Raw genomic sequence first — 461373 nt, forward strand, 5'->3', positions numbered from 1 at the left:
AAAAACCTAAATTAAAAAAATTTAGGTTTTTTTATGTTTCTTAACTTTTTCTTAAGATTTATTTGTTTTAATACACACATCCAAGCAATGGTGCTTGAAATTAACTTAATTAAAAAGGAAACATTATGAAAAAATTTGCATTAGCAACAATCTTCGCATTAGCAACCACTTCTGCATTCGCGGGTTTTAACGGCGGAAATACTCAAGGCGGTTTTCAACAAGCAACCCCTTCAGCAATTAGTGTAAAACAAGCTTTATCTGCAGCAGATAATTCAATGATTACTTTAGTGGGTAATATCACACAACAAATTGATGACGATGAATTCTGGTTTAGCGATGGCACAGGTCAAATCAAAGTAGAAATTGAACGTCACGTTTGGAATGGATTAAATGTAGATCCAAGCGATAAAGTGAAGGTTTACGGTAAACTAGATAACGAAGCATTCGAGAAAGCAGATCTTGAAGTATTACGTATCGAAAAAGTAAAATAATCATTCTTTGAAAATGGCGAGCATTAGCTCGCTGTTTTTGTTTATAAAGAGCGGTCAATTTTTTATGAGAATTTTATTGATAGAAGACGATAATCTAATCGGCAATGGTTTACAGATTGGTTTAACGAAACTAGGTTTTGCTGTGGATTGGTTTACGGATGGAAAAACAGGAATGGATGCCTTAACCTCTGCGCCTTATGATGCGGTTGTGTTAGATTTAACTTTGCCGAAGCTTGATGGATTAGATGTATTGCAACAATGGCGCTCCAAGCATCAAGATGTCCCAGTATTAATTTTGACTGCCCGTGATACCTTAGATGAACGTGTAAAAGGATTGCAAAGTGGAGCGGATGATTATCTTTGCAAGCCTTTTGCTTTGGCTGAAGTTGCAGCGCGCTTGCAAGCGCTTATTCGTCGTCGTTATGGTCATCATCATTCTGTGATTGAGCATGCTGGCGTTAAACTCGATCCAAATCAGCGTTCTGTTTGGTTGAATAATCAACCCATTTCTTTAACAAGCCGTGAATATAAATTACTTGAATTATTTATGCTGAATAAAGATCGCGTACTGTCTCGCGCATCTATTGAAGAAAAATTATCAAGCTGGGATGAAGAAATTAGCAGCGGAGCGTTAGACGTGCATATTTATAATTTGCGTCAGAAATTAGGTAAGCAATTTATTCGAACAGTACACGGCGTTGGATATGCGTTGGGAGTAACCCAATAAATGAAAAACAAACGTTTAAGTTTTCGTCTTATTTCTGTTCTTTCTTTCACCGCACTTTTTGTGTGGGGCGTATCTACTGCTGTCGCATGGTGGCAGGTGCGTAGTGAAGTGAATGATGTTTTCGATGCCCAACAAATCCTTTTTGCTGAACGCCTTGCCAATTCAGATCTTAGTCATATTCTGTTAGAGCATGTGGAAGATATTAATAAAATCCAGCCACATTCGTTCAAGAAAAACTATGATGATGACGCATTAGCTTTTGCTATTTTTTCTAAGGATGGCAAACGTTTATTAACAGATGGACGTAATGGCGATAATTTTGTGTTTGATAATGAAATTGGATTTGCGAAAGGCTATATGCTGAATGATGACGATGAATGGCGTATTTTCTGGCAGCCTGTAGCAAATGGAAATTTGATTATTGCCGTTGGGCAAGAGCTTGATTATCGAGAAGATCTAATTGAGGAAATGATCTTTGGGCAAATGTGGATTTGGTTTGCAAGTTTGCCTATTTTGATCATCGTTTTAGGATGGTTGATTCATAAAGAACTTCGACCGATTAAACGTTTAAGCCAAGAAGTTCAAACGAGAAAATCTGGTGATGTGTCATTGTTGAATACAGAGGGCTTACCTGTTGAGATTTTACCCTTAGTAAAAAATTTAAATCAATTTTTTGACCGCACTTCGGCTATGCTACAACGTGAACGCCGTTTTACCTCTGATGCCGCCCATGAATTGCGTAGTCCATTGGCGGCATTGCGTATTCAAACTGAAGTTGCTCAACTGGCGGGTGATGATGGGGAATTGCGAGAACAAGCACTTTTGCATTTAACACAAGGGATTGATCGTGCATCGCAGTTAATTGAGCAACTTTTGACGCTTTCAAAACTGGATAATTTACAAGAATTGGAAGAATTACAGCCTATTGATTGGGAAGGCATCATTCAATCGCTGATTGCTGAGCGCTATTTTGTGGCAGAAAAACGTAAAATTACCTTGGCTTTTGAGAAAGAATCTGAACCAAAGCAGAAACAAGGGCAACCAATTTTAGTTTCATTGATGCTTAGAAATTTACTAGATAATGCCATTAAATATTGCCCAGAAGACACAACTGTTTCAGTGAAAATCGCATCTTCTCAGATTATTATTGAAGATAATGGTGGTGGTGTTGACTCTGAAGATTTGAAAAAACTTGGTCAGCGTTTTTATCGCCCAGCTGGGCAAAATGAAAAGGGTAGTGGCTTGGGGCTTTCTATTGTCATGCGAATTGCGGAATTACATGGATTCAAAGTGCGGTTAGAAAATGTTTTAAAAGAAGGGCAGCGAATTGGCTTAAAGGCTCAAATATTTTTATAGACATGTCCTTTAAAAAATAAAACCGAGTAAAGACTCGGTTTTTCTTTTTTAAAATAGGTTGCTGATAAAGATGACTAAAATAATCACTGGCACAACGAATTTCACATAGTTAAACCAGATTTTAGTGAATGTTGAGTTAGGTGTTGGAGAAAGTTCTTTTTTCGCTTCATCTTTTAACACAAAACCAACAAAAATAGCACAACCAAGTGCGGTCAGCATAAAGAGAATATTTCCACTGACATAATCATAGAAATCAAAAATGCTTTTGCCGAAAATGGTGACATCTTTCCATACATTATCCCCTAAAATTGCTGGAATATTACCTAAGACAAAAATACCACCAAGGGTTAAGACAATCGCTTTGCCACGGCGCATTCTGAGCTTTTCTTGTAATGCGGTAATGATTACTTCATAAATTGTGATAGAAGTAGTTAGCGCAGCTATTAATAATAAGCCGAAGAAAATAATTGCAAAGAATTTACCCGCCCATAAGTGAGAGAATACGATAGGTAAACTTTGGAATACTAAAGTTGGGCCTGCATTTGGTTCAATCCCAAAGGTGAAAAGTGATGGGAAGATCATAAAGCCCGCAAGTACGGCAATAATTGTATTGGTAAAACCAGTAATAACTGCAGTTTGTATTAAGTCTTCTTCTTTATTTAAGTAGCTTGAAAGCGTAATTAATACGCCAAAACCAAGGCTTAATGCGAAGAATACTTGACCTAAAACAAAGATAAATAATTGTGGTGTAATTTTGCTGAAATCTGGCTTCAAATAAAATGTAATTCCTTCCATTGCACCTGGTAATGTTACGTTGCGAATAACCATTCCAATGAGGAAGATGAATAGCAATGGCATTAAATATTTTACAGAACGCTCAATCCCACCAATGATCCCTTTAGCTAAAATAATGTAATTCACCACAACAAATAAGAAGGTGTACAGTATAATTTCATAAGGGCTATTGCCGATATGCAGCTCGTAGAAATCTTTGGCGACATCTTTAGTAATAGGTGTTGAGATATCTAAGGTACCGCTGATTAGGCTAATGACATAAGAAATAACCCAGCCACCAAGCACCATATAATACGCCATGATACCGAATGAACCAAGTAAGCCCATGTAGCCAAGGATTTTCCAATATTTGGAAATGCCTTTTCCTTTATCCAGAATTTTATCGCCAAAGGCATCAATGGAATTTACACGTAATCGACGACCGATCACGTTTTCAACGAGAATCATCGGAATACCGATTACGATCATTGCGATACAGAAAAGTAGAACGTAGGCTCCGCCACCATTTTCGCCCACAAGGTAAGGGAAGCGCCAAGTAGCGCCGAAACCGACAGTTGCGCCTGCGACAGTCATGACATAAGTGAGTCGGCTAGACCAAGTTTGTCGCTGTTTATTATTTGTTGTCATTTGTTTTCCTATTTTTAATAAAAAGTGCGGTAAATAATTAGAGTGTTTTATCGCAAAAATTAAAACTCAATTTTTTCTTTATATTCACACAGATCTTCAATAATGCATGAGCCACAACGAGGTTTCCGTGCGATACAAGTGTAGCGCCCGTGTAAAATTAACCAATGGTGAACATCCACTTTAAATTCATCAGGTACGACTTTAAGTAGTTTTTCTTCCACTTTTACAACGTCTTTACCTGGTGCAAAATTAGTTCGATTGCATACACGGAAAATATGGGTATCCACTGCAATAGTTGGGTGACCAAATGCCGTATTTAGTACAACATTGGCTGTTTTTCTACCCACTCCTGCTAATGCCTCTAAGGCTTCGCGATTTTCAGGCACTTCACCGTTGTGCTTTTCAATTAAATCACGGCAGGTTTTGATAATATTTTCCGCTTTGCTATTAAAAAGTCCGATAGTTTTAATATAGCTTTTTAAACCATCTAATCCTAAATCTAAAATTGCTTGTGGCGTGTTTGCAACAGGGAATAGTTTTTCTGTCGCTTTATTCACACCTTTATCGGTTGCTTGTGCCGATAGAATTACCGCAATTAATAATTCGAAAGGCGAATTATACTGTAATTCTGTGGTCGGGTGGGGATTTTGATCTCTTAATCGGGTTAATATTTCGATTCTTTTTAATTTATTCATCTTATTTATCAATTCGATTTTTTATTGCAAGGAGCAAGCCTAATCCTATAAATGCGCCTGGTGGCAGAATGAAAAGTAAAAAGCTACTGTCTGTATGGTAAATATGGAGCGTTAAAAATTGAGCTTGTTCGCCAAATAGATTTTCGATGCCGTCAAAAACCGTACCTTGTCCAATGATTTCACGCAATGCACCAAGTACTGTCAAGCTAAGTGCCATCCCTAATCCCATTGAGAAACCATCCCAAACGGAATGGAGTAAGCTGTTTTTTGAGGCGAACGCTTCTGCTCGACCAATCACAATACAGTTGGTAACGATGAGTGGAATAAAAATCCCAAGTGATTGATAAAGCGTATAGGTATAAGCATTCATTAAAAGTTGAACGACAGTTACTGTTGTCGCAATAATCATCACGTAGATTGGAATGCGGATTTCATTCGGAATATATTTACGGAAAAGCGAAATAACCGTATTTGTGCAAGTGAGAACAAGCATTGTCGCTAAACCTAAACCCAGTGCATTGGTGGCGGTGCTAGACACCGCTAAAAGCGGACAAAGCCCGAGAAGTTGAACAACCGCTGGATTATTTTTCCAAATTCCTTGAGTAAAGATTTCTTTCCACATGGACTTTTGTTGATTCTCAACCGCACTTTCTATTTTTTCTTCTTCAAGTGCGGTATTTTTTTCAGTTAAATCTGTCATATTATTTCACTTGTGTTGAAAGCTGTTGTAACAAGGCTTGGTTATTTAGCATGATTAATGCTGAGCGTTTAGTTTGATTCACCACTGCGCGAGGTGTAATGGTTGCACCAGAAAATTGATCAAATTTCCCACCATCTTTTTTTACCGCCCATTCGCTTAAATTATGCTCATTAATCGATTGATGAGTGAAATTTAGAATCCAGTTGGAAATACGAAGTTCAATTTTATCGCCTAAGCCTGGGGTTTCATGGTGTTCGATTACTCGTACACCTAATATTTCACCTTTCGGATCTAATCCCACAAGCAAGCGAATATCGCCAGAATAGCCATCAGGTGCAGTGGTTTCATAGGCATAGGCAGAAACATTTCCATCTTTTTTCGCAAAATAAATTTTCTGAATGCCCTCCAAATTTTTATCTTGAGGAATAACCGCACTTTCTAGCAAATTATTATTGAAATAATCTTGTGGAATGACCTGTAAAAGTAATTCTCGTTGTTGTGCCGCCATCACCGCGTCAATTTTATCTTTTGTTAGGAAAAAAATACCCGCAGAAATTGCTGTGCAGAGTAGGGCGACAAAGCCTAACAATATTCCGTAACGCGATGTGATTTTTACTGTGCCCATTATTTTTTCCCTTTTGTTGGATAACCAGATACTCGAGGACGCGTGTAATGATCGATAAGTGGAACGCAAATATTACTTAATAAAATTGCGAATGCTACACCATCTGGAAAGTTTCCGTGATAGCGAATGAGATAGACAAATAACCCCACTAATGCGCCAAAAATAATTTTTCCTCGTGGTGTAATGGAGGCTGTGACAGGATCTGTCGCAATAAAAAATGCGCCAAACATCATTGCGCCACTAACGAGTTGGCTAATCGCACTTAAATGCGTGAATCCAGTAAAAGCGGTCGCTGTGGCTAAACAGAAAAAGGTGACAAGCATCGCCACTGGAATTTGCCAATGAATGACACGTTTTAAAATAAGGAAAATTCCGCCCGCTAAGAAAGCCACGTTGACTTGCCACCATCCTTGAGCGAAATCGGTTCCATTACCCATAAAAATAGGCAGTTTAATTAACTCATAAAAATCATTTAATTGAGTGTGACTTTTATAGAAAATTTTTGCGCTATCCAAGGGCGTTGCTTGGGTGATGCCATCAATGTTATGTGTAAGTTGTGAAAGAGTAAATCCATCAGTGGTTAAACCTGAAAATATTAATGAAAACGCATCTGACAAAGTCGGGGGTTCCTGTAATAAATTAATTGGTGGCATCCAAGTTGTCATTTGTAACGGAAATGAAATTAGAAGAATTACATAGCCAATCATTGCTGGATTGAATGGATTTTGTCCTAAGCCACCATAAACCTGTTTACCTAATAAAACTGCACAAAGTGTTCCAATGATGATGATCCAATAAGGTGCATAAGGTGGAATAGCCATCGCCAAAATTAAAGCAGTCAGGGATACGCTGAAATCTGAAAGGTAATTTAACGGCTTTTTACCACGTAATTTTATTGCAATAAACTCAGCGATGATAGCTGTACCAATGGCTAATACAGATTGAAGCACCACGCCAAATCCAAAATAATAAATTTGAGTGAAAAAAGCTGGCATCATTGCCAACGTTACCCAAAGCATAATACGCGCTGTGAGTTTCCCCGAATGAGTATGAGGAGAGCTAACCATTTTAAACATTATTTTATTCCTGATTATTTTCTAATGTTGCTTGTGTTTTCGCCAATTTCTTTGCTTTTGCTCGAGCAATTGCTGCAGCTACCGCTGCTTTTTTCGGATTAAGTACAGTTGAATTTTCTTCTGTCTTTTCTACCGTACTTTCTATGGCTTGAGTGCTTGGAACTGATTCTGTGGTTCCCGCTTGTGCAAGTTTTTTTGCTTTTGCACGAGCAATAGCAGCGGCTACCGCTGCTTTTTTCGGGTCAAGTGTGGTTGAATTTTCTTCTGTTTTTTCTATCGCACTTTCTACGGCTAGAGTGCTTTGAACTGATTCTGTGGTTCCCGCTTGTGCAAGTTTTTTTGCTTTTGCTCGAGCAATCGCAGCGGCTACCGCCACTTTTTTCGGATCAAGTTCGGTTGAATTTTCTTCTGTTTTTTCTACCGCACTTTCTACGGTTTGAGTATTTGAGACTGATTCATCGGTTTCATTTGCTTGTGCAAGTTTTTTCGCTTTTGCTCGGGCAATCGCAGCGACTACCGCCGCTTTTTTCGGATCAAGTGCGGTTGAATTGTCGTCTATTTTTTCTACCGCATTTTCTACGGTTTGAATATTTGAGACTGATTCAGCGGTTTCATTTGCTTGTGCAAGTTTTTTTGCTTTTGCTCGAGCAAGTGCGGCAGCAACTGCTGCTTTTTTCGCATCGGTTGGTTGAGTTTGTTGTTCTTGGTTTTCGACTTGAGATTTCGCTTGCTGACGAGCCAGACGACGAGCTTTACGTTGTGCCATTAAATCAGCGTTATCAGGTAAAACTTCCCCTTTTTCTGAGGTAATCGTTTTAACTTGTACTGATTCTGTTTCATTAGATTTTTTCGCTTTCAAGCGTTCTAGCGCCGCTTTAACAGGATCTTCACCTTTGGTTTGCGCTAATTCTTCTCGACGTGCTTCTGCTGCACGTTGTGAACGTGCTTTACGCTCTTGTTCTTCACGTTCCATTCGCGCTTGTTTCGCTTCAAAGCGAATTTTAGCTTCATCTGATTTTTTCTGTTTTTCTTTTATTTGCCAAATTTTTGCTTTTTCTTGGCGGAAGTACTGAATCAGCGGAATATGGCTTGGGCATACGTAAGCGCAAATCCCGCACTCGATACAATCTTTGAGGGCGTATTCTTCCGATTTTTTGTGATCTTCACTACGAGCAAACCAGTAGAGTTGCTGTGGCATCAAGTTGACTGGGCAGGCATCAGAACAGCTAGAACAGCGAATACAAGCTTGTTCAGGCTCTGGTTCTGCATATTCAAAATAGTCTGGTGCAAGCAAGCAGTTGACAATTTTTGTCACCGGTGCATTGAGGTTGGAAAGTTCCAATCCCATCATCGGGCCACCCGCAAACACTGGATAACGTTCATCAAATCGATAGCCCGCATGCGTCAATACTTGAGAAATTGGTGTACCAAGTCGGACCCAATAATTACCTTTTTCAGGAATTTTATCACCTGTAAGGGTGACGACACGTTCGATTAAAGGTTCGTCATTTATCACCGCTCTTTTAATTGCAAAGGCTGTACCAACATTATGCATCAGTACGCCAATACTAGAAGAACGTGCACCACTAGGTACTTCCATTCCTGTAAGCAGATAAATAAGCTGTTTTGCAGCACCCGAAGGATATTTTGTTGGAATCACTCGAATGCTAATGTCATTTGCTCCCTGTAGCGCTTTGCGGATTGCCTCTATTGCTTCAGGTTTGTTATCTTCAATGGCGATGACTACATTTTCAGGTCGTAGGATATAACGCAAAATACGAATGCCTTCTATGATTTCATCGGCGCGTTCACGCATAAGACGATCATCACAAGTAATATAAGGCTCACATTCAGCACCATTGATAATTAAAAGTTTGACTTTTTTCTCTGCTGATTGAATTTTAGCGGCCGTCGGAAATACTGCACCGCCCAAGCCAGCTATACCAGCTTGATAGATTTTGTTAATGAGTTGTTCTGGCGAGAGTGTTAAAAAATCATCAATAGGATTACGCTCTAGCCATTGATCTAAGCCATCCGCTTGCAAATGAATTGCAGGTTCATCAAGACCAGACGGATGCGCGGCAACATAAGGTTTAATTGATTTAATTGTGCCTGAAGTTGGCGCATGAACGGGTAGCATACGCAAGCCATCGCCTTGCGTTAAAGCTTGACCTTTTAATACGTAATCGCCTTCCTTTACTAAAAGGTGACCTGTTGTTCCTGCGTGCTGTTTAAGAGGAATATAAAAATCTGTGACTAAAGGGTGATGACGTAATGGTTGTGTATTAGATTGTGATTTCATTTCAGGTGGATGAATGCCACCTTTGAAATCCCATAATTTACCGGAATTGAAACGAGATAATACGTCCGCCATTTATTCCCCCACAACCAATTTTTTTTCAGTACCATTTACATTTATTACTGGAATGACTAATTTTGCATCAAACTTCCAATCCCAATTATCGATATTTTTTTTCACGGGAATCATTGATATACAATATGTCGGGCAGGGCGCTACGCAAAGTTCACAACCTGTACAGAGATCTGGAATAATCGTATGCATGAATTTATTTGTACCAATAATGGCATCAACAGGGCAGGCTTGAATGCATTTTGTGCAGCCAATACACATATTTTCATCAATAAAAGCGACTTTCTCGATAGGTTCTTCTACGCCGTCCATAGCTGGCACATCAACACCTAAAATCTCTGCGATTTTTACGATAGTAGGTTGACCTCCAGGAATACATTTTGTGATGTCATCTCCATTGCAAATAGCTTCAGCGTATGGTTTGCATCCAGGATAACCACATTGTCCACATTGGCTTTGTGGCAAAATAGCGTCGATTTTTTCCACAATGGGATCGGCTTCAACTTTGAGTTTAAGTGAAGCAAAGCCTAAAATCGCACCGAAAATTAAAGCGAGTAAAGTGATTATGATGAATAGAAGGGGCATTATTTCTTTCTTTTTCCTGAAAAATACTGAGAGAACCCAATAAATAAAATCAAAATGGTAATAGCCATTAAAAGATAGATCATTTTATTACTTCACTAGTCCTGTGAATCCCATAAAAGCAAGAGACATTAAACCAGCTGTGATAAGTGCGATAGATGAACCTTTAAAAGTTAAAGGGACATCGGCCGCTACAAGACGTTCACGAAGCGCAGCAAAAAGCACTAATACAAGTGCAAACCCAAGAGATGCACCAAAACCATAAACGACAGATTCCGTTAAATTATGAGCAAGATTTACATTTAATAATGCGACACCGAGAACTGCACAGTTTGTGGTTATCAAAGGCAAGAAAATTCCAAGTAAACGATATAGCGTTGGACTAGTTTTATTTATTACCATTTCGGTAAATTGTACCACTACGGCAATAACCAAAATAAATACTAATGTACGCAAAAAAGTAGCATTCAAGGGAACAAGAATATAATGATCAACTAAATATGCGCAAAGGGAGGCGACGGTTAATACAAACATTGTTGCTAGTCCCATACCTACTGCGGTTTCAATTTTCTTTGATACCCCCATAAACGGGCATAGTCCTAAGAACTTTACAAGTACAAAGTTGTTAATTAATGCAGTACCGATAATCAATAAAATATAATTTGTCATTTTTCTTTGCCTTTTATGTAGGGAAGTATTATCGCTATTTATGAATTGAAGAACAATAGGTATTTTTAAATGCGATAACCCTACTATTTATCAGTATTCTTTGTGAAAATAACCATAAAAAGCGGGCAATAATTGTGTGATTAAATTTAGTTGCTGATAAGGCAAGCTAAATGCTGTGCGCTCTTGTTCTGTCATTTCTTGTTTCTCTAACTCCTTTAGGTGGGTTTCAATGTTTTTTTGGAGTTTAGCAAATATATCTGGCGGTATTTTTTCGATATTTTCAAGAGAATAAATAATTTTTTTGGCAACAGGATAGAAACCAGATAAAAATTGTGTAGTTTGTTGTAGAGTATTCATTTTTTCACGATAGGAACCTAGCGCAGAAATATAACTTAATAAGGAATAATTCAGTTTAAGTAAATCAAACCCTTGTTGTAAAAATGCTTTGTATTTTTCAGGTTCATTATTCATGTTTGAAAGCGTTGTACTAAGTGCTGCTGCATATTGATGTGCATTACGACGAGCAATGCGATACTTTAGATCATCACTTTTACCAAATTGTAGTTGACTAATAATATGTAAAAGATAAGTTGCATCACTTTGAACCGCTTTATGGCTAACTTTATCTAATTGTAAATATTTCCAATCAGGCCATAAATAAGAAACAGCAAACCATGAGATAGCCGAACCTAGTAATGTATCAAACAAACGAGGCATGAGTGCAGCTGAAGTATTAAAACCCATAACATCAAAGCTTAACAAGACCTGTAATGTGATAAAAAAGGTAGAGAAGCTGTAATTATTACTGCGAAAGAAGAAAAATAGTGTACTAGTAAGGACTACAAGACCCAGCTTAAGTTCTAAGGTTGGATTAAAATAGGGTAAAAGCGATCCTATTACCACGCCAAGAAAAGTGCCGATAATCCGCTGGCGTAAACGTGTTTTGGTGGCAGAATAGTTTGGTTGGCAGACAAAGACAGCGGTGAGTAAAATCCAATAACCAAGATTAAATTGGAAAAACTCTACGATGACACAGCATAAAAAAACCACTATCGATAAACGTATTGCATGGCGGAAGAGTTGAGATTCAAAGGTAAAGTGGCTAAAAATTGCAGTAGAGATATTTTTTAAGCCTGTAATTTGATCCGTATGAATTCTTGCTAAATGATCAGCATCATCTGTTTCTTGAGTAAGTTGTCGAAGTTGCCAGTTAATACTTTGCAAGTTGTCTAGTAGGGTCTGAATCTCAATAAGCTGATCTTTATCGTGGATGTGTTGTTCTCGATATAGCTGGAATGAGTGCAATGTCCCCGATAGTGCGCGCTCAACTCGTTCATTGAATTGATAGTTTTTATTTTGGCGTAAACTCGTTGTTACTTCTCGGCAAGATTGTGCTTGTAATTCTAGTAAGCGCTGAATACGAAAAATTAAGTCTGTATTTTTTAGTTTTTCAGTAATTTGCTGATAATCAAAATGAGTAGAATTTACACGTTCATGGATATCTTGCGCAGCAAAATAATAGCGGAGCATTCGTTGTGTGCGAGGATGTCGATGTTGACCACGAATACGATAGAATAGTGCTGTACGAACAATATTAAATGCAGAAACTACATTTGCATTTTTCATAGCGAAATTAAGATGTTTTTTTTCTATTTCATTTATTTCATCGGGATCAAAAAAATAAGATTTGGCATCTAAGTAATCACCTAGCGCACAGAAAGCTTTAGCAACACTTTCTTGTACGGGACGATTTGGAAAGAATAAATAGACAATGAGTGTTATTACACTATAAAGTAGCGTACCACATAGAATCATGACAGGGTTGATAAACCATTCATGTATTTCAGGTGTATAGGTTAGTGTAGTATAAAGTGCCACAACTAGTGTACCAAATGCAATGGTACTATAGCGTTGCCCAACAGCACCTATCATAGTAAAAATAAATGTAAGCGCAGTCATCAAGGCAATATATTGTATTGGCTTGCCGATATTTAATTGGACAATAAAGGATGAAATAGAGAAAGCTATCAATGTATAAAAGACATTTTTTAAACGCCCAGTTAAACGATTGTCTAAATCAACTAACCCTCCTGCAATAATACCTAGAATTAAAGGCATAGACTGTTGAGAGATATTAAATGCCCATACGCTAATTGCGGCAATATTTACAGCAATAAAAATAGGAATGGCAGCAATCACTTTAGCATTTAACCAGTTGTTCATTATTCATCCTTATTACAATAGAAAAAGTGAGCAGCAAGGCTCACTTTTATTATCTATATAAGCGTACTCAAACATCAAAGCTTTTTGAACGAGATGATGCGTTAATTGTGGGATTTTGCCCAGTTTAAGAAACGTATTTGAGTTTCCTTATCTGCTTGTTGGAACCAGTATTGAAGTTGCTGTTCTGCAACATTCTCACCTTGAACAACAACTTTCCCTTTGTTTATTTTAGCATTGCTTGCAGAAGCAATTGGCATTGTGGTTGGTATTGCTGCAGTCGAAAATGCTGCAACAGATGCGATTGCACCTGAGGAATTATATGTAGAAAGATCGTTTACCACGTTTGCACTAGGGAATAAACCCTCTTGTTTTAAAACATCCACTTTCGCTGCAATAGTATTACCTGATTTGCTAGTAATATTAATTGTTGGTGTACTATTAAATTTTTCACCTTCGGAGCGGCTACGGATTGAAGGTGCAGAGATAGTAATATCTTCTGGGGAACCTTTGAATGTAACAATGATAGGACTAGATTCAAATAAAGATTGATTAGAACCTGAACCAATAATATCACCTAAACGAACAACCACTTGATGTGTTTCAGTATCATTGATGTTAAACGATTTTGTTTCTTTTAATAATGCTTTTGATGCTTTTTGTCCATCAATGGCTAAAAACTCAAGATTAGATGACGTTGAAACCATTCCAGCAAAGCTCGTTGAGCTAGCACATAATACTGCTAGGCTTAATGCAATAGTGCGTAATTTCATAATTGCTCCTTTTAATAGATGAAAATGATAACAACGTCTATGCTATGCTAAATTCACTAAAATGAAAATAAAAAAGTGTGGTTGGTTTTAAAAAAGTTTTTTTATGCTAGAATTCTCTACCAAATTAACGATAGCGATTTTTTAATAGGAAAAAATATGAAAGTTTTAGAAGGCTCAGTCGCAGCACCTAATGCAAAAGTTGCAGTAGCAATTGCTCGTTTTAACAGTTTTATTAATGAAAGTTTATTAGAAGGCGCAATTGATGCATTAAAACGTATCGGCCAAGTGAAAGATGAAAATATCACTATCGTGCGTGCTCCAGGTGCGTATGAGTTGCCATTAGTTGCTCGTCGTTTAGCTGAAAGTAAAAAATTTGATGCGATTGTGGCATTAGGTACAGTTATCCGTGGTGGTACTGCGCACTTTGAATATGTAGCAGGCGAAGCAAGCAGCGGTTTAGGAAAAGTTGCAATGGATGCTGAAATCCCCGTCGCTTTTGGTGTATTAACCACAGAAAATATTGAACAAGCAATTGAACGTGCTGGTACTAAAGCAGGAAATAAAGGTGCAGAAGCAGCCTTAACCGCACTTGAAATGGTTAATCTTATTCAACAAATTGATGCGGCATAAATCATGACAGAACAAAAACAAGTGAAAAAGCCTTCTGCTCGTCGTCGTGCGCGTGAATGTACTGTTCAAGCCTTGTATTCTTGGGCGGTATCTGGCAATACTGCAGAGCAAGTTGAATTAGCCTTTGAGTTAGATCAAGATATGGATGGGGTCGATAAACCTTACTTCCGTAAATTATTTCGTCAAACAGTAGAAAATATTGAAACCGTTGATTTTTCAATTTCGCCTTATATTGACCGCGCTTTTGATGAGCTTGATCCTATTGAAACTGCAATTTTGCGTTTGGCCGTTTATGAATTACGCTTTGAATTAGATGTGCCATATAAAGTGGTTATCAATGAAGCGATTGAAGTGGCAAAAGTATTCGGTGCAGATGAAAGCCATAAATATATCAATGGCGTACTTGATAAAATCGCACCCGCATTAGGGCGTAAATAATCCTTTTAAACTGAAAATGGCGCGCGTTTCTAACGCGTGCCTTTTCTTTTATAAGATAGGGGAAAAATGGCAATGAGTGAATTTGGTTTAATTAAACGATATTTTCAGCAACAAATATTAGTTGATGATTCCGTTCAATTATCTATTGGCGACGATTGTGCGCTGGTTTCCGTGCCAGAGAATTATCAGCTTGCCATTACGACTGATACAATGGTGGAAAATACACATTTTTTACCAAGTATTTCACCTGAAGATTTAGCTTATAAGACCGTTGCAACAAATTTAAGTGATCTTGCTGCAATGGGGGCACTGCCCAAATGGGTTTCACTGGCATTAACTTTGCCAAATGTAGATGAAAATTGGATTTCAGCATTTAGTCAAAGTTTATTGCACACGTTAAAACAATACAACGTCACATTAATTGGTGGTGATACCACAAAAGGCAACTTATCTATTACGATTACGGCACAAGGTTTTGTCGAAAAAGGTAAAGGGATTTGTCGGCATAAAGCGCAAGTTGGTGATTTAATTTATGTTTCAGGCACATTAGGCGATAGTGCGGCGGGTTTAACGCAAATTTTATCGGGCAAAAGTGCGGTTGATTCTGATGATGTTTTTCTGCAACAACGTCATCTTAGACCCACACCTAGAATAGAGCTTGGACGGGCGTTAATTGATATTGCTCATGCTGCCATTGATCTTTCCGATGGGTTAATCTCTGATTTAGGGCATATTCTTGAACGAAGTCAATGTAGTGCAGAAGTTGAACTTTCTGCTTTGCCTCTTTCATCCGCGATTTTGCATAAATATGATCGAGTTCAAGCGGAACAATTTGCCTTAAGTGGTGGAGAAGATTATGAACTTTGTTTTACCATACTGCCCGAATATAAAAATGAATTAGAATTACGCTTGAAAAAATTGAACGTCGCTTGCACTTGTATTGGTAAAATTAATGAAAAGTGCGGTGACTTTTCTCCCTGTTTTTTACGGGATGGAAAACCTGTGAATATTAGGTTTTCAAGCGGTTTCGATCATTTTAAGGAATCAAAATGACAGAAAATAATCCTCTAAAAAAAATCTCTCTTTTAAATCCTATTCATTTGCTTGCCGTTGGTTTTGGCTCGGGCTTAATTCATCCAGCTCCCGGTACGTGGGGGAGTTTAGCCGGAACAATTTTAGGCGTGATGTTGCTTTCTTTATTAGGCGTAAAAATCTTTTTAATTTTTACCGCACTTTGTTTTCTGCTCGGCTGCTACCTTTGTCAAAAAACTACAGCAGATATGGGCGTACACGATCATGGTTCTATCGTCTGGGATGAATTTGTCGGCGTATTTATTGTATTAGCGGCGATCCCGTCATTATCTTGGCAATGGATTTTGGCTGCTTTTGCGTTATTCCGCTTTTTCGATATTTTAAAACCATTCCCAATTCGTTATTTTGACGAAAAACTCGAAAGTGGTTTTGGCATTATGGTCGATGATGTATTAGCGGCAATTTATGCGGTGATTGTCGTATTTGCTATTCATTATTGGATGTTGTGATGCTGAATTTAATCATTGTGCATTTATTTGGATTAATGACTCCAGGGCCAGATTTCTTCTATGTAAGCCGAATGGCAGCAAGTAATTCTCGTCGTAATACAGTTTGTGGCATTTTAGGTATAACGCTTGGCATCGCTTTTTGGGGGATGCTTTCTATGTTGGGATTGGCGGTGTTGTTCGTTACCATTCCTGCATTACATGGCGTTATTATGTTACTAGGCGGTAGTTACTTAGCATATCTCGGTTTTTTAATGGCTCGTAGTAAAAAATACGCCCAATTTGAACCGCACTCTGATACTGAATTTAATCAGCAAACCACAATCAAAAAAGAAATTGTGAAAGGGCTTTTAGTGAATTTATCCAATGCAAAGGTCGTGGTGTATTTTAGTAGCGTGATGTCACTTGTCTTGGTAAATATCACTGAAATGTGGCAAATTATCTTGGCTTTTATGGTAATTGTGGTAGAAACATTTTGTTATTTTTATGTGATTTCATTGATTTTTTCACGTAATATTGCCAAGCGTTTATACACTCAATACAGTCGTTATATTGATAATATGGCGGGTATCGTATTTTTATTTTTTGGTTGTGTGCTGGTTTATAGCGGCATCAACGAAATAATTCATTAATAAAAAAGGAAGTAACATGACATTAAAAATTGCAATCGCTGGTGCTGGCGGAAGAATGGGGCGCCAATTAATTCAAGCGGTTCATTCTGCGGAAGGCGTAGAACTCGGTGCAGCGTTTGAACGCAAAGGATCATCTTTAGTCGGGACGGATGCGGGAGAATTGGCGGGAATTGGTCAACTTGGTGTAACAGTTTCAGATGATCTTGAAAGCCAAAAAGATAAATTCGATTTATTAATCGATTTTACTCGACCAGAAGGTACCCTTGAACATATTGCATTTTGCGTAGCGAATAATAAAAAAATGGTGATCGGTACAACTGGTTTTGATGACGAAGGTAAAGCTGTAATTAAGGCTGCTTCAGATCAAATTGCTATTGTGTTTGCATCAAATTTCAGTGTTGGCGTGAATTTAGTCTTCAAGCTTTTAGAAAAAGCGGCAAAAGTGATGGGGGATTATTGCGATATTGAAGTGATCGAAGCACATCACCGTCATAAAGTTGATGCACCATCTGGCACCGCACTTTCAATGGGCGAACATATCGCAAAAACCTTAGGCCGCGATTTAAAAACGCACGGTGTATTTTGTCGTGAAGGAATCACTGGCGAACGTAAACGTGATGAAATTGGTTTTTCTACTATTCGTGCTTCGGATGTGGTGGGGGAACATACGGTTTGGTTTGCTGATATTGGCGAGCGTGTAGAAATTTCCCATAAAGCATCAAGCCGTATGACTTTCGCTAATGGCGCAGTGAGAGCTGGTAAATGGTTAGAAAATAAAGCGAATGGCTTATTTGATATGACCGATGTATTAGATTTAAATAATTTATAAATCAATTTCAATGTCACTTTCTACGTGACAACAGCATAATAAAATCTCATCAGGTTGAATAAAGGCAAGGGGGGTATCTTTATAGGATACCTTGCCTTTTTTGATCTTCACACGACAAGAACCACAATAGCCACTACGGCATTGATATTCATGATGAATATTATTTTTCTCGAGATGATCAAGTAAACTTGTTTCATTATTGAATTCTAATGTGGTTTTACTGTAGATTAGATGAATTTTCATAATAACAATGCAGTGAAATTTGCTGGGCATTATATAAGGAAAATCCATATGTTAAAAATACTGTGTTTTATAACCGCACTTTTTATTACGGCTTGTAGTTCTATTAGCAAAGAACCAGTGAAGACAGTGGATGTTTATATCAAACCTTATTATTCTGCTGAAAATGGAAAAGCAGAAAATGTATTTGTTCATAAAGAAATTGATCCTATGCTACGTGAAAATACGATAAAAGGTTATGAAAGTGCGGTGAAATTTGTAGAAGAAAATCCAGCTCGTATTTCACCCATGACGATGTTTACCTTAGCCGCGCGGGCGTACGATTTTGGCTTAAGAGATGAAGCTGTTACTTGGTTTTATCGTGGGCAAAATCGCTTGATCACCGCACTTTATGTGTTGGATTTACCAAAACAAACAGTGCAAGATAATACAGGGTTCAGCCATGTTGTAGGGCAGTTTGTTAATGCTTATGCGTTTTGCAATTTTGATAAACAAAGTCTTGCTGCCGAAAATGCGGTGAAATGGACAATTTCGAACCCTTATGAAGTGATTTTCTTACCAGCATTACCCACAAAATTTGCAGATCGTCAAAAGGCGTTGAAAGAAGCAGAAACAAAATTAGTTCAACGTTTACAGGAACAAGCACGTTTTTTTGCTAATCCAAACAATAAAGAAAAATGGCAAAAAGAGCGGTCAGAAAATTTTGTGAATGAACGATTTTGTTGGTTACAAGAAAAAATGGAATACCGATAACGTTATTCCATTTTTATTTTTGATAAACCAATGATTTTTCGCATTATTCTTTTACTTTTTAAGTACTTGGTATTATCATTACTCGGTTTTTATTTTATAGAGAAAAGAGAAGCAGGGGAAACTATGCAACATCTGAACGAGCTTGTCGAGAAAGCAAAATTAGCGATTGAATCCATTCAGGATAAAAGTTTAACGGTTTTGGATGAAATCCGTGTCGAATATTTTGGTAAGAAAGGGCATTTTACTCAATTAATGCAGGAATTGCGTAATGTGTCAGCTGAAGAACGTCCGGCTATGGGCGCAAAAATTAACGAAGCAAAACAAGCTGCGTTAGAATTTTTAAATGCAAAAAAAGCGGAGTGGGAACAGGCTGAACTTAACGCAAAATTAGAAAAAGAACGTGTAGATGTCAGTTTACCAGGTTGCAAAGTTGAAACAGGTGGCTTACACCCAGTCACTATGACGATTAATCGTGTAACAAAATTTTTCTCAGAACTTGGTTTTTCAGTTGAAAATGGCCCTGAAATTGAAAGTGATTATTACAACTTCGATGCTTTAAATATTCCTAAACATCACCCAGCACGTGCCGATCACGATACTTTTTGGTTTAATCCAGAATTATTACTTCGCACTCAAACTTCTGGCGTGCAAATTCGTACTATGGAAAAAATGCAGCCACCAATTCGCATTATGGCTCCAGGACGTGTATATCGTAATGACTACGATCAAACGCACACGCCAATGTTCCACCAAATTGAATTGCTTTATGTGGATAAAAAAGCAAATTTCACAGAATTGAAAGGTTTATTGCACGATTTCTTACGTGCTTTCTTTGAAGAAGATTTACAAGTGCGTTTCCGTCCATCTTATTTCCCATTTACTGAACCTTCAGCGGAAGTGGATGTGATGGGTAAAAACGGTAAATGGTTAGAGGTGTTGGGCTGCGGTATGGTGCACCCAAATGTGTTGCGTAACGTTGGTATTGATCCAAATGAATATTCTGGTTTTGCAGTGGGGATGGGCGTTGAGCGTTTAACAATGTTACGTTATAACGTAACAGATTTACGTTCGTTCTTTGAAAACGACTTACGTTTTTTAAAACAATTTAAGTAATTTCTCGGATTTGAATTAAAAGGATAACAACAAATGAAATTTAGTGAACAGTGGGTAAGAGAATGGGTGAACCCTGCGGTGTCCACCGAGCAATTATGCGAGCAAATTACCATGCTTGGCTTAGAAGTGGATGGTGTAGAAGCCGTTGCGGGTAAATTTAATGGTGTCGTTGTGGGTGAAGTGGTGGAATGTGCACAACATCCAGATGCGGATAAATTACGTGTAACTAAAGTGAACGTAGGCGGTGATCGTTTATTGGATATCGTGTGTGGCGCACCTAATTGTCGTCAAGGCTTAAAAGTCGCTTGCGCAACAGAAGGTGCGGTATTACCTGGAGATTTCAAAATTAAGAAAACGAAATTACGCGGTCAACCATCAGAAGGAATGCTTTGTTCATTTTCTGAATTAGGTATTGATGTTGAAGCGGATGGTATTATTGAATTGCCACTTGATGCACCAATCGGTACAGATTTACGTGAATATTTAGGTTTAAATGATAATGCCATCGAAATTAGCTTAACGCCAAACCGCGCGGATTGTTTGAGCATTGCGGGTATTGCGCGTGAAATTGGTGTGGTAAATAAACAGCCAGTAAATCAACCGCACTTTGAAGCAGTGCCAGCAACAATTTCTGATAAAGTTCAAATTGATTTACAAGCACCAGAAGCGTGCCCACGTTATTTATTGCGTGTGGTGAAAAACGTTAATGTGAAGGCTGAATCGCCAATGTGGATGCAAGAAAAATTGCGTCGTTGTGGTATTCGTTCTATTGATCCTATTGTTGATATTACTAACTACATTTTGCTTGAGCTTGGTCAACCAATGCACGCGTTTGATGCGGCTAAAGTTGCACAACCAGTTCAAGTTCGATTCGCAAAAGAAGGTGAAGAATTAGTATTATTAGATGGCTCAACGGCAAAACTTCAATCTAATACTTTAGTAATTGCCGACCAAAATGGTCCTTTAGCAATGGCTGGGATCTTTGGTGGTGCTACAAGTGGTGTGAATAGTGAAACAAAAGATGTGATTTTAGAATCCGCATTTTTCGCTCCATTAGCGATTGCAGGGCGAGCAAGACAATATGGTTTACATACTGACGCATCGCACCGTTTTGAACGTGGTGTGGATTTTGAATTAGCCCGTAAAGCTATGGAACGAGCAACCACATTATTACTTGAAATCTGTGGTGGTGAAGCGGGTGAGATTTGTGAAGCAAGCAGTGAAACTCATCTTCCTAAAGTCAATACAGTTCAACTTCGCCGTAGTAAATTAGATGCACTTTTAGGTCATCATATTGAAACAGAAAGCGTAACAGAAATTTTCCATCGTCTTGGTTTCGATGTTACTTATACAAATGATATTTGGACAGTAACTTCTGCAAGCTGGCGTTTTGATATTGAAATCGAAGAAGATTTAATTGAGGAAGTGGCGCGTATTTATGGTTATAACAGCATTCCAAACAATGCGCCATTAGCGCATCTCCGTATGCGTGAGCACAAAGAATCTGATTTAGATTTAGCTCGAATTAAGACAGCACTTGTAGATGCAGATTATCAAGAAGCCATTATTTATAGCTTTGTGGATCCAAAAATTCAAAGTTTATTACATCCACATCAAGAAGCACTTGTATTGCCAAATCCTATTTCTGTGGAAATGTCCGCAATGCGTGTGTCTTTAATGAGTGGTTTATTAGGTGCAGTGCTTTATAACCAAAATCGCCAACAATCTCGTGTTCGTTTATTTGAAACAGGATTACGTTTTGTACCAGATGTCAATGCTGAATTTGGCGTGCGTCAAGAATTTGTTTTAAGTGCGGTAATTACTGGAACGGCAAAATCTGAACATTGGGCAGGTAAAGCAGAGTCTGTAGATTTCTTCGATCTTAAAGGCGATTTAGAATCGGTACTTTCTTTAACAGAAGGTGGTAATAGAGTTCGTTTTGTTGCAAAACAATTTGATGCATTACACCCTGGCCAATCTGCTGCTATTGAATTAGATGGTCAAGAAATTGGTTTTATTGGTGCAATTCATCCATCTATTAGCCAAAAACTTGGCTTAAATGGCAAAACTTTTGTATTTGAAATTCTTTGGAATGCAATTGCGGCACGTAATGTGGTGCAAGCAAAAGAAATTTCTAAATTCCCAGCAAACCGTCGTGATTTAGCTTTAGTCGTAGCAGATAGCATACCAGCAGGGGAATTAATTGCAGCCTGTAAACAAGCAGGCGGCGAAAAATTGGTGCAAGTGAACTTGTTCGATGTATATCAAGGTGTGGGCGTCTCTGAAGGCTATAAAAGTTTAGCTATTAGCTTGACCATCCAAGATAATGAAAAAACACTTGAAGATGAAGAAATTAATGCAGTGATTTCAGCAGTATTAGCGGAGGTAAAACAACGCTTTAATGCTGAATTAAGGGATTAATATGGCTACGATAACTAAAATTGATATTACTGAGAATTTAATTGAGAAATACCAGTTACCTAAAAATGAAGCAAAAAAAGTTGTAGAAAACTTTTTTGAGGAAGTCCGGATATCACTTGAATCTGGTCATGATGTAAAATTATCAGGATTTGGTAACTTTGAATTACGTAATAAAGCTTCACGTCCAGGACGTAATCCTAAAACTGGAGATGTAGTGGCAGTTTCTGCTCGCCGAGTGGTAACATTTAAACCTGGGCAAAAGTTACGTGCTCGTGTAGAAAAAACTAAATAGTAAGCAACAAAAAGTGCGGTGAATTTCTACCGCACTTTTCATATGAAAAGGTATGAAAGTATATAAATCATTTTTAATCGCTACTGCCTCGCTATTTTTATTCGCTTGTTCCAGTTTTCAAAATGATGATTATGCGATGAACTATAAAGGTCAAATCGGCGATCCTATTATGGCCATAGCCATGTTGAGCGAACAACAACATGAATGGGCAGGTACACCTTATGTGCTCGGCGGTGTTTCACGTCGTGGCGTAGATTGTTCTGGTTTTGTGCAGAAAACTTTCTTTGATCGTTTTAATCTTCGTTTGCCAAGAAGTACAACTGAACAAGCTAATTATGGTAAACATGTACGCAAAGAAGATATTCAAACGGGTGATTTAATTTTCTTTAAAACCGGTAGAGGTCCTAATGGCTATCATGTGGGAATTTATGTAAAAGAAGATAAATTCCTTCATGCTTCCACCAGAGGGGGCGTCGTCTATTCTTCAATGAATAACCCTTATTGGTCGAAAGCCTTCTGGCAAGTCAGACGGATTTAAAAAGTATAATGCTGGAATTTTCCAGCATTTTTTATAATGATTTTTTTCAAATTTGGGAGATAAAATGTCCTCAAACTTAACCGCACTTCAAATTCAACTTGAAATTTTACGTCTTATTCCAAAAACACGTTTTATTACCGCAGAAGAAATCTTACAAAAACTTGCTGATATTGGTGTTCAACGTGATATTCGTTCAATTCAACGCCAGCTAGAAAATTTGTCTCAACAGTTTGAAATTGAGCGTGATATGCGTGATAAACCTTATGGCTACCGATGGAAATCAAATGCTAAAGGCTTGGATTTACCAATTTTAAATGAACAGCAATCACTTGTGCTTATGCTTGCTAAACAATATCTCAATGGCATTTTGCCTTCTAGCATTATGAGCTCAATGGAAGCGTTCTTTCAACAGGCCGAATATAATTTAGTTTATGACAGCCATAAAAAATCAGGGGCAGAATGGCTTAATAAAGTTGCTATTGCGCCAACTAGTCAGCCGTTATTACCTGCCAAAATCAATCCAGAAATTTTTTCTCAAATTAGTACCGCACTTTATCAAAATCGATTTTTACAGGTGCATTATCGAAGTATCCACGGTAAAGAACATAAGGCTCAGGTCAAGCCATTGGCTTTGGTACAACAAGGGCCAAGTAGCTATTTAGTCGCACAATATGAGAATGGCGATATTTTACACTTGGCTTTGCATCGTTTGATTAAGGTAACAGTGAGTACAATGATATTTGAACGCCCTGATTTTAATTTGAAATCTTATGTAGGAAGCCAAAAGTTTGGTTTTACCTATGGTCGAAAAATTCGATTAACTTTCTGCATTAATAAAGATATTGGTGGCTTTTTAACAGAAACACCATTATCAACCGATCAAACAGTAAAAGATTTTGGGGATGATTATGAAATTTCAGCAACAGTGATCGAAAGCCAAATGCTGGAGTGGTGGATAGCTCACTTTGGTGAAAATTATCAAGAAATTGAGCGTATATATTTAGAAGAAACAGTATAACGACATAAATTGTCGCTTTGTGCTTTATGATAAATCTATCTGAAGAGAGGACATTCAAATGAAACAGATTGTGTACATTGATATGGATAATGTGATGGTAAATTTTCCATCAGGTATTGCAAAGAGAGATAGACAGGTTGATGAAATCTTGAGAGTTAGAGCATAAATTAATTCAAGGTAAACATATGGGAGATTTTCAGTTAATTAGCCGTGGAGATGGATTTTATATAAATTATGAACGTCCATGCTTTTCTAATATTGGTCAACCAATAACTCAAGTTGCGCCAATTTATCATCATTATATAGATATAGAAGAAGTAAAGACGTTTATTGAATATAAAATGTTTTCAAATTTTTTTGATTATATAAAAAATATTTTATTTGGAAGTAGTTTTCCAAAAAATAAATCTTCTTCTTTAGAAAAAATCTTAGAAGATATTATAGATTATAAAGATGAGGAAGTTATAGGCGATCTAGTTAATGTATTATTTACATTAGTATGTTACGGCGATATTTATATTTTATTTGATTATGAGATATATGCTGAAAAAATTAGCAAAAGTAAAATAGATGTTAGAATAAATGATTTATATGATTTTGTTAGTAATGCAGTTGATCTTATCACCCTAAATAATTATTATGCAACTAATTCAATGAATTACATAATGAATTCTGTTTATAAAGAAACAGAATTAACCCAGAAAACTTTAAACTATTTAGATAAAAAAATAAATAAATTAATAAGAGATACTAATTTTTGTCAATCAGATATTTTTTCTATTGTATTAGTGAAAAAAGAAACTGGTTATACTAAGATTTTTACTAATAGTCATAGCATTGAATTTAATTCTTATTTTAAAAACCTTCCAGTAATAATAAACAAGAAAATAGAAGATGAAAAAACATCAATAAAATTTAATGACAAGATATATTGTTATGAATTTAATTTAAAGCAAGGTGAAGAGGTTTATGTTACTGGTAAATATAAAGATTTATTAGATAAAAATCCTATGTCTATATCTTGTGTAATTTATATTTATTAGTATAATTCTAATCGAAAAAAATCCATTAACCAAACAAATACGGAGAACATAGTATGCATCCTGCATTAAAAATAAAACTTAAAGAAAAGTTACTTCCCTTATATGATGAACTGTACATGGAATTTGGGAATGAGGCATTTAAAGAGCATCTATCACCTTTTTATGTACAAATTGGTAGTGAATGGAAAGAAAATCACGGATTGCTTTTTGTTGGAAAAGCAACAAATGGCTGGGGGATTTCTTCTAGTGCAGAAGAATTATTTGCTGATTTTACTAATGAATCAGAAGATCCCTTAAAATGGGTTGAAGATCAAAAGGGAAATGATAGCGAGTACAACACTTCAAAATCTGCTTTTTGGAGAGTTACTGAAAATATTGCTCACAGTTATTTTCCTCAAAATTGGTATAAATATATAGCATGGTCCAATTTATGTAAAGTAGCGCCAGCAGATAAAGGAAATCCAAATAATGCTGAATTTTATAAACAGAAAGATATTTGTAAAAAAATATTATTAACAGAAATCGATATTTTAAAACCTAAAGTTGTAATCCTTTTTACATCTGATTGGGATATTTTAGATCTACCTAGTGGAAAATATATTTCAGAAGAAAAATGGGGTAATACATCTTCAATTCTGTATGAATTAAATGGTGTTTATTATATTCATAGTGCTCACCCTCAAGGAAAAATAGAAGAAGATCATAAGAATGCAATAGAATCATTAATTAAAAAAATAGATAATAATTAATGTTATATGTGATAATAAATGCGTAGTTTGAAATCCCTTTCATAAAAATGAAAGGGATTTTTTATTACTTATATTTTATAGCGACATAAAATGTCGTATGTTTAATTATTATTCTTGTAAAGAAAAAATAAAAAAAGAGGTTTTACATGAATAAAAAAGAACAAGAATTACGTGATGTTTGGGAAAAATCAGATAAATTTTTGAAAAAGATTTTATATGCAAATATTGTGGGAAACTACGATATTCTTAGTTATAGCCGAACACATCAGGATTTTATTGAGAAATTTGACTACATAGAAAAATTGAAGAATCTGAAATCATTGATAATACAAGATATTGATTTCTATAAATTTAATTCAATTCCTGAAAATTGGTTACCACTTCTAGAGCAAATAGAAGAGTTATATATAGAATCACATAGCTTTAAATTATTTCCTTTTGAACGATTAAAAAATATAAAGAAATTAACTTTAGGTTATTGTAAAATTAGTAATATAAGAGAAATTGAAAGTTTAACTAGATTAGAGGAATTAAATGCTTATGAAATAAATTTCAAAATAGATAAGCTAATTAATTTAAAGAAAATAAAAATAAAATCACCAAAGATTGATGATTTAAAAAATCTGAAATATATTACTAATTTGAAATCTCTATCTATATCTGGCAGTAGAGTAGATCGTAGCTTTAATAAAGTTATTAGTAATTTAAATCAGATAAATGAACTGGATGTCAGTTTCTGTTATAATTTTGATTTTAATTGTTTATATAAATTAAAAAATCTAAAACATCTAAATATAGGACATATCTGGGAGCCAAGTATAAAACCTATTATACCTATTGCATCTAATTTAGAAAGTCTTAATCTTGAAGGTAATATATTTAAAGATCTTCATTTATTAAAGAAATTTAACAATTTAAAAAGTTTAGATGTTAGCCAATGTAATGTTGATGGCTATTTAGATTTTGATTTTCTTAAGTCATTAACTAAATTAGAATTTCTTAGATTTGATGATAATACTAATAAAATAAAAAATTTTTACTCAGTAAGATTTTGTAAAAATTTAAAAAAAATTTCATTTGAATACTCTAATTTAGACAGTATTAAGGGTTTGGAGTATTGTAAGCATTTGGAATGGATTAATGCAACTTGTTGTAATATAAAGTCTTTATCATCTTTAAGAAAATTAAATAGTTTGAAATATGTTTATCTTCAAAATTGTGGAATAACCAATATAGAACCATTAAGAAATCAAGTTAATTTAATTGAACTTGATTTATATGATAATCCAATTGATGATATATCACCATTAATAAATGTTCTAAGAATAGAGTATCTGAGTCTAGGCGGTTATAGAAACTCTAAAACAATTAATGATTTGTCAGTATTAATAGATAAAGTTTATTTAAAAGATTTAGATTTAGTAAATCAAAATATTCAAAATATCTCATTTTTAGAAAAAATGAAAGAATTACAAGCACTAAATTTATCTGGTAATGCACTTGATGAAATTGAAATAAAAAAACTTAAAAAGTTAACAAAATTAAAAGATCTTAATGTTTCAGATTGTAATATCAATAATATAAGTTATATATCTAGATTAACTAATTTGGTCTGTCTCAACTTAGATGGAAATTCAATAAAAAATTATCATCCATTACTTTCATTGAATAATTTAAAATATTTAGAGTTAGGTTTGAATATAGAGGATTATTCAATATTTACTCATAAAAACTTTCCACATGGGTATAATTGGAGATTTTTACAAAAAAATAATGATTAATAAATTAAGTTAGCTACCATAAAAACTTAACTAAGTTTAATAGATAAATGAGCTAAAATAAGTTTAGTTTTACTCCTTGAATTAGGATAGTAAAGACAATTTATATTGTTACGAATTGATAATGGAGAAAATATGACAAAACCAATTTGCGTAGTATTAACCGGTGCTGGCATTAGTGCCGAAAGTGGTATTCCAACTTTTAGAGCAGAAGATGGTTTGTGGGCAGGGCATAAAGTAGAAGAAGTTTGTACGCCCGAAGCCTTAAAGATAAACCGCGCAAAAGTATTAGAGTTTTATAATGAACGACGTCGTAATGCTCAAGCTGCAGAGCCTAATGCAGCACACTTAGCTTTGGTTGAATTGGAAGAATTTTATGAAGTTCATATAATCACTCAAAATGTGGATGATTTACATGAGCGAGCGGGAAGTACTAACGTACTCCATTTACATGGTGAATTGAATAAAGCGCGCAGTAGTTTTAATACTGATTACATTGTTCCATGTTTGGGTGATCAACTGTTAGAGGATAAGGATAATCACGGTCATCCAATGCGTCCACATATAGTCTTTTTTGGGGAAAATGTACCAATGTTTCCTAAAGCAGAAAAGTTAGTGAAAAAGGCAGATATTGTGATTGTTATTGGCACTTCATTACAAGTTTATCCAGCTAATGGATTAGTAAATCTAGCTCCATACGGTTCACTTATCTATTTGATCGATCCTAATCCCAATACAGGATTTGTTCGTAAGAAAGTGATTGCAATAAAAGAAAAAGCGGGTGAGGGCGTTCCTAAAGTGGTCGCCGAGTTATTGGAGAAAATTAAAAAATCATAGAAAACTGACCGCACTTTTTAAACAAATAGCGATTTTTATGTTGTTATTTTTTAACGACACGAATTGTCGCTATGCTGTGCTATTTTATTGTTTATTAATTAACGAGAAATGTATGCACCCCGTAATTGAATTTTATTTAGAGCAAAGAAAAAACCAATATAATTTATCTTTGCAAGATGTTTGGGCGATGCCCAAAAGAATTATTGGCGATGCTTATTTTTATATTCCTTGGCTTTTACCTGTTACTGAAAGTTCCAAATGGAATCGTTCAGTACCGGTTTTTAACGAAGAAGATCTAGCTATTTTTATTGGAGATGAAGTAATTCAAAATAAATATTTACATTCTATTGATATTATTCTGGATTACTTCTGTTTATATCGTGAAGATAATAAAATATTCCCAAAAACAGAATTGAGTGAACGTAAAGTTTGGCTACGTAATATCGGGCATGAAAGTAAGAAGATTTCCCGCATCATTCGTAGTTTAAATTATTGCGGTCATCCTGAGTTGGCTAAAAGTTTACAGCAACTGGCAATAAAATTAGGTCAAGAAAAAGGCGTAATTCAAGAAGAAACAATGGAAATTTGGGCAAATCTACTTCAACAATAAGGATAAAATGATGGTAACAGAAGATTTTAAAAAAGTGGCAGTATCCTTCGCTGGAGGAGATGGCGGAAATCCTAACTCAGATGTTTGGTTTTGTGGGTTAGAATGGGGGATTGGTGATGAAGCTTCTCCTGATGATTTTTATAAGAAATTTAGTTTAATCCCTAAATTAATACCGCACTCTTGGTTAGAGGACGATTTTGATGGTAGTTGGACTACGCAATATAATCAAAAATTATGTTGGTTTTTGTGGTATTACTATAATTTAGATTGGAAAAGTGGTGAAAGCTATGAGTATTTTGTTAGTACTTATAATGTGCTTTATCCACAGGGTATTGGTTTTAAACTAAATATGTTACCAATCAATTTCAAAAATAGAGCATCAATTCAATGGAATGAACAATTCATTAAGATGACAGGATTTGAAACATTCGATGAATATAGAGAATGGTGTGTTGAAAATCGTGGTGCTTTTTATCGTCAACTTATAGATGAATGTAATCCTAAAGTGATTATTTGTACGGGAGTCACTGAAAAAGATAACTTCTTTAAATTTTTTACTGGAGAAGCCGTATATGAAACTAAGGCGTTGAAAGAATTTAATATCTTCTATCGCAAGTACAATGATACTTTAATTTGTGTTTGCCCATTTTTTGGTGGCCCAAATGGCATTAATTCTTACGAAAAAATGGAAGCATTAGTAGAGTCAGTAAAAGAATTATGTAAATAATTTTTTTATTAAGTTTAACGTTGATAGATAAATAGCGACTTCGGTCGCTATTTATCATTATTTATCTTGCTTATGTTTAAGCATATGCATAATAAGTCTAATAAGTGTTTCTTTTTGTTTCGGATCAGATTCTGCCACTAATAAAGTGAGTGCTGCAAGCCCAGTATCATTGATAATTGGGTATCCATTATGCTCCAACAAACGCCCATTTCTATGTAAGAAATCTACAAATAAAAATGCGCCACTACGTTTGTTACCATCTGAAAAAGGATGATTCTTGACGACAAAATAAAGTAAATGCGCTGCTTTTGCTTCAATGCTTGGATAAGCGGGTTCACCAAATACACTTTGATCTAAATTGCCTAGAATCGCAGATAAGCCATTATCTCGTTCACGTCCAAACAGATCACTTGCTTCACCTTTTGCCATCAGCTGTAATTTTAACTCTGCTAGTGCAGAACAAGCCTCAGCATAAGTCGGTAATGTACCGCCTTGCTGTGTTTGTGGTTCGGCAAGTAAACCTTCATCATATTGTTGTAGCCATAAAAACGTATGCGTATAACGGCTGACTATATCCACTAATCCGCGACCACTTTCTAGCGTTAATTCCGATGAATTTGCCGTTTTTTGAATAAGCGCAAGTGCTTGTTCTAATTCGTGAGCATTTTGCTGTAAACGTTTTTGGTTAATGGTATAGCCTTGAGTCAGATATTCTTTTAAACGTGCAGTTGCCCAAATTCTAAAATTTGTTGCAGACTTAGACTTCACTCGATAGCCTACAGAAATAATAGCATCCAGATTATAATGTTTAACCTTACGAGTAACTTGCCTTTTTCCTTCTTGTCGAACTACCGAGAAATCCTCGGTAGTTAAATTTTCATCAAGTTCTGCTTCATTAAAAATATTTTTTAAGTGTAGGCTTATGTTATCTGAGCTAGTATCAAAAATATTTGCCATTTGTGCCTGGGAAAGCCAAACGGTGTCATTTTCAAATCTCACTTCCACTTGCGTTGTGCCATCTTGAGCTTGGTAAATTTCAATCGGGTTTTGGTTATTCATATTATTTTCCTTAATAACTTACATGTATATATAACTAGATAAATATGCATATTGCAATACAGATCATCTTATTTGCAAAAAATCTTCTAAAAATAACCGCTTTCAACATTCGCAAACGACACAAGTTGTCGCTTCCTTTCATATAATTTCTCCATAAAGAGAAATTCTTTACTTCTTACATATTTATAAAGCCTTTAATTAAGAAAAAGGAGCAAATAATGGCAATGAAAGTAATTATGGCAAGAGATCCACTTTTTGAGGATGTAAAAAAATTTGTTCAACAACAAAAAGTTGCATCTTGCTCAATGATTCAACGCAGATTTATGTTAGGTTTTAATCGAGCTGGACAAATTTTAGAACAGTTGGAACAAGCGGGTATTATTTCATCAATGAAAAATGGACAGAGAAAAGTATTATGAAAAATGATTTGAATTATGCAGTGGAGCTTATTCGCAAAGCGGATGGCATTTTAATTACAGCTGGTGCGGGTATGAGCGTGGATTCTGGGCTGCCCAATTTCCGCAGCGTTGGTGGATTTTGGAATGCTTATCCTATGTTTAAAGAACATAATATATCTTTTGAAGAGATCGCGACGCCACTAGCTTATAAGCATAATCAGGAACTTGCCTATTGGTTTTATGGACATCGATTAGTTCAATACCGAAATACTCTTCCTCACGAAGGGTATCAGATTTTAAAACGCTGGGCTGAAGATAAATCTCACGGATATTTCGTTTTTACGAGTAATGTTGATGGGCATTTTCAAAAGGCTGGTTTTGATGATAGCTATGTTTATGAAGTACACGGTACTTTGGAGCGTCTTCAGTGTGTCAATAATTGTCGAGGATTAAGTTGGTCTGCATCAAGTTTTCAACCTGTCGTGGATAATGAAAACTTATGTTTAACCAGTGAAAAACCACATTGTCCTTATTGTGGGGGCTTTGCTCGTCAAAATGTACTAATGTTTAATGATTGGAGTTATGCAAGTCAATATCAGGATTTTAAAAAAGTGCGGTTAGAATCGTGGTTAAAAGAAGTGCAAAATCTCGTCGTTATCGAACTGGGAGCAGGGAAAGCCATTCCAACTGTGCGTCGCTTTTCTGAACGTACGGAGAAAGCAAAAAAGGGTGGGTTTATCCGTATTAACCCACAAGATGCAGGCGTGCCGAAAATGCATTTTTTAAGTCTCGAAATGAAGGCGTTAGATGCCTTAAAAGCGATTGATAGTCTTCTAAATCCTTCTCAACAAGCGGTTGAATAATGGAAAATTTTTGCGAAATTACCTTCTGTCAACAAATTGGAAGTAACAAGCGACACAACCAAGATGCCCTTTTTAATGGCGAGTCGGTGTTTCAATATAAACTCAAAACAGCTGAAAAACGCCTTGAAAACCGACCGCACTTTATTGTGGGCGTGGCAGATGGTATTTCCAATAGCAATCATTCTGAAAAAGTGAGCAAATTGGCAATGCAATTATTAAGCCAAATGAAAAGCATAAACCGTCAAACGATCTATGATTTGCAATCTTGTTTATCAGCAGAATTGGCTGAGGATTATTTTGGCTCAGCAACCACGTTTGTGGCTGCAGAAATTGATCAAATCACTCGTAAAGCCAAAATTCTCAGCGTAGGAGATAGTCGTGCTTACATAATTGATGCACAAGGTAAATGGCAACAAATTACGCAAGATCATTCTATTCTGTCTGAATTATTGGCCGATTTCCCTGATAAAAAAGAAGAAGACTTTGCCACAATTTATGGCGATGTTTCTTCTTGTTTAGTCGCCGATTATTCCGAATTTCAAGATAAAATTTTTTATCAAGAGATTGAAATTCAGCAAGGAGAAAGTTTATTACTTTGTTCCGATGGATTAACAGATGGACTTTCAGAAGAAATGAGAGAAAAGATTTGGAAACAATATGATAATGATAAATCTAGATTGACGGTGTGTCATAAATTAATTGCGAAACAAGGGTTTTATGATGATTTTTCAGCGATTTGTTGCCATTTTATTTTTGACTAAAAACACACTAAAATTATTTTTCTAGATTGAATATGATTCAGTGAAATTTAACTAAAAATAAGGAAAAACTATGTTTGAAAAAATTGAACCTACTAATATTCGTTTTATTAAGCTGGGAAAAAACGGGTGTTGGGAAGAAAAAAGCATAACGAAAGAAAATGTGATTCGTTTAGGTTATGAATTTGAGCCAGGAACTAATATGCATGAAGAATGCCTTAATGATAAATGGGATAAATGTTGAAAATATTGTATGGAACATTGGAGCAAAGATAGTGGTGCGGTTACAAGACATGTTAATCAAATCAGAGATTTCTATACGTTGGATGAAAATACGCTTTGGATTACATTTTATGGTAGAAAGCTTTACTGGGCGTTCTGTGATAGTACTGTGCATTTAGATGAGGATCAAACTAGATGGCGCAAAGTGAAGAGTAATGGGGGAACATGGTCTTGTCTAGACAGAAATGGTGATGAACTAACAATCGATAACCTTGATGGCCGTATAACTCAAGTTGGGGCATTTAGAGGAACGATTTGTGATGTTAAATTCAAAGATTATTTGATCCGTAGAATAAATGGGGAGGTTATTAAGGAGGTCAAAAATGCGGATAAACGTTTTAAGATATTAGAATCCTCTGTTGAAAAATTGATTAAAGGTTTATGGTGGGGAGATTTTGAGCTTTTAGTCGATCTTGTTTTTTCTAGATTAGGGTGGCAACGATATTCTGTTTTAGGTAAAGAACAGAAAGAAATTGATCTTGATTTATATTCGCCTTCGACGGATAAAAGAATTTTTGTACAAATTAAATCAAATACAGACATTAAACAGTTACATGAATATATTTCAAAATTTAAAAATAAATACAATTCTGAATATTCGGAAATGTATTATATTTATCATTCAGGTTTAGAAAATATTAATAAAGAGCAAGTTGAAGCTTATCAAGATGAAGGAATTAAGCTAATAAATTGCCATAAAATGGCTAAACTTGTCATTAGAGCAGGCTTGGTTGAATGGTTGATTAATAAACGCTCTTAAATAATTTCGCCTAACGACACAATCCGTCGCTATCCTTTTTAAACTATGCTCAAACCTATTAGGTTTGAGCATTTTTTATTGGAGTGATGATTATGTCTAAATTCAAACTTAACCCACCATCAGTTTCCCCTTATACCGAAAAATTAATGCTGCAACTTTTATTAGAGCATCGAGGATTTTTAGAGGTTTTTCATGAAAATGTTTGGCACTATGACGATATTGCAGCGGCTTTAGGTTTACCGAGTGAAATGGAGCGTTGCGATGATTTTCGTTCGAAAGTAAAAAAATTATTACAAGCACGAAATAAAACGTTGCCAAAATTGACCGCTCTTTGCGTAAACGAGAATTCAATTATTCAACAAAATATTGATACGCTGACCCAATTATTATCATTGAATACTACTGAGCAGACGCTTTTCCATTTATCGGTTCAGCTACGCTTAGATGAACCATTGAAAAAATTGAGCGAGGCATTACCAAAATCTAATTTGGTAGGGGTAAGTGAGTTATTATCAAATTTATTTGGTTTGCCAAAGTCGGACATTATTTCTGCCTTAAAAGATAAGGGAAAACTATTAGGTTATGGCTTGCTTGAACGAAACTATAATCCAGATAGGTTCCATGACTATTTGGATTGGGGAAAAATGTTAGATTTTGATGAATTCATCTCAGAACCATTAAATGAACAGGTGTTATTAAAAGTTTGTACAAAACCAGCTATTGAGCCTAGTTTGAGTTTAGAAGATTTTGCTTATTTAAACGAGATGAAAACAATGATGCTGGATTATCTTCAGTCCTCATTTGCTACTCATAGAAAGGGGGCGAATATTTTAATTTATGGTGCACCTGGTACAGGAAAAACAGAGTTTGCAACGTTATTAGCAAAAGCAGTGAGTGTTTCGGCGCATAATATTACTTATATGGATGAAAATGAAGAAGTGATCCGAGCGGAGGAGCGTTTGAATAAATGCCGTTTTGCGCAAAAGGTGTTAGAAGGGCAATCTTCGTTATTGATTTTTGATGAAATAGAAGATGTTTTTCGTGCCGGTTTTTTTGAGCGTTCAGTAGCGCAGAAAAATAAAGCTTGGATGAATCAATTATTGGAAAACAATAATGTGCCGATGATTTGGTTATCAAATTCGGTTTTTGGCATAGATCCTGCTTTTTTACGTCGCTTTGATCTTATTTTAGAAATGCCAGATTTGCCATTGAAAAATAAGTCAGCACTGATTACGCAACTGACTGAGGGAAAATTAAGCCCGGCCTATGTGCAGCATTTTGCTAAAGTGCGGTCATTAACGCCTGCGATTTTAAGTCGCACAATTCGGGTGGCAAAGGAACTCAATACGTCAAATTTTGCGGAGACGTTGCTTATGATGTTTAATCAAACGTTAAAATCGCAAAATAAACCGAAAATCGAACCGCTTGTTTTAGGCAAAGCCGACTATAACTTAGATTATGTGGCTTGTAATGACAATATTCATTGTATTAGTGAAGGATTAAAGCAGTCGAAAAAAGGGCGAATTTGTTGCTATGGTCCGCCGGGAACAGGGAAAACTGCTTGGGCAGCGTGGCTTGCGGAACAGTTGGATATGCCTCTATTGTTAAAACAAGGCTCAGATTTACTTAATCCTTATGTGGGAGGGACAGAACAAAATATTGCTCAAGCCTTTGAACAAGCGAAAGCGGATAACGCATTATTAGTGTTAGATGAAGTAGATACCTTCTTATTTTCTCGAGAAGGGGTAAATCGAAGCTGGGAACGTTCTCAAGTGAATGAAATGTTGACTCAAATTGAACGCTTTGAGGGGTTGATGGTGGTATCAACAAATTTAATTGAAGTACTTGATCCGGCAGCCTTACGCCGTTTTGATTTAAAATTGAAGTTTGATTATTTAACGCTCAAACAACGTTTAGATTTTGCTAAACAACAAGCAGAAATTTTAGGGTTGCCGTTGTTATCAGAAGAGAATTTAAATCAGATTGAATCGCTTAATCTGCTGACGCCTGGGGATTTTGCTGCAGTGGCTCGTCGTCACCAATTTTTCCCTTTTCAAAAGGTGCAAGATTGGCTGATGGCACTACAAGGAGAATGTGAAGTAAAACCAGCATTTTCTGCAACGACACGACGGATAGGGTTCTAATCATTTTTTATTATAGCCAGACGAAAGTCTGGCTATAAAAACCATACGCTATGCGTATGGAGCCAAATAGCTTAACCGATGAACAGAAAAAATCCTCACTATATAATGAACAAGGCTGACAACCAAAATTCAACATATAGGAGGATTATCATGGTAAGTAAAACCAATGACGATTCAAGTCTATCACACACAAAATGGAACTGTAAGTATCACATTGTATTTATCCTGAAGTACAGAAGAAAAGCAATTTATAGAAAGTTAAGAGCAGATATAGGTCAAATATTGAGGCAGTTATGTGACTATAAAAATGTGGAGATAATAGATGCCAGCCCCTATCCATATGCTCTTAAAAATCCCACCTAAAATATCAGTATCAGGTTTTATGGGCTATCTGAAGGGGAAGTCAGCACTGATGATTTTTGAAAGACACGCGAACTTAAAATATAGATATGGAAATAGGCATTTCTGGGCGAAAGGATTTTTTGTAAGCACAGTAGGGTTAAATATAAAAGTGGTAGAGGATTATATAAGAAACCAAGAAAAAGAAGATATGGTTCAAGATAATTTATCAACGAAAGAACATGTTGATCCCTTTAAGGGGTAACCAAGGAAATAATTAGACGCGGTTGTGAGTTCTCACAACAAGCCCCTTGAGGGGCTTGTGAAGTATAGGCCCTTATAGGGGAGCCTAAAAACCGCACGTTTTACGTGCGGATTGTTATTTACTAGAATTATTTAGCTGCTTTTAATTCTTGATAATATTGTTCATAGAATTGAATTGCATCGCCAACGTCATCTTGCCAGTGACTATTTTTTAATACATCAGCTGGTGGATAAATCGCTGGATCTTCAGTGATTTCTTTTGGTAATGCTTTTTTCGCTTCTAAGTTAGCTGTTGGATAGCCAATTGCTAAGGTTAATTTTTCTGCAGCTTTAGCACCTAACATATAGTTAATAAGTTTATGTGCGCCATCTGGGTTTTTAGCGGTTTTAGGAATTGCTAGAGTATCAACCCAAAGTACAGGGCCTTCTTTCGGGAATACCATGTCTAAAGGTGCTTTTTCTTTTTTAGCAATACGTACAGAACCATTCCATAATTGACCTACTTCAACTTCACCTGAGATGAAAGAGTTCGCTGGGTTATCGGAATTGAAAGAAAGTACATTTGGACGTAGTTTTAATAATTCTTCATAGGCTTGTTTGATAATGGCTGGATCTTGAGTATTTGGATCTTGACCAATTTTCAACAAAGCGATGTTGAATACTTCGCGTGCATCGTCTAATAACTGAACTTTGTTTGCAAATTCTGGTTTCCACAAGTCAGCCCAAGAAGTGAATTGAGCGCCTTTATAAGTGTTGGTATTGAATGCAATACCTGGTGCACCTAATAATTGTGGAAGAGAGTATTTGTTACCTTTATCATAAGGTTTATCAAGCCAATCAGGGTCTAATTCTTTAATAACAGGTAATTTGCTGTGATCTAGCTCCATTAACATGCCTTCTCTAGCCATCTTAGAAACAAAGTAATTAGATGGTGCAATCACATCATAGCCACCAGCAGCACCTTGAGTTTTGAGTTTTGCATACATTGTTTCGTTTGATTCTAGGCTTGAAACGATAACTTTGATGCCAGTTTCTTTAGTAAACTCATCTAAAAGACCATCTGGTACATATTCAGTCCATGTGTAGAGGTACACGGTGTCATTGGCAGTAGCCGGAGATTTTGCAGCTTCAGCTTTGCTATCTTTATCATTACAAGCAGTTAAAGTTGCAGCTACTAAGCCTGCAGTAATTAAACCTGCGAATTTTTTCATTTTTGTTTGTTCTCCGTAAAGAGTCGTAAAAAACCACCTGCCGAATGACAGGCATAAAAAACGCCTTGATTGTGCGTCAAGGCGTATTCTATTTTAAATTCAAAGGTTTGTGAAACCTTTTGTTTATTAATGGTTATTTTTTCGTGTAATTAGCTGGCTTAAAACGACAAGAGCCAGTGAAAGCACGATCATAATTGTTGCTAAAGCATTAACTTCAGGTGTTACACCGGTTTTCACCAGAGAGAATATTCTCAATGGTAAGATTTCATAACTTACACCACTGACGAATGATGAAACCACAACATCATCTAGTGAAATAGTGAAACTTAATAACCAACCAGATACAACTGCAGGTAATGCTAAAGGAAGGATAATTTTACGTAAAATAGTCACTTCGCTTGCACCTAAGTCTTTCGCTGCTTCTAACATTCTAGAGTCAAAGCCATTTAAGCGAGAGAAGATAGTTACGGTCACATACGGTAAACAGAAGGTCACATGAGCCAATAATAAAGACCAGAAACCTAATGAAATACCCACAACCATAAATAATGCAAGCAAAGATACTGCCATTACAATATCTGGTGACATCATGACGATAAATAACATACCGCTTACCGCTTGTTTACCGCGGAATCGATAGCGATAAAGTGCGATTGCAGTTAATCCACCTACAATAGTCGCTAGTGTAGCCGCAAAAAATGCAATAGTTACCGAATGAATCGCTGCTTGTATTAAGGTGTCGTTATTAAATAAACGCTCGTACCAGTTCCAGCTAAAGCCTTTCCAGCTTAAACCATAACGATCTTCGTTAAAGGAATTAGTGACTAAAATAATAATTGGGATATACAAATAAGCGTATACCACAAACATAAATGCATTACGTAGTAAACGACTCATTATTCTAACTCCACTTTCTTATTCAATAGTTTGTTCGCGCGGTAGTACACGAAAATCAACAATGCCATTAGAACAGTTAAACCAATACTGATTGCAGAACCAAATGGCCAGTTACGAGAAATTAAGAATTCGCTCTTAATTACGTTACCAACTAGCAATACTTTTGCTCCGCCAAGTAAGTCTGCAACGTAGAACATACCCATTGCTGGTAATAACACTAATAAACACCCTGCGATGATGCCTGGCATGGTTAGTGGTAAAATAACACGGAAGAAACGTTGGAATGCATTTGCACCTAAATCTCTTGCTGCCTCTAATAAGCGACCGTCTAATTTCTCAATCGCAGAGTAGAGCGGCAAAATCATAAATGGCAATAGCAAATAAACTAAGCCTATGATTACCGCAATTTCTGTATTCAAAATGCGAATTGGTTCACTCAAAATTCCCATATCCATCAACATGGTATTAAGCACACCTTTCACACCGAGAAACACTTTCATTCCATAAATACGGATCAACGAGTTTGTCCAGAATGGTAAAACCACAAGGAACAATAAGAGCGGTCGATATTTAGGATTAATTTTGCTCATCATGAAAGCAAATGGATAGCCAACTAATAAGCAAATAATGGTAGCTATGCCCGACATATACAATGAATTCCACACAACTTGTGCATAAAGCGGATTAAACAAGTTTGTGTAGTTTTCAATGGTGATTGGGAAAGCGTAAAAGTCGCTACCGTCTCTAGTCAGAAAACTTACGGCGAATACCAATAAGTTTGGAATCAACACAAAGAAGATGAGCCAACTGAAGATAATCGCAACAGTAATTTTCTGGAATTTATTATTGATTATCTTCATCGTTGAGAACAACCTCCCAGCCTTCATGCCATGTGATGCCTACGCGTTGACCTACGCTATGATCCATATGTGGATCGTCTTCGTTAAAGAATTCACTTACAAGTACACGCATGCCATTATGATCAAATTCTACAGTTGATTCTAATGTCATTCCTTTGTAAGTGCGGTCAACAATGTGGCCGATAATCGCTTTAGAATGTTCATTTTCATCTAATTCTTCAATCACAATATCTTCAGGGCGAAGGAGTACTTGAAGTTTTTGATCTTTCTCAACAGGCATGTCTGTGTAAATATCACAAACTCGACCTTCAACATTCGCGAGTACAACTTGTTCTGACTTACGTTCAATCACCGTTGCTTCAAATACGTTAATTTCGCCAATGAAACGAGCAACGAATAAGTTAGCTGGATCTTCATAGATTTCACGTGGAGAACCATCTTGTGCGATTTTACCTTTACGCAACAACACAACACGATCAGACATTGTAATTGCTTCTTCTTGATCGTGGGTGACGAAAATAAAGGTAATGCCAAGCTGACGTTGTAACATTTTGAGTTCATTTTGCATTTGTTTACGCAATTTGTAATCCAATGCAGATAAAGACTCATCAAGTAACAACACTTTTGGTTTATTTACTACGGCGCGAGCGATGGCAATACGTTGTTGTTGTCCGCCAGAAAGTTGGGTTGGCTTACGATCAGCCATTTCTTCTAGCTGTACCATACGCAAGGCTTCTAAAACACGCGGTTTAATTTCGTCGTTTGGTACTTTTTGCATACGCAAACCAAAAGCCACGTTCTCAAAAATTGTCATATGTGGAAATAGCGCATAGCTTTGGAATACCGTATTAATATGACGTTTTTCCGCTGGTACATTGGTGATATCTTCACCATCTAAAATAATGCTACCTGAATCCAATTCTTCTAAGCCTGCAAGTAAGCGTAAAACTGTGGTTTTACCACAGCCTGAAGGGCCGAGAATAGTGACAAATTCACCGTTATTAATTGTAAGATTGAAATCGTTAATAATGGTGTTAGAACCATAGGATTTTTTGATTGAACGAAGCTCAATAATAGGCTTGTTTTGAAGCTGATTTTCCACTAGCTTTGGTTTTCTCCCTAATTTCACCAATGATTTGGTACTGAGTAGAAATAAAACCTGCAAGACTGCAGGGGCGACATATAAAAATAGACGCCTATGATATAGTGAATTGTTAATAATTAAAAGGACTTAATACCTTAGAAAGTAAAAAAACTGCCGTTCATAAAAATAACAAGAAATTTACCCGCACTTTCGATGAATTTTACTTCATTAATTTTATAAATATTGTTATATATCAAGATGTTTTCTATTTTTCTCGTTAAACTAAAAAAGATATTTTTAAAAGGAGCGAGAATATGATTTCTCAAACAGATAAAACAGAACTTTTAGAACGATTTTTACATTATGTGTCTTTTGACACTCAATCAAAACCTAATGCGAAGCATTCCCCCAGCTCTGTCGGGCAAATGAAGTTAGCCATGCAGTTGCAAAAAGAGCTCATCCAACTTGGTTTAGAGAATGTTCAAGTAAGTAAATACGCGGTTGTGACCGCATTTTTACCGGCTAATGATCCTAACTTAACGAAAACCATTGGTTTAATTGCGCATCTTGATACATCTCCGCAATGTAGTGGTAAAAATGTACGCCCTGAAGTGATAGAGCAATATCGTGGCGGAGATATTGCATTAGGTATTGGCGAGGAATTTATTAGTCCTGTTTACTATTCTTTTATGCAAAAATTGGTCGGGCAGACTCTGATTGTTGCCGATGGAACCACTTTGCTTGGGGCGGATAATAAAGCGGGAATTGCAGAAATTATGACCGCACTTTCCATTCTTCAAAAAGAGAATATTCCTCATTGCAATATTCGCGTTGCTTTTACGCCTGATGAAGAAATTGGCTTGGGAATCCATTATTTCCCAATGGAAAAGTTTTACTGTGATTGGGCATATACCATTGATGGGGGAGAAGTAGGGGAATTAGAATACGAAAACTTTAATGCTGCCACGGCAAAAGTGCGGTTTTTCGGGCGGAGTATTCATCCTGGTTACGCAAAAGGAAAAATGGTGAATGCACTGACTTTAGCTTGCGAGTTCCAGCAAGTTTTTCCAGTTGATGAAGTACCAGAAAAAACAGATGGGAAAGCGGGCTTTTATCATTTAGAAGATTTTTCTGGCGATATTGAGCAAGTAGAGCTCACTTATTTAATTCGTGATTTTGATGAGCAGAATTTCGCACAAAGAAAAGCTTTTATTAAAAGTCAGGTGGAAAAATTTAATGCTAAAAAAGGTTTGAAAAAGCCTATTGAGTTAGACATTCAAGATAGCTACCAAAATATGTATGATGTGGTAAAAAATGTTCCTCAATCAATTGAACTTGCTGATCGAGCAATGAAAGCGGTAGGGGTTAAACCAAGTCATAAGCCGATTCGAGGCGGTACAGATGGAGCATTTTTAGCCTCTAAAGGTTTAGCATGTCCCAATATTTTTACGGGCGGCTATAATTTCCATAGTAAACACGAGTTGGTTTCTTTACAAGGCATGGAAAAGACGGTCCAAGTAATTATCGAAATGTTAAAATGTAAAGAACTGTAAAGATTTGTAAAGAAATGTAAGGGTTTCTCTTGCTATTCTTTAGATTAATCAATATAATGACCTTGTTTTATTGAGATTCCTTTGATAAAGCTAAACTTTAGAGATTTTATTCATAAATTCCTTTTTGATGCCCCTAATTATTTAGGGGCTTTTTTTTACCTATTGTAAATGCGTTGTGTCATTTAGTTTTTTAAGGCTAAAGCCTTTTTCACTGTCATAATGCATGATGCTAATAGCAGTATTTAATAAAGATACTGATTTATCTTTATCTCGGTGATTTTGCCAAGTTGCGCCATTGAGTAAAGCAATCAATAGACGCAAGGTATGGCCATGCGATACCACTAAAATATTCCCTTCTTGATGAATCTTAATAATATCTTGTAAAGCTACGATAGCGCGTTTGGCTAGTTGTTCATAGGTTTCTCCACTATTCGATTCAGCTTTATAGTTTGCAGGATCATTAATCATTTGTTGGAATTCGGGCAAAGGTCGGATCAGTTCCACATTTGTTCCTTCCCAACTACCAAAATAATGTTCATTTAATCCACGATGTTGGAATAAGGGAATGTTTCGATCGCCAATAATATAATTGGCCGTGTCAATGGTACGTTGTAAACAGCTCGAATAGGCCGCAATAAAATCGACATTTTGTAAAGCTTGCCCAGTTTTGACCGCACTTTGAATGCCTTCTTCTGTTAATGGAGAATCTCCACTGCCTTGCATTAATCCTTGTTCGTTCCAAACAGTGCGGCCATGACGAATAAAATAAAAAGTAAGTTGTTTTTTCATTTTTAGGAATATTTATTGGTAAGGTTTATACCTTAATGAGGAATGTAATATTAAAAAGGGCGTTTAAAAACGCCCTATGTTTAGTTTTATTAACGAGAGTAATATCCCGCCATTGAGCTATATACCGCATTTTCACTTTGCAACACTTGATATTTTGCATTCAAAATTGCAAGTTGTGATGATTTTTCAGTATTGGCTGCAACTAACCATTCGCGCAATTCGGACACGCCCGCATTATAGCGATTTCGATAATATTGCGTGATACGTTGATTGTAACTATGGGTTTGCTGTAAATTACTTAATGTGCTTTGCGCTTGGGTAAATGCAAAGTAGTTGGTATCCACATTATTGAGAGCGGTGGTAATACGTTGTTCGTAATTTAAACGCGCGGTTTCATAGTCAGCTTCAGAAATTTTAACGTTCCATTTTACGGTGTTCCAATTTAAGAATGGCAAGCTAATTCCGACCGTGCCTGCAGCCACAGGATTGTGTAACGCCGTGCCAACAGTACTTGCTGTTGAAGATAGACTTCCACCTAAATTAACCTCTGGGAACCAGCTTTTTTGAGTTGCTTTCGCATTTTTGAATGCACTACTTAAACGGAATTGTGCTGCTTTTACATCAGGACGATTTGCAATCACAGATACAGGAACATTCAAATTCACCCCAGCTGTTTTCACATTCATAATATGTGGGAAAGTGATATTTAACGCATCGTTTGGTTTTAAGTTTAGCAGATTGCGCAAGGTTTGTTCTGCCGTTTTGCGTTGGGTTTCAAAATTTAATTTGTTATTACGCGCCGTTAATACTGCTTGTTGCGCTTGATCTACGCTGACCGCATCTGCCACACCCTGTGCTAAACGCGTTTGCATAATATTACCAATGTCAGTGTAATATTTGATCGTTTCGTTGGTTGTGCTAATTGCATCATTTAAATAAGCAATTTGATAATAAGTTGTTACTACAGAATTGATTAATGATAAACGAGCAGATTCCATGTCTTCTGCAGTTGCTTTGTGCGACCATTCTGCAGCATCAGCGGCATTGGCTAAACGTTGCCAAAGATCTAATGTATAGCTCACATTTAAAGAACCTTTGTGTGAAATGGCAGAGTTTACACTTGTGTCAACTCGGCGTTTTGCCTCAGATGAAGTTGAACCATTAAATGCAGGCACTAAATTTGCGCCCACTAAATTTGCACTATAAAGTGCACGGTTTACGGCCACAGCTGCTTTAGCTAAATCTTTGTTGTTTATTAACGCTTGTTCTACGACGCGATTTAATTGCGCATCGTTATACAATGACCACCAATTTTCTTTTACATTATATTGCTTGGTAATTTCTTCATATTGCTTGTAATCTTCAAGGCTAGCTTGATAAGAATCGCCAATATTGGCACATCCCACCAATGCACCAGACATCAACAAAGCAAGCGTGATATTTTTCATTTTAGACATTGAGTTTTCCTTCTTACGAAAATGAGTGGAAAGTGCGGATGATTTTAACCGCACTTTTGTGTTTTACAAAATTATTCCCTTGCGAACCCAATTATAAAACAAACCACTGAACGATTGTTCATAAAAGGCGGCATTGTAATGATTTATTCTATTTTTTGCACGAAAAATCTTGCTGTTAAACACAAAATGCTGAAAAAGTCATAAGCTATTAAGTATAAAGTGCGGTTAGTTTGGTGATCAAATTCACAAAGCCTTGCTTTTCGTATAGAATGGCAAAATTATTTTTTCTATTTATGAGAAAGTTATGAGCAATACAGAAATTCTAGAAAGTGCAGAAAATACTCGCACTCACAATTTTATTACCCAAATTATTGATGAAGATTTAGCTTCGGGTAAACATAAAAGTGTGCATACCCGTTTTCCGCCTGAGCCGAACGGCTATTTACATATCGGTCATGCGAAATCGATTTGTTTAAACTTTGGCTTAGCAAAAGAATATCAAGGTTTATGTAACCTACGTTTTGACGATACCAATCCTGTAAAAGAAGACGTGGAATATGTAGATTCCATCAAAGCTGACGTGGAATGGTTAGGTTTTAAATGGGAAGGCGAACCGCGTTATGCATCTGATTATTTTGATGCGCTTTATGGCTATGCGATTGAATTAATCAAAAAAGGCTTAGCCTATGTGGATGAGCTTTCTCCAGAAGAAATGCGTGAATATCGCGGTACCTTAACCGAGCCTGGTAAAAACAGCCCATATCGTGACCGCACTATTGATGAAAACTTAGCTTTATTTGAAAAAATGAAGAACGGTGAGTTTGCAGAGGGTAAAGCAAGTTTACGTGCAAAAATTGATATGGCATCGCCATTTATGGTCATGCGTGATCCAGTAATTTATCGTATTAAATTCGCTAGCCATCACCAAACAGGTGACAAATGGTGCATTTATCCAATGTATGATTTCACCCACTGTATCTCTGATGCCATTGAGCGTATTACACACTCAATCTGTACATTAGAATTCCAAGATAACCGTCGTTTATATGACTGGGTGTTGGAAAATATTAGTATTGAACGTCCATTACCGCATCAATATGAATTCTCTCGTTTAAATTTAGAAGGCACATTAACGTCTAAACGTAAATTATTGAAATTAGTGAATGATGGAATTGTAGATGGTTGGAACGATCCGCGTATGCCAACGATTTCAGGTTTACGCCGTCGCGGTTATACACCTGCTTCGTTACGTGAATTCTGTCGTCGTATCGGGGTAACGAAACAAGATAACGTGGTGGAATATTCTGCACTTGAAGCCTGCATTCGTGAAGATTTAAATGAAAATGCACCACGCGCAATGGCAGTGATTGATCCTGTTCGTGTCGTGATTGAAAACTTTGAAGGCGAAGAAACCTTAACGGCACCAAATCACCCGAATCGTCCTGAATTAGGTGAGCGTCAATTACCGTTTACGAAAGAGCTATATATTGATCGCGCAGACTTCCGTGAGGAAGCGAACAAACAATATAAACGCTTAGTATTAGGTAAAGAAGTACGTTTACGTAATGCTTACGTGATTAAAGCTGAACGTGTCGAAAAAGATGCAAATGGTGAAATTAGCACGATCTTCTGTACTTACGATCCTGAAACTTTAGGTAAAAATCCTGCTGATGGTCGTAAAGTCAAAGGTGTTATTCACTGGGTTTCTGCAGCACGTAATCACCCAGCTGAATTCCGTTTATATGATCGCTTATTTACCGTATCAAATCCAGGTGCTGAAGATGATATTGAAAGCGTGTTAAATCCGCATTCTCTCGTGGTAAAACATGGTTTTGTAGAACAAAGCTTGGCGGCTGCGGAAGCAGAGAAAGGTTATCAATTTGAACGTGAAGGTTATTTCTGTGCGGATAGTAAAGATAGCCGCCCTGAACATTTGGTATTTAACTTAACAGTAAGCTTAAAAGAAGGCTTCTAATTTTAATCAACTAAGTGCGGTCAAAAACAAATGTGATTTTGACCGCACTTTTTATTTGTATCTACCATGCAATCCAGTATGCAACTTGAACCTAATTTTTGGCAAACAAAATCCCTGCTTGAAATGACCGAATCTGAATGGGAATCCTTATGTGATGGCTGCGGCAAATGCTGTTATCGCAAATATATTCAAGGGCGAGGTAAACGCCAAAAACTCTATTACACCCGAATTGCTTGTAACCTTTTAGATGTGGAAACAGGAAAGTGCGGTAATTATTCAGAGCGTTTTAAAATTGAAACCGACTGCACCAAACTCACTAAAAAGAATTTACCTGATTTTCATTGGTTGCCTGATACTTGTGCCTATCGTTTGCTTTATGAAGGAAAAACACTCCCTGAATGGCATCCACTCATTTCTGGTCATGCGGATTCCTTGAAAAATGCTGATGTTTTAATCAAAAATGGGGTGCATGAACGCGATGTGATTGATTGGTTTGAATTTATTATTGACGAAGATCACACTTTTAAATAAAGCCGGTTGTCATCACTTTCAGCTTGGTTATAATCCCTAACAAGAGTTATACAGTTGTCATGTGGTGTCTATGCAAATCTCGGATTCTCTCAAACAAAAAGCAGAAAAATGTGGTATCGCGCTTTCTCACTATGATATTGATGGACATCTTATTTTCGCAGATGAAAAGACGGTTTCAACTTTTGTTGAGCTTTTGCAGCCTCCGCCAAAAGCGAAAGGACAGTTTGATGATGTACTGGCTGCATTTGAAAATGAACCGATTGATTATCAACTCAATCGTCTAGATTTGTCGCCTGCCAGTGAATATCGTTATCAGCTGATTGATGAATCTAATGTCATTCTGTTAGAAAAAACACTTTCAAATTTATCCGCACTTTCCCTGCCTCCACTTCCTTTTGGCTATTATCAATTATCTATTTTTTCCGATACTGAACAGTACCGCGTTCGTTTACTTATTTCTCCTAAAACAGCGTTTCAACCACCCGTATTAAAAAATAAAAAAGTGTGGGGTGTAAATGTGCAACTTTACAGTTTACGCTCAGAACAAAACTGGGGCATTGGCGATTTTGGTGATTTAGCCTGTTTGATTGAACAAAGTGCAAAACAAGGCGCAGATTATGTGGGAATTAATCCATTACATTTGCCATATCCTGCTGTGCCAAACTGGTCTAGCCCTTATAGTTCCTCCTCTCGTCGTTGGTTGAATTTTTTATATTTAGCGATTCCAGTGTTACCAGAATTTAAGCGTTGCCGTTCAGTGCAAAATTGGTTTAAGCGTGAGGATATTCAAGCAAAAATAGGCGCTTTGCGTGAAAGTGATTGCGTCGATTATTCTTCAATATTGGTTTTAAAATTAACCGCACTTGAGTCCCTGTTTGATTTCTTTCAACGTAGTCAATCTGTTGAAATTACGACGCGTCGAAAAATCTTTGCTGATTATTTAAAAAACAAAGGTGAACCTTTGTTGTTACAGGGGCTATTTAATGTATTAGATTTACAAGAACACGCCGATCATCAAGCAGAAGAAAATAGCATCGGTTGGCTTGGCTGGCGTAAGGAATGGCAACATTTAAGTGCGGCAAAAAGAAAAGCCCTATTAAAAACACACCATGAGCAAATCCAATTTTTTGCTTGGTTGCAATGGCTTACGGAAGAACAACTTTCCGCATTACAAAATCTTTGTAAACAGTCTGGTATGAAGTTGGGGATTTATGGTGATTTAGCCGTAAATAGTTCTCGTGGCAGTGCTGATGTATGGAGCGATCCTGATTTATATTGTATAAATGCCTCTATTGGCGCGCCCCCTGATCCGTTAGGCCCAGTCGGGCAAAATTGGAATTTGCCACCTTATAATCCAACCGTGCTAAAAGCACGTGGCTTTTCACCATTTATCGATATGCTACGTGCCAATATGCAATATTTCGGTGTGCTACGCATCGATCATGTTATGGGCTTATTCCGTTTGTGGTGGATTCCAGAAGGAAAAACCGCGGCTGATGGCGCTTATGTTCATTATCCTTTTGATGAATTAATGGCGATTCTTGCCATTGAAAGTGTACGTAATGAATGTTTAATTATCGGTGAAGATCTCGGCACCGTGCCTGATGAAGTGCGGTGGAAATTAAACGAGTTTCAAATTTTCTCTTATTTTGTATTGTATTTTGCCCAACGAAATGGCGAATTTCCTCTTATATCTGATTATCCTCGAAATGCTTATGCCACCATTGGCACGCATGATGTTCCCTCATTACAAAGTTTTTGGCATTGCCGTGATTTAGAATTATTTAATCAACTCGGTATTTTAAATGGGGAAGTGCTCAAGCAAAAATACGATCAACGCGTCATGGATAAACAAGCATTATTAAATAGTTTGCATCGTGATAATTATTTACTGCCGCATTATGAAGGCGATGCGCTTTCTATGGCGATGCACGATCATTTAAACCGAATGATCCATCATTATTTGGCGGAAAGTAATAGCCGATTGATTGGTGTGCAATTAGAAAATTTACTTAGCCAAGAAATCAGTTTTAATTTGCCGGGCACCTCAAATGAATACCCAAACTGGTGTAAGAAACTTTCTCAAACGTTAGCGTTTATTTTTAGCAATGAAGCTTTAAAAACGTTCTTTGTGCAAATTAACCAAGGGCGAAATGTATAAGGAGTAAATATGACAACCGCAGTAACACAAGCAATTATTGATGGTTTTTTTGATGCGAGCAATGGCGATCCTTTTGCTACGCTTGGTATGCACGAAACTGAGCTAGGAATTGAAATCCGTACGTTATTGCCAGATGCCAATCGAGTGGTGGTGATTGAGCGTGAAAGTGGTAAAGAAATAACGGAACTGAATTGTGTCGATGAGCGTGGCTTTTTTGTTGGTGTTATTCCAAATTGTCATCATTTTTTTGCTTATCAATTACAGGTTTTTTGGGGAAATGAATCGCAAATAGTCGAAGATCCTTATCGTTTTCATCCTATGATTGATGATTTAGAACAATGGCTACTTTCTGAAGGTTCTATGCTTCGCCCATATGAAGTCCTTGGTGCGCATTTTATGGAATGTGATGGTGTGAGCGGGGTGAATTTCCGCTTATGGGCACCTAATGCAAGACGAGTTTCTATTGTAGGTGATTTCAACTATTGGGATGGTCGCCGTCATCCTATGCGTTTTCATCTAAAAAGTGGTGTTTGGGAGCTATTTTTACCAAAAGCCAGTTTAGGACAGCTCTATAAGTTTGAATTAATTGATTGCCATGGCAATCTTCGTTTGAAAGCCGATCCATTTGCCTTTAGTTCGCAACTTCGCCCTGATACTGCATCACAAGTCAGTGCATTACCAAATGTTGTCGAAATGACGGAACAACGTCGTCAAGCAAACCAGGCAAATCAACCGATTTCCATTTATGAAGTGCATTTAGGATCTTGGCGTCGTAATTTAGAAAACAATTTTTGGCTAGATTACGATCAAATTGCTGATGAATTAATCCCTTATGTAAAAGAGATGGGCTTTACCCATATAGAATTTTTGCCGCTTTCTGAATTTCCATTTGATGGTTCTTGGGGCTATCAGCCACTTGGACTTTATTCGCCCACCAGTCGCTTTGGTTCACCCGAGGCATTCCGCCGTTTAGTAAAACGCGCACATGATGCGGGAATTAATGTGATTTTAGATTGGGTGCCAGGGCATTTCCCAAGTGATACCCATGGTTTAGTCGCGTTTGATGGCACGGCTTTATATGAGCATGAAGATCCTCGCGAAGGCTATCATCAAGATTGGAATACCTTGATTTATAACTATGGGCGTAATGAGGTCAAAAATTTCTTATCCAGTAATGCACTGTATTGGCTTGAACGTTTTGGTGTAGATGGTATTCGCGTGGATGCCGTGGCTTCGATGATTTACCGCGATTACAGCCGTGCGGAAGGTGAGTGGATTCCAAACCAATATGGCGGACGTGAAAATTTAGAAGCCATCGAGTTTTTAAAACATACCAACTGGAAAATTCACAGTGAAATGGCGGGAGCAATTTCTATTGCGGAAGAATCTACCTCTTTTGCTGGCGTAACCCACCCAAGCGAAAACGGCGGATTAGGTTTCAATTTCAAATGGAATATGGGCTGGATGAACGATACGCTCGCCTATATGCAGCTTGACCCAATTTACCGCCAATATCATCACAATAAAATGACTTTTGGGATGATGTATCAATACAGCGAAAATTTTGTGCTACCGCTTTCCCATGATGAAGTGGTGCATGGCAAATATTCACTTCTCGATAAAATGCCAGGAGACGCATGGCAAAAATTTGCGAACTTACGTGCTTACTACGGCTATATGTGGGGCCATCCGGGTAAAAAATTGCTCTTTATGGGTAATGAATTTGCTCAAGGTCGTGAGTGGAATTACGAAGAAAGTTTGGACTGGTTCTTGCTTGATGAAAATATCGGTGGGGGCTGGCATAAAGGCGTTTTGAAATTAGTAAAAGATTTGAATCATATTTACCGAGAAAACTCACCGCTCTTTGAACTGGATTATTCACCTGAAGGCTTTAATTGGCTTGTCGTTGATGATGCAGCAAATTCTGTATTTGCTTTTGAGCGTCGCAGCTCAAATGGTGAGCGCATTATTGTCATCAGTAACTTCACACCTGTGCCACGCCATAATTACCGTATTGGGGTAAATGTTGCGGGTACTTATGAAGAAATTCTGAATACTGATTCTATGTATTATCAAGGCTCTAATGTGGGCAATTTTGGCTATGTAACAAGTGAAGAAATTGAAAGCCATGGACGAGAAAATTCTATTTCGATATCTATTCCACCGTTGGCGACAGTTTATTTGAAATACAATTTGTAAGATATGTTTACGATTTATAACAATGGCAAACCAGCACCAATGGGCTATTCAATATTCACTGATAATGGCGTGAAGGTGACCAATTTTGCACTGTTCTCTGGTGCGGCGAGTGGGGTTGAACTTTGCCTGTTTGATGGGGATAAGGAAACGCGATTTCCTATGGTTCGCACAAATAATGTATGGAATTTAGCTGTAGCAGGTGTTGAGATTGGGACAGAATATGGATTCCGCATTCATGGTGAACATGCCAATCCGAATAAATTAATGTTCGATCCTTATGCGAAGGCGGTGAATGGTAAACCAGATTTAACTACCGAAAAAAGTCGTTCTTGGTTCTTAATGAATGATCATCGCGATAATGCTCATATTGCGCCAAGAGCGGTGATTATTTCAGAATATTTTGATTGGGAAAATGATACCGCACCCAATACGCCTTGGGCGGAAACCATTGTGTATGAATTGCATATCAAAGGTTTTAGCCAACTTAACGACAAGATTCCCGCTGAATTACGGGGCACCTATGCGGGCTTAAGTCATCCTATTAATTTAGCTTATTTAAAAGAATTAGGTGTGACTGCTGTGGAATTGCTGCCTGTAAATTTCAATATAAATGAACCGCACTTACAGGCACGAGGTTTACAAAATTATTGGGGATACAATCCCTTAGCCATGTTTGCGATGGAACCTAAATATGCGGCAACAAATAATCCATTAGCTGAATTTAAAGCGATGGTAAAGGCGTTTCACAACGCGGGTATTGAAGTGATTTTAGACGTGGTATTTAACCATTCCGCAGAATCAGAGCAAACTTACCCAACATTCTGCCAGCGTGGTATTGATGATCAAACTTACTATTGGCGCAACGATCAAGGGCGTTATATCAATTGGACAGGCTGCGGCAATATGCTCAATTTATCCTCTGATGTTGGGCGAAAGTGGGTCATAGATTGCTTACGTTATTGGGCTGAACACTGTCATGTTGATGGTTTTCGATTTGATTTAGCCTCTGTGCTAGGGCGTGATACACCAGATTTTAATGCACAAGCTCAGCTTTTTACTGACATAAAAAATGAGCCAAGTTTACAAAATATTAAATTGATTGCTGAGCCTTGGGATATTGGACATTACGGTTATCAAGTCGGGAATTTCCCAAGTTACTTTGCGGAATGGAATGATCGTTTTCGTGATGATCTTTGCCGTTTTTGGTTATGGAAAAGTGGTGAAATTGGCGCATTTGCAGAACGCTTTGCAGGTTCTAGCGATTTATTTAAGAAAAATGATCGCTTGCCACACACAACGCTTAATTTTATTACCGCCCATGATGGTTTCGTCATGCAAGATTTGGTGAGTTATAACCAAAAACATAACGAAGCGAATGGCGAAGAAAATCGTGATGGTCGCAATGAAAATTACAGTTATAACCATGGGGTAGAAGGTTCTACTGAATCCCTTTCTGAACCGCAAAAAAGTGCGGTGGAAAATAACCGCACTTTTGCACAAAGTGGATTATTAATGAGTTTATTGCTTGCGAATGGCACACCTATGCTTTTGGCGGGCGATGAGTTCGGCAACACTCAATATGGTAACAATAATGCCTATTGCCAAGATAACGAGATTACTTGGCTTAAATGGGCAAATTTTAACAAGGAATTATTTGAACTTACCAAGCAAACGATTGCAGCGCGTAAGCAAATTGGTAGTTTAAATCGGAATCAATGGTGGTCAGGTGACAATGTGCAATGGCTTAACATTCATGGTAACCAGATGACAGTTGACGATTGGCAAAATCAACAAACCAAAGCATTACAAGTAGTTTTAGATAAGCATTGTCTTTTATTGATTAATGCCAAAGCCGAAGGACAGGTGTTTCACTTACCCGATGGAAAATGGACACCTCAAATAGGCACACATAATTTAACCCTCGATGCACAACAAGCAGAGCTTAGCTCAATGGGCTTTTGTATGCTGAGTGACGAATAACTATAAGACTATGGAGATCCTTATGAAAGCTGGCGACCTTAATAAATATGATTTAGTTAAAAATACTTTGGTGCTTATTCTTGCGGGTGGACGAGGTTCACGCTTGCATGAACTTACGGATAAACGTGCAAAACCCGCCCTTTATTTTGGTGGTAACCGCCGTATTATTGACTTTGCACTTTCTAATTGTATTAACTCTGGTTTGAACCGCATTGGCGTAGTGACTCAATACGCGGCACACTCTTTACTTCGTCATTTGCAAACAGGTTGGTCTTTCTTACCACAAGAAAAAGGGGAGTTTGTTGATATGCTTCCTGCTCGTCAACAAATTGATGATTCAACTTGGTATCGTGGTACGGCGGATGCTGTTTATCAAAATATGGCGATTATTCGTGATCATTATCGCCCTAAATATGTTTTGATCTTGGCGGGTGACCATATTTATAAACAAGACTATAGTGTCATGTTGATGGACCATGTTAACAGCGGTGCAAAATGTACGGTGGGGTGTATTGAAGTACCACGCTCTGAAGCACATGAATTTGGTGTCATGGCGGTAAATGAAAATTTAAAAGTCAAAGCCTTTGTTGAAAAACCAAAAGATCCGCCAGCAATGGTAGGTAAACCTGATGTTTCACTCGCATCGATGGGGATTTATGTGTTTGATGCTGATTATCTTTACAAAATGTTGGAGAGAGAGGTCAATACACCACAAACTAGCCACGATTTCGGTAAAGATGTATTACCAAAATGTTTAGCAGAAGAAACCCTTTACGCGCATCCTTTCAGCCGTTCTTGCATGGGACGTAATACTGAAGGTGAAATTTATTGGCGTGATGTAGGTACATTAGATAGTTTCTGGCAATCTAATATTGATTTAGTATCTGAAAATCCACAGCTTGATATTTATGACCAAAGTTGGCCAATTCGCGGTAATCCAATTCAAGCTTATCCGTCAAAATTCTTCTACAAAAATTCAAACGTTCATCCAGTCGATAATTCTTTAATTGGCGGCGGTTGTGTCATTACTGATGCGTCTATCAGTAATTCTGTGCTATTCGATCGCGTTAAAATTGATGCTTTCTCAAAAGTGGATCATTGCGTGGTATTGCCACAAGTTAAAATCGGTAAGAATTGTATATTGAAAAACTGTATTCTAGACCGTGAATGTATCATTCCAGATGGCATGGAAATTGGTGTGAATATGGAAGAAGATAAAAAACGATTCCGTATCAGTTCAACTGGTAAAGTGATTTTAGTTACCCCGAAAATGCTGAAAAAATTAGAAGGGGAAGAAGTTGTATCTGAAGAGCATTTAGATTAATGATGAAAAGTGCGGTGAATTTTGACCGCACTTTATAATCCCCTCTTTTCTAAAGAGGGCAGTTGATCGAGCGTTATTTATGTTTTATAGGGAAAATAAAAATTAAATGAAAGTTTTACACGTTTGCTCTGAATTTTATCCGCTCCTCAAAACAGGCGGTTTAGCCGATGTTTTAGGGGCATTACCGCAAGCCCAAAATCAAATAGGGCTTGATGCACGTATTTTATTGCCTGCTTATCCAGCGATTTCAGCAGGTATTTCTAATACACAAGTTGTGGCTGAATTTGATAATTTTGCGGGACATGTGGTGTTGCGCTACGGCGAATATAATGGCGTAGGCGTTTATTTAATCGATGCTCCACATTTATATGCGCGTGAGGGGAATCCATATCACGATTGTTACTATAATGACTATGGTGATAATTATAAACGTTTTGCCTTACTTGGTTGGGTTGGCGCTGAATTATCCACTGGTTTAGATAGTTGGTGGCGTGCGGATGTGGTTCATGCTCATGATTGGCATGCAGGCTTATGTGCTGCTTATTTATTTAATAAAGGTCGTCCAGCAAAATCCGTATTTACGATCCATAATTTAGCGTATCAAGGGCAATTTCATTATCAGCATTTATTTGAAATTGGCTTGCCTGCAGGCATGTTTAATGTTGATGGTTTAGAGTTATTTGGACAGATTTCCTATTTAAAAGCAGGCTTATTTTATTCCGATGTCAGCACTGCAGTGAGTCCGACGTATGCCAAAGAGATTACAACACCTGAATTTGCCTATGGCTTGGAGGGTTTACTTTCTGGCTTAAAATCTCAAGGGCGTTTAGTGGGGATTCTTAATGGTGTAGATGAAAATATTTGGCATCCAAATGCCGATCAATATATTCAGCATCATTACAAATTGAAATATATGGCAGGTAAAAAACAGAATAAAGCTGAACTGCAAGCTTATTTTAATTTACCGCAAGATGAAAATGCATTGGCATTTGTGATGGTAACCCGCTTAACCGAGCAAAAAGGCGTGGATTTATTGATTGAAAGTGCGGATGAAATTGTAAAACAAGGCGGTCAGCTGATGATTTTAGGTTCTGGCGCACCGCACTTTGAACAAGGTATTCGTGAGCTTGCTGAACGTTATCCACAAAATGTTGCAGTCAAAATTGGTTACGATGAAACACTGTCACATTTATTAGTGGCAGGTGGTGATGTGATTTTAGTGCCAAGCCGTTTTGAGCCTTGTGGCTTAACACAACTTTATGGTTTGCAATATGGCACCCTGCCTCTTGTTCGTAAAACGGGTGGTTTAGCCGATACGGTGGTGGATAGCACTCCTGAAAATATTAAAGATCGCACGGCAACTGGTTTTGTTTTTGAGCAAGCTACCGCTGAAGATTTACGCAGAAGCATTCAGCAAGCGTTTGATATTTGGCAAAAAACGAGAGTGTGGTCAGCATTACGAGCGAATGCGATGGCGCAAGATTTCAGCTGGCGTAAAGCAGCAGAACAATATCGTGCACTTTATGAACGTTTGTAGTTTTATTTATAAACGTTAAGAGCAATAGTCTGTTTGTAGATTATTGTTGCAAGCTCTGTGATTGTGCTTGTTTTTCGACAAGATAAGCATAAAATTTGAACGAATTTATTAGAGGTATAAAGGTTCTCGGATACAAAGAGCGGTCTATTTCGATTGATTTTTTGAAATGTGCGTGAATTTTTAAATCAACATCTCTTTTATTATAGATAATTTTTTAACATTCAAACCGAGGTTTTACTTATGATAATGGATAATTTTGATTCTCCATTCCTATACAATCGCCCACAAATGACTGTTGAGGCAATCAAAAAATCAATTGTTTATAAGCTTATTTTTTTAATTGGTCGATCACCGCGTGAAGCGAGCCAACGCGATTGGCTTAACGCAACACTCCACGCTGTGCGTGACTTAGTAACAGAGGGTTGGATCACCACTGCGCGTCAAACTCGAGCGGAAGATTCCCGCCGTGTTTACTACCTTTCAATGGAATTCTTAATTGGACGTACCCTTTCTAATGCCATGATTGCAGAAGGTATTTATGGATTAGCACAAGAAGCCTTGTCTGAATTAAATGTGGATTTAGAAGAAGTGTTGGAAAAAGAAGTTGATCCTGGCTTGGGTAATGGCGGTTTAGGTCGTTTGGCTGCTTGCTTTATGGACTCTATCGCCACTTTAGGCTTACCCGGTATGGGCTACGGGATTCGTTATGAATATGGTATGTTCCGCCAAAAAATCGAAAATGGTCAGCAAGTTGAGTGCCCAGATGCATGGCTTGAAAAAGGAGCACCTTGGGAGTTCATTCGTCCATCTAAACGCTTTACCGTAGAATTTGGTGGAAACATTCATTTCGAAGGCAAAAAATGTATTTGGCAAGATACCGAAAAAGTGACTGCGCTTGCTTACGACCAAATGATTCCGGGTTATCAAAACAATTCTGCAGCAACATTACGCTTATGGTCTGCTCATGCAGGTGAAGTATTTAATCTTGCAGACTTCAACCGTGGTGAACACCTAGCAGCATTAGAAGAACACTCCGCAAATAAAAACTTATCTCGCGTACTTTATCCTGATGATTCTACTTGGAATGGTCGCGAATTACGTTTACGTCAAGAGTATTTCTTAGTATCTGCATCACTTCAAGATATTTTACGCCGTCACAAACGCACCCATGATAGCCTTGAAAACTTGGCTGATAAAGTGGCAATTCATTTAAATGACACACATCCAGCTTTAGCAATTCCTGAGTTAATGCGAATTTTAGTGGACGACGAAGGTTTCGAATGGAAAAAAGCTTGGGAGATGACGCGTAATATTTTCTCTTACACCTGCCATACTTTAATGTCAGAAGCATTAGAAACTTGGCCAGTGGAAATGATGGCAAAAATCTTGCCACGTCATTTACAGATGATTTTTGAAATCAATGATCATTTCTTAGAGTATGTTCGTTCTTACGTCACCACGGATAACGATTTTATTCGTCGTGTTTCATTGATTGAAGAAGGTTATCAACGTAAAGTGCGTATGGGATGGCTATCCGTGGTAGGTTCACACAAAATTAACGGAGTTGCCGAAATTCATTCCGATTTAATGGTGACTTCAACCTTTGCAGATTTCGCTCGTATTTTCCCAGAACGCTTTACCAATGTGACAAACGGTATTACCCCTCGTCGTTGGTTAGCCGTTGCGAATCCACAGTTAGCAGACTTATTCGATAAATACATTGGTTCAGAATGGCGTTGTGATTTAAGTCAAATCGAAAAACTTAAACCATTTACGCAAGAAAAAGCATTTAAAGAAGCGATTGCGGATATTAAATTTGCGAATAAAGTGAAATTGGCGGAATACGTGAAATCTGAATTAGGTGTTGAACTTGATCCACATGCGTTATTTGATGTTCAAGTCAAACGTATTCACGAATATAAACGTCAAATGTTGAACGTATTGCATATTATTGCTCGCTATAATGAAATGCTTGCTCATCCTGAAAAAGATTGGCAACCGCGCGTATTTATTTTAGCTGGTAAAGCTGCTTCGGCTTATTATGCAGCGAAACAAACGATCCATTTAATTAATGATGTTGCTAATGTCATCAATAATGATGAGCGTTTGAAAGGCCGTTTAAAAGTAGTGTTTATTCCAAATTACAGTGTGAGCCTTGCCCAGTTAATTATTCCAGCAGCGGATATTTCAGAGCAAATTTCACTTGCAGGCACAGAGGCTTCTGGCACCAGTAATATGAAGTTTGCCTTAAATGGTGCATTGACACTCGGTACACTTGACGGTGCGAACGTGGAGATTTTGGAAAACGTGGGTGAAGATAACATCTTTATTTTCGGTAACACTGTGGAACAAGTTGAGCAACTTCGTCGAGAAGGGTATCGATCATTTGAATACTATCAAAACGATGCTCAATTACGCACAGTCGTGGATCAAATTATTGAGGGTAAATTCTCACCAGAAGATCCTCAACGTTATCATCAACTATTACAAGGCTTGCAATACCACGATTATTATCAAGCTTTTGCTGATTTCCGTAGTTATGTAGAAACTCAAAAAGCCGTAGATGAAAAATACAAACAACGCGACAAATGGATTGAAAGCACCATTCAAAATATCGTGAATATGGGCTTCTTCTCATCTGACCGCACGATTAAAGAGTACGCAGAGAGAATTTGGAAAGTTGAGCCTGTTCAATTAGGTGATTAATTTTATATTAATAGCCTATAAACAAATTATCTGCATCAAGCCCGAGTTTGATGCAGATTTTTTTATATTTAAACTAATGAAAAATAACAGAAATTACCGATATAAACTTTATGGTCTTTTTAAATAGATTTTGATATCTTATCAACCATAATTTATTAATAACTTTATCTTTAGGGTAACAATGAAAAAATCCTCACACTTTTTTATTTCTAGTTTATTATTTATTTCACCTTTTGGTTTTTCAGCGCCAATCTCACCCAATGCCAATTTAGAAAAACAAATCGATGCCAAACAACAGAGGCAACAAGCGGAACAAGATGCAGCGATTTTAGCGCAGCAAACGCAATCCGCAAATGTGCGTTTAGAGGGGGAAAAAGAAGCCTCTCGTAGCTTTCCGCAGAATGAAGCACAATGTTTTCCTATCAATCAATTGGTGCTGACCGATTATCAAGTTGAAGAAGAAAATCCATCAGCCTCTTCCCTTAAATTAATCCAACCAAGCCAATTTTCTTGGGCATTAAAGTCTGCTTATGCTGAGCGTGATTTTGCGCTACCTGCTTGTATTGGCTCTGAGGGGATTAACGTATTACTTCGCCGTATTCAAAATCGTTTAATTGATTTGGGTTATGTCACCACGCGCGTGGTGGTAGAGCCGCAGGATTTACGTTCAGGCATGCTTGTACTCACCGTGATTCCAGGTAAAGTAGGCCGTATTCAATTACAAGACCAAAGTGCAATTCCATTTGCTACTCGTGGTACCTTATGGTTTGCCATGCCAATGGCGCAGGGGGATATATTAAATATTCGTAATATTGAACAAGGTTTAGAAAACTTAAAACGTGTACCGAGTGCTGATGCGAATATGGAGCTGGTACCAACGGATGCAGTAGGCGAAACCGACGTGGTGATTGCTTATAAGCAAAGCTTACCTTTTCATTTAACCTTGGGATTAGATGATTCTGCCTCAAAAGCAACTGGGCGTTTACAAGGTTCAGCCACGTTTTCTTGGGATAATGTATTCACGCTTAATGATATGTTCTATATCAGTGGTACACGTAGCTTTAAACGTGATAGCGATGATGCGGAAGGCAATTATGGCAGTAAAAATATTAGTCTCTATTATTCTATTCCTTGGAAGAACTATCTCTTAACCCTTTCCGGTTCAAAATATTCTTATCACCAAACGGTGGCTGGCGCGTTTGAGTCTTACACCTATTCAGGTGAAAGCCAACAAATGAAAGCGAACTTAAGTCGCTTATTGTCTCGTGGAAGTCTTCATAAAACCTATGTGAATGCTGCGTTATGGACGAAAAAATCCCATAACTACATCAACGACACCGAAATTGAAGTGCAACGTCGTCGAACAGCAGGTTGGGAAGTAGGCTTAAATCACACCCAATACATTGGTGAAACCGTATTACAACTGTTTGCGAACTATAAACGTGGTACGGGTGGGAATAAATCCCTACCAGCTCCGGAAGAAGAGTTTGGTGAAGGCACTTCCCGCATGCAGATTTTTACTGCAGGCGTTGATTTTACCTATCCTTTCACTATCGGCAATCAACCTTTCCGCTTTAACACCAGCTGGAATGGGCAATGGAACGGCACACCTTTAACACAACAAGATAAATTTAGTATTGGTGGCCGTTATACCGTGCGAGGGTTTGATGGCGAGCTATCACTTTCCGGTGAAAAAGGTTGGTTATGGCGAAATGAGCTAGGTTGGAATATCGCCAATAAGGGACATGAGCTTTATTTAGGGATTGACCGAGGTAAAGTGCACTCTAGCCAAGAAGAGCTTCAAATCGGTGACAGCCTAATGGGCGGCGCAATTGGACTTCGTGGCAAACTATGGGGCATTAACTATGATTATTTCGTAGGTGTTCCAATTAAAAAACCGGAAGGATTTAGAACCAGTCATGTGACAACCGGATTTAATGTGAGCTACCGTTTTTAATGCTCACGCTTTTATGATGAATAAATTGATTAAAACCAAACAGAATTTAAAATTTAAAGGAAATTAAAAAATGAATAAACGTCATTATAAAGTGATTTTTAGCCGCGTATTAAATCAGCTTGTCGTGGTATCTGAGCTAGCAAAATCTCAAGGTAAAGCACAAAGTGAAAATATGAGCTCAGAACAAGAAAAAACAGGATTATTTTCAACCGCACTTTCCTTCTCCCTCAACTCCATTCATTTCAGCTTAATGTTAGCATTAGGCTTTGTCTTTTTGGTTCCATCTGTTCATGCAGAAGATATGGCCATTCGTGCAGATAAATCAGCGCCAGGTAATCAACAGCCCACAGTACTTCAAACAGCGAATGGTTTACCGCAAGTAAATATTCAAACACCAAGTGCAGGTGGGGTATCACGTAACCAGTATTCACAATTTGATGTAGCAGAGAAAGGTGCTGTATTAAACAATGCCCGTAAAGCGGTACAAACGCAAATAGCGGGCTGGGTACAAGGTAACCCGAATCTTGCTCGCGGTGAAGCGAAAGTCATTCTTAACGAGGTAAACTCTGCCAACCCAAGCCGTTTAAAAGGTTATGTGGAAGTCGCAGGCAAGAAAGCAGATGTGGTGATTGCCAACCCAATTGGTATTCAATGTGATGGCTGTGGTGTGATTAATGCTGGGCGTACAACGCTGACAACCGGTAAAGCAGAAGTAGAAAATGGCGAGTTGAAAGGTTATCGCGTAAAAGGCGGTAAGGTAACTGTTGGCCCAAAAGGGATGGATAACAGTCTATCTGATTACACCGATATTATCGCTGATAAAGCGGAAATCAAAGGTGGGTTTTGGTCGAAAAAAGGCATTAAAGTCACCACAGGTAAAAACAACGTTGACCGCACCAATGATTCGGTTGTTTACGTGGGCGATAAAAATACCGACAACACTGACCGCACTTCTGATACCCAAGGCGAAAATCAAAGCTACAGTGTGGATGTGAGCCAACTAGGTGGGATGTATGCGGAGAAAATCCATTTAGTGGATAACGGCCAAGGCCTTGGTGTACGCAATGCGGGACATATCGGTGCATCTGCTGGAAGCGTAAAAATCGATAGCCAAGGTAAGGTTGTCAATGAAGGCTTTATTGGTGGTAGCGAAAATGCTCAACTCAATGCGAAAAAGAATATTGAGAACCGTGGCACCGTTTATGCTAAAGCTCAGGCACAACTTAATGCTCAAAACATTGATAACAAACAGGGTGTGATTGCAGGTAAACAAGTTCAGCTTAACGCGAACAACGTGGATAACCGCAAGCAATCTGATAAAGGCTCTTTAATTGTTGCAACAGAGAAGGTGACGATTAAAGCGAAACATGTAGATAACCAAGGGACGAAAGCTGGCAGCAAAACGGAACAAGGTATCCGTGGTGCTCAAGTGGCTATTACCGCTGAAAATCTTTCTAACCAACAAGGGGGTGTCTACAGTGATGAGCATACCCAACTAGATGTTGCTCAAACTATGGATAACAAACAAGGTGAGATTGAAGCGGGTAAATCAATTGAGTTAAAAGCGAAGACGTTAGCCAATGAAGGTGATATCAAAACCAAAGGGGATTTAACGGTTCGTTTACAAGACAGTTTAACGTTAAATAATGCCTTCCAAGTTGGCGGTAATTTAGATTTTAAAACCGAAGGGGATTTTAAAAATAATAGCCAATTACGTGTAGGTAATAAAGCGGATGTTAAAGCCTCTAATGTGGATAACACTCAAGATGCTGAAATTAGCGGTAATGAAACACGCATTAATACAAATACGTTGACTAACCGAGGCTTAATTGATGGTGCATTGACTGTGGCAAAAGCATTAACCATCAATAACTTAGGTGCCGGTCGTATTTATGGTGACCATGTGGCTTTACAGGGGGATAGTTTAAATAACCTTGAGGAAGGGAATAAATCTGCTGTGATTGCGGCGCGTGAGCGTTTAGATGTGGGTGTGGATAAAGTTTTAAACCGCAATGAAAGTACCCTTTTAAGTATGGGTAAGATTTATGTGGGTAAAGCGTTGGATGAGAACAACCAGGCTACAGGTAAGTCAGCGTATGTTCACAACTACAACGGTGTGATTGAAGCATTAAATCTTTACGATAGTGCGAAAAGTAAAGCAATCACTTTTAATACAGGGACAGTAGAAAATAAACACTTTTTCCTTGAAACAGAAAATGTGGATACTTCGTCTACGCCGGTTTTTGAGTATCGAATTGGGAATGATTCGACTATCTACGGTAAAGACTCTGGGGTTTATAAGGTTAAACAAGATGATAAGAGTAGCCTTGGTGGTTTGAAAAAAAAAGTAAAAAATCTTTATCACATTTTTTCACCAGACGGCAAAATCGAAAGTGATAACTGGCATCAATATGATTATACCCGCACAGTGAATGAAACCATGGTACTTAAACCAAAATACCAGGAAGGGAAGATTTTAAGTGGGGGTGGTATTGATTTTAATGATGCACATGTGGATAACCAAGACAGTAAGGTGATTGCTGGTGGCGTAATTGAAATCGCGGATGGACAATTAGATCAGAAAGAGTTGAAAGGTCGTACTATTGTAACGGATGCAGGTCGTGTAACTGCGTTTTATAAAGGGCGAGCGTGTGCTAAAAAAATTAAGTTCGTAGGATGTATAGATCATTACGATACCACTAAAAGTGATACCAGTATTTATTACAAACAAAATGAAAGTGTGAAAGATTTAGGGGTATTTGCTTATAAAGAAAATGTGTCCCCTGAATTTGCTAATAATGGCGTGGCTAATAAAGGTGATGTGGGGGATGTGGTGTTAAATCGTCTGACACAATCGCTAGATAAATCCTCGCTTTATAATGTGAATCCTAATGCACCAAAAGGTTATGTGATTGAAACTGACCCACGTTTTGCGAATAAGCAAAAATGGTTGAGTTCGGATTATATGTTTAATGCTCTACACTATGATCCAAATAATATGCTGAAACGTTTTGGGGATGGTTTTTATGAGTTGCGTTTAGTGAATGAGCAAATCAATCAGTTAACTGGACGTCGTTATCTTGAAGGTTACCAAAATGATTTAGAGCAATACCAAGGTTTGATGAACAATGGTATACGTTATGCTAAACAATTTAATTTAGTGCCGGGTGTTGGCTTAACCAAAGAACAAATGGCAGAGCTGACCACTGATTTAGTGTGGATGGTGAACCAAGAAATTACCTTGCCAAGTGGTAAAAAACTCAATGTATTAACGCCAAAAATTTATTTGGCTACTAATCGTACACAAGTTACCCCTACAGGCTCTGTGATTTCGGGGGACAGCATTGTGGGTTCGGTAACCAATATGACCAATGAAGGGACGGTGCTTGCGTCGAACCTAGTGAACCTACATGGTCAAGATTTAGAGAACAAAGGTCTGGTTTTTGCTAATAATGTCAACCTTAATGCTAAGCAAAAATTAGTGAACCTTGGTGGCAAGATTGTGGCTGCAGATAGCTTGTCACTTTATGGTGGAAAATCTGTAGAGCTTGGTGCCACCACAACAGAAACACAAAGCCAATTAGGACGTACCGAAACCGGCAATAAGTTTGTCGACCGTCAAAGTGAAGTGATAGTGACAGGTAAAGACGGCAAAATAACTATTCAAAGTGATGGCGATATCACTGCGAAGGCTGCGAAAGTAAAATCGACAGGTACGGTTGATGTGAATGCGAAAAGCAAGCTGTTGGTAACCACTGAGAAGCAAAGTAGTAAAGAGCACTATGATTTTAGCAATAACCATCACTATCACTTAGATAAGGAAAGTGAAGTAGGCTCTGTTATTGAAGGTAAGGATGGAGTGCGCTTAGTTGGTCAAAAAGAAACCATACTTCGTCAAGCTGAGGTAACGAGCGCTAATAGCAAAGTAATGGTTGCCTCTAAAGGAGATGTTCGAATTGAGGAAGGGCGTAATATTGAGCATCTAGATACCCGTAATAAGCAAAAATCTAAAGGTTTATTAACCAAAGAGACTGAAGAGCGTCGACATCATCATGATTATGATATTGCAGAAGGCTCAACCTTAGATGCAGATAAAATTTATATTCATTCGAATAATGGTAATGTCACTATTCAGGGCTCAAATGTAGCAGCTGGTAATGGTTTGACGGTGAAGGCCAAAAATATTGATATTCGTGAAGCTGAGAACCGAGTTTATTCTGATGATTATTATAGTAAGAAAAAATCAGGCATGTTGGGAGGTGGTATTGGAGTAACCTTTGGTTCTCAAAAACAAACCACAGAAAGTGATCAGACTAAGCTTTATGCACAAGGTAGCCAAGTAGGTAGCTTGAACGGTAATACTACGATGATTGCAGAAAACACTTATACTCAGACCGCTAGTAAGGTGAGTGCAATCAAAGACGGCGATGTGAATATTCTGGCGAAAAAAGTCGATATTAAAGCTGCAGATGACAAATATGAAACCAATACCAAACAAAAATTTGAGCAAAAAGGGGTAACCCTTGCCGTTACTTCTCCTGTTATTTCTGCTATTCAAGCAGTACAAAGCACAGTGCAATCAACTAGACAAGTAGGTGCTAGTAAGCACGATCGTGTAAACGCCATGGCGGCAGCCAATGCGGGCTTTGATGCTTACAGTGCAGGCGATAGTGTAATGAACGCGGGTAAATCTATTCAAGATTTTATGGATAGTGGCAATATGGATTCTGTCGTAGGTGTTCAAATTACGTATGGACAACAAAAGAACGAATCAAGAACCCATATTGAAGGTAATACCGCAGCAAAATCTCAAGTAAATGCTGGCGGCAAAGTGAATATTATGGCGACAGGTGCAGGAAAGGATTCTAATATTAGCATTGAAGGTTCAGATGTTTCTGGTAAACAAGGCACGACTTTGATGGCAGATAATCAAGTAAACATCAAAGCAGCAGAACAAAACCATCAAGAACGAAGCACTAATAAATCGAGTGGTTTTAATGCAGGGGTAGCCATTAAAGTGAGTAATGGTGAGGCTGCTGGGATTACTTTAGGCGGTAATTACGGAAAAGGCTATGGCAATGGTGATGAAACCACTTATGTTGCAAGCCATGTGGGAGATAGCCAAAGTAAAACCGTGATTAATGCAGGTGGTGATGCCAATATTATTGGTAGTCAAGTAAAAGGCAAACGAGTAGAACTTAATGCTGAAAACTTGAATATTGAGAGTTTGCAAGATAAATCTCGCTACCATGGTAAACAAATGAATGTAAGTGGTAGTGTGACAGTAGGCGACGGTTTTGCTGCGGGTGGTAGTTTCAATAAATCGAAAGTCAATACAGACTATGCGAGTGTAAATGAACAGGCAGGAATTTTTGCAGGTAATGATGGGTATGATATCGATGTAAAAAATAAAGTTTCTTCTGTTGGTGGCGCTATTCTTTCAAGTGCACCAAAAGAGAAAAATCAAATGACAGCCCAAGATTTCGAATATTCAAATATTCAAAATTATTCTAACGCGAAATCATCTGCGATGGGATTGATGGGCGGTTTTTCTGTAGATCGTGATCAAACTTCTGATGAGGATAAAGCTTTAAATAGAACTTATCGTAAGGATAGAACGAATGAAACCTTTGAGCAGGCAAATCCAAATAAAGCAAATCAATCGCCGGTAAAATTTGGTTTAGGTACAAATGATGTTCATAGCACAGATTTATACGCTGCAGCAAAAATTGGTCTAGCTAATTTAGCGAGCAATAGCAGTCAAAGTGAAAATAATCAGAGTACAACTAATGCTGTGATTAGTGATGGTAACTTTAATATTGCGAGTATACAGGGTAAACAGAATATTGAGACAATCAAGAAATCCACTGAGCAAGAAGTAAACAAACTTGAAAAAGTGGATCATGCGGAACTTCAGAAGGAAGTTGAACAGGATTTTGCAACGATTCAAGCGTTTGCGAAGAATGTTGGTGGTGTTACGGATGAGGCTTATCGAACAATGTTTATCGCAGAACATCGGATGTTTACTCATAAAGTGGATGCAAAAGGAGACCCTATAGAGGATCCTGAAATTCTGAAAAAAATAAATGAAGAAGCGGATGCTAAGGGGTTAGATAGAACAAAATACCTTAAGCAGCAACTAGAAAAAGGACGCAATATTTATTTATTACATGAGTTATCAGATCAAGAACGCAATCAATTACAAAAAGTTACTTATACTGATCCAAAAACAGGGAAAACAGAGAGTAAATATGTCGTTGCATTTAATGGCATCTTTAATGATCGTAATTCCGCCGCAAAATTTGCGGTACAAAACTATATTGCGGGCAGGGATGATAAAACAGGCAATATAGATCAAAAGGTATATAAAGATGTTTATTTTGTTCACCATCCTGAAGCGAAAAATGGTTTGTCAGAGCTCTTAGTGGCGGGTTATGAGAAAATGTTTGAAACTTCTTTTGGAAATCTATTAGGTATGGATAATTCAACTTTACAAGCGATGAACATCATGAAGCAATATGGTAAAGATGATTTATACGTTGGTGCTCATAGTCGTGGAACATTAACTGTTAGTAATGCATTAAAAGCGTTAAATACAGAAGATAACCGAGAGAAAAAATTGCTTTCAAACACCTCTGTTAAAATGGTGGGTCCTGCAGCTGATATAACAAGAGCGGATGGCTATTTAAGTCAATTGCAAACGGGTAAGGAAAGAACCACTTCAGATGGTTCAATTCGGATTGAGAATCATGCTAGTGACCCAGTAGGTAGTATGCCGATTTTATTGGGAGGAAACCCTGCAACGACATCTGAAAATAATCTCAATAAAGGTTGGATTGCACGTATTAGCGATATATTTGGTGACAATTCATCAGTACATAATTGCCATGGCTTAGGACAACGACAATGTATTACTGATGGATATCGAACTGAGGGAGATCTTAAAATGGGAAATGAAAGAACTATTTTTGAATTAAATAAAGCGAAGGAGAAATAAAATGAAAGTACTATTTTCTATATTTTTAATATTAATTCTAAGCGGGTGTTCTTTTGGAGGATTTCAACCTCCACCACCACATGATCATTGGCAGCTACATAATGAGACAGCATTATTTCCGAACTCAGATCCTGATGTTTTAACTAAATATCTTGCTAGAAGAAAAAAAGATATGAAGGATTGCGGTATGGATTTTGTTACCGGTGAAAGTGATAATCCGGAGGTCAACCTTTGTTTAGAGAAAAAAGGTTGGTATTTAGAAGGTGGACCAATATGTGAAGAAAAAACAATGTGGAATAGACCTGCATGTATTCAATGGCGAAAAAAACATAGCAAACCTGATGCTAAGCCTTGGCTGTAATTAACAAAGGTGCTTAAAAGTGCGGTCAATTTTCGGTGAATTTTAAAATCTCTTGAATATTGACCGCACTTTTCTAAAGGCAAGATCTGCTGCCACAGGCACAATTATGACTTAGCTGAAGACTCAAGCATTTACACACCAAACAAACCTTTGAGCAAAAAGGGGTAACCCTTGCCGTTACTTCTCCGATACTGTCTGCTTTACAAGACGTGCAAGGGACGATGAAATCCGTTGAGCGCGTCGGTCAAAGCAAAAATGACCGAGTCAACGCCATGGCGGCGACGAACTCGGCGATGGATGCCTATCGAGCCAGACAAGAGGCGATGAAAAATAGAAATATGGATTCCGTAGTAGGGGCACAAATCACTTACGGCCAACAAAAGAGCGAATCACGTACGCATACTGAAGGAAAAACCGCAGCCAAATCTCAAGTTAATGCAGGCGGCAAGGTGAATATTGTGGCAACGGGTGCAGGAAAGAATTCTGACATTAATATTAAAGGTTCGGATATCTCAGGCAAACAAGGCACAACATTGATTGCAGATAACCAAGTCAATATTAAAGCCACAGAACAAAACCACCAAGAACGTAGCACGAATAAATCGAGTGGTTTTAATGCAGGGGTAGCCATTAAAGTGAGTAATGGTGCGGTTGCTGGGGCTACTTTAGGCGGTAATTACGGAAAAGGTTACGGCAATGGTGATGAAACTACTTATGTTGCAAGCCACGTAGGTGATAGTCAAAGTAAAACCGTGATTCATGCAGGTGGTGATGCCAATATTATTGGTAGCCAAGTAAAAGGCAAACGTGTAGAAGTCAATGCCCAAAACCTCAACATCGAAAGCTTACAAGACACCGCCACGTACAAAGGCAAACAAATGAACGTGACTGGTAGTGTGACGGTGGGATATGGCGCATCCGTTGGAGGTAGTTTCAATAAATCGAAAATCAATGCCGACCACGCCAGCATTAATGAACAAGCTGGAATTTATGCTGGAGATGAAGGCTATGATATTAATGTTAATAAGCATACTGATCTTAAAGGTGCATTGATTACCTCTACACAAAAAGTAGAAGCAGATGGCAAAAACCATTTTAGTACCGGCAGCCTTACTCATCCAGATATTGAAAATCGCTCAAATTATAGTGGCAGCAGTTTTGGTGTAAGTGGTAGTGTGTCAGCTAACTTTGAAACACCATTTGGAGAGAATGGTGCAGCTCAAAGTACAAAACAAGCCACGGATAAAGATGGTAATCTGCTTTATACCGATAAAAATGGCAACACAACTGTTAATTCTAAAGGAGTAGATGGAAAAGAGAACACCAAGAAATTAGCTGAAGGCAAGGAATCTCTTCAATTTTCTTATGGCATGGGCTATGGTAAAGATTCCGATAGTCAATCTAGCACAACAAAAAGTGGTATTAATACACAAAATATCATTATTAAAGATGAAGCAGAGCAATTAAAACGTACAGGCAAAACGGTGCAAGAAGAAATTGCTGCGATAAAAACCGATATCACTACAGAGAGTGCACCAAGTCAAAGTGGTAAATTAGAGAATCGTTTTAATAAAGATGATGTTCAAAAAGAACTGGATTTCCAACGTGAGGTAACAGAGAAATTTGGACAGAATGTCGTGGAAGCAGGGAGTTTGCTTGCTAATAAATTTGGCGAAGAAGCGAAAGCGAAACGTCATGAAGCCGCAATTGCGTTAGAAGAAGCAGAAAAAGCCAAGGCAGAAAACAACAACGAAACGAACCAAGCTTTAGTCAAACAAGCACGAGATAATTTTGAGACAGCGAGTCGCGAAGCCAAAGAATGGGAAACGGGTGGAAATCAACGCCTTATCATTGATTCGGCATTAAATGTTATCAGCACCGCTTTAGCCGGCAGACCGGCAGCGGAAGTGGTGGCTTCAGGATTATCACCTGCGGTGAATAATCAAATTAAGAAAGCGACAACAGATGCAAAAGGCAATGTGAATACGGCTCTCAATTTGACTGCTCATGCACTTTGGGGCGCGGTAGAGGCTTATGCTGGCAACCGTAATGTTGCTGCGGGTGCGGCAGGTGCAGCGGGCGGAGAGGTGGCTGCTCATTTCTTAGCGTCAACACTTTATAATAAATCACCTGAAAAGCTGAGCGAAGAAGAAAAACGTACGGTATCTTCTTTAAGTCAAGTAGCAGCAGGTATTGCTGGTGGTAGTTTATCAGATAGCTCTGATGGAGCGATTATTGCGGCTAAGACGGCGAAGAATGCGGTGGAGAATAATAATTTTGCTGCTTTAGCTGCAGAGGGTTTTACACTTGTTTGTTCAAGAACTTGCTTGCAAGCTCTTTCAGGGATAGCGGGTGTCTCAATTGGTATAGGTTTATCACCTAATGAAAAAGAAGTTGCTATTGTGGCTGCTGCGATGAAAGATCCTGAGGCTATGTCCAAATTAACAAAGGAACAGGTTTCTTATATAAATGAGCAAATCTTGACAGATGGTGGATTTGTTAATAATAAAGAGCTTTTCGGGGATAAGGTTTGGGTTCCAAATGCAGATGGCGGATATATGCCAGTCGATCCAAGTTTAGTGACAACAACATATGGTGGTAAACCTATAGTTGATCCAAGAATCTTTGTTAATCATACAGGAGGTATTGAGTATCCAGCAGATTATAATTTGCCAACAAATACAGGCGGAAATCAAATACTAAATAATGATAAAGATAGTCATGTTCTAGTCGGAGGTGAAAGTCAGGTTGGGGATTGGAAAGATGGAGTGCTATTAAATCAAAAATACCATCCAAATCCTAAATTAGTAGATATAACAGGTATTTCAGGATTAAAACCAGCTAAACCTAAGACACCAGTTCAAGGCGGGGGAAAATTAAGAGCAAGATGGAAAGATCCAGATGGGAAAATATATGAATGGGACTCTCTGCATGGAGAATTAGAAAAATATGATAGGAGAGGAAAGCATTTAGGTGCTTTTGATTATAAAACCGGGGAGCAGATTAAACCTGCAGAACCTAAAAGGAAGATAGAACCATAGTATAGAGATAATATGATGCAAAAAGTTAGAAGATATATTGAAATATATAGTAATGTTACTGATGAAATCCTTTTAAGAATAGAAATAAAAATAGGAGCAAATCAGATAAAAGAATTTATATCTATTGATTCAGATGATCCTGATGTATTGGGAGTTTATTCATTAAATGATAATGACTTAAAGAAATTTGGGATCACTAATTATGATGAAACTTCTATAAGTTTTTTCATAACCTCTGAGTTATAGAACATAATGGTAATTTACTAATGGAAGCTTTTCATATGATACTATGATAGTATTGTTATTACATTATTTTTAGATTGACACTTAAATGTACGAATAATATTAGGGCATAAATCTATAACTAGCTAAGAAAAAATGATTATCGGAAATCCAGGGATATATGATAGCAAAGGGAATTTTAATAGCTTTGCTATTCAAATAGATAATATTTTAGATACAGATTATTTTGCAGTTAACTTATGTATTGATATGAACATTTATCCACCCCAATTAGCTTCTAATAAAGCAAGCTATCTTATTGATTACTTTAATCCTGAATTGGAAATTTTTTCCAATATAAATGATCAGTTATTTTATTTGGATGATAGGGATTTAATGATTAATTTAATGTCAAAGGGATTTGGGTATATATATGCTATTGAGGAATTAATAAAAGACAATAAAATTGATTATCAAGAGTTTATAGATAATGAAGATTTTTTTTTAGAAAAATTGAATCTAGTTAAACAGAGCGAAGTGGTAAACCCATATTTATGGGAGATAGACTACATGGAGTATGTAAACAAAGGGTTTTATCCTTTTGTAATAAATAGTTCTAGTGGTTTGTCTAAAATGATAGTTGTTTTTAATAAGAACAGAAGTTATGACTTAGATTATATTGAGGATAGGTTATTGCTTTCTGATATAAAAGCAAGTAAGAGTGTTGGTTTCTTTGATGAACGATTTTGGGGAGTTAAGGTGTCTTGTGTTAAGAGTGATGAGTTAAGACTAATAATTAATAAGGTTTACTCTGTATTGAGTAGTTTTAAATAAAATATAATGTGTTATATAAAAATATTTCATAATATTAGATTTACAAAATAATATTTTTACTAGTAATTTAAATTTATTCAGAGTATAGAAATCTAGATATAAAGTGCGGTCAATTTTCAAAGAGTTTTAAAACCTCTCGAAAACTGACTGCACTTTTTGTATTTTAAATGGTACTTATGTTAAGTAAATCTTATAATTTTACATCCAACTTCGCGTAAGCTCGTTCTACTTTTTCTAATGCAGCCACTAGCACAACGAAGAATGCGAAACGGGTGGAAATCAACGCCTTATCATTGATTCGGCATTAAATGTTATCAGCACCGCTTTAGCCGGCAGACCGGCAGACCGGCAGCGGAAGTGGTGGCTTCAGGATTATCACCTGTGGTGAATAATCAAATTAAGAAAGCGACCACAGATGCAAAAGGCAATGTGAATACCGCGCTCAATTTGACTGCTCATGCACTTTGGGGAGCGGTAGAGGCTTATGCGGGTAACCGTAATGTTGCTCGCGGTGAAGCGAAAGTGATTCTTAACGAGGTAAACTCTGCCAACCCAAGCCGTTTAAAAGGTTATGTAGAGGTTGCGGGTAAAAAAGCGGATGTCGTGATTGCCAACCCAAGTGGTATTCAGTGTGATGGCTGTGGTGTGATTAATGCGGGGCGAACAACCCTGACAACCGGTAAAGCGGAAGTAGAAAATGGCGAATTGAAAGGCTATCGCGTAAAAGGCGGTAAAGTGACGGTTGGTCAAAAAGGGATGGATAACAGCCAATCTGATTACACCGATATTATCGCGGAGAAAGCAGAAATCAAAGGTGGGGTTTGGTCGAAGAAAGGTATTAAAGTTACCACAGGTAAAAATAACGTTGACCGCACCAACGATTCGGTTGTGTACGTGGGTGATAAAAACACCGATAACACTGACCGCACTTTTGATACCCAAGGCGAAAACCAAAGCTATAGTGTGGATGTAAGCCAATTGGGCGGGATGTATGCGGAGAAAATCCATTTAGTGGATAACGGTCAAGGCCTTGGTGTGCGCAATGCGGGGCATATTGGTGCTGCTGCAGGTGAGGTGAAGATTGATAGCCAAGGAAAAGTTATCAATAGTGGCACTATCAGCTCAACGCAACAAGCCGAGATTAACGCCAAAAAATCCATTGAAAATACAGGTAAAATTGAAACTAAGCAAGGTAATGTATCATTACGCTCTCAAGCTAATGTGGCACAACATGGTTCGATTGTTTCGCGTCAGGGTGGGATCTTAGTTCAAGCTAAGGATAATCTCACTCAAACAGGTGAAACTGTAGTGAAGGGTAATGTTACTTACCAAGCGAAGAATATTGAGGCTAGTAAAGGTGCGTTAATTGCTGCAGGTGTAACTGCTCAAGAAACGACACAGGGTGAGACTCGTTCATTAGATAGTCAAAGTGCCCAAGGTGCTAGCATTACGCTCTCAGCTGAAAATTCTGTTTCATCTAAAGCTCAGCATCTAGCGAGTGGTCAAATTAATGCTAAAGCAGGTACCCTTGATTTATCTGAAAGTCAATCAACAGCTGATAGTATTGCTTTCCAATCTACTCAATCACCTTTAAATTTGAATCAAGCAACATTATACAGTGAGGGGCGTACTGCATTAAGCAGTCCTGATATTATTTTAGCGGAGAATGCTAACCTAAATGCAGGGTATTTTGCGATAGATACCGCACAACTTAATAATAAGAAGAGTAGCTGGGTTCAGCGTGGTAAAGAGGCCTTTTCATTGAATTTGAAAAAAGGGTTAGATAATACTGAAGGGAAGATTGCCGCTGAAGGTTTGATCTCTATTCAAAGTCCGTTAATTCAAAACAATCAAGGTGTGATTTGGTCAAACCAAGGTGTGAAACTTAATACGAATGCAGGACATGTTGAATCTCAATCTGGTTATTTATTTGGGAAAAATAGCCTTGATATTAGTACCTCAACATTAAATAACCAGAAAGGTGAAATGTTAGGTGGACAAGTTTTATTGACTGCGCAGCAAGTTAATAATGAAGATGGAAAACTGATTGCTGGAAATCGCGCAGATTTATCAGTTAATCAATTTAATAATCAGCGTGGTATTGTTTATAGCCAAGGTGAACTATCATTAAAAACAGAAAATTTACATAATCAAGATGGCCTTATTTCATCGGTTTCTCGTGCGACATTGCTTGCAAATGATTTAAACAACCTTAAAGGCGTGATTCAGGGCGAGTCTGATTTAACGATTCAAACCCAAAATTTGAACAATACACAAGGTGATATTTCAGCGAAAACAGCAGCGATTTCTTCTGCTGCAATAAATAATGCACAAGGTGTAATTTCATCTCAGGATTTAACATTATCTGGTTCAGATTTAAATAACAAAGGTGGAATTATTCAAAGTGCAAATTCAACATTAAATTTGACCGCACTTGATAACCAGGCTGAAGGTGATAAAGGCTCTTTGGTTAGTGCAACAAATCGTTTAGTGTTGAATGTTACAAATGTAAATAATAAAAATACAAAAGCTAAGCAAGATGCCCCTACTCAAGGTATTCAAACAGCTAATTTAGTAATGAATGCAGATCATATTGAAAACCAATCGGGTGGTATTTATGCTGGAAAATCAGCAAATATTACAGTTAATCAATCTCTTGATAATCAACAAGGTGAGATTTTATCAGCTGGTCGAGTTGATATTATAAATCCAGATTTGACCTTAGTTGTAAATAACGCTCTAGGAAAAGTTGAATCAGTGGTTGGCACAACATTGCAAGCTAAAACATTAGTTGATGAGGGTTCTATTAGTACAAAAGGAGATTTGGGTATTGAGTTAAATGATAGCTTTACCCTAAATAAAGCCTTTGGTGTAAGCAATAATCTTACTTTTAAAACAAAAGGTGATTTTGTTAATAATTCCAACCTTGTGGTAGGTCATTCAGCATCAGTTGAAGGATCTACTATTCAAAATAATGCTAATGCAGAAATTTCTTCAATAAATACACGTATTCAAACTAATAAGTTAAATAACTTTGGCTTAATTGATGGAGATACCACAGTGATTAAAGCCAATGATGTAAATAACATTGGTACGGCTCGTATTTATGGCGGGCACCTTGCCATTCAAGCAAATAAATTAAATAACCTTGAGAATGCTGATGGAACTGCAGCCACTATTGCTGCTCGTGAGAGACTTGATTTAGGTGTGGGGAATCTTATCAATCGCAATCATTCCTTAATTTTAAGCCTTGGTAATCTCTATATCGGTGGAAAACTTGATGAAAATAATCAAGCAACTGGTTACGCAAATAGCATTGATAACGGAAGTGCGACCATTGAAGCTTTAGAAAGTGGTTGGATTAACACACATCATCTTTTAAACCAAGATTTACACTTAAAATTAGGTAAAAAAGTAGAAAAAGAACAGATTAATGAATATTCATTAGGAAGTGATTCACATCGTTATCGAGGTGGTGTTGATGGCTACTATAACCTGAATAATGGTAGTCGTAATCCAAATTCATATTTCCAATTAAACAATGGCACACGTATAGAAGGATTTGGTTGGAAAGAATGGCGTTATACGAGAACAACGACTACTTCAACAATAGAACATCAGGATCCAGCAAAAATATTAATTGGTGGAGAGTTACACCTTTCAGGTGAAGATCTGAATAATAAGCAAAGTCAAATTTTTGTAGGTCAAAAATTATTACTCGACGATAAGATCTTTACTCAATCAACAAATGAACGTTTAAGTGGTGCAATTTCTAAATTAGATAATGATGATATACACGGTACGATTGATATCACTGATGAAGGTCAATTCGTTCAAGAATATAAAGTGAGACGCAAACGCGGTAGAAAGGGGCATCATCACTATCATCATTATAGCGATTTTACTGATGTTCATCCAACACAAGATTTTGGTTTTGGTTTGAAATTATTGACAATTGACGAACCTGTTGAAAAAACAGGGACAACTGTTAATGGTAAATCTGATTTTCAAGGAGTATCTCTTGAACAGAAAACACCTTTAAAAACAGATCTCAATACAAATCGTGTTGATTTCGCAGCGGTTACCTCTGGTGTGGTAAAAAATAAAGATAATATTGGTATAAAAACACACTTACCGGATATTTCATTACCACAGGCAAGTCTTTATAAAATTAACCCAGTAGCATCAGGACAGTTTTTAGTTGAAACAGATCCACGTTTTACACAGAAATCAAAATGGCTAAGTTCTGATTATATGTTTAATCAATTACGCAATGATCCTCAAAATTTGCTTAAACGTTTAGGTGATGGTTTCTATGAGCAACGCTTGGTGAATGAGCAAGTTAATAAGCTAACAGGCAGACGTTTCCTTGATGGGTATTTATCAGATTATGATCAATATAAAGCTCTGATGGATAATGGTGCACAATATGCTAAGCGTTTAAATTTGATTCCAGGTGTAGCATTAACATCAGAACAGATGAAAGAATTAACATCTGATATGGTATGGATGGTTAAACGTGAAGTTACACTCAAAGATGGTAGTAAAGCAGAGGTATTGGTACCACAAGTTTATATTGTTGGGCGTAATACGGATATTGACAGCCGTGGTGCAGTGATCTCTGCAAATGATGTAATTATCAATACGCAAGGCAATATGAAAAATAGTGGTGTGATTGCAGGTCGTAACCTTACCCACTTAAATGCCAATAATGTTGAAAACTTGGGTGGAAAACTGCAAGGCAGAGAACTTTATTTGTTTGCGAAAAATCGCCTAGATAATTTAGGGGGGGAACTTAACGCTACAGAAAATTTGGTTGGTCATGCGAAAAATATCAACATTGCCAGCACACTTTCTGAAACAGCAGATAATGAACACTTTAAGCATAAAACGATTAATCGTGTTGGTGCAATTAATGTAGGAGAGAAAAATAATCCAGGACAGTTGTTATTACAAGCCACGGAAGATATTACCTTCAAAGGTGCACAGATTAATGTGAAAGGGAATGCGGATATTCAAGCTGGCAATACGCTGAATGTTGGTACGGTTGAAACTGAAAATAAACAATCTTTTGTAAAAGACAGTAATAACTATTATAAACTCAACCAGAATAATGAGATTGGGTCAGAATTTAATATTGAAGGCGATGCTCGTTTTGCGGGTAAAAATGCTATTGAAATGCGCGGGGCTTCTGCGGTAAGTAATGGCACAATGAGCGTGCTTTCAGAAGGTGATATTAATATTCATGAAAGTCGTCAGCAAGAACGTTTATCAGAGGCAACAAAATGGACTAAGCATGGTGTATTCCAATCAAAAGGCGAAACTCGTCGCCATAATCACAATTATGATATTGCTCAAGGTTCAATCTTGGATGCCGATAAAATTAATCTTCATTCAAATAATGGAAATATCACTATTCAAGGCTCAAATGTAGCAGCTGGTAATGGTTTGACGGTGAAGGCCAAAAATATTGATATTCGTGAGGCTGAGAACCGAGTCTACTCTGATGATTATTACAGCAAGAAAAAATCAGGCATGTTGGGAGGTGGTATTGGAGTAACCTTTGGTTCTCAAAAACAAACCACGGAAAGTGATCAGACTAAGCTTTATGCACAAGGTAGCCAAGTAGGTAGCTTGAACGGTAATACTACGATGATTGCAGAAAACACTTATACTCAAACTGCGAGTAAGGTGAGTGCAATCAAAGACGGCGATGTGAATATTCTAGCGAAAAAAGTCGATATTAAAGCGGCTGATGATAAATATGAAACCAATACCAAACAAACCTTTGAACAAAAAGGTTTAACGATTGCTATTACCTCTCCTGTTGTTTCTGCTATTCAAGCAGCACAAGGCGTGGTGCAATCAACTCGACAAGTAGGTGAGAGTAAGCATGGTCGTGTGAATGCGATGGTGGCAGCTAATGCTGGTTTTGAGGCTTATCGTGCCTATCAATCTGGAACTAAAGCTGTAACGGATGTCAAAGATTTTATGAATGGTGAAGGGGATGTCGACTCCTTGATCGGTGTTCAAATCACTTATGGCCAACAAAAAAATGAATCTCGCACGCATACTGAAGGAAAAACCGCAGCCAAATCTCAAGTTAATGCGGGTGGCAAGGTTAATGTTGTAGCAACGGGTGCTGGAAAGGATTCTAATATTAATATTGAAGGCTCGGATATTTCTGGTAAACAAGGCACGACTTTGATGGCAGATAATCAAGTAAACATCAAAGCAGCAGAACAAAACCATCAAGAGCGTAGCACCAACAAGTCAAGTGGTTTTAATGCTGGTGTTGCTATTAAAGTCAGCAATGGCGTAGCAGCAGGTATTACTGTAGGCGGTAATTACGGAAAAGGTTACGGTAATGGTGATGAAACCACTTATGTTGCAAGCCATGTGGGAGATAGCCAAAGTAAAACTGTGGTTAAAGCAGGCGGAGATGTAACCCTTGCGGGCAGTCAAGTTAAAGGTAAAAGTGTCGAATTAGATGCAGAAAATCTGAAAATTGAAAGCTTGCAAGATAAATCTAGCTATCGCGGTAAGCAAATGAATGCAAGTGCTAGTGTGACAGTAGGCTACGGTTTTGCTGCGGGTGGTAGTTTCAATAAATCGAAAGTCAATACAGACTATGCGAGTGTAAATGAACAGGCAGGAATTTTTGCAGGTAATGATGGCTATGATATCAATGTAAAAAATAAAGTTTCTTCTATTGGTGGCGCTATCATTTCAAGTGCACCAAAAGAGAAAAATCAAATGACAGCACAAGATTTCGAATATTCGAATATTCAAAATTATTCTAATGCGAAATCATCTGCGATGGGATTGATGGGAGGTTTTTCTGTAGATCGTGATCAAACTTCTGATGAGGATAAAGCTTTAAATAAAATTTATCGTGGTGAGGATAGAAAGGGCGAAACCTTTGAACAGGCGAATCCAAATAAAGCAAATCAATCGCTGGTAAAATTTGGTTTAGGCACAGATGATGTTCATAGTACAGATTTATACGCTGCAGCAAAAATTGGTCTAGCTAATTTAGCGAGCAATAGAAGTCAAAGTGAAAATAATCAGAGTACAACTAATGCTGTGATTAGTGATGGTAACTTTAATATTGCGAGTACGCAGGGTAAACAGAATATTGAGACTATCAAGAAATCTACTGAGCAAGAAGTAAACAAACTTGAAAAAGTAGATCATGCGAAAATGCAAAAAGAGGTTGAGCAGGATGTTGCAACGATTCAAGCGTTTGCGAAGAATGTTGGTGGTGTTACGGATGAAGCTTATCGAACAATGTTTATCGCAGAACATCGGATGTTTACTCATAAAGTGGATGAAAAAGGAGATCTTATAAAGGATCCAGAAATTCTGAAGAAAATAGATGAAGAAGCTGATGCTAAAGGTGTAAATCGAAAAGAATACTATGATCAACAAGTAAGTAAAGGACGCAATATTTATCAATTGCATGAGTTGTCAGATCAAGAGCGTAATCAATTACAAAAAGTTACTTATACTGATCCCAAAACAGGGAAAACAGAGAGTAAATATGTCGTTGCATTTAATGGCATCTTTAATGATCATAATGCAGCAGCAAAATTTGCGGTACAAAACTACATTGCAGGCAGGGATGATAAAACAGGCAATATAGATCAAAAGGTATATAAAGATGTTTATTTTGTTCACCATCCTGAAGCGAAAAATGGTTTGTCAGAGCTCTTAGTGGCGGGTTATGAGAAAATGTTTGAAACTTCTTTTGGAAACTTATTAGGTATGGATAATTCAAGTTTACAAGCGATGAATATTATGAAGCAGTATGGTAAAGATGATTTATACCTTGGTTCTCATAGTCGTGGCACATTAACATTAAGTAATGCATTAAAAGCGCTAAATACGGAAGATAACCGAGCTAAAAAGTTACTTTCGGGTACAACAATTAAAATGGTTGGCCCTGCAGCAGATGTAACAAGAGCGGATGGTTATTTAAGTCAATTGCAAACGGGTAAAGAAAGAACCACTTCAGATGGTTCAATTCGGATTGAGAATCATGCGAGTGACCCAGTAGGTAGTATGCCGATTTTATTGGGAGGAAACCCTGCAACGACATCTGAAAATAATCTGAATAAAAGCTGGTTACAGCGAACAGCAGATATGTTTAGTGATGAACGTTTATCCGTACATAATTGTCACGGGTTAGGACAACAACAATGCGTTATTGATGGATATAGAACTAAAGGAGATCTCAAAATGGGTAATGAAAGAACTATTTTTGAATTAAATAAAGCGAAGGAGAAATAAAATGAAAATAAGATTTTTATTCTTAATACCCTCAATCTTATTGCTTACAAGCTGTAGTGGATGGTTTCAACCTCTACCGCCATACTATCATTGGCGTTTGCATAATGCGGATGCATTATTCCCTGAATCAGATCCTGATGTTTTAACTAAATATGTTGACAGAAGAAAAAAAGATATGACTGATTGCGGTATTATAGATTGGGCGGCAGGAGAAAGTGATAATCCAGAGGTCAATCTTTGTTTAGAGAAAAAAGGCTGGTATTTAGAAGGTGGACCTGTTTGTGAAAATACACTAATGTGGGATAGACCTCCATGTATCCAATGGCGAAAAAAACATAGCAAGCCTGATGCTAAGCCTTGGCAGTAATTAATAAAGGTGCTTAAAAGTGCGGTCAATATTCAGTGAATTTTAAAATCTCTTGAATATTGACCGCACTTTTCTAAAGGCAAGATCTACCGCTAGATAACGCGCGTTTCCTGACGCGTGCTTGAATCTAACTAAAATAGACAAACTGAATAAAGTTGTTAATGAAAATAGTAAAAATTTTAATCAAACAAAACGGATGTTTTGGGCACGCGTTAGGAAACGCGCGCAATCGTAGGGGCGGATGGTTATTTAAGTCAATTGCAAATGGGTAAAGAAAGAACAACTTCAGATGGTTCAATTCGTATTGAGAATCATGCGAGTGACCCAGTAGGTAGTATGCCGATTTTATTGGGAGGAAACCCTGCAACGACATCTGAAAATAATCTGAATAAAAGCTGGTTACAGCGAACAGCAGATATGTTTAGTGATGAACGTTTATCCGTACATAATTGCCATGGCTTAGGGCAACGGCAATGTATTACTGACGGATATAGAACTGGAGGAGATCTTAAAATGGGTAATGAAAGAACTATTTTTGAATTAAATAAAGCGAAGGAGAAATAAAATGAAAATAAGATTTTTATTCTTAATACCCTCAATCTTATTGCTTACAAGCTGTAGTGGATGGTTTCAACCACTTCCACCACATGATCATTGGCAGCTACATAATGAGAAAGCATTATTTCCGAACTCAGATCCTGATGTTTTAACTAAATATCTTGCTAGAAGAAAAAAAGATATGAAGGATTGCGGTATGGATTATGTGGTAGGAGAAAGTGATAATCCGGAGGTAAATCTTTGTTTAGAGAAAAAAGGCTGGTATTTAGAAGGTGGACCAATCTGTGAAGAAAAAACAATGTGGAATAGACCTGCATGTATTCAATGGCGAAAAAAACACAGCAAACCTGATGCTAAGCCTTGGCAGTAATTAACAAAGGTGTTTAAAAGTGCGGTCAATATTCAGTGAATTTTAAAATCTCTTGAATATTGACCGCACTTTTCTAAAGGCAAGATCTGCCACTAGATAGCGCGCGTTTCCTGACGCGTGCTTGAATCTAACTAAAATAGACAAACTGAATAAAGTTGTTAATGAAAATAGTAAAAATTTTAATCAAACAAAACGGATGTTTTGGGCACGCGTTAGGAAACGCGCGCAATCGTAGGGGCGGATGGCTATTTAAGTCAATTGCAAACGAGTAAAGAAAGAACAACTTCAGATGGTCCAATTCGGATTGAGAATCATGCTAGTGACCCAGTAGGTAGTATGCCGATTTTATTGGGGGGAAATCCTGCAACGACATCTGAAAATAATCTGAATAAAAGCTGGTTACAGCGAACAGCAGATATGTTTAGTGATGAACGTTTATCCGTACATAATTGCCATGGCTTAGGGCAACGACAATGCGTTATTGATGGATATCGAACGAAGAGAGATCTTAAAATGGGTAATGAAAGAACTATTTTTGAATTAAATAAAGCGAAGGAGAAATAAAATGAAAATAAGATTTTTATTCTTAATACCCTCAATCTTATTGCTTACAAGCTGTAGTGGATGGTTTCAACCACTTCCACCACATGATCATTGGCGCTTACATAATGCAGATGCATTATTCCCTGAATCAGATCCTAATGTTTTAACTAAATATGTTGATAGAAAAGAAAAAGATATGAAGGATTGCGGTATGGATTATGTGGTAGGAGAAAGTGATAATCCGGAGGTCAATCTTTGTTTAGAGAAAAAAGGTTGGTATCTAGAAGGTGGGCCGATCTGTGAAGAAAAAACAATGTGGGATAGTCCAATATGTATCCAATGGCGAAAAAAACATAGCAAGCCTGATGCTAAGCCTTGGCAGTAATTAACAAAGGTGCTTAAAAGTGCGGTCAATTTTCAAAGAGTTTTAAAACCTCTCAAAAGTAGCTTTAACTAATGCCGTGGCAGCTGGAGGTATTAAAGCAGGTTTCGAGGCTAATGATTATGCTAATGGGAAGTCGTTAACAAGAGATAATTTATTGAAATCTACTAAAGAGGTTGGATATTCATTCTTTTCAGCTGGAGCAACTACAGGTATGCCAATACTTCCTGTTATTGGGCTTGGAGTGACTGTTGATTGGGCTAAAGATAGTGGGAACTATGATATTGTTAAAACAACAGGAAGCAATATCCTAAGCTCAGGGCTTGAAAATAAATTTGGACATTATACGGGCTTTCCTCTTATAAAAGAGGCAATGACAAATTCTTTTGAAAAATATTATGAACAATTGAAGGAGGCAAATAAACATGAGAAATGATTTTTTTCTTGTTTTGAAAATGTCATTGATATCAATTTTATTTATGTATGCATTAGCTTTATACAAGTTTAAGTTTGATTTTAGTAAGGTTAGTTTATTAGTGACATTAAAATGGTTTCCATTAATATTAGTTTTGCTTCTATTCTGTTTTTACTTGAGTAAAAATATGAAAAATAAATAATGATTATTCTTTATAAGTTTACTTTATAAAATTATGTTGTTTAAAACAATTAAACTTTACGATCTTAATTGTTTAATAATTAGCTATATTTTTAATTTTTGATTAAGAAAATTTAAAGTATCTAGATGTAAAGTGCGGTCAACTTTCAAAGAGTTTTAAAACCTCTCAAAAACTGACCGCACTTTTTGTATTTTTAATGATACTTATGTTAAGTAAATCTTATAGTTTTACATCCAACTTCACGTAAGCTCGTTCTACTTTTTTTAATGCTTTTTCTACGGAAATATCACGAGTGAGTAACACACCTAAACGGCGATGGCCATTGACTTCGCCTTTGCCGTACACAAAATATCATAATTAAAGATGACGCGGAGAAATTAAAACGTACAGGCAAAACGGTACAAGAATAGAGATTGCTGCGATTAAAACAGATATCACAACAGAGCTTGCACTAAGTCAAAGTGGTAAATTAGAGTCGTTTTAATGAAGAAGTGTTGGGTAACTATTCCGCTGGAGTGCGGTTAAATTTTTGAGATGTTTTTTATATGAGATTTTTCGTGATCCCTATCACAATATCTTGTAAAACCACTTAAAAACGTTACCTATTTTTATTCAATCAATGATACAGTTGTATCCGTTTGACTTTTTGTCATTTTAACGATGAATAGGCGAAGGTTTGTTCATTAATCTCATCAACCCAATCATCAATCAGAGGGAAACAGTATGTTAATTGGTGTACCTAGAGAGCTGCTTGAGAATGAGAGCCGTGTGGCGGCAACGCCGAAAACGGTTCAGCAAATATTGAAATTGGGCTTTGACGTGATCGTGGAACACGATGCAGGTTTTAAAGCTAGTTTTGAAGATCAAGCATTTTTAGAGGCAGGCGCGAAGATCGGTACGTCGGCTGAAATTTGGCAATCGGATATTATCTTCAAAGTAAATGCACCGACAGATGAAGAAATTGCTCAAATGAAGGAAGGGGCAACGCTTGTTAGCTTTATTTGGCGTATGCAAAATCCTGAGTTAATGAAAAAACTCACCGCGAAGAAAATTAATGTGTTAGCAATGGATGCAGTGCCTCGTATTTCTCGTGCGCAAGCATTGGATGCGCTTTCTTCTATGGCGAATATTTCTGGTTATCGTGCTGTTATTGAAGCTGCGCATGAATTCGGTAGCTTCTTTACCGGGCAAATTACTGCTGCAGGTAAAGTTCCACCAGCAAAAGTGTTGGTGATTGGTGCTGGTGTGGCTGGTTTAGCGGCAATTGGTGCAGCAAATAGCCTTGGGGCGATTGTTCGTGCTTTTGACTCTCGTCCTGAAGTGAAAGAGCAAGTTCAGAGTATGGGTGCAAGCTTCTTAGAAATTGATTTTAAAGAAGAAGGTGGCAGTGGTGATGGTTATGCGAAAGTGATGTCGGAAGAATTTAACCGTCGTGCGATGGAGCTTTACGCAGAACAAGCTAAAGAAGTCGATATTATTATTACTACGGCAGCCATTCCGGGTAAACCAGCGCCTCGTTTAATCACCAAAGAAATGGTGGATTCAATGAAACCAGGTTCGGTGATTGTGGATTTAGCAGCTGCAACTGGTGGTAACTGTGAATATACGCAAGCAGGGAAAGTTGTTACAACTGAAAATCAAGTGAAAGTGATTGGTTATACCGATTTCCCAAGCCGTTTACCAACGCAATCTTCTCAACTTTATGGCACAAACTTAGTCAATTTATTAAAACTTTTGTGCAAAGAGAAAGATGGCAATATCAATATTGATTTTGAAGATGTGGTTCTTCGTGGTGTGACCGTTGTTCGTGATGGGGAAGAAATTCCACCAGCACAAATTCAAGTGTCTGCACAACCAAAACAAGAAACCAAAGTTGCACCAGTGGCAGAGAAAAAAGAATCTAAACCAACAGATCCTCGTGTGAAATACGGTGTGATGGCAGGTGTTGGCGTGTTATTCCTTTGGTTAGCTTCTGTGGCGCCAGCTGCATTTTTATCACATTTCACTGTATTTGTTTTAGCTTGCGTGGTGGGTTATTACGTGGTTTGGAATGTTAGCCATGCACTTCACACACCATTAATGGCAGTAACGAATGCAATTTCAGGCATTATTATTGTAGGCGCGTTATTACAAATTCGTCAGCCAACAGGCAATTTATTTATCGATGCCTTAGCTTTTGTGGCGATTTTGGTGGCAAGTATCAATATTTTTGGTGGTTTCCGTGTCACACAACGTATGTTAGCAATGTTTAGAAAAGGTTAAGGAGCGCACAATGTCTGAAGGTTTAGTACAGGCTGCGTATATTTTAGCAGCATTACTTTTCATTATGAGCTTGGCAGGACTTTCTAAACATGAAACTGCTAAAGCGGGTTGTTGGTTCGGTATTGTTGGTATGACAATTGCCCTTATCGCAACCATTTTTGGACCTCATTCTGAAGGAACATTTTGGATCATTATTGCGATGATCATCGGTGGTGCAATCGGTGTTCAACGTGCATTAAAAGTAGAAATGACTGAAATGCCAGAACTTGTGGCGATTCTTCACAGTTTCGTCGGTTTAGCGGCTGTACTCGTAGGCTTTAATAGCTATGGTTTACACCATGAGGCGTTAATGCCAGAAGGATTAGATGCAGCAGCACAAGCCGCATTTGTAGCAGAGCAAGCTGTATTAACGAATATTCATAATGTCGAAGTATTTTTAGGTATTTTTATCGGTGCGGTAACTTTCACTGGTTCTGTTGTCGCATTTGGTAAATTAAGCGGAAAAATTAATTCAAAAGCATTAATGTTGCCGCATCGCCATAAATTAAATTTAGCTGCACTTGTGGTATCTGTATTATTGATGGTTGCATTCTTAAATAATCCAGAAAGCATTTTCCCTGTGTTATTAATGACAGCGATTGCGCTTGCATTTGGATGGCACTTAGTGGCATCAATCGGTGGGGCAGATATGCCAGTTGTGGTATCAATGCTTAACTCCTATTCAGGCTGGGCAGCGGCTGCAGCGGGTTTTATGTTGAATAATGACTTGCTCATCGTTACAGGTGCGCTTGTTGGTTCTTCTGGTGCAATTCTTTCTTACATCATGTGTAAAGCAATGAACCGTTCATTTGTGAGCGTAATTGCGGGTGGTTTTGGTAACGATGTTCAAGTTTCTTCAAGCGAAGAACAAGGCGAACACCGTGAAACTACGGCAGAAGAAGTGGCTGAATTGTTGAAAAATGCAAGTTCTGTCATTATCACTCCGGGATATGGTATGGCTGTTGCACAAGCACAATATCCAGTCGCTGATATTACGGCAAAATTGCGTGAACGTGGTGTGAACGTTCGTTTTGGTATTCACCCTGTTGCAGGACGTTTACCGGGGCATATGAACGTGCTTTTAGCTGAAGCAAAAGTGCCTTACGATGTCGTACTTGAAATGGATGAAATTAACGACGATTTCGCTGATACTGATGTGGTATTGGTTATCGGTGCGAACGATACGGTAAACCCAGCTGCTATGGAAGATCCAAATAGCCCAATCGCGGGAATGCCTGTGTTAGAAGTATGGAAAGCACAAAATGTGATTGTGTTCAAACGTTCAATGGCTGTGGGTTACGCTGGCGTACAAAACCCATTATTCTTCAAAGAGAATACGCAAATGCTCTTTGGTGATGCAAAAGATCGTGTGGAAGACATCTTAAAAGCATTATAAAAAACACGCATAAAAATAACCGCACTTGGGATTGTCTAAGTGCGGTTTATTTTTAGGTATTTTATTGTCCCATGTTTTTCACTGATTTTAGGAAACCTTGGGCACTATCAAACACAGAAGATTTTCCCTGTGCCAGTAAAATCATATCGGACATTTCACGGAATGCGCCTTTTCCTCCATTAGTGGAAAGTACATGATCAACAGCATTCTTCACATAAATAGGGGCATCAGCCACAGCAAAAGAAGTTCCACACACTGTAAAGGCGGGTAGATCTACGCTATCATCACCAATATAAGCGGTTTGCTCGGCAGTGACGCCTGCTTGTTTCATAAGATCAAAACAAGCCGTTTCTTTTTCAAGTTTGCCAAGAAAGAATAATTTAATACCAAGATCGGCAATACGACGACGTAAAATAGGAGAGTCTCGACCAGAAAGCACTGCTACTTGAATACCTGCATCCATCAGCATTTTTATGCCTAAACCATCTCGCACATGAAAACTTTTAATCGCTTCACCATTAGCATCATAATGGAGTTGTCCATCGGTGAGCACGCCATCCACATCAGTAATAACAAATTTAATATTTTCTAATTTTTGTTGCATTGGGATTCCTTAGCTTGAAAATTCCACTAAACCCACCACGTGATTTTCATCATTAACAACAACTAGCGAGTGAATTTTTTTCGCTTTCATAAAGTCTTCTGCTTTTGCTAGGAATTCATCTTGGTGAATTGTCTTAGGTGAGTTTGTCATAAAATCTTGTGCAGTTTTATTTAAGGTATCAGCGCCATTTGTCGTTAATGCTCGACGAATATCGCCATCCGTAATAATGCCTTTTAATTGATTATTCTCCATGACTAATGCAACGCCCATTCGGCCTTCATTCATTATAGTTAAGCAATCAGTGAAATTGGTTTCCGGTTTGATAATTGGTAAACGAGTTTGCATTTGATCTTTTACTTTACAGAGTAAACGGCGACCAAGACTACCACCTGGATGGAATTTAGCAAAGTCAGCGGGTTGGAAATTGCGTGCCGTAATGAGCGATACAGCGAGTGCATCGCCAAGTGCTAGCGTTACAAGTGCGGATGTTGTTGGCGCGAGATTATTCGGACACACCTCTCGCTCAACAGTAATGTCTAAAACATAATCTGCATGACGTGCGAGCGTGGAATTTTTGTTACTCGTCACGGCAATAATTTTATTACCAAAATTTTTTAAACTTGGAATCAGTTTATTGACATCATCGGTTTCACCGCTATAGGAAATTAACATCACGATATCAATTGGTTTCAACATACCTAAATCGCCGTGAAAGGCTTCTGTCGGATGTAAAAAGAAACTTGGTGTACCCGTAGAGGCAAAGGTAGCCACCATTTTTTTGCCGATTAAACCGGATTTGCCTATCCCGCCGATGACTAATCGTCCTTCGCAAGCAAGGATTAAATCGACAACTTGATTAAAATCTTCACCTAAACGTTGGCTGAGTTGTAAAAGTGCGTTACTTTCCACTGAAAGGGAATCCTGGGCGATTTTTAGATAGTTCATTCTTCTTCCTAAAAGAGCGGTTGAAATTGGCGTTATTTTAGCGGAATCATAAAAAAATACGAATGAAAAATTCGATGCAAGCTAGGCATTATTGTTTATAAGATTGACGCGTAATATCTAAAAATTGGGGATTTTATTGACCTCACTAATGATTGCCCCTATACTACGCGCCGAGTTGGTTAGACAATCGCTGGTTTATTGAAGCCCTTAACCGTATTTATACGACCTAGTGGGACAAGTAAACGAGAGGAAAGTCCGAGCTACACAGGGCAGAGTGCCGGATAACGTCCGGGCGGCGTGAGCCGACGACCAGTGCAACAGAGAGCAGACCGCCGTGTAAACGGTAAGGGTGAAAGGGTGCGGTAAGAGCGCACCGTGCCTCCGGTAACGGTTGGCAGCAGGGTAAACTCCACTCGTAGCAAGACCAAATAGGAATCCAATGAGTGGCCCGCTCAGGATTCGGGTAGGTTGCTTGAGCGGCAGAGTAATTTGTCGCCTAGAGGAATGATTGTCCACGACAGAACTCGGCTTATCGACCAACTCAATTTTTCTAATTATTTATCCAAGCATTCTTATCAAGAATTTTTCCAAAATGACTTTCAACTAAACGACGAGTAATTTCAGTTTGTGGTGCGCTAAATAATGTTCTTGGTGGCCCATATTCAATCATTTTTCCCTCATCCATCACAATAACTTGATCGGCAATATGTTTAATCATGCCAAGATCTTGTCCAACATAAATATAGGAAATACCAAGCCGTTGTTGTAAATCTAATGTTAAGTTGAGTAGTTGTATGCGTACGGAAGCATCAAGATTACCCAGTGCATCATCAATAATGATAATTTCAGGTGATAGAATAAGAGCTCGAGCTAATGCAATTCGTTGTTTCTGGCTTACAGAAAGGTTTTTGATTTTTAAATTGGTGTAATCAGGATAAAGTCCAACAAGTAAAAGTGTATCAAAGATTTTTTGATTACGGTGCGACTCATCCCAATTAGTAGCCAGACGTAAAGGGGTATCAAGTATCTCACCGATATTTAATCGTGGATTGAAAGCTGAATTAGCATCTTGGAAGACCATGCGAATATGCTGGGCTCGGTATTGGATATCATCATGTTGTAATTCATGATGATTAAATATAATACGACCTGAAGAGGGTGGAATTATACCTGCGATCATTTTGACCAATGTGGATTTTCCCGAGCCATTTTTCCCAATAATAGCGATTGTTTGCTGGCGTTCAAGAGAAAAACTTATATTTTCTACTGCATTAAAATAGCTGGTACCAAATAAGCGTTTTCGAGCTTTGAAGGTTTTAGTTAAATCTTCTACTTTTAATAACGGCATTATTCATTTCCTTTACGATGGAGCGTTAATGGTGTAGTAGTGGTTTTTTCTTTAAAATTTTTCTCGCGAAGATTAACGGGGTAATGGCAAGAAAATTCATGTTGCTTAATTTTGGTCTTGTTAGGCTTTTCAATACATTTCTTTTGTGCGAAAGGACAACGTGGTCCAAGGCGACAACCTATAGGCATTTGTTCTAGAATTGGTACTGTTCCTTCTAATGTACCTAATTTAGTTTTAAATCCTAAAGGCTGAGTAAAATCCGGGATCGCATTGATTAATGATTGAGTGTAGGGGTGGTGTGGCGACGCTAATAATATTTCTGTTGGGGCAGATTCAGCATTTTGTCCACAATAAAGAACAGAAATGTGATCACACCATTCACTGATGCTTTTAATATCGTTACTTGCAAGTAAAATAGTCGTACCTTGGTTTTTGTTCATACTAGAAAGTAATCGAAAAACTTGTAGTGCAGTCGTAGATTCTAGAGTATTCGTAGGTTCATCTGCAATGAGTAGACGAGGTTGGTTTGCTACGGCAATAGCAATCATTACTTTCTGACCTTCACCTTCAGTAAGTTCGCTTGGATAGCTGGACATAATATCATGGTGATCTTTAATACCAACACGGTGTAATAATTCAATAGCACGGCGTTTTTTCCATCCGAACCATTGCCACCATTTTCCCTTAAATGTCCAATTAGGAATATTTTGGATAAGCTGCTTACCGACTTTTCGACTTGGTTCAAGGCAAGAAAGAGGATCTTGGAAAATCATAGATATTTCTTTACCAACAAGTTTACGACGTTGATTTGGATTAAGCTTTAGTAATTCTACATCGTCAAATCGGAAACGATCTGCGGTGATAATCCAGTTTTCTTTGACCGCATTACAAATAACTTTAGCGATTAAACTTTTACCAGAACCTGATTCACCCACAAGTCCACCGATTTCTCCTTCATTGAGTGATAAATTAATACCGTCCACAATTTTAATGCGACCGTTTGGTGTTTTTATTTCAATATTTAAGTTGCGAATATCTAATAGTGCCATAAGTTATTCATAATATTGATTAATGGCTTTAATTAAGCCGTTACTAAAAATAATACTGAGTAAAATAGTGAAAATAATAGCAAAACCAGGTAAAAGTACTGTCCATGGCGCAAGATAGAGTAGTTCAAGTGAATCTTTGATCATCGCTCCCCATTCTGGTGTAGGACGTTGAGCGCCAAGAGATATAAAACTTAGTGCGCTGATATCTAGTACTGCAACAATAAAAGCCCGTGAGATTTCTTGAATATACACAACTGTGATATTAGGCAAAATAGTGGTTTTTAATAATGTCCAGTTAGAAATCCCCTCAAGTTTGAGCATGATGACATAATCTTTTTTTAATTCTTCTTGAATTGCGCGATAAATAGCATGAATAAAATAAGGTAAAATTGCGAATAGCGTTGCAAACATAGCATTCCATAAACTAGGCTCCATTAATGTGGAAATGATGATTGCAATAAGTAAAATAGGTAAAGATAAAAAAGCATCGAAAATATGCCCCACAAAACGTGCCTTTATCCCTTTTAACATACCAGCAATAATGCCAAGGGCTCCCCCAATGAGTGCGGTGGCAATGAGTACTAATAAGGAAGAGCCCAGGGTATAGCGAGTACCCATAATTAAGCGACTTAAAATATCTCGTCCTATATCATCTGTGCCAAAGAAAAAAGCTATTTGTCCTTTATCAACCCAAGATGGTGGCATTAATTCTTGCCCAACAAACTGTGTGTTATCAGAATAAGGCGCTATCCAACTGCTAAAAAGTGCGGTCAGAGTTAACAACGCTAATAAATAAAAGCTGAACAACGCAATGGTATTTTTGCGAAATAGTAGCCATATTTGGAATATTGAGGTATTTTCTCGAAATTCTTCAGGTTCTTTATCTTGCATACCAACCTTTCTTTTTAAATGGATCGAGTATAAAAGTGATACTTTTAATTAAGGTATCAATTAAAATAATACATATACCAATAACTATAACGCCTGCTGCAATACTGTTATAGTCTTGTTCAGCTACAGCATTAATAAGCCAACGACCAATACCAGGCCAACCAAGTGCTGTTTCGACTAACATACATTGCGTTAGCACAAGTGTAAATACACGTGGCACTTGGGGTATCAATAATGGAAGGGTATTACGAAAAACATATTGATGTAAAATTTTCCATTTTGACCAACCTCGTGTTGTTGCTACTTTAGCGAAGTTTTGACAAAGAATGTATTCAGCCCGTTGTTGAATAAGACGAATAATTTCCATTGTAGGTAAAATACATAAAACAAGCGTAGGCAATGCTAGATGTTGTAAGACGTTTTGTATAATCTTAGTGCGATATGGCTCATTAACGAACCAAACATCAATAACTGGAAAGCCTGTAATCGGTATGATTTCATAGAGTAAATTATATTGTCCTATAGCGGCAATCTCCCAATGATTGATGGATGCGGTGTAAAGTAAAAGAGGTGCAAGCCAAAATATAGGAATGGATAAACCTAAATAGGATAAGCTTTGTAAACTTTTAGCAAAAATTTGTTGAGAACTGACCGCTCTGATGATACCGAGAGGTAAGCCAAAGATAAAAGCTAATAAGAGTGCTGTAAAGCAAAGCTCTAGAGTAGGAGGTAATACAGTCAAAATTAAATCAATTAAGGATTTTCCTCCGTTATAAGTGATGCCAAAATCACCCTGTAACAATGTTTTTAAATAGATGTAATAAGCGTTATAGATATTTTGTGTGACAAGATCAGCATTGAGTGGATCACGCAATAAGATCATAAAACTGATTAAGGATAATACTAATAATAATATGATTACCCAGATAATATGACGAATAGCAGACCACAACATTAAGGTTTCTCCTTACTTAAATGTAAAGTCGAAAAATTTAGGCTACCAAAAGGTGTCATTTCAACACCTTTTACACGAGTATTGGCAACTAAGATGCGTTTTACATTCGCAATGGGAATAATGGGTAATTCATGTAATACGAGATTTTGAGCATCGTTATAAAAGAGAACACGTTCTGCTAAGTGTGTTGTTGCAATAGCACTATCCATTAAATGATTAAAATCCTGATTACACCAATTAGATAAGTTAGTTACTTCATTTTGTGTATTACAACTTAAAATTGGTCGCATAAAACCATCAGGATCAAGATTCCCCGCTAACCATCCTGTAAGAATTAAATCATAATTTTCTGTTTTATTACGAAGTTGTTCACTTAAAAAAGTACGTGTCACTGCTCGAACGTTAATTTCAACTCCGGTTTGTGCTAAATCCCATTTTATCATTTCAGCCATTTTAAACGGTGCGGGGTTATATACTTGTTCTTCATTAATGACCCATAAATTAAGTGAAAGATGTTTATTTTTTAAGACTTTTTGAGCAATTTTGGGATTATAATCAAACTCAAATTCTGGGCTATTCACATTTGATGCCCAAGAAACCTCAGGAATAATATTATTCGCAACAGTTGCTGTATTATGATAAATATTGTGAATAATACGCGCCCGATTTAAACTTTGCGAGATAGCTTCCCGAATAGTACGATCCTGCATGATCGGCTTATCAAAATTAAATGCTAAATATGCCAAGTTCATTCCATCAGTAGATTGCATATAATAGTGTTTGTCATCGCTTTTTAATAAACCAATTTGGCTAACATCAGGATAAGAAGCAATTTGGCATTCGTTGTTAAAAAATTTAACTAAACGACCATTTCGGTCAGTAGAAAGATCAACAACAATATTTTTGATTTTCGCTTCTTTTTTCCAGTAATTTTCATTACGCACTAAGCGGACATGTTGGTTATATACATAGTCTTTCACTTGATAGGGCCCCGTACCAACAGGGTGGGTATCTAATTGGGCAAGATTATCATCGGCACTCAGTTGATACGCATATTCTTGTGAGAAAATAATTGCATATTGGCTAGCAAGATGTGACAAAATAGATGAGTCTTGTGTAAATAACTCAATTTTGACTTGGTAAGGTGAAAGAGCGGTAACGGATTTAATTTTTTCGTTTAGCTTTATACTTTCAAAGTATGGGAAATGTACCTTCTTAGCTTGTTCATGAAATACACGATACTGTGGATTTTTATACGTAATAAGGTTTTCGCTTAATTGTGGCAAATAAGTTGTATGACCAAGTACCCGATTAATAGAAAATACTACATCTTCTGCATTAAAATCGCGTGTTGGGGTAAACCATGGCGTTTGGTGAAATTTAACACCACGACGCAAATTGATTAATATTTCTTTTCCATCAGGTGAAATAGTATAAGACTGAGCAAGAACAGGCGTAACATTCGCGCTATGGTTTTTTATTTCAAAAAGTTTATTATAAATTTGCTCTGTGACGACATTCATACTCGTGCCTGCATCCGCAGTTTGCGGATTAAAAGAAAATCCAGAGGCATTAGTACAATAAGTTAGTCCGTTTTCTGTTAGGTGTTCTGGTACGCGCGGAGCAGCTTGAAGTCCGGAGTTCAAGCCAATACCAAATAGAAAACAGAAAAACGTAAGATTTTTGCGTAACATAACAAATGCATTGTGGTAAATTATGTGCCAAATTGTAAGGCATATTAGTAAAAATGGCTAGGATATTGAATGTTTAATAGGGTTCAAAACGAAATCAATCAAATCATTAATCGTGGTTTTGACCGCACTTTGCGCTTGGCGGTAACAGGGTTAAGTCGGAGTGGAAAAACGGCGTTTATTACAAGTTTAATCAATCAACTTCTCTCCATTAATCAAAATTCATCACAGCATTTGCCCTTGTTTGAAGCGGCTAGAAATGGTGCGATCTTGGCGGTAAAACGCGTATCCCAGCAAGATCTAAGTGTGCCACGTTTTGATTATGAAAGTAATTTAAATGATTTGTCACAAAATCCGCCTCAATGGTTTCAATCTACTCGTGGCGTGAGTGAAACGCGTTTAGCAATTCGTTTTCAACGTCAATCTGGCTTGCTACGCCATTTGAAAGAACGCGGCACGCTTTATCTAGATATTTTTGATTATCCGGGGGAATGGCTTCTCGATTTGCCGTTATTAAATCTAGATTTTCAACAATGGTCACAAGATCAAATCAAGGTCACCACTGGCATTCGTGAAGAATTGGCGCAGAATTGGCTTTCCATGTTGCAGGATTTAGATTTAAGTGCGGTCGCAAATGAAGATGTTTTAGCTAAGATAGCGAAAAGTTATACGGATTATTTACACCAATGTAAGTCGCAAGGCATGCAATTTATTCAGCCAGGACGATTTGTATTGCCGAGTGATTTAGAGGGGGCGCCCGCATTACAATTTTTTCCATTAATTCATCTTTCGGAAGAACAGTGGAAAACCTTGAAAAAAACAGCCAAATCGAATAGCTATTTTGTCGTACTGACAAAACGTTATGATTATTATCGCAATAAAATTGTGAAAGTTTTTTACGAAAATTATTTTTCTACTTTTGATCGCCAAGTTATTTTGGCGGATTGTTTAACGCCTTTAAATCACAGCCAGCAAGCCTTTTTAGATATGCAAATGGGTTTAAACCAGTTATTTAATAATTTCCATTATGGCAGCAGAAATTTTCTTCATCGTTTGTTTTCTCCGCGAATTGATCGATTAATGTTTGTTGCGACGAAGGCGGATCATATTACTCGTGATCAAATTCCTAATTTAGTGAGTTTAATGCGCCAAATTGTGCAAGAGGGTGGTCGCCATGTGGAATTTGAAGGAATCGATACGGAATATACCGCTATTGCTGCTGTTCGTACCACAAAGCAAGTGATTGTGAATCAGCAAGGAAAAGAAATTAAAGCAATTCAAGGGATTCGTTCTATTGATAAACAACCTATTACGCTTTATCCAGGCACTGTACCGAGCAAATTACCAAGAGCAGAATTTTGGCAAAAACAACCGCACTTTGATTTCGATAGTTTTGAACCTCAGCCTTTAGAACAAGGCGAAACGATTCCTCATTTGAGAATGGATGCGGTTTTACAATTTTTATTAAGTGATCGATTTGAATAAAAAAGTGCGGAAAATTTTCCGCACTTTTTTCATCTTGCTAGCCCGTATTGCGCATTCCAGCCGCGATACCTGTGATGGTAATCATCAATGCTTGTTCTACATCGGGATTTACTTGCTCTGGATTTTCACGGAAACGGTGAAGCAATTCCACTTGCAGTAGATTGAGCGGATCCGTGTAGATATTGCGCAATGCAATTGAATCTGCAATCCAAGGTAAATCAGACATCAATTCACTTTGGTGAGAAAGTGAAAGCACAGTTTGAATATCATCTTCAAGTTGCTTACGTAAATTTTCGCCTAAATACCAAAGTTCTTTTTTCACCAATCGTTGATCATATTGTTGGGAAAGCCAAGTATCCGATTTACTAAATACCATTTCCAACATACCGATTCGCGTTGAAAAGAACGGCCAGTTTTCGCACATTTCATGAATGACATCGCCTTTGCCTTGTTCAATAATCTGACGGATAGATGCTCCAGCGCCCAACCAAGCGGGTAGCATTAAGCGATTTTGCATCCATGCAAAAATCCAAGGAATGGCGCGTAAACTTTCCACGCCGCCATTTGGATTGCGTTTTGCAGGGCGAGAGCCAAGCGGCAATTTGGAGAGCTCCTGTTCTGGCGTCGCACTGCGGAAATAAGGAACAAAATCTTTATCACCACGAACCACGCCGCGATAAATGTCGCAAGAGATAGTGGAAAGCTCATCCATTATAGTGCGCCATTCTGGTTTCGGTTCTGGTGGCGGTAAAAGATTTGCTTCTAAAATGGCACTGGCGTAGAGATCAAAGGTTTCTACCGCTACAGCCGGTAAACCCAGTTTGAAGCGAATCATTTCGCCTTGTTCTGTCACGCGTAAACCATTTTTTAGTGAACGAGGTGGTTGAGAAAGTAATGCCGCATGTGCTGGCGCACCGCCACGACCAATCGTGCCACCACGTCCGTGGAATAAAGTGAGTTCAATGCCAAGTTTTTCTGTTAAATTCACTAAGGCTTCTTGGGCACGATATTGCGCCCAAGAGGCAGCCATCATGCCCGCATCTTTTGCCGAATCTGAATAGCCAATCATCACCATTTGACGATTATTGATCACGCCACGATACCAACCCACATTGAAAAGTTGAGTCATCACTTTTTCAGCTGCATCTAAATCGTCTAAGGTTTCGAATAATGGCACAACAGGAATATGATATGGCACGCCTGCTTCTTTTAAGAGTAAGTGAACAGCTAAAACATCAGATGCACTGCGTGCCATCGAAATAACATAACACGCAATGACACCTTGTTTTTGTTGAGCAATGACTTTGCAAGTATCTAAAATTTCTTTGGTTTCTGGTGATGGCGTCCAGTTTTGCGGAATTAATGGACGGCGTGAGTTTAATTCACGAATTAAGAAAGCCTGTTTATCGTCTTCTGTCCATTGAGCGTAATCACCCAAACCAATATAGCGCGTGATTTCTGCAATTGCCTCGGTGTGACGAGTGCTTTCTTGGCGAATATCCATTTGAGAAAGCGTTACGCCAAAACAACTAATACGGTGCAAAATATTCAACAATGAACCATTCGCAATAATGCGCATACCGCATTGAATTAAAGATTGATAACAATCGTAAAGCGGCTCCCAAAGTTGATTATCTTCCAAAATAATTTCGCTTTCGGATACGCGCGGTGTGCGATCTGATAGGTGATCATCAAAATAAGCTAATGTTGCTGTAAGCTGATTGCGTAAATTTTTCACCACAAAGCGATAGGGCTCTAAATGCTCGCCATATTTAGCACGAAACTCATCGCTACATTTCACCATTGAAAGTTCATCGGCTAATTTGCTGATGTCTTGTAAGAATAAATCCGCCGCTTTCCAACGGGCAAAATAAAGCACTTTTTTGGTGATTTGTGCGGTAACAAACGGATTTCCATCACGGTCACCACCCATCCAAGAGGAAATGCGTACGGGTTTTAATCCTACTGGCAAATCGTAACCTAAAAATTCACGGGCGGTTTCGTTTAGTTGGCGTAAAAACTCTGGCACAGCTTGCCACAAACTGTTTTCCAACATCGCAAAGCCCCATTTAGCCTCATCAAATGGCGTTGGGCGAACAGTACGAATTTCGTTGGTATGCCATGCTTCAGCGATTAAGCGAAGTAATAGGCGCTCAATAATATTGCGTTCTTTTTCAGTTAAATCATGATGTTCTAGCTTGCTTAAACATTTATTGATTTCAATGTGTTTATGAATGAGTGAACGACGTGTTGTTTCTGTTGGATGTGCGGTCAGAACCAGCTCAATTAATAATTTTTCGACTGTTTTATGCACATCTTCCACTGAGGCATTTTGTTCTTTTAAGTGTTTGAAAAGTTCGCTTAAGGATTGAGAAGAACTTTGTGCAAGAGAATGTTCACGCGAAATTGTTTGATATTGTTCAGCTATGTTAGTGAGGTTTAAAAATTGGCTGAAAGCACGCGCGACGGGAATAATATTGTCATTAGAAATACTACCGAGCGTGTCGAGCAATTCTTGTCTTGCTTTATCATCGCCAGCACGAGAATTACGAGAAAGTTTACGAATATTTTCGATTAATTCGAGAATATCGGCACCTTGGGCATCGTTGATGGTTTCTCCGAGAAAACGCCCTAACATACTAATGTTATTGCGTAAAGTGCGGTACTCTTGTGTCATAGGAACTCCTAAAAGTAAAAATAAAAATTCGTAAGTTGTCGATAGATATAGCTAAAAACAGAAGATAGGGCAAATGCTATTCAAGGAAACCTTGAAGATAATCAAGAAAAGCTAAAAAATAGATAAAAAAGAACCGCACTTTTTATAGATTATTTAAAAAGTTCGGTTTATTTTTGATAAGTTTTATAAAATTGATTTAACGGATTTTCGAATAATAAGCTCAGGGCCAATGTCAATACGGCTATATTGCTGAACGCCTTGATCTTTTTGGCTAATACGTTCTAATAAGATATTCACCGCCTGTCTGCCTAATCGTAGCTTCGATTGGTGAATGGTGGTTAATGGTGGCGCATAGAAACGTGAAGCATGAATATCATCATAGCCGATAATGGACATATCATCTGGCACGCGTAACCCTTTTTCTGTCAGTGCAGAAATTGCACCGAGCGCCATCACATCGTTACAACAGAATAGGGCGGTCGGTAATTCCTCTTGAGCCAGTAAGCGATTCATACATTCATAACCGTCTTCAGGCTCAAATGCACCTTCGAAAATCCAAGGTTTATGCACTTCAAGATTCGCATCTGCCATCGCTTTTAAAAAGCCTTCATAACGAGTTTTTGCCGTAGTTTTATTGAGTTCACCGCAGATAATCCCGATTTTTTTATGACCGCACTCAATGAGGTGTTGGGTTGCTAAATAACCGCCATCAAAACTATGATCATCAATCACATCGGTATTCGCATTTGGGCCCCAGTCCATTACAACCATTGGTATACTGGAAAATGACGAAAGCAAATCCAAGGAGTCTTGAGTATATTCAGAACACATCACAAGCAAACCATCTACCCGTTTCTTCGCCAACATTTCCAAATGGTTTTTGACTTTTTCAGGTTCATTTTGTGTATTACATAAGAAAAGGGAATAACCTTGACGATAACAATGTTCTTCGACGGAATGAATGATCTCAGCAAAGTAGGGGGCTTCACTAGTGGTGACAATCATGCCGATCGATTTGGTTGTATTCACTTTTAAACTTCTTGCAACAGCGCTTGGTGAATAATTCAGTTGTTTAATTGCAAGTAATACAGATTCTTCTGTTTCTTTTGCAACAAAACGCGTTTTATTTATTACATGTGATACTGTCGTGGTAGATACGCCAGCCATTTTTGCGACATCTTTAATTGTTGCCATACATTTACCCCTAGAAAATTTTTCCTATTATAAAGGTTTATAGAATATTTCGTTACTTTTATTATAATTTTTTTGTAAAAGAGATGATTTTTTCTAATAAATATTGCTAGAATGTACGCAAATTTTTTATTTAGGAGAAAAAGATGAGTGATTTTGGTTACGCCATGATAATGGTTGTTTTTAGTATGACTATTGTTGTAGGGCTAGCACTATCAATTTTTTAATTGTGTTTATTTTATGAATTACCGCGCTTTGTTAGAAAACAAAGGGCGGTATTTTTTTAGGTTTTTGCTTGAGACGCAAAAGTATGGTAAAAATAACAACGTTTTATTCATTAACTAATAGGAATTATCATGTCAAATTTACAACAAATTATTGAAGCTGCATTTGAGAAACGTGCAGAAATTACACCAAAAACCGTTGATGCAGAAACGCGTGCGGCAATTGAGGAAGTGATCGAAGGATTAGATTCGGGTAAATACCGTGTTGCAGAAAAAATTGATGGCGAATGGGTAACACATCAATGGTTAAAAAAAGCGGTTTTACTTTCATTCCGTATTAATGACAACCAAATCATTGACGGAGCAGAAACAAAATATTACGACAAAGTAGCATTAAAATTTGCGGATTACACCGAAGAACGTTTTGCTGAAGAAGGTTTCCGTGTTGTGCCTTCTGCAACGGTGCGTAAAGGTGCATACATTTCTAAAAACTGCGTATTAATGCCATCCTATGTAAATATTGGTGCTTACGTTGGCGAAGGCAGCATGGTAGATACTTGGGCAACGGTTGGTTCATGTGCACAAATCGGTAAAAACGTTCACTTATCTGGCGGCGTAGGCATCGGCGGTGTATTAGAACCATTGCAAGCTAACCCAACCATTATCGGCGATAACTGCTTTATCGGAGCTCGTTCAGAAGTGGTAGAAGGCGTTATTGTAGAAGATGGCTGTGTTATTTCAATGGGCGTATTCATTGGTCAATCAACCAAAATTTATGATCGTGAAACGGGTGAAATTCACTACGGCCGTGTACCAGCTGGTTCTGTGGTGGTATCTGGTAGCCTTCCATCAAAATGTGGAAAATATAGCTTATATTGCGCAGTGATTGTGAAAAAAGTGGATGCAAAAACTTTAGGTAAAGTTGGTATCAACGAATTATTACGTTCTATTGAAGAATAATAGAACGTAAATAAAATAATGACCGCTCTTTTTTCATAAAGGCGGTCATTTTTTATAAATGAGTGATTATTTCTTTCTCGCTAACATTGTGGCAAATTTCATTTTAATGCGATTGCCGTTTTCATCGGTTTTATGTAATTCGCCCATATTTTCGTTATATTCTAAGAATTCCCAATCTTTGTAATATTCTTTCAATTCGTTTTCAGCGAAGGTGAAGGAGAATGGAAGCGGGCAAGGCACATCATCTGTGGACATGGCGGCAACGATTAAGTTATACCCGCCAACATTGGTGTGTTCTTGCATATTTTTAATGATTGACGGCACTCGCTCACGATTTAAGAACATAAACACCACTGTTGAAACAATAAAATCATAGTTTTCTTGAATATTGGCGGCGTTAATATCATAAAGTGCGGTAGAAATATTAAGATTTTCTTTCTCTTTGGTTTCATTTAAAAAGGCAATGCTGTTTTCATTGTGATCCCAAGAGGTCACATCATAGCCCAATAAACTTAAATAAAGTGAATTACGCCCTTGTCCGCAACCTAAATCTAATACTTTACAAGGCGAGATAATTTTTGCAGCATCCACCACATCGCCGTGAGTGGCAGTCATATTGTATTTTTTACTGAAGTAATCTTCTTTTTTGCAATAGAAACCTAGAGTACATTCTAAGTCATCAGAAAGCGCTTCAACACGATGCCATGCTTGAGGTTCAACAAAAGGAATGTTGCTTTCTGGGGTAAAAATATGCTCGGCAATCACATCGCTATTTTCGGTTAGCTCATAAAATTTGAGCTTACCTTTTAATACGGTTAATTTCCCCCAAGTGCCGACTTTTGTGTTGTGCTTTTCTTGGAACATTTGTGGCAATTTGTCTTTTGTCCACACTGGCATTTGTTTATAGCAAATTAATTCGTTTTTCATAATATTCTCCAAATAGGTAAATAGTTGAGTGTTATAGTAGGTTATAAGCCACCTATTTTCAACAAGAAAATAAAAGGGCAACGTAATGTTGCCCTCATTTAGATTGAATTGATTATTTTACTTGCATGCCCGCAGTGACACCGCTATCGGCAGATAACAAGAATAAATCACTACCGCCTGTTCCTGCGGATAGAATCATTCCCTCAGATACACCGAATTTCATTTTACGTGGTGCAAGGTTTGCCACCATAATCACAAAACGACCTTCTAATTCTTCAGGTTTATTGTAAGCCGCTTTAATGCCAGAGAAGACTTGACGAGTATGATCGCCAAGATCTAATTCAAAACGTAAAAGTTTATTAGATTCTGGCACCGCTTCGCATTTCAACACTTTTGCTACACGCATATCAAGTTTAGCGAAATCATCAATAGTGATGGTTTCAGCAATAGGTTCAACGGCGGAAAGTGCGGTTGGTTTTGCTTCGGTTTTTTCTGCTGCTTTATTGGCTGCAGCAAATAAGGCTTTAGTTTCTTCCACAACGGCATCAATTTGTTTTTTCTCTAAACGAGAGAATAAGGCTTTGAACGGTGCAAGAGTATGGCCAAGTAATGGTTGATGAATATTATCCCAACGTAATTCAGCTTGTAAGAAGGCTTCTGAACGTTCTGCTAGTTTTGGAAGAACTGGTTTTAAGTAAGACATCAACACGCGGAAAAGCTCAATTCCCATTGAACATACGGCTTGCAATTCTGCCTCTTTGCCTTCTTCTTTTGCAATCACCCAAGGGGCTTTTTCATCAATGTATTTATTGGCTTTATCGGTTAATGCCATAATTTCACGAATGGCTTTATTGTATTCACGGCTTTCGTAATAAGCGGCGATTTGCTCGGCTTGAGCGGTAAATTCTGCAAATAATGTTTCATCTTCCAGTTTATCCGCAAGTTTGCCTTCAAAGCGTTTCGTAATAAAGCCTGCATTGCGTGAAGCTAAATTCACTAATTTGTTTACAATATCCGTATTTACACGTTGTACGAAATCTTCAAGGTTAAAGTCTAAATCTTCAATGCGATCATTTAATTTTGCTGCATAGTAATAACGCAAACATTCAGGATCGATATGATTCAAATAAGTGCTGGCTTGAATGAAAGTCCCGCGAGATTTTGACATCTTCGCCCCATCCACCGTGACATAGCCATGAGTGAACACATTAGTCGGTTTACGGTAGCCACTACCTTCAAGCATTGCAGGCCAGAATAGACTGTGGAAATAAACGATGTCTTTACCGATGAAATGATAAAGCTCCGCATCGCTGCCTTCAGCCCAAAATTCATTGAAATCAATGCCTTTATGATCGCATAGATTTTTGAATGAAGCCATATAGCCGATTGGCGCATCTAACCAAACATAGAAGAATTTATCTTTTGCACCTGGAATTTCAAAACCGAAATAAGGCGCATCGCGTGAAATATCCCATTGTTGTAAACCGCTTTCAAACCATTCTTGCATTTTGTTCGCAATTTCAGATTGAAGTGAGCCAGAACGTGTCCATTCTTTTAACATGCCTTCAAATGCAGGTAAGTCAAAGAAAAAGTGTTCAGATTCTTTTACAACAGGAGTTGCGCCAGAAACAGCTGAACGAGGATTAATTAAATCCATTGGGCTATAAGTTGAAGCACAAACTTCGCAGTTATCGCCATATTGATCTTCTGCTTTACATTTTGGGCAAGTGCCTTTCACAAAACGATCAGGCAAGAACATATTTTTTTCAGGGTCGAATAGCTGAGAAATAACTTTACTCTTAATAAAGCCATTGGCTTTGAGTTTATTGTAAATTTCTGCGGTGAGCTGTTTGTTTTCTTCGCTGTGAGTGGAATGGTAGTTATCAAAACTAATATTAAAACCTGCAAAATCACGCACGTGATCGGCTTTTGCTTTAGCAATTAATTCTTCAGGTGTAATGCCAAGTTTATCGGCATTCAGCATAATCGGAGTACCGTGTGCATCGTCTGCACAGACAAAATGGATTTTATTGCCACGCATACGTTGAAAACGCACCCAAATATCCGCCTGGATATGTTCTAACATATGGCCTAAATGAATTGCCCCATTGGCATAAGGCAAAGCGCAAGTGACTAAAATTTTACGGGGTTGAGTTGTCATTTATTATTCTCTTTTTTAGCATATAAAAATTGTGGACATCTTACCCGATACAGGGCTTTTTTTCTAGTTTGAAAAACTTTAACTTAACATACCGCACTTTCCGTGATTAAATATGCCCGACAAATTTACTCTACTAAACAGGAAGTTATTATGGCAACCTACTTTTCTGATAATTTGACTGCCGAGCAGCAAAATAAAGTTCAGCAGATTATCCAACAATTTCAGCATCCAACCCTGCAAAAGGATCTGATTGCGCTTAATACTTTGAAAAAAGTGGAAAAGGGCGGTGATACTTTACGCATTGAATTGAAATTACCTTTTGCGTGGAATTCTGGTGCAGAACAGTTAAAACAAGCGGTTTCAGATGCGTTATTGAAAGCAACAGATTGCAAGGCAATTAAATGGGCGATCTCGTATCAAATCGCTACACTTAAACGTGCGAATAATCAACCCGCTGTAAAAGGTGTGAAAAATATTATTGCTGTGAGTTCTGGTAAAGGCGGTGTAGGGAAATCATCGGTTTCTGTTAATCTAGCTTTAGCATTACAAGCACAAGGCGCACGTGTCGGGATTTTAGATGCGGATATTTATGGCCCTTCTATTCCACATATGTTAGGCGCAGCGGATCAACGCCCGACTTCGCCAGATAATCAACACATCACCCCAATTAAGGCACATGGTTTATCTGCAAATTCCATTGGCTTTTTAATGAATGAAGACAGCGCAACAATTTGGCGTGGCCCGATGGCGAGTAGCGCATTAAGCCAATTATTAAATGAAACTCTATGGGATAGTTTAGATTATCTTGTTATCGATATGCCTCCGGGCACGGGTGATATTCAACTTACTTTATCACAACAAATCCCTGTGACTGGTGCAGTGGTAGTGACAACCCCACAAGATATTGCTTTGCTTGATGCGGTGAAAGGTATTTCAATGTTCGAGCGAGTATCCGTACCGGTATTGGGTATTGTGGAAAATATGTCAATGCATATTTGTAGCGAGTGCGGTCACCACGAAGCAATTTTTGGCACAGGCGGTGCAGAAAAAATGGCTGAAAAATACAATGTGAAAGTATTAGCTCAACTTCCTTTACACATTCGTATCCGTGAAGATTTAGATGCGGGCAATCCAACTGTTGTGCGAGTGCCTGAAAATGAAATTTCACAAGCATTCTTACAACTCGCTGAGAAAGTCTCTACAGAACTTTACTGGCAAGGTTCCGTAATACCAAGTGAGATTTTATTTAAAGAAGTGAAATAATCGAAAAAAAGATAGGGCTGCATTTGCAGCCCGTTTTTTCCTAGGTTGATCTTCTTACTGTTTCTCAATAAAATCTAGCGCAATTTTTTATTTGGTGGATCATTATGATGAAAAATATATCAAAATATGCTTTGATAGACCTCCATCTTCATTTGGATGGTTCGCTTTCTCCTGAATGGATTTTTGAGTGGGCGGAAAAACAAAACATCAACTTACCTGTAAATGACATTGAATCACTTCTTAGATTAATTTCGGCGCCCAAAGATTGTAGTGATTTAAATCAATATTTAAATTGTTTTGCAATTCCCGTTTCTTTATTACAAACACAAGATTCCATTTCTTCTGCAGTTTTTGACTTGGTAAAACGTTTAGATAAACAAGGTGTAGTTTATGCTGAAATTCGTTTTGCACCACAGCTTCATATAAAAAAGGGATTAAATCAATCAGAAGTGGTGGAAGCCGCATTAGTTGGCTTAAAACAAGGACTGAAAGATACCGCACTTTTTAGAGTAAATTTAATTTTATGTTGTTTAAGAGGTATTGGCTCTTTAGAAAATAACTTAGAAACTATTAATATAGCCAAAAAATATCTGACTATAAAAGATGCCGGGGTCGTTGCGGTGGATTTAGCTGGACCAGAGGCAGGTTATCCAACCCAAAATTTTTCCCAAGAATTTCAGCTTGCTAATCAACTTGGTATTCCTTTTACGATTCATGCAGGTGAAGCAGCCGGGGCCGAAAATGTGCAACAGGCAATTAATCTTGGTGCTAGTCGTATTGGGCATGGTATTCGAGCGGTAGAATCTGAGCAAGTTATGTCTGATTTAGCTATAAAAAATATTGCTGTAGAGATGTGTCCTTGTAGTAATTTACAGACAAAAGCAATTGATAATTTAAAAAATTATCCACTTAGAACTTTTTTACAAAAGGGGATTATGGCGACGCTAAACACAGATAATATGACCGTATCACAAACTGAAATTAAACAGGAATTTGAATTATTAGAGTCTGATTATCAATTAACTGAATTTGAAGCAAAAAAATTGCTGAATAATGCTATTAATGCATCATTTCTTAGTATAGAAGATAAAATTGCATTAAAAACATATATTAAAATGAAAGGAATAGATTAATTTATGTTGTGTGCAATTTATAAGAGTAAAAAGAAACCAGGAAGTTATTTATATTTAGCAAAACGCGATGATTTTTCTTCTTTGCCTGAAGCACTGTTAGAGCAATTTGGTAAACCTGAAATCGTGATGATGTTTAATTTATTAGGCTCAAAAAGATTGCATTCTGTAGATAATCAAGAGATTTTGGAAAAAATTAAACAACAGGGATTTTATTTACAAATACCTAAACAGGATGATGGTTTATTTAATAGTTTGAGTGAGATCAAATAATCTGTTTATTTTCAAAGCTAAAAAACAAAAGTTTGCGTTACCTCAATTTCTTTCTTCAAAAATTCTTTTAGAATCGCCCGCAATTTTTTTAAGGAGAACGAAATGAGTAGCTTTTTTGTTGCGGGGACTGATACAAATGTGGGAAAAACCACTGCTTGTCGAGCAATTATACAAGCCTTACAAAATAAGGGTGTTCAAATAGTAGGATATAAACCTATTGCCTGCTGTGGTGAGGAGGGGGTTTATCCTACAGTTCAAGTTGAGAAAAATGATTCAGATTATGACAGTTTCAGCAATTCTGATGTTTTAACATTGATGGCTTCAACAAATCAGGATGTAAAGTATCAAGATATTAATAGCTATACATTTACTCATCGTTTTCCGATGCTTACAGAAGATAGAACGAGAATTAAGTTAGAGAAGATCAATCAGGATCTTATGCGTTTAACTTCCCAGTATCAGTCTGTTGCGGTAGAGGGATCCTTTGGATTAATGACTCCAATGTCAGAAGAAAAAAGTTTTGCAGATTGGATTGTTTCCCATAAAATGCCTTTAGTGCTTGTGGTGGGAATTAAAGACGGTTGTGTTAATCATGCTTTATTGACAGTTCAAGCAATTCAACAGCTAGGCGTACCTTTATTAGGATGGGTAGCCAATCGTGTTAATCCTTTATTAGGTCATTATGCTGAAATAATTAGTCTTTTAGAGAAGCATATTGAGGCACCTCTATTAGGACAAATACCCTACTTACATAAACCAGAAGAACAGGAATTAGGGCATTATTTAACAAATATTGAACGTTTAATGTATATGAAAACAGAATTAGTTAAATAAAATTCTTAATAACGAGTACTACTTGTTATTTAAAAAATTCCTGTATCCAATGTAAGTTTACCTTGTTCAATTAAAATCTTTTTTGCAAATTTTTTTATAAGCACATCACGCATATTGTTTTTATCTAATGTATAAACAGGAATATGTTCTAGTAATTTAGCGACATTTTCATTTAAAAAAGGCATGATTGTTTGCATTTGTTGCATATATTGCTGTGGTTCTCCTGACCAACGTAAAATACGCATTTTCTTTAAATAAACCGCACCTTCTTCGGAGTTATAATAAGGAACTGTATCGAAGGTCAGATTTAATTTTCCTGGCAAATTTTTATTGCCAAATTGAAATAAACCCTCTAAAGTACCGCTCATTTCTACGCGTTTATCATTAGTTTGCCCAATTTTTGTACTTAAATTTCTTACTTCATAATCAAGAAAAAATAATCCTGGTAAGCCAAATTTATCCGCAATAGCTCCTTTTTCCTGTAGATATTGATTGATTTGAGATTCAGTTATTGAAAAAGGTGAGGCCGATATATTAGGGGATACCGCTAAAATAGACGTTAACGTAAGAAATAATAATTTAATTTTTTTCATATTTTAGTTAAAAGCAAAATAAAAATGGTGGACAAATATACCATAAATAGTAATAGAGTGATGTAGTTATGAGTCATGAGTTTAGGCAATATGTTAATCAATTAGTTATAGAGCATCGTGGTGAACGAATTTATCCTTTTCACTATGAAGGCAAAAAATTCTGGTTGAAGCAACCTGAAAAATTGAAGGGGATTTGGCTACTATTGAAACCGTATCCGAAGCAATCTTTTAAAAATGAACTACAAACTTTGTTGAATCTTGCTGAAAAAAAAGCACCTGTTCCAAAAGTCTCTTATCATAATGAGGATTTTTTTGTATTGGAAGATGTGGGAATCACTTTATCACAATGGTTATGTGATAAGAGGGCAAATAATCAGCAAAAATTTTCTATCATTTATGATGCTTGTCTCGCTTTGATTGATTTACATGATAAAAATCTGGTACATGGTCGTCCTGCTATTCGAGATATTACTTGGGATAAAGGAAAAGTTACTTTTCTTGATTTTGAATCTCGTTCAAGTAGTCAAAATCAAAATTGGTTAATCGTTCGAGATATGCTATTTTTCTTTGATAGTTTATGTCGAGAAGAAGATATTTCAGACGATTTTATTCAAAAAGTGGCATTGTATTATCAAGCTCATTGTAGAGTAGAAAATTGGCAGAATATGATCGTATTTTTGCACCGTTTTCGCTGGGTTTATTATCTTTTACTGCCTTTTAAACCTATTGCAAAGACAGACTTAATTGCCGTTTATCGATTATTTGAAATTTTATTAATAAAGGAAAAATGATGAAGAAAACACTTTTTATTATTGTATTATCAAGCATATTAGCGGCTTGTACTGTAGGTGGTGGCGCCAGCGCTGGTGGCGGAAGTAACGGCGTTGGATTAGGACTAGGGATTGGCTCTGGTATTCGATTTTAGTGATGATGGAAAGTGCGGTAAGTTTTGACAAAGTTTTTAATGAACTTAGTAAAACTTCTTGCATTTTAAATTTTTATCACTATAATGCATCCCATATTTCGGACGCGGGGTGGAGCAGCTTGGTAGCTCGTCGGGCTCATAACCCGAAGGCCGTCGGTTCAAATCCGGCCCCCGCAACCAATAATAAGTTCAGTAAAAGAACCCCAGTTTTGGGGTTTTTTTCTATAAGAAATTTAATAAAAACTGGGCTTAGGTTCCTGTGACCTAACCCTTTTTTTATGCCTAAAATTTTTTGTAGAAGTTTTTAGATTAATCAAAAGCAGTTATTTTGACTAAAAACTGACACCACAGTATAGGAGTAGAAATTGGCTACATTAGAACAAAATTTACAAGAAATGCTACAAGGCGCAGTAGAGGATTTAGGTTGTGAACTTTGGGGCATTGAATGTCAACGAGCAGGCCGTTTTATGACTGTGCGTTTATTTATTGATAAAGAAGGTGGCGTGACTGTCGATGATTGTGCTGATGTAAGTCGTCAAGTGAGCGCAATTTTAGACGTGGAAGATCCAATTGCGGATAAATACAATCTAGAAGTGTCTTCACCAGGTTTAGATCGTCCGTTATTTACCTTGCCACAATTTGAACGCTATATTGGGCAAGATATCGCAGTGCATTTGCGAATTCCAGTGATAGAACGCCGTAAATGGCAAGGTAAGTTAGAGCGTATTGAAAAAGATATGGTTACTTTAATCGTTGATGGACAGGAACAAGTTTTAGTCTTTGGTAACATTCAAAAAGCGAATGTTGTTGCAAAATTTTAAAAGGAGTAAAAGAAAAATGAGTAAAGAGATTTTACTGGCGGCAGAAGCCGTATCTAATGAAAAGTTATTACCACGTGAGAAAATCTTTGAAGCGTTAGAAAGTGCTATTGCGCTCTCTACCAAGAAAAAATATGAATACGAAATTGATATCCGAGTGTCAATAAACCCAAAAACAGGTGATTTTGATACTTTCCGTCGTTGGTTAATTGTTGATGAAGTCAAAGTGCCAACGAAAGAAATCACTTTGGAAGCGGCACAATTTGAAGATCCAAATCTTCAAATTGGCGATTATGTAGAAGATCAAATCGAATCTATCGAATTTGATCGTATTGCAATGCAAACAGCACGTCAGGTCATTAGTACTAAAATTCGTGAAGCAGAGCGTGAGAAAGTGGTTGAACAATTCCGTTCAGAAGAAGGTAAAATTGTAACGGGTACGGTGAAAAAAGTTACTCGTGATAATATTATCCTAGATTTAGGAAATAAAGCAGAAGCCATTATTGCCCGTGAAGATATGCTTCCTCGTGAAAATTTCCGTCCGGGTGACCGCGTACGTGGTGTGCTTTATAAAGTGAACCCTGAAGGCAAAAATGCACAATTATTTGTGACGCGTTCTAAACCAGAAATGTTGATCGAATTATTCCGTATTGAAGTGCCTGAAATTGGCGAGGAAATGATTGAAATTCGTGGTGCGGCTCGTGATCCTGGTTCTCGAGCTAAAATTGCAGTGAAATCAAACGATAAACGTATTGACCCAGTTGGTGCTTGTGTGGGTATGCGTGGTGCGCGTGTTCAAGCCATTACTAATGAACTTGGTGGTGAGCGCGTTGATATCGTGCTTTGGGATGATAATCCGGCACAATTCGTGATCAATGCAATGGCTCCGGCTGATGTATCTTCTATCATCGTTGATGAAGATAATCATTCTATGGATATTGCAGTTGAAGCAGCTAACCTTGCGCAAGCAATTGGTCGTAATGGTCAAAATGTGCGTTTAGCAACACAGTTAACAGGTTGGACACTAAACGTAATGACTACTGATGATTTAAATGCAAAACATCAAGCAGAAGATAACAAAGTGTTAAACTTATTTATTAACTCATTAGAACTTGATGAAGAATTTGCACAAATCCTTGTAGAAGAAGGCTTCACAAGTTTAGAAGAAATTGCTTATGTGCCAATGAATGAATTGACTGCAATTGATGGTTTAGAAGATGAGGATCTTGTAGAAGAACTTCAAACTCGTGCTAAAAATGCGATTACAGCCGCAGTAGTAGCTGAAGAAGAAGCATTGAAAAAAGCGAATATTGAAGAGCGCTTATTGAATTTAGATGGCATGAATCGCCATGTGGCATTTAAATTAGCTGAAAAAGAAATTACTACTCTCGAAGAACTCGCCGAACAGGGTGTAGATGATTTAGCAGATATTGAAGAATTAACAGCAGAACAGGCAGCAGATTTAATTATGGCTGCACGTAATATCTGTTGGTTTGGCGAAGAATAAGGAGAGTAGTAATGACTGAAGATGTTAAGGCTGATGCGCCAAAAAAATTAAGCATTCAACGCAGAACAAAAACAACAGTGAGCAGCACCACAACTGGTGGTAAAAGCAAAGAAGTGCAAGTAGAAGTACGTAAAAAACGCACAGTAAAAACTGATATTGCTCAACAAGAAGAAGCAAAATTAAAAGCACAGCAAGAAGCGGAAGCGAAAAAAATTGCTGAACAAAAAGCGGCAGAAGAAAAAGCTCGTTTAGAAGCTGAAAAAGCAGCAGCTAAGAAAGAAGCTGATGAAAAAGCAAAAGCTGAAAAAGCGAAAGCAGAAATAGCTAAGCCAGCAAAAAGTGCGGTAGATTCTAAAGCTAAATCTGTTGATCCTGAAAAAGAGAAACGTAAAGCAGAAGAAGCTGAACTTCGTCGTAAAGCTGAAGAATTAGCTCGTCAAAAAGCTGAAGAACAAGCTCTCCGTGCAGCAGAGGAAGCAAAACGTTATGCTGAAGCAGATGATTCAGACAATGAATCTTCTTCAGAAGACTATTCTGATTACAACTTAAGTTCAAGATATGCACTTGAAGCAGAAGATGAAGAAGATCGTCGTAACGAAAATCGTGGCCGTGGCAAAAATAAAGTAGCGAAAGCGAAAAAAGGCGGTCGCGACGATGAAAATAGCAAAAACTCGAAAAACGAGCGCGAATCTAATCGTAAAAATCAAAAAGACGCTAAGTTTGGTAAAGGTAAAAACGGCAAAAAAGGTGCCGCACTTCAACAAGCCTTTACTAAACCAGTTCAAGCTGTAAAAGCGGATGTTGTCATTGGTGAAACCATTACTGTTGCTGAATTAGCGAACAAGATGGCTGTAAAAGCAACTGAAATCATTAAAACAATGATGAAGATGGGCGAAATGGTTACTATCAACCAAGTTATCGATCAAGAAACCGCTCAATTAGTAGCGGAAGAACTTGGCCATAAAGTGATTCTTCGTAATGAAAATGAGCTTGAAGAAGCGGTATTAGGCGATCGCGATGTAAACGCAGAAAAAGTAACGCGTGCGCCAGTTGTAACCATCATGGGTCACGTTGACCATGGTAAAACTTCTTTACTTGACTATATTCGTAAAGCGAAAGTGGCAGCAGGCGAAGCGGGTGGTATTACCCAACATATCGGTGCGTATCACGTAGAAATGGATGATGGCAAAATGATCACCTTCTTGGATACTCCAGGACACGCTGCATTTACATCTATGCGTGCGCGTGGTGCAAAAGCAACAGATATTGTTGTTCTTGTTGTTGCTGCTGATGATGGTGTGATGCCTCAAACTATTGAAGCGATTCAACACGCAAAAGCAGCGGGCGCGCCTTTAGTGGTTGCAGTAAATAAAATCGATAAACCAGAAGCCAATCCAGACCGTGTTGAGCAAGAATTATTACAACATGATGTAATTTCTGAAAAATTCGGTGGTGATGTGCAATTCGTTCCAGTATCTGCGAAGAAAGGTACAGGAGTTGATGAGTTATTAGATGCAATCCTACTTCAATCTGAAGTACTTGAATTGACCGCTGTAAAAGACGGCATGGCAAGTGGTGTAGTCATTGAATCTTACTTGGATAAAGGTCGTGGCCCTGTGGCAACTATCTTGGTTCAATCAGGTACATTACATAAAGGTGACATCGTACTTTGTGGTTTTGAATACGGCCGTGTGCGCGCAATGCGTGATGAAAACGGAAAAGAAGTTGATGAAGCAGGTCCTTCAATTCCAGTTGAATTATTAGGTCTTTCAGGTGTGCCAGCAGCGGGTGATGAAGCAACCGTTGTACGTGATGAGAAAAAAGCACGTGAAGTGGCGTTATATCGTCAAGGTAAATTCCGTGAAGTGAAATTAGCTCGTCAGCAAAAAGCGAAACTTGAAAATATGTTTAGCAATATGTCTGAAGGCGATGTGGCTGAATTGAACGTCATTGTGAAAGCGGACGTACAAGGCTCTGTAGAGGCGATTGTTCAAGCGTTAAATGAACTTTCTACCAATGAAGTAAAAGTTAAAGTGGTTGGCTCTGGTGTAGGTGGTATTACTGAAACTGATGCAACTTTAGCGGCAGCATCTAATGCCATTATTGTTGGCTTTAACGTTCGTGCTGATGCATCTGCGCGTCGTGTCATTGAAGCTGAAAACATTGATTTACGCTACTACTCAATCATCTATGAATTGTTGAATGAAATTAAAGCAGCAATGAGTGGTATGTTAGAGCCTGAATTTAAACAAGAAATTATTGGTTTAGCTGAAGTTCGTGATGTATTCCGTCATCCGAAATTTGGTGCAATCGCAGGTTGTATGGTGACCGAAGGTATAGTGAAACGTAACAACCCAATCCGTGTATTACGTGACAACGTCGTTATCTTTGAAGGGGAATTAGAGTCTCTTCGCCGTTTCAAAGACGACGTATCTGAAGTTCGTAACGGTATGGAATGTGGTATCGGCGTGAAAAACTACAACGACGTGAAAGTCGGCGACCAAATCGAGGTGTTTGAAGTGGTTGAAGTTAAACGTTCAATCTAATACTAGATAATTTATGTAGGGCATAGTGAGATATGCCCTTTTTATTTGCAGATTATTATCCTTAACCTTAAAATACACTTGATTAAGTATAAAAATCCTCCTTTCTTTATTACAGTAAACTATCCTGAGAGATAAACGCGTATGTATAAATTATTTCGATATGCCATTTTCCAAATGGATGCTGAAAAAGCCCATGATTTTACGCTTCAGTGTTTAAAAATGACTGCTCATCCATTATTTTATCCACTTTTTAAATCACTCATTGATACGCCGAAAGGTTTATCTAAAACAGTAATGGGAATAAATTTTTCTAATCTTATTGGTTTGGCGGCAGGAGCGGATAAAAATGGTGAGGCAATTGATGGTTTCGGCATGCTGGGGCTGGGGTTTATTGAAGTTGGTACGGTAACACCATTTGCTCAGGATGGTAACGCAAAGCCTCGTCAATTTCGTTTAATAGAAGCTGAGGGTATCATTAACCATAATGGATTTAATAATAAAGGTATTGATTATCTGATTGAAAATGTAAAAAGCACCCATTATAAGGGAGTAATAGGCATTAATATTGGCAAAAATAAATGGACCCCATTGGAAAGAGGCAAGGACGATTATATTTTCTGTTTAAATAAAGCTTATAATTATGCAGGTTATATTACAGTGAATATTTCATCACCTAATACGCCAGATTTACGTCAATTACAATATGGTGATTATTTTGATGATTTATTAAAAGAGATTAAATCTCGCCAATCAGTCTTAGCTAAACAATATAATAAGTACGTACCTGTTGTAGTGAAAATTGCACCAGATTTGAGTGATGCTGAACTTGTCCAAATTGCAGATGGGTTAATCCGTCATAAAATCGATGGGGTGATTGCCACAAATACGACCACTTCCCGTGACAATGTCACTGGATTAAAATATTCAGAACAAGAAGGTGGATTAAGCGGAAAACCCTTACAATATAAAAGTACAGCTATTATCAAACGATTACATGAAGAATTACAAGGGCGTATCCCTATTATTGGTTGTGGTGGTATTGATAGCGTATCAGATGCACAAGCTAAAATGAACGTTGGGGCAACATTACTGCAGATTTATTCGGGGCTAATTTATCATGGTCCTAAATTGGTTGCGGAATTAATAAGAAACATAAAATAATGACAAAAATATTTGATTTACATTGCCATAGTACGGCATCTGATGGTGTACTTTCACCTCGTGAAGTAGTTCTACGTGCTCATGAACAAGGCGTAAATGTACTAGCATTATGCGATCATGATACAGTTGATGGTATTGATGAGGCACAATTAGCGGCAAAAGAAATAGGGATCAAGCTAATTACAGGCGTTGAGATTTCAACCAACTGGGAGGGGCGCGGAATTCATATCGTTGGGTTAAATTTTAATAAAATGCATCCAAAAATTACCGCACTTTTGGAAAGTCAAAAAATACTACGTGCTAAAAGGGCAATTGAAATTGGTACAAAATTAGAAAAGGTAGGTATACCGAATGCTTATAACGGTGCAAAATTATTCGCCAATGGAGAGGTCACACGCGCACATTATGCACGCTATTTAGTACATATTGGTAAAGTATCAAATGATGGACAAGCCTTTAAGCGTTATTTAGGACAGGGACAATCTGCTTTTGTTAAATCACAATGGACTGATATTCCCACTGCAATTGAAGCTATTCATGCGGCAGGTGGCATCGCCGTTATTGCCCATCCATTACGCTATAATATGACAGGGAAATGGGTACGTAAGTTAATGGCCGATTTTAAAACCTGGGGTGGTGATGGTATGGAAATGGCAGATTGCGGTACAACAAAGGATCAGCGTCAAATGCTTACACGATTAGCAGGTGAATTTAAATTCGTTGGTTCAGTAGGGTCTGATTTTCATTTTCCTTGCGGATGGATTGAATTAGGAAAAAATTTAACCTTAATGGATGAAGTCACCCCAGTTTGGACGTTATTTTAGTACGTAGGACAAGTAATATTTGCCTACTATATATTTAATTAGATCTCATTACACAAACCTAATCCAGATAAAAATTCAATAAATGCCCGCACTTTTATCGGTAAATGTCTTCTGTTCGGATAGACCACATGAATTTCTAATCTTTGTTGTTTATATTCTGGTAATATTTCAATCAATTCACCTTTTTCGAGAGATTGACCAATAATAAATCTAGGTAAATTCACAATGCCTAGTCCTGCTTTTGCCATTTCTAATAAGGCTAAACCACTATTGCTTACCACTTTGGGTCGGATTTTGAAACGTTGTGTTTGATTTATGCGTGAGCCAACCCAATTCACTTGATTCATTACATTTTTATAAAGTAAGCCATTGTGATGTTCCAAATCATCAGGTGTTTGTGGAATACCATTCGCTTCAAGATAGTTTGGTGATGCCACAAAGTGTAGCGTATTTGTGCTGATTTTTCGTGATACAAGAGAACTGTCCGCCATATGGCCGATATGTAATGCAAGATCATAGCCTTCTGCCACAAGGTCAATTTTTTTGTCATTAAACTCAATTTCAACATGTAGATTAGGATGTTCAGCAATAAATTGCGGTAAGTTCGGTACGATGAAAAGTAAACCAAAATCCCGAGGAACAGAAATGAGTAAATTTCCTTGTAATGAACTGGTAAGGTGGGTGATGCTAGAATCAGCCTCATCTAAATCAAGTAAAATTCCTTGGCAGAGTTGGTAATACATCATTCCCGCTTCAGTAGGCATAATTTTTCTGGTAGTACGTTGTAACAATCGTGTTTTTAAATGTTCTTCTAACTGTGAAACTAATTTGCTTGCCATCGCCACAGAAATATTTTGTTGCTTTGCCGCCAATGTAAAACTTTGGGTTTCAATGACTTTGCAGAAAATAGAAATCGCGTTGAGTTTATCCATTTATAGACCTTTTTTGAAAAAATGCTTGATTTTGCCTACATAACTTTGCACTATACCCCCAATTTTACAAAATTCTAGTGATATTAGGTAATCAAATGAGTAAATCCTTGGTGATTGTGGAGTCGCCGGCAAAAGCAAAGACCATTAATAAATATTTAGGTAGCCAATATGTGGTGAAATCGAGTGTTGGACATATTCGTGATTTGCCGACGGTTGGTTCTAGTACAGGTGAAAAAGCTAAACCAATTTCAACCAAAGGTATGGATGCCGAAGAAAAAGCAAAAATTAAGGCTGAAAAGGAACGTAATGCCTTAGTTAAACGTATGGGAATTGATCCTTATCACGATTGGAAAGCAAATTATCAGATTTTGCCTGGTAAAGAAAAAGTGGTTTCCGAATTAAAATCGCTTGCTAAAAAAGCAGATCATATTTATCTCGCAACCGACTTGGATAGAGAAGGGGAAGCGATTGCATGGCATTTACGCGAGGTGATTGGTGGCGATGATGAGCGCTTTAGCCGAGTAGTGTTTAACGAAATCACTAAAAATGCCATTAAACAGGCTTTTGAAAAGCCTGAACAATTAAATATGGATCGCGTTAATGCACAACAAACTCGTCGCTTTTTAGATAGAGTAGTGGGCTTTATGGTGTCGCCATTACTTTGGAAAAAAGTCGCGCGCGGGCTTTCTGCTGGTCGAGTTCAATCGGTTGCGGTTAAATTATTAGTAGAACGCGAGCGTGAAATTAAAGCCTTCCAGCCTGAAGAATATTGGGAAGTTGCCGTCCTTACGAATAATCAGAATAAACAAGCTATACGCTTAGATGTCACGGATTATAAAGGTAAAAAATTTGATCCAAAAAATCAAAAAGAAGCACAAAGTGCGGTAGATTTTCTTAATGTTTCAGATTACGTTGTCACAGATTTGGAAACTAAGCCGACAAGTTCTCGTCCTCGTGCGCCATTTATTACGTCAACACTTCAACAAACTGCAAGTACTCGCTTGGGATTTGGTGTTAAGAAGACAATGATGTTAGCCCAACGTTTATATGAAGCGGGTTACATTACTTATATGCGTACGGATTCAACCAATTTGAGTCAAGATGCGCTTAATATGGCACGTAGCTATATTGAAAATCATTTTGGTGCACAATATTTACCAGAAAAACCAAATTTCTATTCTAGTAAGGAAAATGCGCAAGAGGCGCATGAGGCTATTCGTCCATCAGACATTCGAGCATTGCCTGAATCTTTAGAGGGAATGGAAAAAGATGCGGTACGCCTTTATGATTTAATTTGGCGTCAATTCTTAGCATGTCAAATGCCGCCAGCACAATATGATAGTAGTACATTGACTGTTTCTGCTGGCGATTATACCTTAAAAGCAAAAGGCAGAATTTTACGTTTTGATGGTTGGACAAAAGTATTACCACAGATAGGCAAAAATCCTGAAGATCAAGAATTACCTTTAGTTACTGTTTCAGAAAAACTTGCTTTAAAAGAAGTCCAACCCACTCAACACTTTACTAAACCACCAGCTCGTTTTACTGAAGCGGCTTTAGTAAAAGAATTGGAAAAACGTGGTATTGGCCGACCTTCTACTTATGCGGCAATTATTTCTACTATCCAAGAACGTGGCTATGTTCGTACTGAAAATCGTCGTTTCTATGCAGAAAAGATGGGCGAAATTGTGACTGATCGCCTCAATGAGTCTTTTGGTGAATTAATGAATTACGATTTCACCGCGAATATGGAAGATACCTTAGATAAAATTGCCTCCGGTTCAGTGAATTGGAAAACTGAATTGAATCAATTCTTTAAGGATTTTTCTAACCAGCTTTCTAAAGCTGAATTGGATGAACTTGAAGGCGGCATGCGCCCCAATAGCCTTGTGGAAACCGATATTAAATGCCCAACCTGTGGTAGAAAAATGGCAATTCGTACGGCAAGTACAGGGGTATTTTTAGGGTGCACGGGTTATGCATTGCCGCCAAAAGAGCGGTGCAAAACGACGATTAATTTAATTCCTGAAGCAGAATTATTGAATGTTTTAGATGAATCTTCAGAAACCAAAGCATTAATGGATCGTAAACGTTGTACAAAATGTGGAACGGCAATGGACAGCTATATAATCGATGCCCATCGTAAGATCCATATTTGTGGTAATAATCCAAATTGTGATGGATATTTGATTGAAGAAGGTTCATTCAAAATTAAAGGCTATGATGGCCCTGTTGTTGAGTGTGATAAATGCGGTGCGGATATGCATTTAAAACTTGGTCGTTTTGGCAAGTATATGGGATGTACAAATTGCGATAACACGCGCAAAATTTTGAAAAATGGCGAAGTCGCCCCACCAAAAGAAGAGCCAGTACATTTCCCTGAGTTAAAATGCGAAAAATCTGATGCATATTTTGTATTGCGTGATGGTGCGAGTGGTGTATTTATGTCAGCGCATAACTTCCCGAAATCACGCGAAACACGCCCAGTTAAAATCGCTGAACTAGTGCAATATCGCGAGCGTTTACCTGAAAAATTAGCTTATTTAGCAGATGCCCCACAAAAAGACCCAGAAGGGAATGAAGCGATTGTTCGTTTTAGTCGTAAAGAGAAGAAACAATATGTGACTTCTGAAAAAGATGGGAAAGCGACGAAATGGATTGTTGATTTCACCAATGGAAAATGGGTTGAACGAAAAAAATAAGAAGAAAAGTGCGGTAAATCACCGCACTTTTTAGTATATAAAGAAGAAAAAATAAAAGCCCGCAATGGCGGGCTTATTCGATAGAACTTTATAAATTAAGCATGACAGGTTTGACAAGCTGCTTGGAACATCCACACTAATTTTTCTTGTTCTTTAATGTAATCACTCATTTGTGAAGCGGTACCTTCATCATCTGCTTCACCTGCTAGAGTAAGAATTTCACGTTGTTGTTCTAGTAGTGTTTTTAGGCCTTGTAATGTACCTGATAAACATTCTTGTGCACCGCTTACAGCGATATCTTCTTTAATGCGTGAAATTTCTAAATACTGGCTATAAGCATTATTCGGTACATAGCCTAATGTAAGAATACGTTCTGCAACTTCATCAACTTTGGTGATTAAATCGGTATAAATTTCTTCAAATTTTGCATGTAATTCGAAGAAATTTACACCTTTAATATTCCAGTGGTAGCCACGTACATTTGTGTAGAAAACTTGATAGGTGGCAAGTAATTCATTTAGTTTATTTGCTAATTCAGCTGATTGAACTTTATCTAAGCCTATTGATGTTTTTGACATAGTATTTTCCTTCTATCAATGTTAATAATTTGAGCTAATGCTCTCCCTTTGTTGAGAGTCATTATACGTCCCTAAAATATACTGTGAAATTGTTCTATTCAATAAAATTGATAGTTATTAGCTATATGTTAATAAAATGTAATAATTTAAATCTATCAAATTAAGTGATCCAGATCACAGTTTTAAGGAATATTTAGTGAGACACTCGCAGTAAGTAATAAATTTTGTTCTAATAAGTAACATGTATTTTCGATGTTTTAAAAAGGATAATTTATGCAAGAACTTATAAAAAATGCATTACCACAAGAAAATATAATGAATCAAGCGATTGTAGAAGCACTTCGTTTACAACATTGGGCAGGCTTTTTAAGCCACTCACAAGTGTTACAACTTTGTCGTGATTTTGAATTAACACCATTAAAACTTGCGATACATTTATTACCAATTGCGGCCTGTTATAGCCATACAGCAGTTTCTCATTTTAATGTTGGTGCAATAGCGATTGGTGAACGAGGAGATTTTTATTTTGGTGCCAATCAAGAATTTGCAGGAAAAGCGATTCAACAAACTATTCATGCGGAGCAAAGTGCGATTAGTCATGCCTGGTTACGTAATGAAAGCCGAATTACGGATATAGTGGTGAATTATACGCCTTGTGGTCATTGCCGCCAATTTATGAATGAATTAGATAGCGCTGATAAACTATCAATTCACTTACCACATAGCCAAAATAATTTATTGCATACTTATTTACCTGATGCATTTGGTCCTAAAGATTTAGATATCGAAACACATCTTTTAGCGAAAGAAGAGCATCATTTAGCAGCAGACTCCCAAGATCCGCTTATAAATCATGCAATTTTAGCCGCTAACCAATCCCATTGTCCTTATTCGCATAGTCCACACGGTATTGCGATTTTATTTAAAGATGGAGATATCGTAACTGGACGCTATGCGGAAAATGCTGCATTTAACCCAAGTTTACCCGCTTTGCAAACTGCGCTTAATTTTGCTTATTTAAATGATAAAAAATTAAGTGAAATTGAAAGGGTTGTGATGGTTGAAAAAGCACTTACACTAAGTCATCGAGTCATGGCAGAATCTTTATTATTGGGGCTGTCAGCAATTAAATTAGAATATATCGCATTATAGAAATTTAAAGAACTATCTTGTCATTATTATAAATATATGAAAAAGCCGCACTTTAAAAGTACGGCTTATTAAGTTCTATCTTTATGGAAGAAATTATTCCACACCAACCATTACAGAAGTTGCTTTGATGATTGCGTACGCTTCTTTACCAACTTCTAAGTTTAATTCTTTAACTGCTGCTAAAGATACAGTAGAAGAAAGTACGTTACCGCCACCGATATCAATGTGAACGATCGCGTTTACTGAACCGTTTTCGATTGAAACAACTTTACCTTTTAATTGGTTTCTTGCACTAATTTTCATAACATTTCCTTGTTAGTTGGGGTTTGAAAGAGCCTATATATTATCTTACAAAAAGCCAGTCGTAAATAAACCTAGAGTTTAAAACTCTCAAAAAATTGACCGCACTTTTATAGGCATTTTGCAGGTTTCGGCAAGCCTGCTAGTTTTGTAGCTTGTTTTGCGGGGCCTTCAGGAAATAAGCGTTGCAAATAACGGCTATTACCTTTATCTGCCCCAAGCTTTTCTGCCATTGCTTTTACCAACATACGGATGGCTGGGGAGGTGTTATATTCTTGATAAAAGTCTCGTACAAAGTAAATCACTTCCCAATGGGCATCTGTTAATTCAATATTTTCTAACTGCGCAATAGAACGAGCGACATCTTCGTTCCATTGTTGGCTATTAAGCAAATAACCATCTTTATCAGTTTTAACTTCTATTCCATTGATATTCAACATATTAATTTACTTCTTTAAAGTTAATCATTTCGTTGTTTGAAAAATCTGTTTGATCTTCATCCTCAAATTGCATTGGCGTGATTCGTTCTTCATCAAATGCGGTATCGCCTTCAATGCCATCAATTAGTTGGCCATGTTTGATTCCTTTGAAATCAAATAATTTTGGATCACACATATGTGACAATGTAATGTTTTGCATTGCGCTGAACATAGTTTCTAAGCGTCCCGGATATTGGCGATCCCAAGTATTAAGCATTTCTTTTACCACTTGGCGTTGAAGATTTGGTTGTGAGCCACATAGGTTACAAGGAATAATCGGAAATTCCTTCGCGATAGCATATTTTTCAATGTCTTTTTCTTTGCAGTAAGCAAGCGGACGAATCACAATTTGTTTGCCATCGTCAGAAATCAATTTAGGTGGCATGGATTTCATTTTGCCGCCATAAAACATATTTAAAAATAGTGTCGCTAACATATCGTCTCGGTGGTGTCCTAAAGCAATTTTGGTTGCACCAAGTTCTGTGGCAGTACGGTATAAAATTCCACGACGTAGGCGAGAGCAGAGTGAACAAGTGGTTTTTCCTTCTGGAATTTTTTCTTTCACAATTCCGTAAGTATTTTCTTGTACGATTTTGTAATCTACGCCAATGCTTTCTAAATATTCAGGCAATACATGTTCTGGAAACCCCGGTTGTTTTTGATCAAGGTTTACCGCAACAATATCAAATTTAATCGGCGCACTTTGCCGTAAATTCAACAAAATATCGAGAAGCGTATAACTGTCTTTTCCTCCGGACAAACACACCATGACTTTATCGCCATCTTCGATCATTCCAAAATCTGCAATAGCATTACCTACGTTGCGGCGAAGACGTTTTTGTAATTTATTGAAATTATAGGTTTGTTTTTTTTCTTGTTGGGCTAACTGGGTTAATTCGCTCATTCTGTTATCTTTAGTTATTCATGAAAGGCGCACATTATACGTGAAAAATCAGATCAAGATCGCATTTTCCTAAAATTTAGGAGTAATATGTTCTTAAACTGTAGAAGATTAGATCTTAGCTGACAATAATGACATTCTATAAACAAGTTAGATTCTCTGTAATCTTCTACATCTATTTGATTACATAACTGAACGATAATTTTATCTGTATAGGTAGCAGATTATTCTAAATGCTCCTTCATTTAGAAATTGGGAGAGTGTTTAGCATAATCTAGAATACCCATAAAAAATTACTTAAAATGACCGCACTTTTACAAGGAATTTTTATGCCCATTCGTCCTAATTTTGCTGAAAAAAGTACCATTATACAACGACATAAATTGAAACTAGATAAATCCTATTTTACGCAACCTACCGTTATTTGGGTTCTGCGCGGTCGGAAAATTTTACGTTGGATAAATGGAGAGAAAATTATCCAAGCTGGTGAAATGGTAATGTTGGCAGGAAATCAACGCTTTGATGTGATTAATGAACCTGATGAACTAGGTGTATATCAAGCGGATTGGTTATCTATTGATAATGCAGTGGTTGAGAGATTTTTTGGGTTGCTTTCGGAGCCAAAACCCTTTGAAAGCCTGTTTCACTTGCCTGCACATCCTTTTATACAGCAAGCTTTTTCGATTGTTTCAAAAGCACTTTCCAGTGATGAAATTCCTGATCGTATTGTGGAAATTCGCTTGTGGGAATTGCTAGCTTGGTTGTCGGAACAGGGTGGTGTATTTAATCCATTTTCTACACCATCCTTAAAGTGTCAAATTAGTAAGAAAATTTCAGAAAATTTTGAGTATCACTGGAAAATTGGAGACATTGCAAAATTGTTAAATATCAGTGAAGCTACATTGCGCCGTCATCTCTCTGCAGAAAAAACATCGTTTCGGGAAGTATTAACAACAGTTCGAATGATGAGAGCGTTGAATTTGTTACAACTCACTCAACGCCCAATTTCACAAATCGCCTATGAAGTTGGCTATGAAAGTCATTCACGTTTTTCCGTGAAATTTAAACAACATTTTGGTTGTTCTCCGTTAGAGGTTCGGCAATCGAGTGCTGTTTAACGACTATGTTCCACAATAATAGAAGCTTCGGCAATGGCATTAGCTTTAGTAAAATAACCGACTACAGCAGGCATTGTATCTGCCGTCACATTTGGCAAGGTTTCTACACTTACTGCTGTGACTTTAATTTCGTAACGATGTTTTTGTCCTGCGGGTGGACAAGCTCCGCCAAAAACTGGCGCGCCAAAATCAGTGCGAGTTTGCAGCGCACCTTGTGGTAAATTAGTACCATCAGCTTTAATGCCTTCAGGAAGAGCGGTCGTTTTTGCAGGAATATTTACAACTATCCAATGCATCCAGCCAATGCCTGTTGGTGCATCTTTATCATAGATCGTTACTACAAAACTTTTCGTCCCTTTCGGAGCATTCGCCCAAGATATTGCTGGTGACAGATTTCCTCCATCGCAACCAAAATCATAATCGGCACTTAACAAGTTTTTAGCGTGAAATCCGTGTTCAGGTAAATCTGGCACATTAATGCTAAAAACTGATGCGTTTGTACAAGATGTACCAGCAATAAGCAAACAAAATACTGTTGAGATCATTTTTTTCATGATTTTTCCTTTTCTGATGATGTACATGAGGTATCAGTATAGGAAATCTTATTAACTAAAACTGTGCAAAAACGCTCAAATATTTTTTATTTCCAATATTTTTTGAAGATTTTCGAAAAATTAACTTCTTTCTTTTATTTTACCAACTACCACTTTTCACAGTAGAAATCTCCTGAAATGAATTATCTAAAGTATTATATTTTTAGAAATCTATAAATATCTTTATTTTTTAATAGGTTACAAAGTATCAGTCTATATGTGTTCGAAAAAATAAAGTATGAAAAGTAAATTCACAATCGTTTCTTATTCCAATGAATTTAGAAATGAGTTATTGATAGATTTAATGAGTGGCCAATAAATAGGTAATATTTGTGTTTCTCCTGTATGAAAAATAGGAAAGTGCGGTCAATTCAAAAGAAGATTTTTAAGATCCGCAAAAAATCCTGTATAATCTTTCCAATTTTTTGTTCAATTTTAACGCTTTGCAATTCAATGATTGAAACATCCCAAACTATTCCTGAACTCGTCTCTTGGGCAAAAGATCGCGAGTTTTCTTTGAATTTACCTACCGAGCGCTTGGTTTTCCTGCTAGCGATTGCAATTTATAACAACGAACGTTTAGACGGCGAAATGTTAGAAGCCGATCTTGTGGATATTTTCCGCCACACGATGAATGCTTTTGAGCAATCTACGGATGCCATTGCAACACGAGCGAATAATGCAATTAATGAATTAGTGAAACAACGTTTGTTAAACCGTTTTAGTAGCGAATTTACTGAAGGCTTGGCGATTTATCGTTTAACGCCATTAGGTGTTGGCGTGTCGGATTATTACATTCGTCAGCGTGAATTTTCCGCATTACGTCTTTCTGTACAACTTTCGATTGTGGCAGATGAAATTCAACGCGCTTCTGATTCTGCAGAAGAAGGCGTGGAGAATAATGAAAGTGAACATTATTGGCGTCGTAATGTGTTTGCGCCATTAAAATATTCCGTTGCGGAGATTTTTGATAGCATCGATCTTTCACAACGCATTATGGATGAAAACCAGCAAAGTATTAAAGATGAAATTGCAGAGCTTCTTACTAAAGATTGGCAAGCGGCGATTTCAAGCTGTGAACGTTTATTAGATGAAACATCTGGGAATTTGCGCGAATTGCAAGATACGCTAAATGCGGCAGGGGATAAACTTCAAGCGCAATTATTGCGTATTCAAGATTGTGTGATCGGGCGTGATGATTTGTATTTTATCGATCAATTAATTACCGATTTACAATCTAAACTTGACCGAATTATTAGCTGGGGGCAACAAGCCATCGATTTATGGATTGGTTATGACCGCCATGTACATAAATTTATTCGTACTGCTATTGATATGGATAAAAATCGCGTGTTCTCACAACGTTTACGTAATTCTATTCATCACTATTTTGATCATCCTTGGTTCTTATGGACCGCGCAAGCTGAGCGTTTAGTTGATCTGCGCGATGAAGAAATGGTGTTGCGTGAAGATGATGCTTTAGGTGAATTGCCAGAAGAATTGCAATACGAATCCCTTTCAGATTTACACGATCAAATTGTAGAGCATATGCAAGGCTTACTGATTGCTTATCGTGAAAATAACCGTCCGATTGATTTGAGTTTAGTGTTAAAAGAACAACTGGAAAATTATCCACTTTCTCGTCATTTTGATGTGGCTCGAATCATTGTTGATCAAGCCGTGCGTCTTGGTATGGCAAATGATGATTTATCGGGTATTTATCCAAATTGGCAAGCAATTAATAAACGTGGCGCAGAAGTGCAAGCGCATGTGATTGATAAGTATTGATTTTAAGATAATTTAAAAGCTAATTTCGACGGAATTACTTCTGTTAAATGTGCCCAAAGCCTTTTTAGCAAAGAGGGGCTAGGGGAGATTTGGCAATAATGATTAACGAAGAAAGTAACTGAATAAAGTTTTAATAGAGAAATAACCTATGACAGACAACCTTCAAGATGTAATTTCCCCAAAACTCGCTGTGGCGATTGCAAATCCAATATTTCCAGCGGTAGATAGTCTATTGCGCTCAGGTCGCCATATCAGCACAGAGCACTTAGATAATCACGCATTTTTAATGGATTTCCAAAATGAATTAGACGGATTTTATCGTCGCTATAACGTGGAACTAATTCGTGCTCCAGAAGGATTTTTCTATCTTCGTCCGAAAGCAACGACATTAATTGCGCGTTCTGTGCTTTCTGAGTTGGAAATGCTTGTTGGTAAAGTGCTTTGTTATCTTTATTTAAGCCCAGAGCGTTTAGCCCAACAGGGTATTTTTAGTACGCAAGAAGTGTATGATGAATTATTAAATCTTGCTGATGAAGGAAAATTATTAAAAGCAGTTAATCAGCGTTCAAGTGGTTCTGACTTAGATAAACAAAAATTGGCAGAAAAAGTGCGGGCTGCAATTGGTCGTTTACGTCGTTTAGGTATGATTCAAACTGTTGGCGAACAAAATAGTGGGAAATTTACGATTTCTGAATCTGTATTTCGTTTTGGTGCAGAAGTGCGTAGCGGAGATGATCCATTAGAGGCTCAAGCTCGACTCATTCGTGATGGGGAAGCTGCAACACCAGAATCCTTAGCGTTGGAAAAACAAGCGCAATTAATGGAAAACGATACGGAAAGTGCGGATGAAATTGACGAAGAATTTGACGGAGAACAAGAATAATGTCTGATGTTTTTGAATTAGAAAATGAAATCGAATTAGAGAGCGATGAAGTCATTATGGAAAATGAAAACGTCGAAGAAATTGTTGAAGCACCAATGCCTTTTAGCATAACTGCAAACAATGGTGTAGAGCGTGGTAAATTCCGTTCTTTAACCTTAATTAACTGGAATGGTTTTTTTGCGCGTACTTTCGATTTAGACGAATTAGTTACCACGCTTTCTGGGGGGAACGGTGCAGGTAAATCAACTACAATGGCTGGGTTTGTGACCGCATTAATTCCTGATTTGACCCTTTTACATTTCCGTAATACAACAGAGGCTGGTTCTACAGGCGGTTCTCGCGATAAAGGTTTACATGGTAAATTGCGTCCGGGTGTTTGTTACGCGGTATTAGATACCATTAATTCTCGCCATCAACGTATTCTTGTTGGTGTGCGTCTGCAACAAATTGCGGGTCGTGATAAAAAAGTTGATTTAAAAACGTTCTCAATTCAAGGTGTCGAATTATCTCAAAATCCAACCGCACTTTTCACTGAAACCGTGGGCGAACGTCAAGCACGCGTACTTAATTTAAACGAACTCAAAGATAAAATTGAAAATATCGGTGCACAATTTAAACAATATCATTCCATCACCGATTATCACGGCATGATGTTCGATTTAGGTATTATTCCGAAACGTTTACGATCAGCATCAGACCGAAGTAAATTCTATAAACTTATCGAAGCGTCTTTATACGGTGGTATTTCCAGTGCAATCACACGTTCTTTACGTGATTATTTATTGCCAGAAAATTTAGGTGTGCGCAAAGCTTTCCAAGATATGGAAAGTGCATTGCGTGAGAACCGTATGACTTTAGAGGCGATTAAGGTCACGCAATCAGATCGCGATTTATTCAAACATTTAATTACTGAAACCACCAACTATGTTGCTTCGGACTATATGCGTAATGCAAATGAACGCCGTGGCAATATTGAGGCTGCATTAGAATCTCGTCGCGAGTGGTATAAAGCAAAGGCAGAGCAGAATTTATCTCAACATCGTTTAGTTGATTTAAGTCGAGAAGCGGCAGAATTGGCAGAAAATGAACGCACTTTAGAAGTTGATCACCAAAGTGCGGTTGATCATCTTAATTTAGTGTTAAATGCTTTGCGTCACCAAGAAAAAATCACGCGTTATCAAGATGATATTGCAGAACTCACCGAGCGTTTAGAAGAACAAAAAATGGTGGTTGAAGATGCGAATGATGCGTTAGAAGAAAGCCAAGCCCAATTTGAACAAACCGAAATTGAAATTGACGCTGTACGAGCTCAATTAGCAGATTATCAACAAGCATTAGATGCCCAACAAACTCGCGCACTTCAATATCAACAAGCCATTGCAGCTCTTGAAAAAGCGAAAACATTATGTGGTTTAGCAGATTTAAGTGTTAAAAATGTAGAAGATTATCACGCAGAGTTTGAAGCCCATGCAGAAAGTTTGACGGAAACCGTACTTGAGCTTGAGCATAAAATGTCTATTTCTGAAGTAGCAAAATCTCAGTTCGATAAAGCGTACCAATTAGTATGCAAAATTGCGGGTGAAATGCCTCGTTCTGCAGCCTGGGAAAGTGCGAAAGAATTATTACGTGAATATCCAAGCCAAAAATTGCAGGCACAACAAACGCCACAACTTCGCACAAAATTACATGAACTTGAGCAACGTTACGCACAACAACAAAGTGCGGTCAAGTTACTTAATGATTTTAATCAACGTGCTAATTTAAGTTTACAAACGGCAGAAGAATTAGAGGATTATCACTCAGAGCAAGAAGCGTTAATCGAAGATATTTCTGCTGAACTTTCAGAACAAGTGGAAAACCGTTCTACGCTTCGTCAAAAACGTGAAAATTTAACCGCACTTTATGATGAAAATGCGCGTAAAGCTCCAGCATGGCTGACAGCTCAAGCTGCATTAGAACGTTTGGAACAACAAAGTGGCGAGACGTTTGAACATAGCCAAGATGTGATGAATTTTATGCAATCACAACTTGTGAAAGAGCGTGAACTCACGATGCAACGTGATCAACTTGAACAAAAACGTTTGCAATTAGATGAACAAATTTCTCGTTTAAGTCAGCCTGATGGTTCAGAAGATCCGCGTTTAAATATGTTGGCAGAACGTTTTGGTGGTGTACTGCTTTCAGAGCTTTACGATGATGTAACCATTGAAGATGCGCCTTATTTCTCCGCACTTTACGGGCCTGCACGTCATGCTATTGTTGTGCGTGATCTCAATGCCGTGCGTGAACAACTTGCGCAATTAGAAGATTGCCCAGACGATTTGTATTTAATTGAAGGCGATCCTACCGCATTTGACGACAGCGTATTATCCGCACAAGAACTTGAGCTAGGTGTTGTCGTGCAAGTTTCAGAGCGTGAATTACGCTATTCAAGATTCCCTGAAATCCCGTTATTGGGGCGTGCAGCACGTGAAAAACGTTTAGAAGAATTACAAATTGAACGTGATGAAGTGGCAGAACAACATGCCCAAATTGCGTTTGATGTACAAAAATGCCAACGTTTACACGAACATTTCAGCCAATTTGTTGGGTTGCATTTGGCGCTTGCGTTCCAGCCAAATCCAGAAGAGCTAATGTCTGAGATTAATCGAGAACGTAGTGAAATTGATCGTGAATTAAACCAATTTAATAGCGGCGAACAACAATTACGCATTCAATTAGATAATGCAAAAGAAAAACTGCAGTTACTCAACAAGTTAATTCCACAACTAAATGTATTAGCTGATGAAGATTTAATTGATCGTATTGAAGAATGTCGTGAGCAATTAGATATTGCAGAGCAAGATGAATATTTTATTCGTCAGCATGGCGTAACGTTGTCACAATTAGAGCCTATAGCCAATAGTTTACAAAGTGATCCAGAAAATTACGAAGGATTAAAAAATGAATTAACTCAAGCGATTGAGCGTCAAAAACAAGTTCAACAACGTGTATTTGCGTTAGCTGATGTTGTACAACGTAAACCGCATTTTGGTTATGAAGATGCAGGGCAGGCTGAAACTTCTGAACTTAACGAAAAACTTCGCCAACGTTTAGAACAAATGCAGGCACAACGAGATACGCAACGTGAGCAAGTTCGTCAAAAACAAAGTCAATTTGCTGAATATAATCGCGTATTGATTCAATTACAAAGTTCTTACGATAGTAAATATCAGCTCTTAAATGAATTGATTGGAGAGATTAGCGATCTTGGTGTAAGAGCTGATGATGGTGCAGAAGAACGTGCACGTATCCGTCGTGATGAATTACATCAACAACTTTCAACAAGCCGTCAGCGTCGTTCTTATGTAGAAAAACAACTGACATTAATTGAAAGCGAAGCGGACAACTTAAATCGTCTTATTCGTAAAACCGAACGTGATTATAAAACTCAACGTGAATTAGTTGTAGCCGCGAAAGTGAGTTGGTGTGTGGTTTTACGTTTATCCCGCAACTCTGATATGGAAAAACGCCTCAATCGCCGAGAGCTCGCTTATTTATCTGCAGATGAGTTACGTTCAATGTCGGATAAAGCATTAGGTGCGTTGCGTACAGCAGTGGCGGATAATGAATATCTACGTGATAGCCTAAGAGTGTCAGAAGATAGTCGCAAACCTGAAAATAAAGTGCGGTTCTTTATTGCGGTGTATCAGCATCTACGTGAACGTATTCGCCAAGACATCATTAAAACGGATGATCCAATTGATGCCATTGAACAAATGGAAATTGAGCTTTCTCGTTTAACGGCTGAATTAACTGGCCGTGAGAAAAAATTGGCAATCAGTTCTGAAAGTGTTGCAAATATTATGCGTAAAACGATTCAGCGTGAACAAAACCGTATTCGTATGCTCAACCAAGGTTTACAAAACATTGCGTTTGGTCAGGTGAAATCTGTTCGTTTAGTAGTGAATATTCGTGATACCCATGCCATGTTGTTGGATGCGCTTTCTGGTCAGCAAGATGAATATCAAGATTTATTCAACGATAACCGCATCACCTTCTCTGAAGCCATGGCGAAGCTCTATCAACGCATCAATCCACATATTGATATGGGGCAACGCACAGCGCAAACAATCGGTGAAGAATTGTTAGATTACCGTAATTATCTTGAACTTGAAGTAGAAGTATTCCGTGGTGCTGATGGTTGGTTACGTGCAGAAAGTGGCGCACTTTCTACTGGTGAAGCTATCGGTACAGGTATGTCAATTCTCTTAATGGTTGTTCAAAGCTGGGAAGAAGAAAGCCGTCGAATTCGAGGTAAAGATATTGTGCCTTGTCGCTTGTTGTTCTTAGATGAAGCAGCGCGTTTAGACGGTAAATCTATTTCTACTTTATTCGAGCTTTGCGAACGTTTAGATATGCAGTTGCTTATTGCGGCGCCAGAAAACATTAGCCCGGAAAAAGGTACAACCTATAAACTCGTGCGTAAAATCGCAGGTAACCAAGAGCACGTACATGTTGTTGGTTTACGCGGATTCGGTGCGACAGAATAAAAAATAGAAGGGAAGTGCGGTTAAAATTTTAAGATTTTTGACCGCACTTTAATTATATAAGGAATTTAAATGCACAATCTTATTCTTGCCATTCTTTGCAGCGTAGCGGTTTCGGTTTTGCTTAAAATAGCCCGTAAAAAAAATATCATTATTGAACAAGCTATCGCATTCAACTACATCACCGCTATTACTTTCAGTTATTTTTTACTCAAACCTGATTTTAAAGGTTTAGAATTTACTGATTACATCGTACAAAGCGAAAATTCACCCATTTTTTTAGCACTGGGTTTATTGTTACCTAGCGTATTTATTATTATGTCAAAAGCGGTAGAGTTTGCTGGAATTGTACGTTCAGATGCAGCACAACGTCTTTCGTTGTTTCTTCCTATTTTATCCGCGTTTTTAATTTTTCATGAAACACTAAGCCAATCTAAAATCACTGGTATTGTATTAGCATTTATAGGTTTATTTTGTTTATTAACTAAGCCAAATCAAGGGCAAAGTGCGGTGAATTTTAAAGGTGTTTTAGGATTAATCGGCGTATGGTTTGGGTATGGCATTATTGATATTCTATTCAAACAAGTGGCGAAAAGCGGCGGTGCATTTCCTGCAACATTGTTTATTTCTTTCTCGCTTGCAGCTTGCGTTATGTTTATCTATTTATTCTTAAAACGCGCCCAATGGACAGCATCAAGTGTCATTAGTGGCATCGTTTTAGGTGTATTGAATTTCTTTAATATTTTATTCTACATAAAAGCGCATCAAAGTTTTTCTGGAAATCCGACGCTTGTTTTTGCAGGGATGAATATTGGCGTGATTTGCTTAGGTACGATAACTGGCGCATTCGCTTTTAAAGAAAAAATCAGTAAGCTAAATTGGCTAGGTATTATTTTTAGTTTATCGGCTATTTTCTGCCTATATTATTTAGATAAAATTATCGCGTAAAAGAGAGTAGTCATGGCAAAAGATTTCAGCTTTTTTATTTACGATTATGAAAGTTTTGGTGTAAATCCAGCAACAGATCGCCCTGCGCAATTCGCAGGTATTCGCACAGATGCTGATTTTAATATCATTGGTGAACCAATAATGTTTTATTGTAAACAAACCAACGATTATTTACCGGCTCCTGAAGCGGTAATGGTGACAGGAATTACACCACAAGAATGTAATGAAAAGGGGCTTTCTGAGCCTGAATTTGCCACAAACATTTTAGCCGAATTTTCCCAACCCAATACTTGTGTCATGGGCTATAACAATATTCGCTACGATGATGAAATGACGCGTTATACATTTTATCGTAATTTTATTGATCCTTATGAATACAGCTGGAAAAACGGGAATTCACGCTGGGATTTGTTAGATTTAGTGCGAGCTTGTTATGCCTTGCGTCCAGAAGGGATTAATTGGGCTTATGACGATGATGGAATGCCAAGTTTCCGCTTAGAAAAACTCACTAAAGCAAATGGTATTGAGCATGAAAATGCACACGATGCAATGGCGGATGTATATGCAACTATTGCTATGGCGAAATTAATTAAAGAAAAACAGCCTAAATTATTTCAATATTTCTTTGAAAAACGAGGTAAAAAAGAAATAGAAAAATTGGTTGATACAGGCGCAATGGCGCCTTTAGTTCATGTTTCTGGAATGTTAGGGAATTATCGTGGAAATTGCACTTGGGTTGCTCCTTTAGCTTGGCATCCAACAAATCAAAATGCACTCATTGTTTGTGATTTAACTGGCGATATCGATAATTTATTAGCCAAAAGTGTGGATGAATTGCGGACAGATTTATATACCAAAAAATCGGAATTAGAAAAAAGGGAAGTTTCATCTGTTCCATTAAAGCTTGTGCATATCAATAAATGTCCTATTTTAGCGCCAGCCAAAACCTTGTTACCAGAAACAGCAAATCGCTTGGGTATTGATCGACAATTATGCTTGAATAATCTTGCAAAATTACGAGCATCTTTTGATATTCGTGAAAAAGTGGCAGATATTTTTAATGAAGAACGTCAATTTGAATCGAATGATAATGTAGAAACTGAACTATACAATGGCTTTTTCAGCAATGCTGATAAAAATAATATGTCTATTTTACGCAGTTTACCTGCAGAAAAATTAGCTGAACATGGTTTAGCTTTTGAAGATAAACGTATCCCTGAATTATTATTCCATTATCGAGCACGTCATTTTTATAAAACACTCACACGCGCAGAACAAATTAAATGGCAGAAATACAGACAGAATAAACTTAAAAAAAGTGCGGTAGATTTTGAATCAAGTTTACAACGTTTAGCTGAGGAACATTCAGATAACCCTGAAAAACTATCTTTGCTCCAACAAGTATATGAATATGGTATAAAACTACTATGTTAACTGATACGTTGTCACATTTTTTAGAAGAGCACGTTTTAATAAAAACGTGCTTTTTTTGTTATTTTTTCTGGGAAGAATTATCCAAAAAATTATCCAGATTTTACGTAGCGTAATCACATAGATTTAGCTTATTTTACCTTTACATTGTCTTTACATTTCAACTTATCCATTCAATAACTCTATAAAATTACGCGTTACAACGTGTTATCTAACCTTATTTTGTCTTGTTTTGCTAGTATCCGTGACTTGTGCATAACTGTGTGATTTATTTAATCCGTAGTTTCCGCTAACCGGATAACTAATTTCGCATAATGATTTTCGGATTATGTTACAATTTGCAGCGCGGTATAATGGCGCAGCACCGCGCAAGAATTTACACATAATCCGCTATTATGCGAAATTTTAAGTTATTAAATTTATGTCAAATATTACCATTCAGCATATCACACCAAGACATTTTTATGAGGCAGTGAAACTTCTCAAACAAACTGAGCATAATATAAGATTTAGCTATGATACGGTTGAAATTCGTTTTGTTTTTGACAGATTGGAAACTGCTGAACAGACTCAAGCAAGATTTGAGAAAATGGAACACTTGGGGGAGTTTTTAAAGGAACTGACAAATTCATCAGTTCCTGTTGATTTAGAAGAGTTTATTAGAAAATATCGCTATCAACCTAAACCAAAATTCTTTAGACGTTAAAGTTCAAATAACTATTTTCCCCAAGATAACATTTTATCAAATACATCACTGCTATAAGTACCGCATTTTAGGTTTACACCTTCTGCTTTGATAACACTACCTTTAGAGTATTCTTTACCTTCATAAACACAAAATTTTGTGTCGTCTAATTTTTTTGTTGGAGATGATTTGAAAACTTTTCTTTCAAAAGATGGTTGTTGACAAGCGGCTACAAACAAAGTCACAAAAGAGATCATTAGTAATTTTTTCATTTTTCCACCTAGGCTTTTTCAAATTTTTTTAAGTTTTTTTGAATTAATGTGTCCATATCAGTATTCTTTGAATATGGGGGTGTTATTTTATCCAATAAATCCCTGTTTTCTTTAGTTTGTCTTAGACCGTGTTTTCTAAGTTGGTAATTTTGTTCGTGTTCTTGGCTTTGGTTATGATGTTTGTGATCTGATTTTGGCATAAGATGTCTCCCGTTTACCATGTAGTGAATAAAGATTTATGCAAAAATGCAAAATTTTGCATAGTCCATTTAGGCTTTCATCCAAGTGGACTCTCTTTAATAGTCCACTCTTGTGTCAAAATGACACAAATCCGTTTATTAATTAATCAATCTTTAAATGATTGCTACAGTCTTGAGTGAATAATTATTTCTTTATTTTTAATAATTATGTACTTTTGGTTTTATCCTTACCTGAATTTTCAGCATTATGAAGTAAATCCTGTTTTGCTTCTTGAAGGTAGTTATCCAATAGATGATTAACTATATCACTCATTTTAGTTAGTTTTCCGCTCTTATGACTGATTTCAATAGCTAACATTTCTAACTTATTCCTTCTCATTTCATTAACTCGAACAGATGTATCTTTTCTCATTATTTCTATCTCAAAATCTGGTTTGTAATTGATGTCCTATTATACTTTTTTTGTCTCAAAGTATGTAAATATGCTTGTATGCGGTATGTAAAAGTTGTATATTTTATTTGATGTATGTACACATGCGGTATAGAGGCATAAGTGATCGACTTCTTGAAGCTATCAATTCCATTCAAAACAGAGCATATCCTCGTTTGCAAAGACGGGGAAACCTCTTTTTTGAAAGAAACCCTGATAGAGATAGCCAAGAGAACAGGTCTTAAACTACGGGCAGGCAATGTCACCTTTGAGATTGACGGTGATCTTGATGTTGCCGAACTGTCCCACCCTTATGAAGCCATTCCTAGTCATTTTGGTTCGTTAGCAATGAAAGTCTTCAACGGCAGCGATAGAATGAAAACCCCGCCTTATATTGAGCTGAAAGCCAGTCCCGCAAAATTACTTCAAGGGCATAATGTCTTTGGTTCAACCAATCTTGATGTTTGTTGTTTTGTGATGCTGAAAACCTTTTGTGAAGCCTTGCCAGAACTCTACGAAATGACTGACACTGAAAATACGATGATAGATTGGATTGATGTCACCTATTCAGCTCATATTCCGTCTGAAATGATGCAAAAGCAGGTGATTAGCTTTTTGCAAAATGTGAGAGCAGGGCAAACCAAGAAAACGCGATATAACCGAGAATATGAGACAACAGCAGAATGGAACAGTGGTTCAGAGCATAGAGTCCTTAAAGTCTATTTAAAAGGGGCAGAGTTGCAAAAACGTTTGTCCGAAATCCAATCCGAATTAAAACGTACGCCAAATAAACAAAATCTTCTTAATGTGCTAAACGTGTTAAGCAATCCAAATTTAATTGAATTTTCCAAGCAATGTGTGCGTTTTGAGGCTCGGCTAAAACAACGTTATTTAGATAAATACCGTATTCCACGCAAATTATGCGATTTAATCCAGTATCAAAGACAGTATGAAAAACAGGGAAAAAGCCTGATTAAAGACCTATGGCAAGATGCCTTTAACGATATTATCCAAGCGGTTGGAGAAAGCAAAATGAATGTATATAACCGAGACAATATTCAGAAATTACTGAAAAAACAGTATTACACAGTAACACCTAAGGGCAATATTAGTTATGCGAAGGCAGATAGATTATTTGGTTTTTATAAAAACTTATTAACTTATGGATATTTAGAAACTCAGTCAGAAATGGATAGAAAAACGTTCTGGCGACACGAAAAAGACTTATTAGCTGTCGGGCTAACGAAAGCCCAGTTGCAAAACCTCAAAGCCCACGAACGCCATAACATCATTCCGTTAATGAAACTTGTTGAAATTGATTTTAGTTGTCAGCGTCCTGATTGGTATGTTGAACCAACATTAGATTTTGTCCAAATGCAGTTAGCTGCGTAATTTAACTAACCGAGAGGTATAAAAATGAGTAATCAAAACATTGAACAGTATTTATTGAAAGTACAAATTTTTTCAACTTCCAGAATTGATGAACGGTCAGGGGTAAGTGAGAAAACGGGAAAAGATTGGTTTATTCGCACGCAGGAAGCCTATATTGAATTAGGTGGTCAGTTTCCTGTTCAAATTAAAGTGCCCTTGAAAAAGGATCAAGTTCCTTATTCTCCTGGTAATTACTATGTTCATCCAACTTCTTTTAAAGTCAGTGGTTATTTTGATTTAAAAGTAAGTGATATTGTTTTAGTTCCCGCTATTGATAAGTGATGAATGAAGAAATAGAAATTACAACTAAGTTTTGCCACCCTTATATGAGTTTTGGCGGTGATGGTTGTAGTGATGTCGTATTGAAAGTGCCACGGACAGAGGCGGTCAAACTTCAATCTGTGGCACATTCAGGGAATGAAAATCAAGGCTTTTCAGTGGGTGATTTTTTTCATCATACCGATAGCTTTGGTTTTTCATTTGGTCTTGTGCTTATTTTTTATTTAATCGCTAAATCTGTGGGAACATTTTTAGCGCTTTTCAAATAAGCACATAATTTTAACTCAATATAAGGAGTTTCTTATGTCAAATTTAAAAAAATACCTTATTGCTGCTGTAGTTTTGGGATCTTCCGTTGGTGCTTTTGCTGGCAGTGAATCGGCACAAAAAGTACAAATTGATGTTTCCGGTATGCTTAATCAAGTTGATTTTTCAACGGTGATTGCCGGAATTATCGCCGCAGGCGGTGTGTTAATTGGCCCGCGTATTGCCAAAATGGGTATCCGCTTTATTTTGGGACTATTTGGAAAATAACAATAACAAGGGGGGATTTGCGTCCCCTTTTTTCTTTGGGGTGCGTATGTTATGGGATTTTGCTTATTTTCTTTTGGGTATGGTATGCGGTTTAGTCGTGGTGCTTGGCTTAAATGGATAGTGATTTTTAGTTTTATTTTTAACGTTGTTTTATCCTATAAAGCTAACGCTAATCCGTTACTTGCCCGCGTGGTATTAGCTGAAGTGTTTGAAGGGATTGTTGCAAGACGGGCTGCGGTTTCTGTGGTTGGGAGAGCTGCCGCAAATGATGCCGCTTATTTAGCGGCAAATGAAGCAGCAATAGGATTACGTGCAGCACAGACTTATCGGGCATTGGGAACGGTTGCGGCAAATGACGCAACATTTGCTGTTGGCGCAACATCAACATTACGCAATGCGAAAGATATTTCATGGGTTGCGTTAGCGTTAACATCAGGTGCAATTACGCTTAAGGATTTGAATGTAGAAAGTAATAGCAAAATCGGGGTTGCTTTTGAGCCTACTGCTGTTCCTTTAGCTGATGGTCGTTATGCGATAAATGTGAATGGTGAAACAAAAGTTGTCAACGCAATGCCGAGTCCGAAAGATCCAATTATTTATCAGTATTCAAAAGAAAAGAAACAGATTTCGGAAAATTCACAGGATATTTATAAATCCGATGTCTTAGATAAACATTATAAATATTTCAATACGTTAAGAACGGGGGAGTACGCGCAATCAAATTCTATTGAAAAATTGGCTGAATATATCGCGCAAGAGGAATGGGAGGAAAAGGAGAAGAAAATTATTCAGAAGTCGATATTGAGGGCAAGAAATACCGTTATCTACGTTCACAAACTACCGTAGAAAATCGTTATTTACGTCATCAAAAAATAGGTAATATGATTTATCCTGAAGTTCGTCAGATATTTACCGAAAAACAATTAAACTATGATTTTGAGCCGATTTTAGAGGGAAATACTGGCTCGCAAATCGTTTATTCTTTTAATCCACCTAAACCTTCGGATTATGAAGTTTCTACACGTGTAAATAATTTAACCTACATTAGATTTGAAGAAAATCAACATTGGGTAGGCGATTTTCCAACAACTTCATCAGATAAGCAGTTAAATTCAGTCGCAGATTTAGATTTAAATCTTTATACCAAACCCTTAACCGCCACACAATTAGCGTTATTGTATAACGCCTTATTGATGTCTGCTGCGTCTCAGCCTGGTTATATTGGAGTTCCGTTTAGTGCATCTGATCCGATTACATCGGCAGAAGTACAAGCACAATTAAATAAATTAGGTAAAACGGCAACCTTTGCCGATTTATTTGCTAAAGCAGGTGTAGGAAATCAATTATCCATAGGCACATCAAACCAACCACAACCTATTCCACAACCCACACCGAATCCCGGTACGCGTCCAGGTGAAGAAAAAGATGATAAAGATATTGATGATGAACCCAAATATCCTGAACTTGAGTCACCCACAGCACGACAAATTTTAGAGCCATTTAATCAGTTTTTTCCGCAGCTCAAGAATTTTCATTTAGCCGATCGTGCTGTGCAGTGTCCAACGTGGGAAGGGCATATTGATTATTTAAATATTGATGTTCGATTAGATAAGCATTGCCAATATGTAGAGCAAAATAAAGCCGTGATTACTTCCTTGATGCTGCTTATTTGGGGAATTGTCGCATTAAGAATTTTATTGAGTGCATAAGGAATAACAATGGGTAGCTTAATTTTACGTTTATTTAGTGGTTTTCTTGGGTTTGCTTTTAAAGGTATTGTTGCAAAATTTTTTGTTTTTTTCGCACTTTTCTTTATTACAACGGAATTTATTCCCGTGGTGATTGAGTTATTTTTGCCAAAAGAGATACCAAATTTAAATGCGTTATTTATTGGTTTACCTGATTCTATTTGGTATTTTCTATCAATATTGCAAATCCCAACAGGAATAACATTAGTTATTTCGGCAATGTTGGCGCGCTTTATTATTCGTCGTTTACCAATTATTGGCTAGGGAGCATTATGGCTATTTCGGCTTATGTGGGGTTACCTGGACACGGAAAATCTTATGAAGTGGTGAAGTCTGTCATCATTCCCGCCATTGCTTCGGGGCGTAGGGTAGTTTCAAATATTTACGGATTAAACAAACAATTAATTGAAGAATATTGCCTATCAAAAGATAAAAAATTGTCGCCTGATAACTTAGGTGAATTGGTTATTGTCGATAATGATTTATGCTTAGGTGTTGATTTTTACCCTTACAAGAACGCAATAGATAATAAAATTGAAACCTTTTGTAAAGCAGGAGATTTAATCATTATTGATGAAGCGTGGCGATTTTTCCCAAAGAAAGAAAAAATCAATGATAACCACTTTTCATTTTTATCAGAACACCGACATTTTACAGATAGTAACGGCATTTCTTGTGATTTTGTCATATTGAATCAGGATTTAACCAATTTACAAAGAGAGCTTGTGGAGCGAATTGAAACGACATTCAAAATGACAAAATTGGTTGCCGCAGGGTTAAAAAGTCGTTATCGGGTTGATGTGTTTTCGGGTAATAAATGTTGGAAAACCGCAAAGACGGCAAGTTATCAAGAAAAGTATGATAAGGCTATTTTTCCGCTTTATAAAAGCTATGAAACCGATAATGGACGGGAATTAGTCACAGATAAACGGCAAAACGCGCTGAATAAATCCAGTATTAAATATTTTGCCGTGTTTGCCGTATTGATTGTCGGGTTTTCGTTATATAAGCTCATTAGCTTTTTTACGCCACCTGAACAGGATACGCCAAAAGTTGAACAGACATTAAGCGAAAATAAGGAAATTGAAGCGATTACATTAAATAATCAGCCACAACTTCAAGTAACTTTACCGTTATCAACGCAATGGCGCATAACAGGGGAGTTACAAAAATCAGGAAAAGCCTTTGTGATTTTGGCTGATAACCAAGGTAATTTACGGTTAGAACCACGTTCTAACTTTAATTTTACGGGGCGAATGTTGGAAGGCATTATTGATAATCAACGGGTTAATTATTATTCTGGAGTAAAACAATGAAATTACAACGTAACATTTTATGTTTTTTTTCCTGTTTTTTGTTTGGTGTGGCGCAGGCAAAAAATGTTGATTTTAAGCTTGAAGCCGTACCGTTACCGAAAGCGGTAGGAATGATCTATGATGAAGTTTTAGAAAAGCCTTATATGCTTGATCCAAAATTAGCAGCAGATACACGGTTAATCAGCTTTCATACCAAGGAAGACCAAGATTTTAATCAGTTTATTACACGCTATTTTGAAAATATGAATATCAAAACCTATGAGAAAAATGGCGTAGTTTACCTTGCGCATATTGAGCCAAAACCGCCAAAAATTATCAAACACAGTTTTGTTTATAATCCTGTTCATCGTGATACAGAATATCTTGCGCAGTTTTTACAAGGAGAGGGGCAAGTCTCGGCAAGTGGTGATAAGCTCGTTTATTATGGAACAGCGGAAGATATTGCAAGAATTAAATCAGTTTTAAAATCGGTTGATACGCCAAGCCGTGAAGTCGTTGTAACGGGTTATGTTTTTGAAGTGCAGGACATTGCCAAAGAAGGAAGCGGAATTAATTTATTGGCAAAATTGCTATCGGGAAAACTGGGTATCAACATTGGTTACAAACAAAACTATGAAAATTTTATTACGGTTAATGCAGGGAATTTGGATGCAATGATTGAGTTATTTCGCACTGATGAACGCTTTCAAGTCGTTAGTAGCCCAACGTTGCGTGTAAAATCAGGTTCAAAGGGAAATTTTTCAGTAGGTTCTGATGTGCCTGTTTTATCAAATGTTACCTATCAGGACGGCAGACCTATTCAATCGATTGAATATCGTTCTTCTGGTGTGATCTTTGATATACAACCAACGATTAAAAGTAATGCGATAGACTTAAAAATCAATCAACAACTTTCTAATTTTGTGAAGACGGATACGGGCGTAAATCAATCGCCAACACTGATTAAACGCGATATTGTTACTGATGTTACGCTTAAAAGTGGTGATATTGTGGTTTTAGGCGGACTGGCTGAAAACAAATTAACGGAGGGTGAAACAGGTTTTTCATTCTTACCGAAAGGCTTCTTGACGGGAAAATCTAAATCAAACACTAAGACAGACATTGTAATTTTATTGCAAGTTAAAATGATCTAATTGAATTTCATAAAGTAAAAACCACAAAGGGTAAAGGCGTTACACGCCTGCGCTTTGTGGTTTTTACCTTGTTACTTCATCATTAAATTTGAATTAGCAATATTATAGGGGGGTGTCGGGGGAAAATGCCACGCATTTTCTCCTGACGTAAGGCGCAGCGGCTGCAGCGCCGGAAACAGAGATATTTATTTGAAAAAATGAATTCATTGCGCTCGGCATTCTTCAAAAAATCACAGCAATTAATGCGCCTTCTGCAGAACCTTTATAGCCACGTCCTTTAAGCTGATTAGATAATGCGAAACGCACCGTGCGTCTTTACATTTCCCTGACATTCCAATTTAACCATTCAATAAAACGATAAAACAACACGTTACAACGTGTTATTCAGCCTTATTTTGTCTTGTTTTACTAGTACCTGTGACTTGTGCATAACTCTGTGATCTTATTAATGCGTAGCTTTCACTAACCTTGTAATTGATTTCGCATAATGTATATTATGTTAAATTAATTACGAAGTGACGCTTATAGGATTAATCTCTACTCTTCTTTCAAAGCTTTTTTCAGGCCGCCCGATGCTATTTTCAATAGAATATAGAAGTCAAAAAATAAGATCGTGCTACGTAAAATCTGAGCACTTTATTGCAGGGATAATTAAGATGTGACGTTGTATTATTAATCAGAACATTAATTCAACATAAATGAGAATAGTTGTTATTGATTTTACTCTTTAAAATTAATAAGTTATAAAAAAAAATCAAAGAAAAAACTTGCAAATTCTCATTTAGATACCTAAAATGAGAATCGCAAATTGAGCTTTATTGCATTTTTATCAATCAAATGGAAAGGAATTAGTTATGCTTAATCAAGCCATCACAAACAAACTCAATGAACAAATCAATTTAGAGTTCTACTCTTCTAATGTTTATCTACAAATGAGCGCATGGTGTTCAAAACACGGTTATGAAGGTGCAGCCGCATTTTTGCTTCGTCACGCTGATGAAGAATTAGAACATATGCAAAAATTGTTCCAATATGTAAGCGAAACCAGTGGTATGCCACTTTTAGGTAAAATTGATGCACCTAAACATGAGTATGCGTCATTAAAAGAAGTATTTGAAATCACTTTAGAGCACGAAAAACTTGTTACTTCAAAAATTAATGAATTAGTTGAAGTGACTTTCGCAAATAAGGACTACTCTACTTTTAATTTCTTACAATGGTACGTAGCAGAACAGCACGAAGAAGAAAAATTATTCAGCAGCATCATTGATAAATTTAATCTTGTAGGTGAAGACGGCAAAGCATTGTTCTTCATCGATCGTGATTTAGCAACTTTAGAATAATATAGGAGAAATAAAATGTTATCAGCAAACGTAATCAAACTGTTAAACGATCAAATGAATTTGGAATTTTATTCTTCTAACCTTTATCTTCAAATGAGCGCATGGTGTGAGCAACAAGGCTTTGAAGGTGCTGCAAAATTCTTATCTGCACACGCGGCAGAAGAAATGCAACATATGCGTAAATTATTCACTTATTTGAATGAAACCGGTGCTCAAGCAATTATTTCTGCCATCGAAGCACCATCACACGAGTATAAATCGTTAAAAGAAGTGATCGAAATCACTTATGAACACGAAAAACTGATTACCAGCAAAATCAATGAATTAGTAGGTAAAACTTTTGAAGAAAAAGACTACTCTGCTTTCAATTTCCTACAATGGTACGTTGCAGAACAACACGAAGAAGAAAAATTATTTAGTAGTATTTTAGATAAACTTAATCTTCTTGGTGATGATGGTAAAGGTTTATTCTTAGTTGATAAAGATTTAGGTAATCTTGCAGCGGCTTAAATTTACTTTTTTGAAATACCTAGCTTTTAGCTAGGTATTTTTTATTCAAAAAAATTATATTGGCTATTTATAAATCAAATAAGATTTTTTATTAAATTTTTTCTTGCTCATAGACTAAATATCCGTATAATTCGAATCATAAATATTGCCTGGGTGGCGAAATTGGTAGACGCAGCGGATTCAAAATCCGCCGGTGAATAACCGTGTCGGTTCGAGTCCGACCCTAGGCACCAAATATAGATCCCTGCTCCTTGAGCAGGGATTTTTATTTTATCTAGACTTTATAAGAATAATATATACTCCCTCATTAGTTATGAGGGAGTATTATGTATCTATTGTAATGATTAAAAATTTAATACTTTATCGGCTTCCATCGTCCAGTCTGCCAGCTCTGCTAACGTACCGATTTCCACACCCTCCGCCAACGCTAATTCAGTGATACCACGAGCATTGGTGCAGGTTTTACAAAGTTTAATTGTTGCGCCCTGTGCCGTTAAAATTTCCAACATTTGTTGTAAATGATACCCTTCTGCTGGATTTTGTTTTGCTAAACCGCCAGTTACCGCATCAGACATTAAAAATACTTTTAAATTAACCGCACTTTTATGCTGCTCTTGCAACTGTAACGCCAAACGTAATGCACTAAAAAAATGTTCGTCACCATAAGGGGATGAATGGATAATAAATAGAATATTTTGCATATTATTCTCCTTGATTTCCTAGGTATTAATAACCTTGCTGATAAATTCCTTCCAACAATTTCACTGAAAGTAAGGCGAGATTAAAGCGTTGTTCATCTGCCACAGACCAGAATTCTACGCCATTTTCTACCGCACTTATTTGACTTAAATGAAGTTTTACTGATTCTTCCCCATTTTCTTGCTCTCCATTAAGTACAGGTGTAATTAATGTTTCTTCTAAAGCGACAAACTCGCTATTTTGAGGCTGATAGTCGAAATCATAGTCTGAAAGAGCGGTGACTTTTTGTGCCAATCCATAAAATATAGGCACTTGTATTGCGTGGAATGTAGCACGATCTAATTGAGGAAAGATTCGTTGTAATTGATTCGATAAACTAGGTGCTTGATGCGGATAAACATCAAACGCTAAGCGAGTTTCTTCTTCATCCAATGGAATACCATTTAATAAACGGGCTGTTTGTCCCGCAAGTTTCGTCACGGTGTCCGCATCTGTATAAGAGGCTGGTAATAAAGAGGTGACAAACACTTGATTTAGATTAGTCTCTTGTAAAATCGGGGCAAGGGTTAAAGCAAGTTGGCTTACTTGTGGATCAGGTAAGCTGACAATATTACGTTGTCTCAGCTCAAATAGTTGTGATTCATTTACCGTTGGAACAACAACGGGCACATCTGAAAGCGCACTACAAACGCCTAACATATCAATGACAATACAGCCCTGCTCTGCTGCTTGCGCAATATGGGAAACTTGCTCAAGTTTTCCTGCAAAAAATACATAATTAAAATTAGCCCACTCAACTTCATTTGGAGAAAGTTGTTCAACGCCTTTATTGCGAAAACGAATATTTTGTTCTTCTTCAAAAGGTATCATTTCCACAATAGAAACTTTACTAATTTCAAGCGCGCTTTGTTCTAAACGCTCTACAATTTTTTCACTTAATTCAAATTCTGCTGCTATCGCAATATTTAAGGTTGCGTCCATTTTTCTCTCCGCTGTAAAATAATCGGCATTATTTTACACCAAAACCAGGAACGAAATAATGACACCAGCAATTGATTTACTTAAAAAACAAAAAATTTCTTTTATCTTGCATACTTATGATCATGATCCGAACAATCAACATTTTGGTGATGAAGCCGCAGAAAAATTAGGCATTGATCCTAAGCGCTCTTTTAAAACCTTACTTGTGGCGGAAAATGGCGATCAGAAAAAACTCGCTTGTTTTGTGCTTGCAACGGCCAATATGCTGAATTTAAAGAAAGCAGCAAAATCTATCGGTGTGAAAAAAGTAGAAATGGCAGATAAAGATGCGGCGCAAAAAAGTACAGGCTATCTTGTAGGGGGAATTAGCCCTCTCGGTCAAAAGAAACGCGTTAAAACGGTGATAAATTCAACCGCACTTGAGTTTGAAACGATTTATGTTTCAGGCGGAAAACGGGGGCTAAGCGTAGAAATTGCGCCACAAGATTTAGCAAAAGTATTAGGTGCAGAATTTACTGATATTGTTGATGAATAATTGATGGATTTATAAATTTAAAGGCGGATTCATTCCGCCTTTTTACTAATTTAAATCTTCCAATAATTTCCCCAATCCGCTTTGGCGTTTTACGGTCTGGCGAATTGCTGTTTTCCATATTTTTTCATCGGCAAATACAGTGAGTTCTTTTTTTGCACGAGTGACACCCGTGAAAACTAATTCTCGAGACAATACTGGATTCACTTCTGTTGGAAGCACCATGACGGTATGTTCAAATTCGGAACCTTGAGATTTATGAATCGTCATCATAAAAGTGGGCTCATGTGCTGGAATTCGGCTTGTCAGCACTTCTCTATTGCCAAACCATACTTTACCATTCGCCAAGCACAGGCCAATATCGCCGTTATAAAGGCGAACATTATGATCGTTTTCAGTAATCATAATTGGCTTGCCGATATACCAATCTTGTTCATTACGGAACCAAAGCAATTTTTCCTCTCGCAACGCTAATGCGATTTCTTTATTGAGATTTTCAACACCTAAATTGTTATTACGAAGTGCGGTTAAAAATCTCACAGAATTAAATTGTGCTTGAATAGCTTCAGCATAGGAAATGCCTTGTTCATTTTTAGCGTTTGGATCTATTTTTTGTTTACGCAAATCGTCCAACATTTTTAAGAAAGTGCGGTAATTTTCCACCGCACTTTTCACCACTCGATTGACCGCATCGCTTTCATCATTTAAGGTATTAAAGTGCAATTCTTGCGGATAATGGTCAAATAATCCAAGGCTATCGTCTGCTTTGCCTTTTTGAATGAATTCAGCCAACTTGCCAATACCTGAATCTTTATCAAAACGGCGACTTTCTGTTAAATGGCATAAGCAATCACGTATTGGATTTGAACAATCAGTACCTTTTACTTCGTATCCTGTCGTCGCTTGCAAATATGCAGCTTGTTCATGACTATAAGGTTGATTAACAAATTGTGCCAATTCCCCCAATACAGCCCCCGCCTCAACAGAGGCTAATTGCGCCTGATCGCCTAATAAAATTAATCGGGTTTCGGGCTTTAACGCATTGATAAGTTTTGCCATCATCGGCAAATCAATCATTGATGTTTCATCAACAACTAATACATCCAACTGCAAAGGGTTATGACTGTTATAGCGCGTGTAATCATTAAAAGCATTCACACCCAGTAAACTATGCAAAGTACTGGCTTTTTGTGGAATAACATTGAAAAGTGAATCGGATAAATTCATTTTTTCTTGCATAAAACCTAACGCATTTTTAATCGACTCTTCCAAACGAGAGGCGGCTTTGCCAGTCGGCGCAACTAATTTAATATGTAATTTACAATCAAATAATTCTTGTAGAACGAGCAATAAACGCGTAACTGTGGTGGTTTTTCCTGTTCCTGGACCGCCTGTAATAATCGAAAATGGACTTTTAATCGCTGTCGCTACCGCGACTTTTTGCCAATCTGTTTTTTCCTGTTTTTCAGGGAAATATTTATCCAATTTTTGACGAATTTCATCATAAGAAAAGGCTAAAGTGCGGTGTTTTTTTAAGGTGTTTTTTATATATTGCGCGATGCGATACTCATCTTGCCAAGCGCGATAGAAATACAACGCGCCAAATTGAAATGCCATTGGCGCAATTTGATTGACGGGATCTTGCGTAAATGCCATATGCCCACGCAACGCATTTTGCCAATCTTCAACGGGTAAATAACCAATCTTTTTATGAATTTCAGCTAAATAATCTTCTTCCGTTGTACGATAAGCCAAGCCAAATAAATTATGTTCTAAATAGCGATCTAATTGGCTGCAAGTATTTCCCTGCGTATAACGCCAGCTACAAAGTGCGGCTAATAATATGGCTAAATTTTTGACTGGTTCCGCATAATCCGTATGGCATTGTTTATCAGCTATCAACTTAGCAAAATAATAATCACCTTGAGAAAGAATGCCCTGCTCTTTCAGTTTTTGTAATACGGATAACATTAAAACACCCCGTCTAATTCTGTGATTAATTCAACGCTTGGACGATCATAAAATACGCCAGATTGTGGCTCACCGTTCATTCCACGTAAGAAAAGATAAAATACCCCGCCGAAATCTCGCGCATAATCGTAATGAGGCACAACGCTTTGCAAATAACGATGTAATGCCAGCGTATAAATTAAATATTGCCAATCATAGTGACTGTGTAACATTTCTTTTTTCAATACCTCTTGATTGTAATCAGTAAGGCTTGAACCTAAGAAATTAGATTTATAATCAACAAGATAATATTTCCCATTATGGCGGAAAACTAAGTCAATTGAACCTCTCACCATGCCCTGAATTTGTTCAAATTGAAGCGGCTCGCTTGGCAAATGATGATGGGCTTTCAACGCACGATTAAACGCTTCAACATCAAAATGTTTCCGAATAGCCAGATAAAATGGCATTTCTTTAATGCAATCTTTATTTGCCAAATCAGCTAATGCTATTCCTATTTCATTAGAAAGTGGTGTATGTGAAATCTGTTGTAGCCAATTTTGTAGCGGTTCTGTAAGGGTTTCATCTAACTGTAAGGATTGTCTTAATGTGTCAATTTCTTCTGTATTTGCTAAATCAGAAAAATAGCAATTTTCAAAATGGCGATGCAATGCCGTCCCGACTTGTTTACCTCGTGGCAAATCTAAAATGTTTGATTCATTTTCGTTTAAAAGTGCGGTCGAAATTTCAATCGAATTTTGGCTGTCATAATCTTTTGTATCATCAAAAACTACGTGTTTTTTCCCCGCACTTTCAGCGAAATAATTTTGTCGGCGATGACCTTGTTCAATTGAAGTAAAACTGGTTATTCGCCAATCTTGCTCAATATTGCCCGCAAATTCTGCAGCTTTAAGCTCATCATTTTTTGTATTGATAGATAAAGCCGGAAAAGCCTCTAGATTTGGCTTAGTGCAGATTTCCACATTATCTTGCATTTTTTCTTTGAAGGTTTGCAACAATGTTTCTGTATCTTTAGGCGCTGATAAGGCTATTTCCTTACCTATTTCACCTTGGCTTAATACATAATGTAAGGCATTCCATTTTTTATCAAATTGCACAGGCAAAGCGAATGCCATTTGATATTTGGCACGGGTTAAAGCCACATAAAGTAAACGTAACTCTTCCGCAAAAGTTTCTTCATAAAGTGCGGTCAAATTACGATTTTCCATATCCCATAAGGTTTCATCTCGTCCTTTAGAATAATAAATATTGATGTCTTTTTTACTTGGATCTTTGCTAGGCACAGCTAAAAATGGTAGCCAAACTAAATCATATTCTAAGCCCTTAGATTTATGGATTGTCACTATTTTTACCAACTGGCGTTCACTTTCTAAACGAATTTGAGCCTCTTGACGACCTTCACCTTGAATTTGTTTTTCAAACCAACTGAGCAACGCTGCTTCACTTTCGTGTAGCGTGGCAGCTTGTTGTAAAATTTCTGCCAAATGTAGGAAATCAGTTAAATCTCGCTCGCCCGTGGCTTGGCTTAATAATCGCTCTGAAATGCCTTGCTCCAATAAAATTTGATGTAACATTGCCAATATTCCTTGGCGTTGCCAAGTTTGTTGATATTGAGCAAAGCTATCTGCCCAACGTTGCCAATCTGCCTCATTTTGCTGAATTTGATGAATATCCGCTGCATTTAAACCGAAAAGTGCGGTCGCAATTGCGTTCAAAATTGGACGTTCTGCCACATTCAAACAGGCTTTAAGCACCCAAGCTAATTCTTTCGCAACATTGCTATCAAATACGCTATTTTGATCAGAAAGATAAACTGACGCGATCCCCAATTTTTGTAATTCATTTTTTACTAAAGCCGCTTCATTTTTATCACGCACCAATACGGCAATATTCGCCGCTTGTAAGGTTTTACAGGTATCTTCATTTTGAAAAACTGCCTGATTTTCTACCGCACTTTTTAGCCAATGTTGAATAGAAATAGCACATATTTTTGCCATTTCAGTTTTATTCACTTTGTCACTTTCAGTTAAATAAAAACGATAAGCAGTTTCTGCCTTACCGTTTAAATAAAATCGCAGATGATCATCACGAGAATCAACAGCAGTAAAGTTAATATTTTGATAAATAAATGGCGATTGAGGAAAATCAAACAACGCATTGACGCCATCAACCAGATTCTTCTCTGAACGATAATTTTTAGTGAGTTCAAAGCGAGATTGGGCTTCATCCGATGCTTTTAGATAAGTAAAAATATCTGCACCACGGAAACGATAAATCGCCTGCTTCGGATCACCAATCATAATAAAACCAGTATTTTTTTCTGGATTATCACGATAAATTTTTGAAAAAATAGCGTACTGTTGTGAATCTGTATCCTGAAATTCGTCAATCATCGCAAAAGGATATTGGAAACGAATCATTTCCGCTAATTCATTCCCTTGTGGGCCTTGCAAGGCTTCGCAAAACAAGCGCAATAAATCATCAAAGGATTTTTCTTGATGATTAAGTTTATAGTCTAAAAGTTTTTGTTGTAGACCTTGTCGATAATGATAAAGAATAACTCGACGAAGTAAATCTGGAGACATTAAAGCATTTGCACGCTCTTCTAATTCAGTAAAAATCGGGGCAATAAAGGGAGGTGCGCCCTCCTCACCTTTTTCACCTAAAGCTGATTGAGTGAAATACGACATCAAGGTGTCATTCAGTAAATAATCACGGGGATCATTTGCCCAAGCATTTACTTGCTCAATCCATTTCGCTAAACGTGATGTATTATAACTTCGACGGCTTAAGGATTTAGGCTCGCCTTTTGCATAATCTTTATTCAATTCTTCTGTAATTAATTCAGAAATTTTACCCGCACTTTCTAACCAGAAATCTTTTAGTGCCTTAATATCTTTAAAATATTCACCAAGATATTGGTGTAAAAATTCTGTAATAGAAATAGATAATGCCTGTTGGTTCTCCAAATCAACAATTAAATTTTTGCCTAAATCAGATTCTAATAGGGATAACACGTAATCTGGTGAACCTAGTTCATTCGCAATAAAGTCAGCCATTTCAAAAGGCAATGGATAAAAATGTTCTCGCCAAAATTCATTAGCAAAACGAACCAACAAGTCAGATTGATCTTTAATTAATTCTAAATTGAAGTGAATGCCAGAATGGAAAGCATATTGCATCAACATACGGCGACAAAAGCCATGAATGGTATAAATCGCCGCCAAATCCATATTTTGTTCAGCTAACTTTAAGCGATGAATTGCCTCAAAAATATCCAAATCCTGAGAAAGTGCGGTAAGAAATTCATCATTTTTAAATGAGGATTTATCTTTGGTTTCTGCAAAGGCTGTGAGTTTATCAATCGCATCTGTTATACGCTCACGAATTTTTTTCTTAAGTTCTTCTGTCGCCATATCCGTAAATGTTACCACCAGAATTTCTTCCACATTTAATGGACGAGAAAAGTTATTTTCTCCCGCCTTTAATAAAAGTCGGAGATATAAAGAACCAATAGTGTAGGTTTTCCCCGTACCAGCGGATGCTTCGATTAAGCTAATTTGATTTAAAGGCAACGTGATAGGATTTAGTGGGATTGTTTCGTCCATAGATTTTAACAGATGAGAACTAATGGCATTATTTTACAAAATTTGAGGTCACAAATGCAAAAAAGGACGCTTTTCAGCGTCCTAATTTAAAAACTATTTTTCTAACTCCCTTAAAACATCACAAGCTTTTTGGTAACCATTTTCACAAGCCTTACGGAACCATTCTTTAGCTTTTGAAGGGTTACGTTTTACGCCTTCTCCATTGCTATACATCACCCCCAAATAAGCTTGAGCATCTGCATCGCTTTGTTCAGCCGCTTTGCGATACCATTTCACCGCTTCGGCGTAATTTTGTTTGACACCTTTTCCGCTAGAATACATTACCCCCAAATTATATTGAGCAGCTACATAACCTTGTTCAGCCAATGGCAGAAAAAGTTTGAAGGCTGTTTGATAATCGCGTTTATTATAGGATTCAAAGGCTTGTTGAAACTGCTGTTCTGGCGTATCTGCCCAAGCCGTAGATTGAACAGAAAAAATAGAAGTAGCTAACAATGCGCTAGTGAGAAGTGTTTTTGTTAGTTTCATAGAATAATCTCTAAATTGATTTATAAAAGAAGATAAATTTTTGTCCAGTAAGATATTTTCTTTGTACAGAGGTATTCACACTCAGTACAGATAAAAAACTCAGAGACAAAAACAAATTTTATTCACCACGATTTTCTTGTTGCTTTTCAGACAAAGTAAATCCACTAAATCCCAATCCTTTTAATAAAAAATGAGTCACGTCTTTAGACAATGACTCCTTGCGACCTTTAAATCCACGCATATCACCAAAAGGCTCAAAACTTGCAATGTTTTTTATTTCTTCATTAACTAATTTGGCATATATTAAACAATCAGTAATAGCTTGTCGTAATTGATCTTCTTTTACTTGTTTTCCGTGTACGACTTTATCACGTGTTTTTTCAGCTTCTTTTAATTGTTTTATAATACTATCTGGTAACGGTTTATTAAAAATATTCTTATAAATTTGTTTAAATCCATCACGTGTTAAATGATGATAATTCACGATATTTCTTGCAACTTCTATATCTGCAGCAAATAACTTTACAGCACCGCCATAAAGTAACCTATTTTGTCCCTGTTCGATTTTAAAAAACAAATAAGCAATAGCAATTTCGTAGTCACCTTTGATAAGTTCTGGAAGATATTCAAAATATTTTTGAATATTTTCTGGCAAGGATTGGTATTCAATCAAAATTCCTTTATAGCTTTTGATTATTTTTTTCATTTCTTCAGTTTTCATAAGATAATCTCCATTATTTGCTTAAATTGTAAAAATTCTCACAACTCTCTGTTATACGACCATTAATACAAGCCTTACGGAACCATTCTTTAGCTTCAGAAAGATTACGTTTCACGCCTTGTCCTTTATAATAGTTTACACCCAAATAAAATTGAGCATTTGCATTGCCTTGTTCAGCTGCTTTGCGATACCATTTCACCGCTTCGGCATAATCTTGTTTGACGCCTTTTCCTTCGTAATACATATTACCCAAATTAAATTGAGCATTTGCTTTGCCTTGTTCAGCTGCTTTGCGATACCATTTCACCGCTTCGGCATAATCTTGTTTGACGCCTTTTCCTTCGTAATACATATTACCCAAATTAAATTGAGTATTTGCATTGCCTTGTTCAGCCAATGGCAGCCAAAGTTTAAAGGCTGTTTGATAATCACCTTTCTTTGCAGATTCAAGTCCTTGTTTAAATTGCTGTTCTGGCGTATCTGCCCAAGCAGTAGATTGAAAAGAAAAAATTGAGGTAGCTAACAATGCGCTAGTGAGAAGTGTTTTTGTCAGTTTCATAACATACCTATTAATTAACCTTAATTGAAATACCAAACTTTTTGTTTAGCAAGATGTTTTGTTGTTATCTCTGTAAAGAGATAACAACACCCAGTATACTGGGTGCAAAAAGGTTAAAAATTAAACTTTAAATAACTAACAAAAGTGCCTTTTTATTATTTATATTTAATCGCTTAAAAGATAGAAATAGGCTAAAAAACACACTGCTTTTAGGAGGACAATTTAGCGAAATTATCAATTTAGAATTTATAGAAAAGATAGACTTATCTATCATAATAATGAAAAAAGGACGCTTTTCAGCGTCCTAATTCTTCTCTATCTAAACTTTAAAAAATTAAAGTGCAGATTTTGCTTTTTCAACTAATGCAGCGAACGCTACTTTGTCGAATACAGCGATATCAGCAAGAATCTTACGGTCGATTTCAACAGATGCTTTTTTCAAGCCGTTGATGAATTTGCTGTAAGATAAACCATTTTGACGCGCTGCAGCGTTGATACGTGCAATCCATAATTGACGGAATTGACGTTTACGTTGACGACGGTCACGATATGCGTATTGACCAGCTTTGATCACCGCTTGGAAAGCAACGCGATACACGCGTGAACGTGCACCATAATAACCTTTAGCAGCCTTAAGAACTTTCTTATGGCGTGCTCTTGCAATAACACCACGTTTTACACGAGCCATTATTTAATCTCCTATGTAATATTTTTCTAAAATGAACTAATCGTACGTTTTGCTTAAATAACGGCTTATGCGTATGGTAAGCAAGCTACTACTAAAACTTGGTCTGCTTTCGCAACCATTGATTTATGACGTAAATGACGTTTACGTTTAGTTGTTTTTTTAGTCAAAATATGACGTAAGTGAGATTGTTTACGCTTGAAACCACCAGAAGCAGTTTTTTTGAAGCGCTTCGCTGCGCCGCGTACTGTTTTGATTTTAGGCATTGTTAAAATAACTCCGCATTTTTCGTTTAAAACAACATAATCAGGCGAACTTATAAAGTTACTTGGAAGCACTGATCATTTCCATCATAAGGCAAATTAAATTGCCTTTTCAAAAGCAGTTAGGCTGCGTAGTGTGCCCAACATGCAGTTGTCTTTTCATTTAAGTCAAACTTAAACAAAAAGATTTGCTGAGAAATCTCAGCAAAATTCTTATTTTTTCTTAGGTGCTAACACCATTACAGCCTGACGGCCTTCTAATTTACCTGGTGCAGATTCAACGACAGAAATTTCAGCTAAATCATTTTTTACGCGCTCTAATACATCAAAACCAATGTCTTGGTGAGCCATTTCACGACCGCGGAAACGCACAGTAATTTTCGCTTTGTCTCCCTCTTCTAAGAAACGGATTAAGCTACGTAATTTAACTTGATAGTCACCTTCGTCAGTGCCTGGACGGAATTTAATTTCCTTAACTTGCACAACTTTTTGTTTTTTCTTTTGTTCTTTAGCGGTTTTACTTTTCTCGTAAAGGAATTTACCGTAGTTCATAATGCGACAAACCGGTGGCTCAGCATTTGGGCTAATTTCAACAAGATCAAGCTCTGCTTGCTCTGCCATTTCTAGGGCTTGTTGAATAGAAACAATCCCTGCTTGTTCACCATCTTGGTCAATTAAACGAACTTCTTTTACACGAATCTCTTCATTGATACGGTTTGGGCGATTTACTGCCGGCGCTTTTTTTACGGTTTTAATAATCTTATTCCTTCTATTAGTTAATAGTAAAAATCTTTTCGCTAAAAATAAAAGATTTCAAATTTGTTGCCCGCAAGGAACGAGCAAAATCCCGCGAATTCTATAGTATTCACACCACTTATGCAACAAAATTTAGCCTTTAAGCGAAATTTCTACGCTTAAACTTTCGCCAAATTCAAGCAAGTGATGGATACGTGCAGTTTCTAAGCACAACATCGTTTGATAGCCAGTTTCACTCATTCCACTCATCTTTTTATGCCAAGGATTCCAAAGAACAAATTGGCTTGCATTATGATGATGCAATGCAATCGTACGATTGAAACTTTTATCTACGATTTGATTCTGCATTTTTTCTGCGGAATAAATGCAATCGACATTTTCAGAAATATGACGCGGTGACGAAACATTTTCTTGTTGTTGGTTTAAGCTATTAAAACAAGTTTCAGGTAAACCTTGTACTTCCACTTGATTAATATCCCCAATATTAAAATAGGTATGCAATGCTGCTTGTGCAGGTTCTTCGCCATAATGTGTGAAAGTTAAATGACATTTGTCTGTAAATACCATTACAATTTTAGCTTCGATAATATTTAAATCAGAAAACAACTCAAATTCTAACCGCACTTTATGCGCTGAAATATCGTAATGACTCAACTGCCATAAGCGAATACGAGCTGTGCCGTGTGCAGGTTGTTTTACGCCACCAAACCAAGGATAACAAATCGGTACGCCACCACGAATAGCATTGCCATTTTCGAAGGGTTCTACTTCACTTAACCATAATACATCTTGCTTCGCATTTTGCGGTTTCCAACTAATAAGCTGTGCCCCTTGCAAGGAAATTTTTGCCGTTCCAACAGCATGTTTTAAGTGAAGAACAGGGATATCATTATATTGAACTAAATTTAGCTCTGACGTTAATGTTTTAAGAAAAGTAATCTTCATATTTATTCCCTATATGAGATGAAAAAACCGCACTAAAGTGCGGTCTCTTTTTTCAAAGTTTTTTATTCTTCATTAAGTAATTTTAATTCACGATTTCTTACTTGATTTTTCAAGATTTCCGCAAATTCTTCCACTGTAAATGTACCTAAATCAGCACCTTTACGGGTACGTACGGCCACTTTGCCTTCTGAGATTTCTTTATCACCACAAACAAGCATATAAGGCACGCGACGTAAAGTATGTTCACGAATTTTGAAACCCACTTTTTCGTTACGTAAATCAGTTTTCACACGTAAACCTACATCAGAAAGCTGTTTTGCGACTTTTTGTACGTAGTCGGCTTGGCTATCGGTGATATTCATTACAACTGCTTGGGTTGGCGCTAACCATACAGGGAAGAAACCTGCATATTCTTCAGTAATGATACCAATGAAACGCTCAATAGAACCTAAAATCGCACGGTGAATCATGACAGGGGTTTTACGGCTATTATCTTCTGCCACATAAGTTGCATCTAAACGACCTGGTAATGCGAAGTCTAATTGCACGGTACCACATTGCCATTCACGGCCAATGCTATCACGTAATGCAAATTCAATTTTCGGACCATAGAATGCGCCTTCACCTTCTTGAATTTCATATTCAAGACCGTTGTGCGCTAATGCTGCTGCAAGGCCAGCTTCCGCACGGTCCCACATTTCATCTGAACCGATACGATTTTCAGGGCGAGTAGAAAGTTTTACTGCGATATTAGTGAAACCAAAGGTGCTATAAATGTCGTACACCATTTTGATACAGCTAGTTACTTCACTCTCAATTTGATCTTCAGTACAGAAAATATGTGCATCATCTTGAGTAAAGCCACGTACACGCATTAAACCGTGTAAAGAACCTGATGGTTCATTACGATGGCAAGAACCAAATTCCGCCATACGGATTGGTAAATCACGGTAAGATTTTAAACCTTGATTAAAAATTTGAACATGTCCCGGACAGTTCATCGGTTTAATTGCGTATTCACGGTTTTCAGATTGGGTTGTGAACATTAAATCTGCGTAATTTTGCCAGTGACCTGTTTTTTCCCACAATACGCGATCCATCATAAATGGACCTTTTACTTCTTGATAATCGTATTGTTTTAATTTAGTACGCACGAACGTTTCAAGTTCACGGAAAATTGTCCAGCCATCATTGTGCCAGAACACCATACCTGGCGCTTCTTCTTGCATATGATATAAATCTAATGCTTTACCAATTTTACGGTGGTCACGTTTTGCCGCTTCTTCTAAGCGTGTTAAGTATTCAGCAAGTTGTTTTTTATCCGCCCAAGCCGTACCATAGATACGTTGTAACATTTTGTTTTTACTGTCACCACGCCAGTACGCACCAGCAACTTTTTGTAATTTGAAATGCTGACAGAAACGCATATTTGGCACGTGTGGACCACGGCACATATCAATATATTCTAAGTGATGATATAACGCAGGCGTTGCAGTACGTTCAATGTTTTCATCTAAAATTGCCATTTTGTATGGCTCGCCGCGTTTTTCAAACGTATCACGCGCTTCTTGCCAAGTAACACGTTTTTTCACGACGTCATAATTGGTTTTTGCCAATTCCAACATTCGTTTTTCGATTGTATCTAAATCTTCTTGCGTTAAAGAGCGGTCTAAGTCGATGTCATAGTAGAAACCATTTTCAATGGTTGGGCCGATTGCCATTTTTACATCTGGGAATAATTGTTTAATGGCATGACCAAACAAGTGTGCACATGAGTGGCGAATAATTTCTAAGCCATCTTCATCTTTAGCGGTAATGATTTCAAGCGTTGCATCTTGGTCGATAACATCGCATGCATCACGACGCTCACCATTTACACGGCCTGCGATAGTGGCTTTAGCAAGACCCGCACCAATATCTTGTGCAACTTCAAGAACAGAAACAGGATGATCGAATTGACGTTGGGAACCGTCAGGTAAAGTAATAATTGGCATTGTTTTTTCCTTATACAGTGGTCACCCATACGAAAGGTGACGTGTTCGTTTAAAATTCTATAAAAAATTAACCGCACTTTTGCCCTATTTGGCTTCATTCCTACCATTGAACGAGCGAAATTAGGCAAAAAATGTGTGGCAGATTCTATCACTTTCTTAAGGTATTGTTAAATAAATGCACATATTTTACAGAAAGGACATAATGTTTTTCTGGCTAGGGCCTTTATATCCTAAAAATAAAGGCTAGAATAACCGCACTTTTAAAAGTGCGGTTTTTTTATGCTTTCTCTTTCACTAGCACCTATTTTGAAGTACATCTTGCATTTAATAACACATAAAAATATAATGATAATCGTTATCATTTATATTTTATTTAGTAAGGGAGTATACTATGCATCAAAAGAAACCGTTAATGTTGTTATTCTGCTCAACATTTGTTAGCCCATTTATTATGGGGCAAACTGTTGAAACAACCAACAAAAATATATTGCCCGAAATTGTTGTGTATGGTGACAACAATAAATCGCTTTCTTCCATTAAAACGCTCTCTTCTGCCGAGATAAGTAAAACGCCCACATCAAACGGTAATATCACTGATTACCTTCGTTCTAATCCCCATATTCGTTATGAAAATAGCGATCAAAATGGTTTTCAACGTGGTGAAATCAAACCTGAAAATATTTCAATTAACGGTGCCGATCCAAATCAAACCGCCTATTTTGTTGATAATGTCAATATAAATAATGATCTTGCTATTGATAACAGTATTTTTGACGGTTCTATGCAAGTTGTTCCAGGAATTAGTCACACTCAAGCTTATTTTTTTGATGCGACTATGCTTTCTAAAGTGGAAGTACAAGATAGTAATATTTCTGCTAGCTTGGGGGGCTTTATGGGGGGGGCCGTTATCGCTAAAACGAAGCAATATAGTGGCACTGATAGCATAAAACTTAAATATCGCACTACGCGTTCATCTTGGGCAAAAATGAAAGCAGATAGCGCAGCGCAAAAAATACTGAAGTTGGTACGTCCAGATGATGTCGGAGTGGCAGAATTACAACCTAAATATGATAAACAAACATTCAGTGTTGTAGCCGAAAAAAGTCTAGGTGACAATATGGGGATGGTTTTAGGCTATAGTCGTAGAACATCGTCTATTGAACAAAATCGTTTGATTGGTTACAAAACAGCAACCACAGAAGCACAACTAGATAAGCAAAATCATCAACGACTTTCCGATAATCTTTTATTAAATTTCAATTGGACACCGCAAGAAAAAGAGCGTATTGAACTCGGTTTACGTTATTCAAATTATAAAGAATTGAAATATTTCAAGGAAAATATAGATAACAACGTAAGCGATTATCATCAAGCTCTAGGAGCAACGCTTGCTTGGGTACATTCATTTGACTCTGGCGTTTGGACAAATACCTTAGCATATGATCGTTTTAAGGATAAGCGTAAATCAGTTTCAGCAGATGTTTCTTCTGTAAGTGTTGTACTAGATAATGGTCTTTCATACGACTATGAAAAAGGCGGATATGGCAACAGTCAATTAATTCAAGATAATTTACATTTTTCTACTGAATATGCAATGGAACCTTTTCATTTAGGTTCTACCGAGCATTCCATTTCTATCGGAAGCATTTATCAGGCAACAGAATATCAATTCTATCGTCTACAAGATGTTCATTCAAAAGTGGTTCAAGTGATTTTAGATGCAAATGGAAGTAATCCAACAGAAATGATCCTGTCGGATAGCACAACATCAAAAGGTCGGGTTAAAACTACCTATCAGAATATTGTGGCTTATGCTGAAGATCTAATAAAATGGAATAAATTTGAATTACGTCCTGGTATTCGTATTGAACGTGATGATTATTTAAAAAACAATAATATTGCCCCGCGCTTTGTTGCACGTTATCACCCTTGGGATGATACAGGATTTACATTGGGTTTAAATCGTTATTACGGTCGTTCTTTTGCTTCTTTAAAATTAGCCAATAGAATCTTAAAGATTAACGATGATTCAACACGTCAGCATCAGAACTTTTCATCCCTTAAAACGCCTTATGCAGATGAATTAAGCTTAAGCTTTGATCAGAATATAGGTAATTTAGCACTCAAACTTGGTTATATTCATCGTGATAATAAGAATCGTATTATGTTGAAGAAAGAATCGACAAAAAGTTTTTATATTAATGGTCATAACTTTGGTGTTGATGTTTATACTTTTCAACTTAACAATATTGAACCCTGGAAATTGGGTAAAACTTATTGGACAACATCACTCGGTTTTGATTGGCTAAATACAAAACGAGCAGATGTAAGTAATGAATTTGATCCAAATGAACCCGTCTATTTAGACGGAAAATTAATGACTCGTAGTCAAATGCTACAACAAGTTAATAGCAGTACAGAAGATTGGATTGCTCGTTTAGGTATTGATATGGAAATGCCAGATTACAATATCACTTGGTCTAATAAAGTGTATATGAAAGCCCCAATTCGTAGCTATGAGGAACTTGAGAGCAATGATAATGGCATTTCACGCTTCCGTAGCTATCACTATGGCAGACATACACAATGGGATAGTAGCATTCGTTGGCAGCCGACCATTCTAGGTAAACATAGTGTCTATTTGCAAGTAGATATTTTAAATGTACTCAATAAAACACGTAAAAATAAAGTCACTACTCTTTCCACTAGCGATGAATACGGTGTTTATACGCCTGGGCGTGAATTTTGGCTAGAAGTTGGCTATCAATTCTAATATTCTTCAATGTATAGGGCTTGTGGGCTTTGAAACATCCACCAGCCCTACTCTACACTCGTTTTACTTAGCGTAGAGTTTTCTTTTTTTATCAGGTGAAAATAATGAAAAAAATAACCGCACTTTTTTTGCTTATCTTTTCGTTAATTGCTTGTCAATCACTGAATCTATCACCCAATAGTGATTTACCTTTTGATCCAAATATTCAGCACGGTAAACTATCAAATGGTCTGCAATACTTTGTATTAAAAAATACTGAACCCAAAGAACGCGTTTATATTCGATTAGTGATCAATGCTGGGTCAATGCATGAAGATGACGATCAAAAAGGCATTGCTCATTTAGTTGAGCATATGGCATTTAATGGCTCAAAGAAATATCCGGAAAATCAAATTATTAATGCGTTAGAAAAACTTGGAATGAAGTTTGCACGAGATATTAATGCTTTCACCGATTTTGAAAATACAGTCTATACTTTAAATTTAGATAGCAACAATCAGCAAAAATTAGAATTGGCTTTTGATGTCATCAATGAATGGATGAATAATATTACTTTTTTGCCTAAAGATGTGGACGGCGAACGTGGCGTAGTACAAGAAGAATGGCGGAGACGTTTAAGCCCAATGCTACGTATTGGCAATAAGAAAAGTGCTATTGAAATGGCTGGTTCTCGTTATGTGTTGCGTGATCCTATTGGAGATATGGATATTATTAAAACAATTTCAGCTAAACGCGTAGCTGATTTTTACCACAAATGGTATCGACCAGATAATATGTCAGTAATTATTGTAGGCGATATTGATACAAAACAAGTAGTAAAATTATTAAAACAAAGCCTATCCCAAGAAAATCCAATTACTAAAACAACATTGGAAAAAATTGATTTTAATATTCCTCTTATCAACAAATGGCGACTAGATTCTATTTCTGAACAAGGCACAACAATTCCGAGTATTGAATTAAGTTTTTTTGAAAATACAATTGAAACCAATACATTAGCGAGTTATAAACAAGAATTAATTCATCAAATTACCACTCGATTACTTAACTTACGTTTACAGCAATGGGAAAAGGAAACAGAAAATGGAGTAGATTCTGCGAATTTTTATCGTACTCATTTAGGTAAAGAAACGCTACAAAGCATTTTTTCTCTCCAGCTTATAGATACACAATATTCAAAAACGATAGATAAATTATTTGCCTTTATTGCCAGTATAAAACAACAAGGTTTTACTCAAAATGAATTAAACGGCGAGATTAAGCGCTTAACTCAACTCAATGAAAAACAATTAAATATTCATTCTGGTAGTTTAAAAATTGCCGATGATCTCATTACTTCTGTGGCAAATAAACAAGTAGTATTGAGCGTAAATGATCGTTATGAACTCAATAAACGTTTTTTATCCCAAATTACATTAGCTGATTTACAACGCACGTTAAATCAAACCTTAGCATTAAAAGCAAAATTATTATTAATCACTCAACCCTTGCCACAAAAAGCCTTGCCTTTTGATATAGCAGAAATAGAAACTCGTTGGAACAATGCAATGAAAATGCAACAACATCAATGGGATGAAGAAAAACAACTCGAAAAATTACCGCACTTAATATTTAACACAGGCTCACTTTCTCAAGAAAAATACTGGGATCGCGGCGATATTTATGAATTTCGGTTAAGTAATGGAAGTAAATTGATCTACCACTATAGTGACAAAACTCCAAATCAAGTACATTTTCGTGCTGTTACTCAAGGTGGTTTACGTTCTATCCCAGATAAGGACTATCACTTATTACGTGCTGCCGTTAGTGTAGTTGATGAAACAGGTGTTGGAGAACTTTCTCTTTCTGCGGTTAATCAAATTTTTTCGCGCGATCCATTGGTAATTGCAACTGTGATTGATGATGATAAACAAGGTTTTACTGGTGTATCTAAACCTAAAGATTTGGAAAATTTACTGACATTGTTTCGCTTAAAATTACGTTCTTCTCCTATATCTGATCTTGCCTTAGAAAAATATCGACGTGAAACCCGTGATTATTTCAAACAGATTGATTTAGAAACACAATTTATGAAAGCCGTTTCAAAACTACGCTTTCCAAATATTGAAACTGTCTATACTCAAAAACAAGCACAGCAATTAGCATTTGATAAAAACCAATTAAGTAACACTTATCAACGTTATATTTTAGATAAAACAGATTTTACCTATTTTATTATTGGTGATATTGAACTTAATCAAGTAAAGAAATTGGCAGAACGTTATTTAGCTTCTGTTGAATCAAAAACTCAGATACGTCACTTTATCCCAACTATTATTCATACACCAACTCAATCATTTATTATGAATGGCTTGAAAGAACCGAGAGCTGATGTAGAAATATACCTTACCGCAGATAATACTTGGCGAGCGGAACAAAAATATTTATTCAATATTCTTGCGGATATTGTGCAAGAAAAATTACGCTTAATTCTACGTGAAAAAGTTTCAGGTGTTTATTCTGTAAATAGTTGGTTTATGCAAGATGTTCATACACCACAAATTGAGGGAAAAATTGAATTTAGTTGCGATCCTAAGCGAGTAGAAGAACTTACGCATATTACAAATCAGGTGCTAGATGATATTGTAAAAAATGGCATTGATGAAAATTTATTACGTAAAAAACTAGCAGAACAACATACTCAGATTCGACGCGAATTTGATTCTTTAGTTTCAGTTGCTTCGATTATTGAAGAAAGTTACTGGCAACAAGATAATCCAAATGCTATTTACACCTATCAACATTTAGATCAGTTAGCGACAAAATCTGCAATAGACGCGTTGGCGCAAAAAGCCCTAAAAAAATCAGGCAGATTTGTCAGCGTATTAAAAGCAACTACTGATTAGAAAATAAATGAAATCTCAATAGATCTGAAACAGATAAAAATAACGGTGATCGATTAAACAATCACCGTTAATTTTGTAATTTGAAATGCTGACAGAAACGCATATTTGGCACGTGTGGGCCACGGCACATATCAATATATTCTAAATGATGATATAACGCAGGCGTTGCAGTACGTTCAATGTTTTCATCTAAAATTGCCATTTTGTATGGCTCGCCACGTTTTTCAAAGGTATCACACGCTTCTTGCCAAGTAACACGTTTTTTCACGACGTCATAATTGGTTTTTGCCAATTCCAACATACGTTTTTCGATGGCATCTAAATCTTCTTGCGTTAAAGAGCGGTCTAAATCAATGTCATAGTAGAAACCATTTTCAATAGTTGGACCGATTGCCATTTTTACATCTGGGAATAATTGTTTAATGGCGTGACCAAACAAGTGTGCACATGAGTGGCGAATAATTTCTAAACCATCTTCATCTTTAGCGGTAATGATTTCAAGCGTTGCATCTTGGTCGATAACATCGCATGCATCACGACGCTCACCATTTACACGGCCTGCGATAGTAGCTTTAGCAAGACCCGCACCAATATCTTGTGCGACTTCAAGAACAGAAACAGGATGATCGAATTGACGTTGGAAACCGTCAAGTAAAGTAATAATTGGCATTGTTTTTTCCTTATACAGTGGTCACCCATACGAAAGGTGACGTGTTCGTTTAAAATTCTATAAAAATTAACCGCACTTTTTCTCTACTTGGCTTCATTCCTACCATTGAACGAGCGAAATTAGGCAAAAAATGCGTGGCAAGTTCTATCACTTTCTTGACGTATTATTAAATAAATGCACATATTTTACAGAAAGGAAATAATGTTTTTCTAGCTAGGGGCTTTATATCCTAAAAATAAAGGCTAGAATAACCGCACTTTTTAAATACCCAGTTAAGGAATAAAAATGAGCAACGTATTAGTATTAAAATCTAGCATTTCAGGAAATAACGCCCAGACCAATCAATTAGCCGATTATGTTATCGAAAAATTACAAGGTAATCATATTGTGGTACGCGATCTAGCCCAACAACCACTTCCATATTTTGATGCCACAGCAGCAACAGCTGTACGCGGTGAACCTAAAAATAATGAAGAAAAACAACTTCTTGCACTTTCCGATGAATTAGTCTCCGAATTAAAAAATGCAGATACTTTGGTTATTGGTGCGCCAATGTATAATCTTGGCATTCCAACACAATTAAAGACTTATTTTGATTTTATCGCACGTCCACGTGTTACTTTCCAATATACGGCAAACGGCCCTGAAGGGTTATTAAAAGGTAAAAAAGCGATTGTGTTATGTGCATTTGGTGGGTTGTATGATGAAGAAAATTTGGTGACCCAGTATATGAAAGCTATTTTGGGCTTTATTGGTATCACCGATGTAAAATTTGTCTATGCAAAAGGTATCGGATTAGGCGCTGAAGCCATTGAAAAAGCACAAGTATCAGCAAAAGCAAAAATTAATGAAATTATTACCACTCTTTAAGCCTTAATTTTATTTCACCTAAAACTTATAAAATGACTGCACTAGATAGATTCAAATACTTCTGGTGTAGTTTTTTTATAGAAAATAAAATTCCTACATTTTCTTCATAAATTTATATATTTTTTTGTACTAGTGTAGTAGTATAAAAATATTCTACATAAGAAAGGAGAAAATGATGTCTAAAATTGCCCTTATTACTGGCGCTACTGCAGGATTTGGTACTGCAATCTGTAGAACGCTTATTCAAGCTGGATATTTTGTAATTGGTACCGGCCGTCGTAGTAAACGTTTGGCTTCATTAAAAGCTGAATTGGGTGAAAAATTTCTTCCTCTTGCTTTCGATATATCTGATCGACTAGCGACTCAAGAAGCAATTACATCTTTACCTACACAATGGAAAAATATTGATTTACTCGTTAATAACGCAGGATTGGCTCTTGGCTTAGAATCTGCCGATAAAGCGAATCTAGATGATTGGGAACAAATGATTGATACCAATATTAAAGGATCGGTGAATATTACTCGATTCGTTTTGCCTCAAATGGTTGTACGAAATATGGGCCATATTATAAATATTGGTTCAATAGCAGGTAATTATGCTTACCCGGGTGGTAATGTATATGGTGGTACGAAAGCTTTTGTTAAGCAATTTAGTTTAAATCTAAGGGCCGATCTCGCGGGTAAAAATATTCGTGTAACAAACTTAGAGCCGGGCCTTTGTGGTGGAACAGAATTTTCTAATGTGCGCTTTAAAGGTGATGATGAACGAGCAGAAAAAGTTTATGAAAATGTGCAATACGTTACACCACAAGATATTGCAAACATGGTTTTATGGCTCAATCAACAACCAGAACACGTTAATATTAATCGCATTGAAGTGATGCCAACTGCTCAAACTTTTGCACCTCTTAATGTGGCAAGAAATTCAAATTAAAACAATAAGGAAACACAATGTCAGAGACTCTTTTAAATCCCTATTTTGGCGAGTTTGGTGGTATGTACGTACCAGAAATACTCGTGCCAGTGCTTAAACAGCTTGAGAGAGCATTTGTAGAAGCGAAAGACGATCCTGAATTCCAACGTGAATTTCAAGGTTTACTCAAAAATTATGCGGGAAGACCGACCGCACTTACCCTTTGTCGCAACCTAACAAAAGGCACTAAAGCAAAAATCTATCTTAAACGTGAAGATTTATTACACGGCGGCGCTCATAAAACTAACCAAGTATTAGGGCAAATTTTATTAGCTAAACGCATGGGTAAAACACGTATTATTGCGGAAACAGGTGCGGGTCAGCATGGTGTTGCTACTGCTCTTGCTTGTGCTATGTTAGATATGCCATGCCGTATTTATATGGGCGCAAAGGATGTTGAGCGTCAATCGCCGAATGTATTTCGTATGCGTTTAATGGGCGCGGAAGTGATTCCTGTACAAAAAGGCTCTTGTTCTTTAAAAGATGCCTGTTGTGAGGCTATGCGTGATTGGTCAGCAAACTATGAAACCACCCATTATTTACTTGGAACGGCGGCAGGCCCTCATCCCTTCCCGACGATTGTGAGAGAATTTCAAAAAATGATTGGAATTGAGACGAAACGTCAAATTCTCGAACGAGAAGGTCGTTTACCTGATACAGTGATTGCTGCTGTTGGCGGTGGTTCTAACGCAATTGGTATGTTTACTGATTTTATTGATGAACCAAATGTGCGTTTGATTGGCGTTGAACCTGCGGGTAAAGGCATTGAAAGCGGTGAACATGGCGCGCCATTAGGTCATGCAAAGGTGGGCATTTATTTCGGGATGAAATCCCCTTTAATGCAAACGGAAGATGGTCAAGTAGAGGAATCCTACTCTGTTTCAGCTGGGTTAGACTTCCCTTCTGTTGGACCTCAACATGCTTATTTACAAAGCATTGGACGTGCAGAATATCCAAGTATTACCGATGATGAAGCATTGAATGCTTTCCAGGAATTAGCTAAACATGAAGGTATTATTCCTGCATTAGAAAGCTCACACGCTCTTGCTCAAGCCCTAAAAATGATTCATCAAGAACCTAATAAAGAACAAATTTTAGTCGTGAATCTATCTGGTCGTGGCGATAAAGATATTTTCACCGTAGATAAAATTTTGACAGAAAAAGGAATGAAATAATGAGCCGTTTTGAAACTCAATTTGCTACGCTTAAAGCAAAAAATGAAGGGGCATTTGTTCCTTTCGTCACCTTATGTGACCCTACTTTTGACCGCTCTTTTGACATTATTTGTACGCTTGTGGATAACGGTGCGGATGCTTTAGAGCTTGGTTTTCCTTTTTCCGATCCGCTACTCGATGGCCCAGTTATTCAAGCTGCGAATAATCGTGCTTTAACTGCAGGCCATAGTACTGAAGATAGCTTTAAGTTATTAGAAAAAGTGCGGTCAAAATATCCAGAGATTCCGATTAGCTTATTACTTTGTGCCAATTTAATTTTTGCCAAAAGCCTAGATGCTTTTTATCAACGTTGTGCAGAAGTCGGTATTGATGCTGTGCTTGTGGCAGATATTCCGTTACTCGCAAAAGAAGATTATGTACAAGCAGCCAAAAAACACGGCATTCAACCGGTATTTATTTGCCCACCAAATGCGGATGAGAAAACGATCCAAGGTGTAGCACAAAATAGCGAAGGATATACCTATTTAGTCTCACGCGCAGGCGTAACCAGTGCAGAAAATCAAGCCCATGCAACGAATTTAGATACCCTTGTAGAACAACTTAAGGCTAATAATGCTCCACCAATTTTACAAGGCTTCGGCATTGCTCAACCAGAACAAGTTAAAGAAGCATTGACTTTGGGGGGCGCAGGTGCGATTTCAGGTTCTGCAACGGTGAAAATCATTGAGCAGAATTTAGATAATCACGAGCAATGTTTAGCTGAATTAGCCGAATTTGTTCAAGCGATGAAAGCCGCAACAAAATAACTTATAAAATACCAAAAAGCGGTGAAATCCACCGCTTTTTTATTACCATTTCTTTAATGCTTCTTTATCTGAATCTCTCGCCTCTATCCAGCGCTCCCCTTTGTTGGTTTGTTCTTTTTTCCAAAAAGGTGCCTTAGATTTTAGATAATCCATAATAAATTCATTTGCATGATAGGCATCGCCACGGTGAGCAGAGCTTATTCCTACTAATACAATTTCATCCCCCGTATGCAATAATCCTACTCGATGAATCACACTAACCCGTTGGATATTCCAGCGGGATTGTGCTTCAGAAATAATTTCTTGTAGTGCTTTTTCAGTCATTGCAGGATAATGTTCTAAGTATAGACTTGAAACATCATCACCTAGATTAAGATCACGAACTTTTCCAATAAAAATTACTGTTGCACCAACAGAGTGAGATTCAGAAAGCCAATGATAAACTGCATTTTGATCAAACTCAGCTTCCTGTACTGAAATATGAACATTACTCATCTTATCCCCCTGTTACTGGTGGAAAAAATGCAATTTCATCACCTGATTTTACCGCACTTTCAAGAGGCATTAAGGTTTGATTTATCGCAACTAGCAGTTTTTCTTTTTCTAAAGCTAATGCCCATTTATCACCTTTTTGCGCTAAATGTTCACGTAATTTATCAGCTGTTGTAAATTCTGCCTCAATAGAAAGTTCATCTACACCAATTAATTCTCGTGTTTGAGCAAAAAATAATACTTTTAGCATGTTATTTCCCTATTTATATTGGGCAACAAAGTGACCTGATTTTCCACCACTTTTTTCCAATAAACGTACATATTCAATAACCATATCTTTTTGAACAGCCTTACACATGTCATAAATAGTTAAAGCAGCAACACTTACCGCTGTTAATGCTTCCATTTCTACGCCAGTTTTTCCCGAAAGTTTACATAAAGACTCAATTCGTACTTGGTGTTTTTCCACTAAAGGTTCAAGATTGACCTCTACTTTAGAAAGTAGCAAAGGATGACAAAGCGGAATTAATTCCCATGTTCGTTTAGCTGCTTGAATACCTGCAATACGCGCAGTTGCAAAAACATCACCTTTATGATGCTGCCCACTAAGAATCATAGTTAAAGTTTCAGGCGCCATTGTCACCAAAGCTTCTGCACGTGCTTCGCGTACGGTTTCTATTTTGCCAGAAACATCCACCATATTGGCTTCACCTTGGCTATTGATATGCGTAAATGTTTTCATAATTTAAAAGTGAGGTTAATTTTAAGAAATTTATCCACCGATAGATGCTAAATGCTGACGAATGCCGGTGTCGCCTTGGTGTAAGTAATGGTGTTCACGCTTACCTTGAAGCGCAGAAAAAATCCGAGCCTGTAAAATTGATTGCTGATCATCTGAACGTAAAAGATCGCGCAGTTCAATCCCCTCTTCACCAAATAAACAAAGATGTAATTTTCCTTTTGCTGACACACGAAGACGATTACAACTTGCACAGAAATTCTTTTCATATGGCATGATCAATCCTATCTCACCCATATAATCAGGATGTTTAAATACCTTTGCAGGACCATCTGTTATAGCTTTTTGTTGTAATTGCCAACCTTGCTCTAATAATTTCTTGACTAAAATTTCACCAGAAAGATGGTGGTGATGAAAGAAACTATCCATTTCTCCCGTTTGCATTAGCTCAATAAAGCGCATTTGGATTGGTCGATTCTTTACCCAAGCTAAAAATTGATTGAATTCATGATCATTTAAATTTTTCATCAATACTGAATTGACTTTAACTTTTTTATAACCAATCTCAAAGGCTCGCTCAATTCCTCTCATCACCTCATCAAATTTATTAATTCCTGTAATTTGATGAAACATTTTAGGATCAAGGCTATCAACACTAACATTAATGGAAGTAATGCCCGCACGTTGCCAAGCATCTACATCTTTTGCCATACGATAGCCATTTGTAGTTAAAGCTAACTGACGAATGCCACTTACATTCGCTACATTTTCAGCAATCGTAATAAAATCTTTACGTAAAGTGGGTTCTCCACCAGTTAAACGAATCTTTTCTGTCCCCATAGCAGCAAATGCTTCTGCGACACGAACAATTTCACTTAAGGTAAGAAAACTTGGTTTGTTTGCTTCAGGCTGATAACCATTGGGTAAACAATAGTTACAACGAAAGTTACACTGATCAGTTATTGACAGTCGTAAATAATAATAGGCACGCTGGAACGCATCGACTAATCCCACGTTCCCTATGTCTTTAATGGGAATTGATTGCATGTGACACCTTTCTAATATGGAGAGGATAAACCGTTTCCAGCGTATCCCTGAATAACAAACATCGTTATTGGCATTGCGACCCTATTTTGAATATAAACGTAGGTCAACAAGCTCGGAGTTATGCGTAAAATTTATTGCTCGTGATTTTAAAAGATTTCACTTCGCTAACACAATTACTAATTTTGATGAAAAACAAAATTTATATAAATTCTTAAAAATTAATTATATAAAAAAATACATAATGGTACTTTAAAACAACATATACGCTTACTAATATATAGTAAATTTAAACATTATTTTTTTGAGAAAACTTGCACATTTGAAAAACCATTTTCTTTCAAATATAAGGCTTGTAATTTGCTCATCACACCACGTTCACAATACAACACGTAATTTTTACTTTGATCAAGGCTACCAAATTGAGAAGAAAGTTTGTAGAACGGCATTTGAATGACTTCATGTGTATCTGATTCAAATGGATTTTCATCCGTTTCTTCTGGGCTACGAATATCCAAAATCACTTCATTTTCGCCTAATATAGAAATAGCCTCAACTTCTATCACTTCTTTTTCTGTTTCTTCTGCAATCTGGCGAATATCTAAATATTTCGCATTTTGCACCGCACTTTCAAGAATCTCGAAATTAAAATGCCCCTCTTCTTCTAAAATCTTTTCACGAACAGCTTTGATCGTAGGATTTTTTGAAATCACACCACAAAATTCAGGCATAGATTTTGCAATATCGTCAGTGCCAATTTCTTTCGCCATCGCGATAATTTGTTCTTTATCATGCGTAATTAACGGGCGTAATACTAAGGCATCAGCGGCTTCATCAATCAAGCGTAAATTGGTTAAAGTTTGGCTAGATACTTGTCCTAATGCCTCCCCTGTCACAATCGCTTCAATATTAAAACGTTGAGCGACTTTACTTGCGGCTCGCACCATCATCCGTTTTAATACAACGCCCATTTGGCCGTTATCGACTTTCTCTAAAATCTCACCGACAACCCCTTCAAAGTTAATCGCAATAAAGCGTACTTTATGTGAAGCGCTATAGCGTTGCCAAATATGATAAGCCATTTGTTTTACGCCAATTTCATGGGCTGCACCGCCAAGATTAAAGAAACAATAATGAACTCGAGAACCACGACGAATCAACATGTAACTCGATACACCTGAATCAAATCCCCCCGAAATCAAAGAAAGCACATCCTCTTGCGTCCCAATCGGATAACCGCCAATGCCTGCATGACGTGCTTTAACTAACATCATTTTGTCATCTTCAATATCAATACGAACGGTCACATCTGGATTTTTCAACCGCACTTTTGCGCTTTCAATGTGTTGATTTAATCCACCGCCGATATAACGTTCTGCTTCAATAGAACTAAATTTATGTTTTCCCTTACGTTTTACTCGAACGCAAAAGGTTTTTCCTTGAAGTTGTTGAGCGACATCAGCAAGCGTCAATTCAAAAATATGATGTAAATCGGTAAACGGTTTTTCTTCAACTTCTAAAAAATGATGAATACCAGGAATACGTTGTAACAAGGCGATTAATTCTTCACGATTTTCTTCATTTTTTGACCGCACTTCAATGTAATCCCAGTGACGTACAACTGCAGTTTCTTCATCATATTTCTGTAAAATATTGCGGATATTAGAGGTTAAAATTTTTGCGAAACGTTTACGAACAGTTTCGCTCTTAATCATAATTTCAGGAAAAAGTTTAACGATAAATTTCATATAAATAGCTTGGGCATTTCTTGGGTATTTAAAGTGGCGAGTATTTTACGCAAAGATAGTGAAAAGTCCACTGGTCCTAGCTTGAAATAATTTTTTAACAACTCAAGTAAAATACAGTACAATGGCAAGCAATTTTTACCGTGAAAAAGGATAATTCCATGGCGCGTAAACCCGCATCTTCGCAAGATTTTGAGACAACATTAGCGCAGTTAGAAAATATTGTTACACATTTAGAAAATGGCGATCTGCCGTTAGAAGAAGCGTTAAAAGAATTTGAACAAGGTGTGCAACTGGCTAAGTTAGGGCAAGAACGTTTACAACAAGCAGAACAACGTATTCAGATCTTATTGCAAAAAACTGAAGATGCCCCACTGAATGATTATGAAGGGAATGCTTAATGGGTAACTTTTCTGAAGAATTACAGCAGGTTCAAACTCGTATCAATCGCTTTTTAGAAGCCCAATTTGAGGGTATTGAAAGTTATAATGCACCTTTGCTTGACGCGATGAAATACGCATTATTACTTGGTGGTAAACGGGTTAGACCTTTTTTAGTTTACGCAACAGGTCAAATGCTTGGGGCTGAGAAACAAACCTTAGATTACGCTGCCGCTGCTATTGAAGCCATTCATGCCTATTCCTTAATTCACGATGATTTACCTGCAATGGATGATGACAATCTACGTCGTGGGCATCCAACTTGTCATATCCAATTTGATGAAGCTACGGCTATTCTTGCGGGCGATGCGCTGCAAAGTTTTGCTTTTGAAATGTTAACTAAAACGCCAAATATTTCTTCTGAACAAAAACTGGCTTTAGTTAAAATTTTAGCTCAGGGTTCTGGCGTACAAGGAATGTGCTTAGGGCAAAGTTTAGATCTTATCTCTGAACATAAACAAATTAGTTTAAGCGAATTAGAATTAATCCATCGTAACAAAACGGGCGCATTGCTGATTGCTGCATTAAAATTAGGTTTTATTTGTTCTCCGCATTTTACCGACAAAACGTTAGAACAATCCTTAACACAATATGCGGAAGCCATTGGCTTAGCCTTTCAAGTTCAAGACGATATTTTAGATATTGAAGGTGATAGCGCTGAAATTGGAAAACAAGTCGGCGCTGATCTTGATTTAGATAAAAGTACGTATCCCAAATTACTTGGGTTAAGTAGCGCAAAGCAAAAAGCTCAAGAGCTATATCAAACTGCTTTGTCTGAATTAGAAAAAATTCCTTTTGATACGACCGCACTTCGTGCATTAGCTGAATTCATTATTACTAGAAAAAGTTAATGTCGACCGCATCAATGCTGACAAAGTGCGGTCAAAAATTATAACGTTTTTAAAATGACTAACAATATGAACAATTACCCCTTATTATCTTTGATTAATTCACCAGAAGATCTGCGTCTTTTAAATAAAGATCAGCTACCACAACTCTGCCAAGAATTACGCGATTATCTTTTAGAATCAGTTAGTCAAACTAGCGGGCATTTAGCATCAGGTTTAGGCACTGTAGAGCTAACCGTTGCACTGCATTACGTGTATAAAACACCATTTGATCAGTTAATTTGGGATGTTGGACACCAAGCTTATCCACATAAAATTTTAACCGGTCGTCGAGATCAAATGTCCACAATTCGCCAAAAAGACGGTATTCATCCTTTCCCTTGGCGTGAAGAAAGTGAATTTGACGTATTAAGCGTTGGCCACTCCTCTACTTCTATTAGTGCTGGATTAGGTATTGCTGTCGCCGCAGAACGAGAAAATGCAGGTAGAAAAACGGTATGCGTCATCGGTGACGGAGCAATTACTGCAGGAATGGCTTTTGAAGCGCTGAATCACGCAGGTTCTGTTCACACTGATATGCTGGTCATTTTAAATGACAATGAAATGTCTATTTCAGAAAATGTCGGCGCATTGAATAATCACCTTGCTCGTATTTTCTCTGGTTCTATCTACTCCACATTACGAGATGGAAGTAAAAAAATTCTCGATAAAGTTCCACCTGTAAAAAACTTTATGAAAAAAACCGAAGAACATATGAAAGGAGTTATGTTCTCTCCAGAAAGTACATTATTTGAAGAACTCGGTTTTAATTATATTGGCCCAGTGGATGGGCATAATATTGACGAATTAGTGGCAACACTTACGAATATGCGTAATCTGAAGGGACCACAATTCTTACATATAAAAACAAAAAAAGGTAAAGGATATGCGCCCGCAGAAAAAGATCCAATTGGTTTCCACGGCGTACCAAAATTTGACCCAATCAGTGGAGAATTACCTAAACACAATACTAAACCAACTTATTCGAAAATTTTTGGTGATTGGCTATGCGAAATGGCAGAAAAAGACTCCAAAATTATTGGTATCACACCAGCAATGCGCGAAGGTTCTGGCATGGTTGAGTTTTCTCAGCGTTTTCCAGAACAATATTTTGATGTGGCGATTGCTGAACAACACGCCGTCACGTTTGCTACTGGACTTGCTATTGGCGGATATAAACCCGTAGTTGCGATTTACTCGACATTTCTACAACGTGCTTACGACCAATTGATTCACGATGTTGCTATTCAAAATCTGCCTGTATTATTTGCGATTGATCGCGCAGGTATCGTAGGCGCTGATGGCCCAACACACCAAGGAGCATTTGATCTCAGCTTTATGCGTTGTATTCCAAATATGATCATCATGACACCAAGTGATGAAAATGAATGCCGTCAAATGCTCTATACAGGTTATCAATGTGGGAAACCAGCGGCAGTGCGCTATCCTCGCGGAAATGCCATTGGTGTTGAACTAACACCTTTAGAAATGCTTCCTATCGGTAAATCACGTTTAATTCGAGAAGGTCAAAAAATTGCGATTTTAAATTTTGGTACCCTATTACCGTCAGCCTTAGAGGCATCAGAAAAACTCAATGCAACAGTTGTCGATATGCGTTTTGTGAAACCGATTGATATTGAAATGATTAATGTGCTTGCACAGACTCATGATTATCTAGTCACATTAGAAGAAAATGCAATTCAAGGTGGAGCGGGATCTGCGGTTGCTGAAGTGCTAAATTCATCTGGAAAATCAACCGCACTTTTACAGATTGGTTTGCCAGATTATTTTATTCCACAAGCAACACAGCAAGAGGCATTGAAAGATTTGGGATTAGATTCAAAAGGAATTGAAGAAAAAATTCTCAACTTTATTGAAAAACAAGGTAATTTATAAAAATAAACGCGATGATAACTTCATCGCGTTTTTTCTTAATCAACAATTCTTAAATGGGAAACTGATTTTGTTTTCTTTTTTTCTTCTCGCTTTTTAGGGCTATCTACTACTTCATGAAAACTAGTTGGTTGCTCTGTATCTGGCTCAGAATTAAGTTCATCGTAAACCTCTTCTGGCTCAAACATCACGCCATCACCATTTTCACGAGCATAGATCGCAAGCGCTGCGCCCATTGGAATATACAGTTCACGAGAAACCCCTTTGAATCTCGCATTAAACTGGATGAAATCATTTGTAAGTTGTAAATTGCCCGTAGCATTAGCAGACAAGTTCAATACAATCTGTCCATCTTTTACATATTCGACAGGAACATTCACACCTAAGTAAGTCGCATCAACAACTAAATAAGGCGTGAAACTATTATCTACTAGCCAATCATAATAGGCGCGCAATAAATAAGGGCGCTTAGGGGAAGATTTATATTCCATTATTTATCATCCATCAAATTTTTTGGTGCAGCCTCACCTACAGACTGCAAGAATGAATCTCGACTAAATACACGATCCATATATCCCTTAATCGGTTTACTACCTGGACCTGTAAATTCCACGCCTAAATGTTTTAATTTCCATAACAATGGGGCAACGTAACAATCCACTAAACCAAACTCTTCATTCATGAAATAAGGCGTTTGCTGGAAAACTGGTGTGATTGCTAAAAGTTCTTCTTTTAATTGTTTGAGCGCTTCAGCTTTTTCACTTTCTGTGCCATTTTCTGCTTTCTTGAGGGTTGGATACCAATCTTGTTCAATTCGTAACATCAAAAGACGATCTTTTGCTCGAGAAACTGGATACACTTGCATTAATGGTGGATGTGGAAAACGCTCGTCAAGATATTCCATAATAATTCGTGAACTAAACAAAACAAGATCACGATCAACTAACGTAGGCACCGTAGCATACGGATTTAATTCCATTAAATCTTCTGGTAATGCTTGCAAATCAACTTCTTCGTTCTCATAAAGTACACCTTTTTCAGCTAAAACAATTTTTACCTGATGACAGTAAATATCATCTTTATTTGAAAAAAGGGTCATTACTGAACGTTTACTTGATGCGCTGGACATTTATTCCTCCGAAGATCCAAAAATATTCTATATTTTATAAGGGGTGTGTATTCTACCACAAAGCGTAAGTCATTTGCCAAACAATTCTTTTTTATTGTTTTATAATCAATAAGTTAGATAACAAAAAAGCAGAGATTTCTCTCTGCTTTTCTTTTTCGAAACGAAAATAAAAATTAACGTTTTGAGTATTGTGGACGACGACGTGCTTTGTGTAAACCCACTTTTTTACGTTCAACGCGACGTGCGTCACGAGTAACGAAACCAGCTGCACGAAGTGCTGGGCGTAATGTTTCATCGTATTCCATCAATGCACGAGTGATACCGTGACGGATTGCACCCGCTTGACCAGAAATACCACCACCTTTAACAGTGATGTATAGGTCTAATTTATCAGTTAATTCAACCAATTCTAATGGTTGACGTACTACCATGCGCGCAGTTTCACGGCCGAAGTAAACGTCTAATTCACGTTGGTTGATAGTGATTTTACCACTGCCCGGTTTGATAAATACACGAGCTGAAGAGCTTTTGCGGCGACCTGTGCCGTAGTTTTGATTCTCTGCCATTTTCTAAACCTCGTGATTAAATATCTAATACTTGTGGTTGTTGTGCAGCGTGTTGGTGTTCAGCACCTGCGTACACTTTTAATTTACGGAACATTGCACGGCCTAATGGACCTTTTGGCAACATACCTTTAACCGCAATTTCAATCACTGCTTCAGGACGGCGAGCGATCATTTCTTTAAAAGTCGCTTGTTTAATACCACCTACATAGCCAGTGTGCCAGTAGTAAAGTTTATCTGTTTCTTTACGACCAGTTACTGCCACTTTGTCTGCGTTGATAACGATGATGTAATCACCAGTATCTACGTGTGGAGTGTACTCAGCCTTGTGTTTACCACGAAGACGACGTGCTAATTCAGTCGCTAAACGACCTAAAGTTTTACCTGTCGCATCTACTACGTACCAGTCGCGTTTAACCGTTTCTGGTTTTGCTACAAAAGTTTTCATTAATTAATTACCAAAAATTAGTTTGATACCCAGTGTTCTTACGAACACAACCATTGATCTTAATCGTCACCCCTTCGAGTGAGATCTCGATAAAATAATGTACGATGGGAATTCGCACATTTACAGGGTCGGTGTATTATACATATTTATTTCATGAATGCTAATTTTTTATGCAATATTTTAGTATTTTTGCTGAAACCTATTTACATTAACTAAATTAATGTTTTTAATGAATTTATTAAAATTGACTCATACATAAAGTTATTTTATTGTTGACTCAAATATCATCATACTAGCTATAGGAATTTTTATGAGCTACGCTAAAGAAATTGACACGCTTAATCAGCACATCGCTGACTTCAATAAAAAAATTAATGTTTCTTTTGAATTTTTCCCACCAAAAAATGAAAAAATGGAAACGCTTTTATGGGATTCGATTCATCGTTTAAAAGTGTTAAAACCAAAATTCGTTTCTGTTACTTATGGCGCAAACTCAGGCGAGCGTGACCGCACTCATAGCATTGTAAAAGCAATCAAACAAGAAACTGGATTAGAAGCGGCTCCGCATTTAACTGGTATTGATGCCACACCTGAAGAATTAAAACAAATTGCTAAAGATTACTGGGACAGTGGTATTCGTCGCATCGTTGCGTTACGCGGTGACGAACCCAAAGGATATGCTAAAAAACCATTTTATGCGTCAGATCTTGTGGAATTACTCCGCTCTGTCGCTGATTTTGATATTTCGGTAGCTGCTTACCCAGAAGTTCATCCAGAAGCAAAATCAGCACAAGCAGACTTGATTAATTTAAAACGAAAAATTGATGCAGGTGCAAATCATGTTATCACTCAATTTTTCTTTGATATTGAAAACTACCTACGTTTCCGTGATCGTTGTGCATCAATTGGTATTGATACTGAAATCGTGCCGGGCATTTTACCTGTAACTAACTTTAAGCAATTACAAAAAATGGCTTCTTTCACTAATGTGAAAATTCCTGCATGGCTTGTTAACGCTTATGAAGGATTAGACGATGATCAAACTACTCGTAATCTTGTAGCAGCAAGTGTTGCGATGGATATGGTGAAAATTTTATCTCGCGAAGGAGTGAATGACTTCCATTTCTATACGCTAAATCGTAGTGAATTAACTTATGCAATTTGTCATATGTTAGGTGTAAGACCTAGCTAATATACGACTTATTTAATATTCAAAACCCACGCTCTTTCAAAGCGTGGGTTCTTTTTTCTTTACAATTTTTATCTTAGATAAATGATGATCAAAAAACCGAGCCTTATAAAAGCTCGGTTTTCATCGTAGTAGTATTACTTACGCTAATTCCGCACGTAATTTTTTCGTTACATCCACCATCACTTTTAATTGGTCGATGGTTTCTATCCAACCACGTGTTTTTAAACCGCAGTCTGGGTTTACCCATAAGCGTTCTTTTGGAATGACATTTAACGCTTTGCGTAATAAGTGTTCAATTTCACCTGCGGTTGGTACACGTGGGCTGTGGATATCATACACACCTGGACCGATGTCATTCGGGTAGTTGAATTTCACGAAGGCATCTAATAATTCCATATCTGAACGTGAAGTTTCGATGGTAATCACGTCCGCATCTAATGCCGCAATCGCAGGTAAGATGTCGTTAAATTCAGAGTAACACATATGAGTGTGAATTTGCGTATCATCTTGCACGCCCATTGAACTTAAACGGAATGCCTCGCCTGCCCATTGTAAGTATGCGTCCCAATCTGCACGTTTAAGTGGTAAACCTTCACGAATAGCTGGCTCATCAATTTGGATGACTTTAATGCCCGCTGCTTCTAAATCTAACACTTCATCAGATAACGCCACACCGATTTGTTTACATACGGTTGAACGTGGAATATCGTTACGTACGAATGACCATTGTAAAATAGTCACAGGACCTGTGAGCATTCCTTTCATTACACGATTAGTTAAACTTTGAGCATATTGAGACCAACGTACAGTCATTGGCTCTGGGCGAGTGACATCACCGTAAATTACTGGTGGTTTTACACAGCGTGAACCGTAGCTTTGCACCCAACCAAATTTAGTGAATGCGAAACCCTCTAATAATTCCCCAAAGTATTCCACCATGTCGTTGCGTTCTGCTTCGCCGTGAACTAACACATCTAAATCCAATTCTTCTTGGCGACGCACGACATATTCAATTTCTTTTTTCATCGCCGCTTCGTAATCTGCAAGAGATAACTCGCCTTTTTTGAAGCTCGCACGAGCGTGACGGATTTCAGTCGTTTGCGGGAATGAACCAATGTTTGTAGTTGGTAGAAACGGTAAATTTAACCACGCATTTTGCTTAACAATACGTTCTGCAAATGGCGATTTACGTTGATCCGCACCTTTTGGCAAGTTTGCTAAACGTTCAGCCACTTCAGGGCGATGAATTTCTTTTGAGGTTGCACGTGCATCTGCTGCCGCTTGGCTTGCATCTAATGCCGCTTGTACAGACGCTCTACCATGATTTAAGGCTTGTTTTAATACATTTAATTCTTCTACTTTTTGTAGCGTGAAAGATAACCAGCTGTAAAGTGCGGTATTTTTTTCTTTTAATTGTACTTCCACTTCTAAGTCAAATGGAGTGTGTAATAATGAACAGCTTGGTGCAATCCATAAACGCTCGCCTAATTTTGCTTTTAATGGCTCTAATACATCTAACACTTTATTTAAGTTTGCACGCCAGATATTACGACCTTCAATCACGCCAGCTGATAACACTTTGCTGTAATCTTCAAATGCCGCAAGCTGTTCTGGTGCACGCACTAAATCTAAATGCAAGCCCGCAACAGGTAAGGCTTTTAATAACTCAGCGCGTTCTGCAACGGAACCAAAATAAGTGGCTAATAATAATTTTGCGTTCACTTTGCTTAATTCAGCGTAAACAGATTTATAGGCTTCAACCCATTCTGCAGGTAAATCTAATGCTAATGCAGGTTCATCAATTTGAATCCACTCTGCACCTTCAGCCACTAATGCATTTAAGATTTCAACATAAACAGGCACTAATTGATTTAATAAATCGAAACGGTTAAACGCTTCGCCTTTTTCTTTACCTAACCATAAGAATGTTAATGGGCCAACAATCACCGGTTTGAAGTTTAAACCTAAGGCTTTTGCTTCACGAATTTGGTTTACATAATGTGCTGGATTAGCTTTGAATTGTGTATTTTTATGAAATTCTGGCACAAGATAATGATAGTTCGTATCAAACCATTTGGTCATTTCAATTGCGAATTGATCTTTGTTACCACGTGCAAGTTGGAAATATTGATCAAGGGTTAAATTTTGGCTATCAAAACCAAAACGAGCAGGAATTGCCCCTGTTGCCACTTGTAAATCTAAAATATGATCGTAGAACGTGAAATCGCCCACGGCAACGAAATCCGCATTCGCTGCTGCTTGATGTTTCCAGTTTTTTTCACGTAACGCTTTCGCTAAATCTAATAAATCTTGCTCGGCTAATTCTTTACGCCAATAACGTTCTTGTGCAAATTTTAATTCACGTTTCGCACCCACACGAGGAAAGCCTAAAATATGTGATGTTGTCATAATAACTCCCGTTTTAAAGTAATCTTCTTAATCATTTAGACGGCTAAACGTCTGTACGGGTATAGAATGCGCCATCTTAGTGTATTATGCAAACTTATTATTTTCAGGATTTGTATGAAATAAATTAATATTAAAACCTCGTATAAAATGAAGAGGCATACTAAATGCCCCAAAACTATTGCAAAATTTACCGCACTTTTACTGCAACGCTTTCTCAATTTTTTCAAATAAATCTTTTGAAAGATTTTCTACAATGCTTAGGCGTTCTAAAGCACGTTTCATGAGCGTTTGGCGTTGGGCATCAAAGCGAGAAAAACGAATTAATGGCTCAATTAAACGTGCAGCCACTTGCGGGTTACTTTCATTTAAACGGATTAACACATCCGTTAAGAAACGATAGCCTGCTCCGCTTACATTATGGAATGCTTTTAAGTTGTGATTTGCAAAGCTACCAATTAATGCACGTAAACGGTTTGGATTGTTGAAGTTAAAACTTGGGTGATCCATTAATAACTGAATAATTTCCAACACATTTTCATCTGGGCGAGTGGCTTGTAATGCAAACCATTTATCCATGACTAATCCATCGTGTTGCCATTTTTGTTCAAAATCAGTTAATAACACATCTCTGCAAGGTAATGCAGCTTTTGTCGCAACACTTAATGCAGCCAATGTATCTGTCATATTATTCGCATTATTGTAGTGTTTTTGTACTAGGTTGTTACCCAAATTGGTGTAAGCCAAATAAGTTAAGCAAAGATTACGCATTGCACGCAAGGCGATGTCTTGTTGCGTAACTTGATACTCATCAAGGCGAATATGGGTATAAACACGCAAGAAATCATCTTTTAAAGTCTCGGCAATTTGCGCTTGCATAAATGCTCTTGCGGCTGAAATACCATCAGGATCGATGGTTTTAAAACCTTCGGCAAATTCCATTTCTTTCGGCAGAGTGAGAATTAATGTTGCCAGTTCAATATCTTTCTCATAATGGTTGAGAACATGAGAAAGTGCGGTCAAAATTTCAGGCGAAATTTCTAGTGACTCGCCTTGTTGGAAACGCACAACATTACGACGTAATTCTTGCTCAAATAACATCTGAGCCGCATCCCAACGGATAAATTGATTATCTGCAAATTTCAGCAAGCCTAATAACTGCTCAGTTTTATAATCATAATCAAGTTTTACCGGCGCAGAAAAATCACATAGCAATGCAGGAATTGGACGACCATAAATGCCATGAAACTCAAATACTTGGTCTTTTTCAGTGACATTTAATACATCACTCAACAGTTCGCCATTATGTTGCAGCATTTGTTTCGTGCCGTTTGCATCATAAAGCGCCACTTTTAATGGAATATGTAAATTCACTTTTTCCATTTGATCGGCGGTTGGCGGTGTGGATTGTGAAACCGTTAAACGATAAGTATGCGTTTTTTCGTCGTAAGCATCGCTAATCAATAATTCTGGTGTACCCGATTGGCTATACCAACGGCGGAATTGGTTTAAATCGAGATTATTTGCACGTTCCATAGCAGAAACAAAGTCTTCACAGGTTGCCGCTTTGCCATCATTTTCAGCAATATAAAGCTGCATCCCTTTTTGGAAACCTTGCTCACCTAATAAAGTGTGCAACATACGAATGACTTCTGCCCCTTTTTCATATACTGTCACGGTATAGAAGTTATTCATTTCAATGACTTTTTCAGGGCGAATTGGGTGTGACATTGGGCTTGCATCTTCGGCAAATTGCACGGTGCGTAAAAATTTCACATTATTAATGCGATTCACCGCACGCGAACCTGTATCTGAAGAAAATTCTTGATCACGGAAAACCGTTAAACCTTCTTTCAAACTTAATTGGAACCAATCTCGGCAAGTTACACGGTTTCCAGTCCAGTTATGGAAATATTCGTGTGCAATCACACTTTCAATGGCAAGATAATCTTCATCTGTTGCTGTTTGTGGGTTTGCCAACACGAATTTAGAGTTAAAGATATTTAACCCTTTATTTTCCATCGCGCCCATATTGAAAAAATCGACGGCAACGATCATGTAAATATCTAAGTCATATTCTAAATTAAAGCGATCTTCATCCCATTTCATCGCTTTTTTCAGACTTTCCATTGCCCAAGTTGCGCGATCAAGATTGCCGCGATCCACATAAAGTTCTAAAGCCACTTCACGACCACTTTTAGTAATAAATTTATCTTGTAATAAATCAAAATCCCCTGCCACTAAAGCGAATAAATAGCTTGGTTTTGGGAAAGGATCGTTCCATTCCACCCAATGGCGACCATCTTCTAATTCACCACTTGCAATGCGGTTACCATTCGAAAGTAAGAATGGATATTTGGTTTTATCTGCCGTAATTTTGGTTGTGTAACGCGCCAGCACATCAGGGCGATCAAGCATATAAGTGATTTGACGAAAACCTTCCGCCTCACATTGCGTACAAATACCCTCACCAGACTGATATAGCCCTTGTAATGAAGTGTTTTCGGCTGGTACAAGGAAGGTCACAATTTCAAGTTCAAATTCTTCCGCACTTTTGCCTTTTAAATCGAGCGTTAAACTCTCGCCATCTTGTTGATAGGCAGAAAATGGCTCACCATTAAATTTAATAGAAGAAAACTGGAAGCTATGCCCATCTAAACGTAAAGAAGTCGCCTCATCATTTAAGCGTTGGAATTTTGTGGTTGCAGTCACCACAGTATGTTTAGGATCAAGTTGAAAATCTAAATAAATGTCTGTGACCGTAAAATCAGGTTGTTTGTAATCTTTTCTATATTTTGCTTTGGCTAACATAATTTGCCCTATTCTTATAAAAATTGTGCTTAGGATAAAATTTTATCCTTAAAGTTGCAATGGTATTTTCCTATAAAACCCATTTAGCAAACGTTTGCTTGATATGTGTAAGATGTGATATTCTACGCCACGTTTTTAAGTAAAAAATTGAGAAAATAGCATGTCAAAAACTGTACAAATTGCTGTTGTAATGGGCTCAAAAAGCGATTGGGCTACTATGCAAGAGGCAACTCAGATTTTAGATGAATTAAAAGTACCTTATCATGTAGAAGTCGTCTCTGCCCATCGTACGCCTGATAAACTTTTTGAATTTGCCGAAAATGCACAAAAAAATGGCTACAAAGTGATTATTGCTGGTGCAGGCGGTGCGGCACATTTACCTGGTATGATTGCAGCGAAAACACTTGTGCCGGTGCTGGGGGTGCCAGTAAAGAGTTCTATGTTAAGTGGCGTAGATAGCCTTTATTCAATTGTGCAAATGCCAAAAGGAATCCCTGTCGGAACATTAGCAATTGGCCCTGCAGGCGCGGCAAATGCTGGATTGCTAGCAGCCCAAATTCTAGCGAATTGGGATGCAGAATTGCTTTCACGCTTGCAATCTTTCCGTGAAAGCCAAACTCATTCAGTATTGGACAATCCCGATCCACGCACATAAAAATATCTTTAGATCTGACCGCACTTTTAAAGTGCGGTTGTTTTTTTCGTAAATTTAACGAGAAATATTATGCAAAACTCCACCTTATATCCAACCGTTTATGTACTTGGCAACGGGCAACTAGGCAGAATGTTACGTTACGCGGGCGCACCTTTAGATATTTATGTTGAACCCTTAGCCTTCAATGCGCCAGTTTTTGACTTACCTGAAAATGCAATCATCACGGCGGAAATTGAACGCTGGGAAAAAACGCCTTTGACTGAATTACTCGGCAATCATAAAAACTTCGTTAATCAACATGTATTTGGATTATTAGCCGATCGTTTTACTCAAAAATCCTTACTAGATGAACTCAATCTTTCTACCTCGCCTTGGTGTTTATTAAAAGATAAAACGCAATGGAATGATGTTTTCCAAACTGTTGGCGAGAAAGTTGTCGTTAAACGCAGAACAGGCGGATATGATGGACGTGGTCAATGGATTATCAACAATGAAAACAAAGCGGACATCACCGATGACTTATTTGATGAAGTGATCGCAGAAAAATTTATTCCTTTCGATTATGAAGTGTCTATTGTAGGCGCAAGATTTAAAAATAGTGAAAAACGTTTTTATCCCGTTACGCATAACCTGCAACAAAACGGTATTTTGCGTTACAGTGTGGTTGATATTGCGTTTCCTCAACAATCCGCACAACAAAAGCAAGCTGAAACAATGCTCGGCAAAATTATGGATAAACTAGGCTATGTGGGTGTAATGGCAATGGAATGTTTTGTTGTAGACGACAAATTACTGATTAACGAACTTGCGCCTCGTGTACATAACAGTGGACATTGGACACAACTAGGATGCTCGATTAGCCAATTTGAATTACATTTACGTGCGCTGCTCGATTTGCCGACACCTGAATTACAAACTTTCGCTCCAAGTGTGATGGTAAATTTAATCGGCACAAACCATAATCCAAAATGGCTTAATACACCGTTTGCACAACTTCATTGGTACGGTAAAGAAGTCAGAGCTGGGCGTAAGGTTGGGCATATCAATCTTTCTCATCCTAACAAAGCGGTCATTATTCAACAATTAGAAAAACTCCGTATTGAATTACCAGAAGATTATCAATCTGGATTAAATTGGGCGATTGAAAAACTAAAATAATGTAAAAAATGACCGCACTTTTTGATGAATATTTAAAAATATCAAAGTGCGGTTAATTTTTATAAAAATCTTTCTTGATAAAATAAAACGGCTGAAGTATAAAATTATCCACCACACAACACATACATAAGGAAAAGTTATGTTTGAACATATCAAAGCGGCACCAGCCGATCCAATCTTAGGCTTAGGCGAAGCATTCAAATCCGAAACTCGCGAAAATAAAATCAACTTGGGCATTGGCGTTTATAAAGATGCGCAAGGCACAACCCCAATTATGCGTGCGGTAAAAGAAGCCGAAAAACGCTTATTTGATAAGGAAAAAACGAAGAATTATCTAACTATCGATGGTATTGCGGATTATAACGAACGTACAAAAGCACTACTTTTCGGTAAAGATTCTGAAGTCATCAAATCTAATCGTGCTAGAACAGTACAAAGTTTAGGCGGCACTGGTGCATTACGCATTGCGGCAGAATTTATTAAACGTCAAACTAAAGCACAAAATGTTTGGATCAGCACACCAACATGGCCAAATCACAATGCCATTTTCAATGCTGTGGGTATGACGATTCGTGAATATCGTTATTATGATGCTGAACGTAAAGCCCTTGATTGGGAACATTTACTTGAAGATTTAAGCCAAGCAAGCGAAGGGGATGTAGTGCTTTTACACGGTTGTTGCCACAACCCAACTGGTATTGATCCAACTCCTGAACAATGGCAAGAATTAGCTGCACTTTCAGCAAAAAACGGCTGGTTACCACTCTTTGACTTTGCTTATCAAGGTTTAGCCAATGGCTTAGATGAAGATGCTTATGGCTTGCGTGCTTTTGCGGCAAACCACAAAGAATTATTAGTCGCAAGTTCATTCTCGAAAAACTTTGGTTTATACAATGAGCGTGTAGGCGCCTTTACCCTTGTGGCTGAAAATGCAGAAATTGCTTCAACCGCATTAACACAGGTGAAATCAATTATTCGCACACTCTACTCTAACCCGGCATCTCACGGTGGAGCGACCGTAGCAACAGTATTAAACGATCCACAACTCCGTCAAGAATGGGAAAATGAATTAACTGAAATGCGTGAACGCATCAAAAAAATGCGTCATTTATTCGTTCAGTTATTAAAAGAATATGGTGCAGAACAAGATTTCAGCTTTATCATGAAACAAAACGGTATGTTCTCTTTCAGCGGCTTATCACCTGAACAAGTTGATCGCTTAAAAGAAGAATTTGCGATTTATGCTGTTCGTTCTGGTCGTATCAATGTGGCAGGTATTACGGAAGACAATATTCGTTATTTATGTGAAAGCATTGTAAAAGTGCTTTAATCATCCTGAGTTTAAGGGGGCTAAAATTTAAAAAATTTTAGCCCTTATTCTTTACCAATATCCCTCAATGTCAAAAATATCGACAAACAAATGCGATTATAAGAATGCACAACATAATCAAAATTTGAATCAAACGTTTTTTGGTTAATTTCTCAGCAGGCATTGATGATTTACTCTTCTTTATATGACTAATTAGTGGTATACTTTTTTGCGTTAGATCAATTTTACACTAATTTCTCGAAATATTTGAGGTTTACATGAAGAATTTCGTTGCAGAAACCAAGGCAGGACGCCGGATTCAATCGGGAGGTTGTGCTATTCATTGCCAGGATTGCAGTATTAGCCAACTTTGTATCCCTTTTACGCTGAACGAACACGAATTAGATCAGCTTGATAATATTATCGAACGAAAAAAACCCATTCAAAAATCCCAAGTACTTTATAAAGCCGGTGACACACTCAATTCTATTTACGCTATTCGTTCTGGCACCATAAAAACCTATACCATTAGTGAATCTGGTGAAGAACAAATTACCTCTTTTCACTTACCTGGTGATTTAGTTGGTTTTGATGCAATTACTCAAATGCAACATCCTAGTTTTGCTCAAGCATTAGAAACTGCAATGGTATGCGAAATTCCTTATGATATTTTGGATGACTTAGCCGGTAAAATGCCAAAATTACGCCAACAAATTTTACGCTTAATGAGTAATGAAATTAAAAGTGATCAAGAAATGATTTTGTTACTGTCTAAAATGAATGCAGAAGAACGTTTGGCTGCTTTTATTCATAATCTTTCTAAACGATACTCTGCTCGCGGTTTTTCAGCTAAAGAATTCCGTTTAACCATGACTCGAGGCGATATTGGAAATTATCTCGGTTTAACTGTTGAAACTATTAGTCGTTTATTAGGTCGTTTCCAAAAATTGGGTATCCTCACCGTACAAGGAAAATATATTACTATTAATGATATTGACGGTTTGATTGAGTTAACTGGAACAAATAAAACCAAAATTACAATGGTTGAATAATGAAAAAAGGCGTGCAAATTCACGCCTTTTTTACATAGATAAAAATAATCTTAGAATAAGATCACCTTTTTATCTCTCACACCTTGCCATTCTAAAGATTCTTTTTTATTCTATGAAAAGCTTCGGAGGTTATGATGAAATTTAAAAATATCCTAGTTGTTCTTAATCCTGAAAACGAAAAACAATATGCTCTTGCTCGTGCTGTTCGTTTAGCGAAAGAACAAAAAAATGAAACAAAAGTAAAAATTACCGCCCTTTTATCTGTATATGATTTATCTTATGAAATGTCTGCCTTACTTTCTTCAGAAGAACGTTCTGAAATGCATCGTCAGGTGATTGAAAAGCATCATCATGCTGTACAATATTACTTAGATAAATATGCCGATCCAGAAATTGAATTACAATCTCACATTGTTTGGCACAGTAATGAGGCAGAGGCGATAAAAGAAGAAGTTGAAAATAATGATTATGATCTTGTAGTGAAATACACCAAAGATCAAGAAAGTTTTACTTCTCTAATTTTCACGCCAGTTGATTGGCAATTACTACGTAAATGCCCGATTCCTGTATTAATGGTACGCGATGGCGACTGGAAACATCAACGCCGTATTTTAGTAGCAGTAAATGTTTCAGGCGAACAAGAATACCAAAATGAATTTAATCTAGAACTTGTTGAAACTGGTATGTCATTAGCTGAAAACTTAAATCGTGGCAATGTGCATTTAGTTGCAGCCTACCCTTCAACACCAATCAACATGGCCATTGACTTACCTGAATTTAACACATCAGGTTATGAAAATGGTATTCGAGGCCAACATCTTATTAATATGAAAGCCTTACGACAACAATTTGGTATAGCAGAAGATCATACTCATGTACGTGAAGGTTTCCCTGAGGAGGTTATCCCTACTGTAGCTAAAGAAATCGAAGCAGAACTAGTTATCCTTGGCACTGTTGGTCGTACAGGACTATCTGCCGCCTTACTTGGTAATACTGCAGAACATGTTATAAGTAAATTAAGTTGTAATCTCTTAGGTATCAAACCATCTAAAAAGGATGAATAATCCATCTCACACACAAAAGTGCGGAAAATATTACCGCACTTTTGTTATTTAGATCACAAATCCACACTTTTCCTACAAAACCCCTTTAAATGAGATTCGTTTTTATTTAAAATCCATGAAATTATTTCCCCCTCATTTTTAATTTAAGGACAAAAAATGAAAAAAACACTTATTGCAAGCTTACTTGCATTTATAAGTATCGCCCAAGCTCATGATCTTTGGGTTGATGTTCCTGCTCAAATTCCATCAGATAGTATATTAAAGGCTAATATGGGATATGGTCACTATCCTTATGTAGAAAAAATTCCTGAAGCTCGTTTAAAAATTTTTGCGCCAATGGAAGTTATCAGCCAAGATGGCGAAAAACAAATACTGGTTCAAAAAGGAGAAAATTACCAATATCAATCAAGTAAACCTTTAACTAATGGCTCTTACTGGGTAACAGCAACATACAAACCAACATTCTGGTCACAAAATGCAGAAGGTTGGAAAATGGAAAATTTAAAAGGTTTACCTAATGCAACCTATTGTGAAGAAACCCAAATGTTTGCTAAAAAACTTATTACTGTAGGCAAACAAAAATTAAATGTTGAAATGGCAAAAACACGTATTGGTTTGCCACTTGAAATTGTACCATTAGAAGATCCAAGTAAAGTAAAAGCAGGCGAACCGTTCCCTGTTCAAATCTTCTATAATGATCAGCCTTTAGCGGGAGAAACCGTCATTGCGACATCCGATACCATCGCAATGAAAGATTTTGAGGCCGTTGATGGACATCGTGAACCACAAGGATTCTCAGGGAAAACAGATGAACAAGGTCGTGTAAATATTATTCCTCTTATTGAGGGAATTTGGAAAATCAAAGTTATTCATAAAACTTCATTTCCAGAACAACAAATTTGCCAACAATCGGCAAACTACTCAACATTGATTCTTCCAATTGGAAAAGGTTTAGATAAACTGCCGCCACGACCAGAGCATCACCATCATTAATGTCTATACACCACAAAATAGTGGTGATAGAATGCAAAAACGCTAACAATAAAATGGATATTTTTCTTACGAAGAATATCCATTTTTATTCAATATAGCAAAATAAAAAGAGATGTATATCAATGAACAAACAAAATAGTAAAACCGTTGCAGTAGTCACTTCAACAATTGGTCGTCCAGAATTAGTTTTAGCTATTGAAAGCGTACAAAATCAAACTTATCCATGTAAGCATTATGTATTTGTCGATGGCAATATATTTTGCGATAAAGCAAACTCCATATTGGCACAATTCCCCAATGTCGTACCAATTTATTTACCGATGAATACCGGTAAAAATCGTATTCTCAATGGGGCCATTAATGCTGCTGCAGCTTTTCTTGTTGAAGAAGACATTATTTGTTATTTAGATGATGATAATCAGCTACGAGAAGATCACGTGGAAAGCTTAGTAAACATGATTGAACAAGGTGCTGATTTTGCTTATTCCTTACGAGCTTTTTACGATTCAAATCATCAATTTATTTGCAATGATGACTTTGAATCTCTCGGGACTTGGAATACAAAAAGCGATATTTTCGTAGATGTTAAAATAGAGGATATTCAGCAACAAATACATTTTAACTTTAATGGAATCAATTCTCATATCGATACTAATTGTTATGCTGTACCTCGTGAAATAGCCCAGAAAGCAGCGTATGGCTGGTATACCCCATCTATCGGTGACCGAGGATTTTTATCAGCCCTAAAAGATTTAGGTTTAATGGGACAAACTTCTGGAAAATATACTGTCAAATATACCGTTGATTTTAATAAATTAATCGTTGCTCGTAGTTTCTTCCCCCAATTAACACTATCAGATGAATTAAATGATCATATTTCTGCCAGCATATTAAAGCTAATTAATCAGCAAAATATTGAATATTACGGAGATCGCCCTTGGGCAAAGGAATAAAAGTAAACATTTTTCATCAAAAAACATAAAAAATCTTAATTCAGGCTTGACTTATTTCTCATGTACTAGTTTAATAGTACAAAAGTTTCCAAAAGGATATCAATATGCAAACTCAAGCCTTTATTGCGGTGACAGCTCAACCCGTTCCTTATTATGCTGACACTACTGCTATTTTTAATACACTTTGCCAACCTAATTCAAATTCTCTTCTACTCGACTCAGCCGAAATCGGGAGTAAAAACAGTTTACAAAGTCTTATCTTAGTCAATGTTGCGGTTAAAATAACTTGCTTAGGTCACAACGTCACATTTAAAGCATTAAATGAGAATGGAAAACAAGTGTTAAAAGAAATTCATCCAAAATTAACCGCACTTGGAAAAGTAAGTGCGGTCAATTTTGAAGATGAATTTTCTGTACAATTTTCACCACTTAATAATCAACTTGATGAAGATAGCAAATTACAGTCTGCTACTATTTTTGATGGACTGCGTGTTATTTCTAGTCTTTATCAACATAGCCAAACGCCTATTTTCTTAGGTGGATTGTTTGCTTACGATCTCGTCGCAAATTTTATTCCAATGGATGGTATTACATTACAACATGATGGTATCAACTGCCCTGATTACAGTTTCTATCTTGCCGATCACCTCATTACTATCGACCATCAAAATCAACAAGCGACACTAAAAAGTTTCTGTTTTGCACAAGAAGAACAAGTCAATATTGCGAAGACCTCGCTTTCTATTGCGCAAAAACTAAAAAATATTGATAACGTTCTTTCTATTAAAGCGGCAAGTGATGAGGTTAAAACAAACTTTGAAGATCCTGAATTTACTGGCATTGTGAAAGCCTTAAAACACCATATTAACATTGGTGATGTATTCCAAATTGTGCCCTCTCGCCGTTTCTCCCTGGCTTGCCCGAATACATTAGCGAGTTACGCCCAACTCAAACAAAATAATCCAAGCCCTTATATGTTCTATATGAATGATGAAGACTTTATTTTGTTTGGTGCATCGCCAGAAAGTGCGCTGAAATATGATCCAGAAAGTCGTCAGTTAGAAATTTATCCAATCGCAGGTTCGCGCCCTCGTGGTTTTGATGCTCACGGCAATATTGATCCAGAATTGGATGCACGTTTAGAACTAGAACTTCGTCTTGATCACAAAGAACAAGCGGAACATTTAATGTTGGTTGATTTAGCGCGTAACGACATTGCTCGAGTTTGCCAAAGCGGTACCCGTAAAGTAGCTGAATTAATGCAAGTGGATCGCTATTCTCACATCATGCATTTGGTCTCTCGCGTAGTGGGTAAATTACGCCCTGAGTTAGATGCGCTTCACGCCTATCAAGCCTGTATGAATATGGGCACATTAACTGGTGCGCCCAAAATTAAAGCGATGCAGCTTATTTATCAATTTGAGCAGCAAAAACGCCATAGTTACGGTGGTGCAGTGGGTTATCTCACGTCCGATGGACATTTTGATACCTGTATCGTGATCCGTTCTGCTTTTGTACAAAATGGGATTGCCCATGTACAAGCTGGTTGCGGCGAGGTATTGGATTCTGATCCACAAATGGAAGCAGATGAAACACGCCACAAAGCCGCGGCTGTCTTAAAAGCAATTCGTCAAGTTAATACACAAGCAAAATAAGGAAGAATTATTATGGCTAATATTTTATTTTTAGATAACTTCGATTCCTTTACTTACAATCTTGTGGATCAATTCCGTGTATTGGGTCACAACGTGACAATTTACCGCAATGATTGCGATCTAGAAAAACTAGTAGAAACGGCACTTAATACACCAGATACCATTCTTGCACTTTCTCCAGGGCCAGGAACACCATCAGAAGCGGGGATTTTGCTGCCATTGATCGAACGCTTAAAAAATCATGTTCCAATTATTGGAATTTGTTTAGGTCATCAAGCATTAATTCAAGCCTTTGGTGGTAAGGTTGTTCACGCTGGCGAAGTATTGCATGGTAAAGTTTCTCGTATCACCCATGATAACGAAGCCATGTTTAAAGATCTTACTAATCCAATGCCAGTGGCGCGTTATCATTCTTTAATGGGACAAGATTTACCAAAAGAATTTATCGTCAATGCGGAATATAATGGCATTATCATGGCAATTCGTCATCGCGATTTACCCATTTGCGCATTCCAATTTCACCCTGAAAGTATTTTAACTGTGCAAGGTTCGCAATTATTACAACAATCCATTGAATGGTTGTTAAATAGATAAGACATCAAAAAGTGCGGTGATTTTTAACCGCACTTTAAAGGAGAAAAAATGATCACCGTATTCGGACTTAAATCCAAACTCGCACCACGTCGTGAACAACTGGCAGAAGTCATTTATAACAGCCTCTACCTTGGCTTAGATATTCCGAAAGGCAAACACGCGATTCGCTTTTTGTGTTTAGAAAAAGAAGATTTTTACTACCCTTTCGACCGTAGCGATGATTACACAGTCATCGAAATTAACCTGATGGCTGGTCGTATGGAAGGCACGAAAAAACGCTTGATAAAAATGCTATTTAGCGAATTAGAGTACAAGCTCGGCATCCGTGCTCACGATGTGGAGATTACGATTAAAGAACAACCGGCGCATTGTTGGGGCTTCCGCGGAATGACAGGCGATGAAGCGCGCGATTTAGATTACGATATTTATGTTTAATAAAATATAGAAAATTAACAAATCTACATACAAAGAAGAACAGGAATAGACTATGCAACACAATCAATTATTAGAACAACTTTATAGCGGGCATTCACTTTCGACTTCAGAAAGCACCGCACTTTTTAATGCAGTCATCCAAGGTGAACTTTCCAATGAACAAATTGCTGCAATGCTTATCGCTTTAAAAGTACGGGGAGCAAATACTGAGGAAATTACAGGTGCGGTTGCCGCCTCATTACAAAATGCCAAAGCGTTTCCACATCCAAATTATCCTTTTGCGGATATTGTGGGAACAGGAGGTGATGGGCAAAACACCATTAATATTTCCACAGCCAGTGCGATTGTGGCAGCATCAATGGGAGCCAAAGTAGCAAAACATGGCAATCGTAGCGTGTCGAGTAAATCAGGTGCTAGCGATGTGTTAACCGCACTTGGCGTGAATGTGAATGTCACACCAGAACAAGCTCGACAAGCATTAGATGAAATTGGTGTCTGCTTTTTATTTGCTCAACAATATCATTCTGGTTTCCGCCATGTTGCGCCAGTCCGTGCCGCTTTAAAAACGCGCACTATCTTTAATATTTTAGGGCCGCTTATCAATCCTGCCCGCCCAACTTATCATTTGCTTGGCGTGTATGCCCCTGAATTAGTGAAAACCTATGCTGAAACCGCCGTTGCCTTAGAGCATCAACATTCCTTTGTTGTACATGGTTCTGGCTTAGATGAAGTCGCATTGCACGGTGAAACGCAAGTGGCAGAAATTAAAAATGGCAAAATTGAATATTTCACTTTAACGCCTGAAGATTTTGGCTTAAAAGCGCAATCCCTCGAAACTCTTCGCGGTGGTGAACCACAAGAAAATGCCCAAATACTCACCGCACTTTTACAAGGCAAAGGAAAAGCTGAACACGCAAATGCTGTGGCAGCAAACACGGCATTATTATTAAAATTATTCGGGCACGATGACTTAAAACAAAATGTGCAAAATGTATTGGCGCATCTTGCATCAGGTAAAGCCTTTGAAACATTACAGAAATTAACCACATATTAATAAAAAGCTAATTTAATACGCCATAATAAGAAGAAAAATGATGATCACTCAAGATTTTACCAAACCCATTGATTCCGCTACGGTGTTACAAAAAATTGTACTTGATAAAGCACAATGGGTTAAAGCAAAGGAAACTGAATTTCCGCTTTCTCAGTTTAAACAAAACGTTCAAAAATCTGACCGCTCTTTTTACTCAGCGTTAGCAAAAGGCACGCATCAAAAGCCAGCCTATATTTTGGAATGTAAAAAAGCCTCCCCTTCCAAGGGATTAATTCGTGCTGAATTTAATTTGGAAGATATCGCCAATGTCTATAAACATTATGCCTCTGCTGTATCTGTGCTGACAGATGAAAAATACTTCCAAGGCAATTTTGAGTTCTTGCCTTTAGTTCGCGATATCGTGAGCCAACCTGTGCTTTGCAAAGATTTTATGATTAGTGAATATCAAGTTTACCTTGCTCGCTACTATCAAGCGGATGCGATTTTATTAATGCTTTCTGTAGTAAACGATGAGACTTATCGTGTACTAGCAGATCTTGCACATTCTCTTGGCATGGGCGTATTGACAGAAACCAGTAATGAGGAAGAATTTGAACGCGCCCTTGCGCTTGGTGCGAAAATTATTGGTGTCAATAATCGTAACTTGCACGATTTAACTGTGGATTTAAATCGTGTTGTTGAACTCACTCAAAAATATGCCGACCGTATCCCTGCTGATGTACGTATTATTAGCGAATCAGGCATTTACAACCACAAGCAAATTCGTCAATTACAAAAAGTGGCGCATGGTTTCTTAATTGGGAGCAGCTTAATGGGCAACCAAGATTTGAATAATGCGGTTCGCTCGGTGATTTTTGGAGAAAATAAAGTATGCGGTTTAACGCGCGCGCAAGATGTCAAAATCGTTTACGAAAACGGCGCACTTTACGGAGGATTAATCTTCGTAGAACATTCAAAACGTTGTGTGAGTTTACGCCAGGCGCAAGAATTGGTAACCACTGCTCCACTTCGATTTGTTGGTGTGTTTCAGAATCAAGAAATTGACTTTATCGCAAAAATAGCCAGCCAGTTACAGCTTTACGCGGTGCAATTACATGGTGCAGAAACTGCAGCATTTATTACCGCACTTCGTCATCAACTACCCGAAAGTACACAAATCTGGAAAGCGATTTCTGTCAATACTGAAGCTCAAAGTGCGGTCGATTTTACCGATGATTTGAATGTGGATCGTTATATTTTTGATAGCCAAACCGCGAACCAGCAAGGTGGCACAGGGAAAACTTTTGATTGGTCATTAATTCCTGAAAATCTTAAACATAAGATTATTTTAGCTGGCGGCATCTCACCAAATAATGTGGAACAAGCCATTCAACAAAATTGCTTAGGCTTGGATCTTAATTCTGGAGTAGAAAGTTCTGCGGGCGTAAAAGATCAAGAAAAAGTCCGGTTAGTTTTTGAAAAAATTTGTGCTTAATCCAATCTAAGGCTGTATTCTACAGCCTTTATTTTTATTCTTTTTCAATCAAATAAGAACTACTCTCAAATACAATAACATTCCGTTCACAATTTAGACATATTTTTTCTATAAATTCTTCATTTCATGATTATGATCAAATTTTTTTTAAAGAAAACATTTATCATTGGCCAATTCCCACAATAAATGTGTGTCTTTGGAGTAATACTATGAATAATACGGATGGCGTTTTTTCTGCATTGGCAGATGTTTCTCGCCGAGATTTTATGAAATTATGTACCGCACTTGCGGCTACGATGGGGCTAAATTCTAAAGCGGGCGCAGAAATGACGGCAGCAATGACCAGTCCAGCACGCCCACCAGTGCTTTGGATTGGTGCGCAAGAATGTACTGGCTGTACCGAATCTTTACTGCGTGCAACCCACCCAACTGTTGAAAATCTCGTGCTAGATTTGATTTCCCTCGAATATCATGAGGTACTTTCTGCTGCATTTGGTGAACAAGCGGAAGAAAATAAACATAATGCTATCCATAACTATTACGGCAAATATGTGCTTGTAGTGGATGGTTCCATTCCAATTAAAGACGGCGGTGTATACTGCATGGTGGCAGGCAAACCAATTGTGGAACATATTCGTGAAGCCGCAAAAGGTGCAGCAGCCATTATTGCAATTGGATCCTGCTCATCTTGGGGCGGTGTTCCATCTTGCGGTGGCAATCCAACAGGTGCGGTCAGTCTTTCTGAAGTTTTACCAAAAGGCACACCAATTATTAACATTCCTGGCTGCCCTCCTAACCCACATAATTTCTTGGCAACCGTTGCCTATATCATCACTTATAAAAAATTACCAGCAATGGATAAATTAAATCGTCCATTGTTTGCTTATGATCGTCTAATCCATGAAAACTGTTATCGCCGACCGCACTTTGATGCAGGGCGTTTTGCAAAAGAATTTGGCGATTATGGTCATCGTCATGGCTGGTGTTTATATCATTTGGGTTGTAAAGGGCCCGAAACTTACGGCAACTGCTCTACACTAGAATTCTGTGATGTTGGTGGTAATAACTGGCCAGTGGGTATCGGACATCCCTGCTATGGCTGTAACGATCAAGGCATCGGCTTTACCAAAGGCATTTTCCAATTAGCGAACGTCGAAAATCCAACACCACGCGTAGAAAAACCAGATGTAAACAATGTTGAAGGCGAAGGTGCCTCAATGACGGCGATTGGCTTATTAGGCGGTGCTGCAGCCATTTTAGCAGGTGTCAGCGTGATGACCTTGAAAGAATTGAGCAAACAACATAAAGCGAACAAAGCTGCAGACAATCAAGCCAATCAAGATCAAGGACACTAAAGATGGATAGACGAAATTTCCTTAAAGCAGGTCTGCTGGGAACAGTCACATCAGGTCTGCCCGTTGCAAAAGCCGAAGCGGTGGAAAACCTTCCGCCAATTCCTGGCGCACTTGGGATGCTTTATGACTCCACACTTTGCGTTGGCTGTCAGGCTTGCGTTGCAGAATGTCAGCAAGTGAATAAAACACCTGTCAATCCAAAAGGTGAGCAAACTTGGGCAAACAATGACAAACTCACGCCGTTCACACGCAATGTGATTCAAGTATGGAGTGATGGCGACGGAAAAAATAAAGATAAAACAGAAAACGGTTATGCTTATGTTAAAAAACAATGCATGCACTGTGTTGATCCAAACTGCGTTTCTGTTTGCCCAGTACAGGCTTTAACCAAAGATCCTAAAACAGGTATTGTTAAATACGATCCTGATATTTGTACTGGTTGCCGTTATTGCATGGTGGGCTGTCCATTTGACGTGCCAAAATATGATTACGACAATCCATTTGGTCAAATCAGCAAATGTGAACTTTGTAACCAAAAAGGTGTTGAACGCTTAGATAAAGGTGAATTACCAGGTTGTTGTCATGTTTGTCCAACTGGAGCAATTATTTTCGGTACCCGTGAAGAACTTTTAGCAGAAGCAAAACGTCGTTTAAGTTTATTACGTGGCACCGAATATGACTATCCTCGCCAACATGTAAACAGCAAAGACACTTATCGCGCAACTGTGCCAGCCTATCAATATCGTATTTATGGTGAAAAAGAAGGGGGCGGTACACAAGTATTAGTGTTAAGTGCGGTTCCACAAGAAAACTTAGGTTTCCCTGAGTTAGATGATATTGCTACAGGTGCACGCGCAGCACATTTACAGCACTTCTTGTATCGTGGTTTGGCATTGCCGCTAGTGGCGTTAGCTGGTTTAACAATGATGACTTATAAGAATATGCACGGCGATAAGATTCGTGAACGAATTGAAGCGCAAAAAGAAGCAATGCGCCAAGCGCGTAAAGAAATGGAAGAAGCGGAGGATGAACATCATGGGTAATCCACGTCCGGTGGGCGGTCGATTAGTTTCCGCCAGTATTCTCTTTTTTACACCTTTAGCTGTAATTTGTATCTTATTAATTATCAAACGTTTGTTCTTAGGTATCGGTTCCGTCACCGCCCTAAACGGCGGTTATCCTTGGGGCTTATGGATTTCCTTTGACTTACTTGTAGGTACAGGTTTTGCCTGTGGTGGTTGGGCATTAGCTTGGACAGTATATATTTTCAACAAAGGAAAATATCACCCTCTTGTGCGTCCCGCATTGCTTGCAAGCTTATTCGGCTATTCATTAGGTGGTCTTTCCATCACGATTGATATGGGACGTTACTGGCACTTGCCTTACTTCTATATTCCGGGTCAATTCAATACAAACTCGGTGTTATTTGAAACCGCATTTTGTATGACAATTTACATCATTGTCGTGACCCTTGAATTTGCGCCAGTTTGGCTCGGGTTCTTAGGATTGAAAAAATGGTTTAATAAGCTCAACAAAATTATGTTCTTTGTCATCGCACTTGGCGCACTATTACCGATGATGCACCAATCATCTATGGGATCATTAATGATCGCCGCTGGTCATAAAGTTCATCAAGTGTGGCAAAGCTATGAAGCATTACCAATCTTATCCTTGCTTACCGCATTTATTATGGGCTTTTCTATCGTCATTTTTGAAGGTTCTTTAGTGCGCGCAGGTTTAGCTGGAAAAACACCAGATGAACGTTCACTCTTTACCCAGCTTGCAAAAGTGACCGCGGGATTAATCGCACTTTTCCTTGCAGTACGCTTTGGCGAATTGATTTACCATGACAAACTCCATTATGTATTCGGATTCGATAAACTTGGTAAATTTGAAGCTTGGATGTTTTGGATGGAAGTATGGCTAATGACATTACCATTACTTACTTTATTCCTTGGTGAGAAAAAATCTGATTCACGTTGGCTGTTTATCTCAGCCTTGAGCATGTTACTCGGCGCAGCCCTATGGCGTTTAAATTATTCAATGATTATGTACGATCCAGGTAATGGCTATCGTTACTTCCCATCAGCAGAAGAATTGCTAATTTCTATTGGTTTCGTATCCATCGAAATTTGCGCCTATATTTTAATAATTCGTCTATTCCCAGTCTTACCAGTGTTGAAAGAAAAACATCATGAAGACTCGGAACAAATTATTGCCGAAAAAGCACAATTCAGTAAAAAAATGAGCGGAGCAGAATAATGACTGAAAAAAAACGTATCTCAATCGACCCTATCACACGCATTGAAGGTCATTTGCGCATCGATTGCGAAATTGAAAATGGCGTAGTAACAAACGCTTGGTCATCAGGCACAATGTGGCGTGGTATGGAAAATATCGTGAAAGGTTCAGATCCGCGTGATGCTTGGATGATTATGCAACGTATTTGTGGCGTTTGTACAACCGTTCACGCCATTATGAGTGTGCGTGCAGTAGAAGATGCTCTCGGTGCTAAAGTGCCAGTGAATGCACAATATATCCGCAATATGATTCTTTCTGCTCATAGCATGCACGACCATATCGTTCATTTTTATCAACTTTCTGCGATGGACTGGGTGGATATCACTGCGGCACTGAACGCTGATCCCGATAAAGCAGCTGAAATGCTTAAAGGTGTTTCAACATGGGGACTAAACAGTGCTAATGAATTCCGCAACGTCCAAAATAAAATTAAATCTTTAGTTGAAAGCGGTCAGCTTGGTATTTTTGCCAACGGTTATTTCGGTCACCCTGCCATGAAATTACCGCCAGAAGTAAACCTAATCGCTGTAGCCCACTATTTACAAGCGCTTGAATGTCAGCGTGATTGTAACCGTATTGTGGCATTACTCGGCGGAAAAACACCGCACATTCAAAACTTAGCAATTGGTGGCGTAGCAAACCCAATCAACTTAGACTCTCAATCAGTATTAAACTTAGAACGTTTAATGTTTGTAAAATCCTGTATTGATCGTTTAAATGACTTTGTTACTCAAGTTTATCGTGTTGATGCGGCGATCATTGCAGCTTATTATCCTGAATGGCTCAATCTTGGTAAAACATCGGGCAACTACCTCTCTGTACCTGAATATCCAATTGATGGTGATAATTCTAAATTTGTTCTAACGGGTGGCTATATTGAAAACTTCGATATTTCAACCTTCCGTCCAATTACCCAACAGAAAGATGAATTTGTTGTGAAAGGCATTAAAGAAAGTGGTAAACACTCTTGGTATGAAGACGATGAACCGCTTGAACCTTGGGCTGGTTTAACACGTCCGAAATATACAGGCTGGCAAGATGAAGGAAAATATTCATGGGTTAAAGCGCCAAGTTTCTACGGAAAAGTTGTTGAAGTCGGCCCTCTTGCCTATTTAATGTGTAACTTGGCAAACCAAAATAAAGATACATTACATCACTTTAACCATATTAAAGGGCTGTATGAAAAACTGAGCGGCAATACCTTATCCGTTGACCATTTACATTCAACCTTAGGGCGTATTATTGCTCGTACCGTACATTGTTGCGTGCTAAATAATATTCTTGAACAACAATGGAAATTACTTGTTGATAATATTGGCACAGGTGATACCGTTGCTTATCTCAAGACAGACATTCCACAAACAGGTGAGTTTAAAGGTGTTGGTTTTGGTGAAGTACCTCGTGGTATGCTCTCTCACTGGGTTGTCGTTAAAAATGGCAAAATCGAAAATTATCAAGCTGTTGTGCCATCGACTTGGAATGCAGGCCCTCGTAACCAAAATGATGAAATGGGCCCTTATGAGCTTTCCATCATCGGTACACCCGTAGCAGATCCGACAAAACCATTAGAAGTTGTGCGTACTATCCACTCTTTCGACCCTTGCATGTCATGCGCAGTGCATGTTGTGAATACAGAAAATGGTGAAGTCACACAAGTGAAGGTGCTCTAATGAAACCATTAATCTTAGGTGTTGGTAATATTTTACTCGGCGATGAAGGCGTAGGCGTACGAATCGCCCAAGCCCTAGAAAATCGCCCTGAAATTCTACCGCACTTTGATGTGGTTGACGGTGGTACTTGCGGTATGGAATTATTGGATGAAATGGCGAATCGTGAGCATATCATCATCATTGATGCTGTACTTGCCAATAAACAGCCAGGAGAAGTCATTGTGCTTCATGATGAGCAAGTACCAGTATTTTTCTCGCGTAAAATTTCACCACACCAACTTGGTATTTGTGATGTACTTTCCGCATTAAAGTTAACGGATGAATTCCCTAAAAACCTATGTTTAATAGGGATTCAACCAGAAACTTTTGAGCCGCAGATTGAATTAAGTGAAACAATTCAAAAGCAATTTCCAGAAATTTTTAAAACATTAGAAAACGTTTTGAAAGAGTATGGATTTCACGTTCAAATGTAGATGAGAAATAATATATTTCACGCATGCCATAATTTACTCTTATGGTATGCGTGAATTGTTGAAATTAACCTCACTGTAAATTTTAATAATTATGTATCGACACGAAAAAACACCAGAAAATACCACCGCACTTGAAGGTGTCATTCAAGGCTTCTCCGAAGATCCATCTTCAATCTTCCAAAACGAAATGCGAAAAGTTGCAGAAGAAATGAAAGATCTTCCTTTCTATCGAAAAGGTATCGACTGCTATTGTCCTAAATTTGTACTTTTTGAAAACCAATGGATAGGTACAGTTGTGACACCTTGGATGTTAAGTATTGTCATTTTGCCTGGCAAAGATCAGGAATGGGAACCCCGTGAAATTGGCGATAAACTTTCAGTACAACTGCCCTATAAAACCTTCACCTTCACAGTGAGTAGTTTAGAAAATATTCCACAATATCTTAGTTGCTCCCTTCATTCTCCGATTGATCCTGCAATGACAAATACTCAAGCAGCTCAACTCGCGCAAGATTGCCTCAGAATGATTTTATCTATGCCAACAAAAGCAACAACTTTTGATCCAGATCGACGTAACTTATTCCGCGCGATAGTAAAATAGGCACAAATTTCAATAGGAGTGAAAGTATTATGTGTTTAGGTGTTCCAGGCCAAATTGTTAAGATTGGCGAAAGCGCTCTTCAACTTGCCACTGTGGATGTATGTGGCGTACAACGTGATGTGAATATTTCTCTAGTCTGCACGGGAGATCCTTCCGATTTACTTGGCAAATGGGTGCTCGTTCATGTTGGCTTTGCAATGAGTGTTATTGATGAAGATGAAGCCAAGAAAACCCAAGAAGCTTTACTTGCAATGAGTCAACTAGAGCACGAAGTTGGGGATTTTTTAGGATTGAATCAAAAATAAAGATAACATACTGATCCGATGTAATTTATCTCATCGCTTAATCCTATAAGAGCAGGACAGGATATACCTGTCCGCTCTATAAAACTAAAATGCTGAAGTATCTTGAAATAAACCTACTTTTAAATCTGTAGCGGTATAAATGATACGTCCATCAACTTCAACTTCACCATCAGCCATACCCATCACAAGCTTACGATTAATAACACGTTTCATATTAATTCGATAGATCACTTTTTTAGCCGTTGGCAAAATCTGTCCGGTAAATTTTACTTCACCAACTCCTAATGCCCTACCTTTTCCTTTGCCACCAATCCAGCCTAAATAGAATCCTACAAGTTGCCACATAGCATCTAACCCTAAACACCCAGGCATAACTGGATCACCAATAAAATGACAGCCAAAAAAAGGTAAATTAGGGGTAATATCAAGCTCTGCTTCAATATAGCCTTTACCAAATGCGCCTTTTTCTTCATTCATTTCGATAATTCTGTCCATCATTAACATCGTTGGTGCAGGCAATTGAGGCCCATCGTTACCAAATAACTCACCACGACCTGATGCAAGCAAATCATCATATGAATAACTGCTTTTTTTATTAGGTGTACAAGTGTTTTGCATTTTACCTTCCTATATACATGATAATTTCAGCACTATACTGATTAAATATATTCTAGAAAGAATAAATAAATCTGTAAATAGCGAACACTTGTTAGCAGAACTAGTCGGATCAGTGCCGTTTAATTATAACTAAAAGAAAAGCGAACAAATGTTCGCTTTTTTTAATTAAGATTTAAAAAAATCCCAAAATCCTTTTTTTTCAGAATCGAGCCGATTTTCAATCCTACGTTGAATTAAACGAGAAATAGGCATTGTTTTTTCTGAATATTCTTTATTTTCATCTAATAAATCACGTTCAAATAAGTACTCACAGGCTTGATAAATATCTTCTACTGGATAAATAAAAAATTCATTATTTTTTACCGCACTTTTAACTTCATCAGATAGGCTCAGTTGCTGTATAGTTGTCATAGGAATAATCACACCTTGCTTGCCTGTTAATCCACGACGCTGACAAATTGTGAAAAACCCTTCAATTTTATCATTTACACCGCCTACTGAATGAACCAATCCAAATTGATCGATAGAACCTGTAATCGCAATGTTTTGAGGTAGTGGTAAATCAGACAAAGCACTCACCAATACACAGAAAATTGCAAGTGATGCACTGTCACCATCAATTTCACCGTAAGACTGTTCAAACACCAATGATGCAGAAAAAGGCAATTGAGAAGGGAGATCAAGAATATTAGAAAGACAAGCTTGAGCAATCATCATACCTTTACTATGAATATTTCCTGCAAGCTCATTTTTTCTTTCAACATCAATAACTTCCCCTTCACCAAACTGGACAATACAACTAATACGTGAGGGTTCACCAAAACTCACCGGCGTGCCTGGATATTCAATCACTGAAAGCCCATTTATCTGTCCAACAATTTCTCCTTGGGTTTCCACATAGACTTGTTCATTTAAAATATCAGCATAAGTTTGCTCTTTTAAAAAGCCATGTTGTATAGATTTTCTTTGAAAAACAGCTTCAAAATCATCCGCACTTAATATTGAATTACCTGTTAATGTCACTACATCTTGTAGCATTTCTTTAAGTTTAAGAGGTGAAATATTAATGAGAAATCGATCTTCACTTTCGCGTACTAATAATTTATATAATTTATTGAGTGCAGAAAAATTCATTTCAACATTAAGTGTTTGTGCTATTTTCTTCACATAACCAGCCCACATCTTTTGAGATTCAACTTCTGCCACTGAAATATAACTCTCAATTTCAGCATAATCAGCAAAAGAATATAATGATTCTTCTAACTCACCTAAAGTTGCCAATTCTGTACGACTTCCAAGCACAATAACTTTCAAATTAAGCTTATAGCTAGGCACATCGCAGGGCAAGTGTTTAAAAGGATGAGCTGAATACCAATCAAAAGTTTGTGTTTGTAAAATTTGCTTTAGTCGTAACCATAAGTCAAACTGAGATAATAGCATTGCTGCACTTAAAATTAATACTCCTCCATTTGCACGATGAACTAATCCAGGATTTAGTTGAATATCATGAGAACTAGGATGAACACGAAGAGAACCAAACAATTGAAATTGATCACAATAAAGTGCGTTCACCACCTCACCTGGCGTAGCAAAATTATCGTCTAGGGAATGGGCCACCTCTGTATAAACACGTGGAAAAGAAAAAGCGTCTCCTTGCTCAACAACATAACTTACACCAAAAACCGATTGTTCACGATAATGATGCAACTTAGTAAAGGATTCCAATAACGAAGCATATTCAGCTTGATCATCAGCTTTAAGCATTAACAAAAAACGACTAGGATGACGTAAAAATACAGATAGAGCCTGTTTAGCGTTAGGTTGTAATGACCAAAAATCAACCGTCTCTGGTGGGAATTCAGTTATAGCTAGATCTGGTTGCAACGCTTGCCAATCCAAGGCTTGTTGAGGAAAAAATGAACTCACAGTCACTCTCTTTTTGAAAAAATTAGGGCTATTATCGCATATTTCATACGCTTGTAAAAATCTGCTAGAAAATTCATTTAAAAAGACTTACACTAGTCGAGTTACCACGTCACTGAATAGTTAAAACATGAAATATCAAAAACTTGAAAATCAAGAAGCTAATTGGAAATGGATTTATCTCATTCGAAAATACCGTGAAGGAGAAAATATTACATGTTATGAAGAACGTAGTCTACAAGAGGCAAAATCACAAGAATTATTAGCCTGTCAACATTATCCCGAAAAAATAGAAGCGTGGATAAAAAACCATCTTTCTTCAGCACTTCCAATTAAATTAGATCAGGCTATTCGGGCGCGCCGTAAACGCTTTTTTAATGGTGAAAAACAACATACAAAAAAGAAGTCTATCGATTTAGAATATGCTGTATGGCAACGTCTTTCAAGATATTCTCGCAAAATGAAAATGACATTATCAGAAACTATTACCTATATGATTGATGAACGAGAAAGTAAAGCACAATTTGAAAATCAAATGGCTGCAATGAAAAACAGCTTGAAGAATTTACTCAAATAAAAAAGACAAGCTGCAATTCTTGTCTTTTTACTTAGGACTAAATAGAGAAAATCAGAGCAATATAATTACTCCTGGTTATCCACTATAGGGATAATTTTCGTGGCATGAGAGCCTTTGTCTCCATGAATCACTTCAAATTGTACTTTTTGCCCTGCTTTTAAAGAGCGATACCCTTCCATTTCAATAACAGAATAATGAGCAAAAATATCGGCATCTACACCCTCAGCGGAAATGAAACCAAATCCCTTTGCATTATTAAACCATTTCACTACACCAATTTCCATAAAAGACCTCTCTAGGCTTTGCCTATTAAAACAAAATACCAATAAGGCGATTGCCTTATCACCTCGCATGGTTAATATGTTCAGTCATTTTATGAAATAATGCAATGAGAAATCTTCAAAAATGATAACTAGATCACAAAAAATTAGTTTTATGATGCCTTTTTATTATGATTATGTGCTTCTCGTATCGCCTTTGCTACAATTTGGATAGCCTCACCACTACTTACACCTTTAGCCATCAACGCTTGAATTTGTTCTACTGCTTTTTGTTGTTGTTCATGCGTTAAAATAATATCAAACATTCTCCCATCCTAATTTATTCATTAATTTTAACCATTGTTCATCTAAACCTGCAGTGAGCTTTATCTCTATTTGTGTTATAGGGTGAATAAATATTAATTCATAAGCATGCAAAAATAATCGTTGACAACCTGTATGAGTAGTTAATGCTCGATTCTGATGTAAATCGCCATATTGAGTATCCCCTAAAATTGGATGAAAAATATGTTTCATATGTCGCCGCAATTGATGTTTTCGCCCCGTATAAGGAATCAATTTCACTAAAGAATAACGTGCAGTTTGGTAACGCCCAACCGGATAAGGCATTTCTGCAGTTCTTATCCCTTCATATTTAGTTATGGCATCTTGAGGAGGTTTATCTTCTTGGGATAATTTATCTGCAATTTTATCTAATTGAATTTTTAATGGATAGTCAATGATGTCCCTTCCCTCTAAATATCCTCTTACGACGGCTAAATAAGATTTCTCCACACATCGCTGTTCAAATTGCTGACATAATATATTGGCAATTTCGCTATTTAATGCAAACAATAAGACACCTGATGTAGGACGATCGAGACGATGAACAGGAAACACATGCTGACCAATTTGATCTCGTAAAGTTTGCATGACAAATTGTGTTTCGTGAGGATCAAGCCAGCTACGATGTACCATCATGCCTGCAGGTTTATTCACCGCAATCAGTACATCATCTTGATATAGAATCTCTAATATCATTGATTTTTCAATAATTCTTCTAAGGCTATTAAAGGAGACAATAATTGTTCTAATTCATCAAATTCTTTCATTGCTTCTTCAATATAAGGGGAAATTGCGATCTGATTTGGCAATGGCGCACCACTTTCCAGCAATGCTAGCATACGTGGAATAAATACCCATTGTAACCATTCTTGAGCAGACATCGTATCAATAGAAAACGGTTCTTCACTGAGAAAAGCATCAGCAGCTGGGGGAATACTTTGCCATAATGACAAAGAATGCATAATATTTTGTAATTGCTGGATATACTTTTTTGTTTGATTACGCATAATAATTCCTCTAAAAAAATATAATGCTTATTCTACAAAAAATCATTTTATTTCGCAAAAACACTATAATTTTAATCGTTAATCATCATCTTCCTTACTACTTAATCTCACTATTATGAAGTATTTTTCTTGATTTAAGTCATCATTTTATCAAGAAATGAATATAAACACTTTCCATCACAAAGAAAATATCCTACTATTTTAATAGGTTTTTTTTCTATTTCATTTAAGAAGGAGTGATTTATGTCTTTTGCCCAACAAAAACTTAGCGAATTAGCAGTTTCTATCCCGGGAGCAACCAAAATTTTTCGTGAATATGATTTAGATTTTTGTTGCGGTGGTTCTATCTTACTAGAAGTTGCCGCACAGCAAAAAAATCTTAATCTCGCTGAGATTGAAACGCGCTTAGCTCATTTACAACAAAGTAAATCAGAAAATAATGATAAAGATTGGAATGTTGCACATTATGACGAAATTATCGATCATATTATTACACGCTACCATAATCGCCACCGAGAGCAGCTACCTGAATTAATTACCTTGGCTCAAAAAGTTGAAAATGTACATGGTGATCGTGAAGATTGCCCAATTGGTGTAGCCGCACAACTAGAAAAAATTTACATCGAATTAAGCCAACATTTAATGAAAGAAGAACAAATTCTTTTCCCAATGATTAAGGCCAAAAATTATATGATGGCAGCTATGCCAATCCGTGTAATGGAAATGGAGCATGATGAAGCAGGGCAAGATGTAGAAGTCGTTAAATCTCTCACTAATCATTGTACAGCGCCTTCTGATGCTTGTTTTAGTTGGAAAGCTCTATACAGTGGAATTAATGAGTTTATTGATGACCTTATGCATCATATTCATTTAGAGAATAATATTTTATTCCCTAGAGTATTAAGAGAAAAATAATTTATGTAAAAAGGGCTAGATAAAATATCTAGCCCTATGTTTTTAATGACGTAAATACCTAAATTATTTTTGGTATAAAGGAGCTGGTCCTTGAGTACCACCATTAGATTGACTACCTTCCTGTAATTTTAATACAGAACCAGAAGCTGTCACTTCTACACGACGGTTAGGTTTTAAACATTCTCTTAATGCTTGTTTACCTGTTACATCATCACAAGCCTTAACTTGTGGATTTTTACCATATCCAACAGCACTAATCTGAGCAACAACACCATCTTCTAATAAACGTGCTTTAACACGATTTGCACGACGTTGAGAAAGATTTAAGTTATAAGAATCTGAACCTAAACGGTCAGTATAACCTGCAACTTTAACATCTTTTGCACCAGTTGACTTTAATTGATTTGCAACGTTATCAACGACTTCTTTACCACGCGCAGTTAAAGTATCTTTATCAAAATCAAATAAGAAATCACCACTTAAACTGAATGCAGAATTACCGTTACAACCATTTGGGAACCAGAAGAAAGATTGTGCATTATGGTTTTTATCAAATAACACTTTATATTGACAAACTTTGTGAATCCCATTTTCGCGATAATTAAATACATAATCCCATTCTTCTACGCCATATAACCCCTCAGCAAAATGAGGATCACCGATTAATTGGCGAATTTGATCTTTATTTTGACCACGTTCGATCAAACGAACATCAGACCAGTTTGGCCATGAACCAAATTGACTACCATCATGATTAAATCCTGATGTATCAATTTTTGGCCACACTAATTGTGGTACTTGCTCACCATTTACATCTTTATATTCTGGTGTACCAGCATCTGTTACTTTGCTTAAGTTACCACAAGCTGTCACAGTTGCGATTGCAACAGTAGATAATAAAATACGAGATAATTTCATTTGTTTTACCTTTTAATTTGTAAAATCCCTAAATTAAAGGGATAACTAAACTTTATAAATTTCAAAGAACAAAACTTTTAAAGTTTCGATGCATATACTAATGGCAAAACTTTACCTTGTAAATAACAAATTACTTGATTTTGCCTAAATCAATCGTTTTTTTTTGTAAAGATAATGTAAAGAAATTAAAGTTTATTGAATAAAATTATTTACCTTCTTCATCATATAACTATAAATAATATTCGCTAAACTTTCCTCTGCTTGGCGACCTAATTTTTTTATTAACGATTTTTTCAATTGATATTTCACTGCTAGAACTCGTTTTTCTTTCATCTTATCTAAAATCAAATCATCACTTGTAGTGATTTCATCAACTAATTTCAATTCTAGCGCTTGCGTCCCAAACCAATGCTCTCCTGTTGCTATTTTATCTATATCTAAGTGAGGACGGTTTTGTAAAACAAATTGTTTAAATAATTGATGTGTTTCTTCTAATTCTTGTTGGAATTTTTGTTTACCTTTTTCGGTATTTTCACCTAACATTGTTACAGTTCGCTTAAACTCTCCAGCGGTCATTACATCTACATCCACATCATATTTTTTCAATAAACGATGAATATTAGGAATTTGTGCAACCACGCCTATCGACCCAATGATAGCAAACGGAGCTGATACAATTTTATCAGCAATACAAGCCATCATATAACCTCCACTTGCTGCTACTTTATCCACCGCAATCGTTAACTTAATTCCTTTTTGTTTTAAGCGAGCTAATTGAGATGCGGCAAACCCATAATCATGCACAATACCGCCAGGGCTTTCTAAACGTAGTAATACTTCATCTTCTGGTTTCGCGACACTTAAGATTGCTGAAATTTCTTCTCTAAGTGCGGTTGTTTCTGACGCTGAAATATCACCATGAAAATCTAAGATATATACACAACCTATCTTTGCGTCATCTACAGTTTCACCTTTTTTTAATTTCTCTTTACGTTTTTTGGCTTTTTGCTTTTCAGCTTTTTTCTCTGCTTTAGCTTGTTGTTTTAGCTCTTCTTCAGAAAAATTAAAATCTTGCAACACTCGAACTTGACTATCAAATTCTTCCAATAAATCCTTAATTTCCAGCTCGCCTACTTTCACTTTATTATGCTGACGATGTGAAATAATTAAGCTTACAATGACTAAAATCACTAATAAAACCGTCAAAATTTCTAAAACAAAAATTCCATAACCCGTTAAAATATCGTTTAACATTGTTTCTCCTCACGATGAATAATCCACTCCATTCTATACTTTTTTATGGAAAAAATTCCATACTCAGGTAAAATACCTCTATTTTTACGTAAAATTACATTTAGTTATAGAGGTTTATATGTCTAACGTAGCATCAATTGTTGATGTATTACAAGGAAAAGTGGCGATTGGTGAAACCGTCACTGTGCGTGGTTGGGTACGTACCCGTCGCGATTCTAAAGCTGGCTTATCTTTCTTAGCGGTTTATGACGGTTCTTGCTTTGATCCAATTCAAGCGATTATTAATAACGATATTGAAAATTACGAAAGCGAAATTTTACGTTTAACAACGGGCTGTTCTGTAATTGTAACAGGTAAAGTCGTTGAATCACCTGCAGAAGGACAAGCGGTTGAGTTACAAACAGAAAAAGTAGAAGTGACAGGGTTTGTTGAAGATCCAGATACTTACCCAATGGCAGCAAAACGCCACTCTATTGAATATTTACGCGAAGTAGCTCACTTACGCCCTCGTACCAATATTATTGGTGCTGTCGCACGTGTTCGCCATTGTTTATCTCAAGCAATTCACCGTTTCTTCCATGAGCAAGGTTTCTACTGGGTGGCAACCCCATTAATTACTGCATCAGATACTGAAGGTGCGGGTGAAATGTTCCGTGTTTCTACACTTGATTTAGAAAATCTTCCACGTGGTGAAAATGGAAAAGTTGATTTCAGCCAAGATTTCTTCGGTAAAGAATCATTTTTAACGGTTTCAGGTCAGTTAAACGGCGAAACCTATGCTTGTGCATTAAGCAAAATTTATACTTTCGGCCCAACATTCCGTGCAGAAAACTCGAATACTACCCGTCACTTAGCTGAATTCTGGATGGTTGAACCTGAAGTTGCATTTGCAACTTTAGCGGATAACGCAAAACTTGCAGAAGATATGTTGAAATACGTATTCCGTGCAGTATTAGCAGAGCGTAAAGATGACTTACAATTCTTTGAAAAACATGTAGATAAAGATGTTATTACGCGTCTAGAAAACTTTGTAAACTCAGATTTTGCTCAAATTGACTATACTGATGCCATTGATGTGTTATTAAAATCTGGTAAGAAATTTGAATTCCCTGTTTCTTGGGGGATTGATCTTTCTTCTGAACACGAACGTTTCTTAGCGGAAGAATATTTTAAATCACCAGTTGTGGTGAAAAACTATCCAAAAGACATTAAAGCATTCTATATGCGTTTAAATGATGATGGAAAAACTGTGGCAGCAATGGACGTGTTAGCTCCAGGAATTGGTGAAATCATCGGTGGTTCACAACGTGAAGAACGTTTAGACGTGCTTGATAAACGAATGGAAGAAATGGGATTAAACCCAGATGATTATTGGTGGTATCGCGATCTTCGTAAATACGGTAGCGTTCCACACTCTGGTTTTGGTCTTGGTTTTGAACGTTTAATCGTCTATGTAACTGGCGTGCAGAATATTCGTGATGTAATTCCATTCCCACGCGCGCCAAGAAATGCGAATTTCTAATTCAATTTAACTTTAATATTGACCGCACTTACACCAAAGTGCGGTCAATTTTTTCAGAATTTTAAGGAAAGCAAAATGGATAAAATTAAACAACTCTTTGCCAACAATTACAGTTGGGCGCAAAGAATGAAAGAAGAAAATTCTACTTACTTCAAAGAACTTGCGGATCATCAAACGCCACATTACCTTTGGATTGGTTGTTCTGATAGCCGCGTGCCTGCTGAGAAATTGACAAATCTTGAACCTGGTGAATTATTTGTTCATCGTAATGTTGCTAATCAAGTAATTCACACCGATTTTAATTGTCTTTCTGTTGTGCAATATGCCGTCGATGTGCTTAAAATTGAACATATTATTATCTGTGGCCACACCAACTGTGGTGGTATTCATGCCGCTATGATAGATAAAGATTTAGGACTTATCAACAACTGGCTTCTTCATATTCGCGATATTTGGTTTAAACATGGCCATCTTCTCGGTAAACTTTCCCCAGAAAAACGCGCGGATATGTTGACTAAAATTAACGTAGCGGAACAGGTTTATAATCTTGGGCGCACTTCAATTGTCAAAAGTGCTTGGGAACGCGGACAAAAACTCTCATTACACGGCTGGGTATATGATGTAAATGATGGATTTTTAGTGGATCAAGGCGTAATGGCAACTAGTAGAGAAACCCTTGAAATATCTTACCGGAATGCTATCTCTCGCTTATCAACGCTTGATGAAGAAAGTATTTTGAAAAAAGATCATCTTGAAAATATCTAAAGATAACGCCCTTTCGGGCGTTATTTTTAAGCTTTACCTTCAATCAAATTTTTCTTTTCTTCCAATTCTTCCCAGCGTAAAAATGCTGTTTCTAATTCGGCTTCAGTATCCGCCAATGCTTTTAATTTAACGTCGGTAATATCATGAGCCTGTTGGAAAAATGCTGGATCGGCTATTTCAGCTTGCAGTGCGGCGATTTTGGTTTCTAATTCTTCTAAAAGTTGTGGCAGCTGTTCTAGCTCACGTTGTTCTTTATAAGAAAGTTTTACTGATTTCGGCTTAGAAGTGCGATCATTTTTCACCGCACTTTCTTCTTTTAGTGGTTCAGATTTCTTCGCTTTAGCCTGTTCTTCCACTGCTTTGCTTGCCCAGAAATTGGCTTGTTGCTGTTTAGCATCAAAGAATCCACCTACATACTTATTCAAACGCCCTTCACTTTCAAATAAATAACATTCTGTCGCAGTATTATCGATAAATTGACGGTCATGACTCACAATTAACAATGTGCCTTGATAATCAGTCAAAATTTCTTCTAAAAGCTCCAATGTTTCTACATCAAGGTCATTGGTCGGTTCGTCAAGAATCAATAAATTATTTGGTTTGAGCAACAATTTTGCGAGCAATAAACGATTTCGTTCTCCCCCCGATAAGGCTTTAACTGGCGTCATTGCTCGTTTTGGCGGGAACAAGAAATCTTGCAAATATCCTAGCACATGGCGTTTTACACCATTGACTTCAATATCTTGTTTACCATCCGCCACATTATCCATTACAGTTTTTTCAGGATCTAAATCAGCACGATATTGGTCAAAATAAGCAATGTCTAATTTAGTACCACAACGAATTTTTCCTGATGTTGGCTGAATTTCACCCAACAATAATTTAATGAACGTAGTTTTTCCACAGCCATTTGGCCCAACAAGTGCAATTTTGTCACCACGTAAAATCGTTGTTGAAAAATCTTTTAACAAAGTTTTTCCTGTGATTTCATAGCTCACATCTTCCATTTCAAAGACAATTTTGCCTGAACGGCTTGAGGTATCTAATTGTAATTTGGCTGTTCCCATTACGTCACGGCGTTGGCGGCGTTCCTCACGCATCGCTTTTAATGCTCGTACTCGCCCTTCATTTCTTGTACGGCGAGCCTTGATACCTTGGCGAATCCACACTTCTTCCTGTGCAAGACGTTTATCAAATAATTCATTTTGCAAGGCTTCAACGCGTAGATTTTCTTCTTTCGTGGTTAAATATAAATCATAATTGCCTGGATAAGACACTAATTGACCGCGATCTAAATCCACAATCCGTGTTGCCATTTTGCGAATAAAAGAACGGTCATGGGAAATAAATACAATGCTACCTTGGAAATCCAGTAAAAAATTTTCTAACCATTCAATAGCTTCCACATCCAAGTGGTTAGTTGGTTCATCAAGTAATAACACATCAGGATCGCATACCAATGCGCGCGCTAATGCTGCTTTACGTAACCAACCGCCCGAAAGTGCGGATAATTTTGTGTTTGGATTTAAGCCCAGTTTTAACAACACTTCATTGATTTTATTTTCAAATCGCCAGCCATCAGCGTGTTCTAATTTAGCCTGAACTTGCTCTAATTGACTTAAAATTTGATCACTGTAATTTTCTTCCAATTGAACAGAAATATGATGATATTCTTTTAATAAATCCGTTAAATGCCCAACACCCTCCGCGACATAATCAAAAATATTGCCTTGTGCATTACGCGGTGGGTCTTGTTCTAAACGAGAAACCACAAGATCTTTTTCGTATTGGATTTTGCCATCATCCATCAGCACATCGCCTGCAATGATTTTCAATAAAGTTGATTTACCTGCACCGTTACGCCCAACTAAACAAACGCGTTCATTCGGTTCAATATGTAGTTCTGCATGATCTAACAAAGGTGCATCACTAAAGGAAAGGTATCCATTGGTTAAACTAATTAATGCCACAACTGCCCCATAAAACTCTGTAAAAATTAACCGCACTATTCTATACGGTTTGCATAAAAAATCCCATCAATTCAATGGGATTCTCTATGAAATCAAAGTTGTTGATATACCCGCAATGCGTGTGCATCTGACATGCCTGCAATATAATCGCAAATAATCCGTTTCTTCCCTTCTTCTGGTGCATTACGCCAACGATTTGCAGTATTTCGCGGTAATAAACGCTCCGGATCAGATTCAAAAATCTGGAACATTTCTGTCAACATTCTCTGCCCTTTATATTCGATTCTTTGGGTATCCACATTGCGAATAACATAATCCCAAACGAATTTTTTAAATACACCAAGCGCAGCAATCACTTCAGGTGGCAATTCTGCGTTATAACGTAACAAAGGCTCATCAAAATTTGCCGTTAATTTCCACCGCACATTGGTTATAAAGAAATTTACCAATGCGCCAATCGCTTGTTTGCGTTCAAAATGTTTATCAGAGAAAAGCCGTTGGCTAATTGAATCAATATTTTCATGCAACCAAGCTGAAGGAATTTGTTTCAATGCTGCATGCGCCGCTTGCCATTGATGAGGATTGACCACGCCAGTCACAATCGCATCTTCTAAATCATGTACGCCATAGGCAATATCATCTGCCAATTCCATAATGCTGCAATCCAGCGATTTAAACCGAGTATGTAAAGATTCAGCTGGATTTTCCCGCACTTTTTTAAATTGACAGAATAAAGTGCGGTCATTTTCAGAAAGATTTTCCAGCAACCAATTAAACATTTTTAAATCATCGCGGAAAATGCCTTTTCCTGGAATCCAATCATGAATACGCACAAAATGCGGATCAATATTGCGAGAAAAATTAAGTTCTGCATATTGAGGGGAGGCCACATCTAACAACGCGGGATATTTCACTACACCCAATAGTGTTCGACGCGTTAGATTCATCCCTGCATTTTCAGTGTAAGGCTCAAGTTTCGTTAAAATTCTGAAGGTTTGTGCATTGCCTTCAAAACCGCCCTGCTCTGCCATCATATAATTTAATGCTGTTTCGCCACCATGCCCAAAAGGCGGATGCCCAATATCATGCGCAAAACACAAACTTTCGATAAGATCATTACTCGGCAATAAAGATTTCAACTGCTTTTGTAACTCATTTTTATCAATATTTAACGTTTGCGAAAGGCTTTCAACGGTTTCTAAAAATTTAAGCTGCGCAACGAGACTACTGCCAATCTGTGCAACTTCCAAAGAATGGGTTAAGCGAGTGCGATAAAAATCATTTTCGCCAATCGCGTGAATTTGAGTTTTTGCTTGCAAGCAACGAAAGGCGGCAGAATGTAAAATTCGCCCCCGATCACGACGAAATGGTGGTCGATTATCTTTTTCGCGTGGAGGATCGGGAAGAAAACGTTCTATCCAAGAAGAATCAATGATAAGTGGTTTCATATCGCTTTGTTTTATTTCGTTTTTCTGCATTATCTAATCATTTAGCGCAAAAAACAACCGCACTTTATCTAGAACAAACACAATCTAGAATAAATAAAGTGCGGTTGAATTTTTATTGATATTTAAACAAAGAAATAAATGAGCTTAAATACAAATGGCGCGAGAATAGAACTAATAATCCCACAAAGCACAAGAGAAATAGAACTGTAACTGCCTGCCGTTGAGTTAGTTTCCATACAGCTTACGGTACCAAGTGCATGAGAAACAGAACCAACGGAAAGTCCTATAGCTTCTTGATGTTTAATGCCTAATTTTTTTAATACAAGGTAACCAAAAACAGAGCCTTGCAAACCTGCAACAACAACCCCTACAGCGGTAACAGCAGGAATTCCGCCTAAATGGCGAGAAACCTCCATCGCGATAGGCGTTGTAATTGATTTAGGTAAAACTGTTGCGACCATTTCGGGAGTTGCGCCTAAAAGAAATGCTAAAAGTGCACCACTTAACATTGCTAAAAAAGAGGCAATGAAAACCGTTGAAAGAATGATTTTCCATTGTTTGGCAATTTGGCGAAGTTGCTCATAAAGCGGCAAAGCAAGAGCAACGATACTTAATGAAAGCAAATTGTTTATTGGTGCATTCCCAGCCATATAATCATCATATGGAATTTTGCCTATAACCAAAATTACCACAAGAATCAACACGGTTAAGATAAATGAATTGAAAATGACTGATTTCCAACGTTTACTAATTTGTAATGCAAGCCAAAATCCGAAAATTGTTAAAAATGTATAAAGATAAATTGCGTACTGCTGCATAATTGACATCCAAATAAAGACTACATGTTTTCAGTTATTTGTTTCTCTTGAACTTGGCGACGTTTTATTACTTTTTTCCGTTTATGTGTAAAAGATTGGAGTTGATATAAATGATTGGCAAAAAAACCAATCACAACTAATGTAATACATGTGCTTACAATATTGGGAAGTAATAAAATATTAACCTGTTCTCTTAATAAATCAGAATATTTAATAATGCCTACGCTTACAGGTACAAAAAGTACGGCCATAAAGCGAATAAGAAAACTCGCCCCCAAATAAATCCAATCTAAATGAATAAGTCTTGTTGTTAACCCCAAAAAGAGTAATAACAATCCCCAAATACTCCCAGGTACACCTACAGGTACATAATGTGCAATAAGATTTCCGAGATATAACATAATGTATAAAATGACCAAAGAACGGGTCAATAAAAACACCTTTTGAACCATATTCGACCTTTTTCAACTTTTTTGATAATGTTTAAAAAAGATTTTACGCCTTTTAAGAGAAAATTGACCACCTATTTTTAAATAAAATCGGGCGTAATCTGAAAAAAATGTGAGCTCGATCAAATTTTGATATCAAATTACAAAGAGTTAAAAACAATCAAATCACCAGCTATTATTCATCAGGCTTAAGATTTGTTACAATATTCCACCTTATTAACCATGAATCTTAAACAATCTGTCTCCACATTTATCACCCATAAAATGGAATACTCTACACGCTTATTGGCACCAATAGCGCCAATTTACCAAGGTTAATGATGAAAAACTGCTTAATTTTAATTTCTTTACTTTTTTTAACCGCACTTTCCGCTTGCTCTAGTGAGAAAGGTAATTGTCGTGTTGTGGGTATCAGCGATGGCGACACTTTAACTTGCCTTACAAAAGGCAATAAGCAAGTCAAAGTGCGACTAGCTGAAATTGATGCGCCAGAGAAAAAACAAGCTTTTGGGCAAAAATCTAAAAAAGCGTTATCTGATATGGTTTATCTCCGTGATGTACGTCTTTCTTTAAAAGGCCAAGATCGCTATCAACGCACATTGGCAATTGTTTATTATCAAGATAAAAATATTAATTTAGAGATGGTTAAACAAGGTATGGCATGGGCTTATAAGCAATATTCCCATGATCCGATTTATCTTCAAGCACAAGAAAATGCACAAGCCAAACGAATTGGTCTTTGGGCGGACAATAATCCGATCGAACCAAGTCAATGGCGTAGACAAGAGAAAAATCAATATGGCTTTTGATTATCAAACTTTCCGTCAAGAATTTCCCTATTTCCAATGTGAAGATGCCGTTATTTATTTAGATAACGCTGCCACTTCGTTGAAACCACAAGTGTTAATTGATCGCACCGCTGAATTTTATGCTTCTGCAGGTTCTGTACATCGCAGCCAATATGATGTGGCTCAAACAGCACAATATGAACGGGCTCGCACACAAGTTAAACAATGGGTTAATGCTGAAGATAAACGCGCTGTTATCTGGACGTCGGGTACAACTCACGCAATAAACTTAGTGGCAAATGGATTATTTCCACAATTAAATTCAGAAGATGAAATTCTGATTAGCCAATCAGATCATCATGCTAATTTTGTCACTTGGCACGAAACGGCGAAAAAGTGCGGTGCAAAAATTCGAGTTTTACCGATTTTAGATAATTGGCTAATTGATGAAAATGCGCTTATTTCTGCCCTTTCTGAAAAAACTAAACTCGTTGCGCTGAATTTTGTTTCAAATGTCACGGGCACAGAACAGCCGATTAAACGCCTGATTCAACTTATTAGAAAACATAGTCATGCGTTGGTTTTAGTGGATGCAGCACAAGCGATTAGTCATATTAAAATCGATTTACAAGATTTAGATGCAGATTTCCTCGCATTTTCAGCCCATAAAATTTATGGTCCAAATGGGCTTGGCGTTTTAACAGGAAAATTAACCACACTTTCTCAACTTCAACCGCTCTTTTTCGGTGGAAAAATGGTTGATCGTGTATCAAATGATCGTATTACTTTTGCCGAATTGCCTTATCGTTTAGAAGCTGGCACACCCAATATTGCTGGAGTTATTGGCTTTAATGCCATACTGGATTGGTTACAAAAATGGGATTTTACCGCAGCAGAACAGCACGCTATATCTTTGGCTGAATTTATCAAAGTGCGGTTAAAATCTTACGAGAATTGCCGATTATTCAATTCCCCTCAACCAAGCACCGTTGTTTGCTTTATATTTGACGGCATTGACTGTTCTGATCTTTCAACGCTCTTAAGCGAACAAAATATTGCGCTTCGTGTGGGAGAACATTGTGCCCAGCCTTATTTAGCACGCTTAGGCGAACGCACCACATTACGCCTATCTTTTGCGCCTTATAATACACAGGAAGATGTAGAGGCATTTTTTACCGCCTTAGATAAAGCACTGGATTTATTACAATGATAGAACAATTAAAACAAGCTAAAAATTGGGAAGATCGCTATCGCCTGATTATTCAAGCTGGCAAAAATTTATCTCGCCCAAGCGATGATGAAATCGCTCAAATGCAACCTATTACTGGCTGTGAAGCACAAATGTGGTTTCAAATTATGCCTAAAAATGACCGCACTTTTCAATTCAACGGATTTAGTGAAGCCAGAATTATGAATGGCTTGCTTTGGATTTTACTCAATCAAATCAATGGTAAAACAGCGGATGAATTGAATACATTTGATATTACTGTATTTTTTAGCGAACTCAGCATTTCACAACGTTTAAGCGAAACGCGTTTAAACGGCTTAAACCAAATCGGACAGCAATTAAAAAATTTATGTATTTAATCGAAACCTATTTTCGCCTAACTACGCTCGAAAATAATATTGAATCACAAAGTCGTTTACTCAATGCAGTGATCGATCAATGGCGGTATAACGGGCAAATTATCGGACGTGAAATTCCTTTATATTTAGCAGAAGAAGGTGGTGCACAAGGCTTTGCTATGCGCGTCATTTGCCCTGAGCAAGATAGTCTTTTCCCGCAAAATAATAACGCAGAAGTAAATCGAACATTACAAAAAGCAGAAAAGTGCGGCGTAATTTTTAATGGTTTTCAACTTGTGGGCGATGATTTCAATTCAGATCAAACAGCAGAAAATGTATCACCAGCTTGGCAAGTGCTTTACACAACCCATTTACAAAGCTGCTCACCGATTCACAGCGGAGAAAATCTCGCACCAATCCCTTTGTATAAACAACTAAAAAATCAACCGCACTTAAGCCAAGATCTGATTAAATGGCAAGAAAATTGGCAAGCCTGCGATCAACTACAAATGAATGGTGCGGTATTAGAACAACAATCTTTGGCAGAAATTTCGGATCATCAAAGCCCCCTTTCAAAACATGGGCGCTATTTAGCCAAAGAAATCGAAAAAGAAACGGGCATACCGACTTACTATTATTTATATCGTGTAGGTGGGCAATCTTTAGAATCTGAAAAATCCCGTTGCTGCCCTTCTTGTGGTGCAAACTGGGCGTTAAAAGACGCGATTTTTGATACCTTTCATTTTAAATGCGATACCTGTCGATTAGTTTCGAACTTATCGTGGAATTTTTTGTAATTAATTTATAAAGTGTCGAAATTTGCAAAACTCAAACACTTAATCGGAGAAAAGATGAATTACCAAGACAACAGCTTAAAATCCTTAAAACTCGGTCAAAAAACGGAATACGCCTCTCAATATGACCGCACTTTATTACAGCCTGTGCCACGCGCGTTAAATCGCGATGGATTGGGCATTACTCAAAACCAACCATTTACTATCGGCGCCGATATTTGGACGGCTTATGAAATCTCGTGGCTCAATGAAAAAGGCTTGCCACAAGTGGCTATCGCAGACATTTATCTGGATTATCAAAGCCAAAATTTGATTGAATCAAAAAGTTTTAAACTTTATTTAAATAGCTTCAACCAAAGCAAATTTGCAGATTTCACAGCTGTTCAACAAACTATGCAACGCGATTTAAGCGAATGTGCGCAAGGCGATGTAAAAGTGCGGTTAAATCCAGTAGCAGTTTATGATTCTCAAAAAATTGATCACTTACAAGGCGATTGCATTGATGAACAAGATATTGAAATAACTAGCTATGAATTTAACGCTGATTGGCTGAAAGATTGCGTATCGGATGAAATTGTCGAAGAAAAATTAGTCAGCCATTTGTTGAAATCTAACTGCCTCATCACTAATCAGCCAGACTGGGGAACGTTACATATTCATTATGTTGGTAAAAAAATCGATCACGAAAAATTATTGCATTACGTTGTATCTTTCCGTCAGCATAATGAATTTCACGAACAATGTGTCGAGCGTATTTTTTGCGATTTAATGCACTACACAAAACCAGAAAAACTCACTGTTTACGCCCGCTATACCCGACGCGGTGGCTTAGACATCAACCCATTCCGCTCTAATTTTGAGAACTTACCTGAAAATTTAAGATTAGCGAGACAGTAAAAGAAAACTGCGGTGAAATTTCACCGCACTTTTCCCTACCCTTGTTTCAAATCATTTGCCTGCTGCAATAGCTGACGGCTTTCTTTTAAGAATTGTTCGGAATAATCGCCGAACCAATCACTCACCTTATGGAAAGCATCAATAAAACCTTGACGATCATTATTTTCAAAGAAAGTTAAGGCTTCTTCGTAAGTTTGTTTTAGTGTTTCAATTACCGCTAAATTTTCTGGCTTATCCATAATAATATCAGCATAAAGCGCAGCATCTTGCGCAAATAAACGACCAATCATCGCAAGTTCTAGGCGATAAATAGGGGAAGAAAGCACCAATAAATTAGCAAGATTAACGGGCTGTTTGGAAAGGTGTAAACCATTCGCAAAAGTCGAAAAATGGCGCAAGGCTTGTATATAAGTCATATTGTGATCGTGTTCTCTGGCATCAGTTTGATAAATCTTTGCGCCCCAAATTTGAATTTGCTCAAGTAACCATTCGTAGCGTTCAGGAAAACGGCCATCACAACGTACAACCACTTGTTTTGCCATACTTGCAATATCTGGCCCAAACATTGGATGTAAACCTAAAACAGCACCAGTATGGATTTCAAGCATTTTCGCTAGCGGTTCACGCTTAACAGAGGTTAAATCTGCAAGTAGCATGTTTTCCGTTAAATAAGGTTTTAAGCGTTCAATTGTTTCTAAGGTGAGATTAATAGGGACGGAAACGATCACAACGTCAGCATTCGTTAAAATACTTTCAGCCACAGCCCAATCTTCGCGATCTAAGATAGAAATTGGATAGCCAGATGCACGTAAATAACGGGCAAATAAGCCACCTAATTTACCGTAGCCACCCACGATAACAATTTTGTGAATATCAGAATTGATGGTTTTAAAGCCAAATTGATTCTCATTGGCATAGGATTCGCGCATAAAACGGCGTAGAACATCTTCAATCAGATCTGCTGAAATGCCTGCTTTTTCAGCTTCTAAACGACGCGCTTGGAGCATTGCTATTTCACGCTCTGGCGCATAAATAGGTAATCCATGTTGATGTTTAACTTTACCGACTTGAGAAACCAACTCAAGACGTTTAGCAAAAAGTTGGATAAGTTCGCGATCAAGCGAATCAATTTCAGAACGTAAATCCTTAAGGGCTTCCATAAAACTCACCTGCAAAATTTAGTTTACATATATTGTAAAAAATTAATTACAGATGAGATTACTAGAATTTTATAAGAAAGGCAATTAGGTTATGCGGATTGCGTAATTAACCGTTGTGGGCGAATAATATTTCCATCGATTAATACTACGCCTAAGAATAAATTCTCCGCTGAAAATAACCGCACTTGGCCGCTTAAGTGCTGTTCATTAGAAAATTTCACTCGCTGACCAAAACCAATGGCTTTACTCTGCTCTGTATCCAAATTCAAAGCGGGCAATTTACTTACTGCGGTATCGGTTGGCAGTAATAGACGATCTAATTCACTTAATGGAAAACTTTCAGCGAGCAGTTGTAACTCATCAATTGGCATCATTTCTGCTACGGGGTAATCCGCTACGGCTGTACGGCGTAACATTGTCACATGTGCGCCACAACCCAGCACTTCACCCAAATCATCGACTAAAGTGCGAATATAAGTGCCTTTTGAACAATGCACTTCTAAGGTTAAATAAGGCGCGTGATATTCAATAAAATTGATTTCAAAAATCGTAATTGGGCGCGCCTCACGCTCAACCGTAATACCTTGGCGCGCATATTCATAAAGCGGTTTACCGTTATGTTTTAGTGCGGAAAACATTGTAGGCACTTGCAAAATATCACCACGAAATTGTTCAAGTGCGGTCAAAATTTGCTGAGTTTCAACATGAACTTCACGCGTTTCCACGACTTGCCCTTCCGCATCGGAAGTATCGGTACGTTCGCCTAATTTTGCCGTAACAAGATAACGCTTATCTGCATCAAGCAAAAATTGTGAAAACTTAGTTGCCTCGCCCAGACAAATCGGCAACATTCCCGTAGCCAAGGGATCGAGCGCGCCAGTATGCCCCGCTTTGTTCGCTTGAAATAAACGCTTCACCTTTTGCATGATGTCATTTGATGACATGCCTTGTGGTTTATCCAACAAAAACACACCATCAACATCACGCCAGCGTTTACGAGGTCTAGACATTAGTTGCTTTCCTCAACGTGTTTTTTCTCATCTTCACGCACAACATTTGTCACAAGATTTGACATACGCATCCCTTCCACTAAGGATTGATCGTAAATAAAGCGAATCTCTGGCACGATACGTAAACGCATCGCTTTACCTAGTAATGAACGAATATAAGGCGATGCTTTTTCTAAGCCTTTCATGCCTTGCTCAATTGCCGTTTCATCGTGATCAAATAAAAAAGTCACGAAGATTTTTGCGTAAGATAAATCACTTGACACGTCCACATCAGAAACTGTCACCATCCCAATACGGGGATCTTTCACTTCGCGTTGTAAAATGACTGCTATTTCTTTTTGTATTTCTTGAGCGACGCGATCGCTACGTTTAAATTCTCTTGCCATAGTTATTCCTTATTTATAAAAGTGCCTCATTCTACTGGAAATCATTGAATTTAGCACGCAAAAATCCCTTTCAACCTGATACTGTTTTTCGATAAAATGACACCTGATAATTTGTTTGAATATTCAAACTTCCGATAAAAATCACTTTACAGAGGGCATAATTTATGCAAGCGAGACGAGACGAGACGAGACGACCAAGATTGTCGATGAAAATCACGTATTACAACAAGCATTTTTAAATGAATTAGATGAAAAATTTTGGGTATCTGCTGATAAACTCCGCCAACAACTTGATGCCGCCAATTATAAACATATCGTTCTTGGTCTTATCTTTTTAAAATACATTTCTGATAATTTCATCCATCAACAGGAAAAAATTCAGGCGGAACTTTTCGATGCTGCAAATCCCCTCTATCTTGACCGCACTTTTTTTGATACTGAAGAAGAGTATCAAGAAGCCTTAACTGCAGAACTAGAAAACCGTGATTATTACACCGCAGATAACGTATTTTGGGTGCCAGTCTCTGCGCGTTGGCAAGCCTTACAAGAAGTCTCTATTCTCAACACTGGGGCAGAATTGCCTTGGGGTGGAAAATTTTCCGGCGTGTCAAAGCTCATTGACGATGCCTTCGATGCTATTGAAAAAGATAACGAAAAACTCAAAGGCGTACTCCAACGCATCAGCGGCTATGCGGTAAACGAAGACACCCTGCGTGGGCTGATTATCCTTTTCTCCGATACCCACTTTACCCGCCCAACTTACAACGGCGAGCCCGTACATTTAGGCGCAAAAGACATACTCGGCCACGTTTACGAATACTTCCTCGGTCGCTTTGCCCAAGCAGAAGGCAAACGCGGCGGACAATATTTTACGCCCAAATCCATAGTTTCCCTGATTGTCGAAATGCTCGAGCCATACTCCGGCCGCGTGTATGACCCAGCCATGGGCAGCGGCGGCTTTTTCGTGCAAACCGAACGCTTTATCACCGCCCATCAAGGGAACATCAACAACGTGTCCATCTATGGGCAAGAATTCAACCCAACCACTTGGAAACTCGCTGCCATGAATATGGCGATTCGCGGCATTGATTACGACTTCGGCAAACACAACGCCGACAGCTTCACCCAGCCGCAACACATCGACAAAAAGATGGATTTCATTATGGCAAACCCGCCATTCAACATCAGCGATTGGTGGAGCGAATCCCTAGCCGACGACCCACGCTGGGCATACGGCACACCGCCCAAAGGCAACGCCAACTTCGCTTGGCTGCAACACATGATTTACCACCTCTCGCCCAACGGCAAAATGGCATTATTGCTTGCAAACGGCTCCATGAGTAGCCAAACCAACAACGAAGGCGAAATCCGCAAAGCCATCATCAATGCCGACTTGGTCGAATGTATGGTTGCCCTGCCCGGTCAGCTTTTCACCAACACCCAAATCCCCGCCTGTATTTGGTTTTTAAACCGCAACAAAAAGCGCAAAGGCGAAGTATTGTTTATCGACGCCCGCCAAATCGGCTACATGAAAGACCGCGTATTGCGTGATTTCACCGCTGACGACATCGCCAAAATCGCCAATACCCTCCACGCTTGGCAAAAATCAGACGGCTATGAAGACCAAGCCGCTTTCTGCAAATCTGCCACTTTAGAAGAGATTAGAGGCAACGACTTCGTCCTCACACCAGGACGCTATGTCGGCACCGCAGAACAAGAAGACGACGGCGTACCATTTGCAGAAAAAATGCAAAATCTGACCGCTCTTTTGAAGGAGCAATTTGCGAAAAGTGCGGAATTGGAAGCGGAGATTAAGAAGAATTTAGGGGGATTGGGGTATGATATTTAATATTTTAGCTTCGAATAAAAATTGGCATAAATATTCTTTAGAAGAAATTTGTTTAAAGGTAACATCAGGCGGAACACCCAGTAGAAAAAATCCCAAGTTATATGAAAACGGGAATATAAATTGGGTTAAAACTAAAGAACTTAACAATGGGTATATTTGGGAAAGCGAAGAAAAAATAACAGAAGAAGCTGTTAGAAAATCATCTGCAAAACTACTCCCTGTAAATACAATTCTTCTAGCTATGTATGGAGCTACTGTTGGAGAACTTGGAGTTTTAGGAAAAGAAATGGCTTGTAATCAAGCTTGCTGTGCATTGATTATAGATCCTAAAAAAGCTGATTATAGATTTATTTTCTATTTGCTACGTTTATATAAAAAAGAAATCCAAAGTCTTGCTACAGGTGCTGCACAACAAAATCTTAGTGCAAAAACAATTAAAGAATTTTGTTTCTACATTCCTAGTTTAGAAAAGCAAACAGAAATTGCAGATATACTTTCTGAATTAGATAAAAAAATCCAACTCAACACCCAAATCAACCAAACCTTGGAACAAATCGCCCAAGCCCTGTTTAAAAGCTGGTTTGTCGATTTCGATCCCGTGCGTGCCAAAGTCCAAGCCCTTTCAGACGGCCTTAGCCTTGAACAAGCGGAACTGGCAGTCATGCAGACAATCAGCGGAAAAACACCCGAAGAACTGACCGCACTTTCACAAACACAACCTGAACGCTACGCAGAATTAGCCGAAACCGCCAAAGCGTTTCCGTGTGAGATGGTGGAAGTTGATGGGGGGGAGGTGCCGAAGGGGTGGGAATTGAAAGCCTTATCAGATTTAGGTCAAATTATCTGCGGAAAAACACCATCAAAATCTAACAAAGAATTTTATGGTAATGATGTGCCATTTATTAAGATTCCAGATATGCACAATCAAGTATTTATTACTCAAACAACAGATAACTTGAGTGTAGCAGGTGCAAATTCCCAATCTAAAAAATATATTCCACCAAAAAGTATTTGTGTAAGTTGTATTGCTACGGTCGGATTGGTTTCAATGACATCTAAGCCGTCTCATACAAACCAGCAAATTAATTCAATTATTCCAAACGATGAACAAACCTCTGAGTTTTTATATTTATCGTTAAAACAGCCATCAATGACAAAATATCTAAAAGATTTGGCAAGTGGTGGCAGTGCAACTTTAAATTTAAATACAAGCACATTCTCTAAAATAGAGATAATGACACCATCAAAAGAAATTATTGATATTTTCCATAACAAGGTTGTTTATGCTTTTGAAAAAGTTTTATCGAACTCTATTGAAAATAAGAGACTAGCTGAAATAAGAGATTTATTGTTGCCTAATTTGCTAAATGGAGAGAGTGATGAATAACAATTATTTAGAGCGCCTTTTCATTGAAGAATTAAATTCAGAAGGAGAAGAAATAGTTATCAGAGGAAGTGTTTTTCTTCGGGACCAAATTTTATCTAAACTAGAACCTGAAACTTATGAGTTAGCCTTTCAAGACTGGAAAAACCAACGTAAACAACAAGCAATTGACACTGCTAATCAGATTTTAGAAATTGCAGATAATAAACAACGGTTCAATAAGCTAAAAGAAATCTTTAGAAGAAATAAACTAACCCCATTTATTGGAGCTGGGCTTTCTATGCCTTCAGGATTTCCATCATGGAAAGGTTTTCTTTATGAAGTACAAAAAGAATCAGGAGCAGATTTCTCTATTTTTGAAGAACATATTCATAAAGGAGAATACGAAGAAGCTGCACAATTATTATTTGATGTAGATGAAGGTCATCTACAAGAACATTTAGAAAATCAATTTGGTAAATCTCCAAATCTCGGAGAGCTACAAGGAATTATATGTAGACTACCTGAATTTTTTAAGGAAACCATAATTACAACAAATTACGATGATTTACTTAAAAAAATATATGCAGATCAAGATATTCATTTTGATCAAGAACTATGTGGTATTGATGCTGAAGAGTTTAAAAAATTATTTGGAGAAGGCCATCGAATTCTTTTAAAGCTACACGGAACATTTATAAGTAAAAACAAAAGAGTACTTACCCAGGATGATTATCAAAGACATTATTCCGAACACAATATCCTCAAAACCTGTGTAATGGAATCATTATTTTCTCAATCTTTGCTATTTTTAGGTTGTAGCCTAGATAAAGATCGAACATTACAATGTATGGCAGAAATTGTTGAAGAACGAGGCAAAGATAATCTACCTAAACACTATGCTTTTTTATCTTGTGAAAATCTATCTGATAAAGAACGAACAACTCGCAGAAAAGTACTTCAAAAATCCAATATTTTTCCAATTTGGTATGATGGCGATCATGATGAAAGCATTGAAGCCTTATTGGAATTATTAAATGGTGGAGAATCATAAAATGCTCAACGAAAACGACATCGAACAACTCACCCTTCAACGCCTGCAATCCCTCGGTTGGGAATATCGCTATGGTAAAGATTTGCCTGTTCATGAAGGCGAGTTTGCCCGTGGCGATTTAAGCGGCGTAGTCTTTATTGAACAACTGCGTGCGGCGGTGCGTAAGCTTAATCCGCAGCTGCCTGAAAGTGCGGTGGATTCTGTGGTCAAATCGGCGACAAAAAGCGATATTGGCGACTTGGTGGTGCGTAATCAGGCGTTTTATAAACTGTTGCGTGATGGCATGCGGGTAGAATATCAGACTGACGGTGAGCAGAAAATCGAGATGGCGCGCTTGGTGGATTTCGAGCATTGGGAAAACAACCGCTTTGTTGCCGTCAATCAGCTGGAAATCCGCAGCCGTAAAGGGGGAAAACGGATTCCTGATATTATCGGCTTTGTAAATGGTCTGCCGTTAGTGGTATTTGAACTCAAAAATCCGTTGCGTGAATCGGCGGATTTATTGCAGGCGTTTAATCAGTTTGAAACCTATAAAGATGAAATTGCCGAGCTGTTTGTTTACAACCAAGCCCTGATTATTTCAGACGGCATTGCCGCACGTTTGGGCTCGCTTTCGGCAGATTTTCAACGCTTTACGCCGTGGAAAGTGGTCGATGAAAAAAATAAAAGCGAGCGCTTATATTTTGATGATGAATTGCAAAGCCTGCTCAATGGCTTGATGAAGCCTGAGGATTTATTGGACTATATCCGCTATTTCGTTTTATTTGAGCGAGACTCCACCGGTAAAATCATTAAAAAAATCGCGGCGTACCATCAATATTACGGCGTAAATGAAGCGGTAGATTCCACCCTTTTTGCGACTTCAGAAAAAGGCGACCGCCGCATTGGCGTGATGTGGCATACGCAGGGCTCGGGTAAATCAATTTCCATGTTGTTTTATGCCGGCAAACTACTTGCACAGCCTGAATTGAAAAATCCGACGATTGTGGTGGTTACCGACCGCAACGATTTGGACGGTCAGCTTTTCCAAACCTTTTCTTCAGGCAAAGATTTAATCAAACAAACACCGCAGCAAGTAGAAGATCGCGATCAACTGCGCCAACTGCTTGCGCAAAATGAAGTCGGCGGCGTGTTTTTTACTACGATTCAAAAATTCGCCCTCAATGAGGAAGAAAGTCGCTTCCCTGTTTTAAATGAGCGCAGCAATATTATTGTGATCAGCGATGAAGCACACCGTAGTCAATATGGCTTTACGCAAAAATTGCATAACGGCAAATTTCAGGCAGGCTACGCCCGCCATTTACGCGATGCGCTGCCTAATGCTTCGTTTATTGGCTTCACGGGTACACCGATTAGCCTAGAAGATAGAGATACGCAAGATGTGTTCGGGCGCTATGTGTCCATTTATGACTTGCAAGATGCCGTGGAAGATGGCGCAACTGTACCGATTGTGTTTGATGATGCTCGCCAAATCCGCTTAAATAAAAAAGACCATGATGCTTTGTTTGCAGAAATTGATGCTCTACTAGAAGAGGAGCCATCGACTTCCCTGCGTTTGCAGGAAAAATTACTAGGCTCGCAAGCTCGCTTAGTGGAGTTAGCCGCGGATTTTGTGCAGCATTTTGCCAAACGCAATGAAGTCGTCGATAGCAAAGCGATGATGGTGGTTTCCAGCCGTCAAATTTGCGTGGACTTATACAATGAAATCATCAAACTGCGCCCTGAATGGCATTCGGACAATATTAACGAAGGCGCGATTAAAATTGTGATGACAGGTTCGGCTTCCGATGCGCCGGAAATGCAGAAACACGTTTACAGTAAACAGGAAAAGCAAACGCTGGAACGCCGCTTTAAAGACCCGAACGATCCGTTGAAAGTAGTGATTGTGCGCGATATGTGGCTGACGGGCTTTGATGCGCCTTGTTGTAATACGATGTATATCGATAAGCCGATGCAGGGGCATAACCTGATGCAGGCGATTGCGCGGGTTAACCGCGTATTCCGTAATAAAAGCCGAGAAAATGGCGGCTTAATTGTGGATTATGTAGGCATTGCTGACAAGCTCAAAGAAGCCACTCAGCAATACACTAATTCACAAGGCAAGGGCAAACTGGCTGATAGCGTGATTGATGTATTCTTTAAAATGAAAGAGCATTTAGAAGTTATCCGCAGCCTGTTTGCAACGCCAGTTGAAGGAAAAACTTTTGATGTTCAGATTGCCTTAGAAAAAGATAATCCGAATGATCTTTTGATGGCGATTCGTTTTGCTGCCAACCATATTTTAAGCCTTGATCAATTACCGTTTGATGGTAAAGCACACGAGCAACATTGGTTTGATAAAAAAGAAACCGAGCCACGTAAAAAAGCCTTTTTGAAAGCAGCGGGATTGGTGAAAAAAGGCTATATGCTATGCGGCTCATTGGCTGAAGTTGAACCGTATAACCAAGAAATCGCCTTTTATGATGCCGTACGCGCTATTCTCACGAAGCGTGGACAAAATGGTACGGGTTCTAATGAAAGACAGATTTTATTGAAAAAATTGGTCAATCAAGCCGTCTATTCTGAAGGCGTGATTGATTTATTTGATCTGCTAGAAAAACCACAACCACAAATCAGTTTACTTTCCGAGGAATTTTTACAAACTGTTAAAAATAGTCCAACTAAAAATTTATGGCTTACGGCAATGGAACGTTATTTAGCAAGTGAAATTAAAGTTAAATCAGGCACAAACTTAACCTTGCAAAAAGATTTTGAACAGCGTTTGAAGGAAGCATTGAATCAATACCACAACCACAATTTGAGCGTATTAGAGATTTTGGAGGAACTCTTTAAAATGAGCCAAGATTTCCAAGAACGTTTAGCATTAGGGAAAAAACTAGGATTAACCAAGGAAGAACTTGCCTTCTATGAAGCCCTATCTCAAAATCAAAGTGCAAAAGATTTGATGGGCGATGATGTGCTTTCTAAACTGGCGAAAGAAATCACGGGAACACTTAGAAAATCGGTCACAATCGACTGGCAGTACAAAGAGGCGGTACGGGCAAAAATGCGTATTCTCGTTAAACGCGCCCTACAACGCTACAAATATCCACCCGATAAACAGGAAGAAGCGGTAACTTATGTGATTAAACAAGCTGAAGAAATTGCAGAGGATTTAACTAGATTCTAATCTATACAGTAAAATCACTTTAATTTGAACGAATAATAACCTTACGTCTTATATCGCTTAAATAAAATTTATTATGAATAAAAAAACAGCTAATCTATATTTAATAAATTAGCTGTTTTTAATATCAAAAACTACAACGCCTCAATCGCTTTATACTGCTCTTGGATTTTTTCTAATCCAGATTGGTATTCTGCTTGTTTTTCACGTTCTTTCGCAATCACCGCTTCTGGTGCTTTCGCTACGAAAGCTTCATTGCTGAGTTTACTTTCAATACGTTTAACTTCATTTTGATATTTTTCAATCTCTTTAGTTAAACGCGCTAGCTCTGCTTCTTTATTAATAAAGCCAGCCATTGGTACAAGCAATTCAGCATTGCCAACGAGTTTCGCTACCGCAAGCGGTGCTGTTTCGTTTGCAGCTAACACTTTAACGTTGTCTAATTTCGCCATGGCTTTTAAAAGAGCGGTCTGTTTTTCGAGAATTTTTGCATTTTCTGTGCTTAAATTACGGAATAACAGATCTAAGCCTTTACTTGGTGCGATATTGCTTTCTGCACGGATATTACGCACTGCAACGATCACTTCTTTCAACCACTCAATTTCAGCTTCTGCTTCTGGATCAAAGCCGTTCTCTTCCACTTGTGGGAAAGGTTGCAACATAATGGTATCAGCAGTGATGTCCACGAATCCTTTCACTTTTTGCCAAATTTCTTCGGTAATAAATGGAATGAGCGGATGTGCTAAACGTAATAATTTTTCTAACACGTGAACCAAGGTTTGGCTTGCCGCACGGATTTGTGCTGCGTTGCCGTTGGCAAATACTGGTTTAGTCAATTCTAAATACCAGTCACAGAATTGGTTCCAAGTAAATTCATAAATCGCATTGGCACAAAGGTCAAAACGATATTGGCTTAATGAATTACGGAAAGTTTCAACTGTGCGATTGAATTCCGATTGAATCCAACGATCCGCTAATGAGAATTCGATCTCGCCTTCGCTTAAATCTAATTTGTCATTCGTTAATACGAAACGGCTTGCATTCCACAATTTATTACAGAAATTGCGGTAACCTTCTAGGCGTTTCATATCCCAGTTGATATCACGACCGTTTGAAGCTAATGCAGCTAGTGTAAAACGCAATGCGTCTGTGCCGTGAGCCGAAATACCGTCCGCAAATTCTTTGCGGGTTACTTTGGCAATTTTCTCTGCTAATTGTGGCTGCATCATATTGCCGGTGCGTTTTTCAAGTAAATCTTCAAGGCTGATGCCGTCAATCATATCGATTGGATCAAGCACGTTGCCTTTCGATTTCGACATTTTTTGCCCTTGCTCATCACGGATTAAGCCTGTTACGTACACGGTTTTGAATGGCACCTGCGGTTTGCCGTTTTCATCTTTTACGAAGTGCATCGTGAACATAATCATACGAGCAACCCAGAAGAAGATGATGTCAAAGCCGGTAATTAATACATCCGTTGGATGGAACATTTTGAGCTCTTTGGTTTGCTCCGGCCAACCTAAGGTGGAGAATGTCCACAAACCTGATGAGAACCACGTGTCTAGCACATCTTCATCTTGTTTTAACTCAACCTCAGAATCTAAGTTATATTTTGACCGCACTTCTGCTTCGTTACGTGCGACATAAACGTTGCCTTCTGCGTCATACCACGCTGGAATACGGTGTCCCCACCAAAGTTGGCGAGAGATACACCAATCTTGAATATCACGCATCCAAGAGAAATAAAGGTTTTCGTATTGTTTCGGTACGAATTGGATTTCGCCATCTTCTACCGCTTTAATCGCCACATCAGCAAGCGGTTTCACGCTCACATACCATTGGTCGGTTAACATCGGCTCAATCGGCACGCCACCACGGTCGCCGTAAGGCACTTTCAAATCATGTGGTTTGATTTCATCTAATAAACCAAGCTCTTCAAAATCTGCCACGATTTTCTTACGTGCAGCGAAACGCTCTAAGCCACGGTAATCAATAGGAATCGTCGCTTCATAACCCGCAAGCGGTTTGCCATCAGTGCCGATAATCTCCGCTTCATCACGAATATATGCGTTTAAGGTTAATACGTTAACCATCGGCAAGCTGTGACGTTTACCCACTTCGTAGTCGTTGAAGTCGTGCGCAGGGGTAATTTTCACCACACCAGTACCGAATTCACGATCGACGTATTCATCGGCAATAATCGGAATTTCACGCTTCGCCAACGGCAGAACCACGGTTTTACCAATTAAAGATTGATAACGTTCATCTTCCGGATGCACCGCCACCGCCGTATCGCCCAACATGGTTTCCGGACGCGTGGTTGCCACCACTAAATAATCTTTGCCATCAGCAGTTTTCGCACCATTTGCTAACGGATAACGGAAATGCCAAAGGGAACCTTTGCTCTCTTTATTTTCCACTTCTAAATCAGAAATCGCAGTGTGAAGTTTTGGATCCCAGTTTACTAAGCGTTTGCCACGGTAAATCAAACCTTCTTCGTGCAAGCGAACAAACACTTCTTTTACTGCGTCAGATAAACCATCGTCCATGGTGAAACGCTCACGTTCCCAGTCGATAGAGTTACCTAAACGGCGCATTTGTTGGCTAATTGTGCCGCCAGAATAGGCTTTCCAATCCCAGATTTTGTCGATGAACGCTTCACGACCATAATCATGGCGTGTTTTACCTTCTTCTGCAGCGATTTTACGCTCCACCACCATTTGGGTCGCAATACCCGCGTGGTCTGTCCCAGCTTGCCATAAGGTATTATGCCCTTCCATACGGTTAAAACGGATTAAAGTATCCATTAAGGTTTGTTGGAAAGCATGTCCCATGTGTAGAGAACCTGTTACATTCGGTGGAGGAATCGCAATGCAATAGCTCGGCGCGTTTTCATTTTCAGACGGTTTAAAATAACCGCTCTCTTCCCAATGTTGATAAAGGGCTTGTTCTACTGCAGACGGATTAAAACGGTCTGCCATTTCGAATTTTTGTGTCATTTATTTATTCTCTTTTAGTAAGATTAAACTTATTTATTGGATCATTTATAAAAATACTATGAAAAGCTTTCCCAAAAATCACTATCTAATTTCTTAATGCTAAAAATTTTTTGTGGCTGAACCCCTAATTCATATTCATAAATATATTTAGCCAATAAATCTCCATTAATCAAAACAATTTTTGCTTTTGAAAAATTTTGAACATATTTTATAGCCTCATTTGAGAATTTTGCAGTAGTCACAAAAATACCTTTTGTTGCATTTCCTTGTAAACCAAGCAATGTTCCTATAAATCGTTGAATATCAGGTTGCCCTATTGATGCATCTTTTTGATAACGTTTTGCTTGTACATAAATCTGTTCAAATCCTAGAACATCACTTTTTATAATCCCATCAATTCCACCATCTCGACTTAATTGTGTAATCTCACCATCCCCATACCCCATTTTTTGAAATAGTTCGATAACAATTTTTTCAAAAGCTGCTGGAGATTTGCTTAAAAGCACTTCGATAATCTCATTATAAATCTCTTTTCTAATAGCTAAATAAGACTTTTCTAACTGTTCAAGTGGATTCACCTCAAGCTCAACAATTGTTGCGTAATTTCTTCTTTTTCTTGCTCTGATGAAGTATCAAACTTTCTTAAGTAGTTTTCTCTAATATATTTTAAAACATCATCACTAGAGGCATATAAAAGCTTAATACCTAAATCAGAGACAAAATATAATCTTTTATCTTTTACCTTCTCAAAAGAGATCAAACCTGACTTATCTAAATCATTTAATTTCCACAAAACAGTATTTTCAAAAATCTTAGCATTACTTACTTCATATCTACGATTCAGGAAATCATTATCTAAATTAAAATATTCAGCTAATTTACTAATAATAGAAGACTTATCTAAATTTGGATTTGTTTTAAGTATATTTAAGATGGGATTTAATAAATCTTTTGGTTTATTGTAAGCTCGCATATTTCCCCTCTATTAAACCAAACGTAACTACATAAAGCAGCCTTTCACTTGGATAAATCTCTCGAATCACCTCTTTCAATTCTTCCAACCCCATATTCTCCTGAGCGGCGTGTTGTTTCGTCAGTTCATCAAGGGTAATTGGCGACACACTTAACACTTCAATCGTGCAGAAATATTGATTATCTTCAAACCGCCCCACACGTAAAATATCGCCTGCTTTAAAATGGCTTTCGGATTTATCTCGAATGGTGATGGTTTTACGCCCTGCTAGAATATCGGCTTCAAAGCGTTGATAAAAGGTAATATCGTTCATTTATTTATTAACCCGCGTTTTCAGTAGAAAGATTCCAACCTTGCAGACGTAATTGTTTATAGCGTTCTCGAGCTTGTGTTTTTAAGGCATCATCTTTCGGTACAAAATCAATAATTTGGGTAAAACTATGGCTAAAATCTGGGATTTCTTGTTGCAAATTAATTAGCACATCACGGCGTTGTAAATTTCGTTTTCCAAGCCATGAAATCTCAATCGGTGTGGGATATTGTGTTGCCTCACCCGATAAATTATGTGGAACAAATTCATTAGGATCTCGTTGCCACAAACGCTCATCAATCGCTAGCGCTTGAGTCTCACTTTCACAGCTAATTAATACTTTTTTCCCGGAGCGCCATATTGAGGCAGCAAGATTACAGGCTATTTCTTCGACAGTTAACGTACAATCTTCCGTAAGAATGTAAAATTGCGCAGTTTTTGCCATTTTAGCCCCGTTATTTTCTCAATCTTGCCCTATAAAAAGGGTGAAATTTTAACGAAAAAACCCTAAAAAATAAATAATTAAATATACATTATTACAAATGCGTGAAAATCCACCGCACTTTTATGATCTATGTCACAAAACTGATTTTTAACGTTTTTGTTACGTTCCACTCATAACTCGGAAGTGTTAAAATCAACTCAGTATTAATTTTCATTCAATTCATAGGAGTACAGAATGGCATTTCGTATTGAAAAAGACACAATGGGTGAAGTTCAAGTTCCAGCAGATAAATACTGGGCTGCACAAACTGAACGTTCACGCAATAACTTTAAAATTGGTCCTGCTGCATCAATGCCACATGAAATTATCGAAGCTTTTGGCTATTTGAAAAAAGCAGCCGCATTTGCTAATCATGATTTAGGTGTATTACCTCTTGAAAAACGTGATTTAATTGCACAGGCTTGTGATGAAATTTTAGCAAATAAATTAGATGATCAATTCCCACTCGTTATTTGGCAAACTGGTTCTGGCACACAATCCAATATGAATGTGAACGAAGTGGTTGCAAATCGTGCTCATGTGTTAAACGGTGGAAAATTAGGTGAAAAATCTATTATTCACCCAAATGATGATGTAAATAAATCACAATCCTCAAATGATACTTTCCCAACAGCAATGCACATTGCGGCATATAAAAAAGTAGTTGAACATACCATTCCTTGTGTTGAACGTTTACAAAAAACTTTTGCGGCAAAATCTGAAGCCTTCAAAAACGTAGTAAAAATTGGCCGAACTCACTTAATGGATGCAACGCCACTCACATTAGGCCAAGAATTTTCGGCTTATGCTGCTCAATTAGATTTTGGCTTAAAAGCATTAAAAAATACTCTTCCACATTTAAGTCAATTAGCATTGGGTGGCACTGCGGTTGGTACAGGTTTGAACACGCCGAAAGGCTATGATGTGAAAGTGGCAGATTACATTGCAAAATTCACCGCACTTCCGTTTGTCAGCGCTGATAATAAATTTGAAGCATTAGCCGCTCATGATGCGATTGTTGAAACTCACGGTGCATTACGTCAATTAGCAATGAGTTTATTTAAAATTGCAAACGATATTCGTCTATTAGCATCAGGCCCTCGTTCGGGAATTGGCGAAATTTTAATTCCTGAAAATGAACCGGGTTCATCAATCATGCCAGGTAAAGTAAACCCTACTCAATGCGAAGCGATGACAATGGTCTGCGCACAAGTATTTGGTAACGACACCACAATCGCATTTGTGGGCTCACAAGGTCACTTCCAATTAAATGTGTTCAACCCTGTGATGATTGCAAACTTCTTACAATCTGCTCAATTATTGGGTGATGCTTGCGTATCTTTCGACGAACACTGTGCAGTGGGTATTGAACCAAACTATCCTCGAATTAAACAACAACTTGAAAATTCATTAATGTTGGTGACCGCACTTAATACGCATATTGGCTATGAAAACGCAGCTAAAATTGCAAAAACGGCGCACAAAAATGGCACAACATTGCGTGAAGAAGCAATTAATTTAGGTTTAGTTTCTGCCGAAGATTTTGATAAATGGGTTCGCCCAGAAGATATGGTGGGTAGCCTAAAATAATACACCGCACAAATTAACATCAGTAATATTAAAGGCGAGTAAAATTACTCGCCTTTTACTCGTTTCTCATTTGTTTTTTGATGCGGTTTGTTATAATCAACACAATTTTACTCACGGCAATTTATTATGAAAATGAAATCCCTTTTTGTGGCAATGATGATGTTTTTTTCTGCCGCACCTTTTGCTCATTGGCAACCCATCGGAAATGCCGAATACACATGGGGGCCGTTCCATGTTTATACCATTGGTTTATTTTCTGAAACGGGTACTTATCAAGAAAATGAACGCCCATTAATGCTCTCTTTCAAATATGAAAAACCCATTGAAGGGAAAAATTTTGCGATTACGCTTATTAAAGAAATCGAAACCTTAAAACTTAATGATGGCGATACTCAAAGCTGGCTTAAAGAAATGCAATCCACATTTCCGGATTTCTCACCAAACGATATCTTGAACTATATTGCCTTACCCGATAAAGGCTACTTCGTCTTAAATGACACTGTTTTGGAACATGATTTTGATGCTAAATTTAATCAAGCATTTATCGGCATCTGGCTTGCACCGAATAGTACTTTTGTAAAACTTCAGCCACAATTATTAGGCAAAACGAAAAGCAATCATGAAGCATCTGAATTTTATCTTAAACCTGAAATTGAATCCTTTGATGAACAAGATTCTACGCCTGAACTACCGCCAAACTATCTGTTAAATCAAGAGAGAAAATCTTTTGGATAAATAAAAACGCCGCCTTTTATCAAAAAGTGCGGCGATTTTATTTCCATTTTATTTCTGAATAGTAGCAAGAAATTCTTTACGCGTATCACGATCTTTTAAAAATACGCCTCCATAAGCAGAGGTAATAGTATAACTATTTGTATCTTTAATTCCCCGCGCTTTCACACAAAAGTGTGTTGCCTTAATATAAACGGCGACATCATCTGTTTCTAAAATAGTTTGAAAAGCTGTGAGAAGTTGTTCTGTTAGCCTTTCTTGTACCTGTGGACGCTGTGCAAAAAACGACACAATACGATTAATCTTCGAAAGACCAATAACCCAATCTTTTGGATAGTATGCCACACAAACTTTACCATCAATCGTCACAAAGTGATGCTCACAAGTACTCGTCAATGTAATATCATTAACCTGTACCATTTCACTCACTTTCATTTGGTTTTTAATTTTTGTCATTTTAGGGAAATTTGCATAATCCATTCCACTAAAAATCTCATCAATAAACATTTTTGCCAAACGATTAGGTGTTTCTTCAAGACTATCATCTCGCAAATCCAATCCAATTAATTTCATCACTTCATGCATATGTTTTGCAATACCTAAGCGACGCACTTCTTTACATTGGTTTAGATCTATCATCGGCGTTTCAATGCCCTTAGCAATTAAAGCATCGCGCACACTTATTGCATCTTGTGAAATATCGGTCATAACAGTCTTTCCTAAAAAAATAATGCGTTATTCTAACAAAGGATAAAGCGAACGCAAAATGAGAAAAATCACTAAGTAAAATGAAATCTTTAGTTTTAAGATTTTTCAGACTACAATACTTTAAATTTTACTTTAATTAAGGAATCTCTATGCTCACGTTGGATCAAGCCCGTAATAATATGCTAGAACAGATCACCTTTCCTACACAAATTGAAACACTTAATTTACAACAAGCCGCTAATAGAATTTGTGCAGAAGATGTTATTTCCCCTATTAATGTCCCTTCTTTTGATAATTCTGCGATGGATGGCTATGCTGTACGTTTAGCTGATTTAGAAAAATCACTGACCCTTTCTGTTGCAGGTAAATCCTTTGCAGGAATACCATTTCAAGGCTCATGGCCTGATCAGAGTGCAATAAGAATTATGACTGGGGCAATGATTCCTGAAGGCGCTGATGCTGTCGTAATGCAAGAACAAGTCAACATAAATGAAGACGGAACAATCACCTTCTCTGAATTACCTAAAATCAATCAAAATATTCGTCGTATTGGAGAGGATGTTAAAAAAGGAGATATTGTATTAACACAAGGTGATGAATTAAATGCTGTTTCTTTACCATTATTAGCTTCTTTAGGTATCTCAGAAGTAAAATGTTATCATCGATTAAAAGTGGCCATACTTTCCACTGGGGACGAACTTGTCGAGGTAGGTAAACCGTTACAAATTGGACAGATTTACGATACAAATCGATTCACCGTAAAATTACTGCTAGAAAAACTTCATTGTGAAGTTATTGATTTAGGATTATTACCAGACAATGAGGCTGAATTTGAAAAAGCCTTTATATCTGCACAAAAGCAGGCTGATTTAGTGATTACCAGTGGTGGGGTATCTGTTGGAGAAGCAGATTTCACTAAAACAGTATTAGAAAAAGTAGGTGAAATTAATTTCTGGAAACTTGCCATTAAACCTGGTAAACCTTTTGCTTTTGGTAAACTAGAAAATGCATGGTTTTGTGGCTTACCTGGTAACCCTGTCTCTGCACTTGTGACTTTTTATCAACTCGTTCAGCCCCTTATTGCAAAATTGCAAGGTCAAAAACGATGGAAAAATCCAGCACGTTTTTCAGCAATTGCTTCAACAAACTTAAAAAAAGCTCCTGGTCGCTTAGATTTCCAACGAGGTTTTTATCACATCAACTCACAAGGACAAATTGAGGTTAAGTCTGTTGGATTTCAAGGATCTCACTTATTTAGTGCATTCATAAAAAGTAATTGTTTTATTGTATTAGAACAAGAGCGTGGCAATGTATCAGCAGGTGAACGTGTAACCATAGAACTCTTCAATCATTTATTGGGGTAACCTATGACTGAATTAAGTTACGAAGAAGAGCTACGATATAACCGGCAAATTATTCTTAAATCGATTGATTTTGAAGGACAAGAAAAACTAAAAGATAGTAAAATGCTCATTGTAGGTTTAGGTGGATTAGGCTGTTCGGCTAGTCAATATTTAGCCGCTTCAGGTATAGGACACCTAACCCTATTAGATTTTGACCATGTTTCACTTTCCAATCTACAACGTCAAGTGCTTCATTGTGATGCTAGACTGAATATGCCAAAAGTTGAATCTGCTAAAATAGCTCTAGAACAGCTTAACCCACATATTGATATTCAAACAATAAATGCAAAACTAACCGAAGAAAAACTGGCCGAATTAATACCGCACTTTGATCTTGTCTTAGATTGCACTGATAACGTCGATATTCGCAATCAACTTGATCGCCAATGCGAGAAAGCTCACATTCCCTTAATCTCTGGTGCGGCAATCCGAATGGAAGGCCAGATTTCAGTCTTTACCTATGAATCAAATACACCAACCTATCGTGAACTAAGTAAATTATTTGGGCAGAATATATTAAGTTGTGTAGAAGCAGGAGTAATAGCCCCAATTGTTGGGATTGTTGGTTCTATTCAAGCATTAGAAGCAATTAAAGTACGTTTAAAAATTGGCAAGAATTTATGTGGTAGATTACTCATTATTGATGGCTTTTCAATGAACATTCGAGAAATAAAATTACCAATAAATAACCCTTAGTTTTATGAGAATATTTTATGATGACTGAAATCAAAAAACTTGATCCTGATACAGCAATTGATATTGCATACGATATTTTTCTAGAAATGGCAAGTGAAAATCTTGATCCTGCCGATATCCTTCTCTTCAACCTACAATTTGAAGAACGAGGAGGTGTTGAGTTTGTAGAAACTGCCGATAACTGGGAAGACGAAATTGGCGTACTCATCGATCCAAATGAATATGCCGAGATTTGGGTTGGATTAGTAAACAATCAAGATGAAATGGACGATATATTTGCAAAATTTTTAATTTCTCACCGAGAAGAAAATCGTGAATTTCATGTTATCTGGAAAAAATAATATCAAATACTAAAACTAAAAAATCCCTATTGAATTCACAATAGGGATTTTTCTATTTAATCACAAAATTATTTAGTAGCTTCTTTCACCGCATCAATTGTTTGATTCGCTTTTTCACCTATAGATTGTTTCATTTCTTCCATTTTTGAAGACGCTGCATTTTTGGCTTGTTCAACTTTTTCCATTGCCACATTCTTCGCATCTTCAACTTTAGCCATAGCTGCATCTTTAGTTTCAGCCATTTTTTCTGCTGCCGCTGATTTTGCAGAATCTACAGCGTTGCTTGCCATATCCTTCACATCAGATACAGCTTGTTGTGCAGTAGTTTTTACATCTGCTGCAGCATTAGTTGCAGCTTCTTTCACATCCGTAACAGCTGAAGTTGCCGCTTGTTTTGCCTCTGCAACTTTTTGTGCTGCCTCATCTTTATCAAAACAACCGGTTAAAGCGACCGTTGAACCCAACACTAATGCAGCTAATGCTAATTTTTTCATGATAAATCTCCATCTAGTATTCATTTTGCAAAGCCCTATTGCTTTGTGTGGCGTAGTTTACGCATATTTCTTAAAAAGGAAATAGGTAAAATAAAAATTTACATTTCTTTAAAAATCTTTACAAACAAAAATACAACTAACCAATTGATAAATAAAGCATATTTATAAAGTTCCATGGAAAATATTTATTTTTTGTAAAGATAAATAACCATTAATTTGATTATTAATAACACAATTAGATCAATGCATCTGCATTTTTATACATGAGAATTTTTGCATATTGTCCAGACCAATTTAAATATGCAATAGTCGCTGGGTAAAAACTGATTGGATTTCGCTTTCCATAGAGCTCCGCTACAATTTCACCGACTAAAGGTAAATGAGAAATAATAAATATAGATTTTATACCTTCATTACGCAATACAGAAAAATAATCCGTCACCATTTCTGCATGGCCATAAGGTGTAACACCGTCCCAAATTTCTATTTTTGATGATAGTTCACCATTAAAAGCCTGATTTACCTGCTCGAAAGTTTCTTGTGCTCGCACATAAGGACTAATAATAATACGATCTGGCGTGGCTAACTCTAACTGTTTTCTTAACCATTGCCCCTGAGTAAAGGCTTGTTTAATACCATAGGCAGTTAAGCGACGAGCTTTATCACTATTAGCCATTACTTCAGCCTCGCCATGACGCATAATAAAAATATTCATTTTGCTTTCCTAAGCATTTGATAAAAATAAACCGCACTAAATAAAGTGCGGTTAAAAAATTAATGAGATTTAACTACTTCTGCAATTTCTTCTGCACATTGTTGTGCAAGTTCAGCATCTTGGCATTCCACCATAACGCGAATAAGTGGTTCCGTACCCGATTTACGCAATAAAATACGACCTTTGCCTTCTAAACGTTTTTCAACGTCTGCGGCAACAGATTTTACAGCGTCACTTTCAAGTGGATTATCCCCACCCGCAAAACGTACATTAATTAACACTTGTGGGAATAATTTAACCGCACTCGCTAATTCATTTAATGATAATTTATGCTGTGCCATTGCCGCCAATACAGCTAATGACGCAACAATGCCATCGCCAGTTGTATTTTTATCCGCAATGATAATATGTCCTGAATTCTCACCACCAAGCGTCCAATCGTTTTCAACCATTTTTTCCAATACATAACGGTCACCTACATTTGCACGTAAAAAAGGAACGCCAAGCATTTTCAACGCAATCTCTAAGCTCATATTACTCATTAATGTGCCAACGACACCGCCTTTTAATTGACCTGAGCGCAATGCTTCACGCGCAATAATAAAGAGAATTTGGTCGCCATCGACTTTATTTCCTAAATGATCAACCATCATAATGCGGTCGCCATCACCATCATAAGCTAAACCAACATCAGCTTTCGTTTCAATAACCTTAGCTTGCAACGCTGTCACATCAGTTGCGCCACATTTTTCATTAATGTTCAAACCATTTGGATCCGTACCAATTTCAATGACTTCTGCACCAAGCTCTCTCAACACGTTAGGTGCAATATGATAGGTTGCACCATTTGCACAATCTACCACGATCTTATAACCTTCCAGGCCTAAGTGAGCTGGGAATGTGCCTTTACAAAACTCAATGTAGCGTCCTGCTGCATCATTAATACGACTTGCTTTACCTAATTCTGCAGATTCCACACAATCCATAGGTTGCTCTAACATCGCTTCAATTGCTTCTTCAATTTCATCAGGTAATTTAGTCCCTTTTGCTGAAAAGAATTTAATGCCATTATCATAATAAGGATTATGAGAGGCTGAGATCACGATCCCCGCTTCAGCACGGAAAGTTCTGGTTAAATAAGCAATAGCAGGAGTAGGCATAGGGCCGGTAAATGCAGCAGATAATCCCGCCGCGGCTAAACCTGCTTCAAGGGCTGATTCCAACATGTATCCAGAAATTCGGGTGTCTTTACCGATTAAAACCATTTTAGAACCTTGAGAAGCCAATACTTTTCCCGCAGCCCAGCCTAATTTTAATGCGAAATCTGGTGTAATTGGATAAGCCCCTACTTTTCCGCGCACACCATCTGTTCCAAAATATTTACGATTTGCCATAATAAAATTCCTTTAATTTTTTATCGTTATAAAACCATCAGGCATTTTCTGTTGCCTGCCAAACTTTGAGCATATCTGATGTTGCAGCAACATCATGTACGCGTAAAATTTTTGCACCTTTTTGCGCTGCAATAAGCGCACCTGCCGCACTACCTATCACTCTCTGATCGACGGGTTTATCAAGCACCGCACCAATCATTGATTTGCGAGATAATCCCGCTAACACTGGATATCCGCTATGACAAAATTCATTCAGATTTTGTAATAATTGATAATTATGCTGTACAGACTTACCAAAACCAAATCCCATGTCCCAAATTAAGTTTTCTTTTTTAACACCAGCAGAAAGACATTCATTAGTACGTTTCTGTAAAAAAGCCAATACATCTTGCACGACATTTTCATAATGAGGATTTGTCTGCATCGTTCTAGGTTGACCTTGCATATGCATAATGCAAACAGGTAAAGCAAGTTTCACCGCCGTTTCTAACGCATTTGGCTCTTGCAAAGCACGAATATCATTAATCAAATCCATTCCAACACTTGCCGCCTCACGCATCACAACTGCTTTTGACGAATCGACAGAAATCCAACAATCAAAACGGCTTCGCACCGCCTCCACGACAGGCACAACACGATGCAATTCCTCTTGTTCAGATACTTCATCCGCATTAGGGCGCGTAGATTCACCACCAATATCAATAATTGTCGCACCTTCTCTCAACATTTTTTCAACTTGAAAAAGCGCTTTATCTAAACTAAAAAATTGTCCGCTATCAGAAAAAGAATCAGGCGTAAAATTAAGGATTCCCATAATCTTAGGAACGCTTAAATCAAGACATTTATTATTCGCGTAAAGTTTCATAAAGTGCGGTGAATTTTTAGATTAATTTTAATCGGGCGATTATAGCGGAATACGCTCAAGAAAAAAATCATTAGGGGAAAAATAAAGCCTTTCCGAAGAAAGGCCTTGTTGATTAGAGAGTTGATTAGGAATTAGAATCTACCGAATTTTCACCCGCACTTTGAGCATTATTGCTATTTGCATAAGCTGCTTGCCCAGTGTGATCTTCCCATCCAGACGGCGGGGTGACTGGTTCACGATTCATCAATTGTTTGATTTGTTCTTCTTCAATGGTTTCATATTTGACTAATGCATCTTTCATCGCATGAAGAATATCCATATTATCAATCAAAATCTGTCTTGCTCTCACATAGTTACGATTTACAATTGCACGAACTTCTTCATCAATAGCATGAGCCGTTTCATCTGACATATGTTTTGCTTTCGCCATTGAACGACCTAAGAAAACCTCGCCCTCATCTTCCGTATAAAGAATTGGACCTAATTTGTCAGAGAATCCCCATTGCGTCACCATATTACGCGCAATATTAGTCGCTACTTTAATATCATTTGATGCACCCGTTGAGATATTTTCCTCACCATAAATCAAATCTTCTGCTAAACGCCCCGCATACAAGGTAGAAAGCTTACTTTCTAATTGTTTTTGGCTAATACTAATTTGATCACCTTCAGGCAAGAAGAATGTCACACCCAACGCACGACCACGAGGAATAATAGTCACTTTATGTACAGGATCATGCTCAGGAACTAGATAACCTACAATCGCATGACCTGCTTCATGATAAGCAGTCGACTCTTTTTGTTTATCCGTCATAATCATGGTACGACGCTCTGGTCCCATATTGATCTTATCTTTCGCTTTTTCAAACTCAAGCATGGTTACCGTACGTTTATTTACTCGAGCAGCAAATAAGGCTGCCTCATTCACTAAATTTGCTAAATCTGCACCGGAATAGCCAGGCGTACCACGCGCCAATGTCATTGCATCAACATCTTGTGCTACAGGCACTTTGCGCATATGCACTTTTAAGATTTGCTCACGGCCTTTCACATCTGGCAGGCCAACAACAACTTGTCGGTCAAAACGGCCTGGACGAGTTAAGGCTGGATCAAGCACATCTGGACGGTTAGTTGCTGCAATAACAATTACCCCATCATTACCGCTAAATCCATCCATTTCAACTAGCATTTGGTTTAAGGTTTGTTCACGCTCATCATGTCCACCGCCTAAACCCGCACCGCGTTGACGACCTACTGCATCGATTTCATCAATAAAGATTAAGCAAGGTGCATTTTTCTTAGCCTGTTCAAACATATCACGTACACGTGATGCGCCAACACCCACAAACATTTCTACGAAATCAGAACCAGAAATAGTGAAGAATGGAACTTTTGCTTCCCCTGCGATAGCACGAGCAAGTAAAGTTTTACCAGTACCTGGAGGACCAACCATCAGAATACCTTTTGGAATTTTACCGCCCAAGTTTTGGAATTTATTCGGATCTCGCAAGAAATCAACAATTTCGCCCACTTCTTCTTTTGCTTCATCGCAACCTGCAACATCCGCAAAAGTCACCTTAATCTGATCTTGATTCAGCATTTTTGCGCGGCTTTTACCAAAGCTCATCGCTTTGCCACCACCGCCTTGCATTTGGCGCATAAAGAATACCCATACACCAACAAGGAATAACATTGGGAACCAAGAAATTAAAATTTGGGATAAGAAACCACGTTTTTCAAATGGCGTACCTTCCACTTTCACTTTTTTGCTTAACAAGTCATCAAGCAATTTTTTATCTTCAAGTGGCGGCATTACGGTTGAATATTTAGAACCATCCGTTTTCGTTACCGTAATTTCATTAGCATCAAAACGTGCTTCTGTCACTTGTCCGTTACTTACATCGTAAACAAAGGTTGTATAATCAGTAGAATTATCTACCGAAGAGGAATTAAAACTCTGGTATGCTGTCATCATAATGACCGCTACTACCACCCAAAGCACCAGATTTTTGACCATATCGTTCAAAGTCTAACCTACCTTTCCTAAGTTAAAAAATTTTTTACAAGATACTACACATCATTAGCGATGAAAAGCTATCAAAGCAATTAGCCTTTATAGCCTGTCGCCACAATATATACTTCACGAGAGCGTCCGCGTGATGCTTCAGGCTTACGCACTTTCACCACATTAAATAAAGAACGAATTTCTCTTAAATATTCATCAAAGCCTTCACCTTGGAAAACTTTAACAACAAAGCTTCCTTTGGTTGCCAAGACTTGTTTACACATATCTAAAGCAAGCTCGACCAAATACATCGCGCGTGGAATATCCACTGATGGCATTCCACTAAAATTTGGTGCCATATCAGACATTACCACATCAACTTTATCTTCGCCTACGCGCGCTAATAAAGCATTCAAAACATTTTCATCACGGAAATCGCCTTGTAGAAAATCAACGCCTACAATGGGATCCATTTCCAAAATATCACAAGCAATCACTCGACCTTTTCCACCAATCTGTCCCACCACATATTGAGACCAACCGCCAGGTGCAGCGCCAAGATCGACCACAGTCATTCCTTGTTTAAATAATTTATCCGTTTGTTGAATTTCATCAATCTTAAAATAAGCGCGTGAACGCAACTTTTGCTTATGCGCTTTTTGCACAAATTGATCACTAAAATGTTCATTTAGCCAGCGAGAAGAACTCGCTGAACGTTTTTTCTTTCCCATAATCTTCTATTTTTGGTAGTACTTTTGCTTATATTTGGTTACAATCTGCCGAATTCAAGCCGAGGCTGATTGAAATCAGTGAAAAACATTGAGAAAATCAACCGCTCTTTTTAATTAGGAATCCTTATGACAACCTTATCAACCAAACAAAAACAATTTTTAAAAGGTCTTGCGCACCATCTTAACCCAGTCGTTATGCTTGGTGGAAATGGCTTAACCGAAGGTGTACTTGCTGAAATTGAAAATGCACTTAATCATCACGAACTCATTAAAGTAAAAGTTGCTGGTGCAGATCGCGAAACAAAACAACTTATTATCGATGCGATTGTGCGTGAAACTAAAGCAGCACAAGTACAAACTATCGGGCATATTTTAGTGCTTTATCGCCCAAGCGAAGAAGCAAAAATTCAGCTTCCACGCAAATAACAACAAAAGTGCGGTTATTTTCAACCGCACTTTTTTATTTAAATATAATTCACTTCAATAATATCAAACTCAACGACACCGCCAGGCGTTGTAATATTAACGGTATCATCTAATTCTTTACCAATTAAACCTCGCGCAATGGGAGAATTAACCGAAATCAAACCAGATTTAATATCAGCCTCATCATCGCCCACAATGCGATAAGTGACTTCTTCATCTGTATCCGTATTTACAAGCACAACTGTTGCACCAAAAATAACTTTACCATTATTTGGCATTTTTGTGACATCAATAACTTGAGCATTACCAAGTTTACCTTCAATCTCTTGAATACGACCTTCACAAAAACCTTGTTGCTCACGAGCCGCATGATATTCTGCATTTTCTTTTAAATCACCGTGCTCGCGGGCTTCTGCTATCGCCTTAATAATTTCTGGACGACGTACATTTTTTAAGAAATCCAATTCTTCACGTAATTGTTCTGCGCCACGCACAGTCATTGGAATTTGTTGCATTGTTTTTCCTTTTACTAAATAAAACAAAAACCACGTCAAAATCCTAAAATCTTGCCGCAGTATTATTAAAAATAAACTTGAAATGAGAAAATGATTTACTCAATTTCATTCGGGGCTTATTATTGTTCGTCTAAAAAAAAATAGCAACCATAACAAACCTAATATGAAAAAATTATCTTCAATTTCTACCGCACTTGGATCCTTTTTACTTTCCGTAAGCTTTAGCCTTCCAACCTTCGCAAACATTAATGTTTCAGATTTAACACAACAATTGCCTGAAGGCTCTAGCGTGGGTTTCATCGCAAAAAATGTAAATCAAAACCAAATTATCGCGGATTATAATGGCTCAACCTTTATGCTTCCTGCGAGTACACAAAAAGTTTTTACTGCCGTTGCCGCTAAACTCGCATTAGGCGATCAATTCCAATTTGAGACCGCTCTTTTAAGTAATGGGAAAATTCAAAATGGGAATTTAGATGGTCACTTAATCGTGCGTTTCACTGGCGATCCTGATCTCACAAGTGGCCAACTTTATAGCTTACTTGCAGAATTAAAAAAACAAGGTATCAAAAAAATTAATGGCGATTTAGTATTAGATACCTCTGTTTTTTCGAGTCATGACCGAGGGTTAGGTTGGATTTGGAACGATTTGACCATGTGTTTCAACTCTCCCCCATCCGCTGCGAATATTGATAACAACTGTTTTTACGCAGAACTAGATGCCAATCAAAATCCAGGTGAAACAGTAAAAATCAATGTGCCAGCACAATTTCCAATTCAAGTGTTCGGACAAGTCTATGTAGCGGATAGCAATGAAGCGCCTTATTGTCAGCTCGACGTTGTTGTACACGACAATAATCGCTATCAAGTAAAAGGATGTTTAGCCCGTCAATCTAAACCTTTTGGGTTAAGCTTTGCCGTGCAAGATACGGATGCTTATGCTGCCGCGATTATTCAACGACAATTAAGACAATTAGGTATTGAGTTTAATGGCAAAGTCATGTTGCCACAAAAACCACAACAAGGTCAGCTATTAGCTAAACATTTATCAAAACCATTACCAGATTTATTGAAAAAAATGATGAAAAAATCGGATAACCAAATTGCCGATTCATTGTTCCGAGCTGTGGCATTCAATTACTATAAACGCCCAGCATCCTTTCAATTAGGCACATTAGCGATTAAGTCGATATTACAAAAACAAGGAATTCGTTTTGGCAACAGTATTTTAGCCGATGGTTCGGGTCTGTCTCGTCATAATCTTGTGGCACCTAAAACGATGCTATCTGTTTTAGAATACATCGCCAAAAACGAAGATAAATTACATTTAATGGAAACTTTCCCCATCGCCGGTGTAGATGGCACGATCAGTGGGCGAGGTGGATTAATTAGCCCGCCATTAGTAAAAAATGTTATCGCTAAAACCGGTTCTTTGAAAGGGGTTTATAACCTAGCCGGATTTATGACAAATGCTCGAGGGGAAAAAGTGGCCTTTGTTCAATTTATTAATGGCTACTCAACTGGTGATTTAGAAAGCAAAACAAAACGAGCACCATTAGTACAATTTGAGAGTGGCTTGTACAACGAAATCTATAAATATTAATAAAACCTTCTAAAAAAACACCGCACTTAAAATGACAAAGTGCGGTGTTTTTTTAATTATTTAACATACTCATTACCTAAAAATAATGGTCCTAAATGTTTTTTAGGAATGCCAAATTTTTCAGGATAAATTACATCTACTAAATATAGTCCATCAGGTTTTGCAGTTGGTGCCGAAAGCTGACGATTTTTTTGCTCTAGTAGCCATTTCATCCATTCAATTGATTCTTTACCTGCACCAACTTCAATCAAACTCCCAACAATATTACGGACCATATGATGCACAAAAGCATTGGCTTGAATATCCACAATAATATATTGCCCAATCCGAGTAACTGATAAGTGATGAACATTACGCCACGGCGTGTTTGATTGACATTGTGCGGCACGAAAAGAGGAAAAATCATGCTCGCCTAGTAAATACTGACCAGCTTGATGCATTTTTTCTGCATCAAGATCTAAATAACAGTGAGTAATTCCTCCGTGTAAAATAGCAGACCGTAATTTGTTACAATAAAGAATATAGCGATATCGACGAGCCATCGCTGAAAAACGCGCATGAAATTCATCATCAACTTTTTTTGCCCAAGTAACCGCAATATCATCAGGTAAATTCGCATTTGTCCCGAATGTCCATGCTTTATCAGGGCGTACTGCACTGGTTTCAAAATGTACGACCTGCCCTGTTCCGCTCACCCCTGAGTCAGTTCTCCCAGCACAAAAAATTTCAATTTTTTCATTGGCAATAATAGAAAGCGCGTTTTCAAGTTGTTCTTGTATGCTACGCACATTTTCTTGACGTTGCCAGCCATAATAATTTGTGCCTTGATATTCAATACCTAATGCGATTTTCATCTTATGCCTTATTTTTGATAGAGTGAAATTATGGTAACGCAACTTTATAAGGTACGCAAATTTCATTATGTAAGAATAAACATATTTTTTATTAAATGATAACAATTACCATTGATATAAATTAACCTTTTAGATATACTCGTGCCTCTTTTTACCTATATCTAATCTACGGAAGCATTTTATGAAATTTAAATTAAGCCTAATTTACACCGCACTTTTTGCCGGAGTTTCGGTTTCTGTGTTAGCGGAAACACAACATAAAGCTAGTACTGAAACGATTGAACAAATTAACGTTCAAGATACAGGTATTAAACAAAATGGCTATCAAACAACAGGAACATCCGTCGTATCAAAAGCTGAAGTACCAGTATTCGACACGCCAAACACAGTAAATATTCTTTCAACCAAACTACTAGAAGATCGCAAATCTGAATCACTTATTGATGCGCTTTATAACATCAGTGGTGTGAGTCAAGCGAATACGCTAGGAGGTATGTTTGATGCAATCCAAAAACGTGGTTTTGGTGGAAACCGCGATAACTCAATTATGCGTAACGGTTTACAAGCCGGCCCAGCTAAAAACTTTAGCGCGACAACTGAAACCGTTGAAGTTTTAAAAGGTCCTGCATCTGTGCTTTATGGTATTCAAGATCCAGGTGGCGTGGTCAATATCATTACTAAAAAACCACAACAAACACCTCGTTATGTCATTGGTGGAACTTTAGGTAATCATAGCCTCTGGGGAACACAATTAGATTTCACTGGGGGTTTAGGAAATGGTTTTGCTTACCGCTTTATCTATGACAAACAAGAAAAGGACTACTGGCGTAATTTTGGAAAAGTGAAAAATACGACTTACGCACCGTCACTTTCTTGGGAAAATGATAAAACTAAAGTGCTTCTTTCTTATGAACACAAAGATATTCTTGAGCCATTTGATCGTGGTACAAATCTTTTAACAGCAACTAATGCATTACCAGATATTCCTGTATCGCGTCGTTTAGATGAACCAAATAATGAAACAACCGCAAAAACCGATAACATTGATTTTAAAATTGAGCACAAATTAAGTGATAGTTGGAAATTAAATGCGGGTTATAGCTATGCTCGTTACAAATATTTCTACAATCAAGCTCGTATTACAAATATTAACGTCACAGATGTTACTATCCCTGCAGTTAAAAATAAAAAGGGTGAGATTACCTCTCCTGAATTAAGCGCGCATTATGTACGCCGAGCCATTGAACAGCAACAAGGTGATCAACGTGTTCATAGCGGTACATTAAATATCGTTGGTGAATTTGGTATTGGTGATATTGCTAACCGCTTTGTAGCTGGTATTGATGCAATGCGTAATATTCGTGATCTTGGTCCAATTTATAACCAAGGTATCATGAATTCTGATATCAATATTGATAATCCAAACTATACTAGCCCTGTTGCGGCACATAAAAATGGTAACGGCAACGCCTACCAATATAACTATCTCAAAACCGTTGGTGTTTATATTCAAGATACCGCTTACTTTACAGATAACTTTATCATGACAGGTGGTTTGCGTTATGAGTACTTTGATCAATTTGCAGGACGTCATTGCTTAAATGCGGCAAACTGTAAAAAAGGTCAAAATCTAACAAAAACCGGAAATACCGATCAGCACGATGGCAAGTTATTGTATCAATTAGGTGCCGTATATAAATTTACGCCACATATTGCGACCTTTGCAAACTACTCTGAGTCTTTCCGTCCACAAATGAGTGTGGCAACACCTGTTAGCGGAGATTTAAAACCAGAACAAGGTAAATCTTTTGAAATTGGTGCAAAATACGAAAACTCTGGCTTCAATGCAACACTTGCATTATTCAATATCAGTAAACGTAATGTAGCTGAGACTGTTGGTTCTGGTTCAAATGCGCAATTGAATATCGTCGGCAAACAACGTTCTCGTGGTGTGGAATTCGATCTTAATGGTCAAATTACGGATAGTCTAAGCGTAGCGGCTAACTATACCTACACCAAGGTAAAATCACTTGAAAATGAGCTTTATCCTGATGCGGTAAATCAACAACTTTCAGGTGTACCAAAACATCAAGCTTCTCTATTCTTAGCTTATAACGTAGGTGAATTTGATTTTGGTAACATCCGTGTTGGTGGTGGTGCTCGTTATTTAGGTTCTTGGCATGCTTATAACAGTGATTACACAAAAGCATACAAATTACCTCATGCCGTGGTATATGATGCCTTTATTGCTTACGACACCAAAATCTCTGGCAAGAAAGTATCCTTCCAACTTAACGGTAAAAACTTAACAGATAAAACTTACTATCCATCTACCTCGGGTAATGCAACAAACACGTTAATCCCTGTTGCATTAGGTTATGGACGTGAATTTATCTTCAACACTAAAATTGAGTTTTAATTGAGCGCACAAAAAGGGCGAATACTTCGCCCTTTTTGTTTTACTTTTATGGATAATAAATGAACTGGCAAACCGAACTTAATAATAGTTTAAACTGGATTTTAACCGCACTTTTTTGGGTGATATTGTGCTTTAGCGTAACAATGTTAGCCTTAAAACAAACTACTTTCGGCAAAAAATTCTGGTGTATCGTGTCACCATCGATTAATAAAAAAACCAGCATTAAACTAATTTTAATGCTGTTAGTACTCTTTATGATGATATTGCTGGAAGTTAGATTTAGTGTGCTTAATTCATTCTTCTATAATGGATTATATAGCTCAATGCAAGAAATGAATATAGAAAAATTCTGGTTCTTTGCTAAACTTAATGCTCTTCTTGTACTTGTTCAAGTCATTCACTCGATTACTGATTACTTCTTCCGTCAAGTATTTGAAATTCGCTGGCTTGAAAGTTTAAACTCATCACTGATTCAACGTTGGCTAAATAATAAAAAATACTATCGTTTAAAATACGAACAAGATTTACCCGATAATATTGATCAACGTATTGAACAAGATGCTCGTGAATTTATTACTAGTACCGTACAAATTGTGCGTGGAATGATTAATTCTATTCTTACAACGATAGAATTTACTATTATCCTATGGTCACTATCTGGTGTATTAAGTCTATTTAGTTTAAATATTGAGAAAGGTGTCGTATTCTTTATTTATTCCTTTATTATCTTTGCAACTTTAATGTCAGTCTGGATAGGTAAACCTCTAATTAAACTAAATTTTAATAAAGAAAAACTCAATGGGGATTATCGTTACTCTTTAATCCGTGTACGTGATAATGCGGAAAGCATTGCTTTTTATCATGGTGAAAAAAAGGAACAACTATTCTTACAACACAAATTTACTCAAATAATTCATAACCGTTGGGCTATTGTATTAAAAATGCTTGGATTGGATGGATTTAATTCTGGAGTTACTCGAGTAGCAAAACTCTTACCATTAATGTTACAAGCACCACGTTTCTTTGCTGGACAAATTAAACTTGGTGATATGCATCAAACTGTACAGGCTTTTAACCGGTTAATGACTGCCCTTTCATTTTTTAGATTGTTTTATGAGCAATTTACACTCTATCAGGCTCGTTTAAACCGTTTATATGGTTTTATGAAAAAAATGGATGATTTAGATAATCAAGAGTTTTATCAACCATTTCTATGTTCTCATCGTGTCGCATTAAAAGACTTCGGTATTAAAGATGAAAAAGGTCGTGTATTACTTAATAATTTAAATATTAATTTAGTTAATGGTGATGCACTATTAATTCAGGGCGCATCAGGCACAGGGAAAACTTCATTATTAAAAGCAATTGCGGGAATTTATCCTTTTGAAACGATTGGTATTGCAGAACATCCTTGCTCTGGAAGTTTATTCTTACCACAACGTCCTTACATGCCACAAGGCACTTTACGGGAAGCAATTTGTTATCCTAATATCAATCCCAACCATCCAGATCTAATTCAAACAATGGAAGATTGTGCCTTAGGTAAATATATCCATGCCCTTGATCATATAAATGACTGGCAAGTTATTTTATCCCCCGGCGAATTACAACGTGTTGCCTTTATTCGTATTTTACTCACTAAACCCGATGTTGTATTTTTAGATGAAACAACATCTGCATTAGATGAAACAACTGAGTATTTGCTCTATCGAAAAATTCGATATCATTTACCTGAAATGATTATTTTAAGTATAGGCCATAGAAGTACACTTCAACAATTCCACAATAAACAATTGAAATTAGATATATGTTTATTATGTGAATAATCGTTTGTTTTAACATATTTTAGATAATAAAAAAGCGAACCAAACGTTCGCTTTTTATATAAATTTAATTTATAGCACTGAAACGTTAAGATCAGAACCGCCACCGACAATTCTAACCCGTTTTCCAGCTACAAAACTGCTGTCAGCCTTTTGAACAACAACGATCTCTTGACCATCATCTTTCTTAATTACAAGTTCAGCACCGTTTACTTGACTCATTTTTTCTTCGATTTTGCTTCCAGCTACTGCACCACCAATGGCGCCAACTACTGCTGCAATAGCTTGACCACGACCACCGCCAATTGCACTACCTGCAATACCACCTAAAGCACCGCCACCAAGTGTACCAACTACACCTTGATTATCAGCTTGGATTTTAACAGGACGCACAGAAACAATCGTACCATAAGTAATTGAACGAGCTTCTTTAGCTTGAGATGCACTATAAACATCACCGCTGAAAACATCAGTATTCGCACAACCAGTTACACCAAAGGCAACTAACAGTGCTAATGCCATACTTGTTTTTTTCATATGCTATGCTCCCTCTGAAAAGGAATTAAAGTGGATTTCTCGGAGAAAAAGTTGAAATGTTTTTAGTATTACCATTCTCAGATACTAAAACACAAGCACCAACAACTAAGGTTGAATCATACTTGTGAGTAAGCACAACTTGCTCACCATCTTGTTGACGACCTGAACAATCATTTTTACGGATGGTTAATTTAAGATTGTCACCTTCCATTTGGCTAAAAACGATTTGACCTTTATAAGCATTTTCATCTTTTTGGAAAGAAGAACAAGCACTTAAACCTACAGCTGCTAAAACCGCTAATGCAAGAGATAATTTTTTCATTTTGCTAAACCTCGAGTATTTTCTTTATAGAATAAGGATGAACCTTAATACAAGTATGATTTGATGTCTTATCAACAAAACTTACTGCAATAGATGGATTAGGCAATCTCTCGCCATCCACTTTAGGCTCGCTCACTTTAATGGTTAATTGAGTTAATTCGCTCCATAAAAAACGCATATTAATACGCTGTACCCATTCATTTATCGATTCATTCGGTAAAAATGGCATTACAACCTCAATATGCTCCCAACCCTCTACGGGATACCGCTTATTTTTAGGGAACGGAAGTTCAATAACATCAACGAACTGATTAGCGAATTTCACTGCTTTTTCTAACTGAATTAGATAAATCTTACGTCCGTTGACAATGTTATCGGACAAAATTCTACCGTATTTCAATAAAAGTGTCAGCCAGTTTTTTGCATTTTGTTCATTATTTACACGCACGGCAAGGTGATCGATCTCATAATTTGAAAAATCGATTGACATCATTTGAGCTAATTGTTGAATTTTTTTTTCAAATTCCGCCAAATCAGAAAAAAGTGCGGGTGATTTTTCCTGTAAATTTGTCATTTTGTCCCTTTGAGAAACTCATAAAGAACGGTATCATAGCCGATTATTTTCATTATTCAATTTGAACATAGGAAAAAACGTGAATATTCAATCTATTTTATCCGACAAAATCAAACAAGCTATGATTCTTGCTGGAGCAGATCAATCTTGCGATGCGCTTGTTCGTCAATCAGGAAAACCACAATTTGGCGATTATCAAGCCAATGGCATTATGGCTGCGGCGAAAAAATTAGGTTTAAATCCACGAGAATTTGCTCAAAAAGTTTTAGATAATGCTCAACTATCTGATATTGCAGAAAAATTAGAAATCGCAGGGCCGGGCTTTATCAATATTTTCTTAAATCCAACTTGGCTAACAACTGAAGTTTCAACTGCGCTTTCCCAAAAGAATTTAGGTATTCAAGCTACGGATAAACAAACGGTTGTGATTGATTATTCATCTCCAAACGTAGCAAAAGAAATGCATGTAGGTCACTTGCGCTCTACTATCATCGGTGATGCGGTTGTGAGAACCCTAGAATTTTTAGGTCACAATGTCATTCGTGCAAACCATGTTGGTGACTGGGGAACACAATTCGGAATGCTTATTGCTTATCTTGAAAAAATGCAAAACGAGCATGCGAGTGAAATGGAATTGCAAGATCTTGAAGCCTTTTATCGTGAAGCCAAAAAACACTACGATGAAGATGAAGTTTTCGCTGAAAAAGCGCGTAATTATGTTGTGAAATTACAAGGCGGTGATGAATATTGCCGAGCGATGTGGAAACGTTTAGTTGACATCACGATGCAACAAAATCAGCACAACTATGATCGCTTGAATGTGACTTTAACCGAAAAAGATGTGATGGGTGAAAGTCTTTATAATCCTATGTTACCAAGCATCGTAGAAGATCTTAAAAAACAAGGTTTAGCTGTAGAAGATGATGGTGCATTGGTTGTTTATTTGGATGAATTCAAAAATAAAGAAGGCGACCCAATGGGCGTGATCGTTCAGAAAAAAGACGGCGGTTTCCTTTACACTACAACCGATATTGCTGCAGCAAAATACCGTTATGAAACATTAAAAGCTGATCGCGCACTTGTTTTTTCAGATACTCGCCAAAGCCAACATATGCAACAAGCTTGGTTAATTACTCGTAAAGCAGGTTATGTACCAGACAGTTTCTCTTTAGAGCATAAAAACTTCGGGATGATGCTTGGTAAAGATGGTAAACCATTTAAAACCCGTACCGGTGGCACGGTGAAATTAGCCGATCTATTAGATGAGGCGATTGAGCGTGCCACTGTATTAATTAATGAAAAAAATACAAATTTATCTAATGATGAAAAAGAAGCCGTGATTGAGGCTGTCGGTATTGGTGCGGTTAAATATGCGGATCTCTCCAAAAACCGCACTACTGATTACGTTTTTGATTGGGATAACATGTTAAGCTTTGAAGGTAACACTGCACCTTATATGCAATATGCTTATACCCGAATTCGTTCGATCTTTAATAAAACAGATATAAATTCGACCGCACTTTTAGCAGCACCTTTAACGCTTGAAAATGATAAAGAAAGAGCGCTTGCAATTAAACTTCTACAATTTGAAGAAGCAGTGCAAACTGTCGGAAAAGAAGGCACACCACACGTGCTTTGTGCTTATTTATACGAACTAGCAGGCATATTCTCGTCATTCTATGAATATTGCCCAATTTTAAATGCTGAAGATGAGTCCGTAAAATTAAGCCGTTTGAAATTGGCATTATTAACGGAAAAAACCTTAAAACAAGGTTTAGAGTTACTCGGTATTAAAACCGTAGAAAAAATGTAATTTAGATAATTTTAAAATCCCTTTCTTACGAAAGGGATTTTTTATGCTTATTTATAGAATAAAAAAAGTGCCCCAATGGGGCACTACTCGGAAAGCAAAATAGATGTCGGCTATTTAAGATAGCACTTGTTTTTAGTGGTTTCAGAATAAAGAAATCCGATCAGTTATGCAAATACATATTTTCAGATTTGTGAAGTTGGTCACGGTTTTTTTATCAAAATCAAGTTTTTTAAGCTTTTAAATAGGAAAACTCGAGAAAAAGACTAATAACAGCGGTGGTAATAAATTTGTCACCATACCAAAAGAAATGGCGATAGGCGTCACTTCAATTCCGCCTGATTTTTGAATAATAGGCAATGTACAATCTAATGCCGTTGCGCCTGTAATCCCAATGGCTGTAGAACGATAATGTTGCATAAACAATGGAATTAAAAATAAGCTCAATATTTCACGCGATAAATCATTGAAAAAAGCAATACTGCCCTGCATCGGTCCCCAAGCATTTGTCAGCACGACGCTTGATAAAGAATACCAACCAAATCCCGATGAAAAGGCTAAACCTTGAGTAATCGGCATACTTAGAAAAAATGACGAAATAACGCCACCAATTAAAGAACTTAGGATAAAAATTGCCCCCATCATTAAACCTTGCTTATTTAATAAGACTTCTTTCAAGGAAATGCCGTTATTGCGAAGCTGAATCCCGACAAAAAAGATCAATGCAATAAGCACGTAAAGATTGGAACCATGTGGGAAATGCAACCAATCATTGCACAACCAACCTAAAACGACGCCGATCATCACTGCACTTAATAATTTAATTGAGTCCATTAACGAATGCCAACGAGATGGCAATTCTCCCTGTAAATAATTAACAGGCTTAGGCAAAGTGCAGTCATAAATAGCCAAACCTACGATATTACAAGTCAAAATAATAGCCGATAGTCCTAAAGCGGTCATACCAATAATTGGCAATTTTTGTTCTAAATGCTCGAGTTGCCCAAGCATAAATCCCATCATAAATAAAATGATGTAAAGCAATAACATCACAATTTTATTAATGAACGCCAACGCATTTTGATTCTGTATTTTGACTAAATAACCCAACATCATCGGCACAAGCACGATAAGCAATCCGTTAATAATTTCTTCCATTGTTTTCCTTTTTGTAGATCACTGCACTTTATTTAATTTTCAAAGATAATTTGAATAAATATTACAGTAAAAATAAAAATTACTTATACAAGCAATAAAATCATACTGCTTATAATATATATTTTTTATCAATCTACCAAATGCTCAATGTACAAACGCCAATCTTAGATACTTTGTATCTTTACTCTGTAAAAATGGAATATAAAAAGCGGCTTAAAAATAAGCCGCTTGTCATCGTTATTTTTCAGCAAACACTCGAATTTGCTCTGCCCCTAAATGCCCTGGCACAGTTTTCTTCACATTTAAATCAGCATCTAAAAATAGATTAAACGGATAACCTCGAACATGAACACGATCAATAATATCACCATTTTCATCTAGCAAGACTTTAATATTTTTATATTCTAGCCCTTTGTACCACTCAATAAAATCAGCAGTGCCTTTTTCGCCTTTGTGATCGGGCGAAACAATGGTTATGACTTCAAATCCACGATCTTTTTCCGCACTTAAATCATCAATTTCAGCTAAGCCAGCCAAGCAAATTGGACACCAAGATGCCCACATTTTTACATACACAGGTTTGCCTTTATATTGGCTTAAAGTAACTGGCTGATTGTTTAAGTCTTTGAGTTGAACATCCGCCAAATTAGTTTGTGCAAAAGTGTTTAGGCTGAATGCCATTAAAAATATTGATAGTAGTTTTTTCATTGTTTTTTTCCTTTTATAGATTTCTTTTGTTGAGGTTATGTCTTACGAAAAATTATTCGTAATCAATAAAATGCCCATCACGATAATTAAAATTCCGCCACCGATTTTAAATTTGTCTAAGTGTTTATTTAACCCTTTGGCACGTTTTAGCAAGCTATCAGAGAAAAACGAAAACAGCACAAAAGGCGTTGCTAAACCAAGTACATAAACAAACATCATTGATGCACCGTAAAGTGCAGAGCCTTCATCGCCTGATAAAGCTAACACGGAAGCCAAAATCGGGCCAATACAAGGTGTCCAACCAAGACTAAACGTTAAACCAAGCACAAATGCCTCAAGTGCGGTCGATTTTCCTGATGTTTTGATTTCCACTAATTTCGTGCGTTCCAACAAACCAATTTTGAAAATGCCAAGTTGATGAATACCCAAAATAATCACGATAACGCCAGCGATAATGCGGGTAGTGTTACTAAATAAAATATTCCCTAAAAAACCAAAACTAAAGCCTAAACTGACAAATGTAAGGGAAAGCCCTAAAATAAATAAAAAAGTATTTAGGACTTTTTTACCGCCTTTACTCAAAATACCAAAATAAATTGGAATAATCGGGAAAATACAAGGCGAAAGAAAAGAAGCAAGCCCAGCTAAAAATACAGTTCCAATAAGGAGTTGTTGATCTAACATCCTGCATCTCCTTATTTTTTAATTGATTGAATCAAATATCCGTATCCTGCTTTTTCCATTTCAGCTAACGGAATAAATTTAATTGATGCGCTGTTAATGCAATAGCGCAAACCGCCTTTATCTTTCGGGCCGTCATCAAATACGTGACCTAAATGAGCATTGCCCGCACGACTTAACACCTCGGTACGTTGCATATTGAAGCTGTTGTCGGTTTGATAATGCACCACCTCTTTCGCTATTGGTTTCGTAAAACTCGGCCACCCACAACCCGATTCAAATTTATCATTTGAAGAAAAAACAGGCTCACCTGTGGTGACATCAACATAAATACCCGGTTGGAAATTATCCCAATATTCATTACTAAAAGAGCGTTCAGTATGTTTATTTTGAGTAACGGAATATTGCAATGGTGTTAATTTCGCTTTGAGTTCTGCATCACTCGGTTTCGGATAATCTTTCTCGTCAATCACAGGTTCATCTGCTTTGGTAATATCAATATGGCAATAACCATTTGGATTTTTCTTCAAATAATTCTGATGATATTCTTCCGCTACGATGTAATTTTTAAGCGGTTGCACCTCAATTTGCACTGTTTTTTTATATTTGGTTTGAAGCTGAGCGAGCGCTTGTTCGATCACCGCTTTATCTGCCCCATCTTGATAATAAATCCCTGTGCGATATTGTCTGCCACGATCGTTGCCTTGTTTATTTACGCTGGTTGGATCAATCACTTTAAAATAATATTGTAATAATTTATCGAGTGAAATTTTATTTGCATCGTAAGTGACTTTTACCGTTTCTGCATGATCGGTTACGCCAATCATCTGATAACTAGTTTTCTCCGTATTACCATTAGCATAGCCAGAAATCGCATCTTTCACACCGTGAATACGCTCCATATATGCTTCCATACCCCAAAAACAGCCACCAGCAAGATAAATTTCACGAATGTTTTGCATATTTTCCATTGCCATTTTTTGTTCTCCAGATGATGTTGAATTTTGTATTGCTAAAGTTGGTGTTGCACAACAAAGTGCGGTAATAAATAGAAATGTTTTTGATAGTTTCATTGTTTTTCCTTATGATGTAAAAATTAACGTTACATAAGGTTAGACGGCGGACAATCCGATTTCTTACAGATTTTTGTAAAATTTTTAAAGAAATTGACTAAAATTCATTGTTATAATCAATAATAAAGGGTTAAAACACGCTATTTTCTAAGGCAAAAAAATCTATATGCAATCACATTCCACTCCTTCGCTTTATCACAAAGCGATTAGTTTTATGGTATCAGCGTACTTTTCCATTACCTTGATGAATGTATTTGTCAAAACTGCATCTCAAACAATCCCTGCAAGTGAAACCTTATTTTCACGCTTTTTAATCGGCTTTCTTTTCTTACTGCCTTTTGTGATTAAAGATCGCGATTTTAAAGTAGATACCCGTCAATGGAAATTTTTAATCCTGCGGAATGCCGCGGGTGTATTGAGCATGTTGATTAACTTTTATGTCGTGAAGTTCTTACCTCTCTCCATCGCGGTCTTATTGATGAATACCTCTGCCCTATTTATCCCGATTTTATTGCTCTTTTTCCATCAAAAAACACCGCTTAATGTACTTTTGTGTAGCTTAATCGGTTTTCTTGGCGTTTCCATTATTTTACTCACCAATCACAATGGCGAGGTTGATCCTATTTATGTGCTGATTGGATTATCTGGTGCCATATTGGCAGGAATGGCATTTATTGGCTTACAAGAATTAAACAAATACAACACACCGAAAAATATCGTATTTTATTTTCATCTGATTGGTACATTCATGTTACCGATCTTCTTTATTCATCAATGGAAAATCCCTAATTTATACGAGCTTGGTTTATTGCTATTGGTGGGCGGATTTGGATTGATTTTCCAATTATTGCTCACTCGCGCTTTCAGATATGCGCCAGCCAACGTTATTACCCCTTTTGCTTTCACTGGTGTCATTTTCTCTAGCGTTTTCGACTGGCTCTTTTGGCATCATACGCCTAACCTCTATTTTTGGTTCGGCGCAGTTGTAATTGTGGGAGCGGTAAGTTTATTGGCAAAAATGAAGAAATAAACACTTTATTTATAAGAATATGAAATTCTGTACAATTAGGTTATAGCTGGCTCAATAAAGTGCGGTAAAAAATAACGGTGTTTTTCACTCCGTCAAAAATTCCTAATGTGAATCTTTAAATTTCTTCATCATCATACTTAAGGTTTTGCAATTTCGTTGAAAACGACGGCAATGAGGGCAAGTTAACAAATGCATTTTTAAACTCATTTTTTCTTGCAATTCTAATGGTCGCTCATGAGAATCAGAAATTATTCGAGTGGCTTGAATACAACGCATAATTTTCTCCTAAAGTTTTTTTGATAAACAATTTTGCAACTGCAAACGGGCCCGATAAAGTGTGGTATGCAAGTTGGATGTGGTAAGCTGAGCCTCTTGACAAATTTCATCCGATGACAATTCTAAAAACTCTCTCATCATAAAAATTTTGGCATGTTTAGCGGGTAAACAAGTCAGGCAAGTTTCGAAAATCAACCAAAACTCATCAGAATACACCGTTTCCTCTTCGCCCTGTAATTCGCTCGGATAATATTCTATTTTCCAATGCCCAGTATCATCAAAAAATGTATTAGTTGACTGTTCATCTTCAATCTCACTTTCTAATACAAAGCGTCCTTTCTGGCGAAGATAATCAATAATTTTATTTTTTAGAATGGCAAAAACCCAAGTTTTAAAAGCGGATTGATGCTTGAAATTCGCGAGATTGTTAAATGCACTTAAAAATGCTTCTTGTACTAAATCCTCAGCAAGGTCAGCATGATGCAACTGTAACATTGCAAATTTCAACATCTGCGTACGAATTTGTTGTAGTTCCGTATCAGAAATAGCATTCATTTTAATTCCTTTAAAATTTTTGTAAGAAATGAAAAAGTGTTTCGTCTAATAAGATGAAAGAAACAATTTCTTTCACTACTATTTTTACCACTCAAACAAGGAAATTTAAAATGAAAAATATTACATTAAAAAGCACAATCTTAGGTATGACTATGTTATTTGGTGCGACAACCGTTTATGCAGAAGAAATGAAATCTGATACCATGCCAATGAAATCAGAACCGATGATGAATACCCCAATGAAAAAAATGATGGAATCAGATGATATGAAAATGCACTCTGACCACATGATGAAATCTGACAATATGATGAAGTCTGATGAAATGGGCATGAAATCTGATATGAAAATGAAATCTGATAAAAAGATGAAATCAAATAAAAAGATGAAATCAAATAAAAAAATGAAATCAAATAAAAAAATGAAAATGACAAAAGAAAAAATGTAAAAAATTGTCTGTAAAAGTGCGGTAAAAAATCTCAAAATTTTTCACCGCACTTTGTTAAATCGGAGTTTACATCACCACAACATCAAACTGTTCTTGGTTATAAAACTGTTCTGTTTTCACCTTCACTCGTTTGCCAATAAACATTTCCACTTCTGGTAGCAAACCGTGAGATTCTTCATTAATAAGATATTCGGAAACCGCTGGCGAGGCATAAACAACAAATTGTTCACTACTGAATAAATGATACACCCGAATAATTTCACGCATAATTTCGTAGCAAACTGTCTCGACCGTTTTCACCCGACCGCGGCCATGGCAAGTTGGACATTCATCACATAGCACATGCTCAAGGCTTTCTCGGGTTCTTTTACGAGTCATTTCCACAAGACCTAATTGCGTAAAGCCATTCACATTGGTTTTCACACGATCTTTAGAAAGCGCATCACATAAAGATTCTAATACTCGATTGCGGTGTTCATCTGTTTGCATATCAATAAAATCAATAATGATTATGCCACCAAGATTACGTAGTTGGAGTTGCTGAGCAATAGCTTTAGTTGCTTCAATATTGGTATTGAAGATGGTTTCTTCTAGATTACGATGCCCCACAAATGCACCGGTATTAATATCAATGGTGGTCATGGCCTCTGTTTGCTCAATAATTAAATAGCCACCTGATTTGAGATTAACACGTTTATCTAAGGCTGTTTGGATCGCATTTTCAACCCCATACACATCAAATATAGGTTGATTGCCAGAATAAAGAACAAGTTTATCGCTTAATTCAGGCATAAATTCATCGGTAAATTCTTTCACTTCGCCAAAGCAAAGTTTAGAGTCGATACGAATTTTTTCTAAGTTTGTGCCGATAAAATCACGCAAAATACGTTGTGGAAGCGCTGGCTCGCCGTAAATTTTTGATTTGGTTGGATACTTAGATTTACGCTCTAAGACTTTACGCCATAAGCGTTTTAAAAATTCAGCGTCTTGACGTAATTCTTCTTCGCTTGCCCCTTCTGTGGCGGTACGAATAATAAAACCACCGAGTTCATCACAAAATGGTTCAACCAAGGCTTTTAAACGGGCGCGTTCTTCTTCGCTTTCAATACGTTGTGAGACGCCTACGTGGCTATTTTCCGGCATAAAAACAAGATGACGCGATGGCAATGTGATATCTGTTGTTAAACGTGCACCTTTTGTACCTAGCGGATCTTTTACCACTTGTACAACAATATCCTGTCCTTCGCGTACTAATTCTGAAATGCTCTTAACTTTAAATTGCTTTTGTTCATTTTCATCTACACATTCCGTGTGGGATACAATATCAGCAGCATGTAAAAAAGCCGCTTTTTCCAAACCAATATCAACAAAAGCAGACTGCATTCCCGGTAGCACTCGAGTTACACGACCTTTATAAATATTTCCGACAATTCCTCGTTTGGCTTGGCGTTCAATATGCACTTCGCGCAACATTCCTGTTTCTACTAGCGCAATGCGTGTTTCGTTAGGCGTTACGTTCATCAATAACTCTACAGCATCCATTTTATATTCCTAATTTCTTAAATTTCATCAAATATTTAGTCTAAATAGAATAATAGCCCGAAATAAGGTAAAATGCACCCTTTATGAAATTTTCAACCCATTTTGGACTTATTAAATGTTTGGATTCGACCCAACTCTTGTTACTTTTACTATTTATATTTTCGGGATGTTGCTGATTGGCGTACTAGCCTATTATTACACGAATAATTTATCAGATTACATTCTCGGTGGACGTCGTTTAGGCAGCTTTGTCACGGCAATGTCTGCTGGTGCTTCAGATATGTCTGGTTGGCTTTTAATGGGCTTGCCTGGTGCGGTATATTTATCAGGCTTAGTTGAAGGCTGGATTGCTATCGGCTTAACGCTTGGCGCTTATTTTAACTGGCTTCTGGTGGCTGGTCGTTTACGTGTTTATACTGAATTAAATAATAATGCCCTCACTCTTCCAGAATATTTTCACAATCGTTTTGGTTCATCACACAAATTATTAAAACTTGTTTCTGCCACCATTATTTTAGTGTTTTTTACTATTTATTGTGCGTCGGGTGTAGTTGCAGGTGCAAAATTATTCCAAAATTTATTTTCGCTCGAATATTCCACCGCACTTTGGTATGGAGCATTAGCCACTATTCTTTACACTTTTATTGGTGGTTTTTTAGCAGTAAGTTGGACAGATACCATTCAAGCAACCCTTATGATTTTTGCGCTGCTTTTAACGCCTATTTTTGTGTTATTAAGCATTGGCGATACCGCTCAATTTTCCTCGGTATTAGCGCAAGCTGAAGCAGCTGCCAATAAAGATTTTACAGATTTATTTACTGCCACTACGCCACTTGGTCTATTAAGCCTTGCCGCTTGGGGATTGGGATATTTTGGGCAACCACATATTTTAGCGCGTTTTATGGCGGCTTATTCTGTCAAATCACTTATCAAAGCCCGTCGCATTAGTATGACATGGATGGTGCTTTGCTTAGGTGGAGCAATTGGTATTGGCTTCTTCGCGATTCCTTATTTCTTTGCTAATCCAAACATTGCAGGCACAGTCAATAACGAACCAGAGCAAGTGTTTATTGAACTTGCTAAACTTTTGTTTAATCCTTGGATCGCGGGTATATTACTTTCAGCTATTTTAGCTGCAGTAATGAGTACATTAAGCGCGCAATTGTTAATTTCATCTAGCTCAATTACAGAAGATTTCTACAAAGGTTTTATTCACCCTAACTCATCTGAAAAAGAGCTCGTATGGCTTGGAAGAATAATGGTGTTAGTTATTGCCGCACTTGCGATCTGGATCGCACAAGATGAAAACAGCAAAGTATTAAAACTTGTCGAATTCGCTTGGGCTGGTTTTGGTAGTGCATTTGGCCCTGTTGTACTTTTCTCTCTTTTCTGGAAACGAATGACATCATCAGGTGCGATGGCGGGTATGCTTGTAGGCGCAGTGACAGTATTTGCATGGAAAGAAGTTGTTCCAGCTGATACCGATTGGTTTAAAGTATATGAAATGATCCCTGGTTTTGCTTTCGGTAGCCTTGCAATTATTGTTGTCTCATTGCTGTCTAGCAAACCAGAACAAAATGTTCTAGATACCTTTGACAAAGCAGAGAAGGCCTATAAGGAAGCAAAATGATCGACTTTCGCCCTTTTTATCAACAAATTGCGACCACAAATTTATCAGACTGGTTAGAGACCTTACCACTCCAATTAAAAGAATGGGAAACTCAAACTCATGGCGATTATGCGAAATGGAGCAAAATTGTTGATTTCCTACCTGATTTACATGCTGATGAAATCGATCTCAAAAGTGCGGTGAAATCTGACCGCACGTCTCCCCTTTCAGAAGGTGAAAAACAACGAATTATCCATCATTTAAAACAATTAATGCCATGGCGAAAAGGGCCTTATCATCTTTTCGGCATTCATGTAGATTGTGAATGGCGTTCAGATTTTAAATGGGATCGTGTTCTTCCTCATTTAGCTCCACTGCAAGGTCGCACTATTTTAGATGTGGGTTGTGGCAGCGGTTATCATATGTGGAGAATGGTAGGCGAAGGAGCAAAAATGGTCGTCGGGATTGATCCTACAGAGCTTTTCCTTTGCCAATTTGAAGCAGTACGCAAGCTGCTTAATAATGATCGTCGAGCAAATCTTATCCCGCTTGGTATTGAGCAAATGCAACCATTAGCGGCATTTGACACTGTATTTTCAATGGGCGTACTCTATCATCGTAAATCCCCATTAGATCATTTAAGCCAGTTAAAAAATCAATTGGTAAAAGGTGGTGAATTAGTATTAGAAACGTTAGTGGTGGATGGCGATGTAAATACTATACTTGTACCCGCAGATCGCTATGCGAAAATGAAAAATGTTTATTTTATCCCCTCTGTCACCGCATTAATTAACTGGCTAGAAAAAGTTGGGTTTACTAACGTGCGTTATGTTGATGTAGCGACAACTACATTAGAAGAACAACGTAAAACTGATTGGCTAGAAAATGAAAGCTTGATTGATTTTTTAGATCCAAATGATCACAGTAAAACCATTGAAGGTTATCAAGCACCGAAAAGAGCGCTCATTTTAGCGAACAAATAAGCTTTCAATCAAAAAAGGGGGATATTATCCCCCTTATTTTTACCTACTACTATAAGATATTCTTTTCACCACGAGATAAACTAATTAATCCTGAACGAACTATTTCAAGCAATGTTGCTTCCTCTTTTAATGCATTAATAAAAGCATCAATTTTATCTTTCGTACCGCTAAGTTGAACGGTATAAGATTTTGGCGTCACATCTACAATCTGTCCACGGAAAATATCCGCTAAACGTTTGATCTCATCACGAGATGAACCGACCGCTCTTACTTTAACCAAAACTATTTCACGCTCTACATGCTCTTGCTCACTCAAATTAATCACTTTAAATACATCAACTAATTTATGAAGTTGCTTTTCGATTTGCTCTAAAACCTGCTCATCTCCCACAGCTTCTATCGTCATACGAGACAATGTAGGATCGTCCGTTGGTGCAACTGTCAAACTTTCAATATTAAATGCACGTTGGGAGAATAAACCAACAACACGAGATAAAGCACCAGACTCATTTTCGAGTAAAACAGATAAAATTCTACGCATTAGTTTGTCTCCTCTTGAGGTTTACTTAAAATCATTTCATTCATTGCGCCACCACGAATTTGCATTGGATACACATGCTCAGATTCATCTACATTAATATCTACAAATACTAATTTATTTTTAATACTGAATGCTTCTTGCAATTTACTTTCAAGTTCATCTGGCGTCGCAATTTTTATACCAACATGACCGTAAGATTCAGCCAATTTCACAAAATCAGGCAAGGAATTCATATAGGTTTGCGAGTGGCGGCCAGAATAAATCAAATCTTGCCATTGTTTTACCATTCCTAAGAAATGATTGTTCAAACAAATAATAACAACAGGGATGCCATACTGAGTTGCAGTAGAAAGCTCTTGAATATTCATTTGAATACTTCCATCACCAGTAACGCAAACCACCGTTGCTTCCGGATGAGCCAATTTCACGCCTAATGCAGCGGGCAAACCAAATCCCATGGTACCAGCGCCACCAGAGTTAATCCAATGACGAGGCTCATCAAATGGATAATGTAACGCTGCAAACATTTGATGTTGCCCTACATCAGAAGCCACATATGCCTGTCCTTTAGTAAGACGATATACCGCTTCCATGACTTGTTGCGGTTTAATCACGCCAGAAGTGCGGTCAAATTCCAAACATTTTTTTGCTTTCCATTGGTTGATTTCTTGCCACCAACTTTCAAGATCTGTTTGAGATTTTAATCCCTCTTCATTCAATAAACTCAGAAATTCTTCCAATACATTTTTCGCATTTCCGACAATTGGAATCGCCGCTGGAACATTTTTAGAAATGGAGGTTGGATCAATATCAATATGAATCACTTTAGCATTTGGGCAATATTTTTCTAAGTTATTTGTTGTACGATCATCAAAACGAACACCAACCCCTAAAATAAGATCACTTTCGTGCATTGCCGTATTGGCTTCGAAAGTACCGTGCATCCCTAACATTCCTAGGAATTGTTTATCTGTGCTTGGATACGCGCCTAATCCCATTAGAGAGGCTGTTACAGGTAAATTTAAACGATGTGCTAAAATTGTTAATTCTTCACTACACTCCGCTGAAATTGCCCCTCCGCCCACGAAAAGCACAGGTTTTTTCGCCACTAAAAGTGCTTTTAATGCTTTTTTAATTTGGCCTTTATGTCCATTTACTGTGGGATTATAAGAGCGTAACTCGACAGATTTTGGATATTCATACGGATATTTAAAATTAGGATTTACTGTATCCTTTGGAATATCCACCACAACAGGACCAGGACGACCAGTTGAGGCAATATAAAAGGCTTTTTTTAGTATCGCCGGAATATCTTCTGCTTTTTTCACAATAAAACTATGTTTTACAACCGGGCGAGAAATCCCTACCATATCACATTCTTGGAATGCATCTCGGCCAATTAAATTACTCATGACCTGACCAGAAATAATGACCATAGGAACAGAATCTGTATAAGCCGTTAAAATACCAGTGATTGCATTTGTAGCTCCAGGGCCAGATGTTACTAACACACATCCCACCTTACCTGTTGAACGTGCATAACCATCCGCCATGTGAACAGCCGCTTGTTCATGGCGAACTAAAATATGTTCAATACCACCTAGTGTATGGATTGCATCATAAATATCTAATACCGCTCCACCAGGATAACCAAATAAATACTCTACGCCTTCATCGCGTAAAGACTGAACTACCATCTCTGCGCCAGATAACTTCTTCATCTTTTACTCCTAAAACGAACCGCACTTTTCAAAAGTGCTCATGCTTTGTATCAATTATTTACATCATACTAAGCAAAAAGTTTTTGTCTAGTGTACATAACAGCTAAAAACAGCATTTAAACAGAATAAAAAATTAAATAATAACTAAATTTCAGATTATTATAAAAAAATAATAATTTTAAATAAAAAAAATGCGACTATATGTCGCATTTTATAAATTAAGCAAAATTTAATTTTTTATTCAGTTTTTTGAACTAGATCACATTTTTAACGTTTTTTCACTGCAAATACGATTAAAAATAATGAAACCGCTGTCGCAACAAAACCTGCTAAACCTGAATAAGTGAAACCTACCACGATGTAACCGATAGCCGTTGCGGCTGCAACTGTCGCTGCATAAGGAAGCTGAGTGGTCACATGATCCATATGGTTACATTTTGCACCAGTTGAAGATAAAATCGTTGTATCAGATACTGGCGAACAGTGGTCACCACATACCGCTCCCGCCATTACCGCTGATAAACAAGGGAGTAATAATTCTGGCGCAGCATTTGCAGCCATAGCCGCTGCAATTGGTAACATAATACCGAATGTCCCCCAGCTCGTACCTGTTGAGAATGCCATTGCAGAACCAAGAATAAATAAAATTACAGGTAAGAATTGCATTGGGATATTACCAGAAACAAGAGAAGATAAATATTTACCAGTTTGCATATCCCCAACGACTTTATTAATTGTCCACGCAAAGAATAAAATCGCAATTGCACCAGACATTGATTTAATACCTACGATCCAAGAACGTGCATATTCTGGGACACTTACTTGACGATCAATAATAATTAATAAAGTAGAAACTAGAATTGAGCAAGTACCACCCACAACTAAAGAAGTTCCAACAACCGTATTTTCAAATGCACCTAAAATGCTAAATTCTTTACCATCCGCTGCTAATGCTGATGCACCAGTGTAAATCATCATTGTAACCGTTGAAAAAATTAAAACTAAGATAGGTAATACGAGATTACGTACGTGACCTTTTGCACCCGTTTCTTCTTCTAATTCATCTTCAGAATTTTCCAAAGCTAATTTTTCATGGCGTGCCATTGAAGCAATATCGAAAGAAAAATATGCTACAAAGAACACCATAATAATTGAGAAAATTGCATAGAAGTTCATTGAACTCATTGCCACGAATGCGCCAATTGGTGTGTACTCAGTGATGGAATAAGTCGCTAATAAACCGCCTACTAAAGTAATAATGTATGCGCCCCAACTTGAAACAGGCATCATTACACACATAGGTGCTGCCGTTGAATCCAAAATATAAGCAAGTTTAGCACGAGAAACTTTAAAACGATCTGTCACAGGACGAGCAATTGCGCCTACAGCAAGACTGTGGAAATAATCGTCAATAAAAGTAACAAAAACTAATGATGCAGCTAATAATTTAGCACCACGACGACCTTTAATACGGCTTTGTGCCCATTCAGCAAACGCACGATTACTACCTGATACAGTTAAAAGTGCGGTTAAAACACCAAGCAATAATAAGAACAAGACAATGTTCATATTAGAGTTAATTGCACCATCAGCATAAACAAGTGAAATCACGTTGCTTGATAGATAACTGAAAGAGGGGCCAATATTCCAGCCACCTAACATTAACGCACCAACAATAATCCCTGCACTGAGAGACACCAATACACGACGAGTTGCAATCGCCAAGACAATCGCCAGTAAAGCTGGGATGATTGACCAAACTGAGGATGAAAAATCGATAAGTTCCATTAAGAGATACCTACAATTAATGGAGAGAACGGAAAGCAAAGGACAGAATAAGACCAGAACAACCGTAGCGCTCCATAGTTAATCAAAAAAACTATGACAGTGACGCCCCTTTCAAGTACGCCACCAACTAGCTGAAATGACTTTCAACTAATTTCGGCAATCATTCCTTTCTTTTTTCTTCATCGTTATCCACTCAGAAAAAATACTTATAATAATTGCACCTCTACTTTTGTAGTGTCTAACAAGATTACCTTAAAAATCTTGCATTGCCAACAAAAATAATATTATTTTTATAATAAATTTAGATAAATACACCTTAATTTTAAAACAAAATATTAACATAATTTAATTTTAATATATTTATATAAATTCAGTATTTACAAATTTTTTAACTTTCTCTATTATTAATAGAGCTAATTTTAAATTAACAAACATTGATTTTTACTATGAGGTTTATAATGAATGAATTAACAAAAGGATTAATGAATCTACGTAGTTTACGTGTTGCTGTACGTGAACTCACTTTAGAACAAGCAGAAAGTGCGCTTGAAAAACTACAAACTGTAATTGAAGAAAAACGTATTGCTGAAGAGGAATTGATTAAGTCTGAAGCAGAACGCAAAGAGCGTATTGCAAAATATAAAGAATTAATGGAACAAGATGGTATAACGGCTGAAGAATTCCAAGCTATTTTTAATGTATCATCTGTTACTCCTAGAGTTAAACGTGCACCTCGCCCAGCAAAATATGCCTTTATTGATGAAAATGGAGAGCGTAAAACATGGACTGGTCAAGGCCGAACACCTCGCCCAATTCAAAATGCATTAAATTCAGGTAAATCATTATCTGATTTCGAAATTTAATTTTTCTATTTGAAACTAGAACCCATTTTTATGGGTTCTATTTTTTCATCTAAACCTAGCACACAACATTATGATCGAAAAAAAAATATTACTCACCGATTGTCCTGATGATAAAGGCCTAATAGCTAAAATAACTAACATTTGTTACAAACATCAACTAAATATTCTGCATAATAATGAATTTGTAGATTTTGAAACCAAACATTTCTTTATGCGCACAGAATTGGAAGGTATTTTTAACGAAGCTACTTTATTAGAAGATCTAAAATATAGCTTACCCGAAGGAACACATTGTCGATTAATTGGTGCAAAACGTAAACGAATTGTTATTTTAGTCACAAAGGAAGCTCACTGTCTTGGCGATATTTTAATGAAAAATTATTATGGTGCGCTTGATGTAGAAATTGCAGCAGTAATCGGCAACCATGATAATTTACACGAGCTCGTTGAGCGCTTCAATATTCCATTTCATTTAGTTAGTCATGAAGGCTTAACTCGTATTGAGCACGACAAATTATTAGCTGAAAAAATTGATGAATACATGCCAGATTATATTGTTCTCGCTAAATATATGCGTGTACTAAATCCCGAATTTGTTGCTCGTTATCCAAATCGAGTGATTAATATCCACCATTCATTTTTACCTGCTTTCATTGGCGCCAAACCTTATCAACAAGCCTATGAACGAGGTGTAAAAATTATCGGTGCAACAGCACATTTCATTAATAATGAATTGGATCAAGGTCCAATCATTATGCAAAATGTCATTAATGTGGATCATACTTATAGCGCAGAAGCGATGATGCGTGCTGGTCGTGATGTAGAAAAAACAGTATTAAGTCGCGCACTTGATCTTGCTTTACACGATAAAATTTTTGTTTATAAAAATAAAACGGTGGTGCTGTAATGGAAAAAATCACCCTTTCTCCAATAAGTGCGGTTGAAGGAACAATTAATTTACCAGGTTCTAAAAGTTTATCAAACCGAGCATTACTTTTGGCTGCCTTAGCTAAAGGGACAACAAAAGTAGCCAATTTATTAGATAGCGATGATATTCGCCATATGCTTAATGCATTCAGCTCCTTGGGCATGAAATATCAACTTTCTGATGATAAAACAATTTGCGAAATTGAAGGCTTAGGAGGTTCATTTAATATTCAAGATGGACTTTCTCTTTTCCTTGGCAATGCAGGAACCGCAATGCGTCCCCTAACTGCCGCGCTTTGTTTAAAGGGGCAAAAAATGGGGGAAATCATCTTAACAGGTGAACCTCGTATGAAAGAACGGCCAATTCTACATTTAGTAGATGCATTACACCAAGCGGGTGCAGAGATTCGCTACTTAGAAAATGAAGGTTATCCTCCGCTCGCAATTCGCAACACTGGGATAAAAGGGGGAAAACTCAAAATTGATGGTTCTATTTCATCCCAATTTTTAACCGCACTTTTAATGTCTGCTCCACTTGCAGAAAATGATACAGAAATTGAAATTATAGGTGAATTAGTCTCTAAACCTTATATTGACATCACCCTTTCAATGATGAAAGATTTTGGTGTTCATGTTGAAAATCATGATTATCAAAAGTTCCACGTAAAATGCAATCAGTCCTATATTTCACCGGGTAAATATTTAGTAGAAGGGGATGCCTCATCAGCCTCTTACTTTCTCGCAGCTGGAGCCATTAAAGGAAAAGTAAAAGTAACGGGAATTGGCAAAAACTCAATTCAAGGCGATCGTTTATTTGCTGATGTATTAGAAAAAATGGGGGCAAAAATCACTTGGGGAGAGAATTTTATTCAAGCCGAACATGATGAATTACACGGTATTGATATGGATATGAACCACATTCCTGATGCTGCAATGACGATCGCAACCACTGCTCTTTTTGCCAATAGAGAAACCGTCATTAGAAATATTTATAACTGGCGCGTAAAAGAAACAGATCGATTAACAGCAATGGCAACTGAGCTACGTAAAATTGGTGCAGAAGTCGAAGAAGGCGAAGATTTTATTCGTATTCAACCGCTTGCATTCAATCAGTTTAAACATGCTGATATTGAGACTTATAACGATCACCGCATGGCAATGTGCTTTTCGTTAATTGCACTTTCAAATACATCAGTCTCAATACTTGATCCTAAGTGTACAAGCAAAACATTTCCGAAATTCTTCTATGAATTTGAAAAAATTTGTATAAGAAACTAACTTGAAGTGCGGCTAAAAATATGACCGCACTTTTCGTGCATTATAATCCTACATTATCTTTAATCCGTTCAGCAAACATGCCGATGCTCAACGCAAAATAATTAGATTTATTCCAATCCAAAATAGTACGGAAATTATTTGAAACTAAAAACGCTCTGCCCGCTTCACGATCAGGGCGAACTAACCAAAGCTGAGCATTTTCAAGTGTACTTAACTTGGCTTGCTCCTGTGGATTGGCGCTTTTTAAAATTAGCCCCATCGCTTGCCAATCTTTTAAAGAGCGAGCTTTATTACTTTCTGTACCAGAATAACTCAAATCAATAGGTTGCGTAAGCATCACCTCTACGCCCCAAGGCAAACTATTATCCCAGCCTACTGTATGCAAATAATTTGCGATAGAAGCGAAAGTATCAAACTGGTTTTTCCAAATATCTTTTACACTATCATTATTTCCATCAGCTGCATAACGTAAGAAAGTGCTTGGCATAAACTGAGTTTGTCCCATCGCGCCCGCCCACGAACCTAACATACGTTCACGTTGAATATGATCTTTTTCAAGCATTTTCATGGCTGAGATAAATTCTTTCGTAAATAATTTTTCTCTACGACCTTCAAAAGCCAAGGTTGCTACTGCAGAAAGTACATCATATTTGCCTTGATAATGCCCGAAACTACTTTCCATTCCCCATAACGCAAGCAAATACTCCTGCTGAACACCATATTTTTGGCTTGCTTTTTGCAATGGTGCTTGTACTTCCCAATAACGCTCAACCGCGACATTCACTTTATTTTGAGTTAGCACTCTATTGAGATAATTGCTCGTGCCATTCGGATTAGCCACTGGAGGGGAATTAGGATCTCTTTTACGAATTTTACCGGCTTGTTCACGATCTAAATCCACTGCCTTTTGCATATAGAGAATATTATTTTGAGCATTTAATACCGATAATGACACACCTTCAGCAGCAGCTTTACCTTTTAAAAATTGAACATAATCATTAAAATTTTCTGGCGTTCTTTGCTTAGTATAACTGGTGCTATTGACCACTGGCTTAATATCAGATGAACTAGAACAACCAACTAAAAAAAGTGCGGTGGATAATGCAGAAATTTTAAATAAAATATTTAATTTCATCGTATTTCCTATTTACGTAAAAAAATTTGATAAAGGTTCTTCAATAACGAGGTTGGCAATAAACGAGAACCAAAACGCAATGCGAAAGTAAATAATCCAGATAACAATCCTTGAATTCCCAAACGATATTTTAATTTGAACAAACGCCATTCTGCTTTGGCTTGATTGACTCCACGGCGACGACTCACCATGCCATTTCCTACTCGTGCATAAACTAAAATATCAGGCAAATTCGCCACATATAAACCTTGTGCGACAAGTTTGATCCACAAATAATAATCTTCTTGAAGATCTTCATATCCACCACAATTAATGACCGCACTTTTTTGATATGCCACCGTCATATGATTAAATGGACAACGTTTTTGCGTGAATTTGATAATTTCTTGACCCGATGTTGGCACATTACGATATGCCACAATATCATTTACATTTTCACCAAATTCAGCAATTTGTCCGCCAAAAATAATGGTTTCAGGATGCTGTTCAATAAATGCCACTTGCTTTTCAAAACGATTAGGCACGCAAATATCATCGGTATCCATACGGAAAACCCAATCATAAGCACAATGCAATAAACCTTCATTTAAGGCTTTGCCTAAGCCTAGATTTTGCGGCAATTTAACTAATGTTAATGGCAGTTTTGTTTCAAACTCCGTCACAACAGATTCTAATTCTGGTGTTACTGCACCATCAAAAACCAATACAATTTCATCTGCTTGACGAGTTTGTGCAACAAGACTTTCAAAACACTCCCGCAAGAATTGAGGATTTTCCTTAATATATAAGGACATTAGGACTGAAAATTTCATTTTATTTTCCTACATAAACCGTTTTAAATTGATGGCTAATTTTGGCGAAATTAAAATAACCAACGTAATAATGAATTGCTTAATGCTTTTTGTTTTCTTAAAAAGATCAAAATAATATTTTGCTGCTTTACGCGATAAATTCATGATATGGGGATAAGCCAAAATATAGCTCGCGTTAATATCAAAATTATGAGCTTGCTCTACCGTTTTCACATAATGCTCGCGAATATAGTCAATCGCTTTTTGCGTATTAGTAGTATCCGTAGACACACTTGAACGTTTAGTATGGAAAGTACAATAAGTCAGTGGCTCATTAATTTTATAAGGGGTAAAACTCGGCTCTTGTAGCAGTTTTAATAAGAAATCATAGTCTTCCAAAGAACGAAGTGCGGTGGATAATCCACCTATTTTTAAAAACATCTCTTTTTTAATCGCAACCATTGGCATACCACCAATCTTATTGGCTAATAAAATACGTTCTGTCGAGATTTCTTGGGGTTCAATCGGTTGAGTCACATAAGTAAACCCTTCATTGACCATTTCACACTTAGCTGGATGATAAATAAAATTAATATTTGGATTTTGCTCAATCACTTGTAGTACTTTTTCACATTTTTCCGGCATAAATCGATCATCATCATCGAGAAAAAGCAACCAATCTCCCTTTGATGCACGTGCACCAATATTGCGACTTTCCGCTGCACCTTGATTCGTTTCATTACGAATCACTGTAACTGGGAAAGAATAGCGTTGCTCAACGACGACTTTTTCTTTTGAGCAATCATCCACAATAATCACTTCAAAATGAGTCGATGTTTGTTGAGCTAAACTTTCTAATAAAGCTGGCACTTCTGCTTTTCGATTATAAGAAGGCACAATAATGCTTAACATAATTCCTTCCTTTAATTAGCCAAATTTTTCTTAATCGCAAAAATTTTTTTCAATGGATATTTCATTAATTTTTTAAACAAATTATTGGATAAAGATCCACGAATACTTTCTAAATTGCTTATCAATACAGGATTTTCAATTACCATGAGAGGGCGAACCACTTTATTTCTTATATTAAAATCCTGTTCAAAGAGTAAAAAATCATCCGCCAACCAAAATGGTTTATTTTGAGAAATTTGCTGGATAAATCTTCTTGCAGCAGATTTTTTAATAAGATAACCCACCGTGCCGGCAAAATAACTTTTATAAGGGAAAGCGTAATTTACATTGCCTGTTTTTTTGCATAGAAAAGAAAAAGTTGTCGGATAATTAATTTCTAAATCAAAATCATTGAAATCATTAATTTTGGACTGTCCAACCAATATAATTTCAGACTCAAGTTTTTCTGATAAAAGCGCGGTTAAATTTTGCTGAAAATCTGAGTGGAATAAAGCGTCATCTTCACAGACTAACGCATAGCTATCTTCATCGATGTCATTGTCTTCAACAATTTTTTGGTACACAGAAAGATGGCTTAATGTACAGCCTATTTCACCCTTAGTGACATTACGGCCATAATGTGCTTTAAATTGTTCAATATTAAAAATAGAGGCTAATTCATCCCAATCTTTTTGCATGGTATTAATAGCAGAAAACACTTGGAAATCCTCAGTATTTTTTTGAGAAAAGAATAATTCCCGACGTTGAATATCTTTATCTAAAGAGATCAAATATTTTTTTAACATAAAATTATTCCTTATAAAATCGCTTTCCATTCTTCAATAATTTTCTCAATGCCATAATCTTCACTCATTAAACGAGATTTGTCTGACATCTGTTGATAAAGTTCAGGATTATTCATTAATAAATCCAAACTATTAACCATTTCTTCAATATTATTTTTTTCACAAAGAAAACCATTTTCTTTATGCTCCACTAATTGATTTACACCCGGAGAACAATTAAAGGCAACAATAGGCAAACCAAATGCCATCGATTCAATAACAACTAAAGGCAAGCCTTCTGTTTGTGAAGGTAAACAATAAATTGAACTGCTTTCATAATAAAAAGCGACATCATTGGTACGAGGAATAAAATTAACTGAATCTTCAATACCTAACGCTTTAGCAAGATTTTTTAAATTCTGTTCTTCCTCACCCGACCCCACTATTTTTAAATTCCAATCTGGGTGATTTTTTGCTAAAACTTGCCAGGCTTTTAATAAATAATCAAAACCTTTATAAGAAAATAAATGCCCTACAGATAAAATAGTTTTATTTTCCCATTTTGCTAATTTATTCTTTGGCAAAAGAGTATTTGGGTTAGCTATACTGATTATATTGTTCGTTTTAAATTTTTCTTGCCACAGCGTTTTTTCTGACTCGGTTAATGTGACGACTTTATCACATCTTGTTGAAGCTAAATATTTACCGAGAGTGCGAACTAGACGATTGCCAGTAAAGTTAAAAGAATAATGCTCCCATAAAATATGCTTTACATTTACATTGACCAACGCCAAAGCAGAAAAGAGCATTATCGCACCATCAACCACAATTAAAGTATCCAGCTGCAATTCTTTAACCAATTCTCTTAATTTTTTTGTGATAGAAAAATAATCTTTTTTCAATGAATAGGGCAATTTATTCATTGCGTAAATATTAATTTTTTCATCGACTTGGAAAAAAGGCTTATTACCGCCAATGCTAATAAAAGAAACATCATATCCCTGTTTAGCAAGAGCATTAGCAACATTAATGGAAACGCGCTCTGTTCCACCCGCACTTTCGATATTCATAATAAAGAAACCAATTTTTTTCATCTTAAATTTCCTTATAAATCGTTAATCCAAGTTCTGGGAATGAATCATAACAAAATTGCCATCTTGGAATACTCGTTCTAATAAAACGAATTTCTACATTAGGATGACTTAATAAATTAAACGCAACTGAACTGAAGAACGTGTAAATAATCACTTTTTTATCTGCTAAATTCTTAAATACGTAATCTTCAAAAATGAGTTCTGATTCAACATAATTTACCCCATCTACTCGGTAATCTTCTGCAGGATGAGGGAAATAATAGTCAAAAGGAATCTGATCTTTTAATTTTTTTATTAATGAGATATTTTCCTCTTTTGTATTTAACAAGGGTTGTCCAATAAAAAATGAAACTTCGCCATCTATATCACAATTGACTTTATTATCCCATAAGGAAATGGGTTCAATATTGGGAACAATATTTCTGTAACTAGGATAAACCGTATAATGTTTTTTTATTTTGTTAAATAATTTATGCACATTATATTTATCGCCAATAAAAGCTTTAATCAGTTTATATTTAAATGTGTCAGGTTCTCTCAATAAATTGGGGTGTGGGAAAATATTATCTGAGCCATCATCAAAGGTATAAAGCTCTTTAAATGAAACATGACTAAGATAAGTTTGTAGCCATAATGAATTAAGATTGGCGAGAAAAACCTTATCAAAACCTTTGTGCGTAATTTTATTCTTAAGCTGGCGCATTAACTTGAGAGAATCGAAACCTTTTAGATCCTTTCCCGTATCAATGTTGATCGAATCATTACAAACTTCTGCTAATTTACTCGCATACAAGGTTCTTTTTTTATCCCATACGCCACCAAACATGACGCCAAAGAATTGCTCGTTAGGATGTAATTCAATGATTTTTCTCGCAATTAATACTTGCAATGGTGTGCAACAAAGAATGAGATTCATAGGGTTTTACTCACTTTAGATGTCATAAAATAAAGAATAGGAATAATGGAAAGCGAACCAATAATTCCAGCATAAGGGATATATTTAATTTCTGTAAAAGTTAAAACTACAAGGCTTGCTACATAAATGATTGTAGATAAAACCGAACATTGGGAAATAAGTTTATTTTTTCCATAATAGAAAAGATAATTAACTAAAATCAAATAAGGAATACTTAATGTGGTCGAAATTAAAAATAAAATAAAATAATATTTCGTTCCTACAAATTGGCTACCTAAAATCCAAACTAGCACATCTTCAGGAATAATCCCTATGACTAAAGCGGGAATAGGTATCAGCAAAAAGGAAAATAGCGCCCATTTATGCAGCTGTTGAACTACTAATTTTTTTTGTTTTAAGGCTTCATAAAAATAGGGAATAATCGCTTTATTAAGTGCTTGAATCGCAATAGAAACTACCAAAGCAAGTTGAGCACCCATGGCATAAAGCCCTAAATCTGTTTCACTGAATTTGTGATAAATAAAAATACGGTCTAACTGCCCTTTTAAGAAAAAGCTCGCATGATGCAAAATAAGCGGTAATCCAAATCCTAAAATATAAAATAATGCAGATTGATAATGTTTAAATTGATATTTTTTAGATGTTGCACTCTTTCTGTAAAGAAAATAAGAAAAAAACCAAACGACTAAATTACTCAACAAAATAGCCAAAATTCTTTTTTCAACAAGATCATTTTGATAATACTCGAGTAATGCGACGGTAAATACCGCACCAGTAACAGTGAGTGAAAATTGAATAAAAGCATAAGACCAAGCCTTTTTCTGGCATTGTCTTACACTTAACTGAACATTTAAGAAAGATTGAAAAATTGAGGAAAGTGCAGCGTAAAATAATATTTCAGACTGAGCAATCCAACAACCCATTAAAATAATGCAGCCAATTATCGTGGTATAAGCATAGCCGGTATTCACCACTAAATTTAATGAACGTTTTCCGTAAAAATAAAAATAACGGGAAATTGCGCCTTCTTGAGTTAAAGAAACCACAATTAAAAATAAACTTAAAAAAGTTTGATAATAAGAAAGTGAGCCATACCCTTCTACGCCCAATTTACGCGATAAATAAGGCAAAAGTAAAAAAGGAACTAACTTTGACGATAATTCCCCAACAAGGTAAATGACACTGTCTTTAAAAACTTTCATAAATATAACCGCACTTTTTGTGAATTCGAGCGTTTGTTTATCAAAAAATAAGGGGCTTATTTTAACAAAATCAACATAGACAAGCTATGACTAATCATTATAATGAAACCGCTCTATATCAAGGATCTTATCTATGTTGGAACTAGGAAAACTTCTTACCGCACTTATCGCGCCACCTCTCAATACCTTTGTATTACTGATTATTGCAGCAATTTTTTATCGTGTTCATTTCAAAAAATTAGCCAAATTTATTGCGTTTATCAGTTTCACTTGGCTTTATGTCATGAGTGCGCCTTTTACTAGTTTATTGCTAACAGATAATGATGATTCTCCAGCCCTTACCCTAGATGACTATAAACAAGCTCAAGCCATCGTCATATTAGGCGGTGGATCTTATCCCACTAAAGAACTGTATGCAGAAACGGCTTCTGGCGCAGCGCAACTAGAACGTTTACGTTATGCGGCATTTTTACAAAAAGAAACGGGCTTACCTATTTTAACCACGGGCTATTCTTTGATAGGCATTTCTGAAGGCGACTTAATGGCAAAAGAACTGAACCAATTCTTTAATGTGCCAACGCAATGGATCGAAAATAAAGCCCGTAATACAGAAGAAAATGCCAGTTTCACTAAAAATATTTTAATTAAAGATCATATTCAAAAAATTATTTTAGTAACAAATCAATGGCATATGAAACGAGCCAAATACCTTTTTGAAAAACAAGGATTCTATGTACTTCCTGCTGCAGCGGCAAGCTATGGCAGTAAAGGAAATCTATCTGCAAAATCTTTTGTTCCTGACTTAGGTGCGTTAAATAGCAATATGGTTTTATTAAAAGAGTGGATTGGTTATTGGAAAGTTCATTAATCTGATATAAAAGAGGTCGCAAAATGCGACCAATCTTCTAAAATTCTTTTGAGATTAAACTTTCAGCTAATTGCAAATCCAGAGTTGAATCAATATCAATCGAGCGATAAGTAGGCATTAAATAAAAACGCATAGGCTCAATAAAAAAACGTTTTTCTACAAATAAACTCTCAATATCATTAATATAAATAGCTCCATTTGCACGGTAAGATTTAGGTAATTTTTGACGCGGTGCTTCAAAATCACTTATTTCGTGAATAGGTTTTACATCTTCATTTTCTAAAGTAAATGATTTATAAGGATGATGTTCGCATTCACAAGCTGATATCACCGACTTACATTTTCCTCCTAGGAAAATTTCCATTGCATTACGAATATCTAAAGCATTGCGCAATGGACTTGTTGGCTGTAACAAAACAGCTACTCCCTCAGAAATGTTTAGGCTCTCTAAGCAATGTAAAATAGCATCAATTGTGCGAGTATCACTTTGTGCTAAACTCTCAGGGCGAGCCACCGAAATTGCACCATATTTTTCTGCTTCTTTCAGAATCTTCTCCCCATCAGAGGTTACAACAACCTGATCAAACATTCCTGATTCTTGTGCAGCTAAAATGGCACGACCAACTAAAGACACACCTCCAACAAGCTGTAAATTTTTATCTTTAATTCCTTTTGAACCAGCCCTAGCGGGTATAATTGCAATTCTTTTCATTTTTTCGCTCCACATGACAAAGTGCCTTTCATTTTAGAATGTTTCCCTTGTTTTAGCAAAAATTAATCTTTAACATATCCTCATCTATTTGCTAATAAAAGGAAAACAAATGATTCAACTTACTCGCGAACAGCTTATTGAACTATTCAATAGACGTAGCTCTACACGCTATTACGATCCAAACAAAAAAATTAGCAACGAAGATTTTCAAGCTATTTTAGAATGCGCAAGATTATCACCAAGTTCTGTTGGTTCCGAGCCTTGGAAATTTTTAGTCATCCAAAATAAAACCTTACGCGAAAAAGTGAAACCATTCAGCTGGGGAATGGGCAATCAATTAGATAACTGTAGCCATCTAGTGATCATCCTAGCAAAGAAAAATGCACGTTATGATAGTAAGTTTTTTACCGATGTGATGACACGTAAAGGTCTAAATATAGAACAACAACATGCGGCACTAGAAAAATATAAGAGCTTTCAAGAAGAAGACATGAAATTACTTAAAAATGAACGCGCTTTATTTGATTGGTGTAGCAAACAAACCTATATTGCCCTTGCCAATATGTTAACTGGGGCAACCGCACTTGGTATTGATTCCTGCCCTATTGAAGGATTCAATTATGATAAAATGAATGAATGCTTAGCTCAAGAAGGTCTATTGGATCCTAATGAATACGGCGTTTCTGTTGCAGCCACCTTTGGTTATCGCTCACGTGATATTACTAAAAAATCTCGAAAGGAATTTGATGAAATCATACAGTGGGTAGAATAATCCTGTATAAATTAAAAAGCTCCCAACTTGGGAGCTTTATTTTTAGCATTTAAAATTAGCGACGTAAACCTAAACGAGCAATAGTGCTTTGGTATAAAGCAAGATCAGTACGTTTTAAGTAGTCTAAAAGTTTACGACGACGAGAAACCATACGTAATAAACCACGACGACCATGGTGGTCTTTTTTGTGCTCTGCAAAGTGAGCTTGTAAGTGGTTGATTTGTGCAGTTAATAATGCGATTTGAACTTCAGAAGAACCAGTATCTTTCGCATCACGACCAAATTCAGCAACGATTGCTGCTTTTTTTTCAGTACTTAGAGACATTTTTTACTCCTAAAAGGTAGTGTTGTTAATACATCATTCGCCGATCTCTAACTCAGCGATGATAAGGAGCCGGCATTCTAGCATTCAATGAGCTTAAATGCAAGGTTTATTCTAGTAAAAAGCCATGATTCTTAATGATGTCTTTAGCTTTATTAGAGCATAAAAATTCAAAAAATTTAACCGCACTTTCAACATTATTTAATAAAGCCATGACATATTCAGCTTTTACCTCAAATTCAATAGGGAACATATGAGTCAAAAATGCTTGATTATTCAGACCAATACTAGAATTTATATTTATAGATGCATCGTACCTATTTGGCTTAACTTCAGATCTTAATTGATAATGCGCATAACCGAGCATCATATCAGCATAACTATTTAATAATAAATAATGAGATACGATTTTCCCTTTTGGAACTATATTTGAAGAATTTCCGCCTACTAATTTCAACGCTCGTCGTTTCAATGCCTCCCCTTCACCAGGAAAACATTGCTCAATTTTATCAAATAACAGCCAAGTATAATCTCCACAAGGATCACAAGATGGCGTTGATGTTGCGAGGCGTAAAGAGCGATCAAATAGCAATTCAAAAATGGATTTATGACGGAAGTGTTCTAAATTTAACGTAGTTAATGCTAATTGATTAAAGGCTATCGTTAATTTTTGATAAATTTTTTTAGAATCAGCTAATTGAAGCACATTTTCAGGATTTGCACTAATAAAAATATCACATCTATTCCCTTGCTCAATTTGTTGACGCAATATTCCGGCTGGACCACAAAATGCTTTAATCTCTATATGATGAATTTGTCGAAAAATATCAGATAATTCTTGCAGAGCATAACGAAAACTACCTGCACTAAAAACAGTAATTGATTCCACAAGTTTTCCTTACTTTAATAACGTTTTATACAAGGGAACAAAATGCGTAAAAAAAGATTCTTTATATTGGGCTTGTTGTTCAAACATCGGTAAATGAAAAAGTGCGGTCAAATTTTCTGAGGTTAAAATATTCCTTGTTTCGCCAAATTTAAAATTTTGTTTATTTAACAATAAAGTTTTATTGGCTATCGCTACAGCTTGATTAGGCTGATGTGTTGTGAATACAACAGTCATGTTCTGTGATTGTGCCAAATCTATAAGTAAAGACAGTACAATATCTTGATTTGCAAGATCTAATGCTGAAGTTGGCTCATCCAACAGCATTAATTTACATTCGGAAGTAATGGCTCTAGCAATTAAAATCAGTTGTCGCTGCCCACCTGAAAGCGAAGCAAATTCGCGATTTGCCAAATGGGTCAAGTTCAAATAATCCAGTGCCTGCATGGCGATTTGATAATCATGCATTTTGGGTTTAGCAAAAGTATTAATATGGGCTGAGCGTCCCATTAACACAATATCCAACACCGAATAAGCAAAAGGCGAAGAAAAGAATTGAGGCACAAAACCGATAGATTGATACGCCTCAATCTTGCCCTGAATCGGGCGGTGAATACCAAGCAGTAAATCCAACAAGGTGCTTTTCCCACAACCGTTTTGCCCTAAAATCGCCAGGATATCCCCTTTATTCAAATCAAAATTCAGTTTTTGAAACAGAAAGTTTTCCGCTTGGTAATAAAAGCCTAAATTTTCCACGGAGAGCGCTTTATTCATTCATGCCTCCGCGTTTTAGTTTATACACCAATACGCCGAACAAGGGTGCACCGATAAGTGCGGTCAAAATACTGATCGGAATTTCAGCATCAGACAAGGAACGCGCAACATTGTCCACGAGTAACATATAAGTTGCGCCGACCAGCATGGTGCAAGGCAATAAACGTTGATGATTGGCGCCCACCAGCATACGACTAAGATGAGGAATAATCAGACCGACCCAACCGATACTACCGCTAATTGCCACCTGACACGCTACTAATGAACCACTTAAAAAGATGACTAACCAACGTAATAGCGTCACTCTCACGCCCAAAACTTTGGCTTCTTTCTCATCTAAAGACAGTAAATTCAATCGCCAGCTTAAACCAAGCAAAATCGAACTACAAAGCAAAAACGGAACAAAGAAAAAGAGGAATTTTTCCCAGTTAGAGGTGGCAAAACTCCCCATCAACCAAAACACGATGCTTGGTAATTTTTCTTCCGTGTCGGAAATGTATTGCAATAGACTAACGAGGGCAGAAAAAAGCCCACTTAAAATCATGCCGATAAGAATAAGCATCAACAGGCTACGTTGATTAAATTTGAAGCTAAATAGAAAAACTAAGGCAAGCGTGCCGAAGCCAAATAAAATCGTACTGGCAAATAAGCCGTACAAACTAAACCCGAAAAAAATCGCCAACGCCCCACCAAAAGCAGAACCGGAGGTCACACCGATAATATGCGGATCGACCAATGGGTTACGAAAAATGCCTTGTAATACCACTCCACTCAACGCCAAACCGGCGCCCACGCAAAGTGCGGTGAAAATTCGAGGTAAACGCACTTGAAAAATCACTTGCTGTTGCACCGGGTCAATCTCAAGTGCGGTCGCTTTTGCCCACAGAATTTGTCCAATTTGCGCTACAGACAAGGAATACCGCCCAATTCCCAAAGAAATCACGGCGGTAATCACAAGCAATAGCGTTAAGCCAAAGAGAATTTTAGGGTAACTATTGGGCTGCATTGTCGGCTTTATAAGATGTGCGGTAGAATTTTTGATAATAATCGTTCACCATTTTATCTAAATTCACATCTTGGAAATGTTGCGGATAAAGCGCTTTCGCCAACCATACTTCACCCAACGCTAAGGCTTCCGGCATCGGATATCCCCAGGCTTTAGCATATTCCGGCATCAACAAAACTTTTTTATCTTTTACCGCTTGAATATTTGCCCAACCTTGATCATTCAAAATTTTTGGTACCACATCAGGATAACGATCTTGCACTAAAATCACTGCAGGATTCCATTCCAACACATTTTCTAGAGAAACCTGTTTGAAACCTTTAATAGTTGCCGCTGCGACGTTATAAGCCCCCGAATGCTCCATCATAAGCCCCGTATATTTACCAGAACCATAAGTGCCTAAATCAGGATTTGCCATATAAGTACGGATACGTTTGTCTACTGGAATATTTCCTAAACGATCAGCCAATAATTTTCTATTAGCAAAAGCCGCTTTGATCAATTCATTACCCTGCTGTTTTTTCTCAAACACCTCAGCAATCAATTCAATCCCCTGTTTTAAGCCTTCATTATAAGCTTTATCTTCATCAGTTAATGTTGGATTAAGTTTACCTTTTTCGCCCGCTTCACCGGTACGCAAGGAAATGGCTACCACTGGAATATTCACATCACTGATTTGCTTGATCATTTCAGGCGGTGCGTAGTTAGTCACAAACACCACATCCGGTTTTAATGTCAACAGACTTTCAATATTAACGGAATTCAAATCGCCCGGCATTGCCATGTTTTCCAGCTCTGGTGCAAGGCGAACATAGTTTTTGCCTAATTGTTTCTTCCAGTTAGAAAGCACACCCACAATCTGTTTTGTGGCATCCAATTGCACAGCAATATTCAGAGTCTGATGCTGTAACACCACAGCACGGTGAATGTGATCGGGAATGGTTACTTTGCGATCGAGTTGGTCTGTAATAATCCGATCAGCTAATGCTGAAAAAGAAAGGGAACCAAGTAAGCCGGCAATAAACAATGATTTAAGCTTCATAAAATATCCTTATATTAAGTAACAAGGATTTCATTATACACTCAATTACACAACGATAAATACCTAAATTATATCTTTTCAATCACCACCTTTATATCCTCTGGCGGTGCATAATAAGGTGCAGAAGTGATAAATAAACGAATACCCAATTTGGCATAATCTGAAACATTATTTTTATTTACCCCTCCAGCGATAGAAAGTAGAATATCTTTCTGTTTTGAGTGAAGTAGATCTAAAGCCTTTTTCACATCCTCCAGTGACCATTTATCAAGTTGAATAATATCTGGCTCAGCTACATACATTTGCTCAAATTGAGCATAATTATCTGCTTCTAAAGTAATTTTATTTTCAGGCGCTTCTTGACGTAATCTATCCACAATTTTCACCCAATCATTTGGATCAGAAAGTAAGTTTCGATGATTAGTAAAAACCAAAAGAGTTTCGCTGATGCCTTGTCGATGAATATGTCCACCAGCAGCTAATACAGCATTTGTCGCAAGTTTACGCGTATTAGGAATGCTTTTACGCGTGCAAGCCACAACAGCGCTTGGGTTAACTGCTTTGGCATTGGCAATCATTTCTGCCGTATATTGAGCAACTCCACATGACCATTCAAGTACCAATTGCACCACTTTCCAAGCTTGATGTAATTGTTCAGATATTCCTTCCGCACTTATCAGCAAAGCACCTGATTCAACCCACTCACCTTCTTTTACATATAAGTGCGGTTGAATATCCAGTTTTTTTAATAATTTTTCCGCAACAGAAACACCCGCCACAATACCTGCATTTTTACGCTTAAAAAGAATTTTCGCCGGAATATTTTCAATACCAAGAGCATGAGTGGTTAAATCACCACGATAAATATCCTCAAGCAATAAATCATCCAATTCTTTATCTGAAAAATAAATCATTGTCACTCCTTAAATTAGTTGTCCTTGATATAACTGAATCTGCTTACCTGAGAAATACTCAGCTTCTTTTGGCTCGTGCGTCACTAAAATTGTGGTAATTTCACCGGCTTCGATTAGATTTTTTAACACTTTCCAAATATCTTTACGCGAAGACCAATCTAAAGAAGAAAAAGGTTCATCTAAAAGTAATAAATCAGGACGATAAATTAATGCTCTTGCTAAAGCCACACGTTGTTGTTCTCCCCCAGATAACTGGTGAGGATAGCGATTAATAAGATGCTCTATTTTTAGGTCAGATAATAATGTCTGTTGTTCATCATCAGATGATGATGGATTTGCAAGTATTAAATTCCCTCGCACCGTTTTATGAGGAAACAAATAAAGTCGTTGATTTAAATAACGAAAATTTCTCTTCCAAGGAGGACTGCTTTCTAGAACTTGATTATTCCATAAAATAGAGCCTGAATAATCAATATAACCAGCAATCGCATTTAATAAAGTCGTTTTTCCACTACCTGATTCACCAACAACAGAAAGGCATTCGCTTTTTTCAATTGAAAAGGAAATAGATTTTAAAATATTAGTTTGAAGATTTTGAACTATCAGCATACTAAACAGCCCTATTAATCATCCGTAAAACTAGCAACAAACATGTAGAGATAAATAAAAGCCATAATGATGCACCAATAGCAATTTCAAAATCACCACTTGAAATATTCAAATAGACTGCCATAGGTAAAGTTTCAGTTTTAAATCGCGTTGCTCCTGCCAACATTAATGTGGCTCCGAACTCCCCTATTGCGCGAGACCAAGCTAAAACTGAAGCACAAACCAAAGGCTTCCAACACATCGGAATCTCTATTTTTATTAAGGTTTTAAAAGGTGATAAACCAAGACTATAAGATGCAAATCGATAACCTGATTCAAAGGAAGAAAAAATGCCACGAGTGCTGCGCAATAAAATTGAACTAGCAACATAAGTTTGAGCAATAATGATTCCTATAGGGGAAAAAATCCATTTGCTTATAAAGGGAAGCAATTCAGCTAATATCCCTTGTGAACTAAAAAGTAGAAGCAAACTTAGTCCTGTGACTAATGGTGGCAAAACCATTGGTAAATCAAACAAAGTGTCAAAAAATGATTGAAAAGGCAACCGCACTTGACTCATTAGCCATGCCGATGGAACAGCAACACATAATGCTAATATCAAAGAAAAAAGAGACGTTGCTAATGACATTAGCAATGCAAAATGCAATTCGGAATTAAATAATATCTGTTGAAAAAAATAAAAATCTAATTTTACGATTAAAGAAAACACTGATCCCATAACAACAAATAACAGTATTAATAGTGGGATCAGCGATAACTTTAAACTTAGACTATTATTTAGCTGGTAAGAAACCTTCATCAGTAAAATACTTCACCCCTTGAGGAGATTTAAAGAAATCAAATAACTGTTGAGCTTCTTTCGGATATTTAGAAGAAGAAAGTAGACCAATAGTAACTCTTTCTTCTGGTGTGCCTTTTGGACTTGGTAATAATTCAACCTTATCTCGAACTTTCCAAGCACCTGAACGACCTACTACAGCCGCATCTACATCACCATTTAGTAAATATAGCATTAATTGTTTTACCGTCGCAGCTTTCACAACAACTTTATCATTAAGTTGCTTTTGATATCCTGATAATTCAAACATTTTTTCAGCGCCTTTACCAAGAGCCATTGCTTTACTATCACCAATACCTAAACGTAATGAGCTTTCAGCTAATGCTTTAAAAGAATCAATTCCTGAAATTTTATCTTTACGAATAGCCATAACTGGAACATGTAATACTATTGTTCCTACATTGTTTACATCATTAGTTTTCTGTAATTTTGTAACATAATCCTCTGAGCCAGCTAAAAAAAGATCCCCGCTTTTTACCGTGTTATAACGAGCTAAAATCTGTCCAGAACCACCATATTCAACAGTTACTTTATTTCCTGTTTCTTGTTCATATTGGTGAATAATTTTTTCAACTGGATCCTTTAACCCAGCACCAGCATATAAATACAAATCTGCTGCTTGTGCAGAAAATGTAGTTAAAATCATTGAAGTTATCGCAACTAATTTTTTCATTTTCTCTCCTTATAAAATAAGTTTCAGTGAAAACTGATATATAATAGAGTATATAATGAATTATTCAAAAGATTTATTCAACCTTTAGTTTATAAATCAATCGATTTTTTCTAATTTCATGATAAGACACTAATTGACTTAATTTTGAAACAATAAAAAAGGTTGGGACGCCCCAACCTTTCACCTAATCTTTCAATAATTTAATTTTTTCAATCACATTTGTTGTTGAACAACCATTTTCAAAGTTTAGCACTTTAACATTACCGCCATTTGCCCAAACTTCTTTTGCGCCAGCAATATCTTCGGGTTTGTAATCTCCGCCTTTGACTAAAAAATCTGGTAGAATTTCACCGATTAAACGCTGTGGTGTATCTTCGGTGAATGGCACCAACCAGTCCACTGATGCCAAACCAGCCAATACCGCCATACGAGTTTCAAGATTATTAATTGGGCGACTGTCACCTTTTAAGCGTTTAACGGAATCATCACTATTTACCGCGACAATTAAACGATCGCCCAATTTGCGTGCATTTTCTAAATAAGAAACATGGCCTGGATGCAAAATATCGAAGCAGCCATTAGTCATCACAATTTTTTCACCGCGCGCTTTAGCTTGTGCGACAGCATCTTTTAATTCAGCTTCACTCATAATGCCAAATCCAGTGTCAGGGCGAGCATGAATAGCATTTTCAAGTTCCACATTCGAAACCGTTGAAGTCCCCAATTTACCCACCACAATTCCAGCCGCGACATTGGCTAGATAACAGGATTCTTCGAAAGAACGTCCATCTGCTAATGCAGTTGCTAATACGCTAATAACAGTGTCGCCAGCTCCCGTCACATCAAACACTTCTTTTGCGACAGTTGGCAAATGATAAGGTTCTTGGTTTGGACGCAATAATGTCATGCCTTTTTCAGAACGCGTCACCAAAAGTGCGGTTAATTCAATATCAGAAATTAATTTTAAACCTTTCTCAATAATCTCTTCTTCTGTATTGCATTTGCCCACAACAGCTTCAAACTCAGACATATTTGGTGTCAATAATGTCGCACCACGATAACGTTCAAAATCAGTTCCCTTTGGATCGATTAACACAGGCACACTCGCTTTGCGTGCAATTTGAATCATTTTCTGAACATCTTTAAGCGTGCCTTTACCATAATCAGAAAGAATCAAAGCACCGTAATTTTTCACCGCACTTTCTAACTTCGCTAATAAATCCTTGCAATCTACATTATTGAAATCTTCTTCAAAATCAAGGCGAAGTAACTGTTGGTGACGAGATAAAATACGTAATTTGGTAATGGTTGGATGGGTCTCTAATGCAACAAAATTACAATCGATTTTTTGTTTTTCTAATAAGTGGGAAAGTGCAGAACCAGTTTCATCTTGTCCAATCAGCCCCATTAACTGAACGGGTACATTAAGTGACGCAATATTCATCGCCACATTTGCTGCACCACCCGCGCGCTCTTCATTTTCTTGTACACGAACCACTGGTACCGGCGCCTCTGGTGAAATACGGTTGGTAGCGCCGAACCAATAACGATCAAGCATCACGTCGCCTAATACAAGTACTTTTGCTTGCTTAAATTCTGCTGAATATTGAGCCATTTTAAAATCTCTCTATTTGAATAACCAAAATTGTGGCGATTTTACCACAACTCAAATTTACGATAAACTACGCCCCTAACTTAGGTGGAAAGAACAATGAAAAACGAAAAACTCCCTCAATTTCAACCGCACTTTTTAGCCCCAAAATACTGGCTGTTTTGGTTAGGCGTGGCAATTTGGCGAAGTATTTTATGTCTTCCCTACCCTATTTTGCGCCATATTGGTCATGGTCTAGGTTGGTTGTTTTCACATTTAAAAGTAGGTAAACGTCGCGCTGCCATTGCACGCCGCAATCTTGAACTTTGTTTCCCTGATATGCCTGAAAACGAACGTGAGGCGATTTTGCAAGAAAATCTCCGCTCAGTAGGCATGGCAATTATCGAAACTGGCATGGCTTGGTTTTGGTCAGATTCACGTATCAAAAAATGGTCAAAAGTTGAAGGCTTAGATTATCTAAAAGAAAATCAAAAAGATGGAATTGTTCTCGTCGGTGTTCATTTCTTAACGCTAGAACTTGGCGCACGCATCATTGGTTTACATCATCCTGGTATTGGGGTTTACCGCCCAAATGACGATCCAGCATTTGATTGGCTCCAAACACAAGGCCGTTTACGCTCTAATAAAGATATGCTTGATCGTAAAGATTTACGCGGAATGATCAAAGCCCTACGCAATGAAGAAACCATTTGGTATGCACCTGATCATGATTACGGCAGAAAAAATGCCGTTTTTGTACCATTTTTTGCGGTGCCCGATGCTTGCACAACCACTGGTAGTTATTATTTATTGAAATCCTCACAAAACAGCAAAGTGATTCCATTTGCGCCATTACGCAATAAAGATGGTTCAGGCTATACCGTGAGTATTTCAGCGCCTGTTGATTTTACAGATTTACAAGATGAAACAGCGATTGCTGCGCGAATGAATCAAATCGTTGAAAAGGAAATCATGAAGGGCATATCACAATATATGTGGCTACATCGCCGTTTTAAAACACGTCCAGATGAAAATACGCCTAGTTTATACGATTAAAAGTGCGGTCGAATATCACCGCACTTTTTGATAGAATTTTCTCAAATTTAAAAATTAACGAATAATCTCACCATGACAACCAATTATTCAGCTCAAGAAATTACCGTTCTTAAAGATCTCGAGCCGGTGCAAATTCGCCCCGGTATGTATACAGACACCACCCGTCCGAATCATCTCGCACAAGAAGTTATTGATAACAGCGTAGATGAAGCCCTTGCGGGTTTTGCCACAAAAATTGAAGTAATTTTACACCCTGATCAATCCATTGAAGTCACAGACAATGGTCGCGGTATGCCTGTGGATATTCATCCTACGGAAGGTGTTTCTGGCGTAGAGGTGATCCTGACAAAACTACATGCGGGGGGAAAATTCTCCAATAAAAATTATGAATTTGCGGGTGGTTTACACGGTGTGGGGATTTCTGTGGTGAATGCGCTTTCTGAACGCGTGGATATTCAAGTCAAACGTAATGGTGAAGTGTATAAAATTGCCTTTGAAAACGGCAATAAAGTGGAAGAATTAGAAGTTATTGGGACTTGTGGTAGACGCACAACAGGAACAACCGTTCACTTCAAACCGAATCCAAAATATTTTGACAGCGCAAAATTTTCCGTTAGCCGCCTACGCCATTTATTAAGAGCGAAAGCGGTACTCTGCTCAGGGCTTGAAATCAAATTCATTGATAAAGTAAACAATACTCAAGATATTTGGTTATATGAAGATGGTCTTTCCGATTATCTTATCGAAGCAGTTAACGGCTTTGAAACCCTTCCGGAAAAACCATTCGTTGGTGAATTTAAAGGCACAAATGAAGCGGTTAGCTGGGCATTACTTTGGTTGCCAGAAGGAGGCGAGCTGATTGGCGAAAGCTATGTAAACTTAATTCCAACAATTCAAGGCGGAACACATGTTAATGGCTTACGTCAAGGTTTGTTAGATGCCATTCGTGAATTTTGCGAATTTAGAAATTTATTACCACGTGGCGTAAAACTTACCGCTGATGATATTTGGGATCGTTGTTCTTACATTCTTTCCCTTAAAATGCAGGATGCACAATTCGCGGGGCAAACTAAGGAACGCTTATCATCACGCCAAAGTGCGGTGTTTGTTAGCGGTGTTTTAAAAGATGCGTTCAGTCTATGGCTAAATCAAAATGTACAAGATGCTGAAAAATTAGCAGAAATTGCGATCAGTTCTGCACAACGCCGGTTACGCGCAGCAAAAAAAGTCGTACGTAAAAAACTTGTTAGTGGCCCTGCATTACCAGGGAAATTAGCAGATTGTGGCTCACAGGATTTAGAAAAAACGGAATTATTTTTAGTGGAGGGCGACTCTGCGGGCGGCTCAGCAAAACAAGCGCGTGATCGCGAATATCAAGCGATTTTGCCATTACGTGGAAAAATCTTAAATACATGGGAAGTTTCACCTGATCAAGTATTAGGTTCAACAGAAATTCACGATATCGCCGTTGCTCTAGGGATCGATCCTGACAGCAATGATTTATCACAACTTCGCTATGGTAAAGTATGTATTCTCGCAGATGCTGATTCCGATGGTCTGCATATTGCCACTCTGCTCTGTGCCCTATTCTTACGTCATTTTCCGAAATTGGTACAAGACGGTCACGTTTACGTCGCAATGCCGCCTCTTTATCGTATTGACTTAAATAAAGAAGTCTTCTACGCATTAGATGAAAGTGAAAAAGAGGCAATTTTAGATCGGTTAAAAAATAAAAAAGGCAAACCGAATGTTCAACGCTTTAAAGGTTTAGGTGAAATGAATCCATCGCAATTGCGTGAAACAACAATGGATCCTAATACTCGTCGCCTTGTTCAATTAACTTATGATTTAGAGGAAGACCAAGGAGTGGATACATTAGAACTGATGGATATGTTGTTAGCGAAAAAACGTTCTGAAGACCGTAAAAATTGGTTGCAAGCGAAAGGCGATCAGGTTGATTTATCTGTTTAGACTAAATTAATCTCAGCAAATCCGAATTTTAATAAATTAAGAATATATTCAATTAACAGAAACCAAAATGACAAATATCAATTATGAAGGCATTGAGCAAATGCCTCTACGCACCTTCACAGAAAGAGCTTATCTCAACTATTCCATGTATGTCATCATGGATCGTGCGCTGCCTTTTATCGGTGACGGTTTAAAACCCGTTCAACGCCGCATTGTATATGCAATGTCTGAACTTGGCTTAAATGCTACGGCAAAATACAAAAAATCTGCCCGTACCGTCGGTGATGTACTCGGTAAATTCCATCCACATGGTGACAGCGCTTGTTATGAAGCGATGGTATTAATGGCACAACCCTTCTCTTATCGTTATCCGCTCGTAGATGGTCAAGGTAACTGGGGGGCGCCAGATGATCCAAAATCCTTCGCTGCCATGCGTTATACGGAATCACGCCTATCTAAAATCTCTGAAATCTTGCTGAGTGAACTCGGACAAGGAACGGTAGATTATCAACCAAACTTTGATGGAACCTTGGCTGAACCACAATATTTACCTGCTCGTTTACCTCATATTTTATTGAACGGCACAACAGGTATTGCAGTGGGTATGGCGACAGATATTCCACCACACAATATTAACGAAATTGCTGATGCGGCAGTAATGTTGCTAGATAATCCGAAAGCGGGATTAGATGATGTACTTAAAATTGTTCAAGGTCCAGATTTTCCAACAGAAGCGGAAATTATTTCGCCCAAATCAGAAATTCGTAAAATTTATGAGCAAGGTCGTGGCTCAATAAAAATGCGTGCAACTTGGAAAAAAGAAGACGGTGAAATTATTATCTCAGCACTTCCGCATCAATCTTCGCCATCCAAAATTATTGCCCAAATAGCCGAACAAATGACGGCAAAAAAACTGCCAATGCTAGAAGATATTCGTGATGAAGCGGATCACGAAAATCCAATTCGGATTGTGCTAGTTCCTCGCTCAAATCGCGTCGATACCGATGCATTAATGGCACACTTATTTGCGACTACAGATCTTGAAAAAAGCTACCGTGTAAATATGAATATGATCGGGCTTGATCATAAACCTGCGGTAAAAGGCTTATTAGAAATCTTAAATGAATGGCTTACTTTCCGCCGAATAACCGTGACTCGTCGTCTTCAATATCGTTTGGATAAAGTGCTCTCTCGCTTGCATATTTTAGAAGGTTTGATGATAGCCTTTTTAAATATTGATGAGGTTATCGAAATTATACGCCATGAAGATGATCCAAAAGCAGAGCTTATGGCACGCTTTAATTTAAGCGATGAACAAGCCGATGCAATTTTAAATTTACGCTTACGTCATTTAGCGAAATTAGAAGAAAACCAACTCAAAGCTGAACAAAATGAACTTGAAAAAGAGCGGTTAAATTTAGAAGCAATTTTAGGATCGGAACACCGTTTGAATACGCTTATCAAAAAAGAAATTCAAGAAGATGCGAAAAAATATGCCAGTCCACGAATGTCTCAACTGGTCGAACGAGAAGAAGCCAAAATGATCTCTGAAAGTGACATGACACCAGCAGAGCCTGTCACTGTCATCTTATCCGAAATGGGCTGGGTTCGTTGTGCTAAAGGACACGATATTGATCCTAAATCATTAAGCTACAAAGCTGGTGATAATTATCGAGCTCACGCTTGTGGCAAGAGTAATCAAGCTGTTGTATTCATTGATAGTACAGGGCGAAGTTATGCACTCGATCCGCTTTCATTACCTTCCGCGCGTTCGCAAGGTGAACCCCTCACAGGTAAACTAAATTTACCCGCTGGTGCGACCATTGAATATGTCGTAATGGCCAGCGAACAGCAAGAATTATTGATGGCTTCTGATGCGGGTTATGGTTTTATTTGTAAATTTGAAGATTTAATTGCACGCAATAAAGCAGGAAAAGCCTTGATTTCTTTACCGGAAAATGCCAAAGTGATGGAGCCTAAGACGCTGGCGAATGCCACCGCACTTGTTGTTGCTATGACATCCGCTGGCAGAATGTTGATTTTCCCGGCAAAAGATTTACCGGCATTATCAAAAGGCAAAGGCAATAAAATTGTTACAATTCCTGCCGAAAATGCAAAAGAGCGCGGTGAATTGTTAGTGAAATTATTGCTTATTTCAGATCAAGCAAGTCTTGAATTTCATTCCGGAAAACGAAAAATTGTATTAAAACCGGAAGATCTGCAGAAGTTCCGTGCTGAACGAGGCAGAAAAGGTTCGACATTACCACGTGGATTACATACCAATGTTGAAATAGTGGTAATCGAACCGCAACACAACGCATAACTTAAACACAACATAGGGAGATCCAATTTATGAGTCATACATTTAGCACGTATGAAACCCTTGCACTAGCAAGCTTAGTCTTGCTCTTGGGTTATTTTCTCGTTAAACGAATCAGCATCTTAAAAACATTCAACATTCCTGAGCCGGTTGTTGGTGGATTTATTGTTGCTATTGGTCTTTTAATTTGGAATAAAGTTGATGGAACATCCTTTAACTTCGATAAAAATTTGCAAACTACCATGATGTTAGTGTTCTTCACTTCCATTGGTTTAAGCGCAAACTTTTCCCGTTTAATTAAAGGCGGAAAACCACTTATCGTATTTTTGTTCGTCGCTGGTTTGCTAATTATTTGCCAAAATGTTATTGGTGTCGTAGGTTCATTAGCATTAGGTATCCACCCAGCATACGGTTTATTAGCGGGTTCTGTCACATTAACTGGCGGTCATGGTACTGGCGCAGCATGGGCTGATACCTTCGTTCATCAATTCAATTTACAAGGTGCTACTGAAATCGCAATGGCATGTGCAACCTTTGGTTTAGTCTTTGGTGGTATCATCGGTGGCCCTGTTGCACGTTTCTTATTAAATCGCCAAAAACAAGGTGAAAATCCTGAAAATGATGAAGTAGATGATATTCAAGAGGCTTTTGAACATCCAACTTACAAACGTAAAATTACTTCACGTTCATTAATTGAAACTATTGCAATGATGTCTATCTGTTTGCTTATCGGTCAATATTTAGATGCACAAACAAAAGGCACCGCATTCCAATTACCAACATTCGTATGGTGTTTATTTACCGGTGTAATTATCCGTAATATTTTAACCAATATCTTCCGTTTCCAAGTAGCGGATTCGGCTATTGATGTACTAGGTAGCGTGGGTTTATCTATCTTCTTAGCTATCGCCCTAATGTCATTAAAACTTTGGGAACTTGCAGGCTTAGCGGTAGATGTATTAATCATCCTTGCAGTACAAGTTGTCTTTATGGCGGTATTTGCAATCTATGTTACTTATCGCGCAATGGGTAAAGATTATGATGCGGTTGTATTAAGCTCTGGTCACTGTGGTTTCGGTTTAGGAGCAACCCCAACAGCCGTTGCAAATATGCAAGCCATTACCAGCCGTTTTGGGCCATCACACAAAGCATTTTTAATCGTTCCAATGGTCGGTGCATTCTTTATCGACTTAATCAACGCTGCGCTATTAAAAGTTTCATTTGCAGTTGTAAATATGCTCGTGTAAAGTGCGGTTGAAATTGACAATGTTTTAGAGAAATGCCTTTATCTTGAATTGATAAAGGCATTTGTTTTAAGGAAGAAAAACAAAAGGAAAAACTATGCACGAATTGTCTCTTTGTCAAAATATGCTGGAAATAGTAGAACAACAATGTAAAAGTCATGATATAAAAAAAGTTACGGATCTTTGGCTGGAAATTGGCGCGCTCTCTTGCGTAGAACCTGACGCATTAGAATTTTGTTTTGACATAACCTTTCAAGGTACCGCTGCTGAAGGATGTAAACTTCATCTAATTCCTATTGCTGCGCAAGCCTGGTGTTGGCAATGCCAAAAATTAGTTGAGATACAAGCTCATCATGATTCTTGTCCTAATTGTGGCAGCATACACTTGCAACGACAAAGCGGTGATGAGTTACGTATTAAAGAAATTGCCTTTGAATAAACCGCTCTTTTTAACATTTCCAATATTCTTACCCATATCATATTTCATTAATCATAAAAAAGGACAGGCATAAAGCCTGTCCTCATCATGATAAATATGATAATTAAGCCACAAGTGCGGTTTCTTTTAAACGAGATTTGAGCTTAGTATATTCAGTGACAACATAGTGCTCAGCCCAACGTTGATCTTCAATTTTTTCGATACGCACTGCGCTGTATTTATATTCCGGAGTACGAGATCCCGGATTTAAATGTTCAGCCGTGAGTTCATTACATTTTCCGATCCACCATTGGTAAGTCATATAACACGCACCTTTATTAGTACGAGAACTTACATCAGCACGAGATATCACTTTACCACGAGATGAAGAAATCCAAACAAGCTCATTATTCTTAATGCCTAAAGCTTTCGCATCTTGATCGTTCATTTGAACAAACCCTGGTTCATCAGCCAACGCAGCAAGTGCACGGCAGTTACCCGTCATTGAACGGCAAGAATAGTGACCAACTTCACGCACGGTAGAAAGGACTAATGGATATTCTTCAGAGACTTCTTCCATTGGTGGCTCCCAATCACAAGCAAAGAATTCAGCTTTACCATTTGGACGGTCGAAGATTTGACCTTCATATAAGTATGTAGTGCCTTGATCTTCAGGACCTTCATCTGTACATGGCCATTGAATATAACCCAAGCCTTCCATTTTCTCGTAAGTTGCACCTTTATAAATTGGGCAAAGCTCACGCAACTCATCCCAAATTTCTTTGGTGTTGTTGTAATGCATTGGATAACCCAAAGCTTGTGCCATAAGACTGATGATTTCCCAGTCGTCTTTCACATCACCCACAGGATCCACCGCTTTATAGAAACGTTGGAAACCACGGTCAGCTGCACTATAAACACCTTCGTGTTCTGCACAAGATGTTGCAGGTAAAATCACATCCGCTTCCGCGGCGGTTTGAGTCATAAAGATATCTTGAACAATAATAAACTCAAGATCTTTAAAGGTTTGTTTCATTGCATTCAAATCAGGTTCAGTTTGTAAAGTATCTTCCCCCATAATATAGAATGCTTTGAGTTTACCTTCTGCCACTGCATGTGGCACTTCACTCAATGGTACACCTGGTTTGGTTGGAATAGACGGTACGCCCCATGCTTTCGCAAATTTAGCGTTGATTTCTGGATCCGCATAACTTTGATAACCAGGTAAAGTATTATATAAAGCCCCCATGTCACATGCGCCTTGTACGTTGTTTTGACCACGCACAGGGTTTACACCAACATTTGGTTTACCTAAGTTACCAGTAAGCATTGCTAAACTTGCCAACGCACGTACAGTTTCCACACCTTGACGGAACTGACATACCCCCATACCCCAAAGAATTGTCGCAGTTTCAGCTTTCGCATAAGTGCGGGCAATTTCTCTCAACATTTCAGGCTCAACGCCAGTGATATGTTGAGTTGATTCAGGTGTATAAGCTTTTACAGTTTCATAGAACGCATCGAAATTTTCGGTATGTTCATCGATAAATTTTTGATCTTGTAATCCTTCTTCAAGAATCACGTTCATCATTGCATTCAAAAATGCGACGTTGCTACCATTAGCAAGAGGCGCATAAATGTCAGCAATACGAGCGGTTTCAATTTTACGAGGGTCACAAACAATAACTTTCGCCCCTTTTGCTTTTGCGTGGTTAATACGACGCGCCACAATAGGGTGAGATGTTGAGGCATTATAGCCAAAGATAAATACGCATTTAGTGTCTTCAATCTCAACGATTGAGTTGGACATCGCGCCATTACCCACTGATTTGAGCAGACCTGCTACAGATGGGCCATGTCAGACACGTGCACAACAGTCAATGTTGTTATTGCCTAATACCGCACGAGCAAATTTTTGCATAACGAAATTCACTTCGTTACCTGGTCCACGAGAAGAACCCGTTACCATAATTGACTCGTTGCCATATTTTTCTCTAATTTCTTGTAAACGTTTTGCAGAATAGGAAATAGCTTCTTCCCAGCTCACTGGCGTGAACGGCTCGCCACGTTTGTAGCGAATCATCGGTTGAGTTAGGCGAGGAGTGAGGATTTTTGTATCATGCACAAAATCCCAGCCATAATATCCTTTCAGGCAAAGCTCCCGTTCGTTTGTTTTACCGTTTGCACCTTCAGCACCCACAATTTTGTTGTTTTCAACCAATAGATTGATCTTACAACCTGAAGCGCAATACGGACAGACAGTAATCACTTTTTTAATTGCCATAATAATGTCCTTATTGTAGATAACCAGAATGAATTAATCATTCCGAGTAATATAATACGACTAAATAAGAAAAATAGTCTTATTAATTTTATGGTTTTCTTGATATAGAACAGGTTTTAAGCAATTTTTTAGAATATTTAAAACAAGTAAAAAAATAGCCGCACTTTATGCGGCTATTTTTATATAACATTGGAAATAAATATATTTATTTTCCCCAGACCTCTTCAGCGATGTCACGGATAAACTCTAATTTTTTCCATTGTTGTTCTTCAGTTAAAATATTGCCTTCTTCTGTAGAAGCAAAACCACATTGAGGGCTTAAACAAAGCTGATTAATATCGACATATTGTGTTGCTTCCTTAATGCGTGCAATAATTTCATCACGATTCTCTAAGTCACCTGATTTGGATGTCACTAATCCTAGAACAACTTGCTGATTTTTAATAAAACGTAACGGTTTAAAATCACCCGCACGATCACTATCATATTCTAAGAAGAAACCATCTACATTACAGTGGCCAAATAAGATTTCTGCTATAGGTTCATAACCACCAGCAGAGAACCAAGTAGAACGGAAATTACCTCGACAAATATGCATTGTAATAGCTAGATCAGCTGGTTTAGCCGCAACAATTTTATTAATCATATAGACATAATCTTTTGCGATTTGATCAAGATCTAAACCTCGCTCTGTATAGGCCTTGCGTTTATCTTCAGCACAAAACTCACCCCAACTTGTATCATCCAATTGCAAATTGCGACAGCCTGCAGCATAGAAAATATTCATTGCTTTAATATAAGCATCAGCAATATCATCAAGTAATAATTGATTATTATCTTGATAACGTGCAATAGGATGATAATCTGTTTCACGTACTGTACAAATTAAATGCAACATGGAAGGAGAAGGAATGGTTAATTTTACTTCTGTTTCACCTGAAATTTTTTGTAAAGCACGATAATGTGCTATGAATGGATGATTCTCAGAAAAATCAATTTTATCAACAATACGTAAAGTTTTTGGGCGGACACTATGATGCTTAAATTGTACCGAAAATTTTTCTACATCCACTTCTTTTACACCATCTAAAGCGGCTAAGAAGTCAAGATGCCAGAAAGTTCGACGAAACTCCCCATCTGTTACAGCAGATAATCCCACTGACTTTTGATGCTCAACTAATTTTGAAATTTCACTATCTTCTACTTGAGTTAAGTCGGCACAAGAAATGTCGCCACAGCTACATTGATGTCGTGCTTGTTTTAATGTTTCTGGACGTAAAAAGCTTCCGACAATATCAAAACGATAAGGGGCTTGAGTTCGAATTTTGGCATTTGGAAATAATTTGCTCATGATGCTTTCCTATAATTAAATTTTAAATGAAATGAGGTCGATTCTAACAAAGAATATCTAGCGATTGAAGTTTTGGCCATCTAGATGTATATGAATTTTCTTTATGGTTTTAAGAAATAAATTTCATATAAGTCATTGAAAGCAGATTCTTACAATATTAAAAATACCGCACGTTCATGCGGTATTCACAAAATTAATGGCTACTTAATACTTGGGCTGGTTGTAATTTAGCTGCTCGGCTTGCTGGATAAAGACTAGCAATTAAACTCAATGCAAGCGCTGCAACTAAAACCATCAAAACATCCAACCAATGTAACTCGCTTGGCAAAAAATCGACAAAATACACATCTCCCGATAACAATTTCTTACCGATAACCCACTCAATGCCTTGAATAAAAGTTGTCAGATTTAATGCAAGTATAATGCCTAACACAATACCAATTAAGCAACCTTTCATTCCGGCCTGTAAGCCATACCAAATAAAAATACGTTTAATGAACGCATTATTCGCCCCAAGCGTGCGCATAATGGCAATATCGCCTTGCTTATCTTTTACCGCCATAATCAGCGTAGAAACAATATTAAAACATGCCACCCCAATCACGAGCACCATAGCGATGTACATCACTGTTCGAATAAGTTGAATATCGCGATACATATAACCAAATTTACCAATCCAGTTTTGAATATAAAGCATCTGTGGATAGTCGTTAAGCATAGATAAATCCAGATTTTTTACAGAAAAAGGATCATCTAATTTCAATTCAACACCTGTTATTTGATCTGATTTATAAATCAAAAATTCTTGTGCTTGAGCAAGCGGTAATAAGGCATAACTATAATCAAGTTGTCCATCTAAACGTAAAATTGCAGTGACTTGCACGCGTTCACGAGTGGGTTGAGCAAGTTGTTCATCGCCGTTTTGCTGAGAAATAAGTAAAGTAACCCAATCACCCGCTTTTACATCAAGTTCTCTAGCAATCCCCGCTCCCAAGACTAATCCACCTTCTTTCCCAAATTTATCCCAGCCTTGCTCTTGTACGAAATTACCAAGAGAGCTCACACGATCTTCTGCTTGTTTTTCAATGCCCTTCACCTGAACCACTTTCAGTTTTGAACCATTTTCTACCAATGCAGTAAAACTAACAAAAGGGGAAATACCTTTAATTTGGGCATTTTGTTGTAAGCGTTTTTCCAAATTTTGCCAATGGTGAATGGTTGGATCCGTCGCATTGGACGCAGACAAAATCTCTGCATGAGGAACCACAGCAAGAATTCGTTGATTAAGCTCACGCTCAAAACCATTCATCGCACTTAATCCAACAATTAAAACGGCAACACCCAGCGCAATGCCAATTGCAGAAAATTTTGCAATTAACGCAACTAAAGGATTTTTCTGCTTACCACGTTGATAACGCCAGCTAATGAAAAAAGGCGTATTCATTATGCACCTTCCTTCAAAATACCATCTTGCATAACTAAACGGCGTGATAATTTTTCAGCAAGCCCCATATCGTGAGTGACTAATAAAAAAGCGATATTTTGCTCTTGATTAAGTTGTTGAATGAGTTCAAAAATGCTTTCTGTGGTCTTGTGATCGAGATTTCCTGTGGGCTCATCTGCTAAAACTAATGATGGATTATTCACTAAAGCCCGCGCAATCGCCACGCGCTGACGTTCCCCTCCAGAAAGCGCTGATGGACGATGCGTCATTCTATGACTTAATCCCACCGCACTTAGCATTTTTTCGGCACGATCTTTCGCTTCTGTTTTATTTTGATGGCCAATCAACATCGGCATCATCACATTTTCAAGTGCGGTAAAATCCGCCATTAAATGATGAAATTGATACACAAATCCTAAATAACGATTACGCAAAGCAGCTAATTCATTAGCCGATGCTTTTTGCAAGGATTGTCCATTAATAAACACTTCCCCACTACTTGGCTGATCAAGTCCCCCTAAAGTATGCAATAAAGTACTTTTCCCTGAACCTGAACTCCCCACGATCGCAACCAACTCTGCAGGTTCCATAGAAAAAGAAACGCCTTTTAATACTTGCGTTTGATTTTCACCTTCTTGATAAAATTTATTGATGTTTTCGCATTTTAATAAATAGTTATTCATTTTTTACTCGTTTTAACCGCACTTTAGCAGCAAATCATCTCATTAAAAACTTGCGCGAGTCTATCACACTTTTCCCTGAGCTTAAATTTCAATGCGCCCAAAGCATTCAAATCCCGTTTCAGGAAAATATCTTTTAAGATAACCTTTTAAATAGCCTTGTGTCTCTTCACTAATAATAGGATCGTATTCCGGATAACCGTTATACATTACGCTTAGCACTGACACTCCATGAGAACGACAAGCCTCTAAACTTAATAATGTATGGTTTATGCTACCTAATTTTCCCGATGTCACTAAAATCAAAGGGTAATTATTTGACTGGATATAATCTAACGTCGTCGCCTCTTCATAATAAGGCACCATTAACCCACCCGCCCCCTCCAGCAGCACATAATCATATTTCTCTGCCAAAAGTGCGGTAGATTTTTCAATCATTTTTTCATTAATTTCTCGCCCTTCGAGCTTTGCAGCTAAATGAGGAGAACAAGGATATTCAAAAAGATAAGGGCACGTGTCGCCTTGTAAGTCTTCTTCCGTCAAATCAATACCTTGAATCTTTCGATGTACAAGCAAATCATCAGCGATATTTTTACAGCCTGTTTGAATCATTTTTTGTGTAATAACGGAAAAGCCTTGTTCCATCAACTTTTTAGCATAAATGCCTGTTGCAACCGTTTTACCTACATCGGTATCAATGCCCGATACAAAAATAACCTTGCCCATAAATACGCCTTACTAATTTCCAGCACGAGAATAACGTGCGATGAAAAACAATGGATGATAAGTTAACCGCACTTTACCCGATGGCAATCTAAAAGCCTGTAAGTAATCATCAATAAATTTGTTGAGATTTTTTCTTGTCCAATTTTTCTGGTTAGTCGCTGTTACACCTGTATATTTCAGATGTTTGAGTACATCCAATGGCGTATCAAAGTCTAGTATTACATTAACATCGTCATGCCATAAAAGCTCAAAATCATTGGCTAACCAATTTTTCCATTGAGATAAATTCGGATAACTTAACCCCACATTCGTCATTTGGCGAATCTCTTTTAAATTATCTTCACCAAAAGTCGTCATCGCCAATAAACCATTAGGTTTCAATCCTGTTTTACAATGGGAAATAAAATTGTCAGGATGATGAAACCACTGTACAGCTGATGCACTTGCAATCAAATCAAATTGTTGTTGAAAAGGAAAGTTCTCTGCATCACCACAATAAAAATTAAAGGGTTGAATCAGCTTTTCAGCGAGTAGAGCGCGCACATCGCACAAATCATTAAATAACCAATAATTGGCTGAAATCTGTTTTTGCAACAACGTACTCAACATACCAGAACCGCAACCTAGCTCCAATACGCTATCTAATGATCCATTTGGTAAATAGTCTTGCAAATGAATCATTAACTTAATATTCATTTTTTGTTGAATTAACGCATGTTCATCATAGCTATTTAAGGCTTTTTGGAAGGCTTGTTGAATGCGCGATTTATCTACGGAAGTTAATGATTCCATAATGCCGACCAGTGGGTAAATCTTGAAAACACATAATGCTCACCTTCTATTTCCTGAACGGCACAACGCGAGGTCCAATATTGGTGCTGATTAGCTGGCATAAAAATTTTATCGCAAGAACTAATCCATGCATTTGTCCAGTGAATAAGATCTGTGCGTTTATCCTGCTGAATCATCGCAAAAAGTGCGGTGAGTTCTTGATGAATTTCGTTAAATGGTCGTGCAGAAAATTGTTGATAACGTTCAAAAGATACTTTGTCACCACAGATTCTACGTTCAAACTTTGAACGAGTATTTTCTGCGAGATTTTCTAATGTGCCTTTAAAAATGGCGTAGGGAATACCGAAGCCATCATCACAAGGTAAACCTGTGCCATTCACTGCTGTTGCTGATTGTAAGGTGATTCCTTGTAATACTCTCTCAGCCACCCAAACACCCATCGACCATGCCACTACACGAATTTGCTGATAGGCAGAAAAATCAAAATCTAACTTCAAATCTTGATAATCGTAGCAAATTAATAAATTGTGATTTGTTGGCAAAATCAAATGAGCTACAGCATCAAGAGGTGTCCCCCAACCAGCAAAATAAACTATTAAATGCTCACCTTGATGATCATAAAATTTCGTTTTCACATTATTTCCTTATAAGCATGCCACAAACTGTTTTACTTCATCCATTGTCATATCTGCCGTCAAAGATAATCGTATTCTGGATGTACCTTTTGGTACTGTCGGTGGTCTAATCGGCAAGCAATAATAACCTTGCTCTTGCAGAGCTTTCGCCTTAGCAAGGGTTGCTTCATTCTCGCCTAAAATATAAGGAACGATGCAAGTTTGGCTTGGCATTATTTGCGTTCTATGCTCCACTTCTTGGCGTAAAAATGCACTTAACTGCTCAAGACGCGTTCTTTCTTTTGAAAATTGTGGCAATCGTTCAAAAATAAAATGAGTCCAAGCCACATTAAACGGCGGAAGTGCGGTTGAAAAAATTAATGGGCGCATTTGATTAATCAAACACGCTTTTAATATTTGATCACAGACGACATAAGCCCCCATTGAAGCTAAGGCTTTGCCAAAAGTGCCAACCAATAAATCTATATCAGATATCACATTAGCTCGCTCAGCAATACCTAATCCGTTTTTACCGTAAACGCCTATTGCATGGGCTTCATCCACATAAAGATAAGTATTGGGAAACTGTTTTTTCAGTTGCACAAGATGTTTTAAATCAGCTACATCGCCATCCATACTAAAAACCGATTCCGTCACAATAAAAGTGCGGTCAAATTTTCCAGCATTTTTTTCGAGCAGATTCTTTAGATGTTCATAATCATTATGACGATAACGAAAGAACTCACATTGGCTTAAACGAATGCCATCAATCATACTGGCATGCACTAATTTATCTGCCAAAATTAAACTTTTTGTTGTCGTCAACGCCGGTAAAATACCAAGATTGGCGTGATAGCCACTGTTAAATAATAAAGCGCCTTCTCGTTGGAAACGTTGAGCAATGAGCTGTTCAAGATCGGTATAAATAGGGAAATTTCCCGTTAATAAACGAGACGAAGAACTGGTAAAAGAAGGAAAATTATCGCCATATTGCTGTAAAAAAGACTGGCGCAAATTTTCATTTGATGCCAAACCTAAATAATCATTAGATGACATATTCAACATTTTGCGATTTTCTCGCGTAATATATCGTCCTTGATGAACTAAGTCTGGAATTGAACGATATTGATTTTGTGCCCTAAGCTGTTCCAGTTGCTGTTTAAAAGCATCCATTTTTTATCCTAATGTTCATATTCCTGCGTTAAAGCCAGAATCATGCCTTCTATTAATTTCTGAAGTTCATCATCTTTAATCACAAATGGTGGCATTACATAAACCAATTTTCCAAAAGGTCGAATCCAAACACCTTGTTCCACAAAACGTAGGACTAAAGTTTTCATATTTACCGCACTTTTCATTTCAACCACCCCAATCGCCCCTAATACACGAACTTCTTTGACATAATCTTTTTCAGTTAAAGGCGAAAGCTGTTGTTTTAAGGAAGACTCAATTCGCTGAATATTTTGCTGCCAAGGGCTTTCCAACAATAAACGGATAGATTCTACCGCAATTGCACAGGCCAACGGATTTGCCATAAAAGTGGGTCCGTGCATAAAGCATTTAGCCTCACCGCGACAAATAGTTTGCGCAATTTCAGTGGTCGTAATGGTTGCTGATGAAGTTAAATAACCACCCGTTAAGGCTTTACCGATACACATAATATCTGGCGAGATCCCAGCATGCTCGGCTGCAAATAATTTCCCTGTACGGCCAAAACCCGTGGCAATTTCATCAAAAATTAGCAATACACCATATTGTTTACAAAGCGCTTGCGCTTTCACTAAATAAGTTGGCGAATAAAAATACATACCGCCCGCACCTTGCACGACAGGCTCTAAAATAAGTGCGGCGATTTCGCTACCTTTTTTCTTAAGTAAATCAGCTAAAGGTTCAATCGCTCCATCATTCCAAGACTCATTAAATGGAATATTGGGTTGAGGAAGAAAATATTGTACGGGCAGGCTATGATGAAATAAATGATGCATCCCAGTGGTTGGATCACACACCGACATCGCATTCCAAGTATCGCCATGATAACCCGAACAGATGGTGGCAAATTTTTGTCGTTGTACTTCCCCTTTAGCGTGCTGATATTGAATAGCCATTTTCATCGCCACTTCCACAGCAACAGAACCACTATCAGCAAAAAAGATCTTATCTAAGCTATTTGGCAAAATTTTTACCAATAATTGAGCTAATTCCACCGCGGGCTCATGAGTAAAACCGCCAAACATAATATGGCTCATTTTTGCCAACTGATTCTGTGCCGCTGCATTTAAACGAGGGTGATTATAACCATGCAGTGCCGCCCACCAAGAAGACATGCCATCAATCAAACGACGACCATCTTTTAAGGTTATTATCACGCCATCTGCACGTTCTACCGCATAAAGCGGCATATCAGAAGAAACTGAAGAATAAGGATGCCAAATATGTTGTGTATCAAAAGCTAAAATTGATTGTTCATCCATCATTCATTTACCATTAAAAACTTATTCGTATCGCAAGGCAGCTGCTGGTTCGACTTTCGCTGCACGATAAGCGGGATAAAGGGTAGAAAGTAAAGAAAGCAACAAGGAAAATCCAATGACAAAAATCATTTGAATAAAAGACAATTCTGTCGGTAAAAAAACACCTTGTGGATTTACCTCACTTACAATCTCCGTTAAGTTCAAGGTGACTAAAACACCTAAAATAGCACCGAGCAATGTGCCAACAAATCCCACCAGTAATCCTTGATAAATAAACACTGAACGCACTTGGGATTTTGTTAAGCCCTGAGTTTGCAAGATCGCAATTTCCCCTTGTTTATCCACCACCATTAAACTTAAAGAGGTGACAATATTAGAAATCGCCACGACAATGATCAAACTAATCAGCAATCCCATCATATTTTTTTCCATTCTCACTGCTTGGAAAAATTCACCTTTTTGTACGCGCCAATCCGTGATTGTTTGTGTTGGGAAATGTTGTGGGAGTTCTGTAATTTGGAACGGATCATTCAAAAATAAACGATACCCTTGCGCTTGCTGAGGTTGAATACGCATTAAGCGACCAATATCTGTAATATTAGCAAAGGCTTCATAACCCGATGCTTCGCCATAATCATAATAAATATCGCTAACCGTAAATAAACGCTGCATTGGCACGCGACCGAATGGTGTATATTGGCTATTTTCCGTAATCATCAAACGGATTTTATCCCCAATATTCACGCCCAATTTTTGTGCCAGTTTATCACCAATGACCAATTTAAATTCACCAGTCGGTAAAATTTCATTAAATTTAGTCTGATCAAAAGATTCAACCAAAGGATCATCAGAAAATGATTGAATACCAATGATTTGTCCTGCACTCACGCCTTTTGTCGTTTGGTAAATCACATTTGTTGTATTGATCGGCACCGCTTTTTGGATAAAGTGCGGTAAATTTTCTAATGTTTTTTCTGTAGAAATGGGCTGTTCTTCACTCACAATCGCGTGAGGAATGGAAGATAGCACCTGTTGTTTTTGGTAACCTTCTAATCCATTCATCACAGAAAGCACGATAATCAATGCCATCACACCTAGCACAATCCCTAGGCTTGCTAGATTAGTCACTAATCGGCCAAAACGATCCGCACTTTTAGCACGCCAATAACGTAGTGCAATATAAAGAGAAATAGGAAAATTCATTATTTTTGATTTAATTGTTGTACAAATTCTTCGATGTTTTGCATTACTTTGCCAACTAATGTTGTCACTGCACTATCACTCGCCCAAGCAATATGCGGAGTGATAATTAAATTAGGCATAGTTTTTGCAGCTAAAATTAATGGGTTATCTTTTTCTGGTGGCTCTTTTACCATTACATCCAAAGCCGCTCCGCCTAAATGCCCCGTTTTTAACGCATCAACTAATGCAAGTTCATCAATCAAAGGCCCACGCCCTGTATTAATCAAAAATGCACCTTTTTTCATTTTAGATAAAGTTTCTGCATTAATTAAATTCTTGGTTGTTTCGGTTAATGGGCAATGCAACGTCACAATATCCGCTTGTTTTAAGACTTCCTCAAAGGGCATATAACCTTCACGGCAAAAAGTGGCATCTTTATGTTCTGCATAAAGCACTTTCATTCCCACGGCATTAGCCAAACGCCCCACTTCTGTCCCTAAGCAACCTTTACCAAATACGCCTAATATCGAACTTCGCACATCTGTAATTGGGTAATCAAAATAACAAAATTGTTTACTTTCCGCCCATTTTGCTTCCGTTTGATCGCGTAACCAAGCTGCCAAACTGTGTTTTAAAGCGAAAATTAATCCCATGACATGTTCTGGTACTGTTGTGCTGGAATAACCTGTCACATTGCGCACGGCGATGCCCATTTCTTCTGCAGCCACAAGATCAACATTATTTGTACCAGTTGCAGTAATCGCAATTAACTTTAACTTAGGTAATTGTTTTAACATTTCTCGATCAAAAATGACTTTGCTCGTAATAACAATATCAGCATCTTTCGCTCGTTCAATCGTTTCAGCATAAGAAGTATACTCATATTCAGTCCAAGTATGCGCAAAACTTGGACGAGGAATAGGGATATGTTTAGGGATAGCCGTACTATCTAAAAAGACGATATTCATCATTTCTACTTTTATATACAAAGTGATCTGCCCCCCAAAAGTTGGACAGGTTAGTTAACTTAAATATTGAGCTCGGTATTACACTGGACTCAATCCTTTGAAAGCAAGTTTAATTCGTTTTTGGTTGTAATACACTAAATATTCTTCAATTTTAGCCTGTAATTTAGCGATTGAGTGATAAGTCCGAGAGTGGGGTACAGATCACTTAAGCCGATTATTTATCTAATTGAATAGGAAGAAATAAGCTTAATGGACGTTTTTTTACAATTTGACAAACTTCATACCAAATTGGCCACCAGCTATCAATTTCCGCATTCAAAGAACGCAGTGCAACCCAAAGCGTTAATGAAAAACTGACAATTAAATTAACTAAACCAATCAACAATACAAAACCAATGCATTGTAAAAGCAATGAATAGGTGAATTGTCCGCTCACAGCAATATAGCCTACATTCGCAGATGAAAATGCCACATGACGAATATCTAACGGAAGGTGCATTAAGTAACCTACCACACCCGTAATACCAAGCAGCATACCAAAGCAAAGGTTACCGATAAGCGAGCCATAATTCTCATGCATATAATTAGCAAATTTAACGCGAAATTTCTCAGACATTAATTTTTTCAATAACGGATGTTGGGTTAAACGAATACGCATATTCAAATAATTGCTGCGGTTATCAAAATAGCCTGAAATAATCCCTGAGCAGAATAACCACACCCCCGCAATGGCTGCAAACCATAAGGTTCCCGCAAAAGGATCAATGCTATGCAACTGATAAGCAATTTGATCAGCATTCATCAATGGCTCACCTGTTTTATATTGGTAACCAAACGCAATCAATGCGGCTAAGCCCATCGCAATGAGGACATTACCTAGCACCGCAATACTTTGAGAGCGAAATACATCCACTAATAATTGAGCTAATTTCATATTGACGCTTTTACCTTGAGGCGTTTTCTCAACAGCCTCAGCAAAACGGGCTGCAGTCATGGCAGGCTGTTTCGTCGCTACCGTAAAATGCAACATAAAGATCACCATAAAACCTAAGCCGTAATTTAAGCCTTCGGCAAGCCCTTTCCAGACTTTGTCATCAATAATGCTGCCTAGATAGATTTTAAATAGCGCCATCAGTGCAATTAATACACCACCACCTGCCGCAGAATAAAACATTGCCCAATACTCTTTTTTATCTCGAGTAATGTAATGCTCGCCGTGATCGCCCGCATTTTGGGTAATGCTACGTGAAATTAATCTAGAGCTTTGTTTCCATAATCGGGTAATGCTATGTTTTTCTGCTGCTGTGCGGGCAAAACAGCCAGTTAATAACAATATTCGGCGTGGTAAATAGCGATTTGAAACAAAAATCGCCATCAAGATTTCTAATCGTTCTAAGGTCTGAGAAAGACGCTCCAATAAATAAGCCGTATTTAAAGAAGAGCCCACCACTGCTCCACGTTTTTGCAAACGCTCAACCAATTTTTTACATTGGTTAAACATTACCTGTAAATGGCTATCATCAAAAACGGTTGATTGGCGGTGCGCCTGTAACCAATTCACCACTTCATGGTGCAATGCCACAAAAGGGGAATCTGCATTCAACAGAGAAGGCTCCATTCGCATCAGCTCAGGATCCATATCTTCAGCAGCAATCCAAATTGAAAGCATCTCAATGGCAAATAACCCTTCACTTTCAATATGATTTTTTAAACGCTCACGATCTTTTTGTTCTGTACAACGGGTTAAGACGCCAAATACACCTCGCCACGTTTTTAAAGGAACAGCATCAATCCAGCGTGCATCATTTTTATCTCTAAATAATAAATAAAAAATATCACGTAAATCATTAATATCTTTAAAAGAGGGGTTAAAACGCTCATAAATACGTGTTTTCATCTCCTGTCCAAAACCGCCACGTGTAAGGATACCGCTACTAATAAACAAGGGGTAAAGGCGTAAACCACATAACCAACCACATAATAATTTCGAAACAGAACAGCCTAATTCTTTATCGTTCTTTAAGATAAACTTAAACAAATGCAAAGTCGGAGCAATTTTTTCTGTGGGGCTGCTACGTAATAATTGGCACAAGCCTTCCACGAGACCAAAGGCATCGTTTTCCGCCACTTTGTTACGTAAAAATTGCGGTAAGGTATCGATTTTAATCATGAGCTTCCCCCTCATATCGTTTATATTCAAAAGCGTGACATTATACAGCGCTGTTGGATAAAGTAAAAATTAGCGGAAAAAGCGATCTGCCCCCCCAAAAAAGTTGGACAGGTTAGTTAACTTAAATATTCTTCAATTTCAGCCTGTAATTCAGCAATTGAATGATAAGTCTGTGAGTAAAAACAATCTGATTTTAATATCGCAAAAAAAACTTTCAATCACCGCATTATCGTAGCAATTTCCTCGGCGGCTCATACTTTGCACCGCTTTACCCTCCAACATTTTCATCCATTCCGCCGTGCCATACAATACGCCTTGGTCGCTATGAATAATCGGGCATTCTGTCGGTTTAAGCCGACTAAGTCCTTGTGCTAACATCTTTTTCACCAATGAAAATTTGGGGCGTGTTGAAAAGTTATAGGCAATCACTTCTCGGTTAGCCAAGTCCATCAACGCTGAAAATAAAGCTTTTCTTGCCCAACCTGAAATTCCGTTACATCCATTACCCATTTTTGATTAAGTGCCGTTGCTGTAAAATCACAATCCAGCAAATTCGGGGCAATATGCGATGTTTTTCCTCGTTTTCAATGTCTTTTCTTGCGTAAAATGGAATGAATACCTAACTCGTTCATTAGCTTTAACACCGTTTTATGATTCAAATTAAAACCCATTTGGCATAATTTAAACGTCATTGGGTGATAACCATCTCGTTTTCTGTTCTTTTTATACAGCGATAAAATAGCTTCTTTAGCTTCGTAATAGTTTCGCTTAATCTCTTTATAGTAAAAGCTTGAGCGAGGCATTTTAGCCACTCGAAATAAATCATTTAACGCGTGGTTTGGCTTCAAGCTTTCAATGATTTTTCTTTTTTCTGTCGTTGTTTTTGACGGTCGAGCGCCTCCAACTCCTTTAGATAAGCAATCTCCGCACGAGCCAAGGCGAGCTCTCGTTGCAGCTTTTTAAACGCTTAGGTGAAAAGTCTGTGGTTTCTGGAATTTCAATGCCTTTCTTTTTCATTTTTTGGCTTTACTATTTTCGGTGTTTGAAGGCCTGTATAAGTCGATTTTACGCCATCAAGCCCTCTTTCCCGAAATGCTTTTAGCCAATAAATAACGAGAGAGTGGGAAATTTTATGAAGTTTAGCCACCTCACGGATACCATAATCCTGTTCGGTGACCAGTTTGATAATTTTCAAACGAAATTGATAAGAGTAGGACATAATCTGCACCTCAAATTAGGTGTCCAGGTTTTGGGGTGCAGATCAAAGTGCGGTCAAAATTAACCGCACTTTTGCTTAAATATTTTCTTAGATTGAAGTATCCAATTCTGGGAAAGATTTTACTAAATCATCAATCGCTTTCATTTGAGAGACAAAGCCTTCAAGTGCAGAAAGAGGCAATGCAGATGGGCCATCACACTTCGCTTGATTTGGATTTGGATGCGCTTCTAAGAATAAACCAGCAATTCCTACCGCTAAACCAGAACGCGCTAATTCGGTTACTTGCGCGCGACGGCCACCTGATGCGGCCCCAAATGGATCACGGCATTGAAGTGAATGGGTTACATCAAAAATAACCGGGCTGCCCTTAGATGCCTTTTTCATCACGCTGAAGCCAAGCATATCCACAATTAAATTATCGTATCCAAAGTTTGTACCGCGATCACAAAGAATGATTTTATCATTACCGCATTCTTCGATTTTTTCCACGATATTACCCATTTGACCCGGGCTTAAGAATTGTGGTTTTTTCACATTAATCACTGCACCTGTTTTTGCCATGGCTTCAACGAGATCTGTTTGACGCGCCAAAAAGGCGGGAAGTTGAATAATATCGACAACATTAGCAACAGGCTGACATTGGTAGATTTCGTGTACATCAGTAATAATTTTTACCCCAAAGGTATCTTTTAATTCTTGAAAAATTTTTAAGCCTTCTTCCATACCTGGGCCACGGTAAGAATGAATAGACGAACGATTCGCTTTGTCAAAAGAAGCCTTAAACACATAAGGCACGCCAAGTTTCTCTGTCACTTTCACATAAGCTTCACAGACTTGCATTGCCATATCTCGGCTTTCAAGTACGTTCATTCCACCAAAAAGCACGAAAGGTTTGTCATTTGCAACATCAATATTGCCAATTTTTACAATTTTATTTTGCATAAATTTTCCTTAAATCAATGGAGGGCAAAAGGATCTTTATCAATCTCGCCCTTTAGTTCTAAAAGTTGAGTTCGGATTAAGGCCGCAGTCGGGTCTTCCGGACAACGTTCTACAAAAAATTCTAAATCTTTTAATGCCGAAGGGTAAGCACCCATCTGAGCTAAAACTAAACCGCGATCACGGATGTGATAAGGATCTTTATCATTACCAATCAATAAATTTTCAATATAACGGTATGCCATGTCGTTATGTTCTTCGCGGATAAGCGCATTCTTCGCCAGTTGCTCAAAACGAGAATAAAGCAAGGAAAGATCGGCTCTATCAAGTTCTTCAGGTTGAATTTGCACACCAAAGCCAAATGCCCCTTCATAAAGTTGCTGCAATTTTTCTTGCGATATATAAGTGCCATCCCAAGGATCAATAAAAGCTACTTCATCTCTTACTTCGGCACGTAAAATGAGTTGTGTTGGGAAATTTACGGGGTAAATAGGCAAATCCAATACCTCGGCTAAATAAAGCACAATTGCCCCAAGCGTCACTGGCATTCCTTGACGATGCTCTAACACATAAGGCAAATATAAATTGCGTGTATAGAAATACTCTTCTGGATCGCAATGAAAGCCCCAATCACCATAAAATAGCTGTAGTAACTGATGAATCTGCTCTTCTTTCGGCCAATCTGGCGAAATTTCTTTACGCGCTCGACGTACAAACCCGCCAATTTTTCCCCGAATTTGTGCTTCTGATGATCCATCATCTGAGATGGTATTATAAAAATGCACAAATTGATCGTATAACGCACGTCGATAATATTTCATTACTTCTTCCAAAAACCTAAAGTGACGCGCTCATTGTCACCATAATCACGCACGGTTTCAACCATTTCCCAATGATTTTCTTGGAAAATTGACCGCACTTTTTCGCCTTGTTGCCATCCGTGTTCAAGTAGTAATGCGCCATTAGAGTTCAAATAACTCGACGCTAATTCAATAATATGACGTAAATCAGCATAACCGGCATCATTGGCAACTAATGCAGAAAGTGGTTCAAAACGCACATCGCCTTGACCTAAATGTTCATTTTGCGCATCAATATAAGGCGGGTTGCTGACGATAAGATCAAACTGCCCTGTTATATTTTCAAACCAACTACTCTGTAAAAATTGTACATTTAAGTTATTTCTTTCCGCATTAGATTGAGCTAACGCCACAACATCGGGCATAAGATCAACTCCAATGATTTCTAATGAAATCTGTTGTTTTTGACAAATAGAGGAAAGCTCCGATGCTAATGCTAACGCGATAGCGCCTGTGCCTGTGCCAAGATCAAGAATACGAAAGTGCGGTGGATTTTTTTCCAGTTTTTCCAAAGCAATTTGTAATGCCTTTTCCACTAAAATTTCGGTATCTGGTCTTGGAATCAAGGTGCCTTTTGAGACATTTAATGGCAACGACCAAAATTCTTTTTCGCCAAGAATATAAGCGATAGGTTCACCTTTTAGACGACGATCTAAAAGTGCGGTCAAATTTAACCGCACTTTCTCATCAATTTCGCTATCATCAAAAGCAAGGATTTGGGTACGCGATTTGCCAGTAGCATGTTGAAGAAGCACAAGCGCATCAATTTTACTATTTTCAGTGGGATTTTTTTGTGCCAAATCCGCAATTGCTTGTGCCAGCCATTCTTTATAATTCATTATTTTTCGTCTTTTAACACAATCGTGCCAGCCACTAAATCAGTTAAAGAACGACGATCATCGCGCACAAGTGCAACAATACCGCTAATAATCAATAAGAAACTTGTCCACGCTAATAAAATATCAATAATTTCGCGACCGATGTATTTACCAAATTCAACGGGTTGATGGGTATGATAATTAAATACACGTAAGCCTAACCAGCGTTTTGCCATTGTTTGACCATAAGTTTTCATGAAATATAACTGAAAACCAGCATATACAATCGTCCCCACTACACCGGCAAAATCCCCCAATGCAAAACCGAGACCAACCATCACCCAAAGCACAAGCCCATTAATCATACTCGCAAGCCAACGTTTAAAACGGCTTGCTTGAGCAGGTTGAGAAGGTTTGAAAACAGAAGAAAATTCCGCATCTTTTTGATTTTCAATGATCATTTTATTTCCCTGTAAAGTTAAAAAGGACATCTGAAATCAGATGCCCCTATCATTAATTCTGTTCAGACAATGCCGCCAACTGATCCGCTTGATATTCGGTAATAATCGGCTGAATCAGTTCATCAATTTTACCATTCATCACTTCATCCAAACGGTAAATAGTGAGATTGATACGATGATCAGTCACTCGACCTTGCGGATAATTATATGTACGAATTTTATCAGAACGATCGCCCGAACCTAATAAGTTACGGCGCATATCTGTTTGTTCCGCAGCTTGGCGTTCTTGCTCTGCTTGAACAATACGTGACGCTAATACCGACATCGCTTTCGCTTTATTTTTGTGCTGTGAACGCTCATCCTGACATTCCACCACAATACCAGTTGGAATATGTGTAATACGCACCGCAGAATCCGTCGTATTTACATGCTGACCACCAGCGCCTGATGAGCGATAAGTATCAATACGTAAATCTGCTGGATTAATTTCTGGCATTTCAGACTCTGGCAATTCTGGCATTACCGCAACGGTACAAGCAGAGGTATGAATACGACCTTGTGATTCAGTTTTTGGTACGCGTTGCACACGATGACCGCCAGACTCAAACTTCAACTGTCCATACACACCTTCACCAGTGACTTTAACAATCACTTCTTTATAACCGCCTTGCTCACTTTCGTTAGCACTGAGCATTTCGACGCGCCAGCGTTTACTTTCTGCATAGCGGCTATACATGCGGAATAAATCCCCAGCAAAAATACCCGCTTCATCGCCACCTGTTCCCGCACGGATTTCTAAATAGCAGTTATATTCATCATTAGGATCTTTCGGCAGTAAAAGAATTTGAAGTTGTTGTTCCACTTCTTCAATTTCCGCTTTGGATTCTTCGATTTCTATTTGCGCCATTTCTTTCATTTCAGGATCGTCGAGCAATATTTCAGCTTCTTCAATATTTTGATTTAATTGCGTCCAACGATTAAAACATTTCACCACTTCTTCAAGTTGCGAATATTCTTTAGAATAAGCACGGAATTTATCCTGATCACTAATTACAGAAACATCGCCCAATAAGGCTTCTAGCTCTTCATAACGTTCTTTTAAACTTTCTAATTTTGCAATAATGGAATCTTTCATCATTTGTAAATCACCGAAAATAAAATCGGCGTATTCTAGCCGATTTTAGGGAAAATTGACAGTGTCAAAAGTGCGGTTAAAAATCACCGCTCTTTAAATACGTGTCACATCAAATTTACTTAAATCAATACGATCTTCTGTGCCATAAAACATAGCAAGAGCATGGCGTAACGTTTCAGCTCGTTTTGGTAAACCTTTTTCCGCATAGATTTTCACTTGTTCATACACGGCTTGTTTAAAAGGCTGTGTATCGCCCGGATTGCCATTCAAATTATCCGCACTGGCAAAATAACGAAAACCTGCCGCCGTCGCCAAAATCCACTCTAATGCTTGCGGTTTAACTTCAACTTTTTCAAAGTCACGCTGGCGTTCTTCTGAACGTCCATCTGGCTCATACCAATAACCAAAATCTTCTAGTTTACGGCGTTCTTTGCCTGCCACTAACCAATGGGCAATTTCGTGCAATGCACTGCTGTAAAATCCTCGCGCAAAATAAATCGCGTTATAAGGCACGTCATCATTTGCGGGTAAATAAATGGGTTCTTCACCGCCTTTGACTAAGCGAGTGTTGTATTCCTCTTCAAAACATTGATTAAAAATCGCGATAATATCTTCTAATTTATGTTCCATGGTATCGACTCCTAAAAAACCGTGAGATTATATCACCAGAGGCTCATTTGTTCTTGTTTATTTTCTTCGGGTAAATTGACATGTAGCCCGATCAAACGAATCGATCGCCCTTTTGCTCGCATAAAAATTTGAGGAAGTAATTGCTGAAAACTCTCCAAAGAAAGGGGTAAACCTGTTTTCTCTAAAGTAGTTACTTGAAAATCTTCAAATTTAAGCTTTATGCCAATTTTACGTAATGAAGATAACGGTATATTACGGCTAACACGATCAAGGCGACGAATTAGCTCTTGATAAAGATTATTCAATAAGGCTGAAGCTTGCTCAATTGTGTGAATGTTTTCAAGCAAAGTTTGTTCTACGCCGACTGATTTACGTTCACGATGGGCTTGTACTTCACGATCATCAATGCCGTGGCTAAAATCCCAAATTCGTTTACCTGCCTTACCAAATTGATTTAATAAGGCGATTTGATCAAAGTTTTGAATGTCAGCACAAGTTTCTAATCCCATATCGAGTAATCGTTGTGATGTCACTTTACCCACACCAGGAATCTTATTTAAAGATAAGGTTTTAATGAATTCCTCGACTTCATTAGGCTTAATCACAAATTGCCCATTAGGTTTATTCATATCCGAAGCGATTTTGGCAAGGAATTTTAAAGGCGCCACGCCTGCCGAGGCAGTTAAATTCAACTCATCAAAAATTGCTTGGCGAATTTCTTGTGCGATCCAAGTCGCTGAGCCAGAACATTTTTGGCAGTGCGTGACATCTAAATAAGCTTCATCTAAAGAAAGTGGTTCAATTATATCGGTGTAACGCTGGAAGATTTGATGAATTTGTGCCGAAACTTGTTTATACAACGTCATATTCACGGGCACAAGAATAAGATTAGGACACTTTTTTATGGCTTGAGCTGTTGGCATTGCACTATGCAAACCAAATTTTCTCGCCTCATAATTACAAGTTGTTAATACACCACGTTGACGAGAAGAACCACCTACAGCAACAGGCTTTCCCTGCAAATTAGGGTTTTCACGAATCTCAATCGATGCGTAAAAACAATCCATATCAATGTGAATAATTTTTTTATCTTGTAGCATAAAAAAAGTGCGGTTAAATTTTATTTAGTATAACCGCACTTCAATTACTGTTCAAGCATACATATTTAATTATCAGAAACGACTTTCTTATCTTTAAACATGACTGAACGTTCAATTTTATAAACATGAATAGGTTCTTGCGTATTCATAAAAATTGAACGGTATTTTTCATCAATTTGAGCAAATGGAATTTGTAAATTAATTGTCAGTGTCTTACCTGGCAATAAGGTATTTTCTAATTCTATTTGCATATCTTGGCTATGCACAACTTGACGATTATGTACATACACACTCATCCATTGAATATTTTGAATCGGGAATTCACTTTTATTTGTAATGGTATATTTAAAGCGAGAAAGCGCTTGACCATCCTCGCCTACCACAATATCTCTATCGCCAACATCAATAGAAATAGCATAGTTAACATACTTAGGGTAGCTTTTTTCTGCAGTTGCAGTTTTTTCTACACTTTTAGGTTTTTCCTTTGAAACATTTTCTTTTGCAATTGCAGAAGAAATTGAACAACTAGCTGCAAACAAAGCTAGTACTAAATATTTAAAAAATGACATTATTTTCTCCTATAAAAAACGCCGAAATTTTACCCTAACTCACGCATTTAATAAATACCGCTCTTTTTCTTCTGCTTGTTTTTTGTTAGACTAGCGCATAATTTTGGGGCTGATTCTGGATTCGACGGGATTAGCGAAGCCCAAGGTGCACGTCGAGGTGCGGTAGGCCTCGTAAATAAACCGCAAAAAATAGTCGCAAACGACGAACAATACGCTTTAGCAGCTTAATAACCTGCATTTAGCCTTCGCGCCCCAGCTTCCGCTCGTAAGACGGGGATAACGCGGAGTCAACCCAAAACGAGATCGTGTGGAAGCCGCCGTTTGAGGATCGAAGCACTAAATTGAATCAAACTAGCTTAAGTTTAGCGTGTCTGTCCGCATGCTTAAGTGAAATTAAAGACTAGACTAAACGTGTAGTGCTGAAGGTAGAGTAATTTCGGACGGGGGTTCAACTCCCCCCAGCTCCACCACCCCTTTATTTTTCCTCTTCTAAGTTTTCAATAAAAGCAATAATTTAGTTTTTCTACTCACCTTAGTTTTAGTAACTGCTACCTTGTTATTACCTAGCACATTATTAGCGGAATCACTCATATTCGTTACTCAATGGGATATGGATATGAAATAATAAAGAGAGATTTTATGACCAGAATTAACCTTGTTCCTCCTGCTGAACTTTGCGATCAGCATCTATTAGCGGAACATAGAGAGCTAACACGGATTCCAAATGCTGTTGCGAAAGGAAAATTTAGCTTAAAAGGGCAGCCTGAAGATTATAAATTAGGCGAAGGACATGTACGATTTTTCTTTAATAAACTTGCTTTTTTAAAGCAACGTTACAATCTATTGCATGAAGAGTGTCTTGCTCGTGGTTTCAATGCCCAATATTTTTGGGCAGAGGAGCTACCAGATGATCCTAATCTTTGGCAAAATTATTTGCCCACAGAAAATGCTTTAGCATTAAACCGTGAGCGAATTGCATTGCGTATGCCTGTAAAGGCACGATTTACCGCAAGAAAATAAAGCCCAGAAAGGGCTTTAGCTCTCATTGTTTAGGATGAAATATAATCAGCACCCACACCAATCATTGTAGTTTCTATAGTGCGGTAGCCTTCTGCACCATTTGAGAGAAATTGCCAGTGATGGATAAACTACTCTAGCTGTTCTAGGGGATTTCTGCTAAGTTGAGAAATCACTTCGCCTATTTAATTTTTATAAAGTATTGATTTTATCTAATCATTAACAAATTCTTGGCAATGGTTCATTTGTTGGTAAATCTAATAATCGACTTTGTCCAAAAATGCCCACTAAACGGACTTTTTTATCGGTTGTCACTTCACCAATCACAGCCGAATTTTCACCTAATGGATGACGATGAAGTGCGGTCAAAATTTCTGGTGTTTTTTCAGCGGAGGCAACAATAACTAATTTCCCTTCATTAGCGAAGTTTAATGCTTCAAGACCAAGTAATTCACAAATTCCCCGCACTTCTTGGCGAATTGGCAAGGCTTGTTCATCAATATTCATGCCTAGCTGTTGCGCCTGTGCAAATTCATGCAAAACAGCATTAACTCCCCCACGGGTCGCATCTCGAACCGCTTTTACGCCATCTACTTCGCGTAAATTTTCAATCAATGGATAAAGCACGGCGCAATCACTATGAAGATCCGTTTGGATACCCAGTTTTTCACGTAAATTTAAGATTGTTGCGCCATGATCCCCAATAGTGCCGCTAACAATGATTTTATCGCCAGCCTGAATGTTATGAACACCCCAATCCAAATTTTGAGGAATAACACCAATTCCACTGGTATTGATAAAAATCTTATCCACTGCGCCTTTTTGTACCACTTTTGTATCGCCAGTAACAACTTGAATACCTGCCGCTTTTGCGGTTTCAGCCATTGATTGAATAATTGCTTTAAGATCCGCAAGTGGCAATCCTTCTTCCAAAATAAAGCCACAGGATAAATATTTTGGTATCGCCCCGCACACCGCCACATCATTTGCCGTGCCGCACACCGCTAATTTCCCGATGTTACCACCAGGAAAAAAAATGGGATCAATGACAAAACTATCCGTACTAAATGACAGTGTTTCGCCTTGCTTTGCTAATTCTGTTAATGGAATTCTTGCCTGATCTTCTCCTTGCGCCAAAATAGGATTAGCAAAGGCTTCAACAAAATAATCTTGAATCAATTTTTGCATGGCTGCACCACCATTACCGTGAGCCATAGTGATAAATTCGCTCATTTTATTCTCTCCGATATTGATAATAGGCTGCACATGCGCCTTCGGAAGAAACCATTAATGCGCCATAAGCGTTATCAGGATTACAACCTGTACCAAATAATGGGCAATCAGATGGTTTACAACGCCCAGTCAAGACATCGCCACAACGAGAATTAGGATCATCCGCCACCTGTTGTGCTTGGCTTTGGAAATAAATTTCGGCATCAAATTCACGATAAGCCTCCGTCAATTCCACACCTGATTGTTCAATTTCCCCCAAGCCACGCCATTCACTGCTTGCTTTAAGCTGGAATACTTCTTGCATTGAATGTTGGGCCAAAGCATTTCCGTGATCATCAACAATGCGTTTATATTGATTTTCGATTTCACAACGGCCATCAACAAATTGCTGCACTAACATCACAATCGCCTGCAAAATATCTAAAGGTTCAAAACCTGTAATCACGAAAGGTTTGTGATATTTATCGACAATCCCTTGATAAGGCGATGAACCAATCACCATACTCACATGCCCTGGCGCAAGAAAACCATCAATTTTGACTTGATCTTGAGCCAGCAAGCTATGTAACGTTGGAATAATGGTGATGTTTTGGCAAACAATCCAGAAATTTTTTGTTCCCAGTTTTTTAGCTTGTTGAAGCGTTACTGCCGTGCTCGGCATTGTCGTTTCAAATCCTAAGGAAAAAAAGACGACTTTTTTATTCGGATTATTTTGTGCAATATTCAATGCATCCAAAGGTGAATACACAATGCGAACATCTGCGCCTTTCGCTTTTGCTTCTAACAGCGAACCTTTGCGGCCTTTCACTCGCATTGCGTCACCAAAAGTACAGAAAATGACATCAGGTTTTAGCGCAATTTCAATACAGACATCAATACGCCCCATCGGAAGCACACAGACAGGGCAACCTGGGCCATGAATAAATTCGATACTTTTTGGCAATAGCCGATCCAACCCAAATTTAAAAATCGTATGGGTATGCCCGCCACACACTTCCATTAAATACAATGGATTCTGCGCCGTAAAGTGCGGCATTTTCTCCATCAATTTTTCAAGTTGCGCCACTAAACTACGGGCAAGTTCAGGATCGCGAAATTCATCAACAAATCGCATCGATTATCCTTGTTTACGTTGTTGTTCTAGCCAATTTAACCACTCACTGAGACCTTGTTCAGTGGTAGCAGAAAGTTGAATCACTTCAATATTTGGATTCACACGTTTTGCATTGGCAATGCATTGTTCTACATCAAATTTCAAATAAGGTAATAAATCCACTTTATTTAAAATCATCAAACTTGATGCGGCAAACATATGCGGGTATTTAAGCGGTTTATCTTCGCCTTCTGTCACAGATAAAATCACCACTTTCGCTTTTTCACCAAGATCAAATTCAGATGGACAAACTAAATTTCCCACATTTTCGATAAACATAATGCTGTCAGCTTGAGGTCTTAATTTCACCATTGCTTCGCTAATCATTTGTGCATCCAAGTGGCAGCCTTTGCCTGTATTTACTTGAATAGCCGGCACACCAGTCGCACGAATACGATCTGCATCATTTTCAGTTTGTTGATCGCCTTCGATTACATAACAAGTGCGGTCATTTTTGAGGGCATTTAGCGTCGTCGTTAAAAGGGTAGTTTTACCTGAACCCGGACTCGATACAAGATTTAAGGCTAAAATATGTTGTTTAGCAAAGAATGCTCGGTTGTGATCCGCGAGTTGATTATTTTTTCCGAGAACATCTTGTTCGATTTTTAACAAACGTTTTTGAGTATCGTCTGCATCGACTGGTTTATTGAAATGAAATGTTGAATGTGAAAAGTTTGGCGTACCTGATTGATGACTTCCTTGATCATCATGAGTATGAGGCAATTCACCAATACGGACTTGCTCTGGATGTCCGCAGCCACAGGTTGTACACATAAATCCTCCGTTTTAATGTGCTTATTTGGGCTGAGTTTTCAAACTGACTTTCAACAGAAATAATGTTTAAAACACTCAAAGCCCTGAGCTTTGTCAACAAATTTGCAACAAGCATAGCACAATCAAAATTCGGCTTTTTGATGAAGATCATAAACTGATAATTTCTGTGGCTAATTCGTTAATAAATCCATGATGATGGGATGAAATCAACATTGGTAAGGAAAGTTCACGCAAAAGTGCGGTCAATTTTTCAGTATTTTTTCGATCTAATCCATTGGTGGGTTCATCTAATAATAAGATTTTTGGCTGCATCGCTAAGACACCCGCAAGTGCGGTAAAATTTTTCTCACCACCAGATAAGGTATGCACCATACGATCTTTTAAACGTGTAATACCAAGACGCTCTAATTGCTGCTCTGCGATATGATACGCCTGCTCTCTAGGCACATTTTGGTTTAATGGTCCAAAGGCAATATCATCCAATACTGTTGGGCCAAAAAGTTGATCATCGGCATTTTGAAAACAAATACCAATCGTGCCACGAAAGGGTGCGAAATCTTTTTCTTCACGACAAACTTGACCAAATAATTGAATTTCACCTTTAGTTACGGGAACAAATCCCAATAAAGCAAGCAGTAAAGTGGTTTTTCCTGAGCCAATTTCCCCTTGTACGAAAAGACGTTTTTGACCTTCCAAGGTAAAACTCAAATCTTGAATAATCGCTCTACCATTGCGTTCTATATAAAGATTATTTACAGCTAACATATTATTTTTCTCTCTTTTTAGCGAACTGAAAACCACGACATTTTAAAGCCATTTGCGCCGTTTCGGCTTTCAATAGGGCATGAATCAATAATAAAGCGACACTTTGAGCGGTCACATAAAGGGTTCGGCGATTAAGCCGAGGACGAAATCCACGAGCGCGCATGGCAATATCCATCTTTTGACGCAATTCGCCAAGCAGTGCAATGTAACGTACGGTCAGTACAAAAAGTTGAATTAATTTTTCTGGCAAAGGCAATTTCCCCATGGCTTGAACAAGCACCGCATCATTAATATTCCATAAAAAAAGCCAAAGAGAAATCAACAATAAATGAGTCCTTAAACTCAATTTTTCTGCTAATTCTATCCCTTGGAAATTGAGTTCAATGCCATTTCCGCCAATTTTCCAACTTAATGTCGCCCACATTAAAGCAATAAAAATGACTAAAGCAAACCAACGTTTAAGGTAAGGGAAAAAAGATTTTTGACTGAACCGCAGTGAAATAAAAAAGAGAGAAACTGCAAGCACATTAAGGGGGATAAGCCAAGTGAGATCACTCAATCCACTAATGATTAGCCCCCAGATAAACAGATAAATCAACCTAAAGTGCGGTTGAAATAAACGGTGAATTTTCATTAAGAGACATTCTCGGTACGATTCATGACTTCAGGATACATTTTACCAAGCAAGCTAATCACCCCTACGCTGATAATGCTATCCAAAATAAATACCGGAATATGAGAGACTAGCAAGAGCCAAACAAGATTCAGATAACTTTTTCCACCATCTAACATCAGCACAAAAGAAGCAAGTGCGCCTGCCCCGCCAACGCCAATTACGCCAGCTCCAATACCGACTAATAAGCGATCTTTTAAAGCCATGTGTGGTTGTAAACGAGAACGGAAAAGATAATGAGCGATCACCGCTGGCGTTGCCATCACGCAGAGATTGACACCTAACACTGCAAATCCGCCAAAAGAAAAGAAGATGACTTGCAATAAAAGTGCGATGAGGAATGCAGGAAATACAGCCCACCCTAGGAATAAACCAGCCATGCCATTTAAAATTAAATGCACGCTACCAATTCCTACGGGCACATGAATGGTTCCTGCCACAAAAAATGCCGCAGCAAAAAGTGCGGTGAGCGGTAAACGTTCTGATTCTAAACGACGTAACCCCACAGCAATGCCCGCAACAGCAAGCACTGCGCCAGCTAATAAAATAGGCGTATGTAACACGCCTTCAGATAAATGCATTAAATACGTCCTTGTTTAATTTTACGCGCATTACGTAAAGCAATAAGTCCAGCAATACCAACGATATAACCGATTCCACCTAAAATATCATGCAAATAAATTTTATCTTTTAAATGCGCAATATCTTCACGAATCAGCATTAAATCTGCACCGCTTTGATTTTCGGCAGATGTATGAGCAGCAACAACTGATGCACGGTGTCCTTCATCGCCTTCTACCACCACTTTTAAGGTGGTATGTGGCACATCAGCAATCGAAAGTTTAAATGCGCCTTGGCGGTCAGTTTTTCCAGTTAAAACCGGATCAGCAACACCTGAGCGGAAAACTTCCAAATAAGTTTCAGCCGCTGGGGTCATATCAGAATAATAGGATTTGCCAGAGAGTGTTTGCCCATCATATTGGGCAAACACATAAAGCGCGTGGGCATAAGCATTCGGGAGATAGCAAGCCGCAAAAAGTGCGGTTAAAAAAACAATTTTCTTCATCCCAAATCCATATTATTGCGCATCAAAAGTTAACATATATTCTACAGAGCGACGATCGTAATCCGCATTATTAGTTACTTTTTCCTCAAACTCAGCCCATACTTTGTTGAAGCCTTTAACTGGCGTAAATTGAGCAACACCTTTTTCATTAGTTAAATTAAACGGTGCATCTTCACTCACGCCCACTTTAATGCCTTGAACTGGTTTACCATTATGTAAAACAAGGATAGAAAGTGGTTTGTTTGCTTGTGCTTTTTCTTGAGGAATCAATTCGTAAGCTTGTTGATGAGATTTGAAAGATTCAGCATCCCATTTCAAAATTGCTTTACCAAATTTAACAGGATTGGTACTAAATTCTGCTGTTGGTTCTTCACGTTTTGTTTTTTCAACGTATTTACCGCTTGGTAATTTTGACCATACACCATTATCGAAATGAACGAATACTAAATCTGATTTCGGCATAAGATAGGCTTCGCCATTTCTGAATTGGTAATCAACTGCGGTTAATTTGCCTTGCATATTTAAGGCTTGGATAGATTTAAGTTTAGATTCTGGATAGGTTTCAGTTTGTTCATGTCCAAATTTCACCACGTATTCACCTTGGGCTGAAGCAGGTTCAAGCCAAACATTGTGAGCGTTAGCAACAGACATACCTAAAAGTGCGGTTAATCCCACTGCGATTTTTTTTAATTCCATTTTGGATACTCCTTGTTTGTTTTTGTTTAAGAAAATCTGAACGCATGATAAAATATGAAGTAACTTTAGAGTCAAGTTATTTTTTAAGGGAATTAATGAAAATTGGAGCACTTGCTAAAGCGCTAGGCTGTACCGTAGAAACCATCCGTTATTATGAACAACAAGGTTTAATCCCCCCCCCAAAACGCACTTCAGGCAATTTTCGGCAATATAACGAAGAACACTTGCAACGTTTATCATTTATTTGTAACTGCCGAAATTTAGATATTTCATTAAGTGAAATAAAAAGCCTACTCAATTTAGAAAATGCCTCAAAACAACAAGCAGAGGAAATAAATCGCGTATTAGATAAACACATTAAAGAGGTGGCCACACGAATTCATGAACTTGCCCATTTGCGGATGAAATTAATTGAATTACGTGAGAAAACGGTGTCGAACGATGAAGATCCAATGAAATTGCTATTGCAACATAGTGGCGTGAAATTTGTGCGGTTAAAATAACCGCACTTTTAGATTATGGCTGACTAGATAAACGCTGTTTTGCTTCCTTATTGCCTAATTCAGCGGCTTTCTTCAGCCATTCCAATGATTTTTCAGGTTGGTTTTTCGAGCGATAAATATTACTTAACATCATCATCGCATCCGTATCTTTAGCTCGAGCTGTACGCTCAAAAAGCTTAATGGCTTGCTCTGTATTTTGTTTGACGTAATCACCTCGTAGATACATAACGCCAAGGTTATTTAGCCCTTTCACGCTGCCCTTCTCTGCTGCTTCGCTAAACCACCAATAAGCCTTTTCGTAGTCTCTCACCGTGCCACGCCCAAGGTTATATAACATACCTAGATTGCTTTGAGCGGTGATATTTCCTTCTAACGCCATCGGATACATGATATCGAAAACTGAGATCCATTGCTGTTTATTAGCAAACTCTTGTGCCAAATTCATTCTTGATTGATCATCCATTTTCGAACTCGCTGTAACATCAACAGTTTTCATTGCCCAAATAGGCAAACTAAAAGAAAGTAATACTATATGAAAAAATAACTTCAGTTTCATTTATAAGGTTGCTATTAAAAGTAAAATAAAAAACACGGCAGTAATCGCAAATTCGGTTAGTCCAACTTGCATAACAGAAAGCTTTTTAGTTGGCAGATAAACCGCTCGCACTAATCCAGGAACAAAAGCCAAGGCTAAAATAAATTGTTGCGAAATCACAAAAATCAGCACACATAATAAGTGAAAAATCACTGACGCCCAAAAATAACGTGGATTTTTTCGCTCACGCATCATAGATTTCACATAAAGCGTTGTTCCAATAAAAAATAATGTTGGATAAATCGCCACCCAAAGTATTTTTTCATCAAAAGTGCGGTCAGAAAAATAATACGATCCCATTCCAGCCAGCGCAAAAATTAAGATACCCGCCAAGTCATTCCATAAGTTACGCTCATCTTTTTTCTTGGTAAAATAAATGTTTACCGCGACAAACGGCAGCATGGCAAACATAAAATACAGTACTTGCCAATTACAAATTAACGCGGGAATCGCAAAAATCACGGCAGCAGCAAAATAAATCACAGACCATTTTTTGTATAACTCAAGATTTTTACCTTTAAATAAATTCAAAAAAGGATAAGTCATCAAATAAAGTGAAAACCATCCTAATAATAAAAATACGTGCGCCCATACTGGATTAGCGAGTAACATGCCGTAAATAAAAGGCACCAACGCCATAACAATAGCGCCATGCTGATTAGAGATAAGCAGTTTCATGATGATTAAATAATTGAGAATAATTATCGGGTATTCTAGCCTAGTAAAGAGGATTTTACAAAGTGGTAAACGCTATTTAGAATGGAAGAAAATACCCCAAAGGAGAACCCTATGACAATTCAACGTATTTTACCCAGTACACGTTTAAGTGAAGTTTCAATTCATAACAACCTCGCCTATTTTGCAGGTCAAGTTCCAGAATTAACCATCGAGCAAAATGCCTACGAACAAACCAAAGAAGTATTAGGTTTAATTGATAAATTGTTAGCAGAAATTGGATCCAATAAAAGCAATATTTTAACCGCGCAAATTTTTTTGGCAGACATGAAAGATTATGCTCAATTAAATCAAGCTTGGGATGAATGGGTCGATCATGTTAGCCCACCAAGTCGAGCAACAGTCGAAGCTAAATTAGCGGATCCTCGTTGGAAAGTTGAAATTGTTATTATTGCAACTTGTTAGTTTTTAAGCCAAATAAACAGGAAAATATTATGGAAAATTGGACAAATGAAATTTGGGTAGCAATTGGTATCGCTTTTATTGTTGGATTATTTATTGGTTACATTGCTGTGCGTTTAACCAAAGGCTCCGTAAAGCATCAAGCTAAAACAGAAGCTGAATTAAAAACAGTCAAAAACCAACTTGATACACAAAAAGCGCAAATCGAAAAACATTTCGCAGAAAGTGCTGAGTTATTCAAAACCTTAATTAACGATTATCAAAAACTTTATCGCCACTACGCAACCTCCTCCAATAATTTACTGGGCGAAAAAGATCAAAAAGGTTTATTCACCCAACAGTTGATTACTGCAACAGATAAATCTCAAAATGAACAGCCAAGAGATTATTCTGAGGGCGCATCAGGCTTATTTAAAGAAAATAAAGAAGAAAATTAAAAAGTGCGGCTAAAAATGGAAATGTTTTTAGCCGTTTTGATATAGGAACAATTTATTGTTCTCTTATACCACTCATAAAACCTAGATAAAACAAAACCCCGCGATTAGTTTCGCGGGGTTATGAAAAGGTTAGATGGTGCGACTAGCTGGACTCGAACCAGTGACCCCCACCATGTCAAGGTGGTGCTCTAACCAACTGAGCTATAGTCGCACTGCATAAAGTGCTAGGAATTATAAATATTTTTAATCTGAAAACAAGTATTTTTCTTAAAACCCGAGATAACTGGCAAAAAAGTAAACAGTATTGCCTTAAATAACTGGGCCGTTTTTGATTTCCCCAATTTTTAAGCGTATAATGCGCACCGATTTTTCATCTGGCTAATATATAGCCAAGTAAAAATAGTATTTTTAAAATTTTGTAATTATTGACGGAGTAAATAATGTCTAGAAGACTAAGAAGAACGAAGATTGTATGTACTATGGGCCCATCAACTGACCGTGATAACAATCTTGAAAAAATTATCGCAGCGGGCGCAAACGTAGTTCGTATGAACTTCTCTCACGGTACACCTGATGACCATATTGAACGTGCTGAACGTGTACGTTCTATTGCGAAAAAATTAGGTAAAACTGTGGCAATCTTAGGTGATTTACAAGGTCCTAAAATTCGTGTTTCTACCTTTAAAGATGGTAAAATTTTCTTAAACATTGGTGACAAATTCATTCTTGATGCAGAGTTACCAAAAGGTGAAGGCACACAAGAATCTGTTGGTCTAGACTATAAAACCCTTCCGCAAGATGTTGTTCCTGGCGACATTCTTTTATTAGATGATGGCCGTGTTCAATTAAAAGTATTATCAACTGATGGGGCGAAAGTTTTTACTGAAGTTACTGTTGGTGGTCCATTATCAAATAATAAAGGTATCAACAAATTAGGCGGCGGTTTATCTGCAGATGCCTTAACAGAAAAAGATAAAGCAGACATTATCACCGCTGCACGTATTGGCGTTGATTTCTTAGCTGTTTCTTTCCCTCGTTCAAGCGCTGACCTAAATTATGCGCGTGAACTTGCCCAACAAGCTGGTTTAAATGCAAAAATCGTTGCTAAAGTTGAACGTGCAGAAACAGTGGCTACTGATGAAGCGATGGACGATATTATTTTAGCATCTGATGTTATCATGGTTGCTCGTGGTGACTTAGGTGTAGAAATCGGTGATCCTGAATTAGTCGGCGTACAGAAAAAATTAATCCGTCGTTCACGTCAATTAAATCGTGCGGTAATTACAGCGACTCAAATGATGGAATCAATGATTAGCAACCCAATGCCAACTCGTGCTGAAGTGATGGATGTTGCAAACGCAGTATTAGATGGTACTGATGCGGTTATGCTTTCTGCAGAAACAGCAGCTGGTCAATATCCCTCTGAAACAGTAACCGCAATGGCTGGCGTATGTTTAGGTGCAGAAAAAATGCCAAGCATTAACGTTTCTCGTCACCGTATGGATAAAGAGTTTGAAACCATTGAAGAATCTGTTGCAATGTCTGCAATGTATGCAGCAAACCACATGAAAGGTGTTGCAGCAATTGTCACTTTAACTAGCACAGGCCGTACTCCATTATTAATGTCACGCATTAGCTCTGGCTTACCGATCTTTGCTTTATCTCGTAATCAAGAAACTTTAAACCTTTGTGCACTGTACCGTGGCGTAACTCCAGTTTACCATGGTGAAGATAGCCGCACAGAAACCAGTGCAAAAGTAGCACTTCAATCATTAAAAGAAAAAGGTTACTTATCTACTGGTGATTTAGTGCTTGTTACTCACGGTGGTCAAGGTGCGACACAAACCAACGTATGTCGTACATTAATTGTTGAATAATCAACAATCTAGATACGTTAAAATGAAAGAGCGGTGGATTTTTCCACCGTTTTTTATTTCCTTTTTCTGCCGCACTTTTCACTTAAATCCAATAGATATTTGCGGTATCATAGGTGATATTCTAGTATCGAAATAAGTCCTATGGCATCACAACCTCAAATCAAATCTTCTGACAAAAAAACGGCACAAATAAGTATTCCACCACACTCACTTGAGGCTGAACAAGCCGTGTTGGGTGGCATCATGCTGAGCAATCAACATTGGGATGGTATTGCTGAACGTGTGATTGCCGACGATTTTTATACTTTTCAGCATCGTCTAATTTTTACAGAAATGGAACATCTCATGCGTAATCAATCACCTATTGATTTAATTACGCTAGATCAAGCCTTAAGAAGCCGTGGCGTAAGCGATGAAGTGGGTGGATTTGCCTATCTAGCAGAGCTTTCCAATAATACGCCGAATGCGATTAATATCTTGGCTTATGCGGATATTGTGAGAGAAAAAGCCATATTACGAGAACTTATTTCGGTAGGAAATCGTATTGCTGAAAATAGTTATTCACCCAAAGGGCAAGACATCAAGTTAATTCTTGATGAGGCTGAGCGTGAAGTGTTTGCGATTGCAGAAAAGCGGACGACTTCTAGCGAAGGCCCACAAAATGTGATCAATGTGCTGGAAAGTACTATTGAAAAAATCGATATTTTGAGCAAACTTGAAAATCATTCTGGCGTAACGGGCATTACGACCGGTTTCACTGATCTTGATAAAAAAACGGCAGGTTTACAGCCTTCTGACTTAATTATCGTTGCGGCACGTCCGTCAATGGGTAAAACCACTTTCGCCATGAACCTTTGCGAAAATGCCGCAATGGCAAGTGAAAAACCCGTTTTAGTATTTAGTTTAGAAATGCCAGCAGAACAAATTATGATGCGTATGATCGCATCGCTTGCTCGTGTTGATCAAACTAAAATTCGAACAGGTCAAAATTTAGATGAAATCGAGTGGAACAAAATTGCCAGCGTAGTTGGGATGTTCAAGCAAAAAAATAATCTTTATATCGATGACTCTTCAGGCCTAACGCCTACTGATGTTCGTTCCCGTGCACGCCGAGTTTATCGTGAAAATGGTGGATTAAGTATGATTATGGTGGATTATTTGCAATTAATGCGCGCACCAGCATTTTCAGATAACCGAACACTAGAAATAGCGGAAATTTCTCGTTCCCTCAAAGCGCTCGCTAAAGAATTACAAGTGCCTGTGGTCGCCCTTTCTCAGTTAAATCGTACTTTAGAACAACGTGCAGACAAACGCCCTGTAAACTCAGATTTACGTGAATCAGGCTCCATTGAACAAGATGCAGACTTGATTATGTTTATTTACCGAGATGAAGTCTATAACGATAACTCGGAAGATAAAGGGATTGCAGAAATTATTATCGGTAAACAGCGTAACGGCCCGATTGGTCGAGTGCGATTAAAATTTAATGGACAATTCTCACGCTTCGACAATCTCGCCGAACAACGTGAATATCATGATGATTATTAAGGAATAACAATGAATGTAAAACCGGCGACAGCGAAAATTAGCTCGCACGCCTTAAAACAGAATTTAGAAATCATTAAACAAAAAGCACCAAATAGCAAAATTATTGCTGTGGTTAAAGCAAACGCCTATGGTCACGGTGTTGTGTTTGTTGCATCAACTTTAGAACAAAATGTTGATTGCTTTGGCGTGGCTCGTTTAGAAGAGGCTTTGGCATTACGTTCCAACGGCATTACTAAACCGATTTTATTGCTTGAAGGCTTTTTCAATGAACAGGATTTGCCCGTCTTAGCGGTCAATAATATCGAAACTATCGTACATAATCGTGAACAATTGGAAGCACTAAAACGTGCAAATTTACCAAGCCCAATTAAAGTTTGGTTAAAAATAGACACAGGCATGCATCGTTTAGGTGTGGCATTAGATGAAGTGGATTTTTTCTATAATGAACTTAAAAAACTTCCATATATTCAACCGCACTTAGGCTTTGTCAGCCATTTTAGTCGCGCTGATGAATTAGAATCCAATTATACCCAACTTCAAATCAACCGCTTTTTATCCGCCACAAAAGATAAACAAGGTGAACGTACTATTGCAGCGTCAGGAGGCATTCTTTTCTGGCCTGAATCTCATCTGGAATGTATCCGCCCAGGTATTATTATGTATGGCATTTCACCAACTGATACCGTCGGTGCTGAATTTGGTTTAACGCCAGTGATGAATTTAACTTCATCATTGATTGCTGTTCGCAACCATAAACAAGGTGAGCCAGTTGGATACGGTGGCATTTGGACTAGTTCACATGATACAAAAATCGGCGTTGTGGCTATTGGTTATGGCGATGGATATCCTCGAGATGTTCCTGAAGGCACGCCTGTTTATTTGAATGGTCGTATCGTGCCAATCGTTGGAAGGGTTTCAATGGATATGTTAACCGTTGATTTAGGACCTGATAGCCAAGATCAAGTAGGTGATGAAGTCATTCTATGGGGTAAGGAATTACCTATTGAAACCGTAGCTAAATTCACAGGAATTTTAAGCTATGAGCTAATTACAAAATTAACACCGCGTGTTATAACTGAATATGTTGATTAATCTGTTAATCACTGCATTTTCTGAAAAGAGGGATTCAGTCCCTCTCTAATAGAAATTCTAGAAAGTGCGGTTAAAATTTTGATTATTTTTAATGAAAGGAAATACCATGAAAAACATTAACCCGACTCACACCCATGCGTGGAAATCTCTCGAAACACATAAAGCTGAATTGTCAAACATCACCATCCAAGATTTATTTAAACAAGAAAAAAATCGTTTTGACGATTATTCTTTAACATTCAATAGCCAAATTCTTGTAGATTTTTCCAAAAACAACATCAATCAAACTACCCTTTCACATCTTCGCCAACTTGCTCAAGAATGCTCTCTTGATAGCGCAAAAGAAGCCATGTTTACTGGTGAAAAAATCAATCGTACTGAAAATCGGGCTGTACTACATACCGCACTTCGCAATCGCGCTAATACTCCAGTGCTTGTTGATGGTAAAGATGTTATGCCTGAAGTCAATGCAGTGTTAGCTAAAATGAAAGATTTCTGTCAGCGTATTATTTCTGGCGAATGGAAAGGCTATACAGGCAAAGCGATTACTGATGTAGTGAATATTGGTATTGGTGGCTCTGACTTAGGCCCTTATATGGTAACCGAAGCGCTTCGCCCATATAAAAATCACCTAAATATGCACTTTGTTTCAAATGTCGATGGCACACACATTGCAGAGACCTTTAAAAAAGTCAATCCAGAAACAACGCTTTTCTTAGTGGCATCGAAAACTTTTACCACTCAAGAAACCATGACAAATGCGCAAAGTGCACGTGATTGGTTACTGAAAGCAGCGAAAGATGAAAGTGCGGTTGCAAAACATTTTGCAGCATTATCAACCAATGCTAAAGATGTAGAAAAATTTGGTATTGATACCAATAACATGTTTGAATTTTGGGATTGGGTTGGCGGTCGTTACTCTTTATGGTCAGCTATTGGTCTTTCAATTGCACTATCAATTGGCTTTGAAAACTTTGAAGAGTTATTGAATGGCGCGCATGAAATGGATAAACATTTCCGCTCTACTCCAATTGAAAAAAATATTCCAACCACTTTAGCATTAGTTGGATTATGGAATACTAATTTCCTTGGTGCACAAACAGAAGCGATCTTACCTTATGATCAATATTTACATCGCTTTGCTGCCTACTTCCAACAAGGTAATATGGAATCAAATGGTAAATATGTGGATCGTGATGGCAATGTCATTAATTATTACCAAACTGGCCCGATTATTTGGGGAGAACCAGGTACAAACGGACAACATGCGTTCTATCAATTAATTCACCAAGGCACCACTTTAATTCCTTGTGATTTTATTGCGCCAGCCCAAAGCCATAACCCATTGGCAGATCATCATAATAAATTGCTTTCTAACTTCTTCGCACAAACAGAAGCATTAGCGTTCGGAAAAACAAAAGAGGAAGTCGAGGCTGAATTTGTAAAAGCAGGTAAATCTTTAGATGATGTAAAAAATATTGTTCCATTTAAAGTATTTACGGGTAATAAGCCAACTAATTCAATTCTTGTTCAAAAAATCACGCCATTTACCTTGGGGGCATTAATTGCTATGTATGAACATAAAATCTTCGTACAAGGTGTGATTTTTAATATCTTTAGCTTCGATCAATGGGGTGTAGAACTAGGCAAACAACTTGCAAACAGAATTCTTCCTGAATTAACAGATTCTGAAAAAGTATCAAGTCATGACAGTTCAACCAATGGGTTAATTAATCAATTTAAATCATGGCGTTAGTTTTTAATATATAAATAATCTGCACTCTAATTACTGATAGATAATCAGATTTTTAAAGTGCAGATTAATAATTACAATTTTAATTCATTTACTCTCTCTAATAGTACTCTCCCCAGAGGACTTGGATCGCCTATAAAAAGTGTATTCAATCTATTATTTTCGATAATGTGTTGACGTAATTTAAGTCGTTCTCTATGATTTTCTGCAAGACTAACAGCACAATCAATGTATTCATCTATAGTTTTAGCTATAAGCCATTCAGGTAAACCTAAACGTTTAAATAAACCTTCATCAATATGCTCATGTACTTCTATACCAGTTTTACAAACGCCTACTAAGCCCAAAGTAACCATATCAATGATGCCATTGGTATTGCCAAATGGAAATGGATTTAACATCATATCGCATTGACCTAAAATATTGAGATATTGATGATAAGGCGCATGAGCATAAGCTGTTGCGCTATCCCCTAAATAGCTCTCAATAAACCACTTAACATAGGGATGGGTGATACCTAAAGATTGACCTAAAGCAAAGTGAAAATGTATTTTTACTTTAGCTCTATCCCGAATCTCTCGTAGAGTCTCAAGAAATTTAGGGTTCATTTTCATTGTCGTTGCAGCAATACCAATATTGACAATCTCTGGATCTTCTCTAAGTAAATAGTCTACTTTTTCTGGCGCTAATGCTGATGGTACATAAGGTAATGAATCTTTTGGTAAACGTATTAAGGTTTCACTAAAACAATCTTCCGAGCCCACATAATCATCCTCTACAACTACATATTCAATAAAATCAGAATATGTAGTTGCAGGATGCCCTAGCGCAATCGCTTGAATTGGAGCAAGACGCGTATTACTTGCAAAAATGGTGATTAAATCCATCCCAATACTTGGCATATAAAATACTGCCGCACCATATTCTTCACATGTTCTACGAATAAACTCAAGATTCTTTAGAATACTATTCCCTTCAAGTTGAAAAAACTCATCAAATACATCACGCCCAGCTTTATCAACCTCTTTTCTCCCGATGCCAATTAAATAAAATCGTTCACGAGCGGCAATCATTGAAGTTGAATGAGTACGATAAATTGAATGAGCTGAATTAAAATGCTCTAGTAATACAATCATTACTGGCTTATCATTATAACGCCCCAAAGAAATTATCTTACGATCTTCCCACCCCAGAGCTAATAAATGCCCCCGAATTACTTTATTTAAAGCTCGCTTTACATAGTGTTTATTACTTGCAAAATCATAACTACAATGCATATAAACATCATGAAAAATACCTGAAGGTAATTCATCTAAATTCTCAAACTCTGCTAATTTTTCAGGAAACCACTGTAAAATAGCAGCTCTCTTATTAAATGCCGTACTTGTTCCAATAAAACGAGGTGATTGCAATGCAAAACAAAGTGAAGCACAAAGCGCTTTGTTAATTTCCCAGAGTGCATTTAAATCTACATTAATATTTGATTCTGGCAAATATAAAATACAGAATTTTGCGAATGACGAAAAATCAGTCTTTAAACACATATCACCTTTAGGATCAGGATTAATATTATAAGTTCTTAAAATATGATCTGCATTAACATAAGGGGAGGTTGAAAAAATCATTGTCAACCAACGTTGTAAAGTAATAAAACGCAGTGCTCCACTTTCTGAAATATGTAAATCAGGATCTATAAATAAATTAGTTACTGCATTTGCAACGCGTGTACAAAAATACGTCAAATGTTTTTCCGATAAATCAGAAAGCTGTTTTGGATAATCGAATTGTATTCCTTCAATTCCACCAAAATTACAATCAAGTTTAGTTAAAATTTTTATAAGTTCTAAACAAGCTAGTTCATAATTTTTAGCTGAGATTTCTTGTTCTAAACGATTAACACTAGGTAGAATTTCTTCTGACATATATATCCTTCTTACATTAATCAATATTATGTTCTCGTTATATTTTTACCATTCTATTGAAATCTTAAGATGAAATAAATAAAAATTCATAGACTATAAAAATACAGTACCCATTATAGTAATAAATTTTATTATTGAAAAATTGACTAATTGTAGATTAAATATATCTATAATGATTGATTGACCATTATAGCCTGTTTGATTAAATGTTACTAATATGTGATCTTGATCACATTTTTACACTCTTTCATTAGCATTATTTTCACTAGTTTTCTATAATTAAGTCATAATTAAAGACTAAAGGAAAATTATGAAAACATTAAGTGAATTTATTGTAGAACGGCAAGCTGAATACCCTAATGCAAAAGGGGAGTTAAGTGGAATTTTATCGTCAATACGATTACTTGCTAAAATTATCCATCGTGATATCAATAAAGCGGGCCTAACTAATATCCTTGGACAATCAGGTATAGAAAATGTGCAAGGTGAAAGCCAAATGAAGCTAGATTTATTTGCACACAATACAATGAGAGCAGCCTTAATGGCACGAGAAGAAGTCGCGGGATTTGCATCAGAGGAAGAAGAAAGCTTTATCGCTTTCGATACAGAACGTGGTCGCAATGCAAAATATATTATATTAACAGATCCTCTTGATGGTTCATCTAATATTGATGTAAATGTATCTGTCGGAACAATTTTCTCTATTTATCGTAGAGTTTCACCAATTGGTACACCAGTAACATTAGAAGATTTCTTGCAACCTGGAAATAAACAAGTTGCTGCTGGTTATATTGTTTATGGTTCATCAACAATGTTAGTATATACCACTGGTAACGGAGTTAACGGCTTTACCTATGATCCATCAATCGGCACATTTTGTCTTTCTCACGAAAATATGCAAATGCCAAAAGATGGACGTATTTATTCTATTAATGAGGGACAATATTTAAAATTTCCTCAAGGTGTAAAAAAATATATCAAATATTGTCAAGAAGAAGACAGAACCACTAACCGTCCTTATGCATCTCGCTACATTGGATCGCTTGTTGCTGATTTCCATCGCAACTTACTTAAAGGTGGAATTTATATTTACCCAAGTGCAACTAATTACCCGAATGGTAAGTTACGCCTACTTTATGAAGGTAATCCTATAGCCTTCTTAGCCGAACAAGCAGGAGGAATTGCGAGTGATGGTTATCGTAGAATTTTAGATATAAAACCAACTGCACTTCATGAACGAATCCCATTATTTGTCGGTTCAGAGAAAATGGTGAAAAAAGCGCAAGAAATGATGGAAGAATTTAAAGAAAATTAAGAGATCTTTCATCAAATCCTTTTTATTTCTTAATCTTAATATAAATGGGGGGAGGACATCCTCCCATATTATTTTCAACATCAGATGAGCTTGAATACAACTGATCTAGATAACAATATAATCTATTTTATAACTATCTTACTTACTAAATTTCTAAAAATAAATTATTTGTTTAGCTTAGTAAACAATATCAAATAGTAATAATACAGGAAATATGGCTGGGGTACTAGGATTCGAACCTAGGGATGCCGAGATCAAAACCCGGTGCCTTACCGCTTGGCGATACCCCAACAGAGAAATCGTTGATTAGATATAAAGAAGATTTATTTGATAGCATGGCTGGGGTACTAGGATTCGAACCTAGGGATGCCGAGATCAAAACCCGGTGCCTTACCGCTTGGCGATACCCCAACTACTATTTGACTTACAAAGCGATAAATGGTGCGGGACGAGGGACTTGAACCCACACACCTCTCGGCGCCAGAACCTAAATCTGGTGCGTCTACCAATTTCGCCAGTCCCGCAAATCTGGTGGCTACAGCGAGATTCGAACTTGCGACCCCAACATTATGAGTGTTGTGCTCTAACCAACTGAGCTATGTAGCCATTACCTTAATTTGCCTAACCATATCGGCTTTGCGGGGCGTATTATGCTGATTTTAAGAGACCTCGTCAAATACTTTTTTGAAAAAATTTGTGTTTATATGTTTATTTGATTATTAAAAAAACACTTTACTTGTTTTTTACACGTTTGCAGTTTGCATTGTAAGCATTCCTATTCTGTGTCTCCAATTTTTTATTTTTCACATTCATATATAAATTTTATTTATATTATGATTAAAAAAATGGCATTTTTTCATTTGTCAATAAAATCTATTTGACAAAAAATGCCTAAATCGTTATTTCTATACCAACTATTCTAAAAAATCACAACATCTCAGGAGCATCTTATGTCCCATCTCTCAGTCGCCAAATTTGGCGGAACATCTGTAGCCAACCACGCCGCAATGACAGCTTGCGCCAAAATTGTCATCACTGATCCAAATACACGCGTAGTCGTGCTTTCTGCATCAGCTGGCATGACGAATTTATTAGTCGCTTTAGCAAATGGTGTAGAAGCGACAGAACGTGAAAAATTAATTGGTGAAATCCGTCAAATTCAAGAGAATATTTTGAATGAATTAAAAGACGACAGCCGAGTTCGTCCGATTATTGAAAAATATCTTGAAAATATTACCGCACTTTCCGAAGCAGCTAGCCTTGCAACCTCTCCCGCATTAACTGATGAACTCATCAGTCACGGAGAAATGATGTCAACTCAAATCTTTATTGAGATTTTACGTGAACAAAACGCATCGGGCACTTGGGTTGATGTCCGTACGATTGTTGCAACCAATAACCATTTTGGTAAAGCTGCACCAAATGATGAACAAACTCAATCAAACAGTGATAGCATTTTAAAACCATTAATAGACCGCGGCGAATTAGTCATCACCCAAGGTTTTATCGGACGTGAACCAAGCGGTAAAACAACCACATTAGGCCGTGGCGGTAGCGACTACTCTGCTGCCTTGTTAGCCGAAGTATTAAATGCAAAAGACGTTTTAATTTGGACTGATGTTGCTGGTATTTACACAACCGATCCACGCATTGTTCCAGCTGCACAACGTATCGACACAATGAGCTTTGCTGAAGCAGCTGAAATGGCAACCTTTGGCGCAAAAGTGCTACATCCAGCCACATTACTCCCTGCAGTACGCAGCAATATCCCCGTTTATGTAGGTTCAAGCAAAGCCCCTGAAGCGGGCGGAACTTGGGTCACTCGCGATCCTCAACCACGTCCAACTTTCCGTGCAATTGCGCTACGCCGAGATCAAACCTTACTTACGCTTTCCAGCTTAAGTATGCTGCATGCACAAGGTTTCTTAGCGAATGTATTTAACATTTTGGCTAAACACAAAATTTCTGTGGATACTATCACCACATCAGAAGTGAGCGTTGCATTGACATTGGATAAAACAGGCTCCGCATCTTCAGGGGCAGAATTACTTTCAACCGAATTGTTAGATGAACTTCGTCAATATTGTTCAGTGAAAGTCGATACTGGATTATCATTAGTTGCATTAATCGGCAATAATTTACATACTGCAACAGGTGTAGCAAAAGGAATTTTTGATACTCTTGAGCCTTATAATGTAAGAATGATTAGCTATGGTGCAAGCACCAACAATATTTGTATGCTCGTGCAAAGTGAACATGCTGACGAAGTCGTTCGTTCATTACACAAATCCTTATTTGAATAAAGTCTAACCCCAAAGTGCGGTGAAAAATCACCGCACTTTTTCTTTTATATAATTGAGATTAAAGCCGAAAAAGAGTAAAGTAAACGGCTGTTCATTTGACTAATTTAACCGAATAAAAGGCGGAAATTATGGGAAAAAGTGTTGTTATCTTAGGCGCTCAATGGGGCGATGAAGGTAAAGGGAAAATCGTCGATCTTCTAACGGATCGCGTAAAATACGTAGTTCGTTACCAAGGCGGTCACAACGCAGGCCATACACTTATCATCAATGGAGAGAAAACAGTATTACGTTTAATTCCATCTGGTATGTTACATCCAAACGTAACTTGCTTAATTGGTAATGGCGTTGTGGTTTCACCTGAAGCATTAATGAAAGAAATGGGCGAACTTGAAAGCCGTGGTATTAAAGTTCGTGAACGTTTGTTAATTTCTGAAGCTTGTCCTTTAATCTTACCTTATCATGTGGCTATGGATCACGCCCGTGAAGCAGCACTCGGCAAAAAAGCTATCGGTACGACTGGTCGTGGTATTGGACCTGCTTATGAAGATAAAGTGGCTCGTCGTGGCTTACGCGTAGGCGATTTATTTGATAAAGAAGCCTTTGCCGAAAAACTCAAAAATATCCTTGAATACTATAATTTCCAATTGGTGAACTACTACAAGGTTGAACCTGTCAATTATCAAAAAACCTTAGATGATGTAATGGCAATTGCCGATGTAATCACTGGTATGGTGGCAGACATCACTACAATTCTTGATACAGCACGCAAAAATGGTGAGCACATTTTATTTGAAGGTGCGCAAGGTACCATGTTGGATATCGACCATGGTACTTATCCGTATGTAACCAGCTCAAACACAACGGCTGGTGGTGTTGCAACAGGCTCTGGTTTTGGCCCGCGTAACTTAGACTATGTACTTGGAATCATCAAAGCTTACTGTACTCGTGTAGGTGGCGGCCCATTCACAACAGAATTATTTGATGATGTGGGTGCTGAAATTGCGCGTAAAGGTAACGAATTTGGTGCGGTAACAGGCCGTCCACGTCGTTGTGGTTGGTTCGATGCCGTCGCCATTCGCCGAGCAATCCAACTTAACTCTATTTCTGGCTTCTGCATGACCAAACTGGACGTATTAGATGGTTTTGATGAAGTAAAAATCTGTGTTGCATACAAAATGCCAAATGGTGAAATCGTTGAATATGCACCATTAGCAGCGAAAGATTGGGAAGGTGTAGAACCAATTTATGAAACATTACCTGGTTGGAAAGAAAATACTTTCCGCGTCACAGATGTAAATAAATTACCACAAAACTGTATTAATTATATTAAACGTATTGAAGAAGTAACTGGGGTACCAATTGATATTCTTTCAACAGGTCCTGATCGTGTAGAAACCATGATTTTACGTGATCCATTTGCAAAATAATGAAAATGGCGAATGTAAATACTTTATTTACATTCGCCTTTATTATTTTATTAAATATAAATACTCTTATGTAAAAAATGAACTAAATATTCATTTCTTTCTATACTACATAATACGACGAGATTGTGTATAAACTCTCGCCCAATAATCTTCATCAAGAGAACTAATAGTCACTCCCTGGCTTGTACTTGCATGCATAAATTGGTTGTTACCAATATAAACACCGACATGGTTATTTTTACGGAAGAATACTAAATCGCCTTTTTTCAACTCTGATTTACTAATTTGTTTACCCAAATAACGTTGTTCAGCCGTAGAACGAGGCAACTCAATGCCAAATGCTTCAGAAAAAGTCGTTTGCATAAATGCAGAACAATCAATACCACGTTTAGTTGTACCGCCCATACGATAAGCGGTTCCCACCCATTCATCATACACACCAGCTAAAGCCTTATCACCCATCAATGCAGATGAACGGTTTGTTCTCACTTTATGGAAAATCCCTGAACGATTACCTTTTTCTAAATTACTAATCAAACCCGTTAATTGAGCATCATCACTTTCTGAAATAACCTGATGATTTGCCGTTCGTGGACCATTAGAACAAGCGGTTGCGAGCGTCGCTAAACCGATAATAACTAAAATTCTTTTTAACATAATTTAAAATAATTAAAAGATATAAAATAAATTTCTGCCCGAGACTATCAAAATTTGAATAAGATTGCCAGTAAAAATCCAATTTTAATGGGATTTTTGTGATCTTTTGCACAATTTTGGTTTAATTTGTACCACCAACGGTAATTTCATCAATTTTTAGTGCGGGCTGTCCAACACCGACTGGCACACTTTGCCCCTCTTTACCACAAACTCCGATACCTAAATCAAGTTCTGATTTATCTGCAACCATAGAAATTTTTTGCATCACTTCAATGCCGCTGCCAATTAAAGTTGCGCCCTTCACTGGTTTGGTGATTTTTCCTTTTTCAATTAAATAAGCTTCTGAAGTAGAAAATACAAATTTACCAGACGTAATATCCACTTGACCACCACCAAAGTGCGGTGCATAAATCCCCTGTTCTACAGAAGCAATCAAATCATCAAACTGACTTTGGCCCGCAAGCATATAGGTGTTAGTCATTCTAGGCATTGGTAAATGGGCATAAGACTCACGACGGCCATTCCCCGTAGGTGCGACGCCCATCAAACGAGCATTCATTTTATCTTGCATATAACCTTGCAAGATCCCATCTTTGATGAGTACATTGCACTGGCTTGGCACACCTTCATCATCAATAGTTAATGAACCTCGACGATTTTCAATCGTGCCATCATCCACAATCGTACATAACGGTGAAGTCACTTGTTCACCAATCTTGCCTGTGAAAAGTGAACTTTCTTTACGGTTAAAATCCCCTTCTAAACCGTGCCCTACCGCCTCGTGTAACAACACGCCTGGCCAACCAGCACCTAATACAACCGGCATTAATCCAGCTGGTGCCGCAATTGCACTAAGGTTTACTAAAGCTTGACGAACCGCTTCTTTAGCAAATCGTACAGCTCTAATATCGCCATCAACAACTTCAAAGAACCAATCTAAACCAAAACGTCCACCAGAACCACAGCTGCCGCGTTCACGTTTTCCATTTTCTTCTACTAACACAGAAATAGATAAGCGAACTAAAGGACGAACATCTGCGGCTAGCGTACCATCCGTCGCCATGACTAATACTTCTTCATAAACGGAACTAAGACTTGCTGATACGCGGGTTACGCGATGGTCTTCCGCGCGAGCTGTACGATCAACCAAATGTAATAACTCAATTTTTTTCTCTTTAGTCAAACTTTCCAAAGGATTAATCGCTGCATAACGAGCAATAGGATTTACAACATTAAAAGCGGATGGCGAAATCAAATTCCCCTGCTTGACTTGCGCAATTCCCTTTACCGCCTCCGCACATTGCTGCAAAGAGGCAAGATTAATTTGATCGGCATAAGCAAAGCCTGTTTTCTCACCAGAAACTGCCCGCACGCCAACACCACGATCAATATGAAAACCGCCTTCTTTTATAATGCCATCTTCCAATACCCAACTTTCATCTTGGCTAAGTTGAAAATACAAATCAGCATAGTCAATATTACGATGCAACATCATGTCAAAAATATTGAGCAATGCTGTAGTTGAAAGATTACTTGGTGTCAGTAATGTATTTGAAACTTGGTTTAACATATTTTTTCCAGTCTAAAAGTAAATATCTTGTAAAAACTCATATCCATTTAGTGCAACAGCACAGATTAAAATCGGATGAATAAAGTGCGATTGATTTTGAGGTTATTTTTCCAAATGCGCTAATCCAAATTGATACAAAGCATTCTTCTTATAACCATACAACTCAGCAACAATAGCAGCTGCTTTTTTTAGTGGTAATTCTTCTGCAATTAATTCAAGCGCTTTCATTGCTTGTGGAGAAATTTCATCGTTATTGTCAGACTTTGGTTTGCCTTCCACAATCAAAACCATCTCGCCTTTTGTACGATTGGGATCTTCTGAAAGCCATTCTCGTAAATTTTTAATAGTATTACCCGTAATCGTTTCCCAAGTTTTAGTAATTTCGCGGGCTAACACAATATATCGTTCTTCCCCTAACACCGATTGCATATCTTCTAGCGTATCTAAAATACGGTGAGTGGATTCATAAAAAATCAAAGTGCGGTCTTCTTCTGCAATATTTTCTAATTTATCTTTGCGGGCTTTACTTTTCGCAGGTAAAAAACCCTCAAAACAAAATCTATCAGAAGCAATCCCCGATGCGCAAAGTGCGGTAATTGCCGCACATGCCCCTGGCAAAGGAACAACACGAATGCCTGCTTCACGGCATTGACGTACTAAATGAAAACCAGGATCGCTAATTAATGGCGTTCCTGCATCAGAAATCAAAGCAATATGGCTACCTTGCTTGAGTTTCTCCACCAAAATATGCGCTTTTTCTTGTTCATTGTGATCATGCAAAGCAAAAAAGGGCTTTTTGATGCCGTAATGGCTTAATAAAAGGCCACTATGACGGGTATCTTCTGCTGCAATTAAATCCACTTGCGCAAAAGTATCTAAAGCACGCTGGGTAATATCCTGTAAATTGCCAATCGGTGTGGCAACAATGTATAAAATTCCGGTTAAATCAGTCATTTTTGTTTGCTTTTAAGTTATGAGATAAGTAAGATCTGCCACAACTATTGTCTGTTCATGATGGAGCGAGAATGTCTATTCTATTACAAGGCGGACGTTTTAAAAAACGTTTAATGCCAATTTTATTGTCAATGGCCTTAGCTGGCTGTTCAAATCTACTTGGCAGCAGTTTTACGCAAACTTTACAACAAGATGCGAATGCAAGTTCTGAATTTTATATGAATAAATTAGGACAAGCACAAGAACTTGAAGATCAACAAACCTATAAATTGCTCGCGGCTCGCGTGTTAATCAGTGAAAATAAAGTTGAACAATCAGAAGCTTTATTAAGTGAGTTAGGTGAATTAAATGATGCGCAAAAATTAGATCGTGCATTAATTGAAGCAAGAATTTCTGCTGCAAAAAATGCCAATGAAGTGGCTCAAAATCAATTACGTGCATTGGATTTAAATAAATTAAGCCCGTCACAAAAATCTCGTTATTACGAGACCTTAGCGGTTGTTGCTGAAAACCAAAAAGATATCATTGAGGCCGTCAAAGCGCGGATAAAAATTAATGAGAATTTAACGGATGTACAACGTCGTCAAGATAATGTTGATAAAACTTGGGCATTATTACGTTCAGCAAATACTGGCGTAATCAATAATGCTTCAGATGAAGGCAACGCAGCTTTAGGCGGTTGGTTAACGTTAATCAAAACCTACAATGACTATATTCGTCAACCCGTTCAATTAAGCCAAGCATTACAAAGTTGGAAAAATGCTTATCCAAATCATGCAGCCGCAACGTTGTTCCCTAAAGAATTGCTTACATTGCTCAATTTCCAACAAACGAATGTGTCACAAATTGGTTTATTATTACCATTAAGTGGTGACGGACAAATTCTTGGTACCACCATTCAATCGGGTTTCAACGATGCAAAAGGTAACTCAACCATTCCAGTGCAAGTATTTGATACCTCAATGAATTCTGTACAAGATATCATTGCGCAAGCGAAACAAGCGGGAATTAAAACCTTAGTTGGCCCCTTACTAAAACAAAATCTTGATGTAATTTTGGCGGATCCAGCACAAATTCAAGGTATGGATGTGCTTGCATTAAACGCTACACCAAATTCTCGTGCAATTGCTCAACTTTGCTATTATGGACTTTCACCAGAAGATGAAGCAGAATCAGCGGCAAATAAAATGTGGAATGATGGAATTCGTAGTCCACTCGTCGCTATGCCACAAAATGATTTAGGGCAACGCGTAGGTAATGCCTTTAACGTACGTTGGCAACAACTTGCTGGCGTCGATGCGAATGTTCGTTATTATAATCTACCTGCTGATGTCACCTACTTTTTACAACAAAATGGTGAAAATACAACCGCACTTTATGTGGTCGCCAATCCAGATGAACTGGTCGAAATGAAAGGCTATTTAACGAATAGTGCACCAAATTTACGTATTTATGCGAGCTCACGCTCAAGCTCCAATGCCACAAGCAACAATCCAGAGTTTGTCGCTCAAATGAATGGTGTTCAATTTAGTGATATTCCATTTTTTAAAGAAACCAATTCACCACAATATCAAAAACTCGCTAAAACAACTGGCGGTGAATATCAATTAATGCGTTTATATGCAATGGGTGCAGATGCTTGGTTACTCATCAACCAATTTAATGAATTGCGCCAAGTACCAGGATATCGCTTAAGTGGTTTAACCGGCATTTTAAGTGCGGGTACAAATTGTAATGTTGAACGCGATATGACTTGGTATCAATATCAAAATGGTGCAGTTGTACCGGTCGCAAACTAATGTTTTCTTTAAAACGTCAACAAGGGGCGAGCTTTGAGCATCAAGCTCGCCTTTTTTTAGAATCAAAAGGCTTAAAATTTATTGCGGCTAATCAAAATTTCAAATGCGGCGAACTTGATCTTATTATGAATGACAAAGGAACCATCGTTTTTGTTGAAGTTCGCCAGCGTTCTAATCATGCCTTTGGCTCAGCAATAGAAAGCGTAGATTGGCAAAAACAACAAAAATGGTTAGATGCGGCAAACTTATGGCTAATGAAACAAAACATGAGTTTAGAAGACGCCGATTGTCGTTTTGATTTAATCGCCTTTGGCAAAACGCCCCAAGATATTCAATGGATTCCTAATTTTCTCGATTAATGGCTTTTTATAATGTTACAAAAAGTAAAAGATATTTATAGCGAAAGTATTCAAATTCAAATTGCTGCATCTAGTATGCTTTCGGAAAATATTGCTAACGCTACCCAAATGGTGATGCAATGTTTGCTAGGTGGCAATAAAGTGATCGCTTGTGGTGTATCGCGCTCTTATGCCAATGCGCAATTTCTCGTATCTAACTTACTTAATCGATACGATTTAGCAAGACCGAGCTTTCCCTCTGTGCTCTTAAGTTTAGAAAGTGCGGTGGGTTCTTCTCTTGTTTTTGAACACTCGCCTGAGGAATTGTATTGTCATCAATTTAATGCCGTTGCCAAACCAGGTGACTTACTTATTGCTTTTGCACCTTTGGGAACAGAAAAAATTGTACTAAACACTATTTCTCATGCAGTAAATAAAGAAATTAATATCATCGCACTCACTGGCTCTAATAACGATGCAATTCAAGGAATTTTAGCTGATAGTGATTTAGAAATATCGATTCCAGCAACCAAAGAAAGTCGGGTCTTAGAAAACCATCTTTTTGTTATCAATGCCCTTTGTGAATTAGTTGACCATACGTTGTTCCCAGGTGCTTGACAGCACAATAAATCAATTTCAAACTAGCAGTAATTTAATCTCAAAAGGAGTTAATTATGACATTATCCCCGTTAAAAAAACTGGCTATCGTGCTTAGCACAACACTCTTTTTACAAGGCTGTATCGTTGCAGCTCTTGGTGGTGGCGCCGCAGCAGCTAAAGTAGGTACAGATCCTAGAACAGCTGGCACACAAGTAGATGACGAAACACTCGAATTCAAAGTAGAAAATGCCGTTGAAAAAGATGCTCAAATCAAAACTGAAGGTCGTGTAAATGCAGTGTCTTACAATGGTCGAGTACTTTTAATCGGTCAAGTTCCCAATAGTGGTGTAAAAGAAACAGCCGCAGATCTTGCAAAAGGCGTTGAAGGTGTCAATGACATTTATAACGAGCTGACTGTTGGCCCGAAAATCTCTTTTGCACAAATCAGCAAAGACAGTTGGATTACCACTCAAGTCAAATCAAAAATGTTAGTCGATGGTCGAGTTAAAGCAACCGATGTTAAAGTTATTAGCGAAAATGGCGAAGTTTTCCTACTCGGTACAGTGACTCACGCCCAAGCCGATGCGGCCGCAGATATTGCGAGCAAAATCAGTGGCGTAAAAAAAGTAATTAAAGTTTTCAAATATCTCAACTAATCTTCAAAGTGCGGTAAAAATTCAACGAATTTCAACCGCACTTTTCTCATTTTTACAAGTAAAAAATTTGATTTTTTGCTCTTTCGAAAAAACCATTTATTTTTAAATAAGTTACCTATTGTCAATAATTCAAGCAAAAAATTTATTGCTTGATCTCAAGCAAAAAACACATTACCTTGTGCGTGATTTTATTACAAACACTATATCTTGTGTTTAACATCGCATAATAACAAGGGTCGTACAATGAATAAAAGCTTAATGGTAACCAAGCGTGATGGCACGCAGGAACAAATCAATCTTGATAAAATCCACCGTGTTATTACATGGGCAGCAGAAGGTCTAGACAATGTGTCTGTTTCCCAAGTTGAGCTTCGCTCACACATTCAATTTTATGAAGGCATTCGCACTTCAGACATTCACGAAACCATTATTAAAGCAGCCGCAGATTTAATCAGCAAAGATACGCCTGATTATCAATTTTTAGCCGCTCGCTTAGCGATTTTCCATTTACGTAAAAAAGCCTACGGTCATTTTGATCCCCCTCGTTTATACGATCACGTCAAAAAATTAGTACGTATGGGCAAATATGATCATGCGTTATTGGATGATTACACTCGTGAAGAATGGGACACAATGGATGAATTCATAGACCATTGGCGTGATATGACGTTCTCTTATGCAGCCGTAAAACAATTAGAAGGTAAGTATTTAGTCCAAAACCGTGTGACGGGTGAAATCTACGAATCAGCACAATTCCTCTATTTACTCGTTGCCGCTAGTTTATTCTCTAAATATCCAAAAGAAACGCGTTTGGATTATGTAAAACGTTTCTACGATGCAACATCCACCTTCAAAATTTCCTTACCAACGCCAATTATGGCAGGAGTGCGTACACCAACTCGTCAATTCAGCTCTTGCGTATTAATTGAATGTGATGACAGCTTAGATTCAATCAATGCAACGGCATCAGCTATTGTGAAATATGTTTCACAACGTGCGGGGATTGGTATTAATGCAGGTGCAATTCGTGCACTAGGCAGTGAGATTCGTGGCGGTGAAGCATTCCATACGGGTTGTATTCCATTCTATAAATATTTCCAAACTGCAGTAAAATCTTGCTCACAGGGTGGCGTTCGTGGCGGTGCTGCGACACTTTATTACCCAATTTGGCACTTAGAAGCAGAAAGCTTACTTGTGTTAAAAAATAACCGTGGTGTAGAAGACAACCGTGTTCGTCATATGGATTATGGCGTCCAATTAAACAAATTAATGTATCAACGCTTAATTAAAGGCGGCGAGATTACTTTATTCAGTCCATCAGATGTACCTGGACTTTATGAAGCATTCTTTGCGGATCAAGACAAATTTGAAGAACTTTACGTAAAATACGAACAAGATCCAACTATCCGCAAACGTACTGTCAAAGCCGTTGAGATTTTCTCTTTATTAATGCAAGAACGTGCATCAACAGGCCGTATCTACATTCAAAACGTAGACCACTGTAATACTCACTCGCCGTTTGATCCACAAGTGGCACCAGTTCGCCAATCTAACTTATGTTTAGAAATCGCGTTACCAACGAAGCCACTTCAGCACATTAATGATGAAAATGGAGAAATCGCACTTTGTACCCTTTCCGCATTTAACTTAGGTAAGATTGAAAACTTAGATGAATTAGAAGAACTTGCCGATCTTGCAGTGCGTTCACTTGATGCATTATTAGATTATCAAGATTACCCTGTGGTGGCGGCAAAACGTAGTTCACTTGCTCGTCGTTCATTAGGTATCGGTGTAATTAACTATGCTTATTATCTTGCAAAAAATAGTGTTCGTTATTCTGATGGTTCAGCTAATGATTTAACTCACCGTACTTTTGAAGCCATTCAATACTATTTATTGAAAGCCTCTATGAACTTAGCAAAAGAGCAAGGTGCTTGCGAATACTTCAATGAAACCACTTATGCAAAAGGCATTTTACCTATTGATACCTATAAGAAAGATTTAGATGCCTTAACCCAAGAGCCGTTACATTATGATTGGGAAAGCTTACGTAAAGATATCCAAGAATTTGGTTTACGTAACTCAACCTTAACTGCCTTAATGCCATCAGAAACCTCATCGCAAATTTCCAATGCGACTAATGGTATTGAGCCACCGCGTGGCCATGTAAGTATTAAAGCGTCAAAAGATGGCATCCTAAAACAAGTTGTACCTGAATACGAAAACTTAAGCGACAACTATGAATTACTTTGGGATATTCCAAGCAATGACGGCTACTTACATTTAGTCGGTATTATGCAAAAATTCGTAGACCAAGCGATCTCCGCCAACACCAACTACGATCCAAAACGTTTTGAAGACGGTAAAGTACCAATGAAAGTGTTGTTAAAAGATCTTTTAACCGCTTATAAATATGGTCTAAAAACTCTTTACTATCAAAACACTCGCGATGGCGCTGAAGATGCTCAAGAAGATCTTGATGATGGCTGTGCTGGTGGGGCGTGTAAGATTTAAATTAGACATTGCTTTCTATTCTTGTAGGGTGGGCTTTAGCCCACCAAAACTTTCTTATTAAAATGGTGGGCTAAAGCCCACCCTACGATATGGAGACCCAAAATGGCATACACCACTTTCTCACAAACCAAAAATGACCAATTAAAAGAGCCTATGTTCTTTGGTCAAAACGTTAACGTTGCTCGTTACGATCAACAAAAATATGAGACTTTTGAAAAGCTCATTGAAAAACAACTTTCCTTCTTCTGGCGTCCGGAAGAAGTGGATGTGTCGCAAGACCGTATCGACTATGCCGCGTTACCTGAGCATGAAAAACACATTTTCATCAGTAACTTAAAATATCAAACCTTATTAGATTCTATTCAAGGCCGTAGCCCGAACGTCGCATTATTACCGTTGGTGTCTATTCCTGAATTAGAAACCTGGATCGAGACTTGGACCTTCTCTGAAACCATCCACTCTCGTTCTTACACTCACATTATTCGTAACATTGTGAACGATCCATCTATCGTGTTTGATGACATCGTGACGAACGAAGAAATCATTAAACGTGCACGTGACATTTCCTCTTATTACGATGATTTAATTCGTGATAGCCAACTTTACAGTCTATATGGTGAAGGCACTTATACTGTAGATGGTAAAGAATGTGTTGTAACATTACGTAACCTGAAAAAACAACTTTATCTTTGCTTGATGAGCGTGAACGCCCTTGAAGCCATTCGTTTCTATGTATCCTTCGCTTGCTCCTTTGCCTTTGCTGAACGTCAATTAATGGAAGGTAATGCGAAAATCATTAAATTTATTGCACGTGATGAAGCATTACATTTAACTGGTACACAGCACATTTTAAATATCATGGCAGCAGGCCAAGACGATCCTGAAATGGCAGAAATTGCAGAAGAATGCAAACAAGAAGCCTATGATTTATTCTTAGCCGCAGCGGAACAAGAAAAAGACTGGGCGGATTATTTGTTTAAAGACGGTTCTATGATCGGTTTGAACAAAGATATTTTAGTGCAATACGTGGAATATATCACCAATATCCGTATGCAAGCTGTTGGTCTTCCATTACCATTTGGTGCGCGTTCTAACCCAATTCCATGGATTAACGCATGGTTGGTTTCTGACAATGTGCAAGTGGCGCCACAAGAAGTGGAAGTAAGTTCTTACCTTGTTGGTCAAATTGATTCCAAAGTAGATACCAAGGATTTTGGCGATTTTGATTTATAAAATATTTAGAATCTAGAATCACTTCATATAAAAGGCCCCGCAATAATAACGGGGCCTAATTTATATTTCATTTATCCATTACTCTTGCTGAGCCTTTACTGCCGCATAGGCTACCATATTAATGATTCTACGAACGGATGCACTCGGATTAAGAATATGCGCAGATTTATTCATACCCATTAAGATTGGGCCAACGGTAATTGCCGTAGTGGTGCCGCGTAATAAGCTATAACTAATACGTGATGAGCTCAAATCAGGGAACACCAATAAATTTGCACTTCCTTTTAATGGACTATCAGGCATGACTTCTCTTCTGTGAGCTTCATTCATTGCTAAATCGCCACGCATTTCACCATCAATCATTAAGTGTGGATTGCGCTCATTGACCATATACAATACTTCTCGCATTTTTGGTGCCCCCAATGAATTCGATGAGCCAAAGTTAGAATGAGAAAGTAATGCAATAGCAGGTTCAATACCAAAACGATGAATTTCTTCCGCTGCCATTAACGTAATCTCTGTAAGCTCTTCCGCTGTTGGGTTAGTATTTACATGAGTATCGGTTAAAAATACATTTCCTGTTGGTAATACAAGACTATTTAATGCAGCCGCAACTTTAACGCCATCTTTTAACCCAATAATATCCTTAATAGATGCTAAATGTTTACCATAAGAACCAAATAAACCACATACCAAGCCATCAGCATAGCCCAGACTCACTAAAGTAGATGCAAGCACAGTTGTATTAGAACGCACGACACGTTTTGCGATTGCAGGTGTAATGCCTTTACGTTTAGTAAGTTCGTAGTAATGTTTCCAACATTCTTCATAACGAGGATTATCTTCGTTATCCACAATTTCAAAATCAACACCCGCAGTTAAACGCAAACCAAGTTTTTTAATTTTTTCTTCAATCACACTGCGGCGACCAATTAAGATTGGATTTGCCAAGCCCATTGAAATCACTTCTTGGGTGGCATGCAATGCTTTATTTTCTTCTCCTTCCGCCAAAATAATGCGTTGTTTTGCCGCTTTTGCTTGGCTGAAAATAGGACGCATAAACAAGCTCGTTTTGTAAACAAACTGAGTTAGTTTTTCAACATAAGCATCCCAATTTTGAATTGGACGAGTTGCCACACCAGATTCCATTGCGGCTTTTGCTACCGCTGGCGCGATACGCACAATTAAGCGAGGATCGAATGGACGAGGAATCACATAATCTGCACCAAATGTCGCCCCTTCACCACCGTAAGCAGAAGTTACAACTTCGTTTTGCTCTTCTAACGCAAGGTCAGCAATGGCATAAACTGCCGCACGCTTCATTTCTTCATTAATAGTGGTTGCGCCCACATCTAATGCGCCACGGAAAATAAATGGGAAACAAAGCACGTTATTGACTTGGTTTGGATAATCAGAACGGCCTGTACACACAATCGCATCAGGACGAACCGCTTTCGCTTCTGGCGGGGTAATTTCAGGATTTGGATTAGCTAAAGCAAGAATAATTGGATGTGCAGCCATGGTCTTCACCATATCTTGTGTAAGCGCACCAGCTGCGGAACAACCTAAGAAAATATCTGCATTTGGAATCGCATCGCCAAGTTTACGCCAGCCATTATCTTCAATTGCATAATCTTTTTTGGTTTGATCCATTTTGTCATCACGGCCTTTATATACCACGCCTTTCGAGTCACAAACTGTGATGTTTTCACGTTTCATACCTAAAGAAAGCAATAAGTTCAAGCACGCAATAGATGCAGCGCCCGCACCAGAGGCAACAAGTCGAACATCTTCAATTTTTTTACCTACAATACGAAGAGAATTGATAATCGCAGCAGCACTGATGATCGCCGTGCCATGTTGGTCATCATGGAAGACAGGAATATTCATTCTCTCACGCAATTTTTGTTCAATATAGAAACATTCTGGTGCTTTAATATCTTCTAAATTGACCCCACCGAAAGTTGGCTCTAATGAGGCAATAATATCGACAAGTTTATCGGGATCATGTTCATTCACTTCAATATCAAATACGTTGATACCCGCAAATTTTTTGAACAATACGCCCTTCCCTTCCATTACAGGTTTGCCCGCAAGCGCGCCAATATTGCCAAGACCAAGTACCGCTGTACCATTGGAAATCACCGCCACTAAATTTCCACGCGCCGTATATTTGTAAGAGACTGCAGGATCTTTTTCAATTTCTAAACAAGGCTCTGCCACACCTGGTGAATAAGCTAAAGCCAGATCGCGTTGCGTTGCTAATGATTTTGTTGGGGTAACTTCGATTTTTCCAGGAATTGGAAATTCGTGGAAATCCAAGGCTGCTTGACGTAATTGTTCACTCATAATAAATGCTCCATTTTATTGAAACAGGATTGAAATATTACGTCGATTATAGCGGTTTTTTATTCAAAAAATTGTGACAGACTGCAAATTTTCACAAAATCATTACAAAATTTTTTGATGCGAGGCATTAGCTAGACTTTTCATTTTTCAGCAAAAAAGGTAGGATTTTCACAAGAGAATCATTGAGGATAATAAAATGAATCCATTTCAAAAACTTAAAAGTGCGGTAAATAAATGTCAAAGATTTTTTATCAATCGTTCATTACAATGTAAATTGACTAACCAAGGCATGACTGTCATTTCTGCCAATTGCGTGGGAGCTTTTATCTTACATGATTTGCACCAGCCGTTTAATTCCCCTTTTGTGAACCTCTATCTCTCACTACAGGATTTTTTGCGTTATTTACAAAATATGGATTTCTACCTCACTCAACCTCTCACATTCGTACAAACAGAAAAAAGTTATCCAGTGGGAAAACTTGCCGATCTTGAAATTCATTTTATGCACTATCACAGTGAGCAAGAAGCCTATGAAAAATGGCAACTTCGCACGTCACGAATGAATTTAGACAATCTTTTTATTATGATGACAGATCGAGACGGGGTGACCGAAAAAGACATTCAACTTTTTGATCAACTCCCTTTCAAAAATAAAGTAATTTTTACTCATAAGCCCTACCCTGTTTTTAAATCGGCTTATTATATAAAAGGCTTCGAGAAGCAAAATCAGGTGGGAGATCTTTTTGAATTTTCTGGCTGGAATGGGAAAAAATATTACGATCAATTCGATTACGTGAAGTGGTTTAATCAAGCTTAATCGATAAAGGCTGCATTGCAGCCCTTTTTGTTTCGTTCTAAAAGCAAAAACCTGTACAATGCCTAGCGAATTTTAACAAGAGAAAACATAATGAGATTAGATAAATTTATTGCTGAAAATACGGGATTAACGCGTTCTCAGGCAACAAAAGCGATCCGCCAAAGTGCGGTAAAAATTAATGGTGAAATTGTCAAAAGTGGTTCGGTTCAAATTTCACAAGAAGACGAAATTTATTTTGAAGATGAATTATTAACTTGGGTAGAAGAAGGCCAGTATTTTATGTTGCATAAGCCACAAGGCTGTGTTTGTTCTAATGATGACGGCGACTATCCAACAATTTATCAATTTTTCGATTACCCTTTGGCCGGGAAATTACATAGCGCGGGTCGCTTAGATGTGGATACGACAGGTCTTGTATTGCTTACCGATGATGGACAATGGTCACATCGCATCACTTCGCCAAAACATCATTGTGAAAAAACCTATTTGGTGACATTAGCTGATCCCGTAGAAGAAAATTATGCGGCGGCTTGTGCGGAAGGCATTTTATTACGCGGAGAAAAAGAACCCACTAAACCAGCGAAATTAGAAATTTTAGATGATTACAATGTGAATCTGACGATTTCTGAAGGTCGCTATCATCAAGTAAAACGTATGTTTGCCGCACTTGGGAATAAAGTCGTTGGATTACATCGCTGGAAAATTGGTGATGTCGTGTTGGATGAATCCTTAGAAGAAGGCGAATACCGCCCATTGACTCAAAGTGAAATCGAAAGTTTGGTGAAATAAGATGAGTCAACAAAAATCTACTTTTATCTTTATTCTTACACTCGGTATTCTCTCCATGCTACCGCCTTTTGGCGTAGATATGTATTTGCCGTCTTTCTTAGAAATTGCGAAAGATCTCGGCGTGAGTCCAGAACAAGTACAACACACGCTCACCTCTTTTGCTTATGGCATGGCGTTTGGTCAGCTTTTCTGGGGGCCTTTTGGTGATAGTTTTGGACGAAAACCGATCATTTTGCTCGGTGTCATTGTAGGCGCGCTCACAGCTTTAGTACTCACCGAAATAAATTCAGTCGGAAATTTCACCGCACTTCGTTTTGTGCAAGGTTTCTTTGGTGCCGCACCTGTTGTACTTTCTGGCGCATTATTGCGTGATTTATTTAGTAAAGATCAACTATCCAAAGTGATGTCCACCATCACGTTAGTATTTATGCTTGCACCTTTAGTTGCGCCAATCATTGGTGGTTATATCGTTAAATTTTTCCACTGGCACGCGATTTTTTACGTTATTTCGCTTGTGGGATTATTAGCCGCAGCATTAGTCTTTTTCATCATTCCAGAAACCCATAAAAAAGAAAATCGTATTCCTCTGCGCTTAAATATTATTGCTCGCAATTTCCTTCTACTTTGGAAGCAAAAAGAAGTGCTCGGCTACATGTTTGCCGCCTCTTTTGGATTTGGTGGGTTGTTTGCTTTTGTTACTGCAGGATCAATTGTCTATATCGGCATTTATGGAGTTCCCGTTGATCAGTTCGGTTACTTCTTCATGATGAATATCGTTACGATGATCTTTGCCTCCTTTTTGAATAGCCGATTTGTCACTAAAGTGGGCGCAGAAACAATGTTACGGATAGCCCTCACAATTCAATTCCTTTCTGGAATGTGGCTAATTTTAACCGCACTTTTAGATCTCGGATTTTGGCCAATGGCAATTGGCGTTGCCTTTTTCGTCGGTCCAAACCCTGTGATTTCCTCAAATGCAATGGCATCAGCTTTAGAAAGATGTCCTCAAATGGCGGGAACTGCAAATTCTTTGATTGGCAGCGTACGTTTTGCAGTGGGCGCAATTATGGGAAGTTTAGTCGCGTCAATGAAAATGGATACTGCCGCACCAATGCTCTTTACTATGGGGGCATGTGTTGCGATTTCCGTATTGGCGTATTACTTTCTAACCAGCCGAAATCTTAAAAAATCTATGGGTAAATAGCTCACAATTCATCATAGTTCCCTCAATGTTAGTGAGGGAACATTAATTTCTAACGTTTTGAGCCTAAATAAATCGCAAATAAAGTGAGCAATGCACCAAGCCATTGACAAAGATTAATCACTTTATCCAAATAGAAATAATCAATCAACAATGCAGCTACTGGCTCCGTGAGTAACAATAATCCTGTAACACTTAGCGAAAGCAAAGGGATTGAATAAGCAATCATGCCCCAAGCAATGCACTGCATTACTACACCGTAAATGACGACTAATCCCCAATCCTGCCATGTTGTTGGATAAAGATTGTTTGAATTGAAAATTAAAGAGGGGATAAATAGCGCTAAGGCACCACTCAAACTGATCATTAACATCAACGGAAATAATGCCATTGGCTCTTCTTGATGAACTTTTTTCACCATCACCATAGAACCAGCCAACATTACCGCTGAAATTAAACCAATCACAATGCCATAAATTCCGTTAATATTATGCTGTAATTCTTCGACAGAAATTAACGCTACGCCAAGCACGGCTAAAAACAAGCTGAGTATTTGTAGTTTGCTTTGACGTTCGGCAAAAAAGACAAAACCAATGGCAGCTAAACAAAAAATTTGCAAGCTATTTAATAAGGTTGAAATGCCTGGACCTACGGCATAAATACTTTCATGCCAAAAGGCAAGATCAAACGCTAAGAATACCCCGGAAAGTGCGGCGAAAAATAAGGCTTTTTTACTTTTGGGAAAAGGTTGGCGTTTTAGTTTCATTAAAAAATAGAAAATGCCCGATGCAATTAATAATCGCCAAAAAGCAATTGCATAAGCACCGACAGGCACAAACTTAACAATCAAGCTACCTAAGCCAAATAAAATACAGCCTACCACCAACATCAAAGAGGCAATATTATTTTGCTTTTCCATTAAGCGAAGACCATCCATAACGGCAAGCAAACCGCAATAAATAATAGGATAAATAAACTATTGGCAGATAATTTCCACTTTTGGAAACTATGCAGAATCAGAATAGCCGCAATCACAAAATGGCAAATAAAATAAATGATGTAAGCGAAAATACTGTCAGAATTAACCGCACTTTCCATGCCATTTAAAAGTAAAAATAAGAACATTGCTAAAGCATTTAAGGCCAGCAATATAATCATGGATAAGGGCAACAATGCAATAAAACCTTGTAAACGATTTCGTGCAATAACAAGCGCAAGATTTGCCAAAATCACGCCAGATAAAATCTGCGCAAACGGGTTATATTCCGCAAAATCGCTTGCAGGAAGCACGGTAAAAATCATTAAATAACTCAAGCAACCTAAACCCGCAATTAATGCAGCCATCAATAAAAAACTGTTACGGATTTTTTCAGTTTTTGGTTGTTTCCAAATAAAATACACGACAGAAAGACCACATACGCTCATCACGTTAGTAAGCGTGTGATTATTCTGTAATAGGCTTATCAGCAACCACACCGCCCAATAAATAGCAAAAGTCAGATTCACTTTGATTAAACGACCACGTTGTCCTGGGCAAATTTCGCCGCGATAAAACACCAACAACGAAATTAGCTGCGCAACCAACACGCCTACACCTAAATGAGGCATTGTTTGCTTTTCAGGTTGCAAAGAAAAAATAAATAGATCGATGCCAAGCACCATTGAGATCGATAATACCGCAAGCAATGCCGCGATATATTTAGAAGATTGTTCTGACATAATTTTGACGTCTGAAAAAATAATGCGCCATTATGCTAAAAATTCATTAAATTTTAAAGTAGAATGAAACCAATTATAACCGCACTTAGGTACATGAATGTTACTTAGTATTTTATATATCATCGGTATCACCGCTGAAGGAATGACTGGTGCACTTGCGGCTGGTCGTGAAAAAATGGATATTTTTGGCGTGATAATTATCGCATCCGTTACTGCCATTGGTGGCGGCTCTGTGCGTGATGTACTACTCGGACATTACCCTCTCGGCTGGGTTAAGCATCCAGAATATTTTTTAATGGTGGCAAGTGCAGCGGTGATTACCGTATATGTCGCGCCATTCATCAATCATTTTATGCGCTATTTCCGCACTATTTTCTTGGTGCTCGATGCGATGGGTTTAGTGGTGTATTCCATTATTGGTGCACAAATTGCAATGGATATGGGACATAGCCTCACCATTGTAAGTATTGCAGGCTGTATTACAGGTGCCTTTGGCGGGGTTCTACGCGATATGCTATGCAATCGAATTCCTCTCGTGTTCCAAAAAGAACTTTACGCCAGCATTGCGCTATTTGCCACACTGACTTATTACGCATTAAGCACACTTCAAGTAGAACATACACTTGCCGTGTTACTCACACTTATTAGCAGCTTTACTTTACGCCTTTTAGCTATTCATTTCGAATGGGGGTTACCAGTGTTTAATTACCAAGAACTCACATCGGAAGAACAAGATAAGCTGCCAAATAAAAAGAAATAAATACAATAAAGGAAATAACTATGTTAGAACAAATGGGTAAACAAGCCAAAGATGCGGCATTTATCTTGGCTCAACTCACCACTGCTGAAAAAAATCGTGCATTATCCATTATTGCAGAACAACTCGAACAACAAGCACCGCTTATCTTAGCTGAAAACGCAAAAGATATTGAACTTGCTAAACAAAATGGATTATCAGATTCTTTGATTGATCGCCTACTGCTCACGCAAGAACGTTTGCAAGGCATTGCTAATGATGTACGCCACGTTATTTCTCTTGCAGATCCTGTGGGAAAAATCATAGACGGCGGTACATTGGATAGCGGACTTAAAATCGAACGCGTACGCACTCCGCTCGGTGTTATTGGCACAATTTATGAAGCTCGCCCAAATGTGACCATTGATGTGGCAAGTCTTTGCCTTAAAACGGGTAATGCAGTGATTTTACGCGGCGGTAAAGAAACACAGTTTTCTAACAAGATTTTAATTAAAGTTGTACAAAATGCTTTGGAGCAAGCTGGCTTACCAAAATTTGCAGTGCAAGCCATTACCGATCCAAATCGTGAACTCGTTATGCAATTATTAAAACTAGATCGCTATGTGGATATGATTATTCCTCGTGGTGGTGCGGGTTTACATGAATTGTGTAAACAACATTCGACTATTCCTGTTATTGTAGGTGGCGTGGGTGTTTGCCATACTTTCGTTGAAGAAAGTGCGGATCAAAATAAAGCGATTTTTGTTATTGATAACGCCAAAACACAACGCCCAAGCACCTGTAACACATTAGAGACATTGTTAGTTCAACATTCTATTGCTGAAGAATTTTTACCCAAACTCGTCTCTCACCTCGCATCCAAAAATGTAAAATATCATGCAAAATCCACCGCACTTAATATATTGAAACAAGCGGGTGCGAATGTCCGCGAAGTGACTGAAAAAGAATTACGCGAAGAATGGGGATCATTGGATTTGAATGTCGTTGTTGTAGAAGATATTCATGCCGCTATTGAGCATATTCGCCAATATGGTACACAACATTCTGAAAGTATTTTAACTTCCTCACAAAACCTCGCACGTCAATTTATCAATCGGGTCGATGCTGCTGCCGTTTATGTGAATGCAAGCACACGATTTACTGATGGCGGACAATTTGGATTAGGTGCAGAAGTTGCCGTGAGTACCCAAAAACTTCACGCTCGTGGCCCAATGGGATTAGAAGCATTAACAAGTTATAAATGGGTTTGTGAGGGGGACTATACTGTACGTGGATAATGCGTTCTGAATAAATAAAGATCAAGCTATAGCTAAACTGGACGAATACTCTCTACGTCTAGTTTAGCATCAAACTCTTTCTGTAAAAGTAGAATTTTATTGTCTTGTTGAAGTGCGGCTCTCGCTTGCTCCCGTAAGGTTTGATAAATATTACGGCGATATTCCATCGGCGTGGTGACAGAGCTGTCATCAATGTTAATTTTTACATGAATAGCCTTGCCTTGAAGTTTACTCAATGCTTCAGTTAAATGCTTGATACTTCTCTCTTGGCGTAGATGGGATTTTTCTGAATGTAATCCAAGATTGATTTCATCATCAGTTTTACTTTGCAAGAAACAATTTAACGCTAATTCTTTGCTAAATCCGGTTACCCCTGAACGTTCCACTATATCAGCCCACTCATCTTGTTGTTGAGTTTGGGTAATGATTTTTAAACGTAATTCAGGCGTAATATCTTTCAAAATAGCCTGTTTTATATCGGAAGGACGAACGCCTGTATCGGCTTTAGCAAGCTCTGGATTACTCCATTCCCAACGATAAGTCTCTGCATCTAAAATCTCCCGTTCTTCCTGCATTATTTCGGCATTATCCTCCATAGAATTTTCAACAATAGCTACGTCTTTAGCCATACTAGCTATTTGAGGAGAAAAAGAGGAAAGTTTTTCATTTTTTAATTTTGGTGCAGACATTTCGCGCACAGGAAGTGCGGTCATTTTTTTATTCGATTTTTCTTCGTCTAGTTCTTGGATGTGATGTAAAGTCTCACTTACTGCAGCTAATGATTCGGCTTTGTGTTCTTGACGTTCTTGGTTTTCGAGTTGTGTTAAATGTTCAAGCGCATCTAAAGCTGAAAAACTTGCCAAATTTGGAATGCCTGTTTTATTTGATTTTGCTTGAGAATAAGCTGATTTGATACTTTGCGACAGTACTGGCACATTGACATAATTACCTGCATTTTCAACCGCACTTGGAGTTGATGGCGGTGGAATAATTGTAGTGTTAGCCTTTTGTACTGCCGTAAGGAACTTTGGGTGGAATGCCAATGCCCTCAATAATGTCATTTCTGTGCCAATTCGACGGTTTGGCGCATTTGATAAGTCTTTTCTACCAGAAACAATCACTTGATAAAAAAACTGAACATCTTCTGGAGAGATATGTTTGGCTAAAAATGAAAAATGTTCATTGTCATCTGAAGATTTTTGTGGAAGAAGTTGCATGAGTGCAATTTGATGTAATTTTTCTGCACATTCACCAAGTAATTTATCCCAATCACCTGCCGCATCTGCAACTTTTTGCAGTGTTCGCATTAATAGTTCACCATTACCCTGGTGTAAAGCGTACAAAATGTCAATAGAACAGTTATCATCAAGCAACCCTAACATATTGCTTACAACATTATTCGTAACTTGTCGGTCACCCATAGCAATGGCTTGATCGGTTAAACTTAAGCTATCACGAATACTTCCTTGCGCCGCTTTTGCAAGTTTAATTAATGCAGGCTCTTCAAAAGGAATATTTTCTTGCGTCAGAATATGGGCAAGATGCTGGGAGATTTGGGTTTCATCTAATGCTTTGAGATGAAATTGTAAACATCGAGAAAGAATAGTTACAGGTAATTTTTGTGGATCCGTTGTCGCAAGTAAGAATTTTACATATTCTGGTGGTTCTTCCAACGTCTTGAGCAATGCATTAAATGAATGACGAGATAGCATATGGACTTCATCGATTAAGTAAACCTTAAATCTTCCGACAACAGGTTTATATTGCACGTTATCCAATAATTCGCGCGTGTCTTCAACTTTTGTGCGTGATGCCGCATCAATTTCGATTAAATCAATGAAATTGCCTTGCTCAATCGCTTTACAATTTTCACATTCACCGCAGGGTGTTGCGGTTACACCATGTACGCAATTTAATCCTTTTGCAAATAATCGGGCAATAGAGGTTTTCCCTACACCACGGGTGCCTGAAAAGAGGTAAGAGTGATGTAGTCGATTATCTTTTAATCCATTTGCTAATGCCGTGATAATGTGTTCTTGCCCAACGACATCAGCAAATGTTTTTGGTCGCCACTTTCTGGCTAAGACTTGATAGCTCATCGAATCCTTAATTAATGACCTTCAAAATTGACGAGTGTATAGCAATCAATACCCAAATTATTTAAGCGTTTTTCGCCACCTAATTCAGGTAAATTAATCACAAATGCAGCGTGTTTTACCACTCCACCTAAACGTTGCACTAATTTTACCGTTGCTTCAACGGTGCCACCTGTTGCTAATAAATCATCAATGATTAAAACATTATCACCTTCTGAAATTGCATCAACGTGCATTTCCAAAGTATCTTGACCATATTCTAATTGATAAGATTGAGAAATGGTTTCACGTGGTAATTTTTTAGGTTTACGTACTAATTCGAAAGGTAAACCTAGTGCTAAGGCAACGGGTGCGCCAAAAATAAAACCACGAGATTCAGTTCCAAGCACTTTGGTGATTCCTTTGTCGCGATATTGTTCCACAATAAGATCAACCGTTGCTTTAAAAGCTGCTGGAACTTCTAAAAGGCTGGTAATGTCACGAAAGATAATCCCTTCTTTTGGATAGTTAGGAATTGATTTGATAGAAGATTTTATTAAATCAAGTTGTGTAGTCATAAATATTGCTCACAAAGTGCGGTTAAGAAAATAAATATTTTTGGATAGGCATTCTATCATAAAAACGCAAAAAATATGCGTCACACCAAAATTTCATACAACCAAAGTTGAATTTAAATAAAGTATAACGCATATCTGTATTTAACGTTTTTATAAAAACTAAATTTCCAATAATAATCTTGTTGGGTCTTCCAATAATTCTTTAATCGTTACCAAGAAACCAACAGATTCACGGCCATCAATTAAGCGATGATCGTAAGATAAAGCAAGGTACATCATCGGACGAATCACAACTTGACCATTAAGCGCAATAGGACGTTCTTTAATTGCATGCATTCCTAAAATCGCACTTTGTGGTGGATTAATAATTGGAGTGGACATAAGAGAACCAAATACACCGCCATTTGTGATAGTAAAATTACCCCCAGTAAGATCTTCTACAGTCAATTTGCCATCACGACCTTTTTCAGCTAATGCTTTAATTTGTTTTTCGATCTCTGCCATACTGAGCTTATCGCAATCGCGAAGCACTGGGGTGACTAATCCACGTGGAGTGGAAACCGCAATACTAATATCAAAATAGTTATGGTAAACAACATCATCACCATCAATAGAAGCATTAACCTCAGGATAACGTTTTAATGCTTCCACAACCGCTTTGATATAAAAAGACATAAATCCTAAACGAACACCATGCTGTTTTTCAAATTTTTCGCCGTAGGTTTTACGCAAAGTCATTATCGGCTGCATATCCACTTCATTGAAAGTAGTAAGCATTGCTGTACTATTTTTGGCTTCAAGTAAACGTTCAGCAATACGTTTACGCAAACGGGTCATTGGCACACGTTTTTCAGAACGTGCACTATAAGCTACCGTACTAATTGTATTTTGCTCAGTGGCAACTTCTTGTTTCGCTTGCAGTGCTTGTCGTTTTGCGATTTCACGTTCAATATCTTCACGTGTTAAACGACCGCCAACACCCGAACCTTGAATTTGATCTGCTTGTAAATCATGTTCTGCCAATAAACGGCGAATCGCAGGGCCTTGATCCGCATTATGATTATGACTATTTTCAATCGCTGCATGTTGACGATCAGATGGTGTAGGTTCATTCGTTGCTTTTAACGTCGCGGAACTGACATCCCCTTCTTGAGCCGTAGAAATTTTTCCTAGCAGCTGTTTACTCACCACAGTTTCGCCCTCAGCTTGAACAACTTCTGCCAGTACACCATCAGAAAGTGCGGGTACTTCTAGCACGACTTTATCCGTTTCAATTTCTACAATAACTTCATCACGTTTCACAGTATCGCCTACTTTTTTATGCCAAGTAGCAACGGTTGCATCCGCAACTGATTCAGGTAGGTCTGGAACAAGAATTTCAATAGTCATTTTATTTTCCTTATCTCTTAAAGTGCAACTTATTGCACAGAATTACTCTTTTACTTTTTATCCACGATGCAACAAGTACACCTGTAAATTTATAAAAATATCTTAATTTTTAACCGCACTTTATAGGGTTAACGCATCTTCCACTAACTGCTTTTGCTGTTTAGTGTGAAGCGACATATAACCCACAGCAGGTGAAGCCGAAGCTGGACGCCCTGCATATTTGAGTTTAACGGATTCTGGAATTGCTGATTCAAAATTATGTTTGCTGCAATACCAAGCCCCTTGGTTAAGAGGTTCTTCTTGGCACCATACATAATCAGTCACGTGCGCATAAGGCTCAAGCGCTTTCTTCACATCCTCATGCGGGAATGGATAAAGTTGCTCGATGCGAATAATCGCCACATCTTTTTGATTATTGGCACGACGTTGTTCAAGTAAATCGTAATAAACTTTACCTGAACACATTACCACACGTTTTACATCTTTAGGAGCAAGCTCGTCAATTTCTCCAATTACCGTTTGGAAAGCCCCATTAATCAACTCATCTAAACTGGATACAGCCAATGGATGGCGTAGCAGAGATTTTGGAGAAATGGCAATCAATGGACGGCGCATTTTACGTAACGACTGACGGCGCAACATGTGATACACCTGTGCTGGCGTTGATGGCACGCAGACTTGCATATTTTGTTCAGCACAAAGTTGCAAATAACGTTCAAGACGTGCGGAAGAATGTTCTGGGCCTTGTCCCTCATAGCCATGAGGCAATAACATAACTAAACCACACATTCTGCCCCATTTTTGTTCGCCGGAGCTAATAAATTGGTCGATAACAATTTGTGCACCATTAGCAAAATCGCCAAATTGAGCTTCCCAAATGGTTAAAGTTTTTGGATCCGTTGTTGCATAGCCATATTCAAAAGCAAGTACGGACTCTTCTGAAAGTACAGAATCCCATACTTCAAAACGACCTTGGTTAGCATGTAGATGTGTCAATGGTACATACCCCGTACCATCATTTTGATTATGCACCACGGCATGACGATGGAAAAAGGTTCCGCGCCCTGCATCTTCACCTGATAAACGGACATTAACACCTTCATCAAGTAAGGTTGCATAAGCCATGGTTTCAGCCATCCCCCAGTCGAGCAATTTTTCGCCTTGATACATTGCTTTACGATCATTATAGATTTTTTCTACACGAGGATGCGCACGTAAACTTTCTGGATATTCACACACACGTTTAGCAAGCGTTAAAAAACGTTCCTGTGAAAACTTGCTTTCATACGGCGCTGTCCAATCATAGTTGAGATATTGCAACCAATCCATTTTTGCCGTATCCATTTCTCGCCATTCAGATACGACTCGATCACCATTATCTAGCGCATCGCGGTAATCATTCGCCATCTCGGTGACTTGTTCTTCAGTCATCACGCCTTCTGCAACTAAGCGATCTGCATAAACTTTACGAGGTGTAGGATGCTTTTTGATGATGCTATACATCATTGGCTGAGTAGCTAATGGTTCATCAGCTTCGTTATGACCATGACGACGGTAAGAAATCAAATCAATAAAAATATCTCGTTTGAATAAATTACGATATTCCACCGCCATACGCGCAGCAAAAGCAACTGCTTCAGGATCATCACCATTAACGTGAATAATCGGCGCTTGAATCATTTTCGCGATATCGGTGCAATACTCTGTGGAACGCGTGTCATTCGGGTTAGATGTCGTAAAGCCAATTTGGTTATTAATCACGATACGAATGGTACCGCCCACACTATAACCACGAGCATTTGACATATTCAATGTTTCTTGAACAACGCCTTGCCCTGCTACAGCTGAATCACCATGTACTGTAATCGCTAAAACTTGACTACGCGTTGTATCATTAATGCGAGTCTGTTTTGAACGTACAGAACCCACCACTACTGGGCTTACAATTTCCAAATGAGATGGATTAAATGCCAAAGTTAAGTGAACTCGCTTATCATCCACTGCAAAATCAGAAGAAAAACCTTGATGGTATTTCACATCTCCCGTACGTTCACTCGAATGTTTACCTGCAAATTCATCAAATAAATCCTCTGGCTTTTTACCTAATACATTCACGAGCATATTCAAACGCCCACGATGTGCCATTCCCATTACCACATCATTTACGCCTTGGCGACTAGCATGACGGATAATTTCTTTCATCAATGGAATAAACGCATCACTTCCTTCTAAGGAAAAGCGTTTCGCCCCTGGGAATTTTGCACCTAGATAGCGCTCTAAACCATCTGCGGCGGTAAGTTCACAAAGAAAATTAACACGTTCTTCAGATGTAAAAAGCGGTTTATCTAACACACTTTCCATTTTGCTCTGAAGCCAAGTTTTCTGTGCCATATCTTGCACATGCATAAACTCTAAGCCAATTGAGCCGCAATAGGTCTCTTTCAACATTTGAGCTAACTCACCAAGCTTAATGGTATCGCGTTTGTAAACGTAATGATTAATATTGAAGGTTTCGTTGAGATCTTGTTCGGTAAAACCGTGATGACGATAATCTAATTCAGGGACGGAAGATACTTTCCAACGATAATAATTGAGGGGATCTAAATTAGCCTCTAAATGGCCACGAAAACGATAGGCATTGATAAATTGTAGAATTTTAACCAATTTTGCACCAGCAGCAGGATCTATCACTGTCACCGCTTCATTATGATTTTCTCGTGCTAAGCGACGAAAATAATCTCGCACTGGTGTATGGGGCTGTTCAAGTGCGGTCATTTTGGGTAAAGAATCAAAAGTGGTTCGCCAACTTTCCTCCACCGACTGCGGATCACTCAAATAGCTTTCATAAAGTTCTTCTATATAAGATTGATTTGCACCGCCTAATGCTGTGCTAGCTAACCAATCATCAAATGCCTTGTTTTGCTGCATAATTACCTCTTAATTATCAGTGATGTCTCACTTCTTTTTTTCATTATACATAGGATTTCATTAGAAATAATCCCCAAAATCGAAATTGTTATAGATTTATTAGCCAATTCAAATATTTAGTCTAGTAGATTTCTATAAAATACTCATATAACGAAAAAGGCGGGAAAATCCGCCTTTTATAATTTAGTCTAGTAATATCTGTTTAAAAACTTAAGAATGGTGCTATTTTTTCAATGGTGGTTGAACCTAAACCATCAATTTTTGACAGTTCTGCCATATCTTTAATTTTGCCAACCTTATTACGATAGTCGATGATTGCTTGCGCTTTTTTCTCACCGATACCAGAAAGCTGTTGTAATGTTTTAGCATCCGCTTTGTTAATATCGATCTTAGATGAATCGGCAACAGACTTAACTTTATCTTTTGCACTATTCATTTTTTCTGCTGCTTTTCCTTTCGTCTCTTTAACTTTCTCCGCGGCTTTGTGTTTTAAAGCGTTGTGGCTATCTTCGGATGAAGAATCTTTTAATGATTTTGCTTTATCTTTTACTGAATCAATTTTTTCTTTCTCTACAGCCATTTTTTCTTTCATAGAAGAAACGCCTTCAGTCGCTTTTTCCTTTGTTGAAGAAACTTTTTCTAAAACATTTCCTTTCTCAGCTGACGCAAAATCTTTTACTGATTTCACATTTTCTGACACGGTTGTTTTAACATTATCTTTCGCCACATCTTTTAATGTAGCCAATGGATTTTCATTTGCTAATGCAGAACCTGAAATAGCAAGGGTAAGTGCAGTAACACTTAAAAGAGATTTTAAAGATTTCATATAAACTCCTATTATAAAATTTGCCAGAGGTATGCTTAAGACTCCCCCTCGGACAATTAGTTCAAAATACCATAAAAAAATTCACCGCACTTTTAACGATTTAAAAATGGGTTTGTCTGTTTTTCTCGGCCAATGGTTGTATAAGGCCCATGCCCAGCAATAATAATAAGATCGTCATTCAACGGTAATAGTTTTGTTCGAATTGAAGAAATCAATGTTTCATAATCACCACGAGGGAAATCAGTACGACCAATTCCTCCTTGAAATAATACATCGCCTGTAAACGCCACCTTTTTCTCATGTTCAATAAAACCGATATGTCCAGGTGTGTGCCCTGGTAAATGTAAAATCTCGAAATTAAAGCCATCTAATTTTAAAATTTCGCCTTCTTGATTAAACCAACGATCAGGTAAAAAGGCTTCAATATTTGGTAAACCAAAGCGTTGTGCTTGTTCTGGCAAACTCTCAAATAAAAATTTATCTTCTTCATGAGAGCCCCAAATTTCGACGCCAAAATGTTGTTTCAACTGCATGGCTGCGCCAACATGATCTAAATGACCATGGGTAAGTAAAATCACTTTGAGATTTAAATCCTGTTCTTCAATACGTTGAATTAAGCGTTCGGCTTCGCCACCTGGGTCAATAATTGATGCATTTTTCTCGTCATCCCAAATCAAAGAACAGTTTTGTTGAAATGCGGTGACTGGGATAATTTCGATATTCATGTTTGCTCCTTATAATCGATAAAATTGTTGAGTGTTCAAAAGCATTTGCTCTTGAACATAATCTAACGGCAAAGATTTTAATTCAGCTACTTTCTTTACTACGGCAAATAATTGCTCAGAAATTACCGCACTTTCAAATCCTTCGTGTGGCCAGGGACTATCCGTTTCAATCATCAAACGGTTTAACGACAAATGTTGAGCAACATATTGCGTTTTATAATTCCATAAAATATCAGGTGTTAGACTCGCAAAATATGGTGTAGATAAAAATTTCTGAAAAGATTTTTCATCTGTCTTAAACCAATGAAAATGAACTCGTTGGATATTATGTTTCTGCAATAATTCAAGGGCAATATCTACATCATTATGCACAATATGTAAATTTAACGGAAAACCCCATTTTTTCGCTATCAGAATAAATCGTTCTAGTAATTCAATGTAAGGTGCGTAATCCACATTTGAATTTTCACGTTTAGAATAATGTGGCAACCCCACCTCGCCAATCGCAGAAATCGATGAATGATGTTCATCAATCCATTGAAATAATTCATCTTGCTCTTCTAAATTCAGCAAGGACTGTTCAGGATGAAAACCTGCAGCAATATAAAGTTTCTCGGGATAAGCCTGTTTTAAATTCAATAGCTTTTTAGCACTTTTTAGATTCGTACTTACTGCAAGCATACCTGTAATCTTTGAATCACCAAGTGTTTTCTGAATATTATCATCAGAGAGTTGATCCAAATGAAGATGACTGTCAAATAGCATAGTATTTTCTAATGAAAAACCGCACAAAAGTGCGGTCAATTTTAAATTTATTTTATACCCCTTTCCAGGTTCTAATTGGGCCAGTATCCACATGAATAAAATTACTTGTCGGATAATATCCTACCCCACCATTACTCAGATTTTCTGCAGCAGCTTTTACTTTAGCCAAAGGCACACCTGCAATACGAAAATCAATGGCCTTACCTTTAATATGATAACTATTACTTGCTACTCCGCTACTTTGACGATGACGCATTGCATTAGTTGCAGCAGAACGATACCCACAAATTACTTCAATTTCAGCATTACGTAACCCTAAATTATTTTGAATGTTATAAAACTTGTGGAACAGATTTGGATCCATTTTACAAACTTGGTTTGTTCGTTTATCGCGCATAAAATGGTCTAATTTTTTTAATGTGGCACTTGCGAAACCTTTTTGAGCAGAAAACTCTCCACTTAATCGCTCTCCCGTATTAATGTTACGGAAAGTCAAAATACGAGGCTTAGGTGTTGAAACCATTGCAAATACAGAATTTGGTACAACTGATGCACCTAAAACAATGCCACCGAGCGACAGCCACTTACGTTTCTGTTTATCAACCTTGTTCATCCTCTCTCCTTTCTATTTTTTGATGGATTATTAGAGATATTTTTTGACGACATTCCAGTTAATTCCACTGAAATTCATCAATCCATCATATTTATAAATATCTGGCAATACTTGAATTTTTCCTTCATCAACCCAGGATGTAACATAGTATATAAACACAGGGTTTTCCGAACGAATTGGGGCAGAAACCGTTTTTTTACTCTCTAAAACATTCTTTTTACGTTCATCAGACCACCCTGCTTCTTTCAATAAAATACTAGCAAGTTGATCGGATTTTTCCACACGTACGCAACCAGAACTTAATGCGCGATCTTTACGGCTAAACAGCCCATGATTTGGCGTGTCATGCAAATAAATGGCATCTGAGCTTGGCATATTAAATTTATAATTACCCAGTGCACTATCGCCAGCGGCTTGTCGAACTCGATAAGGGAATTTATTACCAATAGATGCCCAATTTATCGAATAAGGATCAATCACATTTCCAGCACTATCCAAAATAGAATAATTATGAGCTGCAATATAACTTGGATCCGCTTTCATTTTTGGTAATAAATCTTCATTAATTAAACGAGTAGGCGCATTCCAAGGTGGATTAACAACAACACTACTTAATTTACTATACATCACAGGTGTACGGCGTTCATCCTTACCAACAATAACACGAGATTCCAAAGTTAAATTACCATCGCGATAATACTGCAATTTATAACTTGGAATATTCACGAAAATACCATTATGAAAATCAGGAATCACCCGTAAACGTTGCGCATTAATAGCAAGCTTTTTACCTACTTCTGACAGTCCTGATGCAGATACCATTGATGATAAGGCTTTAACAGTTTGATGATATAAGTGATTATCGCCCGATAAACTTTGTACAAAACCTAAAAGTTGACCATTTTCTACCGCACTTAACCAACGTTGAATATGCTCATCTGCAGGTTGTTGAACTTGATAAGTGCTAGATGAATACAACCAACGTTGAGCTTGCACGCCTACATTTTGAGTATAATACAAATAATCTAGCAATATATCGCTCAATAAAACATCATAAGCTAATCCACCTTGTTGTTCGATCAACTCAAAGGATTCTAAGGATTTTGCTGAACGTTTAGAAATACCGCTAGCCACCATCGCGGCATACCCCTGTAACAATTGGCGAGCCGCTGCATTATCTTTCCATAATGGTGCATATTTACGTTCTGCATATAAACGAGCTAACAAAGGCTTAAACTGTAAAGCATGCTCACCTATTTCATGGGTTAGCGACATTTCTAAAATTGCTTGCTTTTCCTGTGCTAAGCGGGCTTGATCTAATTTAATTTCCTCTTCAAGCTTTTGTTTTTCTTCTGGAGATAAATGCGAAACATCAACGCCATGAAGTTGCGCCGATTGTCCATTTTTTACAAAATCTGCTAAAGCGCATCCTGAAGTCATCATTGACAATGACAACGCAAATACTGAGAGCTTTGCAGTGCTTTTAAACATAGCCATTCCTTAAACATTCCCTAAAACAACCGCACTTTATTTAAGTTCTAAAACAAAGTGCGGTTAAAATAATTTTATTTTTTCTCTTCTACTGTTTCTGTTAGTTTCTGAGTTTCTTTGCTAACATCTTGCTCAGTTGAATTCAACATAACAAAATCCGCAGCCATTTTTTCTGCTTCTTTTAAGAAGAAATCTGGCGCTTCATAATCTTTCGGTAAATCATCAATATCATTTAATGCTTTTTTACCTTCGCGTTTAAAACGCTCATTAATATCTTTTAAACGTCTTGCATCATCTTTGTCATTTTCAGCTTTACGCGTTTGATAATTCAATGATAAGAATTTTCGATCACGGCGCTCATTACGAATTTTTAAATCTTCATTCAATGCAATAAATTCAGGATCTTTAGCAATACGCTCAAGATGCTTTTTATTTAATACATCAACATCTTTGCGAGCATTGCCAACTTCAGTATAAGTTGCAGATGGAATTTTATCCCATGGCAATGCATTATCTTCCTTATCTTCACCGTACTCTTTCGCATCGATAATTTCAGGGAAATTAATATCTGCAGCAACTCCTTTTAACTGAGTTGAACCACCATTAATACGATAGAACTTTTGAATCGTATACTGTAATAAACCTAATGGTGTTTGATCTAAATCATAGGTAAAATTTAATGAGCGACTTTGCTGAACCGTACCTTTACCAAAAGTATTCTGACCAATGATAATACCACGATTGTAATCTTGCATTGCGGCAGCAAAAATCTCAGATGCTGATGCACTATAACGATTAATCATCACCAATAAAGGCCCTTTATATTGCTGTGCTGAATCATCATCTTCATGTACCCGAATACGCTGATAAGCATCCCTTACCTGAACTACAGGCCCATCTGTAATAAACAGACCACTTAATGCAACGGCCTCTGTTAATGCGCCACCACCGTTCTCACGCAAATCAACAATTAAAGCATCCGCCTTTTGATTTTCTATATTAGTGAGTAATTTTTTTACATCACTTGTTAAACCGATATAAAAACCAGGAATTTTAATCACTGCAATATTTTTACCATCAATTTTATTCATGGTTAATTTTGCAGCTTGATCTTCAATACGAACTTTATCACGTACTAAAGTAATAATGCGGGATTTTCCACCTTTAGACGGTTCAATTTCCAACCGCACTTTTGTGCCTTTTTTACCCTTAATTTTCTCAACAATATCTTCTAAACGCCAGCCAACGATATCTTCAATCTCGCCTGTTGCTTGCCCCACACCAATAATTTTATCTCCAGGATGTAATTTTTTGCTTTTTTCAGCTGGTGCGCCAGGAACAAGCGACTTGATGCTTGTTTCATCATCTTCTGATTGTAACGTTGCCCCAATCCCCTCAAGAGAAAGATTCATGCTTTCATTAAAACTTTTCGCGGTTCTTGGTGCAAGATAGCTTGTATGTGGATCAATTTCGCGAGCAAATGCATTTAAATAAGTTTGAAGAATATCATCTGCCTTAGTTTGAGTTAAACGGCGAATGGCCAAATTATAACGTTTGGTGAGTTTTGACTTAATTTCTGACCATTTTTTATCTTTTAATTTAAGATTGATAATGTCATTTTTTACTCGTTCTTCCCAAAGTTTGTTGGCTTCCTCTTCGTTTTTCGGAAATGCCGCTTTTTCACGATCAATTTCAATTTGATCCTGGCCATTCAAATTAGGCTCTTTATCTAATAAAAACAACGCATAAGCATAGCGTTCATAACGACGCTTCATCATTACATCATAAATATCAAAAGCAGCAGAAAGATCACCTTGATTTAACTGGTCATCCAACTTAGCACCATATTTTTGACGAAGTTCATCTACATCAGATTGCAAAAAGGTGTTATGGCTAAAATCAATATTTTTAATATAACGATCAAAAATCTTCTCAGAAAAATCATCATCTAATGAGATCTTTCGATAATGCGATTGGGTTAATCGAGTCGTTGCACGCTTAGTCGCCAACTGATTCTCTTCGCTTGCTGTTGGAATAGTAATATCGCTCAGTTTTAATTTAGGCTGCACAGCAAAAGCAGGCACAGAGCCGATTAACAATGCCGATAACAATGCGCTAGTAATCACATTTTTTGAAATATTAGATCTCATAACCTTTCCCGAGTAGAATTAAATCATTATGCAAATAAACGATCTGCAGCTACGCTCATAACCAAACCGTTTTCAAGCTCAACACGTGCTGAATCTTTTAGCACTTCCACTACTGTTGCTTTTTTCGCATGATCGCCAGCTTTCACTTTCACCACAGAACCAACAGAAATTTGTGAAAAATCAACCGCACTTAATGACGGCTTATTGAAATGTTTAGTATTTTTATTTGCAGGTTTACGTAGGCGTTGTTTTTGTTGTGCTTTTTTCGCTGCAGCTTCGGCTTTACGCTTTTCAGCAACACGCGCTTTAGCATCTGCAAGCTGTTGAGCTGCATGGGCTACATGCTCCGCTTCTAATACTCCGGCTGGATTACCGTGTAAATCTACGCGCACTGCGCCTTCGCGACAGCCATGTAAATAACGCCAATTTGATGTGTATTGACGAAGAGCCTGACGCAACTGAGTTTTGCTTACACGCTCATCATCTTGTAATGCTTCCGCTAAATCTTGGAACAGACCAATTTTTAATGGTTTTGCTTCGCCTTCTAAAATAAAGCAAAGAGGGAATTTTTCAGCCAAATACGCAATAATATCTTTTGTATTGGTTAATTTTTGTGAATTTACTTGCGCATCAGTGGTCTGAACGCCAGATTGAGAATCAGTCATGTTAATTATCCTAGGGTAAATATAAACCGACCTAGTTTATCGCACTTTTTACAAAATTTACAATGAATCAAAACATTGTGAATAAATTTTGCACAAAAATAGTCAAGAACACTTCCCATATATACTTAAACAAGGCTAAAATGCCCCGTTTTTAACAACCGAATAAAAGATAATCTTTCGTGCAAGAATCAAACCTCACACAAAAATCATTTCAAATTATAAAATGCGAAGAATGTGATGCTAGCGTAGAAACACCTTTGATATTAAATAAAGATGAACAAGCTGAATGTCCACTTTGTCATCACCATTTAGCTACAGGTGGGCGTTGGTCTGTTCATCGTTGTGCTATGGTTGCTTTATCGATCCTTATTTTGATGCCATTTGCCTTGGGTTATCCCCTATTAAGTCTTCATTTGTTAGGTGTAAAAATTGACGCATCTATTTGGGAAGGTATTTGGAAAATGTCAGTGGCAGGCTATGAATACACTGCCTTTATGGTGTTTATCTGTGCCGTTGTGATGCCAATTACCTTTGCAATTTTAGTCATTATGCTCTGGATTGCAAAAATTTTGCATATTAAACCACGTAGTGTTTTGCTTTTTTTAGGTTATATAAAACCTTGGGTTATGTTTGATGTTTATTTAGTTGCGCTAGGCGTGACGATGTTCAAGGTGCGTGAATATGCAACACTGGAAATTAATGTTTATTTAATTCCCTTTATTTTCACCGCACTTTTGACAACCTTACTTTTTATCAAATTAAACCTTAAAGAATTGTGGAAAGAGTTTTATCCAGAAAATGAACCAGCTTATGATGCAAACAACATTGAATTATGTGATGCTTGTAACTATACATTTTCAAAAAATGGGATTCATTACGATAAAAAGAACAACCCACGATGTCCGCGCTGTTTATCGCCTGTTCATATTTCAGATAATATTAAATTACAACGCACTTGGGCAAGTCTAATTGCTGGAATTATTATGCTCTTCCCAGCAAATTTATTACCCATATCAGGCATTTATTTAACAGGAGCACTCTCTGAAGATACATTAATATCTGGTGTTATTTCTTTTGTTAACATGGGCAGTTATTTTGTTGCTTTCGTGGTATTCTTTGCGAGTATTTTTGTCCCAATCAGTAAAGCGGCAATTTTACTTTATTTACTAAGTTGTGTTCATTTTAAATGGCGACACTCTATAAAATGGCAAATACGTTTATTGCATATCGTGCATTTCGTTGGACGCTGGTCGATGCTAGATTTATTTGTATTAGCCTTAATGATGTCGCTTGTAACTCGCGGTGAGATTATTAACTTTACCGTTGGTCCTGGCGCATTTTACTTCGGCGCTGCCGTATTTTGCAGCATGATTTCAACCTCACAATTTGATAGTCGATTAATTTGGAAAATTTATGACAGAGAAAAATAGTTCTTCAATGAAAGATCAACATACAGAAATGACAGCGGCGGTACGAAAAACTCGTCGTATTTCTCCATTTTGGTTACTTCCCTTTATTGCATTATGTATTGGGGCAATTTTATTCTTCCAAATTGTTAAAGAACGTGGCACAAGCATCACGATTACCTTTACCAATGGTTCTGGTATCGTTGCAGATAAAACACAAGTTCGCTACCAAGGTTTGCAAATTGGTGTGGTGAAAAAAGTAAATTTCACAGATAACATGCAAAAAGTGGAAGTTATTGCCAATATCAATCCTGAAGCGTCAAGTATTTTGCGTGAAAATACAAAATTCTGGCTTGTTCAACCAAATGTTTCACTTGCAGGAATTTCAGGTTTAGATTCTCTCGTATCAGGCAATTACATCACTCTTCAACCGGGTGATGGCGATCGCGAAGATGAATTTATTGCGGAAGAACAAGGCCCCATTGCCCAAGTTTCGCCTGGAGATTTATTGATTCACTTAATTTCTGATGACTTAGGCTCAATTTCCATCGGTGCATCCGTCTATTTTAAAAAACTACCTGTAGGAAAAATTTACGATTACCGCATTAATAAAGACAATAAAGTACAAATAGATGTGGTGATTGATAAAGCCTATGCACAATTTGTGAAAAAAGATTCACGTTTTTGGAACATAAGCGGCATTAACGCCAACATTAGCCCATCAGGCTTAAATCTAAATGTAGAAAGTTTAAATGCGGTTGTACAAGGTGCCGTTTCTTTTGACTCTCCAGCTGACAGTCCAAAAGCAGATGAAAATAGTCATTTCACGCTGTATACCAATTTAAAAGCCGCAAAACGTGGCATTGAAGTCAACGTAAATATCCCTGCATCTGCTGGTCTCATTGCAGGACAGACCGAAGTTTATTCTCAAGATAATCCTATCGGGATTCTTTCTAAAATAAGTGCGGTTGAAAATAACGATGAAATTTTAGAAGGCAGTTTATTGATAGATCCAAATCAAGCCTCTTTATTTAAAGCGAATAGCAAAATCGTACTTCGCAATAAAAAAACGGATCTTAGTAATTTAGCAGATCCAAAAAAATTCTTTCGTGGCGAATATTTTGATGTTATTGCTGGAGATGGTGAAACTAAGCATCAATTTGATGTCATTAAAGAAAATGAGTTATTACTCAATGCACCTAATACATTAGTTTTAACACTCACCGCACCAGAAAATTATGGTGTAAGTGAAGGTCAAAATGTGTTTTATAACAACATGCCAATCGGACAAATTGTTTCACAAAAAGTGGATATAAATGGCGTACAATTTAAGGCAGCAATTTCATCTGAATATCGCAATTTAATTCACGAAAACACACAATTTGTCGCAGCAACTAACTTTGATATCAGCCTTGGATTAGACGGATTGCGTTTTGAGTCCGCTACACCAGAAAAATGGTTACAAGGTGGCGTACGAGTATTAACGAAACAAGGTCAGGGAAAAGCTAAAGATAGCTATCCGCTTTATCAAAATATCAGCAATGCTGAACATGGCATCATTGGAAATATTCTTACGCCAACAATAACCTTACACACCCAAACGTTACCAAGCATTGATAAAGGCTCTCTCGTACTATATCGTCAATTTGAGGTGGGAAAAATTTTAAATATTAAACCTAAAACTAATAGCTTTGATGTAGAGGTTTATATTTATCCCGCCTATCAACATTTGTTGACAGATAAAAGCCGATTTTGGGTAGAAAGTGCGGCAAAAATTGATATCACACCTAAAGGAATTAGCATTCAAGCGACACCACTTGCTCGTTCATTAAAAGGTGCGATTAGCTTTGATAATAGTGGTTCGGGCAATAATCGAACACTTTACGCGAATGAAAGTTATGCAAAATCCATCGGGCTTGCCATCACCTTAACAGCAGATGATGCAACCAATCTGAGTAAAGGGATGAGTCTGCGCTATTTGGGTTTAGATGTGGGGCAAATTGACAGTATTCAGCTTGATGCAAAATCTAAACGCATCACTGCAAAAGCGTTAATAAACCCAAATTATATGAATATGATTGCAAAAGAAGGTTCTAACTTTACGATTATCTCACCACAAATTTCAGCAGGTGGAATTGATAACCTTGATAGCTTATTACAACCTTATATCGATATTGAAATTGGGAATGGTAAACCAAAAACACAATTCAATTTAGCTCAAACAGCTCCACAACGTAATAAATTTAGTAATGGTACGCCATTTATTTTAGAAACACGTGATGCAATGAATTTAAGTGAAGGTTCACCAATTCTTTATCGAGGCGTAGAAGTGGGTACCGTGAAAAAATTTGAGCTTAACAGCCTTGGTGATCGCGTCTTAGTGCATATTGCAATCATACCGAAATATAGTCATCTTGTTCGACAAAATACAGAGTTTTGGATTGCATCAGGTTATGACTTCACCTTAGGCTGGAAAGGTGCGGCATTTAACACAGGAAGTGTTCAACAGTTGCTAAAAGGTGGTATTTCTTTCTCCACACCAGCAGAAAAAGAAATTCAACCACAGGCGCAGCCAAACAAACGTTTCTTACTTCAGATAAAACGCCCTGAAGAAGTGCAAACTTGGGGAAGCGGTGCATTACCACAATAAATAAAAAATGGATTAAACGGTAAAAGGTTTAATCCATTTTTTATTATCGATTTAAATAGTCCAATAAGTTTTTCCACTGTAATTGCATATCTTTTATACCCAACTCATACATTGCCTGCAATTTATTGGGATCTTTTTCAATGCGCTTAATCTTCAAATCAACAGAAGGTCGAATAACAAAAATATCGCCTTCTTCTGCTAACTTAATCACATTTTCAACTTGTTGATTATACATGGCATAACGCTGATTTACGGCATCTGCAAAATGTGGATAACGTCGATAAAACCATTTGGCAATCCAAGTCATTGGCTTAGATTTTCTATAATCTAAAGTGCGGGTAAGAATGACAATGATTTTATCGTATCCTAACTTCTGCATTTGTTCGACAGGAATAGAATCCGCAATAGCGCCATCCAAATAAGGAATCCCGTCTATCTCAACAGGACGAGAAACATAAGGCATGGCGGAGGTAGCACGCAACACCTCCATTTGGGCCAAAGGATCTATTAATTTGACATATTCTGCTTGCGCAGTTTGTAAGTTAGTTACAGCTACATAAAAATCGATATCTGATTCTTTAAACGTTTTATTATCAAACACATCATATTTGAAAGGTACTTCATAAAAAGCAAAATCTTTATTCACGATATTGCCTGTGCTCACCAAACTTTTAAAACTGATATAACGCTTATCTGATATAAATTTCTTGTTATAACGAATTGCACGCCCTTTTTGCCGAGAAGGATAATTAACACCAAACAATGCACCTGCGGAAACAGAAATGATACCATTAACCCAAAAATCTTTATCTAAGAAGGTATCTAGTACACCCGCGGTGTACATGCCTCGCATCGCCCCACCTTCTAATACCAAGCCAATTTTCATTGATTTTTTAACTTCTTCCATTTGAAAACAACACATAAAAATATTGCGTGCCATTTCTGAACACGCAATTATTTGAACAATCTGGATTAATCCCGTTTCCGACTCAGCAACCACCAAATCATCACAACAAATAGCAAACTTGGCATTAGCGCACCGAAAACAGCAGGCATGTTATAAACAACGCTCATTTGCCCGAAAATTTCATTTACAACATAGAACAAAAAGCCAAAACAGATGCCCGTTACAATTCTAGCGCCCGCTGTCACACTGCGTAGAGATCCAAAAATAAAAGATAATGCCAATAACATCATCACACCAACAGATACAGGTTGAAAAATTTTCCGCCAGAATGTGAGTTCAAAGCGACTCACATCCTGACCTGTTTCACGTAAAAATGAAATGTAATTATACAAACCTGAAATAGACAGTGATGTAGGGCGTAAAGAAACCGCACCTAATTTATCTGGCGTTAAATTTGTTTCCCATTTTTCCGATAAGCGATTACTTGTCTTGATTTCATCTTTGCTAATCATAGAATGGTTCACTTGACGTAAAGTCCATTTACTTTCATCTTCCGAATAACTTGCTTGGTTAGCATGCTTCAACTCCGTCAAATTACGATGCTGATCAAAAGTATAAATATAAATATCGTTTAATTTTGCGTCATCAGTAACACGTCGAACAAACACAAAATTATTACCATCTTTTGCCCAAACCCCATTTTTCATGGAAAGCATTGAACCACCAGAAAGTGCTCGAGCACGCATATCACGTGCGAACTGTTCTGTTTGTGGAATCCCCCACTCACCAATCACCATGGTTAACAACACTAATGGTAATGCGGTTTTCATCACTGCCATACCAATTTTAAAACGAGAAAATCCAGCAGCTTGCATCACAACGAGTTCGCTTCGACTTGCAAGGTTGCCCAAAGCCATTAGCGCACCAAGCAATGCCGCCATAGGAAAGAAAGTTTCAATATCTTTTGGAATGGTTAACCCAGTAAAAGCCACCGCTTGCCAAATATCATAAGTACCTTTACCCACGCTACGAAATTGTTCCACAAATTTGATAATGGCAGAGAGCCCAACCAATGTAAGCAAAGTGGCAAAAATTGAGCCAAGAATACTTTTTCCAATATAACGATCGAGGGTATTCATCATTTTGCTTATCCTTTTCTACTGAATAAATGGCGGAATTTATACATGGCAGCGCTATCCCAACCGTTTAACACGATACCAAGCAACAAAAAGCCAATATTAACAAGAGGCATAAAAATAGCCACATCTAATTTTCCTGCTGCCCCCGCAGATTTAAAGGAGCTTTGTAATAAAAAATAAATTAAATAGAGTAAAAGTGCGGGTAAAATTTTGGCAAATCTACCTTGTCGAGGATTGACACGACTTAATGGCACAGCAATTAACGCCATTAGAGGAACAGCTAGGATTAATGTAATACGCCAATGCAATTCGGATTTCGCAGAAGGAGAATCTAAACCGATAAGTTGCGATAACGTTAATTCCGCTACTTCATCATTCGTATTTTCTGTTTCCTGATGACCTAAATAGGCTTGATATTCATCAAAATGCGTAATGCGGAAATCAGGCAAAACAGACGTGCCTTCAACTCGTTGCGTATTTTGTAAATTCAGAATTTGATCGCCATTTGGCAACGCTTTTAATTCGCCTTTTTCAGCAGTCACAACTGATGGTTTCGTTTGTCCTTTTGGAGCAGTTTGGAACAAATACACGTCATTAATTTGATTTCCCTTGATACTATCAATAAATAAAACAAAATTGTTGTTATTCGTTGCTATAAACTGACCAGAAGCAAGCGCCCCCATTGTTGGATTCGCTTTTGCATCTTCCACAATTGCAGCTTGTTTTTGAATTGACCAAGGCGAAAGCCATAAGACGTTATAAGCAGCAAGTCCCGCAGTAACCAATGAAAGCATTAACGCCACACGCACTAAAACACGTTGCCCGACACCACAAGCACGCATCACCGTTATTTCACTTTCAGCGTAAAGACGACCAAAAGTGAGTAAAATCGCAATAAACAAACATAATGGCAACATTAATTGTGCCATAGCAGGCATACCTAGCCCAAGCAAGGAAAATACCAAATCAGCTGGTACTTTACCATTAGCCGCAGATCCCAGTACGCGCACTAACTGCTGAGAGAAAAATATCAGCAATAAAATGAATAAAATAGCGACTTGGCTCTTAAATACTTCTTTCGTTAAATATCGAATTAAAATCATCTTATATCGTTTGTTTTTCTAAATCTAAAACGGGGGAAAACTGGATAAAATCGGTCGCGTATGATACCTTATTTTCGCTGAATTAAACAGAAATTTAAGGACATCAAATGAAATATCAAGCAAAAAACACCGCACTTTCTCAAGCCACTGATTGCATTGTTTTAGGCATCTATGAAAACAATAAATTTTCAAAAAGTTTCAATGAAATCGATCAATTAACCCAAGGCTATTTAAGCGATCTAGTGAAATCAGGTGAGCTAACTGGCAAATTAGCCCAAACTATTTTACTTCGAGATCTTCAAGGTCTGGCTGCCAAACGCGTGTTAATCGTTGGCTGTGGCAAAAAAGGGGAGCTCACGGAGCGTCAATATAAACAAATCATCCAAGCTGTATTAAAAACACTAAAAGAAACCAACACGCGTGAAGTTGTTTCTTATTTAACTGAAATTGAATTAAAAGATCGCGATCTTTATTGGAATATCCGCTTTGCCATTGAAACGATTGAACACACCAATTATCAATTTGATCATTTCAAATCTCAAAAAGCAGAAGCCTCTGTTTTAGAATCCTTCATCTTTAATACGGATTGTGATCAAGCACAACAGGCCATTGCTCATGCCAATGCGATTAGCTCAGGTATAAAAGCAGCACGCGACATCGCAAATATGCCACCAAATATCTGCAACCCAGCTTATCTTGCTGAACAAGCAAAAAATTTAGCAGAAAAAAACTCTACCGCACTTTCTTTGAAAGTTGTGGATGAAGAAGAAATGGCAAAACTTGGAATGAATGCTTATCTTGCCGTCTCAAAAGGCTCTGAAAACCGTGCTTACATGTCTATTTTGACATTCAATAATGCACCAGATAGAAACGCCAAACCAATTGTACTTGTAGGCAAAGGATTAACCTTTGATGCTGGCGGTATTTCACTTAAACCTGCCGCTGATATGGATGAAATGAAATATGACATGTGTGGTGCAGCCTCTGTCTTCGGCACAATGAAAGCCATTGCAGAGTTGAACTTGCCATTAAACGTTATTGGTGTTTTAGCAGGTTGTGAAAATCTGCCTGATGGCAATGCTTATCGCCCAGGCGATATTCTCACCACTATGAATGGCTTAACCGTAGAAGTGCTCAACACCGATGCGGAAGGTCGCTTGGTACTTTGTGATGCCCTTACTTATGTTGAGCGTTTTGAACCAGAGCTTGTTATTGATGTTGCAACCTTGACGGGTGCTTGTGTGGTTGCCCTTGGTCAACACAATAGTGGCTTGGTTTCTACAGATAACGATCTTGCCAATGCACTACTCCAAGCCGCAACAGAAACCACAGACAAAGCATGGCGTTTACCATTAAGCGAAGAATATCAAGAACAACTTAAATCGCCTTTTGCTGATCTTGCCAACATTGGCGGGCGCTGGGGTGGCGCAATTACTGCCGGTGCATTTTTGTCTAACTTCACGAAAAAATATCGCTGGGCACATTTAGACATTGCAGGTACGGCTTGGCTACAAGGCGCAAATAAAGGCGCAACCGGTCGCCCTGTTTCGCTATTAACCCAATTTTTGATTAATCAGGTTAAATAAAATAGGCATGAAAATAACCGCACTTTTAAAAAGTGCGGTTATTATTCATATTATTTCCCCGAACGATATGCCTTATCCATCGCCATAATCACCTCACGTACCACTTTTTTCTGCTCTTGTGGCAAATTCAAAAACATCTGAAAAAGCGTCTGATCCTGATAACTTGCCGCACTTTCCCAAATATACTTGTTTGATTCTTTTTTCTTCTCTAATTTTGCAACTTGATAGGCCTTTTCATCTGATACTAATTCTTGAATATCAATTTCAAGCCATTCAGCAAGGGTTTGAAGCCGTGCAAGCGAAGGTAAGCCCTCACCTCTTAACCAGCGAGCAACAGCGTGTAAACCGATCGGTTTACCATAATGGCGTAAGTTAAATTCACGTTCAATTACAGAAGCTTTGGGGTCGTAACCTTTTGCTAATAAAGTTGTACGTAATTTTTCCGCAAAATATTCTTTTTCATTCATTCCTCTAAGCTATCTAACGGAAATTTATTTAGCGTAACTTTCAATGAAAGTTACGTAAATATCTGTGACAGTTGATAAATTGTCAAAAAACTCTCTTTAGCTAAATATGACTAAACAAATTAAATCAAAACAGCGTGTTGCGGATCACGGGGAAGTGTTTACTCGTGAGCAAGAAGTCAATGCGATGCTAGAGCTTATTGAACAAAGACCGTTACAAGATGAAGCAACTTACTTAGAGCCCGCTTGTGGTGATGGGAATTTCTTGATCGCGATTTTGAAACGCAAGTTGGATAAAGTAGAAAATCTATACAAAAAGCATCAGCGAAAATATGAATTTTATGCTATCCGAGCTTTGTATTGCCTTTACGGGATTGAACTATTGGAAGATAACGTCAACGCTTGCCGAATGCGCTTATTTCATTATATGCAGCAAGAGTATGAACGGCTTTATCAAGAGATTAATGAAAAATTCTATGCAGTGCTGAAACATATCTTAGAACTAAACATTGTTCATGGAAATGCACTTTCGATGACCCATGCCAAACCTAATCAGCATGGTGAATATGAAATGCTAACTTTTCCTCATTGGACAGCACAAGAAATGGGGGCGGGTTATTTGAAATGGAAAATTAAACGCCATGATTTCACCTTCAAAAATTTAGTAGATCAAAGGGAGCAATCTTACCAATCACTTTCAAAACAAGAATTCTACTCACACTATTTTCTGGACATCCAAAATGCAAAACCCATCGATAAACTATAACCCTGACGTGCTTTCTTGCTTGGCGAATTTATCAAATGATGAAGTGTTTACCTCGCCTGCACTTGCCAATCAAATGTTGGATTTATTGCCGCAAGAATTATTCCGTTCATCAAAAACAACATTTCTCGATCCTGCCACTAAATCAGGCGTATTTTTACGAGAAATTGCCAAACGGTTATTGGAAGGGCTGAAAGACGAAATCCCCGATTTACAAACACGAATTAACCATATTCTAACCAAACAAATTTTTGGCTTAGGCATCACCGAACTCACTGCCTTACTTGCCCGTCGCACACTTTATTGCAGCCGTGAAGCCAATGGAAAATTTTCTGTTTGTGATGGATTTAACGATCCACAAGGCAATATTTTTTATTCTCCGCTAAAACACCAATGGGAAAATGGACGTTGCGTAAAGTGCGGTGCAAGCGAACAAGTTTATGAGCGTGGCGATGAATTAGAAAACCATGCCTATTCCTTTATTCATCAAGATTTAGCCAATATCAATGAGAAATTACCCGTGAAATTTGATGTCATTATCGGCAATCCGCCGTATCAGTTGAGTGATGGTGGTGCACAAGCCAGTGCCAAACCGATTTATGATCAATTTGTGCAACAAGCCATTAAATTACAGCCGAAATACCTTTCGATGATTATTCCGGCAAGATGGTTTACCGGTGGGAAAGGTTTAGATGATTTTCGTGATCAAATGCTCAATGACCGACGAATTTCAGAAATTCATGATTTTCCAAATTCAAATGATTGTTTTACGGGTGTAGAGATTAAAGGCGGCGTTTGTTATTTCCTTTGGGAAGAACAACACAACGATGATTGCTTAATTGCGACCCACGAAAAAAATTCGCAAATTTCTGAAATGAAACGACCGCTTAAAGAAGAAGGATTAGATTTTTTAATTCGTTATAACAGTGCAGTTCACATTTTAAGGAAAGTAAAAGAAAAAGAAGAAAAAAGTATTAGTGATTTAATTAGCGGAAGAAAACCATTTGGATTAGCAACAAATTTTAAAGGAAATTCTGTACCTTATAAATCATCAGCTCATAATATAAAACTTTATCAAAATAAAGGCATTGGTTATGTAAAACAAGAAGATATTCCTGTTAATAAGCAATGGATTCATGCCCATAAAGTTATTGCACCTTATGCCGTAGGCTCTGGAGATAGTAAAACTGACTGGGTAAAACCGATTTATGCTGAACCCAATACAGCTTGTACAGAAACTTATCTTGTTATGGGACCATTCGAAGATAAACAAACTTGTGAAAATGTGATGAGTTACATTAATACACGTTTTTTCCATTTTATGCTTACGCTCAAGAAAAATACCCAACATACCACGAAAAAAGTCTATGAACTTGTTCCAATGCAAGACTTCTCTAAACCATGGACAGACAAAGAACTCTATGAAAAATATCAATTAACCCAAGCAGAAATTGAATATATTGAATCAATGGTTCGCCCGATGACAAATGAATAATGTTCAAGATCCCCCTCTTTAGAAAAGAGGGGTTAGGGGAGATTTGATTGCGATCTTAATTTCTCATGAACTTCGTTTTCACGCCTGCCAAATCTCCCCCTGCCCCTCTTTGCTAAAGAGGGGAGTTTTTGAGAAAAATTTATACTTTATACGCCTGTAATATCACAAAGGAAAAACAATGAGCTACCTTTCACCGCTACGCCATCCGAGAATTTACGCCTACGCTGACACCCGTTATCCCAATTGCTTAAAAGTCGGTTACACCACAAGAACCGTGACGGAACGCTTAAAAGAACAATATCCTGTTACATTACCTTCTCAAAGCTACCGTGTTGAACTAGACGAAGAGGCAATCCGTGACGATGGTTCATTTTTTACTGATCACGAAGTGCATCAAGTACTGCTTAAGCATGGTATAGAACGTCTTGATGGCGAATGGTTTAAATGTGATTTAAAAGCAGTACAAGCGGCATTATTAGAAGTAAAAACGGGCGTAGTGCAGAAACGCCAAGCGATTTTTAACTTCGGCATGCGACCTGAACAGCAAAGTGCGGTGGAAAAAGCGGTTGATTATTTCCAAAATTTTGCAAACGACCCACTTAATCAAGGCCAAATCCCCCATTTCCTTTGGAATGCCAAAATGCGTTTTGGGAAAACCTTTGCAGCGTACCAATTAGCAAAAAGAATGGGGTGGAAGAAGGTATTAGTACTAACGTTTAAACCTGCAGTACAAAACGCGTGGCAAGAAGATTTGGAAAATCACCTTGATTTCCAAGATTGGGCGTTCGTGACGGAAGAAAAAGATTGGCAAATGAATGCCAATTTTCCGCAGGTTTGTTTTGGTTCGTTCCAAGATTATTTGGGCAAAAGCAAAGCGGGCGGGATTAAGCTCAAAAATGAATGGATACACGCTATCAATTGGGATTGTGTGGTTTTTGATGAATATCACTATGGGGCATGGCGAGACAAGGCGAAAGATCTCTTTGCCGATAACGATTGGGAGAAAGAGCAATCCAAGCAACAGAAAGCTGAAGAGCACGAAATGGAGCTTGATTCGCCCAACTACTTTGATGAAGAATTGTTACCAATTACTACCGATCACTACCTTTATTTATCGGGTACGCCATTCCGTGCCATTAATTCGGGCGAGTTTATTGAAGAGCAAATTTTCAACTGGACGTATTCCGATGAACAAAAGGCAAAAAATGCGTGGGAGGGTGAAGATAACCCTTATTTAGCCTTGCCGAAAATGGTAATGCTCACTTATCAATTGCCTGATGAAATTCGTGAAGTTGCCTTAAAAGGAGAGTTTGCTGAGTTTGATTTAAACGTATTTTTCTCTGCTACAGGTGAAGGAGAAAAAGCGAAATTTAAATACCAAAATGAAGTGCAAAAATGGTTAGATCTTATTCGTGGGCAGCTACTTTCTACTACGGTAGATAATCTCAAAATGGGCGCAGAACGCCCACCAATGCCATTTAGTGATGCCAATTTATTAGGCAGTTTGTTACACACCCTTTGGTTCTTACCAAATGTGGCAAGCTGTTATGCAATGCGGAATTTATTAGCTCAACCACAAAATACGTTTTATCACAATTATCAAATTATTGTAGCGGCAGGTAATGAAGCAGGTATGGGGGCTGATGCATTAATTCCCGTGAAAAAGGCGATGCAAGATCCGCTCAAAACCAAAAGCATCACGCTTACTTGCGGCAAATTAACTACAGGCGTGTCGGTTGCGCCGTGGGCAGGGATTTTTATGTTGCGAAACCTTACCAGCCCGGAAACCTATTTCCAAGCGGCCTTCCGTGTGCAAACGCCGTGGGTATTACGTGGACAAGATCCGAATAATCCCAATGCACAATGTATCCTAAAAGAGAATTGCTATGTGTTTGATTTTGCACCTGATCGCGCATTACGCCAACTTGCTGATTACAGCTGCCAACTGAATACTGAGAGTATTAACCCAGAACGTAAAGTGGCAGAGTTTATTCAGTTCTTACCTGTGCTAGCCTATGACGGCAGTTCAATGCGACCAATTGATGCATCGGGCATTTTAGATATGGCGATGAGTGGCACAACGGCAACTCTTTTGGCACGCCGTTGGGAAAGTGCGTTGTTGGTAAACGTGGACAATGACACACTTAGAAAACTGAAAAATAATGATCAGGCAATGAAAGCATTGATGAATATTGAAGGCTTCCGTCAGTTAAATTTAGATTTAGAAACCATCATCAATAAATCAGAAGCGGTTAAAAAAGCGAAAAAAGAGGCTGGAGATAATCCAACATCACAACAGAAAAAAGAGATTTCGGAGGAAGAAAAAGCAGAAAAAAGCTTGCGAAAACAAATTCAAGAAAAATTGATGAAATTTGCTACGCGTATTCCGATTTTTATGTATTTGACCGATTACCGCGAAAATGTGTTAGAAGATGTAATCCGCCAACTGGATAGCGAGTTATTTAAAAAGGTGACGGGCTTAACACAAGCCGATTTTGATTTGTTAGTGAGCCTTAATTTGTTTAATAAAGGTTTGATGAACGATGCTGTATTTAAATTCAGACGCTATGAAGATAGCAGTCTTGAATATACCGGTATTGTGAAACATCATCCAGAACAGATCGGCCTTTATGATACAACAGTGGATATTCGGGAATACCGCGGAGCGTATTAATTTGAAAAACGGTGAATATATCGACTATTCACCGTTATCAATAACATTTAACAATCAATAAGACGCGATATTCACATCACCGACACCGCTTTAATTTGAACATATACATCTTGCCCAATAGAAAAACGCAGTTCATTTTGGGCCCATTTACTGATACTTGCCCAAATCTTATGCCCTTCCACCAGCACCGCAATATCCACTCGAGAATCTTGTATCTCAATTTGTGCAACTTGGCCAGGTAAAATATTACGAATGCTTGTTTGTTCTGGCTTTTTCAGTGTGATAGAAACATCTGAACTATAAATACAAACTCGCACTCGCTCGCCTACATTTGCGGGCACTTGATGAATCCAGAGCGCTTGTTCGCCTAACGAAAGTGCAGTCATTTTATAAGGTGGATTATGCAAATGAACGGGCAAGGCAAGTACACTACTCTGTTCGCTTTCCCCTTTCCAAGGAGCAAAAATAGCACTATTCCAAATTTTTTCTACACTGTCATAGGCTTTCACAATGCCGTTTTCCATCAGTACAACGCGATCAGCTAAACGCAATAGTTCGTCTAAGCTATGTGTAACATATAAAATCGGGATATTAATTTCTTTAGAAAGACGTTCCAAATATTGCATTAGCTCGCGTTTGCGGGGAACATCAAGGGCTGAAAGTGGTTCGTCCATCAGTAAAATATCAGGATCAGTCAGCAGTGCCCGCCCGATTGCCACACGTTGTTTCTCTCCGCCAGAAAGCGTAAGCGGATAACGCTTTAATAAGTGAGTAATCCCGAGAAGATCGACAATATAATTAAAATCATCTTGCGAGACATTTTTCATACCATAGCGCAAATTGCCTTTCACGGTATAGTGAGGAAATAAACGCGCATCTTGGAATACATAGCCAATTTTACGCAAGTGGGTCGGCAATGATTCTTGGCTTTCCATATTCACTAAAGTGCGGTCATTTAAACGGATGAATCCTTCGTCTGGTTGTATCAAGCCACTGACGAGATTAATCAACGATGTTTTACCAGAACCAGACAAACCGAAAATTGCAGTTACCCCTTGATCTGGCACTTGTATATTCGCTTGCAAGGCAAGTTGCCCGAGCTGTTTTTTCACATTAATCTGCAACATTTCCTTGTCCTAATTTTTTCTGCATTCTCTTGCTCAACCACTCTGACAATAGCAAAGAAATCAATGAAAGAATGATAGCAAATAAACACAAACGAGCGGTTTGTTCTTCTGCACCTGGTGTTTGAATAAAAGAATACATCGCAAGGGGAATCGTTTGAGTTTCGCCTGCAATGTTCGATACAAAGGTTATAGTCGCACCAAATTCCCCTAATGATCGAGCAAAACCAAGAACCAGCCCAGCTAAAACCCCTGGTAAAGAAAGTGGCAAGGTTATTGTAAAAAATACACGCCAAGCAGAAGCGCCTAATGTTTGCGCCGCTTGCTCCAATTTAATATCAATATTTTCTAAAGAAAGTCGAATCGCACGAACAACCAATGGAAAAGCAACCACTGCAGAGGAAAGCACCGCCCCCTTCCAACTAAAACCAAAAGATAAGCCAAACCACTGATATAAATACTTGCCAATGAAACCGTTACGCCCCATTGCCACAAGCAATAGATAACCGATAACCACAGGTGGCAACACTAAAGGCAAATGAATTACGCCAGTAATCAGGGATTTTCCATAGAAATTTTTACGCGCTAAGAGCCACGCAACAAAAATGGCTAAAGGTAAACTCCAAAGCATGGAACTGACGGCGACACTCAGGCTTAAATTAATCGCTGAGATTTCCATTGGAGTCAGATTGAAAAATGAAAAAAATTGGGTAAGCAAAATGAATCCTTATCTGAATAGCCTCTCTTTAAATTCCTTGTTTATGAGAATATCCCATATTGATGAGAGGTAAGATGCTCTATAATAACAAAAGGGCAGAAATATCCGCCCTTCATGACTATTAAGATTCTATCTTATTTTGCAGAGAAACCATACCCTATAAGCACTTTCTTCGCAGCATCTGACTCTAAATATTTCAAGAAGTCACGAGAATCCGCATTATCATGACCTTTAACAATAGAAACGGGGTAAACAACGGGTTTATGGCTATCCGCAGGGAAAATACCAACTGTTTTTACTTGTTGGCTTACTTTTGCATCAGTGCTGTACACAATACCGTAAGGTACTTCTGCACGTTCAACTAAAGCTAATGCGCCACGCACATCTTTAGCACGAGCTAAACGATCTTGTACTTTATCCCATAAATTTAATTTAGTTAATGCTTCTTCTGCGTATTGACCAGCAGGCACGTGCGCAGGATCGCCAACAGATAAATAGCTATCTTTTAATGCATTAATCCATTCGCCTTTTGCAATATTCAAAGAATTTACCGCACTTTTTGCTGGTGCGATTAAGACTAAATCATTACCCACTAAAACTTTTTCAGTTTCTTTCACAGTTAAATCTTTTTCAGAAAGATATTTCATCCATTTATTGCTTGCTGATACAAAAATATCCGCTGGCGCGCCTTCTTCAATTTGTTTTGCTAAAGTTGAAGAAGACGCGAAAGAAAACACCACTTCATTTTTCGGATTTTGTTTTGCGTAATCTTTTGCTACTTGTTGTAATGCATCGGTCATTGAAGCAGCTGCAAATACAGTCACTTTAGCGGATGCCGCAAAAGAAAATCCTAATCCTGCGATTAAAAGTGCGGTTGAAATTTTAGTTAATTTTTTCATGAATCATCTCCTATGATTATCGATATATAATTTATTATATATCAATTTTAATATATAAAGAAAGTAGCAAATATAAAAAATAACTAATCATTTCAGGTGATTCGCCTTATATAAAAAGGTATTTAGTGATTAAATTTATCTTCTGTTTTCTTCAAATTACCATTTTCATCTTCTTTCGCTGACATAGGCACGCAGCTACAATTAGGTTGATCTAATCCCCACTCTTTAATGAAATTATCATATTTTTCAAGTGCACGTTTAAACCAGCATTTTGGCTTCTCAGTTTGTTCTGTCATAAAGTTCCTCGTTCTAAATATTGTTTAATTTCTAAACGCAAACATTCTACGCCTTTTTTCTTGTTAATGGGAAGTTGTTTTTTTGTTAAATAAGTGGAAATTAATGGGAAATTTTCTTTGCCTGCTAATTTTAATAAACGCCTTATCGCAGAAATGCTCGAAAATAAAGTGCGGTGAAAATTAGCAAAGTTTTTTAAGCTCAGCCAATCAAACTCATCAAGCTGCCAATCAAGCTGATTTTGCTGAAAATTTATGGCGAACGGATGAAAAGATAAAGGGAGATTACGCTGAAATTGTTTGTGCGCAGTATCAACTAAAGCCAAGCCTTCTTTGGAAAGACCTTTAAGAGCAATCGCTGAATAACAACCACTACTCGCTTCTTGGTGTTCACCTAAATGTACCAAAACAAAACCGCACTTTTGCCAAAATTTTGCAAGTTCGTCAGTGTAACCAAAACTCACCGAAAGAAAATCCACTTCTGAATTTTCCATAAATTTCATTAGATTTTGACCAATGCCCTGTTTTTGCCAATTTGGCTGAACCGCGATACGAGAAATGCGTAAGGAACGTAATTTACAGGCTTGAGGCAAGTTTTCATAGAAACATAATGCCTGCGGCACCAGATTCCCTTTCGGACGACGTTTGCCTTGTTGAATTTGAATAATCAACTCATCATCAGCCATATTTCCTTCTTCTAATACCCAAATTGCACCGAGCAAATTCTGTTGATATTCGGCAAAATAAAAACGTTGATTTTCCCCATCCAGTAAACGGCGAAGATCAAGTGGCGACGTTCGATAATGCGCCAATGTCATTAAGCCATAAAAATCTGCAATATGATGAGGTTTTTGCACTTCTCGAATTTGATAAGGGAGATGAGGTCGAAAAGGAAATTGCTGAAAATCATCTTCGGCATTTAGCAACAAAAGATCATCAATAAAACGTTCTAACGGATCATTTTCTTGCCAACGTAGGGGATGTTTAAGCTCAAAATGGTGAAAAGTGCGGTGGATTTTCCGTTTAAATTTTAATTCGAAACCACGCCCCGTTCCTTCATAGCTATGAATTGTAGTACTGAAAATAATATGTTGAAAATATTGAGAATATTCTTGTAATAACGGCAATGGGATCATCGCAGCTTCATCTACGAGTAACCAAGCAGATTGACTAAATTCGGGTTCATGTTGTAACCGAATTGTCAGTTCATCAGGAGCAATAAATTCAATTCCTCCTTCTGAAAATTCAATGACCGAATGTACCGCACTTTTATTCGGTGCGGTGAGATAAACTGGCGCTTGAATTTGGTTAGAAAGCATCCCCAATAATGCAGATTTCCCTCTTCCCCGCTTGGCGGTTAGAAAATAAATATCCTGATCGGCCTGTAAAATAGTTTCGATAATTTTTTGTTGCGCTAGCGTAGCATTTTTGTGATGCTCGTTAGAATAAAAAACCGCAGGAAATTCAACCGCACTTTCATCTCTTAAAATAGGGAAATGATAGCACTCAATGCAATGTTTGAAATGATCAATAAAATTAGGCGTGGCGATTGCTGACTGATTTCCATTCCAACGTAAACTATCTTGATCAACTTGCAGAGATAAATTTTCCCAATCGGATAACACTAAACAAAGTGTGCCGCCCATTTTCAGTGTTCCAACTGCAATAGCTAACGCTTCAAGATGAATGCCATTTCGCCCATCAAATAAAATATGTTCAAATTCTTGTCCGAGCAAATTCGTTGCTTTAGAAAAAACAATGCCACTTTCACCGATAATCAATACGTTATCAGGCACAAGCGGCAAAGTTTTTCTGATTAAAATTTGAAGCTGGCGAAATGGCATCTTTTATTTTAAATAGGCAATTAAGATCGCACCAATAAAACTTACGCAAGCAAGCCAAAAGAAAATGCTTTTAGGTTGAGAAACTTTTTTACTGAAAAATTTTGCAGCAAACACAATATACAAAATCAATAGTGCGAATTTAGCCACCAACCACCATTCAATATCAAAAGCAAAGAGATATAAAATGACGACACCAGAAACAATCAGCAAGGTATCTGATAAGTGCGGTAAAATTTTTAATAATTTTATCGAACGCCAGTTTTTGCCAGTAAGCTGCATTGCGCCACGAATCACCAACAAGGCAAAACTTAAAAAGGCGAAAAAAATATGTAAATAAACTAGCATAATCACTCCCAAAAAAGTAAGAAAAGTGCGGTTAACATCAACCGCACTTTCTCAATATAAATTACTTCGCAATACGTTTATATTTAATACGATGTGGCTGAGTCGCTGCATCGCCTAAGGTTTTCTTTTTCCACTCTTCGTAGTCTGAGAAGTTACCTTCATAGAAGGTGACTTTACCTTCATCACCGTAATCTAAAATATGCGTTGCGATACGGTCTAAGAACCAACGGTCATGGGAAATCACCATTGCACAGCCTGGAAATTCTAAGATCGCATTTTCTAACGCACGTAAAGTTTCAACGTCTAAGTCATTGGTTGGTTCGTCTAATAACAATACGTTACCACCACGCTGTAGAAGTTTCGCTAAGTGTAAACGACCTCGCTCACCACCCGATAATTCGCCAACACGTTTTTGTTGATCTACGCCTTTGAAGTTGAAACGGCCGACATACGCACGGCTTGGAATTTCAAAGTTACCAATAGTGAGAATATCTTGTCCGTTAGAGACTTCTTCCCATACGGTTTTCTTATCATCCATTGAGTCACGGAACTGATCGACAGAGGCAAGTACCACAGTTTCACCCATTGTAATTGAGCCGCTATCTGGTTGTTCTTGACCTGACAGCATACGGAATAATGTTGATTTACCCGCACCGTTTGCTCCGATAATCCCAACGATTGCACCTTTTGGAATACTAAAAGATAAATCATCAATTAAAGTGCGGTCGCCATAAGATTTGGTTAAGTTTTGCACTTTAATCACTTTATCACCTAAGCGTGGACCAGGTGGAATAAAGAGTTCGTTAGTCTCGTTTCGTTTTTGGTATTCGCCACTGTTCAATTCTTCAAAACGAGCCATACGCGCTTTGCTTTTCGCTTGGCGGCCTTTTGGATTTTGACGAACCCATTCTAACTCTTTCGCAATAGATTTTTGACGCGCATTTTCAGCTGCTTGTTCTTGCTCTAAACGTTTCTCTTTTTGCTCTAACCAAGAAGAATAGTTACCTTCCCAAGGAATACCCTCGCCACGGTCAAGCTCTAAGATCCAACCCGCTACGTTATCTAAGAAGTAACGGTCGTGGGTAATTGCGACAACAGTGCCCTCGTAGTCATGTAAGAATCGCTCTAACCATGCCACAGATTCTGCATCTAAGTGGTTAGTTGGTTCGTCTAATAAGAGCATGTCTGGTTTTTCAAGTAATAAGCGACAAAGTGCCACACGGCGACGCTCACCACCAGATAAATGTTCAATTTTGGCATCCCAATCAGGTAAACGTAATGCATCTGCGGCACGCTCTAATTGGTTATCTAAATTATGCCCATCATGCGCTTGAATAATGGCTTCAAGGTTCGCTTGTTCTGCCGCTAATTTATCAAAATCCGCATCTGGATCCGCATAAAGCGCATACACTTCATCTAAACGAGTCAGTGCATTTTTCACGTCAGAAACCGCTTCTTCCACTGCTTCACGAACAGTTTGTTGCGGTTCTAATTTTGGTTCTTGCGGAAGATAACCGATTTTGATTCCTGGCTGTGGACGAGCTTCCCCTTCAAATTCTTTATCTACGCCCGCCATGATGCGTAAAAGGGTTGATTTACCCGCACCATTTAAACCTAAAACCCCGATCTTAGCGCCAGGGAAAAAGCTTAAAGAAATATCTTTCAAAATATGACGCTTCGGCGGCACTACTTTACCGACACGATGCATCGTATATACAAATTGAGTTGACATATTTATCCTTTATCTAATAAAAAAGTGCTGTCATTTTACTTGAAGTTTCTTTATTTGCCTAACAATAGGCAAATAATAGATAAAAAAAACCACCCGAAACGGGTGGCAGGAAAGTAGTTTAGCTATATTTATGATTATTTTATTTAGGAACTTTATGAATATCAAGCAATCACTTGACGGGAGCTATGTTACTGAATATTCAGAGACGAGGGAAATGCTATTGAGAGTTTTTTTGATTTACATCAACATTTTTGACAGAAAAATTCGTTTTTGCGTGTAGAATAAACAACTTCTAATGCTAGCGTTCAAAATAATTAGGATTTTTTGTGAAAACGTATTCATTATTACTCGGTCTATTCTTTAGTTGCAGTGTTTTAGCTCACCCCCATGCATTTATAGATATGCAAACCACGCCTATCATAGAAAATAATCAACTCACCGGCTTATCAATGAAATGGACTCTGGATGAACCAAGTTCGTCCGCAGTTATTTATGATATGAAACAGGCTAAAACAAAAAATGATCAGCAAAAACTCATCGATGATGCCATGGGAAATATTGTGAGTGAACATTATTTTAGCTATCTATATGACGCTCAAAACAACAAAATCAAATATTCTTCACACCCCAAAAATTACGGGGTAAAAATCCAAGGATTACAGCTACAATATTATTTTGATGTTCCTCTCGCACATTCTCAAAAGTTAGAAAAAAACGCATTTAGCTTACAAACTTACGATCCCACTTATTATGTGGCGATGACTTACGCCTCAAAAAGTGCGGTAGATTTTTCCGCACTTCCGAAAAATTGCCAAGGAAAATTAATTGAACCTAATGTGGATGAAAAAATCCAAGCCTACGCATCTTCACTTGATAAATCCCAAAAGAACGAAGATGATTCATTAGGCGTGATGTTCGCGCAAAAAATAATAATTCAATGTGAGTAGAAATGAAAAAATATAAAACAGGGCTCGTGTTATTAGTGATTGCACTTGCCTTATTTGGCTATTTTTCCCCTTGGTTTTTCTTACATATTGCTGCATGGCAAAAAGATTTTAATCAACTTATTTCGGAAAATTTACATCAAATTCAAAATAATAGTATCAAGGCAGGCATTACGCTTATTTTTGCCAGCTTTGTTTACGGCGTACTCCATGCCCTCGGGCCTGGACACGGCAAATTTATTATCGCCAGCTATCTTTCCACTCATGAAAGCCAATTAAAACAAAGCACCATATTGAGTTTACTTTCTTCCTTAATGCAAGGCATTGTCGCAATTACGGCAACAACATTGCTCGTTGTGGTACTTAATCTATCATCACGTTATTTCAAATTAAGTCAGCTTTGGTTAGAAAGAGCTGCATTACTATTATTGGTATTTCTCGGCTGTTATTGGATTTGGCAAGGTTTACGAGCCTATCGTAAAAAAGCTAAATTAGCCATTAAATCCCTAAATCCCCTCCTCCTACACGAAAAAAGTGCGGTGAAAAATAACCGCACTTTTCAACCAAACACTTGTAGCTGTGGACACCAACATTTACCAAACCCTACACAAACTGCACAAGCAACCAATCTAAAATCACAATTTCTCGTGATTTTAACAATTGGCATGCGACCATGTAGCGGTGCTATTTTCGTTTTATTTTTAGCTTATATGCTTGATCTTTATGGCTGGGGAATTTTGGCTGTATTGGCCATGTCTTTCGGCACAGGACTTATGCTGTCAGCTTTCGCGGGAATTGTACGTTATGCAAGAAATACCGCAATTCACTTAGGGCGTTGGTATGGTTCAAAACATACGAAAGGAAAAAGCGACAGCATCATAAAATTAATAGCAGGCGGAATAATGCTATTTTTTGCCTTGAGCTTGTTGTATGGAACATTAAATCCAGTAAATGGAGGCACTATTTTATTTGGAAATTAGTAAGCTATCAAAACTATTTTATTATCGAGAGATAATAGTTTGCCTTGATATTTTATTAAATTATAAACAACGGTCAGATATAAATTTCATTAAAAAATACCTCATAATCTACACATCAACAGAAAAATATATGTGTTGTACATATTGAATATATCTGGCACTTTAAGCAATAAAAAAACTCTCTCAAAATATTGAGAGAGTTTTATATTATAACCTAAGCATTAATTACCATTGATATCCGACTCCAGCGCCAACAGCATAATCGCCTGCACTGGTTGCCGAGCCACTCACTTTGAAATGAATGCGGTTATTATCACTTGATTTACTTAAGCCTACTGCCACAGCATTTTGACCTTTAAAGTTACCAACACCTACACCAACCATTGTGCTACCTGCACGGTTTGTTGTTGGAATATTTGCCATAGCGACTGCTCCAGCAATCCCACCACGAAGTTTTCTATCTGTTTGTTTTAGCTCGTTACGAACTGAATTTACAGAATGATCAACATAGCGTTTATTTGCTGCATCAGTTAAGTTTTTAGGATCTTGAACGTTTGTAATTCTGCGTTCATGACCAACATCACCTACTGAAATAGTATTTTCTTCTTTCGCAACAGAGCCTTCACCTAATGCAACGGAGCCAGCTGCCTTAGCTTCTGCATTATGACCTATAGCCGTTGAGCGATCTGCATGTGCTTTAGCATTATTACCTAAAGCAGTAGAATGCTCCCCTTTCGCTTCAGAGCCATATCCCATTGCAGTTGAATCTTTACCTGAGGCTTTAGCACCTTTACGATTACCTGCATTATTTGAGGCAAAACTAGTTTCACCATCAGCATTAATTAATCCTGAACCTTCAATACGATCTTTAATCATTTTTACAGTATTTTCGGAATTTTTAGCTTTATCTGCTGCCGTTTCAGCTGCAGTCTTCGCAGTTACCGCACCTTCTTTCGCTGTCACAGCCGCATCTTTCGCTTTGCCTGCTTCTGTTGCTGAGGTTGCCGCCTCGCCCGCTTTCGTATTGGCAATATCACGAGCCGCTTCCGCACCTTCTTTCGCTGTCACAGCCGCATCTTTCGCTTTGCCTGCTTCTGTTGCTGAGGTTGCCGCCTCGCCCGCTTTCGTATTGGCAATATCACGAGCCGCTTCCGCACCTTCTTTCGCTGTCACAGCCGCATCTTTCGCTTTGCCTGCTTCTGTTGCTGAGGTTGCCGCCTCGCCCGCTTTCGTATTGGCAATATCACGAGCCGCTTCCGCACCTTCTTTCGCTGTCACAGCCGCATCTTTCGCTTTGCCTGCTTCTGTTGCTGAGGTTGCCGCCTCGCCCGCAGCAGTTTCTGCACGTGCAACAGATTGATTGATCTCGTTTAGCTTATTAGTTACGGTGGTTGCTGCAGTTTTAGCATCTGCAATTGCTTTCTTAGAATCGGCATTTAATTTATAAATTACTGAACCATCAGTACCAGCTTCAACAACAAGCCCATCCTCCGCTTTGAAGTTCAAAGTATTATTTGTTTTATTTTCAGTTGACGACTTGTTATTGCGCATAGTTTTAACTACTGTATTTCCTACAGTAAACTTATATTCCGTTTTAGCAATTTCATCGGCAGCTTTGATTACGTGGTAAAGTTGTGAACCAGTAACTACATCACTCGATTTATCAGAGATTTCACCAGCTCCAACATTTTGGATCTGGCGTTTAATATTGTCATTACCAAAACTTACAGTGCCATTATTGGTTGCAAGAACGCCTGTAGGTAAGGTTGTGTCACCAATTTGGAGGCCACTTACTGTATGTTTATCTGATGTACTTGAAGATTCGCCAATAGCAATATCGCTAGATTTATTAGCAACCGCACTTTTACCCAAGGCAATACCAGAAGTTGCACCAGAGGCAACATTAGCACGATCACCAATGCTAATCCCTGTGCCAGCCTCTGTTTTAGCGCTGTTACCTAAAGTAATAGAATAACTTGCAGCTGCTTTCGCTTGTGCACCATTACCAATTACAATAGCTTGAGTTGCACCTTCTTCTGATTGTGCTTTATTATCTGTTCTATTATCTCCCAAGCCACCAATTACAATAGATTTTGAGGCATTTGCTGTTGCCTCTGGACCGATTGCTACAGTTCTATCGCTTCCTGCTGTTGCATATGCACCAATGGCGACACCCCTTGCTGATTCTCCTTTTGCATTTTGACCAATAACAACAGAGTTTTCTCCTTTTGCAGTAACATTTGTACCAATAGCAACGGTATTTTCTCTTTGTGCACTTACACTACTACCGATTGCAACAGTATCTTCACGTCCAACTGTTGTTTCATTACCAATCGCAATACTGTTATCTGAGCCTTTCCAAACTCCATTAACAGCGTGGCTTCCTGTAATACTTGCATTATTACCTAAGGTAATAGCATTGCTTGCCCAGTTCACAGTACTATTATTACCGATAGCAATAGAGTTATCAGGTTTTAGTGAATAAGGAGTACTTGCTAGAAGTTTTGCATTGGTACCGAATGCAATTGAGTTTGTTGCACCTTCAACTTGTGCTTGTCTACCAATAGCAATACCATTTAGTGCTTCACGATATTGATTTCCCCAGTAGTTATTAACATTTGCTCGAGAGCCGATGGCAATAGAATCCGCGGCTAAGGCATTGGCATATACACCAACAGCAACAGATCGAGAACCTTGAGCACCAGATTTTTCTGTAAATTTACCCAAGTTATCATTAAATGTCCCTCCTGAGAATTTTTTTTCAGCCTCTACTTTTGAAGCTGTAGCTGTAAGCCAATCTGCCCAAATACCCGTATTTTCTGTATATTTTGAGCCATCTGCTTTGTCATCTCCTATTTTATTTCCTTCAGCATTTACGTGAAAAAAGCCCTTATAGCGATCTAACATTTTATTTAATGAATTTGTTGCATCAACAGCAGATAAAACCCCAGGGTTTTCTGTTTCTTCTAACGACATATGTTTTAAAATGCCACTATTTGCATCATAAACAACAGCTACACCCTGCGTGGGAATATCGTTGTAATTGATTTTAGCAGCATAAGAAATACTACTTGCAAGAATAGAGGTAATCAGTGTAGCTAGAATAGATACACTAAGTGTTTTGTTATTTTTTTCCGAACTAGATGTTGAGCTAGCTTTAACTGCACCTTTCGCTAATTCTGAAACAACTTCCTGTCTCTGTGTTGTTTTATTCCAAATAACTTTAAATATACGGTTCATTCCTGATCCTCAATAAATTAAAATCTATGTGTTAAATACTTTTAGATATATTTGTGCTATCTAAAGAAAGCTCCGCATTCTGCCATATTAATGGTGATATAACCATCGTTTTTTTGTAAAGATTTGTAAAGATAAGGTGTTAAAAATATGAAAAATATTTAGTTTAAATCGATAGTGTATAAATTGGCTCTAAATTACTATCGTTTTTTGTTGACAAGAGGTTTTCTTATCATTAAAATGCGCGCCCTATTCCTTGTGATACAAAATTTATTCCTCCTTAGTTCAGTCGGTAGAACGGTGGACTGTTAATCCATATGTCGCTGGTTCAAGTCCAGCAGGAGGAGCCAATTTTTCTTTTGGTTTAGAGTTTGTTTGTCTCCTTTTACAAATTCTAAATTAGCAACCAAAAGATTTTTAGCCCATCATATTGATGGGCTTTATTTTTATCAAAATCATCTCTTTTTTCTATCCACAGAGCCTGTGGATAACTTTGTGGATTAACTTTTTAAAATTTTGCGGATCCCTTGTTCTTACAAGGATTGTTCGATCTTGATTACAGATTAGCCTAAAATTAAATTTTAATTTGAAATCAATGAGTTAAGTTTTGTCTAGTAAAAAATTAAAGTTTTTTTTATGAATTTGTGACATCTTCCTCTTGACATTGCTAAGTCTGTGTAAAACTTAGATTTTTGCCTGATCAATTTTACACATTAAATATGCTAAAATAGACATTATTCAAAACTATGAAAAAACCGACCGCACTTTATGTCTGAAAAAATCAACACAAAACCGTTCATTCTGCATTCCGACTTTCGCCCCTCTGGCGATCAGCCACAAGCTATCGAAAAATTGGCTGAAAATTTAACGGATGGATTGGCACATCAAACTTTGCTCGGTGTAACAGGCTCAGGGAAAACCTTTACTATTGCCAATGTAATTGCCCAATTAAATCGCCCCGCAATGTTACTTGCGCCAAATAAAACCCTTGCAGCCCAGCTTTATGCAGAAATGAAAGCCTTTTTTCCAGAAAATGCGGTGGAATATTTTGTGTCTTACTATGATTATTATCAGCCAGAAGCCTATGTGCCTAGCAGTGATACCTTCATTGAAAAAGATGCGTCTATTAATGATCAAATCGAACAAATGCGTCTTTCTGCGACGAAATCTTTTCTAGAACGTCGAGATACCATCGTGGTGGCTTCTGTTTCAGCTATTTATGGTTTGGGTGATCCTGATAGCTACTTACAAATGATGTTGCATTTACAACAAGGTGCCATTATCGATCAGCGCCAAATTTTAGCGAAGTTAGCGGAATTGCAATATACCCGCAATGATCAAGCATTTCAGCGTGGAACATTCCGTGTTCGCGGAGAAATTATTGATATTTTCCCTGCGGAATCTGATGATCGTGCTGTGCGTATTGAATTATTTGATGATGAAATTGAGCGATTAAGTTTATTTGATCCGCTCACGGGCAGTAGTTTTGGTGCAGTACCACGTTTTACGATCTATCCTAAAACTCACTATGTTACGCCAAGAGAACGTATTTTAGATGCGATAGAAAACATCAAAAAAGAACTCGTATCACGCCGTGAATACTTCATTAAAGAACATAAACTTTTAGAAGAACAGCGTATCAGCCAGCGTACCCAATTTGATATTGAAATGATGAATGAATTGGGCTATTGCTCGGGTATTGAAAACTACTCTCGCTATTTATCGGGCAGAAATGAAGGCGAGCCACCACCAACATTATTCGATTATATGCCCTCTGATGCCATTTTAATTATTGATGAATCTCATGTAACGGTGCCTCAAATTGGTGGAATGTATCGTGGCGACCGTTCACGTAAAGAAACCTTAGTCGAATATGGATTCCGTTTGCCGTCCGCATTAGATAATCGTCCGTTACGCTTTGAGGAATTTGAACGCTTAGCTCCACAAACCATCTATGTTTCCGCAACTCCAGGGCCTTATGAATTAGAGAAATCAGGTAGTGAAATCATCGATCAAGTGGTTCGCCCAACTGGTTTGCTTGATCCGCTCATTGAAATTCGTCCAGTCTCAATTCAGGTGGATGATTTACTTTCCGAATCTCGCCAAAGAGCGGATAAAAATGAGCGCGTTTTAGTGACAACACTCACCAAGAAAATGGCAGAAGATTTAACGGATTATTTAGATGAACACGGGATCCGAGTACGTTATCTACATTCTGATATTGATACCGTGGAACGCGTCGAAATTATCCGTGATTTGCGTTTAGGCGAATTTGATGTATTGGTGGGAATTAACTTATTACGTGAAGGTTTAGATATTCCGGAAGTGTCTCTTGTGGCGATTTTAGATGCCGACAAAGAAGGATTCTTACGTTCCGAACGTTCTTTAATCCAAACCATCGGCCGTGCTGCACGAAACTTAAATGGTAAAGCGATTTTATATGCGGATAACATCACAAAATCGATGGAAAAAGCCATTACTGAAACCAATCGTCGTCGCGAAAAACAAACAAAATACAATGAAGAGCATGGCATTGTGCCACAAGCATTAAATAAGAAAGTCGGTGAATTGCTAGATATTGGACAAGGTGCAAACCCAAAAGCGAAAGCCAATAAACAACGCGGAAAAATGGCAGCAGAACCAACCGCACTTTATAATGCACCAAAAAATGCCAAAGAATATCAACAACAAATCAAAAAACTGGAGCAACAAATGTATAAATTTGCGCAAGATTTGGAATTTGAAAAAGCCGCGGCAATTCGCGATCAATTACATCAATTGCGAGAACAATTTGTTTTTGATAACTAAAAAAACGCCAGCTTAAGCTGGCGTTCCGTTTATTTATTTTCACCCGAGGAATACAAGCGATTCTTATATAAATAACTGCCTAATAAAGCGTGAGCTAATGCCTCTTTTTTCATCGCATCAGGCACGTCTTTTGGCGTTAAAGTTTCTGAAGCTTTATCATAATGATAACCTTGTGCTGCTTTATTTGGCATTTGAATCACCACATCATTATTACCTTTCATCATTGCTTGAGTTTGATCGTATTGCATAAAGGCACGATCTGGGTTTACATCTTGCGTTAAATCAAAACCAATCATTGGATAATTGCCACTTACGCCTGCTAAAGAAAGTAATGTAGTTGGCATATCAATTTGGCTCACAAGACGGCTGTCACGACGTGGTGCAATGCCATCACCAAGAATCAAGGCTGGAATATGGAAATGCTTAATCGGTACAAGACTTGCTCCTCCTACACGAGAATCGTGATCCGCAACAATTAAGAAAATCGTATCTTTCCAATAATTAGACTGTTTAGCCATTTTAAAGAAATGACCTAACGCATAATCCGCATATTTTGCCGCGTTATTACGAGTGGCTTTTGGTTGCTCATAAAGCTCAATTTTGCCATCTGGATATTCAAATGGATCGTGATTGCTGGAGCTAAATACTAAACTAAAAAATGGTTTACCTTCATTTTGTAATTTCGTGAAAGTTTCATTGGCTTTATCAAATAAATCCTCATCACTCACGCCCCAAGTGCCAGTAAATTTGGGATTTTGGTAATCTTGTTGATCCCAAATATCTTTAAAGCCATTTCCATAGAAAAAGCTCGCCATATTGTCGAAGTGCTTTTCACCGCCATAAATAAACGACGTGTTATAACCTTGTTTATGTAATAAATCCGCAATAGTAAAGAAACCACTTTGGGCATTATTAAGTTTCACGACTGCACGAGCTGGCGTTGGCGTAAAACCTGCGGTTGTTGCTTCAATACCGCGTACTGAACGTGTGCCTGTTGCATAAAGATTTTCAAATAACCACCCTTCTTTTGCGAGCTGATCCACATTTGGAGAAAGTGGTTTGCCACCGAGCGTTCCAATAAACTGAGCACCGAGACTTTCTTGTAACAAAATCACGATATTTTTAGGTTTCCCCTGATAAGTCGCGACATTTTTCGTTAAAGTTGGGTATTTATCTGAAATGTAATCGCTGTCTGGTCGGCCTCGACTGGCTTTAACAATACGAAACATTTCATCAGCATCCATTTTTCCGTACATCTCTGAAGATTTTTCTTCATCTTTAAATTGCTGTGCGGCATAAATCACGGAATATCCCGAGTTAAGCACCAAGGAATTAACTAACGCATCAGAAGAAAATGCCACCATGGCGGGATTGATACCGCGGTGTTGAAAGCTTGAACGCGCCCCAAGGAAACTCACTACAATCACAAGCAAAGCAATTACAGGGCGAAGTTTCCAACTCATTGAACGTAAATTTTTGACTGCCCAACCAGAAATTTTCCAATAAATCACGGCAGCTAAAACCGTGAAAACAAGGCTAAAAATCACCGCACTTAAATGCCCTTCAGCCAGCATTGAAAAAACTTCTTTCGGATAAATCAGATATTCGATAAATAAACGATTTGGTCGGTAATCGTAGGTTTCAATAAAGGCAGGTGTGGCAATTTCCATAAAGATAATAAACACGCTACCAAGCGTTAACCAAATGCGTAAAATTTTTACCCAAACTTTACTGCTATGAAATAACGTTGTGAGCAATGCAGATACACCAAATAAATAACAAAGTGCCACCACATCCATTCGTACACCTTGCAAAAATAATTGCAACCAGCCATCTACGGCAGATACACGCTCTGATTGCCATACAGCAAGTCCCAAACGGGATAAGGAAAGGATAATGAGATTAATCAACACGAAAGTGAAGATCGGGAATAAAGGGGAATGCGCTTTTTTCATTGTAAAAACCACTAACAAAACGGCATCCAAGCCGTATTAAATTGAAGAAAGATAGGCAACTGTCTATCGGTCTGTTCCTTTTCGACATGACAAAAGTCTTAAAGTGCGGTCAATTTTCGCATAGTTTTACTTAATCTCAAATGTATTCATAGATTATCAATCAATTTCACCGTTAAAATTTTAACTCCCATGTTAGAAAATAACATTTGTTTTACTAATATAAAAAAAGCGAGTTTAACACTCGCTTTTTCTTGTACTTAGAAAATTATTTTTTCTTCGCTTTTGCATTTGGAAGGTCAGTGATTGAGCCTTCAAATACTTCCGCAGCTAAACCAACAGACTCGTGTAAAGTTGGGTGAGCGTGGATAGTTAATGCAATGTCTTCTGCATCGCAACCCATCTCGATAGCAAGACCGATTTCACCTAATAATTCCCCACCGTTAGAACCCACGATTGCACCGCCAAGTACACGATGAGTATCTTTATCAAAGATTAACTTCGTCATACCTTCTGAACATTCAGAAGCAATCGCACGGCCTGATGCTGCCCAAGGGAATTTAGCGACTTCGTAGTTTAAACCTTCTTGTTTACATTCTTTTTCTGTTTTACCTACCCAAGCCACTTCTGGTTCGGTATAAGCAATGGATGGAATTACTTTAGGATCGAAGTAGTGTTTTTGTCCCGCAATGACTTCTGCAGCAACGTGGCCTTCGTGAACACCTTTGTGCGCTAACATTGGTTGACCAACAATATCGCCGATGGCAAAGATATGTGGCACATTGGTGCGCATTTGTTTATCAACATGAATGAAACCACGATCATCTACTTCAACACCTGCTTTACCAGCATCTATCAATTTGCCATTTGGTACACGACCAATCGCGACAAGCACCGCATCATAACGTTTGGTGTCATTGCATGCTTTGCCTTCCATTGAAACGTAGATACCATCATCTTTTGCTTCAACAGCGGTTACTTTGGTTTCAAGCATTAACTTGAATTTTTTCTCGATTTGTTTGGTATAAATTGCTACAACATCTTTATCCGCTGCAGGGATAACTTGGTCGAACATTTCTACCACTTCAATTTCTGAACCTAATGCGTGGTAAACCGTCCCCATTTCTAAACCGATAATACCACCACCCATAATAAGAAGTTTTTTTGGTACTTCTTTTAATTTAAGTGCATCTGTTGAATCCCAAATACGCGGATCTTCATGTGGAATGAAAGGTAATTGAATTGGGCGAGAACCTGCTGCAATAATAGCATTATCAAATTTGATTGTTGTTGGGTGACCATCACGATCACGCGCCACTAAAGTATTAGGATCAGTAAATGCTGCTAAGCCTTCAACAACAGTGACTTTGCGTGCTTTTGCCATACCCGCTAAACCACCGGTTAATTTAGCGACAACCGCTTCTTTACCCGCACGAACTTCATCTAAATCAATTCTTGGCTCACCAAAGTAAATACCATTTTTACTTGCGTGTTTTGCTTCTTCAATCACTTTTGCTACGTGCAATAATGCTTTGGATGGGATACAACCTACATTTAAACATACCCCACCAAGAGTTGAATAACGTTCAACTAATACAGTTTCTAAACCTAAATCCGCACAACGGAACGCCGCAGAATAACCTGCTGGGCCAGCACCAAGTACGACGACTTGGGTTTTAATTTCTTTACTCATTTTTACCTCGTAAAAACGTTCAAAATATTGACCGCACTTTTTTGCGATCATAAGGAATTTGCTAAAACGCCCTTTCTTCTAATTAGAAGAAAGGGGCGTTATTACATAATCAAACGGCGTAAATCTGCTAATACAGCACCGATATAGCTGATGAATCGTGCACCATCTGCACCATCAATGACACGGTGGTCGAATGATAATGACATTGGAAGAATTAAGCGTGGCGCAAATTCTTTACCATTCCATACTGGTTCCATCGATGATTTAGACACACCAAGGATAGCAACTTCTGGCGCGTTTACGATTGGTGCAAAGTGAGTTGTACCAATACCACCAAGACTTGAAATGGTAAAGCAACCACCTTGCATATCAGATGCAGTCAATTTGCCTTCACGGGCTTTTTTCGATACTTCCATTAATTCACGTGAAAGTTCGATAATGCCTTTTTTGTTCACGTTCTTGAATACAGGCACGACTAAGCCGTTTGGTGTATCTACTGCGACACCAATGTTAATATATTTTTTCAGGATTAAGCGTTGTGCATCTTCCGTAATTGAACTGTTGAAACGTGGATACGCTTCTAATGCTTTTGCCACCGCTTTCATAATGAACACAACTGGCGTGATTTTTACGCCGAGTTTTTGTTTTTCTGCTAACACATTTTGTTCTTTACGGAATGCTTCTAAATCCGTGATATCTGCTTTATCGAAGTGAGTAACGTGTGGAATCATTACCCAGTTACGATGTAAGTTAGCGCCTGAAATTTTATTAATACGGCTTAATTCGACTTCTTCTACTTCACCGAATTTACTGAAATCAACTTTTGGCCATGGTAATAAGCCTAAGCCAGCGCCATTTGCTACACCATTGCCAGCGGCTTGTGTTGTTGCACCGCTTTCATACGCTTTAACTGCGGTCTTCACATAAGCTTCGATATCTTCTTTAACGATACGACCTTTACGGCCTGTACCTTTTACTTTATCTAAGTTTACGCCAAATTCACGTGCTAAACGACGAATAACTGGAGTAGCGTGCGCATAGCCAGCGCTTGCCACCACTTGTTCTTGGCTTAAGCCAGATACATTGCCAGATTGAGCAGGTTGTGCAGCCGGCGCAGGCGATGCAACTTGTGGTGCTGGAGCAGATGTTGCCGCAGCTGGCGCTGCACCTGCTACTTCAAAGCGCATAATTAGTGAACCAGTCGATACTTTATCACCTGATTTCACGAGAATTTCTTTTACTACACCGCCGAATGGAGCAGGAACTTCCATTGATGCTTTATCACCTTCAACGGTAATTAATGATTGATCTTCTGAAACAGTATCACCAACGGCAACCATGATTTCAGTCACATTGACTTCATCACCACCGATATCTGGCACATTCACATCTTTAATTGCAGATGTTGTAGCAGTTACAGGTGCCGCTGTTTGAGCTGGTGCAGCCGCAGCAACTGGAGCAGCTGATGCCGTTTCAAATTTCATGATGAGTTTGCCAGTTGAAACTTTATCGCCAACATTAATTAAAATTTCTTTTACCACACCTGCGATTGGTGCTGGAACTTCCATTGACGCTTTATCGCCTTCAACATTGATGATTGATTGATCAACTTCAACACTATCACCCACTTTAACCATAATTTCAGTAACGTTTACTTCATCAGAACCGATATCTGGTACGTTTACTTCAACAACAGCCGACGTAGTTGGCGCAGTCGCAGCTACTGGTGCTTCAGCCGCAGGTGCAGTGCCTGCGGCTTCTAATACGAGCATTGGGGTGCCCGTTGTGACTTTATCGCCCACTTTAACTAAAACTTCTTTTACAACACCCGCTTCTGGTGCAGGTACTTCCATTGAAGCCTTATCACCTTCAACGTTAATGATAGATTGATCAACAGAGATGGTATCGCCTACGTTTACCATGACTTCTGTTACTGTAACTTCATCACTACCAATATCAGGAATTTGAATTTGTTTTGACATTTTTTTGTTCCTTTTAAAGTGCGGTCATAAAACACGATGTTTTTTGACCGCAGTTTTCATCAATTACGCGTAAAGCGGATTGATACGATCTACATTCAAACCGAATTTTGCAATCGCATCTGCAACAACTTGGTTAGATACTGTACCTTCTTTCGCTAATTGAGAAAGTGCAGCAACCACAACATAACGTGCATCAACTTCGAAGTGTTCACGTAAGTTTGCACGGCTGTCTGAACGACCGAAACCATCTGTACCTAACACATGATAATGACGACTTGGTACGAATGCACGGATTTGATCTGCGTATGCTTTAACATAGTCAGTTGAAGCAACGGTTGGTAAATCAGCTAATACTTGAGCAACGTATGATACGCGTTGTTCCGCTGTTGGGTGTAATAAGTTCCAACGTGCAGCATCATGACCTTCACGGGCTAATTCATTGAATGACGGTGCAGAGAATACATCAGATGTTACACCATAATCTTTTGCAAGAATTTGTGCCGCTTCACGAACATGACGCATGATAGCACCAGAACCTAACAATTGAACGTGGCCTTTGCCTTTTTTACCTTCCACTGTTTCAAATTTGTATAAACCTTTTCGGATACCTTCTTCCGCACCAGCAGGCATAGCCGGTTGATCCATGACTTCATTTAATGTTGTCATGTAATAGAATACATCTTCTTGTTTTTCGCCGTACATACGGTTAATACCGTCTTGCATAATTACTGCAACTTCGAATGCGAATGATGGATCGTAAGTGACACAGTTAGGAATGATACCTGCTTGAATATGACTATGGCCATCTTCGTGTTGTAAGCCTTCGCCGTTTAATGTCGTACGACCTGAAGTACCACCCACCATGAAACCACGAGCTAATTGGTCACCAGCCGCCCACATCATATCGCCCACACGTTGGAAACCAAACATTGAGTAATAGATGAAGAATGGAATCATTGGTTGGTTATTGACAGAGTAGGAGTTCGCTGCAGCTAACCAAGATGCGGTTGCACCTAATTCATTGATACCTTCTTGTAGCACTTGACCATCTTTTGCTTCGCGGTAGTAAGCAACTAAGTCACGATCTGAAGGAACATAGTTTTGGCCATGTGGGTTATAAATACCGATTTGACGGAATAAACCTTCCATACCAAACGTACGTGCTTCATCAGCAATCATTGGAACGATGGTTTTACCAATGTTTTTATCTTTTAATAAGATGTTTAAGGCACGAGTAAACGCCATAGTGGTTGAAATACCACGAGGTTGTTCTTCTAATAATGCTTTAAACTCTTCTAATGCAGGAACTTTATATTCAACATCAAATTTAGTACGACGAGCAGGAACATAGCCGTTTAATGCTTTACGGTGGCCATGTAAATATTCGTATTCAGGCGTGCCTTCAGCAAATTTAATGTATTCTAATTTTTCTACTTGCTCATCAGTCAATGGTAAATCGAAGTAGTCACGGAAACCTTTAAGGCTTTCGTAAGACATTTTTTTAGATTGGTGAGCGGTGTTTTTACTTTCCGCTTCAGGAATTTTATAACCTTTAACTTGATGCGCTAAAATCACAACTGGTTTCGTTGCATTTTGTGCTTTTGCATAGGCTGCATATAATTTTTCGCTATCGTGTGCACCACGGCGTAATGCCCAAATTTCATCATCCGTCATATCTGCAACTAATGCAGCGGTTTCTGGATAACGACCAAAGAAGTGTTCACGAACATAAGCACCGTCTTTAGATTTAAAGGTTAAATAGTCACCATCAACCACTTCCATCATTAACTGAGTTAATTTACCTGAAGTATCTTTCGCAAATAATTTATCCCAATCGCTTCCCCATAAAACTTTGATTACTTCCCAGCCAGCACCAGTAAATAATCCTTCTAATTCTTGAACGATTTTACCGTTACCATTCACAGGGCCGTCTAAACGTTGTAAGTTACAGCTGATAGTGAAGATTAAGTTATCTAATTTCTCACGAGCCGCAAAAGTTAATGCACCTTTAGACTCAATTTCATCCATTTCCCCATCGCCTAAGAATGCATAGACTTTTTGATCTTTGGTATCTTTTAAGCCACGGTTATCTAAGTATTTTAAGAAACGCGCTTGGTAGATGGCATTCACTGGGCCTAAACCCATAGAAACCGTAGAGAATTGCCAGAATTCAGGCATTAATTTAGGGTGTGGATATGAAGATAACCCATCAGTAAAGGCTTCTTGACGGAAGTTATCCATTTGTTCTTCAGTTAAACGACCTTCTAAGAATGCACGCGCATACATACCCGGAGCAGCATGGCCTTGGAAGAAAATTAAGTCGCCACCGTTTTTCTCCGTTGCTGCTTTGAAGAAGTGGTTATAGCAAACTTCATACATGGTTGCAGCAGATTGGAAAGTTGAGATATGACCACCTAAGTCAAGATCTTTCTTCTGACTACGCAATACCATAGCAATAGCATTCCAACGCACAGCAGAACGAATACGACGCTCAATAGCATGATCACCTGGGTAAGCAGGTTGTTCAGAAGCAGGGATAGTATTGACATAATCGGTCGTTACACCTGTCGGTAATGAAACACCGTTGGTGCGTGCTTGGCCGATAACTTGCTCAATAATATATTGTGCACGCTCTACGCCTTCTTCACGAATCAAAGAATCTAATGATTGTAACCAATCTTGAGTTTCGATTGGATCAACGTCATTTTTTAAAATCTCAGACATAGGTTTTCCTTATCTGTTAATTAAGTGAACATTAGTTTAGTAAACACTAAACACGAATATCAGAAATGCTTGCTTTTTTACAAACATTTAACAAATCTTGCAAATTTTAGAAGATTTTTTGAGATAAAGATAGTAAATTTTTATCAAATATCCCTGTTGAGTACTGTGTTAATCAGTAATCTTTTGAAAGTGCGGTAATTTTTTCTCGCCTTTTGTAAAGCCTATTAAAATCATAAGTAAAACATTGCATTCTGTAGGGCTTTGCTTTAAAGTTTTTCAAACTTATTTCAAAAAGGAATCAATCATGCATATAACGACGCGAACGCTCACTCAACACAAACGTATTGCACTTGTGGCTCATGATAGCTGCAAAAAAAATTTACTGAATTGGACGCAAAAACACAAAGAGGCACTTAGGCCTCATATACTTTATGCAACAGGTACGACAGGCCATATTTTAGAACGAGAAACAGGCTTAAGCATTCAATCTTTATTAAGTGGCCCGATGGGCGGCGACCAACAACTTGGTGGATTAATCGCAGAAAAGAAAATCGACATGATGATCTTCTTTTGGGATCCAATGAATGCTGCACCTCATGATCCCGATGTGAAAGCCCTCATGCGTATTGCAACAGTGTGGAATATTCCTGTTGCCATTAATCAAAGCTCTGCAGATTTTATGTTAACTTCAATTTTATTTGAACAAGATGTCGAAATTGAAGTGCCAGATTATGAAGGTTATTTAAAAGAGCGTTTAGCTTAAAAAGATAAAGAATATTTACCGCACTTCATCGTGAAACAGGGCGACAACTTATCGCCCTGTTTTAGTTATCTCCCAAATCCTCCCATTGCAAGCATAAAGAGTACCATTTTTAGTTGCTCTTCTGGAATTAGTTTGCCGTTTAGTTTCAATTCGTTATTCTCTAAAGCAAGCGTTAATGTGACGGTTTTATCGGTGTTTACGATAATACCATTCACTTCACCATCAACAACTAATTCATTCAATCGGGGAACTAAATCTTGCTTTTGGTTTTCTGGTACAAATTTAGATAATAATGAAATCGCAGTTTCTTTGTTCACATCAAAATTGATCGAAAAATCTTTGAATTGTTTGTATAAGCCGCTGCGCATTAAATCGAATTTAGGATTTGGCACTAAAGCAATATTCAGATTCAATGCAACTTTGCCTTTTTCATCAGAAATAGAAAGAGGGTCAAACTTAATTTGAGGCTGATTATTCGCAATGACCATGCCGGATTGTTGTAATTTTTGTACCAATGCTTTAGATAAAGGCGTATCTGAGTCGGCTTTGCTTATTGCAACTAAAATATTTAAAAGTTCTTGTAATGCATTGCCATCAATATGGTTGAATTCTACATTGTTGGTCACTTTACCTAAGTTGTTACCATTAATATGTAATTCATCCAGATTTGTTTTATTGATGATATTTACTGTATCACCCTCAACTTGTGTAGTTAAATTTGCTTGGCTGTTTTTCTGAATAAGAGAGAATTTTTCCCCAGTCTCTGCAGATTCGGTATTTTGCTCAAAATAGCCTATTTTACTATTGATATTTCCACTATAAATAAATGGCCATTTTGTGCTTTGTAGTGAGCCTTGTACGACAAGATCTTTTATTTTAATTGATGAAGCGGTTGAAACTGCATGATTTGGGTCATTTGAATTAAATGCATCTACAGATAGCGTACAATTGCTTGGTTCATTTTTGTCTAAATCAACATTTAATACGACATTTGACCAATCAAAATCAGCCTTAGATTTCTCATTGTGATATTGCCCCGATGCAAGTTTTAATTCCGCATTACCGCTTAATGAAGAATTCATTGCGACATTTAGTTGTAACGGTTTCTCTGATTTTGTGATATCAAAGAATGCCTGAGTTGTTGCATTTTTTCCTAACAAGGTTTGGCTTGAAAAAATGGCTGGAACGAAATTCAGTTTCGCTACCCGATCAAGCGGCAAAGGCCCGTGATAAAGCGTTGATGATAAAGGAATAATGATTGTTTCATTTGCTTTATGAATTTCTATTTGATCTTGAATATGAGAGGCAAATAGTCCCCTATCAAATTTTATATTTTTATAAAAAATTTTACTTTCTTCTAATGCGTCTGTTTTGGCAAATAGTTGATCCAACTGTTTTAGTTGATGTAAATATTCTTCTTCAGCTTTTTTCCCTGTAAACCATGCACCGGTACACCAAACGGCAGCAAGAGCAACGACTACGCCTGCAGCAATTTTTGATTTTTTCATTTATTTCTTTCCTATTTTAAAGTAAAAATTTTCGCCAAATTTATCATAAATCCTTTTTTCTTGCCTGAAAATTTTTGTTTTCCCCTTGAAGTTCATCATTTGAGACTTATCTTGAAAACAAGAACGGAAATCACCGCACTTTAAGAAATAAAAAATTTTTAAAATTTTCTCTTGAAATGCGAAAGAATATCCACATCTTACAATTCGTAACAAATAGGGCTTGTAGATGTTTCAAAAATATTTGTAATAGAGGCTATTTTGAGACATTTATAAGTTCAACCCCGAATTTTAAAATTTTTACTAGGAGTACAAAATGGGAAAAATTATTGGTATTGACTTAGGTACAACAAACTCTTGTGTAGCTGTTATGGAAGGCGACAAAGCGCGCGTAATTGAAAATGCAGAAGGTGCACGTACAACCCCTTCAATTATTGCTTATACAGATAATGAAACCTTAGTGGGTCAGCCAGCAAAGCGTCAAGCGATCACTAACCCGAAAAATACATTGTTTGCGATTAAACGTTTAATCGGTCGTCGTTTTGAAAGCGAAGAAGTTCAACGCGATATTAAAATTATGCCTTTCGAAATTACCCGTGCTGACAACGGTGATGCTTGGGTAAATGTAAAAGGTGATAAATTAGCACCACCACAAATCTCTGCTGAAGTATTGAAAAAAATGAAAAAAACTGCAGAGGATTTCTTGGGTGAATCTGTAACAGAAGCGGTAATTACTGTTCCGGCATACTTTAACGATGCACAACGTCAAGCAACGATTGATGCGGGTAAAATCGCTGGTTTAGACGTTAAACGTATCATCAATGAACCAACAGCGGCTGCGTTAGCGTTTGGTTTAGGTTCAAGCAAAGAGAACCAAGTGATCGCGGTTTACGACTTAGGTGGTGGTACATTCGATATTTCAATCATCGAAATTGATAACTTTGATGGCGAACAAACTTTCGAAGTATTGGCAACAGGTGGTAACACTCACTTAGGTGGTGAAGACTTCGATAACCGTGTAATTGATTACATTATTGATGAGTTCAAAAAAGAACAAAACATCGATTTACGTAATGACCCAATGGCATTACAACGCGTAAAAGAAGCAGCAGAGAAAGCAAAAATTGAACTTTCATCAGCGCAATCTACTGAAGTAAACTTACCTTACATAACTGCAGATGCGACAGGCCCTAAACACTTAGCATTAAATATCACTCGTGCAAAATTAGAAGCATTAGTAGAAGATTTAGTGGCAAGTTCAATTGAGTCTTTGAAAGCTGTATTAAAAGATGCAGGTAAAGGCGTAAGTGAAATTCACGATATTATTCTTGTGGGTGGCCAAACTCGTATGCCACTTGTTCAACAAAAAGTGGCTGAGTTCTTTGGTAAAGAAGCTCGTAAAGATGTTAACCCTGATGAAGCGGTGGCAATCGGTGCGGCAGTTCAAGGTGGTGTATTAAAAGGTGATGTAAAAGACGTTCTTTTATTAGACGTTACTCCGTTATCACTTGGTATCGAAACCATGGGCGGCGTGATGACCACTTTAATTGAGAAAAATACCACGATTCCAACTAAAAAATCGCAAGTATTCTCAACAGCGGAAGATAACCAAAGTGCGGTAACAATCCACGTTCTTCAAGGTGAACGTAAACGTGCGGCAGATAATAAATCTTTAGGTCAATTCAACCTAGAAGGTATTAATCCTGCACCGCGTGGTATGCCACAAATTGAAGTAACATTTGATATTGATGCAAACGGCGTAATCAACGTATCTGCGAAAGATAAAAATACGGGTAAAGAACAACAAATTCGTATTCAAGCATCATCTGGTTTATCTGATGAAGAAATTCAACAAATGGTGCGTGATGCAGAAGCAAATGCTGATGCAGACCGTAAATTTGAGGAAGTTGTTCAAGCTCGTAACCAAGCAGATGGTATTGCTCACGCAACACGTAAACAAATTGCAGAAGCTGGCGATGCATTGAGTACCGCAGACAAAGAGAAAATTGAAGCAGCGGTAAGTGAACTTGAAACTGCAGCAAAAGGCGAAGACAAAGCAGAGATTGAAGCGAAAATTGAAGCGGTAATTAAAGCCTCTGAACCATTAATGCAAGCAGCTCAAGCAAAAGCTCAACAAGCTGGTGGCGAGCAACCACAACAATCATCAGCAAAAGATGATGGCGTGGTAGATGCTGAATTTGAAGAAGTGAAAGATAATAAATAATTCACCGCTCTTCTTAGCATAAACAAAGGGCGTGGAAACACGCCCTTTTGGTGTATATAAATGATCCCCCTCTTTAGAAAAGAGGGGTTAGGGGAGATTTGATAGCGATATCAAATTTTCTTATGAGCTAAATTTACTTCTGCCAAATCTTCCCCCCTCTTTGCTAAAGAGAGGAGTTTGTTATAAGCGGTCAAATTTACCCAGAATTTTGTAAATTTAAGGAATAGTTATGCCACTTACACTTTATCCACTTGCTATAATTCGTACGCATAACACAAAGGAAAATCCCGCAGAAAAGATTGGACAGCTTTGGCAGAATAATTTTGCAAAATTGCCTCAAAATGAGCCTTATTATGGTGTTTATCTGAATTACGAATCGGATTTTACGGGCTATTATGATGTTGCTGTTGCTCAAGAAAGTAAACCTGAAGGCAGTTTTTCAACCATTGAAATGGAAGATCTGACTTGGTATGAAATCTTCCCCACGACTTGTGAATTAGTAGTTCAAACGTGGCAACGCATTTGGAATAAAGAAAAGCAAGGCTTATTAAAACGTGCTTATAAAGTGGATTTTGAGAAATATTATCCAAATGGAAAAGTGGATATTTACATTTCAATTTGCCCACATTGCTAAAAATAGCGAATGTAAGCGGTCAGAAATGACAAAATATTTGGAAATAAAAATACGGAAACACTATGGCAAAAAAAGATTACTACGAAGTCCTTGGCTTACAAAAAGGGGCGAGTGAGAACGATATTAAACGTGCGTATAAACGTTTAGCATCTAAACATCACCCTGATAAAAACCAAGGCAGTAAAGAAGCGGAAGAAAAATTCAAAGAAATTAATGAAGCTTATGAAGTATTAGGCGATGAGCAAAAACGCGCAGCTTACGATCAATATGGCCACGCAGCCTTTGAACAAGGTGGTGGTGCAGGTGGTTTCGGTGGCGGCTTTGGCGGCGCTGATTTTGGTGATATGTTCGGCGATATCTTTGGTGATATTTTTGGTGGCGGTGGACGTGGTCGTCAGCGCGTTGTTCGTGGCGAAGACTTACGCTATGACTTAGAAATCACTTTGGAAGAAGCTGTAAAAGGTACAACCAAAGATATTCAAATTAACACCCTTGCACATTGTGATAGCTGTGGTGGCTCTGGGGCTGAAAAAGGTTCTAAAGTGGAAACTTGTCCACATTGTCACGGTTCGGGTCGAATTCGTCGTCAACAAGGTTTCTTTGTATCTGAAAGTATCTGTCCAACTTGTCATGGTAGCGGTAAGAAAATTGAAAAACCTTGTCGCAGCTGTCATGGTGAAGGGCGAGTTCATAAGAAAGAAAATCTTTCAGTAAAAATTCCTGCAGGTGTGGATACGGGCAACCAACTTCGCTTAGCGGGCAAAGGCGCAGCGGGCGAAAATGGCGCACCAGCTGGAGATTTATATGTTGTGATTCACGTGAGAGAACATAACATTTTTGAACGTGATGGTAACAACTTATATTGTGAAGTACCAACTAGCTTTGCTACGGCAGCGCTTGGCGGTGAAATTGAAGTACCGACCTTAGATGGCCGAGTGAAACTTAAAATCCCAGCTGAAACGCAAACTGGAAAATTATTCCGCATGCGAGGCAAAGGTGTCGCCTCTACACGTAGTGGTTATGCGGGTGATTTAATTTGTCGTATTGTGGTAGAAACACCCGTTAATTTAACCAGCGAACAAAAAGAATTACTCCAAAAACTTGAAGAAAGTTTACAAGGTAAAGATTTAAGTAAACACGCACCGAAATCTTCAGGATTTTTAGATGGTGTGAAAAAATTCTTTGATAATTTGGGTAAATCTGACAAATAAAGATAATGAAAAAGTCCGCATTTCGCGGACTTTTTGCTTATAGCCTATCCAAATTATTATCGCTGTCCCTATTCCATTCTTGGTATTCTTTAAAATATTTTCATAAATTGCTACCTTTTTTCTTTTTTTTAATCTAGAATTCGTCAATTTGTTTTTTAAACGGCCAAAAGGAGAGTAAACATGAAACTGGTTGAAGTAAAACACCCACTTGTTAAACACAAATTAGGTGTGATGCGTGAAGCTGAGATTGATACAAAAAAATTCCGTGAACTGGCAACAGAAATCGGTAGCCTATTAACCTACGAAGCAACGTCAGATTTAGAAACTGAAAAAGTAACGATCAACGGTTGGAATGGCCCAGTAGAAATCGACCGAATTAAAGGTAAAAAAGTAACGGTTGTCCCAATTTTGCGTGCAGGTTTAGGTATGATGGATGGTGTACTTGAACATGTACCAAGCGCACGTATCAGTGTTGTGGGGATCTACCGTAATGAAGAAACCCTTGAACCAGTCCCTTACTTCCAAAAATTAGCTAGCGATTTAGAAGAGCGCCTTGCCATTGTTGTTGATCCGATGCTTGCAACGGGCGGTTCTATGATTGCTACCCTTGATCTTTTAAAAGCAAAAGGTTGTAAGCATATTAAAGTATTAGTTTTAGTCGCTGCGCCAGAAGGCATTAAGGCTCTTGAAGCTGCACATCCAGACATTGAACTTTACTGTGCTTCTATTGATAGCCACCTAAATGAACATGGTTACATTATTCCGGGTCTCGGTGACGCGGGTGATAAAATTTTTGGGACTAAATAATCCCAAAACAAAAGACGGTATTCATGCCGTCTTTTTTCGGTGCATGAAATATTAAAACTATATTGACCGCACTTTCAGTTAATTCAAACAGAGAGTTGAAACTAAATGACACATCAAAATTCTTCCGTGGTAGAAAACCAGAGTAAACTTAAACAATCTTTTGTTGGCCTACAAATGCTCTTCGTCGCATTTGGCGCGCTCGTTCTTGTACCATTAATTACAGGCCTTGATTCCAATACAGCATTATTAACCGCCGGCGTTGGCACCCTACTCTTCCAACTTTGCACTGGCAAACAAGTTCCTATTTTCTTAGCCTCATCTTTTGCCTTTATCGCACCGATTCAATATGGTATTCAGACTTGGGGGATTGCGACCACTATGGGGGGATTAGCATCGGCGGGTCTTGTATATTTAGCACTAAGTATATTGGTAAAATTACGTGGAACTGAAGCATTACAACGTATTTTCCCACCGATTGTTGTTGGCCCAGTGATTATTATTATTGGGATGGGGCTTGCCCCTGTGGCAGTTGATATGTCATTAGGCAAAAATAGTGCTTATGCGTATAACGACGCTATATTAGTTTCAATGGTAACACTTCTCACTACTTTATCTGTAGCAGTGTTTGCCAAAGGATTGATGAAACTCATCCCAATTATGTTTGGTATTACTGCGGGCTATATTTTATGCTTATTCCTTGGTTTAATTAATTTCCAACCAGTGATTGATGCGCCTTGGTTTAGCTTACCAAAATTAACTGCGCCTGAATTTAACCTAGAAGCTATTCTTTATATGTTACCAATTGCTATTGCACCGGCGGTAGAACATGTTGGCGGTATTATGGCGATCAGCTCTGTAACAGGTAAAGATTTTTTAAAAAAACCAGGATTACACCGCACTTTATTAGGCGATAGCTTAGCAACTGCAGCTGCATCTTTAGTGGGTGGCCCACCAAATACAACTTATTCTGAAGTAACTGGTGCCGTAATGTTAACCCGAAATTTCAATCCTAATATTATGACATGGGCTGCCGTTTGGGCTATTGCAATTTCATTCTGTGGAAAAGTAGGCGCCTTCCTATCAACGATTCCAACTATTGTGATGGGAGGAATTATGATGCTTGTTTTCGGTTCAATTGCAGTGGTGGGCATGAGCACCTTAATTCGTGGCAAAGTTGATGTTACCGAAGCACGTAATCTGTGTATTATTTCTGTCGTCATGACATTTGGTATCGGCAATATGTTTGTAGATGTGGGCAATGTATCACTAAAAGGTATCAGCTTATGCGCAGTTGTTGCTATCATTTTAAACCTTGTTTTACCGAAAGCAAAAAATGAAGTAGAATAAGAGTTCTTTTAAAAGGGTTAAATCCCAATTTAGCCCTTTTCTTACTTATAATCTGTAATACATAAATATTTGAATAAGCAGCTTCCCTTACCTATTCATCAAATTGATGATGCCACATTAGAAAACTTTTACAGCGATAATAATCTTTTATTGCTCGATTCTTTACGCAAAAATTCATCTGAGTTAAAACAACAGTTTTTCTATATTTGGGGAAATAAAGGTTCTGGAAAAACTCATCTGCTTAGAGCATTCAGTAACGAATATTTAATCAATCAACGTACTGCTATTTATGTACCGCTCAGCAAATCTCAATATTTTTCTACCGCAGTTCTTGAAAATCTAGAACAACAAGAATTAGTATGTCTAGATGATGTACAAAGTGTGATTGGCAATGATGAATGGGAATTAGCTATTTTTGATCTGTTCAATCGAATTAAATCAAGCGGAAAAACGCTTTTGCTTATTAGTTCAGATAAATCGCCTTCCGCACTTTCTGTAAAATTGCCTGATTTGAACTCTCGCTTGACTTGGGGTGAAATTTATCAATTAAATTCCTTAACTGACGAGCAAAAAATGAGTGTGCTACAACATAACGCTTATCAACGAGGAATTCAATTACCCGATGAGACGGCTAATTTTTTACTTACACGACTAGCACGAGATATGCACACATTATTTGAAGCCCTTGATCTACTAGATAAAGCCTCGTTGCAAGCACAACGAAATCTTACGATTCCTTTCGTTAAAGAAATTTTAAATCTTTAACAAAAAAGGTGCTAATGCGCCTTTTTTAATCATCCACCTGATAATTTAACAGTAAACCCTTTTTGCTCTAACAATTGCTTGAGCAAATCACGTTTTTCACCTTGAATCTCAATCATTCCATTTTTAACTGAACCACCACATCCACAACGTTTTTTTAATTCAGCAGCTAATTTTTTCAATTCCTCATCAGATAAATCTAAACCAGTTATAACCGATACGCCTGCACCTTTCCTACCACTCGTTTGTTTTTGGATACGTACAACACCGTCTCCTTTTGGGCAAACTACAGAAGCCTTTTCCTCTTTAATTCGCCCCACATCAGTTGAATACACTAAAATAGAATCTGACATCATTCTTACCTAATAGACGCGTTAATAGAACGAAGAACCTCTACTGGATTATCAGCTTTAGTAATAGGACGCCCTATTACTAAATAATCTGAACCAGCACGAATCGCAGCAGTAGGAGTCATCACTCGTCTCTGATCACCAAAATCAGCCCCAGTTGGACGAATACCTGGGGTCACCAATTTAAACTCTTCTCCACAAGCGTTACGTAAAATTTCAACCTCTTGCGGAGAACAAACCACTCCATCCAAACCTGCGCGTTGGGTTAAATGAGCTAATCGTAAAACTTGTTCCATTGGCGATGCATTAATCCCAATTTGTAATAAATCCAAATCTTCCATACTGGTTAATACCGTCACAGCAATAAGCAATGGCGCATCTTTCCCATAAGGTTCAAGAATTCTCTTAGCTTCTTCCATCATTCGTAGCCCACCGCTGGCGTGCAAATCGACCATCCATACCCCTAAATCAGCGGCAGATCGGACCGCTCTTGCTACCGTATTTGGAATATCATGATATTTAAGATCTAAGAAAACATCGAAATTACGTTGATGTAATTGTTTTACAAAATTAATACCAAGTGTAGTAAACATTTCTTTACCCACTTTTAATCGACACAAATTCGGATCAATTTGATCAACTAAAGCAAGAGCATCTGATTCTTTCTCATAATCCAATGCCACAATAATTTTACTTGTCATAATGTTACCTCACAGAGTATCAATTAATTATGTTCTTGACTTGAAACTGGTTTAATACATTCCCATTGACGGCAAGATGGGCAATTCCACAACAACTTGTGGATTTGATAACCACAATTTGTACAACGATAAGCTGAAGTTTGCTTAATTCGTTCCCCCACCATTTTATGTAATAAAATTAGACTTTCTTTTCCACGTCCGTCTTCTGCCTCATCAATTTGATACTGCATAAAACGATGGAAAATTAAAGTACTTGGCTTTTTCGAGAGTTGCTGATAAAGCTTAGCTTGAGCAGCAGGTTTTCCATCTTTTTCTTCAATTAATTTAACTAGCGCTAACTCTACCTCATCATTATTAGTAATTTGGCCAGCACGAATTAAGAATAACTCAAAGTTATCTAACTGATTTAATTCTTCATAACAATGTTTTAAAGGTGACAAAATTTCACCAGTATAAGCTGGATTTTGCTCCAAAACATTTTCTAGTATTTTTGCTGCTTGTTGATATTGACCTTCAAGCATTTCTAAATTTGCGAGTAATAAAGAAGCGCGAACACAAGTAGGAGAAACCAACAAAGCCTTTTGTAAAATACTGCGTTTTTCAACCGCACTTTCAGGCTCTAAACTTTGTGAATATTCACAATAACATTGCGCAAGTTCAATATTATTATCTTGTGGTTTGATTTTTGAGAGTTTTTCAGCAATATTAACCGCTTTTTTCCATTCTTTAGTTTTTTGATAAATCACTAAAAGTTGCTGCAAAGCATTTTCTGCAAATTCAGGTTCATCCACTAGTAAAATATAAAGACTTTCAGCTCGGTCAAAAAAACCAACCGTCATAAAATCTCGAGCAAGCTGCTGCTTAGCGAGCAGTTTTTGTTCAAAAGTATAATTTGGGCTACGATCTAAAGCCTGATGAATGCGAAGAGCACGATCAACTTCGCCTCTAGAACGGAATAGATTGCCAAGAGTCAGTTCAGCTTCAAATTGGGAGTGGCTTTCAATTTCATTTTCGGCTTCTTGCTTTTGTAGCATATTCAAAAATAAATCTACAGCCTTATCAGTTTGATTGGAAAGTAAGAAGTTTACCCCCGTAACATAATCTCGGGAGAGTTTATTACTAATGTCATCTTGATCTTTCTTTACACTACGCTGCCCCATATACCAACCATAGGCTGCAGCGATAGGTAATAGTAGAAAGAGTAATTCTAGCATTAGACAGCCTTATCGCGGGTAGTCGTTAATTCATGAAGTTGTAATGTTTGACGTTTAACTTGGCGCGCTAAAACTATATTCTTGAATTTTAATTTTAAATAGAAAAATCCACTAATTAACCAACCAAGAATTAACCCAAAACCAAATAAAATTGCGACAAGTGTAGAAAGTTGAAGCTGGCTTTCTGCCACAATATAGTTAAAGGTAATTATTTGATCGTTATTGGCTCCAACAGTAATCGCAACAAGTACAATAGCAATAACAATCACAAAACCTAAAATATACTTAATCATAATTTCCCTCTCAAATCACCCCACTATTATGCCAAACTTTCTAATAAAAAACGACACTTACGCGCCGTTTGTATTAATGAACTATAAACAATTTACTCGTTCTTTTAATTCTTTACCCGCCTTGAAATGTGGCACTGATTTCTCATCTAATTTTACTGAATCACCTGTTTTAGGATTACGCCCTAAACGAGGCTGACGATAATGTAACGAAAAACTACCAAACCCACGAACTTCAATACGCTCACCATTTTCGAGAGACTGAGACATAAACTCAAGAATATCTTTTACAATATTTTCAACCATTTTCAGAGGTAACATTGGATGCTTTTCTGATAATTTTTCGATAAGTTCTGATTTAGTCATCGTCTTTTCTCCCCTCATATTATTCAAATTAAGATCTATTGCTAATGCATTATTTCAATGTATTAGCAATAAGCCCTAAAAATAAGGCTGGACATGAGCCCAGCCTTATTATGTGAATTAATTATTCACCTTTAGCTGCTTTGAAAGCTTCAGCCATTGCGTTTGGAATAGCAACTTCTTCTTGTTTGTTATTCACATTTGCAACTGCTGCAGCTTCTTCAGCTTGATCTTTTGCTTTCACTGATAAGTGAACGATACGAGATTTGCGATCTACACCAGTGTATTTAGCTTCAACCACATCACCTGCAGCAACTTCATTTGTTAAATCAGCTGCACGGATATAACCTTCAACGCCGCCCGCTAATTCAACTTTAGCACCTTTTGCATCTGCTTCAACTACTGTTGCTGATACTACAGCACCTTTTTTGTTGATTGCTACGAAGTTATTGAATGGATCTTCTTCAAGTTGTTTGATACCTAAAGAGATACGCTCTTTCACTGCATCAACTGCTAATACTACTGCAGAAACTTCATCACCTTTTTTGTAGTTACGAACGGCTTCTTCACCTGATACATTCCAAGAAATATCAGATAAGTGAACTAAACCATCGATACCACCTTCAAGACCGATGAAGATACCGAAATCAGTGATAGACTTGATTTTACCAGTTACTTTATCGCCTTTATTGTGAGTTTCAGCAAATTGAGTCCATGGGTTAACTTTGCATTGTTTTAAACCTAAAGAAATACGACGACGTTCTTCATCAATTTCTAATACCATTACTTCAACAGTATCGCCTAAACTAACAACTTTAGATGGGTGGATATTTTTGTTAGTCCAATCCATTTCAGAAACGTGAACTAAACCTTCAACGCCATCTAAAATCTCAACAAAACAACCATAGTCTGTTAAGTTAGTTACTTTACCAGTTAATTTGCTATTTACTGGATGATTTTCAGCAATTGCGGCCCATGGATCTTGACCTAATTGTTTTAAGCCTAAAGATACACGAGTACGATCTTTATCAAATTTTAATACTTTAACAGTAACTTCATCGCCAACATTCACGATTTCGCTTGGGTGTTTAACACGTTTCCAAGCCATGTCTGTGATATGTAATAAACCGTCAACACCACCAAGATCAACGAATGCACCGTACTCAGTTAAGTTTTTAACGATACCTTTAACTTCTGAACCTTCAACAAGATTTTCTAATACTTGTTCACGTTCTTGGCTATTTTCAGATTCAATCACTGCACGACGAGAAACAACAACGTTGTTACGTTTTTGATCTAATTTGATTACTTTGAATTCTAATTCTTTACCAAGTAAATGATCTGCTTCACGCGCTGGACGAGTATCAACTAAAGAACCTGGTAAGAATGCACGAACACCGTTTAACTCAACTGTGAAGCCACCTTTCACTTTACCGTTGATTAAACCGATAACGGTCGCTTTTTCTTCGTAAGCTTTTTCTAATTCAATCCAAGATTCGTGACGAACAGCTTTCTCACGAGAAAGTTTAGTTTCGCCGAAACCATCTTCAACTGCATCTAACGCAACATTTACAGTATCGCCAACTTGGATTTCAAGTTCGCCTTGTGCATTTAAGAATTCAGCAACTGGGATTGCAGACTCAGATTTTAAACCTGCATCAACAAGCACAAAGCCTTTTTGGATAGCTACTACAGTACTGCTAACGATTGAACCTTGACGAGTTTCAAGGCCTTTTAATGATTCTTCAAAAAGTTGAGCAAAAGATTCTGACATATAAATAATCTTCTTAATTTAAATTAATAACATCCACATTAAAATCCATAAAATGCGGGGTTGAGGATAAATGTTTATTCTTCCTTGAACAAACAGTTAAATCGAAACTGATACCTTTTCTTGAATATAAGCTAACGCCTGATCAATAACTTCACCAATACTCAACGTTGTGCTATCCAATAACAGAGCATCATCAGCCGGTTTTAGAGGCGCAACCTCTCGATTTCTATCACGAAAATCACGCTCTTTTATCTCGGCTAAAATCTGCTCAAAGTTACCATTTATTCCTTTATTTTGCAACTGTTTATAGCGTCTTTTTGCACGTTCTTCAGCACTTGCATCTAAAAATAACTTCACTTGAGCATTTGGGAATACAACAGTACCCATATCTCTACCATCAGCAATTAATCCATCATTTTTCGCAAAATCTTGCTGAAGTTGTAGCAAAGCTGACCGCACTTCTGGAAACACGGCTACTTTAGATGCGGCATCAGCGACTTCTTGGGTGCGAATTAAATGACTTACATTCATGCCAGCAAGCAAAATATTTACCTCGCCATTTTGAGGAATAAATTGGATATCTAAGTGACGAGCTAATTCTGCTAGCGCCGATTCATTTGTTAAATCAGTTTTACGTTGTAATGCCGCTAATGCTGTAACGCGATAAATCGCTCCACTATCCAATAACGCATAACCTAACTTTTCTGCCAACGCATAACAAAGCGTCCCCTTCCCAGCACCGCTAGGCCCATCAACGGTAATAATCGTTCCCATGTAACAAATCTCTCTATAAAAATTTTGTATATTATAGAGAGAATTTGGTTAACTCGCTAATTTTAATAGCATATTAAATAAAATATTTCCCCCTTTTTCACACCATTCATCTGTAATATTTTCCTGCTCGTTATGACTTAATCCATCTATACATGGAATAAATATCATCGCTGTTGGCATTTCATTATTCAAATGACAAGAATCATGACCAGCACCAGAAACAATATCTTCTCGACTATAACCCAATTTATCAGCTATTTGTCGAATAATTTTGAGTAAATCAGAATTAAATACCAATGGAGGAAGATTGACTACTTGTTTAATCTGACCATCTAACTGGTATTTATTAGATATATTATTTACAATTTTATAAATCTCTTTATCCAAACGATTTAATGCTTGTTGATCAGGATGGCGAATTTCTAATGTAAAATTTGCTCTCCCTGGAATAACGTTAGGAGAATTTGGAGTAAGTTGAATTGAACCTATCGTCACTCGTCCTTGATGTTTTATTTCTTTCATACCCAACTTATTAAATTCTATCATTGCTTCCGCCATACCTATACCAGCATCTTTGCGCATATTCATTGGCGTCGTTCCAGCATGAGAAGCCAGACCATCTAATTGAATCTGATACCAATTTTGCCCTAAGGCACCACTTACGACCCCAATATCTGTATGATTTGTTTCAAGAATAGGCCCTTGTTCTATATGAATTTCAAGTGCAGCATATGGTCTATAATTTAAAAAATTATCTTTTCCTAAATAACCAATTCTTTCTAGTTCAGACTCAACAGTTATGCCATTTTTATCTTGTTTCCTGAATGCTTCTTCAATAGATAATTTACCAGTAAATACTGCAGACCCCATCATGGCTGGAGAAAAACGAGAACCTTCCTCATTTGTCCACATTACAAGATCAATAGGTCGTTCAGTTTCAATCTGATAATCATTTAATGACAATAGTGCTTCTAAGCCTGCTAATACTCCATAAATACCATCATATCGACCTCCTAAAGGTTGAGAATCTCCATGAGAACCGACCAAAATAGGGGATAGCTCAGGATATTTTCCTTCTCTTCTAACAAAAATATTACCAATAGGATCAACTTTAACAGAAAAATCAGCTTGCCTTGCTAACTGAATGAAATAATCTCTCGCTAACTTATCTTCATTAGACAAAGCAAGTCGAGTCACCCCATTATTTTCAGTTTTACCAAATTGAGCAAAATCATCTAGTAACTTTAATAATCGTTCATTATTAATTTTTCTCATGATTGATTCTCATCAATTTTAAGTTTAAGTTGGTATCTAAAATCACAGAAACCATCACCATTCATCACTGTATGCGGACGAGTTAATTTAATATTGGGAGCATAACCCTCAATAAATTTACTATCGCGATTACAAGAAAGGAGAAAACCAATTTCCTCTAATCCCATTTCTTTGTACATTTCCGCATATCGGCAACGATGTACGTTATAGCTATATTTTTCATGTGTGTTATCAAGCACCTCAATATGCAAAGCATCATCTTTTTCCCATAAATATTGCAATGCAACAAAGCTTTCTACGCTTGTACCATTTGGTTCTCGTTTTGCATATTCTTTTCCAGCCTCTAAAGCAGCATTCGCGACTGCTTCTTCAATAATAGTCTTAGCCTTTTCCAAACCAAATTCACGTTTCATAATTTCGTAGATTGGTTTAACTATTTCTGCTTCAATTTTACGTTGTTGCAAAATACCAATTTCAACAAATTCAGAAAAATCTTGCGACATATTATTACTCCTTAAATACTAAAATCATTTAATAAAATTTCGTTATTTATAAAGCGACGTATACGCGGATCATCATTTTTTCTTAATTCATCTGGTGTTTGTAAAAACACAATTTCACCAGAATCCATAAAGGCAATTTTGTCAGAAATTTTTAACGCAAACTGCATTTCATGGGTCACAATAATCATCGTCATACCTTCTTTAGCGAGCCCTTCCATCACCAATAAAACGTCACTAACTAATTCAGGATCAAGTGCCGATGTTGGTTCATCAAAGAGCATAATTTTGGGTTTCATAACTAGGGCTCTAGCTATGGCAACGCGTTGTTGCTGCCCTCCTGATAATTGATGAGGGTATTTATTGGCGTGCGAAAGTAATCCCACTTTATCCAACATTGCCAAGGCTAATAAATATGTTTCCTGTTCGGGTTTACCATGATATTCTGGCGCTAATAAAAGATTTTCCAACACTGTTTTATGCGGAAATAAGTTATAGCTTTGGAATACCATTCCTAAATTCACAATTTTATTTTGAGCATTTGATACAAAATGTTTCCCATTAATAAACACTTCCCCTTCCAAATAAACCTTACCTTGATCAATAGTTTCCAACCCATTAATACTTCGGATTAAAGTTGTTTTACCGGAACCAGAATAACCAATAATTGACAATACCTCCCCCCATTTTAAGGAAAAATTAATATCTTTTAAGACTTCAATTTGATTGAATGATTTACTCAATCCTCTAACGTTTAACACATCTTCATTATTTGGTTTTTCTAGTTTAAGAATAGAATAAGATGAAAGTTCTTCTTCATTTACATTAATGTCAGAAATTTCCTGCCCTTTACGTAATGAAATATCTAATTTATTTTCAAATTTTTTTAGTATCCAAGTAAGTAATGTCACAATTATAATGTAATAAAATGCAACAGCTAATAAGGTTTCTAGTACTAAGAAATTACGCGTATAAAGCTGCTGTTCTACTAGTAAAATTTCAGTTAATGAAATTACTGAAACCAAAGACGTTAATTTAACAATAGTGATATACTGGTTCGTCAACGGCGGTAAAGCTACTTTTAAGGCCTGTGGAATCACAATTAATTGTTGAATTCCCCAGAAGCGTATACCTAAGGCTTTTCCTGCTTCATATTGACCCTTTGGAATCGCTGATAATGCACTACGGTGAATTTCTGCAATATAAGCCGATTCACTTAGCACCATAGCAATTAGACCTGCAATAAATGGGTTAGATAAAACAACAGAACTTGCTGGCCAAAATTGCGGAACGTTATAGATGAAAATCAGAAGCACTAATAATGGTAAGCTACGGAATAACCAAATATAGATTTTACTACATTGATTAAAAACTTTATTAGTGGATTGAGAACCTAATGCTAGAAGAAATCCCCATAGAATAGCCAATATCCAAGTTAATGTACTGAGTTCTAAAACCGTTAGAACGGCTTTCCAGAAATCGGTATTAAAAAATAGGCTACCAAGATACTTCCAATTAACCCCTTGTTCAGAAACTGCTTCACTTTCTTCGTCTGAATTGGACACGATAGCTTGTTCAATGGCATTTTCTAAACCATTAGCTTTTAATAATTCATCTTTGGGAAATTCTAAGTTATATCTTTTCAAGAGCTGTTTATAAGAACCGTCAGCTAAGATGTCTTTAAGGGTCTGGGCAATTTCTGCTTTTCCTTTCACATCATCTTTATTAAAGGCTAAACCAATTAACACTGGATAAAGTTGTTCTTTATTGGTTATTTTTAATTTAGAACCTAATTGATTAATTACCATTTGAGCAACGGCAGCATCTTCATATTGCACATCTACTCCGCCAGATAATAAAGCTTGAGCAGCTTCTGGGGCACTAGGATATTCCTTAACTACAAGAGGTTTAAGATTATTTGGCAAACAATATTCTTGTGAGACTCTATTCATAGTTTGTATCCAGGCTGCACCTTTCATAGAAGAAATACTTTTGCCACATAAATCTTCTAATCTTTGTGGTAAGAACCTATCATTACCACGGACAACAAGCACACCACCAGTTTGCAAATAAGGTAAAAAATCTACCTGTTTGGCACGTTGTGCATTCACATATAATGCAGAAGCCACCAAATTATAATGTCCTGCATTCAAGCCAATAATGATATTCTCAATACGTGTATCTTTGAATTCAACCTTCTTATCTAATTTTTTACCAATTAACTCCATTAAATCTGGATCAAAACCAGAGGCTTTTCCTCTTTCTAAATAAGCATAAGGCGCATAAGTTAAATCAATCCCCACTTGTAACGTACTATTTCCTTCTGCAAAGGATATTGCTGAATAAATAAAACAAAAAACACCTAGCAAGACTTTTCTTATAATGTTGAACATATATTTCCTTATATTTTTATATAATGTGTATTTGATTCTATAAATCTTTTATCTCCTCATCTAATAATTAACCCCCACATCATATTCCATTTTAGTCTATTAAGATTTTAATCAGAGAAGATTGGTAATAAAAATGTAAAAAATGAAAATAAAATGTTAATTTTTTATGAGATATTGATCACATTTTCCCAAAAGAGGTATATTCTTCTATGCCTAAATCCATACAATGCACGAGTCTTTTTTATTATAAATTTAAGGATATTTTCTAATGTCTTTTGTTCTGAGTATTTTTCCTATTGTTTTGCTGATTTATCTAATGGTAAAACGAAATTCCTTGCCTTCTTATGTCGCATTACCTTGGATTGCAACATTAGTAATGGGTGTCCATCTTCTTCACTTTAATACCGATATTGTCACAATTAGTGCCAATGTTGTTTCCGCTATTATTGCTGTACAAACTCCAATCACAGTTATTTTTGGCGCGATCTTATTTAATCGCTTTTCAGAAATTTCAGGTGCGACAGATACCATGCGTAAATGGCTAGGGAATATTAATCCCAATCCTGTAGCTCAATTAATGATTATCGGTTGGGCATTTGCTTTTATGATTGAAGGAGCAAGTGGTTTTGGTACACCTGCAGCCATTGCGGCACCTATTTTAGTCGGGCTAGGTTTTCATCCATTAAAAGTCGCCATGTTGGCACTAATCATGAACTCCGTCCCAGTCTCTTTTGGGGCTGTGGGAACGCCTACATGGTTTGGTTTCGGTCCACTAAAACTATCAGAAGATATGATTTTGGAAATTGGTTCGATTACAGCATTTATCCATTCTATTGCCGCATTTATTATTCCATTATTAGCATTACGAGTCTTAGTAAGTTGGAACGATATTCGTAAAAATATTATATTTATCTATATCAGTGTCTTTGCTTGTGTCATTCCTTATTTCTTACTTGCTCAAGTTAATGATGAATTTCCATCATTAGTAGGCGGTGCAATTGGTTTATTTATTTCTGTATGGGCTGCAAATCGCAATATTGGCTTAACAAAAGTAGAAAATATTCTGGATAATAATTCGGTCACAACTAAGCAAGTAATGAAAGCATTATTCCCAACAGGTTTATTGATTGCATTCCTAATCATTACACGTATCCATCAATTACCTTTCAAAGCAATGATGAATGACGCCACAATTTGGTTCTCCACAACTCTAGGATCATTAGGTACATTTGAAATTAGTAAAGGCTTAATCTTTACGTTAAAAGATATTTTTGGTTCTGATGTATCATCAAGCTACAAATTGCTTTACGTACCAGCGTTAATTCCATTTGTAATTACAGTTTTAATTGCCATTCCTATATTTAACGTCTCAATTAGCAATGTTAAAAATGTTTTTGCTTCAAGTTTACAACAATCAAAAAATCCATTTATAGCCTTAGTGGGAGCCTTGGTTATGGTGAACTTAATGTTAGTCGGAGGTGAACACTCTATGGTGAAAATTATTGGTCGCACCTTTGCAGAAATATCCGGCAGTAACTGGACAATTTTCTCCTCTTTCTTAGGGGCTATAGGGGCATTCTTCTCGGGATCAAACACCGTATCTAACCTAACATTTGGTAGTGTTCAACTTTCTACAGCGGAAACAACAGGAATTTCAGTAGCGCTAGTCCTAGCTTTACAATCTGTTGGAGGCGCAATGGGAAATATGGTATGTATTAATAATATCGTTGCTGTCAGTTCAGTATTAAATATTTCTAACCAAGAAGGTACCATTATTAAGAAAACCATTATCCCTATGATGATTTACGGTATTATTGCGGCACTCTGTGCGCTGTACTTAGTACCTTTACTTTATAATCTATAAATTTACTTGGAAAAATGACCGCACTTTTGCGGTCATTTGTTACTTTTCTCTTATTGGAGTGATTAAAAATGAACGTAAATTTCTACGTAACCTGCATTGCAGACGTAGTAAAAAGTGGTGTGGCCAAAAACACCGTTTTACTGCTTGAGAAACTCGGTTGCAATGTTACTTTCCTTGAAAAACAAGGTTGTTGTGGGCAGCCTGCATTAAATAGTGGCTATACAAAACAAGCCATCCCAGGCATGAAAAATTTAGTCGAAACCTTTGAAGTAAATGATTACCCAATCGTAGCACCTGCCGGTTCTTGTGTTTATGCGATCAAAAATTACCCCAACTACTTCACTAACGCAGGAGAATTAGACTGGGCTAAACGTGCCCAAAAAGTCGCTTCACGTTTCTGTGATTTAACCGATTTTATCGTGAATAAACTTGGAATAACTGATATTGGTGCCTATTTGCCAGGTAAAGCGGTTTATCACCCTTCTTGTAGCCTTACACGTAAACTGGGTATCGTAAATGAACCTATCGCACTGTTAAAAAATGTGAAAGGATTAGAACTACTTCCTATTCATAATCAACAAACCTGCTGTGGCTTCGGTGGGACTTTCTCTGTGAAAATGGCAGAGATTTCTGGCGAAATGGTGAAAGAAAAGGTTGAGCATATTGAAGAGGTTGAACCACAATATTTAATCGGTGCAGATGTAAGTTGTTTATTAAATATTGGTGGTCGTTTACAACGCGAAGGCAGCAATATCAAAGTGATGCACATTGCTGAAGTATTAATGCAAGGGGAGAAATAAGATGTCATTGAAAACCAGTAATCTTCCTTTTAAAGCACGTGTCGATCATGAAGTGCATAACACTATCATGCGTAAAGCGGTAGTGAAAGCCCAAGAAACGATTGGAGCTAATCGTCAAAAAATGGTGGACGAATTAGGCCATTGGGAAGAATGGCGTGATTTATCTAAACAGATTCGTAACCATGTTTTAGCTAATTTAGATGCTTATTTGTATCAATTGAGCGAAAAAGTGATGGAAAATGGCGGTAAAGTGTATTTTGCTGAAACGGCCGAAGAAGCGAGTGCTTATATTCTCAAAGTCGCATTAGAGAAAAATGCGAAGAAAATCGTAAAATCCAAATCCATGGTGACAGAAGAAATCGGTTTAAACGAAGTGCTTGAAAAAGAGGGCATGCAAGTGATCGAAACCGATTTGGGTGAATATCTATTACAAATTTCAGGTGATAAACCATCCCATATCGTTGTGCCTGCAATCCACAAAGATCGTCACCAAATCCGCAAAGACTTGTCTGAAAAACTCGGCTATGAAGGTGAGGAAACGCCTGAAGATATGACGCGTTTCGTACGTGAAAAAATTCGTCAAGATTTTTTAGAGGCTGATATCGGTATCAGTGGTTGTAACTTTGCTGTAGCGGAAACCGGCTCAGTTTGTTTGGTGACAAACGAAGGTAACTTACGTTTAGCGACGACCTTACCAAAAACACATATTGCCGTGATGGGAATGGAGCGTTTAGCGCCAACTTTCCAAGAGGTGGATGTGTTAATTACGATGCTTGCTCGTAGTGCGGTAGGTGCAAAATTAACTGGTTATAACACTTGGTTAACTGGTCCTCGTCTTACTGGTGAAACTGACGGTCCTGAAGAATTCCATTTGGTTATTGTGGATAATGGCCGTTCAGATATTTTAGCGTCTGAATTCCAAGAAGTTTTACGTTGTATCCGCTGCGGTGCTTGTTTGAATACTTGTCCGGCATATCGTCAAATCGGTGGTCATGGGTATGGTTCTATTTACCCAGGTCCAATTGGTGCAGTAATTTCTCCATTACTAGGTGGCTATGATGAATTCAAAGAATTGCCGTATGCTTGTTCATTATGTAACGCGTGTAATTCTGTCTGCCCGGTGCGTATTCCATTAGCACAGTTAATCTTAAAACACCGTGAGAAAATGGTAGAGTTAGGTAAAACTCCTGCGATGGAACGTTTATCTATTTTTGGTTTCACCACAGCCAATGCTAACCCAACGCTATGGAAAACAGGTGTGAATATCGGTGCGAAATTAGCGGGTAAGCTGATCAAAAATGGGAAAGCACCAATTACATTTGGGGCATTGGGTGAATGGACAAAAGCACGAGATTTACCACAAGCAGATGGCGAAAGCTTCCGTCAATGGTTTAATAATAGAGAGAGAGGGTAATAAGCATGGATTTACAAAATCGCGAAAATTTTCTTAATAAATTAGCGGCGAAAATGGGTAAAGCCCGTGCTATCGTACCTGAACCGATGGAAGCACCTGTCAATACGTACCCTACTGAGCGTTTAACCCATTTAAGTGCGGTTGATTTAGCGAATGAATTTACCAATTCTGCTAAAACCATGATGGTGGACGTAAATGTGTGTAAAGAGTCTGATGCAGTGCAAACTTTACTTGCTCTTTGTGAAAAATATGGTGGCGGTGATGTTGTGCTTAATTCCGATGAAAGATTGACCGCACTTGGTATTCCTGCAGCGCTTGAAGCGAAATATACTTGCCATACGTGGTCATCAGAAACGGCACAAGATAACATTCATTTTTCTGAAAAAGCTAATCTTGGCGTAGTTTATGCAGAATATGGTTTGGCGGAAACTGGCGGAATTGTCTTATTCTCTAGTGCAGATCGTGGACGTTCAGTGAGTTTATTACCTGAGAAATCAATTGTTATTTTACGTAAAAGCCAGATTGTTCCTCGTGTTGCACAAGTGGCGAAAGTATTACACGAGAAAGCACAACAAGGCGAGCGTATGCCATCTTGTATCAATATTATCTCAGGTCCAAGCTCAACGGCGGATATTGAATTGATTAAAGTGATTGGTGTCCATGGACCCATAGCAAAAATCTATTTAATCATTGATGATCTATAATGCAGAAAGGGGCAAATGCCCCTTTTTTCTTTCCTCGATCAAGACATTTTTCCCACCTTTATCTGAAATTAGTTTTTTTCATTATTTTTTGTTATTTCATTAATTTTATTAAATTACCTCTTGAGTTTTTTAGTTAAAATGAAATAATGATAATCTTTCTCAATAACAAAAGGATATGATAATGAAGAAAGTTATTAAATTAAATTTAATCACACTCTGCTTAATCAATACCCTAAGTGTTTCTATCGTTGATGCAAAAGCTGAAGAAACATTAGATCAAATTGATGTAGTAGAAAAAAATGTCGCCAACAATAAAAAACCTTTTACGGAAGCGAAAGCGAAAAGCACCCGAGAGCATATTTTTAAAGAAACCCAGACTATCGATCAAGTCATTCGAAGTATCCCTGGTGCATTTACTCAACAAGATAAAGGCTCTGGCGTAGTTTCTGTGAATATTCGTGGCGAAAATGGGTTAGGTCGTGTCAATACAATGGTCGATGGCGTCACACAAACCTTTTATTCCACCTCAATGGATTCAGGACAATCTGGTGGTAGCTCTCAATTTGGTGCAGCAATAGATCCCAATTTTATTGCTGGTGTAGATGTCAATAAAAGTAATTTTTCTGGTTCCAATGGTATAAATACCTTGTCTGGAAGTGCTAATTTTAGAACATTAGGTGTTAATGATGTTATTACTGATGACAAACCATTTGGGCTCATCGTAAAAGGAATGACGGGGAGCAATGCAACTAAATCGAATTTTATGACAATGGCTGCAGGCAGAAAATGGCTTGATAATGGTGGTTATGTTGGTGTGGTATATGGTTACAGTCAACGTGAGGTGTCTCAAGATTATCGTATCGGTGGAGGTGAACGATTGTCTTCGCTTGGACAAGATATTCTTGCTAAAGAAAAAGAAGCCTATTTCCACAATGCCGGTTATGTTTTAAATTCAGCTGGACAGTGGACTCCTGATCTAAACAAAAACCATTGGTCTTGTAACGCACCCAATCCAACATTTAATGGAAATACAGACCCAATTACAACAACCGATGAGCTAACTGGAGCGACCGAAACAAGAACACCAGGTTGTATTACTCGGATTGAAAGAAAAGAAGAAAATTATGATTATGTTAGTGAAGAAGATACGCCTAATGAGCCTCGTTACAATACATCTATCTATCAACTTAATACTTATAAAAATGAAACCAGAAGAAAAATTCTGAGAGAATTGGAAAATGGTATACAACCTCAAAATATCCCTGAATTACAAAATGATGTAGATTCCACAAATAACTCATTTGAACGCAATAAAGATCAATATAGTGTTGCCCCTATTGAGCCGGGCAGTTTGCAATCTCGTTCTCGTAGCCATTTATTAAAATTTGAATATGGCGATGATAACCATACCTTAGGTGCACAAATACGTACCCTTGATAATAAAATTGGTTCTCGAAAAATCGAAAATCGTAATTATCAATTAAATTATAATTTTAATAATAATCGCTATCTTGATCTAAATCTAATGGTAGCACATAACTTAGGTAAAACCATTTATCCTAAGGGTGGCTTTTTTGCTGGTTGGCAAGTTGCAGACAAACTTATTACCAAGAATGTGGCAAATATTGTTGATATAAATAACAGCTATACCTTCTTATTGCCAAAAGAAATCGATTTAAAAACCACATTAGGGTTTAACTATTTTACTAATGAATACAGTAAAAACCGTTTTCCAGAAGAATTAAGTTTGTTTTATGATGATGCTTCACATGATCAAGGTAACTACAGTAATTTAGGACGATTTAAAGGCAGTCGTAATTTACTACCACAACGTTCAGTTATTTTACAACCTTCAGGTAAGCAGAAATTTAAAACGGTGTATTTTGATACCGCACTTTCTAAAGGCATTTATCATTTAGATTACAGCGTGAATTTTACCCATTATGCGTTTAATGGTGAGTATGTTGGATATGAAAATACAGCGGATCAAATTAATGAACCGATTTTGCATAAATCAGGTCATAAAAAAGCATTCAATCATTCTGCTACATTAAGTGCAGAACTAAGTGATTATTTTATGCCATTTTTTACTTATTCACGAACACACAGAATGCCGAATATTCAAGAGATGTTTTTCTCTCAAGTGTCTGATGCGGGGGTGAATACCGCATTGAAACCTGAGCGAGCTGAAACTTATCAACTTGGTTTTAATACCTATAAAAAAGGCGTTTTCACTAAAGAAGATGTATTAGGTTTAAAATTAGTGGGCTATCGTAGTTTTATCAAAAATTATATTCATAATGTATATGGTGTATGGTGGAGAGATGGCATTGTTCCTGACTGGGCTTCTGAGAATGGATTTAGATTTACCATTGCTCATCAAAATTATAAGCCAATTGTGAAAAAGAGCGGTGTTGAATTAGAAGTAAATTATGACATGGGACGTTTCTTTGCAAATCTGTCTTATGCATACCAACGAACAAATCAACCAACCAATTATGCAGATGCGAGTCCACGTCCTAACAATGCGTCAAAAGAGGATATTCTGAAACAAGGTTATGGTCTATCCCGTATCTCAATGCTACCTAAAGATTATGGAAGATTAGAACTTGGATCTCGCTGGTTTGATCAAAAATTAACTCTTGGTATCGCAGCACGTTACTATGGGAAAAGTAAACGAGCAACCATTCAAGAAGATTATATTAACGGTTCTCAATTTGAATTAAATACGAGCCATGAACGAACTTATTATGCAATCAAGAAAACAGAGGAAATTAATAAACAACCGATTATTTTAGATTTGCATGTAAGTTATGAACCTGTTAAAGATTTAATTATCAAAGCTGAAGTACAAAACCTACTAGATAAACGTTATGTTGATCCTTTAGACTCAGGCAATGATGCTGCTTCACAGCGCTATTATTCAAGCTTAAATGATTCAATTTGTAGTAAAAATAATACTTGTGAAGATGGGGGAAAAGATAAATCTGTACTTTATAACTTTGCACGTGGAAGAACTTATATTCTGAGTTTGAACTATAAATTCTAATTGGCTCATACAAAAAGGCATAGCTAATAAGCTATGCCTTTTAAATAATATTTATGATTTAATTGTAAAATTTATTATCTGATTAAAAGATTATTACTACAGTCTATCTAGCATCTCTAACACTAATGCTGAAGACTGTTTTGCAGCCAACGGTAAGAACTCTTCAAAAGACATACTTGCTTCACCATCTCCTCCATCAGAAATTGCTCGAACTACCACAAAAGGAACATTAAAAGCATAGCAAACTTGTGCAATCGCTGTGGCTTCCATTTCAACCCCCGTCACATTCGGGAAGTCAGCTTTTATTTGTGCAATTTTATCTTCACTATTAATAAAACTATCGCCAGAGCAAATTAAACCACGTTTTACTGATTGACCTTGCTTTTCTGCAATTTCTTGAGCGAGGTCAGCCAATTTTTTGTCCGATAAAAATGCTGTGGGATTAGCGGGCAACTGTCCTTTTTCATAGCCAAAAGCTGTCACATCCGCATCGTGATAGCGTGTTTCATCAGAAATTACAATATCCCCAACTTTCAAGCCCTTTGCTACCCCACCCGCAGAACCAGTATTGATCACAAAATCTGGCTTGGCTAATTGCAACAATGCCGTAGTGCCAATGGCAGCTGCCACTTTTCCAATACCTGATTGCAATAATGCAACATCTTTACCATTAATTTTGCCTTCAAAAATTACCGCACTTGCTACTCGAGTTTCAGTTCTCTCTGCCATTAAATTTTTTAAAATTTCGACTTCTTGCGCCATTGCGCCAACAATTCCAATTTTCATTACTTTTGTTCCTGTTCTATTTTATTTACCAAAAAATCTAACACTGCCACGCTATAATCATCGTTATAAAGCGTGCTCGCCGTGAGTACATATTTTCCCCCAATGACAACGTAAGGATAGGTAAAGACACCATACTCTTCTGTCAATTCAATCGCATCTTGAATTTGTTCTTTTACTCTTTCTGAATTTTCAGCCTGAATAAATAACTGCTTATCTAGCCCTTGTTCTTCCGCCCATTGTTGAATTTTATTTGTCGCAGACAATTCTGCATAACGGGATTTTTCTGAAGTTTCAAATAATAAAACATTAGATAATTCACCCGCACTTAGTGCTTGCAAGGTATAAAAAATGCGTGCACTAAACTGACTATCCGCAGTTGCAATAGGATATTGTTCCAACGCAACTTTATTTGTTCGCATTTGATTATAAAGTTCTAAAATATCTTGCCCTGACGAACATACGCGACAATCGTAATCAAAAAAGAATTGAATACGTATTTTTTTATCCGCTCTAGGCGCTTGTTCAATAGGCTCTTGATAAGAAAAATAATCCCGCCCATCTTCAAAATGCATGACATCAGAAGATGGTAAGTGCGGTGGATTTTGAGTAGAAAATTCTTTTTGATTTACTTCGGCTAGAACCGATGATGTAAACCCAAATAAACCTAATACCAATAATCCATAAAATTTCAAAACATTACTCATCAATCGCTTCAATATATTCCACTAAAAGCTGTACATTTCGGTTACCACGAAACTCATTAACGTCCAATTTATATGCAAATCTCGCCTGTTTAATTGAAAGATCGGGATACAATCTTGTATCAATATTAAACGCAACCGCATCTAATAAAGGCCCACCTTGTTTTGGCTCCACTAACATTTTGAGATGGTTTTGATTTTGTCCAATTGCACGCTGGTCTAAAATTTTAAATTTGCCATCAAAACAAGGCTCTGGGAAAGCTTGTCCCCAAGGGCCTGCTGATTTTATCAATTCCGCCGTTTCAAGATTAAATTCATTTGAATTTAATTCGCCATCGGTCCAAATTACATCTTGTAAATGTTCTTCATCAAGCCAATCGGCAACGGTTTGATTAAAAATATGTTGGAAATCATCAAAGTGTTCTTCTCGAAGGCTTAATCCTGCAGCCATCGCATGGCCACCAAATTTTAAAATCATATTAGGATGTTGCGAATGAATACGCTCCAGAACATCACGCATATGCAAACCTTCAATAGAACGAGCAGAGCCTTTCAAGACTCCCTCACCATCTTTCGCGAAGGCAACCACAGGGCGATGATATTGCTCTTTAATCCTAGATGACACAATGCCCAACACACCTTGATGCCAATCGGGTTGATAAAGTGTAATCCCCGAAGGTAACTCTTTAAAAAGTGCGGTGAGATTTTGGCAAATTTCTAACGCCTCAAGCTTCATACCCGCTTCAATTTCTTTACGCGTTTGGTTGAGTTGATCAAGATCTAAAGCAAATTCTCTGGCTTTTAGCATATCGTCCGCCAGTAAAAGCTCTACCCCAATCGACATATTGTCTAAACGCCCTGCTGCATTTAAACGAGGTCCGATACAAAAACCGAGATCACTTGAAGTAAACTGTTCAACATTGCGGTTGGCCACTTCAGCCAACGCAATAATACCAGGACGACAACGCCGTGCACGAATCCGCATTAAGCCTTGATAAGCAAGGATACGATTATTTTGATCTAAAGGCACCACATCAGCGACAGTACCCAATGCCACTAGATCTAGCAAGTCAGTAAAATTAGGTTGTGTTTCTGCAGTAAAAATACCGAGTTCACGAAATTTTGCTCGTACGGCTAACATCAAATAAAACGCAACACCAACGCCCGCTAAGGATTTTGAAGGAAAACCACACTGACTTAAATTAGGGTTAACAATAGCATCAGCTGTCGGCAAAGTTTCGGGTGGTAAATGATGATCCGTCACTAAAACACGAACACCTTTTTCTTTCAAAAATGCAACGCCTTCAAAAGATGAAACGCCGTTATCCACCGTCATTAATAGCTGAACGCCCTTTTCAATCGCCATCTCAGCTATAGGAATACTCAAACCATAACCCTGTTCAAATCGATTTGGTACGAGATAATCCACATCCGCAAAACCAAGTTGTCTTAAAGCCAGCACACTCAATGCTGTACTAGTTGCACCATCAGCATCAAAGTCCCCAACAATCACTATTTTTTGCTGTTGCTGATAAGCTTCCACTAATAAATTTACGGCTTGCTCAATACCACATAGCTGATTTGGATTCAGCATTGATTTTAAAGTGCGGTCTAATTCTTCAGTGTTTTGAATATGGCGTGCGAGATAAAGACGATCTAATAACGGATGGTTTGAAACAGAATTTCCAACTGGAATTTCACGGCGTTTGATAAGTTTTTTCACTGGATATTAATTCATATCTAAAAGCAAAAAGCTGTTGAAATCAACAGCTCTTTTATCTATACTTTTTCCTGTCGGTCAGGGCTTTTAACCCTGAATGCTGACAGGGGTTAAAAGCCCTACTGACCATTAGTCTAACTATTGTGTCAGCTAAGGATTTTAATAATGCCTAAATTATGTATTTATATCATAGTCTTCGTATTGTTAATGCTTTTAAGCTCCCCAGCATATTAAGCATAACCGACTAAATACAAGGGGTAGGCATCTGCCCCTTGCTTTTCATTATAAAATCATTTCGCTGTTTCTTCAAGTGCGCTCAATAAATCAGCTGGTTTTAAATAACCGCCAATAAGCTCACCAGTTGAGGTAACAATACTTGGTGTGCCATTTACACCAAATTGTGCCCCTAATTCATAATGTTTTTTCACAACATTTGGGGTTTTAACTTCTTTCGGTAAATTGCCTTTTTCTGCTTCATTTAAAGCAAAAACAGGATCTTTTGCCGTCCAAATCGCTTCCATTTGTTTTGCAGTTTGGTTATTCATGCCCGCACGAGGGAAAGCTAAATAACGTACGGTAATACCAAGATCGTTATATTCTTTTAATTGCTGATGTAATAAATGGCAATAATGGCAAGTAATATCCATAAATACGGTCACAACATGCTTTTCATTTTTTGCGGGATAAACAATCATCTCGTTTTTATAAGAATTAAGTTTATCCACTAAAATTTTACCCGCCACATCAACAGGGCCGCTATTTGTGAGCTCATAAAGTTTACCTTGGAAAGCATATTTTCCATCTTCCGTCACATAAAGTACGCCTTGATCTGTTACGGCAGTTTTGATACCTGAAATTGGCGAGGATTTCACATCAATATTGGATGCGCCAAGAGACTGTAATTTGCTTTTAATCGTGGCATCGTTTGCCATTGCATTAGCCGCAGCCACGCACAAAAGTGCGGTAAAAATTTTCTTCATTTTTTGTTCCTAAATTAGCTTGAGTAAGAAAGTCTGAAATTATAGAGAGATTGCTAATTTCTGCAAGGTCAAACTATCCAAAAATCAGAAAATAGCATATAATTCCACACTTTATCACACAGTGAATTTATTATGTTTGAAATCAATCCTGTAAAAAATAAAATCACCGACTTATCCGACCGCACTTTGGTGCTTCGGGGGTATCTTTGACTTCGATGCCAAAGTTGAGCGTTTAGAAGAAGTCAATGCGGAATTAGAACAGCCAGATGTTTGGAATGATCCAGATAAAGCCCAAGCGCTTGGTAAAGAACGCGTTTCCTTAGAACAAGTTGTAAATACCATCAAAAATTTAGAACAAGGTTTAGAAGATGTTGATGGATTATTGGAACTTGCCATCGAAGCAGAAGACGAAGACACCTTCAATGAAGCGATAGCTGAATTAGATGAACTCGAACAACAACTCGAAAAATTAGAGTTCCGTCGAATGTTTAGTGGCGAACATGATGCTTGCGATTGCTATGTGGACTTACAAGCTGGTTCTGGCGGTACGGAAGCTCAAGATTGGACAGAAATGTTGCTCCGTATGTATCTCCGTTGGGCTGAAAGCAAAGGTTTTAAAACAGAACTGATGGAAGTATCTGACGGTGATGTAGCTGGGTTGAAATCGGCAACGATTAAAGTGAGCGGTGAATATGCTTTTGGTTGGTTACGAACAGAAACTGGTATTCATCGTTTGGTGCGTAAAAGTCCATTTGATTCCAATAACCGTCGTCACACATCGTTCAGCGCGGCATTTGTCTATCCTGAAATTGATGACGATATTGATATTGAAATCAATCCCGCTGATTTACGTATTGATGTGTATCGTGCATCGGGAGCTGGTGGACAGCACGTAAACAAAACTGAAAGTGCGGTGCGAATTACCCATATGCCAAGTGGTATTGTTGTGCAATGTCAGAACGATCGTTCACAGCACAAAAATAAAGATCAAGCGATGAAACAATTAAAAGCGAAATTGTATGAGCTTGAATTACAGAAGAAAAATGCAGATAAGCAAGCAATGGAAGATAATAAATCCGACATTGGTTGGGGAAGCCAAATTCGCTCTTATGTATTAGACGATTCACGCATTAAAGATTTGCGTACTGGCGTGGAAAACCGTAATACGCAAGCCGTATTAGACGGTGATTTAGATCGATTTATTGAAGCGAGTTTAAAAGCTGGGCTTTAATCATGATTTGCTGGATAAGTAAAGACGCGTTACTTATCCCATCATAAGAAATAACCCCAAAGTGCGGTTATTTTTAAAGGTATTTTTAAAGTTAAAATGAAAGGTAAAAAACATGTCAGAACAAGAAGTTAAAGAATTAGATCTCAATGGCGAAATGCTCGTTCGTCGTGAAAAATTAGCCGCATTGCGTGCAAAAGGTAATGCATTTCCAAACAAATTTCGTCGTGATGCTCTCGCACAAGATTTGCACAATCAATATGATGCAGAAGACGGTGAAATCTTAAAAGAGAAAGGCGTTGAAGTACAAGTTGCTGGCCGTATTATGACTCGCCGCGCAATGGGTAAAGCGACGTTTATCACCATTCAAGATATGAGCGGTAAAATCCAGCTTTATGTTGCACGCGACAATTTGCCTGAAGGAGTTTATAAAGATGACGTTGGTACTTGGGATTTAGGCGACATCATTGGCGTTAAAGGCACTTTATTTAAAACAAAAACAGATGAACTCACCGTTAAAATCACTGAAGTTCAACTTTTAACTAAAGCACTTCGCCCATTACCAGACAAATTCCATGGTTTAACCGACCAAGAAGTTCGTTATCGCCAACGTTATTTAGATTTAATTTCTAACGAAGAATCTCGCCGCACTTTTATTATTCGTTCTAAAGTTGTCGCGGGTATTCGTGAATATTTCATTTCTAAAGGCTTTATGGAAGTGGAAACACCAATGTTACAAGTCATTCCAGGCGGTGCATCTGCACGTCCTTTCGTGACTCATCACAATGCATTAGATGTGGATATGTATTTACGTATCGCACCTGAACTTTATTTAAAACGCTTAGTAGTGGGTGGCTTTGAACGAGTATTTGAATTAAACCGCAACTTCCGTAATGAAGGGGTTTCTGTTCGTCATAATCCAGAATTTACCATGCTTGAATACTACCAAGCTTATGCGGACTACCATGATTTAATGGATAACACCGAAGAACTTCTTCGTAAATTAGCAATTGATATTCTTGGTACCACTATTGTGAAATACGGCGAATACGAATTTGATTTTGGTAAACCATTCGAACGTATTACGTTACACGATGCAACGATTAAATATGGTGCAGACAAAGGTATCGTAAAAGAAGATTTATATGACTTTGATCGTGCAAAAGCCACGGCAGAACGCTTAGGTATTGAAGTACAAAAATCTTGGGGCTTAGGCAGCATTGTGAATGCAATCTTTGAAGAAGTAGCGGAACATCACCTAATTCAACCAACATTCTTAATGGCTCACCCAGCGGAAATTTCGCCTCTTGCACGTCGTAATGATGAAAACCCAGATGTAACAGATCGTTTTGAGCTATTTATCGGTGGTCGTGAAATCGGTAATGGTTTCTCAGAGTTAAATGACGCGGAAGACCAAAATGAACGTTTTGATGCACAAGTCGCTGCGAAAGAAGCGGGTGATGATGAAGCGATGTTTAAAGATGAAGACTTTGTTGTTGCGCTAGAACACGGCTTACCACCAACAGCTGGTGAAGGTTTAGGTATCGACCGTCTAGCAATGCTTTATGCAAATGCACCGTCAATTCGTGATGTTATCTTATTCCCTGCAATGCGTCAGAAATAATAAAGACACAAACAAAAGCCACCATTTGGTGGCTTTTTTATCGAAACATAAAAAAGGGAGCTAATGCTCCCCTCATTTTTTAATGATTAACCATTAATAAATTTTTCACCTAATTCAATATCTGCACGTAAAGTCGGCAACATATTTTCTAGAGCTTGTTGTTCAAAATTGCTTAATGGACCAATTGGTAAAATTTCTTCTACACCTTCTTTACCTAAACGAACTGGTTGAGAGAAGAAACGAGCATATTTGCCATCGCCTTCAACATAAGTACATTCAACAACTGTCTCGCCACTCAATCCTTTCACTAAAGAACGAGCAAAACGCGCTGCAGCTTGCGCCATTGAAAGAGTTGCAGAACCGCCACCCGCTTTTGCATTGACCACTTCTGTACCTGCATTTTGGATACGTTTTGTTAATGGTTCGATTTCATCTTCATTCCATTCAGCATATTGAACCTGAGAAAGTAATGGAAGAATAGTCACACCTGAGTGACCACCAATAACAGGAACGCTAGTACGAGAAACATTTAAACCTTTTAATTCAGCCACAAAAGTTTCAGAACGTAACACGTCTAAAGTTGTCACACCAAATAATTTACGTTTGTCGTAAACGCCTGCTTTTTTCAATACTTCAGCCGCAATCGCAACGGTAGTATTTACTGGGTTAGTGATGATACCAACACAAGCTTTCGGGCAAGTAACCGCGACTTTTTCAATTAAACCACAAACAATGCCTGCATTAATATTGAATAAATCAGAGCGGTCCATACCAGGTTTACGTGCAACACCAGCAGAAATTAATACAACATCCGCACCTTCAAGTGCTGGAGTTGGATCTTCACCAGAAAAACCTTTCACATTCACTGCGGTTGGAATATGGCTCACATCTACTGCAACACCTGGGGTAACAGGGGCAATATCATATAATGCTAAATCTGAACCAGCAGGCAACTGAAGTTTTAGTAATAACGCTAATGCTTGACCAATACCGCCTGCGGCGCCTAATACTGCAACTTTCATAAATACTCCTTATGTGTTAGTTAATTTAAGATAACCTGATTTTAAAATTTTCATCTCACAATTACAAACAGAGAAATATCATTCTATGATCTAGTTCACATTTCTTAGGTAATTTTTTCCTTCTCTTTGCTTTTATTCACATTCAAGTTGATGAAAATGAATTTTTATGCAATTCTTATGCAAATTTTTAACTATTGAAATATAAAATGGCTGATAATTTAACTCGCGCTTTTAAAGAATTACTCAATCAAGAACGCTTTGGCTCTCAAAGTGAGATTGTCGATGCCTTAAAAAAACAAGGCTTTACAGGCATTAATCAATCAAAAATATCAAGAATGCTCACCAAATTTGGCGCTGTTCGCACCCGTAATACCAAAATGGAAATGGTCTATTGCTTACCGGGTGAATTAAGTGTTCCTAATACTAGCAGTCCATTAAAAAATCTTGTATTAGACGTTGATTACAATGATATGTTAATTGTCATTAAGACTTCTCCAGGTGCGGCACAACTCATCGCTCGCTTACTCGATTCAATTGGAAAATCAGAAGGCATCTTAGGCACTATCGCAGGCGATGACACAATTTTTATCACACCAACGCGTGGCACAAAAATTGTCGATTTACTCAAAAATGTTCAACGTTTATTTGAAAATGCGTTGTAATGAACATTTTATTAACTGGAGGCACGGGGCTTATCGGTAAAGCACTTGTCGAACAACTCTGCTTACGCAATGAACAAGTGACGGTCTTAACCCGCTCAAGTACGCCGCCCACTATCTCAAAACAAAAAAACATCAAATTTATTACTGCACTTTCCCAACTCAATTTGCAGGAGCAGTTTGACGCGATCATCAATCTTGCTGGCGAGCCTATTTTTCACAAAGCTTGGACGACAAACCAAAAATCGATTTTACGAGAAAGTCGTTTAAGCCTCACTACTCAACTGGTTGAATTCATTAATCAATATCAGCAACACCCTATTTTTATTTCAGGTTCAGCGAGTGGAATTTACGGCGATCAAGACGAACAAATAATTACCGAAGCAAGCAAAACAGCAAAAACCTTCACCGCACAATTATGCCAAGATTGGGAAGATATTGCGCGACAAGCTAATGCGAGGGTTTGTTTGATTCGAACAGGCATGGTCTTTTCTAAGAAAGGAGGCGCACTAGCTCAAATGTTGCCTCTATACAAATGGGGACTTGGCGGCAAACTGGGCAATGGAGAGCAATATTTTCCCTGGATTGCTTTGGAAGATATGGTAAATGGCATTTTATTTTTACTCGATCATTCAGAGTACCAAGGCTCATTTAACTTCACCGCCCCGAATCCCATAGAACAACATAAATTTAACCGCACTTTGGCTCGAATATTAAAACGTCCTGCCTTTGCAACCATTCCCAAATGGATATTACATTTCATTCTTGGCGAACGAGCGAATCTATTACTAGAAAGCCAAAATGTTGTGCCTGAAAAATTACTCAACGCAGGATTCCAATTTCAATATTCTGATTGCGAAAACTATCTAAAAGATATCCTAAAAAACAAATAAAAAAATCACCGCACTTTTTTAATGTAGTGATTTTTATCGGACTAAATATCTCGCCTTATCGCAATTTATTGTTCATTATAAATTTCAAGATTAGATGCTTGTTTTTCACGTTTTTTCTTTGCACTGTCGTTCCGTTGACTTGCAATTTTGTCTAAATATTCTGGCGTGATGTCACCTGTAATATATTCGCCTGTGAACACTGAACAATCAAATCCTCGAATAGCCGGATTTTCTAATTGAACAGATTCGGTAAGTGCGGTCAAATCTTGGAAAATTAGTTTATCTACACCAATCAAATGTGCAATTTCATCAACATCTCGACCGTAAGCGATCAGTTCATCGCGACTCGGCATATCAATACCATATACATTCGGATAACGAATTTCTGGAGCAGCCGAGGCAAAGTAAATTTTCTTCGCGCCAGCTGAGCGAGCCATTTCAACAATTTGCTCAGAGGTTGTGCCGCGAACAATAGAATCGTCCACCAATAAGACGTTTTTATCTTTAAATTCAGCTTTAATGGTATTCAATTTGCGACGAACAGAACTAATACGCTGTGCTTGTCCTGGCATAATAAACGTACGACCAACATAGCGATTTTTCACAAATCCTTGGCGATAAGGTTTCCCTAGTACACGAGCTATTTGTAACGCAATATCTGTGGAGGTTTCAGGAACGGGAATCACCACGTCAATATTATCACTTTCATCCGCCCATTGTTTTGCAATTTTTTGTCCGAGTTTTTCCCCCATGTGAACACGTGCAGCATAAACAGAGACACCATCAATTGTTGAATCTGGGCGTGCAAAATAAACATACTCAAAAATACAAGGATTTAACACCGCACTTTCGGCACATTGCTGCGAATAAAGCTCGCCATCAAAAGTGACATAAACGGCTTCACCAGGGGCAATATCACGAACAAAGTCAAAACCCACAATATCTAAGGCTACTGTTTCAGAGGCAAACATATACTCAGTTTTGCCATTTTCTTCGCGTTTACCCAACACCAAAGGACGAATACCAAAAGGATCACGAAACGCAATCATGCCATGTCCAATAATCATCGCTAAACAAGCATAAGCACCACGAACATCGTTGTGAGTTTGACGAACAGCATTAAAAATATCTTTTGGATCAAGTTTCTCTTGAGGAATGTGATCAAGGTGATTTGCAAGAATATTTAGAAGAAGTTCGGAATCTGAATTGGTGTTTACATGGCGGCGGGCAGTTTTAAAGACTTTTTCTTTTAACTCGACTGAGTTGGTTAAATTGCCGTTATGCACCAAAGTGACACCATAGGGAGAGTTCACATAAAAAGGCTGCGCTTCTGAGACGCTAGAACTCCCCGCTGTAGGATAGCGAACATGCCCCAATCCAGCATTTCCTTGCAACCGTAGCATATGCTCTTGATGGAACACATCACTCACTAAACCATTAGCTTTGCGTAAGCGGAAACGATTTTCATCGTCAACCGTCACAATGCCCGCAGCATCTTGCCCACGATGTTGCAAAAGCGTCAATGCCGCATAAATAGATTCATTAACCGGACTTTGACTAACAATACCGACAATACCACACATTTTGTGTCCCTTATTGATTAAGCGTTGGATTTAAAAAACTTGAACTAGCCTGAAGTTGTTGAAAGAACCATTCAATAATAAAACCAAAGTGCGGTATTAATTGAGATTCTTTCCACCAATCAGTTTGTTCAAAATTGGTGAAAGTATCCATGAAAAATAATAATGCAGCGACAATCAGTGCACCGCGTACTAAACCAAAAATCGCACCTAAAACACGATCAGTGCCGCTTAAACCAGTTTTATCTACTAATTGGCTAATCACATAATTTACTATGGCACCCACGATTAAAGTCAGTACAAATAAAATCCCGATTGCGGTTCCATTACGAATATACATTGATTCAATTTGCGTAAGATAAGCGGCAAGATAAGGATAGAACTGGCTTGCTACAATAAATGCTACAACCCAGCTACCGAGTGAAAGCACTTCGCGAACAAAACCGCGTAATAAACTGACAAGAATAGAAAAAGCGATAATGCCAATAATAATGTAATCGATCATTAAAAAATCTCTCAATGAAAAACGGCCGTTTAAAACGACCGAGGTATTCTACAAAAATAAAGCCAAAAAGAAAACGTTTGCGTAAACTAAATTTCCTGCCAAAAAGCACGTTCAAATTTGCTTTGAGCTTTCTTTAAAACTTCTGCTAAATGTTGGTATGTCGGTTGATCTTGCACAAAAGGCAAGGGCTCATGTAGTTGTTTTAAGCGTTCACAAATATCATAAAACCATACCGCACTTTGATTTTCTAATGGCGAACTCGCACGCTTACCAAGCCAATAAAGACCTTGAAAAGGAATAAGCAAGGCAAAAAGTGCGGTCAAAATTGCAATAGAAAACGCCATCAAATCATTTTTTGCATAAACCTGTTGCCACACCACTGCAAATACAGCAACAAAGGGCATGAGTTTTTGTGCAAAACTCGTGGCTTTCATAATACGGTTTTCAGGGAAAATCATGCCTAACTTAGCCTCTAGCGGCCAAGTATTAAGATAAATTTGTCCCTGTTTTAAAATGGAAAAAAATGCCATAAAAATGCTCGTTAAAATAACCGCACTTATCATACCCCACTTTATATTCTTTTGTCACCTTACCCAAAAAGTTTAAATTTTCAAAAAATTTAATAACCTGATGAATTTTTATGCATAGACGAATTTATTTTATTTACCAAAAAGTGTATCCTATGTTCAATTTTTTCAGTCCATTCAACTGAGTGGATTTTCATTAACTTTAATCAAATATAGGGTTCCTATGTCAAAACTTGTTCTAATCCTTAACTGTGGTAGTTCTTCATTAAAATTTGCAATCCTTGATCCAGCAACAGGTGAAGAAAAATTATCTGGTTTAGCTGAAGCATTTTTCCTTCCAGAAGCTCGCATTAAATGGAAACTTAACGGTGAGAAAGGGAGCGCAGATTTAGGTGCAGGTGCAGCACATACTGAAGCACTTGACTTCATTGCATCAAACATTATGACTGATGAGCTTAAAAACTCAATCACATCGATTGGTCACCGTATCGTTCACGGTGGTGAAAAATACACTCAATCCGTTGTAATCACAGATGAAGTGGTTAAAGGTATTGAAGATGCAGCACAATTTGCCCCACTTCACAACCCTGCTCACCTAATCGGTATTCGTGAAGCCTTTAAAACCTTCCCACATTTAAAAGATAAGAACGTTGCCGTATTTGATACTGCTTTCCACCAAACTATGCCTGAAGAAGCATTCTTATATGCGCTTCCATATTCACTTTATAAAGAGCACGCTGTTCGTCGCTATGGTGCTCACGGTACAAGCCACTACTTCGTTTCTCGTGAAGTCGCTGAATATGTCGGTAAGCCTGCAGACCAAGTCAATACGATTATTTGTCACTTAGGTAATGGGGGTTCTGTTTCTGTTGTTCGTAACGGTAAATGTATCGATACATCAATGGGCTTAACTCCGTTAGAAGGTTTAGTCATGGGTACGCGTTGTGGTGATATCGACCCTGCAATCGTATTCTACCTATACAAAAACTTAGGTATGTCAATGGAACAAATTGAAGAGACTTTAGTGAAAAAATCCGGTCTTTTAGGTTTAACTGAGGTAACCAGTGACTGTCGTTATGCAGAAGATAACTACGACGATCTGTCTAAGCCTGAAGCAAAACGTGCATTAGACGTCTATAGTTACCGTTTAGCAAAATACATCGGTGCTTATATGGCGGTATTAGGTGATGATCACTTAGATGCCATTGCATTTACTGGTGGTATCGGTGAAAACTCCGCTCATGTTCGTGAATTAGCATTAAATCACTTAAAATTATTTGGTATTAAAGTGGATAACGAACGCAATCTTGCAGCACGCTTCGGTAAAGATGGCGTAATCACTACTGATGATTCTGCATTTAAAGCGATTGTACTTCCAACTAATGAAGAGTTAGTCATCGCTCAAGATACCGCACGTTTAGCGGGCTAATCAACTTCCATCAAACCTGCTGAAAAATCAGCAGGTTTTTTTCATTTATTAAAAGGTATATCAAAATGACTAAAGCAGTTATTCTTATTCCAACTAGCACAGAAGCCAATTTAGCATCAGCATTAGAAATTGCTAAAACAACAAATGCGGTTATATTCAATGCAATAGAAGATGTAAAAGCCGCTCAAGCATTCATCGCAAATAATCAAAAAGACGTGTTGTTAGAAAAAATCGTTGCTGATTTCCAAGCATTAAATGCAAATCTAGTGGTTGTTAAAGGTGTTCAACCTTCAGCTCAAGCGCCTTTTGCAAACAGCTTAAACTTCTCGATTGCACAAACCTTAGATGCACAAATCATCTTAGTAGCAAACAATGAAGAAGGCACATTAGTAGAAGCCATTGCTTCAGAATTTGGTGGTGTGAACAACGCTGATATATTAGGTGTATTTGGTGCACAAGCAGGAAAAATTAAAACCTTCGATGCACAAGCATTAGTTGCGGCAATCTCTGCACCACTTACTCGTGAAGCACGTATTTCTCCAGCTGCATTCCGTTTCAAATTAACTGATTTAGCACGCAAAGCAGGCAAAACTATCGTATTACCAGAAGGTGACGAACCTCGAACTGTTAAAGCAGCTGCAATCTGTGCTGAACGAGGTATCGCAAAATCAGTATTATTAGCGGATCCTGAATCAGTGAAAAAAGTCGCCGCAGAACAAGGCGTGACTTTAAGTGCTGACGTAACAATCATCAATCCAGCTGACGTACGCGAAAACTACGTTGCTCGTTTAGTTGAATTACGTAAATCTAAAGGCTTAACTGAAGAACAAGCTCGCGCACAATTAGAAGACACCGTTGTATTAGGCACCATGATGTTAGAAGCTGGCGAAGTTGATGGTTTAGTTTCTGGTGCCGTTCATACAACGGCAAACACTATTCGCCCACCGATGCAAATCATCAAAACAGCGCCTGGCAGTTCAATTATCTCATCTGTATTCTTTATGTTATTACCAGACCAAGTATTAGTCTATGGCGACTGCGCGGTAAATCCAGAACCTACAGCGGAACAATTAGCTGAAATCGCAATCCAATCAGCCGAATCTGCAAAAGCATTTGGTTTAGAACCAAAAGTGGCAATGCTTTCTTATTCAACTGGTACTTCTGGTGCGGGTCAATCAGTCGAGAAAGTAAAAGAGGCAACCCGTATTGCACAAGAAAAACGCCCTGATTTATTAATTGATGGTCCATTGCAATACGATGCAGCTGTGATGAAAGATGTGGCAGCTTCTAAAGCACCAAATTCTAAAGTAGCGGGTCAAGCAAATGTATTTGTATTCCCTGATATCAACGCGGGTAATATCGGCTATAAAGCAGTTCAACGCTCTGCTGATTTAGTTGCGGTGGGTCCAATGCTTCAAGGTATGCGAAAACCAGTTAATGACTTATCTCGTGGCGCATTAGTCGATGACATTGTTTACACTATTGCATTAACTGTAATTCAAGCAACACAATAGTCTAGACAAGCTAAAAAAATCCCGCACTTTTAAAAGAATGCGGGATTTTTTATTGATTAATCAATTATGCATGTTTTGCAGAAACTTCATTTAATAAAGTTTGCAACTCCCCAGATTGATACATTTCCAAAATAATATCACACCCACCAATTAACTCTCCCTCGACCCATAGTTGTGGGAAAGTAGGCCAATTCGCATAAACAGGCAATTCAGCACGAATATCAGCATGTTGTAAGATATCAACATAACCAAAAGGTACTTTACAATTCATCAGTGCTTCTACTGCTCGCGCCGAAAAACCACAAGATGGTAATTTAGGTGACCCTTTCATATAGATAAGAATTGGATTTTCACTAATTTGTTTTTTAATTTTGTCTAAGGTTTCCATAATGTTCCCCACGAATAAAAGAGGATTGAATTCTACCACAAGTTAAAACTTGAGTGAAATTCTAGGATTATTATCTTAATAAAACAAAAGGCCTAAACCGAAGTTTAAGCCTTTTTTTCTGTATTTAATCTTTCGTTAAACGAATACTAAAATTATTTAGTACCGTTAACTGCGATTTCAACACGACGGTCTGGTGCTAAACAAGCGATAAGCGCTTTACGACCTTTAACTTGGTCACAAGTTGCGCCAGTCACTGGGTTTGCTTTACCGTAACCAGTTGCAGAGATTGCGTTAGTTGCTACACCTTTTTGTACTAAGTAGTTAGCTACTGTGTCTGCGCGGCGTTGAGAAAGTTTTAAGTTACCAGCATCAGAACCGATACGGTCAGTATAACCAGCAACAGCTACTTTAGCGCTATGAACTTGTGCGATTTCACCGTAGATACCATCTAAAGTTGCTTGAGCTTGTGGTTTTAAGTTTGCTTTACCAAAAGCGAAAGTTACATCAGAGTTTAAGTTGAAAGTTTTGCTTACAACTTCAGGAGCCATAGCTGGTGCAGCCACTGCGCCTTGACCGAAACGGTAAGAAACGCCAGCGTTGATAGAA

408 protein-coding genes, 8 tRNA genes, 2 other RNA genes, 10 pseudogenes and 2 riboswitches (1 of these 430 cut by a window edge) are annotated in these 461373 nt (G+C 37.7%); of the genes and pseudogenes, 209 read left to right on the plus strand and 219 right to left on the minus strand.

All coding sequences use genetic code 11. The features are described from left to right. Positions 1-125: 125 nt before the first annotated feature. The 3 genes from KP710_RS00260 (at position 126) to qseC (ending at position 2574) form a co-directional block, all read left to right on the plus strand. Positions 126-491, plus strand: a complete 366-nt coding sequence (locus KP710_RS00260; protein WP_005636761.1) for a YgiW/YdeI family stress tolerance OB fold protein — start codon at positions 126-128, stop codon at positions 489-491. 64 nt (positions 492-555) lie between these two features. Beyond that, positions 556-1218 carry a response regulator gene (locus KP710_RS00265; RefSeq protein WP_048953620.1) on the plus strand — a complete coding sequence of 221 codons (663 nt, stop codon included), beginning with the start codon at positions 556-558 and terminating at the stop codon, positions 1216-1218. Next, the gene (gene qseC / locus KP710_RS00270; RefSeq protein ID WP_111407882.1) at positions 1219-2574 is read left to right on the plus strand and encodes a quorum sensing histidine kinase QseC; all 1356 of its coding nucleotides are present in this window, start codon (positions 1219-1221) and stop codon (positions 2572-2574) included. Between the two features lie 48 nt (positions 2575-2622). On the opposite strand, the gene KP710_RS00275 is transcribed toward qseC, so the two are convergent. From KP710_RS00275 to KP710_RS00320, 10 genes are all read right to left on the minus strand, one after another. Beyond that, the gene (locus tag KP710_RS00275; protein WP_111407883.1) at positions 2623-3996 is read right to left on the minus strand and encodes a sodium-dependent transporter; all 1374 of its coding nucleotides are present in this window, start codon (positions 3994-3996) and stop codon (positions 2623-2625) included. Positions 3997-4055: 59 nt separating this feature from the next. Further along, positions 4056-4691 carry an endonuclease III gene (gene nth / locus KP710_RS00280; protein ID WP_005626177.1) on the minus strand — a complete coding sequence of 212 codons (636 nt, stop codon included), beginning with the start codon at positions 4689-4691 and terminating at the stop codon, positions 4056-4058. Between the two features lies 1 nt (position 4692). Next, positions 4693-5391, minus strand: coding sequence for an electron transport complex subunit E (locus KP710_RS00285; protein WP_111407884.1), 699 nt, complete (start codon positions 5389-5391; stop codon positions 4693-4695). A 1-nt stretch (position 5392) separates the two neighbouring features. Next, entirely contained in the window at positions 5393-6016 is a 624-nt protein-coding gene (gene rsxG / locus KP710_RS00290; protein WP_005645362.1) for an electron transport complex subunit RsxG, read from the minus strand. Next, positions 6016-7092: an electron transport complex subunit RsxD gene (rsxD, locus tag KP710_RS00295; protein WP_111407885.1), complete on the minus strand. Its 1077-nt coding sequence runs from the start codon at positions 7090-7092 to the stop codon at positions 6016-6018. The genes rsxG and rsxD overlap by 1 nt, the downstream gene beginning before the upstream one ends. 4 nt (positions 7093-7096) lie before the next feature. Continuing rightward, positions 7097-9466, minus strand: coding sequence for an electron transport complex subunit RsxC (rsxC, locus tag KP710_RS00300; RefSeq protein WP_111407886.1), 2370 nt, complete (start codon positions 9464-9466; stop codon positions 7097-7099). Beyond that, the gene (gene rsxB, locus KP710_RS00305) at positions 9467-10048 is read right to left on the minus strand and encodes an electron transport complex subunit RsxB (RefSeq protein WP_215770823.1); all 582 of its coding nucleotides are present in this window, start codon (positions 10046-10048) and stop codon (positions 9467-9469) included. An 87-nt stretch (positions 10049-10135) separates the two neighbouring features. Beyond that, a complete protein-coding gene (rsxA, locus tag KP710_RS00310) occupies positions 10136-10714 on the minus strand; it encodes an electron transport complex subunit RsxA (RefSeq protein ID WP_048953635.1) in 579 nt (192 codons plus the stop codon). 90 nt (positions 10715-10804) lie between these two features. After that, a complete protein-coding gene (gene yccS / locus KP710_RS00315; protein WP_111407888.1) occupies positions 10805-12937 on the minus strand; it encodes a YccS family putative transporter in 2133 nt (710 codons plus the stop codon). Between the two features lie 101 nt (positions 12938-13038). Next, positions 13039-13707, minus strand: a complete 669-nt coding sequence (locus KP710_RS00320; RefSeq protein ID WP_215770824.1) for a curli polymerization inhibitor CsgI-related protein — start codon at positions 13705-13707, stop codon at positions 13039-13041. Positions 13708-13863: 156 nt separating this feature from the next. Here KP710_RS00320 and ribH point away from each other — a divergent pair, with 156 nt between their 5' ends. The 6 genes from ribH to dapB all read left to right on the plus strand — a co-directional run bounded on the left by ribH (position 13864) and on the right by dapB (position 17774). Further along, on the plus strand, positions 13864-14337 hold the full coding sequence (ribH, locus tag KP710_RS00325; protein WP_005628657.1) for a 6,7-dimethyl-8-ribityllumazine synthase: 474 nt from the start codon (positions 13864-13866) through the stop codon (positions 14335-14337). Positions 14338-14340: 3 nt separating this feature from the next. Next, positions 14341-14775, plus strand: a complete 435-nt coding sequence (gene nusB / locus KP710_RS00330; protein WP_065264969.1) for a transcription antitermination factor NusB — start codon at positions 14341-14343, stop codon at positions 14773-14775. Between the two features lie 66 nt (positions 14776-14841). Next, positions 14842-15828, plus strand: a complete 987-nt coding sequence (gene thiL, locus KP710_RS00335) for a thiamine-phosphate kinase (RefSeq protein ID WP_215770825.1) — start codon at positions 14842-14844, stop codon at positions 15826-15828. Further along, positions 15825-16316, plus strand: a complete 492-nt coding sequence (locus KP710_RS00340; RefSeq protein ID WP_215770826.1) for a phosphatidylglycerophosphatase A family protein — start codon at positions 15825-15827, stop codon at positions 16314-16316. Before thiL ends, KP710_RS00340 begins: the two co-directional genes overlap by 4 nt. Then, the gene (locus KP710_RS00345; RefSeq protein ID WP_215770827.1) at positions 16316-16945 is read left to right on the plus strand and encodes a LysE family transporter; all 630 of its coding nucleotides are present in this window, start codon (positions 16316-16318) and stop codon (positions 16943-16945) included. The genes KP710_RS00340 and KP710_RS00345 overlap by 1 nt, the downstream gene beginning before the upstream one ends. Positions 16946-16961: 16 nt before the next feature. After that, positions 16962-17774, plus strand: coding sequence for a 4-hydroxy-tetrahydrodipicolinate reductase (gene dapB, locus KP710_RS00350; RefSeq protein WP_215770828.1), 813 nt, complete (start codon positions 16962-16964; stop codon positions 17772-17774). On the opposite strand, the gene yfaE is transcribed toward dapB, so the two are convergent. Continuing rightward, a complete protein-coding gene (gene yfaE / locus KP710_RS00355) occupies positions 17769-18017 on the minus strand; it encodes a class I ribonucleotide reductase maintenance protein YfaE (RefSeq protein WP_044232385.1) in 249 nt (82 codons plus the stop codon). The two genes, dapB and yfaE, sit on opposite strands and share 6 nt — an antisense overlap. 48 nt (positions 18018-18065) lie before the next feature. Between yfaE and KP710_RS00360 the strand changes: the two genes are divergently transcribed. From KP710_RS00360 to KP710_RS00415, 13 genes and pseudogenes are all read left to right on the plus strand, one after another. Beyond that, positions 18066-18767 (plus strand): hypothetical protein, encoded by a 702-nt coding sequence (locus tag KP710_RS00360; RefSeq protein WP_252346343.1) that lies wholly within the window; start codon positions 18066-18068, stop codon positions 18765-18767. Between the two features lie 123 nt (positions 18768-18890). Next, positions 18891-19880 carry a phenylalanine--tRNA ligase subunit alpha gene (gene pheS, locus KP710_RS00365; RefSeq protein ID WP_215770830.1) on the plus strand — a complete coding sequence of 330 codons (990 nt, stop codon included), beginning with the start codon at positions 18891-18893 and terminating at the stop codon, positions 19878-19880. A 33-nt stretch (positions 19881-19913) separates the two neighbouring features. Beyond that, positions 19914-22301, plus strand: a complete 2388-nt coding sequence (gene pheT, locus KP710_RS00370) for a phenylalanine--tRNA ligase subunit beta (RefSeq protein WP_215770831.1) — start codon at positions 19914-19916, stop codon at positions 22299-22301. Position 22302: 1 nt separating this feature from the next. After that, positions 22303-22593 carry an integration host factor subunit alpha gene (locus tag KP710_RS00375; protein ID WP_106014238.1) on the plus strand — a complete coding sequence of 97 codons (291 nt, stop codon included), beginning with the start codon at positions 22303-22305 and terminating at the stop codon, positions 22591-22593. Between the two features lie 52 nt (positions 22594-22645). After that, positions 22646-23131 (plus strand): NlpC/P60 family protein, encoded by a 486-nt coding sequence (locus tag KP710_RS00380; protein WP_046950270.1) that lies wholly within the window; start codon positions 22646-22648, stop codon positions 23129-23131. Between the two features lie 64 nt (positions 23132-23195). Then, positions 23196-24149 carry a helix-turn-helix transcriptional regulator gene (locus tag KP710_RS00385; protein ID WP_065264963.1) on the plus strand — a complete coding sequence of 318 codons (954 nt, stop codon included), beginning with the start codon at positions 23196-23198 and terminating at the stop codon, positions 24147-24149. A 58-nt stretch (positions 24150-24207) separates the two neighbouring features. Then, positions 24208-24279 (plus strand): annotated as a pseudogene (locus KP710_RS09550) (5' nucleotidase, NT5C type); the annotation flags it as partial. Between the two features lie 55 nt (positions 24280-24334). Continuing rightward, positions 24335-25192 (plus strand): hypothetical protein, encoded by an 858-nt coding sequence (locus tag KP710_RS00390; RefSeq protein WP_215770832.1) that lies wholly within the window; start codon positions 24335-24337, stop codon positions 25190-25192. A gap of 53 nt (positions 25193-25245) precedes the next feature. Continuing rightward, positions 25246-25941, plus strand: a complete 696-nt coding sequence (locus tag KP710_RS00395) for a uracil-DNA glycosylase family protein (protein ID WP_065264961.1) — start codon at positions 25246-25248, stop codon at positions 25939-25941. Between the two features lie 146 nt (positions 25942-26087). After that, a complete protein-coding gene (locus tag KP710_RS00400; RefSeq protein ID WP_065264960.1) occupies positions 26088-27722 on the plus strand; it encodes a leucine-rich repeat domain-containing protein in 1635 nt (544 codons plus the stop codon). Positions 27723-27854: 132 nt separating this feature from the next. After that, positions 27855-28556 (plus strand): SIR2 family NAD-dependent protein deacylase, encoded by a 702-nt coding sequence (locus KP710_RS00405; protein WP_065264959.1) that lies wholly within the window; start codon positions 27855-27857, stop codon positions 28554-28556. Between the two features lie 112 nt (positions 28557-28668). After that, positions 28669-29166, plus strand: a complete 498-nt coding sequence (locus KP710_RS00410) for an opioid growth factor receptor-related protein (protein WP_065264958.1) — start codon at positions 28669-28671, stop codon at positions 29164-29166. 10 nt (positions 29167-29176) lie between these two features. Further along, positions 29177-29893: a hypothetical protein gene (locus KP710_RS00415; protein ID WP_065264957.1), complete on the plus strand. Its 717-nt coding sequence runs from the start codon at positions 29177-29179 to the stop codon at positions 29891-29893. A gap of 57 nt (positions 29894-29950) precedes the next feature. Here KP710_RS00415 and KP710_RS00420 read toward each other — a convergent pair whose 3' ends face one another. Continuing rightward, positions 29951-30952: a virulence RhuM family protein/type II toxin-antitoxin system death-on-curing family toxin gene (locus tag KP710_RS00420; RefSeq protein ID WP_065264956.1), complete on the minus strand. Its 1002-nt coding sequence runs from the start codon at positions 30950-30952 to the stop codon at positions 29951-29953. 218 nt (positions 30953-31170) lie between these two features. Between KP710_RS00420 and KP710_RS00425 the strand changes: the two genes are divergently transcribed. The 7 genes and pseudogenes from KP710_RS00425 (at position 31171) to tnpA (ending at position 36761) form a co-directional block, all read left to right on the plus strand. Then, on the plus strand, positions 31171-31371 hold the full coding sequence (locus KP710_RS00425; protein WP_005637831.1) for a DNA translocase FtsK: 201 nt from the start codon (positions 31171-31173) through the stop codon (positions 31369-31371). Next, positions 31368-32213 carry an SIR2 family NAD-dependent protein deacylase gene (locus KP710_RS00430; protein WP_215770833.1) on the plus strand — a complete coding sequence of 282 codons (846 nt, stop codon included), beginning with the start codon at positions 31368-31370 and terminating at the stop codon, positions 32211-32213. The genes KP710_RS00425 and KP710_RS00430 overlap by 4 nt, the downstream gene beginning before the upstream one ends. After that, positions 32213-32974, plus strand: a complete 762-nt coding sequence (locus KP710_RS00435; RefSeq protein ID WP_065264954.1) for a PP2C family protein-serine/threonine phosphatase — start codon at positions 32213-32215, stop codon at positions 32972-32974. The genes KP710_RS00430 and KP710_RS00435 overlap by 1 nt, the downstream gene beginning before the upstream one ends. A 70-nt stretch (positions 32975-33044) precedes the next feature. Then, positions 33045-33215: a hypothetical protein gene (locus KP710_RS09380; protein WP_252346345.1), complete on the plus strand. Its 171-nt coding sequence runs from the start codon at positions 33045-33047 to the stop codon at positions 33213-33215. Positions 33216-33224: 9 nt separating this feature from the next. Next, complete coding sequence (locus KP710_RS00440) at positions 33225-34013, plus strand: restriction endonuclease (protein WP_252346346.1); 789 nt, start codon at positions 33225-33227, stop codon at positions 34011-34013. A gap of 92 nt (positions 34014-34105) precedes the next feature. Beyond that, entirely contained in the window at positions 34106-36157 is a 2052-nt protein-coding gene (locus KP710_RS00445) for an AAA family ATPase (RefSeq protein WP_065264953.1), read from the plus strand. A gap of 150 nt (positions 36158-36307) precedes the next feature. Further along, a pseudogene (gene tnpA, locus KP710_RS00450) lies at positions 36308-36761 on the plus strand (IS200/IS605 family transposase). 127 nt (positions 36762-36888) lie between these two features. Here tnpA and KP710_RS00455 read toward each other — a convergent pair. The 4 genes from KP710_RS00455 to potA all read right to left on the minus strand — a co-directional run bounded on the left by KP710_RS00455 (position 36889) and on the right by potA (position 40830). Beyond that, complete coding sequence (locus tag KP710_RS00455; protein ID WP_065264952.1) at positions 36889-37971, minus strand: extracellular solute-binding protein; 1083 nt, start codon at positions 37969-37971, stop codon at positions 36889-36891. A 126-nt stretch (positions 37972-38097) separates the two neighbouring features. Continuing rightward, a complete protein-coding gene (gene potC / locus KP710_RS00460) occupies positions 38098-38868 on the minus strand; it encodes a spermidine/putrescine ABC transporter permease PotC (protein WP_005628794.1) in 771 nt (256 codons plus the stop codon). After that, positions 38868-39728 carry a spermidine/putrescine ABC transporter permease PotB gene (gene potB, locus KP710_RS00465; RefSeq protein WP_005638601.1) on the minus strand — a complete coding sequence of 287 codons (861 nt, stop codon included), beginning with the start codon at positions 39726-39728 and terminating at the stop codon, positions 38868-38870. Before potB ends, potC begins: the two co-directional genes overlap by 1 nt. Beyond that, positions 39712-40830, minus strand: coding sequence for a spermidine/putrescine ABC transporter ATP-binding protein PotA (potA, locus tag KP710_RS00470; protein ID WP_165818753.1), 1119 nt, complete (start codon positions 40828-40830; stop codon positions 39712-39714). The genes potB and potA overlap by 17 nt, the downstream gene beginning before the upstream one ends. A gap of 296 nt (positions 40831-41126) precedes the next feature. Between potA and pepT the strand changes: the two genes are divergently transcribed. Then, positions 41127-42365 carry a peptidase T gene (gene pepT / locus KP710_RS00475; RefSeq protein WP_111407892.1) on the plus strand — a complete coding sequence of 413 codons (1239 nt, stop codon included), beginning with the start codon at positions 41127-41129 and terminating at the stop codon, positions 42363-42365. Positions 42366-42524: 159 nt separating this feature from the next. On the opposite strand, the gene KP710_RS00480 is transcribed toward pepT, so the two are convergent. Both KP710_RS00480 and tdeA read right to left on the minus strand, forming a co-directional pair. After that, a complete protein-coding gene (locus KP710_RS00480; RefSeq protein ID WP_111407893.1) occupies positions 42525-43154 on the minus strand; it encodes a histidine phosphatase family protein in 630 nt (209 codons plus the stop codon). Between the two features lie 89 nt (positions 43155-43243). Next, positions 43244-44611, minus strand: a complete 1368-nt coding sequence (gene tdeA / locus KP710_RS00485; protein WP_215770834.1) for a toxin/drug exporter TdeA — start codon at positions 44609-44611, stop codon at positions 43244-43246. A 304-nt stretch (positions 44612-44915) separates the two neighbouring features. On the opposite strand from tdeA, the gene glnS reads away from it, so the two are divergent. From glnS to KP710_RS00600, 22 genes and pseudogenes are all read left to right on the plus strand, one after another. After that, positions 44916-46586 carry a glutamine--tRNA ligase gene (gene glnS / locus KP710_RS00490; RefSeq protein ID WP_140523859.1) on the plus strand — a complete coding sequence of 557 codons (1671 nt, stop codon included), beginning with the start codon at positions 44916-44918 and terminating at the stop codon, positions 46584-46586. A gap of 78 nt (positions 46587-46664) precedes the next feature. Further along, on the plus strand, positions 46665-47117 hold the full coding sequence (locus KP710_RS00495) for a YcgN family cysteine cluster protein (RefSeq protein WP_032803351.1): 453 nt from the start codon (positions 46665-46667) through the stop codon (positions 47115-47117). A gap of 70 nt (positions 47118-47187) precedes the next feature. Continuing rightward, entirely contained in the window at positions 47188-49278 is a 2091-nt protein-coding gene (malQ, locus tag KP710_RS00500) for a 4-alpha-glucanotransferase (protein ID WP_181153967.1), read from the plus strand. Positions 49279-49287: 9 nt separating this feature from the next. After that, the gene (gene glgB / locus KP710_RS00505) at positions 49288-51477 is read left to right on the plus strand and encodes a 1,4-alpha-glucan branching protein GlgB (RefSeq protein ID WP_215770835.1); all 2190 of its coding nucleotides are present in this window, start codon (positions 49288-49290) and stop codon (positions 51475-51477) included. Positions 51478-51480: 3 nt separating this feature from the next. Then, positions 51481-53457 carry a glycogen debranching protein GlgX gene (gene glgX, locus KP710_RS00510; RefSeq protein WP_215770836.1) on the plus strand — a complete coding sequence of 659 codons (1977 nt, stop codon included), beginning with the start codon at positions 51481-51483 and terminating at the stop codon, positions 53455-53457. A 22-nt stretch (positions 53458-53479) separates the two neighbouring features. After that, positions 53480-54781, plus strand: coding sequence for a glucose-1-phosphate adenylyltransferase (gene glgC, locus KP710_RS00515; protein ID WP_005627058.1), 1302 nt, complete (start codon positions 53480-53482; stop codon positions 54779-54781). Positions 54782-54887: 106 nt separating this feature from the next. Beyond that, positions 54888-56318: a glycogen synthase GlgA gene (gene glgA / locus KP710_RS00520; RefSeq protein WP_215770837.1), complete on the plus strand. Its 1431-nt coding sequence runs from the start codon at positions 54888-54890 to the stop codon at positions 56316-56318. Positions 56319-56558: 240 nt separating this feature from the next. Continuing rightward, a complete protein-coding gene (locus KP710_RS00525) occupies positions 56559-59024 on the plus strand; it encodes a glycogen/starch/alpha-glucan phosphorylase (RefSeq protein WP_048953680.1) in 2466 nt (821 codons plus the stop codon). A gap of 181 nt (positions 59025-59205) precedes the next feature. Then, a complete protein-coding gene (locus tag KP710_RS00530) occupies positions 59206-60981 on the plus strand; it encodes a ShlB/FhaC/HecB family hemolysin secretion/activation protein (protein ID WP_215770838.1) in 1776 nt (591 codons plus the stop codon). A gap of 70 nt (positions 60982-61051) precedes the next feature. After that, the gene (locus KP710_RS00535; protein WP_215770839.1) at positions 61052-67978 is read left to right on the plus strand and encodes a two-partner secretion domain-containing protein; all 6927 of its coding nucleotides are present in this window, start codon (positions 61052-61054) and stop codon (positions 67976-67978) included. Position 67979: 1 nt separating this feature from the next. Next, complete coding sequence (locus KP710_RS00540; RefSeq protein WP_140449769.1) at positions 67980-68339, plus strand: hypothetical protein; 360 nt, start codon at positions 67980-67982, stop codon at positions 68337-68339. A gap of 134 nt (positions 68340-68473) precedes the next feature. Beyond that, positions 68474-70612 (plus strand): annotated as a pseudogene (locus tag KP710_RS00545) (hemagglutinin repeat-containing protein); the annotation flags it as partial. A 159-nt stretch (positions 70613-70771) separates the two neighbouring features. After that, positions 70772-71380 carry a colicin E3/pyocin S6 family cytotoxin gene (locus KP710_RS09555; protein ID WP_502793464.1) on the plus strand — a complete coding sequence of 203 codons (609 nt, stop codon included), beginning with the start codon at positions 70772-70774 and terminating at the stop codon, positions 71378-71380. A gap of 12 nt (positions 71381-71392) precedes the next feature. After that, complete coding sequence (locus KP710_RS00555; RefSeq protein WP_046952952.1) at positions 71393-71626, plus strand: DUF7683 domain-containing protein; 234 nt, start codon at positions 71393-71395, stop codon at positions 71624-71626. Positions 71627-71758: 132 nt separating this feature from the next. After that, on the plus strand, positions 71759-72436 hold the full coding sequence (locus KP710_RS00560; RefSeq protein WP_215768196.1) for a hypothetical protein: 678 nt from the start codon (positions 71759-71761) through the stop codon (positions 72434-72436). A 420-nt stretch (positions 72437-72856) separates the two neighbouring features. Beyond that, positions 72857-80728: pseudogene (locus tag KP710_RS00565) on the plus strand (hemagglutinin repeat-containing protein); the annotation flags it as partial. Position 80729: 1 nt separating this feature from the next. After that, positions 80730-81095, plus strand: coding sequence for a hypothetical protein (locus KP710_RS00575; RefSeq protein WP_065264895.1), 366 nt, complete (start codon positions 80730-80732; stop codon positions 81093-81095). Positions 81096-81359: 264 nt separating this feature from the next. After that, positions 81360-81659 carry a hypothetical protein gene (locus KP710_RS00580; RefSeq protein WP_252346348.1) on the plus strand — a complete coding sequence of 100 codons (300 nt, stop codon included), beginning with the start codon at positions 81360-81362 and terminating at the stop codon, positions 81657-81659. Between the two features lies 1 nt (position 81660). Further along, positions 81661-82023, plus strand: coding sequence for a hypothetical protein (locus KP710_RS00585; RefSeq protein ID WP_107860479.1), 363 nt, complete (start codon positions 81661-81663; stop codon positions 82021-82023). A 258-nt stretch (positions 82024-82281) separates the two neighbouring features. Next, positions 82282-82587 carry a hypothetical protein gene (locus KP710_RS00590; RefSeq protein WP_252346349.1) on the plus strand — a complete coding sequence of 102 codons (306 nt, stop codon included), beginning with the start codon at positions 82282-82284 and terminating at the stop codon, positions 82585-82587. A gap of 1 nt (position 82588) precedes the next feature. Continuing rightward, positions 82589-82951, plus strand: coding sequence for a hypothetical protein (locus KP710_RS09385; RefSeq protein ID WP_005634597.1), 363 nt, complete (start codon positions 82589-82591; stop codon positions 82949-82951). 76 nt (positions 82952-83027) lie between these two features. After that, complete coding sequence (locus KP710_RS00600) at positions 83028-83384, plus strand: hypothetical protein (RefSeq protein WP_118845321.1); 357 nt, start codon at positions 83028-83030, stop codon at positions 83382-83384. A gap of 400 nt (positions 83385-83784) precedes the next feature. Here the strand turns inward: KP710_RS00600 and purT are convergent. Continuing rightward, a pseudogene (purT, locus tag KP710_RS00605) lies at positions 83785-83910 on the minus strand (phosphoribosylglycinamide formyltransferase 2); the annotation flags it as partial. 378 nt (positions 83911-84288) lie between these two features. On the opposite strand from purT, the gene pntA reads away from it, so the two are divergent. Both pntA and pntB read left to right on the plus strand, forming a co-directional pair. Further along, on the plus strand, positions 84289-85827 hold the full coding sequence (gene pntA, locus KP710_RS00610; RefSeq protein ID WP_118845319.1) for a Re/Si-specific NAD(P)(+) transhydrogenase subunit alpha: 1539 nt from the start codon (positions 84289-84291) through the stop codon (positions 85825-85827). Between the two features lie 10 nt (positions 85828-85837). Continuing rightward, positions 85838-87262, plus strand: a complete 1425-nt coding sequence (pntB, locus tag KP710_RS00615) for a Re/Si-specific NAD(P)(+) transhydrogenase subunit beta (protein ID WP_118845317.1) — start codon at positions 85838-85840, stop codon at positions 87260-87262. A gap of 61 nt (positions 87263-87323) precedes the next feature. Here pntB and KP710_RS00620 read toward each other — a convergent pair whose 3' ends face one another. After that, positions 87324-87866 (minus strand): KdsC family phosphatase, encoded by a 543-nt coding sequence (locus KP710_RS00620; RefSeq protein WP_111407444.1) that lies wholly within the window; start codon positions 87864-87866, stop codon positions 87324-87326. Positions 87867-87875: 9 nt separating this feature from the next. After that, positions 87876-88811: a KpsF/GutQ family sugar isomerase gene (locus tag KP710_RS00625; RefSeq protein WP_111407443.1), complete on the minus strand. Its 936-nt coding sequence runs from the start codon at positions 88809-88811 to the stop codon at positions 87876-87878. Positions 88812-88982: 171 nt separating this feature from the next. Between KP710_RS00625 and rnpB the strand changes: the two genes are divergently transcribed. Further along, positions 88983-89359: RNase P RNA component class A (gene rnpB / locus KP710_RS00630), an RNA gene on the plus strand. A gap of 2 nt (positions 89360-89361) precedes the next feature. Here the strand turns inward: rnpB and KP710_RS00635 are convergent. From KP710_RS00635 to KP710_RS00655, 5 genes are read right to left on the minus strand one after another with little or no spacing between them, the layout of a single operon-like run. Beyond that, positions 89362-90159, minus strand: a complete 798-nt coding sequence (locus tag KP710_RS00635) for a peptide ABC transporter ATP-binding protein (RefSeq protein WP_215770840.1) — start codon at positions 90157-90159, stop codon at positions 89362-89364. Then, a complete protein-coding gene (locus tag KP710_RS00640; protein ID WP_048953252.1) occupies positions 90159-91208 on the minus strand; it encodes a peptide ABC transporter ATP-binding protein in 1050 nt (349 codons plus the stop codon). Before KP710_RS00640 ends, KP710_RS00635 begins: the two co-directional genes overlap by 1 nt. A 3-nt stretch (positions 91209-91211) precedes the next feature. Further along, positions 91212-92099, minus strand: a complete 888-nt coding sequence (locus KP710_RS00645) for an ABC transporter permease subunit (RefSeq protein WP_140527925.1) — start codon at positions 92097-92099, stop codon at positions 91212-91214. Continuing rightward, entirely contained in the window at positions 92089-93054 is a 966-nt protein-coding gene (locus tag KP710_RS00650) for an ABC transporter permease (RefSeq protein WP_139990218.1), read from the minus strand. The genes KP710_RS00645 and KP710_RS00650 overlap by 11 nt, the downstream gene beginning before the upstream one ends. After that, entirely contained in the window at positions 93054-94748 is a 1695-nt protein-coding gene (locus tag KP710_RS00655; RefSeq protein WP_215770841.1) for an ABC transporter substrate-binding protein, read from the minus strand. Before KP710_RS00655 ends, KP710_RS00650 begins: the two co-directional genes overlap by 1 nt. A gap of 69 nt (positions 94749-94817) precedes the next feature. On the opposite strand from KP710_RS00655, the gene KP710_RS00660 reads away from it, so the two are divergent. After that, complete coding sequence (locus KP710_RS00660; protein ID WP_215770842.1) at positions 94818-96230, plus strand: YcjX family GTP-binding protein; 1413 nt, start codon at positions 94818-94820, stop codon at positions 96228-96230. A 37-nt stretch (positions 96231-96267) separates the two neighbouring features. On the opposite strand, the gene ppc is transcribed toward KP710_RS00660, so the two are convergent. Together ppc and purR are read right to left on the minus strand one after the other, a co-directional pair. After that, positions 96268-98907 (minus strand): phosphoenolpyruvate carboxylase, encoded by a 2640-nt coding sequence (ppc, locus tag KP710_RS00665; RefSeq protein WP_215770843.1) that lies wholly within the window; start codon positions 98905-98907, stop codon positions 96268-96270. A 183-nt stretch (positions 98908-99090) separates the two neighbouring features. Beyond that, positions 99091-100101 (minus strand): HTH-type transcriptional repressor PurR, encoded by a 1011-nt coding sequence (gene purR, locus KP710_RS00670; protein ID WP_048953258.1) that lies wholly within the window; start codon positions 100099-100101, stop codon positions 99091-99093. Between the two features lie 353 nt (positions 100102-100454). Here purR and dapD point away from each other — a divergent pair, with 353 nt between their 5' ends. After that, positions 100455-101282 carry a 2,3,4,5-tetrahydropyridine-2,6-dicarboxylate N-succinyltransferase gene (gene dapD / locus KP710_RS00675; RefSeq protein ID WP_048953259.1) on the plus strand — a complete coding sequence of 276 codons (828 nt, stop codon included), beginning with the start codon at positions 100455-100457 and terminating at the stop codon, positions 101280-101282. 66 nt (positions 101283-101348) lie between these two features. Here dapD and tehB read toward each other — a convergent pair whose 3' ends face one another. Next, positions 101349-102209, minus strand: a complete 861-nt coding sequence (tehB, locus tag KP710_RS00680; RefSeq protein WP_048953260.1) for an SAM-dependent methyltransferase TehB — start codon at positions 102207-102209, stop codon at positions 101349-101351. A 112-nt stretch (positions 102210-102321) separates the two neighbouring features. Then, complete coding sequence (gene metG / locus KP710_RS00685) at positions 102322-104370, minus strand: methionine--tRNA ligase (RefSeq protein ID WP_048953261.1); 2049 nt, start codon at positions 104368-104370, stop codon at positions 102322-102324. Between the two features lie 150 nt (positions 104371-104520). Here metG and apbC point away from each other — a divergent pair, with 150 nt between their 5' ends. The 4 genes from apbC to bioD (KP710_RS00705) all read left to right on the plus strand — a co-directional run bounded on the left by apbC (position 104521) and on the right by bioD (KP710_RS00705) (position 107870). Further along, positions 104521-105633, plus strand: coding sequence for an iron-sulfur cluster carrier protein ApbC (gene apbC / locus KP710_RS00690; protein ID WP_111407439.1), 1113 nt, complete (start codon positions 104521-104523; stop codon positions 105631-105633). A 104-nt stretch (positions 105634-105737) separates the two neighbouring features. Beyond that, a complete protein-coding gene (add, locus tag KP710_RS00695) occupies positions 105738-106766 on the plus strand; it encodes an adenosine deaminase (protein WP_111407438.1) in 1029 nt (342 codons plus the stop codon). A gap of 3 nt (positions 106767-106769) precedes the next feature. Next, positions 106770-107036 carry a YcgL domain-containing protein gene (locus KP710_RS00700; RefSeq protein ID WP_048953264.1) on the plus strand — a complete coding sequence of 89 codons (267 nt, stop codon included), beginning with the start codon at positions 106770-106772 and terminating at the stop codon, positions 107034-107036. Between the two features lie 102 nt (positions 107037-107138). Further along, a complete protein-coding gene (gene bioD / locus KP710_RS00705; RefSeq protein ID WP_048953265.1) occupies positions 107139-107870 on the plus strand; it encodes a dethiobiotin synthase in 732 nt (243 codons plus the stop codon). 29 nt (positions 107871-107899) lie between these two features. On the opposite strand, the gene KP710_RS00710 is transcribed toward bioD (KP710_RS00705), so the two are convergent. Continuing rightward, entirely contained in the window at positions 107900-108463 is a 564-nt protein-coding gene (locus KP710_RS00710; RefSeq protein ID WP_111407437.1) for a YceB family lipoprotein, read from the minus strand. Between the two features lie 68 nt (positions 108464-108531). Here KP710_RS00710 and KP710_RS00715 point away from each other — a divergent pair, with 68 nt between their 5' ends. The 8 genes from KP710_RS00715 (at position 108532) to KP710_RS00745 (ending at position 116244) form a co-directional block, all read left to right on the plus strand. Continuing rightward, positions 108532-109254 (plus strand): BUD32 family EKC/KEOPS complex subunit, encoded by a 723-nt coding sequence (locus tag KP710_RS00715; RefSeq protein WP_111407436.1) that lies wholly within the window; start codon positions 108532-108534, stop codon positions 109252-109254. Then, positions 109254-109388: a hypothetical protein gene (locus tag KP710_RS09455; RefSeq protein ID WP_258183674.1), complete on the plus strand. Its 135-nt coding sequence runs from the start codon at positions 109254-109256 to the stop codon at positions 109386-109388. The genes KP710_RS00715 and KP710_RS09455 overlap by 1 nt, the downstream gene beginning before the upstream one ends. Before the next feature lie 103 nt (positions 109389-109491). Further along, positions 109492-109568: transfer RNA gene (locus KP710_RS00720), tRNA-Met, on the plus strand. A gap of 185 nt (positions 109569-109753) precedes the next feature. Beyond that, positions 109754-110209, plus strand: coding sequence for a ribosome maturation factor RimP (gene rimP / locus KP710_RS00725; RefSeq protein ID WP_111407434.1), 456 nt, complete (start codon positions 109754-109756; stop codon positions 110207-110209). Positions 110210-110225: 16 nt separating this feature from the next. Further along, the gene (nusA, locus tag KP710_RS00730; RefSeq protein WP_111407433.1) at positions 110226-111713 is read left to right on the plus strand and encodes a transcription termination factor NusA; all 1488 of its coding nucleotides are present in this window, start codon (positions 110226-110228) and stop codon (positions 111711-111713) included. A gap of 11 nt (positions 111714-111724) precedes the next feature. Continuing rightward, on the plus strand, positions 111725-114259 hold the full coding sequence (gene infB, locus KP710_RS00735) for a translation initiation factor IF-2 (RefSeq protein WP_111407432.1): 2535 nt from the start codon (positions 111725-111727) through the stop codon (positions 114257-114259). A gap of 141 nt (positions 114260-114400) precedes the next feature. Beyond that, positions 114401-115420: a quinone-dependent dihydroorotate dehydrogenase gene (gene pyrD, locus KP710_RS00740; protein WP_111407431.1), complete on the plus strand. Its 1020-nt coding sequence runs from the start codon at positions 114401-114403 to the stop codon at positions 115418-115420. Further along, the gene (locus tag KP710_RS00745) at positions 115420-116244 is read left to right on the plus strand and encodes a PHP domain-containing protein (RefSeq protein ID WP_111407430.1); all 825 of its coding nucleotides are present in this window, start codon (positions 115420-115422) and stop codon (positions 116242-116244) included. The genes pyrD and KP710_RS00745 overlap by 1 nt, the downstream gene beginning before the upstream one ends. A gap of 38 nt (positions 116245-116282) precedes the next feature. Here the strand turns inward: KP710_RS00745 and KP710_RS00750 are convergent, their stop codons facing one another. Then, positions 116283-117176, minus strand: coding sequence for a LysR family transcriptional regulator (locus tag KP710_RS00750; RefSeq protein ID WP_111407429.1), 894 nt, complete (start codon positions 117174-117176; stop codon positions 116283-116285). 95 nt (positions 117177-117271) lie between these two features. Between KP710_RS00750 and topA the strand changes: the two genes are divergently transcribed. Further along, entirely contained in the window at positions 117272-119878 is a 2607-nt protein-coding gene (topA, locus tag KP710_RS00755) for a type I DNA topoisomerase (RefSeq protein ID WP_111407428.1), read from the plus strand. 95 nt (positions 119879-119973) lie between these two features. Here the strand turns inward: topA and KP710_RS00760 are convergent, their stop codons facing one another. Next, positions 119974-120456: a Dps family protein gene (locus KP710_RS00760; RefSeq protein ID WP_111407427.1), complete on the minus strand. Its 483-nt coding sequence runs from the start codon at positions 120454-120456 to the stop codon at positions 119974-119976. 273 nt (positions 120457-120729) lie between these two features. Here KP710_RS00760 and cdd point away from each other — a divergent pair, with 273 nt between their 5' ends. Beyond that, positions 120730-121608 (plus strand): cytidine deaminase, encoded by an 879-nt coding sequence (cdd, locus tag KP710_RS00765; RefSeq protein ID WP_111407426.1) that lies wholly within the window; start codon positions 120730-120732, stop codon positions 121606-121608. Positions 121609-121701: 93 nt separating this feature from the next. Here the strand turns inward: cdd and KP710_RS00770 are convergent, their stop codons facing one another. The 3 genes from KP710_RS00770 to ttcA form a co-directional block, all read right to left on the minus strand. Further along, positions 121702-121911 carry a TOBE domain-containing protein gene (locus KP710_RS00770; RefSeq protein WP_005631673.1) on the minus strand — a complete coding sequence of 70 codons (210 nt, stop codon included), beginning with the start codon at positions 121909-121911 and terminating at the stop codon, positions 121702-121704. Between the two features lie 107 nt (positions 121912-122018). After that, positions 122019-122348 carry a TusE/DsrC/DsvC family sulfur relay protein gene (locus KP710_RS00775; RefSeq protein WP_111407425.1) on the minus strand — a complete coding sequence of 110 codons (330 nt, stop codon included), beginning with the start codon at positions 122346-122348 and terminating at the stop codon, positions 122019-122021. 1 nt (position 122349) lies between these two features. Further along, complete coding sequence (gene ttcA / locus KP710_RS00780) at positions 122350-123291, minus strand: tRNA 2-thiocytidine(32) synthetase TtcA (RefSeq protein ID WP_111407424.1); 942 nt, start codon at positions 123289-123291, stop codon at positions 122350-122352. A gap of 326 nt (positions 123292-123617) precedes the next feature. On the opposite strand from ttcA, the gene KP710_RS00785 reads away from it, so the two are divergent. Next, positions 123618-124406: a helix-turn-helix transcriptional regulator gene (locus KP710_RS00785; RefSeq protein ID WP_243583117.1), complete on the plus strand. Its 789-nt coding sequence runs from the start codon at positions 123618-123620 to the stop codon at positions 124404-124406. On the opposite strand, the gene KP710_RS00790 is transcribed toward KP710_RS00785, so the two are convergent. Further along, positions 124403-124960, minus strand: a complete 558-nt coding sequence (locus KP710_RS00790) for a YbhB/YbcL family Raf kinase inhibitor-like protein (protein WP_215770844.1) — start codon at positions 124958-124960, stop codon at positions 124403-124405. The two genes, KP710_RS00785 and KP710_RS00790, sit on opposite strands and share 4 nt — an antisense overlap. Positions 124961-125452: 492 nt before the next feature. On the opposite strand from KP710_RS00790, the gene mukF reads away from it, so the two are divergent. The 6 genes from mukF to KP710_RS00820 all read left to right on the plus strand — a co-directional run bounded on the left by mukF (position 125453) and on the right by KP710_RS00820 (position 135284). Beyond that, positions 125453-126787 carry a chromosome partition protein MukF gene (gene mukF / locus KP710_RS00795; RefSeq protein WP_111407421.1) on the plus strand — a complete coding sequence of 445 codons (1335 nt, stop codon included), beginning with the start codon at positions 125453-125455 and terminating at the stop codon, positions 126785-126787. Positions 126788-126935: 148 nt separating this feature from the next. Then, complete coding sequence (mukE, locus tag KP710_RS00800; protein ID WP_005637804.1) at positions 126936-127670, plus strand: chromosome partition protein MukE; 735 nt, start codon at positions 126936-126938, stop codon at positions 127668-127670. Beyond that, positions 127670-132202, plus strand: coding sequence for a chromosome partition protein MukB (gene mukB, locus KP710_RS00805; RefSeq protein ID WP_111407420.1), 4533 nt, complete (start codon positions 127670-127672; stop codon positions 132200-132202). Before mukE ends, mukB begins: the two co-directional genes overlap by 1 nt. A 69-nt stretch (positions 132203-132271) precedes the next feature. Beyond that, the gene (locus tag KP710_RS00810; RefSeq protein ID WP_111407419.1) at positions 132272-133147 is read left to right on the plus strand and encodes a DMT family transporter; all 876 of its coding nucleotides are present in this window, start codon (positions 132272-132274) and stop codon (positions 133145-133147) included. Between the two features lie 12 nt (positions 133148-133159). Beyond that, positions 133160-134581, plus strand: a complete 1422-nt coding sequence (gene sbcB / locus KP710_RS00815; RefSeq protein WP_111407418.1) for an exodeoxyribonuclease I — start codon at positions 133160-133162, stop codon at positions 134579-134581. 418 nt (positions 134582-134999) lie between these two features. Continuing rightward, a complete protein-coding gene (locus tag KP710_RS00820; RefSeq protein ID WP_049363486.1) occupies positions 135000-135284 on the plus strand; it encodes a hypothetical protein in 285 nt (94 codons plus the stop codon). 11 nt (positions 135285-135295) lie between these two features. On the opposite strand, the gene KP710_RS00825 is transcribed toward KP710_RS00820, so the two are convergent. The 3 genes from KP710_RS00825 to KP710_RS00835 form a co-directional block, all read right to left on the minus strand. Continuing rightward, positions 135296-135535, minus strand: coding sequence for a DUF1496 domain-containing protein (locus tag KP710_RS00825; RefSeq protein WP_215770845.1), 240 nt, complete (start codon positions 135533-135535; stop codon positions 135296-135298). Positions 135536-135543: 8 nt separating this feature from the next. Then, entirely contained in the window at positions 135544-135735 is a 192-nt protein-coding gene (locus tag KP710_RS00830; RefSeq protein WP_032803977.1) for a hypothetical protein, read from the minus strand. 205 nt (positions 135736-135940) lie between these two features. Next, positions 135941-136093 (minus strand): hypothetical protein, encoded by a 153-nt coding sequence (locus tag KP710_RS00835; protein WP_005697569.1) that lies wholly within the window; start codon positions 136091-136093, stop codon positions 135941-135943. 195 nt (positions 136094-136288) lie between these two features. On the opposite strand from KP710_RS00835, the gene KP710_RS00840 reads away from it, so the two are divergent. The 12 genes from KP710_RS00840 to KP710_RS00890 all read left to right on the plus strand — a co-directional run bounded on the left by KP710_RS00840 (position 136289) and on the right by KP710_RS00890 (position 144692). Continuing rightward, a complete protein-coding gene (locus KP710_RS00840) occupies positions 136289-137557 on the plus strand; it encodes a phage/plasmid replication protein, II/X family (protein ID WP_032803972.1) in 1269 nt (422 codons plus the stop codon). 24 nt (positions 137558-137581) lie between these two features. Next, entirely contained in the window at positions 137582-137878 is a 297-nt protein-coding gene (locus KP710_RS00845) for a single-stranded DNA-binding protein (RefSeq protein WP_005697568.1), read from the plus strand. Continuing rightward, a complete protein-coding gene (locus tag KP710_RS00850; protein WP_005697574.1) occupies positions 137878-138144 on the plus strand; it encodes a hypothetical protein in 267 nt (88 codons plus the stop codon). Before KP710_RS00845 ends, KP710_RS00850 begins: the two co-directional genes overlap by 1 nt. Positions 138145-138178: 34 nt before the next feature. Then, complete coding sequence (locus KP710_RS00855; RefSeq protein WP_005697575.1) at positions 138179-138409, plus strand: hypothetical protein; 231 nt, start codon at positions 138179-138181, stop codon at positions 138407-138409. Between the two features lie 51 nt (positions 138410-138460). After that, positions 138461-139255: a hypothetical protein gene (locus KP710_RS09390; protein WP_252346350.1), complete on the plus strand. Its 795-nt coding sequence runs from the start codon at positions 138461-138463 to the stop codon at positions 139253-139255. Continuing rightward, the gene (locus tag KP710_RS09395; protein ID WP_252346351.1) at positions 139171-140118 is read left to right on the plus strand and encodes a hypothetical protein; all 948 of its coding nucleotides are present in this window, start codon (positions 139171-139173) and stop codon (positions 140116-140118) included. The genes KP710_RS09390 and KP710_RS09395 overlap by 85 nt, the downstream gene beginning before the upstream one ends. Positions 140119-140127: 9 nt before the next feature. Beyond that, a complete protein-coding gene (locus KP710_RS00865; protein WP_005697572.1) occupies positions 140128-140421 on the plus strand; it encodes a DUF2523 family protein in 294 nt (97 codons plus the stop codon). Positions 140422-140429: 8 nt separating this feature from the next. Then, on the plus strand, positions 140430-141473 hold the full coding sequence (locus tag KP710_RS00870) for a zonular occludens toxin domain-containing protein (RefSeq protein WP_005697567.1): 1044 nt from the start codon (positions 140430-140432) through the stop codon (positions 141471-141473). Next, complete coding sequence (locus KP710_RS00875) at positions 141470-142606, plus strand: type II secretion system protein GspD (RefSeq protein WP_005697571.1); 1137 nt, start codon at positions 141470-141472, stop codon at positions 142604-142606. The genes KP710_RS00870 and KP710_RS00875 overlap by 4 nt, the downstream gene beginning before the upstream one ends. Positions 142607-143460: 854 nt before the next feature. Further along, complete coding sequence (gene ftnA, locus KP710_RS00880; protein WP_048953195.1) at positions 143461-143949, plus strand: non-heme ferritin; 489 nt, start codon at positions 143461-143463, stop codon at positions 143947-143949. Between the two features lie 15 nt (positions 143950-143964). Then, positions 143965-144459, plus strand: a complete 495-nt coding sequence (gene ftnA / locus KP710_RS00885) for a non-heme ferritin (protein WP_065264819.1) — start codon at positions 143965-143967, stop codon at positions 144457-144459. A gap of 147 nt (positions 144460-144606) precedes the next feature. Next, positions 144607-144692 (plus strand) — tRNA-Leu (locus tag KP710_RS00890). A 111-nt stretch (positions 144693-144803) separates the two neighbouring features. Here KP710_RS00890 and KP710_RS00895 read toward each other — a convergent pair. Together KP710_RS00895 and KP710_RS00900 are read right to left on the minus strand one after the other, a co-directional pair. Then, entirely contained in the window at positions 144804-145160 is a 357-nt protein-coding gene (locus KP710_RS00895) for a DsrE/DsrF/TusD sulfur relay family protein (protein ID WP_215770846.1), read from the minus strand. Between the two features lie 25 nt (positions 145161-145185). Beyond that, the gene (locus KP710_RS00900) at positions 145186-146139 is read right to left on the minus strand and encodes an oxidoreductase (protein ID WP_215770847.1); all 954 of its coding nucleotides are present in this window, start codon (positions 146137-146139) and stop codon (positions 145186-145188) included. Positions 146140-146197: 58 nt separating this feature from the next. On the opposite strand from KP710_RS00900, the gene ybaK reads away from it, so the two are divergent. After that, positions 146198-146674, plus strand: a complete 477-nt coding sequence (ybaK, locus tag KP710_RS00905; RefSeq protein ID WP_118776649.1) for a Cys-tRNA(Pro) deacylase — start codon at positions 146198-146200, stop codon at positions 146672-146674. Between the two features lie 45 nt (positions 146675-146719). On the opposite strand, the gene recD is transcribed toward ybaK, so the two are convergent. The 10 genes from recD to thrS all read right to left on the minus strand — a co-directional run bounded on the left by recD (position 146720) and on the right by thrS (position 158701). Next, positions 146720-148642, minus strand: coding sequence for an exodeoxyribonuclease V subunit alpha (recD, locus tag KP710_RS00910; protein WP_215770848.1), 1923 nt, complete (start codon positions 148640-148642; stop codon positions 146720-146722). After that, on the minus strand, positions 148642-152250 hold the full coding sequence (gene recB / locus KP710_RS00915) for an exodeoxyribonuclease V subunit beta (RefSeq protein WP_215770849.1): 3609 nt from the start codon (positions 152248-152250) through the stop codon (positions 148642-148644). The genes recD and recB overlap by 1 nt, the downstream gene beginning before the upstream one ends. A gap of 93 nt (positions 152251-152343) precedes the next feature. Beyond that, positions 152344-152778 (minus strand): tetratricopeptide repeat protein, encoded by a 435-nt coding sequence (locus KP710_RS00920; protein WP_215770850.1) that lies wholly within the window; start codon positions 152776-152778, stop codon positions 152344-152346. A gap of 118 nt (positions 152779-152896) precedes the next feature. Further along, positions 152897-153499: a hypothetical protein gene (locus tag KP710_RS00925; RefSeq protein WP_140519824.1), complete on the minus strand. Its 603-nt coding sequence runs from the start codon at positions 153497-153499 to the stop codon at positions 152897-152899. Positions 153500-153512: 13 nt separating this feature from the next. After that, positions 153513-154058 carry a tetratricopeptide repeat protein gene (locus KP710_RS00930; protein WP_215770851.1) on the minus strand — a complete coding sequence of 182 codons (546 nt, stop codon included), beginning with the start codon at positions 154056-154058 and terminating at the stop codon, positions 153513-153515. Positions 154059-154392: 334 nt separating this feature from the next. Beyond that, positions 154393-154746, minus strand: a complete 354-nt coding sequence (gene rplT, locus KP710_RS00935; protein ID WP_005596075.1) for a 50S ribosomal protein L20 — start codon at positions 154744-154746, stop codon at positions 154393-154395. Positions 154747-154811: 65 nt separating this feature from the next. Beyond that, positions 154812-155009, minus strand: coding sequence for a 50S ribosomal protein L35 (gene rpmI / locus KP710_RS00940; protein ID WP_005596065.1), 198 nt, complete (start codon positions 155007-155009; stop codon positions 154812-154814). A gap of 210 nt (positions 155010-155219) precedes the next feature. Next, the gene (gene infC / locus KP710_RS00945) at positions 155220-155765 is read right to left on the minus strand and encodes a translation initiation factor IF-3 (protein ID WP_444546724.1); all 546 of its coding nucleotides are present in this window, start codon (positions 155763-155765) and stop codon (positions 155220-155222) included. Positions 155766-155894: 129 nt separating this feature from the next. Continuing rightward, on the minus strand, positions 155895-156707 hold the full coding sequence (locus KP710_RS00950; protein ID WP_215770852.1) for a D-hexose-6-phosphate mutarotase: 813 nt from the start codon (positions 156705-156707) through the stop codon (positions 155895-155897). Positions 156708-156769: 62 nt separating this feature from the next. Beyond that, positions 156770-158701 carry a threonine--tRNA ligase gene (gene thrS, locus KP710_RS00955; RefSeq protein ID WP_215770853.1) on the minus strand — a complete coding sequence of 644 codons (1932 nt, stop codon included), beginning with the start codon at positions 158699-158701 and terminating at the stop codon, positions 156770-156772. Positions 158702-159152: 451 nt separating this feature from the next. Between thrS and KP710_RS00960 the strand changes: the two genes are divergently transcribed. Both KP710_RS00960 and KP710_RS00965 read left to right on the plus strand, forming a co-directional pair. Further along, the gene (locus KP710_RS00960; protein WP_252346361.1) at positions 159153-161474 is read left to right on the plus strand and encodes a TonB-dependent receptor plug domain-containing protein; all 2322 of its coding nucleotides are present in this window, start codon (positions 159153-159155) and stop codon (positions 161472-161474) included. Positions 161475-161578: 104 nt separating this feature from the next. Next, on the plus strand, positions 161579-164359 hold the full coding sequence (locus KP710_RS00965) for a M16 family metallopeptidase (RefSeq protein WP_140524263.1): 2781 nt from the start codon (positions 161579-161581) through the stop codon (positions 164357-164359). A 73-nt stretch (positions 164360-164432) separates the two neighbouring features. On the opposite strand, the pseudogene KP710_RS00970 reads toward KP710_RS00965, so the two are convergent. Further along, positions 164433-165029, minus strand: a pseudogene (locus KP710_RS00970) (TGS domain-containing protein); the annotation flags it as partial. Between the two features lie 285 nt (positions 165030-165314). Between KP710_RS00970 and KP710_RS00975 the strand changes: the two are divergent. The 4 genes from KP710_RS00975 (at position 165315) to trpA (ending at position 168853) form a co-directional block, all read left to right on the plus strand. After that, a complete protein-coding gene (locus KP710_RS00975) occupies positions 165315-165899 on the plus strand; it encodes an FMN-dependent NADH-azoreductase (protein ID WP_140524476.1) in 585 nt (194 codons plus the stop codon). A gap of 175 nt (positions 165900-166074) precedes the next feature. Then, the gene (locus KP710_RS00980) at positions 166075-166833 is read left to right on the plus strand and encodes an SDR family oxidoreductase (RefSeq protein ID WP_140524474.1); all 759 of its coding nucleotides are present in this window, start codon (positions 166075-166077) and stop codon (positions 166831-166833) included. A 17-nt stretch (positions 166834-166850) separates the two neighbouring features. Next, a complete protein-coding gene (gene trpB, locus KP710_RS00985; protein WP_140524471.1) occupies positions 166851-168047 on the plus strand; it encodes a tryptophan synthase subunit beta in 1197 nt (398 codons plus the stop codon). Beyond that, positions 168047-168853 carry a tryptophan synthase subunit alpha gene (gene trpA / locus KP710_RS00990; protein ID WP_140524468.1) on the plus strand — a complete coding sequence of 269 codons (807 nt, stop codon included), beginning with the start codon at positions 168047-168049 and terminating at the stop codon, positions 168851-168853. Before trpB ends, trpA begins: the two co-directional genes overlap by 1 nt. Positions 168854-168895: 42 nt before the next feature. Here the strand turns inward: trpA and moaE are convergent, their stop codons facing one another. From moaE to thiI, 5 genes are all read right to left on the minus strand, one after another. Next, entirely contained in the window at positions 168896-169348 is a 453-nt protein-coding gene (gene moaE, locus KP710_RS00995) for a molybdopterin synthase catalytic subunit MoaE (RefSeq protein WP_140524465.1), read from the minus strand. Between the two features lies 1 nt (position 169349). Beyond that, the gene (gene moaD, locus KP710_RS01000) at positions 169350-169595 is read right to left on the minus strand and encodes a molybdopterin synthase sulfur carrier subunit (protein ID WP_048953209.1); all 246 of its coding nucleotides are present in this window, start codon (positions 169593-169595) and stop codon (positions 169350-169352) included. Between the two features lie 9 nt (positions 169596-169604). Next, positions 169605-170087, minus strand: a complete 483-nt coding sequence (gene moaC, locus KP710_RS01005) for a cyclic pyranopterin monophosphate synthase MoaC (protein ID WP_140524463.1) — start codon at positions 170085-170087, stop codon at positions 169605-169607. A gap of 30 nt (positions 170088-170117) precedes the next feature. Continuing rightward, a complete protein-coding gene (moaA, locus tag KP710_RS01010; RefSeq protein WP_140524461.1) occupies positions 170118-171131 on the minus strand; it encodes a GTP 3',8-cyclase MoaA in 1014 nt (337 codons plus the stop codon). After that, positions 171120-171261, minus strand: a riboswitch (molybdenum cofactor riboswitch). Its footprint overlaps the gene before it by 12 nt. A gap of 163 nt (positions 171262-171424) precedes the next feature. After that, positions 171425-172876, minus strand: coding sequence for a tRNA uracil 4-sulfurtransferase ThiI (gene thiI / locus KP710_RS01015; RefSeq protein ID WP_215770855.1), 1452 nt, complete (start codon positions 172874-172876; stop codon positions 171425-171427). 158 nt (positions 172877-173034) lie between these two features. Here thiI and xseB point away from each other — a divergent pair, with 158 nt between their 5' ends. From xseB to dxs, 3 genes are read left to right on the plus strand one after another with little or no spacing between them, the layout of a single operon-like run. Then, entirely contained in the window at positions 173035-173274 is a 240-nt protein-coding gene (xseB, locus tag KP710_RS01020) for an exodeoxyribonuclease VII small subunit (protein ID WP_005628882.1), read from the plus strand. Beyond that, positions 173274-174164 (plus strand): (2E,6E)-farnesyl diphosphate synthase, encoded by an 891-nt coding sequence (gene ispA, locus KP710_RS01025; protein ID WP_215770856.1) that lies wholly within the window; start codon positions 173274-173276, stop codon positions 174162-174164. The genes xseB and ispA overlap by 1 nt, the downstream gene beginning before the upstream one ends. Positions 174165-174218: 54 nt before the next feature. After that, the gene (gene dxs / locus KP710_RS01030) at positions 174219-176096 is read left to right on the plus strand and encodes a 1-deoxy-D-xylulose-5-phosphate synthase (RefSeq protein WP_215770857.1); all 1878 of its coding nucleotides are present in this window, start codon (positions 174219-174221) and stop codon (positions 176094-176096) included. A 35-nt stretch (positions 176097-176131) separates the two neighbouring features. Here the strand turns inward: dxs and KP710_RS01035 are convergent, their stop codons facing one another. The 4 genes from KP710_RS01035 to rplM all read right to left on the minus strand — a co-directional run bounded on the left by KP710_RS01035 (position 176132) and on the right by rplM (position 178233). Continuing rightward, positions 176132-176584 (minus strand): ClpXP protease specificity-enhancing factor, encoded by a 453-nt coding sequence (locus KP710_RS01035; RefSeq protein ID WP_215770858.1) that lies wholly within the window; start codon positions 176582-176584, stop codon positions 176132-176134. Next, positions 176584-177222, minus strand: coding sequence for a stringent starvation protein SspA (sspA, locus tag KP710_RS01040; protein ID WP_005633569.1), 639 nt, complete (start codon positions 177220-177222; stop codon positions 176584-176586). The genes KP710_RS01035 and sspA overlap by 1 nt, the downstream gene beginning before the upstream one ends. Positions 177223-177395: 173 nt before the next feature. Beyond that, the gene (rpsI, locus tag KP710_RS01045) at positions 177396-177788 is read right to left on the minus strand and encodes a 30S ribosomal protein S9 (protein ID WP_005631594.1); all 393 of its coding nucleotides are present in this window, start codon (positions 177786-177788) and stop codon (positions 177396-177398) included. Between the two features lie 16 nt (positions 177789-177804). Then, positions 177805-178233, minus strand: a complete 429-nt coding sequence (gene rplM, locus KP710_RS01050; RefSeq protein WP_005628896.1) for a 50S ribosomal protein L13 — start codon at positions 178231-178233, stop codon at positions 177805-177807. Positions 178234-178543: 310 nt separating this feature from the next. Between rplM and metF the strand changes: the two genes are divergently transcribed. Beyond that, the gene (gene metF / locus KP710_RS01055) at positions 178544-179425 is read left to right on the plus strand and encodes a methylenetetrahydrofolate reductase (RefSeq protein ID WP_139989932.1); all 882 of its coding nucleotides are present in this window, start codon (positions 178544-178546) and stop codon (positions 179423-179425) included. A gap of 138 nt (positions 179426-179563) precedes the next feature. Here metF and metE read toward each other — a convergent pair whose 3' ends face one another. Then, positions 179564-181834: a 5-methyltetrahydropteroyltriglutamate--homocysteine S-methyltransferase gene (gene metE / locus KP710_RS01060; RefSeq protein WP_215770859.1), complete on the minus strand. Its 2271-nt coding sequence runs from the start codon at positions 181832-181834 to the stop codon at positions 179564-179566. A gap of 198 nt (positions 181835-182032) precedes the next feature. After that, entirely contained in the window at positions 182033-184642 is a 2610-nt protein-coding gene (pepN, locus tag KP710_RS01065; RefSeq protein WP_215770860.1) for an aminopeptidase N, read from the minus strand. Positions 184643-184802: 160 nt separating this feature from the next. Here pepN and purE point away from each other — a divergent pair, with 160 nt between their 5' ends. From purE to hybG, 19 genes are all read left to right on the plus strand, one after another. After that, positions 184803-185297, plus strand: a complete 495-nt coding sequence (gene purE, locus KP710_RS01070; RefSeq protein WP_111407390.1) for a 5-(carboxyamino)imidazole ribonucleotide mutase — start codon at positions 184803-184805, stop codon at positions 185295-185297. A gap of 69 nt (positions 185298-185366) precedes the next feature. Continuing rightward, the gene (purK, locus tag KP710_RS01075; RefSeq protein ID WP_215770861.1) at positions 185367-186455 is read left to right on the plus strand and encodes a 5-(carboxyamino)imidazole ribonucleotide synthase; all 1089 of its coding nucleotides are present in this window, start codon (positions 185367-185369) and stop codon (positions 186453-186455) included. 139 nt (positions 186456-186594) lie between these two features. After that, positions 186595-187785, plus strand: a complete 1191-nt coding sequence (locus KP710_RS01080; RefSeq protein WP_215770862.1) for an amino acid aminotransferase — start codon at positions 186595-186597, stop codon at positions 187783-187785. Between the two features lie 257 nt (positions 187786-188042). Then, entirely contained in the window at positions 188043-188816 is a 774-nt protein-coding gene (gene fnr, locus KP710_RS01085) for a fumarate/nitrate reduction transcriptional regulator Fnr (protein WP_048953226.1), read from the plus strand. A 134-nt stretch (positions 188817-188950) separates the two neighbouring features. Further along, the gene (gene uspE, locus KP710_RS01090; RefSeq protein ID WP_111407387.1) at positions 188951-189880 is read left to right on the plus strand and encodes a universal stress protein UspE; all 930 of its coding nucleotides are present in this window, start codon (positions 188951-188953) and stop codon (positions 189878-189880) included. Between the two features lie 156 nt (positions 189881-190036). Then, positions 190037-190873 (plus strand): DUF4198 domain-containing protein, encoded by an 837-nt coding sequence (locus tag KP710_RS01095; protein ID WP_111407386.1) that lies wholly within the window; start codon positions 190037-190039, stop codon positions 190871-190873. A gap of 122 nt (positions 190874-190995) precedes the next feature. Then, complete coding sequence (locus KP710_RS01100) at positions 190996-191826, plus strand: glycosyltransferase family 2 protein (RefSeq protein ID WP_111407385.1); 831 nt, start codon at positions 190996-190998, stop codon at positions 191824-191826. 104 nt (positions 191827-191930) lie between these two features. Continuing rightward, complete coding sequence (gene trpE, locus KP710_RS01105) at positions 191931-193481, plus strand: anthranilate synthase component I (RefSeq protein ID WP_165818725.1); 1551 nt, start codon at positions 191931-191933, stop codon at positions 193479-193481. Positions 193482-193493: 12 nt separating this feature from the next. Beyond that, positions 193494-194075: an aminodeoxychorismate/anthranilate synthase component II gene (locus KP710_RS01110; protein WP_046949277.1), complete on the plus strand. Its 582-nt coding sequence runs from the start codon at positions 193494-193496 to the stop codon at positions 194073-194075. A 48-nt stretch (positions 194076-194123) separates the two neighbouring features. Then, positions 194124-194510, plus strand: a complete 387-nt coding sequence (locus KP710_RS01115; protein ID WP_005636019.1) for a tautomerase family protein — start codon at positions 194124-194126, stop codon at positions 194508-194510. A gap of 52 nt (positions 194511-194562) precedes the next feature. Then, positions 194563-195564, plus strand: a complete 1002-nt coding sequence (gene trpD, locus KP710_RS01120; RefSeq protein WP_111407383.1) for an anthranilate phosphoribosyltransferase — start codon at positions 194563-194565, stop codon at positions 195562-195564. Between the two features lie 40 nt (positions 195565-195604). Beyond that, positions 195605-197038, plus strand: a complete 1434-nt coding sequence (gene trpCF, locus KP710_RS01125; RefSeq protein WP_165818730.1) for a bifunctional indole-3-glycerol-phosphate synthase TrpC/phosphoribosylanthranilate isomerase TrpF — start codon at positions 195605-195607, stop codon at positions 197036-197038. 209 nt (positions 197039-197247) lie between these two features. Further along, on the plus strand, positions 197248-198393 hold the full coding sequence (gene hybO / locus KP710_RS01130; RefSeq protein ID WP_048953232.1) for a hydrogenase 2 small subunit: 1146 nt from the start codon (positions 197248-197250) through the stop codon (positions 198391-198393). Between the two features lie 2 nt (positions 198394-198395). Then, complete coding sequence (gene hybA, locus KP710_RS01135; RefSeq protein WP_005636015.1) at positions 198396-199436, plus strand: hydrogenase 2 operon protein HybA; 1041 nt, start codon at positions 198396-198398, stop codon at positions 199434-199436. Continuing rightward, a complete protein-coding gene (hybB, locus tag KP710_RS01140) occupies positions 199429-200655 on the plus strand; it encodes a Ni/Fe-hydrogenase cytochrome b subunit (protein ID WP_111407381.1) in 1227 nt (408 codons plus the stop codon). Before hybA ends, hybB begins: the two co-directional genes overlap by 8 nt. Beyond that, complete coding sequence (gene hybC, locus KP710_RS01145) at positions 200655-202364, plus strand: hydrogenase 2 large subunit (RefSeq protein WP_215770863.1); 1710 nt, start codon at positions 200655-200657, stop codon at positions 202362-202364. Before hybB ends, hybC begins: the two co-directional genes overlap by 1 nt. Then, positions 202364-202837, plus strand: a complete 474-nt coding sequence (locus KP710_RS01150; RefSeq protein ID WP_139989953.1) for a HyaD/HybD family hydrogenase maturation endopeptidase — start codon at positions 202364-202366, stop codon at positions 202835-202837. Before hybC ends, KP710_RS01150 begins: the two co-directional genes overlap by 1 nt. Before the next feature lie 91 nt (positions 202838-202928). Then, entirely contained in the window at positions 202929-203438 is a 510-nt protein-coding gene (hybE, locus tag KP710_RS01155; RefSeq protein ID WP_139989954.1) for a hydrogenase-2 assembly chaperone, read from the plus strand. Positions 203439-203467: 29 nt separating this feature from the next. Continuing rightward, a complete protein-coding gene (gene hybG, locus KP710_RS01160) occupies positions 203468-203743 on the plus strand; it encodes a hydrogenase maturation factor HybG (protein ID WP_139989955.1) in 276 nt (91 codons plus the stop codon). Positions 203744-203827: 84 nt separating this feature from the next. Here the strand turns inward: hybG and fabA are convergent, their stop codons facing one another. Together fabA and KP710_RS01170 are read right to left on the minus strand one after the other, a co-directional pair. After that, the gene (gene fabA / locus KP710_RS01165; RefSeq protein ID WP_048952668.1) at positions 203828-204361 is read right to left on the minus strand and encodes a bifunctional 3-hydroxydecanoyl-ACP dehydratase/trans-2-decenoyl-ACP isomerase; all 534 of its coding nucleotides are present in this window, start codon (positions 204359-204361) and stop codon (positions 203828-203830) included. Positions 204362-204526: 165 nt separating this feature from the next. Continuing rightward, a complete protein-coding gene (locus KP710_RS01170; protein ID WP_215770864.1) occupies positions 204527-206293 on the minus strand; it encodes an AAA family ATPase in 1767 nt (588 codons plus the stop codon). Between the two features lie 121 nt (positions 206294-206414). Here KP710_RS01170 and matP point away from each other — a divergent pair, with 121 nt between their 5' ends. After that, entirely contained in the window at positions 206415-206861 is a 447-nt protein-coding gene (matP, locus tag KP710_RS01175; RefSeq protein WP_215770865.1) for a macrodomain Ter protein MatP, read from the plus strand. 65 nt (positions 206862-206926) lie between these two features. Here matP and cspD read toward each other — a convergent pair whose 3' ends face one another. The 4 genes from cspD to KP710_RS01195 form a co-directional block, all read right to left on the minus strand. After that, positions 206927-207145, minus strand: a complete 219-nt coding sequence (gene cspD, locus KP710_RS01180) for a cold shock domain-containing protein CspD (RefSeq protein WP_048952671.1) — start codon at positions 207143-207145, stop codon at positions 206927-206929. Between the two features lie 149 nt (positions 207146-207294). After that, positions 207295-207447 carry a YoaH family protein gene (locus KP710_RS01185; RefSeq protein ID WP_048952672.1) on the minus strand — a complete coding sequence of 51 codons (153 nt, stop codon included), beginning with the start codon at positions 207445-207447 and terminating at the stop codon, positions 207295-207297. After that, positions 207440-208159, minus strand: a complete 720-nt coding sequence (truC, locus tag KP710_RS01190) for a tRNA pseudouridine(65) synthase TruC (protein WP_048952690.1) — start codon at positions 208157-208159, stop codon at positions 207440-207442. The genes KP710_RS01185 and truC overlap by 8 nt, the downstream gene beginning before the upstream one ends. Further along, positions 208159-208473 carry a YqcC family protein gene (locus KP710_RS01195; RefSeq protein WP_139989958.1) on the minus strand — a complete coding sequence of 105 codons (315 nt, stop codon included), beginning with the start codon at positions 208471-208473 and terminating at the stop codon, positions 208159-208161. Before KP710_RS01195 ends, truC begins: the two co-directional genes overlap by 1 nt. A gap of 243 nt (positions 208474-208716) precedes the next feature. On the opposite strand from KP710_RS01195, the gene ytfE reads away from it, so the two are divergent. Continuing rightward, positions 208717-209388 (plus strand): iron-sulfur cluster repair protein YtfE, encoded by a 672-nt coding sequence (gene ytfE, locus KP710_RS01200; RefSeq protein ID WP_139989959.1) that lies wholly within the window; start codon positions 208717-208719, stop codon positions 209386-209388. A gap of 63 nt (positions 209389-209451) precedes the next feature. Here ytfE and KP710_RS01205 read toward each other — a convergent pair whose 3' ends face one another. Together KP710_RS01205 and sohB are read right to left on the minus strand one after the other, a co-directional pair. After that, on the minus strand, positions 209452-210306 hold the full coding sequence (locus KP710_RS01205) for an OmpA family protein (protein ID WP_139989960.1): 855 nt from the start codon (positions 210304-210306) through the stop codon (positions 209452-209454). A 192-nt stretch (positions 210307-210498) separates the two neighbouring features. After that, positions 210499-211560 (minus strand): protease SohB, encoded by a 1062-nt coding sequence (sohB, locus tag KP710_RS01210; protein ID WP_139989961.1) that lies wholly within the window; start codon positions 211558-211560, stop codon positions 210499-210501. A gap of 118 nt (positions 211561-211678) precedes the next feature. On the opposite strand from sohB, the gene asnS reads away from it, so the two are divergent. Continuing rightward, positions 211679-213082, plus strand: a complete 1404-nt coding sequence (gene asnS / locus KP710_RS01215) for an asparagine--tRNA ligase (RefSeq protein WP_140578840.1) — start codon at positions 211679-211681, stop codon at positions 213080-213082. A 75-nt stretch (positions 213083-213157) separates the two neighbouring features. Further along, on the plus strand, positions 213158-213847 hold the full coding sequence (gene can, locus KP710_RS01220) for a carbonate dehydratase (protein WP_139989963.1): 690 nt from the start codon (positions 213158-213160) through the stop codon (positions 213845-213847). 26 nt (positions 213848-213873) lie between these two features. Here can and KP710_RS01225 read toward each other — a convergent pair whose 3' ends face one another. The 4 genes from KP710_RS01225 to KP710_RS01240 all read right to left on the minus strand — a co-directional run bounded on the left by KP710_RS01225 (position 213874) and on the right by KP710_RS01240 (position 218535). After that, on the minus strand, positions 213874-215817 hold the full coding sequence (locus KP710_RS01225; protein ID WP_139989964.1) for an ABC transporter ATP-binding protein: 1944 nt from the start codon (positions 215815-215817) through the stop codon (positions 213874-213876). A gap of 92 nt (positions 215818-215909) precedes the next feature. After that, positions 215910-217295 carry an anti-phage deoxyguanosine triphosphatase gene (locus KP710_RS01230; RefSeq protein WP_502793461.1) on the minus strand — a complete coding sequence of 462 codons (1386 nt, stop codon included), beginning with the start codon at positions 217293-217295 and terminating at the stop codon, positions 215910-215912. A 92-nt stretch (positions 217296-217387) separates the two neighbouring features. Then, a complete protein-coding gene (locus tag KP710_RS01235; protein WP_046939566.1) occupies positions 217388-218083 on the minus strand; it encodes a CidB/LrgB family autolysis modulator in 696 nt (231 codons plus the stop codon). A 20-nt stretch (positions 218084-218103) separates the two neighbouring features. After that, positions 218104-218535: a CidA/LrgA family protein gene (locus KP710_RS01240; protein WP_046939567.1), complete on the minus strand. Its 432-nt coding sequence runs from the start codon at positions 218533-218535 to the stop codon at positions 218104-218106. Positions 218536-218852: 317 nt separating this feature from the next. Here KP710_RS01240 and KP710_RS01245 point away from each other — a divergent pair, with 317 nt between their 5' ends. The 5 genes from KP710_RS01245 to queF are packed head-to-tail and all read left to right on the plus strand — an operon-like array spanning position 218853 to position 222577. Further along, entirely contained in the window at positions 218853-219341 is a 489-nt protein-coding gene (locus KP710_RS01245) for a thermonuclease family protein (RefSeq protein ID WP_502793462.1), read from the plus strand. Continuing rightward, complete coding sequence (locus tag KP710_RS01250) at positions 219331-220530, plus strand: cysteine desulfurase (RefSeq protein ID WP_111407371.1); 1200 nt, start codon at positions 219331-219333, stop codon at positions 220528-220530. Before KP710_RS01245 ends, KP710_RS01250 begins: the two co-directional genes overlap by 11 nt. Then, positions 220527-220907 (plus strand): SufE family protein, encoded by a 381-nt coding sequence (locus KP710_RS01255; protein WP_111407370.1) that lies wholly within the window; start codon positions 220527-220529, stop codon positions 220905-220907. Before KP710_RS01250 ends, KP710_RS01255 begins: the two co-directional genes overlap by 4 nt. After that, entirely contained in the window at positions 220898-221683 is a 786-nt protein-coding gene (locus KP710_RS01260; protein WP_111407369.1) for a Zn-ribbon-containing protein, read from the plus strand. The genes KP710_RS01255 and KP710_RS01260 overlap by 10 nt, the downstream gene beginning before the upstream one ends. Positions 221684-221737: 54 nt before the next feature. After that, positions 221738-222577: an NADPH-dependent 7-cyano-7-deazaguanine reductase QueF gene (queF, locus tag KP710_RS01265; protein ID WP_111407368.1), complete on the plus strand. Its 840-nt coding sequence runs from the start codon at positions 221738-221740 to the stop codon at positions 222575-222577. Between the two features lie 35 nt (positions 222578-222612). Here the strand turns inward: queF and tyrA are convergent, their stop codons facing one another. From tyrA to rbfA, 3 genes are all read right to left on the minus strand, one after another. Continuing rightward, the gene (gene tyrA, locus KP710_RS01270; protein WP_165818722.1) at positions 222613-223737 is read right to left on the minus strand and encodes a bifunctional chorismate mutase/prephenate dehydrogenase; all 1125 of its coding nucleotides are present in this window, start codon (positions 223735-223737) and stop codon (positions 222613-222615) included. A gap of 89 nt (positions 223738-223826) precedes the next feature. Further along, positions 223827-224747, minus strand: a complete 921-nt coding sequence (gene truB, locus KP710_RS01275) for a tRNA pseudouridine(55) synthase TruB (protein ID WP_111407367.1) — start codon at positions 224745-224747, stop codon at positions 223827-223829. Beyond that, positions 224747-225133 carry a 30S ribosome-binding factor RbfA gene (gene rbfA, locus KP710_RS01280; protein ID WP_111407366.1) on the minus strand — a complete coding sequence of 129 codons (387 nt, stop codon included), beginning with the start codon at positions 225131-225133 and terminating at the stop codon, positions 224747-224749. The genes truB and rbfA overlap by 1 nt, the downstream gene beginning before the upstream one ends. Positions 225134-225248: 115 nt before the next feature. Here rbfA and KP710_RS01285 point away from each other — a divergent pair, with 115 nt between their 5' ends. The 4 genes from KP710_RS01285 to KP710_RS01300 are packed head-to-tail and all read left to right on the plus strand — an operon-like array spanning position 225249 to position 232568. Further along, positions 225249-226982: a class I SAM-dependent DNA methyltransferase gene (locus tag KP710_RS01285; RefSeq protein WP_215770866.1), complete on the plus strand. Its 1734-nt coding sequence runs from the start codon at positions 225249-225251 to the stop codon at positions 226980-226982. After that, the gene (locus tag KP710_RS01290) at positions 226972-228369 is read left to right on the plus strand and encodes a restriction endonuclease subunit S (protein WP_111407364.1); all 1398 of its coding nucleotides are present in this window, start codon (positions 226972-226974) and stop codon (positions 228367-228369) included. Before KP710_RS01285 ends, KP710_RS01290 begins: the two co-directional genes overlap by 11 nt. Further along, positions 228362-229399, plus strand: coding sequence for an SIR2 family protein (locus KP710_RS01295; protein ID WP_111407363.1), 1038 nt, complete (start codon positions 228362-228364; stop codon positions 229397-229399). Before KP710_RS01290 ends, KP710_RS01295 begins: the two co-directional genes overlap by 8 nt. A gap of 1 nt (position 229400) precedes the next feature. After that, positions 229401-232568 carry a type I restriction endonuclease subunit R gene (locus tag KP710_RS01300; protein WP_111407456.1) on the plus strand — a complete coding sequence of 1056 codons (3168 nt, stop codon included), beginning with the start codon at positions 229401-229403 and terminating at the stop codon, positions 232566-232568. 131 nt (positions 232569-232699) lie between these two features. Here the strand turns inward: KP710_RS01300 and valS are convergent, their stop codons facing one another. Genes valS through KP710_RS01325 form a run of 5 tightly spaced genes read right to left on the minus strand, consistent with a single transcriptional unit; the run spans position 232700 to position 237292 of the window. Then, entirely contained in the window at positions 232700-235564 is a 2865-nt protein-coding gene (valS, locus tag KP710_RS01305; protein ID WP_111407362.1) for a valine--tRNA ligase, read from the minus strand. Between the two features lie 56 nt (positions 235565-235620). Further along, positions 235621-236142, minus strand: coding sequence for a restriction endonuclease (locus KP710_RS01310; protein ID WP_215770867.1), 522 nt, complete (start codon positions 236140-236142; stop codon positions 235621-235623). Further along, positions 236139-236537 carry a winged helix-turn-helix domain-containing protein gene (locus KP710_RS01315; RefSeq protein WP_215770868.1) on the minus strand — a complete coding sequence of 133 codons (399 nt, stop codon included), beginning with the start codon at positions 236535-236537 and terminating at the stop codon, positions 236139-236141. Before KP710_RS01315 ends, KP710_RS01310 begins: the two co-directional genes overlap by 4 nt. Further along, on the minus strand, positions 236521-236850 hold the full coding sequence (gene yqfB, locus KP710_RS01320; protein ID WP_111407360.1) for a N(4)-acetylcytidine aminohydrolase: 330 nt from the start codon (positions 236848-236850) through the stop codon (positions 236521-236523). Before yqfB ends, KP710_RS01315 begins: the two co-directional genes overlap by 17 nt. Positions 236851-236857: 7 nt before the next feature. Next, the gene (locus KP710_RS01325; RefSeq protein ID WP_111407359.1) at positions 236858-237292 is read right to left on the minus strand and encodes a DNA polymerase III subunit chi; all 435 of its coding nucleotides are present in this window, start codon (positions 237290-237292) and stop codon (positions 236858-236860) included. A gap of 234 nt (positions 237293-237526) precedes the next feature. On the opposite strand from KP710_RS01325, the gene fumC reads away from it, so the two are divergent. Both fumC and KP710_RS01335 read left to right on the plus strand, forming a co-directional pair. Beyond that, positions 237527-238921: a class II fumarate hydratase gene (gene fumC, locus KP710_RS01330; RefSeq protein WP_111407358.1), complete on the plus strand. Its 1395-nt coding sequence runs from the start codon at positions 237527-237529 to the stop codon at positions 238919-238921. 126 nt (positions 238922-239047) lie between these two features. Then, positions 239048-239656 carry a chalcone isomerase family protein gene (locus KP710_RS01335; protein ID WP_111407357.1) on the plus strand — a complete coding sequence of 203 codons (609 nt, stop codon included), beginning with the start codon at positions 239048-239050 and terminating at the stop codon, positions 239654-239656. A 48-nt stretch (positions 239657-239704) separates the two neighbouring features. Here KP710_RS01335 and folE read toward each other — a convergent pair whose 3' ends face one another. Further along, entirely contained in the window at positions 239705-240361 is a 657-nt protein-coding gene (folE, locus tag KP710_RS01340) for a GTP cyclohydrolase I FolE (RefSeq protein ID WP_106013253.1), read from the minus strand. 149 nt (positions 240362-240510) lie between these two features. Between folE and moeA the strand changes: the two genes are divergently transcribed. Genes moeA through KP710_RS01355 form a run of 3 tightly spaced genes read left to right on the plus strand, consistent with a single transcriptional unit; the run spans position 240511 to position 242801 of the window. Then, positions 240511-241725 carry a molybdopterin molybdotransferase MoeA gene (gene moeA, locus KP710_RS01345; RefSeq protein WP_111407356.1) on the plus strand — a complete coding sequence of 405 codons (1215 nt, stop codon included), beginning with the start codon at positions 240511-240513 and terminating at the stop codon, positions 241723-241725. Between the two features lie 3 nt (positions 241726-241728). Next, positions 241729-242460 carry a molybdopterin-synthase adenylyltransferase MoeB gene (gene moeB, locus KP710_RS01350; RefSeq protein WP_111407355.1) on the plus strand — a complete coding sequence of 244 codons (732 nt, stop codon included), beginning with the start codon at positions 241729-241731 and terminating at the stop codon, positions 242458-242460. Between the two features lie 20 nt (positions 242461-242480). Then, complete coding sequence (locus tag KP710_RS01355; RefSeq protein ID WP_179222760.1) at positions 242481-242801, plus strand: HI1450 family dsDNA-mimic protein; 321 nt, start codon at positions 242481-242483, stop codon at positions 242799-242801. A 68-nt stretch (positions 242802-242869) separates the two neighbouring features. Here KP710_RS01355 and KP710_RS01360 read toward each other — a convergent pair whose 3' ends face one another. From KP710_RS01360 to rlmE, 6 genes are all read right to left on the minus strand, one after another. Further along, positions 242870-243295 carry a hypothetical protein gene (locus tag KP710_RS01360; protein ID WP_111407354.1) on the minus strand — a complete coding sequence of 142 codons (426 nt, stop codon included), beginning with the start codon at positions 243293-243295 and terminating at the stop codon, positions 242870-242872. A 235-nt stretch (positions 243296-243530) separates the two neighbouring features. Continuing rightward, a complete protein-coding gene (sixA, locus tag KP710_RS01365; protein WP_048952572.1) occupies positions 243531-244010 on the minus strand; it encodes a phosphohistidine phosphatase SixA in 480 nt (159 codons plus the stop codon). Between the two features lie 59 nt (positions 244011-244069). Further along, a complete protein-coding gene (gene glmM / locus KP710_RS01370; RefSeq protein WP_111407353.1) occupies positions 244070-245404 on the minus strand; it encodes a phosphoglucosamine mutase in 1335 nt (444 codons plus the stop codon). A 37-nt stretch (positions 245405-245441) separates the two neighbouring features. Next, positions 245442-246269, minus strand: a complete 828-nt coding sequence (gene folP, locus KP710_RS01375; RefSeq protein WP_111407352.1) for a dihydropteroate synthase — start codon at positions 246267-246269, stop codon at positions 245442-245444. Between the two features lie 124 nt (positions 246270-246393). Then, positions 246394-248286 (minus strand): ATP-dependent zinc metalloprotease FtsH, encoded by a 1893-nt coding sequence (gene ftsH, locus KP710_RS01380; RefSeq protein ID WP_111407351.1) that lies wholly within the window; start codon positions 248284-248286, stop codon positions 246394-246396. An 89-nt stretch (positions 248287-248375) separates the two neighbouring features. Continuing rightward, complete coding sequence (gene rlmE, locus KP710_RS01385) at positions 248376-249005, minus strand: 23S rRNA (uridine(2552)-2'-O)-methyltransferase RlmE (protein ID WP_005637911.1); 630 nt, start codon at positions 249003-249005, stop codon at positions 248376-248378. Positions 249006-249131: 126 nt separating this feature from the next. Between rlmE and yhbY the strand changes: the two genes are divergently transcribed. Beyond that, the gene (yhbY, locus tag KP710_RS01390; protein ID WP_005628915.1) at positions 249132-249431 is read left to right on the plus strand and encodes a ribosome assembly RNA-binding protein YhbY; all 300 of its coding nucleotides are present in this window, start codon (positions 249132-249134) and stop codon (positions 249429-249431) included. Between the two features lie 38 nt (positions 249432-249469). Here yhbY and greA read toward each other — a convergent pair whose 3' ends face one another. Then, the gene (greA, locus tag KP710_RS01395) at positions 249470-249946 is read right to left on the minus strand and encodes a transcription elongation factor GreA (protein ID WP_005628917.1); all 477 of its coding nucleotides are present in this window, start codon (positions 249944-249946) and stop codon (positions 249470-249472) included. Between the two features lie 163 nt (positions 249947-250109). Here greA and dacB point away from each other — a divergent pair, with 163 nt between their 5' ends. Beyond that, positions 250110-251549, plus strand: coding sequence for a serine-type D-Ala-D-Ala carboxypeptidase (gene dacB / locus KP710_RS01400; RefSeq protein ID WP_070046994.1), 1440 nt, complete (start codon positions 250110-250112; stop codon positions 251547-251549). 56 nt (positions 251550-251605) lie between these two features. Here the strand turns inward: dacB and truA are convergent, their stop codons facing one another. Beyond that, positions 251606-252403 (minus strand): tRNA pseudouridine(38-40) synthase TruA, encoded by a 798-nt coding sequence (gene truA / locus KP710_RS01405; RefSeq protein WP_111407350.1) that lies wholly within the window; start codon positions 252401-252403, stop codon positions 251606-251608. 181 nt (positions 252404-252584) lie between these two features. On the opposite strand from truA, the gene KP710_RS01410 reads away from it, so the two are divergent. Both KP710_RS01410 and KP710_RS01415 read left to right on the plus strand, forming a co-directional pair. Next, entirely contained in the window at positions 252585-254822 is a 2238-nt protein-coding gene (locus KP710_RS01410; RefSeq protein WP_215770499.1) for a TonB-dependent siderophore receptor, read from the plus strand. A gap of 59 nt (positions 254823-254881) precedes the next feature. Then, complete coding sequence (locus KP710_RS01415) at positions 254882-256648, plus strand: ABC transporter ATP-binding protein/permease (protein WP_111407348.1); 1767 nt, start codon at positions 254882-254884, stop codon at positions 256646-256648. A gap of 69 nt (positions 256649-256717) precedes the next feature. On the opposite strand, the gene KP710_RS01420 is transcribed toward KP710_RS01415, so the two are convergent. The 3 genes from KP710_RS01420 to KP710_RS01430 are packed head-to-tail and all read right to left on the minus strand — an operon-like array spanning position 256718 to position 258078. Then, positions 256718-257182: an outer membrane lipoprotein gene (locus KP710_RS01420; protein ID WP_111407347.1), complete on the minus strand. Its 465-nt coding sequence runs from the start codon at positions 257180-257182 to the stop codon at positions 256718-256720. A 25-nt stretch (positions 257183-257207) separates the two neighbouring features. Then, the gene (locus KP710_RS01425; RefSeq protein ID WP_111407346.1) at positions 257208-257504 is read right to left on the minus strand and encodes a hypothetical protein; all 297 of its coding nucleotides are present in this window, start codon (positions 257502-257504) and stop codon (positions 257208-257210) included. A gap of 4 nt (positions 257505-257508) precedes the next feature. Beyond that, on the minus strand, positions 257509-258078 hold the full coding sequence (locus KP710_RS01430) for a VOC family protein (RefSeq protein WP_111407345.1): 570 nt from the start codon (positions 258076-258078) through the stop codon (positions 257509-257511). A gap of 79 nt (positions 258079-258157) precedes the next feature. Between KP710_RS01430 and argS the strand changes: the two genes are divergently transcribed. After that, positions 258158-259891, plus strand: coding sequence for an arginine--tRNA ligase (gene argS, locus KP710_RS01435; protein ID WP_111407344.1), 1734 nt, complete (start codon positions 258158-258160; stop codon positions 259889-259891). A gap of 237 nt (positions 259892-260128) precedes the next feature. Here argS and KP710_RS01440 read toward each other — a convergent pair whose 3' ends face one another. The 4 genes from KP710_RS01440 to msrAB form a co-directional block, all read right to left on the minus strand. Beyond that, positions 260129-261046 (minus strand): LysO family transporter, encoded by a 918-nt coding sequence (locus KP710_RS01440; RefSeq protein ID WP_165818721.1) that lies wholly within the window; start codon positions 261044-261046, stop codon positions 260129-260131. A 237-nt stretch (positions 261047-261283) separates the two neighbouring features. Next, complete coding sequence (locus tag KP710_RS01445; protein ID WP_111407343.1) at positions 261284-261754, minus strand: redoxin family protein; 471 nt, start codon at positions 261752-261754, stop codon at positions 261284-261286. A gap of 42 nt (positions 261755-261796) precedes the next feature. Continuing rightward, positions 261797-262438, minus strand: coding sequence for a cytochrome c biogenesis protein CcdA (locus KP710_RS01450; protein WP_005628783.1), 642 nt, complete (start codon positions 262436-262438; stop codon positions 261797-261799). A gap of 11 nt (positions 262439-262449) precedes the next feature. Next, entirely contained in the window at positions 262450-263508 is a 1059-nt protein-coding gene (msrAB, locus tag KP710_RS01455; protein WP_111407342.1) for a bifunctional peptide-methionine (S)-S-oxide reductase MsrA/peptide-methionine (R)-S-oxide reductase MsrB, read from the minus strand. A gap of 166 nt (positions 263509-263674) precedes the next feature. On the opposite strand from msrAB, the gene KP710_RS01460 reads away from it, so the two are divergent. After that, entirely contained in the window at positions 263675-264538 is an 864-nt protein-coding gene (locus KP710_RS01460; protein ID WP_111407341.1) for a DMT family transporter, read from the plus strand. Between the two features lie 102 nt (positions 264539-264640). Here the strand turns inward: KP710_RS01460 and KP710_RS01465 are convergent, their stop codons facing one another. Both KP710_RS01465 and KP710_RS01470 read right to left on the minus strand, forming a co-directional pair. After that, on the minus strand, positions 264641-264814 hold the full coding sequence (locus KP710_RS01465) for a zf-HC2 domain-containing protein (RefSeq protein ID WP_111407340.1): 174 nt from the start codon (positions 264812-264814) through the stop codon (positions 264641-264643). 9 nt (positions 264815-264823) lie between these two features. Further along, complete coding sequence (locus KP710_RS01470; protein WP_111407339.1) at positions 264824-265369, minus strand: sigma-70 family RNA polymerase sigma factor; 546 nt, start codon at positions 265367-265369, stop codon at positions 264824-264826. 110 nt (positions 265370-265479) lie between these two features. On the opposite strand from KP710_RS01470, the gene KP710_RS01475 reads away from it, so the two are divergent. Next, positions 265480-265815, plus strand: a complete 336-nt coding sequence (locus KP710_RS01475; protein WP_111407338.1) for a hypothetical protein — start codon at positions 265480-265482, stop codon at positions 265813-265815. A 66-nt stretch (positions 265816-265881) separates the two neighbouring features. On the opposite strand, the gene rng is transcribed toward KP710_RS01475, so the two are convergent. Then, positions 265882-267357 carry a ribonuclease G gene (gene rng, locus KP710_RS01480; protein ID WP_046950290.1) on the minus strand — a complete coding sequence of 492 codons (1476 nt, stop codon included), beginning with the start codon at positions 267355-267357 and terminating at the stop codon, positions 265882-265884. Between the two features lie 115 nt (positions 267358-267472). Here rng and putP point away from each other — a divergent pair, with 115 nt between their 5' ends. Together putP and cmoB are read left to right on the plus strand one after the other, a co-directional pair. After that, positions 267473-268987 (plus strand): sodium/proline symporter PutP, encoded by a 1515-nt coding sequence (gene putP, locus KP710_RS01485; RefSeq protein ID WP_111407337.1) that lies wholly within the window; start codon positions 267473-267475, stop codon positions 268985-268987. After that, on the plus strand, positions 268984-269949 hold the full coding sequence (gene cmoB / locus KP710_RS01490) for a tRNA 5-methoxyuridine(34)/uridine 5-oxyacetic acid(34) synthase CmoB (RefSeq protein ID WP_111407336.1): 966 nt from the start codon (positions 268984-268986) through the stop codon (positions 269947-269949). Before putP ends, cmoB begins: the two co-directional genes overlap by 4 nt. Before the next feature lie 49 nt (positions 269950-269998). On the opposite strand, the gene ilvN is transcribed toward cmoB, so the two are convergent. The 3 genes from ilvN to KP710_RS01505 form a co-directional block, all read right to left on the minus strand. Further along, positions 269999-270490 (minus strand): acetolactate synthase small subunit, encoded by a 492-nt coding sequence (ilvN, locus tag KP710_RS01495; RefSeq protein WP_048952595.1) that lies wholly within the window; start codon positions 270488-270490, stop codon positions 269999-270001. Continuing rightward, entirely contained in the window at positions 270490-272211 is a 1722-nt protein-coding gene (locus tag KP710_RS01500) for an acetolactate synthase 3 large subunit (protein WP_065264739.1), read from the minus strand. Before KP710_RS01500 ends, ilvN begins: the two co-directional genes overlap by 1 nt. 267 nt (positions 272212-272478) lie before the next feature. After that, a complete protein-coding gene (locus tag KP710_RS01505; protein WP_129587483.1) occupies positions 272479-273999 on the minus strand; it encodes a Na+/H+ antiporter NhaC family protein in 1521 nt (506 codons plus the stop codon). A 57-nt stretch (positions 274000-274056) separates the two neighbouring features. Then, positions 274057-274233, minus strand: a riboswitch (Lysine riboswitch). Positions 274234-274457: 224 nt separating this feature from the next. On the opposite strand from KP710_RS01505, the gene KP710_RS01510 reads away from it, so the two are divergent. From KP710_RS01510 to aroA, 3 genes are all read left to right on the plus strand, one after another. Further along, positions 274458-274862: an H-NS histone family protein gene (locus KP710_RS01510; protein ID WP_111407335.1), complete on the plus strand. Its 405-nt coding sequence runs from the start codon at positions 274458-274460 to the stop codon at positions 274860-274862. 70 nt (positions 274863-274932) lie between these two features. Further along, positions 274933-275769, plus strand: a complete 837-nt coding sequence (gene purU / locus KP710_RS01515) for a formyltetrahydrofolate deformylase (protein ID WP_111407334.1) — start codon at positions 274933-274935, stop codon at positions 275767-275769. Beyond that, a complete protein-coding gene (gene aroA, locus KP710_RS01520) occupies positions 275769-277067 on the plus strand; it encodes a 3-phosphoshikimate 1-carboxyvinyltransferase (RefSeq protein WP_111407333.1) in 1299 nt (432 codons plus the stop codon). The genes purU and aroA overlap by 1 nt, the downstream gene beginning before the upstream one ends. A gap of 40 nt (positions 277068-277107) precedes the next feature. Here aroA and KP710_RS01525 read toward each other — a convergent pair whose 3' ends face one another. From KP710_RS01525 to lsgA, 7 genes are read right to left on the minus strand one after another with little or no spacing between them, the layout of a single operon-like run. Then, the gene (locus KP710_RS01525; RefSeq protein WP_111407332.1) at positions 277108-278202 is read right to left on the minus strand and encodes a lytic murein transglycosylase; all 1095 of its coding nucleotides are present in this window, start codon (positions 278200-278202) and stop codon (positions 277108-277110) included. A gap of 8 nt (positions 278203-278210) precedes the next feature. Continuing rightward, positions 278211-279014, minus strand: a complete 804-nt coding sequence (gene lsgF / locus KP710_RS01530; protein WP_165818720.1) for a lipooligosaccharide biosynthesis galactosyltransferase LsgF — start codon at positions 279012-279014, stop codon at positions 278211-278213. A 9-nt stretch (positions 279015-279023) separates the two neighbouring features. Next, positions 279024-279905: a lipooligosaccharide biosynthesis N-acetyl-glucosamine transferase LsgE gene (gene lsgE, locus KP710_RS01535; RefSeq protein ID WP_111407331.1), complete on the minus strand. Its 882-nt coding sequence runs from the start codon at positions 279903-279905 to the stop codon at positions 279024-279026. 11 nt (positions 279906-279916) lie between these two features. Next, the gene (gene lsgD, locus KP710_RS01540; RefSeq protein WP_111407330.1) at positions 279917-280690 is read right to left on the minus strand and encodes a lipooligosaccharide biosynthesis galactosyltransferase LsgD; all 774 of its coding nucleotides are present in this window, start codon (positions 280688-280690) and stop codon (positions 279917-279919) included. Positions 280691-280701: 11 nt separating this feature from the next. After that, positions 280702-281763 (minus strand): lipooligosaccharide biosynthesis family 4 glycosyltransferase LsgC, encoded by a 1062-nt coding sequence (gene lsgC, locus KP710_RS01545; protein ID WP_111407329.1) that lies wholly within the window; start codon positions 281761-281763, stop codon positions 280702-280704. Position 281764: 1 nt separating this feature from the next. Continuing rightward, positions 281765-282679, minus strand: a complete 915-nt coding sequence (lsgB, locus tag KP710_RS01550) for a lipooligosaccharide biosynthesis sialyltransferase LsgB (RefSeq protein WP_111407328.1) — start codon at positions 282677-282679, stop codon at positions 281765-281767. After that, positions 282676-283881 (minus strand): lipooligosaccharide flippase LsgA, encoded by a 1206-nt coding sequence (gene lsgA / locus KP710_RS01555; protein ID WP_111407327.1) that lies wholly within the window; start codon positions 283879-283881, stop codon positions 282676-282678. Before lsgA ends, lsgB begins: the two co-directional genes overlap by 4 nt. A gap of 133 nt (positions 283882-284014) precedes the next feature. Here lsgA and KP710_RS01560 point away from each other — a divergent pair, with 133 nt between their 5' ends. Further along, a complete protein-coding gene (locus KP710_RS01560) occupies positions 284015-284749 on the plus strand; it encodes a YdcF family protein (protein WP_048952608.1) in 735 nt (244 codons plus the stop codon). Positions 284750-284786: 37 nt separating this feature from the next. Here KP710_RS01560 and siaB read toward each other — a convergent pair whose 3' ends face one another. Beyond that, the gene (gene siaB / locus KP710_RS01565) at positions 284787-285461 is read right to left on the minus strand and encodes a 5-acetyl neuraminic acid cytidyl-transferase (protein ID WP_048952632.1); all 675 of its coding nucleotides are present in this window, start codon (positions 285459-285461) and stop codon (positions 284787-284789) included. Between the two features lie 109 nt (positions 285462-285570). Between siaB and KP710_RS01570 the strand changes: the two genes are divergently transcribed. Then, positions 285571-286233 carry an NAD(P)H-dependent oxidoreductase gene (locus tag KP710_RS01570; RefSeq protein ID WP_048952609.1) on the plus strand — a complete coding sequence of 221 codons (663 nt, stop codon included), beginning with the start codon at positions 285571-285573 and terminating at the stop codon, positions 286231-286233. 55 nt (positions 286234-286288) lie between these two features. Here KP710_RS01570 and rpsO read toward each other — a convergent pair whose 3' ends face one another. From rpsO to hldE, 10 genes are all read right to left on the minus strand, one after another. Beyond that, the gene (rpsO, locus tag KP710_RS01575) at positions 286289-286558 is read right to left on the minus strand and encodes a 30S ribosomal protein S15 (protein ID WP_005628925.1); all 270 of its coding nucleotides are present in this window, start codon (positions 286556-286558) and stop codon (positions 286289-286291) included. Positions 286559-286664: 106 nt separating this feature from the next. After that, positions 286665-287444: a substrate-binding domain-containing protein gene (locus tag KP710_RS01580; protein WP_111407326.1), complete on the minus strand. Its 780-nt coding sequence runs from the start codon at positions 287442-287444 to the stop codon at positions 286665-286667. Between the two features lie 9 nt (positions 287445-287453). Continuing rightward, positions 287454-288215: a molybdate ABC transporter ATP-binding protein MolC gene (gene molC, locus KP710_RS01585; protein WP_009500573.1), complete on the minus strand. Its 762-nt coding sequence runs from the start codon at positions 288213-288215 to the stop codon at positions 287454-287456. After that, positions 288208-289221 carry a molybdate ABC transporter permease MolB gene (gene molB / locus KP710_RS01590; RefSeq protein ID WP_111407325.1) on the minus strand — a complete coding sequence of 338 codons (1014 nt, stop codon included), beginning with the start codon at positions 289219-289221 and terminating at the stop codon, positions 288208-288210. The genes molC and molB overlap by 8 nt, the downstream gene beginning before the upstream one ends. After that, the gene (locus KP710_RS01595) at positions 289208-290263 is read right to left on the minus strand and encodes an ABC transporter substrate-binding protein (RefSeq protein ID WP_111407324.1); all 1056 of its coding nucleotides are present in this window, start codon (positions 290261-290263) and stop codon (positions 289208-289210) included. The genes molB and KP710_RS01595 overlap by 14 nt, the downstream gene beginning before the upstream one ends. A 68-nt stretch (positions 290264-290331) precedes the next feature. Then, positions 290332-291177, minus strand: coding sequence for a ModD protein (gene modD, locus KP710_RS01600; protein WP_111407323.1), 846 nt, complete (start codon positions 291175-291177; stop codon positions 290332-290334). A gap of 9 nt (positions 291178-291186) precedes the next feature. After that, the gene (locus tag KP710_RS01605; RefSeq protein WP_046950084.1) at positions 291187-291786 is read right to left on the minus strand and encodes an ABC transporter ATP-binding protein; all 600 of its coding nucleotides are present in this window, start codon (positions 291784-291786) and stop codon (positions 291187-291189) included. 1 nt (position 291787) lies between these two features. Continuing rightward, positions 291788-292585 (minus strand): ABC transporter permease, encoded by a 798-nt coding sequence (locus tag KP710_RS01610; protein WP_046950085.1) that lies wholly within the window; start codon positions 292583-292585, stop codon positions 291788-291790. Then, a complete protein-coding gene (gene modA / locus KP710_RS01615; RefSeq protein WP_111407322.1) occupies positions 292560-293297 on the minus strand; it encodes a molybdate ABC transporter substrate-binding protein in 738 nt (245 codons plus the stop codon). Before modA (KP710_RS01615) ends, KP710_RS01610 begins: the two co-directional genes overlap by 26 nt. A 184-nt stretch (positions 293298-293481) precedes the next feature. After that, a complete protein-coding gene (hldE, locus tag KP710_RS01620) occupies positions 293482-294912 on the minus strand; it encodes a bifunctional D-glycero-beta-D-manno-heptose-7-phosphate kinase/D-glycero-beta-D-manno-heptose 1-phosphate adenylyltransferase HldE (protein WP_111407321.1) in 1431 nt (476 codons plus the stop codon). Between the two features lie 96 nt (positions 294913-295008). Between hldE and htrB the strand changes: the two genes are divergently transcribed. The 5 genes from htrB to hypA all read left to right on the plus strand — a co-directional run bounded on the left by htrB (position 295009) and on the right by hypA (position 301918). Further along, entirely contained in the window at positions 295009-295944 is a 936-nt protein-coding gene (gene htrB, locus KP710_RS01625) for a lipid A biosynthesis lauroyl acyltransferase HtrB (protein WP_111407320.1), read from the plus strand. 72 nt (positions 295945-296016) lie between these two features. Continuing rightward, positions 296017-297915 carry a DNA topoisomerase IV subunit B gene (parE, locus tag KP710_RS01630; protein WP_111407319.1) on the plus strand — a complete coding sequence of 633 codons (1899 nt, stop codon included), beginning with the start codon at positions 296017-296019 and terminating at the stop codon, positions 297913-297915. A gap of 67 nt (positions 297916-297982) precedes the next feature. Then, the gene (parC, locus tag KP710_RS01635; RefSeq protein ID WP_111407318.1) at positions 297983-300238 is read left to right on the plus strand and encodes a DNA topoisomerase IV subunit A; all 2256 of its coding nucleotides are present in this window, start codon (positions 297983-297985) and stop codon (positions 300236-300238) included. A 29-nt stretch (positions 300239-300267) separates the two neighbouring features. After that, positions 300268-301482 carry a sodium/glutamate symporter gene (gene gltS / locus KP710_RS01640; RefSeq protein WP_048952622.1) on the plus strand — a complete coding sequence of 405 codons (1215 nt, stop codon included), beginning with the start codon at positions 300268-300270 and terminating at the stop codon, positions 301480-301482. Positions 301483-301576: 94 nt separating this feature from the next. Beyond that, positions 301577-301918: a hydrogenase maturation nickel metallochaperone HypA gene (gene hypA, locus KP710_RS01645; protein ID WP_005633520.1), complete on the plus strand. Its 342-nt coding sequence runs from the start codon at positions 301577-301579 to the stop codon at positions 301916-301918. A gap of 103 nt (positions 301919-302021) precedes the next feature. Here the strand turns inward: hypA and fdhF are convergent, their stop codons facing one another. From fdhF to KP710_RS01770, 25 genes and pseudogenes are all read right to left on the minus strand, one after another. Further along, on the minus strand, positions 302022-304181 hold the full coding sequence (gene fdhF / locus KP710_RS01650; protein ID WP_223894328.1) for a formate dehydrogenase subunit alpha: 2160 nt from the start codon (positions 304179-304181) through the stop codon (positions 302022-302024). A 205-nt stretch (positions 304182-304386) separates the two neighbouring features. Beyond that, the gene (locus tag KP710_RS01660) at positions 304387-305532 is read right to left on the minus strand and encodes a 5-methyltetrahydropteroyltriglutamate--homocysteine S-methyltransferase (RefSeq protein ID WP_111407317.1); all 1146 of its coding nucleotides are present in this window, start codon (positions 305530-305532) and stop codon (positions 304387-304389) included. A gap of 193 nt (positions 305533-305725) precedes the next feature. Continuing rightward, complete coding sequence (gene lolE, locus KP710_RS01665; RefSeq protein WP_111407316.1) at positions 305726-306976, minus strand: lipoprotein-releasing ABC transporter permease subunit LolE; 1251 nt, start codon at positions 306974-306976, stop codon at positions 305726-305728. Continuing rightward, positions 306976-307659, minus strand: a complete 684-nt coding sequence (gene lolD / locus KP710_RS01670; protein WP_046950107.1) for a lipoprotein-releasing ABC transporter ATP-binding protein LolD — start codon at positions 307657-307659, stop codon at positions 306976-306978. Before lolD ends, lolE begins: the two co-directional genes overlap by 1 nt. 81 nt (positions 307660-307740) lie before the next feature. Next, positions 307741-308382: a dethiobiotin synthase gene (bioD, locus tag KP710_RS01675; RefSeq protein ID WP_111407315.1), complete on the minus strand. Its 642-nt coding sequence runs from the start codon at positions 308380-308382 to the stop codon at positions 307741-307743. A gap of 12 nt (positions 308383-308394) precedes the next feature. Continuing rightward, entirely contained in the window at positions 308395-309174 is a 780-nt protein-coding gene (bioC, locus tag KP710_RS01680; RefSeq protein ID WP_111407314.1) for a malonyl-ACP O-methyltransferase BioC, read from the minus strand. Further along, positions 309162-309809 carry a DUF452 family protein gene (locus tag KP710_RS01685; protein WP_111407313.1) on the minus strand — a complete coding sequence of 216 codons (648 nt, stop codon included), beginning with the start codon at positions 309807-309809 and terminating at the stop codon, positions 309162-309164. Before KP710_RS01685 ends, bioC begins: the two co-directional genes overlap by 13 nt. A 9-nt stretch (positions 309810-309818) precedes the next feature. Continuing rightward, the gene (gene bioF / locus KP710_RS01690; RefSeq protein WP_111407312.1) at positions 309819-310961 is read right to left on the minus strand and encodes an 8-amino-7-oxononanoate synthase; all 1143 of its coding nucleotides are present in this window, start codon (positions 310959-310961) and stop codon (positions 309819-309821) included. An 8-nt stretch (positions 310962-310969) separates the two neighbouring features. Then, complete coding sequence (gene bioA / locus KP710_RS01695) at positions 310970-312259, minus strand: adenosylmethionine--8-amino-7-oxononanoate transaminase (protein ID WP_165818729.1); 1290 nt, start codon at positions 312257-312259, stop codon at positions 310970-310972. A gap of 21 nt (positions 312260-312280) precedes the next feature. Beyond that, entirely contained in the window at positions 312281-313462 is a 1182-nt protein-coding gene (locus KP710_RS01700; protein WP_111407310.1) for a lipoprotein-releasing ABC transporter permease subunit, read from the minus strand. Beyond that, on the minus strand, positions 313462-314409 hold the full coding sequence (locus KP710_RS01705; RefSeq protein ID WP_048952630.1) for a 2-hydroxyacid dehydrogenase: 948 nt from the start codon (positions 314407-314409) through the stop codon (positions 313462-313464). The genes KP710_RS01700 and KP710_RS01705 overlap by 1 nt, the downstream gene beginning before the upstream one ends. Before the next feature lie 78 nt (positions 314410-314487). Next, positions 314488-314589: pseudogene (locus tag KP710_RS09480) on the minus strand (IS3 family transposase); the annotation flags it as partial. A gap of 34 nt (positions 314590-314623) precedes the next feature. Continuing rightward, positions 314624-316579 (minus strand): site-specific recombinase, encoded by a 1956-nt coding sequence (locus tag KP710_RS01715; RefSeq protein ID WP_111407309.1) that lies wholly within the window; start codon positions 316577-316579, stop codon positions 314624-314626. A gap of 116 nt (positions 316580-316695) precedes the next feature. Further along, positions 316696-316797, minus strand: a complete 102-nt coding sequence (locus tag KP710_RS09485) for an IS3 family transposase (protein WP_111407308.1) — start codon at positions 316795-316797, stop codon at positions 316696-316698. Positions 316798-316873: 76 nt separating this feature from the next. After that, positions 316874-317089: pseudogene (locus tag KP710_RS01720) on the minus strand (hypothetical protein); the annotation flags it as partial. Positions 317090-317163: 74 nt separating this feature from the next. Next, on the minus strand, positions 317164-317382 hold the full coding sequence (locus tag KP710_RS09460) for an IS3 family transposase (RefSeq protein WP_111407306.1): 219 nt from the start codon (positions 317380-317382) through the stop codon (positions 317164-317166). A 41-nt stretch (positions 317383-317423) separates the two neighbouring features. Next, positions 317424-317798 (minus strand): annotated as a pseudogene (locus KP710_RS09490) (transposase). Positions 317799-317885: 87 nt separating this feature from the next. Then, positions 317886-318740, minus strand: coding sequence for a 3-deoxy-8-phosphooctulonate synthase (kdsA, locus tag KP710_RS01735; protein ID WP_048953954.1), 855 nt, complete (start codon positions 318738-318740; stop codon positions 317886-317888). A gap of 14 nt (positions 318741-318754) precedes the next feature. After that, positions 318755-319558 (minus strand): SirB1 family protein, encoded by an 804-nt coding sequence (locus KP710_RS01740; RefSeq protein WP_048953955.1) that lies wholly within the window; start codon positions 319556-319558, stop codon positions 318755-318757. Next, complete coding sequence (gene prmC / locus KP710_RS01745) at positions 319558-320436, minus strand: peptide chain release factor N(5)-glutamine methyltransferase (RefSeq protein ID WP_111407305.1); 879 nt, start codon at positions 320434-320436, stop codon at positions 319558-319560. The genes KP710_RS01740 and prmC overlap by 1 nt, the downstream gene beginning before the upstream one ends. After that, a complete protein-coding gene (locus KP710_RS01750; RefSeq protein WP_165818719.1) occupies positions 320436-320876 on the minus strand; it encodes an RDD family protein in 441 nt (146 codons plus the stop codon). Before KP710_RS01750 ends, prmC begins: the two co-directional genes overlap by 1 nt. Positions 320877-320928: 52 nt before the next feature. Further along, on the minus strand, positions 320929-322011 hold the full coding sequence (prfA, locus tag KP710_RS01755; RefSeq protein ID WP_165818728.1) for a peptide chain release factor 1: 1083 nt from the start codon (positions 322009-322011) through the stop codon (positions 320929-320931). 93 nt (positions 322012-322104) lie between these two features. Next, positions 322105-322641, minus strand: coding sequence for an elongation factor P hydroxylase (locus KP710_RS01760; protein WP_048953958.1), 537 nt, complete (start codon positions 322639-322641; stop codon positions 322105-322107). 32 nt (positions 322642-322673) lie between these two features. Continuing rightward, positions 322674-323741 (minus strand): DNA polymerase IV, encoded by a 1068-nt coding sequence (gene dinB / locus KP710_RS01765; RefSeq protein WP_111407302.1) that lies wholly within the window; start codon positions 323739-323741, stop codon positions 322674-322676. 65 nt (positions 323742-323806) lie between these two features. Then, positions 323807-324310 (minus strand): hypothetical protein, encoded by a 504-nt coding sequence (locus KP710_RS01770; protein WP_111407301.1) that lies wholly within the window; start codon positions 324308-324310, stop codon positions 323807-323809. Positions 324311-324415: 105 nt separating this feature from the next. Here KP710_RS01770 and ssrA point away from each other — a divergent pair. Both ssrA and KP710_RS01780 read left to right on the plus strand, forming a co-directional pair. After that, positions 324416-324780, plus strand: a transfer-messenger RNA (tmRNA) gene (gene ssrA, locus KP710_RS01775). A gap of 169 nt (positions 324781-324949) precedes the next feature. Further along, positions 324950-325330 (plus strand): pyrimidine dimer DNA glycosylase/endonuclease V, encoded by a 381-nt coding sequence (locus KP710_RS01780; protein WP_111407300.1) that lies wholly within the window; start codon positions 324950-324952, stop codon positions 325328-325330. Positions 325331-325546: 216 nt separating this feature from the next. Here the strand turns inward: KP710_RS01780 and hypE are convergent, their stop codons facing one another. The 8 genes from hypE to KP710_RS01820 all read right to left on the minus strand — a co-directional run bounded on the left by hypE (position 325547) and on the right by KP710_RS01820 (position 331687). Then, complete coding sequence (hypE, locus tag KP710_RS01785; protein ID WP_111407299.1) at positions 325547-326560, minus strand: hydrogenase expression/formation protein HypE; 1014 nt, start codon at positions 326558-326560, stop codon at positions 325547-325549. A gap of 1 nt (position 326561) precedes the next feature. After that, positions 326562-327674, minus strand: coding sequence for a hydrogenase formation protein HypD (hypD, locus tag KP710_RS01790; protein WP_111407298.1), 1113 nt, complete (start codon positions 327672-327674; stop codon positions 326562-326564). Between the two features lie 3 nt (positions 327675-327677). Then, positions 327678-328487, minus strand: coding sequence for a hydrogenase nickel incorporation protein HypB (gene hypB / locus KP710_RS01795; RefSeq protein ID WP_005645020.1), 810 nt, complete (start codon positions 328485-328487; stop codon positions 327678-327680). Positions 328488-328634: 147 nt separating this feature from the next. Continuing rightward, a complete protein-coding gene (locus KP710_RS01800; protein WP_111407297.1) occupies positions 328635-329252 on the minus strand; it encodes an energy-coupling factor ABC transporter ATP-binding protein in 618 nt (205 codons plus the stop codon). A gap of 1 nt (position 329253) precedes the next feature. Next, positions 329254-329886 (minus strand): energy-coupling factor transporter transmembrane component T family protein, encoded by a 633-nt coding sequence (locus KP710_RS01805; RefSeq protein ID WP_111407296.1) that lies wholly within the window; start codon positions 329884-329886, stop codon positions 329254-329256. Beyond that, positions 329886-330506, minus strand: a complete 621-nt coding sequence (gene cbiM, locus KP710_RS01810) for a cobalt transporter CbiM (RefSeq protein WP_111407295.1) — start codon at positions 330504-330506, stop codon at positions 329886-329888. The genes KP710_RS01805 and cbiM overlap by 1 nt, the downstream gene beginning before the upstream one ends. After that, entirely contained in the window at positions 330506-330991 is a 486-nt protein-coding gene (locus tag KP710_RS01815; protein WP_111407294.1) for an HI_1622 family ECF transport-associated protein, read from the minus strand. The genes cbiM and KP710_RS01815 overlap by 1 nt, the downstream gene beginning before the upstream one ends. 12 nt (positions 330992-331003) lie before the next feature. Then, positions 331004-331687: a DUF4198 domain-containing protein gene (locus KP710_RS01820; protein ID WP_111407293.1), complete on the minus strand. Its 684-nt coding sequence runs from the start codon at positions 331685-331687 to the stop codon at positions 331004-331006. 95 nt (positions 331688-331782) lie between these two features. Here KP710_RS01820 and KP710_RS01825 point away from each other — a divergent pair, with 95 nt between their 5' ends. Further along, a complete protein-coding gene (locus tag KP710_RS01825) occupies positions 331783-332190 on the plus strand; it encodes a Cd(II)/Pb(II)-responsive transcriptional regulator (RefSeq protein WP_005633867.1) in 408 nt (135 codons plus the stop codon). Positions 332191-332203: 13 nt separating this feature from the next. Here the strand turns inward: KP710_RS01825 and KP710_RS01830 are convergent, their stop codons facing one another. Together KP710_RS01830 and KP710_RS01835 are read right to left on the minus strand one after the other, a co-directional pair. Continuing rightward, a complete protein-coding gene (locus KP710_RS01830) occupies positions 332204-332746 on the minus strand; it encodes a tetratricopeptide repeat protein (protein ID WP_165818718.1) in 543 nt (180 codons plus the stop codon). Further along, a complete protein-coding gene (locus tag KP710_RS01835) occupies positions 332747-333463 on the minus strand; it encodes a YwiC-like family protein (protein ID WP_111407292.1) in 717 nt (238 codons plus the stop codon). Positions 333464-333574: 111 nt separating this feature from the next. Here KP710_RS01835 and KP710_RS01840 point away from each other — a divergent pair, with 111 nt between their 5' ends. Continuing rightward, positions 333575-333925 carry a RidA family protein gene (locus KP710_RS01840; RefSeq protein ID WP_111407291.1) on the plus strand — a complete coding sequence of 117 codons (351 nt, stop codon included), beginning with the start codon at positions 333575-333577 and terminating at the stop codon, positions 333923-333925. A 29-nt stretch (positions 333926-333954) separates the two neighbouring features. Further along, the gene (locus KP710_RS01845; protein ID WP_111407290.1) at positions 333955-334359 is read left to right on the plus strand and encodes a Z-ring associated ZapG family protein; all 405 of its coding nucleotides are present in this window, start codon (positions 333955-333957) and stop codon (positions 334357-334359) included. Between the two features lie 134 nt (positions 334360-334493). Here the strand turns inward: KP710_RS01845 and KP710_RS01850 are convergent. Continuing rightward, a tRNA-Val gene (locus KP710_RS01850) sits at positions 334494-334570 on the minus strand. Between the two features lie 229 nt (positions 334571-334799). On the opposite strand from KP710_RS01850, the gene pyk reads away from it, so the two are divergent. The 4 genes from pyk (at position 334800) to pgi (ending at position 340632) form a co-directional block, all read left to right on the plus strand. After that, positions 334800-336236 (plus strand): pyruvate kinase, encoded by a 1437-nt coding sequence (gene pyk, locus KP710_RS01855; protein ID WP_111407289.1) that lies wholly within the window; start codon positions 334800-334802, stop codon positions 336234-336236. 132 nt (positions 336237-336368) lie between these two features. Further along, positions 336369-337784, plus strand: coding sequence for a replicative DNA helicase (locus KP710_RS01860; protein WP_258038567.1), 1416 nt, complete (start codon positions 336369-336371; stop codon positions 337782-337784). Between the two features lie 9 nt (positions 337785-337793). Beyond that, positions 337794-338876, plus strand: a complete 1083-nt coding sequence (gene alr, locus KP710_RS01865; protein WP_111407288.1) for an alanine racemase — start codon at positions 337794-337796, stop codon at positions 338874-338876. Positions 338877-338982: 106 nt separating this feature from the next. Next, positions 338983-340632, plus strand: a complete 1650-nt coding sequence (gene pgi, locus KP710_RS01870) for a glucose-6-phosphate isomerase (RefSeq protein WP_215770491.1) — start codon at positions 338983-338985, stop codon at positions 340630-340632. Between the two features lie 71 nt (positions 340633-340703). Here the strand turns inward: pgi and KP710_RS01875 are convergent, their stop codons facing one another. Next, a complete protein-coding gene (locus KP710_RS01875; protein WP_215770869.1) occupies positions 340704-342551 on the minus strand; it encodes a UDP-glucose:protein N-beta-glucosyltransferase in 1848 nt (615 codons plus the stop codon). A 310-nt stretch (positions 342552-342861) separates the two neighbouring features. Between KP710_RS01875 and fbp the strand changes: the two genes are divergently transcribed. Continuing rightward, entirely contained in the window at positions 342862-343866 is a 1005-nt protein-coding gene (fbp, locus tag KP710_RS01880; RefSeq protein ID WP_048954010.1) for a class 1 fructose-bisphosphatase, read from the plus strand. 215 nt (positions 343867-344081) lie between these two features. On the opposite strand, the gene KP710_RS01885 is transcribed toward fbp, so the two are convergent. From KP710_RS01885 to KP710_RS01900, 4 genes are all read right to left on the minus strand, one after another. Beyond that, positions 344082-344156, minus strand: a tRNA-Gln gene (locus KP710_RS01885). 46 nt (positions 344157-344202) lie between these two features. Next, positions 344203-344277: transfer RNA gene (locus KP710_RS01890), tRNA-Gln, on the minus strand. A gap of 28 nt (positions 344278-344305) precedes the next feature. Beyond that, positions 344306-344390, minus strand: a tRNA-Leu gene (locus tag KP710_RS01895). Between the two features lie 5 nt (positions 344391-344395). Continuing rightward, positions 344396-344472, minus strand: a tRNA-Met gene (locus KP710_RS01900). A 344-nt stretch (positions 344473-344816) separates the two neighbouring features. On the opposite strand from KP710_RS01900, the gene lysC reads away from it, so the two are divergent. Together lysC and purA are read left to right on the plus strand one after the other, a co-directional pair. Next, the gene (lysC, locus tag KP710_RS01905) at positions 344817-346169 is read left to right on the plus strand and encodes a lysine-sensitive aspartokinase 3 (RefSeq protein ID WP_111407285.1); all 1353 of its coding nucleotides are present in this window, start codon (positions 344817-344819) and stop codon (positions 346167-346169) included. A gap of 128 nt (positions 346170-346297) precedes the next feature. Further along, entirely contained in the window at positions 346298-347596 is a 1299-nt protein-coding gene (gene purA, locus KP710_RS01910) for an adenylosuccinate synthase (protein WP_111407284.1), read from the plus strand. A gap of 105 nt (positions 347597-347701) precedes the next feature. Here purA and KP710_RS01915 read toward each other — a convergent pair whose 3' ends face one another. The 3 genes from KP710_RS01915 to rsmI form a co-directional block, all read right to left on the minus strand. Then, complete coding sequence (locus KP710_RS01915) at positions 347702-348253, minus strand: NlpC/P60 family protein (protein ID WP_111407283.1); 552 nt, start codon at positions 348251-348253, stop codon at positions 347702-347704. 121 nt (positions 348254-348374) lie between these two features. Further along, positions 348375-349823 (minus strand): metalloprotease TldD, encoded by a 1449-nt coding sequence (tldD, locus tag KP710_RS01920; RefSeq protein ID WP_215770870.1) that lies wholly within the window; start codon positions 349821-349823, stop codon positions 348375-348377. A 102-nt stretch (positions 349824-349925) separates the two neighbouring features. Beyond that, on the minus strand, positions 349926-350777 hold the full coding sequence (gene rsmI, locus KP710_RS01925; RefSeq protein WP_215770871.1) for a 16S rRNA (cytidine(1402)-2'-O)-methyltransferase: 852 nt from the start codon (positions 350775-350777) through the stop codon (positions 349926-349928). A 71-nt stretch (positions 350778-350848) separates the two neighbouring features. Between rsmI and KP710_RS01930 the strand changes: the two genes are divergently transcribed. From KP710_RS01930 to nrdB, 6 genes are all read left to right on the plus strand, one after another. After that, complete coding sequence (locus KP710_RS01930; protein WP_215770872.1) at positions 350849-352576, plus strand: penicillin-binding protein activator; 1728 nt, start codon at positions 350849-350851, stop codon at positions 352574-352576. After that, positions 352576-352935 carry a YraN family protein gene (locus tag KP710_RS01935; protein ID WP_048954017.1) on the plus strand — a complete coding sequence of 120 codons (360 nt, stop codon included), beginning with the start codon at positions 352576-352578 and terminating at the stop codon, positions 352933-352935. Before KP710_RS01930 ends, KP710_RS01935 begins: the two co-directional genes overlap by 1 nt. A 12-nt stretch (positions 352936-352947) precedes the next feature. Next, positions 352948-353532, plus strand: a complete 585-nt coding sequence (locus KP710_RS01940; RefSeq protein ID WP_140527562.1) for a D-sedoheptulose-7-phosphate isomerase — start codon at positions 352948-352950, stop codon at positions 353530-353532. A gap of 56 nt (positions 353533-353588) precedes the next feature. Continuing rightward, entirely contained in the window at positions 353589-354170 is a 582-nt protein-coding gene (dolP, locus tag KP710_RS01945; RefSeq protein ID WP_140527561.1) for a division/outer membrane stress-associated lipid-binding lipoprotein, read from the plus strand. A 243-nt stretch (positions 354171-354413) separates the two neighbouring features. Further along, entirely contained in the window at positions 354414-356684 is a 2271-nt protein-coding gene (gene nrdA / locus KP710_RS01950; RefSeq protein ID WP_140527560.1) for a class 1a ribonucleoside-diphosphate reductase subunit alpha, read from the plus strand. Between the two features lie 102 nt (positions 356685-356786). Continuing rightward, positions 356787-357917 (plus strand): class Ia ribonucleoside-diphosphate reductase subunit beta, encoded by a 1131-nt coding sequence (gene nrdB / locus KP710_RS01955; protein ID WP_140527559.1) that lies wholly within the window; start codon positions 356787-356789, stop codon positions 357915-357917. 78 nt (positions 357918-357995) lie between these two features. Here nrdB and KP710_RS01960 read toward each other — a convergent pair whose 3' ends face one another. Continuing rightward, on the minus strand, positions 357996-360266 hold the full coding sequence (locus tag KP710_RS01960) for an NADP-dependent malic enzyme (RefSeq protein WP_111407275.1): 2271 nt from the start codon (positions 360264-360266) through the stop codon (positions 357996-357998). Positions 360267-360462: 196 nt separating this feature from the next. On the opposite strand from KP710_RS01960, the gene KP710_RS01965 reads away from it, so the two are divergent. The 3 genes from KP710_RS01965 to KP710_RS01975 all read left to right on the plus strand — a co-directional run bounded on the left by KP710_RS01965 (position 360463) and on the right by KP710_RS01975 (position 363076). After that, positions 360463-361083, plus strand: coding sequence for a DUF1919 domain-containing protein (locus KP710_RS01965; RefSeq protein WP_111407274.1), 621 nt, complete (start codon positions 360463-360465; stop codon positions 361081-361083). 90 nt (positions 361084-361173) lie between these two features. Next, positions 361174-361872, plus strand: a complete 699-nt coding sequence (gene rsuA / locus KP710_RS01970) for a 16S rRNA pseudouridine(516) synthase RsuA (RefSeq protein WP_005642146.1) — start codon at positions 361174-361176, stop codon at positions 361870-361872. 1 nt (position 361873) lies between these two features. Next, positions 361874-363076, plus strand: coding sequence for a Bcr/CflA family multidrug efflux MFS transporter (locus KP710_RS01975; RefSeq protein WP_111407273.1), 1203 nt, complete (start codon positions 361874-361876; stop codon positions 363074-363076). 49 nt (positions 363077-363125) lie between these two features. Here KP710_RS01975 and KP710_RS01980 read toward each other — a convergent pair whose 3' ends face one another. Then, complete coding sequence (locus KP710_RS01980; protein ID WP_373554064.1) at positions 363126-364010, minus strand: DMT family transporter; 885 nt, start codon at positions 364008-364010, stop codon at positions 363126-363128. Then, positions 363992-364792: an HI_1241 family integral membrane domain gene (locus KP710_RS01985; protein ID WP_065264657.1), complete on the minus strand. Its 801-nt coding sequence runs from the start codon at positions 364790-364792 to the stop codon at positions 363992-363994. The genes KP710_RS01980 and KP710_RS01985 overlap by 19 nt, the downstream gene beginning before the upstream one ends. Positions 364793-364889: 97 nt before the next feature. Between KP710_RS01985 and KP710_RS01990 the strand changes: the two genes are divergently transcribed. Together KP710_RS01990 and proA are read left to right on the plus strand one after the other, a co-directional pair. Next, positions 364890-365552, plus strand: a complete 663-nt coding sequence (locus KP710_RS01990; protein WP_005634779.1) for a trimeric intracellular cation channel family protein — start codon at positions 364890-364892, stop codon at positions 365550-365552. Between the two features lie 20 nt (positions 365553-365572). Beyond that, a complete protein-coding gene (gene proA / locus KP710_RS01995; RefSeq protein ID WP_065264655.1) occupies positions 365573-366826 on the plus strand; it encodes a glutamate-5-semialdehyde dehydrogenase in 1254 nt (417 codons plus the stop codon). A 32-nt stretch (positions 366827-366858) separates the two neighbouring features. Here proA and dnaX read toward each other — a convergent pair whose 3' ends face one another. The 11 genes from dnaX to proQ all read right to left on the minus strand — a co-directional run bounded on the left by dnaX (position 366859) and on the right by proQ (position 381031). Then, the gene (gene dnaX, locus KP710_RS02000) at positions 366859-368925 is read right to left on the minus strand and encodes a DNA polymerase III subunit gamma/tau (RefSeq protein ID WP_111407272.1); all 2067 of its coding nucleotides are present in this window, start codon (positions 368923-368925) and stop codon (positions 366859-366861) included. An 11-nt stretch (positions 368926-368936) separates the two neighbouring features. Further along, positions 368937-369479, minus strand: coding sequence for an adenine phosphoribosyltransferase (gene apt / locus KP710_RS02005; RefSeq protein WP_065264653.1), 543 nt, complete (start codon positions 369477-369479; stop codon positions 368937-368939). Between the two features lie 159 nt (positions 369480-369638). Further along, on the minus strand, positions 369639-370868 hold the full coding sequence (gene odhB, locus KP710_RS02010) for a 2-oxoglutarate dehydrogenase complex dihydrolipoyllysine-residue succinyltransferase (RefSeq protein WP_111407271.1): 1230 nt from the start codon (positions 370866-370868) through the stop codon (positions 369639-369641). A 120-nt stretch (positions 370869-370988) separates the two neighbouring features. Next, positions 370989-373796, minus strand: coding sequence for a 2-oxoglutarate dehydrogenase E1 component (gene sucA / locus KP710_RS02015; protein ID WP_215770873.1), 2808 nt, complete (start codon positions 373794-373796; stop codon positions 370989-370991). A gap of 202 nt (positions 373797-373998) precedes the next feature. Next, positions 373999-374622, minus strand: coding sequence for a ComEA family DNA-binding protein (locus KP710_RS02020; RefSeq protein ID WP_215770874.1), 624 nt, complete (start codon positions 374620-374622; stop codon positions 373999-374001). A gap of 92 nt (positions 374623-374714) precedes the next feature. Further along, complete coding sequence (locus KP710_RS02025; RefSeq protein WP_215770875.1) at positions 374715-375347, minus strand: MBL fold metallo-hydrolase; 633 nt, start codon at positions 375345-375347, stop codon at positions 374715-374717. A gap of 9 nt (positions 375348-375356) precedes the next feature. After that, positions 375357-376112, minus strand: coding sequence for a TatD family hydrolase (locus tag KP710_RS02030; RefSeq protein ID WP_215770876.1), 756 nt, complete (start codon positions 376110-376112; stop codon positions 375357-375359). A gap of 52 nt (positions 376113-376164) precedes the next feature. Next, positions 376165-376725 (minus strand): peptidoglycan L,D-endopeptidase MepK, encoded by a 561-nt coding sequence (gene mepK / locus KP710_RS02035; protein ID WP_215770877.1) that lies wholly within the window; start codon positions 376723-376725, stop codon positions 376165-376167. Between the two features lie 30 nt (positions 376726-376755). Further along, a complete protein-coding gene (locus KP710_RS02040) occupies positions 376756-378216 on the minus strand; it encodes a L,D-transpeptidase family protein (protein WP_502793463.1) in 1461 nt (486 codons plus the stop codon). A gap of 74 nt (positions 378217-378290) precedes the next feature. Beyond that, positions 378291-380366: a carboxy terminal-processing peptidase gene (prc, locus tag KP710_RS02045; RefSeq protein ID WP_140524618.1), complete on the minus strand. Its 2076-nt coding sequence runs from the start codon at positions 380364-380366 to the stop codon at positions 378291-378293. A 26-nt stretch (positions 380367-380392) separates the two neighbouring features. Further along, positions 380393-381031: an RNA chaperone ProQ gene (gene proQ, locus KP710_RS02050; RefSeq protein WP_181153989.1), complete on the minus strand. Its 639-nt coding sequence runs from the start codon at positions 381029-381031 to the stop codon at positions 380393-380395. A 179-nt stretch (positions 381032-381210) separates the two neighbouring features. Here proQ and KP710_RS02055 point away from each other — a divergent pair, with 179 nt between their 5' ends. Together KP710_RS02055 and KP710_RS02060 are read left to right on the plus strand one after the other, a co-directional pair. Continuing rightward, on the plus strand, positions 381211-382461 hold the full coding sequence (locus tag KP710_RS02055) for a PqiA/YebS family transporter subunit (RefSeq protein ID WP_140524620.1): 1251 nt from the start codon (positions 381211-381213) through the stop codon (positions 382459-382461). Continuing rightward, a complete protein-coding gene (locus tag KP710_RS02060) occupies positions 382445-385087 on the plus strand; it encodes a PqiB family protein (RefSeq protein ID WP_215770879.1) in 2643 nt (880 codons plus the stop codon). The genes KP710_RS02055 and KP710_RS02060 overlap by 17 nt, the downstream gene beginning before the upstream one ends. 43 nt (positions 385088-385130) lie before the next feature. Here KP710_RS02060 and KP710_RS02065 read toward each other — a convergent pair whose 3' ends face one another. From KP710_RS02065 to lptF, 3 genes are all read right to left on the minus strand, one after another. Continuing rightward, entirely contained in the window at positions 385131-385973 is an 843-nt protein-coding gene (locus KP710_RS02065; protein ID WP_215770581.1) for a patatin-like phospholipase family protein, read from the minus strand. An 86-nt stretch (positions 385974-386059) separates the two neighbouring features. After that, on the minus strand, positions 386060-387136 hold the full coding sequence (lptG, locus tag KP710_RS02070; RefSeq protein ID WP_048954042.1) for an LPS export ABC transporter permease LptG: 1077 nt from the start codon (positions 387134-387136) through the stop codon (positions 386060-386062). A 5-nt stretch (positions 387137-387141) separates the two neighbouring features. Beyond that, positions 387142-388236 carry an LPS export ABC transporter permease LptF gene (gene lptF / locus KP710_RS02075; protein WP_111407268.1) on the minus strand — a complete coding sequence of 365 codons (1095 nt, stop codon included), beginning with the start codon at positions 388234-388236 and terminating at the stop codon, positions 387142-387144. 107 nt (positions 388237-388343) lie between these two features. On the opposite strand from lptF, the gene KP710_RS02080 reads away from it, so the two are divergent. Continuing rightward, the gene (locus tag KP710_RS02080) at positions 388344-389822 is read left to right on the plus strand and encodes a leucyl aminopeptidase (RefSeq protein ID WP_048954044.1); all 1479 of its coding nucleotides are present in this window, start codon (positions 388344-388346) and stop codon (positions 389820-389822) included. A gap of 50 nt (positions 389823-389872) precedes the next feature. Here KP710_RS02080 and KP710_RS02085 read toward each other — a convergent pair whose 3' ends face one another. Next, positions 389873-390289, minus strand: a complete 417-nt coding sequence (locus KP710_RS02085; RefSeq protein WP_048954045.1) for a hypothetical protein — start codon at positions 390287-390289, stop codon at positions 389873-389875. A gap of 106 nt (positions 390290-390395) precedes the next feature. Between KP710_RS02085 and KP710_RS02090 the strand changes: the two genes are divergently transcribed. From KP710_RS02090 to KP710_RS02100, 3 genes are all read left to right on the plus strand, one after another. Continuing rightward, positions 390396-391052 (plus strand): DNA methyltransferase, encoded by a 657-nt coding sequence (locus tag KP710_RS02090; protein WP_048954046.1) that lies wholly within the window; start codon positions 390396-390398, stop codon positions 391050-391052. Next, entirely contained in the window at positions 391027-392544 is a 1518-nt protein-coding gene (locus KP710_RS02095) for an Eco57I restriction-modification methylase domain-containing protein (protein ID WP_048954047.1), read from the plus strand. The genes KP710_RS02090 and KP710_RS02095 overlap by 26 nt, the downstream gene beginning before the upstream one ends. Before the next feature lie 178 nt (positions 392545-392722). Further along, the gene (locus KP710_RS02100) at positions 392723-395218 is read left to right on the plus strand and encodes a DEAD/DEAH box helicase (protein ID WP_048954048.1); all 2496 of its coding nucleotides are present in this window, start codon (positions 392723-392725) and stop codon (positions 395216-395218) included. Between the two features lie 71 nt (positions 395219-395289). Here the strand turns inward: KP710_RS02100 and modC are convergent, their stop codons facing one another. From modC to ettA, 7 genes are all read right to left on the minus strand, one after another. Further along, positions 395290-396345 (minus strand): molybdenum ABC transporter ATP-binding protein ModC, encoded by a 1056-nt coding sequence (modC, locus tag KP710_RS02105; protein WP_048954049.1) that lies wholly within the window; start codon positions 396343-396345, stop codon positions 395290-395292. Further along, on the minus strand, positions 396332-397060 hold the full coding sequence (gene modB, locus KP710_RS02110) for a molybdate ABC transporter permease subunit (RefSeq protein ID WP_005654374.1): 729 nt from the start codon (positions 397058-397060) through the stop codon (positions 396332-396334). The genes modC and modB overlap by 14 nt, the downstream gene beginning before the upstream one ends. A 134-nt stretch (positions 397061-397194) precedes the next feature. Next, the gene (gene modA / locus KP710_RS02115; RefSeq protein ID WP_140450171.1) at positions 397195-397959 is read right to left on the minus strand and encodes a molybdate ABC transporter substrate-binding protein; all 765 of its coding nucleotides are present in this window, start codon (positions 397957-397959) and stop codon (positions 397195-397197) included. 122 nt (positions 397960-398081) lie between these two features. Continuing rightward, a complete protein-coding gene (locus KP710_RS02120; protein WP_181153762.1) occupies positions 398082-398255 on the minus strand; it encodes a DUF5363 family protein in 174 nt (57 codons plus the stop codon). After that, positions 398252-400096, minus strand: a complete 1845-nt coding sequence (locus tag KP710_RS02125; RefSeq protein WP_140450172.1) for a tRNA(Met) cytidine acetyltransferase TmcA — start codon at positions 400094-400096, stop codon at positions 398252-398254. Before KP710_RS02125 ends, KP710_RS02120 begins: the two co-directional genes overlap by 4 nt. Before the next feature lie 3 nt (positions 400097-400099). Continuing rightward, positions 400100-400441, minus strand: a complete 342-nt coding sequence (locus KP710_RS02130; protein WP_140450173.1) for a SirB2 family protein — start codon at positions 400439-400441, stop codon at positions 400100-400102. A 61-nt stretch (positions 400442-400502) separates the two neighbouring features. Beyond that, positions 400503-402173, minus strand: a complete 1671-nt coding sequence (gene ettA, locus KP710_RS02135; protein ID WP_140524239.1) for an energy-dependent translational throttle protein EttA — start codon at positions 402171-402173, stop codon at positions 400503-400505. A 326-nt stretch (positions 402174-402499) separates the two neighbouring features. On the opposite strand from ettA, the gene zevA reads away from it, so the two are divergent. Next, positions 402500-403120, plus strand: coding sequence for a zinc transporter binding subunit ZevA (gene zevA, locus KP710_RS02140; RefSeq protein ID WP_140524241.1), 621 nt, complete (start codon positions 402500-402502; stop codon positions 403118-403120). Between the two features lie 2 nt (positions 403121-403122). Further along, entirely contained in the window at positions 403123-404097 is a 975-nt protein-coding gene (gene zevB / locus KP710_RS02145; protein ID WP_140524244.1) for a zinc transporter permease subunit ZevB, read from the plus strand. 225 nt (positions 404098-404322) lie between these two features. Here the strand turns inward: zevB and KP710_RS02150 are convergent, their stop codons facing one another. Further along, the gene (locus tag KP710_RS02150) at positions 404323-407337 is read right to left on the minus strand and encodes a YadA-like family protein (protein WP_215770880.1); all 3015 of its coding nucleotides are present in this window, start codon (positions 407335-407337) and stop codon (positions 404323-404325) included. 271 nt (positions 407338-407608) lie between these two features. Between KP710_RS02150 and KP710_RS02155 the strand changes: the two genes are divergently transcribed. Both KP710_RS02155 and uvrB read left to right on the plus strand, forming a co-directional pair. Beyond that, a tRNA-Asn gene (locus KP710_RS02155) sits at positions 407609-407684 on the plus strand. Between the two features lie 418 nt (positions 407685-408102). Then, positions 408103-410142, plus strand: a complete 2040-nt coding sequence (gene uvrB, locus KP710_RS02160) for an excinuclease ABC subunit UvrB (protein ID WP_140523984.1) — start codon at positions 408103-408105, stop codon at positions 410140-410142. A 29-nt stretch (positions 410143-410171) separates the two neighbouring features. Here the strand turns inward: uvrB and KP710_RS02165 are convergent, their stop codons facing one another. From KP710_RS02165 to aceE, 4 genes are all read right to left on the minus strand, one after another. Beyond that, on the minus strand, positions 410172-412097 hold the full coding sequence (locus KP710_RS02165) for an LTA synthase family protein (RefSeq protein WP_181153969.1): 1926 nt from the start codon (positions 412095-412097) through the stop codon (positions 410172-410174). 265 nt (positions 412098-412362) lie between these two features. Beyond that, positions 412363-413787: a dihydrolipoyl dehydrogenase gene (gene lpdA, locus KP710_RS02170; protein WP_005628839.1), complete on the minus strand. Its 1425-nt coding sequence runs from the start codon at positions 413785-413787 to the stop codon at positions 412363-412365. A gap of 101 nt (positions 413788-413888) precedes the next feature. After that, complete coding sequence (gene aceF, locus KP710_RS02175) at positions 413889-415769, minus strand: pyruvate dehydrogenase complex dihydrolipoyllysine-residue acetyltransferase (protein WP_140449799.1); 1881 nt, start codon at positions 415767-415769, stop codon at positions 413889-413891. A 63-nt stretch (positions 415770-415832) separates the two neighbouring features. Then, on the minus strand, positions 415833-418493 hold the full coding sequence (gene aceE / locus KP710_RS02180; RefSeq protein WP_215770881.1) for a pyruvate dehydrogenase (acetyl-transferring), homodimeric type: 2661 nt from the start codon (positions 418491-418493) through the stop codon (positions 415833-415835). Between the two features lie 304 nt (positions 418494-418797). Between aceE and mgsA the strand changes: the two genes are divergently transcribed. Further along, positions 418798-419256, plus strand: coding sequence for a methylglyoxal synthase (gene mgsA / locus KP710_RS02185; RefSeq protein ID WP_215770882.1), 459 nt, complete (start codon positions 418798-418800; stop codon positions 419254-419256). A gap of 65 nt (positions 419257-419321) precedes the next feature. Here the strand turns inward: mgsA and KP710_RS02190 are convergent, their stop codons facing one another. Then, positions 419322-420764 carry a YdgA family protein gene (locus tag KP710_RS02190; protein ID WP_215770883.1) on the minus strand — a complete coding sequence of 481 codons (1443 nt, stop codon included), beginning with the start codon at positions 420762-420764 and terminating at the stop codon, positions 419322-419324. Positions 420765-421077: 313 nt separating this feature from the next. Here KP710_RS02190 and dnaK point away from each other — a divergent pair, with 313 nt between their 5' ends. The 6 genes from dnaK (at position 421078) to hda (ending at position 427749) form a co-directional block, all read left to right on the plus strand. Beyond that, the gene (dnaK, locus tag KP710_RS02195; RefSeq protein WP_215770884.1) at positions 421078-422985 is read left to right on the plus strand and encodes a molecular chaperone DnaK; all 1908 of its coding nucleotides are present in this window, start codon (positions 421078-421080) and stop codon (positions 422983-422985) included. 229 nt (positions 422986-423214) lie between these two features. Then, entirely contained in the window at positions 423215-423619 is a 405-nt protein-coding gene (locus KP710_RS02200) for a GyrI-like domain-containing protein (RefSeq protein WP_009500005.1), read from the plus strand. 62 nt (positions 423620-423681) lie between these two features. Further along, positions 423682-424830, plus strand: a complete 1149-nt coding sequence (gene dnaJ, locus KP710_RS02205; protein WP_111407249.1) for a molecular chaperone DnaJ — start codon at positions 423682-423684, stop codon at positions 424828-424830. Positions 424831-425010: 180 nt separating this feature from the next. Beyond that, positions 425011-425637: a uracil phosphoribosyltransferase gene (gene upp, locus KP710_RS02210; RefSeq protein WP_005634809.1), complete on the plus strand. Its 627-nt coding sequence runs from the start codon at positions 425011-425013 to the stop codon at positions 425635-425637. Between the two features lie 105 nt (positions 425638-425742). Further along, entirely contained in the window at positions 425743-426984 is a 1242-nt protein-coding gene (locus tag KP710_RS02215) for a nucleobase:cation symporter-2 family protein (RefSeq protein WP_111407248.1), read from the plus strand. Between the two features lie 69 nt (positions 426985-427053). Continuing rightward, positions 427054-427749, plus strand: a complete 696-nt coding sequence (gene hda, locus KP710_RS02220; protein ID WP_111407247.1) for a DnaA regulatory inactivator Hda — start codon at positions 427054-427056, stop codon at positions 427747-427749. Positions 427750-427778: 29 nt separating this feature from the next. Here hda and yciH read toward each other — a convergent pair whose 3' ends face one another. The 10 genes from yciH to KP710_RS02270 all read right to left on the minus strand — a co-directional run bounded on the left by yciH (position 427779) and on the right by KP710_RS02270 (position 437380). Next, positions 427779-428099, minus strand: coding sequence for a stress response translation initiation inhibitor YciH (yciH, locus tag KP710_RS02225; protein WP_111407246.1), 321 nt, complete (start codon positions 428097-428099; stop codon positions 427779-427781). Between the two features lie 5 nt (positions 428100-428104). Next, complete coding sequence (pyrF, locus tag KP710_RS02230; protein ID WP_111407245.1) at positions 428105-428797, minus strand: orotidine-5'-phosphate decarboxylase; 693 nt, start codon at positions 428795-428797, stop codon at positions 428105-428107. Positions 428798-428820: 23 nt separating this feature from the next. Then, positions 428821-430011, minus strand: coding sequence for a lipopolysaccharide assembly protein LapB (lapB, locus tag KP710_RS02235; RefSeq protein WP_111407244.1), 1191 nt, complete (start codon positions 430009-430011; stop codon positions 428821-428823). Then, positions 430011-430304, minus strand: coding sequence for a LapA family protein (locus KP710_RS02240; protein WP_111407243.1), 294 nt, complete (start codon positions 430302-430304; stop codon positions 430011-430013). Before KP710_RS02240 ends, lapB begins: the two co-directional genes overlap by 1 nt. Positions 430305-430385: 81 nt before the next feature. Beyond that, entirely contained in the window at positions 430386-430667 is a 282-nt protein-coding gene (locus tag KP710_RS02245; RefSeq protein WP_111407242.1) for an integration host factor subunit beta, read from the minus strand. A 121-nt stretch (positions 430668-430788) separates the two neighbouring features. Next, positions 430789-432438 carry a 30S ribosomal protein S1 gene (gene rpsA, locus KP710_RS02250; RefSeq protein ID WP_111407241.1) on the minus strand — a complete coding sequence of 550 codons (1650 nt, stop codon included), beginning with the start codon at positions 432436-432438 and terminating at the stop codon, positions 430789-430791. 96 nt (positions 432439-432534) lie between these two features. Next, on the minus strand, positions 432535-433212 hold the full coding sequence (cmk, locus tag KP710_RS02255; RefSeq protein WP_165818715.1) for a (d)CMP kinase: 678 nt from the start codon (positions 433210-433212) through the stop codon (positions 432535-432537). 48 nt (positions 433213-433260) lie between these two features. Next, on the minus strand, positions 433261-434487 hold the full coding sequence (locus KP710_RS02260; protein ID WP_111407240.1) for a M20 family metallo-hydrolase: 1227 nt from the start codon (positions 434485-434487) through the stop codon (positions 433261-433263). Next, positions 434484-434990, minus strand: coding sequence for an L-2-amino-thiazoline-4-carboxylic acid hydrolase (locus KP710_RS02265; protein ID WP_140449791.1), 507 nt, complete (start codon positions 434988-434990; stop codon positions 434484-434486). The genes KP710_RS02260 and KP710_RS02265 overlap by 4 nt, the downstream gene beginning before the upstream one ends. An 11-nt stretch (positions 434991-435001) precedes the next feature. After that, complete coding sequence (locus tag KP710_RS02270; RefSeq protein WP_215770885.1) at positions 435002-437380, minus strand: ABC transporter permease subunit; 2379 nt, start codon at positions 437378-437380, stop codon at positions 435002-435004. 268 nt (positions 437381-437648) lie between these two features. Here KP710_RS02270 and KP710_RS02275 point away from each other — a divergent pair, with 268 nt between their 5' ends. From KP710_RS02275 to KP710_RS02295, 5 genes are all read left to right on the plus strand, one after another. Then, positions 437649-439244, plus strand: a complete 1596-nt coding sequence (locus tag KP710_RS02275) for a lactate permease LctP family transporter (protein ID WP_215770886.1) — start codon at positions 437649-437651, stop codon at positions 439242-439244. Positions 439245-439312: 68 nt separating this feature from the next. After that, entirely contained in the window at positions 439313-440044 is a 732-nt protein-coding gene (locus tag KP710_RS02280) for a (Fe-S)-binding protein (protein WP_215770887.1), read from the plus strand. Position 440045: 1 nt separating this feature from the next. After that, positions 440046-441458 (plus strand): LutB/LldF family L-lactate oxidation iron-sulfur protein, encoded by a 1413-nt coding sequence (locus KP710_RS02285; protein ID WP_215770888.1) that lies wholly within the window; start codon positions 440046-440048, stop codon positions 441456-441458. A 5-nt stretch (positions 441459-441463) separates the two neighbouring features. Further along, positions 441464-442162, plus strand: coding sequence for a LutC/YkgG family protein (locus tag KP710_RS02290; protein WP_215770889.1), 699 nt, complete (start codon positions 441464-441466; stop codon positions 442160-442162). 181 nt (positions 442163-442343) lie between these two features. Beyond that, positions 442344-445211 carry a TonB-dependent receptor domain-containing protein gene (locus KP710_RS02295; protein WP_140529947.1) on the plus strand — a complete coding sequence of 956 codons (2868 nt, stop codon included), beginning with the start codon at positions 442344-442346 and terminating at the stop codon, positions 445209-445211. 96 nt (positions 445212-445307) lie between these two features. Here the strand turns inward: KP710_RS02295 and KP710_RS02300 are convergent, their stop codons facing one another. The 4 genes from KP710_RS02300 to dsbC form a co-directional block, all read right to left on the minus strand. After that, entirely contained in the window at positions 445308-445997 is a 690-nt protein-coding gene (locus KP710_RS02300; protein ID WP_215770890.1) for a 5'-methylthioadenosine/adenosylhomocysteine nucleosidase, read from the minus strand. Continuing rightward, entirely contained in the window at positions 445997-446701 is a 705-nt protein-coding gene (locus KP710_RS02305) for a thiol:disulfide interchange protein DsbA/DsbL (protein ID WP_005638664.1), read from the minus strand. The genes KP710_RS02300 and KP710_RS02305 overlap by 1 nt, the downstream gene beginning before the upstream one ends. Continuing rightward, entirely contained in the window at positions 446694-448421 is a 1728-nt protein-coding gene (recJ, locus tag KP710_RS02310; RefSeq protein WP_005638667.1) for a single-stranded-DNA-specific exonuclease RecJ, read from the minus strand. Before recJ ends, KP710_RS02305 begins: the two co-directional genes overlap by 8 nt. A 287-nt stretch (positions 448422-448708) precedes the next feature. Beyond that, positions 448709-449398 carry a bifunctional protein-disulfide isomerase/oxidoreductase DsbC gene (gene dsbC / locus KP710_RS02315; protein WP_118782388.1) on the minus strand — a complete coding sequence of 230 codons (690 nt, stop codon included), beginning with the start codon at positions 449396-449398 and terminating at the stop codon, positions 448709-448711. Between the two features lie 132 nt (positions 449399-449530). On the opposite strand from dsbC, the gene prfB reads away from it, so the two are divergent. Both prfB and lysS read left to right on the plus strand, forming a co-directional pair. Continuing rightward, positions 449531-450629, plus strand: a protein-coding gene (gene prfB, locus KP710_RS02320; protein WP_106013382.1) for a peptide chain release factor 2 whose coding sequence is annotated in 2 segments (ribosomal slippage) — positions 449531-449605 and positions 449607-450629 — 1098 coding nt in all. Because the reading frame shifts where the segments join, the coding sequence is not laid out codon by codon here. Positions 450630-450741: 112 nt separating this feature from the next. Further along, positions 450742-452250 (plus strand): lysine--tRNA ligase, encoded by a 1509-nt coding sequence (lysS, locus tag KP710_RS02325; protein ID WP_111407230.1) that lies wholly within the window; start codon positions 450742-450744, stop codon positions 452248-452250. An 86-nt stretch (positions 452251-452336) separates the two neighbouring features. Here the strand turns inward: lysS and mdh are convergent, their stop codons facing one another. Beyond that, entirely contained in the window at positions 452337-453272 is a 936-nt protein-coding gene (gene mdh / locus KP710_RS02330; protein ID WP_111407229.1) for a malate dehydrogenase, read from the minus strand. Positions 453273-453478: 206 nt separating this feature from the next. Between mdh and argR the strand changes: the two genes are divergently transcribed. After that, positions 453479-453934 carry a transcriptional regulator ArgR gene (argR, locus tag KP710_RS02335; protein WP_111407228.1) on the plus strand — a complete coding sequence of 152 codons (456 nt, stop codon included), beginning with the start codon at positions 453479-453481 and terminating at the stop codon, positions 453932-453934. Then, positions 453934-454824 carry a TIGR01777 family oxidoreductase gene (locus KP710_RS02340; RefSeq protein ID WP_111407227.1) on the plus strand — a complete coding sequence of 297 codons (891 nt, stop codon included), beginning with the start codon at positions 453934-453936 and terminating at the stop codon, positions 454822-454824. Before argR ends, KP710_RS02340 begins: the two co-directional genes overlap by 1 nt. Before the next feature lie 65 nt (positions 454825-454889). Here KP710_RS02340 and purF read toward each other — a convergent pair whose 3' ends face one another. From purF to yfbV, 3 genes are all read right to left on the minus strand, one after another. Continuing rightward, positions 454890-456407, minus strand: coding sequence for an amidophosphoribosyltransferase (gene purF / locus KP710_RS02345; protein ID WP_111407226.1), 1518 nt, complete (start codon positions 456405-456407; stop codon positions 454890-454892). A 10-nt stretch (positions 456408-456417) separates the two neighbouring features. Continuing rightward, positions 456418-456909: a CvpA family protein gene (locus tag KP710_RS02350; protein ID WP_005626270.1), complete on the minus strand. Its 492-nt coding sequence runs from the start codon at positions 456907-456909 to the stop codon at positions 456418-456420. Between the two features lie 86 nt (positions 456910-456995). After that, positions 456996-457439 (minus strand): terminus macrodomain insulation protein YfbV, encoded by a 444-nt coding sequence (gene yfbV / locus KP710_RS02355; RefSeq protein WP_111407225.1) that lies wholly within the window; start codon positions 457437-457439, stop codon positions 456996-456998. Positions 457440-457659: 220 nt separating this feature from the next. Here yfbV and KP710_RS02360 point away from each other — a divergent pair, with 220 nt between their 5' ends. The 3 genes and pseudogenes from KP710_RS02360 (at position 457660) to pta (ending at position 460379) form a co-directional block, all read left to right on the plus strand. Beyond that, positions 457660-458865 (plus strand): acetate kinase, encoded by a 1206-nt coding sequence (locus tag KP710_RS02360; protein ID WP_048954092.1) that lies wholly within the window; start codon positions 457660-457662, stop codon positions 458863-458865. Positions 458866-458930: 65 nt separating this feature from the next. Beyond that, positions 458931-459257 (plus strand): annotated as a pseudogene (locus KP710_RS09560) (AAA family ATPase); the annotation flags it as partial. A 27-nt stretch (positions 459258-459284) separates the two neighbouring features. Then, on the plus strand, positions 459285-460379 hold the full coding sequence (pta, locus tag KP710_RS02365) for a phosphate acetyltransferase (protein WP_373455172.1): 1095 nt from the start codon (positions 459285-459287) through the stop codon (positions 460377-460379). A gap of 64 nt (positions 460380-460443) precedes the next feature. Here pta and grxD read toward each other — a convergent pair whose 3' ends face one another. Next, positions 460444-460767, minus strand: a complete 324-nt coding sequence (grxD, locus tag KP710_RS02370) for a Grx4 family monothiol glutaredoxin (RefSeq protein WP_111407223.1) — start codon at positions 460765-460767, stop codon at positions 460444-460446. Between the two features lie 152 nt (positions 460768-460919). Next, on the minus strand, positions 460920-461373 hold the end of the coding sequence (gene ompA, locus KP710_RS02375) for a porin OmpA (protein ID WP_111407222.1). Its footprint extends 632 nt past the window's final position; the window shows 454 of its 1086 coding nt (coding positions 633-1086); its start codon lies off the right edge, out of view; it ends in the stop codon at positions 460920-460922.

Origin of the sequence: Haemophilus sp. SZY H35 (assembly GCF_018829705.1) — a bacterium.
Lineage (GTDB): Bacteria > Pseudomonadota > Gammaproteobacteria > Enterobacterales > Pasteurellaceae > Haemophilus > Haemophilus haemolyticus_K.

Bases quoted from the DNA above. Each gene is read 5' to 3' on its own strand.
- KP710_RS01740 (WP_048953955.1), bottom strand. From the start codon at position 319,558: ATGAAATATTATCGACGTGCGTTATACGATCAATTTGTGCATTTTTAT.
- sohB (WP_139989961.1), bottom strand. From the start codon at position 211,560: ATGTTAAACGATATTTTAACGGGTTATGGAATTTTTGTTTTAGAAATT.
- lolE (WP_111407316.1), bottom strand. From the start codon at position 306,976: ATGAATACGCCTTTTTTCATTAGCTGGCGTTATCAACGTGGTAAGCAG.
- yfaE (WP_044232385.1), bottom strand. From the start codon at position 18,017: ATGAAAATTCATCTAATCTACAGTAAAACCACATTAGAATTCAATAAT.
- hybB (WP_111407381.1), top strand. From the start codon at position 199,429: ATGGGTAATCCACGTCCGGTGGGCGGTCGATTAGTTTCCGCCAGTATT.
- fbp (WP_048954010.1), top strand. From the start codon at position 342,862: ATGAAAACATTAAGTGAATTTATTGTAGAACGGCAAGCTGAATACCCT.
- KP710_RS09390 (WP_252346350.1), top strand. From the start codon at position 138,461: ATGGGATTTTGCTTATTTTCTTTTGGGTATGGTATGCGGTTTAGTCGT.
- kdsA (WP_048953954.1), bottom strand. From the start codon at position 318,740: ATGCAAAATAAAATTGTAAAAATTGGCAATATTGATGTTGCAAATGAC.
- KP710_RS00375 (WP_106014238.1), top strand. From the start codon at position 22,303: ATGGCTACGATAACTAAAATTGATATTACTGAGAATTTAATTGAGAAA.
- lsgE (WP_111407331.1), bottom strand. From the start codon at position 279,905: ATGTTAAGCATTATTGTGCCTTCTTATAATCGAAAAGCAGAAGTGCCA.
- KP710_RS00895 (WP_215770846.1), bottom strand. From the start codon at position 145,160: ATGCAAAATATTCTATTTATTATCCATTCATCCCCTTATGGTGACGAA.
- KP710_RS00830 (WP_032803977.1), bottom strand. From the start codon at position 135,735: ATGCCAAAATCAGATCACAAACATCATAACCAAAGCCAAGAACACGAA.
- KP710_RS00900 (WP_215770847.1), bottom strand. From the start codon at position 146,139: ATGGACGCAACCTTAAATATTGCGATAGCAGCAGAATTTGAATTAAGT.
- KP710_RS01360 (WP_111407354.1), bottom strand. From the start codon at position 243,295: ATGAAAAAATTAGCATTAGCTGCATTAGTGTTGGGTTCAACGGTCGCT.
- KP710_RS01150 (WP_139989953.1), top strand. From the start codon at position 202,364: ATGAAACCATTAATCTTAGGTGTTGGTAATATTTTACTCGGCGATGAA.
- bioC (WP_111407314.1), bottom strand. From the start codon at position 309,174: ATGGAATCATTAACTTCCGTAGATAAATCGCGCATTCAACAAGCCTTC.
- KP710_RS02080 (WP_048954044.1), top strand. From the start codon at position 388,344: ATGAAATATCAAGCAAAAAACACCGCACTTTCTCAAGCCACTGATTGC.
- purA (WP_111407284.1), top strand. From the start codon at position 346,298: ATGGGAAAAAGTGTTGTTATCTTAGGCGCTCAATGGGGCGATGAAGGT.
- upp (WP_005634809.1), top strand. From the start codon at position 425,011: ATGAAACTGGTTGAAGTAAAACACCCACTTGTTAAACACAAATTAGGT.
- KP710_RS02065 (WP_215770581.1), bottom strand. From the start codon at position 385,973: ATGAAAATTGGCTTGGTATTAGAAGGTGGGGCGATGCGAGGCATGTAC.
- potB (WP_005638601.1), bottom strand. From the start codon at position 39,728: ATGAAGATAATCAATAATAAATTCCAGAAAATTACTGTTGCGATTATC.
- KP710_RS01700 (WP_111407310.1), bottom strand. From the start codon at position 313,462: ATGAATTTTCCTATTTCTCTTTATATTGCACTACGTTATTGGCGTGCT.
- KP710_RS01080 (WP_215770862.1), top strand. From the start codon at position 186,595: ATGTTTGAACATATCAAAGCGGCACCAGCCGATCCAATCTTAGGCTTA.
- modD (WP_111407323.1), bottom strand. From the start codon at position 291,177: ATGATTTATTTTTCAGATAAAGAATTGGATGATTTATTGCTTGAGGAT.
- KP710_RS09380 (WP_252346345.1), top strand. From the start codon at position 33,045: ATGTTTGAAAAAATTGAACCTACTAATATTCGTTTTATTAAGCTGGGA.
- tldD (WP_215770870.1), bottom strand. From the start codon at position 349,823: ATGTTAAACCAAGTTTCAAATACATTACTGACACCAAGTAATCTTTCA.
- KP710_RS09385 (WP_005634597.1), top strand. From the start codon at position 82,589: ATGAAAATAAGATTTTTATTCTTAATACCCTCAATCTTATTGCTTACA.
- metE (WP_215770859.1), bottom strand. From the start codon at position 181,834: ATGACAACATCACATATTTTAGGCTTTCCTCGTGTGGGTGCGAAACGT.
- hypA (WP_005633520.1), top strand. From the start codon at position 301,577: ATGCACGAATTGTCTCTTTGTCAAAATATGCTGGAAATAGTAGAACAA.
- KP710_RS00930 (WP_215770851.1), bottom strand. From the start codon at position 154,058: ATGAAACTGACAAAAACACTTCTCACTAGCGCATTGTTAGCTACCTCA.
- metG (WP_048953261.1), bottom strand. From the start codon at position 104,370: ATGACAACTCAACCCCGTAAAATTTTAGTCACTTGCGCTTTGCCTTAT.
- cmoB (WP_111407336.1), top strand. From the start codon at position 268,984: ATGATCGACTTTCGCCCTTTTTATCAACAAATTGCGACCACAAATTTA.
- rpsO (WP_005628925.1), bottom strand. From the start codon at position 286,558: ATGTCTCTAAGTACTGAAAAAAAAGCAGCAATCGTTGCTGAATTTGGT.
- KP710_RS00980 (WP_140524474.1), top strand. From the start codon at position 166,075: ATGTCTAAAATTGCCCTTATTACTGGCGCTACTGCAGGATTTGGTACT.
- dnaJ (WP_111407249.1), top strand. From the start codon at position 423,682: ATGGCAAAAAAAGATTACTACGAAGTCCTTGGCTTACAAAAAGGGGCG.
- KP710_RS02240 (WP_111407243.1), bottom strand. From the start codon at position 430,304: ATGATTAAGTATATTTTAGGTTTTGTGATTGTTATTGCTATTGTACTT.
- ettA (WP_140524239.1), bottom strand. From the start codon at position 402,173: ATGTCAACTCAATTTGTATATACGATGCATCGTGTCGGTAAAGTAGTG.
- KP710_RS01510 (WP_111407335.1), top strand. From the start codon at position 274,458: ATGAATGAATTAACAAAAGGATTAATGAATCTACGTAGTTTACGTGTT.
- pepT (WP_111407892.1), top strand. From the start codon at position 41,127: ATGATTTCTCAAACAGATAAAACAGAACTTTTAGAACGATTTTTACAT.
- KP710_RS01930 (WP_215770872.1), top strand. From the start codon at position 350,849: ATGTCTATTCTATTACAAGGCGGACGTTTTAAAAAACGTTTAATGCCA.
- aroA (WP_111407333.1), top strand. From the start codon at position 275,769: ATGGAAAAAATCACCCTTTCTCCAATAAGTGCGGTTGAAGGAACAATT.
- cbiM (WP_111407295.1), bottom strand. From the start codon at position 330,506: ATGCATTTATCTGAAGGCGTGTTACATACGCCTATTTTATTAGCTGGC.
- KP710_RS00870 (WP_005697567.1), top strand. From the start codon at position 140,430: ATGGCTATTTCGGCTTATGTGGGGTTACCTGGACACGGAAAATCTTAT.
- KP710_RS01315 (WP_215770868.1), bottom strand. From the start codon at position 236,537: ATGCGAGCTTACAATAAACCAAAAGATTTATTAAATCCCATCTTAAAT.
- metF (WP_139989932.1), top strand. From the start codon at position 178,544: ATGAGCTACGCTAAAGAAATTGACACGCTTAATCAGCACATCGCTGAC.
- trpB (WP_140524471.1), top strand. From the start codon at position 166,851: ATGTCAGAGACTCTTTTAAATCCCTATTTTGGCGAGTTTGGTGGTATG.
- KP710_RS00440 (WP_252346346.1), top strand. From the start codon at position 33,225: ATGGAACATTGGAGCAAAGATAGTGGTGCGGTTACAAGACATGTTAAT.
- KP710_RS00865 (WP_005697572.1), top strand. From the start codon at position 140,128: ATGGGTAGCTTAATTTTACGTTTATTTAGTGGTTTTCTTGGGTTTGCT.
- rpsA (WP_111407241.1), bottom strand. From the start codon at position 432,438: ATGTCAGAATCTTTTGCTCAACTTTTTGAAGAATCATTAAAAGGCCTT.
- lsgF (WP_165818720.1), bottom strand. From the start codon at position 279,014: ATGAAATTTTCAGTCCTAATGTCCTTATATATTAAGGAAAATCCTCAA.
- KP710_RS02290 (WP_215770889.1), top strand. From the start codon at position 441,464: ATGGATTTACAAAATCGCGAAAATTTTCTTAATAAATTAGCGGCGAAA.
- KP710_RS02275 (WP_215770886.1), top strand. From the start codon at position 437,649: ATGTCTTTTGTTCTGAGTATTTTTCCTATTGTTTTGCTGATTTATCTA.
- rplM (WP_005628896.1), bottom strand. From the start codon at position 178,233: ATGAAAACTTTTGTAGCAAAACCAGAAACGGTTAAACGCGACTGGTAC.
- KP710_RS01825 (WP_005633867.1), top strand. From the start codon at position 331,783: ATGAAAATTGGAGCACTTGCTAAAGCGCTAGGCTGTACCGTAGAAACC.
- KP710_RS01965 (WP_111407274.1), top strand. From the start codon at position 360,463: ATGAATCCATTTCAAAAACTTAAAAGTGCGGTAAATAAATGTCAAAGA.
- pntB (WP_118845317.1), top strand. From the start codon at position 85,838: ATGTCTGAAGGTTTAGTACAGGCTGCGTATATTTTAGCAGCATTACTT.
- KP710_RS01570 (WP_048952609.1), top strand. From the start codon at position 285,571: ATGATTCAACTTACTCGCGAACAGCTTATTGAACTATTCAATAGACGT.
- KP710_RS00360 (WP_252346343.1), top strand. From the start codon at position 18,066: ATGTTAAAAATACTGTGTTTTATAACCGCACTTTTTATTACGGCTTGT.
- KP710_RS00285 (WP_111407884.1), bottom strand. From the start codon at position 5,391: ATGACAGATTTAACTGAAAAAAATACCGCACTTGAAGAAGAAAAAATA.
- cdd (WP_111407426.1), top strand. From the start codon at position 120,730: ATGCAAGAACTTATAAAAAATGCATTACCACAAGAAAATATAATGAAT.
- KP710_RS00430 (WP_215770833.1), top strand. From the start codon at position 31,368: ATGAAAAATGATTTGAATTATGCAGTGGAGCTTATTCGCAAAGCGGAT.
- alr (WP_111407288.1), top strand. From the start codon at position 337,794: ATGAATGTAAAACCGGCGACAGCGAAAATTAGCTCGCACGCCTTAAAA.
- rpmI (WP_005596065.1), bottom strand. From the start codon at position 155,009: ATGCCTAAAATCAAAACAGTACGCGGCGCAGCGAAGCGCTTCAAAAAA.
- lsgC (WP_111407329.1), bottom strand. From the start codon at position 281,763: ATGAAAAAAATTGGTTTCTTTATTATGAATATCGAAAGTGCGGGTGGA.
- lsgA (WP_111407327.1), bottom strand. From the start codon at position 283,881: ATGAAAGTTTTTAAAGACAGTGTCATTTACCTTGTTGGGGAATTATCG.
- thrS (WP_215770853.1), bottom strand. From the start codon at position 158,701: ATGCCAATTATTACTTTACCTGACGGTTCCCAACGTCAATTCGATCAT.
- KP710_RS00660 (WP_215770842.1), top strand. From the start codon at position 94,818: ATGTTTAATAGGGTTCAAAACGAAATCAATCAAATCATTAATCGTGGT.
- pgi (WP_215770491.1), top strand. From the start codon at position 338,983: ATGAAAAACATTAACCCGACTCACACCCATGCGTGGAAATCTCTCGAA.
- dsbC (WP_118782388.1), bottom strand. From the start codon at position 449,398: ATGAAGAAAATTTTTACCGCACTTTTGTGCGTGGCTGCGGCTAATGCA.
- KP710_RS01295 (WP_111407363.1), top strand. From the start codon at position 228,362: ATGAATAACAATTATTTAGAGCGCCTTTTCATTGAAGAATTAAATTCA.
- pepN (WP_215770860.1), bottom strand. From the start codon at position 184,642: ATGTTAGCCAAAGCAAAATATAGAAAAGATTACAAACAACCTGATTTT.
- lpdA (WP_005628839.1), bottom strand. From the start codon at position 413,787: ATGAGTAAAGAAATTAAAACCCAAGTCGTCGTACTTGGTGCTGGCCCA.
- ftnA (WP_065264819.1), top strand. From the start codon at position 143,965: ATGTTATCAGCAAACGTAATCAAACTGTTAAACGATCAAATGAATTTG.
- dinB (WP_111407302.1), bottom strand. From the start codon at position 323,741: ATGCTACAAGATAAAAAAATTATTCACATTGATATGGATTGTTTTTAC.
- lolD (WP_046950107.1), bottom strand. From the start codon at position 307,659: ATGAATAACTATTTATTAAAATGCGAAAACATCAATAAATTTTATCAA.
- purK (WP_215770861.1), top strand. From the start codon at position 185,367: ATGCAAAACTCCACCTTATATCCAACCGTTTATGTACTTGGCAACGGG.
- rsmI (WP_215770871.1), bottom strand. From the start codon at position 350,777: ATGACTGATTTAACCGGAATTTTATACATTGTTGCCACACCGATTGGC.
- KP710_RS01805 (WP_111407296.1), bottom strand. From the start codon at position 329,886: ATGAAAATTCACCGTTTATTTCAACCGCACTTTAGGTTGATTTATCTG.
- gltS (WP_048952622.1), top strand. From the start codon at position 300,268: ATGAGTCATACATTTAGCACGTATGAAACCCTTGCACTAGCAAGCTTA.
- KP710_RS02360 (WP_048954092.1), top strand. From the start codon at position 457,660: ATGTCAAAACTTGTTCTAATCCTTAACTGTGGTAGTTCTTCATTAAAA.
- ytfE (WP_139989959.1), top strand. From the start codon at position 208,717: ATGTCTTTTGCCCAACAAAAACTTAGCGAATTAGCAGTTTCTATCCCG.
- proQ (WP_181153989.1), bottom strand. From the start codon at position 381,031: ATGACTGATTCTCAATCTGGCGTTCAGACCACTGATGCGCAAGTAAAT.
- KP710_RS01780 (WP_111407300.1), top strand. From the start codon at position 324,950: ATGACCAGAATTAACCTTGTTCCTCCTGCTGAACTTTGCGATCAGCAT.
- thiL (WP_215770825.1), top strand. From the start codon at position 14,842: ATGGCAATGAGTGAATTTGGTTTAATTAAACGATATTTTCAGCAACAA.
- KP710_RS02020 (WP_215770874.1), bottom strand. From the start codon at position 374,622: ATGAAATCTTTAAAATCTCTTTTAAGTGTTACTGCACTTACCCTTGCT.
- yccS (WP_111407888.1), bottom strand. From the start codon at position 12,937: ATGAACAACTGGTTAAATGCTAAAGTGATTGCTGCCATTCCTATTTTT.
- rpsI (WP_005631594.1), bottom strand. From the start codon at position 177,788: ATGGCAGAGAATCAAAACTACGGCACAGGTCGCCGCAAAAGCTCTTCA.
- KP710_RS00950 (WP_215770852.1), bottom strand. From the start codon at position 156,707: ATGAAGATTACTTTTCTTAAAACATTAACGTCAGAGCTAAATTTAGTT.
- ribH (WP_005628657.1), top strand. From the start codon at position 13,864: ATGAAAGTTTTAGAAGGCTCAGTCGCAGCACCTAATGCAAAAGTTGCA.
- molB (WP_111407325.1), bottom strand. From the start codon at position 289,221: ATGCAGCCCAATAGTTACCCTAAAATTCTCTTTGGCTTAACGCTATTG.
- KP710_RS02245 (WP_111407242.1), bottom strand. From the start codon at position 430,667: ATGACTAAATCAGAACTTATCGAAAAATTATCAGAAAAGCATCCAATG.
- KP710_RS01325 (WP_111407359.1), bottom strand. From the start codon at position 237,292: ATGGCAAAAACTGCGCAATTTTACATTCTTACGGAAGATTGTACGTTA.
- ftsH (WP_111407351.1), bottom strand. From the start codon at position 248,286: ATGGTCAAAAATCTGGTGCTTTGGGTGGTAGTAGCGGTCATTATGATG.
- moeA (WP_111407356.1), top strand. From the start codon at position 240,511: ATGCTCACGTTGGATCAAGCCCGTAATAATATGCTAGAACAGATCACC.
- KP710_RS00925 (WP_140519824.1), bottom strand. From the start codon at position 153,499: ATGAAAACTGAAGAAATGAAAAAAATAATCAAAAGCTATAAAGGAATT.
- KP710_RS00835 (WP_005697569.1), bottom strand. From the start codon at position 136,093: ATGTTAGCTATTGAAATCAGTCATAAGAGCGGAAAACTAACTAAAATG.
- prc (WP_140524618.1), bottom strand. From the start codon at position 380,366: ATGAGATCTAATATTTCAAAAAATGTGATTACTAGCGCATTGTTATCG.
- sucA (WP_215770873.1), bottom strand. From the start codon at position 373,796: ATGCAGCAAAACAAGGCATTTGATGATTGGTTAGCTAGCACAGCATTA.
- rbfA (WP_111407366.1), bottom strand. From the start codon at position 225,133: ATGGCAAGAGAATTTAAACGTAGCGATCGCGTCGCTCAAGAAATACAA.
- KP710_RS02095 (WP_048954047.1), top strand. From the start codon at position 391,027: ATGCAAAACCCATCGATAAACTATAACCCTGACGTGCTTTCTTGCTTG.
- fabA (WP_048952668.1), bottom strand. From the start codon at position 204,361: ATGCAAAACACTTGTACACCTAATAAAAAAAGCAGTTATTCATATGAT.
- KP710_RS00525 (WP_048953680.1), top strand. From the start codon at position 56,559: ATGATAATGGATAATTTTGATTCTCCATTCCTATACAATCGCCCACAA.
- KP710_RS01290 (WP_111407364.1), top strand. From the start codon at position 226,972: ATGATATTTAATATTTTAGCTTCGAATAAAAATTGGCATAAATATTCT.
- KP710_RS00745 (WP_111407430.1), top strand. From the start codon at position 115,420: ATGACAAAAATATTTGATTTACATTGCCATAGTACGGCATCTGATGGT.
- KP710_RS00920 (WP_215770850.1), bottom strand. From the start codon at position 152,778: ATGAAACTAACAAAAACACTTCTCACTAGCGCATTGTTAGCTACTTCT.
- KP710_RS09455 (WP_258183674.1), top strand. From the start codon at position 109,254: ATGAAGAAAACACTTTTTATTATTGTATTATCAAGCATATTAGCGGCT.
- bioF (WP_111407312.1), bottom strand. From the start codon at position 310,961: ATGGATGCTTTTAAACAGCAACTGGAACAGCTTAGGGCACAAAATCAA.
- KP710_RS00395 (WP_065264961.1), top strand. From the start codon at position 25,246: ATGCATCCTGCATTAAAAATAAAACTTAAAGAAAAGTTACTTCCCTTA.
- KP710_RS01840 (WP_111407291.1), top strand. From the start codon at position 333,575: ATGACAATTCAACGTATTTTACCCAGTACACGTTTAAGTGAAGTTTCA.
- rsxD (WP_111407885.1), bottom strand. From the start codon at position 7,092: ATGTTTAAAATGGTTAGCTCTCCTCATACTCATTCGGGGAAACTCACA.
- KP710_RS01430 (WP_111407345.1), bottom strand. From the start codon at position 258,078: ATGACAAATTTACAGGAAAAATCACCCGCACTTTTTTCTGATTTGGCG.
- folP (WP_111407352.1), bottom strand. From the start codon at position 246,269: ATGAAACTTTACGCGAATAATAAATGTCTTGATTTAAGCGTTCCTAAG.
- moeB (WP_111407355.1), top strand. From the start codon at position 241,729: ATGACTGAATTAAGTTACGAAGAAGAGCTACGATATAACCGGCAAATT.
- sbcB (WP_111407418.1), top strand. From the start codon at position 133,160: ATGGCAAAAGATTTCAGCTTTTTTATTTACGATTATGAAAGTTTTGGT.
- KP710_RS01815 (WP_111407294.1), bottom strand. From the start codon at position 330,991: ATGAAGAAAATTGTTTTTTTAACCGCACTTTTTGCGGCTTGCTATCTC.
- KP710_RS01250 (WP_111407371.1), top strand. From the start codon at position 219,331: ATGGCTTTTGATTATCAAACTTTCCGTCAAGAATTTCCCTATTTCCAA.
- add (WP_111407438.1), top strand. From the start codon at position 105,738: ATGATGAAAAATATATCAAAATATGCTTTGATAGACCTCCATCTTCAT.
- KP710_RS00390 (WP_215770832.1), top strand. From the start codon at position 24,335: ATGGGAGATTTTCAGTTAATTAGCCGTGGAGATGGATTTTATATAAAT.
- rsxG (WP_005645362.1), bottom strand. From the start codon at position 6,016: ATGGGCACAGTAAAAATCACATCGCGTTACGGAATATTGTTAGGCTTT.
- KP710_RS00750 (WP_111407429.1), bottom strand. From the start codon at position 117,176: ATGGATAAACTCAACGCGATTTCTATTTTCTGCAAAGTCATTGAAACC.
- lsgD (WP_111407330.1), bottom strand. From the start codon at position 280,690: ATGTTAAAAAAATATTTGATCTCTTTAGATAAAGATATTCAACGTCGG.
- pheT (WP_215770831.1), top strand. From the start codon at position 19,914: ATGAAATTTAGTGAACAGTGGGTAAGAGAATGGGTGAACCCTGCGGTG.
- KP710_RS09460 (WP_111407306.1), bottom strand. From the start codon at position 317,382: ATGCCTCGCTCAAGCTTTTACTATAAAGAGATTAAGCGAAACTATTAC.
- ftnA (WP_048953195.1), top strand. From the start codon at position 143,461: ATGCTTAATCAAGCCATCACAAACAAACTCAATGAACAAATCAATTTA.
- rsuA (WP_005642146.1), top strand. From the start codon at position 361,174: ATGAGATTAGATAAATTTATTGCTGAAAATACGGGATTAACGCGTTCT.
- msrAB (WP_111407342.1), bottom strand. From the start codon at position 263,508: ATGAAACTATCAAAAACATTTCTATTTATTACCGCACTTTGTTGTGCA.
- lysS (WP_111407230.1), top strand. From the start codon at position 450,742: ATGTCAGAACAAGAAGTTAAAGAATTAGATCTCAATGGCGAAATGCTC.
- KP710_RS00810 (WP_111407419.1), top strand. From the start codon at position 132,272: ATGCACAATCTTATTCTTGCCATTCTTTGCAGCGTAGCGGTTTCGGTT.
- hypB (WP_005645020.1), bottom strand. From the start codon at position 328,487: ATGTGTACAACCTGTGGCTGCGGACATCCAGAGCAAGTCCGTATTGGT.
- queF (WP_111407368.1), top strand. From the start codon at position 221,738: ATGAATTACCAAGACAACAGCTTAAAATCCTTAAAACTCGGTCAAAAA.
- htrB (WP_111407320.1), top strand. From the start codon at position 295,009: ATGAAAAACGAAAAACTCCCTCAATTTCAACCGCACTTTTTAGCCCCA.
- KP710_RS00540 (WP_140449769.1), top strand. From the start codon at position 67,980: ATGAAAGTACTATTTTCTATATTTTTAATATTAATTCTAAGCGGGTGT.
- lptG (WP_048954042.1), bottom strand. From the start codon at position 387,136: ATGATGAATACCCTCGATCGTTATATTGGAAAAAGTATTCTTGGCTCA.
- hybG (WP_139989955.1), top strand. From the start codon at position 203,468: ATGTGTTTAGGTGTTCCAGGCCAAATTGTTAAGATTGGCGAAAGCGCT.
- KP710_RS00380 (WP_046950270.1), top strand. From the start codon at position 22,646: ATGAAAGTATATAAATCATTTTTAATCGCTACTGCCTCGCTATTTTTA.
- cmk (WP_165818715.1), bottom strand. From the start codon at position 433,212: ATGGGAACGATTATTACCGTTGATGGGCCTAGCGGTGCTGGGAAGGGG.
- modA (WP_140450171.1), bottom strand. From the start codon at position 397,959: ATGAAAAAATTAACTAAAATTTCAACCGCACTTTTAATCGCAGGATTA.
- KP710_RS01935 (WP_048954017.1), top strand. From the start codon at position 352,576: ATGTTTTCTTTAAAACGTCAACAAGGGGCGAGCTTTGAGCATCAAGCT.
- uvrB (WP_140523984.1), top strand. From the start codon at position 408,103: ATGTCTGAAAAAATCAACACAAAACCGTTCATTCTGCATTCCGACTTT.
- KP710_RS01505 (WP_129587483.1), bottom strand. From the start codon at position 273,999: ATGGAACTTATCGATTTTTCATCCTCAGTTTGGTCAATCATCCCAGCT.
- KP710_RS00260 (WP_005636761.1), top strand. From the start codon at position 126: ATGAAAAAATTTGCATTAGCAACAATCTTCGCATTAGCAACCACTTCT.
- KP710_RS01450 (WP_005628783.1), bottom strand. From the start codon at position 262,438: ATGTTAGATCAACAACTCCTTATTGGAACTGTATTTTTAGCTGGGCTT.
- KP710_RS00650 (WP_139990218.1), bottom strand. From the start codon at position 93,054: ATGTTGTGGTCTGCTATTCGTCATATTATCTGGGTAATCATATTATTA.
- KP710_RS02040 (WP_502793463.1), bottom strand. From the start codon at position 378,216: ATGTTTAAAAGCACTGCAAAGCTCTCAGTATTTGCGTTGTCATTGTCA.
- KP710_RS01985 (WP_065264657.1), bottom strand. From the start codon at position 364,792: ATGTCAGAACAATCTTCTAAATATATCGCGGCATTGCTTGCGGTATTA.
- infB (WP_111407432.1), top strand. From the start codon at position 111,725: ATGACTGAAGATGTTAAGGCTGATGCGCCAAAAAAATTAAGCATTCAA.
- KP710_RS01980 (WP_373554064.1), bottom strand. From the start codon at position 364,010: ATGGATGGTCTTCGCTTAATGGAAAAGCAAAATAATATTGCCTCTTTG.
- KP710_RS01560 (WP_048952608.1), top strand. From the start codon at position 284,015: ATGTTGGAACTAGGAAAACTTCTTACCGCACTTATCGCGCCACCTCTC.
- KP710_RS01770 (WP_111407301.1), bottom strand. From the start codon at position 324,310: ATGTCATTTTTTAAATATTTAGTACTAGCTTTGTTTGCAGCTAGTTGT.
- hypE (WP_111407299.1), bottom strand. From the start codon at position 326,560: ATGAGCGAATTTATCACTATGGCTCACGGTAATGGTGGTGCAGCCATG.
- KP710_RS00640 (WP_048953252.1), bottom strand. From the start codon at position 91,208: ATGGCACTATTAGATATTCGCAACTTAAATATTGAAATAAAAACACCA.
- hypD (WP_111407298.1), bottom strand. From the start codon at position 327,674: ATGCGATTTGTTGATGAATTTCGCGATCCTGAACTTGCCCGTAGTTTA.
- KP710_RS01470 (WP_111407339.1), bottom strand. From the start codon at position 265,369: ATGAATGCTATTTCTGATACGGAACTACAACAAATTCGTACGCAGATG.
- KP710_RS01830 (WP_165818718.1), bottom strand. From the start codon at position 332,746: ATGAAACTGAAGTTATTTTTTCATATAGTATTACTTTCTTTTAGTTTG.
- hybO (WP_048953232.1), top strand. From the start codon at position 197,248: ATGAATAATACGGATGGCGTTTTTTCTGCATTGGCAGATGTTTCTCGC.
- KP710_RS01975 (WP_111407273.1), top strand. From the start codon at position 361,874: ATGAGTCAACAAAAATCTACTTTTATCTTTATTCTTACACTCGGTATT.
- moaE (WP_140524465.1), bottom strand. From the start codon at position 169,348: ATGAGTAATGTTCATATTTCAGTACAGGAAGCTGAGTTTGATCAAAAT.
- rng (WP_046950290.1), bottom strand. From the start codon at position 267,357: ATGGATGCTGTAGAGTTATTGATGAACGTAACGCCTAACGAAACACGC.
- modC (WP_048954049.1), bottom strand. From the start codon at position 396,345: ATGTTGCAGATTAATGTGAAAAAACAGCTCGGGCAACTTGCCTTGCAA.
- prmC (WP_111407305.1), bottom strand. From the start codon at position 320,436: ATGAATTATAAAGAATGGCTGGCACAAGCAATTGCGGATTTGGCACAA.
- KP710_RS01100 (WP_111407385.1), top strand. From the start codon at position 190,996: ATGAACAAACAAAATAGTAAAACCGTTGCAGTAGTCACTTCAACAATT.
- KP710_RS02260 (WP_111407240.1), bottom strand. From the start codon at position 434,487: ATGAGAAAAATTAATAATGAACGATTATTAAAGTTACTAGATGATTTT.
- KP710_RS01475 (WP_111407338.1), top strand. From the start codon at position 265,480: ATGAAAAATATTACATTAAAAAGCACAATCTTAGGTATGACTATGTTA.
- ttcA (WP_111407424.1), bottom strand. From the start codon at position 123,291: ATGAGCGAATTAACCCAGTTAGCCCAACAAGAAAAAAAACAAACCTAT.
- KP710_RS01705 (WP_048952630.1), bottom strand. From the start codon at position 314,409: ATGAATATCGTCTTTTTAGATAGTACGGCTATCCCTAAACATATCCCT.
- pyrF (WP_111407245.1), bottom strand. From the start codon at position 428,797: ATGACAAGTAAAATTATTGTGGCATTGGATTATGAGAAAGAATCAGAT.
- KP710_RS00635 (WP_215770840.1), bottom strand. From the start codon at position 90,159: ATGCCGTTATTAAAAGTAGAAGATTTAACTAAAACCTTCAAAGCTCGA.
- KP710_RS01230 (WP_502793461.1), bottom strand. From the start codon at position 217,295: ATGCAGAAAAACGAAATAAAACAAAGCGATATGAAACCACTTATCATT.
- KP710_RS00875 (WP_005697571.1), top strand. From the start codon at position 141,470: ATGAAATTACAACGTAACATTTTATGTTTTTTTTCCTGTTTTTTGTTT.
- KP710_RS00320 (WP_215770824.1), bottom strand. From the start codon at position 13,707: ATGAAATTACGCACTATTGCATTAAGCCTAGCAGTATTATGTGCTAGC.
- KP710_RS00975 (WP_140524476.1), top strand. From the start codon at position 165,315: ATGAGCAACGTATTAGTATTAAAATCTAGCATTTCAGGAAATAACGCC.
- KP710_RS01835 (WP_111407292.1), bottom strand. From the start codon at position 333,463: ATGAAACTGCTTATCTCTAATCAGCATGGCGCTATTGTTATGGCGTTG.
- KP710_RS01335 (WP_111407357.1), top strand. From the start codon at position 239,048: ATGAAAATGAAATCCCTTTTTGTGGCAATGATGATGTTTTTTTCTGCC.
- mgsA (WP_215770882.1), top strand. From the start codon at position 418,798: ATGCATATAACGACGCGAACGCTCACTCAACACAAACGTATTGCACTT.
- putP (WP_111407337.1), top strand. From the start codon at position 267,473: ATGTTTGGATTCGACCCAACTCTTGTTACTTTTACTATTTATATTTTC.
- KP710_RS00385 (WP_065264963.1), top strand. From the start codon at position 23,196: ATGTCCTCAAACTTAACCGCACTTCAAATTCAACTTGAAATTTTACGT.
- trpD (WP_111407383.1), top strand. From the start codon at position 194,563: ATGCAACACAATCAATTATTAGAACAACTTTATAGCGGGCATTCACTT.
- folE (WP_106013253.1), bottom strand. From the start codon at position 240,361: ATGACCGATATTTCACAAGATGCAATAAGTGTGCGCGATGCTTTAATT.
- KP710_RS01500 (WP_065264739.1), bottom strand. From the start codon at position 272,211: ATGAAGAAGTTATCTGGCGCAGAGATGGTAGTTCAGTCTTTACGCGAT.
- KP710_RS00415 (WP_065264957.1), top strand. From the start codon at position 29,177: ATGGTAACAGAAGATTTTAAAAAAGTGGCAGTATCCTTCGCTGGAGGA.
- KP710_RS02060 (WP_215770879.1), top strand. From the start codon at position 382,445: ATGACAGAGAAAAATAGTTCTTCAATGAAAGATCAACATACAGAAATG.
- KP710_RS02150 (WP_215770880.1), bottom strand. From the start codon at position 407,337: ATGAACCGTATATTTAAAGTTATTTGGAATAAAACAACACAGAGACAG.
- purE (WP_111407390.1), top strand. From the start codon at position 184,803: ATGTCAAAAACTGTACAAATTGCTGTTGTAATGGGCTCAAAAAGCGAT.
- KP710_RS00770 (WP_005631673.1), bottom strand. From the start codon at position 121,911: ATGAAAATTAGTGCAAGAAACCAATTAAAAGGTAAAGTTGTTTCAATC.
- KP710_RS01960 (WP_111407275.1), bottom strand. From the start codon at position 360,266: ATGAGTGAACAATTACGTCAAGCAGCCTTGGATTTCCACGAATTTCCA.
- glnS (WP_140523859.1), top strand. From the start codon at position 44,916: ATGAGCAATACAGAAATTCTAGAAAGTGCAGAAAATACTCGCACTCAC.
- KP710_RS00625 (WP_111407443.1), bottom strand. From the start codon at position 88,811: ATGAACTATCTAAAAATCGCCCAGGATTCCCTTTCAGTGGAAAGTAAC.
- KP710_RS02085 (WP_048954045.1), bottom strand. From the start codon at position 390,289: ATGAATGAAAAAGAATATTTTGCGGAAAAATTACGTACAACTTTATTA.
- xseB (WP_005628882.1), top strand. From the start codon at position 173,035: ATGGCGCGTAAACCCGCATCTTCGCAAGATTTTGAGACAACATTAGCG.
- KP710_RS00775 (WP_111407425.1), bottom strand. From the start codon at position 122,348: ATGTTGAATATCAATGGAATAGAAGTTAAAACTGATAAAGATGGTTAT.
- yciH (WP_111407246.1), bottom strand. From the start codon at position 428,099: ATGTCAGATTCTATTTTAGTGTATTCAACTGATGTGGGGCGAATTAAA.
- lapB (WP_111407244.1), bottom strand. From the start codon at position 430,011: ATGCTAGAATTACTCTTTCTACTATTACCTATCGCTGCAGCCTATGGT.
- KP710_RS02120 (WP_181153762.1), bottom strand. From the start codon at position 398,255: ATGACAGAACAAACTGAGAAGCCAAAATGCTGGTTTAAACGTGCACTT.
- malQ (WP_181153967.1), top strand. From the start codon at position 47,188: ATGCAAATCTCGGATTCTCTCAAACAAAAAGCAGAAAAATGTGGTATC.
- KP710_RS01760 (WP_048953958.1), bottom strand. From the start codon at position 322,641: ATGGAACATAAATTAGAAGATATTATCGCGATTTTTAATCAATGTTTT.
- truB (WP_111407367.1), bottom strand. From the start codon at position 224,747: ATGTCTAGACCTCGTAAACGCTGGCGTGATGTTGATGGTGTGTTTTTG.
- pheS (WP_215770830.1), top strand. From the start codon at position 18,891: ATGCAACATCTGAACGAGCTTGTCGAGAAAGCAAAATTAGCGATTGAA.
- KP710_RS02280 (WP_215770887.1), top strand. From the start codon at position 439,313: ATGAACGTAAATTTCTACGTAACCTGCATTGCAGACGTAGTAAAAAGT.
- mepK (WP_215770877.1), bottom strand. From the start codon at position 376,725: ATGAACAAGGTTGATAAACAGAAACGTAAGTGGCTGTCGCTCGGTGGC.
- nusB (WP_065264969.1), top strand. From the start codon at position 14,341: ATGACAGAACAAAAACAAGTGAAAAAGCCTTCTGCTCGTCGTCGTGCG.
- nrdB (WP_140527559.1), top strand. From the start codon at position 356,787: ATGGCATACACCACTTTCTCACAAACCAAAAATGACCAATTAAAAGAG.
- apbC (WP_111407439.1), top strand. From the start codon at position 104,521: ATGGCAACCTACTTTTCTGATAATTTGACTGCCGAGCAGCAAAATAAA.
- KP710_RS02100 (WP_048954048.1), top strand. From the start codon at position 392,723: ATGAGCTACCTTTCACCGCTACGCCATCCGAGAATTTACGCCTACGCT.
- KP710_RS00480 (WP_111407893.1), bottom strand. From the start codon at position 43,154: ATGAAAAAACAACTTACTTTTTATTTTATTCGTCATGGCCGCACTGTT.
- KP710_RS01410 (WP_215770499.1), top strand. From the start codon at position 252,585: ATGAAATTTAAATTAAGCCTAATTTACACCGCACTTTTTGCCGGAGTT.
- moaC (WP_140524463.1), bottom strand. From the start codon at position 170,087: ATGAAAACATTTACGCATATCAATAGCCAAGGTGAAGCCAATATGGTG.
- KP710_RS01660 (WP_111407317.1), bottom strand. From the start codon at position 305,532: ATGAGCAAATTATTTCCAAATGCCAAAATTCGAACTCAAGCCCCTTAT.
- apt (WP_065264653.1), bottom strand. From the start codon at position 369,479: ATGACTACACAACTTGATTTAATAAAATCTTCTATCAAATCAATTCCT.
- KP710_RS01820 (WP_111407293.1), bottom strand. From the start codon at position 331,687: ATGGAATTAAAAAAAATCGCAGTGGGATTAACCGCACTTTTAGGTATG.
- argR (WP_111407228.1), top strand. From the start codon at position 453,479: ATGGCTGATAATTTAACTCGCGCTTTTAAAGAATTACTCAATCAAGAA.
- hybA (WP_005636015.1), top strand. From the start codon at position 198,396: ATGGATAGACGAAATTTCCTTAAAGCAGGTCTGCTGGGAACAGTCACA.
- purU (WP_111407334.1), top strand. From the start codon at position 274,933: ATGATCGAAAAAAAAATATTACTCACCGATTGTCCTGATGATAAAGGC.
- lsgB (WP_111407328.1), bottom strand. From the start codon at position 282,679: ATGAATCTCATTCTTTGTTGCACACCATTGCAAGTATTAATTGCGAGA.
- KP710_RS01035 (WP_215770858.1), bottom strand. From the start codon at position 176,584: ATGGAATATAAATCTTCCCCTAAGCGCCCTTATTTATTGCGCGCCTAT.
- KP710_RS02265 (WP_140449791.1), bottom strand. From the start codon at position 434,990: ATGTCGCAAGATTTTTCTGAATTTGTTGAAATTGGTATTTTGCAACAA.
- rsxB (WP_215770823.1), bottom strand. From the start codon at position 10,048: ATGCCCCTTCTATTCATCATAATCACTTTACTCGCTTTAATTTTCGGT.
- dxs (WP_215770857.1), top strand. From the start codon at position 174,219: ATGACTAACAATATGAACAATTACCCCTTATTATCTTTGATTAATTCA.
- pntA (WP_118845319.1), top strand. From the start codon at position 84,289: ATGTTAATTGGTGTACCTAGAGAGCTGCTTGAGAATGAGAGCCGTGTG.
- thiI (WP_215770855.1), bottom strand. From the start codon at position 172,876: ATGAAATTTATCGTTAAACTTTTTCCTGAAATTATGATTAAGAGCGAA.
- yfbV (WP_111407225.1), bottom strand. From the start codon at position 457,439: ATGGCATTTTTTTCCATTTTAAAACAGGGACAAATTTATCTTAATACT.
- KP710_RS01110 (WP_046949277.1), top strand. From the start codon at position 193,494: ATGGCTAATATTTTATTTTTAGATAACTTCGATTCCTTTACTTACAAT.
- ilvN (WP_048952595.1), bottom strand. From the start codon at position 270,490: ATGCGTAGAATTTTATCTGTTTTACTCGAAAATGAGTCTGGTGCTTTA.
- moaA (WP_140524461.1), bottom strand. From the start codon at position 171,131: ATGCAATCAATTCCCATTAAAGACATAGGGAACGTGGGATTAGTCGAT.
- KP710_RS01235 (WP_046939566.1), bottom strand. From the start codon at position 218,083: ATGCAGCAGTACGCAATTTATCTTTATACATTTTTAACAATTTTCGGA.
- dnaK (WP_215770884.1), top strand. From the start codon at position 421,078: ATGGGAAAAATTATTGGTATTGACTTAGGTACAACAAACTCTTGTGTA.
- hybC (WP_215770863.1), top strand. From the start codon at position 200,655: ATGACTGAAAAAAAACGTATCTCAATCGACCCTATCACACGCATTGAA.
- KP710_RS01525 (WP_111407332.1), bottom strand. From the start codon at position 278,202: ATGAAATTAAATATTTTATTTAAAATTTCTGCATTATCCACCGCACTT.
- topA (WP_111407428.1), top strand. From the start codon at position 117,272: ATGAGTAAATCCTTGGTGATTGTGGAGTCGCCGGCAAAAGCAAAGACC.
- KP710_RS00960 (WP_252346361.1), top strand. From the start codon at position 159,153: ATGGGGCAAACTGTTGAAACAACCAACAAAAATATATTGCCCGAAATT.
- mukE (WP_005637804.1), top strand. From the start codon at position 126,936: ATGACAGACAACCTTCAAGATGTAATTTCCCCAAAACTCGCTGTGGCG.
- KP710_RS01355 (WP_179222760.1), top strand. From the start codon at position 242,481: ATGACTGAAATCAAAAAACTTGATCCTGATACAGCAATTGATATTGCA.
- KP710_RS01115 (WP_005636019.1), top strand. From the start codon at position 194,124: ATGATCACCGTATTCGGACTTAAATCCAAACTCGCACCACGTCGTGAA.
- KP710_RS00760 (WP_111407427.1), bottom strand. From the start codon at position 120,456: ATGTCAAAAACATCAATAGGCTTAGATAAAGTTCAATCAGCTGAATTA.
- KP710_RS02350 (WP_005626270.1), bottom strand. From the start codon at position 456,909: ATGATCGATTACATTATTATTGGCATTATCGCTTTTTCTATTCTTGTC.
- qseC (WP_111407882.1), top strand. From the start codon at position 1,219: ATGAAAAACAAACGTTTAAGTTTTCGTCTTATTTCTGTTCTTTCTTTC.
- KP710_RS01465 (WP_111407340.1), bottom strand. From the start codon at position 264,814: ATGCGTTGTATTCAAGCCACTCGAATAATTTCTGATTCTCATGAGCGA.
- lysC (WP_111407285.1), top strand. From the start codon at position 344,817: ATGTCCCATCTCTCAGTCGCCAAATTTGGCGGAACATCTGTAGCCAAC.
- KP710_RS01195 (WP_139989958.1), bottom strand. From the start codon at position 208,473: ATGCGTAATCAAACAAAAAAGTATATCCAGCAATTACAAAATATTATG.
- glgX (WP_215770836.1), top strand. From the start codon at position 51,481: ATGTTTACGATTTATAACAATGGCAAACCAGCACCAATGGGCTATTCA.
- proA (WP_065264655.1), top strand. From the start codon at position 365,573: ATGTTAGAACAAATGGGTAAACAAGCCAAAGATGCGGCATTTATCTTG.
- KP710_RS02215 (WP_111407248.1), top strand. From the start codon at position 425,743: ATGACACATCAAAATTCTTCCGTGGTAGAAAACCAGAGTAAACTTAAA.
- moaD (WP_048953209.1), bottom strand. From the start codon at position 169,595: ATGCTAAAAGTATTATTTTTTGCTCAAACACGAGAATTAATTGGTGTA.
- zevB (WP_140524244.1), top strand. From the start codon at position 403,123: ATGAAAAAATATAAAACAGGGCTCGTGTTATTAGTGATTGCACTTGCC.
- KP710_RS01915 (WP_111407283.1), bottom strand. From the start codon at position 348,253: ATGTTAAAAAGAATTTTAGTTATTATCGGTTTAGCGACGCTCGCAACC.
- KP710_RS00655 (WP_215770841.1), bottom strand. From the start codon at position 94,748: ATGTTACGCAAAAATCTTACGTTTTTCTGTTTTCTATTTGGTATTGGC.
- KP710_RS00530 (WP_215770838.1), top strand. From the start codon at position 59,206: ATGAAAAAATCCTCACACTTTTTTATTTCTAGTTTATTATTTATTTCA.
- bioD (WP_048953265.1), top strand. From the start codon at position 107,139: ATGAGTAGCTTTTTTGTTGCGGGGACTGATACAAATGTGGGAAAAACC.
- trpE (WP_165818725.1), top strand. From the start codon at position 191,931: ATGCAAACTCAAGCCTTTATTGCGGTGACAGCTCAACCCGTTCCTTAT.
- KP710_RS00965 (WP_140524263.1), top strand. From the start codon at position 161,579: ATGAAAAAAATAACCGCACTTTTTTTGCTTATCTTTTCGTTAATTGCT.
- KP710_RS01445 (WP_111407343.1), bottom strand. From the start codon at position 261,754: ATGAAAAAACTACTATCAATATTTTTAATGGCATTCAGCCTAAACACT.
- bioA (WP_165818729.1), bottom strand. From the start codon at position 312,259: ATGGATGAACAATCAATTTTAGCTTTTGATACACAACATATTTGGCAT.
- KP710_RS01185 (WP_048952672.1), bottom strand. From the start codon at position 207,447: ATGTTTGATATTATTTTAACGCATGAACAACAACAAAAAGCAGTAGAA.
- KP710_RS01875 (WP_215770869.1), bottom strand. From the start codon at position 342,551: ATGTCAGAAGAAATTCTACCTAGTGTTAATCGTTTAGAACAAGAAATC.
- dnaX (WP_111407272.1), bottom strand. From the start codon at position 368,925: ATGAGCTATCAAGTCTTAGCCAGAAAGTGGCGACCAAAAACATTTGCT.
- KP710_RS01205 (WP_139989960.1), bottom strand. From the start codon at position 210,306: ATGAAATTATCTCGTATTTTATTATCTACTGTTGCAATCGCAACTGTG.
- KP710_RS00495 (WP_032803351.1), top strand. From the start codon at position 46,665: ATGCAACTTGAACCTAATTTTTGGCAAACAAAATCCCTGCTTGAAATG.
- trpA (WP_140524468.1), top strand. From the start codon at position 168,047: ATGAGCCGTTTTGAAACTCAATTTGCTACGCTTAAAGCAAAAAATGAA.
- yhbY (WP_005628915.1), top strand. From the start codon at position 249,132: ATGACAACCTTATCAACCAAACAAAAACAATTTTTAAAAGGTCTTGCG.
- KP710_RS00275 (WP_111407883.1), bottom strand. From the start codon at position 3,996: ATGACAACAAATAATAAACAGCGACAAACTTGGTCTAGCCGACTCACT.
- nth (WP_005626177.1), bottom strand. From the start codon at position 4,691: ATGAATAAATTAAAAAGAATCGAAATATTAACCCGATTAAGAGATCAA.
- rlmE (WP_005637911.1), bottom strand. From the start codon at position 249,005: ATGGGAAAGAAAAAACGTTCAGCGAGTTCTTCTCGCTGGCTAAATGAA.
- KP710_RS00425 (WP_005637831.1), top strand. From the start codon at position 31,171: ATGGCAATGAAAGTAATTATGGCAAGAGATCCACTTTTTGAGGATGTA.
- trpCF (WP_165818730.1), top strand. From the start codon at position 195,605: ATGATCACTCAAGATTTTACCAAACCCATTGATTCCGCTACGGTGTTA.
- KP710_RS09395 (WP_252346351.1), top strand. From the start codon at position 139,171: ATGGGAGGAAAAGGAGAAGAAAATTATTCAGAAGTCGATATTGAGGGC.
- glgC (WP_005627058.1), top strand. From the start codon at position 53,480: ATGAAAGCTGGCGACCTTAATAAATATGATTTAGTTAAAAATACTTTG.
- uspE (WP_111407387.1), top strand. From the start codon at position 188,951: ATGAAATTTAAAAATATCCTAGTTGTTCTTAATCCTGAAAACGAAAAA.
- KP710_RS00535 (WP_215770839.1), top strand. From the start codon at position 61,052: ATGAATAAACGTCATTATAAAGTGATTTTTAGCCGCGTATTAAATCAG.
- KP710_RS01415 (WP_111407348.1), top strand. From the start codon at position 254,882: ATGAACTGGCAAACCGAACTTAATAATAGTTTAAACTGGATTTTAACC.
- KP710_RS01845 (WP_111407290.1), top strand. From the start codon at position 333,955: ATGGAAAATTGGACAAATGAAATTTGGGTAGCAATTGGTATCGCTTTT.
- KP710_RS02125 (WP_140450172.1), bottom strand. From the start codon at position 400,096: ATGCCATTTCGCCAGCTTCAAATTTTAATCAGAAAAACTTTGCCGCTT.
- KP710_RS01610 (WP_046950085.1), bottom strand. From the start codon at position 292,585: ATGAAGGTTTCTTACCAGCTAAATAATAGTCTAAGTTTAAAGTTATCG.
- nusA (WP_111407433.1), top strand. From the start codon at position 110,226: ATGAGTAAAGAGATTTTACTGGCGGCAGAAGCCGTATCTAATGAAAAG.
- KP710_RS01595 (WP_111407324.1), bottom strand. From the start codon at position 290,263: ATGAAGCTTAAATCATTGTTTATTGCCGGCTTACTTGGTTCCCTTTCT.
- mukB (WP_111407420.1), top strand. From the start codon at position 127,670: ATGTCTGATGTTTTTGAATTAGAAAATGAAATCGAATTAGAGAGCGAT.
- mdh (WP_111407229.1), bottom strand. From the start codon at position 453,272: ATGAAAGTTGCAGTATTAGGCGCCGCAGGCGGTATTGGTCAAGCATTA.
- cspD (WP_048952671.1), bottom strand. From the start codon at position 207,145: ATGGAAATTGGTGTAGTGAAATGGTTTAATAATGCAAAGGGATTTGGT.
- ybaK (WP_118776649.1), top strand. From the start codon at position 146,198: ATGACACCAGCAATTGATTTACTTAAAAAACAAAAAATTTCTTTTATC.
- yqfB (WP_111407360.1), bottom strand. From the start codon at position 236,850: ATGAACGATATTACCTTTTATCAACGCTTTGAAGCCGATATTCTAGCA.
- KP710_RS02200 (WP_009500005.1), top strand. From the start codon at position 423,215: ATGCCACTTACACTTTATCCACTTGCTATAATTCGTACGCATAACACA.
- dapB (WP_215770828.1), top strand. From the start codon at position 16,962: ATGACATTAAAAATTGCAATCGCTGGTGCTGGCGGAAGAATGGGGCGC.
- purF (WP_111407226.1), bottom strand. From the start codon at position 456,407: ATGTGTGGTATTGTCGGTATTGTTAGTCAAAGTCCGGTTAATGAATCT.
- KP710_RS01240 (WP_046939567.1), bottom strand. From the start codon at position 218,535: ATGGTTCAAAAGGTGTTTTTATTGACCCGTTCTTTGGTCATTTTATAC.
- KP710_RS00575 (WP_065264895.1), top strand. From the start codon at position 80,730: ATGAAAATAAGATTTTTATTCTTAATACCCTCAATCTTATTGCTTACA.
- prfA (WP_165818728.1), bottom strand. From the start codon at position 322,011: ATGAAAGATTCCATTATTGCAAAATTAGAAAGTTTAAAAGAACGTTAT.
- KP710_RS02130 (WP_140450173.1), bottom strand. From the start codon at position 400,441: ATGCTAGTTTATTTACATATTTTTTTCGCCTTTTTAAGTTTTGCCTTG.
- potC (WP_005628794.1), bottom strand. From the start codon at position 38,868: ATGAGTCGTTTACTACGTAATGCATTTATGTTTGTGGTATACGCTTAT.
- KP710_RS01440 (WP_165818721.1), bottom strand. From the start codon at position 261,046: ATGGAAGAAATTATTAACGGATTGCTTATCGTGCTTGTGCCGATGATG.
- tyrA (WP_165818722.1), bottom strand. From the start codon at position 223,737: ATGGAAGCCCTTAAGGATTTACGTTCTGAAATTGATTCGCTTGATCGC.
- can (WP_139989963.1), top strand. From the start codon at position 213,158: ATGGATAAAATTAAACAACTCTTTGCCAACAATTACAGTTGGGCGCAA.
- KP710_RS01990 (WP_005634779.1), top strand. From the start codon at position 364,890: ATGTTACTTAGTATTTTATATATCATCGGTATCACCGCTGAAGGAATG.
- KP710_RS01245 (WP_502793462.1), top strand. From the start codon at position 218,853: ATGAAAAACTGCTTAATTTTAATTTCTTTACTTTTTTTAACCGCACTT.
- grxD (WP_111407223.1), bottom strand. From the start codon at position 460,767: ATGGAAACCTTAGACAAAATTAAAAAACAAATTAGTGAAAATCCAATT.
- KP710_RS01260 (WP_111407369.1), top strand. From the start codon at position 220,898: ATGTATTTAATCGAAACCTATTTTCGCCTAACTACGCTCGAAAATAAT.
- KP710_RS02270 (WP_215770885.1), bottom strand. From the start codon at position 437,380: ATGTTCAACATTATAAGAAAAGTCTTGCTAGGTGTTTTTTGTTTTATT.
- dapD (WP_048953259.1), top strand. From the start codon at position 100,455: ATGTCAAATTTACAACAAATTATTGAAGCTGCATTTGAGAAACGTGCA.
- KP710_RS00405 (WP_065264959.1), top strand. From the start codon at position 27,855: ATGACAAAACCAATTTGCGTAGTATTAACCGGTGCTGGCATTAGTGCC.
- glgB (WP_215770835.1), top strand. From the start codon at position 49,288: ATGACAACCGCAGTAACACAAGCAATTATTGATGGTTTTTTTGATGCG.
- KP710_RS00445 (WP_065264953.1), top strand. From the start codon at position 34,106: ATGTCTAAATTCAAACTTAACCCACCATCAGTTTCCCCTTATACCGAA.
- ppc (WP_215770843.1), bottom strand. From the start codon at position 98,907: ATGACACAAGAGTACCGCACTTTACGCAATAACATTAGTATGTTAGGG.
- nrdA (WP_140527560.1), top strand. From the start codon at position 354,414: ATGAATAAAAGCTTAATGGTAACCAAGCGTGATGGCACGCAGGAACAA.
- KP710_RS02030 (WP_215770876.1), bottom strand. From the start codon at position 376,112: ATGCTATTTGACAGTCATCTTCATTTGGATCAACTCTCTGATGATAAT.
- KP710_RS01940 (WP_140527562.1), top strand. From the start codon at position 352,948: ATGTTACAAAAAGTAAAAGATATTTATAGCGAAAGTATTCAAATTCAA.
- KP710_RS01800 (WP_111407297.1), bottom strand. From the start codon at position 329,252: ATGTTAGCTGTAAATAATCTTTATATAGAACGCAATGGTAGAGCGATT.
- KP710_RS02190 (WP_215770883.1), bottom strand. From the start codon at position 420,764: ATGAAAAAATCAAAAATTGCTGCAGGCGTAGTCGTTGCTCTTGCTGCC.
- siaB (WP_048952632.1), bottom strand. From the start codon at position 285,461: ATGAAAAGAATTGCAATTATACCCGCTAGGGCTGGTTCAAAAGGAATT.
- KP710_RS09555 (WP_502793464.1), top strand. From the start codon at position 70,772: ATGTCCAAATTAACAAAGGAACAGGTTTCTTATATAAATGAGCAAATC.
- KP710_RS01605 (WP_046950084.1), bottom strand. From the start codon at position 291,786: ATGCTGATAGTTCAAAATCTTCAAACTAATATTTTAAAATCTATTTCC.
- glgA (WP_215770837.1), top strand. From the start codon at position 54,888: ATGAAAGTTTTACACGTTTGCTCTGAATTTTATCCGCTCCTCAAAACA.
- KP710_RS00420 (WP_065264956.1), bottom strand. From the start codon at position 30,952: ATGAATAACCAAAACCCGATTGAAATTTACCAAGCTCAAGATGGCACA.
- KP710_RS00855 (WP_005697575.1), top strand. From the start codon at position 138,179: ATGTCAAATTTAAAAAAATACCTTATTGCTGCTGTAGTTTTGGGATCT.
- fnr (WP_048953226.1), top strand. From the start codon at position 188,043: ATGAAGAATTTCGTTGCAGAAACCAAGGCAGGACGCCGGATTCAATCG.
- parC (WP_111407318.1), top strand. From the start codon at position 297,983: ATGACAAATATCAATTATGAAGGCATTGAGCAAATGCCTCTACGCACC.
- parE (WP_111407319.1), top strand. From the start codon at position 296,017: ATGACAACCAATTATTCAGCTCAAGAAATTACCGTTCTTAAAGATCTC.
- greA (WP_005628917.1), bottom strand. From the start codon at position 249,946: ATGCAACAAATTCCAATGACTGTGCGTGGCGCAGAACAATTACGTGAA.
- KP710_RS01425 (WP_111407346.1), bottom strand. From the start codon at position 257,504: ATGAAAAAATTATCTCTTGCATTAGCGGTTTTAGCAGCTGTAGGTTTA.
- dolP (WP_140527561.1), top strand. From the start codon at position 353,589: ATGACATTATCCCCGTTAAAAAAACTGGCTATCGTGCTTAGCACAACA.
- matP (WP_215770865.1), top strand. From the start codon at position 206,415: ATGAAATATCAAAAACTTGAAAATCAAGAAGCTAATTGGAAATGGATT.
- KP710_RS01460 (WP_111407341.1), top strand. From the start codon at position 263,675: ATGCAATCACATTCCACTCCTTCGCTTTATCACAAAGCGATTAGTTTT.
- aceE (WP_215770881.1), bottom strand. From the start codon at position 418,493: ATGTCTGAGATTTTAAAAAATGACGTTGATCCAATCGAAACTCAAGAT.
- KP710_RS00455 (WP_065264952.1), bottom strand. From the start codon at position 37,971: ATGAAAAAATTCGCAGGTTTAATTACTGCAGGCTTAGTAGCTGCAACT.
- recB (WP_215770849.1), bottom strand. From the start codon at position 152,250: ATGGACGAAACAATCCCACTAAATCCTATCACGTTGCCTTTAAATCAA.
- KP710_RS00790 (WP_215770844.1), bottom strand. From the start codon at position 124,960: ATGAAAAAAATGATCTCAACAGTATTTTGTTTGCTTATTGCTGGTACA.
- KP710_RS00825 (WP_215770845.1), bottom strand. From the start codon at position 135,535: ATGAAAAAATTACTAATGATCTCTTTTGTGACTTTGTTTGTAGCCGCT.
- KP710_RS02305 (WP_005638664.1), bottom strand. From the start codon at position 446,701: ATGAGTAATGTTTTGAAATTTTATGGATTATTGGTATTAGGTTTATTT.
- ispA (WP_215770856.1), top strand. From the start codon at position 173,274: ATGGGTAACTTTTCTGAAGAATTACAGCAGGTTCAAACTCGTATCAAT.
- glmM (WP_111407353.1), bottom strand. From the start codon at position 245,404: ATGGCAAATCGTAAATATTTTGGAACAGATGGTGTGCGCGGAAAAGTA.
- KP710_RS00340 (WP_215770826.1), top strand. From the start codon at position 15,825: ATGACAGAAAATAATCCTCTAAAAAAAATCTCTCTTTTAAATCCTATT.
- pyrD (WP_111407431.1), top strand. From the start codon at position 114,401: ATGTATAAATTATTTCGATATGCCATTTTCCAAATGGATGCTGAAAAA.
- KP710_RS01095 (WP_111407386.1), top strand. From the start codon at position 190,037: ATGAAAAAAACACTTATTGCAAGCTTACTTGCATTTATAAGTATCGCC.
- KP710_RS00785 (WP_243583117.1), top strand. From the start codon at position 123,618: ATGCCCATTCGTCCTAATTTTGCTGAAAAAAGTACCATTATACAACGA.
- tdeA (WP_215770834.1), bottom strand. From the start codon at position 44,611: ATGTCTAAAATGAAAAATATCACGCTTGCTTTGTTGATGTCTGGTGCA.
- sspA (WP_005633569.1), bottom strand. From the start codon at position 177,222: ATGTCCAGCGCATCAAGTAAACGTTCAGTAATGACCCTTTTTTCAAAT.
- KP710_RS00435 (WP_065264954.1), top strand. From the start codon at position 32,213: ATGGAAAATTTTTGCGAAATTACCTTCTGTCAACAAATTGGAAGTAAC.
- KP710_RS00715 (WP_111407436.1), top strand. From the start codon at position 108,532: ATGAGTCATGAGTTTAGGCAATATGTTAATCAATTAGTTATAGAGCAT.
- fumC (WP_111407358.1), top strand. From the start codon at position 237,527: ATGGCATTTCGTATTGAAAAAGACACAATGGGTGAAGTTCAAGTTCCA.
- KP710_RS00710 (WP_111407437.1), bottom strand. From the start codon at position 108,463: ATGAAAAAAATTAAATTATTATTTCTTACGTTAACGTCTATTTTAGCG.
- KP710_RS00845 (WP_005697568.1), top strand. From the start codon at position 137,582: ATGAGTAATCAAAACATTGAACAGTATTTATTGAAAGTACAAATTTTT.
- KP710_RS00400 (WP_065264960.1), top strand. From the start codon at position 26,088: ATGAATAAAAAAGAACAAGAATTACGTGATGTTTGGGAAAAATCAGAT.
- tehB (WP_048953260.1), bottom strand. From the start codon at position 102,209: ATGAAAAACGAATTAATTTGCTATAAACAAATGCCAGTGTGGACAAAA.
- molC (WP_009500573.1), bottom strand. From the start codon at position 288,215: ATGAATAAAGCGCTCTCCGTGGAAAATTTAGGCTTTTATTACCAAGCG.
- lptF (WP_111407268.1), bottom strand. From the start codon at position 388,236: ATGATTTTAATTCGATATTTAACGAAAGAAGTATTTAAGAGCCAAGTC.
- KP710_RS00345 (WP_215770827.1), top strand. From the start codon at position 16,316: ATGCTGAATTTAATCATTGTGCATTTATTTGGATTAATGACTCCAGGG.
- KP710_RS00645 (WP_140527925.1), bottom strand. From the start codon at position 92,099: ATGCAAGATAAAGAACCTGAAGAATTTCGAGAAAATACCTCAATATTC.
- KP710_RS00580 (WP_252346348.1), top strand. From the start codon at position 81,360: ATGGGTAAAGAAAGAACAACTTCAGATGGTTCAATTCGTATTGAGAAT.
- KP710_RS02285 (WP_215770888.1), top strand. From the start codon at position 440,046: ATGTCATTGAAAACCAGTAATCTTCCTTTTAAAGCACGTGTCGATCAT.
- KP710_RS01300 (WP_111407456.1), top strand. From the start codon at position 229,401: ATGCTCAACGAAAACGACATCGAACAACTCACCCTTCAACGCCTGCAA.
- KP710_RS00820 (WP_049363486.1), top strand. From the start codon at position 135,000: ATGTCAAATATTACCATTCAGCATATCACACCAAGACATTTTTATGAG.
- KP710_RS00560 (WP_215768196.1), top strand. From the start codon at position 71,759: ATGATTATCGGAAATCCAGGGATATATGATAGCAAAGGGAATTTTAAT.
- KP710_RS02025 (WP_215770875.1), bottom strand. From the start codon at position 375,347: ATGAATATCGAAATTATCCCAGTCACCGCATTTCAACAAAACTGTTCT.
- sixA (WP_048952572.1), bottom strand. From the start codon at position 244,010: ATGAATATTTTTATTATGCGTCATGGCGAGGCTGAAGTAATGGCTAAT.
- odhB (WP_111407271.1), bottom strand. From the start codon at position 370,868: ATGACTATTGAAATTCTTGTTCCAGACCTACCTGAATCAGTTGCGGAT.
- KP710_RS01750 (WP_165818719.1), bottom strand. From the start codon at position 320,876: ATGATCATTGAAAATCAAAAAGATGCGGAATTTTCTTCTGTTTTCAAA.
- purR (WP_048953258.1), bottom strand. From the start codon at position 100,101: ATGGCAACAATTAAAGATGTCGCAAAAATGGCTGGCGTATCTACCACG.
- aceF (WP_140449799.1), bottom strand. From the start codon at position 415,769: ATGTCAAAACAAATTCAAATTCCTGATATTGGTAGTGATGAAGTTACA.
- KP710_RS00700 (WP_048953264.1), top strand. From the start codon at position 106,770: ATGTTGTGTGCAATTTATAAGAGTAAAAAGAAACCAGGAAGTTATTTA.
- KP710_RS01255 (WP_111407370.1), top strand. From the start codon at position 220,527: ATGATAGAACAATTAAAACAAGCTAAAAATTGGGAAGATCGCTATCGC.
- bioD (WP_111407315.1), bottom strand. From the start codon at position 308,382: ATGGGCAAGGTTATTTTTGTATCGGGCATTGATACCGATGTAGGTAAA.
- KP710_RS00555 (WP_046952952.1), top strand. From the start codon at position 71,393: ATGATGCAAAAAGTTAGAAGATATATTGAAATATATAGTAATGTTACT.
- KP710_RS00620 (WP_111407444.1), bottom strand. From the start codon at position 87,866: ATGCAACAAAAATTAGAAAATATTAAATTTGTTATTACTGATGTGGAT.
- KP710_RS00850 (WP_005697574.1), top strand. From the start codon at position 137,878: ATGAATGAAGAAATAGAAATTACAACTAAGTTTTGCCACCCTTATATG.
- asnS (WP_140578840.1), top strand. From the start codon at position 211,679: ATGTCTAACGTAGCATCAATTGTTGATGTATTACAAGGAAAAGTGGCG.
- KP710_RS01420 (WP_111407347.1), bottom strand. From the start codon at position 257,182: ATGAAAAAAACAAGTATGGCATTAGCACTGTTAGTTGCCTTTGGTGTA.
- rplT (WP_005596075.1), bottom strand. From the start codon at position 154,746: ATGGCTCGTGTAAAACGTGGTGTTATTGCAAGAGCACGCCATAAGAAA.
- KP710_RS02340 (WP_111407227.1), top strand. From the start codon at position 453,934: ATGAACATTTTATTAACTGGAGGCACGGGGCTTATCGGTAAAGCACTT.
- truA (WP_111407350.1), bottom strand. From the start codon at position 252,403: ATGAAAATCGCATTAGGTATTGAATATCAAGGCACAAATTATTATGGC.
- hybE (WP_139989954.1), top strand. From the start codon at position 202,929: ATGTATCGACACGAAAAAACACCAGAAAATACCACCGCACTTGAAGGT.
- modA (WP_111407322.1), bottom strand. From the start codon at position 293,297: ATGAAAAAATTAGTTGCGATAACTTCAATGATTTTAACTACATTTTCT.
- KP710_RS00410 (WP_065264958.1), top strand. From the start codon at position 28,669: ATGCACCCCGTAATTGAATTTTATTTAGAGCAAAGAAAAAACCAATAT.
- KP710_RS00585 (WP_107860479.1), top strand. From the start codon at position 81,661: ATGAAAATAAGATTTTTATTCTTAATACCCTCAATCTTATTGCTTACA.
- KP710_RS02165 (WP_181153969.1), bottom strand. From the start codon at position 412,097: ATGAAAAAAGCGCATTCCCCTTTATTCCCGATCTTCACTTTCGTGTTG.
- recD (WP_215770848.1), bottom strand. From the start codon at position 148,642: ATGTTATCCGTATTACAAAAACTGAAAGAGCAGGGCATTCTTTCTCAA.
- hldE (WP_111407321.1), bottom strand. From the start codon at position 294,912: ATGGCTCAATATTCAGCAGAATTTAAGCAAGCAAAAGTACTTGTATTA.
- rsxA (WP_048953635.1), bottom strand. From the start codon at position 10,714: ATGACAAATTATATTTTATTGATTATCGGTACTGCATTAATTAACAAC.
- KP710_RS02090 (WP_048954046.1), top strand. From the start codon at position 390,396: ATGACTAAACAAATTAAATCAAAACAGCGTGTTGCGGATCACGGGGAA.
- valS (WP_111407362.1), bottom strand. From the start codon at position 235,564: ATGACACAAAAATTCGAAATGGCAGACCGTTTTAATCCGTCTGCAGTA.
- KP710_RS02300 (WP_215770890.1), bottom strand. From the start codon at position 445,997: ATGAAAATTGGAATTGTTGGCGCAATGGCGCAAGAAGTCGAAATTTTA.
- KP710_RS00265 (WP_048953620.1), top strand. From the start codon at position 556: ATGAGAATTTTATTGATAGAAGACGATAATCTAATCGGCAATGGTTTA.
- dacB (WP_070046994.1), top strand. From the start codon at position 250,110: ATGAAAAAATTATCTTCAATTTCTACCGCACTTGGATCCTTTTTACTT.
- rsxC (WP_111407886.1), bottom strand. From the start codon at position 9,466: ATGGCGGACGTATTATCTCGTTTCAATTCCGGTAAATTATGGGATTTC.
- KP710_RS02295 (WP_140529947.1), top strand. From the start codon at position 442,344: ATGAAGAAAGTTATTAAATTAAATTTAATCACACTCTGCTTAATCAAT.
- pyk (WP_111407289.1), top strand. From the start codon at position 334,800: ATGTCTAGAAGACTAAGAAGAACGAAGATTGTATGTACTATGGGCCCA.
- mukF (WP_111407421.1), top strand. From the start codon at position 125,453: ATGATTGAAACATCCCAAACTATTCCTGAACTCGTCTCTTGGGCAAAA.
- KP710_RS01715 (WP_111407309.1), bottom strand. From the start codon at position 316,579: ATGATTAAAATCGATACCTTACCGCAATTTTTACGTAACAAAGTGGCG.